434 protein-coding genes, 6 tRNA genes, 3 rRNA genes, 1 other RNA gene, 6 pseudogenes and 1 riboswitch (2 of these 451 running past the window's edge) are annotated in these 447,520 nt (G+C 72.4%); of the genes and pseudogenes, 291 read left to right on the top strand and 159 right to left on the bottom strand.

The features are described 5' to 3' along the window. The 24 genes from rplE to KG111_RS14065 all read left to right on the top strand — a co-directional run. Positions 1–391: the 3' portion of a 50S ribosomal protein L5 gene (gene rplE, locus KG111_RS14180; protein ID WP_205290936.1), read on the top strand. The gene continues 188 nt to the left of window position 1, outside the view; 391 of the gene's 579 nt are visible here — the last part of the coding sequence; its start codon lies off the left edge, out of view; its stop codon occupies positions 389–391. A 1-nt stretch (position 392) separates the two neighbouring features. Next, positions 393–578 carry a type Z 30S ribosomal protein S14 gene (locus KG111_RS14175; RefSeq protein ID WP_011757321.1) on the top strand — a complete coding sequence of 62 codons (186 nt, stop codon included), beginning with the start codon at positions 393–395 and terminating at the stop codon, positions 576–578. A gap of 73 nt (positions 579–651) precedes the next feature. Further along, entirely contained in the window at positions 652–1,056 is a 405-nt protein-coding gene (gene rpsH / locus KG111_RS14170; protein ID WP_205290935.1) for a 30S ribosomal protein S8, read from the top strand. 25 nt (positions 1,057–1,081) lie between these two features. After that, a complete protein-coding gene (rplF, locus tag KG111_RS14165; RefSeq protein WP_205290934.1) occupies positions 1,082–1,621 on the top strand; it encodes a 50S ribosomal protein L6 in 540 nt (179 codons plus the stop codon). 2 nt (positions 1,622–1,623) lie between these two features. Continuing rightward, positions 1,624–2,007: a 50S ribosomal protein L18 gene (rplR, locus tag KG111_RS14160; RefSeq protein ID WP_205290933.1), complete on the top strand. Its 384-nt coding sequence runs from the start codon at positions 1,624–1,626 to the stop codon at positions 2,005–2,007. A 26-nt stretch (positions 2,008–2,033) separates the two neighbouring features. Continuing rightward, complete coding sequence (gene rpsE, locus KG111_RS14155) at positions 2,034–2,669, top strand: 30S ribosomal protein S5 (protein ID WP_205290932.1); 636 nt, start codon at positions 2,034–2,036, stop codon at positions 2,667–2,669. Further along, positions 2,669–2,857, top strand: a complete 189-nt coding sequence (rpmD, locus tag KG111_RS14150; protein ID WP_205290931.1) for a 50S ribosomal protein L30 — start codon at positions 2,669–2,671, stop codon at positions 2,855–2,857. The genes rpsE and rpmD overlap by 1 nt, the downstream gene beginning before the upstream one ends. Before the next feature lie 2 nt (positions 2,858–2,859). Continuing rightward, on the top strand, positions 2,860–3,300 hold the full coding sequence (gene rplO / locus KG111_RS14145; protein WP_205290930.1) for a 50S ribosomal protein L15: 441 nt from the start codon (positions 2,860–2,862) through the stop codon (positions 3,298–3,300). Positions 3,301–3,446: 146 nt separating this feature from the next. After that, positions 3,447–4,751 (top strand): preprotein translocase subunit SecY, encoded by a 1,305-nt coding sequence (gene secY, locus KG111_RS14140; protein WP_205290929.1) that lies wholly within the window; start codon positions 3,447–3,449, stop codon positions 4,749–4,751. Then, a complete protein-coding gene (locus tag KG111_RS14135; RefSeq protein WP_205290928.1) occupies positions 4,748–5,323 on the top strand; it encodes an adenylate kinase in 576 nt (191 codons plus the stop codon). Before secY ends, KG111_RS14135 begins: the two co-directional genes overlap by 4 nt. A 10-nt stretch (positions 5,324–5,333) precedes the next feature. Then, the gene (gene map / locus KG111_RS14130) at positions 5,334–6,158 is read left to right on the top strand and encodes a type I methionyl aminopeptidase (RefSeq protein ID WP_205290927.1); all 825 of its coding nucleotides are present in this window, start codon (positions 5,334–5,336) and stop codon (positions 6,156–6,158) included. 103 nt (positions 6,159–6,261) lie between these two features. Next, complete coding sequence (locus KG111_RS14125; protein WP_205290926.1) at positions 6,262–7,437, top strand: isochorismate synthase; 1,176 nt, start codon at positions 6,262–6,264, stop codon at positions 7,435–7,437. A gap of 295 nt (positions 7,438–7,732) precedes the next feature. Then, on the top strand, positions 7,733–8,848 hold the full coding sequence (locus KG111_RS14120; protein ID WP_205290925.1) for a TerC family protein: 1,116 nt from the start codon (positions 7,733–7,735) through the stop codon (positions 8,846–8,848). Positions 8,849–8,920: 72 nt separating this feature from the next. After that, positions 8,921–11,410 (top strand): FHA domain-containing protein, encoded by a 2,490-nt coding sequence (locus KG111_RS14115; protein ID WP_205290924.1) that lies wholly within the window; start codon positions 8,921–8,923, stop codon positions 11,408–11,410. Positions 11,411–11,482: 72 nt separating this feature from the next. Then, the gene (locus KG111_RS14110) at positions 11,483–12,544 is read left to right on the top strand and encodes an LLM class flavin-dependent oxidoreductase (protein ID WP_205290923.1); all 1,062 of its coding nucleotides are present in this window, start codon (positions 11,483–11,485) and stop codon (positions 12,542–12,544) included. 268 nt (positions 12,545–12,812) lie between these two features. After that, positions 12,813–13,034, top strand: a complete 222-nt coding sequence (gene infA / locus KG111_RS14105) for a translation initiation factor IF-1 (RefSeq protein WP_028656368.1) — start codon at positions 12,813–12,815, stop codon at positions 13,032–13,034. 44 nt (positions 13,035–13,078) lie between these two features. After that, on the top strand, positions 13,079–13,192 hold the full coding sequence (rpmJ, locus tag KG111_RS14100) for a 50S ribosomal protein L36 (RefSeq protein ID WP_004008316.1): 114 nt from the start codon (positions 13,079–13,081) through the stop codon (positions 13,190–13,192). A gap of 190 nt (positions 13,193–13,382) precedes the next feature. Beyond that, complete coding sequence (rpsM, locus tag KG111_RS14095; RefSeq protein ID WP_205290922.1) at positions 13,383–13,757, top strand: 30S ribosomal protein S13; 375 nt, start codon at positions 13,383–13,385, stop codon at positions 13,755–13,757. Positions 13,758–13,839: 82 nt separating this feature from the next. Then, entirely contained in the window at positions 13,840–14,241 is a 402-nt protein-coding gene (rpsK, locus tag KG111_RS14090; RefSeq protein ID WP_038681087.1) for a 30S ribosomal protein S11, read from the top strand. 24 nt (positions 14,242–14,265) lie between these two features. Beyond that, positions 14,266–14,874, top strand: a complete 609-nt coding sequence (rpsD, locus tag KG111_RS14085) for a 30S ribosomal protein S4 (RefSeq protein ID WP_205290921.1) — start codon at positions 14,266–14,268, stop codon at positions 14,872–14,874. A 131-nt stretch (positions 14,875–15,005) separates the two neighbouring features. Then, complete coding sequence (locus tag KG111_RS14080) at positions 15,006–16,028, top strand: DNA-directed RNA polymerase subunit alpha (protein ID WP_205290920.1); 1,023 nt, start codon at positions 15,006–15,008, stop codon at positions 16,026–16,028. 92 nt (positions 16,029–16,120) lie between these two features. Then, a complete protein-coding gene (gene rplQ, locus KG111_RS14075; protein ID WP_205290919.1) occupies positions 16,121–16,711 on the top strand; it encodes a 50S ribosomal protein L17 in 591 nt (196 codons plus the stop codon). 132 nt (positions 16,712–16,843) lie between these two features. Further along, complete coding sequence (locus KG111_RS14070) at positions 16,844–17,842, top strand: 4-hydroxy-3-methylbut-2-enyl diphosphate reductase (protein ID WP_205290918.1); 999 nt, start codon at positions 16,844–16,846, stop codon at positions 17,840–17,842. A 12-nt stretch (positions 17,843–17,854) separates the two neighbouring features. Next, positions 17,855–18,475 (top strand): L-threonylcarbamoyladenylate synthase, encoded by a 621-nt coding sequence (locus KG111_RS14065; RefSeq protein WP_205290917.1) that lies wholly within the window; start codon positions 17,855–17,857, stop codon positions 18,473–18,475. On the opposite strand, the gene KG111_RS14060 is transcribed toward KG111_RS14065, so the two are convergent. Both KG111_RS14060 and KG111_RS14055 read right to left on the bottom strand, forming a co-directional pair. Then, positions 18,435–18,923, bottom strand: a complete 489-nt coding sequence (locus KG111_RS14060; protein ID WP_205290916.1) for a DUF6542 domain-containing protein — start codon at positions 18,921–18,923, stop codon at positions 18,435–18,437. The genes KG111_RS14065 and KG111_RS14060 overlap by 41 nt on opposite strands. A gap of 59 nt (positions 18,924–18,982) precedes the next feature. Beyond that, positions 18,983–19,774, bottom strand: coding sequence for an exodeoxyribonuclease III (locus KG111_RS14055; RefSeq protein ID WP_205290915.1), 792 nt, complete (start codon positions 19,772–19,774; stop codon positions 18,983–18,985). 130 nt (positions 19,775–19,904) lie between these two features. On the opposite strand from KG111_RS14055, the gene ychF reads away from it, so the two are divergent. Beyond that, a complete protein-coding gene (gene ychF / locus KG111_RS14050; RefSeq protein WP_205290914.1) occupies positions 19,905–20,978 on the top strand; it encodes a redox-regulated ATPase YchF in 1,074 nt (357 codons plus the stop codon). 179 nt (positions 20,979–21,157) lie between these two features. Here the strand turns inward: ychF and KG111_RS14045 are convergent, their stop codons facing one another. Together KG111_RS14045 and KG111_RS14040 are read right to left on the bottom strand one after the other, a co-directional pair. Then, a complete protein-coding gene (locus tag KG111_RS14045) occupies positions 21,158–22,189 on the bottom strand; it encodes a serine hydrolase domain-containing protein (protein WP_171896708.1) in 1,032 nt (343 codons plus the stop codon). 2 nt (positions 22,190–22,191) lie between these two features. Continuing rightward, on the bottom strand, positions 22,192–22,422 hold the full coding sequence (locus tag KG111_RS14040) for a hypothetical protein (RefSeq protein WP_139071059.1): 231 nt from the start codon (positions 22,420–22,422) through the stop codon (positions 22,192–22,194). Positions 22,423–23,246: 824 nt separating this feature from the next. Between KG111_RS14040 and KG111_RS14035 the strand changes: the two genes are divergently transcribed. The 8 genes from KG111_RS14035 to KG111_RS14000 all read left to right on the top strand — a co-directional run bounded on the left by KG111_RS14035 (position 23,247) and on the right by KG111_RS14000 (position 29,604). Beyond that, positions 23,247–24,527: an IS256 family transposase gene (locus KG111_RS14035; RefSeq protein WP_205290913.1), complete on the top strand. Its 1,281-nt coding sequence runs from the start codon at positions 23,247–23,249 to the stop codon at positions 24,525–24,527. Positions 24,528–24,636: 109 nt separating this feature from the next. After that, on the top strand, positions 24,637–25,071 hold the full coding sequence (locus tag KG111_RS14030) for a hemerythrin domain-containing protein (protein ID WP_240195543.1): 435 nt from the start codon (positions 24,637–24,639) through the stop codon (positions 25,069–25,071). Positions 25,072–25,674: 603 nt separating this feature from the next. Then, positions 25,675–26,136 carry a helix-turn-helix domain-containing protein gene (locus KG111_RS14025; protein WP_205290912.1) on the top strand — a complete coding sequence of 154 codons (462 nt, stop codon included), beginning with the start codon at positions 25,675–25,677 and terminating at the stop codon, positions 26,134–26,136. 19 nt (positions 26,137–26,155) lie between these two features. Then, positions 26,156–26,857 carry a nucleotidyl transferase AbiEii/AbiGii toxin family protein gene (locus KG111_RS14020; RefSeq protein ID WP_205290911.1) on the top strand — a complete coding sequence of 234 codons (702 nt, stop codon included), beginning with the start codon at positions 26,156–26,158 and terminating at the stop codon, positions 26,855–26,857. Between the two features lie 244 nt (positions 26,858–27,101). Continuing rightward, positions 27,102–27,479 carry a hypothetical protein gene (locus KG111_RS14015; RefSeq protein WP_205290910.1) on the top strand — a complete coding sequence of 126 codons (378 nt, stop codon included), beginning with the start codon at positions 27,102–27,104 and terminating at the stop codon, positions 27,477–27,479. 98 nt (positions 27,480–27,577) lie between these two features. Next, entirely contained in the window at positions 27,578–28,120 is a 543-nt protein-coding gene (locus KG111_RS14010) for a TOPRIM nucleotidyl transferase/hydrolase domain-containing protein (protein WP_205290909.1), read from the top strand. 64 nt (positions 28,121–28,184) lie between these two features. After that, complete coding sequence (locus KG111_RS14005; protein WP_205290908.1) at positions 28,185–28,703, top strand: SRPBCC family protein; 519 nt, start codon at positions 28,185–28,187, stop codon at positions 28,701–28,703. A 73-nt stretch (positions 28,704–28,776) separates the two neighbouring features. After that, entirely contained in the window at positions 28,777–29,604 is an 828-nt protein-coding gene (locus tag KG111_RS14000; RefSeq protein ID WP_205290907.1) for a hypothetical protein, read from the top strand. 96 nt (positions 29,605–29,700) lie between these two features. On the opposite strand, the gene KG111_RS13995 is transcribed toward KG111_RS14000, so the two are convergent. Both KG111_RS13995 and KG111_RS13990 read right to left on the bottom strand, forming a co-directional pair. Further along, a complete protein-coding gene (locus KG111_RS13995; protein ID WP_205290906.1) occupies positions 29,701–30,135 on the bottom strand; it encodes a GNAT family N-acetyltransferase in 435 nt (144 codons plus the stop codon). Between the two features lie 33 nt (positions 30,136–30,168). Next, complete coding sequence (locus KG111_RS13990; protein ID WP_205290905.1) at positions 30,169–30,603, bottom strand: hypothetical protein; 435 nt, start codon at positions 30,601–30,603, stop codon at positions 30,169–30,171. A 172-nt stretch (positions 30,604–30,775) separates the two neighbouring features. On the opposite strand from KG111_RS13990, the gene KG111_RS13985 reads away from it, so the two are divergent. Together KG111_RS13985 and KG111_RS13980 are read left to right on the top strand one after the other, a co-directional pair. Next, complete coding sequence (locus KG111_RS13985; RefSeq protein ID WP_205290904.1) at positions 30,776–31,087, top strand: SRPBCC family protein; 312 nt, start codon at positions 30,776–30,778, stop codon at positions 31,085–31,087. 16 nt (positions 31,088–31,103) lie between these two features. Beyond that, positions 31,104–31,562 carry an SRPBCC family protein gene (locus tag KG111_RS13980; RefSeq protein WP_205290903.1) on the top strand — a complete coding sequence of 153 codons (459 nt, stop codon included), beginning with the start codon at positions 31,104–31,106 and terminating at the stop codon, positions 31,560–31,562. Between the two features lie 17 nt (positions 31,563–31,579). On the opposite strand, the gene KG111_RS13975 is transcribed toward KG111_RS13980, so the two are convergent. Together KG111_RS13975 and KG111_RS13970 are read right to left on the bottom strand one after the other, a co-directional pair. Continuing rightward, positions 31,580–31,999: an HNH endonuclease gene (locus KG111_RS13975; RefSeq protein ID WP_249666145.1), complete on the bottom strand. Its 420-nt coding sequence runs from the start codon at positions 31,997–31,999 to the stop codon at positions 31,580–31,582. Positions 32,000–32,023: 24 nt separating this feature from the next. Continuing rightward, positions 32,024–32,749 (bottom strand): LysE/ArgO family amino acid transporter, encoded by a 726-nt coding sequence (locus KG111_RS13970; RefSeq protein WP_205290902.1) that lies wholly within the window; start codon positions 32,747–32,749, stop codon positions 32,024–32,026. A gap of 40 nt (positions 32,750–32,789) precedes the next feature. Here KG111_RS13970 and KG111_RS13965 point away from each other — a divergent pair, with 40 nt between their 5' ends. Both KG111_RS13965 and KG111_RS13960 read left to right on the top strand, forming a co-directional pair. Next, positions 32,790–33,785 carry an ArgP/LysG family DNA-binding transcriptional regulator gene (locus KG111_RS13965; protein WP_249666144.1) on the top strand — a complete coding sequence of 332 codons (996 nt, stop codon included), beginning with the start codon at positions 32,790–32,792 and terminating at the stop codon, positions 33,783–33,785. 70 nt (positions 33,786–33,855) lie between these two features. Continuing rightward, positions 33,856–34,683, top strand: a complete 828-nt coding sequence (locus tag KG111_RS13960; RefSeq protein ID WP_205290900.1) for an acyl-CoA thioesterase — start codon at positions 33,856–33,858, stop codon at positions 34,681–34,683. 61 nt (positions 34,684–34,744) lie between these two features. Here KG111_RS13960 and KG111_RS13955 read toward each other — a convergent pair whose 3' ends face one another. The 4 genes from KG111_RS13955 to KG111_RS13940 are packed head-to-tail and all read right to left on the bottom strand — an operon-like array spanning position 34,745 to position 38,346. Beyond that, entirely contained in the window at positions 34,745–35,557 is an 813-nt protein-coding gene (locus tag KG111_RS13955) for an ABC transporter permease (RefSeq protein WP_205290899.1), read from the bottom strand. Further along, entirely contained in the window at positions 35,554–36,360 is an 807-nt protein-coding gene (locus KG111_RS13950) for an ABC transporter permease (protein ID WP_249666143.1), read from the bottom strand. The genes KG111_RS13955 and KG111_RS13950 overlap by 4 nt, the downstream gene beginning before the upstream one ends. 37 nt (positions 36,361–36,397) lie before the next feature. After that, positions 36,398–37,240, bottom strand: a complete 843-nt coding sequence (locus KG111_RS13945; RefSeq protein WP_205290898.1) for an ABC transporter ATP-binding protein — start codon at positions 37,238–37,240, stop codon at positions 36,398–36,400. A 2-nt stretch (positions 37,241–37,242) separates the two neighbouring features. Beyond that, positions 37,243–38,346, bottom strand: a complete 1,104-nt coding sequence (locus KG111_RS13940) for an ABC transporter substrate-binding protein (RefSeq protein WP_240195541.1) — start codon at positions 38,344–38,346, stop codon at positions 37,243–37,245. 173 nt (positions 38,347–38,519) lie between these two features. On the opposite strand from KG111_RS13940, the gene KG111_RS13935 reads away from it, so the two are divergent. Genes KG111_RS13935 through xdhC form a run of 3 tightly spaced genes read left to right on the top strand, consistent with a single transcriptional unit; the run spans position 38,520 to position 43,253 of the window. Then, positions 38,520–40,052: a xanthine dehydrogenase small subunit gene (locus KG111_RS13935; RefSeq protein ID WP_205290897.1), complete on the top strand. Its 1,533-nt coding sequence runs from the start codon at positions 38,520–38,522 to the stop codon at positions 40,050–40,052. Next, positions 40,049–42,439: a xanthine dehydrogenase molybdopterin binding subunit gene (gene xdhB / locus KG111_RS13930; RefSeq protein ID WP_205290896.1), complete on the top strand. Its 2,391-nt coding sequence runs from the start codon at positions 40,049–40,051 to the stop codon at positions 42,437–42,439. Before KG111_RS13935 ends, xdhB begins: the two co-directional genes overlap by 4 nt. A 1-nt stretch (position 42,440) precedes the next feature. Beyond that, the gene (xdhC, locus tag KG111_RS13925) at positions 42,441–43,253 is read left to right on the top strand and encodes a xanthine dehydrogenase accessory protein XdhC (RefSeq protein WP_205290895.1); all 813 of its coding nucleotides are present in this window, start codon (positions 42,441–42,443) and stop codon (positions 43,251–43,253) included. Between the two features lie 80 nt (positions 43,254–43,333). Here the strand turns inward: xdhC and KG111_RS13920 are convergent, their stop codons facing one another. The 9 genes from KG111_RS13920 to KG111_RS13880 form a co-directional block, all read right to left on the bottom strand. Beyond that, complete coding sequence (locus KG111_RS13920) at positions 43,334–43,807, bottom strand: nucleoside deaminase (protein WP_205290894.1); 474 nt, start codon at positions 43,805–43,807, stop codon at positions 43,334–43,336. A 38-nt stretch (positions 43,808–43,845) separates the two neighbouring features. Beyond that, on the bottom strand, positions 43,846–44,652 hold the full coding sequence (locus tag KG111_RS13915) for a MurR/RpiR family transcriptional regulator (protein WP_249666142.1): 807 nt from the start codon (positions 44,650–44,652) through the stop codon (positions 43,846–43,848). Next, positions 44,649–45,968 (bottom strand): allantoate amidohydrolase, encoded by a 1,320-nt coding sequence (locus KG111_RS13910; RefSeq protein ID WP_205290893.1) that lies wholly within the window; start codon positions 45,966–45,968, stop codon positions 44,649–44,651. Before KG111_RS13910 ends, KG111_RS13915 begins: the two co-directional genes overlap by 4 nt. Beyond that, positions 45,965–47,284, bottom strand: a complete 1,320-nt coding sequence (locus KG111_RS13905) for a pyridoxal-phosphate-dependent aminotransferase family protein (RefSeq protein ID WP_240195540.1) — start codon at positions 47,282–47,284, stop codon at positions 45,965–45,967. The genes KG111_RS13910 and KG111_RS13905 overlap by 4 nt, the downstream gene beginning before the upstream one ends. 5 nt (positions 47,285–47,289) lie before the next feature. Continuing rightward, positions 47,290–48,684 (bottom strand): allantoinase AllB, encoded by a 1,395-nt coding sequence (gene allB / locus KG111_RS13900; protein ID WP_205290892.1) that lies wholly within the window; start codon positions 48,682–48,684, stop codon positions 47,290–47,292. Next, positions 48,681–49,613 (bottom strand): factor-independent urate hydroxylase, encoded by a 933-nt coding sequence (gene pucL, locus KG111_RS13895; RefSeq protein WP_240195539.1) that lies wholly within the window; start codon positions 49,611–49,613, stop codon positions 48,681–48,683. The genes allB and pucL overlap by 4 nt, the downstream gene beginning before the upstream one ends. After that, complete coding sequence (gene uraH / locus KG111_RS13890) at positions 49,613–49,930, bottom strand: hydroxyisourate hydrolase (RefSeq protein ID WP_205290891.1); 318 nt, start codon at positions 49,928–49,930, stop codon at positions 49,613–49,615. Before uraH ends, pucL begins: the two co-directional genes overlap by 1 nt. After that, on the bottom strand, positions 49,927–50,451 hold the full coding sequence (uraD, locus tag KG111_RS13885; protein ID WP_205290890.1) for a 2-oxo-4-hydroxy-4-carboxy-5-ureidoimidazoline decarboxylase: 525 nt from the start codon (positions 50,449–50,451) through the stop codon (positions 49,927–49,929). The genes uraH and uraD overlap by 4 nt, the downstream gene beginning before the upstream one ends. A 137-nt stretch (positions 50,452–50,588) precedes the next feature. Beyond that, a complete protein-coding gene (locus KG111_RS13880; RefSeq protein ID WP_205290889.1) occupies positions 50,589–51,665 on the bottom strand; it encodes a hypothetical protein in 1,077 nt (358 codons plus the stop codon). Positions 51,666–51,735: 70 nt separating this feature from the next. Between KG111_RS13880 and KG111_RS13875 the strand changes: the two genes are divergently transcribed. Further along, positions 51,736–52,056: a hypothetical protein gene (locus KG111_RS13875; protein ID WP_205290888.1), complete on the top strand. Its 321-nt coding sequence runs from the start codon at positions 51,736–51,738 to the stop codon at positions 52,054–52,056. A 45-nt stretch (positions 52,057–52,101) separates the two neighbouring features. Here KG111_RS13875 and KG111_RS13870 read toward each other — a convergent pair whose 3' ends face one another. Next, on the bottom strand, positions 52,102–53,205 hold the full coding sequence (locus KG111_RS13870; RefSeq protein ID WP_205290887.1) for a hypothetical protein: 1,104 nt from the start codon (positions 53,203–53,205) through the stop codon (positions 52,102–52,104). 25 nt (positions 53,206–53,230) lie between these two features. Between KG111_RS13870 and mshB the strand changes: the two genes are divergently transcribed. The 5 genes from mshB to KG111_RS13845 all read left to right on the top strand — a co-directional run bounded on the left by mshB (position 53,231) and on the right by KG111_RS13845 (position 58,218). Beyond that, on the top strand, positions 53,231–54,157 hold the full coding sequence (gene mshB / locus KG111_RS13865) for an N-acetyl-1-D-myo-inositol-2-amino-2-deoxy-alpha-D-glucopyranoside deacetylase (RefSeq protein ID WP_205290886.1): 927 nt from the start codon (positions 53,231–53,233) through the stop codon (positions 54,155–54,157). After that, the gene (locus KG111_RS13860) at positions 54,154–54,567 is read left to right on the top strand and encodes a hypothetical protein (protein WP_205290885.1); all 414 of its coding nucleotides are present in this window, start codon (positions 54,154–54,156) and stop codon (positions 54,565–54,567) included. Before mshB ends, KG111_RS13860 begins: the two co-directional genes overlap by 4 nt. 10 nt (positions 54,568–54,577) lie before the next feature. Then, positions 54,578–56,446 carry a VanW family protein gene (locus KG111_RS13855; protein ID WP_205290884.1) on the top strand — a complete coding sequence of 623 codons (1,869 nt, stop codon included), beginning with the start codon at positions 54,578–54,580 and terminating at the stop codon, positions 56,444–56,446. Between the two features lie 69 nt (positions 56,447–56,515). After that, positions 56,516–57,010, top strand: coding sequence for a Zn-ribbon domain-containing OB-fold protein (locus KG111_RS13850; protein WP_205290883.1), 495 nt, complete (start codon positions 56,516–56,518; stop codon positions 57,008–57,010). Next, positions 57,007–58,218, top strand: coding sequence for a lipid-transfer protein (locus KG111_RS13845; RefSeq protein ID WP_205290882.1), 1,212 nt, complete (start codon positions 57,007–57,009; stop codon positions 58,216–58,218). The genes KG111_RS13850 and KG111_RS13845 overlap by 4 nt, the downstream gene beginning before the upstream one ends. A 77-nt stretch (positions 58,219–58,295) precedes the next feature. Here the strand turns inward: KG111_RS13845 and KG111_RS13840 are convergent, their stop codons facing one another. Further along, positions 58,296–59,129, bottom strand: a complete 834-nt coding sequence (locus KG111_RS13840; RefSeq protein WP_205290881.1) for an adenylate/guanylate cyclase domain-containing protein — start codon at positions 59,127–59,129, stop codon at positions 58,296–58,298. Between the two features lie 67 nt (positions 59,130–59,196). On the opposite strand from KG111_RS13840, the gene KG111_RS13835 reads away from it, so the two are divergent. From KG111_RS13835 to KG111_RS13795, 9 genes are all read left to right on the top strand, one after another. Then, positions 59,197–60,642 carry a magnesium chelatase ATPase subunit I gene (locus tag KG111_RS13835; protein ID WP_205290880.1) on the top strand — a complete coding sequence of 482 codons (1,446 nt, stop codon included), beginning with the start codon at positions 59,197–59,199 and terminating at the stop codon, positions 60,640–60,642. Between the two features lie 75 nt (positions 60,643–60,717). Beyond that, the gene (locus KG111_RS13830; RefSeq protein ID WP_205290879.1) at positions 60,718–61,122 is read left to right on the top strand and encodes an OsmC family protein; all 405 of its coding nucleotides are present in this window, start codon (positions 60,718–60,720) and stop codon (positions 61,120–61,122) included. Beyond that, positions 61,119–63,128 (top strand): vWA domain-containing protein, encoded by a 2,010-nt coding sequence (locus tag KG111_RS13825; protein ID WP_205290878.1) that lies wholly within the window; start codon positions 61,119–61,121, stop codon positions 63,126–63,128. The genes KG111_RS13830 and KG111_RS13825 overlap by 4 nt, the downstream gene beginning before the upstream one ends. Positions 63,129–63,249: 121 nt before the next feature. Then, entirely contained in the window at positions 63,250–63,957 is a 708-nt protein-coding gene (locus KG111_RS13820) for a hypothetical protein (protein WP_205290877.1), read from the top strand. Next, entirely contained in the window at positions 63,948–64,334 is a 387-nt protein-coding gene (locus KG111_RS13815; RefSeq protein WP_205290876.1) for a hypothetical protein, read from the top strand. Before KG111_RS13820 ends, KG111_RS13815 begins: the two co-directional genes overlap by 10 nt. Beyond that, positions 64,331–66,091, top strand: coding sequence for an alpha/beta hydrolase (locus KG111_RS13810; protein ID WP_205290875.1), 1,761 nt, complete (start codon positions 64,331–64,333; stop codon positions 66,089–66,091). The genes KG111_RS13815 and KG111_RS13810 overlap by 4 nt, the downstream gene beginning before the upstream one ends. Continuing rightward, on the top strand, positions 66,088–66,618 hold the full coding sequence (locus KG111_RS13805; protein ID WP_205290874.1) for a hypothetical protein: 531 nt from the start codon (positions 66,088–66,090) through the stop codon (positions 66,616–66,618). The genes KG111_RS13810 and KG111_RS13805 overlap by 4 nt, the downstream gene beginning before the upstream one ends. A gap of 36 nt (positions 66,619–66,654) precedes the next feature. After that, positions 66,655–67,434 (top strand): TSUP family transporter, encoded by a 780-nt coding sequence (locus KG111_RS13800; protein ID WP_283770560.1) that lies wholly within the window; start codon positions 66,655–66,657, stop codon positions 67,432–67,434. Between the two features lie 17 nt (positions 67,435–67,451). Further along, the gene (locus KG111_RS13795; protein WP_205290873.1) at positions 67,452–67,826 is read left to right on the top strand and encodes a pyridoxamine 5'-phosphate oxidase family protein; all 375 of its coding nucleotides are present in this window, start codon (positions 67,452–67,454) and stop codon (positions 67,824–67,826) included. Positions 67,827–67,862: 36 nt separating this feature from the next. Here KG111_RS13795 and KG111_RS13790 read toward each other — a convergent pair whose 3' ends face one another. Beyond that, a complete protein-coding gene (locus KG111_RS13790; RefSeq protein ID WP_205290872.1) occupies positions 67,863–69,215 on the bottom strand; it encodes an ABC1 kinase family protein in 1,353 nt (450 codons plus the stop codon). 98 nt (positions 69,216–69,313) lie between these two features. Here KG111_RS13790 and KG111_RS13785 point away from each other — a divergent pair, with 98 nt between their 5' ends. Beyond that, complete coding sequence (locus KG111_RS13785) at positions 69,314–69,529, top strand: hypothetical protein (RefSeq protein WP_205290871.1); 216 nt, start codon at positions 69,314–69,316, stop codon at positions 69,527–69,529. Positions 69,530–69,545: 16 nt separating this feature from the next. On the opposite strand, the gene msrA is transcribed toward KG111_RS13785, so the two are convergent. Next, positions 69,546–70,196, bottom strand: a complete 651-nt coding sequence (gene msrA / locus KG111_RS13780) for a peptide-methionine (S)-S-oxide reductase MsrA (RefSeq protein ID WP_205290870.1) — start codon at positions 70,194–70,196, stop codon at positions 69,546–69,548. Between the two features lie 85 nt (positions 70,197–70,281). Here msrA and KG111_RS13775 point away from each other — a divergent pair, with 85 nt between their 5' ends. Both KG111_RS13775 and KG111_RS13770 read left to right on the top strand, forming a co-directional pair. After that, positions 70,282–71,451, top strand: a complete 1,170-nt coding sequence (locus tag KG111_RS13775) for a cystathionine gamma-synthase (protein ID WP_205290869.1) — start codon at positions 70,282–70,284, stop codon at positions 71,449–71,451. Positions 71,452–71,469: 18 nt separating this feature from the next. Continuing rightward, positions 71,470–72,810: an AI-2E family transporter gene (locus tag KG111_RS13770; protein ID WP_205290868.1), complete on the top strand. Its 1,341-nt coding sequence runs from the start codon at positions 71,470–71,472 to the stop codon at positions 72,808–72,810. 30 nt (positions 72,811–72,840) lie between these two features. Here the strand turns inward: KG111_RS13770 and greA are convergent, their stop codons facing one another. Beyond that, on the bottom strand, positions 72,841–73,350 hold the full coding sequence (gene greA / locus KG111_RS13765; protein WP_205290867.1) for a transcription elongation factor GreA: 510 nt from the start codon (positions 73,348–73,350) through the stop codon (positions 72,841–72,843). Positions 73,351–73,462: 112 nt separating this feature from the next. After that, the gene (locus KG111_RS13760) at positions 73,463–73,870 is read right to left on the bottom strand and encodes a DUF4307 domain-containing protein (protein ID WP_205290866.1); all 408 of its coding nucleotides are present in this window, start codon (positions 73,868–73,870) and stop codon (positions 73,463–73,465) included. A 32-nt stretch (positions 73,871–73,902) separates the two neighbouring features. Here KG111_RS13760 and mca point away from each other — a divergent pair, with 32 nt between their 5' ends. From mca to KG111_RS13745, 3 genes are read left to right on the top strand one after another with little or no spacing between them, the layout of a single operon-like run. Further along, the gene (gene mca / locus KG111_RS13755) at positions 73,903–74,841 is read left to right on the top strand and encodes a mycothiol conjugate amidase Mca (RefSeq protein WP_205290865.1); all 939 of its coding nucleotides are present in this window, start codon (positions 73,903–73,905) and stop codon (positions 74,839–74,841) included. A gap of 22 nt (positions 74,842–74,863) precedes the next feature. Further along, on the top strand, positions 74,864–75,145 hold the full coding sequence (locus KG111_RS13750) for a hypothetical protein (protein ID WP_205290864.1): 282 nt from the start codon (positions 74,864–74,866) through the stop codon (positions 75,143–75,145). 21 nt (positions 75,146–75,166) lie between these two features. Beyond that, positions 75,167–75,805: a LysE family translocator gene (locus KG111_RS13745; RefSeq protein WP_205290863.1), complete on the top strand. Its 639-nt coding sequence runs from the start codon at positions 75,167–75,169 to the stop codon at positions 75,803–75,805. Between the two features lie 16 nt (positions 75,806–75,821). Here KG111_RS13745 and KG111_RS13740 read toward each other — a convergent pair whose 3' ends face one another. After that, positions 75,822–76,421 (bottom strand): TetR/AcrR family transcriptional regulator, encoded by a 600-nt coding sequence (locus KG111_RS13740; RefSeq protein ID WP_205290862.1) that lies wholly within the window; start codon positions 76,419–76,421, stop codon positions 75,822–75,824. A 1-nt stretch (position 76,422) separates the two neighbouring features. Continuing rightward, positions 76,423–77,373, bottom strand: a complete 951-nt coding sequence (locus KG111_RS13735; RefSeq protein WP_205290861.1) for a sensor domain-containing diguanylate cyclase — start codon at positions 77,371–77,373, stop codon at positions 76,423–76,425. Between the two features lie 111 nt (positions 77,374–77,484). On the opposite strand from KG111_RS13735, the gene KG111_RS13730 reads away from it, so the two are divergent. Beyond that, positions 77,485–78,756 (top strand): oxygenase MpaB family protein, encoded by a 1,272-nt coding sequence (locus tag KG111_RS13730; protein WP_205290860.1) that lies wholly within the window; start codon positions 77,485–77,487, stop codon positions 78,754–78,756. 44 nt (positions 78,757–78,800) lie between these two features. Further along, complete coding sequence (locus tag KG111_RS13725) at positions 78,801–79,172, top strand: MmcQ/YjbR family DNA-binding protein (RefSeq protein WP_205290859.1); 372 nt, start codon at positions 78,801–78,803, stop codon at positions 79,170–79,172. A 54-nt stretch (positions 79,173–79,226) separates the two neighbouring features. Here KG111_RS13725 and KG111_RS13720 read toward each other — a convergent pair whose 3' ends face one another. The 3 genes from KG111_RS13720 to KG111_RS13710 all read right to left on the bottom strand — a co-directional run bounded on the left by KG111_RS13720 (position 79,227) and on the right by KG111_RS13710 (position 82,136). Beyond that, the gene (locus KG111_RS13720) at positions 79,227–79,898 is read right to left on the bottom strand and encodes a PaaI family thioesterase (protein ID WP_205291098.1); all 672 of its coding nucleotides are present in this window, start codon (positions 79,896–79,898) and stop codon (positions 79,227–79,229) included. 103 nt (positions 79,899–80,001) lie between these two features. Beyond that, on the bottom strand, positions 80,002–80,907 hold the full coding sequence (locus KG111_RS13715) for an alpha/beta hydrolase (protein WP_205290858.1): 906 nt from the start codon (positions 80,905–80,907) through the stop codon (positions 80,002–80,004). 110 nt (positions 80,908–81,017) lie between these two features. Continuing rightward, positions 81,018–82,136 (bottom strand): glycosyltransferase family protein, encoded by a 1,119-nt coding sequence (locus KG111_RS13710; protein ID WP_240195536.1) that lies wholly within the window; start codon positions 82,134–82,136, stop codon positions 81,018–81,020. A gap of 270 nt (positions 82,137–82,406) precedes the next feature. On the opposite strand from KG111_RS13710, the gene KG111_RS13705 reads away from it, so the two are divergent. The 3 genes from KG111_RS13705 to KG111_RS13695 all read left to right on the top strand — a co-directional run bounded on the left by KG111_RS13705 (position 82,407) and on the right by KG111_RS13695 (position 86,096). Beyond that, the gene (locus KG111_RS13705; RefSeq protein ID WP_205290857.1) at positions 82,407–83,159 is read left to right on the top strand and encodes a matrixin family metalloprotease; all 753 of its coding nucleotides are present in this window, start codon (positions 82,407–82,409) and stop codon (positions 83,157–83,159) included. A gap of 104 nt (positions 83,160–83,263) precedes the next feature. Continuing rightward, complete coding sequence (locus KG111_RS13700; protein WP_205290856.1) at positions 83,264–84,760, top strand: aldehyde dehydrogenase family protein; 1,497 nt, start codon at positions 83,264–83,266, stop codon at positions 84,758–84,760. A 154-nt stretch (positions 84,761–84,914) separates the two neighbouring features. Further along, complete coding sequence (locus KG111_RS13695) at positions 84,915–86,096, top strand: methyltransferase domain-containing protein (protein WP_205290855.1); 1,182 nt, start codon at positions 84,915–84,917, stop codon at positions 86,094–86,096. A 26-nt stretch (positions 86,097–86,122) separates the two neighbouring features. Here KG111_RS13695 and trhA read toward each other — a convergent pair whose 3' ends face one another. Both trhA and KG111_RS18345 read right to left on the bottom strand, forming a co-directional pair. Beyond that, positions 86,123–86,863 (bottom strand): PAQR family membrane homeostasis protein TrhA, encoded by a 741-nt coding sequence (gene trhA, locus KG111_RS13690; protein WP_205290854.1) that lies wholly within the window; start codon positions 86,861–86,863, stop codon positions 86,123–86,125. A 109-nt stretch (positions 86,864–86,972) separates the two neighbouring features. Beyond that, complete coding sequence (locus KG111_RS18345) at positions 86,973–88,193, bottom strand: AIM24 family protein (RefSeq protein WP_240195535.1); 1,221 nt, start codon at positions 88,191–88,193, stop codon at positions 86,973–86,975. 143 nt (positions 88,194–88,336) lie between these two features. Between KG111_RS18345 and KG111_RS13675 the strand changes: the two genes are divergently transcribed. The 6 genes from KG111_RS13675 to KG111_RS13650 all read left to right on the top strand — a co-directional run bounded on the left by KG111_RS13675 (position 88,337) and on the right by KG111_RS13650 (position 95,637). Continuing rightward, positions 88,337–89,110 carry an isoprenyl transferase gene (locus tag KG111_RS13675; protein ID WP_283770559.1) on the top strand — a complete coding sequence of 258 codons (774 nt, stop codon included), beginning with the start codon at positions 88,337–88,339 and terminating at the stop codon, positions 89,108–89,110. Positions 89,111–89,227: 117 nt separating this feature from the next. Continuing rightward, entirely contained in the window at positions 89,228–90,049 is an 822-nt protein-coding gene (locus tag KG111_RS13670; protein WP_249666141.1) for a siderophore-interacting protein, read from the top strand. Next, complete coding sequence (locus tag KG111_RS13665) at positions 90,046–90,492, top strand: DUF3817 domain-containing protein (protein ID WP_205290845.1); 447 nt, start codon at positions 90,046–90,048, stop codon at positions 90,490–90,492. Before KG111_RS13670 ends, KG111_RS13665 begins: the two co-directional genes overlap by 4 nt. Before the next feature lie 112 nt (positions 90,493–90,604). Further along, positions 90,605–94,153: a transcription-repair coupling factor gene (gene mfd, locus KG111_RS13660; RefSeq protein ID WP_205290843.1), complete on the top strand. Its 3,549-nt coding sequence runs from the start codon at positions 90,605–90,607 to the stop codon at positions 94,151–94,153. 81 nt (positions 94,154–94,234) lie between these two features. After that, positions 94,235–94,948, top strand: coding sequence for a hypothetical protein (locus KG111_RS13655; protein ID WP_205290841.1), 714 nt, complete (start codon positions 94,235–94,237; stop codon positions 94,946–94,948). Further along, positions 94,945–95,637 carry a MazG nucleotide pyrophosphohydrolase domain-containing protein gene (locus KG111_RS13650; RefSeq protein ID WP_249666140.1) on the top strand — a complete coding sequence of 231 codons (693 nt, stop codon included), beginning with the start codon at positions 94,945–94,947 and terminating at the stop codon, positions 95,635–95,637. The genes KG111_RS13655 and KG111_RS13650 overlap by 4 nt, the downstream gene beginning before the upstream one ends. A 28-nt stretch (positions 95,638–95,665) precedes the next feature. Here the strand turns inward: KG111_RS13650 and KG111_RS13645 are convergent, their stop codons facing one another. Further along, on the bottom strand, positions 95,666–97,729 hold the full coding sequence (locus tag KG111_RS13645) for a sigma-70 family RNA polymerase sigma factor (protein WP_205290839.1): 2,064 nt from the start codon (positions 97,727–97,729) through the stop codon (positions 95,666–95,668). A 282-nt stretch (positions 97,730–98,011) separates the two neighbouring features. Here KG111_RS13645 and KG111_RS13640 point away from each other — a divergent pair, with 282 nt between their 5' ends. From KG111_RS13640 to prfB, 28 genes are all read left to right on the top strand, one after another. After that, on the top strand, positions 98,012–98,611 hold the full coding sequence (locus KG111_RS13640) for an RNA polymerase sigma factor (RefSeq protein ID WP_205290838.1): 600 nt from the start codon (positions 98,012–98,014) through the stop codon (positions 98,609–98,611). Next, complete coding sequence (locus tag KG111_RS13635; RefSeq protein ID WP_205290836.1) at positions 98,608–99,213, top strand: hypothetical protein; 606 nt, start codon at positions 98,608–98,610, stop codon at positions 99,211–99,213. Before KG111_RS13640 ends, KG111_RS13635 begins: the two co-directional genes overlap by 4 nt. Further along, entirely contained in the window at positions 99,213–101,810 is a 2,598-nt protein-coding gene (locus KG111_RS13630; RefSeq protein ID WP_205290835.1) for a CHAT domain-containing protein, read from the top strand. Before KG111_RS13635 ends, KG111_RS13630 begins: the two co-directional genes overlap by 1 nt. Before the next feature lie 145 nt (positions 101,811–101,955). After that, positions 101,956–102,420 (top strand): hypothetical protein, encoded by a 465-nt coding sequence (locus KG111_RS13625; RefSeq protein ID WP_205290834.1) that lies wholly within the window; start codon positions 101,956–101,958, stop codon positions 102,418–102,420. Further along, positions 102,417–103,145: a sugar transferase gene (locus KG111_RS13620; protein ID WP_249666139.1), complete on the top strand. Its 729-nt coding sequence runs from the start codon at positions 102,417–102,419 to the stop codon at positions 103,143–103,145. The genes KG111_RS13625 and KG111_RS13620 overlap by 4 nt, the downstream gene beginning before the upstream one ends. A 98-nt stretch (positions 103,146–103,243) precedes the next feature. Further along, a complete protein-coding gene (locus KG111_RS13615) occupies positions 103,244–104,230 on the top strand; it encodes a hypothetical protein (protein WP_205290833.1) in 987 nt (328 codons plus the stop codon). 6 nt (positions 104,231–104,236) lie between these two features. Next, positions 104,237–105,313 carry a glycosyltransferase gene (locus KG111_RS13610; RefSeq protein ID WP_205290832.1) on the top strand — a complete coding sequence of 359 codons (1,077 nt, stop codon included), beginning with the start codon at positions 104,237–104,239 and terminating at the stop codon, positions 105,311–105,313. Beyond that, entirely contained in the window at positions 105,310–106,455 is a 1,146-nt protein-coding gene (locus KG111_RS13605) for a GNAT family N-acetyltransferase (protein WP_205290831.1), read from the top strand. The genes KG111_RS13610 and KG111_RS13605 overlap by 4 nt, the downstream gene beginning before the upstream one ends. Beyond that, the gene (locus tag KG111_RS13600; RefSeq protein ID WP_205290830.1) at positions 106,452–107,924 is read left to right on the top strand and encodes an oligosaccharide flippase family protein; all 1,473 of its coding nucleotides are present in this window, start codon (positions 106,452–106,454) and stop codon (positions 107,922–107,924) included. Before KG111_RS13605 ends, KG111_RS13600 begins: the two co-directional genes overlap by 4 nt. Continuing rightward, entirely contained in the window at positions 107,921–108,748 is an 828-nt protein-coding gene (locus KG111_RS13595; RefSeq protein WP_205290829.1) for a polysaccharide deacetylase family protein, read from the top strand. The genes KG111_RS13600 and KG111_RS13595 overlap by 4 nt, the downstream gene beginning before the upstream one ends. Then, a complete protein-coding gene (locus KG111_RS13590) occupies positions 108,745–110,202 on the top strand; it encodes an O-antigen ligase family protein (protein WP_205290828.1) in 1,458 nt (485 codons plus the stop codon). The genes KG111_RS13595 and KG111_RS13590 overlap by 4 nt, the downstream gene beginning before the upstream one ends. Before the next feature lies 1 nt (position 110,203). Next, positions 110,204–111,346 (top strand): glycosyltransferase family 4 protein, encoded by a 1,143-nt coding sequence (locus KG111_RS13585; protein WP_205290827.1) that lies wholly within the window; start codon positions 110,204–110,206, stop codon positions 111,344–111,346. After that, a complete protein-coding gene (locus KG111_RS13580) occupies positions 111,343–112,560 on the top strand; it encodes a glycosyltransferase (protein WP_205290826.1) in 1,218 nt (405 codons plus the stop codon). Before KG111_RS13585 ends, KG111_RS13580 begins: the two co-directional genes overlap by 4 nt. Then, complete coding sequence (locus KG111_RS13575) at positions 112,557–113,414, top strand: hypothetical protein (protein WP_205290825.1); 858 nt, start codon at positions 112,557–112,559, stop codon at positions 113,412–113,414. The genes KG111_RS13580 and KG111_RS13575 overlap by 4 nt, the downstream gene beginning before the upstream one ends. After that, the gene (locus KG111_RS13570; protein WP_205290824.1) at positions 113,411–114,757 is read left to right on the top strand and encodes a hypothetical protein; all 1,347 of its coding nucleotides are present in this window, start codon (positions 113,411–113,413) and stop codon (positions 114,755–114,757) included. The genes KG111_RS13575 and KG111_RS13570 overlap by 4 nt, the downstream gene beginning before the upstream one ends. Positions 114,758–114,763: 6 nt before the next feature. Beyond that, on the top strand, positions 114,764–115,864 hold the full coding sequence (gene galE, locus KG111_RS13565; RefSeq protein ID WP_205290823.1) for a UDP-glucose 4-epimerase GalE: 1,101 nt from the start codon (positions 114,764–114,766) through the stop codon (positions 115,862–115,864). 387 nt (positions 115,865–116,251) lie between these two features. Next, a 16S ribosomal RNA gene (locus tag KG111_RS13560) occupies positions 116,252–117,771 on the top strand. Positions 117,772–118,197: 426 nt separating this feature from the next. Further along, positions 118,198–121,324, top strand: a 23S ribosomal RNA gene (locus tag KG111_RS13555). A gap of 153 nt (positions 121,325–121,477) precedes the next feature. After that, positions 121,478–121,594: ribosomal RNA gene (rrf, locus tag KG111_RS13550) — 5S ribosomal RNA — on the top strand. The 16S, 23S and 5S rRNA genes sit together here, the layout of an rRNA operon. Positions 121,595–121,755: 161 nt before the next feature. Next, a complete protein-coding gene (locus KG111_RS13545) occupies positions 121,756–122,388 on the top strand; it encodes a GAP family protein (protein ID WP_240195941.1) in 633 nt (210 codons plus the stop codon). A gap of 109 nt (positions 122,389–122,497) precedes the next feature. Next, positions 122,498–123,781, top strand: a complete 1,284-nt coding sequence (locus KG111_RS13540) for a TadA family conjugal transfer-associated ATPase (RefSeq protein ID WP_205292167.1) — start codon at positions 122,498–122,500, stop codon at positions 123,779–123,781. A 7-nt stretch (positions 123,782–123,788) separates the two neighbouring features. After that, complete coding sequence (locus KG111_RS13535) at positions 123,789–124,643, top strand: type II secretion system F family protein (protein WP_205292166.1); 855 nt, start codon at positions 123,789–123,791, stop codon at positions 124,641–124,643. Beyond that, positions 124,640–125,566, top strand: coding sequence for a type II secretion system F family protein (locus tag KG111_RS13530; RefSeq protein WP_205292165.1), 927 nt, complete (start codon positions 124,640–124,642; stop codon positions 125,564–125,566). The genes KG111_RS13535 and KG111_RS13530 overlap by 4 nt, the downstream gene beginning before the upstream one ends. Positions 125,567–125,617: 51 nt before the next feature. Next, a complete protein-coding gene (locus KG111_RS13525) occupies positions 125,618–125,833 on the top strand; it encodes a hypothetical protein (protein ID WP_249666138.1) in 216 nt (71 codons plus the stop codon). Between the two features lie 9 nt (positions 125,834–125,842). Then, entirely contained in the window at positions 125,843–126,262 is a 420-nt protein-coding gene (locus KG111_RS13520) for a TadE/TadG family type IV pilus assembly protein (protein WP_249666137.1), read from the top strand. Positions 126,263–126,363: 101 nt separating this feature from the next. After that, positions 126,364–126,756 carry a hypothetical protein gene (locus KG111_RS13515; protein ID WP_249666136.1) on the top strand — a complete coding sequence of 131 codons (393 nt, stop codon included), beginning with the start codon at positions 126,364–126,366 and terminating at the stop codon, positions 126,754–126,756. Next, positions 126,753–127,193: a pilus assembly protein TadG-related protein gene (locus tag KG111_RS13510; RefSeq protein WP_205292163.1), complete on the top strand. Its 441-nt coding sequence runs from the start codon at positions 126,753–126,755 to the stop codon at positions 127,191–127,193. The genes KG111_RS13515 and KG111_RS13510 overlap by 4 nt, the downstream gene beginning before the upstream one ends. Positions 127,194–127,431: 238 nt before the next feature. Further along, positions 127,432–128,547, top strand: a complete 1,116-nt coding sequence (gene prfB / locus KG111_RS13505; RefSeq protein ID WP_205292162.1) for a peptide chain release factor 2 — start codon at positions 127,432–127,434, stop codon at positions 128,545–128,547. 115 nt (positions 128,548–128,662) lie between these two features. On the opposite strand, the gene KG111_RS13500 is transcribed toward prfB, so the two are convergent. After that, complete coding sequence (locus KG111_RS13500) at positions 128,663–129,313, bottom strand: hypothetical protein (RefSeq protein ID WP_205292161.1); 651 nt, start codon at positions 129,311–129,313, stop codon at positions 128,663–128,665. Between the two features lie 103 nt (positions 129,314–129,416). Between KG111_RS13500 and ftsE the strand changes: the two genes are divergently transcribed. The 7 genes and pseudogenes from ftsE to KG111_RS18590 form a co-directional block, all read left to right on the top strand. After that, positions 129,417–130,106: a cell division ATP-binding protein FtsE gene (ftsE, locus tag KG111_RS13495; protein ID WP_205292160.1), complete on the top strand. Its 690-nt coding sequence runs from the start codon at positions 129,417–129,419 to the stop codon at positions 130,104–130,106. A gap of 18 nt (positions 130,107–130,124) precedes the next feature. Further along, positions 130,125–131,075, top strand: a complete 951-nt coding sequence (gene ftsX, locus KG111_RS13490; RefSeq protein WP_205292159.1) for a permease-like cell division protein FtsX — start codon at positions 130,125–130,127, stop codon at positions 131,073–131,075. A 54-nt stretch (positions 131,076–131,129) separates the two neighbouring features. Further along, positions 131,130–132,428 (top strand): M23 family metallopeptidase, encoded by a 1,299-nt coding sequence (locus KG111_RS13485; RefSeq protein WP_205292158.1) that lies wholly within the window; start codon positions 131,130–131,132, stop codon positions 132,426–132,428. Between the two features lie 47 nt (positions 132,429–132,475). Continuing rightward, positions 132,476–132,979: an SsrA-binding protein SmpB gene (smpB, locus tag KG111_RS13480; RefSeq protein ID WP_283770557.1), complete on the top strand. Its 504-nt coding sequence runs from the start codon at positions 132,476–132,478 to the stop codon at positions 132,977–132,979. A 31-nt stretch (positions 132,980–133,010) separates the two neighbouring features. Further along, positions 133,011–133,493 carry a hypothetical protein gene (locus KG111_RS13475; RefSeq protein WP_205292157.1) on the top strand — a complete coding sequence of 161 codons (483 nt, stop codon included), beginning with the start codon at positions 133,011–133,013 and terminating at the stop codon, positions 133,491–133,493. Positions 133,494–133,605: 112 nt separating this feature from the next. Next, positions 133,606–133,978, top strand: a transfer-messenger RNA (tmRNA) gene (gene ssrA, locus KG111_RS13470). Between the two features lie 147 nt (positions 133,979–134,125). Continuing rightward, a pseudogene (locus KG111_RS18590) lies at positions 134,126–134,416 on the top strand (type I restriction-modification system subunit M N-terminal domain-containing protein); the annotation flags it as partial. 161 nt (positions 134,417–134,577) lie between these two features. Here the strand turns inward: KG111_RS18590 and KG111_RS18585 are convergent. Further along, a pseudogene (locus KG111_RS18585) lies at positions 134,578–134,838 on the bottom strand (IS1380 family transposase); the annotation flags it as partial. 392 nt (positions 134,839–135,230) lie between these two features. On the opposite strand from KG111_RS18585, the gene KG111_RS13460 reads away from it, so the two are divergent. Beyond that, on the top strand, positions 135,231–137,036 hold the full coding sequence (locus tag KG111_RS13460; protein ID WP_240195936.1) for an ATP-dependent nuclease: 1,806 nt from the start codon (positions 135,231–135,233) through the stop codon (positions 137,034–137,036). Positions 137,037–137,239: 203 nt separating this feature from the next. On the opposite strand, the gene KG111_RS13455 is transcribed toward KG111_RS13460, so the two are convergent. Then, complete coding sequence (locus KG111_RS13455) at positions 137,240–138,931, bottom strand: DUF262 domain-containing protein (protein WP_205292155.1); 1,692 nt, start codon at positions 138,929–138,931, stop codon at positions 137,240–137,242. A gap of 590 nt (positions 138,932–139,521) precedes the next feature. Between KG111_RS13455 and KG111_RS13450 the strand changes: the two genes are divergently transcribed. Together KG111_RS13450 and KG111_RS13445 are read left to right on the top strand one after the other, a co-directional pair. Next, positions 139,522–140,442, top strand: coding sequence for a hypothetical protein (locus KG111_RS13450; RefSeq protein WP_205292154.1), 921 nt, complete (start codon positions 139,522–139,524; stop codon positions 140,440–140,442). A gap of 45 nt (positions 140,443–140,487) precedes the next feature. Further along, positions 140,488–141,162 carry a DUF6629 family protein gene (locus KG111_RS13445; protein ID WP_205292153.1) on the top strand — a complete coding sequence of 225 codons (675 nt, stop codon included), beginning with the start codon at positions 140,488–140,490 and terminating at the stop codon, positions 141,160–141,162. 58 nt (positions 141,163–141,220) lie between these two features. Here the strand turns inward: KG111_RS13445 and KG111_RS13440 are convergent, their stop codons facing one another. Next, entirely contained in the window at positions 141,221–142,303 is a 1,083-nt protein-coding gene (locus KG111_RS13440; RefSeq protein WP_205292152.1) for a GNAT family N-acetyltransferase, read from the bottom strand. Positions 142,304–142,545: 242 nt separating this feature from the next. On the opposite strand from KG111_RS13440, the gene KG111_RS13435 reads away from it, so the two are divergent. Further along, positions 142,546–142,767 (top strand): hypothetical protein, encoded by a 222-nt coding sequence (locus tag KG111_RS13435; protein WP_205292151.1) that lies wholly within the window; start codon positions 142,546–142,548, stop codon positions 142,765–142,767. A gap of 51 nt (positions 142,768–142,818) precedes the next feature. Here the strand turns inward: KG111_RS13435 and KG111_RS13430 are convergent, their stop codons facing one another. Then, a complete protein-coding gene (locus tag KG111_RS13430) occupies positions 142,819–143,403 on the bottom strand; it encodes an IMPACT family protein (protein ID WP_205292150.1) in 585 nt (194 codons plus the stop codon). Between the two features lie 390 nt (positions 143,404–143,793). On the opposite strand from KG111_RS13430, the gene KG111_RS13425 reads away from it, so the two are divergent. Further along, entirely contained in the window at positions 143,794–144,771 is a 978-nt protein-coding gene (locus KG111_RS13425; protein ID WP_249666134.1) for an ABC transporter permease, read from the top strand. An 83-nt stretch (positions 144,772–144,854) separates the two neighbouring features. Further along, positions 144,855–145,076, top strand: coding sequence for a hypothetical protein (locus KG111_RS13420; RefSeq protein ID WP_205292148.1), 222 nt, complete (start codon positions 144,855–144,857; stop codon positions 145,074–145,076). A 96-nt stretch (positions 145,077–145,172) separates the two neighbouring features. On the opposite strand, the gene KG111_RS13415 is transcribed toward KG111_RS13420, so the two are convergent. The 4 genes from KG111_RS13415 to KG111_RS13400 are packed head-to-tail and all read right to left on the bottom strand — an operon-like array spanning position 145,173 to position 148,671. Then, positions 145,173–145,934 carry an enoyl-CoA hydratase/isomerase family protein gene (locus tag KG111_RS13415; RefSeq protein WP_205292147.1) on the bottom strand — a complete coding sequence of 254 codons (762 nt, stop codon included), beginning with the start codon at positions 145,932–145,934 and terminating at the stop codon, positions 145,173–145,175. A 6-nt stretch (positions 145,935–145,940) separates the two neighbouring features. Further along, positions 145,941–146,279: an EthD family reductase gene (locus KG111_RS13410; RefSeq protein WP_205292146.1), complete on the bottom strand. Its 339-nt coding sequence runs from the start codon at positions 146,277–146,279 to the stop codon at positions 145,941–145,943. Positions 146,280–146,330: 51 nt separating this feature from the next. Next, a complete protein-coding gene (locus KG111_RS13405) occupies positions 146,331–147,005 on the bottom strand; it encodes a nitroreductase family protein (protein WP_205292145.1) in 675 nt (224 codons plus the stop codon). A 25-nt stretch (positions 147,006–147,030) separates the two neighbouring features. Next, positions 147,031–148,671, bottom strand: a complete 1,641-nt coding sequence (locus KG111_RS13400; RefSeq protein ID WP_205292144.1) for a long-chain fatty acid--CoA ligase — start codon at positions 148,669–148,671, stop codon at positions 147,031–147,033. 278 nt (positions 148,672–148,949) lie between these two features. Between KG111_RS13400 and KG111_RS13395 the strand changes: the two genes are divergently transcribed. Genes KG111_RS13395 through KG111_RS13385 form a run of 3 tightly spaced genes read left to right on the top strand, consistent with a single transcriptional unit; the run spans position 148,950 to position 151,373 of the window. Further along, positions 148,950–149,999: an ECF transporter S component gene (locus KG111_RS13395; protein WP_205292143.1), complete on the top strand. Its 1,050-nt coding sequence runs from the start codon at positions 148,950–148,952 to the stop codon at positions 149,997–149,999. After that, positions 149,996–150,580, top strand: a complete 585-nt coding sequence (locus KG111_RS13390) for a GNAT family N-acetyltransferase (protein ID WP_205292142.1) — start codon at positions 149,996–149,998, stop codon at positions 150,578–150,580. The genes KG111_RS13395 and KG111_RS13390 overlap by 4 nt, the downstream gene beginning before the upstream one ends. A 13-nt stretch (positions 150,581–150,593) precedes the next feature. Then, positions 150,594–151,373 carry a VOC family protein gene (locus KG111_RS13385; protein WP_205292141.1) on the top strand — a complete coding sequence of 260 codons (780 nt, stop codon included), beginning with the start codon at positions 150,594–150,596 and terminating at the stop codon, positions 151,371–151,373. A 22-nt stretch (positions 151,374–151,395) separates the two neighbouring features. Here KG111_RS13385 and KG111_RS13380 read toward each other — a convergent pair whose 3' ends face one another. Together KG111_RS13380 and KG111_RS13375 are read right to left on the bottom strand one after the other, a co-directional pair. Beyond that, a complete protein-coding gene (locus KG111_RS13380) occupies positions 151,396–152,172 on the bottom strand; it encodes an SDR family NAD(P)-dependent oxidoreductase (RefSeq protein WP_205292140.1) in 777 nt (258 codons plus the stop codon). A gap of 94 nt (positions 152,173–152,266) precedes the next feature. Then, positions 152,267–153,721 carry an MFS transporter gene (locus KG111_RS13375; protein WP_205292139.1) on the bottom strand — a complete coding sequence of 485 codons (1,455 nt, stop codon included), beginning with the start codon at positions 153,719–153,721 and terminating at the stop codon, positions 152,267–152,269. A gap of 81 nt (positions 153,722–153,802) precedes the next feature. On the opposite strand from KG111_RS13375, the gene KG111_RS18580 reads away from it, so the two are divergent. Beyond that, positions 153,803–154,024, top strand: a complete 222-nt coding sequence (locus KG111_RS18580; protein ID WP_205292138.1) for a TetR/AcrR family transcriptional regulator — start codon at positions 153,803–153,805, stop codon at positions 154,022–154,024. Positions 154,025–154,098: 74 nt separating this feature from the next. Here KG111_RS18580 and KG111_RS13365 read toward each other — a convergent pair whose 3' ends face one another. The 3 genes from KG111_RS13365 to KG111_RS13355 form a co-directional block, all read right to left on the bottom strand. After that, positions 154,099–154,755, bottom strand: a complete 657-nt coding sequence (locus KG111_RS13365) for an SDR family oxidoreductase (protein WP_205292137.1) — start codon at positions 154,753–154,755, stop codon at positions 154,099–154,101. A gap of 54 nt (positions 154,756–154,809) precedes the next feature. After that, complete coding sequence (locus tag KG111_RS13360; protein ID WP_205292136.1) at positions 154,810–155,970, bottom strand: LGFP repeat-containing protein; 1,161 nt, start codon at positions 155,968–155,970, stop codon at positions 154,810–154,812. Between the two features lie 96 nt (positions 155,971–156,066). Beyond that, the gene (locus KG111_RS13355) at positions 156,067–156,849 is read right to left on the bottom strand and encodes a thioesterase family protein (protein ID WP_240195932.1); all 783 of its coding nucleotides are present in this window, start codon (positions 156,847–156,849) and stop codon (positions 156,067–156,069) included. An 89-nt stretch (positions 156,850–156,938) separates the two neighbouring features. Here KG111_RS13355 and KG111_RS13350 point away from each other — a divergent pair, with 89 nt between their 5' ends. The 3 genes from KG111_RS13350 to KG111_RS13340 all read left to right on the top strand — a co-directional run bounded on the left by KG111_RS13350 (position 156,939) and on the right by KG111_RS13340 (position 159,325). Then, positions 156,939–157,355: an HIT family protein gene (locus KG111_RS13350; RefSeq protein ID WP_205292135.1), complete on the top strand. Its 417-nt coding sequence runs from the start codon at positions 156,939–156,941 to the stop codon at positions 157,353–157,355. Positions 157,356–157,448: 93 nt separating this feature from the next. Then, a complete protein-coding gene (locus KG111_RS13345; protein ID WP_205292134.1) occupies positions 157,449–158,219 on the top strand; it encodes an SDR family NAD(P)-dependent oxidoreductase in 771 nt (256 codons plus the stop codon). A gap of 89 nt (positions 158,220–158,308) precedes the next feature. After that, positions 158,309–159,325: a DUF3048 domain-containing protein gene (locus tag KG111_RS13340; protein ID WP_205292133.1), complete on the top strand. Its 1,017-nt coding sequence runs from the start codon at positions 158,309–158,311 to the stop codon at positions 159,323–159,325. A 72-nt stretch (positions 159,326–159,397) separates the two neighbouring features. On the opposite strand, the gene KG111_RS13335 is transcribed toward KG111_RS13340, so the two are convergent. Continuing rightward, the gene (locus KG111_RS13335) at positions 159,398–160,117 is read right to left on the bottom strand and encodes a TetR/AcrR family transcriptional regulator (protein WP_213449995.1); all 720 of its coding nucleotides are present in this window, start codon (positions 160,115–160,117) and stop codon (positions 159,398–159,400) included. A 226-nt stretch (positions 160,118–160,343) separates the two neighbouring features. Between KG111_RS13335 and KG111_RS13330 the strand changes: the two genes are divergently transcribed. The 11 genes from KG111_RS13330 (at position 160,344) to KG111_RS13280 (ending at position 168,225) form a co-directional block, all read left to right on the top strand. Next, complete coding sequence (locus tag KG111_RS13330; protein WP_205292105.1) at positions 160,344–160,907, top strand: hypothetical protein; 564 nt, start codon at positions 160,344–160,346, stop codon at positions 160,905–160,907. Positions 160,908–161,079: 172 nt separating this feature from the next. Then, positions 161,080–161,664, top strand: a complete 585-nt coding sequence (locus KG111_RS13325; RefSeq protein WP_205292104.1) for a YqgE/AlgH family protein — start codon at positions 161,080–161,082, stop codon at positions 161,662–161,664. 105 nt (positions 161,665–161,769) lie between these two features. Next, positions 161,770–162,036, top strand: a complete 267-nt coding sequence (locus KG111_RS13320) for a DUF3039 domain-containing protein (protein ID WP_249666383.1) — start codon at positions 161,770–161,772, stop codon at positions 162,034–162,036. After that, positions 162,033–163,796: a DEAD/DEAH box helicase gene (locus tag KG111_RS13315; protein ID WP_205292102.1), complete on the top strand. Its 1,764-nt coding sequence runs from the start codon at positions 162,033–162,035 to the stop codon at positions 163,794–163,796. Before KG111_RS13320 ends, KG111_RS13315 begins: the two co-directional genes overlap by 4 nt. A gap of 35 nt (positions 163,797–163,831) precedes the next feature. Next, positions 163,832–164,371 carry a DUF1697 domain-containing protein gene (locus tag KG111_RS13310; RefSeq protein WP_205292101.1) on the top strand — a complete coding sequence of 180 codons (540 nt, stop codon included), beginning with the start codon at positions 163,832–163,834 and terminating at the stop codon, positions 164,369–164,371. A gap of 42 nt (positions 164,372–164,413) precedes the next feature. Further along, positions 164,414–164,722: an ATP-dependent Clp protease adapter ClpS gene (clpS, locus tag KG111_RS13305; RefSeq protein WP_372440170.1), complete on the top strand. Its 309-nt coding sequence runs from the start codon at positions 164,414–164,416 to the stop codon at positions 164,720–164,722. Positions 164,723–164,727: 5 nt separating this feature from the next. Next, positions 164,728–165,321: a DUF2017 domain-containing protein gene (locus KG111_RS13300; RefSeq protein ID WP_205292100.1), complete on the top strand. Its 594-nt coding sequence runs from the start codon at positions 164,728–164,730 to the stop codon at positions 165,319–165,321. A gap of 117 nt (positions 165,322–165,438) precedes the next feature. After that, positions 165,439–166,380 (top strand): acyl-CoA desaturase, encoded by a 942-nt coding sequence (locus KG111_RS13295; protein WP_205292099.1) that lies wholly within the window; start codon positions 165,439–165,441, stop codon positions 166,378–166,380. Between the two features lie 138 nt (positions 166,381–166,518). Further along, on the top strand, positions 166,519–167,391 hold the full coding sequence (locus tag KG111_RS13290; protein WP_205292098.1) for an FkbM family methyltransferase: 873 nt from the start codon (positions 166,519–166,521) through the stop codon (positions 167,389–167,391). A gap of 92 nt (positions 167,392–167,483) precedes the next feature. Next, the gene (locus KG111_RS13285; RefSeq protein WP_249666133.1) at positions 167,484–167,933 is read left to right on the top strand and encodes a M67 family metallopeptidase; all 450 of its coding nucleotides are present in this window, start codon (positions 167,484–167,486) and stop codon (positions 167,931–167,933) included. Position 167,934: 1 nt separating this feature from the next. Beyond that, positions 167,935–168,225: a MoaD/ThiS family protein gene (locus tag KG111_RS13280; protein ID WP_205292096.1), complete on the top strand. Its 291-nt coding sequence runs from the start codon at positions 167,935–167,937 to the stop codon at positions 168,223–168,225. A 31-nt stretch (positions 168,226–168,256) separates the two neighbouring features. Here KG111_RS13280 and KG111_RS13275 read toward each other — a convergent pair whose 3' ends face one another. Genes KG111_RS13275 through KG111_RS13260 form a run of 4 tightly spaced genes read right to left on the bottom strand, consistent with a single transcriptional unit; the run spans position 168,257 to position 171,864 of the window. Then, on the bottom strand, positions 168,257–168,880 hold the full coding sequence (locus KG111_RS13275) for a response regulator (RefSeq protein ID WP_205292095.1): 624 nt from the start codon (positions 168,878–168,880) through the stop codon (positions 168,257–168,259). After that, on the bottom strand, positions 168,877–170,106 hold the full coding sequence (locus KG111_RS13270; protein ID WP_205292094.1) for a sensor histidine kinase: 1,230 nt from the start codon (positions 170,104–170,106) through the stop codon (positions 168,877–168,879). The genes KG111_RS13275 and KG111_RS13270 overlap by 4 nt, the downstream gene beginning before the upstream one ends. Positions 170,107–170,119: 13 nt before the next feature. Next, a complete protein-coding gene (locus KG111_RS13265) occupies positions 170,120–170,875 on the bottom strand; it encodes an ABC transporter permease (protein ID WP_249666132.1) in 756 nt (251 codons plus the stop codon). Beyond that, positions 170,872–171,864: an ABC transporter ATP-binding protein gene (locus KG111_RS13260; RefSeq protein ID WP_205292093.1), complete on the bottom strand. Its 993-nt coding sequence runs from the start codon at positions 171,862–171,864 to the stop codon at positions 170,872–170,874. Before KG111_RS13260 ends, KG111_RS13265 begins: the two co-directional genes overlap by 4 nt. A gap of 89 nt (positions 171,865–171,953) precedes the next feature. On the opposite strand from KG111_RS13260, the gene KG111_RS13255 reads away from it, so the two are divergent. From KG111_RS13255 to KG111_RS13245, 3 genes are all read left to right on the top strand, one after another. Next, positions 171,954–172,919 carry a PLP-dependent cysteine synthase family protein gene (locus KG111_RS13255; RefSeq protein WP_205292092.1) on the top strand — a complete coding sequence of 322 codons (966 nt, stop codon included), beginning with the start codon at positions 171,954–171,956 and terminating at the stop codon, positions 172,917–172,919. Then, complete coding sequence (locus KG111_RS13250; RefSeq protein WP_205292091.1) at positions 172,916–173,845, top strand: DUF3152 domain-containing protein; 930 nt, start codon at positions 172,916–172,918, stop codon at positions 173,843–173,845. Before KG111_RS13255 ends, KG111_RS13250 begins: the two co-directional genes overlap by 4 nt. 85 nt (positions 173,846–173,930) lie before the next feature. Further along, complete coding sequence (locus KG111_RS13245) at positions 173,931–176,009, top strand: acyltransferase family protein (protein WP_205292090.1); 2,079 nt, start codon at positions 173,931–173,933, stop codon at positions 176,007–176,009. On the opposite strand, the gene KG111_RS13240 is transcribed toward KG111_RS13245, so the two are convergent. Then, positions 175,993–177,081 (bottom strand): alkaline phosphatase family protein, encoded by a 1,089-nt coding sequence (locus KG111_RS13240; RefSeq protein ID WP_205292089.1) that lies wholly within the window; start codon positions 177,079–177,081, stop codon positions 175,993–175,995. The genes KG111_RS13245 and KG111_RS13240 overlap by 17 nt on opposite strands. Positions 177,082–177,157: 76 nt before the next feature. Here KG111_RS13240 and murI point away from each other — a divergent pair, with 76 nt between their 5' ends. The 6 genes from murI (at position 177,158) to rdgB (ending at position 182,043) form a co-directional block, all read left to right on the top strand. Continuing rightward, the gene (gene murI, locus KG111_RS13235) at positions 177,158–177,988 is read left to right on the top strand and encodes a glutamate racemase (RefSeq protein WP_249666131.1); all 831 of its coding nucleotides are present in this window, start codon (positions 177,158–177,160) and stop codon (positions 177,986–177,988) included. After that, positions 177,985–178,764, top strand: a complete 780-nt coding sequence (locus tag KG111_RS13230; protein WP_249666130.1) for an MBL fold metallo-hydrolase — start codon at positions 177,985–177,987, stop codon at positions 178,762–178,764. The genes murI and KG111_RS13230 overlap by 4 nt, the downstream gene beginning before the upstream one ends. 106 nt (positions 178,765–178,870) lie before the next feature. Beyond that, entirely contained in the window at positions 178,871–179,788 is a 918-nt protein-coding gene (locus KG111_RS13225) for an ABC transporter ATP-binding protein (protein ID WP_205292087.1), read from the top strand. Further along, positions 179,785–180,648, top strand: a complete 864-nt coding sequence (locus tag KG111_RS13220; protein ID WP_205292086.1) for an ABC transporter permease — start codon at positions 179,785–179,787, stop codon at positions 180,646–180,648. Before KG111_RS13225 ends, KG111_RS13220 begins: the two co-directional genes overlap by 4 nt. Before the next feature lie 43 nt (positions 180,649–180,691). Next, complete coding sequence (gene rph, locus KG111_RS13215; protein ID WP_205292085.1) at positions 180,692–181,402, top strand: ribonuclease PH; 711 nt, start codon at positions 180,692–180,694, stop codon at positions 181,400–181,402. Continuing rightward, positions 181,399–182,043: an RdgB/HAM1 family non-canonical purine NTP pyrophosphatase gene (rdgB, locus tag KG111_RS13210; protein WP_205292084.1), complete on the top strand. Its 645-nt coding sequence runs from the start codon at positions 181,399–181,401 to the stop codon at positions 182,041–182,043. Before rph ends, rdgB begins: the two co-directional genes overlap by 4 nt. A 25-nt stretch (positions 182,044–182,068) precedes the next feature. Here the strand turns inward: rdgB and KG111_RS13205 are convergent. The 3 genes from KG111_RS13205 to bcp form a co-directional block, all read right to left on the bottom strand. Next, a tRNA-Leu gene (locus tag KG111_RS13205) sits at positions 182,069–182,144 on the bottom strand. 56 nt (positions 182,145–182,200) lie between these two features. Next, complete coding sequence (locus KG111_RS13200; protein WP_205292083.1) at positions 182,201–183,523, bottom strand: hypothetical protein; 1,323 nt, start codon at positions 183,521–183,523, stop codon at positions 182,201–182,203. Then, positions 183,523–184,050: a thioredoxin-dependent thiol peroxidase gene (gene bcp / locus KG111_RS13195; protein ID WP_205292082.1), complete on the bottom strand. Its 528-nt coding sequence runs from the start codon at positions 184,048–184,050 to the stop codon at positions 183,523–183,525. The genes KG111_RS13200 and bcp overlap by 1 nt, the downstream gene beginning before the upstream one ends. A 114-nt stretch (positions 184,051–184,164) precedes the next feature. Here bcp and KG111_RS13190 point away from each other — a divergent pair, with 114 nt between their 5' ends. The 11 genes from KG111_RS13190 to KG111_RS13140 all read left to right on the top strand — a co-directional run bounded on the left by KG111_RS13190 (position 184,165) and on the right by KG111_RS13140 (position 193,063). Beyond that, entirely contained in the window at positions 184,165–184,851 is a 687-nt protein-coding gene (locus tag KG111_RS13190; RefSeq protein ID WP_205292081.1) for an energy-coupling factor ABC transporter permease, read from the top strand. Next, the gene (locus KG111_RS13185) at positions 184,848–185,228 is read left to right on the top strand and encodes a PDGLE domain-containing protein (RefSeq protein WP_205292080.1); all 381 of its coding nucleotides are present in this window, start codon (positions 184,848–184,850) and stop codon (positions 185,226–185,228) included. Before KG111_RS13190 ends, KG111_RS13185 begins: the two co-directional genes overlap by 4 nt. Positions 185,229–185,274: 46 nt before the next feature. Continuing rightward, on the top strand, positions 185,275–186,012 hold the full coding sequence (gene cbiQ, locus KG111_RS13180; protein ID WP_205292079.1) for a cobalt ECF transporter T component CbiQ: 738 nt from the start codon (positions 185,275–185,277) through the stop codon (positions 186,010–186,012). Then, positions 186,009–186,779 carry an energy-coupling factor ABC transporter ATP-binding protein gene (locus tag KG111_RS13175; protein WP_205292078.1) on the top strand — a complete coding sequence of 257 codons (771 nt, stop codon included), beginning with the start codon at positions 186,009–186,011 and terminating at the stop codon, positions 186,777–186,779. The genes cbiQ and KG111_RS13175 overlap by 4 nt, the downstream gene beginning before the upstream one ends. Further along, the gene (locus KG111_RS13170) at positions 186,776–187,024 is read left to right on the top strand and encodes a DUF3618 domain-containing protein (protein ID WP_205292077.1); all 249 of its coding nucleotides are present in this window, start codon (positions 186,776–186,778) and stop codon (positions 187,022–187,024) included. The genes KG111_RS13175 and KG111_RS13170 overlap by 4 nt, the downstream gene beginning before the upstream one ends. A gap of 32 nt (positions 187,025–187,056) precedes the next feature. After that, complete coding sequence (locus KG111_RS13165; protein ID WP_205292129.1) at positions 187,057–187,356, top strand: GroES family chaperonin; 300 nt, start codon at positions 187,057–187,059, stop codon at positions 187,354–187,356. 154 nt (positions 187,357–187,510) lie between these two features. Next, entirely contained in the window at positions 187,511–188,635 is a 1,125-nt protein-coding gene (locus tag KG111_RS13160; RefSeq protein ID WP_205292076.1) for a WYL domain-containing protein, read from the top strand. Next, positions 188,632–189,645 carry a helix-turn-helix transcriptional regulator gene (locus KG111_RS13155; protein WP_205292075.1) on the top strand — a complete coding sequence of 338 codons (1,014 nt, stop codon included), beginning with the start codon at positions 188,632–188,634 and terminating at the stop codon, positions 189,643–189,645. Before KG111_RS13160 ends, KG111_RS13155 begins: the two co-directional genes overlap by 4 nt. Positions 189,646–189,806: 161 nt before the next feature. Then, positions 189,807–192,356, top strand: a complete 2,550-nt coding sequence (locus KG111_RS13150; protein ID WP_205292074.1) for a DEAD/DEAH box helicase — start codon at positions 189,807–189,809, stop codon at positions 192,354–192,356. A gap of 98 nt (positions 192,357–192,454) precedes the next feature. Beyond that, positions 192,455–192,643 carry a hypothetical protein gene (locus KG111_RS13145; protein ID WP_205292073.1) on the top strand — a complete coding sequence of 63 codons (189 nt, stop codon included), beginning with the start codon at positions 192,455–192,457 and terminating at the stop codon, positions 192,641–192,643. An 18-nt stretch (positions 192,644–192,661) separates the two neighbouring features. Continuing rightward, the gene (locus KG111_RS13140) at positions 192,662–193,063 is read left to right on the top strand and encodes a DoxX family protein (protein WP_205292072.1); all 402 of its coding nucleotides are present in this window, start codon (positions 192,662–192,664) and stop codon (positions 193,061–193,063) included. 67 nt (positions 193,064–193,130) lie between these two features. Here KG111_RS13140 and KG111_RS13135 read toward each other — a convergent pair. Next, a tRNA-Lys gene (locus tag KG111_RS13135) sits at positions 193,131–193,203 on the bottom strand. A 79-nt stretch (positions 193,204–193,282) separates the two neighbouring features. Next, the gene (locus KG111_RS13130; protein ID WP_205292071.1) at positions 193,283–194,866 is read right to left on the bottom strand and encodes a phytoene desaturase family protein; all 1,584 of its coding nucleotides are present in this window, start codon (positions 194,864–194,866) and stop codon (positions 193,283–193,285) included. A 92-nt stretch (positions 194,867–194,958) separates the two neighbouring features. On the opposite strand from KG111_RS13130, the gene KG111_RS13125 reads away from it, so the two are divergent. Further along, positions 194,959–196,116, top strand: coding sequence for an AI-2E family transporter (locus KG111_RS13125; RefSeq protein ID WP_205292070.1), 1,158 nt, complete (start codon positions 194,959–194,961; stop codon positions 196,114–196,116). A gap of 25 nt (positions 196,117–196,141) precedes the next feature. Here KG111_RS13125 and KG111_RS13120 read toward each other — a convergent pair whose 3' ends face one another. Continuing rightward, positions 196,142–196,996, bottom strand: a complete 855-nt coding sequence (locus tag KG111_RS13120; protein ID WP_205292069.1) for a universal stress protein — start codon at positions 196,994–196,996, stop codon at positions 196,142–196,144. A gap of 120 nt (positions 196,997–197,116) precedes the next feature. Between KG111_RS13120 and KG111_RS13115 the strand changes: the two genes are divergently transcribed. Together KG111_RS13115 and KG111_RS18335 are read left to right on the top strand one after the other, a co-directional pair. After that, a complete protein-coding gene (locus tag KG111_RS13115; RefSeq protein WP_240195895.1) occupies positions 197,117–197,596 on the top strand; it encodes a pirin family protein in 480 nt (159 codons plus the stop codon). Then, positions 197,530–197,670, top strand: a complete 141-nt coding sequence (locus KG111_RS18335; protein WP_240195894.1) for a pirin-like C-terminal cupin domain-containing protein — start codon at positions 197,530–197,532, stop codon at positions 197,668–197,670. Before KG111_RS13115 ends, KG111_RS18335 begins: the two co-directional genes overlap by 67 nt. Before the next feature lie 36 nt (positions 197,671–197,706). Here KG111_RS18335 and KG111_RS13110 read toward each other — a convergent pair whose 3' ends face one another. Continuing rightward, the gene (locus tag KG111_RS13110) at positions 197,707–198,582 is read right to left on the bottom strand and encodes a bifunctional helix-turn-helix transcriptional regulator/GNAT family N-acetyltransferase (protein ID WP_205292068.1); all 876 of its coding nucleotides are present in this window, start codon (positions 198,580–198,582) and stop codon (positions 197,707–197,709) included. 194 nt (positions 198,583–198,776) lie between these two features. Between KG111_RS13110 and KG111_RS13105 the strand changes: the two genes are divergently transcribed. The 8 genes from KG111_RS13105 to KG111_RS13070 all read left to right on the top strand — a co-directional run bounded on the left by KG111_RS13105 (position 198,777) and on the right by KG111_RS13070 (position 211,783). After that, positions 198,777–199,697: a hypothetical protein gene (locus KG111_RS13105; RefSeq protein ID WP_205292067.1), complete on the top strand. Its 921-nt coding sequence runs from the start codon at positions 198,777–198,779 to the stop codon at positions 199,695–199,697. A gap of 208 nt (positions 199,698–199,905) precedes the next feature. Next, a complete protein-coding gene (locus KG111_RS13100) occupies positions 199,906–200,076 on the top strand; it encodes a hypothetical protein (RefSeq protein WP_205292066.1) in 171 nt (56 codons plus the stop codon). Positions 200,077–200,518: 442 nt separating this feature from the next. After that, on the top strand, positions 200,519–201,412 hold the full coding sequence (efeU, locus tag KG111_RS13095; RefSeq protein WP_205292065.1) for an iron uptake transporter permease EfeU: 894 nt from the start codon (positions 200,519–200,521) through the stop codon (positions 201,410–201,412). A 37-nt stretch (positions 201,413–201,449) separates the two neighbouring features. Further along, positions 201,450–202,646, top strand: coding sequence for an iron uptake system protein EfeO (gene efeO, locus KG111_RS13090; RefSeq protein ID WP_205292064.1), 1,197 nt, complete (start codon positions 201,450–201,452; stop codon positions 202,644–202,646). A 6-nt stretch (positions 202,647–202,652) separates the two neighbouring features. Beyond that, the gene (gene efeB / locus KG111_RS13085) at positions 202,653–203,936 is read left to right on the top strand and encodes an iron uptake transporter deferrochelatase/peroxidase subunit (protein ID WP_205292063.1); all 1,284 of its coding nucleotides are present in this window, start codon (positions 202,653–202,655) and stop codon (positions 203,934–203,936) included. A gap of 109 nt (positions 203,937–204,045) precedes the next feature. After that, on the top strand, positions 204,046–206,133 hold the full coding sequence (locus tag KG111_RS13080) for a hypothetical protein (RefSeq protein WP_205292062.1): 2,088 nt from the start codon (positions 204,046–204,048) through the stop codon (positions 206,131–206,133). 21 nt (positions 206,134–206,154) lie between these two features. Then, a complete protein-coding gene (locus tag KG111_RS13075; protein ID WP_205292061.1) occupies positions 206,155–208,989 on the top strand; it encodes an FG-GAP-like repeat-containing protein in 2,835 nt (944 codons plus the stop codon). A gap of 67 nt (positions 208,990–209,056) precedes the next feature. After that, the gene (locus KG111_RS13070) at positions 209,057–211,783 is read left to right on the top strand and encodes an Ig-like domain repeat protein (RefSeq protein WP_205292060.1); all 2,727 of its coding nucleotides are present in this window, start codon (positions 209,057–209,059) and stop codon (positions 211,781–211,783) included. 216 nt (positions 211,784–211,999) lie between these two features. On the opposite strand, the gene KG111_RS13065 is transcribed toward KG111_RS13070, so the two are convergent. Both KG111_RS13065 and orn read right to left on the bottom strand, forming a co-directional pair. Continuing rightward, a tRNA-His gene (locus tag KG111_RS13065) sits at positions 212,000–212,072 on the bottom strand. A gap of 62 nt (positions 212,073–212,134) precedes the next feature. Beyond that, the gene (gene orn / locus KG111_RS13060; RefSeq protein WP_205292059.1) at positions 212,135–212,806 is read right to left on the bottom strand and encodes an oligoribonuclease; all 672 of its coding nucleotides are present in this window, start codon (positions 212,804–212,806) and stop codon (positions 212,135–212,137) included. A 78-nt stretch (positions 212,807–212,884) separates the two neighbouring features. Between orn and KG111_RS13055 the strand changes: the two genes are divergently transcribed. From KG111_RS13055 to KG111_RS13045, 3 genes are read left to right on the top strand one after another with little or no spacing between them, the layout of a single operon-like run. Further along, on the top strand, positions 212,885–213,391 hold the full coding sequence (locus KG111_RS13055; protein WP_205292058.1) for a MauE/DoxX family redox-associated membrane protein: 507 nt from the start codon (positions 212,885–212,887) through the stop codon (positions 213,389–213,391). Continuing rightward, positions 213,391–214,140, top strand: a complete 750-nt coding sequence (locus KG111_RS13050) for a DsbA family protein (protein ID WP_205292057.1) — start codon at positions 213,391–213,393, stop codon at positions 214,138–214,140. The genes KG111_RS13055 and KG111_RS13050 overlap by 1 nt, the downstream gene beginning before the upstream one ends. A 4-nt stretch (positions 214,141–214,144) precedes the next feature. Further along, positions 214,145–215,200, top strand: a complete 1,056-nt coding sequence (locus KG111_RS13045; RefSeq protein WP_249666129.1) for an adenosine deaminase — start codon at positions 214,145–214,147, stop codon at positions 215,198–215,200. A 36-nt stretch (positions 215,201–215,236) separates the two neighbouring features. Here KG111_RS13045 and KG111_RS13040 read toward each other — a convergent pair whose 3' ends face one another. Then, positions 215,237–215,899, bottom strand: coding sequence for a hypothetical protein (locus KG111_RS13040; protein WP_205292056.1), 663 nt, complete (start codon positions 215,897–215,899; stop codon positions 215,237–215,239). An 87-nt stretch (positions 215,900–215,986) separates the two neighbouring features. Then, positions 215,987–216,063 (bottom strand) — tRNA-Arg (locus KG111_RS13035). 436 nt (positions 216,064–216,499) lie between these two features. On the opposite strand from KG111_RS13035, the gene KG111_RS13030 reads away from it, so the two are divergent. Continuing rightward, complete coding sequence (locus KG111_RS13030; protein WP_205292055.1) at positions 216,500–216,754, top strand: hypothetical protein; 255 nt, start codon at positions 216,500–216,502, stop codon at positions 216,752–216,754. Between the two features lie 93 nt (positions 216,755–216,847). On the opposite strand, the gene KG111_RS13025 is transcribed toward KG111_RS13030, so the two are convergent. From KG111_RS13025 to KG111_RS13010, 4 genes are all read right to left on the bottom strand, one after another. Continuing rightward, positions 216,848–217,693, bottom strand: a complete 846-nt coding sequence (locus KG111_RS13025; RefSeq protein ID WP_205292054.1) for a hypothetical protein — start codon at positions 217,691–217,693, stop codon at positions 216,848–216,850. A gap of 5 nt (positions 217,694–217,698) precedes the next feature. Further along, positions 217,699–217,881, bottom strand: coding sequence for a sigma factor-like helix-turn-helix DNA-binding protein (locus KG111_RS18330; RefSeq protein WP_307820552.1), 183 nt, complete (start codon positions 217,879–217,881; stop codon positions 217,699–217,701). 214 nt (positions 217,882–218,095) lie between these two features. Then, complete coding sequence (locus KG111_RS13015) at positions 218,096–218,758, bottom strand: maleylpyruvate isomerase family mycothiol-dependent enzyme (RefSeq protein ID WP_205292053.1); 663 nt, start codon at positions 218,756–218,758, stop codon at positions 218,096–218,098. Positions 218,759–218,846: 88 nt separating this feature from the next. Further along, positions 218,847–219,113, bottom strand: a complete 267-nt coding sequence (locus KG111_RS13010; protein WP_205292052.1) for a metal-sensitive transcriptional regulator — start codon at positions 219,111–219,113, stop codon at positions 218,847–218,849. A 172-nt stretch (positions 219,114–219,285) separates the two neighbouring features. On the opposite strand from KG111_RS13010, the gene KG111_RS13005 reads away from it, so the two are divergent. The 4 genes from KG111_RS13005 (at position 219,286) to KG111_RS12990 (ending at position 224,309) form a co-directional block, all read left to right on the top strand. Beyond that, positions 219,286–220,986: a rhodanese-like domain-containing protein gene (locus KG111_RS13005; protein ID WP_240195893.1), complete on the top strand. Its 1,701-nt coding sequence runs from the start codon at positions 219,286–219,288 to the stop codon at positions 220,984–220,986. After that, on the top strand, positions 220,986–221,822 hold the full coding sequence (locus KG111_RS13000) for a sulfite exporter TauE/SafE family protein (RefSeq protein ID WP_240195917.1): 837 nt from the start codon (positions 220,986–220,988) through the stop codon (positions 221,820–221,822). The genes KG111_RS13005 and KG111_RS13000 overlap by 1 nt, the downstream gene beginning before the upstream one ends. A gap of 46 nt (positions 221,823–221,868) precedes the next feature. Next, positions 221,869–224,061, top strand: coding sequence for an MMPL family transporter (locus KG111_RS12995; protein ID WP_205292050.1), 2,193 nt, complete (start codon positions 221,869–221,871; stop codon positions 224,059–224,061). A gap of 74 nt (positions 224,062–224,135) precedes the next feature. Next, positions 224,136–224,309 carry a DUF8730 family Cys-rich protein gene (locus KG111_RS12990; protein ID WP_205292049.1) on the top strand — a complete coding sequence of 58 codons (174 nt, stop codon included), beginning with the start codon at positions 224,136–224,138 and terminating at the stop codon, positions 224,307–224,309. A 62-nt stretch (positions 224,310–224,371) separates the two neighbouring features. Here KG111_RS12990 and KG111_RS12985 read toward each other — a convergent pair whose 3' ends face one another. From KG111_RS12985 to KG111_RS12940, 10 genes are all read right to left on the bottom strand, one after another. Then, a complete protein-coding gene (locus tag KG111_RS12985; protein ID WP_205292048.1) occupies positions 224,372–225,310 on the bottom strand; it encodes a hypothetical protein in 939 nt (312 codons plus the stop codon). 93 nt (positions 225,311–225,403) lie between these two features. Further along, positions 225,404–225,757, bottom strand: a complete 354-nt coding sequence (locus KG111_RS12980) for an MFS transporter (RefSeq protein WP_205292047.1) — start codon at positions 225,755–225,757, stop codon at positions 225,404–225,406. A gap of 73 nt (positions 225,758–225,830) precedes the next feature. Next, entirely contained in the window at positions 225,831–226,943 is a 1,113-nt protein-coding gene (locus KG111_RS12975) for a hypothetical protein (RefSeq protein WP_205292046.1), read from the bottom strand. Beyond that, positions 226,940–228,124, bottom strand: coding sequence for a hypothetical protein (locus tag KG111_RS12970; protein ID WP_205292045.1), 1,185 nt, complete (start codon positions 228,122–228,124; stop codon positions 226,940–226,942). Before KG111_RS12970 ends, KG111_RS12975 begins: the two co-directional genes overlap by 4 nt. 113 nt (positions 228,125–228,237) lie before the next feature. Then, entirely contained in the window at positions 228,238–229,683 is a 1,446-nt protein-coding gene (locus KG111_RS12965; RefSeq protein WP_205292044.1) for an MFS transporter, read from the bottom strand. A gap of 52 nt (positions 229,684–229,735) precedes the next feature. Beyond that, positions 229,736–230,146 carry an Rv3103c transmembrane domain-containing protein gene (locus tag KG111_RS12960; protein WP_205292043.1) on the bottom strand — a complete coding sequence of 137 codons (411 nt, stop codon included), beginning with the start codon at positions 230,144–230,146 and terminating at the stop codon, positions 229,736–229,738. Continuing rightward, positions 230,143–231,051 carry a mechanosensitive ion channel family protein gene (locus KG111_RS12955; protein ID WP_240195891.1) on the bottom strand — a complete coding sequence of 303 codons (909 nt, stop codon included), beginning with the start codon at positions 231,049–231,051 and terminating at the stop codon, positions 230,143–230,145. Before KG111_RS12955 ends, KG111_RS12960 begins: the two co-directional genes overlap by 4 nt. A gap of 105 nt (positions 231,052–231,156) precedes the next feature. Beyond that, a complete protein-coding gene (locus KG111_RS12950) occupies positions 231,157–232,365 on the bottom strand; it encodes a glycoside hydrolase family 6 protein (protein WP_205292042.1) in 1,209 nt (402 codons plus the stop codon). A gap of 187 nt (positions 232,366–232,552) precedes the next feature. After that, positions 232,553–233,935, bottom strand: coding sequence for an NAD-dependent malic enzyme (locus KG111_RS12945; RefSeq protein WP_205292041.1), 1,383 nt, complete (start codon positions 233,933–233,935; stop codon positions 232,553–232,555). A 75-nt stretch (positions 233,936–234,010) separates the two neighbouring features. Next, the gene (locus KG111_RS12940) at positions 234,011–235,426 is read right to left on the bottom strand and encodes an aminopeptidase P family protein (protein ID WP_249666128.1); all 1,416 of its coding nucleotides are present in this window, start codon (positions 235,424–235,426) and stop codon (positions 234,011–234,013) included. A gap of 84 nt (positions 235,427–235,510) precedes the next feature. On the opposite strand from KG111_RS12940, the gene KG111_RS12935 reads away from it, so the two are divergent. From KG111_RS12935 to ettA, 5 genes are all read left to right on the top strand, one after another. Beyond that, positions 235,511–236,632, top strand: a complete 1,122-nt coding sequence (locus tag KG111_RS12935; RefSeq protein WP_205292040.1) for a PrsW family intramembrane metalloprotease — start codon at positions 235,511–235,513, stop codon at positions 236,630–236,632. Continuing rightward, positions 236,629–238,380, top strand: coding sequence for a dynamin family protein (locus tag KG111_RS12930; protein ID WP_240195890.1), 1,752 nt, complete (start codon positions 236,629–236,631; stop codon positions 238,378–238,380). Before KG111_RS12935 ends, KG111_RS12930 begins: the two co-directional genes overlap by 4 nt. Beyond that, the gene (locus tag KG111_RS12925; protein WP_249666127.1) at positions 238,377–239,978 is read left to right on the top strand and encodes a GTPase; all 1,602 of its coding nucleotides are present in this window, start codon (positions 238,377–238,379) and stop codon (positions 239,976–239,978) included. Before KG111_RS12930 ends, KG111_RS12925 begins: the two co-directional genes overlap by 4 nt. 165 nt (positions 239,979–240,143) lie before the next feature. Next, complete coding sequence (locus KG111_RS12920; protein ID WP_205292039.1) at positions 240,144–240,632, top strand: single-stranded DNA-binding protein; 489 nt, start codon at positions 240,144–240,146, stop codon at positions 240,630–240,632. A gap of 131 nt (positions 240,633–240,763) precedes the next feature. Beyond that, positions 240,764–242,446, top strand: coding sequence for an energy-dependent translational throttle protein EttA (ettA, locus tag KG111_RS12915; RefSeq protein ID WP_205292038.1), 1,683 nt, complete (start codon positions 240,764–240,766; stop codon positions 242,444–242,446). A gap of 51 nt (positions 242,447–242,497) precedes the next feature. Here the strand turns inward: ettA and KG111_RS12910 are convergent, their stop codons facing one another. The 3 genes from KG111_RS12910 to KG111_RS12900 are packed head-to-tail and all read right to left on the bottom strand — an operon-like array spanning position 242,498 to position 244,854. Beyond that, complete coding sequence (locus KG111_RS12910; RefSeq protein WP_205292037.1) at positions 242,498–243,013, bottom strand: MarR family winged helix-turn-helix transcriptional regulator; 516 nt, start codon at positions 243,011–243,013, stop codon at positions 242,498–242,500. 5 nt (positions 243,014–243,018) lie between these two features. Beyond that, the gene (locus KG111_RS12905; RefSeq protein WP_205292036.1) at positions 243,019–243,588 is read right to left on the bottom strand and encodes a GNAT family N-acetyltransferase; all 570 of its coding nucleotides are present in this window, start codon (positions 243,586–243,588) and stop codon (positions 243,019–243,021) included. Between the two features lie 51 nt (positions 243,589–243,639). Continuing rightward, positions 243,640–244,854, bottom strand: a complete 1,215-nt coding sequence (locus KG111_RS12900) for an acetyl-CoA C-acetyltransferase (RefSeq protein ID WP_205292035.1) — start codon at positions 244,852–244,854, stop codon at positions 243,640–243,642. Positions 244,855–245,005: 151 nt separating this feature from the next. Between KG111_RS12900 and KG111_RS12895 the strand changes: the two genes are divergently transcribed. After that, positions 245,006–245,938 carry an acyl-CoA thioesterase gene (locus tag KG111_RS12895; RefSeq protein WP_240195889.1) on the top strand — a complete coding sequence of 311 codons (933 nt, stop codon included), beginning with the start codon at positions 245,006–245,008 and terminating at the stop codon, positions 245,936–245,938. A 3-nt stretch (positions 245,939–245,941) separates the two neighbouring features. Here the strand turns inward: KG111_RS12895 and KG111_RS12890 are convergent, their stop codons facing one another. The 3 genes from KG111_RS12890 to KG111_RS12880 form a co-directional block, all read right to left on the bottom strand. Next, complete coding sequence (locus KG111_RS12890) at positions 245,942–246,727, bottom strand: enoyl-CoA hydratase/isomerase family protein (protein WP_205292034.1); 786 nt, start codon at positions 246,725–246,727, stop codon at positions 245,942–245,944. Positions 246,728–246,801: 74 nt separating this feature from the next. Continuing rightward, the gene (locus KG111_RS12885) at positions 246,802–247,191 is read right to left on the bottom strand and encodes a globin (protein WP_205292033.1); all 390 of its coding nucleotides are present in this window, start codon (positions 247,189–247,191) and stop codon (positions 246,802–246,804) included. After that, on the bottom strand, positions 247,188–248,330 hold the full coding sequence (locus KG111_RS12880) for a mechanosensitive ion channel family protein (RefSeq protein ID WP_240195888.1): 1,143 nt from the start codon (positions 248,328–248,330) through the stop codon (positions 247,188–247,190). Before KG111_RS12880 ends, KG111_RS12885 begins: the two co-directional genes overlap by 4 nt. A 103-nt stretch (positions 248,331–248,433) precedes the next feature. On the opposite strand from KG111_RS12880, the gene KG111_RS12875 reads away from it, so the two are divergent. Together KG111_RS12875 and KG111_RS12870 are read left to right on the top strand one after the other, a co-directional pair. After that, positions 248,434–248,802 carry a hypothetical protein gene (locus tag KG111_RS12875; protein ID WP_205292032.1) on the top strand — a complete coding sequence of 123 codons (369 nt, stop codon included), beginning with the start codon at positions 248,434–248,436 and terminating at the stop codon, positions 248,800–248,802. Positions 248,803–248,816: 14 nt separating this feature from the next. Further along, a complete protein-coding gene (locus KG111_RS12870; RefSeq protein ID WP_205292031.1) occupies positions 248,817–249,179 on the top strand; it encodes a DUF5130 family protein in 363 nt (120 codons plus the stop codon). A 135-nt stretch (positions 249,180–249,314) separates the two neighbouring features. Here the strand turns inward: KG111_RS12870 and pepN are convergent, their stop codons facing one another. Then, positions 249,315–251,909, bottom strand: a complete 2,595-nt coding sequence (gene pepN / locus KG111_RS12865) for an aminopeptidase N (RefSeq protein WP_205292030.1) — start codon at positions 251,907–251,909, stop codon at positions 249,315–249,317. A 198-nt stretch (positions 251,910–252,107) separates the two neighbouring features. On the opposite strand from pepN, the gene KG111_RS12860 reads away from it, so the two are divergent. The 5 genes from KG111_RS12860 (at position 252,108) to KG111_RS12840 (ending at position 259,052) form a co-directional block, all read left to right on the top strand. Beyond that, positions 252,108–253,739 (top strand): CHAP domain-containing protein, encoded by a 1,632-nt coding sequence (locus tag KG111_RS12860; RefSeq protein ID WP_205292029.1) that lies wholly within the window; start codon positions 252,108–252,110, stop codon positions 253,737–253,739. A 50-nt stretch (positions 253,740–253,789) separates the two neighbouring features. Then, positions 253,790–254,449, top strand: coding sequence for a mycothiol-dependent nitroreductase Rv2466c family protein (locus tag KG111_RS12855; RefSeq protein WP_205292028.1), 660 nt, complete (start codon positions 253,790–253,792; stop codon positions 254,447–254,449). A 67-nt stretch (positions 254,450–254,516) separates the two neighbouring features. After that, positions 254,517–256,316, top strand: a complete 1,800-nt coding sequence (gene metG / locus KG111_RS12850; RefSeq protein WP_205292027.1) for a methionine--tRNA ligase — start codon at positions 254,517–254,519, stop codon at positions 256,314–256,316. Positions 256,317–256,414: 98 nt separating this feature from the next. After that, on the top strand, positions 256,415–257,992 hold the full coding sequence (locus KG111_RS12845) for a hypothetical protein (RefSeq protein WP_205292026.1): 1,578 nt from the start codon (positions 256,415–256,417) through the stop codon (positions 257,990–257,992). 7 nt (positions 257,993–257,999) lie between these two features. Then, on the top strand, positions 258,000–259,052 hold the full coding sequence (locus KG111_RS12840) for a hypothetical protein (RefSeq protein ID WP_205292025.1): 1,053 nt from the start codon (positions 258,000–258,002) through the stop codon (positions 259,050–259,052). 125 nt (positions 259,053–259,177) lie between these two features. On the opposite strand, the gene KG111_RS12835 is transcribed toward KG111_RS12840, so the two are convergent. Next, on the bottom strand, positions 259,178–259,942 hold the full coding sequence (locus KG111_RS12835) for a VOC family protein (RefSeq protein WP_205292024.1): 765 nt from the start codon (positions 259,940–259,942) through the stop codon (positions 259,178–259,180). A gap of 151 nt (positions 259,943–260,093) precedes the next feature. Here KG111_RS12835 and KG111_RS12830 point away from each other — a divergent pair, with 151 nt between their 5' ends. Continuing rightward, on the top strand, positions 260,094–260,990 hold the full coding sequence (locus tag KG111_RS12830) for an alpha/beta hydrolase (RefSeq protein ID WP_205292023.1): 897 nt from the start codon (positions 260,094–260,096) through the stop codon (positions 260,988–260,990). An 18-nt stretch (positions 260,991–261,008) separates the two neighbouring features. Here KG111_RS12830 and KG111_RS12825 read toward each other — a convergent pair whose 3' ends face one another. Continuing rightward, positions 261,009–262,217: a glycoside hydrolase family 43 protein gene (locus KG111_RS12825; protein WP_205292022.1), complete on the bottom strand. Its 1,209-nt coding sequence runs from the start codon at positions 262,215–262,217 to the stop codon at positions 261,009–261,011. Positions 262,218–262,351: 134 nt separating this feature from the next. On the opposite strand from KG111_RS12825, the gene folC reads away from it, so the two are divergent. From folC to secA, 3 genes are read left to right on the top strand one after another with little or no spacing between them, the layout of a single operon-like run. Continuing rightward, the gene (folC, locus tag KG111_RS12820; protein WP_205292021.1) at positions 262,352–263,704 is read left to right on the top strand and encodes a bifunctional tetrahydrofolate synthase/dihydrofolate synthase; all 1,353 of its coding nucleotides are present in this window, start codon (positions 262,352–262,354) and stop codon (positions 263,702–263,704) included. Beyond that, complete coding sequence (locus KG111_RS12815; RefSeq protein WP_249666126.1) at positions 263,701–264,126, top strand: DUF4233 domain-containing protein; 426 nt, start codon at positions 263,701–263,703, stop codon at positions 264,124–264,126. Before folC ends, KG111_RS12815 begins: the two co-directional genes overlap by 4 nt. Before the next feature lie 30 nt (positions 264,127–264,156). Further along, positions 264,157–267,033 carry a preprotein translocase subunit SecA gene (secA, locus tag KG111_RS12810; RefSeq protein WP_205292020.1) on the top strand — a complete coding sequence of 959 codons (2,877 nt, stop codon included), beginning with the start codon at positions 264,157–264,159 and terminating at the stop codon, positions 267,031–267,033. Between the two features lie 198 nt (positions 267,034–267,231). On the opposite strand, the gene KG111_RS12805 is transcribed toward secA, so the two are convergent. Both KG111_RS12805 and KG111_RS12800 read right to left on the bottom strand, forming a co-directional pair. After that, entirely contained in the window at positions 267,232–267,741 is a 510-nt protein-coding gene (locus KG111_RS12805) for an Rv3235 family protein (protein ID WP_205292019.1), read from the bottom strand. A gap of 30 nt (positions 267,742–267,771) precedes the next feature. Next, a complete protein-coding gene (locus KG111_RS12800) occupies positions 267,772–268,452 on the bottom strand; it encodes a LysM peptidoglycan-binding domain-containing protein (protein WP_205292018.1) in 681 nt (226 codons plus the stop codon). Positions 268,453–268,591: 139 nt separating this feature from the next. Here KG111_RS12800 and KG111_RS12795 point away from each other — a divergent pair, with 139 nt between their 5' ends. Beyond that, positions 268,592–269,128 (top strand): hypothetical protein, encoded by a 537-nt coding sequence (locus KG111_RS12795; protein ID WP_205292017.1) that lies wholly within the window; start codon positions 268,592–268,594, stop codon positions 269,126–269,128. Positions 269,129–269,164: 36 nt separating this feature from the next. Here the strand turns inward: KG111_RS12795 and KG111_RS12790 are convergent, their stop codons facing one another. From KG111_RS12790 to KG111_RS12770, 5 genes are read right to left on the bottom strand one after another with little or no spacing between them, the layout of a single operon-like run. After that, positions 269,165–269,506 (bottom strand): sec-independent translocase, encoded by a 342-nt coding sequence (locus KG111_RS12790; protein ID WP_205292016.1) that lies wholly within the window; start codon positions 269,504–269,506, stop codon positions 269,165–269,167. A 40-nt stretch (positions 269,507–269,546) separates the two neighbouring features. Next, positions 269,547–270,692, bottom strand: coding sequence for an Mrp/NBP35 family ATP-binding protein (locus KG111_RS12785; RefSeq protein WP_205292118.1), 1,146 nt, complete (start codon positions 270,690–270,692; stop codon positions 269,547–269,549). 50 nt (positions 270,693–270,742) lie between these two features. Further along, positions 270,743–271,354: a DUF1003 domain-containing protein gene (locus KG111_RS12780; RefSeq protein ID WP_205292015.1), complete on the bottom strand. Its 612-nt coding sequence runs from the start codon at positions 271,352–271,354 to the stop codon at positions 270,743–270,745. Then, positions 271,351–272,610: a magnesium transporter MgtE N-terminal domain-containing protein gene (locus tag KG111_RS12775; protein WP_205292014.1), complete on the bottom strand. Its 1,260-nt coding sequence runs from the start codon at positions 272,608–272,610 to the stop codon at positions 271,351–271,353. Before KG111_RS12775 ends, KG111_RS12780 begins: the two co-directional genes overlap by 4 nt. Before the next feature lie 43 nt (positions 272,611–272,653). Beyond that, positions 272,654–274,537: an endonuclease/exonuclease/phosphatase family protein gene (locus KG111_RS12770; RefSeq protein ID WP_205292013.1), complete on the bottom strand. Its 1,884-nt coding sequence runs from the start codon at positions 274,535–274,537 to the stop codon at positions 272,654–272,656. 149 nt (positions 274,538–274,686) lie between these two features. On the opposite strand from KG111_RS12770, the gene KG111_RS12765 reads away from it, so the two are divergent. Genes KG111_RS12765 through KG111_RS12755 form a run of 3 tightly spaced genes read left to right on the top strand, consistent with a single transcriptional unit; the run spans position 274,687 to position 277,592 of the window. After that, entirely contained in the window at positions 274,687–275,817 is a 1,131-nt protein-coding gene (locus KG111_RS12765) for a hypothetical protein (RefSeq protein ID WP_205292012.1), read from the top strand. Between the two features lie 9 nt (positions 275,818–275,826). Beyond that, positions 275,827–277,410: a LicD family protein gene (locus tag KG111_RS12760; RefSeq protein WP_205292011.1), complete on the top strand. Its 1,584-nt coding sequence runs from the start codon at positions 275,827–275,829 to the stop codon at positions 277,408–277,410. Further along, complete coding sequence (locus tag KG111_RS12755) at positions 277,398–277,592, top strand: DUF6752 domain-containing protein (RefSeq protein WP_205292010.1); 195 nt, start codon at positions 277,398–277,400, stop codon at positions 277,590–277,592. The genes KG111_RS12760 and KG111_RS12755 overlap by 13 nt, the downstream gene beginning before the upstream one ends. Positions 277,593–277,613: 21 nt before the next feature. Here the strand turns inward: KG111_RS12755 and KG111_RS12750 are convergent, their stop codons facing one another. Further along, the gene (locus KG111_RS12750; RefSeq protein WP_205292009.1) at positions 277,614–278,834 is read right to left on the bottom strand and encodes an endonuclease/exonuclease/phosphatase family protein; all 1,221 of its coding nucleotides are present in this window, start codon (positions 278,832–278,834) and stop codon (positions 277,614–277,616) included. A gap of 176 nt (positions 278,835–279,010) precedes the next feature. Here KG111_RS12750 and KG111_RS12745 point away from each other — a divergent pair, with 176 nt between their 5' ends. Continuing rightward, positions 279,011–280,207 carry an acyl-CoA dehydrogenase family protein gene (locus KG111_RS12745; protein WP_205292008.1) on the top strand — a complete coding sequence of 399 codons (1,197 nt, stop codon included), beginning with the start codon at positions 279,011–279,013 and terminating at the stop codon, positions 280,205–280,207. Continuing rightward, entirely contained in the window at positions 280,204–281,241 is a 1,038-nt protein-coding gene (locus KG111_RS12740) for a MaoC family dehydratase (protein WP_205292007.1), read from the top strand. The genes KG111_RS12745 and KG111_RS12740 overlap by 4 nt, the downstream gene beginning before the upstream one ends. Here KG111_RS12740 and KG111_RS12735 read toward each other — a convergent pair. Beyond that, entirely contained in the window at positions 281,228–281,860 is a 633-nt protein-coding gene (locus tag KG111_RS12735) for a DUF6174 domain-containing protein (protein ID WP_205292006.1), read from the bottom strand. The two genes, KG111_RS12740 and KG111_RS12735, sit on opposite strands and share 14 nt — an antisense overlap. 63 nt (positions 281,861–281,923) lie before the next feature. Then, positions 281,924–283,168 carry an MFS transporter gene (locus KG111_RS12730; RefSeq protein ID WP_349772017.1) on the bottom strand — a complete coding sequence of 415 codons (1,245 nt, stop codon included), beginning with the start codon at positions 283,166–283,168 and terminating at the stop codon, positions 281,924–281,926. Positions 283,169–283,209: 41 nt separating this feature from the next. Here KG111_RS12730 and KG111_RS12725 point away from each other — a divergent pair, with 41 nt between their 5' ends. The 3 genes from KG111_RS12725 to KG111_RS12715 all read left to right on the top strand — a co-directional run bounded on the left by KG111_RS12725 (position 283,210) and on the right by KG111_RS12715 (position 285,456). Continuing rightward, positions 283,210–283,896 carry a DUF6758 family protein gene (locus tag KG111_RS12725; RefSeq protein WP_240195887.1) on the top strand — a complete coding sequence of 229 codons (687 nt, stop codon included), beginning with the start codon at positions 283,210–283,212 and terminating at the stop codon, positions 283,894–283,896. 82 nt (positions 283,897–283,978) lie between these two features. Then, a complete protein-coding gene (locus tag KG111_RS12720) occupies positions 283,979–284,848 on the top strand; it encodes a PHP domain-containing protein (RefSeq protein WP_205292004.1) in 870 nt (289 codons plus the stop codon). Next, on the top strand, positions 284,848–285,456 hold the full coding sequence (locus KG111_RS12715; protein WP_205292003.1) for a MarC family protein: 609 nt from the start codon (positions 284,848–284,850) through the stop codon (positions 285,454–285,456). Before KG111_RS12720 ends, KG111_RS12715 begins: the two co-directional genes overlap by 1 nt. 2 nt (positions 285,457–285,458) lie before the next feature. Here KG111_RS12715 and KG111_RS12710 read toward each other — a convergent pair whose 3' ends face one another. Continuing rightward, positions 285,459–286,217, bottom strand: a complete 759-nt coding sequence (locus KG111_RS12710) for an SDR family NAD(P)-dependent oxidoreductase (protein WP_205292002.1) — start codon at positions 286,215–286,217, stop codon at positions 285,459–285,461. 83 nt (positions 286,218–286,300) lie between these two features. Between KG111_RS12710 and KG111_RS12705 the strand changes: the two genes are divergently transcribed. Next, positions 286,301–287,101 (top strand): ParA family protein, encoded by an 801-nt coding sequence (locus KG111_RS12705; RefSeq protein WP_205292001.1) that lies wholly within the window; start codon positions 286,301–286,303, stop codon positions 287,099–287,101. Positions 287,102–287,104: 3 nt separating this feature from the next. Then, entirely contained in the window at positions 287,105–287,812 is a 708-nt protein-coding gene (locus KG111_RS12700) for a L,D-transpeptidase (protein ID WP_205292000.1), read from the top strand. Between the two features lie 101 nt (positions 287,813–287,913). Here the strand turns inward: KG111_RS12700 and KG111_RS12695 are convergent, their stop codons facing one another. Continuing rightward, positions 287,914–289,662: a DEAD/DEAH box helicase gene (locus KG111_RS12695; protein ID WP_205291999.1), complete on the bottom strand. Its 1,749-nt coding sequence runs from the start codon at positions 289,660–289,662 to the stop codon at positions 287,914–287,916. Between the two features lie 146 nt (positions 289,663–289,808). On the opposite strand from KG111_RS12695, the gene KG111_RS12690 reads away from it, so the two are divergent. After that, the gene (locus KG111_RS12690; protein WP_205291998.1) at positions 289,809–290,510 is read left to right on the top strand and encodes a ferritin-like fold-containing protein; all 702 of its coding nucleotides are present in this window, start codon (positions 289,809–289,811) and stop codon (positions 290,508–290,510) included. Between the two features lie 28 nt (positions 290,511–290,538). Here the strand turns inward: KG111_RS12690 and KG111_RS12685 are convergent, their stop codons facing one another. Next, a complete protein-coding gene (locus KG111_RS12685; RefSeq protein ID WP_249666125.1) occupies positions 290,539–291,474 on the bottom strand; it encodes a sterol desaturase family protein in 936 nt (311 codons plus the stop codon). A gap of 101 nt (positions 291,475–291,575) precedes the next feature. Next, the gene (locus KG111_RS12680; protein WP_205291997.1) at positions 291,576–291,968 is read right to left on the bottom strand and encodes a DUF202 domain-containing protein; all 393 of its coding nucleotides are present in this window, start codon (positions 291,966–291,968) and stop codon (positions 291,576–291,578) included. Positions 291,969–292,116: 148 nt separating this feature from the next. Between KG111_RS12680 and eno the strand changes: the two genes are divergently transcribed. From eno to KG111_RS12630, 10 genes are all read left to right on the top strand, one after another. Beyond that, positions 292,117–293,394 (top strand): phosphopyruvate hydratase, encoded by a 1,278-nt coding sequence (gene eno / locus KG111_RS12675; protein WP_205291996.1) that lies wholly within the window; start codon positions 292,117–292,119, stop codon positions 293,392–293,394. Positions 293,395–293,444: 50 nt separating this feature from the next. Beyond that, entirely contained in the window at positions 293,445–294,065 is a 621-nt protein-coding gene (locus KG111_RS12670; protein ID WP_205291995.1) for an FtsB family cell division protein, read from the top strand. Then, the gene (locus KG111_RS12665; RefSeq protein WP_205291994.1) at positions 294,062–294,580 is read left to right on the top strand and encodes a DUF501 domain-containing protein; all 519 of its coding nucleotides are present in this window, start codon (positions 294,062–294,064) and stop codon (positions 294,578–294,580) included. The genes KG111_RS12670 and KG111_RS12665 overlap by 4 nt, the downstream gene beginning before the upstream one ends. 58 nt (positions 294,581–294,638) lie before the next feature. After that, positions 294,639–295,571, top strand: a complete 933-nt coding sequence (locus KG111_RS12660; RefSeq protein WP_205291993.1) for a Ppx/GppA phosphatase family protein — start codon at positions 294,639–294,641, stop codon at positions 295,569–295,571. A 118-nt stretch (positions 295,572–295,689) separates the two neighbouring features. Next, on the top strand, positions 295,690–296,433 hold the full coding sequence (locus KG111_RS12655; RefSeq protein ID WP_283770553.1) for a uracil-DNA glycosylase: 744 nt from the start codon (positions 295,690–295,692) through the stop codon (positions 296,431–296,433). A gap of 22 nt (positions 296,434–296,455) precedes the next feature. Continuing rightward, positions 296,456–296,980, top strand: coding sequence for a glycine cleavage system transcriptional repressor (locus tag KG111_RS12650; protein ID WP_249666124.1), 525 nt, complete (start codon positions 296,456–296,458; stop codon positions 296,978–296,980). Next, complete coding sequence (locus tag KG111_RS12645) at positions 296,977–297,558, top strand: peptide deformylase (RefSeq protein ID WP_249666123.1); 582 nt, start codon at positions 296,977–296,979, stop codon at positions 297,556–297,558. Before KG111_RS12650 ends, KG111_RS12645 begins: the two co-directional genes overlap by 4 nt. 43 nt (positions 297,559–297,601) lie before the next feature. Next, a tRNA-Leu gene (locus KG111_RS12640) sits at positions 297,602–297,675 on the top strand. Positions 297,676–297,754: 79 nt separating this feature from the next. Continuing rightward, entirely contained in the window at positions 297,755–298,438 is a 684-nt protein-coding gene (locus tag KG111_RS12635; protein WP_205291992.1) for an SAM-dependent methyltransferase, read from the top strand. A gap of 133 nt (positions 298,439–298,571) precedes the next feature. Beyond that, positions 298,572–299,414 carry a Bax inhibitor-1/YccA family protein gene (locus KG111_RS12630; RefSeq protein WP_205291991.1) on the top strand — a complete coding sequence of 281 codons (843 nt, stop codon included), beginning with the start codon at positions 298,572–298,574 and terminating at the stop codon, positions 299,412–299,414. Positions 299,415–299,494: 80 nt separating this feature from the next. Here KG111_RS12630 and KG111_RS12625 read toward each other — a convergent pair whose 3' ends face one another. Further along, entirely contained in the window at positions 299,495–300,583 is a 1,089-nt protein-coding gene (locus KG111_RS12625; RefSeq protein WP_205291990.1) for an SGNH/GDSL hydrolase family protein, read from the bottom strand. Between the two features lie 50 nt (positions 300,584–300,633). Here KG111_RS12625 and KG111_RS12620 point away from each other — a divergent pair, with 50 nt between their 5' ends. Beyond that, positions 300,634–302,019 (top strand): cystathionine beta-synthase, encoded by a 1,386-nt coding sequence (locus tag KG111_RS12620; RefSeq protein ID WP_205291989.1) that lies wholly within the window; start codon positions 300,634–300,636, stop codon positions 302,017–302,019. Continuing rightward, the gene (locus KG111_RS12615; protein ID WP_249666122.1) at positions 302,012–302,581 is read left to right on the top strand and encodes a GNAT family N-acetyltransferase; all 570 of its coding nucleotides are present in this window, start codon (positions 302,012–302,014) and stop codon (positions 302,579–302,581) included. Before KG111_RS12620 ends, KG111_RS12615 begins: the two co-directional genes overlap by 8 nt. Here KG111_RS12615 and KG111_RS12610 read toward each other — a convergent pair. After that, positions 302,476–303,510 carry a GNAT family N-acetyltransferase gene (locus KG111_RS12610; protein WP_205291988.1) on the bottom strand — a complete coding sequence of 345 codons (1,035 nt, stop codon included), beginning with the start codon at positions 303,508–303,510 and terminating at the stop codon, positions 302,476–302,478. The genes KG111_RS12615 and KG111_RS12610 overlap by 106 nt on opposite strands. A gap of 78 nt (positions 303,511–303,588) precedes the next feature. Between KG111_RS12610 and fdxA the strand changes: the two genes are divergently transcribed. Further along, a complete protein-coding gene (gene fdxA / locus KG111_RS12605; RefSeq protein WP_205291987.1) occupies positions 303,589–303,915 on the top strand; it encodes a ferredoxin in 327 nt (108 codons plus the stop codon). Positions 303,916–303,923: 8 nt separating this feature from the next. After that, complete coding sequence (gene dapC / locus KG111_RS12600) at positions 303,924–305,042, top strand: succinyldiaminopimelate transaminase (protein ID WP_213449994.1); 1,119 nt, start codon at positions 303,924–303,926, stop codon at positions 305,040–305,042. 61 nt (positions 305,043–305,103) lie between these two features. Here dapC and KG111_RS12595 read toward each other — a convergent pair whose 3' ends face one another. The 4 genes from KG111_RS12595 to KG111_RS12580 all read right to left on the bottom strand — a co-directional run bounded on the left by KG111_RS12595 (position 305,104) and on the right by KG111_RS12580 (position 308,442). After that, on the bottom strand, positions 305,104–306,063 hold the full coding sequence (locus KG111_RS12595) for a VldE C-terminal domain-containing protein (RefSeq protein ID WP_205291986.1): 960 nt from the start codon (positions 306,061–306,063) through the stop codon (positions 305,104–305,106). An 82-nt stretch (positions 306,064–306,145) separates the two neighbouring features. After that, complete coding sequence (gene dapD / locus KG111_RS12590) at positions 306,146–307,084, bottom strand: 2,3,4,5-tetrahydropyridine-2,6-dicarboxylate N-succinyltransferase (RefSeq protein ID WP_205291985.1); 939 nt, start codon at positions 307,082–307,084, stop codon at positions 306,146–306,148. 32 nt (positions 307,085–307,116) lie between these two features. Further along, positions 307,117–307,911, bottom strand: a complete 795-nt coding sequence (locus KG111_RS12585) for a thioesterase family protein (protein ID WP_205291984.1) — start codon at positions 307,909–307,911, stop codon at positions 307,117–307,119. 48 nt (positions 307,912–307,959) lie between these two features. Continuing rightward, positions 307,960–308,442, bottom strand: a complete 483-nt coding sequence (locus KG111_RS12580; RefSeq protein WP_249666121.1) for a DinB family protein — start codon at positions 308,440–308,442, stop codon at positions 307,960–307,962. Between the two features lie 338 nt (positions 308,443–308,780). On the opposite strand from KG111_RS12580, the gene ileS reads away from it, so the two are divergent. The 6 genes from ileS to KG111_RS12550 all read left to right on the top strand — a co-directional run bounded on the left by ileS (position 308,781) and on the right by KG111_RS12550 (position 316,300). Further along, on the top strand, positions 308,781–312,095 hold the full coding sequence (gene ileS / locus KG111_RS12575) for an isoleucine--tRNA ligase (RefSeq protein ID WP_205291983.1): 3,315 nt from the start codon (positions 308,781–308,783) through the stop codon (positions 312,093–312,095). A 92-nt stretch (positions 312,096–312,187) separates the two neighbouring features. After that, positions 312,188–313,276, top strand: a complete 1,089-nt coding sequence (gene dapE / locus KG111_RS12570; protein ID WP_205291982.1) for a succinyl-diaminopimelate desuccinylase — start codon at positions 312,188–312,190, stop codon at positions 313,274–313,276. Then, the gene (locus tag KG111_RS12565) at positions 313,273–314,004 is read left to right on the top strand and encodes an LOG family protein (protein WP_205291981.1); all 732 of its coding nucleotides are present in this window, start codon (positions 313,273–313,275) and stop codon (positions 314,002–314,004) included. The genes dapE and KG111_RS12565 overlap by 4 nt, the downstream gene beginning before the upstream one ends. A gap of 18 nt (positions 314,005–314,022) precedes the next feature. Then, on the top strand, positions 314,023–314,391 hold the full coding sequence (locus KG111_RS12560) for a DivIVA domain-containing protein (RefSeq protein WP_240195885.1): 369 nt from the start codon (positions 314,023–314,025) through the stop codon (positions 314,389–314,391). Between the two features lie 146 nt (positions 314,392–314,537). Then, positions 314,538–314,705, top strand: a complete 168-nt coding sequence (locus KG111_RS12555) for a DUF3117 domain-containing protein (RefSeq protein WP_205291980.1) — start codon at positions 314,538–314,540, stop codon at positions 314,703–314,705. Continuing rightward, positions 314,702–316,300: a leucyl aminopeptidase family protein gene (locus tag KG111_RS12550; protein WP_205291979.1), complete on the top strand. Its 1,599-nt coding sequence runs from the start codon at positions 314,702–314,704 to the stop codon at positions 316,298–316,300. The genes KG111_RS12555 and KG111_RS12550 overlap by 4 nt, the downstream gene beginning before the upstream one ends. A 79-nt stretch (positions 316,301–316,379) precedes the next feature. On the opposite strand, the gene KG111_RS12545 is transcribed toward KG111_RS12550, so the two are convergent. After that, positions 316,380–317,132, bottom strand: coding sequence for an SDR family NAD(P)-dependent oxidoreductase (locus tag KG111_RS12545; RefSeq protein WP_205291978.1), 753 nt, complete (start codon positions 317,130–317,132; stop codon positions 316,380–316,382). Positions 317,133–317,140: 8 nt separating this feature from the next. Next, positions 317,141–317,785 carry an O-methyltransferase gene (locus tag KG111_RS12540; protein WP_205292108.1) on the bottom strand — a complete coding sequence of 215 codons (645 nt, stop codon included), beginning with the start codon at positions 317,783–317,785 and terminating at the stop codon, positions 317,141–317,143. Between the two features lie 348 nt (positions 317,786–318,133). Here KG111_RS12540 and sigE point away from each other — a divergent pair, with 348 nt between their 5' ends. From sigE to KG111_RS12525, 3 genes are all read left to right on the top strand, one after another. Beyond that, the gene (gene sigE, locus KG111_RS12535; RefSeq protein ID WP_240195898.1) at positions 318,134–318,694 is read left to right on the top strand and encodes an RNA polymerase sigma factor SigE; all 561 of its coding nucleotides are present in this window, start codon (positions 318,134–318,136) and stop codon (positions 318,692–318,694) included. After that, positions 318,691–319,158, top strand: coding sequence for an anti-sigma factor family protein (locus tag KG111_RS12530; RefSeq protein ID WP_205291977.1), 468 nt, complete (start codon positions 318,691–318,693; stop codon positions 319,156–319,158). Before sigE ends, KG111_RS12530 begins: the two co-directional genes overlap by 4 nt. Before the next feature lie 132 nt (positions 319,159–319,290). Continuing rightward, positions 319,291–320,940, top strand: coding sequence for a S1C family serine protease (locus KG111_RS12525; protein WP_249666120.1), 1,650 nt, complete (start codon positions 319,291–319,293; stop codon positions 320,938–320,940). 48 nt (positions 320,941–320,988) lie between these two features. Here the strand turns inward: KG111_RS12525 and KG111_RS12520 are convergent, their stop codons facing one another. After that, positions 320,989–321,225: a helix-turn-helix domain-containing protein gene (locus KG111_RS12520; RefSeq protein WP_205292816.1), complete on the bottom strand. Its 237-nt coding sequence runs from the start codon at positions 321,223–321,225 to the stop codon at positions 320,989–320,991. A 100-nt stretch (positions 321,226–321,325) separates the two neighbouring features. Between KG111_RS12520 and KG111_RS12515 the strand changes: the two genes are divergently transcribed. Together KG111_RS12515 and KG111_RS12510 are read left to right on the top strand one after the other, a co-directional pair. Further along, positions 321,326–322,105: a hypothetical protein gene (locus KG111_RS12515; RefSeq protein WP_205292817.1), complete on the top strand. Its 780-nt coding sequence runs from the start codon at positions 321,326–321,328 to the stop codon at positions 322,103–322,105. A 7-nt stretch (positions 322,106–322,112) separates the two neighbouring features. Further along, the gene (locus KG111_RS12510; protein ID WP_205292818.1) at positions 322,113–323,459 is read left to right on the top strand and encodes a CpaE/TadZ family protein; all 1,347 of its coding nucleotides are present in this window, start codon (positions 322,113–322,115) and stop codon (positions 323,457–323,459) included. On the opposite strand, the gene KG111_RS12505 is transcribed toward KG111_RS12510, so the two are convergent. Then, a complete protein-coding gene (locus tag KG111_RS12505; protein ID WP_249666119.1) occupies positions 323,456–324,865 on the bottom strand; it encodes a hypothetical protein in 1,410 nt (469 codons plus the stop codon). The genes KG111_RS12510 and KG111_RS12505 overlap by 4 nt on opposite strands. Continuing rightward, on the bottom strand, positions 324,862–325,221 hold the full coding sequence (locus KG111_RS12500) for a cupredoxin domain-containing protein (protein WP_205292819.1): 360 nt from the start codon (positions 325,219–325,221) through the stop codon (positions 324,862–324,864). The genes KG111_RS12505 and KG111_RS12500 overlap by 4 nt, the downstream gene beginning before the upstream one ends. Before the next feature lie 123 nt (positions 325,222–325,344). On the opposite strand from KG111_RS12500, the gene KG111_RS12495 reads away from it, so the two are divergent. After that, a complete protein-coding gene (locus KG111_RS12495; protein ID WP_205292820.1) occupies positions 325,345–326,838 on the top strand; it encodes a WS/DGAT/MGAT family O-acyltransferase in 1,494 nt (497 codons plus the stop codon). Positions 326,839–326,857: 19 nt separating this feature from the next. Next, entirely contained in the window at positions 326,858–327,079 is a 222-nt protein-coding gene (locus tag KG111_RS12490; protein ID WP_205292821.1) for a hypothetical protein, read from the top strand. Between the two features lie 44 nt (positions 327,080–327,123). Here the strand turns inward: KG111_RS12490 and KG111_RS12485 are convergent, their stop codons facing one another. Both KG111_RS12485 and KG111_RS12480 read right to left on the bottom strand, forming a co-directional pair. Beyond that, a complete protein-coding gene (locus KG111_RS12485; RefSeq protein ID WP_205292822.1) occupies positions 327,124–327,606 on the bottom strand; it encodes a DUF2505 domain-containing protein in 483 nt (160 codons plus the stop codon). Next, positions 327,606–328,088, bottom strand: a complete 483-nt coding sequence (locus tag KG111_RS12480; RefSeq protein ID WP_205292823.1) for a DUF2505 domain-containing protein — start codon at positions 328,086–328,088, stop codon at positions 327,606–327,608. Before KG111_RS12480 ends, KG111_RS12485 begins: the two co-directional genes overlap by 1 nt. A 63-nt stretch (positions 328,089–328,151) precedes the next feature. On the opposite strand from KG111_RS12480, the gene KG111_RS12475 reads away from it, so the two are divergent. The 4 genes from KG111_RS12475 (at position 328,152) to KG111_RS12460 (ending at position 337,576) form a co-directional block, all read left to right on the top strand. Next, a complete protein-coding gene (locus tag KG111_RS12475; RefSeq protein ID WP_249666118.1) occupies positions 328,152–333,308 on the top strand; it encodes an NAD-glutamate dehydrogenase in 5,157 nt (1,718 codons plus the stop codon). 53 nt (positions 333,309–333,361) lie between these two features. Then, complete coding sequence (locus KG111_RS12470; protein ID WP_205292824.1) at positions 333,362–334,261, top strand: ABC transporter ATP-binding protein; 900 nt, start codon at positions 333,362–333,364, stop codon at positions 334,259–334,261. Then, positions 334,258–335,418, top strand: a complete 1,161-nt coding sequence (locus KG111_RS12465) for an ABC transporter permease (protein ID WP_205292825.1) — start codon at positions 334,258–334,260, stop codon at positions 335,416–335,418. Before KG111_RS12470 ends, KG111_RS12465 begins: the two co-directional genes overlap by 4 nt. 91 nt (positions 335,419–335,509) lie before the next feature. Continuing rightward, positions 335,510–337,576, top strand: a complete 2,067-nt coding sequence (locus KG111_RS12460; protein ID WP_205292826.1) for a cation:proton antiporter — start codon at positions 335,510–335,512, stop codon at positions 337,574–337,576. An 85-nt stretch (positions 337,577–337,661) separates the two neighbouring features. Here KG111_RS12460 and KG111_RS12455 read toward each other — a convergent pair whose 3' ends face one another. Genes KG111_RS12455 through KG111_RS12445 form a run of 3 tightly spaced genes read right to left on the bottom strand, consistent with a single transcriptional unit; the run spans position 337,662 to position 340,955 of the window. Further along, on the bottom strand, positions 337,662–338,882 hold the full coding sequence (locus KG111_RS12455) for an FHA domain-containing protein (protein WP_205292827.1): 1,221 nt from the start codon (positions 338,880–338,882) through the stop codon (positions 337,662–337,664). Continuing rightward, complete coding sequence (locus tag KG111_RS12450) at positions 338,882–339,310, bottom strand: hypothetical protein (RefSeq protein ID WP_205292828.1); 429 nt, start codon at positions 339,308–339,310, stop codon at positions 338,882–338,884. The genes KG111_RS12455 and KG111_RS12450 overlap by 1 nt, the downstream gene beginning before the upstream one ends. Before the next feature lie 28 nt (positions 339,311–339,338). Then, a complete protein-coding gene (locus KG111_RS12445; protein WP_205292829.1) occupies positions 339,339–340,955 on the bottom strand; it encodes an FAD/NAD(P)-binding protein in 1,617 nt (538 codons plus the stop codon). 201 nt (positions 340,956–341,156) lie between these two features. Here KG111_RS12445 and KG111_RS12440 point away from each other — a divergent pair, with 201 nt between their 5' ends. Together KG111_RS12440 and KG111_RS12435 are read left to right on the top strand one after the other, a co-directional pair. Next, a complete protein-coding gene (locus KG111_RS12440; protein WP_205292830.1) occupies positions 341,157–341,969 on the top strand; it encodes a serine/threonine-protein kinase in 813 nt (270 codons plus the stop codon). Positions 341,970–341,979: 10 nt separating this feature from the next. After that, entirely contained in the window at positions 341,980–343,602 is a 1,623-nt protein-coding gene (locus KG111_RS12435; protein ID WP_205292831.1) for a hypothetical protein, read from the top strand. A 9-nt stretch (positions 343,603–343,611) separates the two neighbouring features. Here the strand turns inward: KG111_RS12435 and KG111_RS12430 are convergent, their stop codons facing one another. Further along, complete coding sequence (locus KG111_RS12430; RefSeq protein ID WP_205292832.1) at positions 343,612–344,526, bottom strand: protein phosphatase 2C domain-containing protein; 915 nt, start codon at positions 344,524–344,526, stop codon at positions 343,612–343,614. Further along, a complete protein-coding gene (locus KG111_RS12425) occupies positions 344,523–345,224 on the bottom strand; it encodes a vWA domain-containing protein (protein ID WP_205292833.1) in 702 nt (233 codons plus the stop codon). The genes KG111_RS12430 and KG111_RS12425 overlap by 4 nt, the downstream gene beginning before the upstream one ends. Positions 345,225–345,373: 149 nt before the next feature. On the opposite strand from KG111_RS12425, the gene KG111_RS12420 reads away from it, so the two are divergent. Further along, on the top strand, positions 345,374–346,690 hold the full coding sequence (locus tag KG111_RS12420) for a protein kinase domain-containing protein (RefSeq protein ID WP_205292834.1): 1,317 nt from the start codon (positions 345,374–345,376) through the stop codon (positions 346,688–346,690). Between the two features lie 9 nt (positions 346,691–346,699). Then, entirely contained in the window at positions 346,700–348,643 is a 1,944-nt protein-coding gene (locus KG111_RS12415) for an FHA domain-containing protein (RefSeq protein WP_205292835.1), read from the top strand. A 113-nt stretch (positions 348,644–348,756) separates the two neighbouring features. Here the strand turns inward: KG111_RS12415 and ku are convergent, their stop codons facing one another. Continuing rightward, a complete protein-coding gene (gene ku, locus KG111_RS12410) occupies positions 348,757–349,776 on the bottom strand; it encodes a non-homologous end joining protein Ku (protein WP_205292836.1) in 1,020 nt (339 codons plus the stop codon). A gap of 102 nt (positions 349,777–349,878) precedes the next feature. On the opposite strand from ku, the gene ligD (KG111_RS12405) reads away from it, so the two are divergent. Together ligD (KG111_RS12405) and ligD (KG111_RS12400) are read left to right on the top strand one after the other, a co-directional pair. Further along, positions 349,879–350,844 (top strand): non-homologous end-joining DNA ligase, encoded by a 966-nt coding sequence (gene ligD, locus KG111_RS12405; RefSeq protein WP_249666117.1) that lies wholly within the window; start codon positions 349,879–349,881, stop codon positions 350,842–350,844. After that, entirely contained in the window at positions 350,844–351,761 is a 918-nt protein-coding gene (gene ligD / locus KG111_RS12400; protein WP_205292838.1) for a non-homologous end-joining DNA ligase, read from the top strand. The genes ligD (KG111_RS12405) and ligD (KG111_RS12400) overlap by 1 nt, the downstream gene beginning before the upstream one ends. A 46-nt stretch (positions 351,762–351,807) precedes the next feature. Here ligD (KG111_RS12400) and KG111_RS12395 read toward each other — a convergent pair whose 3' ends face one another. The 3 genes from KG111_RS12395 to KG111_RS12385 all read right to left on the bottom strand — a co-directional run bounded on the left by KG111_RS12395 (position 351,808) and on the right by KG111_RS12385 (position 353,282). After that, complete coding sequence (locus KG111_RS12395) at positions 351,808–352,182, bottom strand: hypothetical protein (RefSeq protein WP_205292839.1); 375 nt, start codon at positions 352,180–352,182, stop codon at positions 351,808–351,810. Between the two features lie 75 nt (positions 352,183–352,257). Then, a complete protein-coding gene (locus KG111_RS12390; protein WP_205292840.1) occupies positions 352,258–352,488 on the bottom strand; it encodes a DUF3107 domain-containing protein in 231 nt (76 codons plus the stop codon). A gap of 134 nt (positions 352,489–352,622) precedes the next feature. Further along, positions 352,623–353,282 (bottom strand): TetR/AcrR family transcriptional regulator, encoded by a 660-nt coding sequence (locus KG111_RS12385; protein WP_249666116.1) that lies wholly within the window; start codon positions 353,280–353,282, stop codon positions 352,623–352,625. A gap of 189 nt (positions 353,283–353,471) precedes the next feature. Here KG111_RS12385 and moeZ point away from each other — a divergent pair, with 189 nt between their 5' ends. Then, the gene (gene moeZ / locus KG111_RS12380) at positions 353,472–354,680 is read left to right on the top strand and encodes an adenylyltransferase/sulfurtransferase MoeZ (RefSeq protein WP_205292842.1); all 1,209 of its coding nucleotides are present in this window, start codon (positions 353,472–353,474) and stop codon (positions 354,678–354,680) included. Between the two features lie 223 nt (positions 354,681–354,903). Further along, a complete protein-coding gene (locus KG111_RS12375; RefSeq protein WP_249666115.1) occupies positions 354,904–355,203 on the top strand; it encodes an MGMT family protein in 300 nt (99 codons plus the stop codon). A 51-nt stretch (positions 355,204–355,254) separates the two neighbouring features. On the opposite strand, the gene tpx is transcribed toward KG111_RS12375, so the two are convergent. Continuing rightward, a complete protein-coding gene (gene tpx / locus KG111_RS12370; RefSeq protein WP_205292844.1) occupies positions 355,255–355,746 on the bottom strand; it encodes a thiol peroxidase in 492 nt (163 codons plus the stop codon). Between the two features lie 80 nt (positions 355,747–355,826). Next, positions 355,827–358,382: an SCO7613 C-terminal domain-containing membrane protein gene (locus tag KG111_RS12365; RefSeq protein ID WP_205292845.1), complete on the bottom strand. Its 2,556-nt coding sequence runs from the start codon at positions 358,380–358,382 to the stop codon at positions 355,827–355,829. Positions 358,383–358,498: 116 nt separating this feature from the next. Here KG111_RS12365 and KG111_RS12360 point away from each other — a divergent pair, with 116 nt between their 5' ends. The 4 genes from KG111_RS12360 to nudC all read left to right on the top strand — a co-directional run bounded on the left by KG111_RS12360 (position 358,499) and on the right by nudC (position 366,393). Further along, positions 358,499–358,903, top strand: a complete 405-nt coding sequence (locus KG111_RS12360) for a cupin domain-containing protein (protein WP_205292846.1) — start codon at positions 358,499–358,501, stop codon at positions 358,901–358,903. Positions 358,904–358,967: 64 nt separating this feature from the next. Further along, positions 358,968–362,219 carry an ATP-dependent helicase gene (locus KG111_RS12355; RefSeq protein WP_249666114.1) on the top strand — a complete coding sequence of 1,084 codons (3,252 nt, stop codon included), beginning with the start codon at positions 358,968–358,970 and terminating at the stop codon, positions 362,217–362,219. Next, on the top strand, positions 362,216–365,479 hold the full coding sequence (locus tag KG111_RS12350; RefSeq protein WP_205292847.1) for an ATP-dependent DNA helicase: 3,264 nt from the start codon (positions 362,216–362,218) through the stop codon (positions 365,477–365,479). The genes KG111_RS12355 and KG111_RS12350 overlap by 4 nt, the downstream gene beginning before the upstream one ends. Next, positions 365,476–366,393: an NAD(+) diphosphatase gene (gene nudC / locus KG111_RS12345; protein ID WP_205292848.1), complete on the top strand. Its 918-nt coding sequence runs from the start codon at positions 365,476–365,478 to the stop codon at positions 366,391–366,393. The genes KG111_RS12350 and nudC overlap by 4 nt, the downstream gene beginning before the upstream one ends. Positions 366,394–366,420: 27 nt before the next feature. Here nudC and KG111_RS12340 read toward each other — a convergent pair whose 3' ends face one another. Together KG111_RS12340 and KG111_RS12335 are read right to left on the bottom strand one after the other, a co-directional pair. Further along, positions 366,421–366,675, bottom strand: a complete 255-nt coding sequence (locus tag KG111_RS12340) for a mycoredoxin (protein WP_205292849.1) — start codon at positions 366,673–366,675, stop codon at positions 366,421–366,423. Positions 366,676–366,807: 132 nt separating this feature from the next. Beyond that, positions 366,808–367,353: a glycine cleavage system transcriptional repressor gene (locus KG111_RS12335; RefSeq protein ID WP_249666113.1), complete on the bottom strand. Its 546-nt coding sequence runs from the start codon at positions 367,351–367,353 to the stop codon at positions 366,808–366,810. A 133-nt stretch (positions 367,354–367,486) separates the two neighbouring features. Between KG111_RS12335 and KG111_RS12330 the strand changes: the two genes are divergently transcribed. The 5 genes from KG111_RS12330 to KG111_RS12310 all read left to right on the top strand — a co-directional run bounded on the left by KG111_RS12330 (position 367,487) and on the right by KG111_RS12310 (position 370,993). Then, a complete protein-coding gene (locus KG111_RS12330; protein WP_205292851.1) occupies positions 367,487–369,556 on the top strand; it encodes an ATP-dependent helicase in 2,070 nt (689 codons plus the stop codon). Positions 369,557–369,720: 164 nt separating this feature from the next. Beyond that, positions 369,721–369,999, top strand: a complete 279-nt coding sequence (locus KG111_RS12325; RefSeq protein ID WP_205292852.1) for a hypothetical protein — start codon at positions 369,721–369,723, stop codon at positions 369,997–369,999. Between the two features lie 151 nt (positions 370,000–370,150). Beyond that, positions 370,151–370,417, top strand: a complete 267-nt coding sequence (locus KG111_RS12320; RefSeq protein WP_205292853.1) for a WhiB family transcriptional regulator — start codon at positions 370,151–370,153, stop codon at positions 370,415–370,417. A 129-nt stretch (positions 370,418–370,546) separates the two neighbouring features. Beyond that, entirely contained in the window at positions 370,547–370,705 is a 159-nt protein-coding gene (locus tag KG111_RS12315; RefSeq protein ID WP_205292870.1) for a putative WhiB-interacting protein, read from the top strand. Between the two features lie 123 nt (positions 370,706–370,828). Then, a complete protein-coding gene (locus tag KG111_RS12310; protein WP_205292871.1) occupies positions 370,829–370,993 on the top strand; it encodes a hypothetical protein in 165 nt (54 codons plus the stop codon). An 18-nt stretch (positions 370,994–371,011) separates the two neighbouring features. On the opposite strand, the gene KG111_RS12305 is transcribed toward KG111_RS12310, so the two are convergent. Together KG111_RS12305 and KG111_RS12300 are read right to left on the bottom strand one after the other, a co-directional pair. Continuing rightward, entirely contained in the window at positions 371,012–371,935 is a 924-nt protein-coding gene (locus KG111_RS12305; RefSeq protein ID WP_205292854.1) for a hypothetical protein, read from the bottom strand. Positions 371,936–372,068: 133 nt separating this feature from the next. Then, positions 372,069–372,227 (bottom strand): DUF5679 domain-containing protein, encoded by a 159-nt coding sequence (locus tag KG111_RS12300; protein ID WP_162851524.1) that lies wholly within the window; start codon positions 372,225–372,227, stop codon positions 372,069–372,071. A 139-nt stretch (positions 372,228–372,366) separates the two neighbouring features. Here KG111_RS12300 and KG111_RS12295 point away from each other — a divergent pair, with 139 nt between their 5' ends. From KG111_RS12295 to KG111_RS12285, 3 genes are all read left to right on the top strand, one after another. Further along, positions 372,367–373,188 carry an enoyl-CoA hydratase/isomerase family protein gene (locus KG111_RS12295; protein WP_205292855.1) on the top strand — a complete coding sequence of 274 codons (822 nt, stop codon included), beginning with the start codon at positions 372,367–372,369 and terminating at the stop codon, positions 373,186–373,188. Between the two features lie 414 nt (positions 373,189–373,602). Next, positions 373,603–374,670: a PHP domain-containing protein gene (locus tag KG111_RS12290; protein ID WP_249666112.1), complete on the top strand. Its 1,068-nt coding sequence runs from the start codon at positions 373,603–373,605 to the stop codon at positions 374,668–374,670. Positions 374,671–374,790: 120 nt separating this feature from the next. Next, positions 374,791–375,360, top strand: a complete 570-nt coding sequence (locus tag KG111_RS12285; protein WP_205292857.1) for a M48 metallopeptidase family protein — start codon at positions 374,791–374,793, stop codon at positions 375,358–375,360. A gap of 48 nt (positions 375,361–375,408) precedes the next feature. Here KG111_RS12285 and KG111_RS12280 read toward each other — a convergent pair whose 3' ends face one another. Together KG111_RS12280 and KG111_RS12275 are read right to left on the bottom strand one after the other, a co-directional pair. Further along, entirely contained in the window at positions 375,409–376,002 is a 594-nt protein-coding gene (locus KG111_RS12280) for an NUDIX hydrolase (RefSeq protein WP_249666111.1), read from the bottom strand. Beyond that, positions 375,999–377,459, bottom strand: a complete 1,461-nt coding sequence (locus KG111_RS12275; RefSeq protein ID WP_205292858.1) for a zinc-dependent metalloprotease — start codon at positions 377,457–377,459, stop codon at positions 375,999–376,001. The genes KG111_RS12280 and KG111_RS12275 overlap by 4 nt, the downstream gene beginning before the upstream one ends. A 231-nt stretch (positions 377,460–377,690) precedes the next feature. On the opposite strand from KG111_RS12275, the gene KG111_RS12270 reads away from it, so the two are divergent. The 7 genes from KG111_RS12270 to KG111_RS12240 all read left to right on the top strand — a co-directional run bounded on the left by KG111_RS12270 (position 377,691) and on the right by KG111_RS12240 (position 384,091). Beyond that, positions 377,691–378,119 (top strand): molybdenum cofactor biosynthesis protein MoaE, encoded by a 429-nt coding sequence (locus KG111_RS12270; RefSeq protein ID WP_205292859.1) that lies wholly within the window; start codon positions 377,691–377,693, stop codon positions 378,117–378,119. A 55-nt stretch (positions 378,120–378,174) separates the two neighbouring features. Further along, the gene (locus KG111_RS12265; protein WP_205292860.1) at positions 378,175–378,498 is read left to right on the top strand and encodes a hypothetical protein; all 324 of its coding nucleotides are present in this window, start codon (positions 378,175–378,177) and stop codon (positions 378,496–378,498) included. Between the two features lie 57 nt (positions 378,499–378,555). After that, positions 378,556–379,593 (top strand): YlbL family protein, encoded by a 1,038-nt coding sequence (locus tag KG111_RS12260; RefSeq protein WP_205292861.1) that lies wholly within the window; start codon positions 378,556–378,558, stop codon positions 379,591–379,593. A 75-nt stretch (positions 379,594–379,668) separates the two neighbouring features. Continuing rightward, entirely contained in the window at positions 379,669–380,247 is a 579-nt protein-coding gene (locus tag KG111_RS12255; RefSeq protein ID WP_205292862.1) for a PPA1309 family protein, read from the top strand. Then, positions 380,240–383,182, top strand: a complete 2,943-nt coding sequence (locus KG111_RS12250) for a UPF0182 family membrane protein (RefSeq protein ID WP_205292863.1) — start codon at positions 380,240–380,242, stop codon at positions 383,180–383,182. Before KG111_RS12255 ends, KG111_RS12250 begins: the two co-directional genes overlap by 8 nt. A gap of 139 nt (positions 383,183–383,321) precedes the next feature. Beyond that, positions 383,322–383,936, top strand: a complete 615-nt coding sequence (locus KG111_RS12245; protein ID WP_307820576.1) for a trimeric intracellular cation channel family protein — start codon at positions 383,322–383,324, stop codon at positions 383,934–383,936. Positions 383,937–384,017: 81 nt separating this feature from the next. Further along, positions 384,018–384,091 (top strand) — tRNA-Met (locus KG111_RS12240). Between the two features lie 255 nt (positions 384,092–384,346). Here KG111_RS12240 and KG111_RS18325 read toward each other — a convergent pair. The 3 genes and pseudogenes from KG111_RS18325 to KG111_RS12230 form a co-directional block, all read right to left on the bottom strand. Next, positions 384,347–384,475, bottom strand: a pseudogene (locus tag KG111_RS18325) (transposase); the annotation flags it as partial. Positions 384,476–384,577: 102 nt separating this feature from the next. Then, positions 384,578–384,873 (bottom strand): annotated as a pseudogene (locus tag KG111_RS18515) (transposase); the annotation flags it as partial. 629 nt (positions 384,874–385,502) lie between these two features. After that, positions 385,503–386,570: a hypothetical protein gene (locus KG111_RS12230; protein WP_205293094.1), complete on the bottom strand. Its 1,068-nt coding sequence runs from the start codon at positions 386,568–386,570 to the stop codon at positions 385,503–385,505. Positions 386,571–386,647: 77 nt separating this feature from the next. Next, positions 386,648–386,789, bottom strand: a riboswitch (cobalamin riboswitch). Between the two features lie 294 nt (positions 386,790–387,083). On the opposite strand from KG111_RS12230, the gene KG111_RS12225 reads away from it, so the two are divergent. The 15 genes and pseudogenes from KG111_RS12225 to KG111_RS12155 form a co-directional block, all read left to right on the top strand. Then, complete coding sequence (locus tag KG111_RS12225) at positions 387,084–388,445, top strand: hypothetical protein (protein WP_205293095.1); 1,362 nt, start codon at positions 387,084–387,086, stop codon at positions 388,443–388,445. Then, complete coding sequence (locus KG111_RS12220) at positions 388,442–389,488, top strand: hypothetical protein (RefSeq protein WP_205293096.1); 1,047 nt, start codon at positions 388,442–388,444, stop codon at positions 389,486–389,488. Before KG111_RS12225 ends, KG111_RS12220 begins: the two co-directional genes overlap by 4 nt. 155 nt (positions 389,489–389,643) lie before the next feature. Beyond that, positions 389,644–390,483 (top strand): hypothetical protein, encoded by an 840-nt coding sequence (locus tag KG111_RS12215; RefSeq protein WP_205293097.1) that lies wholly within the window; start codon positions 389,644–389,646, stop codon positions 390,481–390,483. Next, on the top strand, positions 390,480–391,916 hold the full coding sequence (locus tag KG111_RS12210; protein WP_205293098.1) for an ABC transporter ATP-binding protein: 1,437 nt from the start codon (positions 390,480–390,482) through the stop codon (positions 391,914–391,916). Before KG111_RS12215 ends, KG111_RS12210 begins: the two co-directional genes overlap by 4 nt. Continuing rightward, positions 391,913–392,809 (top strand): hypothetical protein, encoded by an 897-nt coding sequence (locus KG111_RS12205; RefSeq protein WP_205293099.1) that lies wholly within the window; start codon positions 391,913–391,915, stop codon positions 392,807–392,809. Before KG111_RS12210 ends, KG111_RS12205 begins: the two co-directional genes overlap by 4 nt. Beyond that, positions 392,797–393,783, top strand: a complete 987-nt coding sequence (locus tag KG111_RS12200) for an AAA family ATPase (protein WP_205293100.1) — start codon at positions 392,797–392,799, stop codon at positions 393,781–393,783. The genes KG111_RS12205 and KG111_RS12200 overlap by 13 nt, the downstream gene beginning before the upstream one ends. A gap of 3 nt (positions 393,784–393,786) precedes the next feature. After that, on the top strand, positions 393,787–394,680 hold the full coding sequence (locus KG111_RS12195; protein WP_205293101.1) for a DUF58 domain-containing protein: 894 nt from the start codon (positions 393,787–393,789) through the stop codon (positions 394,678–394,680). Then, entirely contained in the window at positions 394,670–395,155 is a 486-nt protein-coding gene (locus KG111_RS12190) for a hypothetical protein (protein ID WP_205293102.1), read from the top strand. Before KG111_RS12195 ends, KG111_RS12190 begins: the two co-directional genes overlap by 11 nt. Beyond that, positions 395,146–396,111 (top strand): vWA domain-containing protein, encoded by a 966-nt coding sequence (locus KG111_RS12185; protein ID WP_205293103.1) that lies wholly within the window; start codon positions 395,146–395,148, stop codon positions 396,109–396,111. Before KG111_RS12190 ends, KG111_RS12185 begins: the two co-directional genes overlap by 10 nt. Further along, positions 396,108–397,058 (top strand): vWA domain-containing protein, encoded by a 951-nt coding sequence (locus KG111_RS12180; protein ID WP_205293104.1) that lies wholly within the window; start codon positions 396,108–396,110, stop codon positions 397,056–397,058. The genes KG111_RS12185 and KG111_RS12180 overlap by 4 nt, the downstream gene beginning before the upstream one ends. Positions 397,059–397,162: 104 nt before the next feature. Beyond that, complete coding sequence (locus tag KG111_RS12175; protein WP_205293105.1) at positions 397,163–398,032, top strand: hypothetical protein; 870 nt, start codon at positions 397,163–397,165, stop codon at positions 398,030–398,032. 425 nt (positions 398,033–398,457) lie between these two features. Beyond that, positions 398,458–399,209 (top strand): annotated as a pseudogene (locus KG111_RS12170) (transposase); the annotation flags it as partial. Between the two features lie 187 nt (positions 399,210–399,396). After that, positions 399,397–399,891, top strand: coding sequence for a hypothetical protein (locus tag KG111_RS12165; protein WP_205292925.1), 495 nt, complete (start codon positions 399,397–399,399; stop codon positions 399,889–399,891). Positions 399,892–399,907: 16 nt separating this feature from the next. After that, a complete protein-coding gene (locus tag KG111_RS12160) occupies positions 399,908–400,663 on the top strand; it encodes a YqjF family protein (protein WP_249666109.1) in 756 nt (251 codons plus the stop codon). A 151-nt stretch (positions 400,664–400,814) separates the two neighbouring features. Continuing rightward, positions 400,815–401,298: pseudogene (locus KG111_RS12155) on the top strand (transposase); the annotation flags it as partial. Positions 401,299–401,418: 120 nt separating this feature from the next. Here the strand turns inward: KG111_RS12155 and KG111_RS12150 are convergent. The 5 genes from KG111_RS12150 to KG111_RS12130 all read right to left on the bottom strand — a co-directional run bounded on the left by KG111_RS12150 (position 401,419) and on the right by KG111_RS12130 (position 408,124). Beyond that, positions 401,419–402,033 carry a hypothetical protein gene (locus KG111_RS12150; protein ID WP_249666108.1) on the bottom strand — a complete coding sequence of 205 codons (615 nt, stop codon included), beginning with the start codon at positions 402,031–402,033 and terminating at the stop codon, positions 401,419–401,421. Positions 402,034–402,124: 91 nt separating this feature from the next. Further along, positions 402,125–402,985, bottom strand: coding sequence for a class C sortase (locus tag KG111_RS12145; protein WP_205292873.1), 861 nt, complete (start codon positions 402,983–402,985; stop codon positions 402,125–402,127). Positions 402,986–403,072: 87 nt separating this feature from the next. After that, the gene (locus tag KG111_RS12140; protein WP_205292874.1) at positions 403,073–404,593 is read right to left on the bottom strand and encodes a SpaH/EbpB family LPXTG-anchored major pilin; all 1,521 of its coding nucleotides are present in this window, start codon (positions 404,591–404,593) and stop codon (positions 403,073–403,075) included. Between the two features lie 108 nt (positions 404,594–404,701). Further along, a complete protein-coding gene (locus KG111_RS12135; protein ID WP_205292875.1) occupies positions 404,702–407,494 on the bottom strand; it encodes a CshA/CshB family fibrillar adhesin-related protein in 2,793 nt (930 codons plus the stop codon). Between the two features lie 189 nt (positions 407,495–407,683). Beyond that, a complete protein-coding gene (locus KG111_RS12130) occupies positions 407,684–408,124 on the bottom strand; it encodes a MarR family winged helix-turn-helix transcriptional regulator (RefSeq protein ID WP_205292876.1) in 441 nt (146 codons plus the stop codon). 379 nt (positions 408,125–408,503) lie between these two features. Between KG111_RS12130 and gadC the strand changes: the two genes are divergently transcribed. The 4 genes from gadC (at position 408,504) to KG111_RS12110 (ending at position 414,510) form a co-directional block, all read left to right on the top strand. Then, entirely contained in the window at positions 408,504–409,901 is a 1,398-nt protein-coding gene (gene gadC, locus KG111_RS12125) for a glutamate/gamma-aminobutyrate antiporter GadC (RefSeq protein WP_205292877.1), read from the top strand. Positions 409,902–409,906: 5 nt separating this feature from the next. Then, positions 409,907–410,416: a hypothetical protein gene (locus tag KG111_RS12120; protein WP_205292878.1), complete on the top strand. Its 510-nt coding sequence runs from the start codon at positions 409,907–409,909 to the stop codon at positions 410,414–410,416. Positions 410,417–410,478: 62 nt separating this feature from the next. Next, positions 410,479–411,867, top strand: a complete 1,389-nt coding sequence (gene gad, locus KG111_RS12115) for a glutamate decarboxylase (protein WP_205292879.1) — start codon at positions 410,479–410,481, stop codon at positions 411,865–411,867. 84 nt (positions 411,868–411,951) lie between these two features. Then, a complete protein-coding gene (locus KG111_RS12110; protein ID WP_205292880.1) occupies positions 411,952–414,510 on the top strand; it encodes a cation-translocating P-type ATPase in 2,559 nt (852 codons plus the stop codon). 41 nt (positions 414,511–414,551) lie between these two features. On the opposite strand, the gene KG111_RS12105 is transcribed toward KG111_RS12110, so the two are convergent. The 7 genes from KG111_RS12105 to KG111_RS12075 form a co-directional block, all read right to left on the bottom strand. Further along, positions 414,552–415,400: a universal stress protein gene (locus KG111_RS12105; RefSeq protein WP_205292881.1), complete on the bottom strand. Its 849-nt coding sequence runs from the start codon at positions 415,398–415,400 to the stop codon at positions 414,552–414,554. A gap of 10 nt (positions 415,401–415,410) precedes the next feature. Continuing rightward, positions 415,411–416,310 carry a universal stress protein gene (locus KG111_RS12100; RefSeq protein ID WP_205292882.1) on the bottom strand — a complete coding sequence of 300 codons (900 nt, stop codon included), beginning with the start codon at positions 416,308–416,310 and terminating at the stop codon, positions 415,411–415,413. 4 nt (positions 416,311–416,314) lie between these two features. Then, positions 416,315–417,409 (bottom strand): Acg family FMN-binding oxidoreductase, encoded by a 1,095-nt coding sequence (locus KG111_RS12095; protein WP_205292883.1) that lies wholly within the window; start codon positions 417,407–417,409, stop codon positions 416,315–416,317. Continuing rightward, entirely contained in the window at positions 417,406–417,831 is a 426-nt protein-coding gene (locus KG111_RS12090; RefSeq protein ID WP_205292884.1) for a pyridoxamine 5'-phosphate oxidase family protein, read from the bottom strand. The genes KG111_RS12095 and KG111_RS12090 overlap by 4 nt, the downstream gene beginning before the upstream one ends. 117 nt (positions 417,832–417,948) lie before the next feature. Further along, positions 417,949–419,856 (bottom strand): hypothetical protein, encoded by a 1,908-nt coding sequence (locus KG111_RS12085; protein WP_205292885.1) that lies wholly within the window; start codon positions 419,854–419,856, stop codon positions 417,949–417,951. Between the two features lie 298 nt (positions 419,857–420,154). Continuing rightward, positions 420,155–421,711, bottom strand: a complete 1,557-nt coding sequence (locus KG111_RS12080; protein ID WP_205292886.1) for a GAF domain-containing sensor histidine kinase — start codon at positions 421,709–421,711, stop codon at positions 420,155–420,157. A 104-nt stretch (positions 421,712–421,815) separates the two neighbouring features. After that, positions 421,816–422,514: a response regulator gene (locus KG111_RS12075; protein ID WP_205292887.1), complete on the bottom strand. Its 699-nt coding sequence runs from the start codon at positions 422,512–422,514 to the stop codon at positions 421,816–421,818. A gap of 239 nt (positions 422,515–422,753) precedes the next feature. Between KG111_RS12075 and KG111_RS12070 the strand changes: the two genes are divergently transcribed. The 4 genes from KG111_RS12070 to KG111_RS12055 all read left to right on the top strand — a co-directional run bounded on the left by KG111_RS12070 (position 422,754) and on the right by KG111_RS12055 (position 425,754). Then, a complete protein-coding gene (locus KG111_RS12070) occupies positions 422,754–423,083 on the top strand; it encodes a hypothetical protein (protein WP_205292888.1) in 330 nt (109 codons plus the stop codon). Continuing rightward, on the top strand, positions 423,080–423,271 hold the full coding sequence (locus KG111_RS12065) for a hypothetical protein (RefSeq protein ID WP_205292889.1): 192 nt from the start codon (positions 423,080–423,082) through the stop codon (positions 423,269–423,271). The genes KG111_RS12070 and KG111_RS12065 overlap by 4 nt, the downstream gene beginning before the upstream one ends. A 50-nt stretch (positions 423,272–423,321) precedes the next feature. After that, entirely contained in the window at positions 423,322–423,978 is a 657-nt protein-coding gene (locus KG111_RS12060; RefSeq protein WP_205292890.1) for a TetR/AcrR family transcriptional regulator, read from the top strand. A gap of 75 nt (positions 423,979–424,053) precedes the next feature. Further along, on the top strand, positions 424,054–425,754 hold the full coding sequence (locus tag KG111_RS12055; RefSeq protein ID WP_205292891.1) for a phytoene desaturase family protein: 1,701 nt from the start codon (positions 424,054–424,056) through the stop codon (positions 425,752–425,754). A gap of 36 nt (positions 425,755–425,790) precedes the next feature. On the opposite strand, the gene KG111_RS18495 is transcribed toward KG111_RS12055, so the two are convergent. Next, entirely contained in the window at positions 425,791–425,925 is a 135-nt protein-coding gene (locus tag KG111_RS18495; protein ID WP_275890243.1) for a hypothetical protein, read from the bottom strand. A 330-nt stretch (positions 425,926–426,255) separates the two neighbouring features. Between KG111_RS18495 and KG111_RS12050 the strand changes: the two genes are divergently transcribed. From KG111_RS12050 to KG111_RS12040, 3 genes are all read left to right on the top strand, one after another. Next, positions 426,256–427,374 carry a PP2C family protein-serine/threonine phosphatase gene (locus KG111_RS12050; RefSeq protein WP_205292892.1) on the top strand — a complete coding sequence of 373 codons (1,119 nt, stop codon included), beginning with the start codon at positions 426,256–426,258 and terminating at the stop codon, positions 427,372–427,374. A gap of 116 nt (positions 427,375–427,490) precedes the next feature. Next, the gene (locus tag KG111_RS12045) at positions 427,491–428,231 is read left to right on the top strand and encodes a maleate cis-trans isomerase family protein (RefSeq protein WP_205292893.1); all 741 of its coding nucleotides are present in this window, start codon (positions 427,491–427,493) and stop codon (positions 428,229–428,231) included. A gap of 71 nt (positions 428,232–428,302) precedes the next feature. Then, positions 428,303–428,620, top strand: a complete 318-nt coding sequence (locus tag KG111_RS12040) for a Dabb family protein (protein WP_205292894.1) — start codon at positions 428,303–428,305, stop codon at positions 428,618–428,620. A 64-nt stretch (positions 428,621–428,684) separates the two neighbouring features. On the opposite strand, the gene KG111_RS12035 is transcribed toward KG111_RS12040, so the two are convergent. Then, positions 428,685–428,888, bottom strand: coding sequence for a hypothetical protein (locus KG111_RS12035; protein WP_205292895.1), 204 nt, complete (start codon positions 428,886–428,888; stop codon positions 428,685–428,687). Positions 428,889–429,041: 153 nt separating this feature from the next. Between KG111_RS12035 and KG111_RS12030 the strand changes: the two genes are divergently transcribed. Continuing rightward, complete coding sequence (locus tag KG111_RS12030) at positions 429,042–429,350, top strand: STAS domain-containing protein (RefSeq protein ID WP_205292896.1); 309 nt, start codon at positions 429,042–429,044, stop codon at positions 429,348–429,350. 30 nt (positions 429,351–429,380) lie between these two features. On the opposite strand, the gene KG111_RS12025 is transcribed toward KG111_RS12030, so the two are convergent. Next, positions 429,381–432,782 (bottom strand): SpoIIE family protein phosphatase, encoded by a 3,402-nt coding sequence (locus KG111_RS12025; RefSeq protein ID WP_205292897.1) that lies wholly within the window; start codon positions 432,780–432,782, stop codon positions 429,381–429,383. Between the two features lie 264 nt (positions 432,783–433,046). On the opposite strand from KG111_RS12025, the gene KG111_RS12020 reads away from it, so the two are divergent. After that, complete coding sequence (locus KG111_RS12020) at positions 433,047–435,155, top strand: PAS domain S-box protein (RefSeq protein ID WP_249666107.1); 2,109 nt, start codon at positions 433,047–433,049, stop codon at positions 435,153–435,155. Then, a complete protein-coding gene (locus tag KG111_RS12015; protein ID WP_205292898.1) occupies positions 435,152–435,931 on the top strand; it encodes a response regulator in 780 nt (259 codons plus the stop codon). Before KG111_RS12020 ends, KG111_RS12015 begins: the two co-directional genes overlap by 4 nt. 9 nt (positions 435,932–435,940) lie before the next feature. On the opposite strand, the gene KG111_RS12010 is transcribed toward KG111_RS12015, so the two are convergent. The 3 genes from KG111_RS12010 to KG111_RS12000 form a co-directional block, all read right to left on the bottom strand. Further along, on the bottom strand, positions 435,941–436,789 hold the full coding sequence (locus tag KG111_RS12010; protein WP_205292899.1) for a DUF72 domain-containing protein: 849 nt from the start codon (positions 436,787–436,789) through the stop codon (positions 435,941–435,943). Positions 436,790–436,791: 2 nt separating this feature from the next. Further along, positions 436,792–437,103, bottom strand: coding sequence for a hypothetical protein (locus tag KG111_RS12005; RefSeq protein ID WP_205292900.1), 312 nt, complete (start codon positions 437,101–437,103; stop codon positions 436,792–436,794). A 189-nt stretch (positions 437,104–437,292) separates the two neighbouring features. After that, positions 437,293–438,132, bottom strand: coding sequence for a sigma-70 family RNA polymerase sigma factor (locus KG111_RS12000; RefSeq protein WP_205292901.1), 840 nt, complete (start codon positions 438,130–438,132; stop codon positions 437,293–437,295). Positions 438,133–438,381: 249 nt separating this feature from the next. Here KG111_RS12000 and KG111_RS11995 point away from each other — a divergent pair, with 249 nt between their 5' ends. Then, positions 438,382–439,806, top strand: coding sequence for a cryptochrome/photolyase family protein (locus tag KG111_RS11995; protein WP_205292902.1), 1,425 nt, complete (start codon positions 438,382–438,384; stop codon positions 439,804–439,806). Here the strand turns inward: KG111_RS11995 and egtB are convergent. The 5 genes from egtB to KG111_RS11970 all read right to left on the bottom strand — a co-directional run bounded on the left by egtB (position 439,716) and on the right by KG111_RS11970 (position 444,322). Next, on the bottom strand, positions 439,716–440,993 hold the full coding sequence (gene egtB, locus KG111_RS11990; protein WP_249666106.1) for an ergothioneine biosynthesis protein EgtB: 1,278 nt from the start codon (positions 440,991–440,993) through the stop codon (positions 439,716–439,718). The genes KG111_RS11995 and egtB overlap by 91 nt on opposite strands. 244 nt (positions 440,994–441,237) lie before the next feature. Then, complete coding sequence (locus KG111_RS11985) at positions 441,238–441,537, bottom strand: PQ-loop repeat-containing protein (RefSeq protein ID WP_205292904.1); 300 nt, start codon at positions 441,535–441,537, stop codon at positions 441,238–441,240. Beyond that, the gene (locus KG111_RS11980) at positions 441,534–441,866 is read right to left on the bottom strand and encodes a SemiSWEET family sugar transporter (RefSeq protein WP_205292905.1); all 333 of its coding nucleotides are present in this window, start codon (positions 441,864–441,866) and stop codon (positions 441,534–441,536) included. Before KG111_RS11980 ends, KG111_RS11985 begins: the two co-directional genes overlap by 4 nt. A 159-nt stretch (positions 441,867–442,025) precedes the next feature. Next, positions 442,026–443,231 carry an acyl-CoA dehydrogenase family protein gene (locus KG111_RS11975; RefSeq protein WP_205292924.1) on the bottom strand — a complete coding sequence of 402 codons (1,206 nt, stop codon included), beginning with the start codon at positions 443,229–443,231 and terminating at the stop codon, positions 442,026–442,028. Positions 443,232–443,308: 77 nt separating this feature from the next. Continuing rightward, positions 443,309–444,322: a phosphotransferase family protein gene (locus KG111_RS11970; RefSeq protein ID WP_205292906.1), complete on the bottom strand. Its 1,014-nt coding sequence runs from the start codon at positions 444,320–444,322 to the stop codon at positions 443,309–443,311. Positions 444,323–444,399: 77 nt separating this feature from the next. On the opposite strand from KG111_RS11970, the gene KG111_RS11965 reads away from it, so the two are divergent. The 4 genes from KG111_RS11965 to KG111_RS11950 form a co-directional block, all read left to right on the top strand. Further along, positions 444,400–445,320 (top strand): TetR-type transcription factor C-terminal domain-containing protein, encoded by a 921-nt coding sequence (locus KG111_RS11965; RefSeq protein WP_205292907.1) that lies wholly within the window; start codon positions 444,400–444,402, stop codon positions 445,318–445,320. Next, complete coding sequence (locus KG111_RS11960; RefSeq protein WP_205292908.1) at positions 445,317–446,153, top strand: SDR family NAD(P)-dependent oxidoreductase; 837 nt, start codon at positions 445,317–445,319, stop codon at positions 446,151–446,153. The genes KG111_RS11965 and KG111_RS11960 overlap by 4 nt, the downstream gene beginning before the upstream one ends. Then, complete coding sequence (locus KG111_RS11955; RefSeq protein ID WP_205292909.1) at positions 446,150–446,845, top strand: histidine phosphatase family protein; 696 nt, start codon at positions 446,150–446,152, stop codon at positions 446,843–446,845. The genes KG111_RS11960 and KG111_RS11955 overlap by 4 nt, the downstream gene beginning before the upstream one ends. A 131-nt stretch (positions 446,846–446,976) precedes the next feature. Beyond that, positions 446,977–447,520: the start of an FG-GAP repeat domain-containing protein gene (locus tag KG111_RS11950; RefSeq protein WP_205292910.1), read on the top strand. 1,562 nt of this gene lie beyond the right edge of the window; 544 of the gene's 2,106 nt are visible here — the first part of the coding sequence; the start codon lies at positions 446,977–446,979; the stop codon falls past the right edge of the window.

Genomic DNA, 447,520 nt, shown 5'->3' with positions numbered 1-447,520 from the left:
GGGCGCCATCAAGGACCTCACCGCGATCACCGGCCAGAAGCCGGCCGTGACGAAGGCCCGCAAGTCCATCGCTCAGTTCAAGCTGCGTGAGGGCATGCCGATCGGCACGCACGTCACGCTGCGCGGCGACCGGATGTGGGAGTTCCTGGACCGGCTGCTGTCGCTGGCGCTGCCGCGCATCCGCGACTTCCGTGGGCTCTCGCCCAAGCAGTTCGACGGCCGGGGCAACTACACGTTCGGCCTCACCGAGCAGGTCATGTTCCACGAGATCGACCAGGACAAGGTCGACCGCCAGCGGGGCATGGACATCACCATCGTGACCACCGCGACCAACGACGAGCAGGGGCGCGCGCTGCTGAAGCAGCTCGGCTTCCCGTTCAAGGAGAACTGACATGGCGAAGACCGCTCTGAAGGTGAAGGCCGCTCGCAAGCCCAAGTTCGCGGTGCGCGGCTACACCCGCTGCCAGCGGTGCGGGCGTCCGAAGGCGGTCTACCGCAAGTTCGGCCTGTGCCGGATCTGCCTGCGGGAGATGGCCCACCGCGGCGAGCTGCCCGGCGTCACCAAGTCCTCTTGGTGAGCTGACCACATCACACAAGTTGCAGGTCCGCCGCCGCTGAGCGTGCGGAAACCACAGCAGAAGGAAACACATCATGACGATGACTGACCCGATCGCAGACATGCTCACGCGTCTGCGCAACGCCAACCAGGCGTACCACGACGCGGTGACCATGCCGTACAGCAAGCTGAAGGAGGGCGTCGCCGCCATCCTGAAGCAGGAGGGTTACATCACCTCCTACGAGGTCGCCGACAACGAGAACGGCGTCGGCAAGCTGCTGACGATCACGCTGAAGTACGGCCGCAACCGGGAGCGCTCGATCGCCGGCGTGCGCCGCATCAGCAAGCCCGGCCTGCGGGTGTACGCCAAGCACACCGGGCTGCCCAAGGTGCTCGGCGGCCTCGGCGTCGCGATCATCTCGACGAGCCAGGGCCTCCTGACGGACCGTCAGGCCAACCAGAAGGGCGTGGGTGGGGAAGTCCTCGCCTACGTCTGGTGACCAGGGAAAGAGAGGAGAGAAACTAATGTCGCGAATCGGCAAGCTCCCCGTCCCGGTCCCCGCCGGCGTGGACGTCCAGATCGACGGATCCACCGTCACGGTGAAGGGCCCCAAGGGCACCCTGAGCCACACGGTCATCGACCCGATCACCGTCAAGAAGGGGGAGGGCGTCCTGGACGTCATCCGCCCCGACGACGAGCGCCAGTCCCGGGCCTACCACGGACTGTCCCGCACGCTCATCAACAACATGGTCATCGGTGTCACCGACGGCTACGAGAAGAAGCTCGAGATCGTGGGCGTGGGTTACCGCGTCCTGTCGAAGGGCCCGACCCAGCTGGAGTTCCAGCTCGGCTACTCGCACCCGATCATCATCGACGCTCCCGAGGGGATCACCTTCGAGGTGGAGGGTCCGACGAAGCTCGGCGTGAAGGGCATCGACAAGCAGTTGGTCGGCGAGGTCGCCGCCAACATCCGCAAGCTTCGCAAGCCCGAGCCCTACAAGGGCAAGGGTGTTCGTTACTCCGGCGAGCACGTCCGCCGCAAGGTCGGAAAGGCTGGTAAGTGACCATGGCGATCACCCTCAAGCACCAGCGGAACCTGTCCGCTCGCGCGTCCTCGCGCCTGCGCCGTCAGATCCGCGGCCGCAAGAAGATCTCCGGAACCGCCGAGCGTCCCCGCCTGGTGGTCACCCGGTCGTCCAAGCACATCACCGCCCAGGTCGTCGACGACCTGGTCGGCAAGACCCTGGCCTCTGCCTCGACCCTCGAGGGCGACCTGCGCGCCTTCGACGGCGACAAGAGCGCCAAGGCCAAGAAGGTCGGCGAGCTTGTCGCCGCCCGCGCCAAGCAGGCCGGCGTGGAGTCGGTCGTCTTCGACCGGTCCGGCAACAAGTACCACGGTCGCATCGCGGCCCTTGCGGACGGCGCCCGCGAGGGCGGCCTGACCTTCTGAGACGCGAACAGGACTGAGGAGAAATCATGAGCGGAGCCCAGCGCGGACAGCGTTCCGGCGGCGACCGTGGCGGCCGTGGCGGTCGTGACGGCGGCCGTGGCGGCGCCGACAAGAGCCAGTACGTCGAGCGGGTCGTGGCCATCAACCGCGTCGCCAAGGTCGTGAAGGGTGGTCGTCGCTTCAGCTTCACCGCCCTCGTGATCGTGGGCGACGGCGACGGCCTGGTCGGTGTCGGCTACGGCAAGGCCAAGGAAGTTCCCGCGGCGATCGCCAAGGGTGTCGAGGAGGCGAAGAAGAACTTCTTCCGCGTCCCCCGCATCCAGGGCACGATCCCGCACCCGGTGCAGGGCGAGAAGGCCGCTGGTGTGGTCTTCCTTCGTCCGGCCGCCCCCGGTACCGGTGTCATCGCCGGTGGACCGGTGCGCGCCGTCCTGGAGTGCGCCGGCATCCACGACGTCCTCAGCAAGTCGCTGGGCTCGTCGAACCAGATCAACATCGTGCACGCGACCGTGACGGCGCTGAAGATGCTGGAGCAGCCCGAGGCTGTCGCCGCGCGTCGTGGGCTGCCCGTCGAGGACGTCGCTCCGGCGGCGCTCCTCAAGGCGCAGGCCGCGGGCGAGGCCGCTGCGGCCGCGTCCAAGACCCCCGAGGTGGTGGCCTGATGGCACAGCTGAAGGTGAAGCAGACCAAGTCGAAGATCGGCGCCAAGGCCAACCAGCGCGAGACCCTGCGCAGCCTGGGCCTCAAGCGGATCGGCGACGTCGTGATCAAGGAGGACCGTCCCGAGATCCGGGGCATGGTCCAGACCGTCCGCCACATGGTGACGGTCGAGGTCGTCGGAGGCGAGTGACAATGACGCTCAAGTTGCACCACCTGCGCCCGGCGCCGGGTGCCAAGACCGCCAAGACCCGCGTGGGTCGCGGTGAGGGCTCCAAGGGCAAGACCTCGGGCCGCGGTACCAAGGGAACCAAGGCCCGGTACCAGGTCCCGGTCGCGTTCGAGGGTGGCCAGATGCCGCTCCACATGCGGCTGCCGAAGCTTCGCGGCTTCCGCAACCCCTTCAAGGTGACCTTCCAGGTCGTCAACCTCGACAAGATCAGCGCGCTGTTCCCCGAGGGTGGCGACGTCACCCCCGAGACGCTCGTCGCCAAGGGTGCGGTCCGCAAGGGCCACCCGGTGAAGGTGCTCGGTCAGGGTGAGCTGACGGTCAAGGTCGCGGTCAGCGCGGAGGCCTTCTCGGCCTCGGCCAAGGAGAAGATCGAGAGCGCCGGCGGGACCGTCACGGTCCTGTGATGACGCTGCAAAGGGCGCGTCGGACCTAGGCAACCTGCCTAGGGCTCGTCGCGCCCTTTGCTTGTCCCCGCACCCCGCCGGGAGGCGAGGGCCTGCTGTTAGGCTTCCCGCTGGCCATGAGGCCAGGGAGTAGAAAGAGGACCTGAGTGCTCACCGCGTTCGTGAACGCCTTCCGGACCCCGGACCTGCGGCGCAAGCTGCTGTTCGTGCTGTTGATCGTCGTGATCTTCCGGGCCGGTTCGCAGATCCCCGCCCCTGGCGTGCATGTCTCCAACGTCGAGAAGTGCATCGATGTGGTGCAGGACGGCAGCAACGCCGGTCTCTACAGCCTCGTCAACCTCTTCTCCGGTGGGGCGCTGCTCCAGCTGACGATCTTCGCGCTGGGCATCATGCCGTACATCACCGCGAGCATCATCCTGCAGCTGCTGGTGGTCGTGATCCCGCGGCTGGAGGCCCTCAAGAAGGAGGGCCAGGCCGGTCAGACGAAGATCACGCAGTACACCCGCTACCTGACGCTCGGCCTCGCGGTGCTGCAGGCGACCGGCATCGTCGCGCTCGCGCGCACCGGCGCCCTGCTGCAGGGCTGCGACCTCGACCTGTTGCACAGCAACGACACCACGACCTTCCTGGTCATGGTGATCACGATGACCGCGGGCACCGCGGTGATCATGTGGCTCGGCGAGCTCATCACCGAGCGCGGTGTCGGCAACGGCATGTCGATCCTGATCTTCTGCCAGGTCGTGGCGACCTTCCCGGCCGCGCTGTGGCAGGTGAAGATCAGCCAGGGTTGGTGGACCTTCAGCATCGTGATCGCGATCGGACTCGTGCTGGTCGCCGCGGTCATCTTCATCGAGCAGGCGCAGCGCCGGATCCCGGTGCAGTACGCGCGCCGCATGGTCGGGCGCAAGATGTTCGGCGGCAGCTCGACGTACATCCCGCTCAAGGTCAACCAGGCCGGCATCATCCCGGTCATCTTCGCCTCGTCGCTGCTCTACCTGCCGGCGATGGCGGTCCAGTTCAACGCCGATGACCCGAACCGGATCATCCGCTGGGTCAACGAGTACCTCGTCGACCAGGGCCACCCGGTGCACATGGCCGTGTACTTCGGCCTCATCATCTTCTTCACCTACTTCTACGTGTCGATCACCTTCAACCCGCAAGAGGTGTCCGACAACATGAAGAAGTACGGCGGCTTCATCCCCGGGATCCGGGCGGGCAAGCCGACGCAGGACTACCTGTCGTACGTCCTTTCCCGGATCACTCTGCCGGGCGCTCTCTACCTCGGCCTGATCTCGCTCGTACCGCTGATCGCGTTCGTGCTGATCGACGCCAGCCAGAACTTCCCGTTCGGTGGCACCTCCATCCTGATCATGGTGGGTGTCGCGCTCGACACGGTGAAGCAGATCGAGAGCCAGCTCCAGCAGCGCAACTACGAAGGATTCCTGCGTTGAGGTTTTTGATCATGGGCCCGCCGGGAGCCGGCAAGGGCACCCAGGCCACCGCCGTCGCCGAGCACTTCGGTGTCCCGGCCATCTCCACCGGCGACATCTTCCGCGCCAACGTCGCCCAGGGCACCCCCCTCGGCGTCGAGGCCAAGCGGTACATGGACGCCGGCGAGTACGTGCCGGACTCGGTCACCAACAACATGGTGCGCGACCGCATCGCCGCCGGTGACGCGACGGACGGCTTCCTGCTCGACGGCTACCCGCGCACGCTGGCGCAGGTCGCCGAGCTCGACGGCATGCTGAACGACGCCGGGCACGAGCTCGACGCCGTGCTGGTGCTGACCGTCGACCGGGAGGCGATCGTCGAGCGTCTGCTCAAGCGCGCCGAGGTCGAGGGCCGTGCGGACGACACCGAGGATGTCATCCGGCGCCGCCTGGAGGTCTACGCCGAGGAGACCGAGCCCCTGGTCTCGGTGTACGACGAGCGCGGCCTGGTCGTGGCGGTCGACGGCATGGGCGAGATCGACGAGGTCCAGGGGCGGATCTTCGCCGCCCTCGACGCCCGCACCGAGGACTGATCCGGAACCGGTGTTCTTCGACCAGCGGATCGAGATCAAGACCCCCGAGCAGGTTCGCGCCATGCGGGCCGCGGGACTCGTGGTCGGCCGGACGCTGGAGCTGCTCCGCGACGCCGTGCGCCCCGGGGTGAGCACCGCCGAGCTCGACGCGCTCGCCGCGCAGAGCATCCGCGACGCCGGGGCGCTGCCGTCGTTCCTGGGCTACGGCGAGCCGCCGTTCCCGGCGACGATCTGCACCTCCGTCAACGACGCGGTGGTGCACGGCATCCCCGGAGGCCGGGTGCTCGCCGAGGGCGACGTCGTCTCGATCGACTGCGGCGCCATCGTCGACGGCTGGCACGGCGACGCTGCGATCACGGTGGCGGTCGGCGAGGTCCGTGACGACGTGCGCGAGCTGATGCGGGTCACCGAGGAGGCGCTGTGGCGCGGGCTCGCCGCTGCCCGCGTCGGCGGCCGCGTCGGCGACATCTCCGCCGCCGTCGAGACCTACGTGGTCGGCCAGGGCGCCTACGGCATCGTGGACGGCTACACCGGTCACGGCATCGGCACCTCGATGCACATGGACCCGGACGTGCCCAACCGTGGCCGCGCCGGTCGCGGACCACGGCTCAAGCAGGGGATCGCGCTGGCCGTGGAGCCGATGATCTCCCTCGGCTCCTGCGACAGCGTGCTCGCCGAGGACGACTGGACCGTGCTCACCGACGACGGCTCCTGGGCCGCGCACTTCGAGCACACCTTCGCGCTCACCGAGCGCGGGGTGTGGGTGCTCACCGCCGAGGACGGCGGCCGCGCCCGCCTCGAGGCCCTCGGCGCGCCGTACGGCGGCGAGGACTAGCGCCACGGCGGTGCCGGTCGGGGTGCCAGGACGGCCCCGGCTTGTCGCGGCGCAGGCGGCGTGTGACGCTGCGAAGAAGGATTGTCGAAGCCAGGAGAGTGCAGTGACCGACCGCCCCCCGAGCGCCTCCCTCGACGGCGTGCCGGCGGAGATCACCCCGGCCGCGCTCGCCGCGCGGCCCCTGCTGTTCGCCTCCGGCGAGGAGGCGTTCGTCGCCGAGCGGGTGCTGCGGACCTGGCAGACCCCGGACGGGGCGGACGCCGAGTGGGGCGACGCCGTCGTCGCTGCGCTCGGGCCCGGCGAGCGAGCACTGTGCGCGCTGTCGTTCGCTGCGGGCGCCCCGGGCCTGGCGCACCAGGTCACCGGCTCAGAGCACGCGCTGCGCCCGCCCGCCGACGCCGTCGAGGTGCCGCGTGACTACCAGGTCACCGAGTTCCCCACCGCGGAGCAGTACGCGGAGATGGTGCGGGCGGCGTTGGACAAGATCGCCGACGGTTCGCTGTACAAGGTGGTGCTCGGCCGGTGCCTCGACGTCCTCAGCACGCCGCCCCTGGTGCCGGGCGAGATCATCGACCGCCTGCTGCGCACCCGCCCCGGCCGCTACGTGTTCAGCGTCCCGCTGGTGCCGGCGAGCGACGGTGTCCTGCCCTCCGACGGGCCCATCCTGGTCGGGGCGAGCCCGGAGCTCCTCGTACGGCGTGAGGGCCGCACGATCACCTGCACGCCGCTGGCCGGGTCGGTGCCGCGCGTGGCGGACCCCGCTGAGGACCGGCGCCGCGGGGAAGGGTTGCGCACGTCCGCGAAGGACCTCGCGGAGCACGCCTTCGTGGTCGAGGCGATCGTGCACGCGCTCAAGGGCGTGTGCGAGGAGATCGAGTACCCGGCCAGCCCGGAGCTCATGTCCACCGACACCATCTGGCACCTGGCGACCCCGATCCGGGCCCGGCTGACGCCGGGCTCGCCAGGCCCGAGCGCGCTGCGGCTCGCCCAGCTGCTGCATCCCACGCCCGCCGTCGGCGGGGTGCCCACGGCGGCAGCCAACGCCGTCATCGCCGACCTCGAGGGCGACCTGCGCGACTGGTTCGCCGGCTGTGTCGGCTGGGTCGACGCGGACGGGGACGGTGAGTTCGCGGTGACCATCCGGGCGGCCGTCATCGACGGGGCCAGGCTGCGGCTCTTCGCCGGCGCGGGCATCGTCGCGGGCTCGGAGCCCGAGGCGGAGGTCCGTGAGACCGGCGCCAAGCTCGCGACCATGGCGCGGGTCACCGGCCTGCCCTGATCGGCCTGCCCTGATCGGACCTACAGGATGCCTCGCGGCGGTTTCGGACGGCTGATCCGGTCCAGAACGGGCACCGTCGGGGCGTGTCACGACGCGGGGCGGTTCCGGCGCTCCTTTCGTTGCGTGTGATGATGGTCCACGCTTCGAGGGGAGTACTCCTTCGCCGCGGGATCGTCATCACGACCGGACCTCGTCCGGTCCGGTCCCGTGGGTCGTCTGCCGCCTGCGGCACGCGGCGGAAGAGACCTCGGTCCTGCTGTCGACCGCCTGATCCTTCTGGAAGAGGACTGCATCCATGGACGTGACCACCCTCGAGTGGGCCATCACGATCGCTGCCACCGTCGGAGTCCTGCTCTTCGACGTCGTCGTGATCGCACGCAACCCGCACGAGCCGACCATGAAGGAGTGCGCGATCGCGCTCACCTTCTACGTCGGTGCCGCCCTCGCCTTCGGAGTCTTCGTGTGGCTCCACCACGGCCACCAGTACGGCATCGACTTCTACACAGGCTGGTTGACGGAGTACTCGCTGTCGATCGACAACCTGTTCGTCTTCATCATCTTGATGGCGGCGCTGAAGGTGCCCCGCAAGTACCAGCAGGAGGCGCTGCTGGTCGGCATCGTGCTGGCGCTGATCTTCCGCGGGATCTTCATCGCGCTCGGCTACGCCCTGATCGAGAACTTCAGCTGGGTCTTCTACTTCTTCGGCGCCTTCCTCGTCTACACGGCGGTGAAGCTGGTGAAGTCGTACGGGGAAGACGAGGAGGAGCACCCCGAGGACAACGCGATCGTCGCGTTCGCCCGCAAGCACCTCAACGTCGGCGAGTCCTACCACGGCCTCAAGCTCTGGTACCGCGAGAACGGCGTCCGCTTCGTCTCGCCGATCGTGATCGTCATCATCGCCCTCGGCGTCACCGACATCCTGTTCGCGCTGGACTCGATCCCGGCGATCTTCGGCATCACCCAGGAGCCGTACCTGGTCTTCACGGCGAACGTGTTCGCCCTGATGGGGCTGCGCCAGCTCTACTTCCTGCTCGGCGGGCTGCTCAAGAAGCTGGTCTACCTCTCGCTCGGCCTGGCCTTCATCCTCGCGTTCATCGGGGTGAAGCTGGTTCTGCACGCGCTGCACGTCAACGAGCTGCCCTTCATCAACGGCGGCGAGCACGTCAAGGCGGCGCCGGAGATCTCCTCGCTGTTCAGCCTGGGCGTCATCCTCGTCACCCTGGTCGTCACCGCGGTGGCGAGCCTGTGGGCCTCGAACCGGGCCGGCGGCCCACCCGCCCAGGAGGCCGCGGTCACCGAGACCGACCCCGGGGTCACCGCCGTCGCGCCGGCCGACGCCGACGCCGACGATGCGGACGCCGCCACGGACGGTGGCGAGGGATCCGAGCGCAGCGGCCACCCGCGGAACTAGTCCCCGCCGGGGGTGGTGCGATCCACTAGGGTCGTCCCGGCAGATTGCTCCCGAGACGACACGAGGACTGGTGTGGACCGAGTTCAGGTGCAGTGGTCCGGTTCGACCCGGACCTTCGACGGCCCGCGGGTGGTCATCGGGCGTGAGCTCGACTGCGACGTACCGGTCACCGACGCCCGCGCGTCGCGCCACCACGCCTTCCTCGAGAGGGAGCACGGCGCCTGGGTGGTGATCGACGCCAGCAGCAACGGCACCTTCGTCGCCGGGCAGCGGATCACCCGGGTCCCGCTGGGGGGCGCGCCGGTCAGCCTGAACCTGGGCGGTCCGGCGGGGGAGTCGGTGGTGGTGAGCCTGGTGCCCGTTGCCCACGGACGTCCCGCCCTTGCCCCGCAGCCGGCCCAGCCCGTCCCGCCGGCCGCCGCAGCCGGGTCGCCGCAGCCCCCGGCGCCCCAGGCGACGCCGGCGCCCCAGGTACCCCAGGCACCCCCGGCGCCGGAGCAGAGCGGCGAGTTCTGGCGCAACCTGCCGCCGCCGCAGCTCCCGGCCAGCGGGGCACCGGTGGACGCCTGGCGACCGGTCGGGGTCCTGCCGCCGGGCCAGCTGCCGCACGGCCACTCCGTCGTGCTGCCCCAGCACCTGCTCTCGGGGCGACCGCTCACGATCGGGCGGGAGGCGACCAACGACATCGTCCTCGACGACCCGCTGGTCAGCCGGCAGCACGCCCGCCTCGACCCGCCGACCGCCACCACCGCGGCGGTGCTGCATGACCTCGGCTCGTTCAACGGCACCTTCGTCAACGGCCACCGGGTCGTCGGCGCCGTGCAGCTCGTCGTGGGCACCGAGGTCATCTTCGGCAACCAGACCTTCCGCTGGGACGGCCAGCAGCTTGTCGCCTCGGCCACCGCGCACGAGTTCACGCTCTACGCCGACGGCCTGACCCAGGTCGTGGCGGGCGGCAAGCGGCTGATCGAGAACATCTCCTTCAAGCTCGAGCCGCGCAGCCTGACCGCGGTGATCGGTCCCTCGGGCGCCGGCAAGTCGACGTTGCTCGGCGCGCTCACCGGCCTGAAGCCGGCCAGCCACGGCCGGGTGATCTGGCAGGGCCACGACCTCTACCAGCACTACGACCAGCTCCGGTTCCAGATCGGGCTGGTGCCGCAGCAGGACATCCTGCACCCGCAGCTGAAGGTGCGTCAGGGCCTGAAGTACGCCGCCCAGCTCCGGCTGCCGCCCGACACCGGCGCCGCCGAGCGTGACGGCCGGGTCGACCAGGTCGCCCGCCAGCTGCAGCTGGTGGAGCGGATGGACAACCGGATCGGCACCCAGCTCTCCGGCGGACAGCGCAAGCGGGTCTCGATCGCCACCGAGCTGCTCACCGCCCCGCCGCTGCTCTTCCTCGACGAGCCGACGTCCGGCCTCGACCCGGGCCTGGACCTGGAGGTGATGAAGCAGCTGCGGACCCTGGCCGACGACGGCCGGGTGGTGATGGTGGTGACCCACTCCGTGCTCGCGCTCGACGTGTGCGACAACGTCCTGGTGCTGGCGCCGGGCGGCAAGATCGCCTACTTCGGTCCGCCCTCGGACGTGCTGGCCCACTTCGGCCGGTCGAGCTACCCCGAGGTCTTCGACCTGCTGGACGAGCCCGACCTGTGGCGCCGCATCCCGGCGCCGCAGCACACCGTCGACACCTCCTCGGTGCCGGCGCAGTCGCACGCCTCGCAGGTGCCCGCACCGCCGCGGCAGTCCGCGACGCGCCAGCTCTCCACGCTGGTGCAGCGCAACCTGGCGGTGGTCCTCGCCGACCGGCTGCTGCTCGGGATGCTGGTGATGCTGCCGTTGATCCTGGGCGGGCTGAGCCGGCTGGTGCCCGGCAGCGACGGCCTGTCCGTGGCCGACGCGCTCGCCTCCGGCGAGGGGGCAGCGGAGCCGCAGCAGCGGCTCACGGTGCTCATCGTCGCCGCCTGCCTGATGGGCACCGCCCTGGCCGTCCGCGAGCTGGTGGGGGAGCGGCCCATCTTCCAGCGGGAGTACGCCGTCGGGCTCTCACCCGGCCTCTACTTCCTCAGCAAGGTGCTGGTGCTGGGCGCCGCCGCGTTCGTGCAGGGCCTGGTGGTCACCTTCCTGGCCACCGTCGGACTGCCCGGCGCCGACGGTGAGCTCGGCACGCTCCGGGTCGCGATCGCGATCGCCGCCCTGTCGTTCACCATGGTGGTGCTCGGACTGGCGCTCTCCGCGCTGGTCACCAGCACCGAGCAGACCATGCCGGCCCTGGTCGGGGTGGTCATGGTGCAGCTGGTGCTGTCCGGCGCGCTGTTCCAGATCGCCGGACGGGTGGTGCTCGAGCAGATCGCCTGGCTCTCGCCCTCGCGGTGGAGCTACGCCGCGTCGGCCTCGGCGATGGACCTCGGCCAGGTGACCAAGGGCACCGACGACGAGGACTGGATCGCGCTCGCCGGTGCCGGGCACTACCTGATGGACCTGATGGTCCTCGCCCTGCTGTGCCTCTTCACGCTGGGCCTCGGGCTCTTCCTCACCCGGCGCAGCGCGACCGGCGACGCCTGACCCGACGCCGCGCCCCGGCGCTGCGCACGCAGCCCGGGAATGCGGCGCGCCGGCGCGGCATTGAGTCAGTCGATGACTTCCGCCGCCCTGCCTCGTCTGTCCGTGCTCGACCTCGTCCCGGTCCGCAGCGACCAGGCCACTGCCGACGCCGTGGCCGCGTCCCTGTCCCTGGCCCGGACCGCCGACCGGCTCGGCTACCACCGCTACTGGATCGCCGAGCACCACAACATGCCGGCGGTGGCGGCCACGAACCCGCCGCTGCTCATCGGCCTCATCGCCTCGGCCACCGAGCGGATCCGGGTCGGATCCGGCGGCGTGATGCTGCCCAACCACGCCCCGCTGGTCGTCGCCGAGCAGTTCGCGCTGCTCGAGGCCGCGTTCCCGGGACGCATCGACCTCGGCATCGGTCGCGCGCCGGGCAGCGACCCGGTCACCAGCTGGGCGCTGCGCCACGGCGGGGGAGGCGTCAGCGAGGACGCGGTCAACCACTTCCCCGAGTACGTCGACAACGTGCTCGCCATGATGGAGCCCTCCGGCGTCGGCATCGCCCTGCGCGGCGGCCAGCACGTCCTCAAGGCGACCCCGGTGGCTCGGTCGGTGCCGCAGCTGTGGCTGCTCGGATCCTCCGACTACTCGGCCCGCCTCGCCGCCACCAAGGGGCTGCCCTACGTCTTCGCGCACCACTTCTCCGGCTCCCGCTCCGGCACCGAGCAGGCGCTCGCTCTCTACCGCAGCACCTTCCAGCCCTCGCCCGAGCTCGCCGAGCCGCGCACCTTCCTCACCGTCAACGCCTCCGTCGCGGAGACCGCCGAGGAGGCCGAGCGCCAGGCCCTGCCGCAGCTGCTGATGATGCTGACCCTGCGCACCGGCGCCCCGCTCACCGCCCAGCACACCGTCGAGGAGGCGGAGAAGATCGCCGCCGACCTGCCTCCGGCCCACCGGGACCTGGTCGACGCCATGCGCGGGCGCTGGGTGATCGGGGCCCCGGACGACGCCCGGCGCCGCCTCGCCGAGCTCGCCGCGACATACGGCGTCGACGAGGTCATGGTCAACCCGGTCGGTGGCGCCCACGAGGGCGCCGACCCGCGCACCGCGCCCGGTCGGGTGCAGACGCTGAGCCTGCTCGCCGGCTGAGCGCTGGCCCTCAGGCCCAACTGCCGGCCCAGCCGCCGGCCCAGCCGCCGGTCCCGTCGCCGGCCCACCCACCGGAGCTGGGCGAGACGTCGTGGATTGGGTTCTGGCCGCCCGGCGCTTATAGACTGGCGTGTCGGTCCAACGTGGGTGCGTGTGTGGTGCACGGCCTCGCGAGGTCCACTCGCTCGAACCGCTGCTTGCAGCGGTGCGGAGAGAGGTTCCCGGACCGGCGGTAGATGAATCCCCGTACCCGAGCAGATTGTGAGACATGGCAAAGAAGGAAGGCGTCATCGAGATGGAGGGCTCCGTCGTGGAGGCCCTTCCCAACGCCATGTTCCGCGTGGAGCTGAGCAACGGCCACAAGGTCCTTGCCCACATCAGCGGAAAGATGCGTCAGCACTACATCCGGATCCTCCCCGAGGACCGCGTGGTGGTGGAGCTCTCGCCGTATGACCTCTCCCGGGGACGGATCGTCTACCGATACAAGTGACGCCCACCGGCATCACTTCCCGCCACTAGCAAGGAAGGGCTGACATGAAGGTCAACCCGAGCGTGAAGCCGATCTGTGACAAGTGCAAGGTGATCCGTCGCCACGGCCGAGTCATGGTCATCTGCGAGAACCCTCGCCACAAGCAGCGCCAGGGCTGATCGCCCTGCGCCGTGACCGGCGTCTGCCCTCCGGGGCCACAACTGAACACCTCATCAACGTGATCGCTTAGGTCCCGCCGCTCGGCAACGAGCTGGGGCCGAATCACCTCCGGAGCGGATGGCCGGAGCTGGGCACGAGTCCCGGACGCGTCACGACCACACCACCGTGCACATCAAGGAGACGCCTTTCATGGCACGCCTCGTCGGAGTCGACCTCCCGCGCGACAAGCGCATCGAGATCGCACTCACCTACATCTACGGCATCGGCCGTACCCGCGCCCAGCAGCTGCTGGAGGCCACCGGGGTCAACCCGAACCTCCGCGTCCACGAGCTGGGCGACGAGGAGCTGGTCAAGCTCCGCGACGAGATCGAAGCGAACTTCAAGATCGAGGGTGACCTCCGTCGCGAGGTCCAGGCCGACATCCGTCGCAAGATCGAGATCGGCAGCTACCAGGGTCGCCGCCACCGCATGGGCCTTCCGGTCCGCGGTCAGCGCACCAAGACCAACGCTCGCACCCGCAAGGGCCCGAAGCGCACGGTTGCCGGCAAGAAGAAGGCCAAGTGACCGATCTCGACAGGCTCGCTCGCCGAGCCGTCGGGTCGCACTGATCCTTCACCACTGACCAGCTTTCTCAAGGAGATAACGAATGCCTCCCAAGGCTCGCGCGGGCGCCAAGAAGGTGCGCCGCAAGGAGAAGAAGAACGTCGCTCAGGGCGAAGCCCACATCAAGAGCACGTTCAACAACACGATCGTCACGATCACCGACCCGACCGGTGCGGTGATCTCGTGGGCCTCTGCCGGCACCGTCGGCTTCAAGGGCTCCCGCAAGTCCACCCCGTACGCCGCTCAGATGGCCGCCGAGGCCGCTGGCCGTCGGGCGATGGAGCACGGCATGAAGAAGATCGACGTCTTCGTCAAGGGCCCGGGCTCGGGCCGCGAGACGGCGATCCGCTCGCTGGGTGCGATCGGCCTCGAGGTCGGCACCATCCAGGACGTGACCCCCGCCCCGCACAACGGCTGCCGCCCGCCGAAGCGCCGGCGCGTCTGATTTCGGACTTGAAGGAGAACTGACATGGCCCGTTACACCGGACCCCTGACCAAGAAGTCGCGTCGTCTCGGCGTCGACCTCGTCGGCGGCGACGCCGCCTTCGAGAAGCGCCCCTACCCTCCCGGCCAGCACGGCCGGGCGCGGATCAAGGAGAGCGAGTACCGCAACCAGCTGCAGGAGAAGCAGAAGGCGCGCTACACGTACGGCGTTCTCGAGAAGCAGTTCCACCGCTACTACGTCGAGGCCGCTCGTCGCCAGGGCAAGACCGGCGACAACCTGCTCCAGCTCCTGGAGTGCCGCCTGGACAACGTGGTCTACCGTGCCGGCTTCGCCCGGACCCGGCGCCACGCCCGCCAGCTGGTCAGCCACGGCCACTTCCTGGTCAACGGCAGGAAGGTCGACATCCCGTCCTTCCAGGTGACCCAGTACGACATCATCGACGTGCGCGAGAAGTCGCTCGAGATGACGCCGTTCATCGTCGCCCGTGAGACCCACGGCGAGCGGGTCGTCCCGGCCTGGCTCGAGGCGCTGCCGAACCGGATGCGCATCCTCGTGCACTCGGTCCCCGTGCGTGAGCAGATCGACCTGCCCATCCAGGAGCAGCTGATCGTGGAGTACTACTCCAAGAAGTGATCCAAGCCGGGTGCTGGCCCGTGGCTCCGAGAGGCGTCACGGGCCGGTGTCCGGCCCCTGCAGTACCTCTTCCTTTTCCGCACCACATCTGGGTCCTCATATAGCGGTCGGCCCGGAAAGGAACGAAACCAGTGCTCATCGCACAGCGCCCCACCCTGTCGGAGGAGACCGTCGACCAGTTCCGGTCGCGCTTCGTCATCGAGCCCCTCGAGCCCGGCTTCGGCTACACGCTCGGCAACTCGCTGCGTCGCACCCTCCTGTCCTCCATCCCCGGCGCCGCTGTCACCAGCATCAAGGTCGACGGCGTGCTCCACGAGTTCTCGACGATCGACGGTGTCAAGGAGGACGTCACCGAGATCATCCTGAACCTCAAGGGTCTCGTCGTGTCCTCCGAGCACGACGAGCCGGTCACCATGTACCTGCGCAAGTCGGGTGCCGGCGACGTCACCGGTGCCGACATCGCGCCCCCGGCCGGCGTCGAGGTGCACAACCCCGACCTGAAGATCGCCACCCTGGGCGACAACGGCAAGCTCGAGCTCGAGCTCGTCGTCGAGCGTGGCCGCGGCTACGTCTCCGCCGTGCAGAACAAGGGCGCCGACAACGAGATCGGCCGGATCCCGGTCGACTCGATCTACAGCCCGGTCCTCAAGGTGACCTACAAGGTCGAGGCCACCCGTGTCGAGCAGCGCACCGACTTCGACAAGCTCGTCATCGACGTCGAGACCAAGCCCTCCATCCTGCCCCGCGACGCCATCGCGTCGGCGGGCAAGACGCTGGTCGAGCTCTTCGGCCTGGCCCGTGAGCTCAACGTCGAGGCCGAGGGCATCGACATCGGCCCCTCGCCCGTCGACGAGCAGCTCGCCGCCGACCTCGCCCTCCCGGTCGAGGACCTGCAGCTGACCGTCCGCTCCTACAACTGCCTCAAGCGCGAGGGCATCCACACCGTGGGTGAGCTCCTCAGCCGCTCGGAGCAGGACCTGCTGGACATCCGCAACTTCGGTGCGAAGTCCATCGACGAGGTCAAGGCCAAGCTGCACGAGATGGGTCTGTCGCTCAAGGACAGCGCCCCGGGCTTCGACCCCGCCGTCGCCCTGGCCAACATGGCCGAGGACGAGGACGAGGACGGCTCGTTCGTCGAGGACGAGCAGTTCTGATCCGTCCGCAAGGACATCAACCTTCCGGTACCTGACACGGCCGGACCTAGCACCCGGTACCTGACACGGCCGGGCAGGAAAGAGAGAACGAGATGCCCAAGCCCAAGAAGGGTCCCCGCCACGGCGGGAGCGCCGCCCACCAGCGGCTCATCCTGGCGAACCTGGCCACGGCCCTGTTCGAGCACGGCCGGATCACCACCACCGAGGCCAAGGCCCGCACCCTGCGGCCCTACGCCGAGAAGCTGATCACCAAGGCCCGCAAGGCCCACGCCGGTGAGAACCCGCTGCACCAGCGCCGCGAGGTCCTCAAGGTCATCCGGGACAAGGGTGTCGTGCACACCCTGTTCGCCGACATCGCGCCGGTCTTCGCCGACCGTCCCGGCGGCTACACCCGGATCACCAAGATCGGTCCGCGCCAGGGCGACAACGCGCCCATGGCCGTGATCGAGCTGGTCACCGAGGAGTTCATCCCGTCCGCGCCGAAGGCCGCCCCGGCTGCCTCCGCCCCGGTCGAGGACGCTCCCGCCGCCGAGGTCACCAAGGCCGACGAGGACGCCCCGGCCGAGGTCGAGGCGCCCAACGAGGCCGGCGACACCGAGGTGCTGTCCACCGAGGCGACCGACGTGGAGACCGCCGAGGCGGAGTCCAACGCCGACGAGGCGGACCAGGCCGACAAGGCCTGAGCCCTCTCGCTCAGCGAAGGCCCACCACCCGCACGGGTGGTGGGCCTTCGTCGTACCCGGGGTCCGTGGCCGTGTCTGGTGAGGTCCCTCGTCAAGTCGTGGTCACGCGGCCGCGTCCGTAGACTGGCCGCCATGACGACCATCGACCTGGGCACCCCGCGACTGCTCGAGGAGGGCGAGCGGGAGGTGCTGCTCGCCGACCCGCGTGGCTACTGTGCCGGAGTGGACCGGGCGGTGGTCACCGTGGAGCAGGCCCTCGACCTGTATGGCGCCCCGGTCTACGTCCGCAAGCAGATCGTGCACAACAAGCACGTGGTGAGCGACCTCGAGGCCCGCGGCGCGATCTTCGTCGAGGAGCTCGACGAGGTGCCGACCGGTGCGACCGTGGTGTTCTCCGCCCACGGCGTCTCCCCGGCCGTGCACCACGAGGCCGCCGAACGCAGCCTCAAGACGATCGACGCGACCTGCCCGCTGGTCACCAAGGTGCACCGCGAGGCGGTCCGGTTCGCCGCCGACGGCTACACGATCCTGCTGATCGGGCACGCCGGCCACGAGGAGGTCGAGGGCACCGCGGGCGAGGCGCCGCAGCAGACCGTCCTGGTCGAGCACCCCGACGACGTCGACGCCCTCGAGTTCCCCGTCGACGCCAAGCTGGCCTGGCTCTCGCAGACCACGCTCAGCGTCGACGAGACGATGGAGACCGTCCGGCGGCTGCGGGCCAAGTTCCCGCAGCTCGAGGACCCGCCCAGCGACGACATCTGCTACGCCACCCAGAACCGCCAGGTGGCGGTCAAGGAGATCGGCGCCGGCGCCGACCTGGTGATCGTGGTCGGCTCGGCGAACTCGTCGAACTCGGTGCGCCTGGTCGAGGTCGCCCTCGAGGCCGGCGCGAAGGCGTCGTACCGCATCGACGACGTCTCGGAGATGGACGAGTCCTGGCTGGACGGCGTGAGCAACGTCAGCGTGACCTCGGGCGCCTCGGTGCCCGACCACCTGGTGCAGCAGGTGCTCGGCTACCTCGCTGAGCGCGGCTACCCCGACGCGCGCGCCGTGCAGACCGCGGAGGAGACCCTGGCGTTCTCGCTGCCCAAGGAGCTCTACCGCGACCTGAAGGCCGCCGGCCGGGTCTGAGGGACCTCGGCGATGGCCCGCTACCTCGACGTCCACCCGGACAACCCGCAGCCGCGGATGCTGCAGCAGATCGTCGACGCGCTGCACGACGACGCGCTGATCGCCTACCCCACGGACTCCGGCTACGCCCTGGGCTGCCGGGTCGGCAACCGCGACGGCCGCGACCGGATCCTGCGCATCCGCGGGCTCGACGATCGACACCACTTCACGCTGGTGTGCCGCGACTTCAGCCAGCTGGGCCAGCTCGTGCACGTCGACAACGCCGCGTTCCGCGCGATCCGGGCGGCCACGCCGGGCCCCTACACGTTCATCCTGCCCGGCACCCCGGAGGTTCCCCGCCGGTTGCTGCACCCCAAGAAGCGCACGGTGGGCGTGCGGATCCCCGACCACATCGTGGTGCAGGCGATTCTGGACAAGCTCGGCGAGCCGCTGCTGTCCAGCTCGCTGATCCTGCCCGGCGAGGACGAGCCGCGCACCATGGGCTGGGAGATCAAGGAGGACCTCGACCACGACGTCGACATCGTCGTCGAGGCGGGGGAGACCCCCGCCGAGCCGACCACGGTCGTCGACTGGTCCGAGGGCTACCCCGAGGTCATTCGTCGTGGGGCGGGAGACCCGGACCGCTTCGACTGAGCCCGTCCTGGCTGGGCCCGCTCTGCCTGAGCGCCACCTGGCGCAGCACCTGGCGTCGTACGGCGAGCAGGGCCAGGCAGGCCGCGTAGCCGAGTCCCAGCGCGATGCCGTGCCCGGCCATGCCGGACACCGTCGCCTGCACCACCCCGTCGTCGGGGCGCGCGACCGCGCCCGGCTGGCTGATCGCCAGCAGCAGCACCACGCCGAGCATCGCCAGGGGAGGCAGCGCGGCGACGTCGAAGAAGTCGTGGGGCCGCACCCGCAGCGCCGCGCCCACGCAGACCGTGACGAAGACCAGGTCGAAGAACAGTCCGAGGCCCTCGGAGAGCAGCAGGTCGAGGACCGTCGCGGTGAGCAGCACTGCGACGGCCAGGCTCACCACCTCCCTCGAGGGGCGGCTGCCCTGCTCCCAGAGCGTGGGGGGTTGCTCGTGCAGCGCGCTGCTCACGGATGCACGCTAGGCCGAGCGGCCCGCGGAGGCCGGGCGGCGCGCCGTACGGCTCCGGCTCAGTCGGCGAGGTCGACCACGACGGGTGCGTGGTCGGAGGGGGCCCCGGGGAAGACGGACGGGTCGCGCTCGTCGCGGTCGATGAACGCCCCGGTGACCCGGGCGGCCAGGGTGGGGGAGCCGAGCACGAAGTCGATCTTCAGGCCGCGGTCGCGCTCGAACCGCTGCCGGTAGTAGTCGAAGTAGGTGTAGCCCGGCGCGTGGGCGCGGGTGACCTCGGCCCAGCCGTCGTCCAGGAACGCCTGGAACGCCGCGCGCTCCGGGGGCGTCACGTGGGTGGAATTGCGGAACTGCTTGACGTCGAAGACGTCGTCGTCGGTGGGGCAGATGTTCCAGTCGCCGACCAGCGCGGTGGGCACGGTGTCGTCGGCCAGCCAGGCGCCGGCGGCCTCGCGCAGCCGCGCCAACCACTCGAGCTTGTAGACGTAGTGCGGGTCCTCGGGCTTGCGGCCGTTGGGCACGTAGAGGCTCCACACCCGCACGCCGCCGCAGATCGCGCCCAGGGCGCGCGCCTCGGGGGCGAGCGGCTCACCGAAGCCCGGCTGATCGGGGAAGCCGACGGTGACGTCGCTCAGGCCGACCCGGCTGAACAGCGCGACGCCGTTCCACTGGTTCAGGCCGTGGGCGGCGACCTCGTAGCCACGGGCCTGCAGGCCCATCAGCGGGAGCTGGTCCTCGCGGGCCTTGGTCTCCTGCACGGCAAGCACGTCGACGTCGTGCCGCTCGAGGAAGGCCTCGACCCGGTCGATCCGTGAGCGCAGGGAGTTGACGTTCCAGGTCGCGATCCGCACGGGGCACGAGGCTAGTGCGTGGGCCGCGGTCGACTCACATTCGTGCAGCCGGTGATCCGTGCGCCGGATCGAGCGGATCCCCGTCCGTTGATTCGGGTCGCCTCGTCGTACGCCCATAGACTCACCGCTCGTGGCACTCACCATCGGCATCGTCGGTCTCCCCAACGCAGGCAAGTCGACGCTCTTCAACGCGTTGACCAAGAACGACGTCCTCGCGGCGAACTACCCGTTCGCCACCATCGAGCCCAACGTGGGCGTGGTGGGGGTGCCGGACGCCCGCCTGGCCAAGCTCGCCGAGATCTTCGGCTCCGAGCGGATCCTCCCGGCCACCGTGGAGTTCGTGGACATCGCCGGCATCGTGCGCGGCGCCTCGCAGGGCGAGGGCCTGGGCAACAAGTTCCTCGCCCACATCCGTGAGTCCGCCGCGATCTGCCAGGTCACCCGCGTCTTCCGCGACGAGGACGTCACCCACGTCGACGGCGAGGTCAACCCCGGCAACGACATCTCGACGATCCAGACCGAGCTGATCCTCGCCGACCTGGAGACGGTCGAGAAGGCGGTCGTGCGGCTCGAGAAGGAGTCGCGCAAGAACAAGGAGCTCCTCGCCAACCTGGAGGCCGTCAGGGCGGCCAAGGAGGCGCTCGAGGCCGGTACGCCGATCATCGCCACCGCGATCGACCGGGCCCTGCTGCGCGAGCTCTCGCTGCTCACCGCCAAGCCGTTCATCTACGTCTTCAACTGCGACTCCGAGGAGCTGCACGACGAGGACCTCAAGGCGAAGATGCGCGAGCTGGTCGCGCCCGCCGAGGCGATCTTCCTCGACGCCAAGTTCGAGTCCGAGCTGATCGAGCTCGACGACGAGGAGGCCGCCGAGTTCCTCGCCGAGGCCGGCGTCACCGAGCCCGGCCTCGAGGTGCTGGCCCGGGTCGGCTTCGACACCCTCGGCCTGCAGACCTACCTGACCGCCGGCCCCAAGGAGACCCGCGCCTGGACGATCCCCAAGGGCGCCACCGCGCCCGAGGCCGCCGGCGTGATCCACACCGACTTCCAGAAGGGCTTCATCAAGGCCGAGATCGTCTCCTTCGACGACCTCGTCGCAGCGGGCACCATGGGCAAGGCCAAGGAGGCCGGCAAGGTCCGCATGGAGGGCAAGGACTACGTCATGGCCGACGGCGACGTCGTGGAGTTCCGCTTCAACGTGTAAAGCCGTGCGCTTGACCCCGGCCGCCCACGATCGGCGTCGGTTAGTTGAGGCGATCATCCGTTGCATCCGGAGTCGTGCGCCGCAGGGCGGGAGCACGTGAATGCGCGGGATCCGTTGGCTGACTCCGCCGACTGCGACCGGTCGCTACTTCGCCGAGCTCTCTACCCACGTCAGGTCGGTCAGGCGGCGGCCGGGACGGGATCGGACCCGAATCCGGGTCCGGAGTCGATGATCTGCCCGAGCAGCTTGAGGCCGGGACGATCCACGGGTCGGTTGTTGGCGTTGAGGATCACGACTGCGGCGCCGTGTTCGGGGGCTATAGCCAGCAGGCTGCGATATCCACCCGTGCCGCCACTGTGGAACATGACTCGATGCTGGGTGCGGGGCAGGTTGGCTGCGATCCAGCCGGGATGGATCGCAGCTCGTGCGTTGATGCGGTGCGCGGTCGTGCGGTTGAGAGCGATCGCTTCGGCGAGTTCTTCGGGGGCGGGGCCGAGGTGGGCCCGCGCGAGCCTGAGCAGGTCGGGAACCGTCGAGTGAAGGCCGCCGGCACCGGCGAGGGCGGCCAGGTGCCACGGTGGGCGTGGTCGTCCCGTGCGGGAGTGACCGGGGGCCAACCGGGCTGCGCCTTCGAGATCGAGGACCACGCGGGTGTCTGTCATGCCCAGATGCCGGCAGATCTCGGCCTGGACGAGCGAGTCGTAGTCGGTCTCGGTGTGGCGTGCCAGGACGAATCCGAGCAAGCCGGCGCCGAGGTTGGAGTAGCAGAAGCGGGTGCCGGGCACCGATCGCAAACGGGTGCGCCGCAACCCGTCCATCAGGAGCTCGCCGGTGCATCCGGCGTAGGGGTCTGCTCGCAACAGGCCCCGTGGCAGGGTCCCCTTGGGAAGCCTTGGTAACCCAGAAGTGTGGGAGGCCAGGTGCCTCAGCCTGATGACCTCGCCGCCGCGCTGGGGGGCCGTGATGTCACGAGGTAGGAGGTCGCTCAGGGGTTGGTCCAGCCCCACGACGCCGCGCACGGCGAGCTGGGCCAAGGCGAGCGCGGTGAACGTCTTGGTGATGGAACCGATCTCGAACTGCGTGCCGGGATCTGCGCCGTGCACTGCGGACTGCCTGCCGTGCAGCGCACCCACCACCACGACACCACGCTGTCCAGCGCCGAGTCGTTGCGCTGTTCGTCCTGACAGATCGTCAAGGAGCGAGTTGATCATCGTCATGCCTCCGTGCGGCCGAACAGGTGCCGGCCCCCGTACTTCTTGTGGACGGCTTGCTTCGAGACGCCGAGCGCCTCGGCAATCTGCGCCCACGTGGTCCCTGACACGCGGGCACGGTGGACCAGGACCTCTTCGTGTCCTTCCAGTCGGCGGCGCAGCGCGGTCGCTTCGCGCAACGCTTGGAGGGGATCGGTGTGCTCGGTGATCCATGCAAGATCAACATCGGCCATGCGGTCAACTCTAGTTGACTTCTCTATGGTCGTCAACTTACGTTGACTGCCCGCAGCGGCACATCCTTCTACCGCGGTCGCCCGATTCGCTCGCCCCACCACACCGCCGGGTTCGCTGACCGACTCGTTGCCTGGGCTCCCAACTGGTCGGATGGTTCCTGAACGCACTCCATGGCCGCCATACGGGCTCTGCCCGACCATTCCGCCCAGCGGGCATCCGCCCGACCATGCCGCCCAGCGGGCGCACTTCGTTCGCCCCAAGGGATAGGTGCCGCGGTGCCTCCCACCGGCAGAATTGACGGTAGTTAAAGAGCGAACCAGCGGTCGTCTGCCCTCAATCTGCCCTCACCAGAACGGCCGGAGACCATAACTATGGCCAGTTGACGAGACTCAACGAAGTGCTGTTCGTGCAGGTCAGAGCACGTTCTCGGTCAGTTTCGAGAAGAGTCCGAAACCGTCGTCAACGTTCCGCTTCAACGTCTGAATCGGCGCAAAAGCGCAGCTCAGAGAGGGTGCGGACCCCTGCGGTCCGCACTGAGTCCGCAAGAAGCAATTACGCACCTCTCAGGAGGTTTGGGCAGCCGCGAGTGCGTGCGACAGTTCCTCCATCACGTGGCTGACCTCCTCGGCAGGCGCGAACGGTCCCGGCATTCGGAACACGCGCGCTCCCCAATCGGGGTGTTGGACGCGAGCAATGATCAGAACCTGTGGATGGCGCTCGGCGAGGTGACGTGAAGCGGACGTACCTCCCGAGCAAGATCGAAGCCCATGCTCAAGTTCGGATCAGGGTCGGCGTTGGCGCGCCGGCTCGGGAAGGTACGTCCATGCTCAAGGTAGTTCACGACGCCGAGGCGTCCAACGAGGTCAGCGGTGGGTCGCTGCTCGACGAGATCGTCCGCGACGGCGCTCGGCAGATGCTCGCCGCTGCGCTGCAGGCCGAGGTCGCCGCCTACATCGAGGCATTCAAGGACGAGCTCGATGAGAACGGTCACCGGTTGGTGGTCCGCAACGGCCACCACGACCCGCGGGAGATGACCACCGCAGCGGGCGCGATTCCGGTGCGCGCGCCGCGGGTCAACGACAAGCGCATCGACGAGACCACCGGCGAGCGGCGACGGTTCGCCTCGGCGATCCTGCCGGCCTGGGCGCGGAAGAGCCCGCGGGTGGCCGAGGTGCTGCCGCTGCTCTACCTGCACGGCCTGTCCAGCGGCGACTTCGGCCCGGCGCTGGAGCAGTTCCTTGGCACGAGCCACGGCCTGTCTGCGGCCACGATCACCCGGCTGACCAAGGACTGGCAGGACGAGGCGGCCGCGTTCAACAAGCGGTCGCTGGCCGGCACCGACTACGTCTACGTGTGGGTCGACGGGATCCACCTCAAGGTCCGCCTGCAGCAGGACAAAGTCTGTCTGCTGGTGATGATCGGCGTCCGCGCCGACGGTACGAAGGAACTGATCGCTCTCGACGACGGCCACCGCGAGTCCACCGAGTCCTGGGCCGACCTGCTGCGCTCGTGCAAGCGCCGCGGGATGCGGGCCCCGGTACTCGCGGTCGGCGACGGGGCTCTGGGGTTCTGGGCCGCGGTCCGCACCGTGTTCCCCGAGACCCGCGAGCAGCGCTGCTGGTTCCACAAGATCGCGAACGTCCTCAACGCGCTCCCGAAGTCGGCCCAGCCGGGCGCGAAGGCCGCACTGGCCGAGATCTGGAACGCCGAGGACAAGGACCACGCGATGGCCGCCGCGCGGGCGTTCGCAGCCGACTACGGGGTCAAGTGGCCCAAGGCCGCGGCGAAGATCACCGACGACCTCGACGTTCTGCTGGCGTTCTATGACTACCCGGCCGAGCACTGGATCCACCTGCGCACCACGAACCCGATCGAGTCGACCTTCGCGACCGTCCGGTTGCGGCAGCGGGTCACCAAGGGACCCGGCTCCCGTGCGGCCGGGATCGCGATGGCGTTCAAGCTCATCGAGTCCGCCCAGTCCAGATGGCGTGCGGTCAACGCACCTCATCTCGTGGCGCTGGTGCGTGCCGGCGCAAAGTTCGAGATGGGCGTCCTCGTCGAACGACCCGACGAGGGATCGAGCGACCGGCAGCAAGTCGCCTGACGCTGTAGGCTGAGCGCAGCGTCGCGTGCTGGTGGCAGACCGTGCCAGGCATGGAGGCGTCGAAGTCGAAGAAAGGTGACGATTATGTCGTTCACCTCTTCGCCCTCACATGACTGAGGGCGAGAAGACCAGGCTGGTGGCCTGGAGTAGAGAGATGCGCGGGGTCCACGATCGGCTGCGCGAAGCACTGCGGGTGACGCGGGAGGCCGTTGCCCAAGGTGACCCCGCAGAGACAGCAACCCGGGACCTACTGCTGTTCTGCCACGGGTTCTGCACGGCCTTGACCAGGCACCACGAGGGCGAGGACCGGGAGTTGTTTCCCGCGATCGCCGCCGCTCACCCGCACCTGCGAGAAACGCTGCGCTACCTCGAGCAGGACCACTTGATGATCGCCCATCTGCTGGGTGGCCTGCAGGAGGCCGTAGAACAGAGCGTCAGCCCAGCCGAGCTCGACCGCCACCTCGAGGGCATCGCAGCCATCATGGAGTCCCACTTCGGCTACGAAGAACGCCAACTCCTGACGGTGCTCGCAACCTCGACCTAGACGCGGAGGTGCGCACTGTCTTCGGCCCCTTATGACGCTCGCGATCTGGCCCTGCGGCGGCACCGGCCAGGGCAGGAGGGTGATCATCCAGCGCCCAACGCGCCCATCCACAGGTCTTGACTATTGCTCGTTGGACGCTTGACCAAGTCGGTGAAGCCCACTCCAGCTTCCAGTGCTGCGGACTCGAAGTAGCTGACACGCCGGGGCGGTTCGGCCCACTCCGACTCGTGGTCGGCGCGGATCTCAGCGACCATCCGGACCGCCCGCTCACGCAGCTTGGCCGGGTACCTCTTCGACGTACTCCCTGACATGACTCCATCCTTCCCAAGGAACAGAGTCTCCGGACTTGCCCGGGGCGGTTCATAGTGAGCTCGAGCCCAGAGCGTGTCTCCGGCGGCGCAGTGGGCTTCGCCATCCGGCTACACGAGACGGTCGGAATGGGCGATGGCGACACGGTCGACACGACCGGGACCACTGGGGCTTCGCTCCGCGTGGACGAGACGTCAGCGGGCACGGCGCGCTGGGCGGGTCCACTGGACCGTGAGAGCGCGTGAAGCGTTTCTCATTATTGACTCGAGGGAGCGAATGACTAAAATGAGAAACATGCCAGCCTCTAGCCCGTATACGAGCCCCGAGCAACAGGCGGACCTCGAACGCCTAGGCGCCCGGCTGCGCGAACGCCGAAAGGCGCTCGGTGTCACCGTAGTCGCCTGTGCCGAAGCTGCTGGCGTTTCGCGTGTCACCGTGCACAGGATCGAGGCGGGCAACCCCTCGGTCACGATCGGCGCCTACGTCAACGTTGCCGCCGCACTCGGACTTCACCTCGTCGTCCCGATCCTCGACGCTCCAGCAGCAGAACCGGCGACGATCACGGTCGGCGACTACCCCGGGCTGCGCACGCTGGCATGGCAGACCGACGCCGGCACCACCATCACCGAGGCGGAGGCACTCAACCTCTACGAGCGCGGCTGGCGACACCTCAACCAGGAGACGCTGACCGACCACGAGAAGGCGTTCATCCAGCACCTGGCGGACACCTACAGCAACGGGAGGCTCCTTGTTTAGGCGGCTGCACCACCAACAGGTGGCCGAGGTGCTGTCGATCCTCGACGCACCGCTCCTGGCCGAGCACAACTGCTGGTTCGGAGGCGGGACCCCGATCGTCCTAGCCAACGGTGAGTTCCGCGAATCGGTCGACATCGACTTCCTGGTCTCCGACCCGCAGTCCTACCGCGCGCTGCGCCAGATGGTCAGGGACCACGGGCTCGGCGCTCTGGCTACACGCGAACTGGAGTTGGGTCGAACACCCGCTGTCGACGGTTACGGGATCAGGGCCTCGGTGCTCGTTGCGGGGGTTGCGATCAAGTTCGAGATCATCCATGAAGGCCGCATCGACCTCGACACTCCATCCCCGGGAGATGAGATCTGTGGGTTACGGATCCTGACGCGAACCGACCAGGTCGCAACCAAGCTGCTCGCCAACGACGACCGCTGGGCGGACACGTCGACGTTCAGCCGCGACCTCATCGACCTGGCCATGATGAAGCCCGACCCCGCCGCCCTGAGGGCCGGCGCGCGCAAGGCAGTCGATGCCTACGGGAAGACGGTGGCCGAGAGCCTCGGCAACGCCGTCACCTACCTCAAAGATCGCCCGCAACGTCTCGACGAATACATCCGCGCACTCAAGATCGACGCGCCCCGAGCGGCTGTCTGGCAGAGCATCCGCGACTTGTCCGCAAGATGCGCGAAGATCGAAGGTCTCGGTCGGAGCTCGGACCAGGTTTGACCGTCCAGCGGTCCGCAAATAGTCCGCAAGAAGTCACGCGGAGCCCGTTTCTGACCAACGGCTGCCAACGCCTCGCGAGCGGCGTTCACCCAGGTCAGAGGCGGTTTTTCGGTCTCTGCCAACGGTGACCGCAAGTAGCCGAGACACCCGGTTTTCGTTCCGCTTCAACATCTGAGCACCGCGGCACCGCCCGCCGGGTTCGCCTGCGCCCGGCTCGGGTGGGTCCTGCTCTACGCTCCTCCGCATGCCGCGTCATGACTCCGCCGAGCCGGGGCGCGCGATGCCCGCGCCCGTGGAGGACGCGCCGGGGTTGCTGGTGGACGTCCAGCGTCTCGACGCGCATCCGGGGGACAGTGCCGGCCTCCGGCGTCAGGCGGAGCTGCCGGCCGACGCCACCCTCCACGACGTGCTGACGCTCGTGCTCGAGCCGTTCCTGCGCTCCGCACCTCGCGCCTCGTGGCTGTGCCGGGCGCGCGGCGCCGAGGGATGGGTGGACATCGCGACCGTGGTGACCAGCGGCCCGGAGGCTGGGCAGGGCGCCCGGCTGCTCCGCGAGCACACTGGCCCGGCGCGGGAGTTCGCCGGCGGGTCGCGGCTCGAGATCGCCGCCCGGCCTCACTGAGCAGCCTGCGGGGCGACTCCTTCGCGCAGGCCGGCGAGGCACGGCAACGGCGGCGTCCCGGCGGAAACGGCAGCCCTCCGAGTACCTAGGATGCGTCTGTGCCGCGACCCATCACCCTGCTCGTCGAGGGCGACTCCGACCGGGCCGCGCTCCTGGCACTCGCCCCGCGCTTCGGCGTCGACCTCGGCGCCGAGGACATCACGGTCACCGCGATCGGCGGTGCGGGCAATTTCGGCCGGGCGATCGCCGACGCCGCGGCAGCCGGTCATCGCGGCGGAGGCCTGTACGACGAGGGCGAGGAGCGGTTCGTCGCCGGTACGTTCAACCGGCAGCCCGGGGAGGACCTCACCCGGCACGGCTTCTTCGCCTGCCGTCCCGACCTGGAGGCCGAGCTGATCCGTGCCCTCGGCGTCGTCGCCAGCACCGCGCTGCTCGAGGAGCACGGGGACGGCAGCGCCTTCCGCACGTTCCAGCAGCAGCCCGCCCACCGCGACGAGGAGGTCGCCGCGCAGCTGCACCGCTTCCTCGGCACCACCGCCGGACGGAAGGCGCGCTACGCCGCGCTCATGGCCGAGGATGTCGACTTCGAGGCCGTGCCCGAGCCGCTCTCCGGCCTGCTCTCCTGGATCTGGACCGCATAGCCCGGTCGACCCCGACGCCTCCGGTCCGGCATGGTGGGGCGATCCAACAACGGAGGAGGTCGGCATGACCGAGCAGGTGGGACCGGTGGTCGAGCGGATCGAGGCCAGCCGGTTCGTCCCGGCAGGCGTGCCCGCGATCCTCGCGGTGCTCCGCGACCCCGACGGCCACGTCGCCGTCGACGCCAGCGGCATGCTGCAGTCCGCCGACGGCACCGTGGTCCGGGCGGTCGGGGACGACTTCGTCGTGCACATGGACCGCGAGGCGCTCGGCGACCTGCCCATGGGCCGCTACGACGTCCGGGTGATCATCACCGCGTTCGACGAGCCCGCCTCGCCGCAGTGGACTGCGCGGGTGGAGTGGACGATCGAGGGCATGGTGCGGCCGCCGATCGGGCACGTCTTCGGCCACGTCCTGGAGCCGGTGGACGAGGGCACCCGGGTGACGTCGTACTGCGACTGGTCGGGGGCGCGCGAGGAGTGGAAGCCGATCTTCCCGGTCATCGACGCCAAGGCGTTGCGCGCCTCCCTCGGCCTGCTCGAGCGGGCCGTGCTTCGGGGCTACCCGCGCCCGCTCGTGGGTTGAGGAAGGCCCTCGCCGGCGCTCCTGCGCGCCCACCTGCGCGCCCAACGGGGCGGCCGGATGCGAGCATGGCGCGATGACCGGCTCGGACGACCTGCGCAGCATGCTCGCGACCGGCCGCTTCCGCGCGGTGGCCGAGGCGCTCGTCGGCCTCGAGGCCGCCCGGCGGCGACGCCTGTGCCGCCCGCTGGTCGGGCAGGCCCGGGCGGTCCTGGACGCGAGCCTGGAGTCCACGGTCGCGACGTGGCTGGCGGACCTGCGCGAGGGCTACCCGGGAGGACGTGAGCGGTTCGTCGGCGCCTGGCGGGGACGACTCGGCACGCAGCACTGGGACGCCGCCACGACCGTCCTGCTGGGCGCCAGGACGACCGCGCAGGCGGCGAAGGTGTGGCCCGTTCCGGAGGACAGCGACTTCACCGTCTGGCTCTATCCCGCACTCTTCGGCGACGAGCTCGCCGTGGTCACCGAGCAGTGGGCGGCCGACTTCGCCACCAACCCGAAGCACTGGGACCGCAACCGGGGGCGCGAGGTCATGTTCGAGTGGGTCGAGGCCGGCCTCGTGCCGGCGCCGAGCCACGACGGAGCGGTGTTGATGCTCCTCGACGGCTGGGCGCCCGACGGTGGGCGAGAACAGCTGGGCTGGTTGCTGGAGCACCCGGTGGTGACGGAGCAGGTCTTCCGCAGGATCTTCACCACGCCCGGGATCAAGGGCGCCTCGACGGCCCAGGCGGACAGCCAGAACGACGGCGAGCCGCTGCGGAACGTCGTCATCCCCGGCCTGGTCGCCGCCGGGGTCTGGGACCGCGAGCTGGTCCGGGCCGGGGCGCAGACGGCCCTGGCCTCCACCTGGCCGGCCTACCAGCGGCGGTGGTTCGCCCGGCTCGCCGACGACTTCGCCGACTGATCCGTCCGGTCGGCTGTCGTCCCTGAGGAATCGGTCGCCGCCGGGGCCAGCGCACGACCGAGCATCCGGACGGTCGCGGCTCTCTGCGTCGGTTCTTCAGTGCGGGATGTTCTTCTCGTACTTGCGGGCCAGCTGCTCGTAGCCGAGGTCCTCGTAGAAGCGGTGCGCGTCGGTCCGGAAGAACGCGGTGCCCAGGCTCATTCGGATGCACCCGGCGGCCAGGGACCAGTCCTCGTACGCGGTGACCAGCGCCCGGCCGGCGCCGCTGCGTCGTACGCCCTGGTCGACGACGATGGTGGTCAGCTCGCTGACGGGCGCGTCGAGCTCGACGGGGGAGAAGCGGTGGCCGGCGGCGAAGCCGATGACGGCCGGCGGGCCCTCGGCGACGGCGACCCAGGTGGCGTCCACGTCCGAGGTGGCGGCCCGCTCCAGCCGCTGCCCGAGCGCGTCCGGTGCGGTCGGGTAGCCGAGCTGGGCGAGCAGCGGGGCGATGGCGGGGGCGTCGTCGGGCGCGGCGGGGCGGATCTGCACCGGCCTAGCATGACGGGCGCCGCCGGTGTCGGGTCAGCGGTGCCGTCCGGCGAGGTCGCCCGTGCTCTGGGCCTCGTTGCGGCGGATGAAGGCCGGAAGGATCCCGCAAGCGATCGCCGGGACGAAGATCAGCGCCGACCAGAAGCCGAGGCCGCTGGTCAGGTCCTCGGAGAGCACCGCCCAGGACCACTCGTCGTCGCGCAGGTGGGAGTACAGGGTCATCCCCACCGTGACCAGCAGTCCGATGACGACCCAGCTCACGCACAGCGCCAGCGGCTTGCGGTGGAACCCGTCCCACATTCCCCACGCCCCCGCCGCGCAGACCAGCGCGAACATCACGGTGAGACCGGTCCCCAGACCGTCGTCGTCTGTCACCGCCACGTTGAAGATCTCTGCGATCCCCTCGGCGAGCACCAGCAGGAGGAGGGAGCGGACGGCGATGCCGCCCAGGACGCGGAGAGGGGTCATGGGACCAGCCTAGGAACAGAAGTCGCTCGTCGGGGCCGATTGCCGATCATCTCCCTCTCATCGCAGCGCGCCCACCCTCGAGCGGCGCCCGCATCCCGGCGCCGCGGCGGCGCCAGGTCAGCGGGTCGTGAGCGGGCCGCCCGCCGCGCGCCAGTCGATCAGGCCGCGACTCATGTTGACTGCCTCGAAGCCGTTCTCGACGAGCAGATTGGCCGCACCCGCGGAGCGCAGGGAGTGCGGCCAGGGCTTGCTCCTGCTGTGCGACCCCGACGGGCATGTCGCGATCGACTCCAGCGACATGTTGCAGTCCGGGACGGGATCTCCCGTCGCCGCGATCGGGTGGAAGCCGATCTTCCCGGTCATCGACGCCCAGGCGCTGCGGGCCTCGCTGAGGCTTCTCGAGCGGGTGGTGCTGCGCGGGTACCCCCGGCCGGCTGCCGAGGCTGCCGCGGCCGCCGAGACTGCCGAACAGGTGGACGGCTGACGCCTACCATCGCGACGTGCCCGTCCTCGAGATCGTCACCCGCATCCCGGCACCGCCCGAGCGCTGCTTCGAGCTCAGCCTGTCGGTCGATGCCCACACCGCGTCGATGGCGGGCTCCGGGGAGCGGATCGTCGGGGGAGTGCGGTCCGGGGCGATGGGACTCGGCGACGAGGTCACCTGGCGAGCGCGGCACTTCGGCATCCCGTTCACGATGACGTCGCGGATCACCGCGTACGACGCAGCGCACCGCTTCGTCGACGAGCAGGTCCGCGGCCCCTTCGGCCGGTGGTGGCACGAGCACCGGTTCACGGAGGCGCCCGGCGGTACCGAGGTGGTCGACCTCGTCGAGTTCTCCTCCCCGCTGGGGCCGCTCGGGCGGGCCGTCGACGTTCTCGTGCTGACCCGCTACATCGCGCGCCTGCTCGAGCAGCGCAACCGCTGGCTGGTGGCCGAGCTCGCCGACGAGCAGGGCTGAGCACGCCAGCGTGCGGGTCAGGCGGGCCCTGTGGTGTCGTCCGGAGGCGTGGTCCCGGTCGTGGTGCCGGTGTCGGAGCCGGTGTCGGGGCCGGGGGAGGTGAGGGCGCGCAGGGTGGTGGCCTGGCGGACCAGGAACGCGCGCTCGTCCAGCTTCTTTCGGCGCATCCAGGTGACGACCTCGGTGTTGCACTTGCTGGCGTTGCACGAGCGGCAGGCCGGTACGACGTTGCTCAGCGTGTAGCGGCCGCCGCGAGAGATGGGCAGGATCGTGTCCTTCTGCAGGCCGGCCCCGTCGGGAGCGTGGCCGCAGTAGGCGCAGCCGCCCCACGCCTGCTGCAGCGCCTCCCACTGCGCACCGGTCAGGTCGTGCTCGACCTTCGCCATCCGGCGGGTCCGACGACGGGCGTAGGTGGCGGCACGGGTCCGGGGAGGCACGCAGGCATTCTCGCGCGTCCCGGCTCAGCCCAGCGCCAGCCGCGCCGCGACGAGCAGCATCGTCGCCGCAACCAGGACCTCGAGGACCTGCCACGCGCGGGGCCGGGCGAGCAGGGGAGCGAGGAGACGAGCGCCGAAGCCGAGGCCGCTGAACCACACCGCGCTGGCCAGCACCGCACCGGCGCCGAACCACCAGCGGCCATCAGCCCCGGTTCCGGCGGTGGCGGCGTGCGTGGCGGCGATCGTGCCCAGCAGCAGCACCGTGTCCAGGTAGACGTGCGGGTTCAGCCACGTCAGGGCGACCGCTCGGAGGACCACGCTGCGCCGTGACTCCGTCGCAGTCACGATCTCGGTGGTGACCGTGCCCGTGGTGACCGGCCCCGTGGCGACGCCGGCGCCCGCCGGGGCGGTGGCGGCAGCGTGCGCGGCCTCCCGATGAACGACCTCGTCGTCGGCGGCCAGCGCACCTGGGTGCCGGGCGCGGCCGAGCGAGGTGAGCGCGTAGCCGACCAGGAACGCCACGCCGAGCCAGCGCACGGTCTCCATCAGCCAGTCGGTGCGGGTCACGACCGTGCCCATCCCGGCGACGCCGGCGAGGATCAGCACGGCGTCGGAGACCAGGCAGACCGCGACCACGGCGCCCACGTGGGCGCGTCGTACGCCCTGGCGCAGCACGTAGGCGTTCTGGGCCCCGATGGCCACGATCAGCGACAGGCAGGTGGCCAGGCCCGCGGTGAGGGAGGTCAGCACGGCATCGAAACTAGACCCGCGCCGATATGAAGGCCAGCGAGTGTTTCTGACCGATGATGAGAACTGCTTAACTCAGCCCGTGCGCTACGACCCGGTCCTGCTCGAGACGCTGGCGACGATCGTCGAGGAGGGCACGTTCGAGGCCGCCGCCAGGCGGCTGCACGTCACCCCGAGCGCGGTCAGCCAGCGGATGCGGACGCTGGAGCACGCGGCCGGCCAGGTCCTGCTCCGTCGTACGACGCCCGCGACCCTCACCGCCGCCGGTGAGCCGCTGCTCCGGCTCGCCCGCCAGCTGCGACTGCTCGACGAGGAGGCGGCGTCCGCGCTGGGCAACGACGAGGTGGTCGCGGTGGCGGTCGCGGTCAACGCCGACTCCCTGGCCAGCTGGTTCCGCCCGGTGCTGCGCGACGTCGCGCGGCGCGGCGGGGTCGCGCTGCGGCTGCACGTGGAGGACCAGGCCTACTCCCACGAGCTGCTGCGGCGCGGCGAGGTGCTGGCCGCGGTCACCGACGAGCCGCGGCCGGTGCAGGGCTGCGTCGTCGAGCCGCTCGGCGCGCTGCGGTACACGCCCGCGGCCGCGCCCGAGCTCGTGGAGCGGCACCGGCGAGGACGTGGCGTCGACTGGGCGGCGATGCCGATGGTGGTGTTCAACGAGAAGGACCACCTGCAGGACGAGGTGCTCGCCGCGCACGGCAGCCCGCGGCCGCCGGTGGTGCACCGCGTGCCCAGCACCGCCGACTTCCACGAGGCGCTGCGCTGCGGCCTCGGCTGGGGGATGGCGCTGCACCCGCAGCTGGACGCCGACCTCGCCGACGGCGCGCTGGCGCGGCTGCCGGGGGCCCGGCCCGTCGACGTGGCGCTGCACTGGCAGCGCTGGCGGCTGGAGACGCCCACGCTGAGCGCCCTCACCCACGACGTACGACGCGCCGCGGGAGCGCTGCGTCGGCGGCGGCCGGCCCACGGCGGCCCGGCCGCCCCTCCCGGCCGTCAGCCCGGCCGCCCACCCGGCCGTCAGCCCGGCCGCCCACCCGGCTGAGGTACGCGGACGGCGAACCCATGTGACTCGTGCTCTGTGGGCGTCGCAGCCAGTCGGTAGCGTGCGTCCCGTGACATCCGCAGCAACCACGCCCGGGGCCCGTTCCGAGTTCGACCGCGACACCGCCGTGGCCCCTGCGGAGGACGGCAGCCTCACCGCGGAGCTGTCAGAGAAGTGGGGCGTCGGTCCGGGCCTCAACGGCGGCTACCAGCTGGCGGTGGTGGGCAACGCCATCCGCGCCGCCCTGCCTGCCCAGCCCGATCCGCTCGTGCTGAGCGCCTACTTCCTCTCCCCGGCCGCCCCCGGTCCGGCGACGGTCGACGTCACGCCGCGCCGCATGGGCCGCACCGCGACGGTGGCCGCCGACCTGCGCCAGGGTGACGACGTCCGGCTCACGGTGCTGGCCACCTACGGCGACCTCGACACCGAGTCCGGCGACGTGCACACCACGGCGCTGCCGCCGTCGCTCGCACCGCTCGAGGAGTGCGTGCCCAACACGCAGGCGCCGGCGGAGCTGCGCTCGCTCGTCACCGTGATGGAGCGCTTCGACATGCGCTTCGACCCCGCGTGCGCCGGCTGGTTCGCCGGGCAGCCGTCGGGACGCGGCGAGATGGCGGCGTGGTTCCGCTTCGCCGACGATCGCGAGCCGGACCCGGTCTCGCTGCTGCTGGTCCTCGACGCCCTGCCGCCGGTCACCTTCGACCTCGGCCGTCCGGGCTGGGCGCCGACCATGGAGCTCACCGCGCACGTGCGCGCCAAGCCCGCGCCCGGCTGGCTCCGGGTGCGGCACACCACGCGCAACGCCGCCGGCCACCTGTTCGAGGAGGACTGCGAGATCTGGGACTCCGCCGACCGGCTCGTGGCACAGTCCCGGCAGCTGGCGCGGCTCCCGCGCTGAACGCGCCGCTGACCCGCGGCGCCCCGCTGAGACCGGTCCCCGGGACACCGGTCTCAGCGACTCAGCGCTGCTGCTGGCTCATCCCCATCCGGGCCAGCACGGCGTTCTCCAGCACCTGCACGAGGTTGTAGAGCACCAGGGTGATCGCGGTGATGATCGCCACCGAGGCCCACAGGTCGTTGAACTTCGCGGCGGCGCTGAACTTCTGGATCGACCCGCCGATGCCCTGGCCGGTGGAGAGCCACTCCGCGAGCAGCGCGCCGGTGACGGCGCCGGGCACGGAGACCCGCGCGGCCGCGAACAGCGACGGCAGCGCGCCGGGGATGGAGACCTTGCGCAGCGCGGTGGCGTTGGAGCCGCCGTACACCCGGACCAGGTCGAGGCTCTCCTTGCTGGCCCGGCTCAGGCCGAACAGCGCGGAGGCCAGCGCCGGGAAGAGCACCACGATGCTGCCGATGACCGCCACCGAGGTGCTCGACCCGCGACCGGTGATCAGGATGATGACCGGAGAGATCGACACCAGCGGCACGCTGCGCAGCAGCAGTGCCAGCGGCATCACACCGGCCTCGACGGTCTTGGACAGCGAGAACAGCACGGCCAGCAGCACGGCCACGCTCATCCCGACCACGAACCCGAGTGCGGAGTCCCTCAGCGTCTGCTCGGCCAGGGGCCACAGCGCGGCGCGGTGGTCGGCGGCCAGCCTGCCGGGCTCGGCACCCGGCTCGTCGACGAACAGGTAGCGGAAGACGTCGAGCGGTCCCTTCGCGACGTACGGCGAGACACCGGCCAGGCTGACCACGGCCTGCCACAGCGCGAGGACGATCGCGATCGTCAGCAACGCCGTCAGCAGGGAGCGGCCGATGGTGCGGCTCATGCGGCGCTCCGTCCCGCCACCCAGGGGGTGACCAGCCGGGCCACGAGCCCGAAGAGCAGGTAGCCGACGAGCGCGACCAGCGCGCACAGCAGGAAGACCGCCCAGACCCGAACCGAGTCGAGCTGGCCCTGCAGCCGGATCAGGGTGATGCCGACGCTGCGGTCGGTGGCGCCCATGTACTCGCCGAGCACCGCGCCGAGCAGCGAGGTGGGCACGGCGATCTGCAGTGCGTTGAGGATCGCCGGCAGGGCTGCGATCAGCCGCACCTTGGTGAGCTGGCGCAGCCGGCCGCCGCCGTAGACCCGGACCACGTCCAGGCTGGCCTTGTCCGCGGCCTTGAACCCGAGCAGGGCGCCGACGACGGTGGTGAAGAAGACCGACAGCGCGGCCAGGAAGACCGCGGTCTTGGACGGGTCGCCGGGCACGGGTGCGCCGCCGAGGGCGACGATCGCGATGCCACCGACCGCGACGATGGGCAGGCAGTAGGTGACGACGGCGATCTGTACGACGACCGTCTCCAACCAGGGCAGCAGCAGCACCGTGGCGGCCAGCGCCAGGGCCAGCCCGTTGCCCCAGGCGAACCCGATCGCGGCCTCCTCGATGGTGACCGAGAAGAAGCCCCAGTAGGCGGAGAACCCGTCGTCGAGGATCTGCTTGCCCACCGCCAGCGGGGAGGGCACCGGGTCGTAGGTGATGCCCTCGTCAGGGGTGAACGCCAGCGCCGAGAACAGCCACCACGCCACGAGCAGCCCGGCGCAGCCGAGCAGCGTGGCCAGCCAGCTGGGCATCGAGCGGCCGCTCACGACCCGGCGCCCAGGGCTGGAGTGCTCACGACTCGGCTCACGACTCGGTGTCCACGCGGCCGTCGGCGCCGAAGAGGATCTCGGCGGCGGTGTCGACCAGCGCGTGGAACTCCGGGGTGCGCATCATCTCCGGGGTGCGCGGGCGGGGCAGGTCGACGTCGATGATCGCCTTGATCCGACCCGGTCGCGCCGACATCACCGCGACCTGGTCGGAGAGGAAGATCGCCTCGGAGATGCCGTGGGTGACCAGCAGCGTCGTGGCCGGCTTCTCCGTCCAGATCCGCAGCAGCTCCAGGTTCAGGTTCTGCCGGGTCATGTCGTCCAGTGCCCCGAACGGCTCGTCGAGCAGCAGCACCGAGGGCTTCAACGCCAGCGCACGGGCGATCGAGACCCGCTGCCGCATGCCCCCGGAGAGCTGTGCGGGCCGGGCGTTCTCGAAGCCGCGCAGGCCGACGAGGTCGATGAGCTCGTCGATGTAGGCCTTGTCGACGTCACGGCCGGAGACCTCGAAGGGCAGCCGGATGTTCTTGGTGACGCTGCGCCACGGCAGCAGGGCATGGTCCTGGAACGCGATGCCGAGCTCGCTGCCCTTGCGCAGCTCGGCCGGGGTCTTCCCGTCGACCAGGGCGGTGCCCGAGGTGGGGTGCTCCAGGTCGGCCAGGATCCGCAGGATCGTGGACTTGCCGCACCCCGAGGGGCCGAGCAGGGCCAGGAACGAGCCCTGCTCGGTGTGCAGGTCGGCGCCGTCGAGGGCGGTGACCGTGCGGCGCCGTCCGGTGGAGAACGTCTTGGTGAGGCCGGTGACACCGATGCCGGTGCCCGGACCCTGCGGGGTCCGGGCACCGACGTCCGTGGCACCCGTGGCGTGGTGGGTGTCCATGATCAGGGCAGGTAGTCCTTGAGCTCCGGGGACTCGGCGTAGATCTCGTCGAGGATGCTGGTGTCGAAGAGGTCGTCGGCGCCGAGCTTCCAGCCGGCCGCCTCGAGCGAGGCCATCGTCTGCTTCTTGAGCTCATCCGAGATGGTGAACAGGCCGTTCTCCTCGGTCTCCTCGGTGGAGATGAGCAGCTTCTGCGCGTCCAGACCCATCTCGGTCTTCTTCGGGTCGAGCGCGCCGAAGACCTTCTCCAGGCCCTCGGCGTTGTCCGAGGCCGCCTTGTTGTAGTACTTCGTGATCAGCGAGACGGTGTCGGCGTTGGAGTTCTTGAAGACCTCGGTCCAGCCCTTGATCTCGGCGATCAGGAAGTCCTTGAGCAGCTCGCGGTTCTCGGCCAGGTACTGGTCGGTGACGGAGAACGTCTCCGCGACGTACGGCACGCCGTTGTCGGCGTACGGCAGGTTGGTGACCTCGTTGCCGGCCAGCTCGACGGTCAGCGCCTCGTTGGTCAGGTAGGCCATGAAGCCGTCGACGGTGCCCTCCATCAGCGGGGTCGGGTCGAAGTCGACCGGGACGACCTCCACCTCGGACTTGTCGATGCCGTTGGCCTTGAGGATCGCCTCGAACACGCTGGCGTTGGAGTCCTGGACACCGATCTTCTTGCCCTTGAGGTCCGCAGGCTTCTCGATGTTCCCGCCGTCCTTCAAGGAGAGGATCGTGAAGGGGTTCTTCTGGAACGTCGCGCCGATGATCTTCAGCGGCGCGTCCTCGTTCGCGATCGCCGCGCCGATCGACGCGGCGTCGCTGATGGCGACCTGCACGGTGCCGCTGAGGAGCTTGGCGACGCCGGTGTCGGGGCCCGAGATGCCGACGACCTCGCTGAAGCCTGCGTCGGCGTAGTAGCCCTTCTCCTCGGCGTAGAACTCGCCGGCGAACTCCTCGTTCTTGATCCAGGAGTACTGGACGCTGATCTTGCCGTGGTCGCCGCCGCCCTCCTTCGCCGTACCGTCGCTGTCGCCGCAGGCGGCGAGGCCGAGCATGCCGATCGTGGTGGCCACCAGGGTGGCGGCGAGCCGGCGGGCGCGCCGCCGGGGGGACGAAGAGGTCATCGGTGCTTCTCCTGCACTTTCACTGGACGTGGGATCGGTCCGAGACGCAACGGCGGTTGCTGGAGAAGGACGCTATGAGACCAGCGTTTCAGCGCCGGGTCACTTCATTTCGCTCCGGTTAATTCCGCGCGGGCGCTGCCGAAGCACCCTGGAACCGGCCTACCGTGAGCGTGATGAGCACCGAATCGAGCGCAGTGACCCCCGCCGGCCGGCCGGGCCCTACCGAGCGTCGGGGAACGCCCCCGACAGCGGTGGCGGAGCGTGCCGCGGTGGTCACGGTCAACGGTGCGCCGCGCCCGCTGCTCGGCGCCGAGCCGCCGGTCACCGCGCTCGACTGGCTGCGCGGTCTCGGGCTGAGCGGGGCCAAGGAGGGGTGCGCGGAGGGGGAGTGCGGCGCCTGCGCGGTGCTGCTCGCCCGCCCCGGCCTCGACACGGCGACGGAGTGGACAGCGCTCAACGCCTGTCTGCTGCCCGCGGCCGCGCTCGGCGGGCAGGAGGTGCTCACCGCCGAAGGGCTCGGCCGGACCGACGCCCTGCACCCGGTGCAGGCAGAGCTCGCCGTACGCGGCGGCTCGCAGTGCGGCTACTGCACCCCCGGCTTCGTGTGCGCCATGGCGGCGGAGTACTACCGGCCCGGCCGTGAGAGGTTCGACCACCACGCACTGTCCGGCAACCTGTGCCGCTGCACCGGCTACCGGCCCATCCTCGAGGCCGCCGACGCGCTCGGCGCCGCCGAGGAGACCGATCCGCTGGCCGCCCGGCGCCACCACGAGGCCCCGGTGTCGCTGCCCGCCCGGCACGGCGCCTGGGTGCGGCCCGCCGACCTGGCCGAGGCGCTCGAGCTGCTCGCCGAGCCCGGCGCCGTGCCCGTGGCCGGCGCCACCGACCTGGGGGTGGCAGCCAACCTGCACGGCGCGCGCCCCGCGCTGCTGGTCGCCGTCGACCGGCTGCCCGAGCTGCGCGAGCTGTCGTTGCCGCAGCGGACTGAGGAGCCCGTCGTGCTCGGCGCGGCGTGGAGCCTGAGCGAGCTGGAACGTCGTACGACGGGCGGGGCCGAGGTCCTCGACCTGCTGCACGCCGTCTACCCCCAGTTCGCCTCCCGACTGATCCGCAACAGCGCCACCATCGGCGGCAACCTCGGCACCGGCTCCCCGGTCGGCGACCTGGCGCCCGCGCTGCTCGCGCTCGACGCCGAGGTCGTGCTGGTGGGCGCCGGCGGCGAGCGCACCGTCGCCCTGACCGACTACTTCACCGGCTACCGCCAGAGCGTGCGCCGGCCCGGCGAGCTGATCCGCGCGGTCCGGATCCCGGCACCCGCCGACTTCGGCGGCCACGCGCCGCAACGGCTCGTGGGCTTCCACAAGATCGCCAAGCGCCGCTACGACGACATCTCCTCCGTCGCGATCGCGCTCGTGGTGCACCTCAGCGACGGTCTGGTCACCCACGCCGCGATCGGGCTCGGCGGCGTCGCGGCCACCCCGCTGCGGGCCCACGCCACCGAGGAGGCGCTGCTCGGACGGCCGTGGGACGCCGCGACCCGGCGGGCGGCCTCCGCGGTGCTGGCTGCCGAGGGCACCCCGCTCGACGACCACCGGGCCAGCGCGGCCTACCGGCGCGCGATGCTGGGCCAGGCGTTGCACCGGTTCCACGCCGAGCACGCCCCGGCCGGATCTTCCGCCGGCGAGCAGAGCGGGGGTGCCGCATGAGCGGCCTGCCGCGGCCCGCGGGACGACCCGCGATCGGCGACCCCCGGCCGCACGAGGCGGCCGCCGCGCACGTCACCGGACGTGCGCTCTACACCGACGACGTCGCGCTGCGCACCCACGGCGTGCTGCACGCCCACCCGGTGCAGGCGCCGCACGCGCACGCCCGGGTGACCCGGCTGGACCCCGCGCCGGCGCTGCAGGTGCCCGGCGTGGTGCGGGTGCTCACCGCAGCCGACGTGCCCGGCGTCAACGACGCCGGCATCAAGCACGACGAGCCGCTCTTCCCGACCGAGGTGATGTTCCACGGCCACGCCGTCGCCTGGGTGCTGGGGGAGACGCTGGAGGCCGCCCGGCTCGGGGCGTCCGCGGTCGAGGTCGACTACACCCCGCTGCCCGCGATCCTCACCCTCGACGAGGCGATCGCGGCCGAGAGCTTCCAGGGCGCGCGCCCCCGCCTGGAGCGTGGCGACGTCGACGCCGGGTTCGCCGCCAGCGCCCACGTCCTCGAAGGCAGCTTCGAGATGGCCGGCCAGGAGCACTTCTACCTGGAGACGCATGCCTCGCTGGCCCGCGTGGACGACGACGGCCAGGTGTTCATCGACGCCAGCACCCAGCACCCCTCCGAGACGCAGGAGATCGTCGCGCACGTCCTCGGCTTGGCCAGCCACCAGGTCACCGTGCAGTGCCTGCGGATGGGCGGTGCCTTTGGCGGCAAGGAGATGCAGCCGCACGGCCTGGCCGCCGTGGCCGCGCTCGGTGCGGTGCTCACCGGCCGCCCGGTCCGTCTCCGGCTGACCCGCGCCCAGGACATGACCATGTCCGGCAAGCGGCACGGTTTCGCGGCCACCTGGCGCGTCGGGCTCGACGCTGAGGGCCGGCTGCAGGCGCTGGAGGCGACGCTGACCTCCGACGGAGGCTGGAGCCTGGACCTCTCCGAGCCGGTGCTCTCACGCGCGATGTGCCACGTCGACAACGCCTACTGGATCCCGCACGTGCGCGTCGACGGCCGCATCGCGCGCACCCACAAGACCTCGCAGACCGCCTTCCGCGGCTTCGGCGGCCCGCAGGGGATGCTCGTGATCGAGGACATCCTGGGACGCGCCGCCGCTGCGCTCGGCATCGATGCCGCCGAGCTGCGCCGGCGCAACCTGTACGGCGAGGAGCAGACCACGCCGTACGGCCAGACGGTGCATGACGTGGGCCGGCTGCACCGGGCCTGGGAGCAGGTGCTCACCTCCGCGTCGTACGACGAGCGGCGCGCTGCGATCACCGCCCACAACGCCGCGCACCCGCACCGCAAGCGGGGCCTGGCGATCACCCCGGTGAAGTTCGGCATCTCGTTCAACTTCACCGCCTTCAACCAGGCCGGGGCGCTGGTGCACGTCTACAAGGACGGCTCAGTGTTGATCAACCACGGCGGCACCGAGATGGGCCAAGGCCTGCACACCAAGATGCTGCAGGTCGCCGCCACTGCGCTCGGGCTGCCGATCGAGCGGGTCCGGCTCGCACCGACGCGCACCGACAAGGTGCCCAACACCTCCGCCACCGCGGCCAGCTCGGGCGCCGACCTCAACGGCGCCGCGATCCGCGACGCCTGCGAGCAGGTGCTCGCCCGGCTCGGCCCGGTCGCCGACCGGCTGCGCGCCGAGACCGGGCAGGAGCCGGCCTGGGCGGAGCTGGTGCGTGCGGCGTACCTGTCCCGGATCCAGCTGTGGGCCGCCGGCTACTACCGCACCCCCGGACTGAGCTGGGACATGGTCGCGATGCGCGGCAACCCGTTCAAGTACTTCGCCTATGGGGTGGCGGCCGCCGAGGTCGAGGTCGACGGGTTCACCGGTGCCTACGAGGTGCGTCGCGTCGACATCGTCCACGACGTCGGCGCCAGCCTGTCTCCGCAGATCGACATCGGTCAGGTCGAGGGCGGCTTCACCCAGGGGCTGGGTTGGCTGACCCTGGAGGACCTGCGCTGGGACACCGGGGACGGCCCGGGACGCGGGCGGCTGGCGACCAACGGTGCGTCGACGTACAAGCTGCCGAGCCTGTCTGAGATGCCTGCGGAGCTGAACGTCGCCCTGCTCGGCCCGGACCCGGAGCCGAGCCGCACCCAGGCCGCCGTCTACGGCTCCAAGGCCGTCGGCGAGCCGCCGGTGATGCTCGCCTTCTCGGCGCGCGAGGCGCTGCGGGACGCGATCGGTGCGTTCGCTGCGACCGGGGGAACCGGGGGCCCGGGCGCACCGGGGTGCGGGCCGGTGGTCGAGCTGGCCTCGCCCGCCACGCCGGAGGCGGTGTGGTGGGCCATCGAGGCGGCGCGCGCCGGCGCGGGCGAGGGTGAGACCGACGACGAGACGAGCACGTCGGAAGTGTCGGGCACGTCGGGGGTGGCCTGAGGTGGACTGGCTGCGGGCGGTGGTGGCGCTGCGGGAGAGCCGCACCCCGGCGGTGCTGGTCACGGTCAGCGAGGTCCGCGGCCACGCGCCGCGGGCGGCCGGCGCCAAGCTGGTGGTCAGCGCCCGGGAGGCCTGGGGCAGCATCGGCGGCGGCAACCTCGAGGAGGTCGCCGTACGACGTGCCCGGGCGCTGCTCGCCGAGGGGGCCACGGCGACGTCCACCGAGCGGCACGACCTGAGCGACCGGGCGCCGGTCGAGCACGGCGTGCAGTGCTGCGGCGGCGCGGTCGCGCTGCTCTACGAGCCGCTGCCGGTGCGCCGCTCGATCGCGATCTTCGGGATGGGCCACGTCGGCCACGAGCTGGCGCTGCTGCTCGGCCGGCACGACGTGGAGCTGCACCTGGTCGACTCCCGCGCCGAGCAGCTCGCCGCCGACCGGGTGGCGCCGCTGCTCACCGGCCCGGCCGACGTGCACGTGCACCGGGTGCCGGTGCTGCCCGAGCTGGTGATCGCCGACCTGCCGCCGGGCACCGACGTCCTCGTGCTGACCCACGACCACGCCGAGGACCTGGCGCTGCTCGACGCGCTGCTGCGCTCCGAGGTCCCGGGATCCATCGGCCTGATCGGCTCGAGCGCCAAGTGGTCCCGCTTCCGCACCAAGCTCGCCGGTCTCGGTCACACCGCTGAGGCCATCGACCGGGTCCGCACCCCGATCGGCGACCCGCGCCTCACCGGGGTGGGCGGCAAGGAGCCCGCCCGCATCGCACTCTCGGTGGCCGTCGAGCTGCTCTCCGACGTACGCGTGCCCGACTGAAGGCTTGGAACGCACCGCTTCCCAAGCAGATTTGTCGTGATTCGGCCCAGAACCGACGAATTCGCTTGGGAAGCGGTGCGTCAGTACGCCGTGCGGGCCGCGTTGGCCAGCCAGGTGTCGAACGGGCGAGCGGCGTCGGGCAGGTCGAGGTGCGCCACCGGCATCGACCACTCCGACCGCGGGGTCTCGAACAGTGCGTAGAAGGCGCTGTCGTCGAAGCCGCCGCGCGCCGCGTCGTGCCGGTCGGCGGCGTAGACGACCCGGTCCAGCCGGGCCCACAGCGAGGCGGAGACGCACAGCGGGCACGGCTCGCAGGAGGTGTAGAGCACGCAGCCGGCGAGGTTGAACGTCTCCAGCTGCCGGCAGGCGTCCCGGATCGCCATCACCTCGGCGTGGGCGGTGGGGTCGAGGTCGCGGGTGACCCGGTTCTGCCCGGTGCCCACCTCGCTGCCCTCGCACACCACCACGGCACCGAACGGCCCACCGCCCTCGGCCACGTTCGCCGTCGCCAGCGCGACCGCCCGCTCCAGCCACTGCGCGTCCTGTTGAGTCATGTCCACCGGTCCTCCGTCCGTTCGCTGTCCGCCGGCGCTCACTCGACCTCGCCGAGCCTCTCGTAGGTCTCACTGATCCGCCGGACCCGGTTGCGTCCGGCGCGGCGCCGCGCCGCGAGCACCTCGTCGGCCAGCACGCTGACCAGCGCCATCGGCGCCGCGTAGCTGTCGAAGGCCAGCTCGTGCTGCAGCGGGCACTCCACCCACACATCCGCGCGGGCGGCGTGGCCGACCGCGGTGGGGTCGCCGAGCAGCACCACCGTCGCGCGGGTCGCCCGGGCCTCGTCGAGGAACGCGCCCAGGTGGGAGGGCCGGCGCCGGAAGCCGACCACGAGCACGACGTCACCACGCCCGAGCCCGACCAGCTCCTCGCCGGTGGTCTGGCCCGGCACGGGGGCGATGCGTACGTCGTCGCGGGCCTGGGCCAGCTGGCCACGCAGGTGCAGCGCCACCGGGTAGCTGTTGCGCCAGCCGGCGACCAGCACCCGATCCGCACCGGCGAGCAGCGCGGCCACCTCGGGCAGGCGGGGATGGGCGACGGCACGCAGGATCGCCCCGTGCTCGGCCGCCGCCAGCGCCTCGGTGTTGGGGGCGCCGTCGACGCGCCGCGGCTCGCCGGTCGAGCGCAGCGTGCGCAGGTGCTCGCGCACCTCGTCGAAGTCCTCGAAACCCAGGCTGCGGAACAGCCGGCTCATCGTCGCCCGCGACACCCCGGCCAGGTCGGCGAGCTCGGCGGCCCGGTAGGTGGCCAGGTCGTCGAGGTGCTCCAGCAGCGTGGCCGCGGCCCGGCGCTCCTGCGGCGTGAGGTCGGGGTGGCGCTCCGCGATCCGCTCGTCGATCCTCACGGCGCCGCCCCGGGGACGACGGTCCCGGAGACGGCGGGCCCGACGTCGTCGGTGCGTTCGGGCACCTCGCCGTCGCGCCAGCGCTGCGCCACGGCGAGCACAGCGTGCTCCAAGGCGTCCAGGCCGCGGGCGACGTCGATCTCGCGCACGCCCTCGTCGGGGTGGTGGCTGATCCCGTCGTGGCAACGCACGAAGAGCATGCCGATGTCGGTGATCGCGGCAATCGCCATCGCGTCGTGCCCAGCCCGGCTCCACAGCCCCATCGGCTCCTCGTCCCCGGTGGCGACGATGCCCTCCACCACGGCCTCCTGGAGCCAGCGGGCGCACGGGGCCGCGGGGGCCTCGTGGGTCTGCACCACGTCGAGGCGCAGCCTGCGTGCGGTGCAGATGCGCTGCAGCTCGGCCTCGATCTCGACCCAGGACGCGTCGCGCTGGGCGTCGGTGGCGGCGCGCAGGTCCAGGCTGAGGTCGGCGCGTCCGGCGATGACGTTCACGGCGCCGGGCTGCACCTCGAGGCGGCCCACGGTGGCGATGGTGCCGGCCGCGCGGGCCAGCCGCTCGATGGCCACGACCATCTCGCTGGCGCCGAGCAGGGCGTCACGACGGCGCTCGTACGGCGTCCCGCCGGCGTGCCGGGCCTCGCCGGTCACCGAGAGCCGGAACCGCCGGGCCCCGGCGATGGTGGTGACGTAGCCGAGCGAGGCGTCGGCCGCCTCCAGGTAGGGGCCCTGCTCGATGTGCGCCTCCAGGTAGCCGACGAGCTCCTCGGGCCGCCGGGCCGCCTCGCCGACCCGGCGCGGGTCGAGCCCGAACTCGCCGAACGCCTGGTGCAGCGTGGTGCCGTCACGGTCGCGCAGGTCCCACCAGTCCTCGTCCCAGGTGCCTGCCACCGCCTGGCTGCCGAGCAGCGCCTTGCCGAAGCGGGCGCCCTCCTCGTCGCTGAACCCGATCACCTCGAGCGCGAACGGCAGCGCGGGCATCCGGCCCTGCGCGACGGCGGCGTCGATCCGCTCCGCGACGGCGATCGCCATCGTCACCCCGAGCATGCCGTCGAAGCTGCCGGCGTCGGGCACGGTGTCGAGGTGCGAGCCGAGCAGCAGGGCCGGCAGCCCCGGCTCGGCGCCCTCGCGCCGCCCGCAGACGTTGCCGGCGGCGTCCTGCCAGGTGGTGAGCCCGGCGCCGCGCAGCCACCGCTCGGCGAGCGCGTTGGCGCGGGCGTGCTCGGGGGTCAGGTGGGCGCGCTCCAGCCAGGTGGGGGAGGCGGAGATGGTGTCCAGCTCGGTGCAGCGCGCCAGCACGGTCTCGGCAGTGGTCATGCCAGCACCCCGTCCGGTGCCCCGTGCGCCAGGCCGTCCGCCGCCCGGTCCGCGTCCCGGTAGCTCTCCTGCGCGGCGGTGACGCCGCCCCCGGCGGGCACCGCGACGCCGACGGCGCGCAACGCGTGCTCGAGCGCGGCGAGGGTGGTCAGCACGGCGTCCTTGCGAGCGTTGTAGCCCATCGTGCCGATCCGCCAGACCTTGCTGTGCAACGGGCCGAAGGAGGTGCCGATCTCGATGCCGAAGTCCTCCAGCAGGCTGGCCCGTACGGCGTCGCCGCCGGCCGGGCCGAGCTTCTCGGGGATCTCCACGGCGACCACGTTGTTCATCTTGTGCGCGGTGTCGCCGAAGACGCCCAGCCCCAGGCCCCGCACGCCGGCGAGCATCGCCGCCCCGTGCCGGGCGTGCCGGGCCACGGCGGCGTCCATGCCCTCGGCCAGCAGCAGCCGCGCGCACTCGCGTGCGGCGTAGAGCATGGACGTGGCCTCGGTGTGGTGGTTGAGCCGGCGCGGGCCCCAGTAGTCCATCACCATCGCGAGGTCGAAGTAGTTGCTGGCGATGACCCGCCCTGCCGTCTCCTCGTCCGCCGCCTCGTCGTCGGGCTCGCGCAGGCCGGCCTCGACGTGGCGGCGGCCCTCGACGACCGCGACGGCCCGCGGCGACAGCGTGACCGGGGCGCTGCCCGAGGGTCCGCCCAGGCACTTCTGCAGGCCGGCGGTGACCACGTCCAGCCCCCACGCGTCGGTGCGGAACTCGTTGCCGCCCAGCGAGGCGGTGGCGTCGCAGTAGAACAGCACGTCGTGCTCGGCGCAGATCGCGCCGATCTCGGCCAGCGGCTGGCACATCGTGGTCGACGTGTCGCCCTGGACCAGGGCCAGCACCTTCGGCCGCACCCGGCGTACGGCGTCGGCGACCCGGTCGGCGGTGAACACCTCGCCCCACGGCACCTCGATGGTGTGCACCTCGGCGCCGCAGCGCCCCGCGATCTCGGTGAGCAGGTGCCCGAACCGCCCGAAGACCGGCACCAGCACCCGGTCGCCGGGCTCGATCAGGGAGACCAGCGCGGCCTCGATGCCGGCCCGCGCGGTGCCGTCGACGAGGAACGTCTGCTCGTTGCCGGTGGCGAAGACGTCGCGATAGAGCGCCATCACCTCGTTCATCGTGGCCGTCATGAACGGGTCGAACTGGCCCACCAGCGGCGCCGCCATCGCCCGCAGCACGCGGGGGTCGACGCTGATCGGCCCCGGTCCCATCAGCAGCCGCGGCGGGGGAGCGATCTCCCCGAGCGGCGGGCCCGGCGGTGGTGGGGCGTCCATGGCGATCACCTCGTCCTCTCCAGCAGCCGTCCGGCCGGCGGCACCGGCTCGTCCGAGGAATGTGGTCCGTTCGGGAGGCCGGCGACGACCCGGCCGCGCACCAGCGTGTGGGTGACGGAGGCGGACAGCGCCATGCCGTCGTAGGCGGAGATCGGGTTGCGGTGCGCCAGGTGTTCGGCGGCCACCGTCAGCGGCGCCGCGGTGTCGTGCACGAGGAGGTCGGCGTCGGCGCCCACCTCGATCCGCCCCTTGGTGTCCAGGCCGATGAGGTCGGCGGTGCTGCGCGACATCCAGGCGCTGACCTGCTCGATGCCGATACCGCGGCGTCCCGCCTCCTGCGCGACGGCGGCGAACGAGACCTGCAGGCCGGAGATGCCGCCCCAGGCCTGCTGCAGGTCGCCGTCGCCGGCGCACTTCATCTGCGCGGTGGCCGGCGAGTGGTCGCTGACGACCATGTCGATCACCCCCGAGGTCAGGCCGTCCCACAGGGCGTCGCGGTTGCCCTCGTCGCGGATCGGCGGGCAGCACTTGAAGGCGGGGGCAGCGTCCGGGATCTGCTCGGCGGCGAAGCACAGGTAGTGCGGGCAGGTCTCCACGCTGACCCGCACCCCGTCGCCGCGGGCCGCGGCGAGCCGGTCCAGCGCCCGGGCCGAGGACAGGTGCAGCACGTGCACCCGGGCACCGGTGGCGGCGGCGCCGTCGAGCAGCCGGTCGATCGCGGCGGTCTCCGCCTCGGGCGGGCGGCTGAGCAGGAAGTCGGCGTAGGCGCGGCTCGGCGGGTGCGGCGCCGCGTCCAGCACGTCGGCGTCCTCGGCGTGCACGATCAGCAGACCGTCGAACGCCGCGACCTCGGCGAGCGCGGCCCGCAGCCCGGCCTCGTCCAGGGCCGGGAACTCCTCCACGCCGCTGGGGGCCAGGAAGCACTTGAAGCCGAACACGCCGGCCTCCCACAGCTCCTCCAGCCGACCCAGGCTCTCAGGCACGGCGCCGCCCCAGAACCCCACGTCGACCGACACCTGGTCGCGGGCCACCTCCTGCTTGGCGCGCAGGGCCGCGACCGACGTGGTCGCGGGCAGGGAGTTCAGCGGCATGTCGACCAGCGTGGTCACCCCGCCCAGCGCCGCGGCCCGGGTGGCGGTGGCGAACCCCTCCCACTCGGTGCGTCCCGGCTCGTTGACGTGCACGTGGGTGTCCACCACACCGGGCAGCACGCAGGCGGTGTCCGGCACGAGGAGCACGTCAGCGCCCGCCGCCACCCCGGCGTCGTACGACGTCACAGCGGTGATCCGCCCCGCCTCGATGTGCACCGTGGCCGGTCGCAGCGCTCCGTCCACCAGCACGCGGCGCCCGGCGACGGCCCGCACATCCTGTCCGCCGGTGCGGTGCCGCGCCACCCTCATCCGCCGATCCCCGCCCAGGCCCGGGGCTCCTCGGCGCCGGTGCGGCTGAGCGTGGCGGAGATCAGGCCGTAGGGGCGGTCGGCGGCGACGAAGACCTCGCCGGGGTTGTCCATCGCGAAGGGGGAGAGGTCGACCAGGAAGTGGTGCTTGTTGGGGCAGCTGATCCGGATCTGGTCGATCTCGGGGACCGCGTCGAGTGCGGCGCTGGCCATCGCGTGGATGGTCTGCTGCAGCGCGAGGCTGTGGGTGTGGGCGAAGGCGTCGAGCAGCGCGGTGCGCACCCGCTCGTGGCAGTCGTCGTAGGCCAGGCCCTGCCCGGAGCCGGCGTAGCGCCAGGTGGCAGTGACGCTGGTGGCCAGGATCCGGTCGTCGGTCTCGGGCAGCGTGGTGAACTCGTCGCGCGGGAAGCCGTGGAACTCGCTGCCGGTGCTCTTGAGCACCACCAGGTCCCGCACGCCGGCCAGCACGTACGTGTCCTCGCCCCAGGTCTGCACCCAGGCGGTGCGGGTGGCCTCGCCGGTGCGCACGAAGGAGTGTCCGTTGCCCAGCCGTGCCCAGCCGGCCTGCTCGGCGCCGAACCAGGTGCCGGTGACCCACGGCTGCGTCCGCCAGTGCGCCGCCAGGTGCAGCAGCAGCTCCTCGGGGCTGCTCACGCCGTGCTTGCGGGCGAGTGCGAAGACGGTGTTCTTCTGGGTGTCGGTGGCGTGCACGTGCGTGTTGTCGCCGTCGGTGTACGCCGCGGCGAAGTCGCCGCGCAGCTGCGTGGTCACGTTCAGGTCGTGCAGCACGTGCTGCTCCGCGGCGCTACCGGTGCGCTCCACCGTCACCAGTCGGCACTCCGCCTTGCCGTGCTGCAGGTCGGAGAGCACGTACTCCTGGGCCATGACCGGGGTCTGGGCGGCGGTGCGGTCGTCGGTCGTCTCGGCCATCAGCTGCCTCGGTAGGTGGTGTAGGAGAACGGGCTGAGCAGCACCGCGACGTGGTAGTGCTCGTCGGCGGTCACGGCGAACGCCACCGAGACCTCGGGATAGAGCGTCGCCCGGTCCTGGTCGGCGAACCACTCACCGGTGCCGAGCACCAGGCGGTGCGGCCCGGGCGGCAACACGGCGTCGAAGCGGACCCGGCCGTCGGCGTCGGTGACGGCGGTGGCGACCGCGTGCCCGGCGGCGTCGGTCAGCTCGACGTCGAGGCCGGCGGCGGGACGCCCGAGCGCGGCGTCCAGCACGTGGGTGGAGCAGGTGCTCATCGCGGGCCTCCGACGGTGGCGGGGTCGAGGTCCAGCAGGTCGACCAGCCGCAGCACCGCGATCTCGCCGAGCTGCTCGCGGGTGACGGCCAGCTCGGTGGCCTCGTCGTTGTCCAGCCGCTGCTCCAGCAGTGCGAGCAGCTCGGCGCCGGTGCGGCCCTTGGCGCGCACCAGGTAGATCCGGCCGAAGCGCTCCTCGTAGGCGAGGTTGCCGGCGCGCAACCGCTCGGCCAGCTCGGTGTCGCGCGCATCCACCCCGGCCTGCTCGCGTGCCGAGTGCGCCGCGCCCGCCTCGGAGCCGGCCGGCCGCTCACCGATCCGCGGGTGGTCGGCGAGCGCGCCGAGGACCTCGGCGGACGTCCAGGCGGAGGCATGGGCGCGGGCGAGGTCGAGCAGCGCGCCGGCGTCGCGGTAGGGCCGGCCGCCGAGCAGGGCCGCCACCCAGGAGTCGATGTCCACGCAGGCGCGGAGCGCGGCGGCGAGCTCCTCGGCGTCGAGGTCGTTCAGGTCGTCGATCCGCACGCTTCCTCCTGCCGGGGCCCTCTGACGCTGCTGAAACTAGATCCTCCATGTGAAGGGCGAGCGAAACAATCGTTTCAGCGCCATTACGAGTGCTCGGCGATGACGAGCTGCCCGGCAACTGGCGGGCTGCCCGCGGCTCAGCGCAGCGAGTCCGGGCGCATCGCGAACACCCAGCGCAGGTGCGGGTGCTCGGTCACCGACCACAGTGCCCCGGTCTCCGGCCACCACACCAGGTCCTCGGGGCCCGGCGGGGTCGCCCAGCGGTGCTCGCGGAAGGCCCCGGGACGCCCGACGTAGGCCGAGCCCGGCTTCGGGCCGCGCGAGCGGGTCAGGAAGTAGGTGCCCCCACCCACCTCGCCCGCCCTGACGTCGTCCCCGATCACGGCCACGCCCTGCATCCGGGTCACGCCCCGGTCGTCGACCTCGGCGACCGCGCGTCCGGACTCGTCCAGCACCGGCAGCCCGGAGGTGGCGTCGAGGGCGAACCGGGCGAACCGCCGAGTCTGCCGCGGCGAGCCGTACTCACCGACCAGCAGGCTCGGCTGGTCCCCGCTGCGGTCGAGGGTGAAGAAGGAGAACCGCAGCCGCTCGACGCCCTCGGGGTGCCCAACGCGGTGCGCGAGCCGCACTGGCAGCACGTAGCGGTGCCCGAAGGTCTCGTACGGCGAGTGCTCCGGCAGGCGCAGCAGGTCGGCGGTGCGGCAGGTGAAGAACCCGCGCCCCGTCGCCGCCACGTGCAGGTGCTCGCCGTGCCACACGATCCCGCCGGCGTGCGCCCGCAGCGGCTGCAGCCCCGGGCGGCCGTCGTTCAGCGTGGGGAGGACCAGCAGCACGTGGTCGTAGCGGCGTCGTCGTACGTCGACCAGGCTGATCCGGGACCCGGCGCGCACGTTGCCGCGCGGCTTGGCGTACCAGGAGGTGGCGAGCACGTCGTGCCCGTGCTCGGCGGCGATGCCGGTGTGGGCCGAGGTGGTGATGCCCTGGGGCCACCACTGCTGGTCGCGGCGATCCGGTGTCTCCCAGGTGTAGGCGCTGCTGACCTTGAGCCCGAGCAGCCGCGGGTGCGGTGCGAAGGTGCGCCGCAGCCGCCGGTCGAGTGCCGCCAGCGCGCCGGCCGCCCCTACCCGCTCGCCGCCGAGGGCCAGCACGTCCGCGGTGAGCGCGGCGATCTCCGCGGCGTTCTCCTCGGTGCGGGTCAGGTGCAGTCCGGGCACCTCGGTGACGGTAGCGCGGGGCGGAAGCCGCTTTTTCTGCGCGCGGGTGCAGGTGCGGGAGAATGGCGGGGTGAGGGGGATCTTCTTCGAGGAGGAGCACGCGCGGGCCGCGGCGCTCGCGTTGGTGCGCGGTGGCTACGAGGCCGAGGTCCTCCGGGAGCGGCTGGCCGGCGAGGACGACGACGCCGACCACCCCTGGGCGGTCCTCACCGACGCCCCCGAGATCCAGCTCGACATGCTCGTCGAGATGTACGACGGCTGGCTGGACTACGACGACGCCCCCGACGCCCCCGACGCTGCCGACGCACCCGCACCGCCCGCGCCGACCCGGGCCGGGTTCGTGCTCCCGCTGCCCAGCGAGCCGCGTCGGATCAAGCGCCCCGGTTCCTGACCCCGCATCACCGCTTCGGGTTCACCAGGTGCACGGGCCGGGGGCTCAGGTGGTGCCGCAGGCGAACGGCAGGTCGAGCGTGAACAGTGCGCGCACCATGTACCGCCGGTCCCCGAAGCCGGTGCGCACGACGGTGGCGGCGCCGTCGCTGTCCACCTTCGTATCGATCTCGGACAGGGACGCATGGTCGGCGAGGCCGGCCCGCAGCGCGTCCGCGTCGGCGGTGGCCGCCTCGTCGTCGGCGAGGACCCGGATCACCCGGCTGTCGGCGTCCGTCGGCACGAACAGGCCGAACGCGCCGGGCCGGCCCAGCGCCTCGCGCGTCGCCTCACCCGTCGCCTCACCCGTCGCCTCACCCGTTGCACCGTCGTCACCCAGGCGCGCCGGGCCGCAGGTCTGCTCGCCCTCGCCGGCCAGGAACACGTACTCCAGGCCGTCGAGGTCGTCGACGCGCTCGAGCAGCTCGTCGAAGTCGTCGGCGTCGGCGGCGGAGTCGGCGTCGTCGTGCACCGTCTTCAGCGCGGCGGTGACGTTGCCGGTGACGACGAGGCGCTCGTCGGGCACCAGCGCGGTGGTGCCCATCAGAGCGACCGGGTAGCGATCGCCGGCCATCGTGCCGTTCGCCTCCTTCAGCCCGATGGAGAGCACGACGTCGTCACCCTGTGCGGCGCCCTCGCGCTCGCGGCTGAACCCGGCGTCGAGCATGTCCTTCTCGATCGCGTCGAAGTCGGCGTCCTCGTCCAGCTTCCACACCCGGTACGGCGCGCCGCCGGCGAACGCCTCGACCTCCCACTCCACGTCGAAGTCGCTGAACGCGGCGCCCTGCATCGTCCGGGTGTAGTCGGCCAGCTTGGTGCCGTAGGCCTCGTCGACGGCGTCCTCGGCCCACCGGTCCAGCTCGGCGTCACCAGCACCGGTCTCGAGGTCGAGGTCGAGGCGGTCGGCGGCCGCCGCCCGGTCGACGAAGGTGACGGTGCTGGCCCCTGCGGGCACGTGCTCCAGCGCCTCCTCCAACCGGCTGCCGCCGTCGAGCAGGCTGCAGCCGGACACGCCGGCGAGCCCGGCGCAGGAGAGCAGCAGCGCGACGCCACTGCGGGTGGCACGGCCGCGAGTGCTCAGGGTGAGGATCCGCCCGATCGATGCAGACATGGCGTGCATCATTACGCTCGGGAGCATGAGCCAAACCCCTGCGCATCGGTTGCTCCTCGTGCACGCGCACCCCGACGACGAGTCGATCGGCCAGGGCGCGACCATGGCCAAGTACGCCGCCGAGGGCCGCGGCGTCACCCTGGTCACCTGCACCGGCGGGGAGATGGGCGAGATCCTGGTGCCCGAGCTGGAGCACCTCGCCGCCGACCGCGAGGACGGCCTCGGCCCGCACCGCCGCGGTGAGCTGGCCGACGCGATGGCCTGTCTCGGTGTCACCGACCACCGCTTCCTCGGCGGCTTCGGCACCTACCGCGACTCCGGGATGAAGTGGCACCCCGACGGCCACGCGATCCCCGCCGACGACATCCACGACAACGCGTTCTGGAACGCCGACCTCACCGAGGCGGCCACCCACCTGGTTGCGGTGATCCGCGAGGTCCGCCCGCAGGTGCTCATCACCTACGACGAGTTCGGCGGCTACGGCCACCCCGACCACATCCAGGCCCACCGGGTCGCGATGTACGGCGCCCAGCTGGCCGCCGCGCCGTCGTACCGCCGCGACCTGGGCGAGGCGTGGGCGATCTCGAAGATCTACTGGGGCGCGATGTCGGAGAGCCGCACCCGCGAGGGCCTGCGCGCACTGCGCGACGCCGGAGACACCACCACCTTCGAGGGAATGGACCCCGACGGCCCGCTGCCGCAGTTCTTCCGCTCGGACGAGGACATCGACTGCGAGGTCGACGCCACGCCGTACCTGGAGCGCAAGCTGGACGCGCTGCGCGCCCACGCCACCCAGATCACCACCGACGGCCCGTTCTTCGCGCTGTCGAACAACATGGGCTCCCAGGCGTTCGCCCGCGAGCAGTATCGGCTGGTCCAGGGCGTGCGCGGCGAGGTCGACCCGGCCACGGGATGGGAGACCGACCTCTTCGCCGGCATTCCCGCGGGGTGAGCACCGCACCCGCCGGACCCGCACGGCCTGCACGGCCTGCCCGACCCGCCCGCTGGGGGCTGCGCGCCGTGGCCGTGGCGCCGTGCCTGCTGCTCGGCGCCGCGGTGTCGCTGGCCACGGTGGCGCTGCACGACTACCTGTGGGGCCTGGCGCTGGGCCTGGCCGCGACCATCGCCACGCTCGCCGCGCTGCCGCCGGGCTGGTGGGCGCGGCTGCCTTTCGCGCTGGGCTGGGTGGCGATGGTCGCGGTGCTGACACCGGAGCGCCGCGAGGGTGACCTGGTGGTCTCCAACGACGTCGCGGGCTACCTGCTGCTGGGCGCGGCGGCCGTCGTCCTCGCCGCCGGCGTCGCCTCGACGACGCGCCCGCGCCGCCGCAACGATGCGGCCAGCCCTGACCGTGCTACTTAGGATGACGCGCGTGAGTGCCAGCAAGCCGCCGAAGCAGCCGAAGCCGACGGCCAAGCCGACGCCGAAGCCGAAGTCGCAGCCGAAGTCACAGCAGAAGTCACAGCCGAAGTCACAGCCGAAGTCCGAGCGTCCGGGAGGACGCGCGGTCGTCGCTGTCGTGGTGGCGCTCGTGGTGCTCGTCACGGGCGGCTACGCCGCCGCCTGGGCGGTGGCCGGAGACAAGGTCCCGCTCGGCACCACCATCTCGGGCGTCGACGTGGGCGGACTGAGCCGCGACGAGGCGGTCGCCCGCCTCGCGGAGGTCTTCGAGGACCGCACCGGGAAGCCGATCGAGGTCACCGTCGCCAAGTCCGGCTCCTCGCGGGACCGCTCGGCGAAGGTGGACCCCGCCGACGTCGGGATGCAGGTCGACCTCATCGCCTCCGTGGACGCCGCCGGGGCCGGCGCCAGCTGGCACCCGCGCCGGCAGTGGGACTACTTCACCGCCGGTGACGACGTCGACGCGGTGGTCACCGTCGACGAGGAGCGGTTGGCGGCCAAGCTCGACGAGATCTCCGAGGGCCTCGGCACCCCGCCCAAGGACGGCACCGTCGTCTTCTCCGGCGACGGCGTGCAGACCACGAAGCCTGCTCCGGGCGTCGCGGTGGACCGCGACGCCGCCCGGGTCGCGCTGACCGACGCCTTCCTCGCCGGCGAGGACTCCGTGGAGCTGCAGGTCGGCCCGGCCGAGCCGGACATCGACACCGAGGACGTGGCCGAGGCCGTCGAGACCTTCGCCAACCCGGCGATGGCGAACCCCGTGGTGCTGGTCTTCGGCAAGAACGACGTGCGGCTGCGCCCCCGCGACTACGCGCCGGCGTTGTCGATGAAGCCTCAGGACGGCCGCCTGGTGCCCGAGGTCGACACCAAGGTGCTGACCAGGCTCGTCGAGGACGCCACCAGCGCCGGCAAGCCCGTCGACGCCAGCGTCCGGCTGGTCCGGGGCAAGCCGAAGGTCGTGCCCGCCAAGCCCGGCGTCACCTTCGACCCCGCCGAGGTCACCCGGGTCTTCACCGGGCTGCTCACCGCGCCGAAGGACGCCCGGCGCGCCGAGGTCGCCGCGAAGGTCACCGACGCCGCGTTCACCACCGACGACGCCAAGGCGCTCAAGATCACCGAGAAGGTCTCGGAGTTCCAGACCTTCTACCCGCACGCGGACTACCGCAACGTCAACATCGGCCGCGCCGCGGAGCTGATCGACGGCACCCTGCTCAAGCCCGGTGAGGAGTTCTCCCTGAACAAGACCGTGGGGGAGCGCACCGCCGAGAACGGGTTCACCTCCGGCTACATCATCAGCAACGGCATCCTGCGCAAGGACCTCGGCGGCGGCGTCTCGCAGATGGCCACCACCGTGTTCAACGCGATGTTCTTCGCCGGTCTCGAGGACGTGCAGCACAAGCCGCACTCCTTCTACATCGACCGCTACCCGGTGGGCCGCGAGGCCACCGTGGCCTGGCCGACCGTCGACCTGCGGTTCCGCAACAACACGCCGTACGGCGTCCTGGTCAGCGCGAAGGTGAAGCCGAGCAGCTACTCCTCCCAGGGCGTGGTGACGGTGCAGATGTGGTCCACCAAGATCTGGGACATCGAGTCGGTCACCTCCGAGCGCTACGCGTTCAAGCCGCCGGCCACCCGCACCCTGGACACCCCCGACTGCGAGCCGTTCACCGGCTACTCGGGCTTCCAGGTCGACGTCACCCGGGTCTTCCGCAAGGCAGGTTCCGCGCAGGTCGAGCGCCGCGAGAAGTTCCACACCGTCTACACCCCGGCCGACACCGTGCGCTGCGAGAAGCCCGAGGCGAAGCCGAAGCCGAAGCCGGACGCCGATCCTGCGGAGTGAGCCCTGCGTCACGGTGATCCGGCCTGCCGCTAGCATCGCCTCGCCGTTCTAGTTGCAGGAGTGTGAGCCATGACCGCCCCGTCCGTCAGCCCCGTGATCGCGGGCTGGTTCAGCACTGGTGAGGAACCGCACCTGCTCGCCTCACGCTGCACCCGCTGCAGCAACGTCGTCTTCCCGCCGGTCGCCGGCGGTGCTGGGACCGACACTGGGAACGACGCGGGGAACGCCGGCGCCTTCTTCTGCAGCAACCCCGCCTGCGACGGCACCGAGCACGAGAGCGTCGAGCTCTCGCGCCGCGGCACGGTGTGGTCCTACACCGACGCGCAGTACCAGCCGCCGCCGCCGTACGTGCCGCGCGGGGAGACCTACGAGCCGTTCGCGCTGGCGGCCGTCGAGCTGCCCGAGGGCATCGTGGTGCTCGGCCAGGTCGCCGACGGCTACGGCGTGGCCGACCTGCGCGTCGGTGCCCAGGTCGAGCTCGTGGTGGAGACGCTGAACGTCGACGAGACCGGCGAGCGCACGATCTACCGGTGGAAGCCGGTCGCCGAGGAGGGCGAGGCATGAGCACCAGCACCAGCACCGGCCGGCCGGAGGTCGCCGTCGCGGGCGTCGGCATGCACCCCTGGGGCAAGTGGGGCCGCAACTTCGTGGAGTACGGCGTGCACGCGGCGCGGGCCGCGCTGGCCGACGCCGGCATCGCGTGGACCGACGTCGACCTGGTCGTCGGCGGCGAGACCGTCCGCAACGGCTACGCCGGCTACGTCGCCGGCTCCACCTTCGCCTCCGCGCTGGGCTGGAACGGCGCGCGGATCGCGACGTCGTACGCCGCCTGCGCCACGGGTGCGCAGGCCATCGACACCGCCCGCGCCCGGATCATGGCCGGACTGTGCGAGGTCGCGCTCGTGGTGGGTGCCGACACCACCCCCAAGGGCTTCCTGGCACCGAACGCGGGCGAGCGGTGGAACGACCCCGACTGGCTGCGGTTCCGCCTGCTCGGCATGACGAACCCGGCGTACTTCGCGCTCTACGCCCGGCGCCGGATGGACCTGTACGGCGCCACGTCGGAGGACTTCGCCGCGGTGAAGGTGAAGAACGCCCGGCACGGCCTGGAGAACCCGTACGCCCGCTTCCGCAAGGAGACCAGCGTCGAGGACGTGCTGGCCTCGCCGGTCGTCTCCGACCCGCTGCACCTGCTCGACATCTGCGCGACCTCCGACGGTGCCGCCGCGGTCGTGCTGACCAGCGCCGACTATGCGCGGCGGCACGGCATCAGCGAGCCGGTGCGGGTCGCCGCGGTCTCCACGGTCACCCCGAGCTTCCCGAACACCGTGATCGACATGCCGCTGCTCTCGACCGACTCCACCGCCGCGGTGGGCGCCGGCGAGCTGACCTTCAAGGAGTCGATCGCCCGGGCCGCCTACGAGGAGGCCGGCGTCGAGCCGGCCGACGTCGACGTGGCCGAGGTCTACGACCTGTCCACCGCCCTCGAGCTGGACTGGATCGAGGACCTGGGGCTGTGCAAGCGCGGCGAGGCCGAGGCGCTGCTGCGGGCCGGGGACACCACGGTCGGCGGCCGGATCCCGGTCAACCCCTCCGGTGGGCTGGCGTGCTTCGGCGAGGCCGTCCCGGCGCAGGCGATCGCGCAGGTGTGCGAGCTGACCTGGCAGCTGCGCGGCCAGGCGACCGGCCGCCAGGTCGAGGGCGCCCGGGTCGGCATCAGCGCCAACCAGGGGCTGTTCGGGCACGGCTCCTCGGTCCTGCTGGTCCGCTGAGCCCGCTCGGCGACTGACCCTCTGGCCCGGGTGGGTCGAGAGAACACCTGGTGACGCCGCGGGTGGGCTGAGGATCCTCAGCCCACCCGCGGCAGCACCCGCCACAGCACGTGCGCGCCGGGCAGGCCCTTGAGCTCGACCGGCTCCAGCTCCTCCAGCCGCAGCACGGTGTCCTCACCCAGCGCCTCGCGCACCGCGTCGCTGAGCAGCACCTCACCACCGCACGCGCGGTCGGCGACCCGCGCCGCCATCGCCACGTCCCGCCCGAAGTAGTCGCCGTCGCGGGCCACCACCTGGCCGGTGTGCACCCCGATCCGCACCCGCACCCCGCCGTAGCGCCTCAGGGTCAGGTCGCGGCGCAGGTCCCGCTGGATGCCGGTCGCCGCCCGGCAGGCGGCCTCGGGGTCGCGGAAGGCGACCATGAACCCGTCGCCGGCGGTCTTCACCACCCGGCCCCGGTACTTCTCGATCCGGCCCCGCAGCACCCGCGAGTGCGCGGTGAGGACCCTCATCCACGCCGTGTCGCCGAGCCGGTGGTTGAGCGTGGTCGAGTCCTCGATATCGGAGAAGAAGAGCGTCACGGTGCCGTCGGGGGCAGCCATGTTGAGGATGTCGGCGCGCTCCTGGCCCGCCCACACCTGCAGCCCCTCCAGCGTGTCCTGCACCAGGCCGGTGATGCCCTGCTCGCGGACCCGCGAGGCGGTGCGGATCACCCGGCGCACGGCCCGCTCGGTCGGTGTCGACGCCGGGGGCGGGCGCAGCGCCGCGCCCAGGTCGGCCTGCAGTTGCGCGACCACCTCCTGCGACTGCGCCAGCCGGCGGTGCAGCCGACGCCGCTCACCGAGCAGCACCACGATCGCCGCGGCCAGGAGCAGGCACGCGAGGCCGGCAACCAGTGCGAGGACGTCCACGCCCGGCAGGGTAGACGCTCCGGCGAGGCCGCCCCGGTGATTGCGGGCCAGCAGTAGCGTGGGACGGGTGACCAGCGCCTCGTCGTACGACGCCACTCCCAGCCCGGCCCCGGCGATCTCCACCGTGGGCGAGCTGCGTGCCTCGGGGCACCAGCAGCGCTCGCTGCGGGCCGAGCTGCGGGAGAACCTGCTCGCCGCCCTCGCTGCCGGCATCGACCCCTGGCCGGGGCTGCACGGCATGGAGGACACCGTCATCCCGCAGCTGGAGCGGGCGATCATCGCCGGCCACGACGTGGTGCTGCTGGGCGAGCGAGGCCAGGGCAAGACCCGGCTGCTGCGCACGCTGGTGGGGCTGCTGGACGAGTGGACGCCGGTGATCGCCGGCTCCGAGCTCGCCGAGCACCCCTACGAGCCGATCACGGTGGCCTCCCGGGCCCGTGCCGCCGAGGCCGGCGACGACCTGCCGGTCGCCTGGCGCCACCGTGGGGAGCGCTACGCCGAGAAGCTGGCCACCCCCGACACCTCGGTGGCGGACCTGATCGGCGACGTGGACCCGATGAAGGTCGCCGAGGGCCGCTCGCTCGGCGACCCGGAGACCATCCACTTCGGCCTGATCCCGCGCTCGCACCGCGGCATCGTGGCGATCAACGAGCTGCCCGACCTCGCCGAGCGCATCCAGGTCGCGATGCTCAACGTGATGGAGGAGCGCGACATCCAGATCCGCGGCTACGTCCTGCGGCTGCCGCTGGACGTGCTGGTGGTGGCCTCGGCCAACCCGGAGGACTACACCAACCGCGGCCGGATCATCACCCCCCTCAAGGACCGCTTCGGCGCCGAGATCCGCACCCACTACCCGCGCGAGCTCGACGCCGAGATCGCGGTGATCCGCCAAGAGGCCGACCTGCTGCCCGACCTCGTCGACGTGCCGGACTTCCTCATCGAGATCCTGGCCCGGTTCACCCGCAACCTGCGGGAGTCCTCGGCGGTGGACCAGCGCTCCGGGGTCTCCGCGCGGTTCGCGATCGCCGGGGCGGAGACCATCGCCGCCGCCGCGCTGCGCCGCGCCACCATCCACGGTGAGGACCGTGCGGTGGCCCGGGTGGTCGACCTGGAGACCGCCGTCGACGTGCTCGGTGGCAAGATCGAGTTCGAGTCCGGTGAGGAGGGCCGCGAGCGCGAGATCCTCACCCACCTGCTGCGCACCGCCACCGCGGAGACGGTGCGCGAGCGGTTGCGGGGCCTGGACCTGGCCCTGCTGGTCTCGGCGATCGAGGACGGCGCCACCGTGACCACCGGGGAGCGGGTCACCGCCCGCGAGGTGCTCACCGGTCTGCCGGTGCTCGGCGAGTCTGACCTCTACGACCGGATCTGCGAGCGGGTGGTCGGCGCCACCGGCACCGGCCCCGGCGCGGACGGCGCCAACGCCGCCGCCATCGAGCTGGCGCTGGAGGGCCTGTTCCTGGCGCGGCGGATCGGCAAGGACTCCGACGCCGGAGAGACGGTCTACGGCTGAGACGGCTGAGACGGCTGAAAGGCGGTGACTGCGGTGCTGGACGACGCGACGACGGGTCGGGACGAGGAGGCTGGGATGAGCGGGCTGTCCGCCTTCGGCGTGCGCGCCGCCGCCGGCACCCTGGCCGACCGCGCCGGTGAGCAGGCGCTGGTGCTGCCGCACGTGTGGACGCCGACCGGGGTGCGCGTCACGCCGGTCGGCAACGGCGCGCAGCTGCTGCACCTGTCGGTGGCGGTGTGCGTGCTCAACGACACCTACCGGGAGGCCGAGCAGCTCGGTGTGCCCGTGAGCGGTGTCGCGGTGGTCGCCGACGGCGGGTTCGACGACGACTGGGCCTCGACGGGCATCGGCTACGTCGTCGAGGTCGACGGTCCGGCCACCGGTGCGGACCGGTCCCGGCTGCTTGCCGCGGTGGATGAGAAGGCCGAGATCCCGCGGGCGTTGCGCGCGGGTGCCGAGGTGAGCAGGAGACACCGATGAGCCGTTACCGCAGGTACGAGGGCGGCGACCCGCTCGCCCCGCCCGTCGACCTCGCCGAGGCCCTCGACGCCATCGGCGAGGACGTGATGGCCGGCTACAGCCCGGAGCGGGCGATGCGGGAGTTCCTGCGCCGCGGCGGCAGCGACCAGGCCGGGCTGGACGACCTCGCCCGCCGGGTCGCGGAGCGTCGCCGTGACCTGCTGCAGCGCCACGACCTCGGCGGCACCCTGGACGAGGTCCGCGAGCTGCTGGAGACGGCCGTGCTCGAGGAGCGCAAGCAGCTCGCCCGCGACGCGATGATGGACGAGGGAGACCGCGCGTTCCGCCAGATGCGGCTGGACAACCTGCCGGACTCGCCGGCCGCCGCGGTGAGCGAGCTGAACGACTACGACTGGACCTCGCGTGAGGCCCGCGAGGCGTTCGAGCAGATCAAGGACCTGCTCGGCCGCGAGCTGCTGGACCAGCGCTTCGCCGGCATGAAGCAGGCACTGGAGAACGCCACCGACGCCGACCGCGAGGCCGTCGCCGAGATGCTCTCCGACCTCAACGAGCTGCTCGAGAAGCACGCCCGCGGCGAGGACACCGACGCCGACTTCGCCGACTTCATGGCCAAGCACGGCCACCACTTCCCGGAGAACCCGCAGAGCGTCGAGGAGCTCGTCGACGCCATGGCGCAGCGGGCCGCCGCCGCCCAGCGGATGCTGAGGTCGATGACGCCCGAGCAGCGCGCGGAGCTCATGGAGCTCTCCGCGCAGGCGTTCGGCTCACCGGCGCTGATGCAGCAGCTCGACCGCCTCGACGCCAACCTGATGGGCCTGCGTCCGAGCGAGGACTGGGGCGGCTCGGAGCAGTTCGGCGAGGGCGGCCAAGGGGTCGGTCTCGGTGACGGCACCGGCGTCCTGCAGGACCTTGCCGACCTCGACGCGCTGGCCGACCAGCTCGCCCAGTCCTACGGCGGCGCCCGCCTCGACGACGTCGACCTCGACAAGCTCGCCCGCCAGCTCGGCGACGAGGCCGCGGTCGACGCCCGCAAGCTGCAGGAGCTGGAGCGGGCCCTGAAGTCCTCCGGCGCCCTCGAGCGCGGCTTCGACGGCGAGCTGCGGCTGACCCCGAAGGCGATGCGCCAGCTCGGCAAGGCGCTGCTGCGCGAGGTCGCGCAGAAGATGTCGGGCCGCCAAGGTCAGCGCGACCTGCGCCAGGCCGGGGCCGCGGGGGACCTGTCCGGGGCCTCGCGGCCCTGGGCGTTCGGCGACACCGAGCCCTGGGACATCCCGCGCACCCTGCTCAACGGCGTCGTACGACGTGCCGGCGACCCCGCCGGGCCCCGACTGAGCATCGAGGACGTCGAGGTCTCCGAGACCGAGGACCGCACCCAGGCCGCCGTCGCACTGTGCGTGGACACCTCGTTCTCCATGGCGATGGACGGGCGCTGGGTGCCGATGAAGCAGACCGCGCTGGCGCTGCACACCCTGATCGGCTCGCGGTTCCGCGGCGACGCGCTCGAGCTGATCGGGTTCGGCCGGCACGCCGAGACGATGCGGATCGAGGAGCTGACCGCGCTGGACGCCCGGTGGGCCAAGGGCACCAACCTGCACCACGCGCTGCTGCTGGCCAACCGGCACTTCCGCAAGCACCCCCACGCCCAGCCCGTGCTGCTGATCGTCACCGACGGTGAGCCGACCTCGCACCTGGAGTCCAGCGGGGACGTGTTCTTCTCCTACCCGCCGCACCCGATGACCATCGCGCTGGCGGTGCGCGAGCTCGACAACGCCCGCCGCCTCGGCGCGCAGACCACCTTCTTCCGCCTCGGCGACGACCCGGGCCTGGCCCGGTTCATCGACTCGATGGCGCGGCGGGTGGAGGGCTCCGTGATGGCGCCCGAGGAGGGCGACCTCGGCGCCGCCGTCGTCGGTTCCTACCTGGGCTCGCGGCGCGGTTCTGGGGGTGCGAGCGGTCCGGGTTCCTACGGCGACTGGTTCGGCTCCCGGGGGTTCTGGGCCGGCTGACCCATCCCGGAGCGCCCCTGGCTCCGCCCGGGGAGGGGTGACAGGCACGGCCCGTCGCAGTGGCTGTGGACAGCGGTGAGCGCTGGTTTGCGCGCCCAGGGGGCCGGGCAGCGAACCCTGCATGAACGAAGCGAATCTCGGGAGCTTCCGCCCCGCCGACCCCTCCGTCCTCGACGACGACCCCTTCTGGTCCGTCGTCCGGCGCCGTCACCCCGACGTCGACGTCGTCCTGCTCGCCGACCCGCCCGACCCTGATCCACACCCTGATCCGGACGGCCCCAGCGACCGGGCCGGGAGCGCGACGGACCTGGCGACCCTGCGCACCGTCGCCGACGAGCTGCTCACCGCATGGCACGCCGTCGCGCCGCTGCTGCCGCCGGGCACGGGACCGGCGCCTGGCGCGCCCGACGCTCCCGGTGTGCCCGCCGTGCGCTGGTCGGCGCGCGACGGCGCCCACGCGCTGCTGCTGGTCAAGGCGGTGCGCGACACCGACCTGGCGACCGGCACCGACCTGCTCCGCCGCATCGCCTTCGACCTCGGCGGCCGCGGCTGGCGGCTCGCACCGAGCGGGGACGAGGAGCAGGCGGTGCTGGACGCCGCGGGCGGGCTCGTCGACCTGCACGCCGTCGCGGGCCGCGCGGCGACCACCCTCATGCTGGCCACCGGCCTCCTCCAGGCCACGGAGGCCGACCGCGACACGGTGCTGGCCGAGGTGCGGACCGTGCTGGCCGGTGGTGCAGCGCCGGCCAGCGGAGAGCCGGCGGACGGGGAGCGGGAAGACGGGGAGCGGGAAGACGGGGAGCCGGGGGAGGGGCGGTCATGGCCGTGACCCTCGCCGTGCCGATCGCGGTGCTCCAGCAGGTCCGGGCCGAGTGGGATGACGCCGGCGACCGCCTCGACGGTGCCTGGCGGCGTCTCGCCAAGGCATCCACCGCCGGGTTCTCCCCACGCGTGGCGAAGGCTGTGGAGGACTTCCGCGAGCCCTGGGCCACCGAGGTGAAGGCGGCGGCCCAGCGGGCCACCGACTACGCCGAGGAGATCGTCGTCTTCTGCGGCCACGTCCAGCTCACCGACGTCGAGCAGGCGGAGAAGGTCCGCTCGCTGCTGCCGTGGGCCCACCGGGACGCCGACGTCGCCGAGGCCCCCGCCGGGCCCGTGCCCAGCCACGGTGGCTGCCCGCCGGGCGGAGCAGGGGCGCACCCATGACCGTCACCGCGATCCCGTTCGCCATCGCGCCGCTGCCGGCGATGGAGTCGACTCCCGAACGAGCCCAGACCTTCGCGACCAACCTGCGGGCGGTCACCGCCGGGGTGAAGGACGTGCAGGGCTGGGCCGTCACCCTCGCGGCCCCGGAATGGTCCGGCGACACCGCCGAGACCCACGACCACCTCGCCACCCGCTATGCCGCCCGCCTCGACCTCGCCGAGGCAGCACTGGAGAAGGGCGTCGCGGCCGCTGAGGTCTTCGAGACCCGGCTGCTCGAGCTGCAGGCCGAGCGCAGGCGCCTGGAGAAGCGGCGCAAGAGGCTCAACGCGGACATCGCGGCCCTCGAGGTCGACGCCGCCGCCGACGCCGACGGCAGCCGCGACGAGGAGCTGCGCAAGCGCGCCCAGGCGCTGACCGAGCGGGCCGAGTCGCTGCTCGACGCCATCGACTCCTGGACGACGTCGTACGACACGGCGGAGATCGACTTCATCGACGCGCTGCGCGGGGTCGACACCGTGGCGGAGGCCCGCCAGGCCGCCCACGCCCCGGACCGGCCGAACCCGGACGCCCTCGCCGCACGGATGCGCAAGCTGGCCGACGACCCCGTGGCGCTGGCGGCGTGGTGGCGCCGGCTGTCGGTGGCGCAGCGCCAGGCGCTCACCACCGAGCACCCCGGCCTGGTCGGCAACGCCGACGGGTTGCCCGTCGCCGACCGCGACGACGCGAACCGCGCCGCGGTCTACCGCGACATCGACCACCTCACCCGACGAGAACGCGACGGCCAGCTCACCGACGCCGAGCGGGACCGGTTGGACAACGCACGGACGGTGCGCAGCCAGCTAGACGACTACCGCGAGCACGTCGACCCCGCCACCGGGCGCGAGATCACCCACGTGGTCGTCTACAAGCCGGGTGCCTTCGGCGGGGACGGCGGCATCGCGGTCAGCTTCGGCGACCCGGACACCGCCGACCACGTCTCGGTCAACGTGCCGGGGCTCACCACCGAGCTGTCCAGCCTGGCGGGCAACCTCGACAAGACCCACGCCCTGCACGAGGCAGCACTCGGCGAAGGCCGCGGCAGCGTGGCCACGATCTACTGGGGCGACTACGACGCCCCCAGCGGCAACCCGCTCAACCCCTGGGAGGTCGGCGACGTCGGCGGGGTGGCGTTCACCGGCAAGGCGGAGGCCGGAGGGGAGCGGTTCGGCGACTTCGTCGACGGGCTGCGCGGCTCCGACACCGGCGCTCCCGCGCACGTCACCGCGATCGGGCACAGCTACGGCTCCACCACGCTGGGCCATGCCCTGGCGGACGGTCTCGCCGTGGACGACGCGGTGCTGCTCGGCAGCCCCGGCGTCCCGGCCGCCACCGCCGACGCCCTCACCGAGGCCGACGTGTGGATCGGCAGCAAGGACAACGACCCGGTGACGCTGCTCGGCGACGGCGAGCGTGGTGGCCTCGGCGCCCTGGGACAGGACCCGGCCGAGGACGACTTCGGCGGCCGGCGGTTCCAGACCGGGGACGGGTCGCAACGGGTCGAGGACCTGCTGGACAACCACACGTCGTACTTCACGGGCGACTCGCTGGACAACCTCGGCCACATCGTCACCGACGGCGACGGCCACGTGAGCGAGCAGCCGCACCGAGGTGATGCCGGCGGTGAGTACCTGACGCTCACCGAGCTGCTCACGGTCTCCAGCGCGAAGAGCGGCGGAGAATGGCTCTGGGACACGATCGAGGACAGGGTGCGGCGATGACGAGACGAGCCACGGGACGGGGCGCCCTCCTCGCCCTGGTGCTGACGCTGGGCCTGGGGGGCCTGGGCGCCCTGGCGGGCTGCGGCACGGACGAGGCCCCCGACGACGACTCGACGGTCGACGACCTCGTGCAACGGATGGATGCCACCATCGGCGGCCCGCTGCACGACGCCGCCGACGCCGGCGGGATCGCGTTCACCAGCGGCACCCGCCGGATGACGATCTGCGGGGAGGACTACGCCCCGGTCGGGGTCTCGGTCGGGAACATCATGAAGTTCCAGGCGCCGGCGGACCTGCCGGACGAGGAGGCACTCCGGGCCATCGGGGACGTGCTCACCGGCGACGGGTGGCAGGTCGAGCAGCCGACCGGCGAACGGCTGGACGCGACCAAGGACGACCTCACGCTGAGCGTGCAGGCGGGCGTGGCGTACGTCGTGAACCTCGACGGTGAGTGCGCGGAGACCTCCGAGGAGGTCGCGAAGAGCCACGACGAGCGCCCGAGCGAGAAGATCGTCTGGGACCGCTGAGCACCCCGCTGCTCACCGGTCCGTAGGGTCGGTCCGGTGAGCGACCTCGGGGCCGACGTGTTGGCGCTGCTGGCGCTGGCGGCATTGATGGCGGGCTTCGTCGACGCGGTCGTCGGGGGCGGCGGGCTGGTGCAGCTTCCTGCGCTGCTGCTCGCGCTCCCGAGTGCCAGCCCGGTGCAGGTGCTGGCGACGAACAAGATCGCGTCGGTGTGCGGCACGGCGGCCAGCTCGGCGACGTACTACCGCCGGTTGCGGCCCGATCCACGCACCTTCGGGCCGCTGATGCTGCTCGCGCTCGTGGGCGCGTTCACCGGGGCGCTGGCCGCGTCGCAGATCCCGCGACAGGCGTTCGAGCCGCTGGTGCTGGTGGCGCTGGTCGCGGTGGGGACGTACGTCGTCGCCCGGCCCCGGCTGGGGGAGAGCACCCAGCTGCGCTTCGCGGGGCGCCGGCACCTGGCCACGGCGATGCTGGTCGGCTTCGTGATCGGGCTCTACGACGGCGTCCTGGGCCCGGGCACCGGCAGCTTCTTCGTCTTCGTCCTGGTCGGGCTGATGGGCTACGACTTCCTGCAGGCCTCCGCGAAGGCCAAGCTGGCGAACCTGGCGACCAACGTCGGCGCGCTGCTGCTGTTCATCCCGACCGGGGCGGTGCTGTGGGACGTGGGGCTGCTGATGGGTGCTGCGAACCTGGCGGGCGGCTACCTGGGCGCGCGCACCGCGGTCGCCCGCGGCGCGGGCTTCGTGCGCGCGTTCTTCATCGTGGTGGTCGGCGGCTTCATCGTGCGGATCGGTGGCGGTGTCCTCGGCGTCTGGTGAGTCGTAGGGTCACCTGCATGAGCATCCCGGTCGATCCTGCGGACCTCGCGACGGCGCTGGCGGACTTCGACAGCGGCTACCTGCTGAGCACCTCCTCGCCGCGGGTCAAGGTGGTGACCGTGGACCCGGTGCTCGACGACGGCTCGCTGCGGATCACCGCCCCCGGCCGCGGCACCCTGGCGAACCTGGCGGCCAACCCGGCGGTGACCTTGGTCTTCTGGCCGCGGGAGCGGCACGGCTACACGCTGCTGGTCGACGGCACCGCGCAGGTGAGCGGCGAGGACGTGGTGGTGGCCCCCGAGGCGGCGGTGCTGCACCGGCCCGCGGCGCACGCGGACGGACCGGTGGCCGGGGACGGCTGCGGCCACGACTGCGCCCCGCTCGGCTCCTGAGGCGTCCCACCGGCTGATCTGTCCGGGGCGGCCGGGTCAGTCGTGGTCGACCACGAACCCCGGCAGGAACTCCTCCAGCAGCGCCCGGAACGGAACCTCGGCCTCGAGCTGGCTCAGCACGCCCACGCCACCGAGCCAGGTCCGGTGGATCAGCAGGTACGACGGCGGCAGGTTGAGCTTCATCGCCATCGTGTAGGAGGGGTCGCGGGTGTCGTTGATCCGCTGGAACTGCCCGCGCATCCACTCCCGGGTGAACCGGAACCGCTCGACCGCGGCCGGCTCCACGAAGGGGGAGAGGTAGTCCATGAGCAGCTGGGAGTCCACCTGCGCCCCGGCCCGCACGAAGCCCTCCTCGCGCAGGCCGTCGCGCAGAGCGGCGTGGTCGCCGGCCACGCACAGCGCGAGCAGCCGGCCCATCGGCTCGGGCAGGCCGTGCTGGGGCAGCCGGGCGACCGCGCCGTAGTCGAGCACGCCGAGCCGACCCAGGCCGCCGTCGGGCGCGGGCAGCACACGGAAGTTGCCCGGGTGCGGGTCGGCGTGCAGCAGCCCGGTGCGCGCAGGCCCGGAGACCACGAACCGGACGAACAGGGTGCCGTAGTGGTCGCGCTCGGCCTCGGTGCCCTCGGCGATGATCGCGGCCAGCGACGAGGCCGAGTCCATCCACTCGGTGACCAGCACGCGGGGGCCGACCGCGACCACGTCGGGCACCTCGATGCCGGGGTCGTCGGCGAACGCCTCGGCGAACGTGCGCTGCGCCTGGGCCTCGAGCTCGTAGTCCAGCTCCTCGGCGGCACGCGCCTGCAGCTCGGCGACCAGCGGCTTGACGTCGAGGCCGGGCACCAGCGGGGCGATCATGCCCGCCGCCCGAGCCAGGGTGCGCAGGTCGGACTGCAGCGCCTCACCGGCCTCGGGGTACTGCACCTTGACCGCGACCAGGCGCTCCGTGCCGTCCTCGTCGCGCCAGCGTCCCTGGTGCACCTGCCCGATCGAGGCGGCCGCGGACGGCGCGCCGTCCATCCAGACCAGGCGCTCGGCGTAGTCGGCGCCCAGGTCGGCGGACAGGATGTCGCGCACGGTCTGCGTGGGCATCGGGGGAGCGGAGTCCTGCAGCCGGGTCAGCTGGGCGCGGTACGGCGAGACCAGCTCCTCCGGCAGGGCCGACTCCAGCACCGACAGCGCCTGCCCGAACTTCATCGCGCCGCCCTTGAGCTCGCCGAGCGTGCGGAACAGCTGCTCGGCGGTGCGCTGCTGGATGTCGTTCAGCACGGCCTCCGCGGGCGCGCCACCGAGACGCTTGCCCAGGCCCCACGCCGTACGCCCGGCGTAGCCGAGCGGCAGGGCGGCGAGCCGGGCGGTCCGCGCAGCGGCCTTCTTCGGGAGGTCGGGCATGGCTTCATTCTCCCGCGCGTGGCAAGAGGCGCAGCGTCCCGCGGGCGCCGGGGCCGGCCTGCGCGACTGCCCCTCGTTGCAGCGGGTACCGCGCCGGCATGGCTGATGAGAACCGATTCGAAGCGATCCAGGCCGTCGTCGACCGCGTCACCTCCTGGCAGGACGGCGCCACCGAGGGCACCGTCGCCGAGGAGCTGCGCAAGGGCGCGGGCGAGACCGGTGTGGACCTGAGTGACGAGGAGATCGCCAAGCTCGCCGACGTCATCGAGGACAAGCACGGCGCCGTCGACGCCCGCGAGGTGCTCGGCGGCTGAGCCCGCACCCGGACCCTCAGGCCGGGAAGGGCACCCCGGTGTTCGCGTGGCAGCGGTATCCGTGCGGCACCTTGTGCAGGTACTGCTGGTGGTGCGGCTCGGCGTAGTAGTAGGTGGGCGCCGGCGCGATCTCGGTGGTGATCTCGCCGTACCCGCGGCGCGCGATCTCGGCGCCGTACACGGCCCTCAGCTCGCGGGCGACCTGCTCCTGCTCGGGGGTGGTGAAGTAGATCGCCGAGCGGTACTGGCTGCCGACGTCGTTGCCCTGGCGCATGCCCTGGGTGGGATCGTGCACCTCGAAGAACATCTTCACCAGGTCGGCGTAGGAGACCTTCGCCGGGTCGAAGACCACGCGCACCGCCTCGGTGTGCCCGGTGCGTCCGCTGCACACCTCCTCGTACGTCGGGTACGGCGTGAAGCCGCCGGCGTAGCCCACCGACGTCGACCACACGCCCGGCACCTTCCAGTAGATCTCCTCGGCGCCCCAGAAGCAGCCCAGCCCGAAGAGGGCGACCTCCATGCCCTCGGGCAGCGTGCCGTGCTCGGCGTCGGTCACCAGCGGGGTGCCCAGCACCTCGTGGGTCTCGGGCAGCGCGAACGTGGGCGCGCTGCGTCCCGGCAGCGCTTGGTCGGGCTCGACCATCTCGGACTTGCGGCGGGTGAACATGGCTCCATCTTCCTCCTCCGGGCCAAGCGCCGGCGGCGCTCGGGCACCCCTGAAGGGCCGGTACGACGCTGAGTAGGCTCGCGGGATGAGCGAGCGCGACTTCTCCACCGCCGGGTTCGAGACCCGGGCCATCCACGCCGGCTACGCGCCCGATCCCACCACGGGCGCGGTGATCCCGCCGATCTACGCGACCTCCACCTACGCCCAGGACGGGGTCGGCGGGCTGCGCAACGGCTACGAGTACAGCCGTTCGGGCAACCCCACCCGCACCGCGCTGGAGTCCACGCTCGCCGCCCTGGAGGGCGGCTCGGCCGGCTTCGCCTTCGCCTCCGGCCTGGCCGCCGAGGACACCCTGATCCGCGCCCTGTGCCGGCCCGGCGACCACGTCGTGCTGCCGAACGACGCCTACGGCGGCACCTTCCGGCTCTTCGACAAGGTGGCCACCGCCTGGGGCCTGAGCCACAGCCCGGCGCCGGTGAGCGACCCGGACGCGGTCCGCGCCGCGATCCGACCGGGCCAGACAAAGCTGGTCTGGCTGGAGACCCCCACCAACCCGCTGCTCTCGGTCGGCGACATCACCGCGCTCGCCGAGGTGGCGCACGACGCGGGTGCCCGGCTCGTGGTGGACAACACCTTCGCGTCGTCGTACCTGCAGCAGCCGCTGGCGCTGGGCGCCGACGTCGTCGTGCACTCCACCACCAAGTACGCCGGCGGGCACTCCGACGTGGTCGGGGGAGCGCTCGTCGTCGACGACGCCGAGCTCGCCGAGACCCTGGCCTTCCACCAGAACTCGCTCGGCGGCGTCGCCGGCCCGTTCGACTCCTGGCTGGTGCTGCGCGGGTTGAAGACCCTGGCGCTGCGGATGGAGCGGCACTGCGACAACGCCGAGCGGGTCGCGGAGTTCCTCGGCTCGCACCCGGCGGTCACCGAGGTGATCTACCCGGGCCTGCCCACCCACCCCGGCCACGCCGTCGCCTCCCGCCAGATGAAGCGGTACGGCGGCATGGTCTCCTTCCGCGTCGCCGGCGGCGAGGACCGGGCGCTCGCACTGTGCGCCGCGACCGAGGTCTTCATCCTGGGCGAGTCCCTCGGCGGCGTCGAGTCGCTCATCGAGCACCCCGGCCGGATGACTCACGCGAGCGTCGCGGGCACCGACCTGGAGGTGCCGGCCGACCTGGTCCGGCTCAGCGTCGGGATCGAGAGCCCCGAGGACCTGCTCGCCGACCTCGACCAGGCGCTCGGGGCGCTGGGATGACTGCTCTAGCCTGAGCCGGTGAGCAGGCGCGGACCGTACGACTCCCCGGGCATCTGGCCCGAGCCCGAGACCGAGCCCGGGACCGGGCCCGAGCCGCCCGCGGGGCCGAACGAGGACGAGCGCGAGGCACGGCTGTTCCGCCGTTTCGCCCAGCAGTGGGCACAGCTGCGCGAGGAGCGCCGCCACGACGGGCCGCCCACCTTCACCACCGGTCCGTCGAACTTCCGTCGTGCGGAGGTGCCCTTCGGGCTCGACCTCGCGGCGGGGTGGGCGTGGCGGCTGCTGCTCATCGCGGCCTCGGCGTACCTCGTGCTGTGGCTGATCGGCTACTTCTCGGTGGTCACCGTGCCGCTGGCGATCGCGCTGTTGATCAGCGCGTTGGCCGCGCCGTTCGTGCGCGGCCTCGTGCATGTCGGGGTGCCCCGCGGGCTCTCCGCGCTGTTCGTGGTGATCGCCGGGTTCGCCGTGGTCTCCGCGCTGCTCACCTTCGCCGGCCAGCAGGTGGCCTCGGGCGCCAGCGACCTGGCGGACTCCACCGTGGAGGGCCTGCAGCAGATCCGGGACTGGCTGCAGGACGGGCCGCTGGACGCCAGCGACTCCCAGATCAACCAGTACATCAAGAGTGCCGAGGACATGATCAGCGAGGGCTCCCGCAACGGCGCGGTGCTCAGCCGGGTCACCTCCGTGGGCTCCGCGGTGACCCACGTCGTCGCGGGGTTCTTCATCGCGGTCTTCGCGACGTACTTCTTCCTCGCCGACGGCGCCCGCATCTGGGCGTGGCTGGTCCGGCTGGCGCCGCGCGCGGCCCGGGAGCGGATGGACAGCTCGGGCCGGGTCGCGTGGATCTCGCTGGTGCAGTTCGTCCGCGCCACGGTGCTCGTCGCGCTGGTGGACGCGGTCGGCATCGCGATCGGTGCGGCGATCCTCGACGTGCCCTTCGTGCTGGCCATCGGCGTCCTGGTGTTCCTCGGCGCCTTCGTGCCGATGATCGGCGCCACCGTCGCCGGCAGCGTGGCCGTCCTGGTCGCCCTGGTCGACCAGGGCCCGTGGACGGCGCTGCTCATGATCGGTGTGGTCGTGGGCGTGCAGCAGCTCGAGGGCCACGTGCTGCAGCCGTTCCTGCTCGGACGCTGGGTCTCCCTGCACCCGCTGGGAGTGATCATCGCGATCGCGGCCGGCGTGCTGGTCGCCGGCGTGGCGGGCGCCCTCGTCGCGGTGCCGCTGGCCGCCGCGGCCAACGCCGTCGTGCTGCACCTGGCGGAGATGGCCGAGAGCGCCCGGGAGGAGGACTCCCCGGTCGCCGGCGCGCTGGAGCCCGCCGGACCACCGGCCGGGAACGACGGAGCCGCCCGGCCCTGAGGGGCGCGGGCGGCTCGAGGGGTCCGGGGCTCAGCCCTCGTAGGGCTTGGCGTCCAGGATGATCACCGTCTGCGGGCGGCCGTTGACCTCGTAGGTCACGGTCTCGCCCTTGCTGCGGCCGTTGATGGCCTGGCCCAACGGGGACTGCGGGGAGTAGACCGTGAGGCCGTCGGGGTCGATCTCGCGCGCGCCGAGGAGGAAGCTCTCCGCCTCGTCGTCGTCGTCGCCCTCGAACTTGTAGGTCACCACCATGCCGGGCTCGACGATGCCGTCGTCCGGCGGCGTCTCACCGATCTCGGCGCGACGGAGCATGTCCTCGAGCTGCAGGATGCGGGCCTCGTTCTTGCCCTGCTCCTCGCGGGCGGCGTGGTAGCCGCCGTTCTCCTTGAGGTCGCCCTCGTCGCGGGCAGCACTGATCTCCGACACGATCTCGGCGCGGCGCGCGCCCTTGAGGTGCTCCAGCTCCGCCTTCAGCTTGTCGAAGGCCTCCTGGGTGAGCCAGATCGTGTTCGGGCCGTTCGTCTGGTCCGTCTGCGTCATGTCTACTTGCACTCCTGTGTGCTGCTCTTCGCGCACCCGTGTGGATGCATGAACGTTCGAGTCTAGCCGCCGATACCCAGAAGGTCTCGGTGACGGACGTTCTGCTCGGTGCTCAGCGGTAGTGCGGCTGGTCCGGTGCGTTGCAGCCGAGCCACTCCACGGTGGTGGCGCGGCGCTCGGTCTTGACGTCGATCACGTGGCGCCGGCCCTGCGCCGGGTCGGGCTGGTAGGTGACCTGGCCGACGATCGCCTTATCGTGGGAGATGGCGCGCAGCTTGCACGTCGCGGCCACGTCGTCGTCGCGCAGCTCGATGTCGACGGTCATGGTGGCGGAGTGGTCGTCGTGGATCTCGAAGGCGACCTCCTGAGAGGCGACGGACGCGTCCGAGTGCAGCACCCACGCCCAGACCATCCAGGCCACCAGGGCGGCGCCGAGGACCGCGGCGAGGGTGAGTGCCACCAGGCGGGTGCGCCCCGACGGGGCGCCGTACCTCTGGGCCAAGGTGTCGGTAGTGCTCACCCGTTCATGGTCGCATGAGGTCTGTTCCTACGATGGGGGGCATGCCTCCGACCCCTGCCGGCCGCGCCGCCGGTCACGACCGCACCGGGCTGCGGTTGATGCACGTGCACGCCCACCCCGACGACGAGTCGAGCAAGGGGGCGGCCTCCACCGCGATGTATGTCGCGCAGGGGGCCGAGGTCCGCGTCGTGACCTGCACCGGAGGGGAGCGGGGCTCGATCCTGAACCCGAAGATGGACCGCCCCGACATCGCCGCGAACATCACCGAGGTACGCCGGGCGGAGATGGACCGCGCGCGCGACATCCTCGGCATCAGCCAGACGTGGCTGGGCTTCGTGGACTCGGGCTGGCCCGACGGCGACCCCAAGCCGCCGCTGCCCGACGGCTGCTTCGCGCTGGTGCCGCTGGAGGAGGCCACCGAGCGGCTGGTGCGCGAGATCCGTGCGTTCCGCCCCCACGTGCTCACCACGTACGACGAGCGCGGCGGCTACCCACACCCCGACCACGTGCGCTGCCACGAGGTGAGCGTCGCGGCGTTCGCCGCCGCGGGCGACCCCGAGCAGTTCCCCGAGGCCGGCGCGCCGTGGCAGCCGCTCAAGCTCTACTACCACCACTCGTTCAACCGGCCGCGGATGCAGGCGCTGCACGAGGCCATGCTCGCCCACGACCTGGAGTCGCCGTGGGCCGAGCGGCTGGCGCAGTGGAAGCCCGAGCCGGAGTGGGACGCCCGGATCACGACCCGGGTGCCGTGCGGCGACTTCTTCGGGGTGCGCGACCAGGCGCTGCTGGCGCACGCCACCCAGATCGACCCCGACGGCCACTGGTTCGCCATCCCGCGTGAGCTCCAGGAGAAGGTGTGGCCCACCGAGGACTTCGAGCTGGTCGCCAGCCACGTCACCGCGCCGGTGCCGGAGGACGACCTGTTCGCCGGTGTGACGCCGGACGGGCCGCCCGCCGTCGACCCCGCCTGAGTGCGGTTGAGACACTGTTCCCATGCAGGCACTCGCCATCACCCTGGTCTCCTCCCTCCTTGCCGCCAAGGAGCAGGTGCCCGACGACGAGGACGTCGTCGCCGGCTGGACCGGGTTCGCTGTCCTGGTCTTCCTGATCATCGCGGTGGCGCTCATCGGCTGGGCGTTGAGCCGCCAGCTGCGCCGCGTGGACGCGGCCAAGCGGCGCGGCGTCTTCGGTGACGCGCCCGAGGGTGACGACACCGACGCCACGGGCCCCTCGGGGTCTGCGGGCTCCTCGGACGCGGGCTCCTCCGGCGACTGACGACTGGCGACTGAGCCCACGATGATCGGGGTCGACCAGCTCCTCGGCTTCGGCATCGCCGCGCTGGTCGTGATCGTGATCCCCGGTCCCAGCGTCGTCTTCGTTGTCGGCCGGGCGGTCGCCTACGGCCAGCGGGTGGCGCTGGCCACCGTGCTGGGCAACACCCTGGGCCTGTTCGTGGTGATGGCGCTCGTGTGTGCCGGGCTCGGTGTCGTCCTCGCCGAGTCGGCTGTCGTCTTCACGGTGCTCAAGCTCGCCGGCGCCGCGTACCTGGTCTACCTCGGCGTGCAGGCGCTGCGGCACCGGCACGACCTGCGCTTCGGCGATGCGGGCGCAGCCGGGCCGCTGCCCGCCGCCACCGCCGTGCGCCAGGGCTTCTGGGTCGGGGTGAGCAACCCCAAGGGGTTCATGATCTTCGCCGCGATGCTGCCCCCGTTCGTCGACACCGGCGCCGGTGCCGCGGTGCCGCTTCAGATGTTCGTCCTGGGCCTGCTCGCCGTGCTGGTGGGGCTCGTGTGCGACACCGCCTGGGGCCTGGCCGCCGGCCGGGCGCGGGACTGGTTCGTCGCCTCCGAACGGCGCGGCAGCGTGCTCGGCGGCCTCGGCGGCACCTCGATGATCGGCCTGGGCGTCGGGTTGGCGTTCACCGGCCGGCACTGACCCGGGGCACGCGCGCTCAGACCTGCAGGTAGCCCACCGCCAGCGCGGTCATCTCGTCGACCAGCTCCTCGCGGCTCAGCGACGGCGGCTGGTCGAGCACCCAGCGCGAGGCGAGCGTCTCGAACGCCAGCACCAGCACCCACGCCGCGTGGGCCGGCACCGGCCGGCGGGTGCCGCTGCGCGCAGCCAGGTAGACGGTGGCGAGCTCGGCGACCCGGTTCTCCAGGGCGGCGCGGCGCTCCCGGCTGCGCTGCAGCGGCAGCACCTCGGCGACCACCCGCAGCAGCGCCCGGTCGGCCTCCAGTGCGGCGACCAGTGCGTCGGCGGTCTGGCGCACCAGGGTCGGCGAGGCTGGCTCCGGCGACGCCACCCGGTCGGCCAGCGAGCGGGCGACCCGGTCCGCGACCTCGGCCCAGTACCGGTCGAGCACCACGTCGAGGATCGCGGCCTTGTCCGGGAAGTACTGGTAGAGCGAGCCGGGGCTGACCTGTGCGCGAGCGGCGACGCGGTTGGTGCTGAAGGCGTCGTACCCGTCCTCGACCAGGACGGCCCGGCCGGCGGTCACGATGCGCTCGACCGTCTCCTTGGCCCGGGCCTGGCGGGGCGACTTGCGCACCTCAGGCGGACCGTTCGGCGCGGGTCCGCTTGGCGGTGTGCCTGGCGGCATCGGCCAGCAGCAGCGAGTCGACGATGCGGTCGGGCCCGGGCACGTCTGCGGTGCCGATGTGGGCCACGCCGCCGAGGCGGTCGAGGAGCCGGCTGCGCATCCGGTCGGCGTCCAGCCCGGTGCTGAGCACGGCGAAGTCGTCGCCCCCCAGCCGGGCCACCACGTCGTCGTCGCGCAGGCAGCGGGTCAGCCGGTCCGCGACGGTGCGCAGCAGCTCCTCGCCGGCTTCGCGGCCCTCGCGCTCGTTGAGGGCACCGACGCCGACGACCTCCACCAAGGCGACCGCTCCGCGGCCGGCCTCGGACTGCAGCTCCTGTGCCCGGTCGAAGAAGCCGCGGCGGTTGTGCACGCCCGTCAGGTCGTCGGTGGCGGGTGCGAGCGGGTGGCCGGGCAGTGCGACGAGCGACCCCAGCTCGGCGCTCACCGCAGGCTTGTCGAGCGCGACGGAGGTGGCGTCGGCCAGCGCCTGCAGCAGGTGGAGCTCCTCAGGCGTGGGGGTGTGCGGCCGCGCCCAGCACGCGGTGAGCGCACCCACCGGGTCGCTCGTCCGGACCGGTACGGCGAGCACGCCGGTCGCGAACGACTCCTGGTCCGCCTCGCCCGGGCGAGAGGGGTCGGCAGCGAGCTCGGGCACCACGACGTGCTGCTGGCCGAGCATCGCCCGGCCGGCGACGCTCTGCGTGAGCGGGAACCGTGCGCCGCGCCACAGGGGTGCGATGGCGTCCTCGTCGAGGTAGTAGGCCTCGTCGGCGTCGCGCAGTGCCACCGCGAGGCCGTCGCTGCCGACCAGCTCCCGCCCCGCACTGCGTACGACGGCCTGCACCTGCGCCAGGTCCTCGGCCGTCGTGAGATCGGTGATCGCGCGCACGAGCCGGTCGATGCCGGTCCCCTTCTCAGCCACCGATGAGCCTCCTGTGCCTCGCGGTCCGCGCACATGATGGCATCTCGGCGGTCATCGGCGCGGGCGGATCACGAGTTGAAAGCGAGCATGTGCTCGCGTGATCGTGACGGCATGAGCAGTGACGTCCTCGCCGGCGCGGCGGCCGGCCCTACCGGCCCCGTGCCCACCCGCTTCCGCTCCGCGGAGGAGCGCAACCGCCGGCTCGGGCGGCCGCTGAGGCTGCTCGGCCGGGTCCGTGGGGTCGACGAGGCGCTCCTGGCCCGCGTCGGACGCGCGATGAACGAGCGCGACGAGGCCGGTGCCCGCCTCGCGGAAGCGATCAGGTTGCGAGCGGGCGACCCCGCGAAGGTGGGCATGGACCAGCTCGCCCGGGCGCTGCGCCACGGCGTGGACAGCGTGCCCGACGCCCCGCCGGCGCTGGTGGCGTTCGCCCGCACCGTCGAGGCGGAGCCGCCGTGGCTGGACCGCGAGCTCGTCGAGGAGGGCGGCCGGGTCTTCAAGCGGCTCGGCCAGAACGCCCAGGACGTGCTGCTGCAGCTGTCCCTGGTCGGCGGCTACCGCTTCGGCGGCCCCACCGACCTGCTGGTCGCCACCGGCGGACTGACCGGGGGACAGACGCTGCGCCGCCTGGCGGAGACCCAGAAGTGGGGTGCCAGCCTCACCGACCCCGGCGCACTGCTCCCGCCCGCCCCCGGCCGCGCCGCCGGGGAGGGCTGGCGGCTGACCGTCCACGTCCGCGCGATGCACGCCCTGGTCAACCACACCTTCGAGAGCCGCTGGGACACCGCCCGGTGGGGCCTGCCGATCAACCAGGCCGACCAGGCCTCCACCCTCGGGCTCTTCGACGGCGTGCTGGTGATCGGCTCGCGCGGGCTCGGCGTGCCGCTGCCCCGGCGCGACTCCGCCGCGTTGATGCACCTGTGGAAGTACGTCGGCTGGCTGATGGGGGTCGACGAGGACTTCCTGGTCGACGACGAGTGGGAGCGGCACCGGATCAACTACCACGTGCTGCTCGCCCAGGCCGGCATCTCCGAGGCCGGCCCGCAGCTGTCCCGGGCCGTCGTCGCGGCGCAGGCCGAGCGCACCTACCCCGGTTGGCCGGCGGCGCTGCAGTCGCTGCGGGCGCGCTACGAGCGGGAGCGGCTGCTCTCCATGCTCACCCTCTTCCTCGGCACCGCGAGCATGCGCGAGCTCGGACTGCCCGTCCGGCCGCCGTGGGCGCACGCCTACCTGGTGCCGCTCAACACCCTGCGCTACCGGGTGCTGGGCCGGCTGCCCGGCGGCAAGGCCTACCTGGAACGCTGGGGCACGCGGCGCAGCCAGTGGTTGCTGGACAGCTACTTCGGCGGGGACGCCGAGGACGTCGGCGCCTTGGGCGCCTGAGACCCGGGCCGGGCCGTGTCGACGGGCTGTGGCACGGTCGGGGTGTGGCAACGCGTCCTGAGGTCCCCGGTGCCTACCTGGCGCGGCTGCGCGCCGTGCTGTCCCGGCTGCCCGAGTGCACCGAGGAGGCTGCCTGGGTGGGCGTGCGCTGGCGGGTCGCCGGTCGCACGGTCGCGCACGTCTTCGGCGGCGAGGACCAGCAGTTCCGCCTCACGTTCCGCGCCGAGCCCGACGAGGTGATGGCGTTCCAGCACCTCGGCGACCCGTACTTCCGGCTCGGCTGGAGCGCCGACGCGGTCGGCATGATCATCGACGACGAGACCGACTGGACCGAGGTCGGCGAGCTGCTCACCGACTCCTACTGCCTGCGCGCCCCGAAGCGCCTCGCCGACCAGGTGCCGCGCCCCCGCCCCTGAGCACCCCTGAGCGCGCCCGAGGCGGCTGAGCGGCCTGACCCGGCCTGACCCGGCTCAGCCCTCGGCGGAGCGGCGCCAGCCCTCGGGCTGCTCGTCGGCCGCCAGCGGAGCCCACCGCGGCACCAGGAACAGTCCCGTCGCCTCGACGGCCACGCCGTCGGCGTTGCCGATGCTCGCCTCGACGGTGACCTTGCGCCCGGCCTCGCTCGCGATCCAGCACTCCAGTGCGACGGGCCCCAGCGGCAGCGGCCGGCGGTAGCGCAGCGTCAGCGTGCCGGTCATCGTGAGCCGTTTGAACCCGCTGGCGGTCTCGCCCATGATCTGGTCGAGCAGCAGCGCGGACACGCCGCCGTGCACCATCCCCGGCGGCCCCTCGTAGGCGGCGCCCAGCACCACCTCGGCGCGCGAGCGACCGCGCTCGGTGTCGTGGTCGATCGCCAGGGGCGGGGCGATCGCGTTGCCGTGCCCGACGACCGCGTTGCCCCAGCTCCACGAGCGGCCCTCGGAGTTGTAGCGCACGCCAGCGGGCCCCGGGCGCTGCTCGGTGCGCAGGCGCGCCACCAGGGCGTCGACCCCGGCGCGGACCGCGAGCAGCTCCTCGTCGGCCACGGTGCTGCGGATCGTGGCGTCGACCAGGTCGCGCACCGAGCCCGCGAGCGCGGACACGACCTGCTCTCGCTGGTCGACCGCGGCGGTCGGGGTCTCGTCGTGGACGAACATCTCCATGGTCACGGGCCCATCCTCTCGTCCGTCACGTCGGGCGCGGTGCGGGCGGGTGCGCGGGCGGGTGCGCGAGCGGGTGTGGTGGCCACGCCGTGGGGCCGAGGCGTCAGCGCCCGGCGTCCTCCAGAGCCGCGCGCAGCCAGCCGCCCAGCTCGGCGACCGCCGCGTCCGCCTCGCGCGCCAGGCCGGCGAACAGCTGGGTGACGTGCCAGTGCCCGACCAGCTCGCGGTAGGTGACCTGGGCACCGGCGCCGCGGGCGACGTCGACGAAGCGCGCGATGTCGCGGCGCAGCATCTCGTCGGTGCCAGCCTGCACGAACAGCGCAGGCAGCGCGGCCAGGGCGGCGGGCTCCGCGTGCAGCGGGGAGACCTCGGCGACGTCACGCGCCGCACCGGCGTACGACGACGCCCCCAGCTCCAGCCAGTCCCGCGACAGCAGCGGGTCGACGACGCTCTCGTCCAGCCCGCTGAGCCCGAGGTCCACCCACGGCGACATCAGCCCGAGCGCCGCCGGTTGCGGCAGCCCGAGCGAGTGCAGCCGCAGGCCGAGTGCCAGCGACAGCCCGCCGCCCGCGGAGTCGCCGGCCACGACGACCTGCCCGGGCTCCAGGCCACGGTCCAGCAGCGCGCGGTAGGCGGCGAGCGCGTCGTCGACCGCGGCGGGATAGGGGTGCTCGGGGGCGAGGCGGTAGTCGAGCACGTGGCCGACCGCGCCGACCGCGGCGGCGAGGTGGGCGGCGGCCGCGCGGTGCGTGGCCGGCGATCCCACGAGGTAGGCCCCGCCGTGCAGGTAGAGCAGTGCCCGGCCCGGGACGCTGCCGGTGGTGACGAGCTGCTCGGCCGGCACCCCGCCGAGGTCGCCGCGCTGCACCTGGGTGCCCTTGGGCAGCACCGAGGCGCGCAGCACCAGCTCGAGCGCGCGCCGCTGCATGACGGGGGACAGGCGGGTGCCGAGGATGGGCTTGACCAGCCGGCGGGTCATCTGACGCGCCACGGGGAACGGGACGTGCATGGCCCCATCCAAGCCGATCCGGCGGTGCCGCCCGCGCACGGCTCACGGACCGGCCGACATGGGCAGGGGTGCGTCGCTCTCCTGCTCCTGCTCCTGCCCCGGCAGGGACCTCAGCCCAGCAGCGAGGCGTAGAGGGCGTTGTGGGCGTCGGCGACCTCGGCGCGCTGGGCGCGACGGCGCGGGACGGTGGTGCCCAGGCTGGGCCGGTCGAGGTAGGCGGTCCACAGTGCACGCGCCAACGAGTCGGCGTCGAAGGCGGACTCGTCGTGGCCGTAGGTCAGCACCGGTCCCTGGTGCTCGTGATAGCCGCACGTCGGGGCCACGACGGTGGTGCCGAGGTCGCGGCATGCCTCCAGCCAGCTCGAGTGCGTGCCGAAGCGGTCGGGCAGCACCGAGACGTCGAGCGAGGTCAGGTAGGACCACAGGGCGTCCTCGGGGAGCACGTCGTGCACGGCCAGCTCCAGCAGCCCGGCCCGGGCGGCGGCGCGCAGGTAGTCCGCCAGCTCGGTGTCGGGGCGCGCGCCGTCGTAGTCGAGGACGTCGCGGTGCCCGTTGACCTGCAGCACCGCGCCGGGCATCGCGCGCACGGTGTCCACCAGGGTGGGCAGGATCCGCATCGGGTCCATGCTGGCCCGCAGGCTCTCGACGTGCAGACCCACCCGGAACGGCCCGTCGGCGCGCTGGGTGCGCTCGTTGGCCGCGCGCAGCATCCGGTCGAAGCCGACGACGTGCGGGTGCGGCACGACCTCGGCCTCGCGTCCCCACCGACGGCGGATCTCGGCCGCGGCGCCGGGGGTCAAGGTGAGCAGCGCGTCGGCGGCGGGCACGAGGACGTCCAGCTGCGCGGTGTGCGTGGAGTCGTCGGCGTGGTGCGGGTTGCGCAGGTCGTGGACCGTGTAGACGAGCGGCTTGCGCCGCGCGCGCAGCACGTCGACCAGCTCGGCCAGCTGCTCGGGGGAGCAGGCGTCGAAGCCGAAGTGCAGGTGGAAGATGTCGAAGTCGGCCTCCGCGGCCCACTCGGGGCGCAGCATCCCCGCCGGCGCCCACGCGGCGCCCGCTGGGCGCTCGGTCGCGTCCGGCGCGGGGTCGGGAAGGCGACGAGGGCCGGGGCCGGACTCCGGGGCGAGGTGGCGCACGTAGACGTGCCCCGACGGCACGGAGGCGATCACCGGAGCGCGGCGGCCGGTGGCGTCAGCGTCGTACAGGCCCTTGTGGACTGACAGGGTCAACGTGCTCTCCCCCAGAAGAAGATCCTGCGCCGGCACAGCGGTGCGGAGGTGGTCGATCACAATCCGGGGCCGCTTCCTGACCGCCGGGGGCCGCCGGCGAGGTACGCCGGTGTGGAGTGGCTGTACCCGGAACAGGCAGCTCGATACCTATGCCCCCGGTCACCCCGATCGCGTCCGGCTGTGGGCGCCCCTCCCCGCCCCTCGGGGCGTGCGAGGCTTCAGGAGTGCCGAACTGTCCCACCGCTGCGACGGACCGCCCGAGGAGGCGGCATGGCTGAGCGTTGGCGCTCGGGCATGGTGCTGGTGCTCAGCGCCGTGCTCCTCGTGCTCGTCGTGTGGGTCGGGCCCGGTGACGAGCTCGCGGCCCTGCGCAGGGTGATCGGCATCGGTGGCGACCGGCTCGGCACGCCGGCCGACGTCGAGCCCGGCGGCGTGCACTCCTTCCTGCAGACGCAGCCCGGCCGGCCTGACGAACCCGTGGCGTGGGACCCCTGCCGGCCGGTGCGGTACGAGATCAATCCCGACGGCGGGCCGGGCGATGCCGAGGAGAGCGAGGACTTCGTGGCCGAGGGGCTCGAGGCCGTGGCGCAGTTCACCGGCCTGAGGTTCGAGTACGTCGGGCGTACCGACCGCCGGCCGGAGTGGGCCCGCGAGTTCGTGCCGATCGGCCGGCGCGAGCCGGTCCTGATCTCGTGGGCCACCGCCGAGGAGGTCGCCGAGCTCGACGGCGACGTCGCCGGCATCGGGGGAGCGGTCGCGGTCAGCGCCCCCGCCGGGGACTGGCTGCGCTACGTCACCGGCGGCGTCACCTTGGACGCCGACACGTTCGACGACCTCGACGACGAGCGCGACGGCGACGCCTATGCCCGCGCCATCCTGCTGCACGAGCTCGGCCACCTGGTCGGGCTCGGCCACGTCGACTCCCCGGCCGAGCTGATGTACGACGACAACCTCGGCCGGCTCGACTTCGGCACCGGCGACCTCAACGGACTCGTCCGTCTCGGCGGGGGCCGCTGCGCCTGAGCCGCCCTCGGCGCCCGGGGGGCCCGCACGGCGTCCGGTCCGGCCCCTGGGCACGCGCGCCCGGACCCTGGGCAGACGCGCGTACCGGCGGTATGTTGCGCAGTGTGACCAGCATCAAGTCCGCTCCCGACACCGCGCCCACGTCCGACACGTTCGACTCCCTCGACCCGGCCACCGGCGAGGTCGTCGGCACCCACCCGGTCAACGACGCCGCGCACGTGCAGGCCGCGGTCGCCACCGCGCGCAAGGAGGCCGAGCGCTGGCGTGCCCTGGGTTTCGCCGGCCGCAAGAAGGAGCTGGACGCCTGGCGCCGGCTGATCGCCGGGCGGATGGAGGAGCTGGCGCGGGTGATGTCGGCGGAGACCGGCAAGCCGCACGGCGACGCGCTGATGGAGATCGCGCTGGCCGTGGACCACCTGGCGTGGGCGGCCGGGCACGCCGAGAAGGTGCTCAAGCGACGCAGCGTCAACCCCGGTCTGCTGATGGTCAACCAGGCTGCCAGCGTCGAGTACCGCCCGCTCGGCGTGGTCGGCGTCATCGGGCCCTGGAACTACCCCGCATTCACCCCGATGGGCTCCATCGCCTACGCCCTGGCCGCCGGGAACACGGTTGTGTTCAAGCCTTCCGAGCACACCCCCGGCGTCGGGGTCTGGCTCGCCGAGACGTTCGCGGAGGCGGTGGGTCGCCCGGTCTTCCAGGTCGTCACCGGCTTCGGCGAGACCGGCGCCGCGCTCACCTCCGCCGGGGTGGACAAGGTCGCGTTCACTGGATCGACGGCCACCGGCAAGCGCGTGATGGCCGCCTGCGCCGAGACGCTGACCCCCGTCGTCATCGAGGCCGGCGGCAAGGACGCGCTCCTCGTCGACGCGGACGCCGACGTCGCCGAGGCCGCGGACGCCGCCTTGTGGGGTGCGTGCTCCAACGCCGGCCAGACGTGCGCCGGCGTGGAGCGGGTCTACGTGCACGAGCAGGTCTACGACGCGTTCCTCGCCGAGCTCGTCGCCTCGGCCGAGAAGCTCAAGGCCGAGCCGGGCGGACAGGTCGGCCCGATCACGATGCCCTCGCAGGTCGACATCATCCGTCGCCACATCGATGACGCCCTGGCCCGCGGCGGCCGGGCGCTGGTCGGGGGGCCGGTGCCCGAGGGGGCGCGTTTCGTGCAGCCCACCGTGCTGGTCGACGTCCCCGAGGACTCCGCCGCCGTGCAGGAGGAGACCTTCGGCCCGACCGTCACGGTCGCCAAGGTGCGCAGCATGGACGAGGCGATCGAGCGCGCCAACGGCACCCGCTTCGCCCTCGGCTCGACCGTGTACTCCAAGGCACGCGGCATGGAGATCGCCGAGCAGCTGCGGGCGGGCATGACCGCGATCAACGGGGTCATCTCCTTCGCCGGGGTGCCCACGCTGCCGTTCGGCGGGGTCGGCGACTCCGGCTTCGGCCGCATCCACGGCCCCGACGGCCTGCGCGAGTTCACCTACCCGCACGCCATCGCCCGCCAGCGGTTCAAGCCCCCCATCGCGCTGACCACCTTCCGCCGCTCCACCAAGGAGGAGCAGACCCTGCTCAAGGTGGTCAAGGGCCTCTACGGCCGCGGGAAGTGACCCACCACCCCGAGTCGTGAGTTCCCGCCTCCCGAGTCGTGAGCTCTCGTCCGCCGAGTCGTGAGTTCCCGTCTCCCGAGTCGTGACCTCCCGGGGCGATCGGCCCGGGGCTCGCGAAGCCTGTCGTCGCGGCGGGGGAGCCTACGATGAAGCCATGGGTCTCGCCGTGCTCGACTGCGCCCACTTCGCCGCCGGTGAGTGCCGTTCCTGCACCTGGCTCGACCGCCCGTACGACGACCAGCTCGCCGAGAAGCAGGCCGCGACCCGGGCGCTGCTGAGCGCCGCCGGCGCCGCTGATGTCGACTGGGAGCCGCCGGTGCCCAGCCGGGGCACCGGGTTCCGCAACAAGGCGAAGATGGTCGTCGGCGGCACCGCCGCGGCTCCGAGGTTGGGCATCCTCGACGCTCGCGGCGAGGGCGTGGACCTGCGCGACTGCGTCCTGCACACGCCGGGGATCGTCGCGGCGCTGCCGGTGCTGGGCGAGCTGGTCCGGCGGGCCGACCTGACGCCCTACCGGGTAGCGGGTGATGAGCCGGTCGGGCTCCGCGGCGAGCTGAAGCACCTGCTGGTCACCGAGTCGCCGGACGGCGAGCTCATGGTCCGCCTCGTGCTGCGCTCGACCGCCACCGAGTCCCGCATCCGCAAGCACCTCGGCTGGTTGCACGCAGAGCTGCCGACGCTGCGGGTGCTGACCTTGAACATCCAGCCCGAGCACCGGGCCGTGCTCGAGGGGGAGCGCGAGATCGTGCTGACCGAGCACGACACGCTGCCGATGCGCCTGGGCGACCTCACCTTGCACCTGCGCCCGCGCAGCTTCTTCCAGACCAACACCGAGATGGCTGCCGCGCTCTACCGCACCGCCGCGCAGTGGACCGCCGGCCTCGCGGTGCCCCGGGTGCTCGACCTGTACTGCGGCGTCGGCGGGTTCGCCCTCCACCTGGCCGGCCCCGGCCGGTCCGTGCACGGCATCGAGATCAGTGCGGACGCGATCACCAGCGCCGAGCGCTCGGCCGCCGAGGCGGCGGCTGCCGGTGTGCTGGCGGGCCAGGTCACGTTCACCGCCGGCGACGCGACCGCGCCCGAGCACGCCGGGCTGCTCGGCACCGCCGACCTGGTCGTGGTGAACCCGCCGCGGCGCGGCCTGGGCCGGGCGCTGGCGCAACGGCTGGAGGAGGCGGGGCCTGGTTACGTGCTCTACTCCAGCTGCAACCCCGAGACCCTGGCCCGCGACCTGGCCGACCTGACGTCGTACCGTCCCGAGCGGGCGCGGGTCTTCGACATGTTCCCGCAGACTGCGCACGCCGAGGTGCTCGTGCTGCTGGCCCGCCGGCCCTAGCCGCCCACCGCGCGCGGTCGGCGGGCTCAGCGAATGGCGTAGGTCGCCAGCGAGACGCCGACGTAGTGCGCCGCGAACGCGGCGATGGTGAAGCCGTGGAAGATCTCGTGGAAGCCGAAGTAGCGCGGGGACGGGTCCGGCCACTGGAAGCCGTAGACCAGGCCGCCCACCGTGTAGAGCGCACCACCCACGCAGATGAGCGTGAAGATCGCCACGCCGATGCCCAGGCCCAGCGCCGTCGCGCCGGTGAAGAAGGCGGGGATGAAGAAGATCGCCGCCCAGCCGAGCGCGATGTAGATCGGGGCGGACAACCAGCGCGGCGCGCTGGGCCAGAAGAGCTTGAAGCCGATGCCGAGCAGGGCGCCGGTCCACACCACCGAGAGCATGATCGTCCGCGCGGAGCCCTCGAGCAGGATCAACGCGAACGGCGTGTAGGACCCGGCGATGAACAAGAAGATGTTCGAGTGGTCGAACCTGTTCAGCACCCGCCACACCTTCGGTGACCAGGTGCCGCGGTGGTAGAGCGCGGAGATCCCGAAGAGCAGCACCGCGGAGACGCTGTAGAGCGCCGCACCGGTCTTCGTGGTGGCGTCGGGGGAGATCGCGATGAGGAAGATGCCGGCGACCAGCACGATGGGGGTGGAGACGAGGTGGATCCAGCCGCGCAGCTTGGGCTTCATGTCGGCGATCGCGTCGGTGATGTGGTCACCGACTTCGTTCAGGCGGGCTCGTACCTTCTCACCGGTGTGCTGGACAGGGTGGTTCATGGCGTGAGGTTACCCGTGCAGCCACGACGCAACAGCGGCCCGGCGAACGTGATGTCACGCTCACCGGGCCGCTGCAGGTCGCCGTGCCCCGTCTTCGAGGCGTGGCGGGTCAGTGCGTGTGCGCGGGCACCGCGCCGTTCTCCGCCGGCTGCACGATGACGAACCCGGCACCGGAGAAGGCCACCTGGAACGCCTCGCCGGAGCCGCGCCCGATCAGCGCACCCGCCGTGACCGTGGAGCGGATCGAGGTCTGCAGCTGCACCGACCACGCCACCAGCGCCTGGGCGTCGGCGTACGTCGGCGCCTCTGTGGTGTTCAGCACCACCGGGTCGCCGGCCGTGGTGATCGCCACCCAGCCGGTGCCGCGCAGCGTGGTGTTGAACAGGCCGCCGGCCGCGATGCTGCCGCCCCGGACCCGCTCGACGTTCCACTCCAGGCCGGCCGAGAACGCCAGCACGTTGGCGCCGTTGACCGAGAGCCCGGCGTTGGTGAGTCGCAGGATGTGCACCTCCTGCGACTCGTTGGCCAAGAACACGTCGCCGCGGCCCTCGATGCGCATCAGCGAGAGGCCCTCGCCGGTGAACGCCTTCTTGAGGAACTTCGCCGCGCCGCCGCCCTGGTAGGCGAAGTCGACCTGACCCTGGTAGGCGACCATCGAGCCCTGACGCGCCATGAACGGCTCGGTGATCCGCACCCGCAGCATCCGCTTGTTCTGCAGCACCGCGCCCAGGCCGTCGGTCTCGGAGAACCGGCCGTCGATGAGGTCGCCGCTGATGCCGGCGAACCCGTTGCCGTACGCCTGCGGGCCCGGGGCCCCGACCGGCGGCTGTCCGACCGGCGGCTGTCCGGCAGGTGCCTGGCCGTAACCGCCCTGGCCGTAGCCCTGGCTCGGAGCCTGCCCGTACGACGAGGGGGCGGCCGCCTGAGCCTGCACCTGCCCACCGACAGGGGAGTCGCCAGGCGAGCCGACGTGCGAGCCCGCCGGGGCGTCGGATCGCGGCGCGATCTCGGTGACGGCCTCGCTCGACGGGGTGGCGGCCTCCCCGGCCGGCTCCGCGTCGGTGCTGCCGGTCTCGCTGTGGCCCGCCTCCGCGGAGCCGAGCCAGTCGTCGTCGAGGCCGGCCTCGGCGGACCCGTCGGAACCGGTGGACCCGTCGGAACCGGTGGACTCCGCGGCATCGGACGCAGCTGCGGACTCCTCCGGCAGGTGGAGCGGGGCGGTCGACTGCACCCCTTGGTCGGACACGTGCTCGGTCCACTGGTTGCCGTCCCAGTAGCGGAGCTCGTGCCGGCCGGTCGGGTCCGGATGCCAGGCGGCGACTGCACTCATCGGGTTTCGTCCCTCTCTCGAATTCCTCGGCGCAGGCACGGCGTGCCGCCCCGGTCACACCCATCGTGTCAGTCCTCTCGGCACCTGTGGGAGAGGCTGGCCGGATGACCGGGAGCGGGGTGCAGGTGCCCTACGATCGGAGGGTGGCTGATTGGAAGCGTGGCCTGCGCAAGGTGCTCTACCCGGCCTACGAGGCTCGGATGCTGCGGCGCATGCCCGACAACCTGCCGAAGCACATCGGCGTGATGCTCGACGGCAACCGGCGCTGGGCGCGTGCGGTCGGCCGCGACACCGCCCACGGGCACCGGGCCGGCGCCGCCAACATCGAGCCGCTGCTGACCTGGTGCGACGAGGTGGGCATCGAGGTCGTCACCCTCTGGCTGCTCTCGACCGACAACCTGAACCGCCCCGCGAACGAGCTCGAGCCGCTGCTGGAGATCATCACCGAGGCCGTCGCCTCGCTGGCCGAGCAGCGCCGCTGGCGGCTGCACCCGGTGGGCGCCCTCGACCTGCTCCCGGACGACACCGCCGAGCAGCTGAAGCGGGCCGCGGAGTCCACCGCCGACGTCGAGGGCATGACGGTGAACATCGCCGTCGCCTACGGCGGTCGCCGCGAGATCGCGGACGCGGTGCGCTCCCTGCTCAACGAGCACGCCGACAAGGGCACCTCGCTGGCCGAGCTGGCCCAGCAGCTCGACATCGAGCACATCGAGGAGCACCTCTACACCAAGGGCCAGCCGGACCCCGACCTGGTGATCCGTACCTCCGGTGAGCAGCGGCTCGGCGGCTTCCTGCTGTGGCAGAGCGCGAAGTCGGAGTTCTACTTCTGCGAGGCCTACTGGCCCGACTTCCGCCGCGTGGACTTCTTGCGCGCTATCCGCGCCTACGCGCTGCGCGACCGCCGCTACGGCGCCTGACGCCCCTGGTCCTGGCGACGCCCTCGGCACACCCGGCTGGAGCGCGGCTCGGGCTCGGCCGGGATCACAGCCCGGCCGATGCCAGGCGTGCGGCGAGGCGAAGTTAGGCTCCCCTTCGTGACCACCTCGGAGAAGCCCGCGAAGCCGGCGAAGCCGCTCACGGAGCTGACGGTCCTCGCGCGGCACCGGGTGAGCCCCTCCATGGTGCGCCTGGACCTGGGTGGTGACCTGTCCGCGTTCGCCGGCAGCGCCTTCACCGACCGCTACGTCAAGCTCGTCTTCCCCGAGGCCGGCCAGGACGCGGCGTCGGCACTGGCCGCCGGTGCCCGGCCGACGCTGCGCACCTACACCGCGCTCGACCCGGACGTCGCCGCCGGGACGCTGTCCATCGACTTCGTGGTGCATGGCGACGAGGGCGTCGCCGGTACGTGGGCCGCGAAGGCCCAGCCCGGCGACACCATCACCGTGCGCGGCCCGGGGGGTGCCTACGCCCCCGACCCGGACGCCGACTGGCACCTGTTCGCCGGGGACGAGGCCGCGATCCCCGCGATCCGGCAGTCGCTGGCCGACCTGGCCGCGAAGGCGCCGTACGCCCGCGGCCACGTGGTCGTGCAGGTGGACGGCCCCGCGCACGAGCAGGACCTGCCGGCGCCCGAGGGCGTCGAGGTCACCTGGCTGCACCGCACCGCACCGACCCACCCGGACCTGGCCACCGCGGTCCGGGCGCTGCCCTGGCCCGAAGGCCGGGTGCACGCGTTCGTGCACGGCGAGGGCGAGGCCGTGATGAAGGGCGTGCGCCCCTACCTGCTCCGTGAGCGCGCCGTGCCCAGGGACGACGTCTCCATCTCGGCGTACTGGCGCCGAGGCCGCACCGAGGAGGCCTTCCGGGAGTGGAAGGCCGAGCTCGCCCGCACCGAGACCCAGGAGGTCCCCACATGAGCCCCACCCGTCTGTTCCGCATCGTCGCCACCGCCGAGGCGTTCAGCTGGGCCGGGTTGATCCTCGGCCTGGTGCTGAAGTACGGCACCGAGACCACCGACGTGGCGGTCCGCGTGTTCGGCCCGATCCACGGCGCGGTGTTCCTCGCCTACTGCGTCACCGTGGTCGTGGTGTGGGTCGACCGCCGCTGGTCGTTCGGGCGCGCCGCGCTCGCGCTCGTCGCCGCCGTGCCTCCGTTCGCGACGGTGCCGCTGGAGTGGTACGCCGCGCGCCGCGGCTGGCTCGGCGACACCTGGCGGTTGCCCGCCGGTGCGGGCACGGGCCTGGCCGACCGGGCCGTGTCCTGGGTGCTCCTCAAGCCGCTGCGCGGGCTGGCCGTCGCCGCGGTCGCGGTCGCCGTGCTCTTCGGCGTCGCGCTGCTGATCGGTCCGCCGACCTCCTGAGCCCCTCACGGGCCGTCGACTCGTCGGCGCCCGTCGCTAGGCTGGAGGAACCACCCCCGGGCCGGCATCGGCCGGGGGCCCGTTGTGTTGTCTTGCAGGGAAGTGGACCGCAGTGCATCTCGCCGGCCTCGCCGACACCGTCCTCACCGACCCGGCCCTGGCCGCCGCCCTCGCGGAGGCGGAGGGCGGGGCGCAGGTCACCGGGGAGCTCACCGGCCCCGAGGCGCTGCGACCGTTCCTCGCCGCCGGCCTGGCCCGTTCCGGGCGCCCGGTGCTGGTGGTCACCGCCACCACGCGCGAGGCGGAGCTGCTGGTCGCCGAGATCGGTGACCTGCTCGACCCGGACCGGGTCGCCTACTACCCGAGCTGGGAGACGCTGCCGCACGAGCGGCTGAGCCCGCGCAGCGACACCGTCGGTCGCCGGCTCGCGGTGCTGCGCCGGCTGTGCCACCCGGGGAAGGACGCCTCGACCGGGCCGGTCCAGGTCGTCGTGGCCCCGGTGCGCTCGATCCTGCAGCCGCAGGTCAAGGGGCTCGGCGACCTCACGCCGGTCGAGCTGGAGGTCGGCGCCACCGCGGAGCTCGACGACGTCGTCGCCGGCCTCCTCGGTGCGGCCTACTCCCGCGTGGACCTGGTCGAGAAGCGCGGCGAGTTCGCGGTGCGCGGCGGCATCGTCGACGTCTTCCCGCCCACCGAGGAGCACCCGCTGCGGGTGGAGTTCTTCGGCGACGAGGTGGAGGAGATCCGCTCGTTCGCCGTGGCCGACCAGCGCACCATCGCGACCGTGTCGCGGCTGTGGGCGCCGCCGTGCCGGGAGCTGCTGCTCACCGACGAGGTCCGTGCCCGCGCCGTGGAGCTCGGCCGCGAGCACCCCGCGCTGCTGGAGATCACCGACAAGATCGCCCAGGGCATCGCGGTGGAGGGCATGGAGGCGCTGATCCCGGCGCTGGTCGACGAGCTCGAGCTGCTCGTCGACCTGATGCCCGCCGACACTCGCGTGCTGGTGCTGGATCCCGAGCGGGCCCGCTCCCGGGCCCACGACCTGGTCGCCACCAGCGAGGAGTTCCTGGCTGCCTCGTGGGCCACCGCCGCGACCGGCGGCCAGGCACCGGTCGACCTGCAGGCGGCGTCGTACCGCTCGCTGGGGGAGGTGCGCGAGCACGCCCGCGCGCTGGGTCAGGGCTGGTGGACGTACAGCCCGTTCGGCCTCGACAGCGACGTCGACCCGGACGCCCCCGACGGCGACGACGAGGAGCGGCGCAGCTCCGTCCAGCCCGCCCCGACCTACCGCGGCGACGTGCAGCGCGCCTTCGAGGACATCGCCCGCTGGCACGGCGAGGGCTGGCGGGTGCTGCTGGTGCACGCCGGGCACGGTCCGGCCAAGCGGATGATCGAGGCGCTCGGCGAGCGCGACGTCCCGGCCCGGCTGGTGGAGCAGATCACACCCGGCACCGAGCTGGACCCGGCCGTGGTCTCGGTGACCTGCGGGGCGCTCGGACACGGCTTCGTCGACGAGCGGCAACAGCTGGTGCTGCTCACCGGCGAGGACATCGTCGGCGCGAAGGCCGCGACCCGGGACAAGGGCGCGATGCCGGTGCGCCGCAAGCGTCAGATCGACCCGCTCGAGCTCAAGGCCGGCGACTACGTCGTGCACGAGCAGCACGGCGTCGGCCGGTTCGTGGAGATGAAGCAGCGCGAGGTGCAGGGCGCCCGGCGCGAGTACCTGGTGCTCGAGTACGGCCCGTCCAAGCGCGGCGGCCCGCCGGACCGGCTCTACGTGCCCGCCGACACCCTCGACCAGGTCACCCGCTACGTCGGTGGCGAGCAGCCCAACCTGGACCGGCTCGGCGGCGGCGACTGGACCAAGCGCAAGAACAAGGCGCGCAAGGCGGTCAAGGAGATCGCCGCCGAGCTGATCAAGCTCTACGCCGCCCGCCAGGCCACCAAGGGCCACGCCTTCGGCCCGGACACGCCCTGGCAGCGCGAGCTCGAGGACGCCTTCCCGTTCCACGAGACGCCCGACCAGCTGACCACCGTGGACGAGGTCAAGCGCGACATGGAGCGGACCGTCCCGATGGATCGCCTGGTCTGCGGCGACGTCGGCTACGGCAAGACCGAGATCGCGGTGCGGGCAGCGTTCAAGGCCGTCCAGGACGGCAAGCAGGTGGCCGTGCTGGTCCCGACCACGCTGCTGGTCAACCAGCACCTGGGCACCTTCGCCGAGCGGATGAGCGGCTTCCCGGTGGTGCTCAAGCCGCTGAGCCGCTTCCAGACCGACAAGGAGGCCGCGGAGACGATCGCCGGGCTCGGCGACGGCTCGGTCGACATCGTCGTGGGCACCCACCGGCTGTTCAACGCCGACACGAAGTTCAGGGACCTGGGCCTGATCATCGTGGACGAGGAGCAGCGCTTCGGCGTGGAGCACAAGGAGGCCATGAAGCGGCTGCGCACCTCCGTCGACGTGCTCTCGATGAGCGCCACCCCGATCCCGCGGACCCTGGAGATGGCGGTCACCGGGATCCGGGAGATGTCGACGATCACCACGCCGCCGGAGGAGCGGCACCCGGTGCTGACCTACGTCGGCGGCTACGAGGACCGCCAGGTCGTCGCCGCCGTACGACGCGAGCTGCTGCGCGACGGCCAGGTCTTCTACATCCACAACCGGGTCAGCTCGATCGAGAAGGCCGCCGCCAAGCTCCGCGAGCTGGTGCCCGAGGCCCGGGTCGCCACCGCGCACGGCCAGATGAGCGAGCAGCAGCTCGAGCGGGTGATGCTCGACTTCTGGGAGAAGCGCTTCGACGTGCTGGTCTGCACCACGATCGTGGAGTCCGGCATCGACGTGTCCAACGCGAACACGATGATCATCGAGCGCGCCGACACCCTCGGCCTCTCCCAGCTGCACCAGCTGCGCGGCCGGGTCGGCCGCTCCCGCGAGCGTGCCTACGCCTACTTCCTCTACCCGACCGAGAAGCCGCTGACCGAGACCGCGCACGAGCGGCTCGCCACGCTGGCCCAGCACTCCGACCTGGGCGGTGGCATGGCGATCGCCATGAAGGACCTCGAGATCCGCGGCGCGGGCAACCTGCTCGGCGGGGAGCAGTCCGGCCACATCGCCGACGTCGGCTTCGACCTCTACGTGCGCCTGGTCGGGGAGGCCGTGCGCGACTTCCGCAGCGACGGCGGCGCACCGGAGCAGCTCGACGAGGTCCGCATCGAGCTCCCGGTCGAGGCGCACCTGCCGCACGACTACGTGCCGAGCGAGCGGCTGCGCCTGGAGATGTACCGCCGCCTCGCGGAGGTCCGCACCGACGCCGACGTCGACGAGATCATCGCCGAGCTCGAGGACCGCTACGGCGAGCCGCCCGAGGCCGTCACCGCCCTGCTGCTGGTCGCCCGGTTCCGGGCGCGGTGCCGGCAGGCCGGGCTGCGCGAGGTCACCACGGTCGGCAAGAACGTCCGGTTCGCCCCGGTCACCCTGCCGGAGTCGCGCACGATCCGGTTGCAGCGGCTCTACCCGAAGTCGATCGTCAAGGCGCAGACCGAGTCCGTCCTGGTGCCCCGACCGGGCACGCCGGGTCGGCTCGGCACCCCGCTGGAGGGCGTCGCGCTGCTGCAGTGGGCGCGTCAGGTGATCGACGCCGTCATCGACCCGAAGGACTGAGCCGGCAGGCCCGCCGTCCTGCTTAGATGGGGCCGAGCCGCCCGCGGCGGCGAGAGATCCCACGACCCACCAGGAGTGAGTGTGCCTCGTCAGCGGAACCTCGGTGCCCTCTCGGCGCTGGCCTGCCTCGCGCTCGTCGCGAGCGGCTGTGACCTCTCCGACGGCGCCCGGCCGGGCCTGGCTGCGGAGGTCGCCGGCGAGCAGCTGGAGCTGAGCACCGTCGACGCCGCCGTGCAGGACTACTGCGCGGTGCTCGCCGAGGAGCCCCGGGCGGAGCCGGTGCCGACGGCCTCCCTCCGCTCCGGGTTCGCGCTGGCCTGGCTCCAAGCGGTCGCGGTCGAGAACCTCGCCGCCCAGTACGACGTCCCGCTGCCGCCGGACACCGTCGACGGCGCCGTCGTCCGCGCCACCTGGGGCCTCGACGGACAGCTCACCGACGAGAACCGCGACACCTTCGAGTGGCTGACGTGGATCGAGCTGCGGCTGGACCAGCCGGTGCAGGCCCTCGGCACGGTGCTGCTGGACCCGGACGGTGTCGCGGAGGTGCCTGCCCCGCAGGCCTTCGACCGCGGCATCGCCGAGGTGCGGGCCTGGCTGGACGAGAACGCCCCGGTCGTGAACCCCGTCTTCGGTGAGTACGACGACGCCACCGGGCGCTTCGACGTCGACCTGCTCTCGGTGCCGGTCAGCGACGAGGCGGGCGCGATCGCTGAGCCCAGCGAGCTCACCGCGGCGCAGGTCGCGGCACTGCCCGCGGACCAGCGCTGCGGCCCGGCGCCGGTGCCCCCGGCGTGAGCGCGACGCGCCCCGAGGACGGCCCCGACCACGAGACCGCGGCCGGCCCCGAGGTCGATGACACCGCGGCCGCGGCCCAGGCGGTCGTCGAGCTCCTGGCGGTGATGCGCCGGCTGCGTGCCGAGTGCCCGTGGAAGCAGGAGCAGACCCACCGCTCCCTGGCGCGCTACCTGCTGGAGGAGACCTACGAGACCCTCGACGCCATCGACGAGGGCGCGGCGTCCGGCGACCACGCCCACCTGGGTGAGGAGCTCGGCGATGTGTTGCTCCAGGTCGTCTTCCACGCGGTGATCGCCGAGGAGCGGGACGACTTCGACCTGGCGGACGTCGCGCGAGGCATCACCGCGAAGATGCGGCGGCGCAACCCGCACGTCTTCGCGGACCCCGCGACGGCCGAGGCCCGCGACGTGCCCCTGGACGCCGCCGCCGTCGACGAGCTGTGGCAGCAGGCCAAGGCGGCCGAGCGGAACGCGGCGGACGACGATCCCGCTGCCGGCCTGCCCCCAGGGCTGCCGGCCCTGCTCTACGCCGACAAGCTCCTGTCCCGCCTCGAGTGGGCCGGGCGCTCCGTCGACGTCGACCCGGCTGGCGACCTCGGCGAGCGGATGCTGGGCCTGGTCGTCGAGGCCCGCGCGGCCGGGATCGATGCGGAGCAGGCGCTGCGCGACGCGGTGCGCGCCCGGTTCTGAGGCGGTCTCCAGACAGCCCGGTCCCGGGTCAGAAGGGGGCGACGCCGCGCACCACCCCGTCGGCGGTCAGTGTGACCGAGCCCGGCGAGGACTGCGTCCCGATCAGGCGCAGGTGGATCACCTCGAGGTCGGGCGGCGGCGCCCCGGTGTAGTCGAAGCGGCAGCGCAGCGTGAAGCCGGCGGGGAAGGCGAGGACCTCGTCCGCCCCGATCTGCTGCGTGCCCCCCGAGGAGTCCCAGCACGTCCACCCGGCTCCACGCACCCCGCGAGGCGGGATCAGGACGGCCTCGGCGAACACGATGTCGACGGTGATGGGGTAGGAGCCAGGGCCGGCCACGTTCACCGGCACGACCACGTCGTACCCCAGCGGGCCCAGGGACGGGGCTCGGATGCTGCCCAGCGACGGACAGGGGTAGTAGGTGCCCAGGTCGCCGCTGAACTCGGCGGCCGCGCCCGGCGCGATCTCGTGCCCGGCCAGGGCGGTGGCGACGACGCGCCAGGGCCCCTGGAGCCCGTCCCCGGCGACGAGGGCGTAGCTGAGGCCGGCGGTGCTCGGCAGGACCAGGGAGCCATGGCTGTCGCAGGAGGTGATCGGCGTCGCCTGCGGCGGGACCGGGGTGACCGCCACGATCCGCGGCGGGATCGGCGCGGGCGGAGGCGGAGGCGGGGTGACAGGCGGGGTGACAGGCGGGGTGACAGGCGGGGTGGCAGGCGGGGTGACCGGCTCCGGCTCCGGTGCTGGTTCCGGGTTCGGCTCCGGGTCCTGCTCCGGGGCCGGAGCGGTGTCGCTGGCGTCCGGCTCGTCCTCGGCGGGTGAGGTGTCAGGCACGGTCCCGGCGGCGGGCGGTGCGTGCGTGGGGGGATCGACGGGGGGAAGGGCCGGTCCCGCGACCCTCGGTGGTGGCGCGAGCACCTGGTCGGTGCTGCTGGTGCGCCCCGGGTCCGGCGCGGTGGGGTCCGGTCGGGCGGTGGCGGCGGGACGCTCACGCAGGCCCGTGGTGGGATTCGTGTCAGGACGTCCGGTGCTGATGACCACGGAGGTCACCACCACCGCGGTCACCAGCGCACCGCTGATCACCGCCGCGGGCAGGCCCTGGCCCGCCGCGCCGAAGGCCGAGCGGGCGGCGACGTCCACGGCCGCGGCGCCGTCGGGCAGCCCGGTCACGCCGGGGGCGCCGTTCGCGAGGCCGGTCGCGGGCAGCAGCGCGGCCGGTCCCGCGCCGAGAGGGGCGGCACCCACTCCGCCGAGCAGCAGGACCGGCAGCCACCAGGCGGCCAGCTTGGTGTTCACCTCCTCCAGCTCGGCGAGGCTGAGCGTGCAGGCGCTGCAGTCGGCCAGGTGGGAGTCGACCTTGCGGGCGGCGCGGGCGCTCAGGCCGCCGCGGACGAAGCCCGCCAGGCGCGGGCGGGTCCACTCGCACGAGCTGCCGCCGCCAGTCCGCGCGGACAGGTGGCGGTTGAGGTAGGCGACCCGCAGGCCCTCCCGGGCCCGGTAGGCGAGGGAGGACACGGCGGCGGGGGACAGGTCGAGCAGCGCGGCGACCTCGGGCACGGTGCGCTCCTCCACCTCCAGGTGCCACAGCACCTGCTGCCAGCGGCGGGGCAGGCTGATCAACGCCGCCACGGCTGCGTCGTCGTCGAGCTCGGCGGCGAGGTCGTGCGGGTCCTCGTCCGGAACCTCCAGCAGCCAGTCCTCCGCGGGCACCGGGATCTCCCGGTTCGTGCGCCGCAGGATGTCGCGGTGGCGGTTGCGAATGGTGGCGAACAGGTAGGACCGGAAGTTGCTGCCCGGGCCGCGACCGGCCCGGATCTGCGCGAGCACCCGGGCGAACGCGTCGGCCACGAGGTCCTCGGCGGCGACGGGGCCGGCCAGCACCCGCGCGAGAGCGGTGGCGGAGCCGACGTGCTCGCGGTACAGAGCCTCCACGGCGGCGCCGTCGCCTTGACGCGCCCGCTGCAGCAGGGCGGCGGAGTCGTCGGCGGGTGCGGCCGCGTCGGTGGACGCGGCCTCCCCCACAGGGGGCCCCGCACCGGTGCGCTTGCTCGAGGTCTCGGAGTCATCCCGGTCGGCCGGCATCGTGGAACCACTCATCCCATGTCGTGGGCTTCCCTGCCCGTCCTTGCAGGCTAGGTCGCGCCTTCCGCGCATGTCGGCGTTTCGGAAATTTTCCGATCTCTCCCAGAAATCCGCGTCATGACGGACCGGGGTGCTGCGTCCTGCTTCCTGCGCCGATCTCGTGTGCGGCCCCCCGGGGCCGTGGCGGAGGGAGCGGTCGGCGGCACATGACCGATCGGCTCGGGCAGCGTCGCCCGGGTCGAGGCGGTGCACGATGACCGTTCACTGGGGGACACCTTGATGCCGCAACCTTCGCCCGTGCCTGCAGCACGTGCCGCGACCGCCATGCCGGTCGCACCCGTTCTTCCGCTCCGGCCCCGGGCCGCACCGTCGGCGCCACCGACCGACGCCGAGCTCCTGGCCCGCTGCCGACGCCGGGACGCCGACGCCTGGCGGATGCTGGTCGACCGCTACGAGCGGCTGGTCTACACCGTCGCCCTGCGCAACGGGCTCGCCGCCGAGGACGCCGCCGACGTCACCCAGAACACCTTCGTCACGCTGCTCGACTCGCTCGAGCGCATCCGCGACGAGGAGCGGCTGGCGTCCTGGCTGATGACCGTCGCGCGCCGCCAGTCGTGGCGGGTGCGCACCCTGAGCCGTCGTACCGTCGACCTCGACCAGGTGGCCGAGCAGTCCGAGGACCCCCTCGCCGACTGGGACACCGTCACCGCCCTGCACGACGCGCTGGCCACCCTCGGCGGGCACTGCCGCGAGCTGCTGCAGGCGCTCTATCTCGACGCCGAGGAGCCCAGCTACGCCGAGATCGCGGCGCGCATGGGACGCTCGGTGGGGGGGATCGGACCGATGCGGGGACGATGCCTCGCCAAGCTCCGCGGCATCCTGGAGGACGTCCGATGACCGGGCGGGTCGCCTTCACCGACCTGGTCGACTGGGTGGAGGGGCGCTGCCAGCCGCAGCGGGCCGCCACCGTCGAGCGGGCCGTCGCGACCGACGAGGAGCTGGCGCGATCGGTGGCGTGGATCCGCGACTTCCTGCAGGACGCCGGGGCGATGCCGTTGCAGCAGCCCCCGGCCGGCCTCACGGAGCGGCTCTACGCCCTCTTCGACGGTGCACACCAGGGGGTGGACCCGGAGGGCTGGAGCGAGCTCACCGTGCTTCACGACAGCCGCCGCGCCGCCGTCGCCGGAGTCCGCTCGGCACCCGCCCTCGACAGCGCCCAGCTGGCGATCGAGGGCGGGCCGGGCAGGTTCGTGCTGGAGATCAGCCGCGCCGGCGCCGACACCGTCGACGTGCAGGGCCTGTTCCGGCCCTCTCCAGCGGCGGGCGCCGACGACGGTGTCGACCTGACGTTCCTCGAGCACGGTGTCCTGCGCCGGGCCGCGCGCGCCGGGCGGGACGGCAGGTTCGAGGTGCGTGCCGTGCCGTGCGAGGTGGACGAGCTGCGGGTCAGGGCCGGTGCCGAACGCGCCCGGATCCGGCTCGACCTGACGCTCGGCTGATGGCGCCGCACGAGTCGGACTCCCTGCGCGCCGACCCGGCGGACCTGCACCCCGAGCTGGCGCTGGACCTGGCCGAGTCGGTCCTGCACCGCGACCCCGAGGCCTGCGCCGAGCTGCTCGAGCAGGTCACCGCAGCGAGCTCCGGGCGACGGGACCCCGAGCTGCTGGGCCGCCTGGCCCAGGTGCGCGGCGAGCTGCACCTGATCTGGGGCGACCTGCAGGAGGCTGCCGCCTCGTTCCGCGTCGCGCTCGCCAACCGGCTGGCAGCAGGCGCCGAGGTGGACGCGTGCCGGGCGATGATCGGGCACGCGGTGGTCCGGATCAACCTCGGTGAGTACGGCGACGCGTTGCGCATGTTCTGGGCGCTGCGGCGCACGATCAGCGGGTTGGAGAGCACCGACTCCGCGGTGACGGTGCGGCTGCACGCGATGGTGCACCTGTGGTCGGGGGAGGCGCACACCGGGCGTGGGGACATCCCCGTCGCCCGGCACCACTTCGACATGGCCGAGGACCTGGCCTCCTCGCTCGGCGACACCGGACTGGTCGCTGCGGTGGCGATGTCGCGGGGGGAGGCCCTGGTCTCGATGGGCCTGCCGCGGCGTGCCAGCGAGGAGCTGACCCGGGCCAGGGCGCGGTTCGAGGAGCTCGGCTGGAGGTGGGCGGCCGAGCGGGCGACGCTGCACCTGGCGGAGGCGCGGGCGTGTGCGGGCGACGTCGCGGCCTCCTTCGCGCTCCTGGACTCCATCGACGAACGCGTCCGGGTAGCGGGCGGCTTCGACCATGCCCGCTACCGCACCGTGCGGGCCGGCGTCCTGCTGCGAGCCGGGCTCGCGGTCGAGGCGCACGCGGAGGCGGCGGCAGCCCAGCTGAGGTTCGCCGAGATGGGCATGGTCGATCGCTCCGCCCGGGCGACCCTGGTCTGCGCCACGGCCTCGCTGCGGATGCGCCGGGCCGACCAGGCGCTCCTGGAGCTGACCTCCGCTGAGCGGCTGTTCTCCGAGTGCGGTGCGCAGGCCATGCGGGAGGGCACGCTCCTGATCAGGGCCCAGGTGCTGCTCGAGGAGGGCCAGCCCGAGGCGGCGGCGCGGCTGTGCCGGGAGCTGCTGCTCGGTGGCACCGAGCGCAGCCACCCCCACCTCGGGGTGCGCGCCAGGCTGATCCTGGCCCGCACCGAGGCGGAGGAGCCGGCGGAGAGGTTGATCGGGGAGGCGGCCGACCTGGCCGCCCACCTGGGGGTGCCGGAGCTGCGGCTCGACGTCAGCCTGGCCCGGGCGCGCCTGCACCGCCAGCACGGTCGCCCGCGTGCGGCGCTCGAACCGTTGCGCCGGGCGGCAGAGGGGCGCGCTACCTGGGATCCGGTCTCCCCGATCGTGGCCCGTGGCCCGGCCGGGGCCGACCTCGTGGAGATCAGCGAGGAGCTGATCGGGGTGTTGCTCGATCTCGACGACCACGCCGCGACCATCGAGGCATGGCAGTGGGTGTGCGCCTTGAAGAACGGTGGCTTCAGCCCGCTCGTGGCGCCCACCGTCGCCTGGGAGCCGGCCGGCGGCCGGCTCACCGGACCGTTGCCGGCCCACCAGGCGACCGGCATCACCGGGCTCCGCCCCTACCGGCGCCACGAGCTGCCGCCGGTGCCCGACATGCCGGTGATCGACTACTACGTGCTGGGCCGTGACGTGGTGGCGTTCGTCGTACGTGACGGCCAGGTGCACGTGCGGCGTCTCGTCGGCGCCACGGAGGAGACTCACCACGCGCTGGCCGGCTGGAGCCAGGAACGGGTGTTGGTGGCCGCGCTGGGCGACGCCCTGGAGTCGGTCGGCTCGCGCTCGCTGCGCCTGCTGCACGACATCCTCATCGCCCCGCTCCTCGACCTCGTCGCCGACCTGTACGAGCAGGACGCGAGCCCGCCGACCATCGTCGGTCACCGCCACCTGCACGCCGTGCCGTTCGACGCGCTGGTCGAGATCGGGTCCGCGCCCGTTCCTGCGCCGGCGGTCGCCCCGCAGCCCCTCACCGCGCACGCGCCGGTGCTGGTGCTCGCCGTCCCCGACGATGAGGCCCCCCTGATCGAGGACGAGGCGGCGATGATCGGGCGGCTGCTGCCCGGCAGCGACGTGCACATCGGCACCGACGCCACCAGGGAGGTCCTCTTCGCACGGGGGCCCGAGGTCAGCCTGGTGCACATCGCCTGCCACGGCACCTTCCGCAGCGGCAACCCGCTGTTCTCGGCGCTGCACCTCGGCGACGGCTGGCTGCGTGCCGTGGACCTGGTCGCCGGCGGGCTGCACCTGAACGGCGCGACCGTGGTGCTCAGCGCCTGCGGCGCGGGCGGCGCCTCCGACCTGGCCCTGGAGCCCTTGGGGCTCGCCTGGGCGTTCAGCGAGGCGGGTGCCGGGGCCGTGATCGCGGCGCTGTGGGACGTCGACGACGCGGCGACGCTGGAGCTGATGACCCACCTCTACCACGCCCTGGCTGCCGGCGAGGAGCCGCAGCGCGCCCTGCAGTCCGCTCGGCGGGCGCTCGCTGTGACGCGTCCGCACCCCTACCACTGGGCGGGCTTCCGCTACTTCACGCTGCCCGGAGGCGTCACCCGCTGACGCCACCTGCACCCGCTGGCAAGTCGTGGGATCACGGAGGCACCTTCGCTGCACCAGTGGTACGGCGACGTCACCCGGCGTCGTCGTACCACCGCGATCCCCACCGTCACGACCGTGGGGACGCCCAGCTCGAGGAGTGCCGGCCTTGGTCCGACCCACCGACCCGTTCCCCACCGACGACGCCGGCGCCGAGGAGTCCACGTGGCCGCCGTTCGTGCCGCACCGCGAGATCGACCAGCTCGTCGACCGGCTCGAGAGCGGCCTCGCAGTCGACCCCGGTGAGGCCTTCCGGCTGCTCGGCCTGATCGCCAAGGAGGCGCAACGGTTGCGCACGCTGGTGCTGCGCCTGTCCAGCGCCAAGCTGTCCGAGGCCGACCGCGAGGCGCGGGCCATCGTGGCGGAGGCGCTCCGCCAGGCCGATGCCATGCGCTCCGCCGGGCTCGAGGCGCTCGAGGCCCGCCTGGACGAGGCCGACGAGGTCATCGCGACCATGCGCGAAGCGTTCCGCACCGAGCTGCGCGCCGCAGAGGTCGCCCAGGCCGTCGGCGTCACGCCGCTGCGCCCCGACGCCCGCACGCGCTCGGGCACCGGGCCGGACGGAGGGTCGTGAGCCTCCCGGTCCCGCCGCTGCGCCCGCTGGAATCGCAGACCGTCGCGCTGCGCACCGCAACCTGGCTGCACACCCCGGGCTCCGAGCGGACCCTCGCCGCACCGGTGCCGCGGGTGGCTGTGCTGCCCGAGCCACGCCTCCGTCGGCTGCTCGACGTCCTCATCGCGCTGCTCACCCTGTCGCTGCTCCTCCCGCTCCTGGTGGCGCTGGCCCTCGCCGTACGGCTGAGCAGCCGGGGACCCGTGCTGTACCGGCAGGTCCGCATCGGGGCCGGCGGCGTGCCGATCACCGTGCTGAAGTTCCGGTCGATGACCGCCGACGCCGAGTCGCGCCGCGCCGCGCTGGAGGTGCACAACGAACGCAGCGGGCCGCTGTTCAAGATGCGCCACGACCCGCGGGTGACGCCGGTGGGCCGGTGGATGCGGCGCTTCTCCCTCGACGAGCTGCCCCAGCTGCTCAACGTGCTCAGCGGGTCGATGTCGTTGGTCGGGCCGCGCCCGGCGCTGCCGGCGGAGGCCGCCTGCTTCGACCTCCACGCGGCCAGGCGTCACGCCGTGCGGCCGGGCCTGACCGGCCTGGCGCAGGTCAGCGGCCGCAGCGACCTGCCGTGGGACAGCTCTCTGCAGCTCGACCTGCAGTACGTCGAACGGCGCAGCCTGCACCTGGACGCGCACATCCTGCTCCGCACGCTGCCCGCCGTCCTGCTGGCGCGCGGCGCCTACTGAGCCCTGGCGGCCGATCGCCCGGGCGGCCTCGCCCGAGGAGTCCGAAGTTTTTTCCGCGCCGATGGATCAATCCGCCGGCCCACCTGCACTGGAGAGACATGTTCAACCGTTCACGATCCACGCACGACGTCGACGCCCGGCGGGCCGAGCTCGTCGCCTCCTTCGACGAGGCGGTCGGCTCCTTCCCGTCGCCGCCCACCGAGCCCGCCGGATCCGGCGAGCTGCTCGGCGCTGGTGCGGGGGCGCTGCCGGCGCAGGAGCACACCGAGACGTTGCGCGCGACCCGGGACGCCCAGCAGCAGGCCCAGCAGCTGCTCGCGGTGGCCGCGCAGGCGCGCACCGAGGCCACGGAGCAGGCGGAGCAGATCCTGTTGGAGGCGCGCAGTGCGGCCGACGCACTGCGGGTGGCCAGCGAGTCGGAAGCCACCCGGATCCGCCGCGCGGCGTCCGAGTGGGTGCAGCAGCAGCGCAACCGGGTCGAGACGACGGTCGCCGAGCTGCTGGGCGCGGCCGAGGAGGACGCCGATCGGATCCGCACCGAGGCGATGCGCAATGCGATGGCGGAGGCCGAGGAGACGGCCCGCTTCTACATCTCCGAGGCGGCGGCGCGAGGAGCCCGGGACGCCGAGGCGACCCGCGCCCGCGCCCGAGAGCTGCTCCAGCGGGCGATCGGTCTCGCCGGCGACGTCGACGGCAACCTGCGGGACGCGACAGCGACCCTCACCGGGCTGGCCGGTGACCTGCAGGGCTGGACGAGTGGCCTGGAGCGGCTGCTCGAGGAGGTGCGCACCCACGACGCGGTGGGCAGCCGTCCGACGGAGCACACGAACGGTGCGCCCACGAACGGTGCGCCCACGAGCCCGCCCCCGTTCACTCTCGGTGCGTTCCCCGCCCCGGCCTCGGGGCGTGAGCCCTGGTCCGGCGCCGCCGGGCACGCCCAGGTGGAGACGGGCGAGGTGGAGACGGGCGCGGACGAGACCGGCGAGGACGGCGCGCTGTCCGCGCCCGACCACGCCGGCGCCTCCGAGCCGCAGGTCCGTCGCCAGCTGGGCTCGCTGTTCCGCGACTCCCGACCCACGGGCTGACGCGCCGTGCGGGTCCTGCACGTCACGGAGTCGCTCGGCGGCGTCATGAGCTCGGTGCTCGCGATGGCCGAGGCCACCCCGGGCATCGACCACCACCTCGCGGTGTGGCCCCTGCGGTCGCACTTCAGCACCGGCGACGACTGGCGGTCCGAGATCGCGTCGTTGACGCGACTGCCCCGCAACCCGGTGAGTGCGTCCGTGGCGCTGCGACGACGGGTGCGTGAGCTGTTCCCCGACGTGGTGCACACGCACTCCTCCTACGCGGGGCTGCTGGTGCGCGGGACCGGGCTGTCGGGACCGCGGGTGGCCTACAGCCCGCACTGCTTCGGCTTCGAGCGCCGGGACGCGGGCGGTCTGATGACCGCCCTGGTCACGGCCACGGAGCGGCGCCTGGTCCGGCACACGGACCTGGTGGTCGCGGTCTCACCGCACGAGGTCGAGCTCGCCACCCGGCTGGGGCACCAGTCGGTGGCGTACGTCCCCAACCGGCCGCTGGTCGCGGCGCAGCCGATGGCTGCCCACCGGACCCGGCCCTGGCACGTCGTCACGGTGGGCAGGGTCACCGCGCAGAAGGACTGGCGCTACTTCCTGCACGTCAAGCGCTACGCCGAGGAGGTGCTCGGCATCGAGGCCGTCTGGGAGTGGCTGGGAGCCGGTGACCCGGACGGGGAGGACGCCCTCGTCGAGGCCGGGGTCCGGGTCTCGGGCTGGCTGCCGCGGGCCGACCTGCTGCGCAGGCTCGGTGACGCCCAGGTCTACCTGCACACGGCCGCGTGGGAAGGCGCACCGATCAGCGTGCTCGAGGCCGCCGCCGTCGGCCTGCCGCTGGTGGTCCGGGCGATCGGCCCCACCACCAGCACCCGCGCTCCCGGCACCCGGGGGAGCGTGGCGGAGATCGCCGAGCGCATCGCCGCGCTGCATGCCGAGGGCGCCTGGGCCTTCGCCCGCAACGAGTCGCTGGCCTGGGCCCGCGAGCACACGGGCGCCGTGCAGGGCGACCTGCTGCAGGCGGCGTACGTCGGCCTGGCCGAGGGGCCTGTTCCCGACCTCGTGCCGCAGGAGTGGCCGGAGGTGGCCTCGTGAGCGATGTGTCCACCGCCCTGACCACCGTGGTCGCGAGCACCACGCTGCGCGCGACGTCCACCGCACGGCCGCCCGCACCCGTCCCGACCGCCCCGGCCGCCCCGGGCTCCCTCCGCGTCGTCCGGACCAAGCAGCTGGGCCGGCACACGTCGGCGTGGGACGAGATGGTCGCCACCACGCCTCTGTCCTCCCCGTTCCTGCGCTCGTGGTGGCTGCGGGGCGTGACCGCGACGGATCCCTGCTACCTGCTGGTGTTCGAGGACGCGGTGCTGATCGGCGGCGTCGCACTGGACCGGCGCTGGCGCCTCGGGGTGGACCGTTACACGATGCTGGGGGCCGGCCGGCTGTGCCCCGACCACCTCGACCTCGTTGCTGCACCGCACCGCACCGGAGCCGTCGCCCTCGCGCTTCAGACCTGGTTCTCCCGCCCGGGCTCCCGGATCCTCGACCTCGACGGGCTGCGCGCGGAGTCCGCGCTCGCGACCGCGGTGCCGCACGCGCAGGTCCGGCGCAGCGCGACGACGGTCTGGGAGCCGCTCGGCAGCGCGGAGGCCTACTACGCGGACCGCTCGAAGAACCTCGTGCGCAAGGTGCGCCGGTCCCGGCGCCGCCTGGAGAACGACGGCGTGCGGTTCCGGTGGATCGAACGCAACGAGCTCGAGCGCACCCTCGACGACTTCGTCGCGCTGCACCTGCCGCGCCCCGACCGGCGTCCGCTGCTGCGCCGCATGCCCGAGCTGCGCCGCACGCTCGCCGCCGGCTTCGACCGGGGAGAGGTCGCGGTCCTCGTCGCCGAGAGGCACGGCCGGTCCTGCGGCGTCCTGATCGCCTTCACCACCGGCGGCCGGCTCTGCACCTACCAGATCGCCAGGTCCTTGGACCACGACCTCCGTGACGTCGGCACCCTGCTCTACGCCGTCGCCGTCGAGGACGCCTGCGCCGCCGGGCTGACCGAGATCGACCTGCTGCGCGGCGACGAGGACTACAAGTGGACGCTGGCCTCCCGCAGCCGCGACCTGCACCGGCTGCGTGCGTCGTACGGCGTCCTGGGCCGTCTCGCGCTCGCCGGCACCGAGCTCGCCGAGCGGGTCCGCCCCGTGCTCGGCCGGCTCCGGCGCAGCACGAAGGAGGCGCTGCGATGACCGCGGACACCTCCGCGGGAACCTCGGCGGGCACCCCTGCGGGTGGCGCCGAGGGCGTGACCCGCGGCGCCGGCTGGCTGGGCCTGGGCGCCGGTGTGGTCAAGGCGGTCCAGACCGTGGTGCTGCTGCTCCTGGCTGCCCTGTTGGCGCCGTCGGCGATCGGGGTGCTGGCGATCGGGGCGCTCGTCCTCAACGTCACCACGGCGCTGACCGACCTGGGCAGCAGCACGGCGCTGGTGCACTGGCGCGGAGACGCCGAGCGCGCGGCGCGCAGCGCCCTGAGCCTGGCGGTGGGCCTGGCTGTCGCGATCACCGCCGCCATGTGGTTCGCGGCGCCGGCCGTGGCGCACGTGCTGAACGCCGGAGAGCTGGGCAGCGATGTGCTGCGCGGGCTGATGCTGTGCCTGCCGATGTACGCGGTGGCCGGCGTCAGCCAGGAGCTGCTGCGCCGCGAGCTGGCGTTCAAGCGGCGGGTGCTGCCCGACATCGTCGGTGCGCTGAGCGGGGGAGTGCTGTCGGTGACGCTGGCGCTGCTGGGTCACGGGGCCATGTCCCTGGTGATCGGCCAGCTGGTCCAGGCGGCGCTGGTGATGGTGCTGTGCTGGGCGATGCGGCCGGCGGTCCGGCCCGGGTGGCGGGGCAGCGACGTGGCCGCGCTGATCTCCTACGGGGGCCACCTCGCCGGCGCGAACCTGCTCACGCTGCTCATGCTCAACGTCGACTACCTCGTGGTCGCCCACGAGCTCGGCGCCTTCTCCCTCGGGGTCTACTCGATGGCGTTCCGGTTGGCCTACATGCCCTACCTGCTGGTCGCGGTGGTGATCGCGGGCGCCGCGTTCGCGCACCTGTGCCGCCTGCGGGGTGCCGCCGTGGGCGCGGCCGTCGGCGAGGTCGCCGCCCGGATGACGGTGCTGCTCGTGCCGCTCTACCTCGGTGTCGTGCTGCTCGCCCCGCAGCTGGAGCTCCTCGGCGCGCAGTGGGCCGCCGGCGTGCGTCCGCTGCGCTGGCTCGCGGTCTACGGCCTCGTGCTCAGCCTGCTGCACCTGGGCCTGATCGCGCTGAACGCCGTGGGCCGCACCCGGGACTCGTTCTGGCTGGGCGGCCTGCACCTGGCGCTGCTGACCGCCCTGCTGGTGACGTTCGTGGGCCGCGGGGTGGAGGCCGTGGCCGTGGCCCAGGTCGTCGCTGGTCTCGCCACCTTGCTCGTCACGCTGCCCGTGCTGGCCCGGCGGATCCAGGGTCTGGACCCGCGACGCTGGCTCGGCGCCACCCGCGCGGTGCTGGCCGGGGCCGCGGCGATGACGACCGTGGTGCTGCTCGCGGAGGCGTTGCTGCCCTGGACCCGGGTGTCCTACCCGGGGTTGGCGCTGGTCGGCTCCGCGGCGGTGACGACGTACCTGGCCGTGGTGCTGCGGCTGGACCAGGACGCGCTCATCCCGCGTCTGCCTGCGCTGAGGAGGATGCGATGAGGAGCCAGGTCCGGTTCGCCGGGATGGTTGCGGACCCGGTGGTCAGGGTCGCTCGGCCTCTCGGCCGGAGGCGCGGCGCCGCGCTGACGCTGGTCGGCTGGCACCGCATCGGCGACGCCACCGACGGACTGACCACGACGCTGCCCGACTTCCAACGACACCTCGACGTCCTCGAGGAGTGGGGCGCCATCGTGCTGCCGCTGGACGAGGCGCACCGGATGCTGGTCGCTGGCGAGCTGCCCGAGCGGGCGGTCGCGCTGACCTTCGACGACGGCTATGCCAGCGTGGTCGAGCAGGCGTGGCCGCTGCTGCGGCAGCGTGGCCTGCCGGCGACCCTGTTCGCGGTCAGCGGGTACCTGCGTCCCGGGGCGCGGTTCCCCTGGGACGAGGGGCACCGCCGCGGCGACGACCTCGTCCGGCTGCTCACCGCGCCGGAGCTGTGCGCCGCGGCTGCCGAGGGCCTCGACATCGGCTCGCACACCGTGACCCACCGTTGGCTGCCCGGCCTGGGCGACGATGAGGTGCGGGAGGAGCTGGTGCGTTCCCGCGCCGACCTGGAGGACCTGCTCGCCCGTCCGGTGCGGTCGTTCGCCTACCCCATGGGGGGCTGGAACCCCGCCCTGCGCAGCGCCGTCGAGGCCGCGGGGTACGACCTCGCGATCACCACCGAGCGCGGCCGCAACCGGGCCGACCAGCACCCCGCCTCGCTGCGCCGCGCGTTCGCCTTCGACCGCGCCGACGACGTACGACGCCAGCTGGACGGCGCGTTCACCTGGATGCGGCCCATCGAGCGCCGCCGCGCGCTGCGGGAGCCGACGTGGTGAGCCCGACCGTGGTGACCGGCCGCGCCGACAGCCCTGTCGACGGCTCGGTCGACAGCCCGATCGACAGCCCGGTCGACGGCTCCGTCGACAGCCCGCCGAAGCGGCCGGCCCTCGGCAGCGATCGTCCGCTGCCCCGGCAGGTGGCTGCCGCCGGGGTGCTGGTCCTGGTCGCCGCACTGGCCGTGGGCATCGGCACCGTGGTCGTGCTGGCACCGCTCGTCGCCGTGCTCGCCCTGGTCGCCGTGCTCGGCGTCGTGACGATGCTGGCGCACATCGAGCGCGCGGCACTGGCCTACGTCGCCATCGAGCCGTTCGGCGACCTGGTCGGCGTGCTGCACCCGGCGGCGGTCAAGGTCGCCGGGGTGCTGCTCTTCGTGGCCTGGCTGCTGCGCCTGGTGCTCGACGCGCGGCCGGTGAACCTGCGGCACCCGGGGATCGCGGCGGCCGCGGCACTGGGCCTGGTGGTGCTCGCCTCCACCGTCCTGCACGCCGGCCGCAACGACTCGGGCCTGGAGGTGGCGATCCGCTACGCCTCCTACCTGGCGGTGCTGGCGGTCCTGTCCGACACGCTGCGCGCCACCCGCGCCGAGGGGCCGCACGCCACCGAGGCGGCCGTGCGCCGCATGGCGGCCGTGTTCACCCTGTCGTGCACCGCGGCCGGGGCGGTCGGGCTGGTCGGCTTCCTGCTGCAGGGCGGCCGGGCGGCCGGGCCGCTGTCGGACGCCAACGACTTCGCGTTCTTCTTGATGACGGCTGTGCCGCTGGCGCTCTGGCTGGGCTGCGGCGGCAGGGCGCGGGACCGGTTGTTCTGGCTGTGCGCGGTGGTGCTGGTGCTCGCCGTCCTGGCCACCTTCTCCCGTGGTGCCCTCCTCGGCCTGGCCGCCATGGGTGCCCTGGCGCTGGTGCTCGGCGTCGTGCGTGCCCGGGCGGTGCTCGTCGGCGCCGCGGTGGTGCTCGCCGCGGTCGTGGTGACCTGGGTCAGCGCCGCCGACGTCATCGAGCGCAGCCTGGCGGAGAAGCAGCACGTGGCGGCGGCGAACGTCGACTCCCGCTTCGTGAGCTGGCAGATGGCCGCCGCGATGACGGCGCACAGCCCGCTGCTCGGCCAGGGCCCGGGCGGCTTCGCCGACCAGGGCGCCGCCTTCACCCCGGCCCACGTCACCGACACCCGGCACCTGGACGTGGCGCACCAGATGTACCTCGACGTCGCCAGCGAGCTCGGGCTGCTCGGCCTCGGCGCCTTCGGCGCGGTGATCGTCTCGTCCGCTCGCGGAGCGTGGCGCGCCCGCAGGGAGTGCGTCACCGCGGGCGGTGGTACGGCGTGCCTCGTCGCGTTCTGCGGCGTGCTGGTCGCCGCCTGCTTCCTCACCGAGCAGTACTACCTGCCCGTGTGGCTCCTCGCTGCCTTCGGCATCGCCCTCGATCCCCTCACTCCCTCTCGGAAAGGCGCCTGAGATGCGCGTCGTCCAGCTCATCACCCAGGACCGTGGCGGCCCGGTCGACCACGCGGTGGAGGTGGCGGCCGAGCTCGCGGCCCGGGGGCACGACAGCCACCTCGTCGGCCCGCCCGGCGCCCACGCCGAGCGGGCCGCACGGCTCGGCGTCCAGGTGCACGTCGTGCACGTGCGCACCCGCCACGACGTCCGCGGTGCCGCCCGGGCCGCCCGCACGGTGGCGGCGCTGCGCCCCGACGTCGTGCACTGCCAGGACCGCCGCGCCGGCGTGGCCGGCCGGATGCTCGGCGCCGCGGCCCAGACCGGCACCGTCTACACGCTGCACGGGGTGCCGGACCCGCTCGCCCCGCTCGTGCCGGGGAACCTGCGGATCGCCGCGCCGTCGGCCCGCAGCCGGATGGACAACCTGCTCGCGGAGCGCTGGCTCGCCCGGACCCCGCGCTCGCTCGTCGTCACGCCCTGCGAGGCGGTGGCCCGCTACGCCCGCGACCACGTCGGCATCCGGGCCGACCGGGTGCGTACGGTGCACAACGGCGTGTCGCCGCGGTGGCTGCTGCCGCTGGACGCCCCGGGCGAGGCTGCCGGCCACGCGACCCAGGAGGACGCGCCGAGCCCGCCCCGACCGTTGCGCGTCGTCTGGGTCGGGGTGATGCAGCCGGTCAAGCGGGTGCCCGACCTGGTCCGGGCCGTGGCACCGCTCGACGACGTCGAGCTGGTGCTCGTCGGCGACGGGCCCCAGCGCACCCGGGTCGCCGCGTTGGCCGACTCCCTCGCCCCGGACCGGGTGCACCTCGTGGGCTTCCACGACGACCCCGCACCGCTGTTGCGCACGGCGGACGTGTTCGTGCTCTCCTCGGCCGCCGAGGCGTGCCCGATGGCCCTGCTGCAGGCGATGGCCTGCGGCCTGCCGGTCATCGCCTCCCGCGTCGGCGGGGTCGCGGAGATCGTCCGCGACGGGGTGGACGGGCTCCTCTTCACCGCCGGGGACGTCGACGGACTGCGGGCCGAGCTGGTCCGCCTCGCCGACGACCCGGCCCTGCGCGACCGGCTCGGGGCCAGCGCCCGGAACCGCGTCGCCGATCGCTTCACCCTGGGCGGCTGCGTGGACCGGCTGCTCGAGGCCTATGCGGAGGTGGCCCGATGAGGGTGCTCTCGGTGATCCCGGTCCTCGGCGCCGGCGGGGCGGAGGTCGTCGCCTCCATGCTCGCCCGGGACGTCCGGGCCCAAGGCCACGAGTCGGTCCTCGCCAGCGCGGGCGGATTCCGGGTCGGTGCGCTCACCGCCGCCGGTGTGCGGCACCACCGGGTGCCGCTGGACAGCCGCCGGCCCCGGGACCTGCTGCGCAGCGTCTCCGCGCTGCGCCGCGCGTTCGACGATCGCCCCGACCTCGTGCACGCCCACAACGTCAAGGCCGCGGCGGTGGCCCGGGCCGCCTTCGGTCCCTCGGTGCCGGTGCTGACGACCCTGCACGGCGTACCCGCTTCGGCCCTGGCGCACAGCGCCCGGCTGCTGCGGGCCAGCACCGACGCCGTGGTGGCGGTCTCGCCCTACCTCGCCGCCCAGCTGGAGGTGTACGGCGTCCCGGCGGGCTCCGTCCACGTCGTCGAGAACGCCGTCGAGAACCCAGTCGAGAGCCCCGTCGAGAACGCCGTCGCGAGTCCGGCAGGTGCGTCGTCCCGGACCCGAGCGGCGGTGCGGGCCGCACTGGGCATCGCCGAGGACGAGGTGGTCGTGCTCTGCGCGGCCCGCCTCGCGAAGCAGAAGCGGCACGACCTGCTCGTCGAGGCGTGGCCGCGGGTCGCCGACCGAGCCGTCCTGCTGCTCGCCGGCGACGGCCCCACCCGGGGGCGGGTCCGCGCCGCGGTGGCGGATGCCGGGCTGGACGGACGGGTCCGTCTGCTCGGCGAGCGCAGCGACGTCGACCGGCTGCTCGGGGCCGCCGACCTCGTGGTGCTGCCCACCGACTGGGAGGGCCTGCCGATCAGCGTGCTGGAGGCCATGGCCGCCGGTGTGCCGGTCGTCGTCTCCCGGGTCGGCGGCGTGCTCGAGACCCTGGGCGAGGCGGTCCGGCTCGTGGCACCGGGATCGGCTGCCGCGTTGGCCGACGCGCTCGCCGAGCTCGTCGACGACCCGCACCGCCGGGCGACCCTGGGCGCCCGTGGCCGCGAGCTCGTCCAGCGCCGCTTCGCAGCGGAGCGGATGCTCGCCGGCTACCGCGAGCAGTACGACGCCCTCCTCGCCCGCCGCGCTCCCGTCGCCGCCCCTGTCGCAGCCGCCTCCGTTTCGGGAGCCACCCCCGTCGCAGCGCGTACCGTCACCGCTGCCCCCGCCGCGCCCACCTCCGGGATCGCGCGATGAACGGCCTCGGCGTCTCGACGCACCGGCAGGTCTGGCCGGCGGTGCTCGTCGCGATCATCGTGCTGGCCGGGGTCCTGGGCGCGTTCCTGATGACCCGCGGCCCGCTGCCGGCCGGCGACGCCCACCCCGGTGCCGGCGTCAGCAGCCCGACCAGCGACCCGGCCAGCGACCCGACCAGCGACCCGAGCAGCACCCCCGGCCGCACCACGGAGACCGGCACGAGCCACGGGGCGCTGGCCGCCCTCGAGGTGGTGCGCTGGGGCGGGCACGGCGACCAGCTCGCCGTCGAGGTGCGCAACGCCTCGGACCGCACGGTGCTCCGCGCCGAGCTGCAGGTGGTCGCCCTGGATGCCCGCGGGGCCCCCGTCGGAGTGGCCTCCGCCCACCCGGCCACCACCTGCTGCACCGTGCTCGGCCTGCCCCCGGGCGCGTCGTACGGCGTGTTCGCCGACCTCGACGTCCCGGTCGAGGACGTGGCGCAGGTGCGCGTGCGCTACCTGCAGGTGCGCTTCGCCGACACCGAGCCGACCCCGGCCCGGCTGACGGTCTCCGAGACCCGGCTGCGCCGGCTGCCCGGCGACACCGAGGTCCGCGCGGTGCTCAGGGCGACCGGCGACGTGCGCGGCTTCGTCGTGGGCCAGGCGCTGCTCGAGGACGCGACCGGCCGCCTGGTCGGCGTCATCTCCGGCCGCTTCTACTGCTTCGCCGACCGGAGCCGCCGCAGCGTGCGGATGCAGCTGCTGCGCCCGGTCCCGGCCCGCACCCGGGTCGACCGGGTCCTCGCCTACCCCATCCCGGCGGGGGAGACCGCCGGAGTCCCCGACCGCTGTCCGTCCGATCAGGAGACCCGATGACCTCCACCGCCACCCCTCTGACCGCGGCCGCGACCGCCGCGCCCCGTCCCGGCGGCCTCCGTGCCCTGCCCGCCCTGCTGTGGCGGCGCCGGTGGGCGGTGCTGCTGGTGATCGCCGTCGTCGCCGGCACGGTCGGGCTGGGCCTCGCCACCGCGGAACGGCACTACACCGCGACCGCGCGGGTCGCCGCGACGCCCGCGCCCGCCGCGAGCTCGTCGGCCGCCAACTACGAGGACCTGCTCGGCACCATGGCCCGGGTGGCGACGTCGGGCCCGCTGCTGGAGCAGGTCGCCCGCAGCACCGGTGCCCTGGACGTCGAGCAGCTGCGTGACCGTGTCGAGGGCGAGGTCGTGGCGGGCACCGTGATCATCCAGGTCGCGGTCACCGACGTCGACCCGGAGCGTGCCGCCCTGGTGGCCAACGCGGTCGCCAACGAGCTTCCCGAGCACGACCCCAGCGAGGGCGCGTTCGTGTTCAGCGTGACCGAGCCGGCCGAGGTGCCCGAGGAGGCCAGCTCGCCGGACATCCCCGTGACGGTCCTCGCCGGGATGGCGCTGGCGCTGGGCCTGGCGCTCGCGGTCGCGGTCCTGCTCGACCGCACCTTCCGCACCGTCGACACCCCGCAGGAGGTGCTCGAGGCGACCGGGGCGACCGTGCTCGGCGTCCTGCCGCAGCCCTCGGACCCCGTCGGCATGCCCGCGACCCGCCCCCGCACCCCGGAGACCGGGGCGTTCCGGGCGCTGCGGCTGGGAGTGGAGTTCGCCAGCACCCACCAGCCCACCCGGCTCCTGGTGGTCGCCCCCGGCGTCGGCTCCGACCCGCACCCGGGATGGGTGGAGGCGAACCTGGCCGCCGCCCTGGCCGACGTCGGGCACCGGGTGCTGCTCATCGACGGCGACCGGGACACGCCGCGGCGCCACCCCGTGCTGGACCGGGACGGCGACCCCGGCCTGTACGACGTGCTCGCCGGCTCCGTGCCGCTGCTCGACGCGGTGCATCCCGAGATCGAGGCGGGCTTCGACGTGCTCGGCCTGGGCGCGGCGCACCTCGCACCGCCCAGCCTGCTGGAGATGCGGTTCCGTGAGCTGCTCGAGCAGACCGAGGCGCACTACGACGTGGTGGTGGTGCACGCCGCGGCGGTCTCCGTCTCCGAGGACGCCCGGATCATGGCCATCCACGGCGCGCTCCTGCTCACCGTGAGCGCGGGTCGGGTGAACCCCCGGCACCTGGAGCGGGTGGCCGAGCACCTGCGCATGGTCGACACCCGGGTGCTGGGTGCGGTGCTGCGCGACGGCTCGCGTGCTCCCGCCCCCCGCGTGCGTCGTACGACGACGGGGGCGTGAGCGGCGATGGACGTGCTCGTCACCGGGGGAGCCGGGTTCATCGGCAGCACGGTCGCCAGTGCCGCCATCGAGGCGGGTCACCGTCCGGTGATCGTGGACAACCTGGTGACCGGACGGCGGGAGTTCACCCGCGGCCGCTGCTTCTACGAGGGCGACATCGCCGACGCCGCGCTCATGCACCGGGTGCTCGACGAGAACCCCGGCATCAAGGTGGTCATCCACTGCGCGGCGCTGATCGTGGTGCCCGACTCGGTGGCCCGGCCGGTCGACTACTACCGCGCCAACGTGGCCGCCACGCTCAGCCTGGTCGACACGCTGCAGCAGCGCGGGATCCGCGACTTGGTGTTCAGCAGCTCGGCGTCCATCTACCGCGCGGACGCCGACTTCACCGTCGACGAGGACTCCGCGCTGGAGCCGCAGAGTCCGTACGCCCGGACCAAGCTCGTGGTGGAGACGATGCTGGAGGACATCACCGCAGCCGGTCGGCTGCGGGCGCTGTCGCTTCGCTACTTCAACCCGATCGGCGCGGACCCACGGCTGCGCACCGGGCTCCAGGTGCCGGTCCCGAGCCACGCGCTGGGCAAGCTGGTCGAGGCCTGGTCACAGCAGCGTCCCTTCCAGGTGACGGGCACCGACTTCGAGACCCGCGACGGCTCCGGGATCCGCGACTACGTGCACGTGTGGGACCTCGCCCGGGCACACGTCGCGGCGATCGAGCGCTTCGACCGGGCGCTGGACGGCTCCCGGCACGCGGCGATCAACCTGGGCACGGGCCGGGGTACGACGGTCCGGGAGCTGGTGGCGGCCTTCGAGGAGGTCACCGGCGAGCCGGTGCCGGTGACCACCGCACCCCGCAGGCCGGGGGACACGGCAGGGGCCTACACCCGCAGCGACCGGGCCGCCCGGTTGCTGGGGTGGACGGCGCAGCGCGACCTGACCGAGGGGATCGCGGACACGCTGGCGTGGTTCGCCCACCGCCCGGCCGTGCTGCCCGATCTCGACGGCCTGCCACAGCGCGCCGGGCGCGCCGCCTACGCGGCCGACCCCGTGATCGGCACCGTGATCGACAGCCTCGCCGACCCGGTGGCGGTGGGCTCCGGACGCTGAGGGGCACCCCGATTTGCAACCCCCGGGACATGTGTTGGTAATGTTCCTTCTCGCCGCGGGAACGCAGCGAGAACCTCCGGGCCTAGGGCCCAGAACAAAGGTTCTTGTCGTGTGTCCGGGGTGCTTGGTGTGTGCGAGTCGGGTTGCTCCTCGCGGAGTTGACCGGCTCGGATCGGCCGAGTAACGTTTCACAGGTTGCCCCGCGACCAAGGCCCGGATCGGGTTGAGGCGCGAGTGCGTGTGATGTTTGAGAACTCAACAGTGTGTCATGCATATGATTGTTGTGAATTAATGCATCAGCTTATGGCTGGTGTGGGTTTTTCGGCAATGAAATGATTCTGGCGATTAACATTGTCAGGTTTGTTTGGTTGTCAGGTATTGAATTTTCTTATGGAGAGTTTGATCCTGGCTCAGGACGAACGCTGGCGGCGTGCTTAACACATGCAAGTCGAGCGGAAAGGCCCTTCGGGGTACTCGAGCGGCGAACGGGTGAGTAACACGTGAGTAATCTGCCCTGGACTCTGGGATAGCCACCGGAAACGGTGATTAATACCGGATATGACTACTACCCGCATGGGTTGGTGGTGGAAAGTTTTTTCGGTCCAGGATGTGCTCGCGGCCTATCAGCTTGTTGGTGAGGTAATGGCTCACCAAGGCTTTGACGGGTAACCGGCCTGAGAGGGTGACCGGTCACACTGGGACTGTGAGACACGGCCCAGACTCCTACGGGAGGCAGCAGTGGGGAATATTGGACAATGGGCGGAAGCCTGATCCAGCAACGCCGCGTGAGGGATGACGGCCTTCGGGTTGTAAACCTCTTTCAGTACCGACGAAGCGAAAGTGACGGTAGGTACAGAAGAAGGACCGGCCAACTACGTGCCAGCAGCCGCGGTAATACGTAGGGTCCGAGCGTTGTCCGGAATTATTGGGCGTAAAGGGCTCGTAGGCGGTTTGTCACGTCGGGAGTGAAAACCATGGGCTTAACTCATGGCTTGCTTTCGATACGGGCAGACTAGAGGTATGCAGGGGAGAATGGAATTCCTGGTGTAGCGGTGAAATGCGCAGATATCAGGAGGAACACCGGTGGCGAAGGCGGTTCTCTGGGCATTACCTGACGCTGAGGAGCGAAAGTGTGGGGAGCGAACAGGATTAGATACCCTGGTAGTCCACACCGTAAACGTTGGGCGCTAGGTGTGGGACCTATTCCATGGGTTCCGTGCCGTAGCTAACGCATTAAGCGCCCCGCCTGGGGAGTACGGCCGCAAGGCTAAAACTCAAAGGAATTGACGGGGGCCCGCACAAGCGGCGGAGCATGCGGATTAATTCGATGCAACGCGAAGAACCTTACCTGGGTTTGACATACACCGGAAGCCTCTAGAGATAGAGGTCTCTTTGATACTGGTGTACAGGTGGTGCATGGCTGTCGTCAGCTCGTGTCGTGAGATGTTGGGTTAAGTCCCGCAACGAGCGCAACCCTCGTTCCATGTTGCCAGCGGATAATGCCGGGGACTCATGGGAGACTGCCGGGGTCAACTCGGAGGAAGGTGGGGATGACGTCAAGTCATCATGCCCCTTATGTCCAGGGCTTCACGCATGCTACAATGGCCGGTACAAAGGGCTGCGATCCCGTGAGGGGGAGCGAATCCCAAAAAGCCGGTCTCAGTTCGGATTGGGGTCTGCAACTCGACCCCATGAAGTCGGAGTCGCTAGTAATCGCAGATCAGCAACGCTGCGGTGAATACGTTCCCGGGCCTTGTACACACCGCCCGTCACGTCACGAAAGTCGGCAACACCCGAAGCCGGTGGCCCAACCCTTGTGGGGGGAGCCGTCGAAGGTGGGGCTGGCGATTGGGACGAAGTCGTAACAAGGTAGCCGTACCGGAAGGTGCGGCTGGATCACCTCCTTTCTAAGGAGCACACTCACGCAGCCGGCCGAATGTGCTGGTTGTTCTTTGGGGTGTTCACTAGTGGAACACAATGATCTTCTGCAGCCATGGTGGTTCCTTTCTGGGGGCTGGTGTGGTTGTGGGTGTATGGCACGCTGTTGGGTGTCTGAGGCATCAGACGCCGATCACCTGTTTGGGGTGGTGGGTGCTGGTAGGGCTTCTGGTTGTTTGATTATTGGATAGTGGACGCGAGCATCCGCCCGCACATGCAGCTCACCTGAGTCTTCGGAGTTTGTTCTTCGGAACTTGGTGGTGGGGTGTGGTTGTGGGTGGTGAATGTTTGTGTTGTTTCGTGATTGTTAAGGTGTTTCTTAACTGATTTGAGAAACCATATGGCCATCTCGTGCATGACGTGTTTGTTTGTTGTGTGTGTTGGTGGTTTGTTGTGGGCAAGTTGTTAAGGGCACATGGTGGATGCCTTGGCATCGAGAGCCGATGAAGGACGTGGGAGCCTGCGAAATGCCCTGGGGAGTTGGCAACCGAGCGTTGATCCGGGGATGTCCGAATGGGGAAACCCAGCTGGAGTCATGTCCAGTTACCCGCATCTGAATAAAATAGGGTGTGTGGAGGGAACGTGGGGAAGTGAAACATCTCAGTACCCACAGGAAGAGAAAACAACCGTGATTCCGAGAGTAGTGGCGAGCGAAAATCGGATGAGGCTAAACCTCACTTGTGTGATACCCGGCAGGGTTGCAGGTGGGGGTCGTGGGAATGTCGTTGTGCCATCTGCCGGTGGTGCGCACAGTCAGAAACCAGTCTTGAGGTCGAAGTCCGTTGGAAAGCGGTGCCGGAGCGGTGATAGCCCCGTAGACGATAGAGGCTGGCTGTGTTCGGTATCTCCCAAGTAACACGCCACTCCTGGAATGGTGTGTGAATCTGGCGGACCACCCGTTAAGCCTAAATACTCCTCGATGACCGATAGCGGACAAGTACCGTGAGGAAAGGTGAAAAGTACCCCTGGCGGGAGTGAAATAGTACCTGAAACCATGTGCCTACAATCCGTCAGAGCCCGGCTGCCACTTGTGGTGTTGGGGTGATGGCGTGCCTTTTGAAGAATGAGCCTGCGAGTTAGCGGCACGTGGCAAGGTTAACCCGTGTGGGGTAGCCGTAGCGAAAGCGAGTCTGAATAGGGCGTTTGAGTCGCGTGTTCTAGACCCGAAGCGGAGTGATCTACCCATGGGCAGGTTGAAGCGCCGGTAAGACGGCGTGGAGGACCGAACCCACTTCAGTTGAAAATGGAGGGGATGACCTGTGGGTAGGGGTGAAAGGCCAATCAAACTCCGTGATAGCTGGTTCTCCCGAAATGCATTTAGGTGCAGCGTTGCGTGTTTCTTGCCGGAGGTAGAGCACTGGATAGCCGATGGGCCCGACCAGGTTACTGACGTTAGCCAAACTCCGAATGCCGGTAAGTGTGAGCGTGGCAGTGAGACTGCGGGCGATAAGGTTCGTAGTCGAGAGGGAAACAGCCCAGACATCGGCTAAGGCCCTAAGAGGCGGCTAAGTGGAAAAGGATTGGAGTCGCAGTGACAACCAGGAGGTTGGCTTGGAAGCAGCCACCCTTGAAAGAGTGCGTAATAGCTCACTGGTCAAGTGATTCCGCGCCGACAATGTAGCGGGGCTCAAGCCGCCCGCCGAAGCCATGGCAGCCACATGTAACCCAAGCCCCACTTGATGGTGGTTCAGGGGTGTGGCTGGGTAGGGGAGCGTCGTGTCACGGGTGAAGCTCCGGAGTGATCCAGGGGTGGACGTGACACGAGTGAGAATGCAGGCATGAGTAGCGAATCACGGGCGAGAAACCCGTGCGCCGATTGATCAAGGGTTCCAGGGTCAAGCTAATCTGCCCTGGGTAAGTCGGGACCTAAGGCGAGGCCGACAGGCGTAGTCGATGGACAACGGGTTGATATTCCCGTACCGGCAAAATGGCGCCCATGACGAGCCCGGTGATGCTAACCACCCGAAACCCAGCTTATTGATCCCTTCGGGGTGAGAGGGCTGGGCGGAGCGTGGGACCCGATCCGGTAGTAGTCAAGCGATGGGGTGACGCAGGAAGGTAGCCCAACCGCCGCGATGGTAGACGGCGGGTAAGCATGTAGGACGTGACCTAGGCAAATCCGGGTTGCAGCCCTTTGGTGGGTGAGTCTGAGATGTGATGCCGACCCCGTAGGGGGGAAGTGGGTGATCCTATGCTGCCTAGAAAAACCTCTAGCGAGCCATGAGCCGCCCGTACCCCAAACCGACTCAGGTGATCAGGTAGAGAATACCAAGGCGATCGAGACAACCATGGTTAAGGAACTCGGCAAAATGCCCCCGTAACTTCGGGAGAAGGGGGGCCCGGATCGTGACCCCACTTGCTGGGTGAGCGTGAAGGGCCGCAGAGACCAGGCCCAAGCGACTGTTTACTAAAAACACAGGTCCGTGCGAAGTTGTAAGACGATGTATACGGACTGACTCCTGCCCGGTGCTGGAAGGTTAAGAGGAGGGTTTAGACGCAAGTCGAAGCTCAGAATTTAAGCCCCAGTAAACGGCGGTGGTAACTATAACCATCCTAAGGTAGCGAAATTCCTTGTCGGGTAAGTTCCGACCTGCACGAATGGAGTAACGACTTGGGCGCTGTCTCAACCATGGACTCGGCGAAATTGCACTACGAGTAAAGATGCTCGTTACGCGCGGCAGGACGGAAAGACCCCGGGACCTTTACTATAGTTTGGCATTGGTGTTTGGTTCGGCTTGTGTAGGATAGGTGGGAGACTGTGAAACCTTCACGCCAGTGGGGTGGAGTCAACGTTGAAATACCACTCTGGTCGTACTAGATGTCTAACCTAGGGCCATGATCTGGTTCAGGGACAGTGCCTGATGGGTAGTTTAACTGGGGCGGTTGCCTCCTAAAGAGTAACGGAGGCGCTCAAAGGTTCCCTCAGCCTGGTTGGCAATCAGGTGTTGAGTGTAAGTGCACAAGGGAGCTTGACTGTGAGACAGACATGTCGAGCAGGGACGAAAGTCGGAACTAGTGATCCGGCAACTGCGAGTGGAAGCGTTGTCGCTCAACGGATAAAAGGTACCCCGGGGATAACAGGCTGATCTTCCCCAAGAGTCCATATCGACGGGATGGTTTGGCACCTCGATGTCGGCTCGTCGCATCCTGGGGCTGGAGTAGGTCCCAAGGGTTGGGCTGTTCGCCCATTAAAGCGGCACGCGAGCTGGGTTTAGAACGTCGTGAGACAGTTCGGTCCCTATCCGCCGCGCGCGTAGGAAACTTGAGAAAGGCTGTCCCTAGTACGAGAGGACCGGGATGGACGAACCTCTGTGTGCCAGTTGTACCGCCAGGTGCATGGCTGGTTGGCTACGTTCGGAAGTGATAACCGCTGAACGCATCTAAGCGGGAAGCACGTTTCAAGATGAGGTTTCCCACCCCTTTGTGGGTTAAGGCCCCCAACAGATTATTGGGTTGATAGGCCGGAGGTGTACAGCAGCAATGCCCAGCCGACCGGTACTAATAGGCCGAAGACTTGCCACAACAAACCCCCAACACATCCAACAAATCCGATGTGCACACGGGTCATGGCAACACACGAACACACATGACATTCCGCGCACCACGCATCGCGTCCACGATTCAACCCCACACCACCACACCCCTGTGGGCTGGTGGAGTGAGGGTTTATAGAGTTACGGCGGCCATAGCGGCAGGGAAACACCCGGTCCCATCCCGAACCCGGAAGTTAAGCCTGCCAGCGCCGATGGTACTGCAGCCGAGAGGCTGTGGGAGAGTAGGACGCCGCCGGACAAACATTCCATGAAAGGCCAGCACATTCGTGTGCTGGCCTTTCATGCGTTTTCCGGGAAGATCGAGATCCCTTGGCGAAGAGGTCGCGTCCGCTCGTCGGCGGGGCGCCCGGTCCGGCGGGGTTACGCTTCCCACCTATGCTCAGTCTGCTCGCGCTGGTGATGCCGCTGGCGCTCGCGGGGGGCGTCAGCCCGGTGATGTTCACCGAGCAGACCGTCCTGCTCGCGGGCCGCAACGGCCGCCGGGTCGCGGGCTCCTACGCCCTGGGCGTCGGTGCGACGGCGCTGGTCATCCTGTCGGCGCTGGTGTTCTTCGGTCGCTCGATCGCGCTCCCTGAGCAGCCCAGGCTCAGCGCCTCCCTCGATGTCTTCCTCGGGTGCGCCCTCGTCCTCATCGCGGCGGTGCTCCACTATCGCCGGCCACGCACGAAGGATCCCGCCTCGTCGCGGCCCCGCGGGTTCGGCCCGGTGCATGCGCTGGGGTTCGGCGTGTTCTCGATGGCGACGAACTTCACCACGCTGGCGGTGATGGTTCCCATCGCGAAGGAGATTGCGACAAGCCAGCTGGGCTTGATCGGCCGCCTCGTGGTGCTCGGCATCGTCGTGGTCCTCGCGGCGTTGCCGGCCTGGCTCCCGATTGCGATGACGCAGGTCGCTCCGGCTGTCACGCGTCGGGTGCTGGCGGTGCTGACCCACCTCATCGAGACCCGCAGCCGCCAGGCGACGGTGCTGCTGCTGGCCGCGGTCGGTTTGTTCCTGGTGGGCAGGGGCGTCGTACGCCTTGTCGGCCTGTGAGTAAAAGTTCTCCACAGGGGGCGCCGACGCCCTCGCCCTGAGCGCGTTCGCTGGCTTACCGTGCTGAAGCCAGCTGCAGTTTTCTCAGCTCGGGAGATTCGCCATGGCCATGCTCCAGCCATCGCTCGACGCGCCTCGCTATCCCGTCGCGCCCGCTCCGGCCGCCGACGACGTCGTGGCATCGCTGGACGAAGAGCTTCGCGTCGCCGTACGACGTGAGGGCATCGATCCGCAGCGCGAGGTAGCGGCTGTGCGGCGGCTCGCCGTCGGGCTCGTGCGCGCCCATGACGAGCGCAGCCTGACGGGGGCGGTCGCGCCGGTCGGAGACTCCGACGCTCTGGTGGCCGAGCTGGTGGCGCGGGTTGCGGGTTTCGGTGCCCTGCAGCCGCTGCTGGACGACCCCACGGTGGAGGAGATCTGGATCAACAGCCCCGACCGGGTCTTCGTCGCGCGGCACGGACGTCACGAGCTGACGAACCTGGTGCTGACCGAGGCGCAGGTGACCGATCTGGTGGAGCGGATGTTGAAGTCCACCGGGCGGCGCATCGACCTGAGCCGGCCGTTCGTGGACGCCATGCTGCCGGCCGGTCATCGCCTGCACGTGGTGCTGCAAGGCATCTCCCGCGGCTTCTCCGCGGTGAACATCCGCAAGTTCGTGGTCCGGGCGACCCGGTTGGCCGACCTCGTCGAGCTCGGCACGCTGACGCCGGGCGCGGCTGCGTTCCTGGACGCCTCGGTCCGTGCCGGGCTGAACATCCTCGTCACCGGCGGCACGCAGGCGGGCAAGACGACGATGTTGAATTGCCTCGCCGCAGCGATCCCGGGCGGGGAGCGGGTGATCTCCGCCGAGGAGGTGTACGAGATCCGGTTCCCGCACCCGGACTGGGTCGCATTGCAGACGCGGCAGGAAGGGCTCGAGGGCACCGGCGAGATCCGGCTGCGCGACCTCGTCAAGGAGTCGCTGCGGATGCGGCCGAGCAGGCTGATCGTGGGGGAGGTGCGTGCCGAGGAGTGTCTCGACCTCCTGCTGGCGCTCAACGCCGGTCTGCCTGGGATGTGCACCCTGCACGCCAACAGCGCCCGGGAGGCGCTGGTCAAGGCGTGCACGCTGCCGTTGCTGGCGGGGGAGAACATCTCGGCCCGGTTCGTCGTACCCACCGTGGCCTCCTCCGTGGACCTCGTGGTCCACCTCGGGCTCGACCCCGGCGGCGCGCGGCAGGTCAGGGAGATCGTCGCCGTGCCGGGCCGGATCGAGGCGGACGTGATCGAGACGGCCACGGTCTTCGAGCGGCGCGACGGGGTTCTGCGCCGGGGCATCGGTCAGCCGCCTCGTCCCGAGCAGTTCGAGCGCGTCGGCATCGACGTGCATCGGCTCCTGCACGAGGCCGGGTGAGGGGGCGGTGGGTGCGCTCGTCGGGCTGGGCTTCGGGCTCGGCTGCCTGCTGATCTGGTCGGCGTTCCGCTGGCCCCGCCGCGCTCGTACAACCCCGGCCTCTGCCGGCCGCACCCGCGCCCTGCTCGCGGAGGCGGGCATGCGCGAGGTCTCACCCTCCTCCCTGCATGCCCTGTGCCTCTGCGCCGGCCTGCTCGGCGCCATCGTGGTGCTCGGGCTCACCCGGACCCCGTCGATCGCGCTGGTGCTGGGCGTGCTCGCCGGTGTCCTGCCCCGCGCTGTCGTCGCCGGGCGTGCCCGGCGGCGGCAGCGGGAGCTCGCCGAGGTGTGGCCCGAGGCCGTGGACGACCTGGCCTCGGCCGTACGGGCGGGCATGTCGCTGCCGGACGCACTGGCCGCGCTCGCCGTGCGCGGCCCGGAGCCGCTGCGCGCGCCCTTCGCGGCCTTCGCGCTCGACTACCAGGTCTCTGGACGCTTCGGCGACTGCCTGGACCGGCTCAAGGACCGCCTGGCCGATCCCGTCGGTGACCGCGTCGTGGAGGGCCTGCGGATCGCCCGCGAGGTGGGCGGGGGCGAGCTGGGCCGCCTGCTACGCAACCTCTCCGCCTTCCTGCGCGACGACCTGCGCACCCGCTCCGAGCTCGAGGCCCGCCAGGCGTGGGCCGTGAACGGCGCCCGGGTCGCGGTCGCGGCGCCCTGGGTCGTGCTCCTGGTGATGTCGACCCAGCGGACCGTCATCGAGCGGTACCAGTCCGCGGCCGGGACCGTGGTGCTCGTGCTGGGCGCTGGGCTGTGCGTCGTGGCCTACCGGCTGATGATCCGTCTCGGACGATTGCCGGCGGAGCGGAGGATCCTGCGATGAGCCTGGCGGCCTGGGGCGGCCTGCTCGGGCTCACCACGGCCGGTGGGCTGCTGCTCGTCACGGCCCGCGTCGCCGCCGTGCGCCGGGTCTCCGTGCAGAGCCGAGTCCTGCCGTACGTGCGCGACCTGCTCGGCACCGACCACCCCGCCACCCTCGCCTCGCCGAGGAGCGCACTGGGTGCCGTCGTGGCACCGCTGATCCAGTGGGCGGCCGAGACGGTCGACCGGGTGCTCGGTGGCGCGCCGTCGGTACGACGCCGGCTGGTTCGCGCGCGGCTCGACATGACGGTCCACGACTTCCGGGTGCAGCAGGTGCTGTGGGGGCTTGCTGGCTTCGGGATCGCCGCCGGCTACGGGTTGGTGCGCACCTGGACCCAGCCGACCAACCCGCTGCCGCTCGTGCTGCTGTGCCTGGCAGGGTTCGCCCTCGGTGTGCTGCTGCGCGAGAACCGGCTGAGCAGCCAGGTCAAGCGGCGCGAGGCCGCGATCATGGCGGAGTTCCCCACCGTGGCCGAGCTGCTCGCGCTCGCCGTCGCGGCAGGGGAGAGCCCGGTCGCTGCGCTCGCGCGCGTCGTACGACGCAGCGGCGGGGAGCTCTCCGCGGACCTGGCCGACGTCCTCGCCGGGATCCGCACGGGCGAGCCCGTCGCCGACGCCTTCGACCGGCTCGCCGCGACCACGGGCGTCAACGTCGTCGCCCGGTTCGCGCACGGCATCGCCGTCGCCGTCGAGCGCGGCACTCCGCTCGCCGGGGTGCTGCACGCCCAGGCCGCCGACGTCCGCGAAGCCGGACGCCGAGACCTGATCGAGCAGGCCTCCCGCAAGGAGATCCTCATGATGGTCCCGGTGGTCTTCCTCGTGCTGCCGGTGACAGTGGTTTTCGCGTTCTTTCCCGGATTCATCGGCCTCTCCTTGACCTACTGAGCCGACCCAGACGACACGACCCAGACCACCCGCCTCTCGGAAGGAAGAACAGTGCGCAGCTCCCTCCTGCTCCACCAGATCCGGATCCACCAGTCCCGGCTCGGGCACGGCGCGCGGCGCCGACTGCGCCGACGCGACCAACGCGGCGACGTGCCCGGCTGGGTCCTGGTCACCGTGATGACCATCTCCATCGGGGTGGCCCTGTGGGGCGTCGCGCAGCCACAGATGGTCGGGATCCTGCAGTCCGCACTCAACTCGGTGAAGTGACGCGGTGACGTGATCCGCCCCTCGGGCCGGCTCCGGCGACGCGCCCGCAGGCGACGCGGCGGGCAGCGCGGCACGGCGATGGTCGACTTCACCATCGTCACCCTCGTGCTGCTCCCACTGGTGCTGGGCCTGATCCAGGTGGCGCTCGTGCTCCACGTGCGTACGACGTTGGCCGCCGCGGCCTCGGAGGGTGCCCGCCTGGCCGCCACCGCGGACCGCGGCCCGGGCGACGGGCTCGCCCGGACCCGCTCCCAGATCGCTGGCGCGGTCGGCGGTCGCTACGCCCACGACGTCGACGTGCGCCAGGTGCTCGTCGACGGTGCGCCGGGGGTCGAGATCACCGTCCACGCGGAGGTGCCCGCGCTGGGGCTCGGCGGTCCGGCGGTGTCGTTCTCGGTGACGGGGCGCGCGGTGGAGGAGACGCCATGAGACGGGCTCGTCACTGGCCTCGCTCGGACCAGCGGGGGAGCGGCCACCGAGGGCTCGGTCAGCGGGGGAACGGGCTGGTCGAGGTGGTCTGGCTCGGGATCGTGCTGCTGCTTCCGCTGCTGTGGATCGTGATGTCGGTGTTCGAGGTGCAGCGCGGCTCGTTCGGCGTCAGCGGAGCCGCCCGGGCTGCCGCCCGCGCCTACGCGCTGGCGCCCAACGACGTGGCCGGCCAGGAGCGCGCCACCGCGGTCGCCCGGCGTGCCCTGGCGGACCAGGGCCTGGAGGAGGTGCCCGTCGCGGTCACGGTCACCTGCACGCCGTACCCCAGGAGCTGTCACAGCGGCACCTCGGTGATCACCGTCCGGGTCGACTCGGCGGTGACGCTGCCGCTGATGCCCGACGTCCTCGGTGGGGGAGCACCGACCTTCCGGTTGAGCGCGAGCAGCACGGTGCCGATCGGGCGGTACCAGGAGATCGGGCGGAGCAGTCGATGAGGCGCCGGTGGACGCAGCGGGGCAGCTCGACGCCGCTGATCATCGCGTGCGCGGCGATCGTCCTGCTGGTGGTGGCGGTGGTCGTCGACGCGAGCGCGGCGTACCTGGCCCGGCAGCGGCTGGACGCCCTTGCCGACGGCGCCGCCCTGCACGGTGCCGACGCCGGCGCGCAGGGCGTCGAGGTGTACCGCGATGGTCTCGGTGAGGGGAACCTCGAGGTCGACGCCGCCGAGGCCGCCCGCGCGGTGCGGTCCTACCTGCGCAGCACCGGCGCGGCCGCCGAGCACCCCGGGCTGCGGGCGACGGTGCGCGTGGACGGTGAGCGGGTGGTCGTGGAGCTGGTCGCCACCCTCGACCTGCCGCTCGCGATCCCCGGCGGTCCGACGGCGCCGAGTGTGCGCTCCGTCGGCTCCGCCGTCGTCACCCCGCTCCGCTGACGCGCGACTCCCACCGCAGCGCCGCGGCCCCCGATATTGGGGCAACTCTCCGGCGGCCGGCACCAGGGCGTCCGCAACGCTTCTAGCCCCTGGTGTCCGAACCTGAGCTCGGGGCGTCTTCGCCCTCGTCGCCGGCACCGGAAACCCCGCGGCCGGGGCCTGGCCGGGTGGGCGTGGCCCGGGGTGCGGACGGCGGTGGTTCGCGTCGTCGTACCCCGGGGCCGTAGCCTTGGGGACTGTGGCAGGCCCCGACTTCGAGTCCGAGATCAAGCAGCTGACCGCGACGATGCACACCATCGAGCAGGTCCTCGACGTTCCGAAGATGGAGCGCGAGATCGCAGACCTCGGTGAGCAGGTCGCCGCCCCCGACCTCTGGGACGACCAGGCCAACGCCACCCGGGTCACCGGCCGGCTCTCCGGTCTGCAGGGCCAGGTCGACCGGTTCCACGAGCTGCAGCAGCGTATCGACGACCTCTCCGTGCTGGCCGAGCTCGCCGCCGAGGAGGCCGACGCGGAGACGCTGGCCGAGGCCGAGGCCGAGCTGGTCCGGGTCAAGAAGGCAGTCGAGGGCCTCGAGGTCCGCACCCTGCTCTCCGGGGAGTACGACGAGCGCGAGGCCATCGTGTCCATCCGCGCCGGCGCGGGCGGTGTCGACGCCGCCGACTTCGCCGAGACCCTGATGCGGATGTACACCCGCTGGGCGGAGCGCAACAAGTACCCCGTCGAGGTCTACGACGTCTCCTACGCCGAGGAGGCCGGCATCAAGTCGGCCGAGTTCGCCATCCACGCGCCGTACGCCTACGGCACGCTGTCCGTCGACGCCGGCACCCACCGCCTGGTCCGGATCAGCCCCTTCGACAACCAGGGCCGCCGCCAGACGTCGTTCGCCGCGGTCGAGGTCGTTCCCCAGCTGGAGCAGACCGACGAGATCGAGGTCGACGAGAACGACCTCCGCGTCGACGTCTTCCGCTCCGGCGGTCCCGGCGGCCAGTCGGTCAACACCACCGACTCCGCCGTGCGCCTCACCCACCTGCCCACGGGCATCGTGGTGTCCTGCCAGAACGAGAAGTCGCAGCTGCAGAACAAGGCCGCCGCGATGATCGTCCTCAAGGCCAAGCTGCTGGCGAAGAAGAAGGCCGAGGAGGCCGCGCTCAAGAAGGACCTCAAGGGCGACGTCGCGGCCAGCTGGGGCGACCAGATGCGCAACTACGTGCTCAACCCGTACCAGATCGTCAAGGACCTGCGCACCGGCTACGAGGTCGGCAACCCGCAGGCGGTCTTCGACGGCGACATCGACGGGTTCCTCGAGGCCGGCATCCGCTGGCGTCGCGGCGCGGACTTCGCCGACGACTGAGCCGTCCCCGCCCGCCTGAGCGGAACCTCACGACTCGGGGCACGGAAACTCACGAGTCGGGGGACGGAAACTCACGAGTCGGGGGACGGAAACTCACGAGTCGGGGGACGGAACCTCACGAGTCGGGGGAGGCGGCCTGCGCGACCGCGACGCACCACCGGCCGGCGCGCTCGATCAGCTCGTCCTGGGCGACCTGCATCGGCAGCGTGAGGCGGCAGGTCAGCCACGCGTCGCCGAACAGCCCGCGGTGGGTCACCGTGCGGTCGGTCTTCGTCTGGCACAGCTGCGCCACCGACGGGGTGCCGTAGGCGGGGGAGTCGGGCAGCACCGTGCAGCCGGCGGCCGGCTTCGCCGCGACCAGCTCGGTGGCGCGCTGGACGGTCACCGGCGGCACGAACACCCAGGCGCTCGCACTTCCCGCGACGCCGTCGGCCGGCGTGCTCGCCGGGGTGGCGGCGAAGGTGCAGCCGTACTCGTGGGCGACATCGCCACCGGGGACGGCATCCGCGGTCTCCCCGTTGCCGTACGACGCCGTCAGCTCCGCGCCCTCACCCAGCGCCTCCTCGACCGCGGCGCGGGCCACCCGCTCACAGAACGGCGCACGTCGTACCACCGCCGTGGTGGTGTCGAAGTCGGCCAGGTCGGTCGAGGCGTAGGGCGGGACCTGCGACTCGGGCTCGCCAGGGCCGGACACGGCCACCCCGATGCCCACCGGCACCAGGGTCAGCAGCGCCGCGAGCAGCAGCGCGCGCAGGGCGGTCGACACTCCTGACACCCTAGTCGCCGGCGGAGTGTGACCTTGGTCCGAGGTCGCGACCCGCGGCGCCGCGGTCCCTGCAACCTCAGGTGCGTGGCGTAGCGTCTGGTCAGTGATTCGCTTCGAAAAGGTCACCAAGCGCTACCCCGGACCGGGTGCCCCGGCGCTCGACAGGGTCACCCTGGACATCGACAAGGGTGAGTTCGTGTACCTGGTCGGTACCTCGGGTTCGGGCAAGTCCACCGCGCTCCGCCTCGTGCTGCGTGAGCTGCGTCCCACCTCGGGCCGGATCTACGTCGCGGGCAAGGAGATCAACCGGATGGCCGGTTGGAAGGTGCCCCGGTTGCGTCGGCAGATCGGCACCGTCTTCCAGGACTTCCGGCTGCTGCCCAACAAGACGGTCGCCGAGAACGTCGCCTTCGCCCAGCAGGTGATCGGCAAGTCGCGACGGGAGATCAACACGGTCGTGCCGCAGACCCTGGAGATGGTCGGGCTGAAGGACAAGGCCGACCGGCTGCCCGACGAGCTCTCCGGCGGCGAGCAGCAGCGGGTGGCGATCGCCCGCGCGTTCGTGAACCGGCCGATGATCCTCATCGCCGACGAGCCCACCGGCAACCTGGACCCGCAGACCTCCGTCGGCATCATGAACCTGCTCGGCGAGATCAACAGCACGGGTACGACGGTCGTGATGGCCACGCACGACCAGACGATCGTCGACCAGTTCACCAAGCGGGTGATCGAGCTCGAGCACGGCAAGGTCATCCGCGACGAGGCCTCCGGTAGCTACGGCTTCCAGCACTGAGGCGAGGAGACCCCCATCATGCAGCTGCGCTATGTCTTCACCGAGCTCCGAACCGGCCTGCGTCGCAACCTCTCGATGCACCTGGCCGTCATCCTCACGCTCTTCGTCTCGCTGTCCCTGGCGGGCGTGGGCATCCTGATCCAGCGTGAGGCCGACCTGGCCAGCGAGAAGCTCGGCGACGAGCTCAAGATCCTGGTCAACCTGTGCATCACCGACGACCCCTCCAACAACCCCAACTGCGCCAGCGGTGAGGTCACCGCCGAGCAGCAGGAGCGGATCGAGAAGGAGATCGAGGACAACGACGAGGTCGAGTCCTTCCGCTTCCTCAGCAAGGAGGAGGGCTTCGCGAACGCCGTCGACTCCGGTCAGATCCCCGAGAGCGCGATCTCGGGCCCCGACCCGGTGATCACGGTGGAGGACTGGCCCAAGGGCTACTGGGTGACGCTGAAGACGCCGGAGAAGGCGGACGGCATCATCAGCGCCCTCGAGGGCCTCGACGGCGTCTCGGGGATCAAGGACCAGCGCAAGGCGCTGGGGCAGATCTTCGGCATCATGAAGGTGCTCAAGTACGGCTCCTGGATCGGCGCGGGCTTCCTGCTGCTGGCCGCCCTGCTGCAGGTCACCAACACCATCCGGCTGGCCGCGCTGGCGCGGCGCCGCGAGATCGCGATCATGCGCCTGGTCGGTGCCTCCACGCTGTACATCACCCTGCCCTTCCTGCTCGAGGCGTTGGTGACCGCGGTCATCGGCGTGGTGCTGGCGACCGGTGCGCTGGCGGCGTTCCAGTACTGGGGCATCGAGAAGGGCGTCGCCGAGCAGGTCGAGTTCCTGCCCTGGATCGGCTGGGACGACTACGCGCAGTCGCTGATCGGGTACTTCCCGCCGGGCATCCCCGGCATCTTCATCCTCGGCCCGGCGCTGACGTTGATCCCGACACTCCTACTGACCCGCAAATACGTCAAAGTCTGATCCTCGGCAGTTAACGTCGACGAGTTCTCTTCCCCGAACGCAGAAGGTTTCACCGTGCGCTTCTTCCCCAGCGCCCTGTGGCCGAGTCGTGCCCTCGACCGGTTGCCTCTATGGGCCCGCCCGCAGTTCCTGGTCACGGCCCTGGTCGGCGTCGTGGCCGTCGCCGGGCTCGCCGTACCGCTGGCCCAGGCCGACGACCGCAACGACCTCAAGAAGAGGCAGGACCAGGTCCAGGGCAAGATCTCGTCGAAGAGGGACGAGATCCATGAGGCCAGCGCCCGGGTCGCGAAGATCTCCCGCCAGCTGCGCAACGCGCGCACCTCGCTCGACGCGGCGCGGACCCGGTTGACCACGGTGAACTCCCGGCTGGCCAAGGCCCGCACCGCCGCGGCCGCGCTGGCGGTCAAGCTGACCCAGGCGGAGAACGCCCTGGCCGTCGCGAAGACCGACCTGGCGAAGGCCCGCGCCGACGTGGCCGTGCAGCGGGTGGCGAGCAAGGACGCCATCGTCACGATGGCCACCGGCGACGACGCCCGGATGAACCTGATCGACTCCTACATGAGCAGCGGCACGATCGACGACGTGCTCATGGGCCAGACCGCGTACGACCTCCTCACCGGCCGCCAGCACCAGGCGCTGGTCTCGCTCGAGGCGGCCGAGGAGGCGATGGCCGAGCGCAAGAAGAAGGTCGCCGACGCCCGCGACCAGGTCCGCTCGGCCAAGAAGGCGGCCGACGCCAACGTGGCGTCCATCGCCTCGCTGGTGCAGCAGGCCGCGGAGTCCAAGGCGAAGGTGCTCTCGCTGGTCACGAAGACCAAGTCCGCGCGCCAGGCGGTGGTCCAGGCCCGTGCCGCGGACCAGCGGGCGCTGCGGGAGCTGGAGAAGCGCGAGGCGCGGATCAAGTCCCGCATCCTGGCGCTGTCCCGCAAGCAGGGCGGCAGCTACAACGGCGCCACCGGTGGGCTGCTGGCCCGGCCCGGCCCCGGGCGCATCACCTCGGCGTACGGCTTCCGGATCCACCCGATCTACGGCTACTACGGCCTGCACAACGGCACCGACTTCGGCACCGGCTGCGGTGCCCCGCTGTGGGCAGGGGAGTCCGGCACGGTCGTCAACACCTACTACGACGAGGTCTACGGCAACCGGCTCTACCTGGCCATCGGCAAGGTCAACGGCGCCACGATCACCCTCGTCTACAACCACCTCAGCTCCTACGCGGTGGGCCAGGGCGCCAAGGTGCGCCGCGGTCAGGTCGTCGGGTACTCCGGCAACACCGGCTGGTCCACCGGCTGCCACCTGCACTTCACCGTGCTGCGCAACGGCGAGCCCACGGACCCCATGCAGTACCTGTGACCCCAGGCCCGCGAGAACCCGGTTGCCACACCTGAGAGAATCGGCGCGTGGCGAAGAAGTCGGGTGCGAAGGACGTGGACAGCAACGGGCGCAAGGTCGTCGCCTCCAACAAGAAGGCGCACCACGACTACCACATCGAGGACACCTTCGAGGCCGGCATGGTGCTGCAGGGCACCGAGGTGAAGTCGCTGCGGCTGGGCCGCGCCAGCCTCGTCGACGGCTTCGTCGACATCGACAACGGCGAGGCGTGGCTGCACAACGTGCACATCCCGGAGTACGCGCAGGGCACGTGGACCAACCACGCCGCCCGCCGCAAGCGCAAGCTGCTGTTGAACCGCGCCGAGATCGACAAGATCGAGCGCAAGGTCAGCGAGAAGGGCCACACGGTCATCCCGCTGCAGCTCTACTTCGTCAAGGGCCGCGCCAAGATCGAGATCGGGCTGGCCAAGGGCAAGAAGTCCTGGGACAAGCGGCAGTCCATCGCCTCCCGGGAGGCCGACCGCGAGAAGGTGGTCGAGCTCGGCCGGCGGCTCAAGGGCATGCGCGACTGAGGCGACGTACGACGACCTGGGACGAGGCGCGATGGCACTGACCACGCTCATGGTGTTCGTCGTGTTCGGCGCGGTGGCTCTCGGCATGCTCGCCGTCGCGGTCGCGCTCGTCGTGGGGGTGGTGCACGTCAGCCGGCCGTCGCCGCGGCCGCTGTCGGGCCCCCCGATCTGGCGGGTGACCGTCTTCGCCGACAACGCCTTCGGTAGCATCGGCGGCTCGCTGGGCTCCGAGACCGGCACCTTGGAGCTGCGCGAGGGACACCTCGGCTACTGCCGCGACACCGAGACCGAGGCCGCATGGTGGGTGCCGTGCCACCAGCTGACGGTGCGCTACGACGTCGTGCTGCCGGGGATGCGGACGCTGACGATTACCGGCCCGCAGGGCACGGTGCGCTGCGCGGTCAGTCGCGAGCACATCAACCGGTTCATGGTGAACACGCTCAAGACCATCCGGGAGGCGCGGCAGGCCGACGAGCTGCGCCAGGCCCTGCTCGCCCACGGCGCCCAGCCCTGAAGGGACTCGCGCACGTCGTACCGGCTGCGGGGAATATCCGTGTGCTGACTCGTTGTTGTACCCGGTAGCATGACCCGTGGCCGCTCACGCAGCGGTCGTTGACAACTCCAGAGGGGCTGATCGGTTTCGACTTGGGACGTTTGTTCCAGGGGAAGCGGGTCGAGAAGCCAGCGTCATCTCGTAAACGATCGCTGGAAACCAATAACTGCCGACTCCAAGCGCAGTTCCTTCGCTCTCGCTGCCTGAGCAGTGATCGAAGCGTCTGACCGGGCATCCGTCTCCGTCCCGGACCCAGGCGTCGACTAGGAGACTTGCTGTGTCGCTCTCGCCGGGAGGGTGACACGGGACTCAAACCCGGCTGGGCCTGTCGGCGACGTGTCAGTGAGAGCGCCGGGGCCGAGTAAAGCGAACACCCACTGACTGCACCCGGAGAAGACCTGGACCGGCGCTCGAGGACCGGGGTTCGATTCCCCGCAGCTCCACGAAGGGATCTTCGTAGAAGATCCCTCGCAGATTGCGACCTGGCCGAAGTGCCAGGGTCAGCCCTCTTGAACAAGAGCCGCTCCGACACCCGTCGGAGCGGCTCTCGTGCTCTGTCTGTGAGCGCCGGAGGCGCCGCTTAGAGTTCGGGTGTGATCACCGGGGACCTCAAGAGCAAGATCGACACCATCTGGAACGCGTTCTGGTCCGGCGGTATCGCGAACCCGCTCGAGGTGATCGAGCAGATCACGTACCTCCTGTTCATTCGTCGCCTCGACGACCTCCAGACGCTGGCCGAGAAGAAGGCCAACCGGACCGGCCGGCCGATCGAGAGCCCGCTCTTCCAGCCGGGGCAGGCCGACCTGCGGTGGTCAAAGTTCAAGAACTTCGAGGCGGGGCTCATGCATCAGGTCGTGGGCGAAGGCGTCTTCCCGTTCCTGCGCAAGCTCGGCGGCGACGGCTCCACCTACTCGGCCCACATGAAGGATGCCCGCGCCGGTCGGCACCCCGGCGGGGTCGGTGGAGTAGCGGAACGCCGTCCACACGACCACGTGGTGCAGCTCGCGCAGCACGTCGACGGCGGCCTTGGCGGGGATGGGCTGGGTGGCGCGCGGACACCGGTGAACACCCGAGCCATCCCGCCGTGGCGGAGCAGGTCGAGATCGTCGATGGAGTCCGCACCGGCGAGCATCCCGCCGACCACCGCAGCGGTCTTCGCAGCCGCGTTGGGCGAGGGCACCGTCAGACCCTCGAGCAGGTCATAGAAGCCAGCCGACTCGGCCAACCGCAGCACCGGCACCACACCGGCGGCCGACATCAGATTCGGGTCGTCGAACACAGGCCGGATCGTGTGGGAAGGTTTCACTTACGAGGTGTCCCTCTTGAGCAGTGGTTTGTTGACGTCGCAATCGACATCCTCCCTGCTCAGGAGGGCATTCTCGTTCTACGCCACGCTCACACCGCCTGACCCGACCGGTGGATCAGGGCTGAAGAGCGTCCGGATCTGCCGCGATCCGCGCGGCGGGTCACACCGTCGGCCCGGACGGCTGCCGCTATCACACCTCAATCGCAGAGGGAGGAGAGCGCTGACATTTCTAGGCGTTATCGGCGCTCTGGCCTGCCTCGCGGAGCGAGGTCGCAACTGGACTCCGCGGAACAGGGCCTCGACCGCCTATTGCGAGAACCGGCGAGCAACGGGTTCCGAGGTTTCGGCCCCGACCGCTGGGCGAGATCGGTAGCCTTCCGCTGGTGCGCGTCATGAGGGTCGACTTCGAACGACTGTTGGGTTTCAAGGATGTCTCCATCGAGTTGGACCCCGAACTCCAGCTCATCGCGGGGCCGAACAACGCTGGGAAGTCAACGCTCGTGCGCCTGCTCGAAGCCTTCTTCTCCGATCCAGATGACGTCACCATGCTGGATCTGAAGCCGTTGAATGCGTACTACGCAAACGAGGGTCCTCGCGCTCTGTCGCGAATCACAATTCACTTTGGCCGTCTTACGGAGGAAGAAGAAGAGGCTTTCGCGCCGCTAGTCCGTCGCGACAAAACGTTCTGGATCAGTCTTCGCTCAAGCCGAACTGGCTCCGTCAGTTTCGACGCCTCGAAGAAGCCTGGAGTTGACGAGGCGCGAGCTTTCTATGGCGAGGTCTTGAAGCGCTTCCAGTTCGTCAAGATCCCATCGGTCCGAGTGGCTGATGGGCAAGTGACGGGTGCAGACTCCTTGGAGCGGCTGCTGGAGACGCTCGAAGCGGTGTTGGTTCGACACGGAGCAAAGAGGAGCACGGCGCTACAGCAGAAGTATGCGAGCGCGATCTCACCAGTCGAGTCATTGGTCAGGGATGTACTGGATGAGTCGGCGGCTGCTATTCGAGCCGACCTTCCTTTTCAGGAGAACGTCGTACGGTTTCGCCTCCCAGACGCGCGACACGCTCTTCGGGGCATGTTGTCTGAGGCAGTCATTGAGAGCGGCGGGGAGGTATCAGTCTCCGTCGCCGAGCGAGGTACGGGCTTCCAGTCCGCTCTCGTCTTAGGCATCCTGCGCTATGTCGCTACGCAGGAAGCTCAGGTAGGCGGCAACATGTTGTTCGCAATCGAGGAGCCTGAGGCATTCCTGCACCCGCAGACTCAGCGAGCGATGGCAAAGATCATTCGCGACATTTCCAACGACGCGCAGGTTCTGGTGACCACACACAGCTCCGTTCTCGTCGACTCCTTCAACGTCGATCAGATCGCTCGTCTGCCGCTGCAGTCTGGTGGGCTCGAGCATTGGTGGGACCGCCCGGACCTCGAACCGGCAGACGCTGGGCGGTTGACGAGGTATTGCTCCGCTTCCAACAGCGAGTTGGTGTTCGCGAACGCGGTCATCTTCGTCGAGGGCGAGGGAGACCACGCGACCCTCGAGAAGTTGCTGGGCAGGCTGTGCGGCGCCCCTGGGGGACACTACGCCCAAGGCATCACGGTGGTGGAAGCTAGTGGCATCTCAAAGATCCGGTACTTGGTTCGTCTGGCGGAACTCTTTGGGGTCCGGTCGTACGTGCTCGCCGATCGCGACTCGCTCCACAAGCCGGGCGGACGCCAGCTCCTTGAGATTCTGAAGGAGCGCTCGGTTCCCCCTAGTGCGTCGAAGACACAACGGATTCATCGAGAGTCGGACAAGGCCAGCTCGAACCTCAAGGAGGCCATAGCAAGGCAAAAGGTGTTGAACGGTGAGCTGGCTGCCCACGACGCCTTCGTCCTTGCTGCCGATCTCGAGGGCCTGCTGCTCGACATGTTCGGCCTCACCGGGCTAGTCGATGCACTCGGACCCTCTGGGCATCAGGCAATCGACAGAGCGTTCGCCGAGCAGCTACTTCGCGATGCCGATGGCCACGAACAGATGGCGCAGTGGCTCGGGTCAAAGGGTTGGAACTCGACGAACAACAAGTCCGGGAAGCTCCAGCCCCACCTTCCCGCGCTGCTCGTCGACGAGTGGCTCGACGCCCATGACAACCCTGGGCGAGTTCTGGGGCCGTTGCTCGACTGGCTCAGCGGGATCATTGAAAACGCATCGCCAGCCCCCGTATAGCCCAGCGTCTGACCACTTGCTCGTGGCCGGCCACCCGTGGAGTCGGCCCTCGACGGTTCAGAAGGGCGGACAAGTTCGCTTGAGGCTTGCCCGCGCGGCCGCGAACTGTTCCCGACGGCGCGCTGCTGCGCTGGACGAGAAGGATCGATCAAAACCTTGCAGAGCCTGATCTTCACCTCCCGCGGCAATAGTTGAAGCGTTGATCAGGTCAGGTCCCACTCGGTGAATAGGCGACCCAGCAGTTCTTCGTGCCGAGCCTTCACGACGGCAGGTGTCCACGCCGACTCGCTCAGCACCTGCGCCGTGAGCTGGAAGTTGGTGCCGCCGCCCTTGCTCTGGAAGTAGCTCTTCTTCTTCTGCTTGAACGGCTTGCGGTTCGCCGCCGAGTTCGTTCGCTTGTTTAGGAGCAGCAAGTTTCCCAGCCGGTGCGTCCAGAAGCGCCGCTCGTCCTCGCTGAACAGCGTCATCCATTCGCTGCCCTCGGCAGGATTCTGCGGAAGCACGTGCTCGACGCTGATGATTTTGTGGTTATAGGTGACCCCCGACTCCTTCGCGAGCAGGCTGTCGAGGCGCGTAAGGACGTATTTCCTCCGCACCGAGCGGAGGGTGCGGTAGATCTCGCCTTCGAGTGCCGCTCGCGCCTCCGCCTTCTCGTCGTCTGGGACCAAGAACTTGGAAGCTCCGAGACCGGCTTGGCCGTCGAGCTCCTTGAGAAGATCTAGGTATCGCTCAGCTCTCGGGGTTGCGTACTCGCCGCGGAGCATTGAGCAAACGGCAACGCGCTCGAGCAATCTGAAAAACTCGGCGAGGTAGCTGGGGTCGTGCCCGTGATGCCGTAGTGCCCACAGGGCAGGGGGGCGCCAGTCCTTGTTGTCGAGTTGCCTCAACCGGCGCAGCCATTCGTTGACGGCGGCCCACTCGGGAGCTGATTCCACGAAGTACGAGATTTCTGCGAGCTCGAACGCGTCGGAGTAGGGCACTAGGACGTCGTCGACGAAGTTCGTGGCCTGACCGCTCGCCAGATACTTGTTCAGGACCTGCTCGGGAAACTCCTTGAGAAGTTCCCGCTTGGCACGGTCGCGGGTGCGGAGCGTGCGGATGTCACGGAACAAGTCCGTGAAACCGTCGCGGCCGAGATCACTTTCCTCGGCGTCCCACTTGTCGGCGTATGCGTCCTGTTGGTCCTCGCTGATCGCGCCGATGACATCAGCCTTGAAGATGTCGGTGGGGGAAAGATCCAGGCCGCGTGCATTCATCACGCTGAAGATCCGGTAGGCGCTCTCCTGATCAGGCGTGCTAACCACCACAAGGAACGTCCGCTCCAGCATCAGCTCGAAGAGCTCGGTCCTCCGCTGGTCCGGCCATGACGACAACCTCTCCCGTAGGAGATGGGCGTTGTTGCGGATGGCCTTGCGCGGATCGGTATCGGCGACGGTGTCGGACAGGGTGCCGATCGAGCCCGTCGAGGCCGGGTCTTGAACATGGTCGCGGAAGAACTCTCGGTCCTGGGTTCGGATCGTGAGCCGGGGCTTGGTCTTGGCGTTGGTCTTCCACGCCTTGCTGGTGTCGGCGAGATGTTGCTGGATGCCATCGCGGACCTTCTTGTCGACTGCAAGGTCTCTCAGCACCGCCATCAAGATGGTGAGGGTTGTCAGGCGCTGCTGGCCGTCGATGACCTCGGCTTGTGCGACGCCCTTCTTCTTGACGAGAACGACGGATCCCAGGAAGTAGGCCTCGTCGTCGCCTCGGTCGAGGGCCTCTTCCAGATCCTCCAGCAACTGCAAGGTCTGATCGCTGCCCCAGGCATAGGGCCGCTGGTACCTAGGGATGTAGAACTCGAAGTCACTCGAGAACACCTTCTCCAGCGGCAGGTTTTCGGCGTCGAGTTCAGCCATGGGTTCCCCTAGTTGTGATGTGCGTCGGCGGGGCTCGCCGCCAATGTCCAACCTCTGTGCGCAGGGCCGACCATACCGATGTGACGCCTGGGTGGGGTCTGCTCACGGATGGGTGTCAACCTGTCACCTGATCGTGCCGCAGACCCGGTCTCCGGTTTGCCCGGTCGGCGCTACGCGAGTGCCCTGCCCTCGACCAGCCAGGCTTCGGCGGTTTCTAGTGCGAGCTCGGTCAGGACATGGGTGCAGTTTTCGACGGTCATGGGTGCAAACACCAAGACGCCTTCGCAGAAACCGCTCGCTGACCTGGGCTTCTACATTTCACGAACACCCCACGAAGGGATCTTCGTAGAAGATCCCTCGCAGATTGCGACCTGGCCGAGGTGCCAGGGTCAGCCCTCTTGAACAAGAGCCGCTCCGACTTCGGTCGGGGCGGCTCTCGTGCTTTGGGACACTGCGGCCAACCGGGGCGTCCTGCGGTCTGTCGCGGTGCGAAACGCCGCCGGTTGGGACACTGCGGCCAACCGGGGCGTCCTGCGGTCTGTCGCGGTGCGAAACGCCGCCGGTGCGGAGCACGACCTAGGGTCGAGACCATGGCGCAACAGCTGGGAGCTCCCCGGGATGCCCCACGGGCGCACCCGGCCAGCTGGGACCTGCACCAGGTCGAGCGAACAGGTCCCTTCGCGACCCGGGTGACCTGGCGGGCCGCCAACGGCACCATGGCGCAGTGGGACTCGCGCTCCGCGCGGCGGCGCGGTCGGATCCAGCTCCTCGATGCGGCGGGCAGGGTGGCCGGGTTCGTCGAGACGGAACCGGCGGTCGCTCGCCGGATGGCCCGAGCCAACCTGGTCGCCACGTCCGCCACCACGGTGGGGGCGGTGCTCTTCGCGCTCGGCGCCCTGCTGGCGCAGCTGCAGGTCGGGACGACACCGGACGTCGACACCGTCTACGTCGCCGGCGGCGTGCTCTTCAGTCTCGGCGGCTACGTCGCCCTGCTGCAGGCGTCCAACGCGCCCACCGACCTGGGCGCGGACGGCGCACTGACCGCGCGGGGCTGGCGGTGGTTCGCCTTCGAGCCGCAGCGGATCGGGTGGCTCAGTGCGGCGGTGCTGTTCGGCGGCACGATCATCTTCGGCGTGAGCCTCCTGGCGTCGTACGCCTCGGACCTCACCCCGCGGCAGACCGACAGCTGGGTCTGGGGCCCGGACATCCTCGGGTGCGTCTGCTTCCTGGTCTCCGGCCACCTGGCCCTGGTCGAGGTGGGGCACGGGTGGATCTGGCGGATCGTGAACGACCTCGGCTGGTGGATCGCCAGCGTGAACCAGGTCGGGTCGATCATCTTCTTCCTCGCCGGGCTCGCCTCGTTCGTCCAGCCGGCGACCTCCACCGCGGTGAACGCCGGCCTCGCCAACTGGGGGACCTTCGCCGGCTCGCTGTTCTTCGTGGTGGGTGGCGTCCTCCAGCTGTTCGAACGACCGAGCAGACCGGGGGCGCGCGGGCGCGCGGGCCGTTGAGGGCGCCAGCGCCGCCCGGTTCGCTTGGGCGGGTAGCGTCGAGGTGTGTGCTTCTCGGTGGCCGCCGACGTGACCGCGGGAGTCGTCCTGCTCCCGGTCGCCGCGGTCTCGCTGCGTGAGGTGCGTACGCTGCGTGAGCTGCCGTTCGCGTCGCTGCCGTTGCTCTTCGCGCTCCACCAGCTGACCGAGGCCCTCGTGTGGGACAGCGCGTCCGACATCGTCTCGCCCGGGGTCCAGCACGCTGCGGCGATGGCCTACGTCCTTTTCGCCTTTCCGGTCCTCCCGATCCTGGTGCCGCTCGCGGTGCTGCTCCTCGAGCCCAAGGGGCGGCGGCGGCGTGTGTCGCCGTTCGTCGTGCTCGGCGGGGTGGTCGCGGCCTACCTGCTCTGGGCGGTGCTCAGCGGTCCGCTGGTCGTCCGGGAGGAGCCGCACGCGCTCGTCTACGACGTGGGCCTGACCTACGGGCCGATGTGGGCCGTGCTCTACGTCGTGGCGGTGATCGGCCCGTCGGTGCTCTCGGGCTACACCTCGATCGTCGCGTTCGGGCTGGTCAACCTCGTCGGTCTCACGGTCGTCGCCGTCGTCTACACCCAGGCCTTCGCGTCGCTGTGGTGCGTGTGGGCGGCGCTGACCTCCGTCCTGGTGACCACGCACATGGTGCTGCGCCGCCGCTTGCCCGACCTCCACCGCCTCGAGGGCCGAGCGCCCGAGCCGGCCTGAGGCTCGGCCTCGTCGGATCCGGGCAACTCGCCCGTGCCGATGGGCGCCGGGACCGCTGTCAGCCGCGGGCGTGCGCGCGGGAGGTCACCGCGACGACGCTGCGACGCGCCAGCCGGCGAGTGGTGCGGGTGGCGCGTCGTACGGGGAACCGCTCGAGGACGTAGCCGGCGTACGGCACGGCCGTGGCACCGAAGCCTTCCTTGAAGCGCGCCAGGCTCGTGCCCGGCGTGCTGATGCCGAAGGAGTAGCGGGCGCCGCCACGGGTGCAGGCGTCCTCGATCGCGAGGCGGTGGAGCAGGTCGTTCGCGCGGACCGGGCCGGCGAGCGGCAGGCTCATCGCGCCCCGCCAGTACTCGACGTTGGGGCCGTTGGTGAGCACGATGATGGCGGCCGCGGGCCGGCCCTCGACGAAGGCCATCCACGTCGCGCACGCCTCGCCGAACCCGCGCGCGACCCGCTGGAGCTTGTCCAGCGACTCCAGCCGGGCGGCCCGCCGCCACGCGAGCCACGCCGGCATGCCGCTGCCCTCGGCCCAACGTCGGACCGACTCCTCATACAGCGGCACGAACAGGGGCAGCAGCCGGCCGGTGGTGTCGCGCTCCACCACCACGTCGCTGCGCTCGGCCTTGCGCACCGCGCGCCGTACCGAGCTGGCGAACCCGTGCTTCCACACCTCCTCGAAGCCGCCGGTGGTGTCGACCTCGTAGTTGTGCTTGCCGGTCGCGTACGACCAGGGCGCCGCGGATCGCCACCGGTCGTCGAGGCGGGGGTTGGGCACGATCACCAGCGGTCCGGACCCGGCCAGCAGCGCGACCACGGCTCGGGCGTCGGCGGCCTCGTGGACGCCGTCCTCGGCGATGAGCCCGCCGTTCGCCCACCGGCCGGGCATCGACGAGCGGGTGGCCGCCGACGCGGGGACGCCGGTGCGCCGCACCATCGGCAGCACGAGCCGACGGCCCTCGGGGCTGCGCAGCTGCAGCGAGCAGTCCCGGTACGGCTCGGTCGCGCACAGCGCGTCCACCCAGGCCGGAGCCTGGGACGGCAGGGCGTACGGGTCGGTCCGCATCAGCGCCTCCCACGTCGGGCGCACCGCTGGGACCACCTCCCAGCCGTCGCGGCGCAGGCTGGTGGGCACGGTCATGGGTCATCGCCTCCTCGGGCCGGGGCAACGGCTCCCTCGGCTCCGCCACCCAAGGCTGCGCTGCTCTCCCTGTGGGTGGGGCCGCCAGCAGACGAAAATCCCCTCGCTCAGGTATGCCGCGGCCATCCGCCGCGCCGCGTGAGTGACACCGAACCCGCCGCCGGCCTGACACGGCCGGATCGGCGCTCAGACCAGTCCCTTGAGCGGTGCGCAATGACCCGGTGAGCACTAGCATCCAGCACGTGGGTGGCTCTCCAGAGGGATTCGAGTACGTCCGCCGCGGCGACGGCAGCGTGGTCATCACGCACCACGGCCGGGTGGCGGCGAAGCTGCGAGGCGGCCGCGCCGCGGAGTTCCTCGCCGAGGTCGAGGACGATCCCCAGCTGGCCATGGCCCGGTGGACCGGGAACTACCGGCACGGCAACGAGCGGGTGGCTCGCCAGCATCCCCGCAACAGGCGCTGAGCGGCCCGTTTTCTGCTGGTCGACGAGGCTCCCTGGCCAGCGTCCGCGCGGTCAGGAGCCCCACACGGCGCGGCCGCTGGTGGCGTCGGCGATCCGCGCGATGAGGGCGTCCGCCCGGTCCTCGGCGACCTGGAGCACCATCGTCACGCCTGCCGCGTGCTGCACGTCCTCCAGCGTCGCGCCGTGGGCGTCGAGCTCGCGTCGTACGACGCCCTCGGAGGGGTAATCGACCTCGACCGTCAGGGTGCGCATCCGCAGCAGGGGGATGCGCTCGGCGGAGTCGAGGGCACGGGCGACGCTGTCGGTGTAGGCGCGCACCAGGCCACCTGCGCCGAGCTTCACGCCACCGAAGTAGCGCACGACCGTGGCCAGGACTCCCTCGAGGTCCTGGTGGCGCAGCACCTCCAGCATCGGGCGTCCCGCGGTGCCGCCGGGCTCGCCGTCGTCGTGGGCGGCGGAGTGCCCGCCGGCGAGCAACGCCCAGCACACGTGCCGCGCGCCGGGGTGCTCGGCCCACAGCTCCTGCACCCGGGCGAGCGCCTGCTCGCGGCCGGTGACCGGTTCGACGCAGCCGAGGAAACGGCTCTTCTTGATCAGCAGCTCGCTGTGCACGGGGGCGGCGAGGGTGAAGGGCATCGGAGTGGTTCCAGGAGGTCGCTGCGAGTCGGAGCCGGTGGTCCGCGGGGGGACCGACGGGGGTGGTCCTCGACCTCGTCACCCTAGCCCGCGCCGGCGGCGACACCGACTCGGCCTGCCGCTCCGCCAGGTGCCTGGATACCCCAAAAAGCACGGGTGCCAGTGGGGGAGAACGCGCTTACAGTGGGGTGCCAGGGCGCTCGGGCCCAAGCAGCTGCTTCGGCCGCCGCACGACGTCCGCGCCAGGGTCGCGCGGAACCGGCGCAACGGCGAGGGAGAGACGCCATGACAACCCATCCGACTCGGCAGGATCCCGACCAGACAGGGCCCGAGCACCAGGGGTCCACGGCGAGGGTGGCGATCGACCCACGAGGCTCGATGATCCGGGCCGTGGCGTGGGTCATCGGCGTGCTTTTCCTGCAGTTCGCCTTCATCTTCAGCTACGTCGCTGCGTTCCACGACCCCACGCCGCACGACCTCAAGGTGCAGGTGGTGGCCCCCGAGGCGGCGCGCGCCCAGGCCCAGCAGCTGGTCGACCAGCTCAACCGGCTCTCCGGCAACCCCCTGGACGCCTCCCTCGCCGACTCGGAGTCCAAGGCTCGCGCCGACGTCCGCAACGGCGACCAGGTCGCCGCCCTGGTGCTGCGTCCCGAGCAGAGCAGCGACCTGCTGCTGGTCGCCTCCGGCGGCGGCGACTCGGTGGAGGAGGCCGCCTCCGGCGTCCTCACCAAGGTGGTCGAGGAGCAGCAGCGCACCGTCGAGAAGGACGACCTGGTCCCGTTCCAGAGCGGCGACGCCCGCGGCCTCACCGGCTTCTACCTGGTCGTCGGCTGGGCCGTCGGCTCCTACCTGTTCCCCACGGTGATCGCCCTGGCACGCGGCGACCGGCCCCGGAGCATCCGGGCCGCGGCGATGCGGCTGGGCGCGCTGGTGCCCTACGCCCTGGCGTCGGGCTTCGGCGGCGCCCTGATCGTCGACCCGTTGCTGGGCGCGCAGACCGGGCACTTCTGGGAGCTCGGGCTGCTCGGTACTGCGGTGTCGTTCTCGATCGCCGCCGTGGCGATCGGGCTCGAGGCGCTGCTCGGGGTGATCGGGATCGGAGCGACGCTCCTGCTGATCGTCATCATCGGCAATCCCAGCGCGGGCGGGGCGTTCCAGGCGGGCGTGATGCCCACCTTCTGGCGCGTGGTCGGCGACTGGATACCGACCGGTGCCGGCGTCGACGGGGTGCGTCAGATCGTCTACTTCGACTCCGCCGACCTGACCCGTCCCTACCTGGTGCTGCTGGCGTACGCCGTCGTCGGCATCGCCCTCACGTTGCTCATCTCCGGCCGGGGTCGGCGCCCGGAGGTCCTGGCGAGCATGTGACCAGGTAGGTCGGCCTCGCGAGAACGGCGGGCGGCCGGAAAACCTGTGGGCGGCGCGCGGCAGATGGCGCTAGCGTCTGGCGGATGGGTGGACCTGCTGAGGGATTCGAGCACGCCCGACGCGCCGACGGCAGCGTGGTCATCACGCATCACGGACGGGTCGCGGCCACGCTGCGCGGCAGCCGTGCCGCCGAGTTCCTCGCCGAGGTCGAGGACGACCCCCAGCTCGTCATGGCCCGCTGGACCGGCAACTACCGGCGCGGCAACGAGCGGGTGGCTCGCCAGCACCCCCGCAACAGGCGGTGACCGTACGTCGTCCGGCGTGCTGGGGCGGAGGAGACGCTGAGCGCCCTCAGCGGCGCGCTGCGGCCCCAGCGGCCCTCACTGGCACCACTGGCGCCGTCATCGCCGTCGGAACCGCGCCAGGTGGACCGACGGGTCGTAGTCGGGATCGCCGTCATTGACGTGCAGGTACTGCTCGAGCACCGCGCCCCGGGAGGTGTCCTCCAGCGCATTGAACAGCAGCCGCTTCGTGGTGCGCACCGCCCACGGGGAGTTGGCGGCGATCGTGGCGGCCAGCTCCGTCGTGAACGCGCTGAGCTCCGCGTCGGGGACCACGTGGTTCACCAGCCGCATGCGCAGGGCGGCCTCGGCGTCGTACAGCTGGCCGCTGAAGAGGATCTCCGCCGCCACGCCGGGGCCGACCAGTCGCGGCAGGAGCCAGGTCGCCGCCCCGGTGTCGGTGATGGCACCGAGCTTGGCCGCCGGGTGGCCGATGCGCGCGCTCGCGCCCGCGACCCGGATGTCGGCCTGCAGCGCGAGCTCCAGGCCGTAGCCCACGGCCGGGCCGTTGATCATGGCGATCACCGGCTGCGGCATCGCCGTGAGCGTCCAGAGCCCTGGCGCCGCGACGACGGAACCGCTGGCGGGCGGTGAGTCGTCGGTCAGGAACGTGTCCTCACCGGCCAGGTCGGCGCCCGCGCAGAAGGAGCGCCCGGCCCCGGTGACCACGACGACGCGCACGTCGTCGCGAGCGGACATCTCACGCGCCGCGGTGTTGATCTGCGCGATGCGCTCGAAGGTCACCGGGTTGAGCCGGTCGGGGTCGTTCAGCGTCAGGAAGCCGATGCCGTCCTCGACGCGGCTGAGCACGAAGGAGGTCACGGAGGGCTAGTCCCGCAGGGGGTCGCTGACGACCACGTCGCCCATCGCGACCGTGAGGCCCACCCCGAAGCGCTCGATGAGGAGACCGGAGTCGGCGCGCATCTCCGCCCACTCCGGGGACCCGGTGCTGGCCTGGAACGCCTCGCGGTCCGCGAACGCCATCTCCGCGATGCGGTAGTGCAGCGGCTCGGCGCCCTCGAACGAGTCGGAGGTGACGGACTCCGCGATCGACTCGAGGTGCGGGACGCGCGCGGCCAAGGGGAAGTGCACCTTCTCGTAGTGCTCCTCGAAGGCCGCGACGTCCTCGGCCTTGGGGGCGGACCAGAACGCGTAGAGCTTGTACATCGGATCTCCTCTATCGGTGGGTGGGTGCGTGCAGCGTGGGGACGGCCCGGCTCACCACTGGTTCCAGTGGATGACCTCGTCGGGTGAGGGCCGCAGGGCCGGCTTGAAGTCGATGCCCTTGGTGAAGGCGAGCGGGGACATCGACCCGATGGTCACCGAGTCGATCGGGATGCCGAACAGGTCGTGCACCCGCTGCTCCTGGAAGAGGCCGACGGTCGTCCAGGAGGTGCCGAGGCCGCGCAGGCGCGCGGCCAGCATGAAGGACCACATGCCCGGCAGCACGCTGCCGAGCAGGGTGGTCTTGGCGATCGGTGCGCCGCCCTCGGCGCGGCCGACCGCGCACGCGAGCACGATCGCCGGCGCGCGGTGGAAGGTGTCGGCCAGGAACTCCGCCGAGCGCGTCGTACGGCCCTGTGACTCGTTCGCCTCGGGGGTGGCCTTCTCGACAGCGCCGATGTACGTCGGCAGCTTCTTGTACTGCTGCTCGAAGGCGTCGCGGTAGATCTCGCCGAAGGCGGCGCGCTTGTCCGGGTCGGTGACGACCAGGAACTGCATCAGCCACCGGTTGGAGCCCGAGGGCGCCTGGAGTGCGGTCTCGACGCACTCCGAGATCAGGTGGTCCGGCACGGGGCGGTCGAAGTCGAGCCGCAGCCGCACGCTGCGGGTGGTGTGCAGCAGCTCCTGGGCGGTCAGGTCCAACAGCTGGCCTTCGTTCGGGTACGTCATGCCGGTCTCCTCGAGGTCGGGGGTCTCAGGTGTCCGTCTCGCCGTGGGCGAGGCGTGAGCGCAGCACCTTCTTGTCGAACTTCCCCGTGCCGGTGCGGGGCAGAGCGTCGAGGAAGACGTAGCTGTCGGGCAGCCACCACTTCTCGAAGCGGTCCGCGAGGAACTCGTTGAGCTCCTCGGGAGCGACGTCGGTGGTGGTGACCACGCAGGCCAGGGGGCGCTCGCTCCACCGGGGATCGGGCACCGCGATCACCGCGGCCTCGAGCACGGCCGGGTGCGCCAGGAGGCCGGACTCGAGGTCGGCCGAGGAGATCCACTCGCCGCCGGACTTGATGACGTCCTTGGCCCGGTCGGTGATCCGCAGCCAGCCGCGCTGGTCGGCCGTGCCCACGTCGCCGGTGCGCAGCCACCCGTCGTGGAACGTCGCCTCGGTGGCCTCGGGGTTGCGGTAGTACTCGGTGGCGACGATCGGGCCCCGGATCTCGATCTCCCCGACGGCGATGCCGTCGGAGGGCAGCACGTCGCCCGCCTCGTCGGTGATCCGGACCTCGTAGAGCGGACTGATCCGACCCGCCATGGCGCGCCGGGTCCAGCGATCCTGGCCGCTCGGGCGCGGCGGGTCGTGGGCGACGGTGGCCCCGGGCAGGATCTCGGTCATGCCCCAGCCCTGGACGATACTGACGCCGTAGTGCTCGTCGAAGGCCCGCATCAGGGTCGGTGGGACCTGGGTGCCGCCGACCAGCACGTTCGACAGCGTGCTCAGGTCGCTGTGGTGCTCGTCGGCGTGACGCAGCACGTCCATCCAGATCGTGGGCACGCCCGAGGAGCCGGTGATCTTCTCGTCCTCGATCAGTCGGACCAGGTGGGCGGGCTGCAGGTAGCTCTTGGGCAGGATCAGGTCCGCCCCGAGCATCCCCGCGATGTACGGCATGTTCCAGCCCATCGCGTGGAACATCGGGACGACCGAGAGCAGACGGTCCTGCTCGGAGACCCGGAACGTGTCGTGCGCCCCCATCACCAGCGTGTGCAGCATCAGGGTGCGGTGGGTGTAGGCCACACCCTTGGGGTTGCCGGTGGTGCCGCTGGTGTAGCACAGCGCGGCGTCGAGCCGTTCGTCCAGCTCCGGCCACTCCACGGTGGCGCCCTGGTGTGCGGCGAGCAGCTCGTCGTAGCGGATCACCTGCGGGACGCCACCGATGTCGCCGGTGCCGTCGGTGCCGTCGGTGTCACCAATGTCCCTAGCGCCTATGACGACGACGTGCTCGACGGTGCGCAGCTCGGGCAGCACGGCGGCGATGCCGGCCACCAGCGAGTCGTCGACGATCAGGACACGGTCGCCGGCGTGGTTGATCGTGTAGGCGACCTGCTCAGGCGACTGGCGCAGGTTGACGGTGTGGAGCACGGCGCCGAGGCAGGGGACCGCGTAGTAGGCCTCGAGGTGCTCCTGGGAGTTCCAGGCCAGGGTCGCGACCCGGTCGCCCTGATCGACACCCAGGCTCCGCAACCCGGCGGCGAGGCTGTCGATGCGCGCACCGAGGTCGGCGTACGTCGTACGGACGGTGCGCCCGTCGTCGTCGACCTGCGTGACGACCTCGCTGCCCCCGTGCACGGTGCGCATTCGCCGGAGCACGTGGGTCAAGGTGAGCGGGAAGTCGCCTGCGTGCATCGTCGGTTCCTCCGGTCCTTCGAGGCGGGCCCGAGGATGGCGCATCGCCACTGAAGCCGACCGTTCGTTCGGATGCTCATGTGACTGTAGTCACAGTTGTCCTGTGGCAGTCAATGGGCGTATTCGACGAGAACAACCGTTCGGTCGACTACGGGGTCGGCGTCGTGGGCGGGCCTGTGAGCGGAAAATCCGAGCACCTCCGCGAAGTGGCGCGGGGACCGGGTCGGGCCGCTTATCCTCGACGTTCTTCATGAATAGGGAGATCGCAGGGGGCTGTCTTGGGGGCTGACGTCGGTGTCGAGCGCGCGCTCGAGGGGCCTTGGGCCGCGTTGAAGGGTGAGCTCCGGGCCTTCCGGGAGGAGGCCGGCAGTCCCAGCTACGGCGTGATCGCCGAGCGGATCTGTGCCGCACGGATCGCACGCGGGCAGGACGCCTACGCCGCCAGGATCGGTCGGACCACCGTCTACGACGTGTTCATGGCCGACCACCGCCGGATCAACCTGGAGCTGGTCCGCGAGATCGGGGCGGCGCTCGGCGCCCCCGAGGACCTGGTGCAGGAGTGGATCGACGCCTCTCGCCGCAGCCCGGTGCGGGCCGAGCAAGCGGGCGGGGAGGCGTCGTACGGCGAGGGGGAGGAGCCGGCTCCGGCCGTGGAGCCTGTCCAGGCCGAGACGCCGGTCGCCCGCTGCGACATGCCGGCGGGTCCCTCGCCGAGGCAGGTGCTGCTGCTCCTGACCGTCTGTCTCGGGCTCAACCACCTCGGTTCCTGGATCACCGACGTGATGCCCGTCCAGCTCTACCTGGACATGACCGGGACCGCGATCGCCGCGATCGCCCTCGGGCCCTGGCGGGGCGCGGCGCTCGGCTACCTCACCGTGATCGGGACCTATGCGCTCGGCCACGGCACCGAGGCGCTCTACTTCGGGCTCGTCCAGGTCGCCGGCGCGCTGGCGTGGGGCTACGGCGTGCGCTGGGGTGCGGGAAGGACCGTAGGGCGCTACCTCTCGCTGAACATCGGCGTCGCCGCGCTGTCCACCGCGATCGCAGCGCCGCTGATCACCTTCCTCTTCGCCGGTACGACGCGGCACGGCACCGACGCGCTGTACGAGTACATCCAGGCGACCGGCTCGACGCTGTTCACCTCCGTCGTCACCGCCAACCTGCTCACCTCCGTGCTGGACAAGATCCTGAGCGGCAGCGTCGCGCTCGTGGTCCTCGCGGTCCTGCCGGCGGTGTTCCGGTGCCGGCTCCCGCTCGCCGCCGCGCTGCACGACGCCTCGCAATCCGGCTCCTCGCAGCCCGGGGACGACCCAGGAGGCCCACGGTGAGCGACGCAGCCGCCCGGGTCCACCTGCGGACGCCGCGCACCACCATCCGGCCGGCGACCCTCGCCGACGCCGAGGCGACCTGGGCCTACCGGCGGCTGCCCCAGGTGTATGAGTGGCTGACGTTCGCGCCGGTCTCGCTCGAGCAGTGGTCCGGCCTGCTCGCCGAGCCGTTCCGGCGGGAGCGCACCTTGGTCGTCGAGCACGACGGCGCGGTGGTCGGCGACCTGTACCTGCACCTGCAGGACGCCTGGGCGCAGGCGGAGGTCCTCGCGAGCGCTGCCCGCACCCAGGCCGAGATCGGCTGGGCGATCGATCCGTCGTACGGCGGCCGGGGCCTGGCCACGGAGGCGGTGGATGCGTTGGTGGCGTTCTGCTTCACCGACCTCGGGCTGCGCCGCGTGGTGGCGCAGTGCTTCGCCGACAACGAGCCGTCGTGGCGGTTGATGGAGCGGATCGGGATGCGCCGGGAGAGTCACGCCCTCGCCGAGTCCCTGCACCGCAGCGCGGGTTGGCTCGACAGCTACGCCTACGGGCTGCTGGCCGAGGAGTGGCGAGCACGCCACCAGCCCGGCGGGGCGTGACTAGGGTGCGCACGTGAAGCACACGGGAGTCGTCGCGCTCAACCACGTCGGCATCAGCGTCGCCGACCTCGACCGGGCACGCACCTTCTGGATCGACGGCCTCGGTGCGCACGACCACGGCGGCTGGAGCTGGCCGGTGGGCACCGCCCCGGCGGACGAGTCGCTGGCGACCACGGACACCTCCGCGGACGTGCTGCTGCTGCGCACCGAGACCGCCTTCCTCGAGCTCTTCGCGTTCGCCACCCCCGTGCCGCAGCCGCGACCCGCCGGCGCACCCGGTGTCGTGGAGCTGACCTGGGCCGTCGACGACGTCGCCCAGGCCCTGGTTCAGGCCGTCGCCGCCGGCGGCACGTCGGACGAATCAGGGGACGGGTCAGCGGATGCGGACCGGGTGCGCTGCCCGGACGGCACCCCGGTGCGGCTGGTGCCGGCCGACGGGGCCGGCAGAGGCCTGGTCGGCGTGCGGGTCCAGGTGCCCGACGTCGCCGCGCACCCGCTCCCGGCCGTGCCCGGCCCGGTGCGGGTCGAGGTGGTCGCCGGCGCCGACGCGGCACCGGCGGCCGCGGTGGACCTGGGCGTCAACCACCTGTGCCTCGACGTGGCCGGCATCGCCGAGCTGCGCGCCGCGTTGGACCGCCCCGACGGGGTCGGCTGGCACCACCCGGTCACCGAGTCCAGCGGCGGCATCGCCGCGGTCTGCTACGGCACGAGCGCCGACGGGGTGCTCGTCGAGCTTCTGGAGTCCCGCAGCGACCAGGCGTTCCTCGCCCGGTGCCGCCTCACCCACGGCTGAGGCAGGCGACCGCCGAGGACGCTCAGCGTCGCCGCCAGCCGGTGCGGCCCGCGAGCCAGGTGAGCACCGCCGGGGGAGTGGTCCGCACCACCAGCGCCGCCTGCCGCGGCACGATCGCCGTACGACGCCCCGACTCGATCGCGTCGGCGCACAGCCGGGCCACGACCGGGGTCGAGCTGCGCCCGCCGAGCAGGATGCCGGCCTTGGGGATCCGCTCCTGGGTGCCGGGGTTGTGCTCGAAGTAGGGCGAGTCCACCTCGGCGGGTGCGAGCAGGGTGACGCCCACGCCGGTGCCGCGCAGGTCGGCACGGACCTGGCCGGCCAGGGCGCGCATCGCCCACCGCGCCGCGGAGTAGCCCGCGGAGCCGGGCACGTGCAGGAAGCCGGAGACCGACGTCATGTAGGCCAGCTGTCCGCTGCCGCGCGCGATCATGGCCGGGGCCAGTGCCCGGGTGAGCTCGAACGCCGCCAGGTAGGGCACCGCCATCATCGCGGCGGCCTCGCCGGCGGGGGTCTCGTCGACGGCCAGCCAGCGTCCCGCGCCGGCGTTGTGCACCACCACGTCCGGCACGCCGCCGGCGAGCACCTCGTCGGCGACCCGGGTGCATCCCTCGGACGTGGAGAGGTCACCGCAGACGACCTCGGCGTGGGGCAGGTCGGCAGCGAGCGCCTCCAAGGCGCTGCGCGTGCGCGCCACCAGCACCACGCGCGCACCTCGCCCGGCGAGCTCGCGCGCGAGGGCCGCGCCGATGCCGCTCGACGCCCCGGTGACCACGACCCGCCTGTCGTTGACCTTCATGCGGGCATCGTGACGGAGGAGGGGCGCCGGCCGCAGCGAATCACGCGAGCCTTGACGGACCGGGGACGTGCCCGACCCGTCAAGGCCGGCGGGGTCAGGCCAGGATGCCCTCCGGGGCCGTGCGCTGGTGCCGGTAGGGCAGCAGCAGGGCCGCCACCACGGCCAGCGCGCAGATGCCGCCCGAGACCGCGAACGCCACCAGGTAGCCGTTCTCGGTCGGCAGGGGCAGTGTCTCCATCGCGTGTGCGGCCAGGATGGCGCTGGCCACCGTGGTGCCGATCGAGCCGCCGATGGAGCGCAGCGTGGCGTTGACGCCGTTGACGATGCTGGTCTGCTCCGGCGCGACGCTGTTGTTGAGCAGCGTCGGGATGGCGCCCATGGACAGGCCCAGCCCCAGGCCCATCAGGCCGGCGGCGACGTAGAAGTGCCAGTGCTCGGTGTGCCAGACGAGCATGAAGACGTAGGTCAGGGTGGCCACGGCCGCGCCGAGCACCAGCGGCCACTTGGGGCCGACCCGCTTGATCAGCGCGGAGACCGCGGCGGCGGCGACCAGCGTGCCCAGGGTCAGCGGCAGCAGGGTCAGGCCCGCGCCGAGGGCGTCGGTGCCGAAGCCGTAGCCCACGGCGCCGGGGGTCTGGACCCACTGGATGACCAGCACGAAGGCGCTGAACATGCCCGCGCCGAGGATGAAGGCGGTCAGGTTGCTGACGAGCACGACCGGGTGACGCATCATCGTGATGTCGACCAGCGGCTGCTTGGCCCTGCCTGCGCTGAACAGCCAGGCTGCCAGCAGCACCACCGAGCCGGCGAACAGGCCGAGCACCGAGCCGGAGGTCCAGCCCCACTCGGGGCCGCGGTTGATGCCCAGCACCAGGCACACGAGGCCGCCGCTGAGGGTGAGCAGCCCGGCGACGTCGAGGTGGAAGTCGGTGCGCTGGTGCTCGGCGAGGTGGATCAGGGTCGCGGCTCCGACGAAGCCGCCGGCGGTGACGAGGGCGGCCAGCCAGAACATGCCCTGACCGCTCATGCCGGCCTTGAGCAGCAGGCCGGAGAAGAGCAGGCCGGCGCCGGCGCCGACGCCGGTGAGCGCGGAGAGGAGCGCCACGCTGGAGGGCACCTTCTCGGCGGGGAAGACCGAGCGGATCACGCCGATCGCCAGCGGCATCGCGGCCATGCCCGTGCCCTGCAGGACCCGTCCGACGAGCGCGACGCCGAGGCCGCCCGCGGTGGCGACGACGACCGAGCCCAGGGTGGTCAGGGCGAGCACCACCAGCAGGATCCGCTTGCGGCCCAGCGCGTCGCCGAGCGAGCCGAACAGTGGCGTGAAGACGGCGGCGGCCAGCAGGTTGGCGGTGATCAACCAGGAGCCCTGCACGGTGGTGACGTCGAGCGCGGCGGAGATGTTCGCCAGGCTCGGCATCACCATGCTCTGCATCACGACGATGGCGAAGGTGGACAGCGAGAGCACCAGGAGCACCGCGGTGGGGTGCGAGGCGGTCCGGCCCGGGGTGGGGGCCGTGGGCGCCGGTACGTCGGAGGTGAGTGTCATCGAACCGTTCTCAAGTAAGTAGTCAGTCAAATACTTGAGCAGAATAGATGACAGCGGCAACCATCTCGGTATCGACGTCGTGTGCCGCGCACCCGCGCCGACCTCCTCGACGCCGCACGGCGCCTGGTCGCCGAGCACGGGAGTCACGGGGTGAGCACCCAGATGATCGCGGCGGAGGCGGGCGTGAACCAGGCGCTCGTCTACCGGTACTTCGGGTCGAAGGGGCGCTGCTCCTCGAGGCGGTCGGGCAACGGGAGTCCCCGTTCGGCCAGCTGCTCGCGGACGCACCTGCCGAGGAGCTGACGAGGCCGAGCTCGCCCCGTTGATCGAGGCGGTGCTCGACCTGCTGGTCCGCGGTGAGCCGGGCGAGGGGAGCGTCAGCCCGCCGCGCGGGTGATGGCCTCGGTCACGGGCACGTCGCCGCCGACCAGGTTCCACTGCTTGCCGTAGGTCTCCGGGCGCTCGAGGACGCCCGCCAGCACGGCCGCGACGTCGGCGCGCGGCACGTCGCCGCGGGGCACGTCGTCTCCGAGGGCGACCCTGCCCGTGCCCTCGGTGTCGACCAGCCGGCCGGGACGCAGGATGGTCCAGTCCAGCCCGCTGGCGCGCAGCGCGGCGTCGGAGTCGCGCTTCGCGGCGACGTACGCCGCCCAGACCTCGCCGGCCTCGGCGGGAACGGGGGAGTCGACGTCGATGGCCGAGACCTGCAGGAACCGGCGGATGCCGAGCCGCTCGGCGGCGGCGATCGACTTCAGCGACCCCTCCAGGTCGACGGTCCGCTTGCGCTCGACGTTGCCGTCGGGGCCGCCGCCGGCGCTGAACACCACCGCGTCCGCACCGCGCAGCGCCTCGACGAAGGCGTCCTCGTCGGACGCCTCGATGTCGAGCAGCGCGACCTCGGCGCCGAGCGCCTCCAGGCCGGGCCGCTGCTCCTCGCGGCGCACCAGCGCCACCGGGGTGTGCCCGGCCTCGACGAGAAGGGGGTGCAGCAGGCGGGCGATGTTCCCGTTTCCTCCGACGACAGCGATACGCATGCCTCCACCGTACGGAGCGGCCAAGGTCTCCAGCGGCGGGTCAGCGACCGCCGGTCACAGCCTGGGCTCGGCGTAGAACTTCACCGAGGACAGCGGGCGGACCAACTTGCGCACCCCGCGCGGGTGCCCGGCGCCGCCTCGGGTGCCGACGTTGCCCTCCAGGGTCACGATCGTGTTCTGGCGCACCGCGAGGATGAGCACGGCGTGGTGCGGGGTGCTGCCGATGAAGGCGATGCGGCCGACCTTCGGGGCGCTGCGGACCTGGCCGCGGGCCCGGACCTTGGAGATCATCGCGGGGAAGCTCTTGGCCCGCGGGATCGCGTCCCCGCTGCCGCTGGCGTGGCTGGCCCAGGCGAGGAAGATCCCGCACCAGGGCTGCTTGCTGCCCACCCACTTGCCGTACTTGCTGCCCCGGTACGTCGGCTCCCGGTAGCCGCGCTGGGACAGCGCCGCGGCGAGGATCGGGGTGGCCTTGGTGCGGCCGTAGGCGACCGCCACCTTCTTGCGGGCCTTGTTGTTCAGGTAGATGGCGCCGTTCTGGAAGCGCTGCACACACGCACCCTCGAGCAGCCCGCAGCGCATGTCGACCACGGGCGCGCCCAGGCGGCCCTCGACGCCGCCCTTGCGGAGGTAGGCCTTCAGCATCCGGCCGCGGACCAGCCAGGTGGAGCTCCCGACCTGGGCCACCACGGCGCGGGCGTGCCGCTGGTAGACGACCTGGGACCCGAGGCGACGCGTCGTGACGGCCGCGCCGCGCGCCCGGCCGGTCACCTGCGCCAGGGCCTCCTGGCGTTGCGCCAACGTCCGGGCGCGCGTGGTGCGGGCGACCTTGATGCTGCGGGAGCCGACCTTGCGCTCGACGGTCACCGCGCGATAGGTCGTCGTGCGGCTGGGCCGGTCCGAGACGACCACCGTGCCGCCGGAGCCGGTCGTCTTCCGCGCGACCTCGCGCCAGGAGCCGTTGCCGGTGCGGGACAGGACACGGATCTTGACCTTGGCGATCGCTCGACCGCCGCGGCGCGCCTCGACCCGCAGGAACACCTCTTCACCGGAGCGGAAGTCGGCGGCGGTGCTGCTCAGCTTCAGCGCGGTGGCCCTCGCCGCCGAGGCCGGCGGAGGCGGCAGCAGGGCCGCCGCGACGGCGAGGACGAGACCGGTGGTGGCGAGGGTCAGGGCGAGTCGGGGCACGAGACGGGGCCACGAGGTCGACGGCACATTGCTCCTTGGGTCCGAGAGTCCGAGGTGGCGACAGGTTAAGGGACCGCCCCAACCTTCCCTCCAGCCCCATCCGCCCACCCGGCCCTGGCTCGGTCAGGCGGGTGGGCGCACCGTGAGGGTCTGCGCGACGATGCCGACCGGGCCCTGCTCGTCGTGCAGCACGGCCGAGGTCAGGCCCATGCCGGTGGCGCCGAAGGTGACCGTGACGTCCAGGCCGACCCACTCGCCGACCGGGTGGCGGTGGAAGTGCGCGGTCACGTCGAGGTTCGGGAACGCGACCTTCGCCGGGTCGGCCCGCACCGCGGTGCCGTTGCTGACGTCGATCATCCCGGCGGTCGCAGCGAAGCGGCTGACCTCCTCGTCGGCGACCAGGGCGTGCGGCGTACGGAACCAGGCGCTCGCCCGGCCCGGGGCGTGCTCGGTACGACGCGCCTCGATCGACGCGATGAACCCTCCTCGCCACAGGCCGGCCATGTCCCACGGCGGAGTCTGCTCGGGCCCGGGGATCGGCTCGACCGCGGTGCCCGCCAGCGCCGCGGTGTCGTACGGCTCGGTGAGCCAGGCGCGCAGCACGACCACCGCGCGGCCCTCGCTGCGTGCGGTCGCCTGGACGAGCTCGATCGTGCGGCCGGGACGCAGGACCTCGACCTCGACGTCGATGGCGGCGAGCGGGACGGTGCCGAGGATGTCGTAGGAGAGCCGGCTGATCACCAGGTCCGCTCCGCGCCGCCGGTCGCGGTCGCGCTCCACCTCGTGCGCGAGCACCCCGAGCGCGGGAGCGATGTGCTGGGTGCGAAGGTCCCAGGCGCCGCCGACGTGCTCGGTGGGGGTGAAGGTGTGTGCTGCGGTGCGGTGCCAGTAGGCCACGGCGTTCATGCTCCCTGTCTCGCGAAAGGCGCCATTGTGGCCCGAGGCCGCTGCGGTGGAGGCGCCCGGGGGAGGGGGCGGCTGCCTAGGGTGAGCCCATGACCGAGTGCGTGTTCTGCGCGATCGTCGCCGGTGACGCCGCGGCCGAGATGGTGCTCGACGAGCCGGACCTGGTGGCCTTCCTGGACCGCCGCCCGGTCTTCAAGGGCCACGTGCTGCTGGTGCCCCGCACCCACGTCGCGACCCTGCCGGACCTGCCCGCCGGGCTGCGCGAGCCGTTCCTGGTCGCGGCCCAGCGGCTGGCCGCCGCGGTCGTCGACGGGCTCGGCGCCCAGGGCAGCTTCGTGGCGATCAACAACACCGTCAGCCAGTCCGTGCCGCACCTGCACCTGCACGTGGTGCCGCGCACGAAGGGCGACGGCCTGCGCGGCTTCTTCTGGCCCCGCCGCAAGTACGGCGACGGCGAGGCCGCCGAGCACGCGGCCCGGCTGCGCGCAGCCCTGCCCGCTGTGTGAGGACCGGCCCCGGGCGGGTGCGCTCCGCGTAGGCTGCCCCCGATGTCGCCCGGGCGCTCCGGGTGAGCAGCACCGAGTGAGAGGGAAGCACACATGGGTCGTTTCGACGGGCGTATCGCCGTCATCACCGGTTCCGCGCGGGGCATCGGGTTCGGCACCGCCACCCGGTTCGCCGAGGAGGGTGCGTCGGTGGCGATCGTCGACCTCGACGAGTCCGCCGCCGCCGAGGCCGCCGCCCGGCTGCCGCTGGTCGAGGGCGCGAAGGCGATCGGCGTCGGCGCGAACGTGTCCGACGGCGCCTCGGTCGAGGCCGCCGTCGAGCGCGTGGTCAGCGAGCTCGGCGGCATCCACGTGCTGGTGAACAACGCCGGCATCACCCGCGACAACCTGCTGTTCAAGATGACCGAGGAGGACTGGGACCTTGTCATGGGCGTGCACCTCAAGGGCGCGTTCTTGATGTCCAAGGCCGCTCAGAAGCACTTCGTCGAGCAGCGCTACGGCAAGATCGTGAACATCTCCAGCGTCTCCGCGCTGGGCAACCGCGGCCAGGCCAACTACTCCGCGGCCAAGATGGGCATCCAGGGCTTCACCCGCACCCTCGGCATCGAGCTCGGCCCGTTCGGCATCAACGTCAACGCGGTCGCCCCCGGCTTCATCGTCACCGAGATGACCGAGGCCACCGCGGTGCGGCTGAAGATGGAGCCCGACGAGTTCTTCAAGCTCAACGCCGAGGCCAACCCGGTGCGCCGGATCGGCTACCCCGAGGACATCGCCGCCGCGGTCACGTTCCTGTCGGCCGACGAGTCGTCGTACATCACCGGCCAGACGATCTACGTCGACGGCGGCGTCTCGCTGGGCACCTGATCGCAGCGCCTGCCGTGCCTGACGAGCCGCTCCCGCGACACGCGGGAGCGGCTTCGTCGCATCAGGCCCCCATGGTCCACACTGGCGGCGTGCGTACGTCGATCCTCCGCTCTGCCCTGCCCGCCTCCCTCCTCGCGCTGAGCCTGGTGCTCACCGGCTGCGGTGGAGGAGAGGAGGAGAAGAAGCCCGCGTCGGGAGAGACCTCGTCGGCGCCCGAGCCCGAGGTGCCCGCCACCTGGCCGCTGACGGGCGAGGAGACCGACACCGAGGTCGAGCTGGACCACCCGGTGGTGGTCGCCAAGATCGACAACTCCAAGTCCAGCGCGCCGCAGGTCGGCCTCGGCAAGGCGGACATGGTCGTGGAGGAGCTCGTCGAGGGCGGCATCACCCGCCTGGCGGCGTTCTACTACTCGCGGCTGCCCAAGGAGATCGGCCCGGTGCGGTCGATGCGCGCCAGCGACATCGGCATCGTCACCCCGGTCGACGCCGTGATCGCCGCGAGCGGCGCCGCGGCCCCGACCATCGGCCGGCTCGACGAGGCCGGCGTGAAGTTCTTCACCGAGGGCGGTCCGGGCTACTTCCGCAAGCAGGGTCGCTACGCGCCGTACAACCTGTTCACCAGCCTGGCCGCGGTCGGCAAGGCCGCCGAGGACGGCAAGAACGAGCGGCCCGCCGACTACCTCCCGTGGGGCACGCCGCAGGACCTGCCCGAGGGGGCGGTGGCGACGACCATCGCCGCCGACTTCGGCAGGCACACCACGAACTGGCAGTTCAAGAACGGCACGTACGTCAACACCAACTCGTTCGCGGCCGAGGGTGACCGGTTCAAGCCGGACACGGTCCTCGTGCTGCGCGTCGACGTGGTCGACGCGGGCTACCGCGACCCGGCGGGCAACTTCGTGCCCGAGAGCCGGTTCCGTGGCGGCGGGCAGGCCCAGCTGTTCCACAACGGCACCGTCGTCGAGGGCGAGTGGTCGAAGAAGAAGCTCAGCTCGCCGCTGAAGCTGACCACCGCGGAGGGCACGCTGAAGGTGCCGGCCGGCAAGGTCTGGATCGAGCTCGTCCCGGTCGACTCCGCCGGCGGCTCGGTCACCTTCGGCAAGTGAGCAAGGTCGAGGCGCGCGTGAGGCGCGCGTGAGGCGCGCGTGACTCCAGCGTGAACAGGCGGCGCGCAGGCCTCAGGCCTGCGCGCCGCCGTCGTTGTCGGCACCGGTGACGCGCACGGTCATCAGCGCGTCGGAGAGGTCGAGGCCCTGGGAGACCAGGCTCTGCACACCGGCGAGCAGGAAGCCGATCGCCCCTTCCACCCGGCGTGCTGCCGCCTCGGGGTCGTCGGCCGTGGCCACGGACTCCCCGGCCGAGGACATCGCGCCGAAGAAGATCCGCGCGAAGGTCTGCAGCATGTCCTCGTCGAGCTCCCAGTCGCCGGCCTCGAGCGTGCCCCGGACGATCTCGACGATGTTGGCGAACGTCGAGCGCTCCTCCTGCTCGCGGTAGCGCTCGTAGCCGAGCACGGCGGGGCCGTCCTGGATGACGATCCGGCGGTACCGGTTCTCCTGCACGACCTCGAGGAAGGACCGCAGCCCCTTCAGGGCCTTCTCCCACGGGTCGCGCTCGCTGCGCAGCGCCTTCTGGATCCGCTTCGAGGACTCCTGCTCGACGCGCTCGAAGACGGCCTCGAAGAGCGCCTGCTTGCCGGCGAAGTGGTGGTAGAGCGCGCCCTTGGTGACCCGCGCCCCGGCGACGATCGCGTCGAGGGAGGTGGCTGCGTAGCCCTTCTCGGCGAAGAGCTTCTCGGCCACGTCCACGAGCGCGCGCTTCGTCGAGGCCGAGTACGACGCACGCAGGCTGCCGCCCGGGACCTTGGGGACCAACTTCGACACCGACGCCTTCGTCACGCAGCCAGCATAGGGAAGTCCGAGGCTCAGAGGTGACAGCGGTCACGCGGCGCAGTGGGCGGGATCACGCGGATCCGCGTTTGGCATACCCGCGGTTTGCTCCATACTCGAAGTACGTACCCAAGGTATGTTGGATACCGACGGTCCGACCCGGCCCACCGCAAGACCTCGACCGCAGCGACCGTGCTGCGTGCGACCTGCAGCACGAACCCACGAGGAGCTGACCATGACCTGGAAGGCCTACCACTCCCGCGGCGAGACCCTTCGCGCCGTGATCGCCGCCTCGGCCGTGCGCCGCGACGGCCTGCTGCCCATGGACGTCGACGGCGTCACGGAGACCTTCGCCGACGAGCTCGACCTCCTGGGCGCCCTCACCCTCAAGTGGCACACCCGCCTGGCCGGACAGATCGAGGCGATGCTGGCGCACCAGCCGATGAACCTCGACGAGGCCGTCGCCATCGCGTGGAGCAACACCGCGCACCTGCTGCCCGGCGTGCGGCTGATCCTGGACCACTACCGCGACGAGCCCACCAGCGACGCCATGGCCCGCGCCATGAGGGCCGCCACGGCCAAGGAGCGCCACCTGCTCGCCGTCAACGCCGGACGCGCCTCCATCTCCGGCGAAGGCGCGCGCCGCGTCGGCGCCGTGCTCGAGGAGCGGGCCCGCGAGCTGCACCGCGAGCTGCCGCCGATCGCCCCCGACGTCGCCTTCGCCGACCCTGCCGACGCCGTCGAGCCGCAGCCCCGCGGCTCGCTGCTGGAGCGCCTGCGCGCGTTCGTCGCCGCCTGAGGCGACCCAGCCCACCGTCCACGGACCCGGCGCGCCTCCCTCCCAGCGCCGGCTCCCTCCACGCAGCCCCGGTCCCGGCACTCCCTCCCTCCTGCCGGGGCCGGGGCTGTGCCACGTCCGGGCCCCCGGGGTGACCATGGCTCGGGCGCCGCGTCGGGTGGATGATGGAGGCATGTCCAGTGCGGCGAGCCCCCTCGGTCCCGCCGACCTCGCACCGGGTCGGCTCCTTCTGGCCACGCCCGGCCTGTTGGACCCCAACTTCGCCGACACGGTCGTGCTGCTGCTCGACGTGAACGACGACGGCGCGCTCGGGGTCGTCCTCAACCGGCCCACGGCGCTGCCCGTCTCCGCCGTGCTGGGGGAGTGGGGTGACGTCGTGGAGGAGCCGGAGGTGCTGTTCCAGGGCGGCCCGGTCTCCACCGACGGCGCGCTCGCCGTCGCGCTCGCCGCTCCCGGTGGCGAGCACGCCGCAGGCTTCCAGCGGCTCTGGGGCCGCGTCGGCCTGCTGGACCTGGACACCCCCCACGAGCTCGTCGCCGGCACCGTGGACCGGCTGCGCATCTTTGCCGGGTACGCCGGCTGGGGCGCCGGCCAGCTCGAGGCCGAGGTCGCCGAGGGCACCTGGTACGTCGTACCCGGCGAGCCCGACGACGCCTTCGGTGAGGAGGCCGGTGGGCTGTGGCGTCGGGTGCTGCGCCGCCAGCCCGGGGACCTCGCCTTCCACGCCACCCGGCCCGCGGACCCCGACCTCAACTGAGGCCTCGCCGGAGGACCCCGCTCAGGTCACACCGGGGCACCGGGTGGGGTCGCCGGCGATGCCGGAGGTCGCCCGGTGGTGACTAGAGTGGGGCGCGTGACCACGATCGGATTCTCGACAGACACCGACGTCCGCGAGGACCGGAGGACCGTCCCGACCGACGAGGGTGACCACGAGCGGTTCTCCCACTACGTGGACAAGGACAAGCTCACCGAGGCCATGGTCATGGGCACCCCCGTCGTCGCGCTGTGCGGCAAGGTCTGGGTGCCGAGCCGGGCGCCGGAGAAGTTCCCGGTCTGCCCGGACTGCAAGGAGGTCTGGGAGTCGATGTCCGACGACACCCCCGGCCAGGGGTCCGGTCCGAACGCATGACCTCACTCGGTCCGGCCTGGCCGGAGCGAGCCGCCTGGGGCACCGCGCCGTCGCTGCGCGCCTGGCAGTCGGCTGCGCTCTCCGACTACCTCACCCGCAACCCGCGCGACTACCTCGCCGTCGCCACCCCCGGCGCCGGGAAGACCACCTTCGCGCTCACCGTGGCCTCCGAGCTGCTCGGGCGGCGCATCGTGGACCGGCTGATCATCGTCGCGCCCACCGAGCACCTGAAGATGCAGTGGGCCGAGGCCGCCGCGCGGGCCGGGATCCCCATCGACCCGACGTACGCCGCCGGCAAGGGCAAGATCTCCAGCGACTACGTCGGCGTCGCGGTCACCTACGCCGGCGTCGGGGTCAACCCGCTGGCCCTGCGCATCCGCACGGAGCGGTTCCGGACGCTGGTGATCCTCGACGAGATCCACCACGCCGGTGACTCGCTGAGCTGGGGCGAGGGCGTCCGCGAGGCGTTCGAGCCCGCCGCGCGTCGTCTCGCGCTGACCGGGACGCCGTTCCGCTCCGACATCAACCCGATCCCGTTCGTCACCTACGCCCCCGGCCCGGACGGCGTCCCGGCCTCGGTGGCGGACTACACCTACGGCTACGCCGAGGCGCTGGCCGACCACGTGGTGCGTCCGGTGCTGTTCCTGGCCTACTCGGGCCAGATGCAGTGGCGCACCCGCGCCGGTGACGAGGTGGTGGCCAGCCTCGGCGACCCGCTGACCAAGGACATGACCTCCCAGGCGCTGCGCACCGCGCTCGACCCGAAGGGCTCCTGGATGCCCTCGGTGCTGGCGGCCGCCGACAAGCGGCTCTCGGAGGTGCGTCGGCACGTGCCGGACGCCGGGGGACTGGTGATCGCCAGCGACCAGGAGCACGCGCGGGCCTACGCCAAGCTGCTGCGCGCGATCACCGGCGAGGGCGCGACCGTGGTGCTCTCCGACGAGAAGGCCTCGTCGAAGAAGATCTCCGAGTTCAGCGCCGGCGACTCCCGCTGGATGGTGGCGGTGCGGATGGTCTCCGAGGGCGTCGACGTGCCTCGGCTGGCCGTCGGTGTCTGGGCGACGACCACCTCGACGCCGCTCTTCTTCGCCCAGGCCGTCGGCCGCTTCGTGCGCGCCCGGACCCGGGGCGAGATCGCCTCGGTCTTCCTGCCCTCGGCGCCGAACCTGCTCACCTTCGCCGCGGAGCTGGAGAAGCAGCGCGACCACGTGCTCAAGCGCAAGGTGAGCAGCGACGACGACATCTTCGCCGCCGAGAACGACCTGCTCGCCGCGGCCAACGCCGGGGACGCCGCCTCCGACGACCTCGACTCGCTGCCCTTCGAGGCCCTGGGCTCGGAGGCCCGCTTCGACCACGCCGTGTACGACGGCGCGCAGTTCGGCCACGAGGGCGAGGTCAAGGTCGGCTCGGAGGAGGAGATGGACTTCCTCGGCATCCCCGGCCTGCTCGAGCCCGGCCAGGTCCGCGCCCTGCTGCAGCAGCGGCAGGCCGATCGGCGCAAGCCGAAGCAGGAGACCGCTGCGGAGCGGCCTGCGGACTCGCTGGCCGACGTCACCACGCACGAGCACCTCGCCCTGCTGCGCCGCGAGCTCAACGGGCTCGTCGGGTCCTGGCACCACCGCACGAACCAGCCGCACGGCGTCATCCACGCCAGCCTGCGCAAGGAGTGCGGCGGACCGGCGGCCGCGGTCGCCAACGCCGAGCAGCTGCAGAAGCGGATCGACCGGATCCGCGAGTGGGCGGTGCGCAAGTCCTCCTGAGGACACGTGTCGGCGGGGTGCACGACACTCGCTTCATGCCCACCTACGTCGCGTTCCTGCGCGCCATCAACCTCGGCGCGAAGCGGAAGTTCCCCAAGGCCGACATCGTCGCCGCCACCGAGGCGGCCGGCGGGACCGACGTCGCGACCCACATCAACACCGGCAACGTGCGGCTGAGCATCCCGCTGCGCTCGCGGGCGAAGGTCGAGGCGGCGCTGGAGGCGGCGTACCTGCAGCACACGGGCTTCGAGGTGCCCACCGTCGTCTACACGCCCGCCGAGCTGCGCGCGATCGCCGCGCACGCCCGGGAGCTCAGCGAGGCGAGGCCGACGCTCGAGCGGCACTACATCTACCTGCTCAAGTCCGCGCCGACCCCGGAGCGGGTGGAGGCCGTGGTCGGGGCGAGCGACGAGGTGAACGAGGTCGTGGTGCGCGACCGTGCCGCGCACGTGCTGCTCGGCGCGGGCTACGTCGCCGGGAACGTCGATCCCTACCGGGTCGAGCGCTCCCTGGGCGTGGTGGCCACCAACCGCAACCTGAACGTGGTCTCCACCCTCGCCGAGAAGTGGTGCTGAGGCGCCTCCGGTGCCTCTCACGGCCTGTGCGAACATGGGGCCGTGACGACCGCGAGCCCTGTCGAGGTGGATCCGGGAGTCCAGCAGGACCTCATCCCGGACGAGATCACGATGGCCGACACCCCCTGGGTCACCGTCGTGTGGAACGACCCCGTCAACCTGATGTCGTACGTGACCTTCGTCTTCCAGAAGCACTTCGGCTACAGCAAGCGGAAGGCCGAGAAGCTGATGCGCGAGGTGCACGAGGAGGGCCGTTCCACGGTCAGCTCCGGCAGCCGCGAGGAGATGGAGCGCGACGTGCAGGCGATGCACGAGTACGGCCTGTGGGCCACCCTGTCGAAGGCCGAGTGAGAGCGGTGCCCTCACCGACCTCCGGCTTCGTGCGCCACCGGCGCAGCAAGCGCGTCCACGCCACGTTCACGGCGTTCGAGGCCGACCTGCTGCGCTCGCTGGCCGCCCAGCTCGTCGAGCTGCTGCACAACGAGTCCGCCGTCACGGCGGTGGACCGCGACCCGCTCGAGGCGCTCCTCGACTTCTCCGGGCCCACCACGGCGCCGGAGGACCCGGTGCTGCAGCGGCTCTTCCCCAACGCCTACCGCGAGGACCCGGAGGCCGCCGGAGAGTTCCGCCGGTTCACCGAGGGTGCGCTGCGCGACGGCAAGGCCCGCGCCGCCGCGACCATCATCGACACCCTCGACGAGGCGGGCCTGCCGCCGGAGCCCAGCGACGACGAGCTCACCATCGACGTCGAGCTCGACCAGGAGACCGCGCTGGTGTGGCTGCGCAGCTTCACCGACCTGCGTCTCGCGCTCGGCACGCGGCTCGGTGTCGAGGAGGGCGACGAGGACCACTGGTACTCCCTGCCCGACGAGGACCCCGCCGCCCAGGCCCACCACATCTACGAGTGGCTCGGCTTCTTGCAGGAGACCCTCGTGCAGGCGCTCGCCTGACGCGTGCCCTCAGCCGCAGGGTGTCCCGGGTCACGGGGCGTGCTCCCAGGCGAGCGGGGTACCGCCTAGGCTCAGGCGTGGGCGCCCGCCCACCTCGACAGGCAACATGGAGCACCGATGACTGCGATCGACGACCGCTCGGCAGCCGCCCCGACACGCGTGACGCGGGGTGCCGACCACCAGTCCTGGCCCGAGCGGATCGCCCTGGGGCTCTTCATCGCCGTGCCGTTCGTGGCGATCCTCGCCGCCGTGCCCGTCGCCTGGGGCGGCTGGCTCGGCTGGAGCGACGTGGCGATCACGTTCGTGATGTACGGGATCACCCTGCACGGCATCACCGTCGGCTACCACCGGCTGTTCACGCACAAGTCCTTCAAGCCGAACCGGGCGGTGAAGATCGCGCTCGCGGTCTCCGGCTCGATGGCCGTCCAGGGGCCGGTCATCCGCTGGGTCGCCGACCACCGCAAGCACCACAAGTTCTCCGACAAGGACGGCGACCCGCACTCGCCGTGGCGTTACGGCAACAACCTGCGCGGCCTCACCAAGGGCCTGGTCTGGGCACACGTGGGCTGGCTCTTCGACCCCGAGCAGACCCCGATCGACAAGTTCGCCCCCGACCTCGCCAAGGACCGCGACCTGGTCCGGATCTCGCGGAACTTCTGGGTGTTCGTGCTGGTCTCGATCCTGCTCCCGCCGCTGCTCGGGTTCGCGCTGACCTGGTCCTGGCAGGGCGCCCTCACCGCGTTCTTCTGGGGCAGCGTCGTGCGGATCGGCCTGATCCACCACGTCACCTGGTCGATCAACTCGATCTGCCACGCCGTGGGGGAGCGGCCCTTCGCCTCCCGCGACTTCTCCGGCAACGTGTGGTGGCTGGCGATCCCCTCGGGCGGGGAGTCCTGGCACAACCTGCACCACGCCGACCCCACCTCCGCGCGGCACGGCGTCGGCCGGTTCCAGCTCGACTCCTCGGCCCGGATCATCTGGCTCATGGAGAAGCTGGGCTGGGTGCGCGACGTGCGCTGGCCGACCCCGGAGCGGCTCGCGGCCAAGCGCGCCGCCTGAGCGCCTGGCTCGCCGCGCAGCGGCGATCGGGGGTGCCGGGCGCGATCCGGGATCTGATCGGCGATTCCCCGGTGGCGGGCCGTCGCGGCGACTAGGGTGCGCGGGGAGAGCGTGACAACCCCGTCCCACGGAGGTCGCATGAACAGTCCCGTCCGCACCAAGCCCCAGGCCGTGCGCGCCGCGCTCCGACGAGGGGGCGCCCCAGAGCTGGTGGCCACCGGACGCCGGTGGCTCGCGGGACAGCTCTACCCGGGCGGCATCCCCGCGCCCCCGCCGCCCGTCGCCAAGCCCCGCAAGCCGGCGCCGCCGATGGTCAGCGCCGGCGACGCCAGCTTCGAGGCGTTGCAGAAGTTCTTCGCGCCGCGCCGGGCGTCGTACGAGCGGCTGGCGGACGCGATCGCGCCCTACCTGCCCCGCGACGGGGTCATGTTCGACATCGGCGGGAACGTCGGGTACTTCACCAAGGTGGTCACCGAGCGCTGCGGCTTCCAGGGCGTCGTGCACCTCTTCGAGCCGGTTCCGCGACTCGCCGGCTACATCCCGCGCACGCTCGAGGGCCTGCCGCTCGCGGCGCTGTCGGTGCACGCGTTCGGCCTCGGCGAGACCGACGACTCCTTCCAGATGTGGCTGGGGAAGGGCAACCTGGGGTGGAACACCCTGATCGCGGACCGCGCCACCGAGGACATGGACGAGACGACGGTGCGGATCCGCCGCTTCGACGGCCTCGGCCTGCAGGTGCGGCCCGACCTGGTGAAGATCGACGTCGAGGGCGCGGAGTACCTCGTCCTGCGCGGACTGCTCGGCGTGCTCGCCACCTGGCAGCCCCGCCCGGTCCTGCTCTGCGAGATCGGCTGGGGCACCGGGCACCCGGACTGGGAGAAGGAGCTCGTCGTGCTCGACGAGCTGCTCGCGCTCGGCTACCGGGCCACCGACCTGGACGGCGCCCCGATCGACCTCCGCGCCATCGAGCGCACGACCGACGTGCTCTTCCTCCCCGTCGAGAGGAACTGAGCCGGCCGGGCGACAGCAGCGAGCCGGATGCCGCAGCGGCGGCATCCGGGCCGATGCCCAGCGCTGGGCGCGCACCCCATAGGCTGGGTGGCGTGTTGAGGATCGACCAGGCGACGTACGACGGCATCGTCGAGCACGCCAAGCGGGACCACCCGGTCGAGGCCTGCGGAATGGTCGCGGGCCCGATCGGCAGCGACCGCCCGGTGCGGCTGATCGAGATGGTCAATGCCGCCGGCAGCCCCACGTTCTACGAGTACGACTCCACCGACCTGCTCCGCCTGTACCGGGAGATGGACGACCGGGACGAGGAGCCGGTGGTGATCTACCACTCGCACACCGCCACCGAGGCGTATCCGAGCGTGACCGACATCAACCTGGCCGCCGAGCCCGGCGCGCACTATGTGCTGGTCAGCACCACCGAGCACGGGAATAACCCCGGCCCCGTGGAGTTCAGGTCCTACAGAATCATCGACGGCGTGGTGACCGAGGAAGAGGTCATCGTCGTCGACAACGAGAGCACGTCGACAGAGGAGACTGGCTGACATGGCCATCGAGGTCCGGATCCCGACCATCCTGCGCACCTACACCGGTGGTGAGAAGGCCGTCAACGCCGAGGGCGCCAACCTGAGCGCGCTCATCGACTCGCTCGAGGCCGGCCACCCCGGCATCAAGGACCGGCTGGTGGAGAACAAGGACAGCGGCACCGAGCTGCGTCGCTTCGTCAACATCTACATCAACGACGAGGACGTCCGGTTCATCGGCAGCCTCGACGCCGAGCTCTCCGACGGCGACCAGGTCGTCATCCTGCCGGCCGTCGCCGGCGGCGCTGCCTGAGGCACCCGGACACCCTGACGCGGCCCTGGGCTCAGCCCAGGATGCCGCGCTCGTAGCCCGCGGCGACCGCCGCAGCGCGGTCCGCGACGCCGAGTTTCTCGTAGACGTGGCCCAGGTGCGTCTTGACCGTCGCCTCGCTCACGAACAGCTCCTTGGCGATCGCGCGGTTGGAGTTGCCGCGCGCCACGAGCACCAGCACCTCCCGCTCCCGCGCACTCAGCGCCGCGGAGCGCGCCGGGCGTCGTACGTGCGAGGCGAGCCGGGTGGCGACCGTGGGGGAGAGCACCGTCTCGCCCGCGGCGGTGGAGCGCACGGCGGCGACCACGGTGGCTGCCGGGGCGTCCTTGAGCAGGTAGCCGGTGGCGCCGGCCTCGATGGCGGCCATGGTGTCGGCGTCGGTGTCGAAGGTGGTCAGCACCAGCACCGCCGCACGCAGGCCGCGGGCCTGCATGACGCGTACGGCGTCCACGCCGCCACCGCCGGGCATCCGGAGGTCCATCACCACCACGTCCGGGTCGAGCGCGGCGGCCAGCTCGACCGCCGCCGGCCCGCTGTCGGCCTGGCCGACGACCTCGAAGTCGGCTACCGCGGACAGCATCGCGGAGACGCCGTCGCGCACCACGGGGTGGTCGTCGGCCACCAGGATCCGGATCATGCGGCGCCTCGCACCAAGGCGGGCAGGCGCAGCGAGAGCGCGGTCCCGGCCCCGGGCTCGGTCTCCACCTCGAGGACGCCGGCCAGCCGTTCGGCACGCTGGCGCATCCCCCGCAGCCCGAACGAGGACGCCGAGGGTGCCGTCGTCGGCTCGAACCCCGAGCCGTCGTCGCGGACGTCGAGGATCAGCTCCGCGTCGTCGTACGTCAGGGTCAGCAGGACCCGGGCGGCGCCGGCGTGGCGGGCCACGTTGGCCAGCGCCTCCTGGGCCACGCGGAGCACCGTCGTCTCGACCTCGGGATGCAGCTCGCGGACCTCGCCGGCCACCACGAGGTCCGCACACAGCGGGTGGTGTGCCGCCGAGAAGGTGCGCACCACGGCCTCGATCGCCGTCGGCAGGTCGGCGTCGGTCAGCGGGGCCGGTGACAGGTCCATCACCGAGCGGCGTGCGTCGGCGAGCGCGGTGCGCGTCAGCTCGGTGGCGCGCACGATCCGCGGGCCGGGATCGGCCTCCCCGCCGGCGGCCTGCAGCTGGGTGAGCACCGCGGCCAGCGACTGCGCGATCGTGTCGTGGATCTCGCGGGCCAGCCGCTGGCGCTCCTCCTGGACGCCCGCGACCCGGGCCTGGGCCACGACCGTCTCCTGCAGGGCCTCGTTGCGCGCCAGCGCCTCCTCGAGGCTGGCGTTGGCCCGCTCCAGCTCGGCGATCGCCGCGGCGCGGTCCGTGCTCGTCCGCTCCATCTGGAGCGCGGCCCGCCCCATCGCACCGGCCAGGCCGAAGTTCAGCGCGAACAGGGCGAAGAAGAAGGCGAGGTGGCCCGCCGAGCCGATCGGCAGGCCGCCGGACTGGCCGGTGGCCATGGCGGCGGCGGTGCCGGCGAACCCCACCCAGACCCAGCGCCCGCGCAACACCTCCGCGGCGTCGGCGAACCCGATCCAGGCGAAGACGCAGAACAGCGGGTTGAGCACGGTCAGCGCGAAGGCGAGCACGGTGCGCACGACGAACCGGAGCGGGCTGCCGCCCGCTGTCGGTCCGTAGGCCCACCAGGCGAGCAGCGCCGCGGTCACCGCCGCCAGCGCGAGCTGGGCGAGGAGACGGGCGGCCGGCGACGCCGCGCCGGTCGCCGGGGCGGAGGCCAGCGCCACCGCGACGGCCACCCCCAGCAGCGCCAGCGGCAGGTGGCGAAGCCAGTGCTGCTCCTGCGCGCCGGCCGTGGCGGTACTCACGCGTCGTACCCTCTCACTCCCAGCGGAAGGTGCGCACCGCGACCAGCGAGAGCAGCGCCGCCCACACGGCGACCACCAGAAGCTGCTGCCCGCCGGGGAAGCCGCCCTCCAGCGTCTCGGTCATCGCCTCCGCGGCGGCGGTCAGCGGCGTGTAGCCGAGTCCCTCGCGCAGCGCGTCCGGCATCGCCCGGACCGGCAGGTACACCCCGGCGGTGAACATCGCCGGGAAGAACAAGATGGTGCCGACCGCCGTCCCCACCCGGCCGTTGGGGGAGAGGGCCGTGACGACCGCTCCGAGCGAGAACGACGCGAGGAGCACCAACAGGTAGGCCAGCGCGTAGCCGAGCAGCGACCCCGGCAGCTCGATGTCGAAGACCGCCCATCCCACGACCAGTGCCATCACCGAGGAGACGAGCACCGCGACGGCGTGCACCAGGACCTGGGCGCCGAGCACCGCAGCTGGTCCCACTGGCGTCGTCGCGAGCCGGCGCAGCACGCCGCTCTCGCGGTAGGCGAAGACCACCGGAGGCATCGCCATCAACGACGCCATGATCATCGACAGCAGGATCACGGTCGGCAGGTAGAGGTCGATGGTGCGCAGGCCGCCCAGCGCCGGGTCGGGCTCGCGGAAGTCCGGGATCGCGCCGATGACGCACAGCAGTGCGGTCGGGAAGACGAGGATCCAGAACAGCGAGGCCGGCTCGCGCGCGAACAGGCGCACCTCGGTGCGCAGCACCGCCGTGGCGCGGGTGGGGATGATCGTGCTCACGCGTGCTCCTCGAGCCTCGGGGCGGTCAGGTCCAGGTAGGCGGTGTCGAGCGAGCCGGTCCGCACCTGCAGCCGGCGGGGCAGCACGTCCTGCGCGGCGAGCGCGGCCAGCACTGGCACGGCGACATCCTCACCGCCGGAGACCAGGACCTGGCCCTCGGCGACCTCGACCGAGACGACGCCCGGCAACAGCCGCAGCTCCTCCAGGTCGGTGGGAGCCGACGGCACGAAGCTCATCACGGTCGCCTCGCCGGCCGCCCGGATCAGCCCCTCAGGGGTGTCCAGGGCGCGCACCCGTCCGCGGTCGATGATCGCGATCCGGTCGCAGAGCTCCTGGGCCTCCTCCATGGAGTGGGTCACGAGCAGCACCGTGACCCCGGCGGCGCGCAGGTCGCGGACGATCTGCCACACGTCGCGCCGCGCACGTGGGTCCAACCCGGTGCTGAGCTCGTCGAGGATCGTCACCCGAGGGCGGGCGAGGAGCGCCAGGGCGATCGAGAGGCGCTGCTGCTGCCCGCCGCTGAGCTGGCCGAACCGCCGCGCCAGGTGCTCGCCCAGCCCCAGCCGCTCAGCCGTCTCGCGCCAGGGCAGCGGGTCGTCGTACAGGGCGGAGAAGAGCTCGAACGCCTCCTGCACCGTGATCTTGGCCTGGAGCCTGCTCTCCTGGAGCTGGATCGAGAGCACCTTCGTCACCTGGTGCCGGTCGGTCCACGGGTCGAGGCCGAGCACCCGGACCGTGCCGGCGTCGCCGACCCGCACCCCGGCGATCATCTCCACGGTGGTGGTCTTGCCCGAGCCGTTCGGGCCGAGGATCCCGAACACCTCGCCCTCGGCGATGTCGAGGCTGACGTCGTCGACGACGACCTTCTCCCCATAGGCCTTGCACAGGCCCCGGACGCTCACCGCCGCGCGCCTCGTGGTGCCGCCGGCGTCGTCGGGCGTGCTCGGGGTCGTGCTCGGGGTCGTGCTCGGGCTCGTGCTCGGGCTCATGGTGGAAGTCTCGGGGCCGGATCGCCGTCGCACATCGGGCAACCGGCGGCCGACGACATCAACCGATCGATGGATGCGAGACTGGACCCATGCGCTACGACAACCTGCTCGCGTCGGTCGGCAACACGCCGCTCGTCGGCCTGCCCCGACTGTCGGCGCCGTTCAACAGCGACGGCGCGCCGCAGGTGCGGATCTGGGCCAAGCTGGAGGACCGGAACCCGACGGGCTCGATCAAGGACCGCCCGGCGCTGCGGATGATCGAGGAGGCGGAGAAGGACGGCACGCTCCGTCCCGGTTGCACGATCCTCGAGCCGACCTCGGGAAACACCGGCATCTCGATCGCGATGGCGGCCAAGCTCAAGGGCTACCGCACCGTCTTCGTGATGCCGGAGAACACCTCCGAGGAGCGGCGCCAGCTGCTGCGGATGTGGGGCGCGGAGATCGTGTCCAGCCCGGCCGCCGGCGGCTCCAACGAGGCTGTCCGGGTCGCCAAGCAGATCGCCGCCGAGCACCCCGACTGGGTGATGCTCTACCAGTACGGCAACGCCGCCAACGCCCTCGCGCACGAGGAGGGCACCGGTCCCGAGCTGCTCGCCGACCTGCCCTCGATCACGCACTTCGTCGCCGGCCTCGGCACCACCGGCACCCTGATGGGCGTCAGCCGCTTCTTCCGCCGCGCCAAGCCGGAGGTGCGCATCGTCGCCGCCGAGCCGCGCTACGGCGAGCTCGTCTACGGCCTGCGCAACCTCGACGAGGGCTTCGTCCCCGAGCTGTACGACGCCGAGCTGATCGACAGCAGGTTCTCGGTCGGGCCCCGCGACGCCGTGCGCCGGGTCCGGGAGATGCTCGAGAAGGAGGGCATCTTCGCCGGCATCTCCACCGGAGCCATCCTGCACGCCGCACTCGGCCAGGCCGCCAAGGCGGTGAAGGCCGGCGAGGGCGCCGACATCGCGTTCGTCGTGGCCGACGGCGGCTGGAAGTACCTGTCCACCGGTGCCTACGAGGGCACCGTCGACGAGGCCGAGGACCGGCTCGAGGGCCAGCTCTGGGCATGAGGCCCCGTCGCCTCCTCGCGGCGTTCGCCGCGCTCACCGGGCTGCTGGTCCTGGCAGCCCTGCTGCCCGGCGCGCCCGCGGTGGCCGACCGCGGCTCGGTCAGCGGCTCGGGCGGCGGCTCGGGGCTGGTGGCCGGCGACGTCGATGAGACGGCTCCGGCGACGCTGCCGGCGATGCGCCTGGTGCGCGCCCCGTCGTATGCGGGGGTGCGCAGGTACGACCGGCTGCTGCGGGTCGGCACCGGGACCTGGCGACCGGCGCCCACCTCGGTGCGCTACCAGTGGCGCCGCGACGGCACCCCGATCCCCGGCGCCCACAAACGCCGTTACCGCAGCACTCCCGCCGACGTGGGCCGACGGATCTCGGTGGCGGTCACCGCCGCAGCGCCGGGCCACCGCCCACGCACCACCGTGGTCAGGATCGGCCGGATCGCCCACGCGGTCCCGGTACGACGGACCGTGACCTACAGCGTCCGCACCAGGGGAGCGGTGCCCGGCGGCCTGCGCCAGTTCAAGCGGCAGGCCCAGGCGACCCTGGACGACGCACGCGGCTGGCGGGCACGCGGCGTGCGATTCCAGCGGGTGCGCAGTGGCGGCACCTTCACCCTGTGGCTGGTCGAGGCCCGCCTGGTGCCGAGCTTCTCCTCGGTGTGCAGCACCCAGTGGTCGTGCCGGGTGGGCCGCAACGTGATCATCAACCTGGACCGCTGGCGGCACGCCTCGCCCGCCTGGAACGCGGCCGGTCGCTCGCTGCGCGAGTACCGCCACATGGTCGTCAACCACGAGACCGGCCACTGGATCGGGTTCGGTCACGCTTCCTGCCCTGCGCCCGGTGCGCTCGCGCCGGTGATGATGCAGCAGTCGAAGGGCCGCGGCGGGTGCCGGTTCAACCCGTGGCCCACCCCCGCGGAGCTGCGCCGGCGCTGAGCACGGCCACCGCGCACCGGTGGCGGCATGAGTCACCCCGACCTCGATGTGGCCACCGGTCGGCGTCGCCCCTACTGTTTCGCGCGTGGTGAGAGGGGACGCGGCCGCGCAGTCCGTCGCGCGCTGGCGCACGGACATCCAGGGCCTGCGGGCACTGGCGGTCCTCCTGGTCGTCCTCGCCCACGCCGGCGTGCCCGGGCTCGGCGGCGGCGTGATCGGCGTCGACGTCTTCTTCGTGATCTCGGGGTTCTTGATCACCGGCCTGCTGCTCGCCGAGCGGGAGCGCTCGGGCCGGATCAGCATCAAGCGCTTCTACGCCCGTCGCGCCCGGCGCCTGCTGCCCGTGGCGACCGTGGTCACCGCGGTGACCCTGGCGGCGAGCTACCGGCTGCAGCCGCTGAGCACCCTGCGGCTGCACGTGGAGGACGCGGTGTGGTCCGCCGGGTTCCTGGCCAACGTCCGCTTCGCCGCCACCGACTCCGACTACTGGGCCAGCGACGCGCTCTCGCCGTTCCGCCACTACTGGTCGCTGGCGGTCGAGGAGCAGTTCTACCTGCTGTGGCCGCTGGTCGTCGGCGTGTTCCTGGCCCGGCGCGCCCGACCCGCCGTGTGGGTCGCGCTGCTGGCGGCCGGTTCGCTCGCCGTCGCCGTCTGGCACACCGCGGACAGCCCGGTGCAGGCCTACTACTCCTCACCGGCCCGTGCCTACGAGCTCCTGATCGGGGCGCTGGTGGCCGTCAGCGTGCCGGTCCTGCGTGAGCTTCGGCCCTGGCTGAGCACCCTGCTGGCCGTCGCCGGGCTCGCCGGGGTCCTCGGGTCCCTGGCCCTGGTGGGGCCGAACAGCGCGCTGCCGGGGTGGCTCGCGTTGGCGCCGACGCTCTCGGCCGCGGCGCTGCTCGCCGGCGGGGCCGGGAGCCAGGCCACCTGGGTCGGCAGCCTGCTGTCGCGCCAGCCGCTGCGCTACCTCGGCGACATCTCCTACTCGCTGTACCTGTGGCACTGGCCCGTGCTCGTGCTGGGACCGGCGACCGCCCTCGGCACCTGGCCCGAGGTGCGTCGTACGACGGTCCTGCTGCTCGTCGTGCTCGTGCTGTCGATGCTCAGCTACCACCTCGTCGAGCGCCCGGCCATGACCTGGCAGTGGCTGCAGCGGGTGCCGGTGCGGGCGTTGGCGCTGTGGCCGGCGAGCGTGGCGGTCGTGCTGGTCGCGGCCTCGGCCAGCATCGCCCTCGCCGAGGCGCAGCTGGAGTCCCGGCAGCAGGCGGCGGTGGAGTTCGCCCGCGAGAACCCCGACCTGGTGCGCGCCCAGGAGGACCCGGACCCGATGGTCGCGCTGCGCGCGGCGGTGCGAGCCGCCCGCGCCGGGGCGCCGGTCCCCGGCGGCCTCGACGTCGAGGGGCTCACCGAGGACATCTGGCACAAGCACATCCCCACCAAGTGCCAGGCGTGGTGGGAGGGCACCTCGGCGCGGCTGTGCCGCTTCGGCGACGCCGACGCGACGCGCACCATCGTGCTGATCGGCGACTCGCACGCCGGCATGTGGCTGCCAGCCTTCGACGTCCTCGGCAAGGCCGAAGGCTTCGCCGTGGTCCCGATGGTCAAGCACGGCTGCTCGCCGTACGACTACCCGCAGCGGTTCCGCGGCGAGGACTACGTCGAGTGCGAGGAGTTCCGCGCCTGGGCGCGGGCCACCGTGCCGAGCCTCGACCCGACGGCGGTGGTCGTCACGGCGCGCGGCTACCACGGGCTCCGGCCGACCGAGGGAACCTCGAGGGAGGAGGCGTGGTCCGCGGCCGTCACCTCGACCCTCACGGCGCTGTCCGCCACCGCGCCGCGGCTGTTGGTGCTCTCCGACCTGCCCTCACGTCCGGTCGAGGCGGGCGCGTGCGTGACCGACCCCGAGGCCACCCTCGACAGCTGCCTGGCCGCCGACTCCGGCACCCCGGAGACCGACAGCAACGTCCTGACCCAGCGGGCGGCCGAGAAGATCGGTGCCCGCTACGTCTCGGTCACCCCCCTGGTGTGCCACGACGGCGGGTGCCCGGTGGTGGTCGGGCGAGAGTTCGTCTACTTCGACGACGACCACGTCTCGCACAGCTGGGCCAGACGGGTGGCCGGAGACCTCGGCGAGCTGCTCGGCGACGGGCTCAGCGGCGCCAGGTGAGGTCCTGCCCGCGACCCCACTTGCTGCCCGGGATCGGCGGCAGGCCGAGCAGGCTGAGGCTGACGTTGCCGAGATCGCCGTTGCGGATCGGCTGCCGCGCCGCACCGGGGCCGGGCCGGCCACGACCGGGCGTGGCGCGCTGCGGGTTCAGCCGGTAGAGACCGACGTTGTCGACGCCGGCCCCCCAGATGGCGAACGGCACCCGGTAGTTCTGGATGTCGCGACGGTCGGAGTGGTTCTTGTCGCCCTTGGGGCCGCCGTGGTCGGAGGTCAGCACGATCACGGTGGAGCCGCGCAGCGCGGGCGTGCTCCGCACCTGGCGCATCACCGAGCCGAGCAGCCGGTCCACGGTCCGCACCGCCTTCAGGTAGCGCTTGCCGAGCCAACCGGAGCGGTGCCCGGCCTGGTCGGGCTTGCCGAGGTGCAGGAAGGCGAACGAGGGCGGGCGTGACGCCAGGTCCGAGCGCAGTGCCCGCACCGCGGCCGTGTTGTTCTCCACCTTGATCACGTTGCGGTCCACCGCGCCCGGCCAGGAGCGCTTGAAGAGCGCGAACTTGGCCTTCGTCGCGTAGACGCCGGTCCGGCCGCCGGCGGCGTGGACCTGCCGGAAGACCGAGCCGACGTCCTCGCCGGCGGCCTGGTGCACCGAGCGGTGGTCCGACTCGCTGTTCCACGTCACCCCGTGCCCACCCTTGTCGGCGGCGATGCGACGCCCGGTGACCATGCTCGTGTGGTTGGGCAGCGTCACCGTCATCTCGGTCTGGGTGCGGGCGTTGACCGTGCCGGCACCCTCGTCGAAGACCAGGGCGTGCAGGTTCGGTGTCCGCTTGCGGCCGAGCTTGCTCAGCGCGCGGGGGTTGAGCCCGTCGACCGAGATCGCGATGACGTGCCGGTCGTTGACCCGCGCCGTCTGCTGGCCGGCTTGGGCGAGCACGGGTCGGGTGCCCTCGTCCGGCGCGTGGCCGGAGTCGGCGCACGACGTCAGTCCCAGCGAGGCCAACAACCCGACCACGGTGACGGCCGCGCAGGCCGCGGAGCGCGTGAGGCGGTGACGTCGTGTGAGCAGGCTCATCCGGGCAGCGTACGCCCGACGTGATCTCGGTCCCCGAATGCGCACCGGGCCCGGTGAGACCCCGTACCCTGGTCGCGTGCGGCAACTGGATCACCGCGGCGATGGGGCCGTGGACGCCCCTATCGGGATCTTCGACTCCGGTTTCGGTGGCCTCACCGTCGCCCGCTCGGTGATCGACCAGCTGCCGCACGAGTCGATCACCTACGTGGGTGACACGGCCCGGCAGCCGTACGGGCCCAAGCCGATCGGCGAGGTCCGCGAGTACGCCCTGGAGTGCCTCGACCACCTCGTCGCCCAGGGCGTCAAGGCGCTCGTCATCGCCTGCAACTCCGCCAGCGCCGCGATGCTGCGCGACGCCCGCGAGCGCTACGACGTCCCCGTGGTCGAGGTGATCTACCCCGCCACCCGGCGCGCGGTCGCCGCGACCCGCAACGGCCGCATCGGCGTCATCTGCACCCGGTCCACCGCCGAGTCGATGGCGTACGACGACGCGTTCGCCGCCGCCCCGCAGATCGCGCTGACCACCCGCGCCTGCCCGCGGTTCGTCGACTTCGTCGAGGCGGGGGTGACCGGCGGCGAGGAGCTGATCGAGGTCGCCCACGAGTACCTCGACCCGTTGATCGAGCTCGACATCGACACCCTGATCCTGGGCTGCACGCACTACCCGCTGCTCACCGGCGTCATCTCGTACGTGATGGGCGACGACGTGACCCTGGTCAGCAGCGCCGAGGAGTGCGCGAAGGACGTCTACCGGATGCTGGCCGACACCGGGCTGATGCGCGGGGCCGGCGAGCCGACGTACACCTTCACCACGACCGGCCTGCCCGAGCAGTTCGAGACGATCGGGCGCCGCTTCCTCGGGCCCGAGCTGGTGGCCGCAGGACAGTTCGCGGGAGGTCTGACGTGAGTGCAACGGGCGAGTCGTCGGTGCGGCTGACGGTGGTCGGCTGCTCCGGCTCCTACCCGGGGCCGGACTCGCCGGCCAGCTGCTACCTGCTGCAGGCCGACGACGGGGAGCGCACCTGGAGCATCGCGCTGGACATGGGCAACGGCGCGCTCGGGGTGCTGCAGCGCTTCGTCGACCCGCTCGCCCTCGATGCGGTGTTCCTCAGCCACCTGCACGCCGACCACTGCGTGGACATGACCAGCTACTACGTGCTGCGCAAGTACCACCCCTCGGGCACGCAGCCGCGGCTGCCGGTGTGGGGACCGAAGGGCACCGCCAAGCGGCTGGCCAAGGCCTACGACCTGCCCCGCAAGCCGGGGATGCGCGAGGAGTTCGCGTTCCGGTCCTACCGGGACCCGGTCACCGTCGGTCCGTTCACCGTGGAGCCGTTCGCGGTCCCGCACCCGGTGCAGGCGTACGGCCTGCGGGTCAGCGTGCTGGGGCGCACCATCGCCTACAGCGGCGACACCGGTCCCACCGCGGTGCTCGACGCGATCTGCGCCGACGCCGACCTGTTCTTGTGCGAGGCGTCGTTCCGCTCCTGCGACGACAACCCCCCGGACCTGCACCTCACCGGCACCGAGGCGGGCGAGGTCGCGACCCGCGGCCGCGTCAAGCGGCTCGTGGTCACCCACGTCCCGCCGTGGCACGACGCGAAGGAGATCCTCGCCGAGGCCGTCGCCGCCTTCGACGGCCCGACGGACCTGGCCTCCTGCGGTGCGGTCTACCCGCTCTGACCACCTGATCCGAGCTGATCGGACCTGCCCGCCGTAGCGCGCAACGATCGCCGGACCTCGGCGGGGCGCCCACCAGCCGGGGGCGTCGATCGGGCAGAGTATGGCCATGATCACCGTCGACCGTCTCACGGTCTCCTACGGCGCGTTCACCGCCGTGGATGACGTGAGCTTCGTATGCCAGCCCGGACGGGTCACCGGCTTCCTCGGCCCGAACGGGGCCGGGAAGTCCACCACGATGCGGGTGATGGTCGGCCTGACGCCTGCCACCCACGGCCAGGTCACCATCGGCGGCGTCCGCTACCACGACATCCCCAACCCGGGTCGTCACGTGGGCGTCCTGCTCGACGCCTCCGCGCAGCACGCCGGCCGCACCGGGCGCGAGATCCTCAGCCTCGGTGCCCGCACGATGGGCCTGCCGGCCTCGCGCGTGGACGAGATGCTCGCCCTCGTCGGCCTGAGCGAGACCGAGGCCAAGCGCCGGCTGCGCAACTACTCCCTCGGCATGAAGCAGCGCCTGGGCATCGCGCACGCCCTGCTCGGCGACCCGTCGGTCCTCATCCTCGACGAGCCGGCCAACGGCCTGGACCCGGCCGGCATCCGCTGGATGCGCGGCCTGCTCAAGGGCTACGCCGACCGCGGCGGCACCGTGCTGCTCTCCAGCCACCTGCTGCACGAGGTGGAGCAGGTGGCCGACGAGATGATCCTCATCGGTCACGGCCGCATCGTGGCCCAGGGCGACCGGCAGACCCTGCTGTCGCGTCAGGGCCGGGCCGCCAGTGCGCTGGTCACCTCGATGGACAACGCGGCACTTGCCTCCGCGCTGCAGGCCGCCGGGCACGCCGTCACGGCCGTCGGCACCGGCATGCGCGTCGCGGCAAGCACCGAGCAGGTCGGCCGGATCGCCCTCGAGGCGAAGGTCGTCCTCACCGACCTGCGCGACGGCGGCCAGGGCCTGGAGGACCTGTTCCTCGACCTCACCTCCGCCACCCAGCGCGACGCCGTCCCGACAGGAGTCCCCGCATGAGCACCGGCCACCTGCCCCCGCCGCCCCCGCCGTCCCAGCCTGCGACGCACCAGCCCGCCCCGGCCGCCAGCGGAGTCGACCTGCGCAGCGTGCTGGACACCCCGCGTGTGCCGTTCTGGCGGCTGCTGCTCGTCGAGCTGCGCAAGTCCTACGACACCCGCGCCGGCTTCTGGCTGCTGGCCGCCATCGGCATCCTGGTGGCGCTGGTGGAGGGCTTCGTCTTCGTCCTCACCCTCGTCTACGAGGAGAGCATCCTCTTCGAGGACTTCGCCTTCATCGCCGGCGGCATCACGTCCCTGCTGCTGCCGGTGCTGGCGATCATGTTGGTGACCGGCGAGTGGAGCCAGCGCAGCGCGATGGTCACGTTCGCGCTCGAGCCGCGCCGCTCGCGGGTCATCGGTGCCAAGTTCGTCGCCGCGATGGTCTACGTCGTCGCCACCCTGGTCGCGATGCTGGCGATCGCGCTCGTGCTCACCACTGTGTGCGAGCTGGTCCAGCCCGACCAGACCTACTGGCAGTTCGACCTCGGCGAGTTCCTCGCCTTCGGGCTCGGCCAGGCGATCACCATGACGATCGGCTTCGCGTTCGCCTGCCTGCTGCTCAACACCCCGGCGGCGATCGTGCTGTTCTTCCTCTACTGGTACCTGCTGCCGGTCGTGCTGGGCGCCATCGGCATGATCCGCGAGGGCGTCGGCGACGCGCTGGAGTGGATCAACCTGCAGATCGCGATCGGCCCGCTGACCGAGGGCACCCTCGACAGCGGCGAGGAGTGGGGCAAGCTGATCGTCTCGGCCGTGGTCTGGATCGGTCTTCCGCTCGGCCTGGGCCTCCTGCGCATCCTGCGCGCCGAGGTGAAGTAGCCGCACGTCGTCGCGTCGGCAGCGGCCGCTAGGGTCGGGGGCCATGAGCACCCGCGAGGACGGCCGCGCCGACGACGAGCTGCGCCCGATCAAGATCACCCGCAACTGGCTGGACCACCCCGCGGGGTCGGTGCTGGTCGAGTTCGGCCGCACCCGCGTGCTGTGCGCCGCCTCGGCGTCCGAGGGCGTGCCGCGCTGGCGCAAGGGCTCCGGCCTCGGCTGGGTCACCGCCGAGTACGCGATGCTCCCCGCTGCGACCAACACCCGCTCGGACCGCGAGTCCGTGAAGGGCCGCATCGGCGGCCGCACGCACGAGATCAGCCGACTCGTCGGCCGGTCCCTGCGCGCGGTGATCGACGACAAGGCGCTGGGGGAGAACACCATCCAGATCGACTGCGACGTGCTCCAGGCCGACGGCGGCACCCGCACCGCCGCCATCACCGGCGCGTACGTCGCCCTCGCCGACGCCTGCGCCAAGCTGGGCGTGCCGGGTGCGCTGTCGGGCTCGGTGGCCGCGGTCAGCGTCGGGATCGTCGACGGCGTCCCGCGCCTGGACCTGCCCTACGTCGAGGACGTGCGCGCCGAGACCGACATGAACGTCGTGATGACCGGCGACGGCAAGTTCGTCGAGGTGCAGGGCACCGCCGAGGGCGCGGCCTTCGACCGCGCCGAGCTAGACGCGCTGCTGGCCCTGGCGGAGAAGGGCTGCGCCGACCTCACCCGCCTGCAGCAGCAGGCGCTCGCCGAGGGATGAGCACCCCCGCGGCGCAGGTCTTCCTGGCCTCGCGCAACGCCAAGAAGCTCGACGAGCTGCGCCGCATCCTCGTCGGCCAGAGCGAGCTCGCTGCGGTGCAGGTGCTCGGGCTCGACGACGTCGCGCCGTACGACGAGCCGGTGGAGGACCAGCCCACCTTCGAGGGCAACGCGCTGCTCAAGGCCCGCGCCGGGGTCGCCGCCACCGGCCTGGTCAGCATCGCCGATGACTCCGGCCTGTGCGTCGACGCGCTCAACGGGATGCCCGGCGTGCTGTCGGCACGCTGGTCCGGACCGGCCGTGGCGGGCGACGCGCGCAGCACCGACGAGCGGAACAACGCCCTGCTGCTGGCGCAGCTGGGCGACGTGCCCGACGAGCGTCGTACGGCGCACTTCGTGTGTGCGGTCGCGGTCGCCCACCCCGACGGCCGCGAGATCGTCGTCGAGGGCCGGATGACCGGCCGGGTGATCCGCGAGGTGCGCGGCAGCGGCGGCTTCGGCTACGACGTGCTGTTCGCCGCCGACGAGCGCCCGGACCTCACCACCGCGGAGCTGAGCCGCGAGGAGAAGGACGCCATCTCGCACCGCGGGCATGCCCTGCGCCAGCTGGCGCCGCTGCTCGCCCGGCTGCTGTCCGACTGAGGAATGCGGGCCTCACGGCTCGACGTGGTGCGCCCGGCGGGATTCGAACTCGCACTGAACAGGACCTAAACCTGCTGCCTCTGCCATTGGGCTACGGGCGCGGAGGTGGCTGCGCGGCGCGCGGCCACCGGGGGACATGGTGCCAGGGACGGGCTGCTCAGCTCTCCTCGTCCCAGCGCCAGGTGCTGAGGATCTTGTCGAACTCGTCGAACACCTTGTCGTCGCCCTTCTTCAGCGAGACCGTGATCGAGTAGCCCTTGTCGCCGCTGATCACCAGGAACGAGCGCTGCGACACCGCGACGCCGGCGTCGTTGGTGCGCTCGATCTCCACGCCCTTCGCGGGCTGACCGCCGATGGAGGCGTCGGGGATGTCGCGGATCGTGGCGGTGGGGTCGGAGGCGACCAGTGCCCGCTTCCACGCGTCCTTGAGGTCCTCGGGGTCGGTGGAGCCGTACGACGACTGCGTCTCCACGATCACGTTGGCGCGCGAGGTGTTGAACGTCGTGCCCCACAGCAGCACCCGGTCCAGGGTGGTCAGGCCCGGGTTGTCCGCCCGGAACGGCTCGGTGCCGTCGGTCCAGCCCTTCGGCACCTGCACCGTGTAGCCCAGGCCCTCGATCGTGGGACCGCCGATGTCGGGCACCTCGGAGGTCTCCGACGCGTCGGGGGTCGTCGGGGTGTCGGTGCCGTCCGTTCCCTGCGAGGTCGTGGGGTCGCCACCGGCCTTCTTGTCGTCGTCCCCGCCGGTGGCGAGGACGATCCCGACCGCCACCAGCGCGACGATCAGGACGCCGATCACCGCGGCGATCGCGATCAGGGCGGTGTTCGACTTCTTCGCCGGCGGCTGCTGCGACCAGCCGCCCGTCCCGTACGACGCCGTGGGAGCGCCGTACTCGCCCTGGCTGCCGCCGTGCTGGCCGGACTGGGCGGAGGGGCCCGGGTAGCTCGCGTAGCCGGGCTGGCCGTAGCCGGGCTGGCCGTAGCCGGGCTGGCCCGAGGACGGGCCGGGGCCGGGCGGCGGCGTGCCGGGGGAGACGATCGGCGGCTGCGGCGGCGACGTCGGGGAGGTCGTCGGCGCAGCGGTGGGCGAGGTCCCGGCGGGGCCGTGCTGCGGGGGAGCGGTGGTGCCGGCCTCCGGGTCGAGGCCGGTGACCAGGCTCTCGGGCACCCGGCCCAGGGCGAAGCCGAGGACCGCGACCGCCCACTGGCAGCCGCGGACGTCGGCGCTGCCGCGGTCGCGGGCCAGGCGCTGGCCGGCGGAGTCCACCGCGTCGGCGGCGTTCGCACCGGAGTCGAGCATGGCGAGCATGCTGTCGAGCGCGCCGAGGCGGACCGCGTCGGTGAGCAGGTTGATGGTGCCGCTGGAGGCCTGGCCCTCGTCGAGGTAGTCGTCGAGCGAGCCCCGGAACGCGTTCGCGTCCCGGAAGAGGGCCTCGCCGTGGTCGCGGGCGAGGTCCGCCAGCGCGCCGTGCAGCGTCATCAGGCGTCCTTCCCGCCGGCGCCGGCCGCCGAGCGCAGCGCCGGGACGTCGAGGCCGAGGTCGCGGTGCAGCTTGGAGACGTGTCCGGTCGCCTTGACGTTGTACTGGGCCAGCTCGACCCGGCCGTCGGTGCCGACGACGAAGGTGGAGCGGATGACGCCCTGCACGAGCTTGCCGTAGAGCTTCTTCTCGCCGTAGGCGCCGTACGCCTCGTGCACGGCGAGGTCGGGGTCCGAGAGCAGCGTGATGCCGAGGCCGTCGCGCTCGCGGAACTTGGCCAGCTTGGCCGGGGTGTCCTTGGAGATGCCGACAACGGTGTACCCGCCCGTCTGCAGCGAGTCGAGCGAGTCGGAGAAGTCGCAGGCCTGCTTGGTGCAGCCCGGCGTCATCGCGGCGGGGTAGAAGTACACGATCACCTTGCGGCCCTCGCCGAGCAGGCCGGCGAGCGAGACCTCCTCGCCGGTGTCCGAGGGCAGGGTGAAGTCGGGGGCCACGTCTCCGACGGACAGGCGGATCGGGTCGGGCATGACGTCCAGCTCCTGAGCAGGTGATGCTGTTGCAAGCAACATGCAATAAGGTGGTCAAGGTTCGTGACCATCTAACTACCTCATGGGTCATTCCTCCGAACAAGGGAGTGCAGCATGCACGTGCCCGACGGATTCTTCGACGCACCCACGTCGGTGGTGACCGGCGCCGTGGCCGCGGTGGGGGTGGGCGTGGCGCTGCGCCGCGCGCGAGCCGAGCTGGACGACCGGACCGCGCCGATGGCAGGGCTGGTGGCGGCCTTCGTCTTCGCCGGCCAGATGATCAACTTCCCGGTCGGTGCCGGCACCAGCGGGCACCTGATGGGCGGCGCGCTGGCCGCGGTGCTCGTCGGGCCATGGACCGGCGCGCTGTGCATCAGCGTGGTGCTCCTGGTGCAGGCGCTCTTCATGGCCGACGGCGGCCTCACGGCGCTCGGCACCAACATCACCCTGATGGCCCTCGTCGGCACGTTCGTCGGCTACGGCGCCTTCCGGCTCACGCTGCTGGTGCTGCCGCGCCGGCGCAGCTCCGTCCCGCCGGCCGCGGCGCTGGGGGCGCTGGTCTCGGTGCCGGCCACCGCCGTCGTCTTCACCCTGCTGTTCGCCGTCGGCGGCACCGCCGACGTGGCCTTCGGCAAGGTTCTCGCCGCGATGCTGGGCTGGCACCTGGTGATCGGCATCGGCGAGGCCGTCGTCACCGGCCTGGTGGTCAGCGCCGTCCTCACCTCCCGGCCCGACCTGGTCTACGGCGCGCGAGGGCTCACCGCCCGGCGCCCCCTCGTCACTGGCGAGGTGGCGGCATGAGCACCTCGCGCCGGTTCTGGGTGGTCAGCCTCCTCGTCGTGCTGCTCGTCGCGGGGGTCGCCAGCTACTACGCCAGCAGCCACCCCGACGGCCTGGAGTACGTCGCGGAGAAGACCGGTTTCATCGACTCCGCCGACGAGGAGCCGGTGACGATCGGCAGTCCCTTCGAGGACTACGGCACCGCCGGCGTCGAGAACGGCCGACTCAGCGGGGGCATCGCCGGCGTCGCCGGCGTGGTGCTGACCCTGCTGATCGGGGGAGGGCTCTTCTGGGTCCTCCGACGCCGTGGCGGCTCCGCGGACGATGTGGCGTCCGCGGAGCCCCCGGCGTCCACCGACGCAGCCTCCACCGACGCAGCCTCCGCCGACGCGGACTGACCGCGGGTCCAGGCGAGGGTCGGGAGAGGGTCGGGAGAGGGCGGGCATGGGCGCGGGGCACGGACACCGGTTGCACTACCACGGTCACTCGGTCGTCCACCGCGCTCCGGCGCACCTGAAGATCCTTGCCCTGCTCGGGTTCGTGCTGACCGTCGTGGCCACACCGCGCGAGACCTACCTGCCCTACGTCGGCTACCTGCTGGTGCTGCTCGGCGTCATCGCCCTGGCCCGGGTGCCGCTGCGCTACCTGCTCCCGCGGATGGTGCTCGAGGTGCCTTTCCTCGTCTTCGCCGCGCTCGTCCCCTTCGTCGCGGAGGGCCCGCGGGTCGACGTACCGCTGGTGCTCGGGGCCGAGCTGAGCCTCTCGGAGTCCGGACTCGTCGCGGCCTGGGGGCTGGCCGTCAAGGGCACCCTGGGGGTGCTCGCCTCGCTCACGCTGGCCGCGACCACCGAGCCCAGCGCGGTGCTGCGCGGGCTGGAGCGGCTGCGGTTCCCCGCGCTGCTGGTGCAGATCATGTCGTTCATGGTCCGCTACCTCGACGTCGTGGCCGCCGACCTCGGCCGGATGGTGACCGCGATGCGCTCGCGCGGGGTCGACCCCGCCTCGCCCCGGCACTGGCCGGCGCTGGCGCGTACGTTGGGGGCCCTGTTCGTGCGGTCCTACGAGAGGGGTGAGCGGGTGCACCTGGCGATGCTGTCGCGCGGGTACGACGGCCGGTTGCCCGACGGGCTCGACGGGCTCTCGGCGCCGGCGGACCGCGAGCACGACGCGGTCGCGCGATGACCCCGGTGCTCGAGGTCGACGGCCTCTCCTTCGCCTACCCCGACGGCCACCAGGCGCTGTTCGGGGTGGACCTGCACGTGCACGCCGGTGAGCGGGTGGCGCTGCTCGGCCCCAACGGCGCCGGCAAGACGACCCTGGTGCTGCACCTCAACGGCATCCTGTCGGCGGAGTCCGGTGACGGTGCGGGCAGCGTGAGCGTCAGCGGCTTGGCGATGCACAAGAAGAACCTCCTCGAGATCCGGCGGCGGGTCGGGATCGTGTTCCAGGACCCCGACGACCAGCTGTTCATGGGTTCGGTGCGTGCCGACGTCGGCTTCGGTCCCGCGAACCTGGGGATCAAGGGCGCCGCGCTGGAGCGCCGGGTCATGGACGCCCTGGAGCAGGTCGGGATGGCCGACTTCGCCGACCGGCCGCCGCACCACCTCTCCTTCGGTCAGCGTCGCCGGGTCGCGGTCGCCACCGTGCTGGCGATGGAGCCGGAGATCCTGGTTCTCGACGAGCCGAGCTCGAACCTGGACCCGGCCTCGCGCCGCGAGCTGGCCGACATCCTGCGCGGCCTCGACGTGACGGTGCTGATGGTCACCCACGACCTGCCGTACGCGCTCGAGCTGTGCCCGCGCTCGGTCGTGCTCAGCGCCGGGCGCGTGGTCGCCGACGGCCGGACGTACGACGTGCTCACCGACGACGCCCTGATGAGTGCCCATCGTCTCGTGCTTCCGTGGGGCTTCGACCCTCGTTCGGTGCCGATTGATAGCCTGCCCCGGTGAGCAACCAGCCCTCTGACATCGAGCGCGAGATCGAAGAGGCGCGCGAGCGCCTGGCCGGCACGATCGACCAGCTCCTCTACCGCTCGCACCCCAAGACGATCATCAGTCGTGAGATCGCCCAGGTGAAGGCGTACTACGTCGACCCCGAGACCGGGGAGCCGCGCACCGACAACATCCTCAAGACCGTCGGTGGGGTTCTCGGCGTGGTCGCCCTGGGGATCGTGCTGCGCAAGATCACGAACTAGGTCCCGGCGTGTCCGACAAGACCCCCATCAAGATGCTGCACGACCGCATCCTGTGCGAGACCGACATCGAGGCCGGTGAGCGCCGCTCCTCCGGCGGCATCGTGATCCCGGCGACCGCGGCGATGGGCGCCAAGCGCCTGGCCTGGTCCAAGGTCGTCGCCGTCGGCCCGCACTGCCGGGCCGTGGTGACCGGCGACCGCGTGCTCTTCGACCCCGAGGACAAGGCAGAGGTCGAGGTCTCGGGGGACACCTACGTGGTCATGCGGGAGCGCGACGTCCACGCGGTGGCCGCCGACCGGCTCGCCGACGAGGCGGCCGGCCTCTACCTGTGACCGGGCCGGTGCCTGGTGCTGTGGCCGGCGCCGTGACCGGGCTTGTGATTGAGCCCGTGGTCCGGGCTGTGCAGGATCCGCCCGTCCTCAAGGCGCCGGTGCGTAGGCTCCCTGCCAGCGCGCGCGGCCTCCCCGCGTGCGGGAAGGGATGAGCATGGCGCAGTCGCAGCAGCCGGACCCGGGCTCGGGCGGCACCGCCGCGCGCACCCCGCGGCCGCGTACCGGCGGCCGTGGCGCGGGCGGGCGGGACCAGCGGGTGCCGATGGAGCGCCTCGTGCGGATGGCCGCGGTGCTGCAGGCCAACGGCGAGCAGGGCGTGTCGGGCAGCCGGCTGGCCGAGATCGCCGGCTTCGAAGGAGCCGACCCCGGCACCCAGGTGCAGCGCGAGCTGCGGCACCTGGAGCGGCACGGCTGGAGCATCGAGAACGTCGCACCCCGCGGCGAGCCCGCCGTCTACCGGCTGACCACCGTCGACAACCGGCTGCGGGTCCGCCTCACGACCGCCCAGCAGGCCGCCCTGCGCCGCGCCGTGCTGCTCGCCGACCGCGGCGACCTGGTGCAGCGGCTCGGCCTGCCCGACTCCGCCCGCCCCGCCGACGTCACCGACCCCGCCGCCTCGTCCTCGAGTGCTGGGGGTGCCGCTGGTGCCGCCGTGGCCGGCGTCGTGCCCGAGGCGTTGGGACAGGTCGTCGACGCGGTGCGGGATCGCAGCCTGCTGCGGTTCGCCTACAAGGGCACCCCGCGCGTGGTCCACCCCGAGTCCGTGAGCAGCCGGGCCGGTGTCTGGTACCTGCGCGGCGTGGAGGACGCCGACCTCGCCGCGGCGGATCGCGGCCCGGACGGCTGTCCGGAGGCCGGCGAGGTGGTCGTGAAGACCTTCGTGGTCTCGCGGATGAGCGACACCGAGGTCGGCACACCCGGCACCGCCTCACCCGCGCCCGCCGTACGCCACGCCGGCCTGCACCCGATGACGTGGGAGATCGACCCGCCCGTCGAGGTCACCCTGGCCACCTCCGCGGAGTTCGAGCCCGACGTACGCCGCTGGCTCGGTGAGCCGCTGTCCGTCGAGCCGGCGCCCGCGACCGACACCGAGACCGACGCGGAGGCCGGCGAGCCGAGCAGCACCGTGTGGCTGCGCTACCGGGTGACCCACCGTGCCGCGCTGCGCTCCCGGCTCTTCGACCTCGGGCGACGGGTGCGGATCGTGGGCCCGGCCGACGTCCGCGACGAGGTGCTGGACGCGCTGAGGGCCGCCGTGCAGGTCAGGAGCGCGCAGTGAGCAGGTCCGCCCAGCCGCCGACGCCGCGTTACGTGGCGCGGATCGCCCGGCTCCCGCGGGTCTTCGAACGGCTGACCCGGCACCCCGACGGCGTCGCGCTGGCCACGCTCGCCGCGGACCTCGGCGCCGAGGTCGAGGAGCTGCGCGAGGACCTGCTGGCGTTCTACACCGCCGACGTCGACTCCGACTGGCTGCTCGGCCTCGGTCGCCCGGAGGTGCTGGAGTTCCTCGGACCCGACGGGGTCGAGCAGGACCCGAACGCCGCCGAGGTGGTCCGCATCGTCACCGAGCGGCCCGCCGAGCTCGGCGTGGAGCACGTCGACGCCGGCGAGCTCGCGCTGGTCCACGCGGCCGCGATGGCCCTGCTGGAGATCGAGCCCGACGACACCGCCCTCCGCGAGGCGATCGACGTGCTCACCGAGACCATGCTGGGCCCCGCCGCCGGATCCTCCGGCGAGCCCCAGCGCGACCAGCACCTGCCCGACCGTCACCTGCCCGTGTTGCAGCAGGCTCAGCGCGAGCACACCGCGGTCCGGATCCTGTACTCCCGTGACTGGGCCGAGGGCGTCACGGAGCGCGAGATCGAGCCCTACCGGCTGGTGCGGACCCGGCGCGGCTGGGAGGTCGACGCCGGACCTGCCGACGAGGCCGGCAACCTGCGCACCTACCTGATCTCCAACCTGCGCACGGTGAGCCCGACCGACCGGAGGTTCACCCCACCGGCCGACCTCGACGAGCGGCTCGCCGCGCAGCGCGCCACCACCACCGTGCGGGTGCTGCTGCCGCAGAGCGCCCGCTGGGTCGCCGACCTGTACGCCGAGCGCGTCACCGTCGTCGATGACGACGAGGAGTCGGTGGTCGTCGACCTCGAGCTGTTGCCGCCGCTGGAGCGCCGCGTCGGCCGGCTGCTGCTGGCCGCCGGCACCGACGCGTTCGTCGTGGACCCGCCGGAGCTGGAGGCCGGCGCCGTGACGCTTGCCTCCGAGCTCCTCGAGCACCACGGCGGCTGAGCGGGCAGGAGACGGCCCTGGACCGCGCGACCCGCCGTGCGCTGCGCAGCGCCGCCGCCGACCTCGCTGCGCTCGTGGAGCGGGCGCGGGCCGTCCAGAGCCGTCGCGCGGCGGTCCACCATCGCGCCCAGGCGCTGAGGGCCGACCTGAGGCAGCGGCGCGTGCCGCTGGGCGAGACCCCCGGCACGGCGCCGCCCGGATGGCAGGCGATCACGCTGACCCGTGCGCAGACCGAGGCGCTCCTCGACGCCCTCGCCGACCTGGCCAACCTGCCCACCGTCACCGCCGAGGACGACGCGCTGCTGCGCCGGCTCGACACCACCACCGCCACCGCGCTGCGCCTCGTCACGCCGCTGCTCACCTGGCGCCGCTTCCTCATCGGGTCGCGGCGCCGCGCCGAGGCCGCCGCCGGGGTCGACGAGCTCCTCGCACTGCACGCCCGGCTGCCTGCGCTGCGCGAGCGGATGCTCACCCTGGAGACGCCCACCGGTGAGCTCGAGCGCACCGGGTTGCGCGCCGAGGACCTCCTCGACCCGCGGTGGGGGCTGGCCGCTGCGCTGGCCGACCTCGGTGCCGTGCACCTGCTGCCGGCCGGGCAGGTCGCCGAGCTGCCCCGCGCGCTGGCCGACCTGGACGCCGCCGTCGCCGCCGAGGCCCCCTTGCGCGAGCGGGTCCTGGCCGCCGCGCTGGCGCTGCGCCGCCCCCAGGCCGAGCAGCGGTTGCGGACCCTCCCGCTGGCCGAGCTGCGCCAGGTCACCACCGAGCGGCTGCGCCTCGAGACGCTCGAGGACGCCGGGATCGGCACCGTGCACGACCTGCTGCGACAGCGCGACAAGCTGCGGCGCATCGACGGCATCGGCCCCAAGACCGCGGACGTGCTGCGCACCGCCGCCGTGGACCTCGAGCGGCTGACCTTGGCCGACGTGCCGGTGCGGCTCGACGTGGAGCGGCGCGACCCGGCCACCACCCGCCTGGTCTCGGCGCTTGTCGCCTGGGACGCCGTACGTCGTACGAAGGGGGCGGGGGAGGATCTCGCCCGGGCCGACGGGCTGCGGGCGCTGGCCGGTGTGCTGCACGACGACGTGGCCCACGTGCTGCTCCTGGGAGCCCCCGGCCTCCCGGCATCAGCACCGGTCGCCTCCGTGCAGGCCGTGGTGCGCCGCGCCGACCGCGTCGCCGCCACCGAGCCGACCCCGCCGGTCGAGGTCGGTGACCCCTGGTCGGAGGTCGTACGACGTCCTGCCGACCTCTACGCGGCGCTGGCCGAGATCGGCGTGCTCTCGGAGGGCGCGGACGCCGCTGCCCGTGCCGCCGGCGAGCTGCCACCCGGGCTGGTCGACACGGTGCGCGGGCAGGAGCTGCGCACCGACGACCTGCGGGTCGCGCTGCGCGGCTACCAGGCCTTCGCCGCCCGCTTCGCCCTGGTGCAGCGCCGCGTGGTCATCGGGGACGAGATGGGCCTGGGCAAGACGATCGAGGCGCTCGCCGTGCTCGCCCACCTGTGGACGACCGGGGCGCAGCGGTTCCTGGTGGTCTGCCCGGCCGCCGTGGTCACCAACTGGGTGCGCGAGGTCACCGGCCGGTCCACGGTTCCGGTGCACCGGGTGCACGGCCGCGACGCCGACGAGGCCTATGCCGCGTGGCTGAGCGACGGCGGGCTCGCGGTGACCACCTTCGAGACGTTGGCGTGGCGCATGGCGGACTTCGACCGCGACGTGGCGCAGCTGGACTGCGTGGTCGTCGACGAGGCGCACTACGTGAAGAACCCCGACACCGCCCGCGCCCATGCCTGTGTGGCACAGCTGGCCAAGGCGGACCGGGCGGTGCTGCTGACCGGGACCCCGATGGAGAACCACGTCGACGAGTTCCGCACGCTGCTGGGCTACCTGCGTCCCGACCTCGCCGCCGGGACCGTGGACCTCGCCCCGCGAGCCTTCCGGCAGCACGTGGCGCCGGCCTACCTGCGGCGCAACGTCGAGGACGTGCTCAGCGAGCTGCCCGAGCTCGTCGTCACCGACGAGTGGCTCGAGCTCTCCGAGACCGACGAGAAGACCTACGCGGCGGCGGTCGCCGCGGGCAGCTTCGCCGCCATGCGGCGCGCGGCCATGCTGGGCGGCGCCCGGTCGGCCAAGGTGCAGCGACTCGTCGAGCTGGTCGCCGAGGCCGAGGACAACGACCGCCGGGTGGTCGTCTTCTCCTACTTCCGCGAGGTGTTGGAGGAGATCACCGGGCACCTCGCCGCGCTGGGGGAGCCGACCTTCGGGCCGCTGACCGGACAGGTCGACCCCGACACACGGCAGCACATGATCGATGACTTCTCCGTCGCCGAGCACGGCGCGGTCCTGCTCGCCCAGATCACCACCGGCGGGGTGGGGCTCAACATCCAGGCCGCCTCGGTGGTGATCATCTGCGAGCCGCAGCTCAAGCCCACCACCGAGGCCCAGGCCGTCGCCCGGGCGCACCGGATGGGACAGCTGCGCTCGGTCCAGGTGCACCGGCTGCTCACGCTCGACTCCGTCGACGAGCGGATCTGCGAGATCCTGGCGGTCAAGCAGCAGCAGTTCGACGACTTCGTCCGGGCCAGCGAGACCGCGGCCGCCGCGCCCGAGGCCCTGGACGTGGCCGAGGCCGATCTCGGACGTCGCGTGGTCGCCGCGGAGCGTGCCCGGCTGCTCTACGCCCCGCCGCCGGTGCCGACCCCGGACGACTGAGCCGGCGCGCTTGGGGCCGCGACCTAGAATTGGCACGGCGGCTCATGACGGGGGCCGCGCCAGGGCGTTCGCGCGCCCACGTAGGAGGGAGGCCCCCGATGGCACCACAGCGCGCAGTCCGCAACGTCGAGGTACGCATCGACGAGGACTCGACCGTGCTCGGCCTGCTGCTCAAGACCAGCAGCGCCGGCGACCGGGTGATGGTCACCTACGAGCACGACGGCAGGGTGGTCACGTCCTGGTTGCCCAGCGCGTCCGTGCGGCACGCGGACCCCGAGCCGGTCTGAGGCCGTACTGTCCCAGGCATGAGCATCGCGCAGACCGTCGCCCGGGTCGGGCTCGGCTCGGTCATGACCTTCGCCGGCATCACCCACCTGACCGTGGCCCGGGAGGAGTTCCAGGCCCAGGTGCCCGGCTGGTTCCCGCTGGACGAGGACCTCGTCGTCCTCGGCTCCGGTGTCGCCGAGATCGGGCTCGGTGCGGCCTTCGTCGCGCTGCCCGGTCGTCGCCGGCAGATCGGGATCGCCCTCGCCCTGTTCTTCGTCGGGATCTTCCCGGGCAACATCGCGCAGTACGTCGAGGGCACCGACGGCTTCGGTCTCGACACCGACACCAAGCGCTTCGTCCGGCTGTTCTTCCAGCCTCTGCTCGTGCTGTGGGCGCTGTTCGGGGCGGGTGTGCTGGGCAGGCGCTCACCGCAGCGCTGAGCCGAGCGGAGGACGAGGGGCGGAAAACACCAGAAGGCCCGGTCGGTGACCGGGCCTTCTGATTCGGTACACCCCCTCGGACTCGAACCGAGAACCCGCTGATTAAGAGTCAGCTGCTCTGCCAATTGAGCTAGGGGTGCTCCGCGCCTCAACGCGAGAAGGAACGTTACCAGCGCCCTGAGATCCAAGGCGAATCGGGGCGCACCCCTCCGGTCGCCGCTACCTGTGCGAGCGGAGCCCGAGCTGCTCCAGCACCGCGTGGGCGGCGTTGTGCCCGCCGATCCCGCTCACCGCGCCGCCCCGGCGGGCCCCCGAGCCGCACACCAGCACCCGCTCGTACGGCGTCTGCACGCCCCACCGGGCAGCCGGGGAGTCCAACCGCGCCCGGGCCGGAGCCCAGGGCCAGTCCAGGTCCTGGTGGAAGATGTGCCCGCCCGGCATCGCCAGGTCTGCCTCGACGTCGAGCGGGCTCTTCGCCTCGATGCAGGGAGCGCCGTCGGGGGTGCGCAGCAGCACCGAGTCCAGCGGCTCGGCCAGGACCGCGTCCAGCGACGCGACGGCGCGGCGTACCGCCTCCTCCCGGGTGCCGACCGGGTCGGCGGCGAACAGCGACGCCGGGGTGTGCAGGCCGAAGTAGGTCAGCGTGTGCGTGCCCGGCGGCACGTCGCCGAGGATCGAGGGGTCGGTCAGGGAGTGGCAGTACACCTCGCCGGGCAACGGGTCGGGGAGCTCGCCGCGCGACGCGGCGGCCCAGGCCGCTTCCAGCTCGCTCGCCGACTCGGCCAGGTGCAGCGTGCCGGCGAACGCGACCTCGGGATCGGCGCCCGAGCGCAGCAGGGGCAGCCGGGAGACCAGCAGGTTGACCTTCAGCTGCGAGCCCTCCGGCTTCGTGGCTGGGTCCTCGCCCTCGCCGAGCAGGATCCGCAGCACCCACGGCGCGACACCGGCCAGCACGTGGCCGGCCCGCACGGTGTGCTCGTGGGTGCCGTCGTGCCAGGTGACGCTGGCGTCCTCGTCTTCGCCGCCCGGATGCACGGCGCTCACTCCGGCGCCGGTGCGCAGGTCGGCCCCTGCGGCGCTCGCCGCCCGGGCCAGCGCGTCGGTGACCGCACCCATGCCTCCCACCGGCACCCGCCACTCGCCGGTGCCGTTGCCGAGGACGTGGTAGAGGAAGCAGCGGTTCTGTGCCAGCCGCTCGTCGTGCAGCGAGGCGAAGGTGCCGATCAGGGCGTCGGTGGCCACCACGCCGCGGACCAGGTCGTCGGTGAAGCGTTGCTCCAGGGTGGCTCCGAGCGGCTGCTGCACCAGCGCCCGCCACGTCGCGGCGTCGACCTGTTCGCGGATCTCGCCCTCGCGGGGCAGGGGGTCCAGCAGGGTGGGCGCCACCGCCGCGGTGAGGGTGGCGACCTCGGCGTAGAAGGCGCACCAGGCGTCGTACGCCTCGTCGGAGCCGGTGAGCTCGCGGAACGAGGCGCGGGTGGCCTCGCCCTCCTCCCGCTCGACCAGGAGGCCGGTCTCCCGGCCGCCGCGCACGGTGGGGGAGTACGACGCCGTCGGGCGGCTGAGCAGACGCAGGTCCAGGCCGAGGTCGGCGACGACCTGGTCGGGCAGCAGCGAGACCAGGTAGGAGTAGCGCGACAGCCTCGTCGGGTGCCCGGCGAACGCCTGGCTGGAGACCGCGGCGCCCCCGGTGTGTGCCGAGCGCTCCAGGACGAGGACGGACAGGCCGGCGCGGGCGAGGTACGCCGCGGCGGTGAGCCCGTTGTGCCCCGCCCCGACCACCACGACGTCGTAGCGGGTCATGGCCTGAGCCTAGGTGTTGCGGACCAGGGTGCCGCCGTGGCCCGCACCCGACACGGGAGGTCCGGCTGGGGAGCGCCCGGCAGGATGAGGGGATGAACCAGGACAGAGGATCGTCACCCAGCGGCTCGGCACCGAACACGCGCCGTGAGGACGCCATCGGCCGCGGGATCGCCTGGACGGCGACCTGGAGTTGTCGCTGGATCCTGATCGCCATCGGTGCCTGGATCCTCGGCACGCTGGTGGCGTGGACGTGGCCGATCCTGTTGCCGGTCGCGATCGCCCTGGTGCTCTCGACGGTGCTGGCGCCCCTCGCCGGGCTGCTGCGGGACCGGGCGCGGCTACCGCGTGCCCTGGCCGCCGGCGTCAGCCTCATCGCCGCGGCTGCCGTGCTGGTCCTCGTGGGCTTCTTGGTGGTGCCCTCCGTGGCCGACCAGGTCGGTGAGATCGCCACCGACGCCTCGGCAGGGATCGACCGCCTGCAGACGTGGGCGCAGGAGTCGAACTACCTGTCCTCCGAACAGGTCGACGCGCTGCTGCAGAGCGCAGAGGAGAAGCTGCAGGAGTCGGCGACCGAGATCGCCTCGGGCATGCTCGCCGGGCTGACCACCGCTACGAACGTCGCGCTCAACCTGGTGCTGGCATTGATCCTGTGCTTCCTGTTCATCAAGGACGGCGACAGGTTCATCCCCTGGCTGCGCGGCGTGGGTGGGCAGACCGTCGGTGCGCACCTCGCCGAGGTCGCCACCCGGTCGTGGAACACCCTGGGCGGCTTCATCCGCACCCAGGCCGTCGTCAGCGCCATCGACGCGTTCTTCATCTGGCTCGGTCTCGTCATCATCGGGGTGCCCCTCGCCGTCCCGCTGGCGATCATCACCTTCTTCGCCGGCTTCGTCCCGATCGTCGGGGCCTTCGCGGCCGGCGGGTTGGCCGTCCTGGTCGCGCTGGTCTCCAACGGCGTCTCGGGCGCGCTGTGGACCCTGCTGGTGATCGCGGCCGTGCAGCAGGTCGAGGGGAACCTGCTCTCGCCCCTGCTGCAGTCGAAGTCGATGAACCTGCACGCCGCCGTGGTGCTGCTGTCGGTCACCCTCGGCGGATCGGTGTTCGGCATCCCCGGGGCGTTCCTGGCCGTCCCGGTGGTCGCCGTGCTGGCCGTCGTCCTGCGCTACCTCAACGAGCAGGTCGCCCTGGTCGCGGGCGAGGTCGCGCCGCAGTCGGCCGACGGGGAAGCCGGCGCGACCGCGGACACCTGACCTCGCCCGCCGGGCAGCGGGTGGCTCAGGCCCCCGGCTCGGCGGCCCGCCCGACGGGGACGACCGCGACGTTGGTCCGGGCCCGCTCGACGACGGCGCTGGCGATGGAGCCGATCACCATCCGGGAGACCGAGTCCAGCGGGTGTCGGCCCACCACGATCAGCTCCCACTCCTCGGAGCGGTTGGTGAGCACGTCGTCGATCAGGCCGTGGCGCACCTGGTAGTGCACGGTGACGCCGGGGTAGGCCTCGGCGACGGGGTCGACGGCCTCGCGCAGGGTGGCGGTCAGCTCCTCGGCGTCGCTCGGCATCACCTCCGCGGCGGAGCTGCCGTGCAGCCCGGCGACCGCGGCGGCGGCGTCCCACACGCAGTGCACGGCGGTCAGCGGCAGGCCGTGGGCGGCGGCGTGGGAGAAGGCGTGCTCGATGACCGCGCGGGACCCGGGCTCGCCGTCCACCGCCACCAGCACGCCGCCGGCGACGGCGTCCGCGGGGCGCGGCCGGCACACGACGACGGGGCAGGTCGCGAGCCGGCTGACCGACGTGCTGACCGAGCCCAGCAGCAGACTGCGCAGCGAGCCACGCCCGCGCGAGCCGAGCACCAGCAGGCCGGCGTCGGCGGACAGGTCCACCAGGACGGCGCGCGCCTCGCCGGCGGTGCTGAAGGTCGAGCACGCGACGTCGGGGGTGGTGGCGGCGACCTTGGCGGCCGCAGCCGCGGCCAGCTCGGCCGCGGTCTCGGCGTGCTCGTGCACGGCGGCCACCACCAGCGGACGGTCGGTGGCGGCGGCGTGGCCGGCGGCCCAGGCCACGGCGCGGTCGGCGTGCTCGGACCCGTCGACGGCGACGACGATGCTTCCCTGCGGGATCTCGGTGCTCACGCGGCTCATTATGGCGGCTCCTGCCTGAGTGCTTCGTGGCAGTGGGTAGGCCAGTCGGTGGGCACCGGCACCGGAGCGCCGATCCGGGTGGGAACAAACGGCCGGACCCATGTCGTTGACATGGCAACTAACGTCCCGCCGAAGGGCACGCCGTGGCACCCGCACCGCGGGTTCGAGACCGTCACCTACATCATCGACGGCACCTTCGACCATGCCGACAGCCACGGCGGGGGCGGCTCGATCACCGACGGGGACACCCAGTGGATGACCGCCGGCGGCGGGCTGCTGCACATCGAGGCGCCGCCGGAGTCGCTGCTGGTCTCCGGCGGGCTGTTCCACGGCATCCAGCTGTGGGTGAACCTGCCGCGTGCCGACAAGCTGGCCGCGCCGCGCTACCAGGACCTGCGCGCCGGCGAGGTCGCGCTGCTCGCCTCGGAGGATGCGGGCGTCCTGGTGCGGCTGATCGCCGGCCGCCTCGGGGCACACGCGGGACCGTCACCGCCGACGAGCACCAGGAGGGCCGCTCGCCCCGGATGGAGGTCGTCGTCCTCGGGGGTGCGCCGATCCGCGAGTCCATCGCCTGGGCCGGACCCTTCGTGATGAACAAGGCCGAGGTGCTCGCGGCGCACGAGGACTACGCCAAGGGGCGGTTCGGGCTGCCGATCGGCTCCTGAGCCGCACCGCCGGGCGCCGCGCGCGGCGTGCTGGGCTCACAGGTCCTTGCTGAAGAAGACCTGGGCGTACGGGTTGTCGTTGTAGCGCTCCACCTGCCGGTAGTCGGAGCGCTCGTAGAGCGCGATCGCCTCGGTCAGGGTGGCGTGGGTGTCCAGCACGACGCGGCCGAAGCCCTGTTGTGCGGCCAGATCCTCCAGGTGGCGCAGCATCCTCGCGCCCAGCCCGGCTCCGCGCCACTCGCCGTGCACCCACATCCGCTTGACCTCCGCGGCCCCCGGCCCGACCTCGGGCACGGGGCGGATGCCGCCGTAGGCCACCGGCGCGCCGTCGGCAGTGGCGACCACGTACGTCGCCCCGGGCTCGGCGGGGTCCGGTCCGCCGGTCGCGAAGCCGCCCGGGAACCGGGTGTCGAGCTCCGCCACGTAGTGCCGCACCGCCTCCTCGGCGCTCGGGTGCGCGGGGGAGACCTCCTGCAGCCGGACCCGCGCCGCCCGGACCAGCAGGTCCGCGGTCGCCAGCGCTTCGCCCAGGCGCTGCTGCTGGCGTGTCGTCAGGGGAGCGAGGAGTCCTTCGGCCTGCCGTTGGGCGCGGCGCTCCAGGTCGTCGTACGCCGCGGCGCCGGCCTGCGTCAGGCTCACCCGCCGCCGGCGCCGGTCGGCGGGATCGGGCGCGGTGGTGACGAGGTCGTCGGCCTCCAGCTGGCGCAGCATCCGGGAGAGCTGGCCGGAGTCCAGGCCGAGCCTGGTGCGCAGCTCGCGCACGGTGATGCCGTCCGGGGCCGCCGACCCGATCTCGAAGAGCAGCCGGGACGCGGCGAGCGGACGGCCGGTGCCCAGGAAGGAGTCGTCCAGGGCGCCGATGTGGCGGGTGTAGGTCCGGTTGAAGGAGCGCAACGCCTGGACCGCCGACATTCTCTGACCATAGTCAGAAGATCGGCGGGTGGGCAAGGGTGGCAGGCCAGATGGGGAGCCGTCCCGTCCACCTCGGCGGGGTGTGACGTGACGGACTCGGCCCGGCTGCGTTGCCTCTTTGGTAGCGGGTACTGCCCCGTGACCAAGGACACCCGGGCCGGGAGCGCCCGGGGACACAAGCGAAAGGGAATCCCGTGGCTCGCAAGAACCCGCTGGACAAGATCAAGGACGTCGCCGTCGACTCGCTGAGGGCACCCGTCGTGGTAGCCGGTTCCGCGGTGGGGCTGGCCAAGGGCGCCGCCTCCGCGGGCATCGCCGCCGGTGAGCACGTCACGAAGACCGCGGCGGGCGCGGTGACCTCGCTCGTCGGCGGGCGCAGGACGGCGGAGAAGCCGGTCGCGAAGGCCGCCGCCGCCGCGTCCACCGTGGCCACGACTGCCGCCGACGCTGCCACCGATGCTGCCGGCACCGCGGCCGCGAAGGTCACGAAGAAGGCTGCGCCGGCGAAGAAGGCGGCGGCCAAGACCGCTCAGGCCGTGCGGAGCACCACCGAGGAGGCCGCCGCCAAGGTGCCGGTGGAGAAGGTCGCGAAGAAGGCCGAGGCGGTCGTCGCGGACACCCCGGTCGAGAAGGTGGCGAAGAAGGCGGCTCCGAAGAAGGCGGCTCCGAAGAAGGCGGCGCCGAAGAAGGCCGCGCCGAAGACGGCTGTGCAGACCCCCGCCGACCCCGAGAAGGCCCCGGCCCCGGCGAAGCCCGCGGCCGCTGCTCCGGCCGCCGCCAAGGCGACGAAGAAGGCTCCGGCCAAGAAGTCGGGCACCGAGAAGACCCCCACCGAGAAGGCTCCCGCGGCCAAGGAGACGAGCACGGCCAAGGCCGCTGAGAAGCCCGCGCCGAAGGAGAAGCCGAGCGTCGAGATCACCCCGGACAAGCCGGTGAACGTCACCGAGGAGCTCGGGCTCGATCCGGCGCCCGTCGCGAAGCCGAAGAAGCCGGCCACGCCGGCGCCGACGACGGCGATCGACGCGGCCGCGGACCGGGCGGACGTCGACGTGACGCCTGCCGACATCGCCAAGGCCGTCTCCGAGCACAGCGCGGAGCGCCCCGCCGCCGAGTGAGGGACGTCTCGGTCGCCGACCGGGCCCCGTGACGCATCGAGCCCCTGACCCGACCGGGTCAGGGGCTCGATCGCTTGGGGTGAGTAACGGGACTTGAACTCTCAGCGAGCATGCCCGGCACGCGCTGTGCTGGTACCCGGGATCCTGCCGGGACTCGAAGCGTCTCTGAGCGTCGTTAGTCGTCCCTGACCGGGCCGAGGTGGCCGCGATGCTCAACATCAAGGACGCATGGCTAAAAGAGTGGGTCACCGACCAGGGCGTTGATCATCGTCTACGTCTGTCGTACACGCCGCTGACGATCTCGGCGACCGCGCTACACCACTTATCGGGGACTCGACTGACCAGCAGCTCGTCGGCGCCGGTCCGCTCGACGAGCTGATCGAGCCGGGGGCACGGTCGCCGGCGTGCCTGCGCCGACCCGGTTGAGAGCCCGCTCGACCCGGTCGGCGAGCCGGTCGTCCCGGAGTCGATCGCGGATCGTTGCGACCGGCTCGAGTGCCTCGAAGAGCCCGGTCCGGCGCGACTGCGCCATCGCACAGACCTCCGGCAGCGCCAGGTCGCGTGCCTCCGCGTCCGTGTCGGCGATCAGCACGTCGAGGGAGGCGATCACCGACGGACGGCTGCCGCGGTGCTGCGCGTGCCCGGGTCGGGGCGGTGACGCTCACGTACCCGGCACGCGGACCCGGGTGACAACTCAGGTAAGGCTTGCCTTATGTTTCTCGTCGATTCAGGTGAGGCTGCCCTGAACAACATCTGACCATTCGGGGTCCGTTGTGCAGCCGCCGGTCGGCGGCGCCAACCGGACGAGAGAGGAACGCCCCGTGCTCAGCACGTTCATCATCGGCCTGCGCGAGGGGCTCGAGGCCGCTCTGGTCGTGGGGATCCTGGTGGCTTACGTGAACCGGATCCGCCGCCGTGACGTGCTCTGGCGGATCTGGGTCGGGGTCGCGATCGCGGTGGTCGGCTCGCTGGCCATCGGCGCGATCCTCACGTTCGGCACCTATGGTCTGACCTTTCAGGCGCAGGAGGCGATCGGCGGCTCCCTGTCCATCCTCGCCGTGGCGATGCTGACCTGGATGATCTTCTGGATGCAGCGCACCGCCGATTCGCTGCGCGTCGACCTGGAGTCCAGCGTCGACAAGGCGTTGGCGGGTGCCGGCTGGGGGCTGGCCGCGCTCGGCTTCATCTCCGTGGCGCGCGAGGGCCTGGAGACCGCCCTCTTCGTCTGGTCCGCGGTGCGGGCGAGCGAGAACGCCCCGACCGCCTGGGTCGGTGCCGTCCTCGGCCTGCTGACCGCGGTGGTCCTGGGCTGGTTGATCCACCGCGGTGCCCTCAAGATCAACCTGGGCGCCTTCTTCACCTGGACCGGCGGCCTGCTGGTCGTGGTCGCGGCCGGGGTGCTGGCCTACGGCATCCACGACCTCCAGGAGGCCGCCTTCCTCCCTGGCCCGTTCGCACCGGCTCCCGAGGGCGCCGGCTCCTTCGTCAGCGGCCTGTACGGCACGGAGGCATGGGCCTTCCGGATCCCCGACGTCATCGCCCCCGACGGCCTGCTCGCCGCGCTGCTGAAGGGAACCATCGGCTTCGCGCCCGAGATGACCCGTCTCGAGGTCCTCGCCTGGTTCCTCTACCTCGTCATCGTCGGCGGCTGCTACGTCGCCGCGATCCTCCGCTCCCGTCGTCGTCGGACGGCCCTCGCCGGTGCCGCGAACTGAAACGCGCCCGGACCTCACCCACCACTCAAGGAGAACCATGAACCACAAGGCCTCGCTCGCGACGATGGCGCTGGCAACCCTCGCGCTCACCGGGTGCGTGGCGAACGACGCGGAGGGCAGCGACGCGATCGCCGTGACCAGCTCGGCGGACGCGTGCACGGTGGAGACCGACGAGGCCACCAGCGGCAACGTCACCTTCGACGTCGAGAACACCGGCGACAAGGTCACCGAGTTCTACATATTGGCCGAGGACGGGCTGAGCATCGTCGGCGAGGTCGAGAACATCAGCCCCGGCGTCTCGCGCAGCCTGACCGTCCAGGCGCAGCCGGGCTCGTACTTCACCGTCTGCAAGCCGGGCATGGTCGGCAAGGGCGTCGACCAGACGCCCTTCACCGTCACCGGCGACGCCGTCGAGATCGACCCCGAGGACGAGGCCGAGATCCAGGCCGCGGTGGACAGCTACACCGCCTACACCAAGACCCAGGCCGCCGAGCTGGTCGAGGGCGTCGCTGCCTTCACCGCGGCCTACAAGGCCGGGGACGACGACGAGGCGCGCCGGCTCTACCCGCTGAGCCGGATCAACTATGAGCGGATCGAGCCCACCGCCGCCCAGTTCGGCGACCTCGACCCGAAGATCGACTACCGCAAGCCCGGCGCCGAGGCGGAGGGCCTGGAGTTCACCGGCTTCCACCGCATCGAGATGGATCTGTGGATCTCCGAGGCCCGCAAGAACTACCCGGACGAGAAGATCGCCCCCCTCGACCAGGCCGGCCGCGACAAGGTCGCCGACCAGCTGGTGACCAACGTCGGAGAGCTCTACGAGAAGGTGCACGCCGACGACTTCGTGCTCTCGCTCGCCGACATCACCAACGGCGCGATCGGCCTGCTGGACGAGGTCGCGGCCCCGGACGGCAAGCTCCCCGGCGAGGAGGACGAGTTCTCCCACACCGACCTGTACGACTTCTACGCCAACGTGGAGGGCGCCGAGGTCGCCTACACCGCGGTCCGCGACCTCGCCGTGGCCAAGGGCGCCGAGGCGCTGGTCGCCGAGCTCGACACGGAGTTCGCCGCGATGAAGAAGCTGCTCGACACCTATGGCAGCTACGAGAAGGGCTACGTCTCCTACGACACCGTGCAGCAGCCGGAGCGCAACAAGCTCGCCGCGCAGCTCAACGCGCTCAGCGAGCCGCTCTCGCAGATCACCGGCGCCGTGCTCGGCCTCGAGAGCGAGTAGTCGCCGGTGAGCCAGCAGGGCACGGGCCGGCCCTCCCCGACGATCGGCCGCTGGTCGCGTCGGGGAGTGCTCGGCGCAGCCGGTGTCGGCGCCTTGGGCGCCGGCGCCGGCGTGGTCGCCGGCCGGGCCGGCGCCTCCGCCGACGGCGGCGGCGCGGGGGAGCTGACCTACGCCTTCCGCGGTGCGCACCAGGCCGGGGTGGTCACCCCGGTCCAGGAGCACCTGCACTTCGCCGCCTACGACCTGGTCGAGGGCGCGACCCGGGAGGACCTGATCGCGCTGCTGCAGGAGTGGACAGCGGCCGCCGAGCGGCTCACCCGCGGCCAGCCGGTCACCGAGGACGGCGCCGTCGGCGGCCCGCTGCTCGCGCCGCCGGACGACACCGGCGAGACCCTCGACCTCGGCGCGCACGGCCTCACCGTGACCTTCGGCTTCGGCCCGTCGCTCTTCACCGGCGAGCTGGGACGGCGCCTGGGGCTGACGGACCGCCGTCCGGCGGCCCTGAACCGACTGCCGCTCTTCGCCTTCGACCTGCTCGAGGAGCCGATCAGCGACGGCGACCTGTGCCTGCAGGTCTGTGCCGAGGACCCGCACGTCGCGGTGCACGCGATCCGCAACCTCACCCGGATCGCGTTCGGCACGGCGATGATCCGCTGGAGTCAGATCGGCTTCGGGCGCACCGCCGCCACCACTCGGTCGCAGAGCACCCCGCGCAACCTCTTCGGCTTCAAGGACGGCACCGCCAACGTGATGTCGGACGAGACCGAGGCGCTGGAGCGCTGGGTCTGGGTCCCGGACGACGCCGAGCCCGCCTGGATGGCCGGCGGCACCTACCTGGTGACCCGCAAGATCATGATGACGATCGAGAACTGGGACCGGGTCAGTCTCGACGAGCAGCAGAAGATCATGGGACGCGACAAGAAGGAGGGCGCCCCGCTCTCGGGTGGCGGCGAGTTCACCGAGCCCGACTTCACCCACGTGGGCGCGGACGGTGAGCCGCTCATCCCGCTCGACTCCCACGTCCGGCTCTCGCACCCGGACGCCAACAAGGGCCAGCGGATGCTCCGGCGCAGCTACAACTTCGTCGACGGCAACAACCCGCTCGGCCAGCTGTCGGCGGGGCTGTTCTTCATCAGCTTCCAGCGCGATCCGCAGCAGTTCATCGACATCCAGAACTCGCTCAAGGCCGACACCCTCAACGAGTACATCCGCCATGTCGGGTCCGCCCTGTTCGCCGTCCCCGGCGGGATCCGACCCGGCGAGTGGGTCGGCCAGTTCCTCTTCGACTGAGCCCACCCGCCACCTCACCCGCTACCTCACCCGCCGTCCTCACCGGTCGGCCTTCCTCACCTCGCTCCGGCTGCCCGGCGCAGCCCTCGACCCCAAGGAGTCATCCACCGTGTCGCAAGAACGTCGTCGTTGGCCGCAGGTCGGCGCAGTCGGGGTCCTGCTCGCAGGACTGATCGGCGGCACCGCCGCCACCGCGGAGGCCGCCCCTCGGCCGGTCGTGGCCTCGGTCGATGCCATCGTCGGCACCGACCGAGCGGTGGTCGTCGCGGTGCGCTGTACGAAGTCCGCCCGCTGCCAGGGCAAGGTGAAGCTCACCGTCGCGGGTGCCGGCACCCGCGCCAAGGCGTACCGGGTCAAGCGGGGCAAGGCCACGAAGGTGAGGATCGTCCTGACCGCCGCCCAGTACCGGAAGGTGGCGGCGAAGAAGCGGATCACCACGGTGCGGGTGAGCGCGGCCGGCCGGCAGGTCGTCAAGCGCAAGGTCGTCCTGCGCGCCGCCAGGCCCGCACTGCGGGTCCGCGGCACCGAGGTGGACGTCGCCGCCGACCACGTCGCCCAGGTGAGCGTGGCCTGCGGCTCGGCCGCCGTCCGGTGCACCGGCAGCGCGACGCTGCGGATCGCCGGCAAGGCGGGCGCGGCGCGCCCGGTGCGGGTGGCCGCCAAGGGGGTCGCGACCCTGCGCTTCCCGCTCACCTCGGCGCAGATCTCCGCGCTCGGCACCGACGGCGGATGGGTCGGCGGGCAGGTCCGGCTCACCGAGACCACACCCGAGCGGGTGGCCGCCGGCACGGCGGTCCGGCTCCGGATGCACGGCGAGGGTCACGACCACGGTGGCTCCGAGGGCGAGTCGGCCGCCTACGCGCGGGGCTGGACCCCGACCCAGTACGACACCTGCACCCGCGCCGAGCACAACAGCTACGCCGCCACCGGCCCGGACGGCAAGCTCTACCCCAGCTGGCACCCGCCGGTGCACACCCGAGCCGACGGCAGCACCTGCACCTTCGGTCACGAGCACGGGGACGACCCGACCAGCTCGGACATCTACGAGTGGGCGATCGAGCAGTTCCGCGCCGAGAACCCCGAGGCCGAGGGGATCCCGTTCGGCTACGGCTCGGAGATGCTCTCCGAGTACAGCGAGATCTACGGCGGCGGCGTCCACCGCCACGAGGACGACCCCGGCCAGAAGGTCGTGGTCTCCAACGACCAGCAGATGGGCGTCGACTTCGTCGACCGCTACGGCGACACCCAGCCGCTGGTCTGCGACCACCTGATCAAGGCGCACCAGGGCAGCCACTCCGGCGACGCGACGAAGAACAACACCCACGAGCTGTTCTACGCGCTCGCCTGCAACGACGGCACCAAGCTGCACACGTACCTGATGAGCAACTACGGCAACGCCAACGAGCTGCACGCCTCCTGCACCCGGCCGTTCACCGCCGAGCATCCCGAGGCCCGCGCGGTGCAGACCATCGGGTCGGTGCTGCCCGACGGCGAGGGCGGGAGCCGCATCATCCCGACCGCCGACTGCGTCGAGCAGTACCTGAAGAACGGCACCGAGAACGGCACCGACACCGTCGACGACCGTCGCGGCAGCCCCGCCGCCTCCGCCAACTCCTGGTGGTGGGCTGGCTACGAGCAGTGGCAGTCGTTCAACTCGATCACCGACGCCGAGGGCAAGGAGATCGCCCGGTTCGAGCCGTGGTTCGGCTTGCAGAACCCGTCGCGCTACTACGTCGGGAACGGCGCCACCGACACCCAGGTCGCCTACTTCAACGACCTCGCCTGGCAGAGCGGCAACCAGCAGAGCTGGGCGCCGTGGCGCACGCAGGCCTCGGGCTCGGCGACGTTGATCGACCGGAAGTCGCCGAAGGCGTGGTTCAACGGCGCCATCCGCGACGCCTGGATCACCACCACCAAGGTCGACAACGCCGAGGCCGACACCGCCGTCGTCTACGCCGACCCGTGGGGCAAGAACGCCAAGAGCACCCGTTCCCCGGCGTCCATCCGCACCTACATCTCGCGGACCGACAACACCCGGTACGTCACCCGCACCACGCCGAGCGTGACCAACCGGAGCACCCGCCAGCACGAGGGGCTGCAGCGCAAGGGCGCGACCGCTCCCGCGACGCTCGGCTTTTTCTACGACTACGGCACCGACGCCCAGGGCAACTCCCTCGGCGTCCACGCCCCGAACTGACGCGGGGAGATGGAGAAGAACATGAGGCGTCCCCTCCGCACCAGCGCCAGCCTGGCGCTCACCCTCGTCGGCGGCGTGCTGGCCAGTGCGCCCGTCCACGCCGCCACGAGCCCGGCCACGAGCCCGGCCACGAGCCCGGCCACGAGCCCGGCCACGAGCCCAGCCGCCCCGAGCGCGTCGTCGCTGGCGCCCTCGACGCTGACCTGGCACGGCGGCAAGGCCGACCAGCAGCTCGGCCAGCGGCTCAACGGCGAGGTCTGCGACCTGGACGCCGACGGGCTGGGCGACCTGACCGCGGGCGCGGCGGTCGGCTACGGCTCCCCGGCGTACGCCGACATGCCGTCCTACCGTCGCGACGTCTCCGGCAACCAGGACTCCTACATCGACCTGCCGCAGTGGTGGAGCCACCACGCCGACAGTGCCCTCGGCGGCTGGCAGTGCGTCGGCGACGTCAACGCCGACGGCCACGACGACGTCGTCCAGCTGCCGGCCGCCTCGGCGCGGACGCTGGGCCTGAACCTCTTCGGAGCGACCCGCAACAGCGCCGGTCGGCTCCTCGACAACCGGGTCCGCAACTACCAGTTCCCCACTGGCAGCACGAACCTGGCGGCCACGGCCGCGGAGGCCGCCGGCGACCTGGACGGCGACGGGCGTGGCGACCTGGTGGTCTCCCAGCACACCGCGAGCACCGGCGACCGCGCCGGAAACGGCCGGCTCTGGGTGCTCGCCGGCGTCGAGTCGGCCACCGTGCCGAGCGCCGTGCGCACCGTCCCGGTCTCCACCGGGGCCGCCTCCACCGACGTGGTCGCCGTCATCGACGGTGCGGCCCCGGGCGATGCTCTGGCCCAGGCCCAGCAGGTCGGCGACGTCAACGGCGACGGCCTCGACGACCTCGCGGTCGCCTCGCCGGCCGCCGGCACCGTGTGGCTGGTCCACGGCCGTGCCGCCGGCGCGCAGGCCCGTCACCTCGACCTGTCCGCCCTCGACCCTGCCGACGGCCGCGTGTGGATGCGCGGCCCGGCCGGGTTCGGGGCCTCGCTCGCGCTGGCCGACGACGTCGACGGCGACGGGGTCGAGGACTACCTGGTCGGTGCCGCCGACGGCCTCGACGCCGACGGGGGAGTGGCGGTCGTCTTCGGCGCCGCCGCGGAGCAGCAGATCACGGTGGACGCCACCGCCGGCACCGTGCGCGGCACCGCCGGCTCGGCGGGCTATTGGATCACCGCCGCGCAGCGAGGCGAGGGGCTCGGCTACTCGGTCGCCGGGCTCGGCGACCTGGACGGCGACGGTCGCAGCGACCTGCTGATCGGCGCGCCGGGCCACGACGTGGCCGGTGACGCCGCGCTGGTCGACGCCGGCGCGGCCTACCTGCTGCGTGGCCGGGGCGGCGAGGCACCGCTGCGGCTGAGCGAGCTGACCTCCGCCGACGGCGACCGCCTCGACGGCTCCCGGGGCGAGGGCCAGGCCGCCGGCCGGCCCTCGCGCTTCGGTCAGCAGGTGGCGCGGGTCGGCGACGTCGACGCCAACGGCGTGGAGGACTACGCCGTCGCCGCGCCCGGCCGCAGCGACCACGCCTCCTACCGGCAGGGCGCCGTCGCGGTCGCGCTGCGCGGTGAGCTGGACGCCTCGCTCACCCTCGCGGTCTCGCGCCGCGTCGGCGACGGCGGCGAGCTGGTCGGATCGGCGAACGCCGTACTGAGCACCAAGGACGTGCTGGACCTGCGCGCGAACCTGCGACTGAGCACCCGTCAGGGGGTCGCCGGCGAGGTGGAGTTCACCGTCGACGGCGAGCCGCTGGCCGGCTGCGAGAGCGTCGCGGCGAGCATCACCGCTCCGCACCGCTCCTTCGCCTTCTGCGAGCAGGGCACCTCGCTCACCGAGTACGGCCGTCACGAGATCGGCGCCGGCCACGCCGGCGAGGCCGGACGCTGGAGCGCGGCTCGGGCCACGACGACCCCGGTGCTGGTGGTCGACGGGACCACGCTGAGCCTGGACGCCGAGCCGGCCCCCGGTGACCGGGTCACCCTCACCGCCGCGGTGAGCGCGGCCTCCTCCACGGCGGCCGTCGAGGCGGGCGCCGTCGCCTTCGCCCTGGGGGACCAGCCGGTGACCGGCTGCGAGGCGGTCGCCGTCGTCGACGGGGTCGCGACCTGCGAGATCCCTGAGGCGGACCTGACCCAGGTCACCGCGGCCTTCTCGGGCCTCACCGCGCCGAGCCTGACCGACCCGCAGCGCGAGGTCACCGTCCTCGAGCCGTCGACGGCGACGTACCAGGAGGAGGCGGTGCAGACCTCGGTCGGCCTCACCCTCTCCCGCCGGTCCCTCGGCTACGGCGGCGCCGCGACCGCCACCGTCGCGCTGAGCCCGGCACCGACGGCCGGGACCGTCGAACTGCTGGTCGGCCAGCGGGTGGTCGCCACCGGCCGCGCCGCCGGCACCGTGCGCCTCGCCCTGCCGCGCACGATGGCGGTCGGCTCGCACCGGGTGCAGGCCCGGCTGCGCGCCGCCGACGGGACCACCACGGCCTCCTCGTCCGCGGTGACGCTGTGGGTGGTCAGGGCCACCGTGGGCCGGCCGAAGCTGCGCGCCCCCCGGTTCAAGGTCGGGACCCGGCCCACGCTGGTGATCCGGGTACCCCGGGTCTCCAACGGCACCCAGCCGGTCGGCGTGGTGAAGGTGACCGTCGGTGGCCGGACCACCAAGGTCAAGCTGACCGCCAAGCACCGCGGTGCGGTGACGGTGCGGCTCGCCAAGCGTCGCGGCCCGGCGATCGCGAAGGTCCGCTTCGTGCCGGCGAAGGCCGGCCAGGTTGCCGCCTCGCCGGTGGCCCGGGTCAAGCTCCGCGTTCGCCGGTGACCTGAGCCCACCAGACAACGACACCACGTACAGCACCGGGCGACCGGTCGAGAGGAGAACCACGAACATGAGCGCACGCAAGGCGGTCGCCGTCGGCGCCGCGGCGCTGACGGCCTCGATGGCCGTCACCGCGACGGCGACGGCCGCGGACGGGGCGGCCACGACCGTCTCCCACCAGCTGGCCTTCAGCGCGGAGACCAGCGCCTTCGGCTCGGCCCTGTCGCGCACCAGCTGCGACGTCAACGGCGACCAGGTCGACGACGTCGTGGTCGGTGACCGCGGCTGGGAGCGCGGCGAGTACGGCCAGGTCGGCGCCGCCTACGTGCTCCTCGGCGGCACCGACGTCACCGGCGGCGACGCCACCGAGCCCTCGGCGGCCGGCGCCGTCCGGCTGGACGGCCCGCCGGTCGAGGTGCCCGCCGGCGCCTGGCTGGGCTGGTCGGTCAGCTGCCTGGGCGACGCGAACGGCGACGGCATCGACGACCTCGTGGTCGGCACCGGCAGCCGGGCCTACCACTCCGTCGCGGTGGTCTTCGGCTCCCGCGACTTCGGCCCGCTCGACCTGTCCGACCTGGGCACCCGTGGCTACACGATCACCGACCCGGTGGCCGGCACCACCGCCGGTGGCGGCACCGACAACTTCGGCTACGCCGTCACCGGCCCGGGCGACGTGGACGGCGACGGCCTGGCCGACATCGCGATCGGCGACCTGCTGGCCGACAACAACGGCCGCACCAACTCCGGCCGGGTCTGGGTGGTCAAGGGCAAGGCGAGCACCACGCCGGTCGACGTCCAGACCGACACCGAGCAGGTGCTCGCCGTGATCGACGGTGGGAAGGCCGAGGAGCGGCTCGCCACCGTCGAGGCGGCCGGCGACGTCAACGGCGACGGCAAGGACGACCTGCTGCTGGGCAGCTATGTGGCCACTCCTTGGGCGGGCACCACCGGGAACGGCGCCGGCTACGTCGTCTACGGCGGCGGCCCCGCCGTGGTCGACGTCGGCGCGCTGGCCGGCCGCGGCTTCATGGTCGCCGGCCCGACCCGCGGCAAGGACCGCCTCGGCATCGCCGCCGGTGGCATCGGCGACATCGACGGCGACGGCCAGGCCGACTTCGTCCTCGGCGCCGACGGCGCGACCGACGCCGGGATCCACGGCGGCGTGGCGGTCGTCCTCGGCAGCGATTCCGACGCCCCGGTGATGACGGACCCGCTGGCCGCCGACGGCCCGGCCGTCTACAGCTGTGCCGACGGCGCGCTCGACGCGACCTGCGCGGACAGCAGCAAGGTGCGCCGCGGCTACTGGGTGCAAGGTGCCTCGGCCGATGCCCACACTGGCTTCTCGGTGGCCGGCATGCCGGACGCCAACGGTGACGCCGTCCCGGACTTCCTCCTCGGCGCGTACGGCGAGGGCAGCACCGGCGCGGCGTACCTGATCTACAGCGAGCCCGAGCGGGTCGCGACCCTGAGCCTCGCCGACCTGACCGCCGCGCAGGGCGAGCGGTTCACCAGCGAGACCGGCACCGGCACCAGCGGCCGCACGGTCGGGGCGGCCGGGGACGTCGACGGCAACGGCGTGCAGGACGTCGCCTTCGGCGGTCAGGGCAACAACGTCACTGTCGCGCTGCGCGGCGCGCTCTCCACCAAGGTCACCGTGACCGCGGGGGAGCAGCGGGTGACCGGCGAGCCGGTCGCCTTCGACGTCTCCGTGCGTCCGTCCACCGGCGTCCGCAACGCCGCGGTGGACGGGGTGGCCACGGTGAGCGTGGACGGCGCGCCGGTCGCGGACCTGCAGCAGGTGCCGGTCACCGACGGTGTCGCCGCCTTCGAGTGGGTCGGCGGGCCGGGCAGCCACCAGGTCACGGTCGGCTTCGTGCCGGCTGACGCCGCGCGGCTCAAGCCCACGACGGCGAGCACCCAGGTCGTCGTCGGCAAGCAGACCGCGACGGGCGAGCTCACCCTGGACGCCGACACGGCCGAGCACGGCACGGAGGTGACCGCGAGGTTCACCACCGCCGCCACCCTGGCGCGGCCGGTCTCCTTCGAGGTGGACGGCGTCGCCGTCGCCGCGGCCGCCGTCGTCGACGGCGTCGCCACCGCGAAGCTCGACGGACTGGCCGTCGGCCGGCACCAGGTCCGGGTCAGCTACCCCGGTGACGACGTCGTCTCCGCGTTCAGCACCGCGCCGGCGAGCCTGACGGTCTCGGCGAAGGCGGCACAGCCGATCGCGGTCACACTCTCTTCGGCCCGCGTCGTCTACGGCCGCGCGGTCCAGGCGCAGGTCACTGTGGCCGGCGGGCACGCCGTCCACGGCGGCAAGGTCGCGTTCTATGCCGACCACAAGCTCGCGGCCACGGTCGCGGTCGGTCACGACGGGGTCGCCCGCGCCCGGATCGCCGGTCTGAAGGCCGGCCGTCACCGGATCACCGCCCGCTTCCTCGGCAGCGCCGAGACCGCGGCCGGTGCGACCAGCCCCGCGGTGGCGGTCGCGGTCGCCAAGGCCCGTCCCGGCAGGGTCGTGGTCAAGGGTGCCGCCTTCAGAAAGGGCACCCGCCCGAAGGTGACCGTCAGGGTCGGCACCCTCAACAACGGTGCCCGCCCGGTCGGCACCGTCGTCGTCAGGGCCGGCGGCAAGAGCGTGAAGGTGAAGCTCACCGCGGCCAAGAAGGGCAAGGTCGTCGTCCGGCTGCCGAAGGCGAAGAAGGCGGTGACCGTCCGCGCGACCTTCGTGCCAAAGGAGAAGGCGAACGTCGCCCGCGCCACCTCGGCGAAGGTGAAGCTCAAGCCGCGTCGCTGAGCCCGCGTCCCGCTGCCGCGCCCGGGACGTCATACGGAGGGGACCAACGGTTGCCCTGTCCGCATGACGTCCCGCGGCGCGCCGGCAGGACGGCGTCCGATCATGGCCCGGGCGGCCCCCCAATGAGGGGGCAGCGGGCGGTGGGTGCGCAAATGGGGCGAGCCCCTGACCTTGTTCTTCCAGGTCAGGGGCTCGCTGTGCCTTTTCGGCACTCTGGGTGAGTAACGGGACTTGAACCCGCGACATCCGCGACCACAACGCGGCGCTCTACCAGCTGAGCTATACCCACCATGCTGACTCGACCATCGGCCGGTTCAGGCGGAGACGAGTGTAGACGTACCGGCCGCAGATCTAGGAATCGGCGCCGGTTCCGGCGTTGTCGGCGTCCGCGGCGGTGCCCTCCGGGCCGTTCGGGCCCAGACCGGTCACCGCGCCGGCGTGCCGTGCCGCCACGGCGCGGGCCGTGTCGGTGTCCGGGCCCGGCAGGGGGGCGAAGACCGTGTCACGGTAGTAGCGCAGCTCCTCGATGCTCTCCTGGATGTCGGCCAGGGCCCGGTGGTTGCCGCGCTTGACCGGGGCGTTGTAGTAGGCGCGGGGGAACCAGCGCTTCGCCAGCTCCTTGATCGAGGAGACGTCGACGATCCGGTAGTGCAGGAAGCCGTCGAGCTCGGGCATGTCGCGGGCGACGAAGCCCCGGTCGGTGCCCACCGAGTTGCCGGCCAGCGCAGGCCTGCTGTCCGGCGTGCAGTGCTCGCGCAGGTAGGCCATCACCTGCTCCTCGGCCTCGTGCAACGTCACGCCCGAGTCGAGCGCCTCCAGCAGCCCGGAGCTCGTGTGCATGTTGCGGACGAAGTCGATCATCTGCTCCAGCGACTCCGCCGGCGGCTTGATGATCACGTCGACGCCCTCACCCAGCACGTTGAGGTCGAAGTCGGTCACCAGGGCAGCGATCTCGATCAGGGCGTCGCGACCAAGGTCGAGCCCTGTCATCTCGCAGTCGATCCAGACGAGTCGTTCGTTCACGAGGGAGCACACTACGCCGTGGGTACGACGTACCCGGTTCTCAGCAGCCGCTCAGTGCTTCCGGTTAGCCTCAAGGCCGTGAACGGGGCATGGGCAGGGTGGCAGTGGGCCGGGCTGGTCGCCCGCCTCGTCGCCGGAGGCGTGTGGATCGCCGCCGGTGCCCTGAAGATCACCGAGCCGGACGCCAGCATCGCTGCGGTCCGCGCCTACCAGCTGCTGCCCGCGTCGACGGCCGAGGTCGTCGGCCTGGTCCTGCCCGCCATCGAGCTCGCCGTCGGTCTGGCGCTGGTGCTGGGTGTGCTCACCCGTGGCGCCGCCGTGATCTCTGCAGTGCTCTTCGGCGCCTTCATCGTCGGCATCGCGTCGGTGTGGGCGCGGGGGATCGAGATCGACTGCGGCTGCTTCGGCGGCGGCGGGGCGAAGGCCGGCGCGACGTCCGACTATCCCTGGGAGATCGCCCGCGACGCGGTGCTGCTGGTGGCCTCCTGCCTGGTGGTGTGGCTGCGCCGTACCGCCCTCGCCCTGGATTCCATTTTGTTCCCCCAGGCGCCGCCGGAGCGCGCCCCCGAAGGAGCTGAGATCTGATGACGTCGAAGTCCCCCAAGCCGACCGTTCGTGCGCAGAAGGCCGCTGCGGCCCGCGCCGAGCAGGCCCGCAAGGAGCGACGCCGCCGCCTGCTCACCATCGGCGGCGTGATCGCGGCGATGGTGCTCATCGTGGGCGGCGCGGTCGCCATCAGCATGGTGACGAAGAGCAACGATGACGCGAAGCTGTCCGACGCCGCGAGCCAGTCGAGCGAGTTCGGCCTGGTCATCGGCGAGGAGGACGCCCCGCACTCCGTCGTCGTCTACGAGGACTTCCTCTGCCCCTTCTGCGGGGAGCTCGAGCGGGCCACCGGCGAGGACCTCGCCAAGCTGGCCGCCGAGGGCAAGGTCCGCGTCGAGTACCGCCCGTTCGACCTGCTGAGCCAGGCGTACGGCGACTACCCGATCCGCGCCACCAACGCGTTCGCGGTGGTGCTGGAGAAGTCCGGGCCCCAGGTCGCCCAGAAGATGCACGAGCTGCTCTTCGCCAACCAGCCCTCGGAGAAGAACCCCGACGCCCTGAGCGACGACGACCTGGTCAAGCTCGCCGTGAAGGCCGGCGCCGCCGAGGAGGACGTGCGTCCGGGCATCGAGAACCTCTCGCACAAGGACTGGGTCACCAAGGCCAGCGCCGACGCCCGCAAGAGCGGCGTGTCCGGCACGCCCACGATCCTGGTCGACGGCAAGGTCTTCGAGGACGGCCGGACCGTGGACGAGCTCGCGGACAACCTGATCGCCGCGGTGAGCTGACCCGGTGAGCGACGCAGCCGGCGACGGGACCCACCTGTCGGAGTTCGTCGCCGGCCTGCCGAAGGCGGAGCTGCACGTGCACCACGTCGGCTCCGCCTCGCCCCGGATGGTGGCCGAGCTCGCCGCCCGCCACCCCGGTGTCGTGCCCGCGGACCCCGAGCGGCTGCGCGAGTTCTTCGCCTTCCGCGACTTCGCGCACTTCATCGAGGTCTACCTCGCCGTCGTCGACCTGGTCCGCACCCCCGCCGACGTGCGGTTCCTGACCTACGAGGTGGCCCGGGAGCTGGCGCAGGGGCAGAACGTGCGGTACGCCGAGCTGACCTGCACGCCGTACACCTCGGTGCTGCCGCACGAGCCCGACCGGGGCATGCCGATCGAGGCCTACACGGAGGCGATCGAGGACGCCCGGGTGGCCGCGGAGCGCGACCTGGGCATCGTGCTGCGCTGGATCTACGACATCCCCGGCGAGTCCGGGATCCCGGCGGCGGACGCCACGCTGGGGTTCGCGCTCGACCACGCCCCCGACGGGCTGGTCGGGTTCGGCCTCGGCGGACCGGAGATCGGGGTGCCGCGCGGCCAGTTCGTGCCGCACTTCGCCGCCGCCCGCGCGGCCGGGCTGCGCTCGGTGCCGCACGCCGGCGAGACCACCGGGCCCCAGACCATCTGGACCTCGCTGCGCGACCTGGGGGCCGAGCGGATCGGGCACGGCACCTCCGCGGTCCAGGACCCCGCCCTGCTGGCCCACCTGGTCGAGCACCGGATCCCGCTGGAGGTGTGCCCGTCGTCGAACGTGGCCACGAAGGCGGTGACCTCGTTGGCCGAGCACCCGCTGCCGCAGATGGTGGCGGCCGGGGCCGTGGTCACGATCAACTCCGACGATCCGTCGATGTTCGGCACCTCGCTGAACGCCGAGTACGAGATCGCCGCCGACCTCCTCGGGCTCGACGCCGCCGGCCTGGTGGCGCTGTCCCGGGCCGCGGTCGATGCCTCCTTCGCCCCCGACGACGTCAGGAGCCGGCTGCTCGCCGAGATCGACGCCTACGCCGCCCCGTCCGGCTGAGGGATCGTCGCTGAGGGGTGGGCGCGAAGCGGGCGGTCAGGCCATCGGTTCGCGGCGTGCGCGCCGCGCGGTGGCGTAGGAGCGCTCACGCAGCCGCTCCACCCACGGGTACTGCTCCAGCCCGTCGGGGACGTGCAGGACCGGGTCGAAGGAGACTTCGGTCTGCTCGGGCAGGCGCTCGGCCAGGTGCAGTGCGCCGAAGGCCTGCCAGTCCTTGCCCAGTCGGGCCCAGCTGAGCTCGAAGTCGTCCGGCCCCAGGGGGCGTGCGCCGAGCACGACGGGACCGGTGAGCGTGCGGTAGGGGAGCAGGGTGGTGAAGGTCTGCTCACGGCTCCACGCCGGCACCAGCACGTGCCGCATCAGCGGGTTCCAGCCGGTGGTGGCGAGCAGGACGTCGCCGTACCGGTCATCGTCGCCGGCGGAGGGGATCCGCAGCGCCAGTCCTTCGATGTCCGGCACCGGTCCCGGCAGGCCGATCGCGTGCGAGACGCGCACCAGCACGTCGTCCTGGCCCAGGTCGTCGAGCCAGGAGGCCCCGGTCAGCTCCACCGCACCCGTCCGCACGAGCGTGCCGGCCCGCATCTCGCCCTCGGGATGCAGGGGCTTGTCGGCCGACCGCAGCGCAGCGATCCCGCTGGTCATGGCGGCGAGCGTGCGTCCGGCGGCGTCGGCGACGGTGGTGATCACGGAGCTCGGCATGCTCTCGCGGTACCCGGGCGGACGCCGCCATACCGGGCCACGGCTCGTACGCCGCCGCGGGGACTGCGGACGTCGGGCCGTGCTCGGTGGCGCCCCCGGCAGGATTCGAACCTGCGACCGGCGGATTAGAAGGCCGCTGCTCTATCCAGCTGAGCTACGGAGGCGGGGGATCGGAGGTTCCATCGAAATAGCCCTCGGAACAACATGGATGTGGTTGCAAGGCAGATTCGGTGGCCGATCCCAAGCCGGAGTCTAACGCTAGCGATCGGATGACAGACCGGTGGCGGGTTGGAGTGATCGCGTGCCGAGGGCACGTAGCTGCTGGTGCAGTTAGAACCCAACCGGCTCCGAACAGTGGTGATCCCGTGAGCTCACGAAGCCCCTTCGCCGGGGTAGGTGCCTGCGCCGAACTCAGCTGTGGGGTCACGTGGGACAGAGCCCCGAGGGTCGCGGTAGACCCGGACCACGTCCTCACGGAACTCCTTGGGGAACGCCTTCGGCATAGTGCACATCCTTCCAGCGCCGACACATCGACACAGATCAGATGTCACCTATCCGTGCATCGGACCCCTTTTCCACGGCGACCCTTCGTCGTTGCGCATGAGCATCTTCCGCCGTGGTGGCATTTCCCAAGGGGTCGTCTCTGATCTCACGAACCGTCATCTGATCGACCCGGCACAGTTCGCGCTCTACGCGCTTCAGCTGACCTACGTCAGCCTCGCCATGAACGACTCGCCCGATGGCGGCCCTCTCGCCGGATTCCGCATCAGCAGCCAAGACGCGGGAGGGTTCCATCGAAATAACCGTCGGAACCGGATGCGGGTCCAGCGTCGATCGATGAGCGAACCGCGGTGAAGTCCAGCGCTATGAGCATGGTCGGAAGGCGAGGGCAGGGGACGCCGCTCCGGCAGTGAAGGCGCTCCGGGGTGCCATGTGCGACGGAAGCTGCTACTCGCAGCCCCGCCGCGCGGCCGGGGGGGAGTCCGCCATCTTCGCGCGAAGGTCGGCAATCGTTCGACCCATCATCTCCCTCTCGAAGGAGCCAGGCACGGCCTGGGTCGGGTCGCCGACCACAGTTCTTCCCTCGGACTCTCCCGTCCCGATCGTAGAGCCGGAGACCGGCCAAGCTGCGGAGCTGCCCAGTACCGACCAGCCCTCGCTACCGCCCGTGTCAGCATCACAGCCGCCGGCACTGCGGAGCGCCAGCACGTAGGTCCTGCCCACCTCCAGACGCGGGGCCGTCTCCAGGGCGATCCGGACGCGCTTCTCGCCGGGACGGTCAACCCACCCCGCTGCGGACACATCCACCCTGTCGCCGACCGCGAATGCGGAGTCGCGAGCCCACAGCACGTCGCCGACCTTGACCGTCACCTTGCGCCCGATCGTGCTCTCACCTGACCCGTCAGCGGCGGAGTAGGTACCTTCCTCGGACTCTGAAGTCACGTCCGCGAGGACCACGACGTCGGACCACGCTGCCCACTCGTTCCAGGTCCACGAGGGCCATGCCTCGGACGCCATGCCACCCTTGAGCACCTCCACCGGACCATCGGCAACGGGGAGTTCTGCAGATGAGTCTGGGGTGCCGGTCCACGGCTGTGCCACCGCAAGGGCCAAAACGATGACCGCAGCTGCTGCAGCCAGAACGGCACCCCCGGAGCGGAGGCGACGATGTCTCGCCCCAGCAAGGACGTGAACGGTGTCGATGCCCCCGGGCTGGACATCCAGTGCGCGGTAGGTCCTGCGGATGTGGTCGACGAACTCTTCGTCGGTCGTGGGAGCGTGGCTGTCGTTCACTTCCATCACCTCTTCGCGTGCTCGGTCAAGGTCGATCTCAGGGCGCGGAGGCTGTCGTGAGCGGCCCGCTTGACCGTCCCCTGGGTGCAACCCATGAGGCCGGCCGTCTCTGCTGTCGACAGGTCTTCGAGGTACCGCAGCACGACCGCTTGGCGCTGCCGGACCGGCAGGGCGCGCAATGCCGCCAGGAGCCTCTCTCCGCTTCGTGTCGGTCCCCGGTCAGGGCGAGGGCGAGCCGCTCGACCGAGGGTGCCTCGCTCTCGTAGAACGAGCCGAAGTCTGAGTCCACTGCATCCTGCTTCCGGGCGATGATCCCTGTCGTGGGGTGGACGCGATCGGGCGGCCAGATGGTTGAGCCGGACCGAATCATTTTTCGGTCTGGGTGCGAATGAGTAGCCAGGCTCAACCTGCTCCCAGGCGGTGGGAGAGCTCGGCGACGCCGTCTCCGTCCACGTCGGCCAGGGCCACGGAGCGTCCCGCCATCACCAGGGCCACCGCCTCGCTGGGACCACGCACCAGCGGTCCCTCGCCGTGGGCCCACGCCTGGTCGGTCGTCTCGAACCGGAGCCTGGGCAGCCGGTCGCGCGGGACGAAGCCCCGCACCGCCGGGCGCGAGACGAGGAAGTCGAGCGCCGGGCGCCACGACTCCGGACCGGGATCCACGTCGAGGCCGAGGGGGCGGGCGATGTCACGCAGGTGGATGCAGGTGTCGGTCATCGGACCGAGCGCATGGGTGACCGGCGGGTCCAGCCGGCGGTCGGCACGGTCCCGCAGCACGGCCACGATCTCGGCCGTGGGCTGCCGAGCCGCCTCCCGGGTCGTCTCGTCGACCATCCGGGCCAGGTCGAAGCGGTACTTCAGGAGCGCCTTCGCCAGCCAACGGAGGGAGTAGTCCTCCGCCGGGGGCACGAGGTGGGCGGCCACCTCTTGCACGGTCCAGCCCTCGCAGAGCGACGGCGTACGCCACTGCTCCGGTGTGAGGTTCTCGAGCAGGTCGGCGGTCAGCAACCGGTTGGCCGTGGCGATCGCGTAGACGCGCTCGGGGTCGGTTGCTGGTGCGGCCATGCCCCGACCGTAGAGCGACGGTCGGGGCATGGCCAGCAAGATCGAGGTCCAGGGCGCCCACGCCGACGGGACGGAGCGTCCCGGAAGGTCAGGCGAGGGCGAGGAAGAGCTTCTCCATCTTCTGCACGTCGACCCCGTCGAGACCGTCCTCGGAGGCGGTCAGGCACTGCTGAAGGCCGGTGGCGACGATCGCGTAGCCGGCGCGGGAGAGCGCCTTGTTGACGGCGGCGAGCTGGGTCAGGACGGACTCGCAGTCCGAGCCCTCCTCCATCATCCGGATGACGGAGGCCAGGTGGCCGTTGGCGCGCTTCATGCGCGTGATGATCGCCTTGATCTCGGTGGGCTCGAGGTCCATCAGTCGTTCTCCAATGCGCTGCGGGTGGTCGCCACGCGGTGGTGTGTCCACGCTGCCGCATGCCGTGTCATGTCTCGAATGTACAACCCCCCGGGGGGTTGTGTTTAACTCCGAACATCCCCCCGGGGGGTTCATGGTCGGGTGAAGAGCCCACACGAAGAGGAGCGAACACATGCGTGAGACCAGCGTCGACCAGCTCGCGGCCGCGATGGAGCGGGGCGAGACCGTGCTCGACGTCCGCGAGCGTCGCGAGTTCCGCGAGGGACACGTGCCGGGCGCGGTGAACATCCCGATGTCCGAGCTGCCCCGCCGGCTCGCCGAGCTCGACCCGGCGGTGCCGGTCCACGTCGTGTGCGCCTCCGGCAACCGGAGCGGCGCCATGGTCCCCGTCGTGGTGGCGGCCGGCTACGCCGCCGCCAACGTCACCGGCGGCACCAGCGCCTGGACGCGGTCGGGCCGGCCGGTCGAGACGCCGCTCGAGACGCCGGGCGCGCCGCGCACGCCCCGGCCCGCCGTGACCGTCCGCACCCTGGAGACCCCGTCCCTGGGGGACCGGACCTACCTCGTCCACGACGGCGAGCGCGCGTTCGTCGTCGACCCGCAGCGCGACATCGACCGCGTGCTCGACGTGCTCGCCGCCGACGGCGTGCGCCTGACCCACGTCTTCGAGACCCACATCCACAACGACTACGTCACCGGCGGCTACGCCCTCGCCCAGGCCACCGGCGCCGCGTACGTGGTCAACGCCGCCGACGAGGTGTCGTTCGACCGCACCCCGATCACCGACGGCGAGACGCTGGCGATCGGCCCCACCATGCGCCTCCGCGCCATCGCCACGCCGGGCCACACGTTCACCCACCTCTCCTACGCCCTGTCGCTTGTCGCGGGGGAGAACGGCGAGGAGGAGCCCTACGCGGTGTTCACCGGAGGGTCCCTGCTCTACGGCGCCACCGGCCGCCCGGACCTGCTCGGCGAGGAGCACACGGATGCGCTCGTGCGCCACCAGCACGCCTCCGCGCACCGCCTGGCCGCCGAGCTGCCCGACGAGGCCGACGTGTACCCGACCCACGGGTTCGGCTCGTTCTGCTCCGCGACCCAGTCGCAGTCCTCGTCCTCGACGATCGGGCAGGAGAAGCGGTCGAACCCGGTGCTGACCCAGGACGAGGAGACCTACGTCCGCGAGCTCCTCGACGGTCTCGGTGCCTGGCCGGCGTACTACGCCCACATGGCGCCCGCCAACGCCGCCGGCCCGAGTGCCCCGGACCTCTCGCCGGTCCGTGAGGCGGACGCCGACGAGCTGCGGCGCAGGATCGAGGCTGGCGAGTGGGTGGTCGACCTGCGCACCCGCACCGCCTTCGCCGCCGGGCACGCTCCCGGGACGCTGAACTTCGGCCTGGACGGACCGTTCGCGACGTACCTCGGCTGGCTGATCGAGTGGGGCACCCCGATCACCCTGCTCGGCGAGAGCGCCGACGACGTGGCAGCGGCGCAGCGCGAGCTGGTCCGCATCGGCATCGACCGGCCCGCCGCGCAGGCGACCGGCGACCCGCGCGACTGGAGCACCGGCGACCTCGGCTCCTTTGCGACCGCCACCTTCGCCGACCTCGCCCAGGTGCGTCACCACCGCGACGTGGTCGTGCTCGACGTGCGCCGGACCGAGGAGCACCAGGACACCGCCATCGACGGGGCCCTGAACATCCCGCTGCACGAGCTGCCCCGGCGCGTCGCCGAGGTGCCGGCCGGTGAGGTGTGGGTCCACTGCGCCGGCGGCTACCGCGCCTCGGTCGCCGCCTCGTTCCTCGCCGCGGCCGGCCACACCCTGGTCGCCGTCGACGACTCCTTCGAGCACGCCGAGAAGGTCGGCCTGGCGTGATGCTCGTGCTGGCCGCTGCGGCCGGCGCGCTGATCGGGCTCTCCCTCGGCGCGCTCGGCGGCGGCGGATCCATCCTCGCCGTGCCGGTGCTCGTCTACCTGCTCGGCCAGTCGCCGGCGCAGGCGACGACCGGGTCGCTGGTGGTCGTGGCCGTCTCCTCGCTGACCGGTGCCCTGGCGGCACGCCGGGCCGGGCACGTGATGCTCGGCCGCGGCCTCGCTTTCGGTGCCGTCGCCGTCGGGGGAGCCGCCGTGGGGGCCGCGGCCTCCAGCAAGGTCCCCGAGGACGTGCTGATGGCGGCGTTCGCCGTCCTGATGCTCGTCGTCGGCGGCGTGATGGCGCGGCGCCAGCTGCGGCACCGGCGCGAGCGCCGTACGGGGGTCGCGGACCCGCGGTCCTCGGCCCGGCCGCGGCTGGACGACCCGATCATCACCTTCAGCCCGACGTTCGCCTGCCAGTGCCCCCGGGCGTTGAAGGTCCTGCTCACCGCCACCGCCGTGGGACTGCTGACCGGGTTCCTCGGTGTGGGCGGCGGGTTCCTCGTCGTACCTGCGCTGCTGCTCGCGCTGGCGCTCCCGATGGAGTACGCCGCCGGCACCTCGCTGGTCGTCATCACCGTCACCAGCCTCGCCGCGCTCGCGGTCCGCGGCGGCACCGGCGTCACACCCGACTGGGGGCCGGTCCTCGTCCTGACCGTCGCGGCCGCGCTCGCCGCACTCGGCGGCGCCCGCCTTGCCCAGCGCATCCCCGCCGCCCGCCTCCAGGGCGCGTTCACCCTCCTCGTGCTCACCGTCGCCGCCGGGACCGGCGCCGCGGCCCTGCCCGCCCTGGCCTGAGCGCCAGCACCCGCACCAGCACCTGCACAACGAAACGGAAAGTTCCATGCACCCCACCACCACGCCCGGCTCCGCACCAGGCTCCGCGTCCGGTAGCAAGTCAGGCTCCGCGCCGGCGGCCCACCGGCCCGGCCCGCTGGGCCGTCTCGGGACCTGGGTCACCGGCCACGCCAAGCTGGTCACCATCGTGTGGCTGCTGGTCATCGTGGGCCTCGGCGCCTTCGCGCCCCAGGTCGAGAAGAACCTCTCCGGAGCCGGCTGGCAGGCCAACGGCTCGGAGTCCGTCACCGCGCGCGAGCTCGCCATGGACCACTTCGGCGGCAACGCCTCCTCGGCCATCCAGGTCGTCGTCCGCTCCACCGACGGGCCCGTCACCGAGGGCGAGGGCAAGGAGGTCCTCGCCGAGGTGACCCGCATCCTCGAGGCGGAGCCCCGCATCGCCGACGTCGTCGCACCGATGCCCGGGGCCACGCTGTCGCAGGACGGCACGACCGCGATCGTGCTGGGCGGAGCCGGCGCGGACACCAACGAGATGGTGCGCGTCGCCACCGAGCTCAAGGACGACGTCGCCGCACTCTCCACCGACACCGTCGAGGTGAACCCGACCGGGTCCTCGCTGCTGTGGAGCGACTTCAACGAGGCCAACCTGGATGCGATGCTCAAGTCCGAGCTCATGTCCTGGCCGGTCACCCTGGCCATCCTGGTCCTGGCCTTCGGTGCCCTCGTCGCGGCCGGGCTCCCACTGATCCTGACCCTCGCCGGACTCCTCGCCTCCGCCGGGTCCCTGGTGCTGATCAACGAGCTCATGCCGGTGTCCATCTGGGCGATGAACTTCGCGATGATGTTCGCCCTCGCGCTGGGCATCGACTACGCGCTCTTCCTCGTCGTGCGCTACCGGGCCGCCCGCGCCGCCCGACCAGGTCCGGAGCACCGCCGCTGGGCGATCACGCAGACCATGGACACCGCCGGCAAGGCCGTCCTGCTCTCCGGGCTGACCGTGCTGATCTCGCTGTCCGCGGTGATGCTCGTGCCGTCCCCGTCGTTCCGGTCCATGGCCGGCGGCATCATGCTCTCGGTCGTCTTCGTCCTCGCCGCGACCCTGACCCTGCTGCCCCTGGTGCTGTTCAAGCTCGACGGGCGCATCAACAAGCTCGCCCTGCCGTGGGCGCGCACCACCGAGCACCGCTCCCCGAAGTTCGCCGCCTGGGGTGAGCGGCTCTGGAAGCGCCCGCTCGTGTGGGGGCTGGGGTCCGTGGTGGTCCTGCTCGCCCTCGCGGCGCCCATCCTCGGGCTACAGACCGCGATGCCCTCGATCAAGGTGCTGCCCGAGGACGCCTCCGCCCGGATCGGCTACGACCAGGTCCAGGACGCCTTCGGCGAGGGCACCCCGGGCACCCTCCAGGTCGTCGCCGACGCCGCCGACGCCGGCTCCGTGGCCGACGTCCTCGCCGCCGAGAAGGGCATCGCCGCCGCCATGGCGCCGATGCCGGCCGCCGACGACAGCGACCTCGTCCTGATCCAGGCCGTGCCCACCGTCGACCCGTCCGACCCGGCGCTGGCTGAGACCGTCGACCGGCTTCGTGGCGACCTGCCCGACTCCGCGCTCGTCGGCGGTGCCCCGGTGGAGAACCTCGACCTCAAGGCGCAGCTGGACGAGTCCACCCCGCTGGTCATCGGCGTCGTGCTGGTCCTCGGCTTCCTGCTCCTGCTCGTCGCGCTGCAGGCCCCGCTGATCTCGCTCCTCGGCACCCTGGCCAGCCTGCTGTCCACGGCCGCGGCGTTCGGGGTGGCGCGGCTGATCTTCCAGGAGGGCTTCGGTGCCGACCTGCTCGGTTTCGAGTCCCAGGGCTTCCTCGACGCGTGGGCCCCGGTGTTCTTCTTCGCGATGATCTTCGCGATCGCGATGGACTACACGGTCTTCCTGCTCGCCTCCGCCAAGGAGCACTACGAGCGCAGCGGGGACCCGAAGGAAGCGATGGTCGGCTCCCTGGCCCAGTCCGGACGAGTCATCTTCGCCGCCGGGGCGGTCATGGTCGCGGTGTTCTTCACGTTCGCGCTCTCCGGGCCCATCCCGCCCAAGGAGATGGGCGTCGTCCTCGGCCTCGCCGTGCTCCTCGACGCCTTCCTCGTGCGGCTCGTGCTGCTGCCCGTGCTGCTCCGCCTCACCGGCAAGGCCGCCTGGTACGCCCCCGCCTGGCTGCGCAAGGTCCTGCCGAAGATCACCTTCGCCCACGACTGAGCACAGTCCAGCGCCCCACCTGCCAGACCTGACACCGATCACCACAGAGATCACCACCGAAAGAGAGATCCACCATGTGCCGAGCCACCACCTGCCGCATCTGCGGCAAGACCACCTGGGCCGGATGCGGCAACCACATCGCCTCCGTCAAGGCAGGCGTCCCCCGCGACCAGTGGTGCCCCGGGCACCCCGCCGGCGAGGGGCGCCCCGCCGGGAGCGGCCTGTTCGCGCGCCTCTTCGGTCGCTGAGGGAGCTGCTCCGCCGGCGCGCCGGATAGCGGCCTGCGCTGCGCGACCGACCCCGCCTGCGCTCAGTCGGGGTCGGGGTGGGTCACCGACGTGCACGCCTCCCCGTGCTGCCGCTCGAGCAACGCGCCTGCGGGACCCGTGTCGAAGGTGCACTCGCCCTTCGCGAAGCTGGCCAGGAACGTCTCGCCCTGGACCACGTCGTACCAGGCGCGCTCCGCTCCGAGCAGGCGCAGGTGACGGCCGGCGATGTCGGAGACGGCCTCCGGAGCGAGGTCCGCCGGCAGGTCGACCGAGGCGGCATCGTCCTCGTCGAGCCACATGGATGAGCCCTCGGGCAGGTCCTTGGCGAGCTGACGGAGCCGGGCGCGCTGAGCGGGAGCAGGCAGCCCCTCGCTCGAGGACAGCCGCCAGCCGCCGTCCTCCACCGTCCCCACGCTCCAACCGGTGTGCGGGATGTCGCCGTGCTCGGCGGCGAGGTCCTGGACCCGCAGGATCAGGCCCTCGGGCGTCGACGCGTCGACGGTCACCCCGATCTGGGTGTGCACGTGGGGCGGGTTCGGCTGGTCCTGGGTGTTGATGTCCACCCACACCACCCCGGCGTCAAGGGCCGGCAGGGCCGCCACGGTCGCCTCGCGCACGGCCTCCACCCCGGCCTCGGAGGAGAAGCTGCGCAGGTGCAGGGTGTCCTCGCCGAGGAGCACGTCGAGGTCGCCCTCCTCGCGCCGGTGGGCGTTGGTGAAGGCGTCGTACGCCGTGGTCACCACCTCCACGACGGCGTCCGCGTCCGCGGTGGACTCCATGTGGACGGTGAGCCCGACCTTGCCGGAGTCCAGGAGGGCCGGGTCGGCGTACTTCAGCGTCGCGGCGCTCACGCCGGGCAGGTCGGCCAGGCGTGAGCGCAGGTCCTCGGCGTCGTCGGCGCGGCTCGGGTCGGCGCAGCCGGCCAGCAGCGGGGAGAGGAGGGCGAGCAGGCCGGAGGCGATCAGGGTGCGTTTCATCATGAGGGAGAGGATCCTGCCGCACCCGGGGCGACGCACAGAGTGCCGGTACTCAGCTCCGGGGACCGCGACGCACCAGCAGCACCGCCGCAGCGCTCAGCGGCTGAGGGAGGGGTGCTCCTCGTGGCGGGCGACGTAGCCGCACACCAGCGCGGCGAGGAGCAGCATCACGTTGGTGACCAGCGCGGCACCGAACGCCTCCTCGGCACTTGCGCCGCCAGCCAGTTGGTGGCTGAAGACGACACCGAGGATCGCCGGGCCGAGCGCGGCGCCGTACTGTCGCAGGGCGGTGTTGACGGCCACCGCCATCCCCGCCATCCGGATCGGTGCCGAGCTGATCGCCGCGGTGGTCACCGCCGTCATCATGGTGGTGTTGCCGAACCCGAACAGTGCCAGGCGCCAGCCGAGGTCCCACACGCCGGTCTCGGCGGTGATGGAGGTCAGGGCCACCAGGCCGAGGGAGCGGACGTGTCCGTCGAGAGCTCCGGCCCACGGCCGCACCTTCGCCTGCGGACCGCAGCGATCAGTCGGCCTCGCTCAGGGGCAGGCGGGCCCGCATCGGCAGGTCCTGCGGGCCTGCGGTGAAGGAGAGGACCTGCTCCACGACGAGCTCGCGTGGCTTCGCGTCAGTGTCGACCGCGAAGACCGCCCGACCCACGACGTGGCGGCTCGAGGCCGTGAGCCCCTCACGACGGGCGGGCTCGGCGCCGTCGAGAGTGACCACAGGTGCGCTCAGCCGGGTGGGGAACCACGCGTCACCGGCAGCGTTCTCCACGGTGTCCGCACCGAAGAGCTGGAGCTGGACACTGGCCCACGACGTGCCCTCGTCGGCCCACCCGAGCTCGGCGTCGTAGGGGTACAGGGTGAGGTCGCTGGCGGTGACGGCGGCCCGTCGTGGTCGCAGCGGTGAGTCGGGGTCCGCGGCGGTGAACGCGCACGGACTCGGTGCGTCGGCGCAGCCGGTCGAGAAGGTGTGGTTCTCGTCGTACAGCGCCTCGGCGACGCCGGCTTCGATCTCGCCCGACTCGACGTCGGCGGTCTGGGTCAGGCCGTCGTACTCGACCTCGACGGCGAGGTCCTCGACGCTGGGCCGCCCCTCGATGCCGACGGCGACCGAGGGCGGGGCGATGCCGTCGGCGCTGCTGTCGAGGTCACCGCGCACGATCGTGGCAAGGTCGACGCGCTGCTCGCCGACGACGAGGCGGACCTCGACCGGCTTCGGGTCGCCCTCCACGGCGAACCCGCCGAGCCCACGGACCTTCCAGCTGACGGGAACCAGGCTGCCGTCCTCGGGGGCGACCAGGTCCTGCTGCTCGTCCCACTCCGGGTCTGCGTACTCGACCTCCAGGAGCTCGTGCCCGAGGGTGTCGACGGGGGCGCCGACCCGCACCATGACCTCGCTGCCGGGCACCTTCACCGTCACGGAGCGACCGTAGGCCGGTGAGCGCAGTGGGACCTGCTCACCCACGTCGGCCGCGACCGTCGGCCCGCCGGCGACGACGTGCCACACCATGATGCTGAGGACCAGGACGGCCACGGCGAGCGCCACCGACAGGGGCAGGGCCAGCGCGCGGAGGCGGCCGCTGCGACGAGCATCGGCGGTGGGTGCGGTGGGGGCGGTGGGGGTGGTCTTCACAGGTCACCACCCGGGACGGTCCACTGGAAGTGCACTTCCCGCCGCTCGCGGACGAACGGTTCGCGGTCCACGGCCTGCCCCTGGTAGTCGAACCGCAGGTCGAGGGTCGGCTTCCCCATCGCGACGTCGAAGACGAACTGGGCGGGGTCAGCGGGGTCCAAGATGCTCAGCCGCCCCGCGTTGAGGTCGTTGACGTTCGCGGCTGGGCGGAGTGGCTCGGCGTTGCCGAGGTGCGCTGAGAATTGCAGGTCGTCGGCATCCCAGGAGGTCGTGGCGTCACCGCGTCCGCTGACCAGGGAGAGGCGGCGGGGACGGACGACGTGCACCACCAGGAACTCGCGGCCCTCCTCGGCCCAGCCCAACCCGTCGACGTACGGCGTGCGCAGGGTGCGCTGGACGCGGCACTCCAGGCCGGCTAGGAAGCCGACCCTGATCTCGCTGTCGTCGAGACGCCTCGGCGTGCCGCACGGCGTCGCTTCCCTCGCGAGGAGCTCCTCGGGGGACGGGAGCTCGCCGAGCCGGTCCGCCTGGCCACCCTCCACGGACCCGTCGGAGGCGTGCACCACCTGGGTCACGCCGTCGACGGTGACACGCACCTCGAGCTCGGTGGGGTCGCCGTCGACGGCGACCCAGACCCCGCCTCCCTGCGGGCCGCGCCCCTCGGGGTCCAGGACGAGTCCGTCACGGCCCGACAGCGGGTAGTCGCGTCCGTCGGCGCGCAGGACCACCTCGGTCTGCTGCACGTAGGGACGACCCACCGAGGACAGCGGGATGGCGTAGTCCTCCTCGAGCTTCACCTCGACCGGCACGAAGCGGCCACCCTCCGGCGCCCGCACGTTGGCCTGCTCCCCGAGCAGGTCGGGCAGCTCCTCGCGCGGGGCCCCCGCCCCGACCTTCGTCCGCGCCCACGGCAGCAAGACCTGGCCGTAGTGCGACAGCTCGTCCTCCGCGAACGGAACCTCGAAGAGCTGGCCGATCTCGGCCCGGGGCCGGTCGTCCTCACCGGGCCGCACCACGACCAGCGTGGCTGAGAGCCCGACCACCAGTACCGCCAGCAGGGCGACCACGGGCCACAGGTTCCGCCGCTCAGCTCGGGGCGACGCCAGGCGAACCGGCTCGGAGACGGCGGGGGCGGGGGTCTCGGGGGCAGCCTCCGGCTCGACCGATCTCTCGTGGTCCATGCGCGGCACCGTGCCCCGCGACCGACACTGCAAAACTCCACGGCGCTCAGCCCCGGCGACGATCGTGGGCTCTCGCCGTCACCCCGGGGCCATCCGGGCTGCGCCTCTCACGCTCAGCGGCTGAGGGAGGGGTGCTCCTCGTGGCGGGCGACGTAGCCGCACACGAGCGCGGCGAGCAGCAGCACCATCACGTTGGTGACCAGCGCGGCACCGAACGCCTCCTCGGCACTTGCGCCGCCAGCCAGTTGGTGGCTGAAGACGACACCGAGGATCGCCGGGCCGAGCGCGGCGCCGTACTGTCGCAGGGCGGTGTTGACGGCCACCGCCATCCCCGCCATCCGGATCGGTGCCGAGCTGATCGCCGCGGTGGTCACCGCCGTCATCATGGTGGTGTTGCCGAACCCGAACAGTGCCAGGCGCCAGCCGAGGTCCCATGCGCCTGTCTCGGCGGTGATGGAGGTCAAGGCCACCAGGCCGGCCGCGCTGGACAGCAGGCCCAGGGTGAGCACGTGCAGGGACTTGACGTGCTGCATCAGCCTCGCGGCCAGCGGCCCCACCAGCACGCCCAGCCCCGTCGCGAAGAGCAGGCGCAGACCGATCTGGAGCGCGTCCAGGCCCTGCACGTAGCCGAGGAAGAGGCTGAGCAGGAACATGCCGCCCACGATGGAGAACATCGCTACCAGCCCGGCGAAGCCGGAGGCCGAGAACGCGGGGGAGCGGAAGATGGCCAGGTCCATCAGCGGGGCGTCGCTGCGCCGCTCGACGACGAGGAACACCACGAACGCGACGGCGCCGATCGCGAGGCCCGCCACGGACTCCGCCGAGCCCCAGCCCTTCTCGCCGCCCTCGATGATGCCGAAGATCGAGCAGGCGATGGCGAGGGTGGCGCTGAGCTGGCCGGGCCAGTCGAGGCGTCGTCCCTCCACGGGGGCGGACTCCGGCAGCAGCCGGAGCGCGACCAGCGTCGCGAGGACCGCGAGCGCGGTCGAGGGCGCGTAGATCCACGGCCAGTCGGCGACCTCGAGGACCGTGCCCGAGAAGATCGGCCCGAGAGCCAGGCCGGCCACCAGGCCCATGGACCACAGTCCGATGAACCTCCCGCGGGCACGGACGTCCGGCACCGCCTGCGCGATGAGCGCCAGCGTGGTCGGGATCAACAAGCCCGCCCCGACGCCGGCGATCGCCTGACCGGCCCAGAGCAGCTGCAGGGCGTGGTCGTCGAGCCCGGCGCTCGAGGATGCGGCGGTGAGCCCGCCGAGGATCGTCAGCAGCATCCCGAGCAGGTAGACGCGGCGGCGGCCGTAGATGTCGCCGAAGACGCCGGCGGACAGCACCGCTGCGGCCATCGGGATCACGTAGGCGTCCGAGACCCACTGCAGCGCGGACGTCGAGGCGCCGGTGTCGTGACCGATGGTGGTGAGGGCGACGCTGACCGAGGTGATCGGCACGTAGGTGACGAAGATGCCCAGGACGGCCAGAGCGACGGTGGCGACGGCATTGTCGGGCGCTGCGGGCACGCCGCTCTGCGGGGCGCCGGCGGTGGCGCGAGGTGTGGACACGAAAGGCCTTCCAGGTAGTTCTGCCCCAAGGATGTCGCCGCGCCGGCGGCGGCTAGGGGCTCGTCGCGGAGGGCGACTCCTCCAGCTGCGGCGGGGCCGGCGTCGGCGTCGGCGTGGGCGTGGGCGTCGGCGTGTCCCGGGTGGGCGACGGGGAAGGCGACCGGGTCCGGTTGGGGGAGCGCGGCTCCGAGGGCTTCGGCTCGTCGGGCGCGGTGGTCTCCGCGGGCGCCTCGCTCGGCTCGGGGGCACGCTCCGAGCTGTCCTGGGAGGGCCGCGGCTCACGGGACGGCGTCTCCCGGGTGGGCGTCTGGCTCGGGGCCGGCACGGTCGGGCCCTGCACCGGGGCATTCGGCTCGGGCGCCGGGTCCGGCCGCACGAAGAGGTAGAGCGTCAGCGTCAGGACGAAGACGGCGGCCAGCGCCCACGTCGACCGGCGCGGTCGGGGCCAGGGGATGTCTCTCACTCCGCGCTCCCTGTCGGCTCGCCCGTGCTGGCGACCTCCGCCTGCAGGTTGATGCCGGCGGCGCGCAGGGAGCGGGTGATCCGCACCCGCAGCAACCGCCCCACCTCGAACTGCTTGCCGGGCAGGGTGCGGGCGACCACCCGCACCTTGAACTGGTCCATCTCGATGGACTCCACGCCCATCACCGAGGGCGCGTCCAGCATCAGCTCGTGCAACGCCGGGTCCTCGAATGCCGCCTCGCCGGCCTCACGCAGCACGTGGGTGACCCGGTTGACGTCGACCGAGATCGGGACCGGGACGTCGACCACCGCACGTGCCCAGTCGCGGGACAGGTTCGTGACCTGGACGATCTGGCCGTTCGGGGTGATCACCACCTCACCGGTGACCGTCCGCAGCGTGGTGATGCGCAGGCTCACGCTCTCCACGGTGCCCAGCACGGGGGTGGAGACGCCGACCACGGAGATCCGGACCAGGTCCCCGAAGCCGTACTGCCGCTCGGCGACCAGGAAGAACCCGGCGAGCAGGTCCTGGACCACCCGCTGCGCCCCGAAGCCAACCGCGACACCGGCCACCGTCGCGGCCGGCACCACCGCGGACAGGGAGATGCCGAGGTTCTCCACCACCGAGACGGTCGCCAGGACGTAGATCAGCACGATCAGCGACCAGGTGAAGACCTGCGCGATCGCGCGGCGGTGCTTGGAGTCCTCCGAGCGCACCAGCGACGGCCCGTCCTCCGCCTCCGCGTCGTTGCGGGTCGCGACCTCGTCGGCGAACCACCGCACGAACCGGGCGAGCAGCATGGAGCCCGTGACGACCATGACGATCTCGAGAGCGTCGCCCCGCAGCCACCGGCTGAAGTCCGCGAGGGGGTCCGCGGCGTACGCCGCCATCGGGATCAGGCCCATCGGCCCACCCCGCGGCGGGCACCGGTCACGTCACGCATCCGACCATGATGCCGCCCCGCCCCGCTCGGGCGTCAGGCAGGTGGTGGCACCCCGGGTCTCGAGCGCTCAGTCGCGCTTGGGACCCGGCCACGGCGTGTTGTCGGCCAGCGCCAAGCCCCGCTTGAGCACGAACGGGTCGGCCTGCATGTACAGCCACGGGCGGCCGAACCACACGAAGCCGTCGACGAGCTGCTTGGCCAGGACCCGGTCGTCGGCGGAGAGCCCGTAGCGCTCGTCGGCCACCCGCACGGTCGGCGGGATGCCGAGTGCGACGCAGCGCGTCATCGTCCGGCTCCGGCAGACCCGGGCGTCGTCCTTCGCGCCCCCCTTGCGGGAGGGGATCATCTGCGACCACGGGGTGGGCCGCCCGCTCTTGGCGGTGTCGATGATGAAGTGCTTGGTGCCGTAGCCGTCGCGCTTGAGGATCTGCACGATCCGCGCCCCGTGCCGGATGTTCTCGCTGGGACCCGTGTAGTGCGTGGAGTCCAGGGCGAAGCCGCGGGCGTGGGCGATGCCGGTCTGCTTGAGGATGCCCGCGCAGCGCTCGGGGTCGGCGCCCTTGTCGTTCTCGCACCAGTCCGCCGCGCCGGCGTCGATGTAGACCGAGGTGCGCGGCAGCGCGGAGAGCCGCTTGGTGGCCCAGGCCAACAGCTTCGCCTTCTTGCGCCGGTCCGGCGCACACCACAGGAACGGGCCGTCCGGCTGCATCACGACCAGCGTCGGGGTCGCGCCGATGCCCGCCGCGAGCTGGACGATCCAGCGCTTGTAGCTCTTCTTCTGCTTCGCGGTCGTGCGCTTCTTGCACGCCGCGTGCTCCCACGGCTCCATCCGGAACACCGCGATCTGGACCAGCTTGTCGGGGTCGCCGGCCTGCGAGGAGGCGATGTAGCTGCGGACGGTGGAGCGGATCGACCGGTCGGCGACGAAGCTGCCGTACCACTTGGTCCGCGGGCGCAGCGCGATCGTGTCCAGGCGAGCCTGCCGCGCCGGCGACACCTTCTGGTAGCGCCGCCACAGCTGGTCCTGCGGGCCCTGGTAGACGCCCCACACGCGGTTGGCCAGCGGGTTGGACCGGTTCTCGTCGTACGGCGCCTCGGCGCGCTGCCACACCTCGTAGCGCGGCTGCGAGTCGGTGTCGGCCGCCGAGGCCGCCTGGGTCAGCGAGGAGGCGCCGGTCCCCAGCGACGTCAGGACGAGCGCGCTGAGCAGCGCGACGAACGCCAGCAGCCGAACCTGCGAGGCCGGGCCGGAGGACGGACGTGCGGAGGAGGCCACGGGCGGAACCCTTCGATCGCTCGGTACGGCGTGCACCGCGCGCCGCGCTCAGCGTAGGTGTCGCACGCCGAGACGGAGACCCTTTGGTACAACGCTCTCCGGGCGGGCGCCGGCACTGGCCCATGCGGACCCCGGTGGACCGGGACCTTCGTCCCCGTGGGGGTGGGATCGTCGGCTGTCTCGCTGCTCAGTGGCCGGAGATCGCGATGGCGACCGCGTGGTGCACCTCGGGGTGGAACACCGTGGGCATGATGAAGCTGGCGTTGAGCTCCTCGTCGGTGACGACGTGGGCGATCGCGTCGGCGGCGCCCAGCATCATCTCGGTGGTGACGTTCGCGGCACGGGCGTCGAGGAGGCCCCGGAAGACACCGGGGAAGGCGAGCACGTTGTTGATCTGGTTGGGGTAGTCGGAGCGGCCCGAGGCCACCACCGCCGCGTGCCGGGCGGCCTGGGCGGGATCGACCTCGGGGTCGGGGTTGGCGAGCGCGAACACGACCGGGTGCGGCGCCATCGTCGGGATCCACTCCGGGGCGAGGATCCTCGGCGCGCTCACGCCGATGAACACGTCGGCGCCGGCGAGCACGGTGCGCAGGTCGCCGCGACGGTGCTCGTGGTTCGTCACCGCCGCCAGGTCGCGGTGGGCCGGGGGCAGCGACGCGTCGTCGGCCGACAGCGCACCGTGGATGTCCACCACCACGACGTCGCCCGCGCCGGCGGCGAGGAGCAGCCTCACGATCGCGGTGCCCGCGGCGCCGGCACCGGCGACCACGATCCGCACCGTGTCGAGCTTCTTGTCCACCACCCGCAGCGCGTTGGTCAGGGCCGCCAGGACCACGATCGCGGTGCCGTGCTGGTCGTCGTGGAAGACCGGGATGTCCAGCCGCTCCCGCAGCCGCGCCTCGATCTCGAAGCAGCGCGGGGCGGCGATGTCCTCGAGGTTGACGCCCCCGAACACCGGGGCGATGAGCTCCACGGTCCGCACGATCTCGTCGACGTCCTGGGTGTCCAGGCAGATCGGCCAGGCGTTGATGGCGCCGAACCTCTTGAACAGCGCTGCCTTGCCCTCCATCACCGGCAGCGCGGCACCGGGCCCGAGGTTGCCCAGGCCGAGCACGGCGCTGCCGTCGGTGACCACCGCGACGGCGTTGCCCTTGATGGTCAGCCGGTGCAGGTCGTCGGGGTCGGCCGCGATCGCCTCGGCCACCCGCCCCACGCCCGGGGTGTAGGCCATCGACATGTCGTCGCGGGTCTTCAACGGCACCTTGGAGGCCACCTCGATCTTGCCGCCGAGGTGGAGCAGGAACGTGCGGTCGGAGACCTTGTGCACCTCGACCCCCGGCACGGTGCCGACCGCGTCCTGCAGGGCGGCGGCGTGCTCGGCGTCGGCGGCCGAGCAGGTGACGTCGACGGTGAGCCGGCGACCGGTGGACTCGGCGACGTCGATGGCGGTGACCATCCCGCCTGCCGTGGAGATCGCCGTGGCGACCTCCCCGACCACCCCGGGGTCCGGGCTCGTGTGCAGGCGCATGGTGATCGAGTACGACGACGCGGTGGCGGTCTTCTTCGACATCTCAGCAGTCTGTGCCCGCACCCGGGCGATGGGAAGGGCGTGGGCCTGCGCTGGGTCGGCGCCCGGGGGGACTGCTCAGCCGCGCAGCTCGCCCATCCACCGCTCGATCGCGTCCGGCGTGCGCGGCAGCGCCGAGGACAGGTTCCGCACCCCGTCGGCGGTGACCAGCACGTCGTCCTCGATGCGGATCCCGATGCCCCGCAGCTCCTCGGGCACCAGCAGGTCGTCAGCCTGGAAGTACAGCCCCGGCTCCACGGTCAGCACCATGCCCTCGACCAGCTTGGCCTCGCGGTAGGCCGCGGGCGCCGCCTGGCCGCAGTCGTGCACGTCCATGCCGAGCATGTGGCTCACCCCGTGCAGCGTCCAGCGTGCGTAGACGCGGGAGTCGGGGGAGAGGGCCTCCTCGACGGAGACCGGCAGCAGGCCGAGGTCGCCGAGGCCGTGGGCCAGCACCTGCATCGCGGCCTCGTGGCCGGCCAGGAACCGCACGCCGGGCCGCAGTGCCGCCAGCGCCGCCTCCTGCGCGTCGAGCACGAGGGTGTAGAGGTCGCGCTGCAGCGGGCTGAACGTACCCGAGACGGGGATCGTGCGGGTGATGTCGGCGGTGTAGAGGTTCGCGCCCTCCACGCCCATGTCGCACAGCAGCAGCTGCCCGGGCACGATCGGCCCGGAGTTCTCGATCCAGTGCAGCGTCGTGGCGTGCGGGCCGCAGGCGACGATCGAGTCGTAGCCGAGGTCGTTCCCCATCGTGCGGGCCCGGCGGAAGAACGTGCCCTCCAGCCAACGCTCGCCGTGCTCGAGGACACCGTCCCACTCGCGCACGCAGTCCTCGAAGCCGAGCACGGTCGCGTCCACCGCAGCCTGCAGCTCGCCGATCTCCCAGGCGTCCTTGACCAGGCGCAGCTCGGAGGCGACCCGTGCCAGCTCGGTGTCGCGAACGGCATCCCCCTCGACCAGGGCGTCCACCCCGCCCGCGACCCCGCGGTGCACGCGGGTCTTCACGCCGGCGGTGGACAGGTCGTCGGCGAGCGTGTCGACGTGACGCACCGGCAGGCCGAGCGCCGCCTCCAGCTCGCCGGCCGAGGGACGCTTGCCCGCCCACAGGGCGCCGTACTGCCGGTCGCGGAAGAACTCGTCGCTGTCGCGCCCGGAACGGGGGCGTGCGTAGAGGGCCGCGGAGCCGTCCGGCTCGATGACCAGCGTCGCGTCCGAGGTCTGGTTGCCACTGAAGTAGGCGTGGGCGGTGTCGGCGCGGAAGCGGTAGTCGGTGTCGTAGGCGCGGACCTTGTAGCCGCCGCCGGGCAGCACCAGCCGCTCGCCCGGGAACGCCGCGGCCAGCCGGGCGCGGCGCTGCGCGGCCAGGTCGGCCACCGGGTGACGTCGTACGTCGTCCTCACGCTCGTCCCAACCGGTGCGCATGAAGGCGGCGTAGGCCTCCGGGACGGCCGGGTCGTGCTGCTCTGTCTTGAGGTCGGCGGTCTCGTCACTCACCCGCCCACTGTACGCCGGGCGGGCGGGTCCACCGGGTTCGCGGCGATCATCGTCGCAGGTCAGGCTCCCGATAGGCTGCCGCCCATGTCCGTCGCCCCGCGCAGCAGCATCGCCTTCCCGGTCGTGGTGACCGTGGCGGTGTGCCTGGGGGCCGCGGCGACCCTGTTGGTGCTGGCGCTCTCCGGTGCCCCGGGCACGACCCTGCTGGCCACCGCCCTCGCTGCGCTGCCCGTGGGGCCGGTGCTGGCCGCCTACCTGTGGCTGGACCGCTACGAGCCCGAGCCGCGGGTGCTGCTCGCCTCCGGGCTCGCCTGGGGGGCGTTCGTCGCGACGATGGCCGCGGTGTTCGTCCAAGGGCTCGGCGGCCTGCTGGTCGGGATGACCGACACGTTCTCCCTGGCCGTGGTCGCGCCCGTGGTGGAGGAGGCCAGCAAGGGCCTGTTCCTGGTCCTGCTGCTGTGGTGGCGGCGTGCGGAGATCGACGGGATCCTCGACGGGATCGTCTACGCGGGGATGGTCGGGATCGGCTTCGCCTTCACCGAGAACATCCTCTACCTGGCCTCCGCCTACAACGGGACCGAAGGGATGGGACCCGGCGGCGTCGGGGCCGTCACCGGCACGTTCGTGCTGCGCTGCGTGTTCAGCCCCTTCGCGCACCCGCTGTTCACGGCGTTCATCGGCATCGGGGTCGGCCTCGCGGTCGGCTCGCGCAGCGGCGCCGTCCGAGTGCTCGCGCCCGTCGGTGGGTACCTGCTCGCCGTGCTCACCCACGGCCTGTGGAACGGCTCCACCGTCTTCGGCTTCGGCAGCTTCGTGCTGGTCTACCTGGTGATCATGGCGCCCGCCTTCATCGGCATGGTGGCGCTGGCCTGGTGGGCCCGGGAGACCGAGGCGCACCTGCTCCGCGTGGCGCTCACCGACGCCGCCCGCCGCGGCCTGCTGCCGGCCACCGACATCGGGTGGGTGGTGAACCTGCGCGGACGGCGTGCGGCCCGCCGCTACGCTCGCCAGCACGGCGGCCCGGAGGCCGAGCGTGCCATGCGGCAGTACCAGCAGGCCGCCATCGAGCTCGGCTTCCTGCACCACAGACTCCTCCGAGGAACCGCGCCCGCCGACTGGCAGCCCCGCGGACAGCACTTCCTCGGCCGCATCCAGGCCGCCCGGCCACGGATCGCCTTCCCCGGACAGGTGGTACCCCAGCAATGACCCCCGGACACCAGGCCCTGACGAGCACCGAGACCCCGGACGCCCTCGGCGCCCGCATGCTCACCGAGGTCGTGCGTCTGCACGGCGCCCTGCGCGCCGCCCCGCTGCCGCTCGACCTGCCCGGTGTGAGCGCGCTGCGCCAGGCGCGTGAGCAGGTCATCGAGCAGCTCGAGGACTACGTCATCCCGCGGCTGACCGAGATCGAGGCCCCGCTCCTCGTGGTCGTCGGCGGCTCGACCGGCGCCGGGAAGTCGACCCTGGTCAACACCCTCGTCGGGCACAAGGTGACCACGCCCGGCCTGCTGCGCCCGACCACCCGCTCGCCCGTCCTGGTGCACCACCCCGACGAGGGGCACTGGTTCGGTCCGGAGCGGCTCCTGCCCGAGCTGACCCGGGTCGCCGAGCCGACCCACGACCAGGCCTCCATCCAGCTGGTGCCCTCCCCGCAGGTGCCCCGCGGCCTGGCGATCCTCGACGCCCCCGACGTGGACTCCGTGGACGAGGGCAACCGCCAGCTCGCCGCCCAGCTGCTCTCGGCCGCCGACCTGTGGCTGTTCGTCACCTCGGCGGCGCGCTACTCCGACCAGGTGCCGTGGGAGCACCTGCGCACCGCGGTGGAGCGCAACACCGCCGTGGCGCTCGTGCTCAGCCGCACCCCGGCCGACGACGTGACCACGGTCTCGGTGCACCTGGCGCGGATGATGGCCGCGCGCGGGCTCAAGGACAGCCCCCTGTTCGCCGTGCCGCAGGGCGAGGTGAGCGAGGACGGGCTGCTCCCGACGTCGTACGCCGCGGAGATCCGCGACTGGCTCGACGTGCTCGCCGCCGACTCCGCCGGCCGACGCTCGGTGGTCAGCCAGACCGTGGCGGGCGCGGTGCGCACCGTGACCCGCAAGGCGTTCCCGATCGCCGACGCCGCCCAGCTGCAGGTGGAGGCCGTGGCCGGCCTGCTCGCCTCCGCCGACGAGGTGCACGACGAGGCGCAGCGCTCCCTGCTCGCCGCGGCCGGCGACGGCTCCCTGCTGCGCGGGGACCTGCTGGCGCGCTGGCAGGAGTTCGTGGGCAGCGGCGAGCTGCTGCGCAGCACCGAGGCCAAGGTCGGGTTCGTGCGCGAGCGCCTGGTCAACGCGATCAAGGGCAAGCCGCAGCAGGCCGAACGCGTCGGCGTCGCGATCGAGATGGCCCTCGAGGCCGCCGTCGTCGACCACGCCGAGCGCGCCGCGGCGCAGGCGGCAGCCGCCTGGAGCACCGAGGAGTACGGCGCCCGGCTGCTGGCCTCGACCACCGACGACCTGACCCGTGCGGGCCGCGCGCTGCGCACCCGGACCGAGAAGGAGGTCCGGGGCTGGCTGGAGGAGCTGGCGGAGTTCGTGCGGCACGAGGCCGCTGACGTCCGGCACACCGCACGCTTCCTGGCGCTCGGGGTGCGCGGGCTCTCGACCGCTCTGGCCGCCGTCGCGCTGGCCGGCCCCGCCGCGGACGCCACCGGGACCGCGGTGCGCCCGGGGGAGTCGCTGCTGGAGACCGTGCTCGGCCGCGCCGCCGCCGACCGGCTCGTGGACCAGGCGCGAGGCAACCTGGAGCGCCGGCTCACCGGGTTGCTGGGAGGCGAGCGCGCTCGCTACCTTGCCCCCGCGGAGCAGTGGCAGCTGCGGCCCGATGCGCCCGACCAGCTGCGCCAGGCAGCGCGCCGTGTCGACGACCTGCGGTTCGCCGCAGCCAAGAAGGGGACAGGTGGACACCTGTGAGCGACGTTCTCGACGAGACGACCCGGGTGCCGGGCGACCTCGCCACGCGGGGCACCCCGTTGGGCGACAAGGTGGCCGGACTCGGTGACGCCGTCGTGGCGGCCCGCGGCCGCGTCCCCGACGACGTGCTCGACGAGGTCGCCGCGTCGGCGGACCGTGCCGTGGGCAGGGTGCGTCTCTCGGCGCGGCACACGGTGGTCGCGATCGCCGGTGCCACCGGGTCGGGCAAGTCCTCGACGTACAACGCCCTGACCGGGCTGGAGCTCTCCTCGGTCGGTGTCCGGCGCCCCACCACCTCCTGGGCCTCCGCGGTGATCTGGGGGAGCGAGGGTGCCGAGGAGCTGCTCGACTGGATCGGCATCCCGCCGCGCCACCAGACGATGCGCGACTCGATGCTCGACACCCACCGCGACGACGAGGGGTTCGACGGCGTCGTGCTGCTCGACCTGCCCGACCACGACTCCACCGAGGTGGCCCACCACCTCGAGGTGGACCGCCTGGTGGCCGTCGCGGACCTGATGGTCTGGATCCTGGACCCGCAGAAGTACGCCGACGCGGCGGTGCACGAGCGCTACTTCCAGCCGCTGGCCACCCACAGCGACGTCATGGTCGTCGCCCTCAACCACATCGACACCGTGCCCGAGGACCGGCGCGAGGCGCTGCTGGACGACGTGCGGCGCCTGCTCGCCGACGACGGCCTGCCGGACGTCACGGTGCTGGGGATCTCCGCCAAGCGCGGCATCGGCATGGGCGAGCTGCGCGCCGAGATCCGGCGCCGGGTCGCCGACAAGCGCAGCACCACCGCCCGCGTGCAGGCGGACCTGGCGGCCGCCGCCGCCCGGCTCGAGGCCGCCGGCGGCACTGCGCCCGCGGTGAGCCTGCCGGCGCAGCGCGTGGGTGACCTGGAGGACGTGGTGGCGGACGCCGCCGGCGTCTCCGCCGTCGCGGACACCATCGAGCGCACGGTCGGCTCCGCCGCCCGGCGTGCGGTCACCTGGCCGGTCCTGGCCCCGCTGGGACGCCGCAACCGCGACGCCGAGACGGCTGAGGCCGCCCCGCAGGTGGCTCCGCTCGACCGCGCCAGCGTCGACACCGGCGTGCGCGGGCTCGCCGACGAGGTCGGCGACGCGATCGGCGACCCCTGGGCCGTGCACGTGCGCGCCGCAGCCACCGGCCGCCTGGAGGCCCTGGACGACCGGCTGGAGCGCGAGCTGGGCCGCGTCGACCTCGGCGGCAGGCTGCCCTGGTGGGTGGGCGGCGTCCGGGTGCTGCACTGGGTGCTGCTCCTCGCCGCCGTCGGTGCGCTGGCCTGGTGGGGCGTGGCCGCGGTGCAGGGCTCGACCTCGGACCTGCCGGAGGTCTCCGGCCTGCCGCTGCCGGCCGTCGTCGCGGGAGCCGCGCTCGTGCTGGGCCTGGTGCTCGCGCTCCTCGCCCGCCTCGCCGTCGGCGGCCTGGCCCGCTCCCGTGCGGAACGGGCCGAGGAGCGGCTGCGCGACGTCGTCCACACCGCGCTGGAGCAGGAGGTCCTCGCGCCGGTGCGCGCGGAGCTGGCGACGTACGCCGACTTCCGCCACGGGATCGACGCCGCGAAGGCCTGAGCCGCCGTCCCCTCGGGTCCCCTGAGGGTCCCGGGGTCCTCCCCAGCGGCCCGCGCGCGGCGCGCCCTGCACAGGCCGTCGCCTGCCGGGGTGCCTGCGTCGGCGCCGGCGCGTGGACTCGTGTCGACCGGTCAGGTGGGCCGGCACGAGCGAGAGGACACCACGATGGCGAACGAGACGACGGTGACCGTCCAGGGCTGGATCGGCACCGTGCCGGTGGTGCGCGACGTCGCCGGCACGACGGTGCTGAACTTCCGCCTCGGCTGCACGCCGAGGCACTACAACCGCACCGCCGGCGAGTGGGTCGACGGCGAGACCCAGTGGTACGGCGTCAGCGCATGGCGGCGCCTGGCCGCGCACGGCGCGAAGTCGTTGAAGCAGGGTGACCCCGTCCTCGTCCACGGTCGGCTCAACCACCGCACCTACGTCAACAAGAACGGGGTGGAGGCGGTCTCCATCGAGATCGAGGCGGTCACGATCGGCCACGACCTGACCCGCGGGGTGGCGACGTTCCTCAAGGCACCGCCTGCGGAGGCCACGGCGCCGGCGCGCGAGGAGACGTCCCCGGCCGCGGACGCGTGGTCGGTGCCCGGCGACGCGGCCGGTGCGCAGGATCCGGCGGCTCCCGGGCTCTCCGCGACGCCGGCGGCCTGAGCGCGCCACGCCCCGGCGGAGACCCCGGCGCAGACTCCGGCGCAGCACCCGCGTGGAGCGGGCTCGCCGACCGTGCCCGGCGGCACCACCCCGGACACGGTCGGCCCCGCGCTGCCCGTAGCCTTGGGCGCATGGCGGAATACGTGCTCTCCCTGCGCAACGTGCGGAAGGCCCACGGCGACAAGGTCGTCCTCGACAACGTGACCCTGTCGTTCCTGCACGGAGCGAAGATCGGTGTCGTCGGCCCCAACGGCATGGGCAAGTCGTCGCTGCTCAAGCTGATGGCCGGGCTCGACCAGCCCAACAACGGCGACATCGTGCGCGACCCCCAGGCCACCGTCGGCATGCTGCAGCAGGAGCCGCCGCTGAGCGAGGGCAAGACGGTCCTGGAGAACGTCGAGGAGGCCGTCGCCGACATCAAGGCGAAGATGAAGCGCCTCGAGGACGCCTACATGGAGATGGGCGACCCCGACGCCGACCAGGACGCGCTGATGGCGGAGACCGGCGAGCTGCAGACCGAGCTCGACAACGCCAACGCCTGGGACATCGACAGCCGCCTCGAGCAGGCCATGGACGCGCTGCGCTGCCCGCCCTCGGACGCGCTGGTCGACAACCTCTCCGGTGGTGAGCGCCGCCGGGTCGCGCTGTGCAAGCTGCTGCTGCAGCAGCCCGACCTGCTGCTCCTCGACGAGCCCACCAACCACCTCGACGCCGAGTCGGTGCAGTGGCTGGAGGGTCACCTCAAGTCCTACCCCGGCGCAGTGCTCGCCGTCACGCACGACCGGTACTTCCTCGACAACGTGGCGGAGTGGATCGCCGAGGTCGACCGCGGCTCGATCCACGGCTACGAGGGCAACTACTCGACCTACCTGGAGACCAAGAAGGACCGGCTCAAGGTCGAGGGCGCCAAGGACGCCAAGCGCGCCAAGATGCTGGAGAAGGAGCTGGAGTGGGTCCGCTCCAACGCGAAGGCTCGCCAGACCAAGTCCAAGTCGCGTCTGGCCCGCTACGAGGAGCTCGCCGCCGAGGCCGACAAGGCCCGCAAGATCGACGCCGCCGACATCAACATCCCGCCGGGCCCGCGCCTGGGTGACGTCGTGCTGGAGGCGGAGAACCTCACCAAGGGGTTCGAGGGCCGGGTCCTGTGGGACAACATCTCGTTCACGCTGCCGCGTGCCGGCATCGTCGGCGTGGTCGGCCCCAACGGTGTCGGCAAGACGACGCTGTTCCGGATGATCACGGGCAGTGAGGAGCCGGACTCCGGCAAGCTGACCGTCGGGCAGACCGTGAAGATCTCCTACGTCGACCAGAGCCGTGGCGGCATCGACCCGAAGAAGAACGTGTGGGAGGTCGTCTCCGACGGGCTCGACTTCATCAAGGTCGCCAACTTCGAGATGAACAGCCGCGCCTACGTCGCCTCGTTCGGCTTCAAGGGACCGGACCAGCAGAAGCTCGCCGGCGTGCTGTCCGGTGGTGAGCGCAACCGGCTGAACCTCGCTCTGACCCTCAAGCAGGGCGGCAACATGCTGCTGCTCGACGAGCCCACCAACGACCTCGACGTGGAGACCCTGTCCTCCCTCGAGGACGCGCTGCTCGACTTCCCCGGCTGTGCCGTGGTCACCTCGCACGACCGGTGGTTCCTCGACCGGATCGCCACCCACATCCTCGCCTGGGAGGGCACCGAGGAGAACGGCGGCGAGTGGTTCTGGTTCGAGGGCAACTTCGCCTCCTACGAGGCGAACAAGGTCGAGCGCCTCGGCCCCGACGCCGCGCGCCCGCACCGGGTCACCCACCGTCGCCTCACCCGCGACTGACCCGCGACTGACCTGCCCGGATGAGGTTCCGCGCCTGACCCGCCTCGCGTGTCAGGCGCGGAGCTCGCGCTCCGGGTGCGCCGAGATCAGCCGGTCGCACACCGCGTCCATGACGCGGCCGAAGGCGGCGAGGTCCTCGGGCGAGACGAGGTCGATCAGCGCGGAGCGCACCGTCTCGACGTGGCCGGGAGCCGCGGCGACCAGCCGGGCGTAGCCGTGGTCGGTCAGCTGGCACACCACCCCGCGACGGTCCTCCTGGGATCCGCAGCGTTGGACCAGGCCCGCGGCCTCCATCCGCTTCACGGTGTGGGTCACCCGGCTGCGGCTGTGCGCCAGGGAGGAGGCCAGCTGAGCCATCCGCAGCCGGCCCTCGGCCTCGGAGAGCCGGACCAGGATCTCGTACTCCACCCCGGAGAGGCCGTGGGAGCGGCGCAGGTCCTCGTCGATGCGGTCCTGCAGCAGGGTGCTGCCGAGCAGGTAGGAGCGCCAGACCTTCTGCTGGCCGGCGTCCAGCCAGCGCGGCTCGGGGGAGGAGCCGGGGCCGAGGTCCGGCGAGTCCTGGGTCACGCGCGTCAGTGTAGGTCTCGGCGCATCAGCACACGCACGTAACCGTTCAACACCGAGGTGGTGTCGACGACGTGGCGGAAGCCCGCCGCCTCGAAGCTCGCGCGCAGCCCGGGATAGGCCATCGTCTGGTCCACCTTCGCGCCTTGGTTGTCGAGCGGGTACGCCTCGACGGCCGGTGCCCCCTCGCGGCGGGCGTGCTCGACGGCTCCCTCGATCAGGGTGTGCGAGATGCCGCGGCGCCGGAAGCCGGGGCGCACCCGGATGCACCACAGCGACCACACCGGGAGGTCGTCGACGTGCGGGATCCTGCGGTTGCGTGCGAAGGAGGTCTCGGCACGCGGGGCGATTGCGGCCCAGCCGACCGGCTCGGAGCCGTCGTACGCCAGGACGCCGAGCGGGCCGTCCTCGAGCAGCCGGGCGACGTGCTCACCGCGGGCGGGTCCGCGCAGCTCGTTGTTGAGCCGGGAGTCCACCCGGTAGCTCAGGCACCAGCACGCGTTGGCGTCGGGCCGCTTCGGCCCGAGCAGGGTCCGTACGTCGGCGAAGACAGCGGCGGGCCGCACCTCGAGGTCCATGGGACGACAAGGTACGGCCCGGCGCCGACATGCTTGCTCAGGCGCTCGACCTCAGCTGAGCCGCTCCAGGATCAGCGCCATGCCCTGGCCGCCGCCCACGCACATGGTGATCAGGCCGGTGGTCTTGTCGTGCCAGTCCAGCGAGTTCAGCATCGTGTTCTGCAGCCGGGCGCCGGTCATGCCGAAGGGGTGCCCCACCGCGATCGCGCCGCCGTTGACGTTCAGCTTGTCGATGTCGACGCCGAGGTCCTCCGCCGAGGGCAGGACCTGCGCGGCGAACGCCTCGTTGATCTCGACCAGGTCGATGTCGTCGATGGTCATCCCGGCGTTCTTCAGCGCCTTGCGGCTGGCCTCGACTGGGCCCAGGCCCATGATCTCGGGGGAGAGGCCGGACACGCCGGTCGACACGATCCGGGCGAGCGGGGTGAGGCCGAGCTCGGCGGCGCGGGTGTCGGACATGATCACGACGGCAGCGGCACCGTCGTTGAGCGGACAGCAGTTGGCCGCGGTGACGACGCCGTCGGGGCGGAACACCGGCTTCAGGTCCTTCACCGCGTCGTAGGTGACGCCGGCACGCGGACCGTCGTCCGCGCTGACCACGGTGCCGTCGGCGAGGGTGACCGGGGTGATCTCGCGGGCCCAGAAGCCGTCGGCGATGGCCTTCTCGGCCAGGTTCTGCGAGCGGACGCCGAACGCGTCGAGGTCCTCGCGCTTCAGGCCGCGCATCCGGGCGACGTTCTCGGCGGTCTGGCCCATCGAGATGTAGATGTCGGGCAGCTGGCCGTCCTCGCGGGGGTCGTGCCAGTCCTTGCCACCCTTGGCGTACTCCTCGCTGCGGGCCTGGGCGTCGGCGAACTTCGGGTTCTTGGTGTTCGGGATGTGGTCGGAGGTGCCGAACTGGAACCGTGACACCGTCTCCACGCCGGCGGAGATGAAGGCGTCGCCCTCGCCGGCCTTGATCGCGTGGAAGGCCATCCGGGTGGTCTGCACCGACGACGAGCAGTAGCGGGTCACCGTGGCGCCGGGGATCTCGTAGCCCATCAGGGTGGTCACGATGCGGGCCATGTTGTTGCCGGCCTCGCCGCCCGGGAGCCCGCAGCCGAGGTAGAAGTCGTCGATCGTGGCCGGGTCCAGGCCGGGGACCTTGTCCAACGCCGCCTGGGCGATGAACGCCGTGAGGTCGTCGGGACGGAAGTCCTTCAGGGAGCCCTTGTTGGCTCGGCCGATGGGGGTACGGGTGGCGGAGACGATGACGGCCTCAGGCATGAACACTCCTCGATGAGTGGGTCGGCGGGCAGAACACAAACTCGGTGCAGCCTAGTGCGGCGGTTCCGACGCAGGTCGCAGTCGTGTCGTACGCCACATCGTGGCCGCCGCGTCCCGGACGGGCCGATCCGGCGCACGCCCGCGTGGAACCATGCTCGACGTGCGCCACCGCTACGACTGCCCGCTGCGCTGGGGCGACCAGGACCTCTTCCACCACGTCAACAACGTCCGCTACGTCGACTACCTGCAGGAGGCCCGGGGCGCCCTGCTGCGTGCCTGCCTGGAAGCGGCCGGGGTGGAGCGCGGCGAGGGCGACGGCTACGTCGTGGTGCGGCACGAGGTCAGCTTCCGGGCGCCGCTGAAGTTCCGGAAGCCGACCGTCGCCATCGAGTCCTGGGTCTCCGAGGTCCGGGCCGCGGGCTTCACCTTGGACCACGAGATCTTCCACGACACCGACGAGGGCCGCGTGGTCTACCTGCGGGCCCGCACCGTGCTGGCGCCGTTCGTCGTCGCGACCGGCACCGCGCGCAGGCTGAGCGACCTGGAGCGCGCGGCGCTGGAGCCCTACCGCGAGGACGGCGAGCGGTCGTTGCCCCTACGTACCGCGGTCCCGCGGGACCGGGCCGGCCACTACCCGGTGCACGTGCGCTTCTCGGACCTCGACGTCTATCGCCACGTCAACAACGTCATGTACTACGAGTACTTCCAGGAGGCCCGCATCGCGCTGATGCGCGACCTGGCACCGGCGCTGAAGCAGTTCGGGCGGATCGCGGTCGTGGTCGCCCAGGGCGACGTGGAGTACCACGCACCGATGACCCTGCGCCACGAGCCCTACGACTGCTGGACGAGCGTCTCCCGCGTCGGCAGCCGGTCGATGACCGTGGACTCCGAGATCGTGGACCCCACCGGCGCCACCGGGCGCGACGGGGTGGTGGCGCGGGGCCGGTTCGTGCTGGTGTTCTTCGACCTCGAGACCGAGCGGTCCGTCAGCCCGCCCGAGGGCTACGGCGAAGCGATCCAGCGTGCCGTCGCGGCGCTCGGCGGCGCCGAGCATGCCGCGCTGGCCGTGGAGCTCGCCGAGTAGCGCTCAGCCGCCCGCCGGCAGCCGGGTGAAGTCCGGCTCGCGCCCCTCGGCGAAGGCCGTCAGCGCCTCCAGGTTCGCCGGGCCGCCCATCAGCTCGGCGAACGCGGCGTTCTCCCGGTCCCGGGCCGCCCGCACGGCGGCGCGGTGCGGCTCGGTCATCGTCCGCTTCACCGCGACGAGCGAGGAGATCGGCTTCGCCGCCAGCACCTCGGCGTGCCGGGTGGCGGTGGCGAGCAGGTCCTCCGGCGCGCACACCCGGAAGGCCAGGCCCATCGCGTGCGCCTCCTCGGCACTGATCCACTCCGAGGACATCAGCGCCCAGGCCGCGTTCTGCCGACCCACCAGCGCCGGGAAGAGGTACGACGACGCCGCCTCGGGTGCCACGCCCAGCGAGGTGAACGGGCACTTCAGCCGCGCGGTGCTGGACAGGAACGCCAGGTCCGCCAGGCCGATGATCGTGCAGCCGATCCCCAGCCCGATCCCGTTGACCGCCACGACCAGCGGCTTGGGGAAGTCGACCAGCGCGTCGACGAGGCCGATGAAGCCGTGCTTGCCGCGGACGAAGCCGGGGTCGGTGGACATCCGGTGCATCTCGAGCAGGTCGGTCCCGGCGCTGAAGGCCCGGCCGTTGCCCGTGATCAGCACGACGGCGACCGTCGGGTCGTCGGCCGCCTCGAGCAGCGCGTCGGCCAGGGCGTCGTACAGGGCCTCGTTGAAGGCGTTGAGCGCCTCGGGGCGGTCCAGCACCAGCGTGCGGACCCGGTTCTCGTCGGAGACGGTGAGCGTCATGGCCTCAGGCTAGAACGTGTTCTATGCCGACGGACGTGGGGTCCACCACCGCTCCCCGCGCGGTGTGCCGCCGCTCAGCCTGCGGTGTTGACCATGAAGTTCGCGGCGTGCGTGACGTACTCCCAGAGCCGCGCGTCCTGCTCCGGGGGCAGCTCGACGCTGTCGAGGGCGGCGCGGAAGTGCTTGAGCCAGCGGTCCCGGGCATCCAGGTTGACGGCGAACGGCGCATGGCGCATCCGCAGCCGGGGGTGCCCGCGCTGCTCGGAGTACGTCGACGGGCCGCCCCAGTACTGCACCAGGAAGTGCAGGAACCGCTCCTCGGCGGCGCGCAGGTCCTCCTCGGGGTACATCGGCCGCAGCACCTCGTCGGCGGCCACGCCCTCGTAGAAGGCGGCCACGATCCGGCGGAAGGTCTCGAACCCGCCGACCTCCTCGTAGAAGGTGGGGGAAGGTGCGTCGGTCATCGCTTGCTCACCGCATCCATTGTGCCTCGTGGGTCCTGGGCCTCACCCTCCGGCTCGGCATCGTGCTGCGCCTCGACCTGGCGCTGGTCCTCGCGGTGCCAGACCACCCGCTGGGCGAAGGGGATCTCGATGCCCTCGTGGTCGAAGCGCGCCTTGATCTGCTGGCGCAGGGCGCGGGCGACGGACCACTGCTCCAGCGGCGCGGTCTTCACCATCACCCGGATCGTCACGGAGTCGGCGTCGAGCGACTCCACGCCGGTCACCTCCGGCGCCTCGATCATCACCCGGCCCAGCTCGTCGTCGTCCCACAGGTCGTGGGCGACCTCGCGCAGCACCCGCTGCACGCGGGCCAGGTCCTCGCCGTACCCGACGGCGACGTCGACGACGGCGCGCGACCAGTTCTGGCTCTGGTTGCCCACGCGGAGGATCTCGCCGTTGGGCACGTACCAGACGGTGCCGTTGATGTCGCGCAGCCGCGTCATCCGCAGCGTCACGGCCTCGACCGTGCCGCTGGCCTCACCGACGTCGACCACGTCACCGACGCCGTACTGGTCCTCGATGAAGATGAAGATGCCGGCCAGGAAGTCCCGGACCAGCGACTGGGCGCCGAAGCCGAGCGCGATGCCGATGATCCCGGCGCTGGCGATGATGGGCGCGATCGCGACCCCGAGCTCGCTGAGCACCATGGTGCCGACGACGGCGAGGACCGCCACGGTGACGATGCTCTTGAGCACCCCGGACATGGTCGCAGCGCGCTGCTTGCGCCGGGCGCTGGTGGGTGACTCGACCCGCTCGGGCAGCACCCCCTTCTCCGCGCGGTGGGCGAGGCGGTCGACGGCGCGGTGCAACAACCAGCGCGCGAGGATCCCGAGCAGGACCAGGCCGGCGATGGCGAGCGGCTTGCCGATGAGCAGGTCGGACCACTCCGCGAGTCGCCGGTTGGAGGTCCAGTCCCAGACCAGGTTGCAGAACATCTCGTCGCCGGTGCACGGGCTCGCCTCGGTGGCGTCCTCGGCGAGGGCGGGGCCGGCGGTGCCGACGGTGCTGACGGTGTTGCTGCCGGTGCTGCCGGGAGTGGTGCTGGGGAGGGAGTCGGGGAGCAGGGTGGACATCGTGGACACGAGTGTGGACACGGACATGCCCGCCAGTGTTCCAGGGCCCCCTGAGCGGACCGGGACACCGGTCGGACGCCAGCCGGACACCTGGCGGCGGGCCTCACACCGGAGCCGATATCCTCGTCCCGTGACCAGCACTGTCGTACGACGTCTCCTCGCCGTCTGCTCCCTGCTCGGGGTGAGCGCCCTGCTCGTCCTGACCTCGGCCGGTTCCGCCTCGGCGGACACCCCCGAGCCGCGCCCGGGCAGCTGGGAGCCCAAGCCCGAGATCGACCTGCTCCAGGCGCTGCTGCTCTTCGGCGGCATCCCGCTGCTGGTCTTCGTGGTCATCACGCTTCTCTACGTCGGCCCGGCGCTGGCCCGCGGCGAGAACCTCAGCCCCAACGCGCTGCAGGCCGAGAACGAGTGGCTCGGTGGCCCGCGGAAGTCGGCCGGCGAGCTGGCCGCCCCCGACTCGGAGGACTCCAAGGCCGGCGGCGCCGGCGGCAGCTGGTAGTCGACACCATGGCCATGAGCACCCCGTCCTCGCTCACCGAGGCACAGCGCGCCGCGCTCGACGTCGCCATCCGGAAGGCCGAGCAGGCCTGCCGGGCCGAGATCTCGGTCTACGTCGGGGCGACGACGGGGGACGCGCGGGCCTACGCCACGAGCCTGCACAACACCCTGGTGCTGCCCAGCCGGAGCGTGCTGGTCATGGTCGACCCCTTCCAGCGCGTGGTGCAGATCGTCACCGGAGGTCACGTCCGCGAACGGCTGACCGACGAGGAGTCGGCGCAGGCCGTCGCCGTGATGACGGAGCACTTCGAGCGCGGTGACCTGGGCGGTGGCCTGCAGCAGGGCATCGAGCTGCTGGGCGAGCTCGCCCAGAGCTGAGCAACACAGAGCTGAGCAACCCAGAGCTGAGCAACACAGAGCTGAGCAAGCAACACAGAGCTGAGCAAGCAACGAGAACGGCCCGGTGCGCATCGCGCACCGGGCCGTTCGTCGTCTGGGGGCCGACGAGCCCCGTCAGCCCCGCTGGGCGTCGCGCGCCTGGGCCGCGAGTGCCCGGGCGACGTCGGCGCGTCCCTCCCGGACGTAGCGGACGGCGCCGGGGTTGACGGACTCGGCGTGCTCGGCGAGCCACGCGTCCACGGCCTGCAGCGTGGACTCGGTGGCCAGCACGCGCGGGAAGATGAACTCCAGCGCGACCGACGCCTTGTGCGAACCGAGCCGCTCCCAGGTGCCGGCGACCTCGGCGAGGTAGGTCTCGACGTACGGCGCGAGAACCTCCTCCTGGCCGGGCTGCATGAACGCCAGCACGACGCTGCGCTGGGTCTCGTTCGGCACGCTGGGGTCGAGCATGGCCTGCTGCCAGGCGCGCTCCTTGGCCGCCGCGGTCGGGATCGCGGCCCGCGCGGCGGCCGCCTTCTCCCGACCGGCGTTGGTGTCGTCGGTGGCCAGCTCGGCGTCGATCCGGGCGTCGTCGGCGCGGCCGAGGCGGGCCAGCTGGGTCAGCAGCGTCCAGCGCAGGTCCTGGTCCACGGCGAGCCCGTCGAAGGAGACGGTGCCGGCGAGCAGGCCCTCGAGCTCCTCGGCCGCCGCGTCGCTACGGGCGGCTGCGGCGTAGCTGCGGGCGAAGGTGAGCTGGTGGTCGGTGCCCGGCTCCGCCGCGACGAGCAGCTCGCGCAGGCCCTGCTCCCAGCGCTGCGCGAGCGCCGCCCGGCCGGCCGGGTCGCTGTAGGAGGTGACCGCCTGGGCGGCGTACGTCGGGATGCGGCTCACGCCCCAGGCGTCGGTCTCGCTGCCGATGTTGCGCAGCACGAGCTCGACGAAGTCGGTGGCGGGCATCTCGGCGTCGCGGGTCATGTCCCACGCGGCGCTCCACACCAGCGCGCGGGCCAGGGAGTCCTCGAGGTCGGCCAGCCGGGCGATTGCGGTGGCCTGGGACCGCTCGTCGAGCCGGATCTTGGCGAAGGCCAGGTCGGAGTCGTTGAGCAGCAGCAGCTCGGGCTGCTTCTTGCCCACCAGCTCGGCGACCTCGGTCCGCTCACCGGTGACGTCGACCTCGACGTAGTCGGTGCGCCGCAGCCGGCCGTCGTCGCTGCTCTCGTAGAACCCGATGCCGACCCGGTGCCGGCGCAGGGTGGGGTGCTCGGCGGGCGCGGTCTGACGCACCGCGAAGGACCGGTAGCGACCCTCGTCGTCGACCTCGAGCTCGGGGGTGAGCGTGTTGGTGCCGGCGGTCTGCAGCCACTCGGCGGCCCAGCTGTCCAGCTCGCGGCCCGACGCCTTCTCCAGGGCGGCGAGGAGGTCGGAGAACTCGGTGTTGCCGAAGGCGTGGTCGGTGAAGTACTGGCGCAGCCCGGCGAGGAAGGGCTCGAGGCCGACCCAGGCCACCAGCTGCTTGAGCACCGCCGCGCCCTTGGCGTAGGTGATCATGTCGAAGTTGACCTCGACCGCGTGCAGGTCGAAGTTGTCCGCGGCGATCGGGTGCGTGGAGGGCAGCGAGTCGGCGCGGTAGCCGGTCTGCTTGCGGGCGTTGGTGAACCCGGTCCACGCGTCGTCGTACGACGTGGCCAGCGCCTCGGCGTGGTAGCAGGCCCACTCGGCGAACGACTCGTTGAGCCACAGGTCGTCCCACCACTTCATGGTGACCAGGTCGCCGAACCACATGTGCGCCATCTCGTGCAGGATCACCGAGGCGCGGAACTCGTAGAACGAGCGCGGCTGGCGGGAGCGGGGGAGGTACTCGTCGCGCAGGGTCACGCAGCCGGCGTTCTCCATCGCGCCCATGTTGTACTCCGGCACGTAGAGCTGGTCGTACTTGCCGAAGGGGTAGGGGTAGCCGAAGGCGTCCTCGAAGAACGCGAAACCCTGCTTGGTGAGGGTGACGATCTCCTCGCGGTCGCGGTCCAGGTACTCCTTGAGCGACTGGCGGCAGTAGTGGCCCAGCGGGATGGTGCCGTGCTCGCCCTCGTAGACGTCCTGGACCTCGTAGTAGTCACCGGCCACGATCGCGGTGATGTAGGTCGACATCGGCTTCGTCGGGGCGAAGGCCCACAGCGCCACGTCCTGGCCCTGCGCGTTCGTCGCGCCGGTCGCGGTGGGCTCGGGGGTGGGGGAGTTGGAGACGACCTTCCAGTGCGCGGGGGCGGTCACGTTGAACGTGAACGGCGCCTTGAGGTCGGGCTGCTCGAAGGTGGTGAAGACGCGGCGGGCGTCGGGCACCTCGAACTGGGAGTACAGGTAGGTGTTGCCGTCGACCGGGTCGGTGAAGTGGTGCAGGCCCTCCCCGGAGTTGGAGTAGGCGCAGTCCGCCTTCACGACGAGGACGTTCTCGGCCTGCAGGTCGCGCAGCGCGATCCGGCTGTCCGCGTAGACCTCGGCCGGGTCCAGTGCGACGCCGTTCAGCGTCACCTCCCGGATGGTCGCGTCCACCAGGTCGGCGAAGGTCTCGGCGCCGGGCGTGCGGCACGTGAAGGTCAGCGTGGTGGTGGACCCGAACGTCTCGACGCCGGGGGTGGTGGCGTCGCTGAGGTCCAGGTCGATGACGTACGACGTGACGTCGAGAAGGGCGGCTCGGGTGGCCGCCTCGTCGCGAGTGAGGTTGGTTCCGGGCATGTCGGCATCCTCCCACCCGCCGTCCGGACGGCCTCGGGCGGTGCGGTTCGCCCGCCCGGCCGCCATGTGAGCGACATCACGGAAAGTGGTGAATGACAAACGTGTAATTCGACTTTGTCAACGCGACACGCCCGGGATGGTTGAGATTTTCGGGGTTTTTGTTGCGCTGTGGTGTGCGTGTGACCCATGGTGTTCGGCATGCACTCCCGGGGATCCACCGTGCGCTGGGCGACGTTCGTCGCGGTCAGCGTCCTGATGTCGACACTTCTCGTCCTCGCGCCCGGACCCCGTGCGCTGGGACCGGTGGTGCCTGCAGCGGGCACGACGTACCTGTGCAGCGGCTACGCCGCGTGCCAGAAGGCCGGCTACTCGCACGCCGGCTATGCCAGCGTGAACGACAAGATGTACTGGCGGATGTACGCCGGTCACAACTGCACCAACTACGTCGCCTACCGCATGATCAAGGCCGGCGTGTCCAGCACCCGGCCCTGGACGGGTGGCGGCAACGCCAGTGAGTGGGGCAAGCACATGTCCCACATCACCGACAACGTCCCGAACGTGGGCGCGGTGGCGTGGTGGGGTCGTTACTCCAACGGGTCCGGCTCCGCCGGGCACGTCGCCTACGTCGAGCGCGTGGTCTCCGCGAACGAGATCGTGATCTCCGAGGACAGCTGGGGCGGCACCTTCCACTGGCGCAAGATCACCAAGTCCAGCGGTCGCTGGCCGACCGGGTTCATCCACTTCGTCGACAAGAAGATCGTCGGCACGGCGCGCCCGGTCGTCACCGGCGCGGCGACGGTCGGCGCGACCCTGCGCACCACCGCGGGCACCTGGTCGAACGGCCCGACGGCCTACGCCTACCAGTGGTACGCCGACGGCGTGGCCGTGCCCGGCGCCACCGCGGCGACGTTCACCGTCGCGCCCGCGCAGCTCGACAAGAAGCTCACCGTGCGCGTGACCGCGGCGAAGAGCGGCGCGACCAGCGGCGTGCAGGACTCCCTGCCGACCGCCGCCGTGGCCAAGGGGCTGCAGAAGATGACCGTCGCTCCGGTGGTCAGCGGCGCGGCGCTGCTGGAGGAGACGATCACCGCCACGGGCGGCACGGTCGTCCCGGTCCCGGGCACCACCGTGTGGCGCTGGTTCGCCGACGGTGTGCGGATCTCCGGCAACGACACCTCCAGGCTGCCGCTGACCCAGCAGCTGGTCGGCAAGACGATCACCTTGCAGGTCGTCACCAAGACCGACGGCTACCGCCACCTCGCCATGCCGGTGATCACCATCGGCAAGGTGCTGGCCGGGGTGATCGAGGTGCCCACGCCGCCCGAGGTCGTCGGCGAGCCCAGGGTCGGCCGTGTGCTCATCGTCAAGCCCGCCGCGGTCACCCCGACCGACGCGTCGGTGGTCTACCGCTGGGTCCGCGACGGCGTGCCGATCGCCGGTGCCACCGGGACCCGCTACCAGCTGACCCCGGCGGACGCCGGAGCCAAGGTCGGCGTCGAGGTCACCGCCACCCGGCCGCAGTACATGCCCTACACCGCCACCGTGGCGGCCCGGGCCAAGGTGCTCGCCCCGGCCAGCATCCGGCTGGTCACCAAGGACAAGGGGCGCAAGGCCGCGCTGCGGGTCAAGGTGAGCGCCCCCGGCGTCAGCACGGTCACCGGCAAGGTTCGGTTCAAGGTGGCCGGGAAGCAGCACACGGTGCGGCTGGTCAACGGCATCGGGCGGGTCACCGTCAAGCTGCCCCGCGGCACCCGCAAGGTCCGGGTGGACTACCTGGGCTCGAGCAACGTCGCCACGAAGGTCGCCCGCGGCACCGTCCGCGTCCGGTAGCGGGAATGCGGTAGCGGGAATGCGGTGGCGGGTGTGCAGGTTCATCCGCCATGACCGAGACCACATCGCCCGACCGCACCCTCGACCGCACACTCGACCGGGCCGACTTCTGGTTCGACCCGCTCTGCCCGTTCGCCTGGATCACCTCGCGGTGGGTCCTGGAGGTCGAGAAGGTCCGCGACATCGAGGTCGTCTGGCACGTGATGTCGCTGGCCTACCTCAACAAGGACCGCGACCTGCCTGAGGAGTACCGGGCGATGATGGCGCCGGCGTGGGGCCCCGTGCGGGTGCTCCTCGCCGCCCAGCAGCGGTACGGCGCGAAGGTGCTCCTCCCGCTCTACGACGCCTTCGGCCAGCGGATCCACCTCGAGGGCCGCAAGCTGCACGAGGAGCCGGACGGCGCCCGCGGGCTCATCGCCGAGGTGCTCGCGGAGGTCGGCCTGGAGCCGGACCTGATCGAGGCGGCCGGCGACAGCTCCTACGACGAGGCGGTCGCGGCCTCGCACCACGAGGGCATGGACGCGGTCGGTGACGACGTGGGCACGCCCACCATCCACATCAACGGCTCCGCGTTCTTCGGGCCCGTGCTGTCCAAGATCCCGCGCGGGGAGGACGCCGGGCGGCTCTGGGACGGCTGTGTCGCCGTCGCCGCGTTCCCCTACTTCTACGAGCTCAAGCGCAGCCGGAGCGGCGAGCTCGATTTCTCCTGAGGCGCGGGGGCGGCGCCGGCCGCACACCGGGTCCGGGCGGGCAGCCGCCCGGACCTAGGATTCAGCCATGACCCACGTCCTCTCCGCAGTCGCCTGGCCCTACGCCAACGGACCGCGCCACATCGGCCACGTGGCCGGTTTCGGCGTGCCCTCCGACGTGTTCAGCCGGTACCAGCGGATGGCGGGCAACGACGTGCTCATGGTGTCCGGCTCCGACGAGCACGGCACCCCGATCCTGATCGCCGCCGACGAAGCCGGGGTGAGTCCCCAGGAGCTCGCCGACAAGAACCACCGGCTCATCGTGGAGGACCTCGTCGGCCTCGGCATCAGCTACGACCTCTACACCCGCACCACCACCGGCAACCACCACGCGGTGGTCCAAGAGCTCTTCCTCGGCGTCTACGAGAACGGCTACTTCGTCGAGCAGACGACGTACGGCGCGATCTCGCCCTCGACCGGGCGCACCCTGCCCGACCGCTACATCGAGGGCACCTGCCCGATCTGCGGCGCCGAGGGCGCCCGCGGCGACCAGTGCGACGCCTGCGGCAACCAGCTCGACCCGCACGACCTGATCGACCCGCGCTCGAAGATCAACGGCGAGAAGCCCGAATTCATCGAGACCCAGCACTTCTTCCTCGACCTGCCGGCGCTGGCCGAGGCGCTGACGGAGTGGCTCGACGAGCGGGAGGCCTCCGGCACCTGGCGGCCCAACGTGATCCGCTTCTCCAAGAACATCCTCGGCGAGATCCGCCCCCGCGCGATGACCCGCGACATCGACTGGGGCATCGCGGTGCCGTTGGAGGGGTGGCGGGAGAACCCGACCAAGAAGCTCTACGTCTGGTTCGACGCCGTGATCGGCTACCTCTCGGCCTCCATCGAGTGGGCCCGGCGCACCGGCGACCCGGACGCCTGGCGCGCCTGGTGGAACGACCCGGAGGCGCTGTCGTACTACTTCATGGGCAAGGACAACATCACCTTCCACTCCCAGATCTGGCCGGCCGAGCTGCTCGCCTACGACGGTCGCGGCGCCAAGGGCGGCTCGCCGCGCGAGTACGGCGCGCTCAACCTGCCCACCGAGGTGGTCTCCTCGGAGTTCCTCACCATGGAGGGACGCAAGTTCTCCTCCTCGAAGAAGGTCGTCATCTACGTGCGTGACCTGCTCGCGCGCTACCAGCCGGACGCGTTCCGCTACTTCGTCGCCGCGGCGGGCCCGGAGAACCAGGACTCCGACTTCACCTGGGCGGAGTTCGTGCGTCGTACCAACGACGAGCTCGTCGCCGGCTGGGGCAACCTGGTCAACCGGACCGCCAACCTGATCGCGAAGAACTTCGGCGAGATCCCGCCGGCCGGTGAGCTCACCGACGCCGACCGTGCCGTCCTCGACGTCACCGCCACCGCCTTCGACGTCGTGGGCGACCTGATCAGCCGGCACCGGCAGAAGCAGGCGATCGGCGAGGCGATGCGTGCGGTCGGCGAGGTCAACAAGTACGTCTCCGACCTCGAGCCGTGGAAGCTGGCCAAGGACCCGGCCGACCGGGACCGCCTCGGCACCATCCTGCACGTCATGGCGCAGTGCGTGGCCGACCTCAACCTGGTGCTCAGCCCGTTCCTGCCGTTCTCGGCCAACGAGGTCGACAAGGCACTCGGTGGCGAGGGCCGGATCGCGCCCATGCCGCACGTCGAGGAGGCCGCCGACCTCGACCTCGAAGGACGCAGCTACCCGATCATCACGGGCGACTACACCGGGTTCCCGACCTGGCAGCGCCACCGTGTCGAGGTCGGGCGTGCCGTCGCCAAGCCGACGCCGGTCTTCACCAAGCTCGACACCGCGATCGTCGACGAGGAGCTCGCCCGCCTCGGCGTCTGAGACCTCCGACGCCTCAGGTGCGTGCTCGGTGGTTTCGAGACCGGGGTCCTGAGGAAACGTCCTATCCGTCGGAATCCCCTCGCGACCAGGACGAGACCATGAGCGAGTACAGCACCGGGACCCTCAAGACCCTCGTGGGCAAGATCAAGCAGGCCGCGATCGACGCCTTCATGTGCGAAGAGACGTGGGGCGGCAGCGACGGGGTCGGCATCTCGGGCTGGACCATCCAGGGCGACCTCTACTTCTACGTCCACCCGACCTCGGGCAGCTTCGGCCCGATCACGGAGGAGGTGACCCGTCCAGGCGCGGACGGTGAGGGCGGCGGGAGGTGGAAGATGCGCGTCCCGATGGCGCCCGACCCCGACGAGGAGGACAGGTACGTCGACGACTTCGACTCGATCCGGCGACGCATCGACGAGGTCTTCGAGCCCTGGTTCACCAGGGAGATTCCTGACCCGGACGCCTTCGATGCGCCGATCGGCCACCTGCAGGCTGCGATCGCCGACCTCACGCTCAACAGCGACGGCGAGGAGTTCAGCGCCGGAGACATCCGGGCACTGATCCGCACCCAGCTGCACCGGATCAACGGCGGGGACTACACCGGCTGGTCCGGCAAGACCGTGCGCGCCTTCGAGAACAGCTACGGCGAGGTGAGGTGCGCGACCGTCACCCAGAACCAGCGTGCCCTGCTCACTCGGCTGGCCCAGGCGCTGTGCGCCGAGCAGCAGATCTGGTTCGAGGCACGCCCGGCGATCATGACGATCGCCGACGGTGCGCTCGCGGCGTTCAACGCGGTGGCGAAGGACGGCGACACCGAGAGCGCGGCGCTCGCGTGGAAGATCGTCAGCGGTGTGACCGGCATCATCGCCGACGCCGTGCCGGGCGGGAAGGTGATCTCCAAGACCATCTCCGCCGCGGCCGTGGCGATGGACGTCGCCAAGCTGTTCGGCACCCCGGAGCCGCCGTCGGAGCAGAAGCCCGGACCGATCTCGGGTGGCAGCTTCGAGGCAGTGATGTCCAGCCTCGAGGAGGCCGAGCGGGCGCTCGGCCTCGACATCTACGAGGCGGAGTACTACGTCTGGGAGACGCTGAAGAAGGCCACGGACCTTGCCAGCCGCGACGACAGGATCGACGACTTCCACATCCACCGCGGCCGCGGCATCCGTGAGCGTGACGACCAGACCGGGACCGACTGGTCCGAGCCCAACTCGCTGGCGTTCAACGCCGACCTGTTCGAGGAGATCGGTCGCTACACGCTGCCGAGCCTCGGCGCGATCCTGGTCGGCAGTGCCGACGAGGCCGCGCTGAGCAAGGCCTCGGTGTGGGAACGGGACTACCGCGTCGGTTGGGGCACCCGCGGAGCCCAGTCGGGGTACGAGTCCAGCCTGGACTGGGCGGTGCAGCTGATGAGGAGCAGCGGTCGCGACCTCGTGGAGGCCGGCGAGCACTGCATGATCGCGGCCGGCTACATCCGCACCGCCGACGAGGAGACCGACCGTGCGTTCCGAGCGCAGTACGACAAGCTCGACGTCGGCGTCACCGACTACGCCGGCGACACGGCCCTCCCCGCGCCGGACCCGGACGAGGGCACGCTGGCCGGCCCGGGCGCTCCGGGCGACCCCTACCACGTCCCACCCCGCCCCGGCGGCCCGCGCGGCCGGCCCATCCCGTACTGAACGCCGGATGAGTCGCCCTCACGCCGTGGCGCCGACCCACCGCCGACTCCTCGTCGGGGTGGTCGTGCTGGCGTTGCTCGCTGTTGCCGCGGTCGTCCTCGTCTGGTCGCGCTCGTCGTCGTACGACGGCGCGTCGCGTGCGGCGCAGCGCTACGTCGACCTCGTGGCGTCGGGGAAGGGGCCGGACCTCTCCCGGCTCGCCGCGATGACGGCCGGAGGCGGCTCCCCGGAGCGGGACGACGCCGCCGACCTGTTGGCGGGTGCGGAGCAGCGGATAAAGGTGCTCGACCTCGCCGGGCCGAAGCGCGCCGGGCGAGCGGTGGACCTGCCGGGTGACCTCGACCTGGAGGACCTCGTCGAGGTCGAGGTCCGCTACCGCCTGGCGGGGTCCGAGCACACGTGGCCGCTGGTGCTCGGTCGGCAGGACGGTGAGTGGCGCGTCGCGGTCCCGATGCTCGGTTCGGTGGCGTGGGACGAACCGGCGCTGCAGGGTCTCGACAGCGAGATCCGTCTCGGTGCCGTCGTGCTGGACCGCCGCCCCCGCAGTGGCGCGGGGGAGCAGGTCGTCGCCGGAGGCCAGGGGGCGGTCGGCGAGGTGCAGCCCCTCTACCCGGCGGTCTACGCGTTCGACAAGCGGATCGGAGCGTGGTTCGCCTCCGCTCGCACCCGGGTCAGCGTCCTGCCGGGCGAGCCGTCCGCGCAGCCTGCCGTCACGCTGGAGGCCACCGGCGCCACGTTGGAGGCGCTCGCCGATGACCTGACGGACCGCGCCGAGGCGTGTGACGGACAGGAGGCGTTCGCCCGGTGCCCGTTCTTCGACCTCGTGGCGACGCCCCGGGCCGGGGGCGGCGACCCCTACGCGTCCGGGTGGTGGCAGGGGCTCGTGGGCGAGCCCGAGATCACGGTCGAGGGGACCACGGCGCGCTTCTCGGGAGCGTTCCGCTACGAAGCGCGCTCCGGGTCGCGGACGATGCGTTTCACCGGCGAGGCCGATGTCGCCCTGTCCAGCCTGGAGGCCGGGCCCACGCTGGGGGCGCCGGAGGTCGAGCGCGCGGGCTGAGCCACGCCCCGCGGGGCCGGCTCAGTCGCCGTCGCCGTCCCCGACGGGCTCGGGCAGGCTGGTGAAGTCGCGCGGGGGCATGCCTCGAGCATCACCCCGGCGCACCAGGGGCGTCAACGACTGCGTCAGCCGGCGGGCGGCACCATGATCTTGACCCGCTGCCCGGTCGGGTCGGCGACCTCGGCCAGCAGGCCGAAGGGGGTGTCGTCCGGACCCTGGGTCACGCTGCCACCGAGCTCGGCGACGCGTGTGAGGGTGGCGTCCATGTCGTCGACCTTGATGTAGCTCGCCCAGCCGGGCGCGAAGTCCTCGCCCCACCCGGAGGCGTCCATCAGGCCGGCCTTCGCGGTCTCGGGGACGTCGCTGGTGGCGTAGCGGAACTCGTCGGTGTCCCCGGTCAGGTGCGGCGTCCAGTCGAAGACGTCGCGCAGGAAGTCGTGGGTGGCGGTGAAGTCGCGGCTGTAGGCCTCGAACCAGATCGGGTCGCCGGGGCGCTCCTGGCTGTCCAGGCCTGCGAACGGGCCGGCCTGCCAGCCGCCGTGCTCCATTCCCGAGGCGTCGGCCACCACGACCATGGTGCCCAGGTCGGGCAGCGCCATGGGCGCCACGACGACGGACCCGCCGGCCTTCTCGGCCTTCGTCGCCAGCGCCTCGGCGTCGCGGGTGGCCAGGTAGACGGTCCAGCCCGGCGCTCCGGTCATCCCCGGCACCTCGGGCATCAGCCCGCCCAGGGGCCGGCCCTCGAGCTGGAACTGGGAGTAGCCGCCGAGCTCGGGGACCGGCTCGGTGGTGGTCCAGCCGAACAGGCCGGAGTAGAACGCGACCGTGCGGTCACGGTCGGGCGTGACGAGCTCCAGCCAACAGGGATGGCCGGGGGTGGTGTGCTCCATGACGACTCCTGAAACGAGGGGGTGGGGGAGGCGGGCGCGCCGGACGACACGTCCGCCGAACCACGCTCACAGTGAGGACCGACAGCGGCCGGTGAACTCATCGCCACCCGTCGTACCCCCGTGGCGCCCGCGGCGGTCCTAGGCTGCGCACATGGCACTGCACCCCCAGGCCCGCAAGGCGATCGAGCAGTACGCGGCGGCGGACTCGCTGCCGGTCAGCGACCCCCGCTTCGACATCGCGGCCGAGCGCGCCGCCGACCGGGCGGCGGCGCTGGCCGAGGACAGGCTCCCGCTGGCGCACGTGCGCGACGTCGATGCCGGCGGGGTGCCCGCCCGGCTCTACCTGCCCGAGACGTACGACGCCGTGGTGGTGCACGCGCACGGCGGCGGCTTCGTGCTCAACGACGTCGAGGTGCACGACGCGGCGGTGCGCCGGTTCGCCGACCTCGCCGGCGTGGCGGTCCTCAGCGTCGACTACCGCCGCCCGCCCGAGCACCGGTTCCCGGCGGCACCCGACGACGTGGTCGCCGCCCTGGACTGGGTGGGCACGCAGCCGGAGCTGGCGGACCTGCCGTGCTTCGCCCACGGCGACAGCGCGGGCGGCAACCTGGCGCTGGTCGCCGCCCTGCGTCGACCGGGCGCCCTCGCCGGGCTGGTGCTGATCTACCCGTTCCTCGACCCGTCGGCCTCCTTCGACTCCTACCGCAGCGCCGCCGACGGGTTCGACCCGGCCGACGCTGCCTGGTACTGGGACCAGTACGCGTCCACCCGCGCCGACCTCGAGCACCCCGACCTGGCCCCGCTGCGCTCCACGCAGCTGCACACGCTGCCCCCGACGCTGGTGCTCACCGCCGAGCACGACCCGCTGCGCGACGAGGGCGAGCACCTCGTCCACCTGCTCGCCGAGGCCGGTGTCGAGGTGGTCGGCACCCGCTACCTCGGCCAGATCCACGGCTTCTGGCGCCACACCGGCACCTACGACGCCGCCGAGCCGTCGATGTGGCAGGTCGCCGGCTGGCTCCGGATGCAGGTGCGCCGCCGCCCCTGAGCCGGGGCGCGCCCGGGCTCAGCCGGGGTCGACGACCTCGAGGGTGCCGTCCTCGCGCTGCCAGAACCCGGCGACGTGCAGCTGGCGCTGGTTCCCCACGCGGTCCCAGGCGTGGTAGAGCATCCGCAACGACTTGCGGTGCACGAACGCGGTCCCGCCGCCGGGCCCGAGCCGACCGATGGCGGCCGTGGAGAGCAGCGGGTCGCCGTTGTTCTGTCGCACGCACGGCCCGGTGGGCCCGGCGCAGATCGCGTAGCCGGTGGCGTAGCGCTCGTCCTCCCAGCTGTTGGCGGAGTAGAAGAGGTAGGTGACGCCGCGGAACTCGATCATGCTCGGGTTCTCGATGGTGTCGCCCTCCCACGGCTCGCTCAACGTGAGCAGCTCCCGGGTCTGGGAGCCCTTGGCGAACCCGGTGCCCTCAGGGCTCAGCTGGCGGACGAAGATCCCGGCCGGGCGCCGGTTCACCACACCGGAGAACTTCCACAACAACCACGGCACGCCGGTCGGGTCGATGTAGATGTCGGGATCGATGACGCCGAGCTGCGCCTGGCCGTAGCAGATCCGCTCGCCGACGGCCCGGAACGGGCCGGCGGGGGAGGGACCGCGGGACAGGCCGATGCAGTTGTGCCGCTCGCCGCCGTCGGTGCCGGCCGGGGCGGAGTAGGCGGCCGTCCAGCCGTCGCCCACCTTCGCCACGCCGGGTGCCCACAGGCTCTGCCCGCCGCGGCGCGAGACCACCCACGCGGCCGGCTGCAGCGGGTCGAGGACCCCTCCCGCGGCGTCGGTGAGCGGGGTCCAGGTGCGCAGGTCGGTGGAGGTCAGCGTGGGCAGGCGCAGGTGAGAGGTGTTGGTGGCGTAGGCGTACCAGCGGCCGCCGTGGCGCACCAGGTCGGGATCGGCGAAGTAGCCCCGGTAGGGCTGCCCGGCCTGCCACCGGGTCCCGCCCGGTGCCTGTCGGATCGGGGTGGGGCGGCGCTGGGCGGGCAGCTCCTGGGCGAGCCGCTCGGCCTGCTGGGCGAGGTCCTGCATCTCGCCGACGGGCACGGAGGGCGGCAGCTCGCTGGGCAGCGTCGTCGGCTCGGGGATCAACGGGGCGCCGCTGATCGTGTCGGTGGTCTGCTGGCTCGGCGAACCGGGCGGCTGCTGGCCGCCGGCGGTGCACGCCGGGAGCACCACGAGGAACACCAGCAGTGCGGCCGGCCAGCGCAGCCCACGTCGACGCCCCATCGTCCTCACCCCTCGCGCGCACCCTACGTCGCCGCCGCGCCCGCCGCCGCACCCCTGCCGTACCGCCTGCCGCACTCGTCGTGCGGGTGCCGAAGGGGCACGGGGGGCGCCGACTCCGTAGACTGGCTCCCGAGATGAACGAGCCTGCCGCGCGTCCCGCCCAGACCTTCGCCGAGGCCGAGGACGCGTTGCTGTCCCGGTGGCCCGAGACCCGGCTCGAGCCGTCGCTGGACCGGATCCTCGCCTTCACCGAGCTGCTCGGAGACCCGCAGCGCGCCTACCGCTCGATCCACCTCACCGGCACGAACGGCAAGACCTCCACCGCACGGATGATCGACGCGCTGCTGCGTGCCCTCGACCTGCGCACGGGCCGGTTCACCAGCCCGCACGTGGAGAAGATGAGCGAGCGGATCAGCATCGACGGCGAGCCGCTGGACGACGAGGCCTTCGTGCGTGCGTTCAACGACGTGGCGCCGTACACCCACCTCGTCGACGCGACCCAGCCGCACCCGCTCAGCTTCTTCGAGACCGTCGTCGCGATGGCCTACGCCGCATTCGCCGACGCCCCGGTCGACGCCGCGGTGGTCGAGGTCGGCATGGGCGGGGCCTGGGACGCCACCAACGTGATCGACGCCGACGTCGCGGTGATCACCCCGATCGCGCTGGACCACGCGCAGTACCTGGGCGACACGCCGGCGGCCATCGCGCGGGAGAAGGCCGGGATCATCAAGCCGGGCGCGGTCGCGATCGTCGCCCAGCAGAGCGCCGACGTCGCCGCGGTCCTGCTGGAGCGTGCCACCGAGGTCGGCGCCACCCTCGCCCGCGAGGGCCTCGAGTTCGGTGTCGCCGGTCGCGCCCCGGCCGTGGGCGGCCAGATGATCGCGCTGCAGGGCCTGCGCGCACGCTACGACGAGATCTTCCTGCCGCTCTACGGCGCCCACCAGGCACAGAACGCCGCGATGGCGCTGGCGGCCGTCGAGTCGTTCGTCGGCGGCGAGGAGCCGCTCGACGCGGAGCTCGTCCGGGCCGCGTTCGCCGAGATGACCAGCCCCGGCCGGCTGGAGATCGTGCGCCGCAGCCCCACGATCGTGCTCGACGCCGCACACAACCCGCACGGGGCCGAGGCCGCCGCGGCGGCCCTGGAGGACTCCTTCCAGTTCGACCCCCTCATCGGCGTGGTCGGCGTGATGGGGGACAAGGACGCCGAGGGCCTGCTGGCCGCTTTCGAGCCCCACCTGGCCCACGTCGTGTGCACCCAGAACTCCACCGATCGCGCGATGCCGGCCGAGACGCTGGCCGAGGTCGCGCGCGAGATCTACGGCGAGGACCGGGTCTCGGTGGTGCCGCGCCTGGCAGAGGCGATCGACGAGGCCGCCGCCCTCGCCGAGGCCGGCAGCGGCGACGCGCTGAGCTCCGGCGCCGTGCTGGTCACCGGCTCGGTGGTCACCGTCGGAGAGGCCCGAGTACTGCTGGGAGGACGCAAGTGAGCGCACCGGACCCCACCGCGACCGGCGCGGAGACCGCGACCGACCCGCTGCGCAAGGAGCGGCAGAAGTCGCCGCGCCGCTCGATGTGCGCGGCGGTGCTCACGCTCGAGGCGATCACGCTCGCCCTGACCGCCCCGGTGATGATCACCCTCGGCGACATCCGGCCCGCGGTGGCGCTCTCGGTGGCCCTGGGCCTGGCGGCCGCGTGCGTCCTCGTCGCCGGCATGCTGCGCCGCGAGTGGGCCTACTACCTGGGCCACGCCGTGCAGGTCGCGGCGCTGCTGCTCGGCTTCGTGGTGGGGGCCATGTGGTTCCTGGGCGGGGTGTTCGCCCTGCTGTGGGCGACGTCGTACGGGTTGGGACGCAAGATCGAGCGCGAGCGGGCCGAAGCCTTCGCCGCGTTCGACCGCGGCGAATCCTGACGGCTGGTCGGCGCTGGGTAGAGTGGCGCCGTGCCAGTGATCATCGACAAGCTCCTCCGTATCGGAGAGGGCAAGATCCTCCGCCAGCTCGAAGGCATCGCGAAGGCCGTCAACGCCATCGAGGACGACTTCAAGGCGATGTCCGACGACGAGCTGCGGGGCATGACGGACGAGTTCCGCAAGCGGCTCGCGGACGGGGAGACGACCGACGACCTGCTCGAGGAAGCCTTCGCCACGGTGCGCGAGGCGGCGCGCCGGGTCATCGGGCAGCGGCACTTCGACGTCCAGGTCATGGGCGGCGCGGCACTGCACATGGGCAACATCGCCGAGATGAAGACCGGTGAGGGCAAGACCCTCGTCTCGACCCTGCCGGCCTACCTCAACGCCCTCGAGGGCAAGGGCGTCCACATCGTCACGGTCAACGACTACCTGGCCAAGTTCCAGTCCGAGATGATGGGCCGGGTCCACCACTTCCTGGGCCTGAGCGTCGGCGTGATCCTGCCCAGCATGAGCCCCGCCCAGCGGCGCGAGGCCTACAACTGCGACATCACCTACGCGACGAACAACGAGCTGGGCTTCGACTACCTGCGCGACAACATGGCCTCCTCGCTGGAGGAGTGCGTGCAGCGAGGGCACCACTACGCCATCGTCGACGAGGTCGACTCGATCCTCATCGATGAGGCGCGGACCCCGCTGATCATCAGCGGCCCGACCCAGGACGAGGTGAAGTGGTACGGCGAGTTCGCCAAGATCGCCACCAAGCTCACCCGCGACGTCGACTACGAGGTCGACGAGAAGAAGCGCACCATCTCCGTCCTCGAGGCCGGCATCACCAAGGTCGAGGACCACCTCGGCATCGAGAACCTCTACGAGTCCGCCAACACCCCGCTGATCTCGTTCCTGCACAACGCGATCAAGGCCAAGGAGCTCTTCCGCAACGACAAGGAGTACGTCGTCATGGAGGGCGAGGTGCTCATCGTCGACGAGCACACCGGCCGCATGCTGGCGGGGCGTCGCTACAACGACGGGTTGCACCAGGCCATCGAGGCCAAGGAGGGCGTCAAGGTCCGCGAGGAGTACCAGACGCTCGCGACCGTCACGCTGCAGAACTACTTCCGGCTCTACAACAAGCTCTCGGGCATGACCGGCACGGCCATGACCGAGGCCAGCGAGTTCGACAAGATCTACAAGCTCGGCGTGGTGCCGATCCCCACCAACAAGCCGATGCTGCGCAAGGACCAGCCCGACCTCGTGTACCGCACCGAGGAGGCCAAGTACGACGCCGTGGTCGACGACATCGTCGAGCGGCACGAGAAGGGCCAGCCGGTGCTGGTCGGCACCGTGTCGGTGGAGAAGTCGGAGTACCTGTCCAACGCGCTGCGCAAGCGGGGCGTGCCGCACTCGGTGCTCAACGCGAAGGTCCACGCCGAGGAGGCGAAGATCGTCGCCATGGCCGGTCACCGGGGCGCGGTCACCGTCGCCACGAACATGGCCGGTCGAGGCACCGACATCATGCTCGGTGGCTCGTACGAGTTCCTCGCCGACGCCGAGCTGCGCAAGCAGGGACTCGAGCCCTCCGGCGAGACCGCCGCGGAGTACGAGGCCGCCTGGCCGGACATGGTCGAGCGCTTCAAGGAGCAGGTCGCCAAGGAGCACGACGCGGTCAAGGAGCTCGGCGGCCTCTACGTGATCGGCACCGAGCGGCACGAGTCGCGCCGCATCGACAACCAGCTCCGCGGCCGTTCCGGACGTCAGGGCGACCCCGGCGAGAGCCGGTTCTACCTGTCGCTGCAGGACGAGCTGATGCGGCTGTTCAAGTCGGACTGGGTCGACCGGGTCCTGCTGATGCTGAAGATCCCGGACGACGTCCCGATCGAGAACAAGCGGGTCACCAACGCGATCGCCAACGCCCAGGGCCAGGTCGAGTCGCAGAACTTCGAGTCCCGCAAGAACGTCCTCAAGTACGACGACGTCATGGACCGCCAGCGCAAGGTCATCTACGGCGAGCGCCGCCAGGTCCTCGAGGGCGTCGACCTCGAGGAGCAGATCCGCGGCTTCATCGACGACGTCGTCACCGGCTTCGTCAACGGTGCGCTCGACGAGTTCGCCGAGGAGTGGGACCTCGAGCAGCTGTGGACCGACCTCAAGCAGTTCTGGCCGGTGTCGCTGTCGTGGAAGGACCTCGTCGAGGAGGCCGGCTCGCAGGCCGCGCTGGAGAAGCCCGACCTGGTCGAGCGGCTCCGCAAGGACGCCCACGCCGCCTACGACCGCCGCGAGGAGGAGGTCGGCGAGGAGGTCGCCCGCGAGCTCGAGCGCCGCGTCCTGCTCTCCGTGCTGGACCGCAAGTGGCGCGAGCACCTCTACGAGATGGACTACCTGCGCGAGGGCATCTACCTGCGCGCCTACTCCCAGCGCGACCCGCTCGTGGAGTACCAGCGCGAGGGCTACGACATGTTCGCCGCGATGATGGACGGCATCAAGGAGGAGACCGTCGGGTTCCTCTTCAACCTCGAGGTCGAGGTCGAGGAGGAGGAGGACGAGGACGAGGTCCACTACCACGCCGACGGCTCCGCGCACCGCGGTCCGATGCACCCCGGCGCCTTCGCCGAGCCGCCGGTCACCGTCGGTGCGCAGGGTCCCGCTGTCGGGGACATCGCCGCCGAGCTGAAGTCCACCCCCAAGGTGAGCGCCAAGGGCCTGGAGGTCTCCAAGCCCCAGCAGCTCGCCTACGCCGGTCCGGACGAGTCCGGCGAGCAGGAGGTCCGCACCGCGGTGGCCGGCGGTGGCGACGACTACGCCGGCACCACCCGCAACGCGCTGTGCCCCTGTGGCTCGGGCAAGAAGTACAAGCGCTGCCACGGCGCACCGGGCGGTCCCACCGGGATGACCACCCGCGTCAACGGCTGACGCCGCGACGCACGTACGACGAGGGCGGGACCCGCACGGGTCCCGCCCTCGTCGCGTCCGTGCCGCGGCGCACGTACGACGAGGGCGGGACCCGCACGGGTCCCGCCCTCGTCGCGTCCCGTGCTCAGGCGTCCCGTGCTCAGGCGTCCCGTGCTCAGGCGTCCCGTGCTCAGGCGTCCCGTGCTCAGGCGAGCGGGCTCAGGAGAAGTCCAGCGCGGTGCACACCCAGCGCTGCCCGGTGCGCTCGAACCGGGCAGCCACCGCCCGGGACCGCTCGCCGTGGCGCACGTGCACCCCGCACTCGACGACCACGTCGGTGACGAAGCAGGCGTGCACGCTCATCACCCGGGGCCGCACCGCCTGCACCCGGGCCAGGCCCGGCTGGTGGCCGCCGGCACGCGCCACCAGCTGTGCGCGCAGCCGCAGGTCCGCGTAGACGTCCTCGGAGGTCCAGCGCAACAGCTGGGCCGCCGGTCGGTCGCCACCCACGATCTCGACCGCTGCCTGCACGAACCGGTGCGTCCACTCCTGGATGCTCTGGCGCAGCCTGCGGTCGATGGGCACCACGTTGCTGCCCGGACGCGGGCCGGGAGGTGGCGAGGGCGGCGGCGCCTGACGGGGGAGGAGGGCCAGGGCGAGGGTGCCCTGGGTGGCGGTGACCGGCACCGGCAACCGGACGCCGACGAGCTCGGTGGTGCTGACGGACATGGTTCCTCCTGGTGGGTGGTGGTGCGGGCGTCAGGGGCGGGGATGGGGCAGTCGGAGCCGCTGGCCGGGGTGGACGAGGTCGGGGTCTGCGCCGAGGACCGCACGGTTCTCGTGCTGCAGGCGCCGCCAGTACGACGCCACCTCGACCAGCCGCGCCTCGGGGCCGACGGTCCGCTCGGCGATGGTCCACAGCGAGTCACCGGCGCGGACGCGGACCGTGCCCGGTGCCTCACCCGGCGTCTCGTTCGGCGTCTCGTCCGGTGCGGTGTGCGGTGCGGTGTCCGGTGCGGCCGCCGGGCCCGTGGCCCGGTCGGGCAACGGAAGGCCGGCGAGCACGGCACCGGGCAACGGGGCCGACGGCGAGTCGTGCGCGCCCGCCGGGGCCGTCGTACCGGCGAGGGCGGCGACGCCGCAGGCGGTGAGGATCGCCGTGCGCAGCGGGCCGCAGCGCCCTGGGGCGCGGGCCCGACCGGCGCCGCGGAGCAGCACCTCGCGGACCACCACGTCCGTGGTGAGGCCCCACAGCGCGGCGGCGGCGAGGAGCGAGGCGGCCGCGCACGCCTGCACCAGCAGGGTGGCGAAGTCGGGGCCGGGAGCGGTGAGCAGCTGTCGCGCGGGCTCCGCGGCCACCGCGCCGAGCGCCGCGGCGCCGCCGGTCACGAGCGACCAGACCACGACTGCGCGTGCCCGGCGCTCCGCTGCTCCGCTCATCCCGAGACCCTTGCGTTTGCTTGCGTTTGATTCAGAATGCGCCTGTTGGAAAACCGGGTCAACCGTTCTTCCACAGATGGGTCGCGACCAGCCGTGACCTGGTGGGTCCGGTCGGGGTGGCACGTGCGAGGCTGGCCCCATGGGCTGGGAGGACGACCTGTTCGCGCTGTTCGACGACCTCGAGGATCAGGCCTCTGCGCTTCACGCCGCGGAGCGGTCCGCCGAGCTGGCCGACCGCAGCCGCGCCGAGTACCAGCAGGTCACCCTCGCCAGTCGCCTGATGGCGACCGTCGGCTCGTCCGCCACCCTGGGTGTGGCCGGCGTCGGCCGCCTCACCGGCCTGGTGGAGCGCGTGACGCAGTCCTGGCTGCTGCTCGGCTCCGGGGAGCGCGACTGGGTGGTCAACCTGGACGCGGTCGGCACCGTGGAGGGTGCCTCCGTGCGGGCGGTGCCCGAGGTGGCGTGGTCACCGCTGACCCGGCTGGGCCTCGGCTCGGCGCTGCGCCGGATCGCGGAGGCCGGTGAGCCGTGCGTGCTGCACCTGCGCGACGGCAGCAGCCACACGGGTTCGCTGCGCCGCGTGGGCGGCGACTTCTGCGAGCTGGTCGAGGGCGAGGAGCGCCGTACCGTGCTCGTGGCGTTCTCCGCGCTGGCCGCCGCCCAGTCCCGCACCTGATCAGCCCCGCAGCTGATCGGCCCGCTCAGGAGGCGGTCAGGTCGCCTCGGTGTCGTACGGCGGCAGCTCGCCCGGCGCCAGGGGCACCTGGGCCGCCGCGGCGGGGGAGACGGCGTCCTCGAGCTCGTCGAGCTCGGCCATCGCCTCGGCGATGTGCTTGCGCACGATCTGGCGCGGATCCAGGTCGGTCAGCTCGAGGTCGGCGTACTCCGGGCCGAGCTCGGCGCGCAGCTCGTCGCGGGCGCTGGTGGCGAAGCCGCGCAGCTGGCGGACGAACCGACCGACCTGCTTGGCCAGGTCGGGCAGCTTGTCGGGCCCGAAGACCAGGACGGCCAGGAACGCGATGACCACCAGCTCGCCGAAGCCGATCCCGAACATGCGCCGTCGCCCGTCTGAGGTGTCCTGGTCGCCTACGCGCTCAGAACTTGTTGCTGGGCGTCAGCCCCAGCTGCATGCCCGCCAGTCCACGGCCGCGGCCGTCGAGGCGGTCGGCGACCGCCTGCAGCACCTTCGCGGCGGGAGCAGTGGGGTCCGACTCCACGATCGGCTTGCCGTCGTCGCCGCCCTCGCGCAGGGAGACGTCCAGGGGGACCTGGCCCAGCAGCGGCACGTCGTAGCCGAAACGCGCGGAGAGGGTCTGCGCGACGCGCTCACCGCCGCCGGAGCCGAAGATCTCCAGGCGGTGGTCCTTGCCCTCGGGCGTGCAGTGCGGGCAGGGCAGGTAGCTCATGTTCTCGATCACGCCGACGACGCGCTGGTGCATCATCGAGGCCATCGTGCCGGCGCGCTCGGCGACCTCGGCCGCGGCCTCCTGCGGCGTGGTGACGACGACGACCTCCGCGCCGGGCAGGTGCTGGCCCAGCGAGATCGCCACGTCACCGGTGCCCGGCGGAAGGTCGAGCAGGAGCACGTCCAGGTCGCCCCAGTACACGTCGGCCAGCATCTGCACCAGGGCGCGGTCCAGCATCGGTCCGCGCCAGGCGACGACCTGGTCGCGGCGCGGCTTGAGCATGCCGATGGAGATCACCGAGACGCCCGAGGCGGTCGGGACCGGCATGATCAGGTCCTCGACCTGGGTCGGCCGGGAGTCGGCGACGCCGAGCATCGCCGGCACGGAGTGGCCGTAGATGTCGGCGTCCACGACGCCCACCTTGCGGCCGGCCTTGGCCAGTGCGAGCGCCAGGTTGACCGTCACCGAGGACTTGCCCACGCCGCCCTTGCCGGAGGCGATGGCGAAGACCTTGGTCAGGGAACCGGGCTGGGCGAAGGTGATCTCCCGCGGCGCGGTGCCGTCGCGCAGGGTCGCGTGCAGGCCGGAGCGCTGCTCGGCGGTCATCACGCCGAGGTCGACCTGGACCCCGGTGACGCCGTCCAGGGCGCTCACCGCCGCGGTGACGTCGCGGGTGATCGTGTCCTTGAGCGGGCAGCCCGCCACGGTGAGCAGCGCCTTGACGGTGACGAAGGAGCCACCGTCGCCGGGCACGATCTCGACGGCGTCGACCATGCCGAGCTCGGTGATCGGCCGCTTGATCTCGGGGTCGTTGACGCGGCTGAGTGCCGTCATGACCTGCTCGACGGTCGGGGACTGCGGTGCGGTGCTCACAACGGTCGAGTCTAGGCAGTGCCCGGGCGCGACGCGTCGCCGCCATCGCGGTGAGACGTCGCACGATGCCCCGCGGACCGCTCCCCGCCGTCCCTGGACCTGTCTCCGGCGTCCGCGCCCCGGTCCTCGGGAAGGTCCCCGGCGCGCTCGTCGAGGTCGGCGAGCAGGGCGCGCAGCTCGGAGCGCACGAAGTCGCGGGTGGCGACCTCGCCCACCGACATCCGCAGCGAGGCGACCTCGCGGGCCAGGAACTCCATGTCCGCGTGCGCGCGGGCGTCGGCCTGGCGGTCCTGCTCGGCGATCACCCGGTCCCGGGCCTCCTGCCGGTTCTGGGCGAGCAGGATCAGCGGCGCGGCGTACGACGCCTGCAGGCTGAGCATCAGCGTCAGGAAGATGAAGGCGTACTTGTCGAAGCGCAGGCTCTCGGGCGCGGTGGTGTTCCACACGACCCACAGCACCACGAACAGCGTCATGTAGATCAGGAACCGAGCGGTGCCCATGAACCGGGCGAACCGCTCGGCGAAGGTGCCGAAGGTGTCCTCGCGGTGCGGACGCCGGCGCCAGGTCCGGCGCTCCTCGCGGGGGGTGTCCAGGCGCTCGCGGGAGCGGTGCGACTCGCTCATCGCTGCTCCGTGCCCGGCCGCGGCGCACGGTCGCGCCAGTTGGGCGGCAGCATGTGGTCGAGCAGGTCGTCCACGGTGACCGCGCCGAGCAGGCGGCCGTCCGCGTCGACGACCGGGGCGGCGACCAGGTTGTAGGTGGCCAGGTGGGCCGCGACGTCGTCGATGGTCGCGTTGGTCCGCAGCCACGCCAGGGAGTCGTCCAGCGCTCCGGCCACCAGCGTCGACGGCGGCTCGCGCAGCAGCCGCTGGATGTGGGCGATGCCCAGCAGCTTGCCGGTCGGCGTCTCCAGCGGCGGGCGGCACACATAGACCAGGGCAGCCAGCGCCGGGGTCAGCTCCGGGTTGCGCACGTGCGCCAGCGCGTCGGCGATGGTGGCGTCCGGACCGAGGATCACCGGCTCCGGGGTCATCATCGCGCCCGCGGTGTCCTCGACGTAGCTCATCAGGCGCCGCACGTCCTGCGCACCCTCGGGCTCCATCAGCTGCAGCAGGATCTCGGCGGTCTCCGGCGGCAGGTCGCGCACCAGGTCCGCGGCGTCGTCGGCCGACATCTCCTCCAGCACGTCGGCGGCACGCTCGGTGTCCAGGCCGTTGAGGATCTCCACCTGGTCGGAGTCCGGCAGCTCCTCGAGGACGTCGGCGAGGCGCTCGTCGTCCAGCGCCAGCGCCACCGCGGTCCGTCGGTCCGGCGGCAGGTCGTGCAGGATGCTCGCCGCGTCGGCGGGCCGCATCTCGTTCAGCGCCGCCACCAGGTGCGTGGCGCCCTGCCGCTCGTCGCTGCGGGCCAGGCCGATCACGTCGCGCCACTCCACGACGTGGGTCTGGCCGCGCCGCCGGAACCCGCGAGAGGGCTCACGCACCGCGACCCGGCACAACACCCAGTCGCGGTTGCGGGCCGGCTCCATCGCGACGTCGTACACGGTGCCGGTGACGCCGGTGCCGGTGATGGTCACCGTGCGGTCGAGCATCTGGCCGATCACCAGTGTCTCGGTGGAACGCTGCTCGAAGCGACGCATGTTGAGCAGGCCGGTGGTGTAGACGTGCTCGCTGTCGATGTTGGTGACGCGGGTCATCGGCACGAAGATGCGCCGCCGGTTGAAGACCTCCGCCACCATCCCGAGCACCCGGGGCTGGGTGCCCTCGCCGCGCATGGTGACGACCAGGTCGCGGACCTTCCCGACCTGGTCGCCCTGGGGGTCGAAGATCGGGAGCCCGACGAGCCTGGCCGCGAACACGCGGGACGGGGTGGAGCTCACGGGAGGCAACGCTAGGGCATGACCGGTGGCGCCGGTCAGCGGCTCACTGCAGCACCCGCAGGTTGCCCAGCGAGTTGTGCACGCTGCGCGGCACCCGCGGCAGCGACAGCGCGGCGGCCACGAGGTTCGCGATCACGCCCGTGCGCAGCGGCGTGCCCTTCGCGGGGTTCGCGGCGGCACCGGGGTTGGTGTAGCCGCGGTTCAGCGCGTACAGGTCGCCCTTCACCACGCCGGGGCCGTTGACGATGATCGGCACGCCGCGGCCCAGGCTCGCCGGACCCCCCGAGGACGAGGTCAGCACGACCAGGGTCGAGGACGCCGTCGCCGAGTTGCGGGCGATCGCGTTCAGCAGGCTGCCCACCTGCCGGTCGGCGCGCTTGAGCACCTTCGAGTAGGCGCCACCCTTCCAGCCCTTCTTGGATGCCGTGCGGTCCAGGCCGCCCAGCTGCACGAACGTGACGCGTGCCGGCTTCTTCGCCAGGTCGCTGCGCGCGGCGCGCACCGCGCCGGTGTCGCTGGAGAGCACCTTCCGGCTGAGCTTGTGGCGGCCGTTGTCGGCGCCGTAGGTGTCGGCGCCGCCGTACTTCTTGCTCCAGGTGCGGGTCACGATCTTCGACTGCGGGTCACCGGAGTAGAAGGCCGTGCGCATGCCCAGGTTGTGCGAGATGTCGAAGATCGTCGAGACGTACTGCCCGGCCTTCTTGTGCACCGTGACGCGGGGGTCGCGGGCGGTGCGCACGCCGTGGCCGCCCTTCGAGGTGCGCACGGGCCGACCGGAGAGGATCGAGATCGTGTTCGGCAGGGCGGTGCGCCGCTGCGCGTCGGTGCGGGCGTTGAGCGTGAAGGCGCCGCGCTGCAGCATCCGCGAGATGTACGGCGTGGTGCTGGCGCCGATCGCCGAGGAGCGCAGCCCCTGCACGTCGATGACCACGACCCGCTGGATGCCCGCGGCGCGCTCCGGGCTGGGCGCCACGGTGCCGTCGGCCATCACCAGCGGGTGGTCGGTGGCTGCCTTGACGGTGGCGTCGCGCACCGCGCGGTAGTTGCTGAAGGCGACGTCGGGGGTGCCCATCACCCAGTCGATCATCACGGGCTTCGTCGGCTGGCACACGCCGCCGGGCACCTTGTCGTGGTAGCCGCCGGAGGCCGACTGCAGGTCGGTCAGGTAGGTCACCGGGCAGTAGAACCGGTCGCGGTCGTTCATGTCGCCGGTGAACAGCACGGGGACGGTGGGGTACTGCGCACGCAGCTTGTTCACCAGCGCGGCCTGGATCCGCTCCGCCTTGTCCCGGTACTTCTGTGCGTCGCCCCAGCTGTTGGCCGGGTTGTGGGTGTTGAGCATCCACACCAGCTGGCCCGTGGAGTTGTGGCGCAGCAGCACGAGCGGGCGCTGGCGCATCTTCCCGTGGAAGTACGGCGCCCGGTAGGTCGTCCGCTCCACGGCGGTCCACACCGACGAACGCCAGGCGATGGACGTCACCGACTCGCCCTTGATGGCGGTGCCGGGCCACATCGACCAGCCGGGGCCGGCGAGCTTCTGGAACGAGGCGACCTGCTTGGGCTCGAACTCCTGGAACCCGACCACCTGGACGCCGTTGTCCTGCAGCGCCTTGACCGCCGAGCGCATCCGGGTGCCGGAGCCGGCGTACTTGCCGTAGCGGTCGCCGCCCTTGACCGTGTGGCTGTGCCCGAGCACGTTGAAGGTGGCGATGCGGAACTTCGTCGGCGCGGGAGCGGGCGCGGCGGCCCGGGGCGCCGGCTGCGGTGCGGCGGCGGGCGCGGCGGCAGGCGTGGCCGACGCCGGAGCGGCGTGGAGGAGGCCGACGAGCAGCGCGCCCGCGCCGAGCGCGGCGCCACCACGGCGCAGGAGCCGGGATCGACGCTGCGCGTCCTTGCGGACCGGATGGGATGGACGGACGCGAGTCATGGCGACACTCCGAGTCGAGGTGCGGGGGTCTGGCGACGTTCTGTGCTTCGATACCGACCGCTAGTGTGCCTAATGTGACGCATGTGGTCTAGGTGATCTGCATTTTCACCTGATCTGCCCTGGACCGCGGCGGCATCGAGGAGGACGCGATGGCGCGACGGGTCTTCCTGCACGCCGGGCTTCCCAAGACGGGTACGACGTACCTGCAGCGCGTGCTCTGGGCGCACCGCGAGGCACTGCTCGACGAAGGGTTGCTGCTGCCCGGCTTCGGGCACCGCGAGCACCTCTGGGCGGCGCTCGAGGTTTGCGAGCGGGACCTGGCCCGGCGCGACCCCCGTGCCGCCGGCGCCTGGGAGCGGCTGTGCGCCGAGGCCACGGCCCACCCCGGTGACGTGCTGCTGAGCCACGAGTTCTTCTGTGCGGCCACCGCGCGGCAGGCGGCGGCGGTCGCCGAGCGGCTGCGACCCGCCGAGCTGCACCTGATCCTCACCGCGCGCCAGCCCGCCGCGATGCTCGCCGCGGGCTGGCAGGAGAGCGTCAAGAACGGGGGAGTCGTGAGCCTCGAGGAGCTGGCCTCGCGCACCGGGCGCCGCGAGCTCGGCTGGTGGACCCTCGACCTCGGCGGCGTGCTGCACCGCTGGGCGCCGGTGGTGCCCGCCGACCGGATCCACGTCCTGGTCCTGCCCGGCCCGCGAGCACCGGCGGAGCAGCACTGGCACAACCTCGCCGGCGTCCTCGGCCTCAGCGGCGACCACGCGCCGCCGGCCCAGGTGGTGAACCCGTCGCTGGGGGTGGCGCAGGCCGAGCTGCTGCGCCGCGTCAACGCGCACCTGGACGACTTCCGTGTGCGCGACGTGGACCGCGGCGACTGGATCCGCGACCTGCTCGCGGAGCGCCACCTGGCAGCCCAGGCGGGGACCCCGGTGCGGCTCGCCCCCGAGGTGCTCACCGAGTGCCGGCGCCGGGCCCGCGCCGCAGTCGACCTGCTCGCCGCCCGGGGCGTCCACGTCGTCGGTGACCCGAATGAGCTGCTCGTGCCCGAGGAGGACCCGGCGGAGCGCGGGCCGCACGGGGTGAGCAGCGAGGAGCTGCTCGACGCCGCCACCGCGCTCGTGGCCTCGCTGCTGCGCGACCTGCGGGAGGTCACCGCCGGCCGGTCCTGGCGAGACGCACTGGGGCTCGACCCCCGGATGCCCGCCCCCGCGCCCGCCCCCGCGCCCGCGCCGCCCCCGGCGCCGGTGCAGCTCCGGGCCCCCGGCCCGAGCGAGCCGATCGGATAGCATGCGCCGGTGCCAGCAGCCGACCGACGAGGAACGACGGTCTCGCGGCTCCGGGTGGACGACGCCGGGGTGACGCTGCAGGCCACCGACGACGTGCCCGTCAACGTGCTCTTCGACGACCAGCGCGTCTTCTCCTTCTGGCTGCTGCGCGACACCGAGGAGCGCGACGGGGAACGGTTCCTGGCCTGGCCGCCCGTGCTGCGCGGCTTCCTGTCGGGCGCGGTGCGCGTCGGGTTGGCCGACCCGAGCGGGGACGAGGGGAGCACCTGGGCCGAGGTCGAGGCGGTCCTCGGCGACGGCGAGGGACGCGTCGCGGTCCGCGACAAGCAGGGCAACCCGATGGGCCTGGACAAGAGCATGCGGCTGATGCGGCTCTTCGCTGACCGCGACCCCGACCAGCTCCGTCCGCTGCAGGACGCCATCGAGATCGTCGCCGAGGCGCTGCGGCGCGCCGGCCTGGAGCCGTTCGTGGCCTACGGCACGCTCCTCGGCGCCGTACGCGACGGCGACTTCATCGGGCACGACTCCGACGCCGACCTCGGCTACGTCAGCCGGTTCGAGTACCCGGTCGACGTCACCGCGGAGTCCTTCCGCGTGCAGCGCGACCTCGAGGCCATGGGCTACCGGGTGCAGCGCTACAGCGGTCTCGGCCTCAAGGTGATGGTCGAGGAGGGCGACGGCACCAGCCGCGGGCTCGACGTCTTCGGCGGCTTCCTGCGCGACGGGCAGCTCTACCTGATGGGGGAGGTGGGACACCCCTTCCAGCGCGAGTGGATCTTCCCGCTCGGCACCGCCGAGCTCGCCGGGCGGTCCGTTCCCGTCCCCGCCGAGCCGGAGCGGCTGCTCGAGGTCATGTACGGCCCCGGCTGGCGCAAGCCCGACCCGGCCTTCAAGTTCGGCACGCCGGCGTCCGTACGACGCCGCCTCGACGGCTGGTTCCGAGGCACCCGGCACGGGCTCGACGAGCGCTGGGTCCGGGAGCGGACCGGGGACGTGGCCAAGCCCAAGAGCGGTCCGAGCCGGTTCGCACGCTGGGTCGCCGAGCGGGAGCCGGACGCCGTGCTGGCCGTGGACGTCGGCTGCGGCCGGGGCCACGACGCGGTCTGGCTGGCCGGTCAGGGACATCGCGCGGTCGGGGTGGACTACTTCCCGCCGGACCTGCGCCGTGCGCAGCGTCTGGCCCAGCGCCGCGGCGCCGACGCCGCGTTCCGCTGGACCAGCCTCACCGAGCTGCGCTCGGTGCTGGAGACCGGCGCCGCGCTGGCCACCGAGCCCGGGCCCCGGATCGTGCTGGCGCGCCACGTGCTCGAGGCGACCAACCCCGCCGGCCGCCGGAACCTGCTGCTGCTGGCGCGGATGCTGACCCGTGACCAGGGGCGTGCCTACCTGCAGGTCATCGTCGAGGACGGCGAGGCCGCCCACCGCCGCGGCCTGCAGCCGGTGGGTGTGGGCGAGCTCGAGCGTCTGGTCGCCGCCAGCGGCGGAGGCATCGAGGAGCTGGTCCGGCTCAGCACGGCCGAGGCGGAGCTGCCGCTGGCGCCCGGCGAGGGGCATCTCGACACCGTGAGGATGGTGGTCTCGTGGCATCGCTGAGCCGACGGGTGAGCGAGCTGGAGCAGCAGGTGCAGGAGACGCGCCAGCTCAACCTCCGCCTCGCCGAGCTGCTGGACGTCGTCACCGAGCTGCTGGTGCCGCTGCGCCAGGGCGACGAGGAGCAGGCCCGGCAGGCGCTGCAGCGGTTCCGCGACGGGATCGGCGACCCGCTCAAGCGCTGAGTCCGCCGGCCCGGCGGCGGCTCACTTCGGGCAGTACCAGAGGCTGCCCTCGGTCGAGGGCTCCAACCGGCAGCGCTTGGCGTCGACCGGCGCCGGCAACGTGGCCACGGTCGTGAACACGGGGTGGTCGCTCAACCGCTTGTCCCGGGTGACGAAGTCGGGGGTGAACTCGCTGAACTGCACCTTCGTGGTGCCCAGGATCCAGTCGACGTACATCCGCTGGGGCACCCGGCACCTGCCGGCCTTGTCCGTGCGCGCCCCGTCGGCGGAGTGCATCCCGGACAGGGCGGTGAAGTTGCAGGCGAAGGGGGCGTGGTCGTTGAAGTCGCCGGTCATCAGCACCGGGGTGCCGTCGGCGCCCAGGGTGCGGGCGAGGTCGGCCTCGATGCGCTCTGCGGCACGCCGCCACCTCGCCGCCGGGCCGTGCACGTCGGCGGCGTTGTGGTAGTTGCCCACCCACACCTGGTGCCCGGTCGTGCGGTGACGCAGCAGCACGTGCGGCATCTTCTTGGGCCGGCCCCCGAAGTACGGGATGTCGGTGACCTCCCCGCGCACCAGCACCCAGTCCGCCTTGCGCCACACGATCGAGTTCTCCGTGTGCCGCGGTCCCAGACGCATGCCCGGGTAGATGTCATAGACGTCGCCGGCCTGCTGCTCGAAGCCGCTGGCCTGGGGCACCTGGAGCTCTTGGAGGCCGGCGATGCTGACGTCCTTGTTCTTCAGCAGCTGCACCTGCCCGGGCAGACGGGCCATCGCGCCCGCGAAGCCCTTGCGCTTGTTGCGGCCCTTGGTGTGCGAGGCGCCGAGGACGTTGAGCGTGGCCACCGTGAAGGACAGCGGCTTCGACGTCGGCGGCCGGTCCACCCGGACCATGCCCTTGCGGCGGTAGCGCCGGTCGAGCTGCTTGGGGGTCAGGGCGACGATCTCGGGGATGGTGGCCGACGGCGTGGGGGTCGCCTCGGTGGAGGCGGCGTCGTCCGGGCCGGCGCCCTCGGAGGGGGCGTCGGAGGCGGTCGCGGGGCCGGCGGTGGGCTGCTTCGGCGACCCACCGGCGGTCACCGCGACCGCCGCGAGCACCACGAGGACGACGGCGATCAGCGCGATCTGCGGAAGGTGGGCGGTGGCGGTGCGGGGCGCCCGGCGCTTGGGAGCGCCTCGTCGCCGCGGTGCGTCGTCACCGGTTGCTGCGTCACCGGTTGCTGCGTCGCCGGATCCTGCGCGGGGCGGCTCGTCCGGGGCCATGGTGCGCACCTCCGTCCCGGTCTCGTCCCGCCCTGCCGGCAGGCGGGGCGTGTCAGGTCGCCGATGCTAGCGCCGCAGGCCCACGAGGCACCCCGGCGTCCGCAGCCCGGGCGGCGCGGAGAGAGCTTCCTACTCGTGGGTACAGTGCTGGCGTCGTTCGTAGCGAAAGGGAACCGATGACGCGGCTTTGCCAGACCGATGGGCTCACCGAAGACCAGACCGAGATCCTCAAGGCCGTCCGGACCTTCGTGGACGAGCAGATCATTCCCGTCGCGCAGGAGCTCGAGCACGCCGACGAGTACCCGCAGGACATCATCGACGGGCTCAAGGAGCTCGGCGTCTTCGGCCTGACGATCCCCGAGGAGTTCGGCGGACTCGGCGAGTCGCTGCTGACCTACGCCCTGGTGGTCGAGGAGATCGCCCGCGGCTGGATGAGCGTCTCCGGCGTCATCAACACCCACTTCATCGTCGCCTACCTGCTCATGAAGCACGGCACCGACGAGCAGAAGCAGAAGTACCTGCCCCGCATGGCCACCGGCGAGGTGCGCGGCGCGTTCTCGATGTCCGAGCCCGGCCTCGGCTCGGACGTCTCCGCGGTCTCCACCAAGGCGACCAAGGCCGAGGACGGCTCGTACTCGATCACCGGCCAGAAGATGTGGCTGACCAACGGCGCCAGCTCCACGCTCGTCGCGCTGCTCGTGAAGACCGACGAGGGTGCCGAGTCGGTCTACAAGAACATGACCACCTTCCTCGTCGAGAAGGAGGCCGGCTTCGGCGAGACCGCCCAGGGCGTCACCGTCCCCGGCAAGATCGACAAGATGGGCTACAAGGGCGTCGAGACGACCGAGCTCATCCTGGACGGCCACAAGATCGCCGCCGAGCAGATCCTCGGCGGCACCCCGGGCAAGGGCTTCTTCCAGATGATGGACGGCGTCGAGGTCGGCCGCGTCAACGTCGCCGCCCGCGCCTGCGGCCTGGCCTGGCGCGGCTTCGAGCTGGGCGTCTCCTACGCCCAGCAGCGCAAGACCTTCGGCAAGAAGATCGCCGAGCACCAGGCGGTGCTGTTCCGCCTCGCCGAGATGGCCACCAAGGTCGAGACCTCGCACGCGATGATGGTCCGCGCCGCGCGCCTGAAGGACACCGGCAAGCGGATGGACGTCGAGGCCGGCATGGCCAAGATGGTCGCCTCGGAGTACGCCAACGAGGTCGTCGAGGACTCCTTCCGGATCCACGGCGGCTACGGCTACTCCAAGGAGTACGAGATCGAGCGCCTCATGCGCGAGGTCAAGTTCATGCTCATCGGCGAGGGCACCTCCGACATCCAGAAGATGATCATCGGCCGCCAGCTCCTCAAGGAGTACAAGCTGTCGTGAGCAAGACCAACCCCGGCAACTTCTTCGAGGACTTCTCCGTCGGGCAGGTGCTGCGTCACGCCACCCCGCGCACCGTCACCGAAGGGGACCGAGCGGTCTACGGCTCGCTCTACCCGACCCGCTTCGCCGTACCGTCATCGGCGCAGTTCGCCGCCTCCGTCGGCCTCGACCCGCACCCGGTCGAGGAGCTGGTCGCCTTCCACGTCGCCTTCGGCAAGACCGTCCCGGACATCTCGCTCAACGCGGTCGCCAACCTCGGCTACGCCGAGTGCCGCTTCCACCGTCCGGTCCTCCCCGGGGACACGCTGAGCACCACCTCCGAGGTGATCGGGCTCAAGCAGAACTCCAACGGCAGATCCGGTGTCGTCTACGTGCGCTCCACCGCGACCAACCAGCGCGGCGAGGTGGCGCTGGACTGGGCGCGCTGGGTCATGGTGCACAAGCGCGACCCCGAGGCGCCGGCGCCCGAGACCGTCGTGCCCGAGCTGGCCGCCGCCGTGGCCGCCGAGGACCTGGTGCTGCCGACCGGGCTGGACTTCACCGACTACGACTTCGCCGCCGCCGGCGAGCCGCACCGCTTCGACGACTACGAGGTGGGCGAGAAGATCGACCACGTCGACGGGGTCACCCTCACCGAGTCCGAGCACCAGCAGGCGACCCGGCTGTGGCAGAACACGGCGAAGGTGCACTTCAACGCCCAGGCCCGCCCTGATGGCCGGCAGCTGATCTACGGCGGCCACGTGATCTCGATGGCCCGCGCGCTGTCGTTCAACGGTCTGGCCAACGCCCAGCTGATCGCGGCGATCAACGCCGGCGCCCACACCGCCCCGGCGTTCGCCGGTGACACCGTGTACGCGTGGTCGGAGGTGCTCGACAAGGCCGAGACCTCGGCTCCCGGCGTCGGTGCGCTGCGGCTGCGCCTGGTGGCCACCCGCGACCGCGACGAGTCGATGACGCTGCGGGACGCCGAGACCGGCAAGCACGCCGCCGGCGTGCTGCTCGACCTGGACTACTGGGCCCTCATCCCGCGCTGACGCGCACGTCGCTGATCCGGTAGGTCACCTCGTCGTCGAAGACCCCGGCGCGGCGGTCGATGCTGACACGGTCGGGGTGCGTGGCGGCAGCCGGCCAGTCCACCCGTACGTCGGCCGCGGCCGGGTCGTTCGCCTCGGCGAGGATGTCCTGGATGCTGAGGCGGGTGTGCGCCGGCGCCTGGTCCCCGGGTGCGCCGGCACCGGGCTCACCCGTCGTGAGCACCGCGTCGCGGACCTCGCCGTCGGCGACGGTGACCCGCACCGGCCCCACCGGCGGGCAGTAGCAGACCACCTCGAGCAGGTAGGTGTAGTCGCGCTCGTCGAACGTGCGCGAGGCCGGCCCGCCCGACGGCGAGGCAGGCGTGGTGGCGTCACTCCCCTCGGAGCCCGGAGCGGACGAAGCCGGCGGCGAGGCGGGGGTCGAGGCGGGGGTCGAGGCGGGGGTCGAGGCGGAGGCGGAGGTGGCATCGCGGGCGTCGTCGTTTTCGCGTGAGCACCCTGCTGCCCCCAGCACGACGACCAGCATGATGGCCAGCGCGACGGCCGGAGCCGGGACCCGCGCCCCGCGACGTGACAGGAGAAGGGGCGTGGCGGTGGGGCTCGTCGTGGTGCGGGACATGGCACTCATGATGCCTGGGACGTCCCGGAGCGCCGTCGCGTTCCCTCCCCGCGCGTACCGCGCTTACCGCGCCGCGTCCGGCGCGGCCCGGAACCACCGGGCCAGCACCAGCAGGCCCAGGACGAACACGGCGGGAGCCACGAACCCCAGCCGCAGCTCGTCGGCGCCGACGACACCGGTCAGCACCGCGCCGGCCAGGCCGCCGACGTAGTTGAACTGGTTGAACCGCGCGATGACTGCGTCCACCCGCTCCACCGACCCGCCGGCCAGGCTCGCCGCCGCGGAGAAGCTGAGCGGCGCCACCACCGAGATCCCGGCGCCGACCAGGGTGAAGCCGAGCACCGCGACCGGCCACGTCGGTGCACACGTGACGACGACCAGACCGGTGCAGGCCACCACGGCACCGGTGCGCAGCACCGGCGGGGCGTCGTAGCGGCGCACCAGGCGGTCGCCGGCCAGGCGCACGACCAGGCTGGCCAGCAGGTAGGGCAGCGTGGCCAGGGCGACCCAGCGCGAGGGCGCGTCGAGCACCTCGTCGAGGTAGACCGCGCCCCAGGCCTGCGCCGCCGTGTCGACCATGTAGAACACGACCATGCCCAGGCCGACCATCAGGATCGGCCGCCACGGCACGCTCGCGGCGAGCGCCGCCACGACCTCGGGGTCCGCGTCGTCGACCGGCGCCGTGACCGAGCGCGGCAGGAACGCCGCGCCCGCGGCCACCACCGCCACCAGCCCGATCCCGGCGCTCCAGCCGAGGCCCACACCGGCGGTGAGCAGGGTCAGCCCGGCGCCGAGCAGGCCGCCGAAGGTCCACGCGCCGTGGAAGCTGGGCAGGATCGGGCGGCCGTAGCCACGCTCGATCGCGACCGCCTGCATGTTGGTGGCGGCATCGACCATGCCCAGCCCCACGCCGTACACCCCGACGCCCAGCAGGAACCCCGGCCACACGTCCACGGCGAGCATCGCCGCAGCCCCGGCGCCGATGAGCAGCAGCCCGGTGCGCAGCAGCGCCGCGCTGGCGGTACGGCGCGCCAGCCGCTCGCACAGCACCGAGCCGGCTCCGGCGAGCAGCACGATCACCAGCAGCACCCCTGAGACGTCCAGCTCGGAGAGGTCCCAGCGGTCCTTGAGGTCGGGCAGGCGGGTGGTGAGCCCGATGAACACGAAGCCCTGCGTCGCGAACGCCGTCGCCACCGCCAGCCGGTGCCGCGCCAGTCCATGTCGCCCCACCCAGGCGCGCTCGAGGTCGGGCATGGCCGGATCCTGCCACGGCGGTGTCCCGGGCGCCCGGGCATCCGGAGGCCGGATGTTCTTGACGAGAAGGGCCGGCGAGCAGCACGGTTGCGGTCATGTCGCGCGAGGAGCCTGACGCCCCCGATCCCGCCCTGCGGAGGGCGGAGTGCCCCCGGTGCCCGGTGCCGGTCGCCGAGGTCGGCGACGGCGGCTTCTCCTGCCCCGAGCACGGACGGGTCCCGGCGCTGCGACGACCGGTCGCCGCGAGCTACGAGAGCTTCGCGCAGCACCTGCGCCGCTCCGCGCCGTTCCCCACCTACCTGCCGTGGCCGCTGGGGCCGGGGTGGACGGTCAGCGACTTCGCGAGCGTCTCGGACGCAGACGGCGCGGTGGCGACGATGACCTGCGTCTCCGGCGCCAGCCAGCTCGACGGGCCGGTGGACGTGATGGTGATCAGCGAGGAGCCGGGCACCGGATTCGGTGCCCGGGTGGCCGGCCTGCGGGGCGACGGCGGGGCCGAGCGCTGGGATCCCGGGCCCGAGATCGGAGAGGGACCGCCGCCGGTGCGGCTGCGCGTCGAGCAGCACCCCGTGGGGTTGTGGCCGGTGTCGATCAGCACGTCGCCGGGGGAGTGGGACCGCTCGGTGCTCGCCGGCGAGGCCGGCGGGCGCTGGCTCTGGCTGGTGCTGCGGCCCGCCTCCGCGGTCCTGCTGCTGCGCGACGAGTGGATCGTGCGCGACGTCTCCGCCACGGGACCGCAGCTGGTCGCCCTGCCCTTCGGCGGCGCCGCGCCGGCCTGGTGAGAGCCCGGTGACGAGACCCCTCCCGTGTGCTCAGGGCGGGGCGCGTCACCGCCGTGCGCCGTACAGGAATAGCCTGCGCGGCGTGAGGATCGACCTGCACACGCACTCGCGCGTCAGCGACGGCACCGATTCCCCCACGGACCTCGTGCACGCGGCCGCCCGGGCCGGGCTGCAGGTCGTGGCGTTGACCGACCACGACACCACGGCGGGTTGGACCGAGGCCGCTGCGGCCGCGCAGGTGGCGGGGATCTCCCTGGTCCCCGGGATCGAGGTGAGCACCCGGTTCCGCGGCACCGGGGTGCACCTGCTCGTCTACCTGCCCGACGCCGACGACCCCGCCCTGGGTGCCGAGCTCGACGCGATCGTGACCGCGCGCCAAGAGCGCGTGCCTCGGATGCTGGCCCGCCTGCGCGACCTCGGCATCCCCGCCACCGAGCAGGCGCTCGCCGAGGTCTCCGGCCACAACCTGGTCACCGGCCGCCCGCACGTGGCCGACCTGCTGGTGCGGCTCGGCGTGGTCGCCAGCCGCGCCGAGGCGTTCTCGGCCTACCTCGCCGACGGCGGCCCCGCGTACGTCGACAGGTACGCCGCCGACCTCACCCGGATGCTGGAGGTGGTCCGCGGTGCGCGCGGCGTCGCCGTGCTGGCCCACCCCTGGGGCCGCGGCTCGGCCGAGGTGCTCGACGAGACCGCCCTCGCCGGGCTCGCGGACGCCGGGCTGGTCGGGCTCGAGGTGGACCACCTCGACCACACCCCGGCACAGCGCACCCGGCTGCGCGAGATCGCCGGCCGCCTCGGTCTCCTCGTCACCGGCTCCAGCGACCACCACGGCGCCGGCAAGGTCGGCCACGACCTGGGTTGCGAGACGACCGCACCCGGCGAGCTCGCCCGGATCCTGCAGCGCGCCGCCGACCTCGGCTCGCCCACCCGGGTCGCCGGCAAGGAGCTGTGATGGTCGAGCACGTCCTGCTCGTCGAGGTCTTCGTGACGCTGTTCGTGATCATGGACCCGGTCGGCACCGTGCCGATCTTCCTGTCGCTGACCGCGGGCCGCAGCGCGGCCAGCGCGCGCCGGCTCGCCTGGCAGGCGGTCGCGGTGTCGTTCTTCGTGATCACCCTGTTCGCGCTGTTCGGCCAGCAGATCCTGAACTACCTGCACATCTCCCTGCCCGCGCTGCAGTGCGCGGGCGGCCTGCTCCTGCTGCTGGTCGCCCTCGAGCTGCTGACCGGCAAGGAGGAGGAGCCCACCGCGACCGGGGACGCCAACGTGGCACTGGTGCCGCTCGGCACCCCGCTGCTCGCCGGACCCGGCGCGATCGTCGCCACCATGCTCTTCGTCCAAGGCATCGACAGCTGGGAGAGCGGGACCGCCGTGGTGATCGGTGTGGTCGCCGTGCATGTCGCGCTCTGGCTGGCGATGCGGTTCTCCCTGCCGATCCTGCGGGTGATCCGTGAGGGCGGCGTCCTGCTGGTCACCCGCATCGCCGGCCTGCTGCTGTCCGCGATCGCGGTGCAGCTGGTCGCCGACGCGATCCGCGCGTTCGTCGCCGGCGAGGGGTAGGCCTACTTCCGGCCGAGCGACTGCAGGCGCTGCAGTGCCGGGCGGGGCACGAGCCGGGCCGCGGCGACGATGACCTTGTAGCGCTTGGAGGGCACGGAGAACGCGCGGCCGCGGGCGAAGTCCGCGAGCGCCTCGGCCACCAGCCGGTCCGGCTCCAGCCACAGCACCCGCGGGGCGGAGGCGTCCCGGTCGATGCCGAGGCGCTCGTGGAACTCCGTGCGCACGAAACCGGGGCACAGGGCCATGACCTGCACCCCGCGCCCGCCGTACTCGGCGTGCGCCCAGGCGCTGAACGAGTTCACCCAGGCCTTCGCGGCGCTGTAGGTGCCGCGGGGCAGGAACGCCGCGACGCTGGAGACGTTGATGATCCCGCCGCTGCCGCGCTCGACCATGCCACCGAGGGCGGCGTGGCTCAGCCGCAGCACCGCGCGGACCAGCACGTCCTGCTGGGCCTGCTCGACGTCGATCGGGTTCTCCAGGAAGGCGCCCTTGAGCCCGAAGCCTGCGTTGTTGACGAGCAGGTCCACGCCGCGGTCGCGGTCGGCGAGGCGCTCCTCGACGCGGGCGAGCTGCTCGGGGACGGTGAGGTCGGCGGACAGTGTCTCGACGTGCACGCCGAGACCGGCCAGCTCCTCGCGCACCTGCTCCAGGCGGGTCCGGTCGCGGGCCACGAGCACCAGGTCGTGGCCGCTCGCGGCGAGCTGGCGGGCGAACTCCAGGCCGATGCCGGCGGTCGCGCCGGTGACGAGAGCAGTGGGCATGGGGCAAGTCAACCAGCGACGGGTGTGCACATCGCGGGCAACCTGGCGCGCCACACGGCATGTGTCGGGCATGATGGGCCGCGATGAACAGCGCGCAGGCTCCTACGCACCGCACCACGGTCCTCGCCGTCGCCAACCAGAAGGGTGGCGTCGCGAAGACGACCAGTGTGGCGTCGATCGGTGCCGCCCTGGCCGAGCTCGGCCAGTCGGTGCTGCTGGTCGACCTCGACCCGCAGGCGTGCCTGACGTTCTCGCTGGGCATCGACCCCGAGGACCTCGAGCTGTCGGTGCACCACGTGCTCACGAAGGGCGTCGCCGTCGGCGAGGTCATCATCGCCACCGAGGACGGCGTGGACCTGCTGCCCGCCACCATCGAGCTCGCCCGTGCGGAGGCGGACCTGCTGACCCGCACCGGGCGCGAGCACGTGCTGCGCGGCGTGCTGGACGACCTCGCCGACGCCGGGACGCACTACGACTGGGTGCTGCTGGACTGCCCGCCGTCGCTGGGCGTGCTCACCGTCGCCGCGCTGACCGCCGCCACCGGCGTGCTGGTGCCGCTGCAGTGCGAGACGCTGTCGCACCGCGGCGTCGGCCAGCTGCTCGACACCGTGCACGACGTACGGCGCTTCACCAACCGCGACCTCGAGGTGTGGGGCGTGCTGCCCACGCTGTACGACGGCCGCACCAACCACGCCCGGGCCGTGCTCGACACGATCTCGCAGACCTACGACCTCGAGGTCGTCGAGCCGCCCATCCCCAAGACCATCAAGTTCGCCGAGGCCCCGGCGGCCGGCCGGTCCATCCTCGCCACCAGCCGCAGCAGCAAGGGCGCGCAGGCCTACCGGGAGGTCGCCACCGGCCTGATCGACCGGGCAGGCCGCTGAGCCGTGAAGCACGTCCGTGAACGGCCCGGCCGGCACCGCGACGTTCGTCCGCGCTACGGCCGGATGGCGGTGCTGGCCTCCTGCGTGGCGGTGACCGCGATCTCGCTGGCCGGCTCGCTCGGCCTGGTGCCCGGCGCCGAGCGCTCCGAGGCCGCGAGCTCCGTCGCCGGAGCGCTCAGCCTTCCGACCGGCACCCCGACCCCGAGCCCCACCCCGAGCACGACACCGACCCCGGCAAGCCCGACACCGACCCCGCTCAGCCCGGCGCCCTCCCCGGAGCGCCTCGCGGCGTCGGCGGAGTCGACCGCTCTGCCGCCGCAGTCGGGCCAGGGACGCCGGGTGGTGTTCAGCGAGTCCCGGCAGCGGGTCTGGCTGGTCGGCGCCGACGAGCGGGTGCGCCGCACCTACCTGGGCTCGGGCAGCGTCTACGACAACCTGGAGCCCGGCACCTACAAGGTGTTCTCGCGCAGCCGGCACGCCGTGGGCATCGACGACTCCGGCACGATGGAGTACTTCGTGCGGTTCACCTACGGCACCGGCGGCGCGGCGATCGGCTTCCACACGATCCCCGTCGCCGACGGCGAGCCGGTGCAGACCCGCGCGCAGCTCGGCACGCCGCTCTCGCACGGCTGCATCCGGCAGGAGCGCTCGGACGCCATCGCGCTGTGGGAGTTCGCCCCGCTGGGCACCACGGTCGTCGTCACCCCCTGACCCGGCGCCGAACCGGGCCCGCGACGCCGTACGACGAACGGCCACCGCCGCGAGCCACCCGGGGGCGACTCGCGGCGGTGGCCGCTACGTGGGGCGTGCGCTCAGGCGCTCTGCGTCGCCGAGGAGCCGCCCTCGGGGGCGGACCCGTTCTCCGAGGTGCCGGAGGCGCCCGCCGCACCAGCGGCACCCGAGCCACCGGAGCGACGGCGACGACGCCGGTTGCGGCTGGCGCCGGCGGGACGCTGGGCGCCTTCCTCGCCAGCCGCCTCGACAGCCGCCTCGGCGGGACCGGTGCTCGTGGTCGCGGCCTTGTCGCCGTCGGCCGGGCGGCCGCTGCGGGTGCGGGTCCGGCTGCGCGTGCGCTCGCCGCCCTCGCGGCGCTCCCGGTCACCGGCGCGCTCGCCGCCCCGGCCGCCGCGCTCGCCGCCCCGGCCACCGCGGTCACCACGGTCACCACGGTCACCGCGGTCAGCCTTCGGAGCCGGGGGAGCGGGCGGCACGATCCGGCCCTTGGTGCCCGGCGCGATGCCCTGGTCGTGGAAGAGGTGCTCGGAGGTCGAGTAGGTCTCGACCGGCTCGTCGAACGGCAGGTCGAGGGCCTTGTTGATCATCTTCCAGCGGTGCACGTCGGTCGCGTCGACCAGCGTGATCGCGATGCCCGACGCGCCGGCGCGGCCGGTGCGGCCGATCCGGTGCACGTAGGTCTTGTCGTCCTCGGGGCACGTGTAGTTGACCACGTGGCTGACGCCGGAGACGTCGATGCCGCGCGCCGCCACGTCGGTGGCGACGAGGACCTTGATCTTGTCCTCGCGGAACTTGGTGAGCGCCTTCTCGCGGGCCACCTGCGCCATGTCACCGTGCAGCGGGCTGGAGCGGAAGCCGCGCTCCTCGAGGTCGTCGGCCACCCGCTGCGCCTGGCGCTTGGTACGGGTGAAGACGATCATCTTGTCGGCGTCCTCGGCCTGCAGGACGCGACCCAGGATCTCCGGCTTGTCCAGGTCGTGGGCCAGGTAGATGAACTGCGCGGTGGCCGGCACGGTGGAGTTCTCGTAGGAGGACTCGGCCCGGATGTTCATCGGGTGCCGCATGTGGGTGCGGGCCAGGGCCACGATCGCGGCCGGCATGGTCGCGGAGAACAGCATCGTCTGCCGGGTCTCCGGGGTCAGCCGCAGCATCCGCTCGACGTCGGGCAGGAAGCCCAGGTCGAGCATCTCGTCGGCCTCGTCCAGGACCAGTGCGTGCACGTGGGAGAGGTCGAGGGCCTTGCGGTTGGCCAGGTCGAGGAGGCGACCCGGGGTGCCGACGACGATGTCGACGCCGGCCTCGAGCGCCTCGAGCTGCGAGTCGTAGCCCACGCCGCCGTAGATGGTCAGCACGCGCAGGCCGCGGGCCCGGCTGGCGATCTCGAGGTCGCTGGAGACCTGGATCGCGAGCTCACGGGTCGGTGCGACGACCAGGGCCTGGGGCTTGCCCTTCGGGATCTGGTCGTAGTCGGGATCGGTGGGGGCGATGCTGCGCTGGATCACGGGGATGCCGAACGCCAGCGTCTTGCCGGTGCCGGTGCGTGCCTGGCCGATCAGGTCGGTGCCCAGCAGCGCGACGGAGAGGGTCATCTCCTGGATGGCGAAGGGGTGCACGATGCCGGCGGCCTCGAGCGAGTCGCAGATCTGGGGGTGCACACCCAGGTCGCGGAACGTCGGCTTCGGGGCGGGCTCGGCGGCGGGCTCGGCGGCGGGCTCGGCGGCGGCCGCGGGGGCGTCGCCGGGGATGTCGCTGGGCGTGGTGAGGTCGTTCGCGTCGGTGCTCAGGGTCGTGTCGCTTTCGGTGAGTGTCGCCCGTACGGGTCGCATCAGGCGCCAGAATCGATGCGGCTGATTCACACTCAGCCGCGCACATACGGTGGGCAGTAGCCCGGCGGCCGCCCACTCGGCCACCACGTTCGGTGGGGCGGTCGGGCAGGGGTTCGCGCGGACCATGGTACTTGTACCCTGCCCGCATGGCTGAATCCGACGCACGCGCCTCGCTCGCTCCCGACGCCGACCCCGGGTACGTCGAGGCCGTGGTCGACCTGCTGGCCGTGGTGTCCTACGGCGAGATCTCCGCCTTCGAGCGCCTCGCCGAGGACGCCAAGCTCGCTCCGACGCTGCGCGACAAGCTCGACCTCGCCACCGTGGCCAGCACCGAGCTGGCCAAGGTCGCCGCGCTGCACGAGCGGATCCGGCACTTCGGCGCCGACCCGTTCGAGGCGATGGGCCCCTTCCGCAACCCGATCGAGGAGTTCCACGCGCACACCGCGCCCTCGGACTGGTACGAGGGCCTGGTCAAGGCCTACGTGGGCGACGGCCTGGCCAACGACTTCTACCGCGAGATCGCGCAGTTCCTCGACCCCGACACCCGGGACCTGATCGTGTCGTCGACGGCCGAGGGCAGCCACGCCGAGTTCGTGGTCGACCGGGTCCGCGCCGCCATCGCCGCGGACCCGCGTCTGGGTGGTCGCCTCGCACTGTGGGGCCGGCGGCTGATGGGGGAGGCCCTCACCCAGGCGCAGCGCATCGCCGCGGACCGCGACGCGCTGTCCGCGCTGCTGGCCGGCGGACTGGACCGTCCCGGGCTCGACCTGGCCGAGCTGGGCCGGATGTTCACCCGGCTCACCGAGCGGCACATGGCGCGGATGGGCGAGCTCGGCCTCGACGCCTGAGCCGCCTTGGCTGCCTGGGCCGCCGGCGCTAGGCCGACGTGGGCGTCTCCGCGAGCGCCGCGGTGACCGGACGCCAGCCGGGCGGACCGAAGACGTAGCCGAGCTTGTCGCGCAGCGTCGGTGCCCGGCGCACGTCACGGACGATCGCGGCGTACTCGTGGGTCTGGATGTGCAGCAGGTTGGTGCTGCCCACCGGCACCGTCAAGCCGTACGTCGGGCGGTGCCGCTCGGGGGTGAAGGTGCCGAACAGCCGGTCCCACACGATCAGGATGCCGCCGTAGTTGCGGTCAAGGTACTCCGGGTCGCTGCCGTGGTGCACCCGGTGGTGCGAGGGCGTGTTGAACACCAGCTCGACCGGTCGCCACAGCCGGTCGACGCGCTCGGTGTGCACGAAGAACTGGTAGACCAGGCTCACCGAGAAGCCGAAGAAGACCAGGGCCGGCGGCAGCCCGAGCAGCGGGAGCGGGGCCCAGAAGACGAGCTCGTGGGCGTTGTTCCACTTCTGCCGCAGCGCGGTGGCGAAGTTGTAGTACTCACTGGAGTGGTGGGCCTGGTGGGTCGCCCACACCAGCCGCACCCGGTGCGCGACCCGGTGCGCCCAGTAGAACGTGAAGTCGACGCCGAGGATCGCGATCGCCCAGGTCCACCACGCGTCCGCCGGCAGCTGCCACGGCGCGACGTAGGCGAACAGGACGGTGAAGACGACCAGGCCCAGTCCCTTCCAGACGCTCATGGTGAGCACCGAGACCGCGCCCGCACCGATGCTGGCCAGTGCGTCGCGGCGCTCGTAGCCGCCGCGGGGCGGACGCGTCCGCCCGCCCGGCGCGGCCGGAGCGGGCTCCTCGTCCTCGAGCAGGTGGGCGGCGAGCGCCTCGAGGCTCACGAGCAGCACGAAGAACGGCACCGCGAACGCGACGGGGTCACGCAGCGGCTCCGGTACGGCGTGCCAGAGGTCGGCCAGCACGGTGCCTCCTGGCGATCGTGGAGCAGGTTCGGGCACGGTACTACCGCGACCACCGCGGTGGGTGCCGGATCAGCTGGCGGATCGGGCGGCGGGAAGCCGGCTCAGTGCGAGAGCAGCGCGGTCAGCAGGGCGCCGGTCAGCAGCAGGCCGGCGGCGGCCAGGAACAGCATCCCGCCGGTGAAGCCGGGCCGCGGGGCGCCGGTGCGGATGGCCACCTCGTTGTGCTCCCAGCGGTACCAGCCGACCCCGACCGCGATGGCGGCGAGCAGCAGCAGCCCGACGGAGAGCACCAGGCGTGCCGGGGTGGTGAACCCCAGCGCCGGCGAGGCCACCGCGACCGCGCCCGCGACCAGCGCCAGCGCGAGACGCACCCAGGACAAGAAGGTGCGCTCGTTGGCCAGCGACTCCCGGATGTCGGGGTCGGTGCCCACGTCGTACACCCGGCGCGGGCGCCGGGCGGCGCGACGGCCGGTGGACGGCGGTGGGGTGCTCACGCCAGCCAGCATGCCGCCCCGCCCCGAAACCTGCGGCACGGGGCGGTGGGTGCTGCCGGGGCCGGGCTCGCCGCGGGACTAGTCTGGGTTCATCGACAGTGTGGGGCCCTGCGCGTCCACACTTCCCCGGCACTTAGGAGCAGTACACGTGGCAGCCATCGAAGCCGTCGGAGCCCGCGAGATCCTCGACTCGCGCGGCAACCCCACCGTCGAGGTCGAGGTGCTCCTCGACGACGGGTCCTTCGCCCGGGCCGCCGTGCCCAGCGGCGCCTCCACCGGTGCCTTCGAGGCCGTGGAGCTGCGCGACGGCGGGGACCGCTACGCCGGCAAGGGCGTGCAGAAGGCCGTCGACGCGGTCGTCCAGGTGCTCGGCCCGGCCATCGAGGGTCTCGACGCCGCCGACCAGCGGCTGATCGACCAGACCATGCTGGCCGCGGACGGCACCCCCAACAAGGCCCAGCTGGGCGCCAACGCGATCCTCGGCGTCTCCCTGGCCGTGGCCCGCGCGGCCGCGGACTCCGCGGACCTGCCGCTGTACCGCTACGTCGGTGGCCCCAACGCGCACCTGCTGCCCGTGCCGATGATGAACATCCTCAACGGCGGCGCCCACGCGGACTCCAACGTCGACATCCAGGAGTTCATGGTCGCCCCGATCGGTGCGCCGACGTTCCGCGAGGCGCTGCGGATGGGTGCGGAGGTCTACCACGCGCTCAAGTCCGTGCTGAAGGAGAAGAGCCTCTCGACGGGCCTGGGCGACGAGGGCGGCTTCGCGCCGAACCTGGAGTCCAACCGCGCGGCCCTGGACCTGATCGCCGAGGCGGTCGCGAAGGCCGGCTACACCCTGGGCAAGGACGTCGCGCTCGCCCTGGACGTCGCCGCCAGCGAGTTCTACGCCGACGGCGTCTACACCTTCGAGGGCCAGTCCAAGACGGCCGCCGAGATGACGGCGTACTACGCCGAGCTCGTCGCCGCCTACCCGATCGTCTCCATCGAGGACCCCCTCAACGAGGAGGACTGGGAGGGCTGGAAGACCATCACCGACGAGCTCGGTGACAAGACCCAGCTCGTCGGCGACGACCTCTTCGTCACCAACGTCGAGCGGCTGCAGCGTGGCATCACCGGCGGGCAGGCCAACGCGATGCTGGTCAAGGTCAACCAGATCGGCACGCTGACCGAGACCCTCGACGCCGTCGAGCTGGCCCACCGCGCGGGCTACCGCAACATGATGAGCCACCGCTCGGGCGAGACCGAGGACACCACGATCGCCGACCTCGCCGTGGCGACCAACTGCGGCCAGATCAAGACCGGCGCCCCGGCCCGCTCCGACCGGGTCGCGAAGTACAACCAGCTCCTGCGCATCGAGGACGAGCTCGGCGACGCGGCACGGTACGCCGGTGCCGCGGCGTTCCCGCGCTACGCGGGCTGACGCAGACCGACCAGCACTGGACCAGATCAGGACCAGGACCAGGAGAGGCCATGGCCGCCACCCCCGGCGAGCGCCGCACGTCCCGCAAGCCCGGCCGTCCCACCACGGGTCGGTCCGGGCCGCGGTACGCCGAGCGCAAGCAGGCCGAGCGCAAGCAGGCCGCCCGGGAGCGCCAAGCCGCGCTCGACCGGGCGCGTGCCGAGCACCGGCGACGCTCCCGGCTGACCGGCCGGGCGGCCATCCTGGTCCTGGTGCTGGCCGTGCTCGCGGTCTCCTACGCCTCCTCGCTGCGGGCCTACCTGCAGCAGCGCAGCGAGATCGAGGACCTGCAGGCCCAGATCGCGCAGCGCAAGGCGAGCATCGACGAGCTGGAGCAGGAGAAGGAGCGGTGGGAGGACCCCTCCTTCGTGGCCCAGCAGGCCCGGGCCCGCTTCGGCTACGTCGCCAAGGGCGAGACGCCGTACGTCGTGGTCGACGACGACGGTGAACCGCTCGACGCCTCCGCCGAGCTCGGGGACCCCGACGACCTCGCCGACCCGGACAAGCGGGTCTGGTACGAGGACGCGTGGGACTCCATGAAGATCGCCGGCAACCCGCCCCGCAAGGTGCCGGCCCCCAAGGACACCATCCGCGCCCCCAAGGCGGACCTGGAAGAGAAGAGCAAGCAGTGAGCGATCGGCCGACAGCCGAGGACGAGGCGATCATCGCCGCGCAGCTCGGCCGGCCGCCGCGGGGCGTGCACGCGATCGGGCACCGCTGTCCGTGCGGCAACCCCGACGTGGTGACCACCGAGCCGCGGCTGCCCAACGGCACCCCGTTCCCGACCACCTACTACCTGACCTGCCCCCGGGTGAACTCCCGCATCGGCACCCTCGAGGCCTCGGGGCTGATGAAGCAGATGCAGGAGCGTCTCGGCACCGACCCCGAGCTCGCCGCCGCCTACGCCGCCGCGCACGAGGCCTACCTCGCCGACCGGGCCGCGGTCGGGGAGGCCGGCGGCTTCGACGTGCCCGAGATCGACGGCATCTCCGCCGGCGGCATGCCGGACCGGGTCAAGTGCCTGCACGTCCTGGCCGCCCACGCGCTGGCCGCCGGCCCGGGCGTCAACCCGCTGGGCGACGAGGTGCTGGAGCTGCTGGGGGAGTACTGGGCCAAGGGCCCGTGCGTCACCGTGGAGGAGGCGTGAGCGCGCCGGCTCCCCGACACTCGGCCGTGGGCATGTCCGTCACCGCCCGCCACCGGCGATGAGCGGATCCCGGACGCCGGTCGCGGCGATCGACTGCGGCACCAACACGATCAAGCTGCTCGTCGGCGACCCGATTGGCGACCCCGCCGGGGTGCGCCGGGAGGCCCGGATGATCCGGCTCGGCCAGGGCGTCGACGCCACCGGGCGGCTCGCGCCCGAGGCGCTGGAGCGCGCCTGGACCGCGATCGACGAGATGGCCGCGATCATCGAGTCCGCCGGCGTCTCCACCATCCGGTTCTGCGCGACCTCGGCCACCCGCGACGCCGAGAACGCCGCCGAGTTCACCGCCGGTGTCCGCGCCCGCCTCGGCATCGACCCCGAGGTGCTCTCGGGTGAGGAGGAGGCCCGGCTGGCCTTCGCCGGCGCCGTGCGCGGCCTCGGCGCCGCGGCCCCGAGCGGCACGGCGCTCGTCGTCGACATCGGCGGCGGCTCCACCGAGCTGATCCTCGGCGAGACCGCCACCGGCCCGCGCGCCGCGGTGTCGATGGACATCGGCTCGGTGCGCCTGCACGAGCGGCACGTGCGCCACGACCCGATCGACGCCGTGGAGATCGCCGCCGTGGTCGGCGACGTCGACGCCGCCCTCGACGCCAGCGGCGTGCAGGTCGCGGACGTCGACACGGTCATCGCCGTCGCCGGCACCAACACCACCCTGGCCGCCGGTGCGCTCGGCCTGCCCGCCTACGACCGCGAGCTGATCCACGGCCGCGCGGTCGCGGTCGCCGACCTGCAGCGACTGGTCGGCCACCTGCTGGCGATGAGCGTCGCCGAGCGGCGCGCCCTGGGCTGGATGCACCCCGGCCGCGCGGACGTGATCGACGCCGGCGCCCTCATCCTGTCCCGGCTCCTGGGCCGCGTCGGTGTCGAGGAGATCACCGTCGCCGAGACCGACATCCTCGACGGCATCGCCTACTCCCTCCTGGACCGCTGACCCTCCTTGTGGTTCCCCGAATCACCTGGTGTGGTCCGCCGAATCACCTGGTGTGGTCCGCCCAGTCGCCCCTGACGGACGCGTCCGCCCCTGACGGACCGCCGGGCAGGATGATCGGGTGAAGCCCGAGGAGGCGATGGCGCGGCTGGACGCCCAGGTCGTGCGCTGCCGGCGCTGCCCGCGGCTGGTCGCCTGGCGCGAGGAGGTGGCGCGGACCAAGCGCGCGGCCTACGCCGACGAGGAGTACTGGGGCCGCCCGGTACCCGGGTTCGGACCCGCCGACGCCCGGATCGCACTGATCGGCCTGGCGCCCGCCGCGCACGGCGCGAACCGCACCGGCCGCATGTTCACCGGCGACCGCTCCGGCGACTGGCTCTTCGCGGCCCTGCACCGGGTCGGACTCGCCAGCCAGGCCACCTCGGCGGCGCCCGACGACGGCCTGAGGCTGTACGACGTACGCGTCACCGCCGCCGTGCGCTGCGCGCCACCCGCCAACCGGCCGACCCCGCAGGAGCGCGACACCTGCGCCCCCTGGCTGGATCGCGAGCTGGCCGTGCTGGCGCCCCGGCTGCGGGTCGTGGTCGCGCTCGGTGCGATCGGCTGGGGCGCGGCGCTCACCGCGCTCGGGCGAGGCGGCTGGCCGGTGCCGCGGCCGCGGCCCCGGTTCGCCCACGGCGCGGAGGTGCTGCTGCCGGCCCCCGCCGAGCGCTCGGCCGGACCCTCCAGAGCGCCGGCCGGGGGCGTCGTACTGCTGGGGTGCTACCACCCCAGCCAGCAGAACACGTTCACCGGCAGGCTCACCGAGCCGATGACGGACGCCGTGCTGCGCCGGGCACGTGAGGTCGCCGACGACGTGCGGTGAGGTGGCTGGGATGATGGGCGACGTGAGCACCGACCTGTACGCCGTCACCGTCCTGGGCCACGACCGCCCCGGCATCATCGCCGCCACCACCGGAGCGCTCGGCGAGCTGGGACTCAACATCGAGGACTCGACGATGACCCTGCTGCGGGGTCACTTCGCGATGATGCTGCTGTGCCGCGGCGAGGCGGACGGTGCTGCCGTCGAGGCCGCCCTGGCTCCGCTGGCCGCCGGTGGCGACCTGGACGTCGCGGTGCGCCCGGTGCGTGACGAGGTCAAGCTTGCGCCCGTCGGCAGCAAGTGGGTGCTGACCGTGCACGGCGGCGACCGGGCCGGCATCGTCTCCGCCGTGGTCGCGCAGGTCGCGGCCGTCGGGGGCAACATCACCGACCTGACCACCCGTCTCGCCGGCGACCTCTACCTGCTGGTGGCCGAGCTGGACCTGCCTGCGGGCGTCGACGCGAAGCAGGTGGAGGCGGACATCCGCGCCGCCGCGGAGCGCGTGGGCGTCACCGCGACCCTGCGTGAGGTCGAGGCCGACGAGCTGTGAGCGCACCCAGCCTGTCCCCGGAGGCATCCTCCGCCCGGCTGGCCGCCTGGTCCGAGGCCGAGCTCGGCGTCGAGGGCAAGGTGCGTGACGTGGTCCGCGCCCCCGCCGGCGTGCTGTCCACCCGCGGCGAGGACGTCGACCCCACCGACCCCGAGGTGGTGCAGCTCGCCGCCGACCTGGTCGCCACGATGCGGGTCAGCCCCGGCTGCGTCGGCCTGGCGGCGAACCAGGTCGGGGTCGGGATGCGCGTGTTCTGTGTCGACGTCAGCGAGCACCCCAAGACCCGCACCCAGCACGGCACGTTCGTGCTGTGCAACGCAGAGGTCGTCGCCTCCAGCCGCAACGAGAAGGCCCGTGAGGGCTGCATGAGCGTGCCCGACTTCACCGGCGACGTGAAGCGGGCCTCCCGGCTCACCGTCCGCGGCGAGCTGCCCGGCACCGGTGAGGTCGTCGTCTTCGACACCGACGCCTTCGAGGCCCGGGCGCTGCAGCACGAGATCGACCACACCGACGGGTTCTTGTTCCTGGACCGCGCCGCCGGCGCGCACGCCATCTATCCTCGCCAGACCTACCTGTGAGCGCTCCGGCCGCGGCGATGTGCCGCGGCCGCAGCGCAGGTCCGCCCCCGTATCCCAATCGGCAGAGGAAGTCGCCTTAAAAGCGATCAAGTCTGGGTTCGAACCCCAGCGGGGGCACGAGCCGCCCGTGCGCCGTCCCGTCCCACTCGGCGGCGCCGATTGACCTCAGGTGCACCTGAAGCGAGACAGTGACGACATGCGCCGCCACCACAAAGACGACGACCTGAGCCTCGAGCAGATGCGTGAGGCCCTCACCGCCGATTTCTGGGACGAGCGGTACCGCGGCAGCGACCGGGTCTGGAGCGGCCGGCCGAACCAGCGGCTCGTCGAGCAGGTCGCGGACCTCGCACCGGGCACCGCGCTCGACGTCGCCTGCGGGGAGGGCGGCGACGCCATCTGGCTGGCCAGCAACGGCTGGCGGGTCACCGCCGTCGACGTCTCCGAGGTGGCGCTGGAGCGGACCGCCCAGCACGCCGAGGAGGCCGGGGTGGACGACCGGCTGCGCATCGGCCTGTACGACGCGCTGGAGGACCCGCGGCCCGGGGGACGTCGTCGGTACGACCTGGTGACGGTCAGCTTCCTGCACGTCCCGGTCGCCGACTTCAAGCGGGTCTACACCAGCATCGCGAAGGCCGTGGCGCCCGGCGGCCGGCTCCTGGTCGTCGCCCACCACCCCGAGGACGTGGAGACCGGCGTGCGCTCCTCGCACGGCCCCGGGCTGCTGTTCGAGCCGGAGCGGGTGGTCTCCACGCTCGGCGCCGACGCCACCGACTCGCCCTGGCAGGTCGAGGTCGCCGACACGCCGGTGCGCGAGCAGGTCATGGGCGAGGGCACCGTCTCGGTGCGCGACACCGTCGTCCGGCTGCGTCGCACCCGCTGAGACAGGCGTCCTCGCCACCGCGCGGAATTCGACCACCTGATCGGGAACGATCCCGTGGCGCAGAGCGTTTCCCCTGACAACGGGGCCCTAGACTGGGTGCCCTCGACCGACTCGCAAGCCTGCGGAGGAGATCATGCAGAGCAACAACCCGGTGTTCCGGCGTTCGGAGGAGTTCAACCGCTCCGGCGCCGCCGCCTACCAGGGCTTCGGCCAGCCTCAGTACGACGGATACAACCAGCCCGGGTACGCCACGCCCGAGGCGCCGCCCGCCGGACGACGGATGACGATCGACTCGGTGGTGCAGTCGACCGCGATCACGCTCGGCGTCGTGCTCGTCGCCGCCGCGGCCACGTGGTTCCTGACCCCGTCGGTCGAGGACCAGTCCGCGATCAGCGCCATCGGTGCCGCCGCGCTGCTGGGTGCCGGCGTCGCGTTCGTCCTCTCGCTGGTCAACTCGTTCAAGCGGGTCATCAGCCCGGCGCTGGTCATCGCCTTCGCCGTCGCCGAGGGCGTCGCGCTGGGTGCGCTGAGCAAGCTGTACGACGCGCTGTTCACCACGCCCGACTCCGCCTTCGGCGGGATCGTGCTGCAGGCCATCGTCGGCACGTTCGCGGCGTTCGCGGGCACCCTGGCGGCGTACAAGTTCCTCAACATCAAGGTCGGCAACAAGTTCCGCACGTTCGTCGTCGCGGCGATGTTCGGCATGGTGGCCCTCGGCCTGATGGAGATCGTCCTCAGCCTGTTCAGCGCGGACCTGGGCCTCTTCGGCTTCGGCGGGATGGGCCTGCTGTTCGCCGTCGCCGGCCTGGTGCTCGGTGTGCTCATGCTGATCCTCGACTTCGACTTCGTCGAGCAGGGCATCGCCAACGGCGTGCCGGAGCGTGAGTCCTGGCGTGCCTCGTTCGGCCTGCTGGTCAGCCTGGTCTGGATCTACACCAACCTGCTGCGCATCCTCGCGATCCTGCAGCAGGACTGATCACCGGGCGCTCTGCGCCTTCGCGACGAAGCCCCGTCGGCCCTCGGCCGGCGGGGCTTCGTGCGTCCTGGGCGCAGCGCTCAGCCCGCAGCCTTGGCCTCGCCCTCGTCGGTCGAGGGCTCGCCCGGCCGCCCACCCGGCTGCTCGAGAGTCTGCTCCGCGGCCTGCTCGGAGCGCTCGGGCGCCTCGGCGGGGACGGTGCCGCGCGAGCGGCGGTGCCGCAGCTCGACCCAGAGCCCGCGCACGCCGGTGCGGCGGCCGGCGACCTCGGTGCCGCCGAGCTCGGTGCCGGGGTGGTTGACGGCCTCGATCGCGGCCCGGATGACGGGCAGCACACCCTCGCCGCGGAACGCCTCCAGCACGGCCTCCTCGGCCGCCTCCTGGTCCAGTGCGGCCAGCACGGAGGGGATCAGCACCCCGACGTAGGCCCGGTAGCCGTCGGCGGAGGGGTGGAACTGGTCCGGGCCGAACAGCAGCGCGGGCGCGGCCGCGAACTCGGGGCCGAGGATGTCGCCCAGCGACACCGTCCGCGCGCCCTCCTCGATGGCGACCACGGTCTGGGCGGCGGCCAGCCGTCGCGACCAGGCGCGCGCGATCTGGCGCAGCGGGGGAGCGATCGGCTGCACGGTGCCCAGGTCCGGGCAGGTGGCGACGACGACCTGGCCGCGGGCGTCGACCACGCGGCGCACCCCCTCGGCGAGGTCGCGCACCGAGTGCGAGGGCCGCACGGTGTGGGTGACGTCGTTGCCGCCGATCGAGATGATCGTGACGTCGGGCTCGATCGCCAGCGCCCGGTCGATCTGTGCGGCGAGGTCGGAGGAGCGTGCCCCCACCACCGCCAGCTGCTTGAGGTAGACGCGCCGGCCGGCGTGCTCGGCGACCGCGCTGGCGAGCAGCGCCCCGGGGGTCTGCTCGACGCGCTCCACGCCGTAGCCCGCGGCGATCGAGTCGCCCAGCAGCGCGATCCTGATCGCCGGGCCGGGCTTGCCGCGGCCGTACCAGCCGGTGGCGTCCGGCGGCGGGTCCTCCATCTGCGGTCCGATGGCCTTGCGCGCCAGGCGGGCCTCGGCGCTCAACACGCCGTAGAGGCCGGCTCCGAGGGCGGACAGCCCGCCTCCGCCATACAGGGCGGCGGCGGCCAGCTTGCGGGCGGCTCCGGCTTTGCTCACGCGGGCAACTCTAGGACGTGGGCCTGCGCCGCGATGGATACGGTGAGGCCATGGAGTACGTCGACTCACTGCTGCAACTCATCGGAAACACCCCGCTCGTGCGGTTGAACAAGTCGCTCGACCTGCCCGGGGACGGGCCGCTGGTGCTGGCGAAGGTCGAGTACCTCAACCCCGGCGGCTCGGTGAAGGACCGCATCGCCACCCGGATGATCGAGGCGGCGGAGGCCTCCGGTGCGCTGAAGCCGGGCGGCACGATCGTGGAGCCGACCTCGGGCAACACCGGCGTCGGCCTGGCGATGGTGGCCCAGCAGAAGGGCTACCAGTGCATCTTCGTCTGCCCCGACAAGGTCAGCGAGGACAAGCGCAACGTGCTGCGTGCCTACGGCGCCGAGGTCGTGGTCTGCCCGACCGCGGTCGCCCCGGAGCACCCCGACTCCTACTACAACGTCTCCGACCGCCTCGCCTCGCAGCCGGGCGCCTGGAAGCCCGACCAGTACTCCAACCCGAACAACCCGCGCTCGCACTACGAGGAGACCGGGCCCGAGATCTGGCGCCAGACCGAGGGCCGGATCACCCACTTCGTCACCGGCATGGGCACCGGCGGCACGATCAGCGGCGTGGGGCGCTACCTCAAGGAGCAGAACCCCCAGGTGCAGGTCGTCGGCGCCGACCCCTCCGGCTCGGTCTACTCCGGCGGCACCGGGCGGCCCTACCTCGTCGAGGGCGTGGGGGAGGACTTCTGGCCCGACACCTACGACCGCGACGTGGCCGACCGGGTCATCGAGGTCTCCGACGCGGACTCCTTCGCCTTCACCCGCCGCCTCGCGCGCGAGGAGGCGATGCTGGTCGGCGGCTCCTCCGGGATGGCGGCGTTCGCTGCTCGCCAGCTGGCGCACGAGCTCGCCGAGGCCGGGCAGCGCGACGCGATCATCGTCGTGCTGCTGCCCGACTCCGGGCGCGGCTACCTGAGCAAGCTGTTCAACGACGACTGGCTGGCGCAGTACGGCTTCAGCACCGGCCAGCCCACCCCGCACCGCACGGTCGGGGAGGTGCTGCACACCAAGACCGCCGGCCTGCCGGCGCTGGTGCACACCCACCCGGCGGAGACGATCGCCGAGGCGGTCGCGATCCTGCAGGAGTACGCCGTCTCCCAGATGCCCGTCGTGCGCGCCGAGCCGCCGATCGTGGCCGCCGAGGTGGCCGGGTCGGTCTCGGAGCGAGCGCTGCTCGACGCGCTGTTCACCGGCAAGGCGAAGCTGACCGACCCCGTCGAGCAGCACATGTCGGAGCCGCTGCCCACCATCGGCTCCAGCGAGGACGCCACGGCGGCCGTGCCGCTGCTGGAGTCCGCCGACGCGGTGCTGGTGCACGAGGACGGCAAGCCGGTGGGGGTGCTCACCCGCCACGACCTGCTGATGTTCCTCGCCCGTGGCTGAGGCCGCGCCCGCCGGCACCGAGCTGCCGCCCGGCGTCCGGGAGGCCACACCCGGCGACGTGCCGGCGATCCTGCGACTGATCCGCGACCTGGCCGCCTACGAGCGTGAGCCCGACGCCGTCGAGGCCAGCGAGGACGACCTGCACCGCTGGGTGTTCGGCGACGACCCGGTCGCCAGCGTGCTGGTCGCCGAGGTCGACGAGCAGGTCGTCGGCCTGGCCCTGTGGTTCCGCACCTACTCCACCTGGACCGGCGTGCCGGGCCTGCACCTGGAGGACCTGTACGTCGACCCGGCGCACCGCGGCGCGGGCCTGGGCCGGGCGCTGCTGGTCTCCCTGGCCCGGATCGCCGTGCAGCGCGGCTACCGCCGGGTGGAGTGGGCGGTGCTGGACTGGAACGAGCCGTCGATCGCCTTCTACCGGGCCCTGGGCGCCCGGCCGCTGGCGGGGTGGAGCACCTACCGGCTGACCGGCGAGGCGCTGGCGGAGCTGGGTGCCTCGGAGCCGGTTGTCTCGGAGCCGGTTGTCTCGGAGCCGGGTGCAGCGGAAGCAGGCGGCGCGTAGTAGCGGCAGGCGTGGTGCGCGCTGAAGCCGAGCGCGCGCCACAGGCCCTGGGCCGGAGTGTTGTCCACCTCGACGTGCAGCCAGGCGGTCATCGCGCCCCGCTCGGCGGCCCAGTCGAGGAGCTCGCCGACCACGGCGGTCCCCAGCCCGCGGCGGCGGTGGGCGGGCTCGACGCTCAGTGCGTGCAGGCCGACCCAGTCACCGTCGACGCTTGCGCGGCCCTCCGCGAGTGGGTCACAGCCGGTGCCCACCGACGCCGCGGCGACCTCGCCGGAGACCTCGAGCTCCACCTGCGGCGCCCGCGCGGGCACACCGCGGGCCCGCAGCGCGCGCCGTACCCGCGACACCGAGGCCAGCCACAGCTCGGCGTCCCCGCCGGCGACCGGCTGCCAGCCGGCCGCCACGAACGCCTCCTCCGCCGGCGTGCCCGGCTCGACCTGCGCCAGCGGGGGCCGGTCGCGGGCGGCGTAGAAGGCGCGGACGGCGGCTACCGCCTCCGGCGCCGGCACGCCCGGCTCGCCCATCGCCAGGCACGAGTTGGCGCGCTTGACCAAGCGGGCTCCGAGCACGGGCGCGGAGCGCAGCTCCCAGTCCCCGAGCGGCACCCGCTCCAGGCCGGGCCACAGCGCGCCGGTGTGCGCCTCCGCCTCGCGGGCGCTCACCCGGTGCCGCACGGGTGGGCGTGGCGGCACCGGCTTGCCGGAGACGATGTCGGCCAGCGCGATCTCGACGGCGGGACCGTCCTCGGGCTGCACCACGCAGGAGCCCTCGGCCCACGACAGGCACACCCCGAGCAGGTCGGTGAACGCCGGGCCGCCGCTCGGCCCTCTCTGCCCGCGCAGCACCCGGCGCACCACGACCCGCTGCCCCACGACGTGGGGGCCGAGCAGGTGCTGTCCAGATTCCGGGGGTCTGCGCGCGTCGTCCACCTGCGGGATACTAGGGTGAGCCCACCGCGAAACACTTTCGTGTCGGCCCCGAGCCGTTGTCCTGGCCAGGAGGAATCGATGACCTACGTCATCTCGCAGCCGTGCGTTGATGTCAAGGACCGCGCCTGTGTCGACGAGTGCCCCGTCGACTGCATCTACGAAGGCAAGCGGATGCTCTACATCCACCCCGACGAGTGCGTGGACTGTGGCGCCTGCGAGCCGGTCTGCCCGGTCGAGGCCATCTTCTACGAGGACGACGTCCCGGAGGAGTGGAAGGCGTACTACGACGCCAACGTGAAGTTCTTCGACGACCTCGGCTCGCCCGGTGGCGCCGCGAAGCTCGGCGAGATCGACAAGGACGCCGACTTCATCGCCGCCCTCGAGCCGCAGAACCAGGACCACTGAGCCACACCGTGCCCCACCCTGCTCGGCCCGTCTCGGGACGGTTGCCGGACTTCCCCTGGGACAAGCTGGCGCCGTACGCCGAGCAGGCGCGCGCCCACCCCGACGGGATCGTCGACCTGTCGATCGGCACGCCGGTCGACCCGACCCCCGAGGTGGCGCGGGCCGCGCTGGCGGCGGCCTCGGACGCCCACGGCTACCCGGTGACCGTGGGCGTGCCGCAGGTGCGCCAGGCGGCGGTCGACTGGCTGGCCGGCACCCACGGCGTCACCGGCCTGGGCATCGACCAGGTGCTGCCGGTGGTGGGCACCAAGGAGCTCATCGCCAGCCTGGCACTGCACCTCGGTCTCGGTCCCGGCGACCTGATCGGCTACCCCGAGCTGGCCTACCCGACCTACGAGGTCGGTGCCGCCCTGGTCGGGGCCGAGGCGCTCGCGACCGACTCGCTGACCGCGTTCGGCCCCCGGACCCCCAGCCTGCTGTGGCTCAACTCGCCGTCCAACCCCTCGGGACGGGTGCTGCCGCTCGAGCACCTGCGCAAGGTCGTGGACTGGTGCCGCGAGCGCGGCGTGCTGCTCGTCTCCGACGAGTGCTACCTCGACTGCGTCTGGGAGGGCGAGGCCTACTCGGTCCTGCACCCGGACGTGTGCGGCGGCAGCGCCGAGGGGATCCTGGTCGTGCACTCGCTGTCCAAGCGCTCCAACCTCGCCGGCTACCGCTGCGGCTTCGTCGCCGGTGACCGTGCGGTGATCGCGGAGCTGCTGGCGGTGCGCAAGAACCTCGGCCTGATGATGCCCGACCCGCAGCAGCGGGTGATGGCGGCCGTGCTCGCCGACGAGACCCACGTCGCCGAGCAGCACGAGCGCTACCGCAGCCGGCGCGCCCGGTTGCGCGCCGCGCTGGAGGCCGCCGGCTACACCATCGAGCACTCCGAGGCCTCGCTGTACCTGTGGACCACGAAGGGCCCTGAGGGTCCCGACGCCTGGCAGCTCGTCGCCGAGCTCGCCGCCCAGGGGATCCTGGTCGCCCCGGGGGTGTTCTACGGTCCCGCCGGCTCTCACCACGTGCGGATCGGGCTGACCGCCACCGACGAGCGGATCGACGCCGCCGTCGCCCGCCTCACCCGCTGAGCCGCCTCACCTGCTGAGCCGCCTCACCTGCTGAGCCGCCTCACCCGCTGGGGCGGAGGGCTCAGGCGAACACGTCGACGTGCACGTGGTCGCGGTGCTCGAGGATGTCCCGGTCACCGGCCGAGGACGGCGGGTCGTAGTCGCGCCAGCCGTCGCGGCCGGCGGTCCAGATCCGGTCGTCGAAGATGACCGTGCGCACGTCGAGCCGGTCGGCGTTGGCGACCAGGTAGTGCGCGACGGCCCAGCCCTTGGTGCGGTTGGCCTTGTTGACCGGACGGAAGAAGATGTCGATCGCCCGACCGGCGTAGTGCGCGGAGCCCTCCATGTGCCCCGAGCTGACGCCGTCCGGGTCGAAACCGCCGAGCGAGAGCCGGCCGAACCGCGCCAGCAGGTCCTTGCGCACCGCGTCCGCGCGCGGGGTCAGCCCGTTCGGGGTCAGTGCGTCGTCGGCCGAGGGGGCGCCGCCGTCGAGGTCGCAGGTGAACGTCGCGGGGGAGTTGCCGGTCAGCGCGGAGGCCAGCGCCCGGCCGTCCTCCTCGTGGTCGGCGTAGGCGTCCGGGAACGCCGAGCGCTGCACCCGCTGCGCGGCGACGGTGATCTCCATCTTCTCGTAGCCGTCGATCTTCTCCAGCGCGTCGTAGAACGCGTTGGTGGCGTAGACGGGGTCGAGCAGCTCCTCGGTGGTGCCCCAGCCCTGGGAGGGCCGCTGCTGGAACAGCCCGACGGAGTCGCGGTCGCCGTAGTCGATGTTCTCGATCTTCGACTCCTGGTACGCCGTGGCGAGCGCGATCGAGACCGCGCGGGCCGGCAGGCCGCGTCGTACGCCGATCGCGGCGATGAGCGCGGCGTTCTCGGCCTGCTCCCCGGACAGCTCGACGGTGTGGTCGCCGACGGTGACGGTGCAGTCGCCGCTGGGGCCGCCGACGAGCTCGTCGGTCACCCGGAGCACCGCGATGCCGATGGCGACGACCACCGCGAGCACCACGAGGCCGACGAGGACGGCCGTGAAGCGCTTTCTCACGAGGACCAGTGTGCGGTCGGGGCGGTGAGGGGCCTCATCGCCTCGAGCCGCGGACGCAACCGGACGCAGGGGGTCGGCGCCGTCAGTTGGCGTGCAGGTCGGCGTTCAGCGCGATGCCGTGGCCCTGCCAGCCGGTCGCCTCGACCGCGCCGGTGACGGAGTTGCGGCGGAAGAGCACGTTGCTCGCCCCCGACAGCTCGGCGGCCTTGACCACGCGTGCCTCCTCGCCGGGCTGGAGCACGGTGACCTTGGTGCCCGCGGTGACGTAGCAGCCGGCCTCGACCACGCAGTCGTCGCCGAGCGAGATGCCGATGCCGGCGTTGGCGCCCAGCAGGCAGCGCTCGCCGATCGAGATGACCTGCTTGCCGCCGCCGGACAGGGTGCCCATGATCGAGGCGCCGCCGCCGATGTCGGAGCCGTCGCCGACGACGACACCGGCCGAGATCCGGCCCTCCACCATCGAGGCGCCCAGGGTGCCGGCGTTGAAGTTCACGAAGCCCTCGTGCATCACCGTGGTGCCCTCGGCCAGGTGCGCGCCGAGGCGGACCCGGTCGGCGTCGGCGATGCGGACCCCGGTGGGCAGCACGTAGTCGACCATGCGGGGGAACTTGTCCACGCCGTAGACGCTGACGTGCCGGCCATCGGCCTGCAGCCGGGCCCGGGTGGCCTCGAAGCCCTCGACGGCGCACGGGCCGGCGGAGGTCCACACCACGTTGGTGAGCAGGCCGAAGATGCCGTCCAGGCTCTGTCCGTGCGGGGCGACGAGGCGGTGGGAGAGCAGGTGCAGGCGCAGCCAGACCTCCGCGGTGCTGGTCGGCGCGGCGCCCAGGTCCGCGATCTCGACGAGGATCACCTGCCGGGTCACGCCGCGTGCGGCGTCCGCGCCGGTCAGCGCGACCAGCTCGGCCGGCGCCTCGACGTCCGCGGGCTTCTCGCCCAGCGCGGGGGCGGGGAACCAGGTGTCCAGGACGGTCTGGTCGGCGGCATAGGTGGTCAGGCCGAAGCCCCAGGCAGCAGTCACGGGCACTGATTCTAGGGGTGTCGCGGGTCGCTTCAGCCAGCGGCCAGGATCGCCAGCTGGCGGCTCTGGGCGACCAGGCGACCCTGCTCGTCCCACAGCTCGACGTCCTCGTCGTGGTAGCCCGCGATGACGTGCCGGGTCACCACGTGCCCGAGCGCCCAGAGCGTCTCCGGGCGGCGCCGGTAGTGCACCGTCAGCTGGATGGTGGCTGAGGCCAGGTGGCCGATCTCGGCGGTCACCGGCGGGAACGCGTCGACCATGGCGCCGGCGAGCAGCGCGTCGACGGGGCGCCCGTCCGCGGCGCGGAGCCAGCAGGTGCCCTCGGTGACGCCGCTGGGCTGCCCGACGAGCCACCCCGGCGCCTGCGGCGCGCGGTAGGTGTAGCGGTCCAGGATCGGGAACGCCCCGGCCGGGATGAGCGAGCTGGTGTCGGCACACTCCAACGGTCCCGGCACGTCGGGGGCGACGTGCGGCACGTGCTCCACCGCACCGGCGGTGTCCCAGTCGTGGGTGCTGAGCACCGCGTGCGCGATCTCCTTGCCGTCCTGGACCAGCGTGGCGTCGTACGTCGAGACGCGGCGGCCCCGGCGCACTTCGCGGACGCTGATCTCGGCGTCCCCGGGCAGGGCGGGACGGAAGTAGGTCACCGCGATGCTCAGCGGGTCCGGGTGGACGGACTCGGCCGTCGCGGCGTGCTGCAGCAGCGCCAGCACGTAGCCGCCGTTGGGGGTGCCGTTGGCGGTGTTCCAGTCGTCGGTGATCCGGACCCGGTGCCGGCCCTGGCCCAACGGCACGGAGGCGACGGCGTCGTCGAGGAGGTAGCTCACCGGCACATCCTGCCCGGCGCGCTCATCGCGTCCGTCGGCGCCTCCGGCTCACTCGCCGGTGACGCCGTCCAGGCACTCGCGCAGCAGGTCGGCGTGCCCGCAGTGGCGGGCGTACTCCTCGATCAGGTGCACCAGGATGTCGCGCACGGTGGCGGTCTCGGTGCCGCGCCGGAAGGTGACCTCCCTGCCCAGGTCGGTGCCGACGAGCGTGTCGAGCAGGGCGTCGCCGAGCGCCACCTGGGCGCGCCACTCGGCGAAGGCCTCGGCCACCGCCTCGTCGGTGGCCACCACGTCGGCGAAGCCCGCGTCACCGTCGTCGTAGATCCGCGGACCGTCGCTGGAGCTCAGCGCACGGCAGAACCAGAAGTGCTCCACGCGGGCGAGGTGGCGCACCATGCCGAGCAGGCTCATGCTGCTCGGCGGCACCGACCGGGTGGCCAGCTGCGCCGGCGTCAGTCCCTCGCACTTGCGCACCAGGGTCTGGCGGTACTGGTCGAGGTAGTCGCGGTAGTTGCTCAGCTCGTCGCTCACCACCCCAGCCAACCGGCCGGAGCACCTGATCGGCAAGGGTGCTGGCGGGCAAGGCTGCTGAGCGGAGGAACCGATTGGCACGGCGCCCGCGGCGCGCCGTACGCTGGGGGCACAGGCGCTCGAGCCGTCATCAGCGGCGAGCCCCGGGAAGAAAAGGTGAGCGGACCGGCGGTCCGCGAGCCCCAGTAGAGCCCGGCGGGTAGGCCCGTCACAGCCGTGAAGGAGAGGTCTGTCGTGGCACCCGCCGCGACGGGCAAGCAGGGTGGTACCGCGGTCCGTGCCGGATCGTCCCTGCGGTAGATGCCGCAGCTGAGACGACGCAGGAGACCGAGGCCCCGATGACCTATCCGAAGGTCAGCACCGACCGTACGAGCGAGCAGGGCGCCGTCCCCGGCTCCCCGCGGTTCCCCGAGATCGAGGAGCGCGTCCTGGCCTACTGGGCCGAGGACGACACCTTCCGCGCCTCGGTCGCCCAGCGCGACGGCGGTGAGCACGGCGAGGACGAGTTCGTCTTCTACGACGGCCCGCCGTTCGCCAACGGACTGCCGCACTACGGCCACCTGCTCACCGGCTACGTCAAGGACATCGTGCCGCGCTACCAGACGATGCGCGGCAAGCGCGTCGAGCGCCGCTTCGGCTGGGACACCCACGGCCTGCCGGCCGAGCTCGAGGCGATGCGCCTGAACGGCATCAAGACCACCGACGAGATCGTCGCGATGGGCATCGACAAGTTCAACGACGCCTGCCGTGCCTCGGTGCTGAAGTACGCCGACGAGTGGCGCGCCTACGTCACCCGGCAGGCGCGCTGGGTGGACTTCGAGGGCGACTACAAGACCATGAACCCCGAGTTCATGGAGTCGGTCGTCTGGGCGTTCAAGCAGCTCTACGACAAGGGCTGGATCTACGAAGGCTTCCGCGTCCTGCCCTACTGCTGGAACGACGAGACCCCGCTGTCCAACCACGAGCTGCGGATGGACGACGACGTCTACAAGTCGCGTCAGGACCCCGCGGTCACCGTCGGCTTCACCCTCGACGACACCGGCACCGACCCGGTGCTGGACGGCGCCAAGATCCTGATCTGGACCACCACGCCGTGGACCCTGCCCTCGAACCTCGCGGTCATGGTCGGCTCCGACATCGACTACGTCGTCGTCGAGGCCCCGGTCCCGGGCGCCGACGAGAAGGCCCGCTACGTGCTGGCGCAGGCGCTGCTGGGCAAGTACGCCCGCGAGCTCGCCGACGCCGAGGGCGAGTTCACGATCCTGGGCACCTACCGGGGCGCGGACCTGGTGGGGCGCACCTACACCCCGCCGTTCGGCTACTACCTCGGCCACGAGAACGCCTTCCGGGTGGTCGCCGCCGACGACGCCGTCACCACCACCGACGGAACCGGTGTCGTGCACACCGCCGGCGCGTTCGGTGAGGTCGACAAGGAGGTCACCGACCGCGAGAGCATCGAGGCGGTGATGCCGGTCGGCAAGGACGGCAGGTTCACCGCGCCGGTCGACGACTACGCCGGCATGCTCGTCTTCGACGCCAACCCCCACGTCATCGACCACCTCAAGGCCGCCACCCGCGGCCTCGGCGCGGACGAGGCCGGCGAGCGCGGTGCGGTCACCCCGGGCACCGTGCTGCTGCGCCGCGAGAGCTACGAGCACTCCTACCCGCACTGCTGGCGCTGCCGCGAGCCCCTGATCTACAAGGGCGTCTCGTCGTGGTTCGTCGAGGTGACGGCGTTCAAGGAGGAGATGCTGGCCAACAACCAGCAGATCAACTGGGTGCCCGAGCACATCAAGGACGGCCAGTTCGGCCGCTGGCTGGAGAACGCCCGCGACTGGTCGATCACCCGCAACCGGTTCTGGGGCTCCCCGGTGCCGGTGTGGAAGTCCGATGACCCGGCCTACCCCCGCATCGACGTCTACGGCTCCTTCGCCGAGATCGAGCGCGACTTCGGCCGACTGCCGCGCAACGCCGACGGCGAGCCCGACCTGCACCGGCCGTGGGTCGACGACCTGACCCGGCCGAACCCCGACGACCCGACGGGGCGCTCCACCATGCGCCGCGTCACCGACGTCCTCGACGTGTGGTTCGACTCCGGCTCGATGAGCTTCGCGCAGAACCACTACCCGTTCGAGAACGCCGACTGGTTCGACGGCACGGCCGAGAAGAAGGCGCACTTCCCGGGCGACTTCATCGTGGAGTACATCGGCCAGACCCGCGGCTGGTTCTACACGCTGCACGTGCTGGCCACCGGCATCTTCGGCAAGCCCGCCTTCAAGAACTGCATCAGCCACGGCATCGTGCTGGGCAGCGACGGGCAGAAGATGAGCAAGTCGCTGCGCAACTACCCCGACGTCTCCGAGGTCTTCGACCGCGACGGCGCCGACGCGATGCGCTGGTTCCTGATGGCCTCGCCCATCCTGCGCGGCGGCAACCTGGTGGTCACCGAGCAGGGCATCCGCGACGCCGTGCGGCAGGTGATGATCCCGCTCTGGAACACCTGGTACTTCTTCGCGCTCTACGCCAACGCCGAGTCCTACGACGCCCGGATCGGCTCGCCGGAGTCGCTGGCCAGCACCGACCCGCTGGACCGCTACCTGCTGGCCAAGACACGCCAGTTCGTCGAGCAGATGACCGCCGAGCTGGACGCCTACGCGATCGCGGACGCCTGTGAGACCACCCGCGGCTTCCTCGACGTGCTCACCAACTGGTACGTGCGCCGCTCCCGGGAGCGTTTCTGGGAGGGCCGGCCCGAGGCGTTCGAGACCCTCGCCGCCGTGCTCGACGTGGTCTGCCGTGCCGTGGCGCCGCTGCTGCCGCTGACCACCGAGGAGGTGTGGCGCGGCCTGACCGGCGGCCGCTCGGTGCACCTGACGGACTGGCCCGACGCGGGCGTGCTGCCCGCCGACGACGCCCTGGTCGCGGCGATGGACACGGTGCGCGAGGTCTGCTCCACCACGTCCGCGCTGCGCAAGGCCGCCCGGCTGCGCAACCGGCTGCCCCTGGCCGAGCTCACCGTGGTCGTCGAGGACACCGCCGCCCTGGCCCCGTTCGCCGAGATCATCGCCGACGAGCTCAACGTCAAGGCCGTGCGGCTGGTGGCGGCGGGCTCGGACGAGGCCGCCGGCTTCGGCGTCGAGCAGCGGCTCACCGTCAACGCCCGCGCCGCCGGACCGCGGCTGGGCAAGGACGTGCAGGCCGCGATCAAGGGCGCCAAGTCCGGTGACTGGTCGGTGGCCGCCGACGGCACCGTGACCGCCGGCGGACTGGCGCTCGTCGAGGGCGAGTACACGCTGGAGACGGTGGCCGCCGACACCGGCGGCGAGAGCGCCACCGCGGTGCTGCCCGGCGGCGGCTTCGTCGTGCTCGACACCGTGGTCACCCCCGCGCTGGCGACCGAGGGCCTGGCCCGCGACCTGGTCCGTGCGGTGCAGCAGCTGCGCCGCGACACCGGCCTGGACGTCACCGACCGGATCGCGCTGCGCGTCGGCGGCACGCCTGCGGTGCTCGCCGCGGCCCGCACCCACGAGTCGCTCGTGGCGGGGGAGACCCTGGCGACGTCGTACGACGTGGGCGGGGAGGCCCCGGCCGGCGCGAGCGAGATCACCCTCGGTGACGGCGAGGTGGCCTGGCTCACCCTCGAGGTCGACTGAGAGCGACTGAGGGGGTCGACTGTGGACGGCGGGTCCTCAGCCGCGGCGGGTGTCGCCGCCGCGGCTGAGGCCGGGGCTGGTTGACTGGCCGCGTGCCTTCCATCGATATCCACGCTGACGTCGTCGACCTGACCCGCCAGCTCGTCGACATCGAGTCCGTGAGCCGCCACGAGCGGGCGATCGCCGGTGCCGTCGAGCAGGCCCTCTCCGCGCTGGAGCACCTGTCGGTGACCCGGCACGGCAACACCGTCGTGGCGCGCACCGAGCTGGGCCGCGACCACCGGGTGGTGCTCGCCGGTCACCTGGACACGGTGCCGGTCAACGGCAACCTGCCGAGCCGGCTCGAGGACGGGATCCTGCACGGCCTGGGCAGCTGCGACATGAAGGGCGGCGACGCGGTCATCCTGCGGCTGGCCGCCACGCTGACCGAGCCGGTGCACGACGTCACGTTCGTGCTCTACGACGCCGAGGAGATCGACGCCGCGCTCAACGGCCTCAACCTCCTCGGCCAGTCCGGCCCCGACCTGCTCGAGGCCGACTTCGCGGTGCTGATGGAGCCCTCCAACGGCGTCGTCGAGGCCGGCTGCCAGGGCACGCTGCGTGTCGAGGTCCGCACCCGCGGGGAGCGCGCCCACGCCGCGCGGAGCTGGCGCGGCGTCAACGCCATCCACGCCGCCGCGGAGGTGCTGACCCGCCTCAACGCCTACGAGCCGCGGCGCCCGGTGATCGACGGGCTGGAGTACCGCGAGGGGCTCAACGCCGTGGGGATCAGCGGCGGCGTCGCGGGCAACGTGGTGCCCGACGAGTGCGTGGTCACCGTGAACCACCGCTTCGCCCCCGACCGCAGCGAGGCCGAGGCCGAGGCGTTCGTCCGCGAGCTCTTCGACGGCTTCGACGTCACCGTCGTCGACTCCGCGCCCGGGGCGCTGCCCGGGCTGGACCGGCCCGCCGCAGCCGCGTTCATCGAGGCGGTCGGTGGCGTGGTGAACCCCAAGTTCGGCTGGACCGACGTGGCCCGGTTCAGCCTGCTCGGCATCCCGGCCGTCAACTACGGCCCCGGTGACCCGCTGTTCGCGCACAAGCAGGACGAGCACGTCGAGGTCGCCCAGATCGTGCGCTGCGAGGAGCAGCTGCGGGCGTGGCTGACCGGCGCCGTGGGCGCCGGCGGGGACGCGCGATGACCCGGCGCACCGGGCACGGTCCCCGGCCCACCGCGGGGCGCCCCGAGGGCTCCACCACCGACCAGCGGCTGCTGGACTCCCGCGGCGACGTCGGGTGGGTGCACACCGACCCGTGGCGGGTCATGAAGATGCAGGCCGAGTTCGTCGAGGGCTTCAACGACCTCGCGGAGATCGGCCCTGCCATCTCGGTCTTCGGCTCCGCGCGGATTGCCGTCGACCACCCCGCCTACGACCTGGGTCTGCGGGTCGGCGCCGGCCTCGCCGACGCCGGCTTCGCGGTGATCACCGGCGGCGGCCCCGGGGCGATGGAGGCCGCGAACAAGGGCGCGCTGGAGGCCGGCGGGCAGAGCATCGGCCTGGGCATCGAGCTGCCCTGGGAGGCCAGGCTCAACGACCACCTGAGCTTCGGACTCAACTTCCGCTACTTCTTCGTGCGCAAGATGATGTTCGTCAAGTACTCCCAGGGCTACATCGTGCTGCCCGGCGGCCTGGGCACGCTGGACGAGCTGTTCGAGGCGATGACGCTGGCGCAGACCAAGAAGATCACCCAGTTCCCGATCGTGCTGATGGGCACCGAGCACTGGTCGGGCCTGCTGGACTGGATGCGCGGATCCATGCTGGACGACGCCCGGATCAAGCAGTCCGACCTCGACATGCTGACCCTGACCGACGACCCCGACGAGGCGGTGGCGCTGATGGTCGCTGCCCGTGACCGACGACGCTCCTGAGCGGGAGGTGCACCGGTGATGATGTGGGTCTTCGCGGTCCTGGTCGTGCTCGCCATGGGCGGGGTGGCGCTGCTCGCCGCCGGGCACGGCGAGCCGATGGCCCCCGCCTACGACGACCGCCCCGACGCGCTCGTGCCCGCCGACGGTGCGCTGGAGGGCGACGACCTGCGCCGTGTGCGGTTCTCCCTGGCCTTCCGGGGCTACCGGATGTCCGAGGTCGACGCCCTGCTGGCCCGGCTGGCCGCCAAGCTCGACGGCCAGCTCGACGACGCCCAACGGGCCGGTGCGGCGACGCCGTACGACGACCCGAGTGCCGCCCGGAACACCGACCGGGACACCGACGCGGACACGGACTCGGTGGCCGACCCGGCGACGGACCAGCAGTAGGCGCACCGGGCTGCTCGCGTCGCCACACGCCGGAGTTCGCCCATCGCTGCGCGGGGGTTGTGGCATAGGCGATAATGTTGCGGCGCACAGTCGGGTGTGGGTGCGCTCGACGCAACTTGCAGATGTCAGTGGAAGAGGGGTGCCGCATGGCGGCGATGAAGCCACGGACCGGCGACGGTCCGCTCGAGGTCACCAAAGAGGGTCGCGGCATCGTGATGCGCGTCCCGCTCGAGGGCGGCGGTCGACTCGTGGTCGAGCTCAACGCCGAGGAGGCCTCGGCGCTCGGCGAGGCCCTCCACAGCGTGGTCGGGTGACCTCAACCCGGCCGTCCACCGGACCGACCCTGCCGGGTCAGGTCTCCCCGCCGCAGTTCGCGCTCAGCGAGCTGCCGCCCGGTGCGATCGTCGGGGCCGACGTCGTCGCCGTGCCGGTGCTGCCCGGCGACGACGACGTCCCGTTCCTGCTCGGACCCGGTGCCGCCGAGCTCGCCGACGAGCTCTCGGTCGACCTGGTCGGCGCCGCGGAGGTGCACGGGCTGAGCGGCGCCACCGGCGAGGTGGCGACCGTGGCCGTGCCCGACGGCACGGCGGCCAACCCGGACCTCCGGCTGGTGCTGCTGGTCGGCATCGGCCAGGCGCGCCCGATCGACCTGCGCCGTGCCGGTGCGGCGCTCGCCCGAGCCAGCTTCGGCCGCACGGCCGTCGCGACCTCCGTGCCGGTGCTCGCCGGTCTCGACGACGCGACCGAGGTGGACGCGGCGCGCAGCGTCGAGGCGTTCGTCATCGGCGCCATGCTGGGCAGCTTCGTGTTCCACTGGCGCTCCCAGGGCCCGGAGCGGGTGCCCGTGCCGCGGATCGTCATCGCCGGGTACGCCGGTGACGGCGACGCCCTGGAGCGGGCGGTCGCGCTCGGTGGCGCCGGCTGGCGCTCCCGCCAGCTCGCCACCGTGCCGTCGAACCTGAAGAATCCCGCCTGGCTGGCGACGCAGGCCGAGGCGATCGCCGACGAGGCCGGCCTCGAGGTCCGGGTGTGGGACGAGCAGCAGCTCGCCGACGAGGGCTTCGGCGGCATCCTCGCCGTCGGAGCGGCGTCCGCGACGCCCCCGCGGCTGATCCGCCTGGACTACACCCCGCGCGGCATCAGCGCCCGCGCGGCGAAGAAGCTGCCGCGCGTCGTGCTCGTCGGCAAGGGCATCACCTTCGACTCCGGCGGCCTGTCGATCAAGCCCGCCGCCTCGATGGGCTCGATGAAGCGCGACATGACCGGCGGTGCCGTCGTGCTCGCGACGATGGCCGCGCTCGCCGACCTGGACTGCCCGGTGCGCGTCACCGGCCTGGTGGCCGCCGCGGAGAACGCCATCTCCGGTCGCGCCCTGCGCCCCGGGGACGTGATCCGGCACTGGGGCGGACGCACCACCGAGGTCGGCAACACCGACGCCGAGGGCCGCCTGGTGCTGGCCGACGCCCTGGCGTACGCGGTCAGCGAGCTCGACCCGGCCGTCGTCGTCGACGTCGCCACGCTGACCGGTGCCGTGAAGGTCGCCCTCGGCCAGCAGGTGGGCGGGCTGTTCGCCAACGACGACGCCCTGGCCGACGCTCTGCTCGAGGCGGGCGAGGTCGCAGGGGAGCCGCTGTGGCGCTTCCCGCTCTACGACGGCTACGTCGACAAGCTCGCCTCGAAGATCGCCGACGCCAGCAACGACCCCGGGGGACCGGGCGCGATCACCGCGGCGTTGTTCCTGCGCCCGTTCGTCGGCGAGGTGCCCTGGGCACACCTCGACATCGCCTCCGTGGGCGACGTGGAGAAGGATTGGCACGAGTGGACCGTGGGGCCCTCCGGCTTCGGTGCCCGGCTGGTGCTCAGCTGGCTGGGCTCGCCCGACCCGCTCGCCGGCGTCGCCGACGACTGAGACCCCGACCTGCTCCGCTTCCCAAGCGGTTTTGTCCTGATCTGCGCCGATCACGACAAATCTGCTTGGGAGGCGGGGGTCAGGTCAGGTTCAGCCCGCCGTCGAGCACGATGACCTCGCCGGTGAGGTAGCGGCTGTGCACCACGGTGGAGACCAGGTCGGCGACGTCGTCCGGCGTGGCGGCCCGGCGCATGGGGGAGCGGGTCGCCCACGTCTCGTGCGCCTCGGCCCAGGTCCGCGTCATCGGGGTGTCCACCAGGCCCGGCGCCACTGCGTTGACCCGTACGTCGGGGCCGAGGGCGGCGGCCAGCAGCCGGGTGGTGTGGTTGAGCGCGGCCTTGCTGGCGGCGTACGGCACCGAGGAGCCCTTGGGGCGCACCCCGGCGTGGCTGGTGATGTTCACGACGCAGCCGCCACCATCTCGGGTGGAGCCGCGCAGCGCCTCCAGCGCGGCGGTGGTGAGCACCCACGGCGCGATCAGGTTGACCTCCAGCAGCCGGCGCCAGTCCTCGGCGCGGGCGGCGGCGAGGTCGGCGTGCGGGATCGGCCAGCTGATCCCGGCGTTGTTGACCAGTACGTCGAGGCGACCGTGCCGTTCCAGCGTGGCGGCGACCAGCGCGGCGGCCTGCTCCTCGTCGGCGAGGTCGGCACCGAGGTGGTCCCCACCGATCTCGGCGGCGATCCGGGCGCCGTCCTCGGGCCGGGTGTGGGAGTGCACGACCACCCGCAACCCGTCGTCCGCGAGGCGGCGCGCGATGCCCTCGCCGATGCCGGAGCTGCTGCCGGTGACCAGCGCGACGCCGCGGCCGTTGTCCGTGCGGCCGGTCTCCACGAGAGGGCTCAGTCCCCGGACTCGGGGACCCACACCTTCTTCGCCACCAGCAGGCCGTCACCCACGGGCAGCAGCGCCGGGACCAGGCCCTCGGTGTCGGCGACCTGCTGGACGAGGTCGCGGATGGCGACGGTCTCGTCGTCGCGCTGCGCGGGGTCGGCGACCCGGTCGTGCCACAGCGCGTTGTCGAACGCCACCACGCCGCCGGGGCGCAGCAGCCGCAGCGCCTCGGTCAGGTAGGCGCCGTACTCGCGCTTGTCGCCGTCGGCGAAGACGAGGTCGTAGTGGCCGTCGGTGAGGCGGGGGAGCACGTCGAGCGCGGCGCCGGCGATGGTGCGGGCGCGCTGGGTCGGCACGCCGGCGTCCTTGAACGACTGACGCGCCAGGCGCTGGTGCTCGGCCTCCACGTCGACGGTGGTCAGCACGCCGTCCGGGCGCATGCCCCGCAGCAGCCAGATCCCGGAGACGCCGGTACCGGTCCCGATCTCCACCACCGCGCGTGCCTCCAGCACCGCGGCCAGGAAGCGCAGCGTGGCGCCCGAGCCGGCGGAGATCGGCACGACACCGACCTCGTCGGCGCGTGCCCGGGCCGTGCGCAGCACGTCGTCCTCGGTGACGTAGGCGTCGGCGAAGGTCCAGCTGGTCGCGTTCATCGGTGTCACAGGCACGGGCCCAGCCTAGGGGCTGGGCGCCGCGGCGCTGCGGACCCACGGCGCGGGAGGCCCGAACTGGTGGGAACACCGGGTCCCAGCCGATCGTTGGGGTGTTCACAGGGAACCCTCAGGCGGGAGCCCTAGCGTGGGAGGAGGCAGCAGATCGTGATACTGACCCAGCGGAAGAAGGCCGTCGTGAAGGAGTCCGTCGACCTCCCCTCCGCCGTGCGCGTGCAGCCCAGTTCCCTCGACCAGCCGGTCGACGTGGCCGCGCCCGTCGATCTGGCCGCACTGGCCGCCCGCGGTGCAGAGCGTGGGGCCGAGCGTGGTACCGAGCCCGCCCAGGACCTGGACTGGGAAGCCATCGTCGAGCAGCACTCCGACCGCGTGTACCGCCTCGCGATGCGGCTCACCGGCAACCGACACGACGCCGAGGACCTCACCCAGGAGGTCTTCGTCCGGGTCTTCCGCTCCCTGCACACCTACGCTCCCGGCACGTTCGCCGGCTGGCTGCACCGGATCACCACGAACCTGTTCCTCGACCAGGCCCGCCGCAAGCAGCGGATCCGCTTCGACGCGCTGTCGGAGGAGCGTGCCGCCCGGATCTCCAGCCCCGTGCCGGCACCCGAGGCCGACTACGCCGCCCGCACCTTCGACGACGACGTCGAGGCCGCTCTGGCCTCGCTGCCTCCGGACTTCCGCGCCGCGGTGGTGCTGTGCGACATCGAGGGGCTCAGCTACGAGGAGATCGCCGACATCCTCGGCGCCAAGCTCGGCACGGTGCGCTCCCGCATCCACCGGGGCCGCGCGCTGCTGCGCGCCGCGCTGGCCCACCGTGCCCCGAGCGGTGACCGCACCCGGTTCGCCGGCCCCGCCACCGTCGCGGTCCCCGGGGGAGGGGTGGCGTGATCGGTCACCTCGGCACCCGGGTCAGCGCACTGCTCGACGGACAGCTCTCCGCCAAGGAGGCCGAGGAGGCGTGGTCCCACGTCTATTCCTGTCATTCCTGTCGCGACCTCGTGGAGCGCGAGGGCTGGGTGAAGACCCGGCTGGCCGGCCTCGGCGCCGGTGACCGTCAGGCGCCCTCGGGCCTCAAGGGGTCGCTGCTGTCCATGCCGCCCGGCGAGCGCTACCTCGCCGAGGTGGACGAGCATCGGGCCTCGCGGCGCAGCCTGGGGGCCGCGGCCATCGGCGGCGGTGCCGTCGGGGCCGCGATGCTCGGGGTGATCGCGATCGGCCTCGTCCCCAGCGCCGACCGGCGCCCGCCGGTCAACCAGGTCGACACCACGGTCGTGCGACCCGCCGGCTCGACCACGGCCCCGATGCGCCTCGACGTCGTCCCTGACACCCCCCTGCGGCGGATGCTGCCCTGATCGCCGGACGCTTCTCGACCCGCCCCGGAGCCCGTCCCGATGGAGTCCCGGAGCCGTCGCCGGAGGTGACCGGAGGGCCCGCGCGGACGGGTCCTGAGGCCCGCGGCTGGGGCGGTCGGGAATGATGAGGGCGTGAACGACGCGTACGACGCCGACCGCGAGCCCACCCAGCCGATCGAGGGCGACCTCGACGAGGGCCGCGAGGACACCGCCGCGCTCGGCAACGAGGGCGAGCAGCCCGGCGCACCCGCGCCGCTGGTACCGCCCGGGGCGCCCGCCGCCCCGGCCACCCCCGCGCGCGCCGAGACGCCCGTGCCGCAGTGGGCGCCCCCGCCGCCCGGCAGCGCACCGGTGCCCGCCGCTCCCCGGCCCTCGGGCGCCGACGCGCCCACCCCGGGCGCTCCGCTGCCCCCCGGTTCGATGCCCGGTTCGATGATCGGCTCGCTGGCGCCGTCGCTGATGCCGCCCGGCGCCGCACCCATGCCCGCGCCCGTCGACGCGTCCACGACCGGGGCCTCCGCCGGATCCGCCATCCCGGGCGGCGGTGCGCCTGCCGACCAGCCCGGTGCACCGGCACCCGGGGCACCAGTCTCCGGAGACCCTGGGAATCCCGGGGACCGGCTCGTCGTAACGGGCCCCGCCGGCCCCGGTGCCCGGCGGCGCACCCGGGAGGGTGCACGCCCCGGCTGGCTCGCGGTCGGCGCCGTGGCGCTGGTCCTCGGGCTGGCCGGCGGGTTCCTCGGTGCGCTCGGGCACGACGCGCTCACCGACGACTCCGCCGCCGCGGGCTTCAGCGGCGGGCTCACCGAGGCCGACCTCGTCGAGCTGCCGCCGCTGAAGGAGCCCGGCTCCGTCGCGGCCGTGGCGCAGGCGGTGCTGCCGAGCACCGTGCAGGTCCTCGCCGAGTACGACGGCCAGGCCTCCGGCGCCACCGGCTCGGGCTGGGTGATGGACGGCGACGGCCACGTCGTCACCAACAACCACGTGATCGCCTCTGCGGCCAAGGGCGGCGGGCCGATCGTGGTCGTCGACAACGAGCGCAACCGCTACGAGGCCAAGGTCGTGGGCCGCAGCGCCGTCTACGACCTGGCGATCCTCGAGGTCGAGGACAGCGACGGCCTGGTGCCGGCCAAGCTCGGCCACTCCAAGAAGCTGCGGGTGGGGGAGCCGGTGGTGGCCATCGGCTCGCCGCTGAGCCTGCCGAGCACCGTGACCTCCGGCATCGTCAGCTACCTCCAGCGGCCGGTGACCACCGGCGCCTCCGCCGACGAGTCCTCCTACATCAACGCGGTGCAGACCGACGCGGCGATCAACCCCGGCAACTCGGGGGGACCGCTGCTCAACATGCAGGGCGAGGTGATCGGGGTGAACTCCGCGATCGCCACCGCCGGCGGCGGCTCGATCGACTCCGAGGCCGGCAACATCGGCGTCGGGTTCGCGATCCCCGTCGAGCAGGTCCGGGTCACCGCCGACCAGATCCTCAAGACCGGCAAGGCGCAGTACCCGGTGATCGGGGCGAAGGTGAAGACCGGTGGCGTCCCCACCGGGGACGGCGCCGAGCTCGACGAGATCATCTCCGGCAGCCCTGCGGAGGAGGCCGGGCTGCGCAAGGGCGACCTGATCACCCGCGTCAACGGCGCCCGGGTGACCGAGGGGATCGCCCTGATCGTCGCGATCCGGGCCTACCAGCCCGGGCAGACCATCGAGTTCACGATCGAGCGCGGCGGGAACGAGCGCGAGGTCGAGGTCACGCTCGACGGCGAGGACGACCCGGCCTCCTGAGGCCTGCGGGGCGCCTGCTCAGGCGCCTGCTCAGGCGCTGCTCGGTCGCTACTCGGTCGCGTCGGAGTCCACGAACGGGTGCTCGGCGACGTACTGCTCGGCCGAGCGGTACTGCTCGGCGATGTACTCCTCCAGGCGCGAGGCCTCCACCCGCCACTGGCCCCGCCCGCCGATCTTGATCGCGGGTAGCTCCCCACGCCGCACCAGCGCGTAGACCTGCGCGCTGGAGGTGTTCAGCACCTCCGCGACGTCGGCGAGGGTGAGGAACCGTGGGGTGCCGGCCATGCGCACATCGTCGCACCCTGCCCCGACGGCACCGGCGCAGGCCACGCCGTCCTGTGGAGAAGCAGGTGACGAGGCGGGCTACCGGTTGCATGATGGGCGCGTGCCCACCGCCTCCGGTCCCTCCCCGGCTGCTCCCGGCGTCCCCGCGCCGCCCCGCGCCACCCGGGTGTCCCGTCCCGGCTGGCGGGACCCGCGCCTGTGGATCGGGGTGGTCCTGGTCGCCGGTTCGGTCGTCCTCGGTGCCCGCCTGCTCGACGCTGCCGATGACACGGTCGCGGTCTGGGTGCTCGAGGCCGACCGCGGCAGCGGCACTCCGCTCAGCAGCGCGGACCTGCGCGCGCAGCGGGTCCGGTTCGCCGACGACGCGGTGCTGGAGCGCTACTTCTCGGCCGATGCGCCGCTGCCGGACGGGTTGGCGCTGATCCGCGCGGTCGGCGCCGGCGAGCTGCTCGCCCGCTCGGCGGTCGGCCAGGTCGACGCCGCGCAGGTGGTGCAGGTCCCGCTCGAGGTGGACCCCAACCGGGTGCCGCCCGACGTGGTGGCCGGGTCGGTGGTCGACGTCTGGATCACCGACGGAGCCGGTGCAGGCGCCCAGGTGCCTCCCCTCACCGGCGAGCGGGACGAGGACACCGCGCGCGGCGACTCCGGCCGCACGCCCCCGACCCCCGGCAGCCCCGGCAGCCCCGGCAGCCCCGGCAGCTCCGGCGGTCCGGCGCTGAGCGAGGTCACCGTCGTCGCCGCGCCGTCGTACGACGACACGTTCGCGGTCACCGGGGCGCGCCAGCTCGTGGTGGCCGTCGAGGAGGAGCGGGCCGCGGAGTTCGAGCGGCTGCTGGGTGCGCTGCAGGACCCGGTGATCCGGATCCTGCAGCGCTCGTGAGGCGGACATGATCGTCGTCGTGCTGGTCTCGACCGGGGCCGCGTGGGAGCCGGGCGCCCTGGCGGCGCTGGCCAAGCACCCCGGCACGGTGCTGCTCAAGCGCTGCGTCGACCTCGCCGACCTGCTCGCCACGGCGAGCACCGGACAGCCCGAGGTCGCGGTGCTCGGCACCGACCTGCCGGGGCTGGACCGTGCCGTCGTCGACGAGCTCGCCGCCCACGGTGTCCGGCTGGTCGGGGTGGCTGCCGACCCCGACCACACCCAGCCCCGGGCCGCGCGGGTCGGGATCGCCACCGTGCTGCCGGCCGACCGGATCGGCGAGGTCGCCGAGGTCCTCACCACGCTCCCGAGCGACCTCACCGACCCGGGCCGCGGTGCCGGTCCAGGTGCGGGCCCGGCATCCGAACCCGGTGCCGTGCTGTGGGGACCGCCGGACCCGGACGTGCCCGTGCGCGGACCGATCGTGCCGGCGGGCGGGCCGGGACGGGTGATCGCGGTCTGGGGCCCCACCGGCGGGCCGGGCCGCACCACCCTGGCCGCGGCGCTCGCCGGCGAGCTGGCCCGCCGCGGTCTGGACACCCTGCTCGTCGACGCCGACCCCTACGGCGGGGCGGTGGCGCAGCAGCTGGGCATCCTGGACGAGGTCTCCGGGCTGCTCGCGGCCGCACGGCTGTCCTCCTCCGGTCAGCTGGCCGAGCGGTTCGGTGGCGTGCAGCGCCGGCTCTCGGACCGGCTGCGGGTGCTGACCGGACTGCCGCGCGCCGACCGCTGGGCCGAGGTCCGGCCCGGGGCGTTGACCGAGATCGTGGAGACCGCCCGCGAGCAGGGCCAGGTCGTCCTCGACACCGGGTTCAGCCTGGAGCACGACCCGGCGGCCGACCTGGGTCGTCCGGGCCGCAACGACCTGACCCGGGAGGCGGTGGAGGTCGCCGACGAGCTGGTCGTGGTCGGCGCGGCCGACCCCGTCGGCCTGGCCCGGCTGGTCCGGGGGCTGCGCGAGGTGGCCGAGGTGCGCCCGCACGTGCCCACCCGGGTCGTGGTCAACCGGATGCGGACCACGCTGGGCTGGCGCGAGGCCGACGTGCGCGCGATGCTCGCCGGCTTCTCCCGCTCCGCAGAGCACGGCGCAGACCCGGTGCCGGTGCACTTCCTGCCCGAGGACCAGGCCGCGCTGGACCGGGCGCTGGTCGCCGGCCGGCTGCTCACCGAGGCCGGCGACTCCGCGCTGCGCCGCGGGGTCGTTGAGCTGGTCGCGGCCATGGCCGGGACCGGCCACGGCATGTCCCAGGACATGTCCCTAGGCGTGTCCCGAAGCATGCGCCGGGGCCGGGGCCGGGTGCCGGGTTCCGGCTAGGCGCTGAACAGCAGCATCAGGCCGCCGGCGGTCAGCGCGACCATCACCACCAGCATCGGCAGCTGGCCGGTGATCTGGTCGCGGGGCGGCAGCACGCTCAGCGCCCGGTCGTGCGCCGCGACCGCGCCCAGGACGTGGCCGACCACCACCGCCAGCACCTTGATCGTGGCCAGCACCGTGGGGTGGTAGGAGAACCAGTACGACGGCTTGAGCGAGGCCGTGCCGAGGATGTCCCAGCCCTTGCCGAACGGGTCGCTGGCCAGTGCCAGCGTCTGCGTGCCGGTGTCGACCAGCAGGGTGAGGTAGTGCGCGATCACGTAGCCGATGACGATCGGCACGATGGAGTGGGCGTAGCGGCGCGGCAGCTCGCGCCGCGGCACCTCGCCGCGGCTGGGGGTGGCCGCGCTGCCGATGGCGATCAGCGCGGTGGCGATCACGCAGAACGCGAGCAGGGCGGCGTTGTCCAGCCACACCTTGCTGATGGAGGCGTCCTGGTAGGTGCGCACCCAGAACGAGGACTCCGAGAACGAGTCGTAGGCGGTGCTGCCGAACAGCACCCCGACCACGGCGACGAGGCCGGGCCGGGACGGGACGGTGGCCAGGTTGGCCAGCGGGCTGCGTACGACCAGCCGGCCGTCGACTCGCGCCCACGGCGACAGCTTGGCGGCCAGCGAGGAGTACACCTCGAACGGGTCGGCACGGTCGTAGAACCGGTTGCCGAAGAGGGCGCCGCCGACCAGCATCACGCCGACGTAGATCGCGCACCACAGCCGCACCGAGCCCAGCTGCGTCGGGTAGGCGTAGGCCAGCTCCAACCACACGAACGCGTAGAGGCCCAGCGCCGCCGGCCAGTAGCCCAGCCACGCCGGGTAGCGGAACAGCCCCTGTTCGGGGTCGGTGCCGGCGATCCGGGCGATGCCGGCGTTGATGGTGCGCACCGGGCTGATCGCCCGCCACACCGGGCCGAGCAGCACCGAGGCGAGCACCAGCCCGACCCACCACCACACGTAGACGATGCCGAAGAACGGGTTCGTCAGCGACGCCTTGCCGAACAGGGCGGTCGCCACCGTGTAGGCGGCCAGCACCATGCCCAGCACCCGCAGGCCCACGGCGAAGCCGCGGGCGCCGGTGAGGCGGTCCAGCCACGGCCAGGCGGCGCGGCCCGGGCGCTGGCCGTCGTCGTACCGGGGGCGCCGCCAGGCCACCACCAGCACGGTGAACGACACGACGAGGGCCGCCACGGCGCCGGAGACGGCCAGCTCGAGGGAGATCGGCAGGTCGGAGGAGCCGCCGATGCCGTGCGCCTCGACGATGCCGCCGTTCAGGCCGCCGTTCAGGCCGCCGTTCAGGCCGCCGTTCAGGCCGCCGCCCAGACCTCCGTCACCGTCGCGGCCAGGGCCGCTCACCGAACCTCGAGCTGCACGATGATCTGGTCGGGGTCGTGCGACTCGACCTCCACGACGCCGGGTCGGTCGATCTGGATGGGGAAGGTCTTGGTCCCGGCCTCGTAGGCCAGCTCCTGCTCGGGGTCGGAGTGGATGTGGATCGAACCCGGCTCGTCCGCCGTCACCACGAGGTCGATCGGCTCGCCTGCGCCCACCTCGACCCGCTCGCCGCTCGGCTCGATCTTGCCGTCGGACACCGTGATCTCGACGACCACCGGCTCACCGCTCGGCGACTTCTCCTCGTCACCGCAGGCACTCAGCGTCGCGGTCAGGGCGAGGGCGGCGACCAGCGCACCGCTGGTCCGGAGCCATTGCATGGATCCTCCTGTGACAGCAGATCAGGGGCGTCGACGTCCCGGTCCGACTCCCATTTCTCTGCCAGAATCTCAGCAGACCCCCGCCGACAGGGAATCGGGGGCGGAGCGACCTTCGGAGGACGAGTGGATCGGGTCCGGCCACGCGACGCGGTTTTCCTGGCGGAGGAGAGCCCGCAGACACCGCTGCACAACGTCACCATCGAGGTCTTCGACCCGGGCACCGGCCCGGACGCGCTCGACCACGCGCGCCTGGTCCGGCTGGTCCGGGACCGGATCGCGTTCGTGCCGCGCTACCGCCAACGCGTCCTCACCGTGCCGGGCAACCTGGCCGCGCCGGTGTGGGTCGACGACGAGAACTTCGACCTCGGCTACCACGTGCGCCGCTCCGCCCTGCCGCGCCCCGGCACCCGCGAGCAGCTGCTGGAGCTGGCAGGTCGGATCGTCTCGCGGCCGCTGGACCGCAGCCGCCCGCTGTGGGAGATCTACTTCGTCGAGGGCCTGGAGAGCGGCCGCGTCGCGCTGCTGTCCAAGACCCACCAGGCGCTCGTCGACGGCGTGCACACCGTCGACCTCGGTCAGCTGCTGCTCGACCTGCATCCCGAGTCCCGCGAGCTCGACCCCGACGACTGGGCGCCCCGGCCCGCGCCCAGCTCCGCGGCCGTGCTTGCCTCGGCGGTCAAGGAGAACCTGACCGACCCCCTCGCCGCGCTCGACACGGCCCGCTCGGGCTCGCAGGCGGTGCTGCGTGCCGCCGGCCACGGCTCTGCCCGCGCCCGCGGCCTCCTCGCCGCCGCCACCGGCCGCAGCCCGCAGCGCAACGGCGTGATCAACGGGCCGCTCTCGCAGCAGCGTCGCATCGTCGCCGTCCAGACCCGCCTCGACGACTACCGACAGGTGCGCGACGCGCACGGCGGCACGATCAACGACGTCATCCTCGCCACGCTCTCCGGCGCGCTGCGGGCGTGGCTGATGACCCGCGCGGAGTCGCTCGGCGGGTTGCGCCAGGTGCGCGCCGTCGTACCGGTCTCGGTGATCGACGAGGAGCTCGAGGCCACCTCGCTGGGCAGCCAGATCGCCGCCCACTTCGTCGACCTGCCAGTAGGGGAGCAGAGCCCGGTCGTGCGGCTGCACCAGGTCTCCTACTCCTTCCAGGCGCACAAGGACACCGGCCGCAGCGTCGCCGCGAACCGGTTGGCCGGCCTCGCCGGCTTCGCCCCGACGACCTTCCATGCCATCGGCTCGCGCGTGGCCGCCACCGAGCTGCGCCGCGGCTACCACCTGTCGGTGACCAACGTGCCCGGACCGCAGGCCCCGCTGTACGCCGCCGGCGCCCGGATGGTCGCCAGCTACCCGGTGCCGCCGCTCGTGCCCGGCCACCCGCTCGCGATCGGGGTGACGTCGTACGACGGCGGGGTCTTCTACGGCATCACCGCCGACCGGGACTGGATCCCCGACGCCGACCTGCTCGGCGTGTGCGTGCGGGAGGCGCTCGACGAGCTGCTCGAGCTGTCCTCGGAGACCCGACAGCGTGCTCCGCGGGGCCGCCGCGGGGCGCGGGCGGCCCGGCCCCGCACCCGCGGCCGGGGTGGGGCCGACGGGAGTTCGCGCCCAGACTGAGGCGTGCGAGCATGGGGAGGTGATCCCCCTGCACCTCGGGAGCCTGCACCCCTACGAGCAGGCGCTGACCTTCGGCCTGGCGTTCGGGCCGTTCCTGGTGCTCGCCGTCGTCATCGCCGTACGACGCCGCGCGGACGCCGCCCGCGAGGCGGCCGCCGAACACGAGGAGCACCACGTGCCCGAGGGCCCGGCCGCCGAGCGCGCCCACAGCGCGGACAGTCCCGGCCCGGACGCCTCGTAGGGGCGGGCCAGGCCTCTCAGCACCAGCCGATCAGCTGCGGCCGGTCAGCCGGCCAGCCACTGCGTGCCGGTGCGCTGCTCGGCGCGCAGGGCGCTGCGCAGCAGCTTGGCGAGCAGGTCCTCGAGCTTGCCGGAGATCAGCGGGATCTTCACCGTGATGCTCAGGTCGATCGTCTCGGTGGTCACCCCGCCGACCTCGACGAGGGTGGCGGTGCCCCGGATCTCGCCGGGCTTGCCGGGGATGGTGACCACGATGTCGGCGTGCTCGGGGCTGGTCCAGGTCTCGGTCTGCACCACGGTGGTGGACTCGCCGACGATCTTCTTGGCGAAGCCCGGCACGCCCTCGGTCGGCTGGGTCATCTCGATGTGGACCGTGGTGCCGCCGGCGTTCGGCGTGACCGTCACGTCCTGGTCCAGCGCATGCTGGGCGGTGCACACCTGCTCCCGGAACGCACGGTCGGTGAGCATCGCGCTCACCTGCGCCAGCGGAGCGTCGTACACCTGCTCCTGCAGCAGACGGGTGGCCATCAACGGTCTCCTTCCAACCAGGCGACGCCCACGGCGTGCTCGGCGTCCAGGCCGGCCGACACGGTGTCGGCCATGATCTTCTCCAGCTTCGTGCCGAGCAGCGGCACCTTGACCTCCAGGTCCAGCGCCACCGTGTAGCGGCTGCCCGCGTCGTCGGCGGCGAGGCTGATCGTGCCGGCAGCCCGTGCCGGCTTTCCGGGGCTCTCGACACGCACGGTCGCGGACGTGGGGTCGGTCCACTCCTCGCGCACGATCGCGCGGCTGGTCTCACCGGTGACCTTGGTGGCGATCGCGGGCAGGCCGGCGGTGCGCTGCACCGAGTCGACCACGACGGTGCGGCCGGAGCCGGTCGGCGTGCTGCTCACCTCGAGCGACACCACGCCCTGCGCCGCACCGACCGCCTCGCGGTAGGCGGGGTCCGCGAGCATCGCGAACACGTCCTCGGGCGGGGCGGCGTAGAACAGCTCACGGGAGAACCTCATGCGCGTCATCATGGCGCACCGCACACGGTTGTCCGGGTTTCGGGCGCCCCCTAGGGTCGAGGCGTGTCAAAGACGACGCTCGGCCCCGACATGTCCGACCCTGATCGGGAGCGCATCTTCTCCGCCGCCGCGGCCCTGGCCGGCTCGGGACGCCACCGCGCCGCGGGCGGCGCGGGCGAAGCGGGCCAGGCGGACGTCGAGAGCCTGGCCACGCTGCTCCCGGCCTACTACCGGCACGCAGGCACCGACGAGCTCGCGGCCCGCACCGACGTCGACGTCTACGGGGCGTTCGCCTCCCACCAGCACCTCGCCCAGCAGCGGCTGCCCGGGATGCCGAAGGTCCGGGTGTTCACCCCCACCGTCGGCGAGCACGGCTGGTCCGCCGCCGGGCACTCGGTGGTGGAGGTGGTCTGCGACGACATGCCGTTCCTGGTCGACTCGATCACGATGGAGCTGGGCAGCAGGCTGCACGACCTGCGGATGGTCGTGCACCCCACCTTCGACGTGCGCCGCGACGCCGAGGGCCGGCTGTTGTCCGCGGAGCCTGTCCTCGCCGGTTCCACGGCGCCGGCACCCGACGCCATCCGCGAGTCCTGGATGCACGTCGAGATCGCCCGGTTGCCCGACGACGGTGACCGCGACGGTGACCGAGAGGAAGACCGCGACGGGAGCAGCGAGGGTGACCGCGACGGGGACGACGCGCAGTCGCCGCACCACGTGGGCCAGGCCTGCCTGCGGGTGCTGCGCGACGTGCAGGCCGCGGTGTCGGACTGGCCGCGGATGACCCAGCAGGTCGCCGACATCGTCGCGGACCTGGACGAGGCCACGCTGCCGGTGGACGCCGCGGAGGTGGCCCAGGCCAAGAAGCTGCTGGAGTGGCTCGCCGACGAGCACTTCACCTTCATCGGCTACCGCGAGTACCTGCTGGAGCGCGTCCCGGTGTCCGGCGGCGGTCACGACGAGGTGCTGCGCCCCGTGCCGGGGACCGGCCTGGGCATCCTGCGGGAGCGGCGCACACCGGAGGCCGAGGAGGTGTCGCTGACCCGGCTGCCCGAGGCGGTGCGGGCGAAGGCGCGGGAGAAGACCCTGCTGGTGCTGGCCAAGGCCAACTCGCGCTCCACGGTGCACCGGCGCGCCTACCTGGACAACGTGAGCGTGAAGGTGTTCGGCCCCGACGGCGAGGTCGTCGGCGAGCGCCGCTTCCTGGGCCTGCTCTCCAGCGCCGCCTACACCGAGTCGCTGCTGCGGATCCCGCTGCTGCGGGAGAAGGTGGCCGAGGTGCTGCGGCGCAGCGGCTTCGACGCCAAGAGCCACGACGGCGCCGCCCTCCTGGACACGCTGGAGACCTACCCGCGCGACGAGCTGTTCCATACCCCGGTCGACGAGCTGGTGCCGATCGTGCAGGCTGCGATGCAGGCGCGCGAGCGTCGCGCGGTGCGGCTGCTGATCCGGCGCGACACCTACGGCCGCTACCTCTCGGTGCTGGTCTACCTGCCCCGGGACCGCTACAACACCGGTGTCCGGCAGCGGTTCGTGCGCATCCTGCTCGACCGGATCGGCCGCGGCCGGATCACTGCCGACGACGTCGAGTTCAGCGTCTCGATCAGCCAGTCCGCCACCGCGCGGGTGCACTTCGTGGTGCACGTGCCCCGGGGCGAGCTGATCGGCGACGACATCGACACCGCCGACCTGGAGCGGCGCCTCGTGGACGCGTCGCGGTCGTGGACCGAGGACTTCCTGGACGCCGTGAGCGCCGAGTACGGCGAGGAGGTCGGCGCGGTGCTGGGCCGGCGCTACGGCGAGGCCTTCCCCGAGGCCTACAAGGAGGACTTCACCGCCCGCACCGCCGCGGTCGACGTCGCCCGGCTCGAGGGCATCTCCTCGGGCGGCCTCGACCAGACGCTGTACGCCGACCTGGACGCCGACGACGGCGAGGCCCGGTTCAAGGTGTTCCGCGTCGGCGAGCCGCTCTCGCTCAGCGACGTGCTGCCGATGCTCTCCTCGCTGGGGGTGGAGGTCATCGACGAACGGCCCTACAGCCTCACCGGCCTGGAGCGGCCCACCTACGTCTACGACTTCGGGCTGCGGCACGACGCCGCGCTGCCCGAGCACGCCCGCGCCCTGTTCTCGGACGCGCTGCGGGCGATGTGGGACGGCTTGACCGAGACCGACGGGTTCAACCGGCTGGTGCTGCGGGCCGCGCTGACCTGGCGCCAGGCGATGGTGCTGCGTGCCTACGCCCGCTACATGAAGCAGGGCAGCAGCCCGTTCTCGCTGGGCTCCATCGAGGCCGCGCTGGTCGACAACGTCGACCTGACCCGGCTGCTGGTGCACCTGTTCGAGGCCCGCTTCGACCCCGCCGCCGAGGCCGGTCGCGCCGAGCGGGAGGCCGCGCTGGTCCAGCGCGCCGAGCGGGCCCTCGACGACGTGGTCAGCCTGGACGCCGACCGGATCCTGCGCTCCTACCTGGCGCTGGTGCGTGCCACGCTGCGCACCAACTACTTCCAGGACGACGACGAGCCGCTGCCGGGCACCGACCCCGCCGGCCACATCGGGCGCGGGGGTACCCGGCCCGCACCACGTCGTACGGGGCGGCCGAAGCCGTACCTGTCGCTGAAGCTCGACCCCACCAAGGTCCCCGACCTGCCGGACCCGCGCCCGCGGTTCGAGATCTTCGTCTACTCCCCGCGGGTGGAGGGCGTGCACCTGCGCTTCGGCGCGGTCGCGCGCGGCGGGCTGCGCTGGTCGGACCGGCGCGACGACTACCGCACCGAGATCCTCGGCCTGGTCAAGGCGCAGATGGTCAAGAACACCGTGATCGTCCCGGTCGGGGCGAAGGGCGGGTTCTACGCCAAGCAGCTGCCCGACCCCTCCGACCGGGAGGCGTGGCTCGGGGAGGGGGTGGCCTGCTACCGCACCTTCATCCGCGGGCTGCTCGACCTCACCGACAACCTCGTCGGCGGCGAGGTCGTGCCACCGCCCGACGTGGTGCGTCACGACGACGACGACACCTACCTGGTGGTCGCTGCGGACAAGGGGACCGCGAGCTTCTCCGACATCGCCAACGGGGTCGCTGCCGACTACCGGTTCTGGCTCGGCGACGCCTTCGCCAGCGGCGGCTCGGTGGGCTATGACCACAAGGCGATGGGGATCACCGCGCGCGGCGCCTGGGTCTCGGTGCGCCGACACTTCCGCGAGCTCGGGGTGGACTGCCAGGACGAGGACATCACCGTCGTCGGCATCGGCGACATGTCCGGCGACGTCTTCGGCAACGGCATGCTCTGCTCCGAGCACATCCGGCTGGTCGCGGCGTTCGACCACCGCGACATCTTCCTCGACCCCCAGCCCGACGCGGCGACGTCGTACGCCGAGCGCCGGCGGCTCTTCGAGCTGCCCCGGTCCAGCTGGGCCGACTACGACACCTCGCTGATCTCCACCGGCGGCGGGGTGTACTCGCGCAGCGCGAAGTCGATCCCGCTCAACCAGCACGTCCGCGACGCCCTCGGCATCGCCGACGACGTGGCGCGGATGACACCAGCGGACCTGATCCGCGCGATCCTGCTCGCCCCCGTCGACCTGCTGTGGAACGGCGGCATCGGCACCTACGTGAAGGCGTCGACGGAGTCGCAGGCCGACGCCGGGGACAAGTCCAACGACGCGATCCGGGTCGACGGTGCGCAGCTGCGGGTGCGCTGCGTGGGCGAGGGCGGCAACCTGGGCTTCACCCAGCGCGGGCGCATCGAGTACGCCCTCAACGGTGGCCTGATCAACACCGACTTCATCGACAACTCCGCCGGCGTGGACACCTCCGACCACGAGGTGAACCTGAAGATCCTGCTCGACCGGGTGGTCCAGGCCGGCGACCTGACGGCCAAGCAGCGCAACGAGCTGCTGGCGTCGATGACCGACGAGGTCGCCGAGCTGGTGCTGCGCGACAACTACGAGCAGAACCTGACCCTGGCCAACGCGGCGCGCAACGCCCCGTCGCTGCTGCACGTGCACGAGGAGTGGATGCGGCACCTGGAGGGCCGTGGCCTGCTGGACCGCGCGCTCGAGGCGCTGCCCTCGCGGCAGGAGGTGCGGCGCCGGATCGACGCGAAGGGCGTGCTCACCCAGCCCGAGCTCGCGGTGCTGATGGCCTACACCAAGATCGTGCTGAGCGAGGAGCTGCTCGCCTCCGACCTGCCCGAGGACCCCTACCTGACCATCGACCTGGAGTCCTACTTCCCCGCACCGGTGCGCGAGGGGTACGCCGAGCAGGTCCGCGACCACCCGCTGCGCCGCCAGATCATCGTCACGCAGGTCGTCAACGACCTGGTCAACGGGGCCGGGATGACCTACTGGCCGCGGTTGAGCGTGGAGACCGGCGCGTCGGCCGCCGACCTCACCCGGGCGAACTTCGTGGCGCGCGAGATCTTCGGGTCGCTGGCGCTGCGCACCGAGCTGGAGCAGTACGACAACGTGATGCCGGCCCTGCTGCAGACCCGGATGCGGGTCGCGATGCGCACGCTGGTGGAGCGGGCCTCCCGGTGGCTCATCAGCAACCGGCGCACCCCGCTGGACAGCGCCTCCACCGTCGCCGAGTTCGCCGAGCCGGTGCAGGCCACCATGCTCCGGCTGCCCGAGCTGCTGTGCGGCTCCGAGCTCGCCGCCTACGAGTCCCGGCGCCAGTGGCTCGAGGACGCCGAGGTGCCCGCCGAGCTCGCCGCCCGGGTGGCGTCGTACGCCGTCGCGCACATGCTGCTCGACGTGGTCGAGATCGCCGGCCGCGACGCCCTCGACCCCGCCGAGGTGGCGCGCGTGCACTTCGCGCTCGCCGAGCGGCTCGGCATCTCCACGCTGCAGCGCCGGATCACCGACCTGCCCCGCGACGACCAGTGGCAGACGATGGCCCGCGCCGCGCTGCGCGAGGACCTGCACGGCGTGCACGCCCAGCTGACCGAGAAGGTGCTCGCGGCGACCACCGACGTCGACCTCGAGGCGACCTCGGAGGCCACCGATGCCGATGAGGGCACCGACACCGACACCGACACCGGTGCCGAGACCGATGTCGATGCCGGCCGGAGGCGGGCGCAGCGCCGGGTGGCGGCCTGGGAGAAGCAGGCCGACGGCGTGGTCGAGCAGGCGGCGCGCTCGCTGGCGCAGGTGTGCGAGGACGAGCCGACCGACATCGCCAAGGTCTCCGTCGGATTGCGCGTGGTGCGCACGCTGCTGACCTGAGCCCGCCCCGGGACCGCCGGGACGGGGGGCGCCGGGGCCTAGGGTGCTCACCGATGTCTGCGATCAGTGCACATGACCTGGCGAAGAGCTACGACGGGTTCGCGGCGGTGGCCGAGGTGTCGTTGGAGGTGGCGCGCGGCGAGTTCCTCGGCGTGGTCGGACCCAACGGCGCGGGGAAGACCACCCTGCTGGAGATGCTCGAGGGGCTGCGCCGCCCGGACCGCGGCGAGGTGCGGGTGCTGGGGGAGCCGACCTGGCCCCGCAACCCGCGGCTGCGGCCGCGGATCGGGGTGCAGCTGCAGGCGTCGTCCTTCTTCGAGCGGCTCACCGCCCGCGAGCAGATCCACACCTTCGCCAGCCTGTACGGCGTCGGCCGCGGCCCCGCGGACGCGTGGCTGGAGCGCGTGGGCCTCGGCGAGCGCGCGAACGCCCGGGTCGAGGATCTCTCCGGGGGCCAGGCACAGCGGCTCTCGATCGCCTGCGCCCTGGTCCACGATCCCGAGCTGGTCTTCCTCGACGAGCCCACCGCCGCGCTCGACCCGCAGTCGCGGCGCAACCTGTGGGACCTGCTGTCCTCGATCAACGACAGCGGACGCACGGTCGTGCTCACCACGCACCACATGGACGAGGCCGAGGTGCTGTGCGACCGGGTGGCGGTGATGGACGCCGGCCGGGTGCTGCGGCTCGACACCCCCACCGCGCTGGTGCGCGACCTCGACGCGCCGGTGCGGATCACGCTGGCCCCCGGCGCCCTGGCGGCCTCGGACGCCGCCGCGCTGCCTGCGGTGCTGGAGAGCACCGAGACCGTCGACGGGCTCGTGCTCACCACCCGGGACCCCGGTGCCGTCGTCGCTGCACTCGGCGCCCGCGACGCCCTCGCCGGGCTGAGCGTGCACACGGCAAACCTGGAGGACGTCTTCCTCGCCCTGACCGGACGGGAGTTCCGCGCATGAGCCGCCACGAGACCACCCGGGCCGGAGCCGAGACGCCCACCGGCACCGGCACCGGCACCGGCACCGGCACCGGCACCGAGACCGGCGCGGGCCGGGCCGCGGCGTTTCGGGCGTTGTCGGTGGCGATCCTGCGCGGCTTCCTGCGCGACAAGGCCGCGGTCTTCTTCTCCGTCGTGTTCCCGCTGATGTTCCTGGTGCTCTTCGGTGGCCTGCTGGCGAACCAGGAGCAGTCCGAGATCGACCTGGTGCAGGTCGGCGCGGTGCCGCTGCTGGAGGACCTGCCCGCCGAGCAGCGCGAGGCGTTCGCGGCGACCTTCGAGGTGACCCGCAGCGACGACCTCGACGCCGCGCTGGCGGAGGTCCGCAAGGGCGACGCCGACGTGGTGCTGACCCAGCAGGGCGACCGCGTGGTGGCGCACTACACCCAGACCGACCAGGTCCGGGCCGCGGTCACCCAGGGCACCCTGCAGGCGTTCGTCGACGGCGCCAACGTCGCCGCGACGGGGCAACCGCCGGCGTACTCGCTGGTGACCGAGGCGGTCGAGGACGACTCGCTGACCACCATCCAGTTCGTCACGCCCGGCCTGCTCGGCTGGGCGGTGGCGATGAGCGCCGCCTTCGGGGCCGCGGCCACGTTGCAGGGCTGGCGGCAGAGCAAGCTGCTGCGCCGCCTGCAGCTGGCGCCCGTGTCCACCGGCACCATCGTCGGCGCCCGGGTCGCGGTGACCCTGTTGATCGCGCTCGGCCAGCTGGCGATCTTCCTCGGTGTCGGGGCCGGTGCCTTCGGGCTCACCCTGACCGGCTCGTGGTGGATGGCCGTGCCGCTGGTCGCCGTCGGCACGCTGTGCTTCATGGCGCTCGGCCTGCTCGCCGGGGCAGTCGCGCGAACCACCGAGGGAGCGGTGAACCTGGCCAACTTCCTGGTCCTGCCGATGGCGTTCCTCAGTGGCTCCTTCTTCTCCCTCGAAGGTGCCCCCGACTGGCTGCAACGGCTGGCCGGCGTGCTGCCGCTCAAGCACCTCAACGAGGGCATGCTGGACGTGATGGTGCGCGGGGAGGGCCCGGCCGCCGCCGTGCCGGCGCTGCTGGTGCTCGCCGGGTTCGCCGCCGTCGTCACCGCGCTCGCGGCCCTGCTCTTCCGCTGGGAGTCGACCTGATCGTCGTCGGCCCCGAGGCGGCCCCGAGGCGGCCCCCGGCGCCCTAGGCTGACGCCCGAAGGCGTCGCCGGACCGGCCGCAGGAGGTCGCCATGCTCGACATCACCGTGATCCTGGGCCAGCTCGCCCTCATCATCGTGGTGGCCCGCCTCGCCGGTCTCGCCGCGGGCCGGATCGGCATCCCGCCGGTGGTCGGCGAGATCTTCGCCGGCGTCCTGCTCGGCCCCAGCCTGCTCGGCGAGGGAGTCAGCGACTTCCTGTTCCCGGCCGACACCCTGCCGTTCCTGAAGCTGCTGGCCGACATGGGGCTGGTGCTGTTCATGTTCGTGGTGGGCCTCGAGCTCGACGTGTCGCTGGTCCGGGGCCGCGGCCGGGTCGCCGCGTCGGTGTCGGTGCTCTCGATCGCGCTGCCGTTCACGATGGGTCTCGGCCTGGCGCTGCTGCTGCGCGACCTGCGCGCGGACGGGGCCGACCTGCTGCCGTACGCGCTGTTCCTGGGTGCGGCGATGTCGATCACGGCGTTCCCGGTGCTGGCGCGGATCCTCGCCGACCGGCGGATGAACCGCACCGAGACCGGTGGGCTGGCGCTGGCGTGCGCCGCCACCGACGACGTCCTGGCCTGGACGATGCTGGCCGTGGTGATCGGCATCGCCGGCGGCGAGGGCCACGGCCACGGCCCGTCGTGGGTGATCTACCTGGCCCTGCCGTTCGCGCTGTTCGCGATCCTCGTGGTCCGCCCCGTGCTGACCCGTCTGACCACGATGTACCGCCGGGCCGGGGAGCTGACGCCGACGATCCTGTCGATCGTGCTGGTCGGCATCCTGCTGTTCTCCGCCGCCACCGAGTACCTCGGCGTGCACTTCATCTTCGGCGCCTTCCTGTTCGGCGCGATCATGCCGCACGCCGAGGCCGCGGCGCTGCGGCACGAGATCCTGGTCCGCCTCGAGCAGCTCTCGGTGCTCCTGCTGCTGCCGGTGTTCTTCCTGGTCGCCGGGCTGGCGGTCGACGTGCGCGGGTTGAGCGCGGAGAACCTGCTGCAGCTGGCGGCGATCCTGGCCGTCGCCATCGCCGGCAAGTACGTCGGCGCCTACCTCGGAGCCCGCTCGGCCGGGGTGCCGCACTGGCAGGCCAATGCGCTGGGGATCTTGATGAACACCCGCGGCCTGACCGAGCTCGTGATCCTCTCGGTCGGCCGCGAGCTCGGCCTGCTCAGCGACGAGCTGTTCACCATGATGGTGATCATGGCGCTGGTCACCACGGTGATGACCGGCCCGCTGCTGAACCTGGCCTACCCGCGCCGCCGCGTCGCCCGTGACATCGCCGAGGCGGAGCGGGCCGCGCTCGGGGAGCAGGCCGTGGACCGGGTGCTCGTGCTCACCGGCCGCGGTCGGGGTGGCGGAGACGGCCGAGACGGTGGGGACGGTGGGGACGGTGGGGACGAGCGGGACGACCGGGTGCTGCTCGATCTCGCCGTCGCGGCGCTGGGCGGCGCCCGGCCGGCCGAGATCGTCGTCGCGGAGCTGACGCCGCAGGGACGACCGCTGGAGGTCGGCAGCGGCCTGTCGCTGGACCTGACCGAGATGGCCGCCGCCATGGAGCGCCAGCAGGTGCTCGTGCGCCGCGGCGAGGAGCTCGGTGTGCCGGTGCGGGTCATCGCCCACCCCAGCGCCGACGTCGCCCAGGACCTCGTGGAGCTGGTCGGCGTGCTGGCGCCGCAGGGACTTCTCGCCTGGTCCGACGACCCGGCGCTGGTCGCGGTGGGCGCGGCCACCGAGGCGCCGGTGGTGCTCGTCGCCCCCGGCACGCCGTCACCCGAGCCCGGCGCTGCCGTCGTGGTGCACGCCAGCAGCGACGCCGACGGCGAGGCGGCGCTCCTGCTCGGCGCGCGGCTCGCGACCGCACGTGGCGCGGTGCTCGAGCTGCACGGTGAGGGCCGTCGGATGAGCACTGCCGGCGCCGCGCTGGCGGCCCGGGGCGTGCGGCTCGCGGACGGTGTCCTCGGCTCGGTGGAGCGCGCCGGGGCCCTGGCGCCCGCACCGGTCGAGGTCGCGGGCCTGCGCCGCGCAGGTACGGCGTTGCGGGTGCGGGCCGAGCTGGACGCTGCACCGATCGACTTCGCCACCGTGCCGCTGGGCGCCGCCGAGGTGCCCGCCCGCTGAGCGGGTGACTGAGCCGATCACTGAGCCGATCACTGAGCCGATCACTGAGTCGATCACTGAGTCGATGACTGAGCCGGGGACGAGGTCAGGGCCCGCTGCGACCGGCGTGGGTGTTGAACGCCAGCGTGCGGTGCCCGATCCGCACCCGGGTGCCCTGCCCCAGGACGTGCTCGCCGCCCGGCGGCAGCCGAGCCCAGTCGGGGGTGCGCGGCACGTGCACGAACGTGCCGTTCGTGGAGCGGTTGTCCACCAGCACCACGTCCCAGCCGCGCAGCTCCAGCCGGGCGTGCACGCGGGAGACCTGCTGGGACTGGTCGATGATCGGCAGCGGCCGGAACTCACCCGAGGCGACCCGCGGGTCGACGTCCGGGTCGCGGCCCAGCAGGTAGGGGTGGTCGAGCCCGAACACCGCCCCGTCGTCGAGCACCACCACCCCCAGCGGCGGCCGGACGCCGTCGACGAGCACGGGGGTCTGCTGGACCATGTTGATGCCGCAGATCCCGCAGAAGAGCACTCGCGGGTCGTTGAAGTGCCGGTTCTTGCAGTACACGCCCCGCACCCGTGCCTGCGGGGCCTGGGCCACGACCTGTGCGTCGTCCTCCACGATCGGTAGCGGCTCGAAGTCGTCGAGGTCGTCGTCGAGGTCGCTGAGCAGCACCGACTGGAAGCCGACGCGCTCGTCGCGCGGCACCGGCGGCACCGGCCGGCCCGGGCGCGGTGGCGCAGGCGCCGCGACAGGTGGCCCCACCGGTGCACCCGCGGGTGGCCCCACGGGTGACGCCGCGGGTGGCTCAGCGGGCGGCCGGGCGCCTGTCCCGATGCGGAACGAGCCGGCGGGCACGACGCCGCCGTCGAGGCGGTACGGGCTCGCCTCCCCGGGCGCGTCGGTGCCGAGGAGGGTGACGACGACGGAGTGCACCGGCCACGGGATGAGCCGCTCCACCCAGGCCAGGGAGTCCGCGCCGGTGACGGTCTCGCCGTCGACGGTGACGCTCACGTTGCCGTCGACGAACACCGCCAGCCCCGTGGCGTGTGGCGCGAGCGCGGCGAAGCCGGGGGAGTCCTCGAGCGAGGTGGACAGCATCAGCGCGTAGCCGCGGACCAGCTGGCGGCCGTGGCCGCCGTTGGCGGCGACCATCGCGGCCTGCTCCAGGTAGGGGCGTACGACGTCGGCGTCCTGGGATCCGACCAGCAGCACCACCGGCCCGCTCCGGGCCAGGGTGCCGGCGCCGGGTCCGGGCACCACGCTCGCCGCGGACCAGTCCTGTGCCGAGCCGGCGACCTGCGCCGCGACGGGCTGCTCCATCACACGATCCTCCCGCCGAAGAAGCGCCACCGGATGAACGGGACCCGCATGGGGCCGTTGGTCCAGACCCAGATCACCAGCCAGATCACGACGAAGTCGATGAGGAAGGCGCCGAAACCGACGCTGTTCGCCTCGATGCCCGGCACGGCACCGACGTCGACGAGCAGCCAGACCAGCGCACCCTCGTTGACGGCGGTGAGCAGGCCGAACATGGTGGGCCAGTCCTTCTCCCACCGGAACTGCTGGATGCCGTGGTAGACCAGCTCCCATCCGATGCCGGCCACCAGCACCGTGGCGAGGATCGCGAAGGTGGTGCCGTAGCCGGGGCGGCCGGGCAGCAGCGGGGTCAGCACCAGCGTGATCAGGCCGCCGAGCACCACGAGCATGAAGACCCGGGTCTGCAGGCGTCCGTTGAGGGTGGGCAGCATCAGCGGGCCCCTTCGCCGTTCGGGCCGCTCACGGCGCGCTCCCTGCCAGCCACTTCCACCACTGCACGGTGGAGCGCACGGGGTCGATCCTCTTGCCGAACCCGCGCCTGGCGAGGTCGCCCTGGATCTCCTGGGCCGCGACCTGCAGGCCCAGGAAGGTGTCCACCCCGGGGAAGTAGCCGCCGAGGGTGGTGGCGCCGGAGGCGTACATCGCGCCAGCGCCCGAGGCGGTGCCGATCAGCTCGAAGTTGCGGTCCACGTCGAGCCGGCCGACCGGGTTGCGGCGCGCGCCGCCGTGCCGGAGCAGGTCGTCGAGCAGCCGGTGCTCGGCGATGTCGGCCTCCAGGCCGGTGCAGTCGATGACGAAGTCGGCCTGGATCGGCACGGTGCCGCACACCGTGCGGACCAGGTTGAGGATGCCCTCCCCGCTCGGCTGCATGTCCTCGACCGTGCCGACCACGCAGGCGTACCAGCCCTCGCGGCGGCCCTGGTCCATCTGCCGCTGCCAGAGCCTGCGCCACGGCGTGTTGGTGCCGCCCATCCGCTTGTAGAGCTCCGCGCGCTGCTCGCCCTCCAGCTTGCGCACCTGCGCCTTGAGCTGGCCGCCCCACACCGACTTCGGGTAGTTGAACCCCTGGTAGGCCCAGCCGTCGCCGCCGCGGCGACGCATCGTCAGCCGGGGCGCGCCGCCCCCCGGGCGCGGGTCGTGCTCGTTGCCGTAGCCGTCGTTGGGTCCGTTGATGTAGGTCCGGAACAGGTGCACGATGCTGGTCTGCGCGCCGTGCAGCAGCCGGTCGTCCATCAGTCGCTGCAGGATCCGGGACGCGACGATCCCGCCGCCGCGCACCAACACGGTCCCGGGGCGCTGCAGCAGCCGCTCGTAGACGTGCTCGTGCGCCTCGTAGGCGTTGACGATGTGGCGGTAGTCGTTGTGCTCGGTGCGGTAGCGCTGCAGCTCGGGGAGGAACTTCAGCCCGGGGTAGCCGACCGCGACGTGGACGAACTGCGAGCGGAACGCCACCCGCTTCGTCGCCGAGGCGCCGGCCGGTGGGGTGAGGATCGTGAAGTAGCCGCCGCCGTAGCGGCGCCGCACGACGCGCACCAGGCCCTTGATGAGCATCTCGTGGTAGCCGATGCGCCGGGCCTCGCGCTCCATCGCCTCGAAGGCCTGCCCGGCCCGCGGGGTGTAGTAGTCGGAGAAGATCGGCTCGCTGAACAGGTTCCACAGCAGCTTGACGTTGCCGGTGCGCAGGAACTCGCTGACGCCGTACGACGGGAAGCCCCAGATGTTGTCGGGACGCGACGCCGAGTCCGAGCGCAGCCGCTCGGGCCGCGGCACCTGGGAGACGCGGGTGAGGTACTCGTACGTCTGCCACGGGTGGTCCAGGGTGCCCAGGACCCGGATCTGCGAGGTCGGCACCCCGGCGATCCGCAGGTAGTCGACGGTGACGAAGCTGCCGATGCCGGAGCCGACCGTCACGAACGGCACGTCGACGATGGGGATCCCCGCCCGGGCGACGAGCTCGTCGGTCCAGATGTCGGTGGCCAGCAGCTCCTCGGTCAGGTCGCCGGTGAGCGGCCGGGCGGGCAGGTAGCCGGCCCGGTCGGTGCTGGGCACCACCGACGCTGCCGAGGGCTCGGTCACCGTGGCCTCCTGCCGACTCGCCCGGATGTGCGGCACGCCCACCCGCGCGGGGAGCGGGTGACGCTCGCCTCGCGATCCTCGCACCTCGCCACCCTGTGCGGCGAGGGCGGGACGGGGCGTTTCGACAGGTGAGCGGCGGTCTGGGCATGTCATGCTTGGGCCCACCACGGGCCAGGGCCGAGGACCACGACGGAGGACGCTGTGCAGGGAATCGCCGACTACGAGTTCGTGCGGGCGCTGGGGGAGTCCAACTACGGCACCAACTACCTGGCTCGCACGCCGGCCCGGCTCGGCATCGGTGCCGCCGAGGTCGTCGTCAAGGTGATCGCCGGCCCGACCTCCGACGACGCCTTCCGGCGCGCCACCCGCGAGCTCAAGCACTTCAGCCTCGCGGACTCCGACCGACTGGTCGCGGTGTACGACGCCGGCCGGCACGGTGGGGCCTTCTACTACGCGATGGAGCACTGCCCGCTGGGCTCGCTCGAGAAGCCGAACGTCGAGCTCGGTGTCGCCGAGCGGGTCGCCGCGGTCCGCGACGCCGCCCGCGCCGCGCACGCCCTGCACGAGCGCGGCATCGTGCACCGCGACGTGAAGCCCGCCAACATCCTGCTCGCCCCCGACGGTGGCCGGCTGGCCGACCTCGGCCTCTCCCAGCTGCTCTCGCCCGGCATGGTCACCACCGGCCTGGGCCAGATCGGGCTGGAGTTCACCGACCCGGCGATCATGCTCGGCGCGCAGGCCTCGCGGGCCAGCGACATCTGGTCGCTGGGCGCCTCGCTGCACTTCGCCCTCACCGGGCTGGGCGTGTACGGCGAGCTCAAGGACACCGAGCCGCTGCTGCTGGTCCGCTCCATCCTGGCCTCCCAGCCACGGTTGGCCGACACGCTCGCCCCGGCGGCGCGCAGCCTGGTCGAGGCGTGCCTGGCCGCCGACGTCACCGCCCGCCCGCGGACCGCGGCCGAGGTCGCCGACCGGATCTCCGCCGTCTCCGCCGAGCTCGGCGCGAAGGTCTGAGGCCGCGCTGATGGAGCTGCACGACGCCCTCGCGGAGCTGGTCCGCGATCACGGCCGCGAGATCCTGGCCGACGACGCGGGCTTCCGCGGCGTCCTCGACGACGTGCTGGCCGAGGACCAGGCCAGCACCGGCGACATCAACCTGCTCGTCGACGCGGTCCGGTTCGACGTGCTCACGCCGCTGGCGACGATGATCGACGGCGGCGCCGACCCGACCCGGGCCGTCGAGGAGGCCGGGCTGCGCCTGGCCCGCGACCGCGGTGGGGACCAGGGCTCGTGCAGCTGGGCCGCCGCGGTGCTGGGCTACGCGGTGGGCAAGGTGCCCGCGCCCGTGATCGCGCGGTACCGCTCCCAGCGGCGCACCACCGACCTGCCGCCGCCCGGCGCGCCGTACTCCTCGCCGCCGGCGGCGCAGTGGCCGTCGCCCTCCGCCCCGCCCGCCTCGGCTCCGCCCACCTCCGCACCCCCGTCGTCGTGGCCGCCTGCCGCACCCTCCTCGTCACCGTCCTCGTCACCGTCGTCGTGGCCGCCTGCCGCACCGTCCTCGTCACCGTCCTCGTCACCGTCCTCGGGTCCGTCGTCGTGGCCGCCCGCCGCACCGTCGTCGTCACCGTCCTCGGGCTCATCGTCGTGGCCGCCGGCCGCCGGTGGTGGCCGACGGCGCCGCGGGCCGGTGCTCTGGGTGGCGGCGGCCGTGGCAGGCGTCGTGGTCGTGGTCGGCGGCGTCACCGCGGCCGTGCTCGCCGGCGGTGGCGACGACCCGGCCCCCGGTCCGGACCCGAGCCCCGAGAGGCCGGTCGACGTCTCCGCGGCCGCGATCGACGAGCGGTACCGCGCCCTGGCCACCTCGATCTCGACCGGCGCCAGCGACTGTGAGGCACAGGATCCCGGCCCCGGCCAGGGCGAGGTCGTGCAGTGCGCCGTACCGGCCGGGGTGCTGCGCCTGGTCACCTACGCCGACGAGGACGCGCTCAGCGCGGCCCGGTCCGCCCGCCTGGACTACCGGGCCGGCACGATGACGGCCGACAACGGCACCACCGCCCTGTACGAGTTCGACCCCGAGCGGGCCGGCACCTCCGACCCGGCGCTGGTCTACTGGGACAGCAGGCCGGCCCTGCAGTCGGTGACGATCACCGGGGACGCGACCGCCAAGATCGACTCGGTCGTCGCGTCGTACAAGCAGACGCAGCCGCGGGTGCAGTCGCCGACGAGCCCCGCCCACCCCACGCTGCGTGAGTTCATCAACCTCAACATGGACATCTCCGAGTGCACCCGTCAGCGCACGTTCTTCGTCGACGAGACCGAGGAGAGCCGGTGCAAGGTGCCGGGCAACTCGCTCGTGGTCAACGTCGGTCGCTACACCTCCGCGAAGGGGATGAAGGGCAACCGTCGGTACTACCGCTCGAAGCACAAGGAGGCCGGGAAGAACGGCGGCAAGCAGGGCGGGGGCGGGACCTGGCAGCTCGGCGACGGCGACCCCGAGGGCGCCTACTACGCCTACCGTGACGCCGACGGCAGGACGGCGACCGTGTACTGGGACTGGGACAAGGCCGACTGCTACTGCTACGGCGTCGCGTGGAGCTTCGACGGGAACCTGGCCGCGCTGGAGAAGTGGTGGCCCAGCGACGAGTGAGACCCCGCCTCAGGCGGGAGGCGGCACGCTGCGGTCCGCGGGCCGCTCGGCGGTGACAGGCACCTCCACGGTCTCGGCGAGGTCGGGACGACTGATCCCGGCGACGTCGGCGCGCACCAGCAGCGCCATCGTGGTGTCGTCGCCGCCCACGAGCGCGGGCTCGGCGAGCCACTCGGGCAGCTGGTCGCGCACCCACATCAGGCCGCGCCGGCGCGCGAAGTCCAGCAGCTGCTCGCCGGTCTGGCGCCACCAGCCGGCGGCGTCGACGCGGGAGCGGCTGAAGCCGTCGGTGCACAGGAACAGCAGCGCCACGTCCTCGCTGCTCACCGGCAGCGCGGCCACCCGCAGGGAGTCCAGCGGGCGCGGCTGGCACAGCGAGCTGGTGTGCAGGCCGTCGAGGTCGGGGTCCTCGGGCAGCGGCCGGGAGGCCACCCCCTCGCCGTTGACGACGACCGTGTCGCCGTCCCCGATCTGCACGAACACGACGACGTCGCCCGCCGCCACGGCCGCGAGCACCGTGGTGCCGTAGGCGCGCAGCGGGTCGGCGCCGGCGCCGAGCTCCTCCTCGGCCGCCGAGTACGGGTTGGCTGCCAGGTGGTGCCGGACCTTCTCCTGCCAGCCGGCCACCACCGCGGCGCCGGCCGTGCGGGCCAGCTCGAGCGCGGCACTCGCGTCGTCACCGCGCAGGTCGGCCAGCGACCCCGCGGTCCGGCGCAGCTCCTCGACGGCGGTGACGACGGCGAGCGCGGCACCGGTGTCGCTGCGGAAGTGCAGCCGATGTCCGTGGCCGTCGGCGACCGCGACCACGGCGTGCCCGGTGTGCGGGTCGCTCCAGGTCAGCACGGCGTCCTGGAGGGGGAGGCGGTCGCGGACGTGCACCGAGCCGATCGTCGTGCCGGACAGCGTCGTCCAGCGGTGCGTCATCCGAGGGTGCTCCAGATCGGGTCACCGATCGCGTTCGGGGGCGGGGCACCCATCCCGCTGCCGGGACCGACGACCGGGCGCGAGGCCACCTTGGAGGCCGCCTTGGAGGCCCACACGATGTACTCCACGAGCTGCTCGGGGTTGTCGGCGCGCAGCAGCGGCACGTCCTCGTCGCCGATGAACCTGCGCAGCGAGTGCATGTCCGCGTCGCGGCCCACGCCGAGGGCCAGCCGGACGGCGGTGGCACCCCACTTGTTGTTGAGCAGCGTCTGCAGGCCCTCGGCGAAGCTGACGCCGGTGCTCTGCGTGGGCCGACCGTCGGAGACCAGGATGATCGCCGGCGGGAAGGCGCTGTGCGACTCGTCGAGGTCGTCGAGGGCGCCGGCCAGGGTCTGCAGCGCGCTGCCGAGCTCCGTGAAGCCGCGCGGCACCGCCTCCAGCCGCTGCCAGTGCACCCTGTCCACCGGGGTCGGGTCCTCGATGACCCACTTCGCCTCGTTGGCGAAGGCCAGCACCCGCACGAGCAGCTCGGCGTGCGGGTTGGCGCGGGCCTCGTCGCGCAGGTGCGGGAGCACCTCGGTGATCGCGTTGTTCAGCGCCTGGATGCGGCCGCCGCGCAGCATCGAGCCCGACACGTCGAGCACGAAGATGAAGTGCAGCGGCTTGCGTGCCAGCGCGCCTCCCAGCCGGTCGCTCATCGCCGCTCTCCTCTGCTGGTCGACTCCGGCCGCTGCCCGGCCGGGGAGGGTGATGCCGTCAGGACTGGTTTGGGACGGCCCCGATTCGCCCAGGCTATACATTGTCACGCAGGTCGAGCAGGACGAATCACGGAGGTCGGGCACGGGCGATGGTGCTGGCAGAGGGCGTCGAGGTCGATCTGGGACCGCTGGGGCGTGCCCGCGTGGCCTCGCTCCTGGGTCAGGGCGGCCAGGGCTACGTCTTCGAGGTCCGGCGCGAGACGGGGGAGCCGCTCGCGCTGAAGTGGTACAAGCCGGAGAGCGCCACCGCCCAGCAGTACGACGAGATGCAGCAGCTGGTCGAGATCGGCTCCCCGCACCAGCGGTTCCTGTGGCCGCTCAGCATGGCCCGCGTGGGCACCGAGCCCAGCTTCGGCTACGTGATGGCGCTGCGGCACCCGCGCTTCCTGGAGCTCAGCTACCTGCTGCTCAACGCCGACCGGGACGGCAAGCCGCTCGACGTGTCGTTCTCCTCGATCATCGAGCTGTGCCGGCAGCTGAGCTACAGCTTCCTGCGGCTGCACGCGCGCGGGCTGTGCTACCGCGACATCTCCTTCGGCAACGTCTTCTTCGACCCCGCCAACGGTGACGTGCTGATCTGCGACAACGACAACGTCGGCATCGACAACGGCACCGGGCGGGTGCTCGGGACGCCGTACTTCATGGCGCCGGAGGTGGTGCGCGACACCACCTACCGCACCTTGCCCAACACCGACACCGACCGGCACTCGCTGGCGGTGCTGCTCTTCTACGCGCTGTTCCTCGGCCACCCGTTGGAGGGCGCCCGCACGGACGCCGGGATGCGCGACGCGCACTGGCTGATGACCCACTTCGGCACCGACCCGCTGTTCTGCATGCACCCGGATCGTGCCGAGAACCGGCCCGCGCAGATCGTGCAGCAGTACTGGCGGATCTATCCGCCTGCGCTGCGTGACCTGTTCGTGCAGGCGTTCGTGGACGGCCTGGACAACCCCGGCGCCCGGGTCACCGAGGGCCAGTGGATCAAGGCCATGGACCGGCTGCGCGACGGCATGCTGGCCTGCCCGTCGTGCGGTACGACGAACTTCTGGAGCCGGGGCGAGGACAGCGTGGCGTGCTGGCAGGACGGCACGGAGATCCGGCCGCCCTACCTGCTGCAGGTGGGCCGGCGCACCGTGGCGGTCGGGCCGCAGACCACGATCCGCACCGACCACCTGACCTCCGGGGTGGACCACCCGACCGTGCTGGCCCGGGTGCGCCAGCACCCGCAGTCGCTCGAGCGCTGGGGGCTGCACAACGCCTCCGACTTCTCCTGGCCGGTGACCTACCCGGGCGGGCAGAGCTTCCTGCTGCAGCCGGATCGGACCATCGAGCTGGTCGACGGCGCCCGGATCCAGATCCGCAGCTCCACCGTCGTGGTGCACCGTCCCGCCGGAGAGGTGACCTAGGTGGGGGGCATGATGACGTCCGCGCTGGTGGTCGAGGTCGAGGGTCGTGTGCTCCGCCTCGAGGGCAAGCCCGTGTTCCGGATCGGCCGGGCCATCGAGGCCGACGTGGTGCTGACCGCCGGCTCCGTCTCACGCCGGCACGCCGAGCTGCGCGCCACCGACGACGGGTGGGTGCTGGTCGACGCCGGCAGCCAGTTCGGCACGTTCGTCGACGACCACCGGATCAGCGAGCACCGGGTGAGCGGGCGGACCGTGGTGCGCTGCGGCCCGCCCGCAGCCGGCAGCACGCTCACCCTCGTCCCGGCCGAGCAGTACCAGCCGCGCGCCGAGGAGTCCGGGGCACCGCCGGTGGCCGCACCGGCGCCCGTACCGCCGCCGGCGCCCGGACGGTGGAGCCCGTACGCGCCGCCGTCGACTCCGCCGCCGTCGATGCCGGCGAATCCGCCCGCGGCCCCGCCGTCAGGTCCGCCCACGGCTGCGCCCGGTGGCCAACCGGCCCCGGCAGGTGCCCGGTTCGCGCCACAGGCGCCAGGCACCCCCGCCCACGGCACCCCGGTCCCCAGCACTCCCGCCCACGGTGAGCAGCCCCGGTCGGGCGAGCCCAGCCAGCCCGGCGCGCGTCCCGCGCTCCCGCCCGGCAGCAGTGTGGTGCTGCCCGGCGATGACGCCACCCAGGTGTTGGCCGTGGCCCGGCCGCAGCCGGGTGCGCCGGGCCAGCCCGGCGTCGTAGCGCCGCGCAGCGGGCCGGACCTGCTGATCGTGGCGGAGGGCCGCGAGCACCGGTTCCGTCACCCCGCGCAGATCACCGTGGGCCGGCGCAGCGACGCCACCGTGGTGCTCACCGACCCCTCCTGCTCGCGGATGCACGGGCGCATCGACGCGGTGCCCGACGGCTGGGTGTACGTGAACCTGTCCAACGAGGGCACCTTCGCGGACGGCCGCCGGGTGGTGCAGCGCCGCTTCGACGAGCGGCTCGACCTGCGCCTGGGGCACCCCGTCGCCGGGCCGGAGCTGAGCCTGGTGCCGATCCTGTCCGCGGTGGAGGAGGAGCGCCGGATCGCGCGCCGCCGGCTGCGCCGGCAGCTGGTGGTCTGGGGCGCGGTGGCCGCCGCCCTGGTGCTGGCGATCGGCGTGCTGGCGGGTGCCTGGTTCATCGCCCGCGACGATGGCTCCTTGCGCACCGCCCCACCGGAGGGCTCCGCGAGCGCCGACGGCGACCCCAGCACCCCGGCGTACCTGACCCCCGCGGAGCTCGAAGCCGCAAAGGCGGCGACCGTGAAGATCACCGCCGAGACCCACCTGCTCGGCGACCCGTCCCGCACCGGCACCTACCACGGCTCCGGATCGATCATCCGCGCCGATGGTCTGATCCTGACCAACGCGCACGTCGCCCAGCCCGAGGCCGCCGGCCTCTCGGAGCAGTACGGCGGCGACCAGATCGCGAACCCCGACTTCCTGCTCGTCTCGCTGACCGACGGCATGACGGACACCAACGCGCCGGCCGCCTACCGGGCCCGGGTCGTCGATGCCGACGGCGAGCTGGACGCGGCGGTGCTGCAGATCTACGCCAACGCCGACGGCAGCGACCTCGACGGGACGCTCGACCTGCCCACCGTGCCGATCGGCAACTCCGACGACCTGCGGGCCGGCGACGACGTCACGGTGCTCGGCTTCCCGGCGGTGGCCGGCTCCGGCGACTCGATCACGGTGACCACCGGAGTCATCTCCACCGTGCTCAACGACCCGGAGCTGGGACCGCGCTCGGAGCTCGACACCGACGCCCGGATCGCGCCGGGCAACTCCGGCGGCATGGCGATCAACAACGACGGACAGCTGATCGGGATCCCGACCGCGCTCTTCTCCGACGCCGACACACCGGTCACCAGCGGCCGGATCCGCTCGATCGACGCGGTCAAGCCCCTGATCCGCAGCGCCGAGGACGCCACCAGCTGATCCCCGCCCGCCGAGTCGTGAGTTTCCGTCCCCCGACTCGTGAGCTTCCGTACGCCGAGTCGTGACCTCCGGCGTACGCCGCTCCGACCGCGCCGGATCGGGCCGGGTCGGGCTCAGCTGGCCTTGCGGGCCGCGGTCTTCTTCGCGGCGCTCTTCTTCGCCGTCGTGCTCTTCTTGGCGGCGGCCTTCTTGGTCGTGCTCTTGCCCGACCCGCCCGAGGAGTCCTTCTTGGCGGCCGACTTCTTCGTCGCGGTCTTCTTGGCGGCGCTCTTCTTCGCCGTCGAGCCGCTGCCCTTCGACCCGCTGCCCTTCGAGCCGGAGCCGTCGTTCTCGTCGGGGGTGGACTCGCCGCGCGAGGTCTTCGCCGCCTCCACCGAGCGCTGCAGTGCTGCGAGCAGGTCGACGACCTCGCCGCCGGACTTCGTCGAGGTCTCGGTGCGCTTGACCTCGCCGCCCTCGATCTTGGTCTTCACCATCGCCTCGACGGCCTCGGCGTAGTCGTCCTCGAACTCGCTGGGGTCGAAGTCCCCGGCGAGGGTCTCGATGAGCATCTTCGCCATCTTGACCTCGGCGTCCTTGACCTCGCCGGACTCCACGGTGAAGTCGGGGACGCGGATCTCGTCGGGCCACATCATCGTCTGCAGCACGATCACGTCGCCGTTCTCGGTCGGGCGAACCCTCAGCACGGCGGTGGTGGTGCGCTGGCGCAGTGCGACGGTGACGACCGCCATCCGGTTGGCGTCCAGCAGCGCCTGGCGCAGCAGCGCGTACGGCTTCGCGGCGCTGCCCTCCGGCTCGAGGTAGTAGGACTTCTCGAACAGCATCGGGTCGATCTGGTCGGCCGGGACGAACTTCTCCACCGCGATCTCGCGCGAGGAGGTGGTCGGCAGGTTCGCGAGGTCCTCGTCGTCGAGGACGACCATCTCGCCGTCCTCGGTCTCGTAGCCCTTGGCGATGTCGGAGTAGGGCACCTCCTCGCCGTCGATCGAGCAGATGCGCTGGTACTTGATCCGGCCGCCGTCCTTGGCGTGGACCTGGCGGAACGAGACGTCGTGGCTCTCGGTGGCGCTGTAGAGCTTGACGGGCACGCTGACGAGGCCGAAGGAGACCGCGCCCTTCCAGATCGCACGCATGTGACTCACCCTACGTGGGGGCGCCAGTGCGGATCGAGGGTCGAGATCACGGTGCGGGGCCGGATGCCGGCCCGGTGCGCAGCGGCCGGGCATGATGTCGGGGTGAGCGACCTGCTGCCGATGCTGGCCACGCCGGGCACGCACGTCCCGCCCGGCGAGGAGTGGTGCCACGAGGTGAAGTGGGACGGGGTGCGCGCCCTGGCCACGATCACCGCCGGCGAGGTGGCGCTGCGCAGCCGCAACGGCAACTCCATCACGCCGGCGTGGCCCGAGCTGACCACGCCGCCGCCGGTGGGCTCCGACACCGTCGTGGACGGCGAGATCATCGCACTCAACGAGCGCGGCGTGCCGGACTTCCGGGTGCTGATGGACCGGATGCACGTGCGCAAGGCCGCGACCGTGGCCCGCCTGGCCCGGCGCGTGCCCGCCACGTTCATGGTCTTCGACGTGCTCCGGCTCGCGGGCACGGACCTGTGCGACCTGCCGCTGACCGAGCGCCGGCGTCGCCTCGCCGACCTCGACCTGGCCGGGTCCGGCTGGCAGGTCCCCGTCGAGTACGACGACGGCCCGATGCTCTTCGACGCCACTCGCGCCCAGGGTCTGGAGGGCATCGTCTCCAAGCGCCGCGACTCGCCGTACCGCCCGGGCGTGCGCAGCCCGCACTGGTTGAAGTTCGCGCACCGGCACCGCGGCTCGTACGTGGTCGGTGGCTGGCGCCCGCAGACCGGTACCAGCGACCGGCTGGCGGCGTTGCTGGTCGGCGAGGTCACCGGCGAGGGCCTGCGCTACCGCGGCCGGGTGGGCAGCGGCATCGGGGCGAAGCAGACCCGCCTGCTCACCGAGCTGCTCGCCCCGCTGCACCGTGGCGCCAGCCCGTTCGCCGACGAGGTGCCGCGCATCGACGCCACCGGCTGCACGTGGGTGGAGCCGGTGGTCGTGGTCGACGTGGACACCCACGGCAGCGGCTACGAGCGGCTGCGCCAGCCCTCCTTCCAGGGGGTGCGCTCCGACCTTTCCCCCGACGACCTCGCGCCGGACGCTGCCGCCGCGGACGGGGGAGCGGACTGATGGCACGCCCGCAGCAGCCGGGCACCGAGGTGCACGTCGACGTCGAGGGCCGCACCCTGCGGCTGACGAACCTGGAGAAGGTGCTGTTCCCCGCCACCGGCACCACGAAGGGGGAGGTGCTGGACTACTACGCCCGGATCGCGCCGGTGCTGCTGCCGCACCTGGGCTCTCGGCCGGTGACGCGGATCAGGTGGCCGCACGGGGTGGGGGAGTCCAGCTTCTTCGAGAAGAACGTTCCGGCCGGAGCCCCGGGGTGGGTGCGCACCGCCGAGGTGCCCACCACCGGCAGCCGCGGCCCGAGCCGCAACGGCGACACCATCGTGTTCCCCGTCGTCGACACGCTGCCCACCTTGGTCTGGGCGGTGAACCTGGCCGCGCTCGAGCTGCACGTGCACCAGTGGACGGTCGACGACGCCGGCGCCCCGCAAGGTGCCGACCGCGTCGTGATCGACCTGGACCCCGGCGAGCCCGCAGGGCTGCACGAGTGCTGCCAGGTCGCGCTGTGGGTGCGCGAGACCCTCGCCGAGCACGGACTGGAGGCGCTGCCGGTGACCAGCGGCAGCAAGGGGCTGCACCTCTACGCCCGGCTGCCCGAGCCCCGCGACCCCGAGGAGACCACGGCGCTGGCCAAGGAGGTCGCCGAGGGCCTGCAGGCCGAGCACGGCGACCTGGTCACCGCCACGATGACCAAGGCGCGCCGCCGCGGCAAGGTGTTCCTCGACTGGTCGCAGAACGCCGGGTCGAAGACGACCGTGGCGCCGTACTCGCTGCGTGCCACGCCACGGCCCCAGGTCGCCACGCCGCTGACGTGGGAGGAGGTCGAGGCGGGGGCCCACGACCCGCTCGCCCTGGAGCAGTTCACCCCGGCGCAGGTGCTGGACCGGGTCGCCGAGCTCGGCGACCTCTTCGCGCACTGAGCGTGCGTGCTGGGCGTTCCGGAGCGGACCGTCCCAGGCAGCGGTGTCAGGCGCGGCCGCGCCGCCGCATGTTGTAGACGTCGAACTGCGCCACGGTCCCGGCCGGGTCACCGCCGGAGCCGACCGCGCTGGCCAGCTGCTCGGGCGCGGTGGCGTGGTCGGCCTCGTCGAGGGTGGCATCGATGAGCAGCTGGATGGCCGGGTCCGGGGTGTCCACCCGCATCGCGGTCGGCTCGATCCGCCAGCCCTCGCCGCCCAGCTCGCTGAACAGCCCCATCAGGGTGGTGTTCTTCTCCGCGGCGACGCCCTCGAAGCCGTCCGCGGCCTCGATCAGGTAGACCGGCCGGGTGACGGCCTGCGCGGCAGCGTCGTACAGCGGCACCCACAGGCGCGCGTACTCGTAGGTCCGCGTTCGGCTCACGGGCTCAGTGTAGGCACCCGCGCCGACGACGCACCTGCGTGCGACGCCGGCGCCGGGTGCGACCCGCGAGGGGCCTCAGCTGCGGAAGCCGACCTGCCCGGCGACGCTGCGGCCGATCTCGACGTAGGCGAGGTTGGCGATCGGGACCACGGTGACCTTGCCCTTGGTGTCGGTCAGGGTCAGCACACCGTCGTCCTGGCCGAGCGCTTCGCGGACCAGGCCCGCGACGGACTCGTTGGACTCGTCGGTCTCGATGACGAGCTCCCGGGCGGTGTTCTGCACACCGATCTTGACCTCGACGGTCATGGTGGTTCTCCTCGTGTCTGCCTCGGCGTCTCAGCGCGGCCGAGGGGACCCGGCCGCCGTGGTCAGCCTAGTCACGCCCCCTGACGAGTGGCCCGACGGTCGGCCCGAGCCGGCCCGACGGCCGGGGCCCGGGCTCAGCCGTCGGCGTGCTCGTCGCTCAGCGGGTAGCCGCGGATGCCGCGCCAGGCCAGCCCGGAGACCAGTGCCGCAGCCTCCTCCCGGGTCAGGCCGGAGGCGCCGTTGTCGGTGTCGGCCAGCCAGAACCGCGCGCTGACCTGGCCCATGCCGACCAAGGAGACGGCGAGCAGCCGCGCGGCCGGGGCGGGCAGGCCGGCGTCGTCGCGGATCACCGCGGCGATCATGTCGGCGCACTCGGCGGTGACCCGGTCGACGTGGTCGCGCACCGCCTGCTCGCTGGTCAGGTCGGACTCGAAGACCAGGCGGAAGGCGCCCGTGTCGTGCGCCACGTAGGCGTAGAAGGCGTCGATCGCCGCGGCCACGCGCCGCTTGTTGTCGTGGGTGGACTCCAGGGCGGCGCGGCAGCTGGCGATGATCGAGTCGCAGGCGGCGTCCAGGATGGCCAGGTAGAGCTCGAGCTTGCCGGGGAAGTGCTGGTAGAGCACGGGCTTGGAGACGCCTGCGCGCTCGGCGATGTCGTCCATGGCGGCGGCGTGGTAGCCCTGCGCGACGAAGACCTCCAGCGCCGCGGAGAGCAGCTGTGCCCGTCGCTCGCGCCGCGGCAGGCGTACGCCGCGTGCGGGGTTCTCGTCCGAGTTGAGCTGCTGACTTGCCACGTCCCGAACACTACTCGCTGGTAGGCCCGGGTCCCGGCACAGCCCGGTCCGGATGACGGGACGCGGCGCGGAGGGCGTGAGGGGCACGGGGACCATGGAGATACCGGGAACAGTTCGCCCGTCGGTGGCGTTGGACCCGGTGACCCCGCGGTGTGAGCCCCGGGGCAGACGACAACGAGGAGTTACGACGTGAGCTTTCCCGCGCTGGTCGAGCCGGCTGCCGAGCTGACCATCGACGAGGTCCGCCGCTACAGCCGCCACCTGATCATCCCCGACGTGGCGATGGACGGGCAGAAGCGGCTGAAGAACGCCAAGGTCCTCGTCATCGGCGCGGGTGGCCTGGGCAGCCCGGCGCTGCTCTACCTCGCCGCCGCCGGTGTCGGCACGCTCGGCATCGTCGAGTTCGACGAGGTCGACGAGTCCAACCTGCAGCGTCAGGTGATCCACGGCCAGTCCGACGTGGGCCGGCCGAAGGCGGTCTCCGCGCAGGAGTCGATCGCCGAGATCAACCCGCTGGTGAACGTGATCGTGCACAACGAGCGTCTCGACAACGACAACGTGCGCGAGATCTTCTCCGGCTACGACCTGATCGTCGACGGCACCGACAACTTCGCCACCCGCTACATGGTCAACGACGCGGCGTACTTCCTGGGGATCCCGTACGTGTGGGGCTCCATCTACCGCTTCGACGGCCAGGCCTCGGTGTTCGCGCCGACGATGGCCGACGACGCCCCCTGCTACCGCTGCCTCTACCCGGAGCCGCCGCCGCCGGGCATGGTCCCCTCCTGCGCCGAGGGTGGCGTGCTGGGTGTGCTGTGCGCCCAGATCGGCTCCATCCAGGTCAACGAGGCCATCAAGGTGCTCATCGGCGCCGGCGAGCCGGCCATCGGCAAGCTCGTCATCTACGACGCACTCGAGCTGGAGTGGCGCAAGCTGAAGGTCCGCAAGGACCCCAACTGCGCGCTGTGCGGCGAGAACCCGACGGTCACCGACCTGATCGACTACGAGTCGTTCTGCGGCGCGATCTCTGAGGAGGCCGCCGACGCCGCCGCCGACGCCACGATCAGCGTCACCCAGCTCGACGCGATGCTCAAGGAGCGCGAGGAGGGCAGCCGCGACTTCGTGCTCGTCGACGTCCGCGAGCCCGCCGAGGCCGAGATCAACCACATCCCGGGCGCGGTGCTGATCCCCAAGGGCGAGTTCCTCAACGGCAACGCGCTGTCCCAGCTGCCCAGCGTCGACTCCGGGAAGCAGGTCGTGCTGCACTGCAAGTCGGGCGTGCGCTCTGCGGAGTGCCTGGCCGTCGTCAAGGGCGCCGGGTACGACGACGCGGTCCACGTGGGTGGCGGCGTGGTGGCCTGGGTCAACCAGATCGACCCCAGCCAGCCCAGCTACTGAGCCGGGCCGGCAGCGCCGACGGGCGCCGAGCTGTCGTAACCAGCCCGCCGCCGGTTCGTTGAACTCCTAGCGCCGGCTGGCACGCCCCGCCTGCGCCCTGCGACTCGACATGCGTCTACCGCACGAGGGAGCAACTGAGAGCCCCGTCCGCACCGGACGGGGCTCTCGGCGCGTGTGCGGCCGGACGCGGCCGGACGCCGGGGCCGCGTGTTGAATGGCGCCCGTGGACGAGACGTACGTCGAGAGCCTGCTCGACCTGGTCGAGCAGGTCCCGCCCGGCCGGGTGACGACGTACGGCGCCCTGGCGGCCGTGCTCGGCGGTGGCCCGCGTCGCGTCGGCACCGCGCTGGCCCGGCACGGCGCACCGGTGCCGTGGTGGCGGGTCGTGCGTGCCGACGGCTCGCTGCCGCCCAGCCACGGCGAACGCGCCCGGGCCCACTACCGCGCGGAGGGCACGCCGCTGCGCGCCAGCGGTGCCTTGGACATGCCGCGGGCGTTCTGGGACCCCGCCACCGACGACTGAGCCCCGGGGACCGTGGGGTCCCCGGGGCTCGTGGGTCGGTGTGACGCGGGGTCAGCCGAGCGCGGCGACCGCCGCGTCGTAGTCCGGCTCGGTGGCGATCTCGGGCACCAGCTCGGTGTAGACGACCTTGCCGTCGGCGTCGACGACGACCACCGAGCGGGCCAGCAGGCCCTCGAACTTGCCGTCGACCATCTTCACGCCGTAGTCGGTGCCGAACGAGGAGCGGAACGCCGAGGCGGAGGTGACGTCCTCGATGCCCTCGGCGCCGCAGAACCGGGCCTGCGCGAACGGCAGGTCAGCCGAGACGTTGATGACGACGGTGTTCTCCAGGCCGGCGGCCAGCGCGTTGAACTTGCGCACGCTCTCCGCGCACACGCCGGTGTCGACGCTGGGGAAGATGTTGAGCACCGCACGCGAGCCCTCGGGCAGCGTGACGGTGGCGAAGTCGGAGCCGACCAGCTCGAACGCGGGAGCGGCGGAGCCGACCGCGGGGAGCTCGCCGACGGTGTTGACGGGGTTGCCCCCGAGTGCAGTGGTAGCCATGGGGTTTGTCTAGCAGGTCTGGCGTGACGTGGTGTCACGGGAGGGGCAACACCACGTCACGCCGGGTGCACGCCGGGTGCTCAGCGCAGCCGGCCCAGCCGGCCCGCAGCCCGACGGACCTCGTCGAGGCGGCGCTCCCAGGTGATGCCGACGACGGTCAGCAGCGCCCCGGCCAGGCCGATCCACACCCACTTCGGCACCTCGCCGGCGTAGGGACCCAGCTCCCGCAGCACCAGGGCCGCCCCGATGCCGGCGCCGACCGCCAGCGGCGCGCTCCAGCGCAGCGCCGCGCCGCCCACGGTGAGCGCCAGGCATGCCGCGCCCAGCGCCAGGGCCCGCAGCGAGACCGGGTCCGCCAGCACCCACAGCAGCGACGGCACGGTGCCCACCAGCAGGCCCGGCAGCAGTGCCTGGAGGGTGCCGGTGGCCGCGGACACGTGCAGCCGCCACGCGCCCAGGCCCAGCAGGGCGGCGGCCAGCGGCAACGTGTAGGCCTCGGGGGCGGTGACCTCCAGGTCCACCAGGCGCACCCAGCACGCCAGCAGCAGCAGCGCGCCGCCGGCCCAGCCGCAGTCGCGACGATGCGGGTGGATCACGGCCGCTGCGGCCAGGACCGAGCCCGCCACCGTCAGCCACAGCGCCACGAACCCGCCCAGGTCCGTCACGGCCGGCAACGAGATGGGCAGCCAGAGCACCGCCACCACCGCGGCGGGCAGCTCGACGGTGGGTCGCGCCAACGCCAGCGCCAGCACGCCGAGGGCCACGAGGACGGGGATCGCCAACCAGGCTGTGCTCGCGCCGGTGGTGAGGATCGCGCCCGTGGTCGCCATCGCCAGCAGCGGCGCGGCTGCGACACTGCCGGCCGCGGTCGCGCCCCGGGGGTCGGCGGTGGCCAGGACCAGCGCCAGCACCGTGGCCGCACCGGCCACGAGCATCGTCAGCGGAGCGCTGGGCAGCGCCGCGACGCCTGCCGCGCCCGCCAGCGTGACGGCCAGCCACGCGCTCGCGTCCGCCGTCGGGCCGCGCCGGCCCAGTGCCACGGCGCCCGTGCCGAGCGCCACGCACAGGAGCACCGTGACGGGCAGCGCCAGCGCCACGTCGTACGACGCGAGGGTGGCGGCGGCGCCCAGGCCGGCCACGACGCCGGCGGCGCCGAGCCACCCGGCGCGCTGAGACGGCCGGCGCCCCGTGGTGACGAGTGCGGTCCAGGCCACCACGACGAGCAGGGAGGGCACCAGCAGCAACGGCTCGGCCACCGGCTCCGGACCGCGCAGCGTGATGCCCAGGTCGCGCTCCAACAGCACGCCGATCGCGGCCCAGCGGTCCAGAGCGAGCAGGGCCGTCCACGACCCCAGCACCAGCAGCACCAGGTTGCCCATGGCGGACGGAGCCAGCGCCACCCCGCGCCACGGCGCCGGCAGCACGGCGAGCGCGACCACCCACGCCGCCGTGACGGCCAGCGCGACGATGCCGAGCACACCCAGGCCCTCGTCGAGGCTGGGTGCGGTGAGCACGCCGGTGAGGACCAGGGCCGCGCCGCTGGCGCCTGCGACCAGCAGGTCCCGGCGGGCCAGCAGCGCTCCCGGCGCCAGCAGCGCGGCGCCGCTCAGCAGCAGCGACCACCCGGAGCCGTCGATCCAGAGCTCGTGCAGCGTGGGCTCGGCCACCACTCGGAACCCGGCCACCGCGGCACCGAGCGTCCAGCAGAACGCGGCCACCGCGACCTGGCACCGGCCCAGCAGCGGCATCGCGAGACGCCGCGCCCCGAGGAACGCCACGACACCCCACGCCGTCAGCACGTGGCTCGGCGCCAACCAGTCACCGCTCACCCGCACCGCTCCCAGGTAGGCCACCAGCACGGCGACGGCAGCGACCACCTGCGGAGCGGACAGCCGCGACCCTCGCGGCGGACGCACCAGGCTCAGACCGAGGCCTGCGAGGGCCACCACGACACCGCTGGCCAGGGCGGTGCCGCCGGGGCCGATGTCGCCCAACCAGCCGGCGGCACCCGCCCCGGTCAGGTCGAGCCCGAGCAGGCCGAGCGAGACCACCGACAGCGACTCCGCCGCGATCCGGAGGCCGGCGCGCTGCAGGCCCAGCGCGCCCGCACCGCTCAGGACGGTGAAGCCCGCCAGGACCGCCGTACGGCCGCCGACGCCGAGCGTCGACCAGGAGACCGCGAGGAACACGGCCGCGGCGACCAGCAGGCACAGCGCTCCGAGGCCGAGCAGGATCTTGGGCACCGACGTCATCGCCACGCCCGTGCGGGCGGGCGGGGCGGGCACTGCGGCCGGGGGTGCGGCCGGGGGTGCGGACGGGGGTGCGGACGGGGGTGCGGACGGCGGTGTGGGCGGCCCGCTCGGCGTCGCGGCGACCGGGCCCGCGACACCCCCGGCGGCGGGAGAGGTGCGGGCCGACGCGGCGGCGGGCACGGAGGCGCGGGCGAGGGCGCCGGAGTGGAAGGCGTCGCTCGCCGTGCGCAGCTCACCGAGCAGGGTGTCGGCGCGCCGCAGTGTGCGGAACAGGTCGACGGCGAGCGGGTGGCGCACCAGCAGCCGGCAGGTCGGGCAGACCGGCACTCCGCTGGCGATCGGGGAGCGGCACTCGGGGCACACGGCGGGATCGGCGTATCTCATGAGGCCATCAAGCCGGACCGCGCGCGTCGGCAGCAGCGGGTGTGCACTCAACCGCACTGAGTACCGGTACTCAGCCGATGCCTGCCGCCGTCGTCCCACCCCGGCAGACTTGGCGCATGTTGCGACCTGCGCGTGCCGTGGAGCTGGGCCTCGAGCCGCACCCCGAGGGTGGTTGGTACCGACAGACCTGGGCCTCGCCCGTCACCGTGACCCTGCCCGACGGCCGGGTGCGGCCCACCGCGACCCTGATCTACTTCCTGCTGCCGGCCGGCGAGAGCTCCGCCTGGCACCGGGTGCGCTCCGACGAGACCTGGCTGGCCCACGAGGGCACGGTCACCGTCGAGCTCGGCGGCCGCGGAGCGGTGCCCGAGCCGGGGGACCGGCTGGTCGTCGGGCCCGAGTCGCCCCAGGGCCTGGTGCCCGCCGACGTGTGGCAGCGCACCCTGGTCAGCGACCGCGACGCGCTCGTCAGCTGCCTGGTCTCGCCGGGCTTCGACTTCGCCGACTTCACCCTCGTGTGAGGCCGCGACACCCGCAGCGGCACCACCCGACGGTTCCGTCGGGTCGTCGTGATGAGGTGAGCGCGTGGAAAAGCCCAGCCCCCAGGTGAGCTACCGGTTCGCGCCCGCGCCGTCCGGTGCGGCGGTGCCGCGGCTCGACGAGCACCAGCGCCGGGTGGTGGAGCACCCCGGTGGGCCGTTGCTGGTGCTGGCGGGTCCGGGCACCGGCAAGACCACGACGCTGGTGGAGGCCATCGTCGAGCGGATCGAGGAGCGCGGTGCCCACCCCGACGAGGTGCTCGCGCTCACCTTCTCGCGCAAGGCCGCCGACCAGCTCCGCGACCGGATCAGCGCCCGCCTGGGCCGCACCACCGGTGCGCAGCTGAGCTCGACCTTCCACTCCTTCGCCTACGCACTGGTCCGTCGCTATGCGCCGACCGAGCTCTACGAGGCGCCCCTGCGGCTGCTGTCGGCCCCCGAGCAGGACGTGGTGCTGCGCGAGCTGCTCGCCGACCACCCCGAGTCGGTGCGCTGGCCGGAGCGGTTCCACCGCGCCCGGCAGACCCGGGGATTCGCCCGCGAGGTGCACGCGGTGCTCGCCCGCGCCCGGGAGAAGGGCATGGACGGCCACGAGCTGCGCGAGCTCGGCGAGGCCGAGGGCATCGAGGAGTACGTCGCCGCCGGACTCTTCCTCGAGCAGTACCTCGACTCCCTGGACAGCCTCGGCGCCACCGACTACGCCGACCTCATCCGGCGCGCGGTGATCGAGGCGCAGGTGCACCGCGACGAGCTGCGGCAGCAGTTCCGGCACGTCTTCGTCGACGAGTACCAGGACACCGACCCCGGCCAGGTGGCGCTGCTGCAGGCGATCGCCGGCGGCGGGCGCGACCTGGTCGCGGTCGGCGACCCGCACCAGTCCATCTACGCCTTCCGCGGCGCCGAGGTCCGCGGCATCCTCGAGTTCCCCACCCAATTCCCGCACGCCGACGGCCGTCCCGGCGACGTGGTCGCGCTGCGGACCACCCGGCGCTTCGGCCCCCGCATCCTGACCGCCGCGCAGCGTGTCGCCGGCCGGATCGGGCTGCCGGGAACCATCCCCGCCGGCGCCCGCGAGGCCTTCCTGTCCCCGGACTGCGCGCCCGGACCGCACGGCGCCGGCCGGGTCGAGGTGCTCACCTTCGACACCGAGCGCGCGGAGGCCGACCACCTCGCCGACATCCTGCGCCGCGCCCACCTCGAGCAGGGCATCGGCTGGGACGAGATGGCGGTGCTGGTGCGCTCGGGCCGGGCCAGCATCGGCGGCCTGCGCCGTGCCCTCGGTGCGGCCGGGGTGCCGGTCGAGGTCGCCAGCGACGAGGTGCCGCTGGTGCGCGACCCCGCCGTGCTGCCGCTCCTGGAGGCCATGCGCGCCGCGGTGAACCTGGAGGTCAGCGATCACGCCGATGTCGGGTTCGTCGACGCCGGACGAGCCGAGGCCCTGCTCACGGGGCCGCTCGGCGGTCTCGACGCCGGCGACGTACGTCGTCTCGCCCGTGCCCTGCGCGCCCGGGAGAAGGACGCCGCCCAGGTCCACGGTGGCACCCCGCGCAGCTCGCGCGAGCTGATCCGGCTCGCTGTCGTCGACGCCGGCCATCTCGACGGCCTCACCGGGGGGATCGAGGTCGAGCGGGCCCGCGCCCTGGCGGCGCTGCTGGCCCGCGCCCGGGCGCAGGTCGAGGCCGGTGTCAGCGCCGAGGACCTGCTGTGGACCCTGTGGTCGGGCACCGGGTGGCCACACCGGCTGCGCCGGTCGGTGGAGACGGGCGGTGGCGCTGCCCGCCGGGCGCACCGCGACCTGGACTCGGTGTGCGCGCTCTTCGACGTCGCCGCCCGGGTGTCCGAGCGCCGCGAGCACCTCGCCGTCGCCGCGTTCCTCGACACCCTGGTGCAGCAGGAGATCCCCGCCGACACGCTCGCCGACCGTGGCGCGCGCGGTGCCGCCGTGCGGCTGCTCACCGCGCACCGCAGCAAGGGCCTGGAGTGGCGCCTGGTGGTGGTCGCGCACGTGCAGGACGGCGGGTGGCCGGACCTGCGCCGCCGTGCCACGCTGCTGCAGGCGGATCGGATCGGGTCCGGCGTCGTGGTGCCCGCGGTGACCGCGCGCGAGCTGCTCGCCGAGGAGCGTCGGCTGTTCTACGTGGCCTGCACCCGCGCCCGAGAGCGGCTGTTCGTGACGGCGGTGGCCTCACCCGACGACGACGGCGAGCAGCCGTCGCGGTTCCTCGAGGAGATCGTGCCTGACCGCGACCACATCCGCGCGGTCTCCGGACGCCCGCCGCGGCCGCTGTCGCTGCCCGGCCTGGTCGCCGAGCTGCGGCGCACGGTCGCCGACCCCGAGGCACCTGAGCCGCTGCGGCAGGCCGCCGCCACCCGGCTCGCCCGTCTCGCTGCGGAGCGGGCCGGGCGCCGCCCGCTCGTCCCCGCCGCCGACCCCGCGACGTGGTGGGGCACCCGCGCCCGCAGCGAGTCGGAGGCGCCGCTGCGCGAGCCCGACAAGCCCGTGCCGATCTCGGCCAGCGTCCTCGATGCGATCGCGGCCTGCCCGACGCGGTGGTTCCTGGAGAAGGAGGCCGGCGGCGTGGTGCGCAGCCACCAGTCGGCCAACATCGGCCAGCTCGTGCACGCTCTCGCCGAGCGCGTCGCCGACGGCTCCGCCGAGCCCGACCTGGACGCGCTGATGACCGAGGTCGACCGGGTGTGGGACCGCCTCGACTTCCGCACGCCGTGGTCCAAGGAGCGCGAGCACCGGCGCGTGCAGGCCGCCCTGGCCCGGTTCCTCGCCTGGCACGAGCGCAACCCGCGCCGGCTGCTGGCCACCGAGGCCCGGTTCTCCGCCGTCATCGCCATGGACGACGGCGCCCAGGTGCGGATCAACGGCTACGCCGACCGCGTGGAGCTCGACGGGGACGGCCGGGTGGTCGTGGTCGACCTCAAGACCGGCCGCAACAAGCCCAGCGGGCCTGCCGTGCGCGACCACGTCCAGCTCGCGCTCTACCAGCTCGCCGTCGACGCCGGCGCCCTCGACCGACCCGACGAGGACCTCACCGGCCTGACCTCCGGCGGCGCGGAGCTGATCCAGCTCGGCCTCGAGGACGGCGCCGCCGACGTGGTCCGGCAGGAGCAGGCGGCACACACCGCGGACGGTCCCGAGCGCACCGCGCTGCGCGAGCGGATCGCCTCGGTCGCCCGGCTGTTGCGGGAGGAGACCTTCCCCGCCGTCGCCGGCGACCAGTGCCGTGACTGCGGCTTCGTCGCGCTGTGCCCGGTGCGCAGCCCCGGATCGGTGGTGGAACGATGACCCGGCCCGAGGACCAGGACCAGCTGTTCCCTACCTCCGCCCCGGCCGAGGGGCCCGACGTCGTCCGCACGCGTGAGATCCGCACCCCCGAGGAGCTCCAGCGCGCGATGCGCGCGAAGTTCCCACCGAGCCCCGAGCAGTGGCGCGCCATCACGGCCCCGCTCTCACCGGTGGTGGTGATCGCCGGCGCCGGCTCCGGCAAGACCACCCTGATGGCAGCCCGCGTCGTCTACCTCGTCCTCACCGGCCAGGTGCGTCCCGAGGAGATCCTCGGGCTCACCTTCACCACCAAGGCCGCCGCCGAGCTGCGCCAACGCATCCGCAAGGTGCTCAGCGACGCCGGCGCCCTCGACCTCAAGCACACCGCCGACGACGAGGAGGTCCTCGAGCCGACGGTGGCCACCTACAACGCCTACGCCGCCGGGCTGCTGGTCGACCACGGCCTGCGGATCGGCCACGAGCCCGACACCCGGGTGATCACCGACGCCGCCCGCTACCAGCTGGGCGCCCGCGCCGTGGACCGCTACGACGGTCCGGTCGAGAAGCTCTCCGACCACCCGCCGACCGTCATCCAGAACCTGCTCACCCTCGACGGGTCGATGAGCGAGCACCTCGTCACGCCCGCCCGGGTCCTGGCGTTCGACGCCGAGGAGCGCCGCTCGTTCGAGCGCGCCCTCGCAGCCGAGGCCGCCGAGAAGAACCGCAAGACCTACGTCGACGCGGTCCGCAAGGCGATCGACGTGATCGACCGGCGCGCCGAGCTGATGGGGCTGGTGGCGTCGTACCGGAGGCTCAAGTCGGACCTGGGGCTGATGGACTTCAGCGACCAGATCGCGCTCGCAGCGAGGCTGGCCAGCGAGCAGCCCGAGGTCGGCCGGATCGAGCGCGAGCGGTTCAAGGTGGTGCTGCTCGACGAGTATCAGGACACCTCGGTCGCGCAGGCCACGTTGCTGTCCCGGCTCTTCGGCGAAGGCCACCCGGTGATGGCGGTCGGCGACCCCAACCAGGCCATCTACGGCTGGCGCGGCGCCTCGGTCTCCAACATCATCAACTTCCCCGACGTGTTCCCCACCGCCGACGGCAGCGCCGTGCCGGTGCTGCCGCTGACGGTCAACCGGCGCTCCGACACCCGCATCCTCGACGTCGCCAACGCCCTGGCCGCCCCGCTCATGGAGACCTACGGTGACAAGGTCGCGATGCTGCAGCACGGCTCGAGCGCGCCGGGCGCGGTGCGCGTCAAGGTCTTCGAGACGAACCGAGACGAGCTGGCCTGGCTCGCCGAGCAGGTCCGTGCCACCCACGACGGCGGCACGTCGTGGGCCGAGATCGCCGTGCTCAGCCGGGACAACCAGCACGGCGAGGCCGTCTTCGACGCGCTCACCGCAGCCGGCATCCCCGTGGAGATCGTCGGGCTCTCCGGCCTGGTCCGGCTGCCGGAGGTCGCCACCGTGGTGGCCACGCTGAAGCTCGTGCAGGACGTCACCGACAACGCCTCCCTGCTCAGCCTGCTCGCCGGGCCGCGCTGGGCGGTCGGTCCGCGCGACCTGCGGCTGCTGGCGGAGCGGGCGTTCGCGCTCGCCGGTCGCAGCGGTCGTGACGACGCCTCCGCGACGCTGCACGAGCAGCTCGTGGCGATCGCCGACGGCATCGACCCCGCCGAGATCCCGTGCCTCGACGACGCGCTGGCCGATCCGGGGGAGGCGCCGTACTCGCCGGAGGCGCTGGAGCGGTTCGGTCTGTTGCGCGACGAGCTGCGGATGCTGCGTGCGGCGGTGGGCGAGCCGCTGCTCGACCTGGTCCGCCGCATCGTCGACGTGACCGGCGTCGACGTCGAGCTCGCCGCCGCGGTGAGCGAGGCGGCGCCGGCCCGACGGGAGAACCTCGACCTGTTCGTCAAGGCGGTCGCGGACTTCCAGGCCGTGGACGGCGACGTGTCCCTGCCGGCACTGATCGCGTGGCTGACCGCCGAGGACGAGGCCGGCAACGGCCTGGAGGTCGCCACTCCCTCGGAGGCCGACTCGGTCAAGCTGCTCACCGTGCACCGCTCGAAGGGCCTGGAGTGGGCCACCGTGTTCTGCGTCGGTGTGGGGGAGAGCCGATTCCCCAGCACCCAGGGCCGCTCGCTGTGGACCTCCTCGCCGTGCGTGCTGCCGGCTCCGCTGCGTGGCGACGCGGCGGACCTGCCGCAGCTGGCCGGGCACGACAAGGCGGCGCTGGACGCCTACCGCGCCGACACCAAGGCGCACGAGGCGCAGGAGGAGCTGCGCCTCGGCTACGTCGCCTTCACCCGGCCCGCGCACGAGCTGTGGGTGACCTCGTTCCTCTGGGGCAACCGGAAGAGCGCCTACGGTCCGTCGTCCTTCCAGGCCACCATCCGCGAGCTCTGCGAGCGCTGGGAGGAGCCGGTGGAGTGGCGGGACAAGCCGGAGAGGGGTGCGGCCAACCCGCTGGACGCCGAGGACCCGTCCCGGCCGTGGCCGGTGCCCGGCATCGGCGCTGAGACCGCCCGCCGGCTCGAGGCCGCGGCGCGGGTGCGGGCCGCCGACCCAGACGCCGCGGACCCCGAGCTCGACATCGTCGAGGCCGCCCGCGTGGCGGACTGGGACCAGGAGATCGAGCGGCTGCTCACCGAGGCCCGCGCGGAGCGCAGCGCGGAGATCCAGGTGGCGCTGCCGCCGTCGCTGTCGGCGACCGCGCTGGCCCGGCTGCGCGACGCCCCCGACGAGTTCGCCCGCGAGCTGGCCCGCCCGATGCCCAAGCCGCCGGCCCCGGCGGCGCGGTTCGGGACCCGGTTCCACGCCTGGGTGGAGACCCGGTTCGGCCAGCAGGGACTGTTCGACCCCGACGAGCTCGCCGGGCGCGGCGACGCGGGGATCGAGGACGACGCCGACCTCAAGGAGCTCATCGCCGCCTTCGAGGACGGTCCGTTCGGCTCGCGGGTGCCCGCCGCGGTCGAGGCGCCGTTCTCGCTGGTGCTGCACCACCCCGACGGTGGCCAGCAGGTGGTGCGCGGCCGCATCGACGCCGTGTACGACGAGCCCGACGGCTCCGTGCTGGTCGTGGACTGGAAGACCGGCGACCGCCAGGACGCCGAGCCGCTCCAGCTCGCGCTCTACCGGCTCGCCTGGGCGGAGCTGCACGGCCTCGACCTCGCCCGGGTCAGGGCAGCGTTCTACTACGTGCGGACCGGTCGGCTCGTGGTGCACGACGACCTGCCCGGCCGTGAGGGCGTGGAGTCGTTGCTTAGTCTCGGCCCGTGACCTACCCGCACGAGCGTCTGGCCGCCGACCCGCACGACCGGCTCGGGCTGCTGCGCGACGACGACACGGCGCTGCAGGCACGCCTGGCCGACGAGGGCAGCCGGGTACTGGTCGTCGCGGGCACCAGGGTGCGCTCCAGCCCCGAGGGCCTGGAGTGGGTGCGCCCCGAGGAGGCACCCGAGGGCGTGCGGGTGCTGCTCGGCGAGCGCGACGGCACCACCTGGTGGGCGGTCATCGCCGACGCCGCGCTGGCCCGCGACGAGGACGCGGACGGGGCCTGGCTGCCGCTGCGCGGCCTGCTGCCCCTGCTCGGCGGCGACGGCGCCCGGCAGGCGCCGCTGGCCTTCCACGCCCTCGGGCTGGCCGAGTGGCACTGGGCGCACCGGTTCTGCCCCCGCTGCGGCGGCGCGCTGTCCGCGCGGGCCGCCGGACATGAGCTCGTCTGCGCCGATTGCGGCAAGGTGCAGTTCCCCCGCTCCGACCCCGCGGTGATCATGCTGATCACCGCCGGCGAGCCCGGCAGCGAGGACGAGCGCTGCCTGCTCGGCCGCCATCCCGCATGGCCCGAGGGCCGGTTCTCCACGCTCGCCGGGTTCTGCGAGCCGGGGGAGTCGCTGGAGGACGCCGTACGCCGCGAGGTCGCCGAGGAGACGGCGGTCGTCGTCGGGGAGGTCACCTACTTCGGCAACCAGCCGTGGCCGCTGCCGGCCAGCCTCATGCTCGGCTTCCACGGCCGGGCGCTGAGCGAGGAGATCCGGCTCGAGGACGACGACGTGGTCGAGGCCGGGTGGTACACCCGCGAGCAGATCCGCCGCGCCACCCACGAGGGCACGCTGGTGCTGCCCGGCGGTGTCTCGATCAGCCGCTCGCTCATCGAGCACTGGTACGGCGAGGACCTGCCCGGCAGCTGGTGACGCGGCCGGGAACGGCCGCGGGTGGGTTCAGCCGGCGAGCTCGGCGAGCTTCGCCTTGACCTGCGCGATCGAGGGGTTGGTCTGCGCGGTGCCGTCGGCGAAGACGAGGGTGGGCACGGTCTGGTTGCCGTTGTTGGCCGACTCGACGATCGAGGCGGCCTCGGGCTGCTGCTCGATGTCGACGATGTCGAAGGTGATGCCCTCGCGGTCCAGCTGGCTCTTGAGCCGGTGGCAGTAGCCGCACCAGGGGGTGGTGTACATGGTGAAGGTGCCGGCGGTCATCGGGGACTTCCTCTCTCGGGCTGCGCTGGGCGCCGCGCGCCCGGCGGAAACGGCTCCGCGGGTGCGATCGGCACTGGGACCCACCGTACGCGGCCGGGGGGCGCGCGGTGTCAGCCGAGGGTCAGCCGAGGGTCAGCCGAGAGTCAGGTCGACCTGGATCTCGCCGGCGAGGAGCTCCAGTGCAGCGGTGGCAGCGTGCACGTCCACGTCAGAGGGCCCGTGCGCCTCCACGGTGGCCTCGAACAGCACACCGCCGGCCATCGGCGCCTGGAGCGTGCGGCTGGTGAACCGGTCGACGCTCAGCCCGTGCCGGTTCAGCGCCGCGGTGATGTCGCGGACGATGCCGGGACGGTCGTTGCCGAGCACGGTGAACGTCATCGAGGCGGACTGGACGGCCTCGGCGCCGGCCGTGGAGCCGGTCGCGCCGGTGGTGGCGCTCGGCGCGGTGCCCTGGTGCGGTACGACGCGGAGCAGGCCCTCGAGGCCGCCGAGCGCCGCGAGGAGGGCGTCGACGCGGTCCGCGGGCACCGAGACGAGCACGATCCCGGCGAAGGCGCCGGCGAGCTCGGCGAGCTCGCTGCGCTCCCAGTTGCCGCCGTGCTCGGCGACTGTGTCGGCGAGCGTCTCGACGAGGCCGGCGCGGTCGTCTCCGACGACGGTGAGGACGAGGTGGGCCACGACGCTCACCTTAGGCCGCGTCGCCGGCGTGGCAGGGCTGGGGAGGGGCGCAGCTTGTGTCGTCGCACCCGTCTAGGGTCGGGACCGGCCGGAACCGCCGTGCCGTCGTAGTCGAAGGAGCACTGTTCCCCGCATGTCGTCGCAGGCCATCGAGAGCCTCCTGTCCGCGCTCGACCCCGAGCAGCGCAAGGTCGCCGAGACGTTGCGCGGACCGGTGCGGGTGCTCGCCGGTGCCGGCACCGGCAAGACCCGGGCGATCACCCACCGCATCGCGCACGGTGTGGCGGCCGGTGTCTACGTGCCCTCGGAGGTCCTGGCCGTCACGTTCACCACTCGCGCGGCGGGCGAGCTGCGCCAGCGGTTGCGCACGCTGGGCGCGCCCGGGGTGCAGGCCCGGACGTTCCACAGCGCGGCGCTGCGCCAGCTGCGCTACTTCTGGCCGCACGTGCACGGCACCGAGCTGCCCGAGCTGACGGAGTCGAAGATCCCGATGCTGGCGGTGGCGTGCCGCAACATCGGGGTCCGCGCCGACCAGGCGCTGCTGCGTGACCTGGCCTCCGAGATCGAGTGGGCCAAGGTGAGCAACGTCGGCGCGGACGTCTACGCGCGCCTGGCCCCGGCGAAGGGCCGCAGCATCGACGGGCACGGCCACGACGACGTCGCCCGGGTCTTCGCCGCCTACGAGGACGTCAAGCGCGACCAGGGCCGGATGGACATGGAGGACGTCCTGCTGCTGACCGCCGGCGTGCTCGCCGCCGACGAGCGGGTCGCCGCGCAGGTGCGCCGGCAGTACAAGTGGTTCGTCGTCGACGAGTTCCAAGACGTCTCGCCCCTGCAGTCGGCGCTTCTCGACCTCTGGCTGGGCGGGCGCGACGAGATCTGCGTGGTCGGTGACCCCGCCCAGACGATCTACTCCTTCGCCGGTGCCGACGCCGACTACCTGCGCGACTTCGCCGCCAAGCACCCCGGCACCACCTCGATCGAGCTGGTGCGCAACTACCGCTCCAGCCCGCAGATCGTCGACGTCGCCAACCGGCTGCTCGCCGGCACCCCCAGCGCCGGGGTGCAGCTGCGCTCCCAGCAGCCGACGGGCTCGGCGGTGCGCTACGTGGGCGAGTCCGACGAGGTCGCGGAGGCGGCCGCGGTCGCGGACCGGATCGCGCGGCTGCACCGGGCCGGGACGCCGTACGGCGAGATGGCGGTGCTGTTCCGGATCAACGCCCAGTCGGAGACGTTCGAGGACGCCCTCACCGACCGCCAGATCCCGTACGTGGTGCGCGGCGCGGCGCGGTTCTTCGACCGGCGCGAGGTCCGCGAGGCGGTCACCAGGCTGCGTGGCGCCGCGCGCAGTGGCGAGGCCGACGAGGGTCCGTGGCTGGAGGTGGTCCGCGGCGTGCTCGGGGCGATGGGCTGGACCGCGACCCCGCCGACCAGCCGCGGCCAGGTCCGCGACCGGTGGGAGTCGTTCCAGGCACTGGTCGACCAGGCCGACGAGTTCGCCAAGGAGCGCGGCGCCGAGGCGTCGGTGGCCGCCTTCGTGGAGGACCTGGAGCGCCGCGCCTCCGAGCAGCACGCCCCGACCGCCGACGGCGTCACCCTGGCCACCTTCCACGCCGCGAAGGGCCTGGAGTGGGACGCGGTGTTCTGCTGCGGCGTCCAGGACGGGACGATCCCGTTCGTCTACGCGAGCAAGGAGGGCGCGCCGCCCGGTGCGGTGGAGGAGGAGCGTCGCCTGCTCTACGTCGGCATGACGCGTGCGAGGCGCGAGCTGCAGGTCTCGTGGGCCGCGGCCCGCAACCCGGGGCAGGCGCAGCGGCGCCAGCCCTCCCGCTTCCTGGTCCCGATGCTGCCGGAGTCGCAGCGGCCCGCGGCCGACCGGCGCCCCACCCGGGTCGCCCGCTGCCGTGAGTGCCTGCAACCGCTCGGCACGGCCGCGGAGAAGAAGCGCGGTCGCTGCGCCCACCACCCCTCCCGCTACGACGAGGCGCTGTTCGAGCGCCTCAAGGCGTGGCGGCTGGAGGCGGCCCGCGACGAGGACGGCAAGCCGCTGCCGGCGTACGTCGTGTTCACCAACGCCACGCTCGAGCTGATCGCCGAGCACAAGCCGGCCACGCTCGCGGCGCTCGCCAAGATCAACGGCGTCGGCAAGGCCAAGATCGACAAGTACGGCGAGGCCGTCCTCGCCGTCGTCGCCGACTCCTGAGCCCGCTCGAGCGCCCCTGGACACGGCGGCACCGAGGTCCGCAAGAAAACCTCGATAAATCATTTGCGCCCGTTCTCGACGGCCCACTACGGTCGTGTGACACAACTCGCGCAGCACAGTCCTGACAAGACTGGCGCCTGATGCCTCGGAGAGGAGGTGGCCCGATGAACAACCTGATGCTCACCACGACGATGCCGGTCGGCTGGCAGCTCCTGCCCACCGCAGACGTCTGCGCCACCGCCTTCCCGGCCGCTCTCCCGACCGTCGCGTCGCAGGGCATCGCCGTGCGTGCGGCCGCCCCGGAGGCGGCCGTGGCTGCGTTCGCCGCAGCCGGCGGAGCGGTGGCCTCCGACGCCGAGCGCAAGCGCGCCATCGCCGGCAACCGGCGCACGGCTCACGCCGCCCGCGTCGACGGGACCCCTGCCTGGAGTCCATCGAGCTAGGACACCCAGCTCGTCAGCCTCCAGGCCGCGGAACCCGAACAGACCGGGATCCGCGGCCTTTCTGCTTCTCCCCACGAGAGCGCGAGGTCGCCGGTCCCACCAGGAGAACCGACCAACGCGATCAGGTCTTGTGAAGAGGAGGTGAAAGCAGATGACGACCAGCGTTCTGGAACCGACGCTGAGCGAGCTTCTGCCGTGCAGGTTGAACGATGCCGAGCTGTGGTTCGCGGAGTCGCCCTCGGACGTCGAGTCGGCGAAGGCGCTGTGCGGGGACTGCCCCGTGCGGCAGCTGTGCCTGAGCGGCGCCTTGGAGCGGCGTGAGCCGTGGGGCGTGTGGGGCGGCGAGCTGTTCCTGGCCGGCGCCGTGATCCCGCGCAAGCGGCCCCGGGGCCGCCCGCGCAAGCACGCGGCCGCCTGAGCCACACCGGTATCAGCCCTGCACCACCCGCAGCACCACGGCCGGCCCTGCGCGGCCGGCACCCGGCGACCGCCGGGACGAGGACACCCCTATCGAGAACTACCGAGAACGGACACCATGATGGATCCCTTGCTGAACGAACAACTGGCCCGCGCACGGATGTCCGAGCGCCTGGGAGAGGCGCAGCAGCTGCGCGCGGCCGGCTCGATGACCCGCGCCCGCCGCTTGAGCCGCAAGGCCGAGCGTGCCGCGCTGCAGGCTCGTCTCGCCCTCGCACGCGCTCTGTGAGGTCCGGCCGCGGACCTCGCGCCGACCTCGTCGCGAGGACACCCTGATCGCGGGTGAGGAGGGGGCCGGGACCGACCACGTCGGTCCCGGCCCCCTTCGCCGTCTCGTGGCTAGGGTGGCGGGGTGAGCATCACGTGCGACTTCTGTGGTCGCACCGTCGCGGGCGACACGGTGCCGCTGACCTGGAGCACCGCCACCGAGCGGGGCCGGCGGCGCCTGTTCTGCGAGGAGTGCTCGCGCGAGCACCTGCGGGCGATGGAGGCCAAGCTCGACAGCGACTGGTGGTAGCAGCCCGGTGGGAGCCGCTCAGGGCAGGTCGATGAACTCGTCCCAGGAGCAGCCGCACTCGGGGTGACGCCCCCAGCGCGTGGACCGCGGGCCGTCGCCGGGGCCGACATCGACCGTCGCCGACCAGGTGCTCGGCTCGTCGCCCTCCACGTAGCGCGTCACGTCCCGCACCGCCCACGCCAGCACCAGCGCCTCGAGCACCGGGTCCTGCGGGGGCGGCTGCTCCCGGGCGATGCTCGCGGCCTGCGCCACCAGCAGCGACCGCCGTACGTCGCGCACCGACTCGTGGGCGTCCACGCAGCGCAGGCAGGCGGTCAGGCCGGGCTGCACGAACGGGCCCAGCCGGCGCGCGGCTCCCGAGCCGTGCACCGCCACGTGGGGCACGCATGCGCGCACGAGCGGGTCGAGCACCGCCCGGTCCAGGGCGCCGCCGGCGACGACCACGTGCACGTCCGCGTCGGGGTCGCCGGCGCCTGCGACGCGCAGCCCCGCCCGGCCCATCAGCTCGGCGAGCGTGGCGCGGGTGGCGGGGTCGGCGTGCACGGCGACCAGGGCCGCAGCGCGCGCGGCGCGGCGTCGTACGGCGTCCGGGCCGTACTGCGCGCGCAGCAGCCCCAGCACGGGGTCGGTGCCGCGCTCGTGCCGGGACACCTCGACGAGCAGCCCGGCCCGGGCGAGCCGGGCCAGCGCGTCGGCGACCTGCACGGCCTCAGGGGCGCCAGCGTCCGCTCCAGGCTCACCGGGCTCACCGGGCTCACCAGGGGCACCAGGGGCGGTCAGCCCGCCCGGGCGGCCGAGGGCGCGCAGCAGGGAGCGCACCGCGGGGGAGTCCGGCAGGCGCACCACGGGGGAGTCGAGCCCGACCTGCACCACCCGGGCGTCCCGGGACAGCACCGGCACCCCGGGACGCAGGGACAGGTGCGGGGTCCCGGTCGTCGCCATGGCCTCAGCGTGCCACTGCGGGACCGGTCCTGCGGTGGCTCTCCACAGGCACCGGACAGGTGAAAAACGGCCGCGGGCGGCTCCACCGAGGTGGAGCCGCCCGCGACAGTCGGACGCAGGTACTGAGTCTCGCTCAGGCCTTGCCGAGGATGCGGTTGAGGTTGGTGCCGCACTCGGGGCAGACGGCCTTGGCCATCCGGGTGCCCTTGTCGTTGACCTTGACCTCGCCCTCGGCCTCACGCTTGGCCTTGCACTTCACGCAGTAGAACTCGCCGCTCCAGGTCTCCGCCATGACGGCCTCCTTGCTAGTCGATCGTTCGTTCGGTCGTCGCGACGGGGACGATGGGGAAGCCCGTCGAGGGTCGGAGACGCCTCCGGACCGTCCTCGACCATACGGCACACCACCTCCCCGCCGCAGTACCGTGCCCCGCATGTCTGCATCGGCCACGAATCCGCCGCCCCCGCCCGAGCTGTCACACCTGCGTCTGGAGCGCCCCGCCGCGGGCGTCGCACTGCTCGTCCTGGATCAGCCGGACAAGCGCAACGCGATGAGCGAGGAGATGACCGCGTCCTGGGTCGCGGCCATCGACCACCTCGCCGCCGACCCCACCCTGAGGGTCCTGGTCGTCACCGGTGAGGGGCGTGCGTTCACCTCGGGCGGCGACCTGTCCTGGCTGGCCTCGGAGCCCGACGCCTCGGTCGACGAGCTGCGGGCCCGCATGCTGCCGTTCTACCGCGCCTGGCTGTCGGTGCGCCGGCTCGAGGTGCCCACCATCGCCGCCGTCAACGGGCCCGCGATCGGAGCCGGGCTGTGCCTCGCTCTCGCCTGCGACATCCGGTACGCCGCCCGCGGCGCACGGATGGGCGTGCCGTTCACGAGCCTGGGGATCCACCCCGGGATGGCCGGCACCTACCTGCTGCCGGAGGTGGTGGGTCCCGCCGCCTCCCGGGACCTGTTCCTCACCGGCCGCCTGGTCGACGCCGACGAGGCGCTCGCGCTCGGCCTGGTGTCTCGGGTGCTCGAGCCCGAGGACTTCCTGGCCGGCGTGCTGCACACCGCCACGCAGGTCGCGGCCACCGCCCCGATCGCCTCCCGCCTCACCAAGGTGGCGCTGCAGCGCCCGCACGCGAGCCTCGAGGCCGCCCTGGAGTGGGAGGCCCTCGCCCAGCCGGTCACCCTCGCCACGGCCGACCTGCAGGAGGGCATCGCGGCCGCCCAGCAGAAGCGGAGCCCGCTCTTCACCGGCCGCTGACGGGCACCAAGAGGGGCCGGAGAAGACGAGAGACCCCCGGGCCGCGTTGCCCCTCGCTTGCCTTCCCCTTGCGAGCGAGGTGCTGCGGCCCGAGGGCCTCGTCTGAGGCAGACGCTAGGCAACCGGGCGGACCGCGGTCAATCCATCTGCCTCAACGGCTGTGGACGAACCTGTGGAAGACCCTGGGGAGGAGTGGGATTTCCCGTGGAGGGGCGGGGGAGAACCGTGCATCCGCTGTGGAGGAACTGCTCGCCCGCCGCGGGCTTCTCGGGGGTCGTAGGGTCGGTGGACGTCGGTTGACCAGCGCGGATGCCGCCCACAGGATTCTCCACTGCCTGTGGAGAACAATCTCCCGGAACCGTTTCCGAGAGCCGGCGGCGTGTCGCGCCCGACACGCCGAGAGAAGGAGCACGAGTGGGTCAGCAGTACACCGGCACCCCGGTCGCGGCGCTGCGCCGGATCGCGTTCCTGCTCGAGCGTGGTCGGGCGGACAGCTACAAGGTGAAGGCCTACCGCAAGGCCGCCGCGGCGATCCTGCCCCTGGGCGAGGACGAGGTACGACGCCGCGCCGGGGCCGGCACGCTGGCCGAGCTGCCCGGGGTCGGCGCCAGCACCGCCCAGGTGATCGCGCAGGCCGTGCGTGGCGAGGTGCCGGAGCGGCTGGCGGCGGTGGAGGCCGAGCACGGCGGCCCGCTGACCGCCGACGGCGCCGGCACCGCGCTGCGGGCCCGGCTGCGCGGGGACCTGCACTCGCACTCGGACTGGTCCGACGGTGGCTCGCCCATCGAGGAGATGGCGATGACCGCCATCGAGCTGGGCCACGACTACCTCGTGCTGACCGACCACTCGCCGCGCCTGAAGGTCGCCCGTGGGTTGTCCGCGGAGCGGCTGGCCCGCCAGCTGGACGTGGTCGCCGCGGTCAACGAGCACCTCGGTGGCCACCTCGATGGCCACCCCGATGAGACTGGCTTCCGGCTGCTGCGGGGCATCGAGGTCGACATACTCGACGACGGCTCCCTGGACCAGTCCGAGGAGATGCTCGCCCGGCTCGACGTACGGGTGGCCAGCGTGCACTCCAAGCTGGCGATGGAGCCCGAGGCGCTGACCCGGCGGATGGTCGCGGCCGTGCGCAACCCCTTCACCAACGTGCTGGGGCACTGCACCGGCCGGTTGGTGACCGGCGCCCGCGGGACCCGGCCCGAGTCGCGGTTCGACGCCCGCGCGGTCTTCGAGGCGTGCGCCGAGGAGGGGGTGGCGGTCGAGATCAACTCCCGGCCCGAACGCCGCGACCCGCCGACCCGGCTGCTCGAGCTGGCCCGCGACATCGGTTGCCTGTTCTCCATCGACAGCGACGCCCATGCCCCCGGCCAGCTCGACTACCCGCTGCTGGGGTGCGAGCGGGCCGAGGCCGCGGGCATCGACGCCGAGCGCATCGTCAACACCTGGCCGGCTGAGCGGCTGCTGGAGTGGGCCACGCCGTGACCTGGGCGTGAGTGGCGCCGGCCCGCCGGGTGTTCGGGTTCGTTCGGCGCCCGCCCCGGGTGACCCCGGGTGTGACCAACGTCCCACCGCGCGGCGCGCGATGGCCCTAGGGTCAAAGGCATGACCTCACGGACCCCGCCTCGGGTGGAGATCCGCCGCTCCGCCCGGCGGCGCCGTACGGTCACCGCCTACCGCGAGGGCACCACGATCGTCGTGCTGATGCCCGCCGACCTCACCGGGGCCGAGGAGCGGGCCTGGGTCAGCAAAATGGTCGCCCGGATCGAGCGGCGCGAGCTGCGCGACGCCGGCCCGCGCCGGTGGAGCGACGCGGAGCTGATGACGCGTGCCCAGCGCCTCAGCGACGACTACCTGGGCGGGCTCGCGGTTCCCGACTCGGTGCGCTGGGTCGCCAACCAGCGTTCCCGTTGGGGATCGTGCACGCCGAGCAACCGCAGCATCCGGCTCTCGGAGCGGCTGCAGCGGATGCCGGAGTGGGTCATCGACTACGTGCTCGTGCACGAGCTGGCCCACCTGATCGAGCCGCACCACAACGACCGGTTCTGGGGGTGGGTGGCGCACTATCCCGAGGCGGACAAGGCGAAGGGCTACCTGGCCGGCTGGTCGGACGGCGCCCGGATCCCCAGGCCGCCGTCCGACGACCTGTTCCCGCTCGCCGACGACGTCGACTGACGAGGGCGGCGACTGAAGCGATCAGCTGAAACGGTCGGTTGAGGCGGCTCAGCAAAGCAGGTCGCGCGCCGCGGCGATCAGCGCGAGCATGCTCGGCTCGAGCTCGGGCAGACCGTCCAACGGCCACCACCGCAGCGCCAGCGACTCCTCGCTGGTGACCTCCACGGCGTCCGGTCCGGCCAGCGCGGCGTAGCGCACGTCCAGGTGGCTCACGCCGCCACGAGGGTCGCAGAACGGCACGACGTGCACGTCCAGCTGCAGCGGCACCGGGTGGAAGGCCAGCTCGGCGATGCCCGACTCCTCACGCGCCTCGCGCAGCGCCACCGAGGACAGGGTCGGGTCCCCGGGCTCCGCGTGCCCGCCGAAGGCGAACCAACGCCGCGCCTTGCGGTGCAGGTTGAGCAGCACCCGGGTGCCGTCCGCGGCCAGCACGATGGTGCCCGCCGTCAGGTGATCGGGGTACGACGAGCGCCACATGCCGTCCGGTGTCGACTCCAGGTGCGCGACGAACCGCTGCCGCAGCGCCTCCTGACCCGCGTCGGTGGCCTCCCAGGCGCGCAGCGTCGTCAGTGCGTCCGCGTGCAGGCCCGGCCCGGCCGGCGCGGCAGGGGGCACCGCCGCGCCGTCGTGCGCCAGGCTCACCCCTGCGGGCCGTCGGGGCCGCCGGAGCCGTCGGAGTCCTCGGTGCTGCCGTCGGGGCCGTCCTGGGAGCCGTCGGAGTCCTCCGGATCGCCGGCAGCGGGGCCACCCTCGAGCAGCTTGCGCAGCTCGGCGTCGAAGTCGTCCTCGGAGAGCTCCGCCGGGGCCGTGGCGTCGGCGCGGAACGACAGCGGGTCGTCCAGGTCGGCCGCGGTGGGCAGCAGGTCGGGGTGCATCCACACGCCGTCGCGGGCCTCGTCGCCGGCGCGGGTGCGCAGGCCGCCCCACAGGGTGGAGGCGTCGCGCAGCCGACGCGGGCGCAGCTCGAGGCCGACGAGCGCGGCGAAGGTCTGCTCGGCCGGACCGCCGGCGGCCCGGCGACGTCGTACCGCCTCGCGAAGCTTGGTTGCGGCCGGCATCCGGTCCCGGGTGGCCTGCCCCACGACCTCGTCGACCCAGCCCTCGACGAGAGCCAGGGCGATCTCCAGCCGGGACAGGGCGGCGGTCTGGGCCTCGGTGCGCGGCGGGTCGAACAGGCCGCCCTCGAGCAGGCTCTGCATCGACTCCAGGTTGGTGGGGTCGATGTTGCGCAGCTGCTCCTGCATCCGCTCCTGCATCTGCTGGGCGTTGATCTCCAGCCCGCGGGCGTAGTCGGTGACGGCGCCGATGAGGTGCTCGCGCAGCCACGGCACGTGCGCGAAGAGCCGCTGGTGGGCGGCCTCGCGCAGCGCCAGGTAGAGCACGACGTCGTCCTCGCCGACGTCGAGCCCCTCGGCGAACGCCTGCACGTTGCTGAGCACCATCGCCGCCTTGCCGGGCGCGCCCAGCGGCAGGCCGATGTCGGAGGCGGTGAGCACCTCGCCGGCGAGCCCGCCGAGCGCCTGGCCGATCTGCATGGCCAGCATGCCGCCGACCGCCTGGCCGATGAGGCCGACGAGCGGCCCGGCCGCGGCGCGCATCTCCTCGGGCAGCCCGGCGGAGAGGCTGGTCACCGACCGCGCGGCGACGGGCTCCACGAGGACCTTCCACACCGGCTGCGTCTCGACGAGCCACTCCGCGCGGCTCCACACCGCGGTGGTGGTGACCCCGGAGGGGAACTCGGTGGCGGCGTCGAGCCAGTGGTCGGCCAGCCGGACCGCGTCGGCGAACCGGTCCGCGTCACGGGAGCCGGGGGTGGGGTCCGGTTTCGTCGCGATCTCGCGGCGGGCGATGTCGTCGGCGGCCTTCCAGTTCAGCGGGCCGTCGTAGGGCTGCATCAGCGACTGCAGCTGGGCCAGGAAGTCCATGCCGCCGGGGCCACCGGGGCCGCCCGGACCACCGAAGCCGCCGAGCGCGCCGAGGCCGCCGGGCAGGCCGGCGCCGCCGAACGCGCCGCCCAGGGAGTCGAAGAGGTGCTCGAACGGGGTGCCCTTGAACGGGTTCGGCTGGTCGTCGCCAGGCTCGCCCGGGTTGTTCGTCATGCTCCGAATCTACGCCGTTCGGCCAACCGGGCGGATCCCGGCCGGGACCCAGGGAGCGGTCCGCGCCGCCCGCCCACCGCCGTGTCCGGCCACGTGCCCGGCGCAGTGCCTGGCGCGGTGTCCGGCGCAGTGCCTGGCGCGGTGTCCGGCGCAGTGCCTGGCGCGGTGTCCGGCGCAGTGCCTGGCGCGGTGTCCGGCGCGGGGTGCGCCGCAGCGTCCTAGAGTGCCCCCATGACCCATCCCGCGGTGCGCGCCGTCGCCATCTCGGACCGGCCGCTGTCGGTCACCGAGGTCCTGGACAGCCTCGACGACCCGGCGTCCGGCGGGCTCGTGCTCTTCGTGGGCCGGGTCCGCGACCACGACGGGGGCAAGGGCGTGGTGGGCCTGTCGTACTCGGCCCACCCCAGCGCGCTGCAGCGCCTCGAGGAGGTCTGCGAGCGGGTCGGCACCGAGCACGACGTCACCGGCGTCGCGGCGGTGCACCGCGTCGGCGACCTCGACATCGGTGACCTGGCGGTCGTCGTCGCCACCACCGCCGGGCACCGCGGCTCCTCCTTCGACGCCAGTCGGGCGCTCATCGACACCCTCAAGGCCGAGGTGCCGATCTGGAAGCACCAGCGGTTCGCCGACGGCACCGAGGAGTGGGTCGGCGCTCCCTAGCTCGACCGGGCGTGTCCTCACCCATCGACCGTCGTGGTCGACCTACCCTCGCGGTGTGGAGATCCTGCTCTGGCTGCTGCCGGCCGCCGCCCTGACCCTCGCCTCGATGGCGTGGGTGGCGTGGTGGGGCCGCGAGAGCCGCACAGCGATTACCCACGAGAGCCGCGAGGAGGCCGCCCGCCGCCTCGGCGAGGCGCTGTCCCGCGAGCCGCGCTCCAAGCCGGGCTACGCCGCACCGCGACCGGCGCCGCAACGCGCCTCCGGCGTGGCCGTGCGCACCTCCCGGATGCGTCCGGTGGTCATCCCAGGCTCGGTCGAGGGCGCCGAGGCCCGCGACGCCGGGGCCCGGGACGCCGCCGACGGCCGGCGCGCCTCCTGACCCCGCGCCCTGACCTGGGCGCCGGGGCCGTTGGCCGGGTCTGAGAAGGTAGGCGCCATGAACCAGCGCCTGATCGCCGCGTGCATCGCGGGGCCGTTGGTGCTGATCCTGGGCGGCGTCGCGCTGGCCGTGCCGCTGCCGTACGCCTCCTACAGCCCGGGGCCGACCTTCGACATCCTCGGCAAGGACTCCGACAACGCCGAGCTGATCCAGGTCGACGGCCACAAGGCGTACTACGACGACGGCCAGATCCGGTTCACCACTGTGGTCGCCTCCGGGTACGGCGAGAAGCTCTCCCTCGGCGAGGCCATGTCGCGCTGGTTGGACCCCGACAAGGCGATCGTGCCGTACGACCTCGTGCACCCGCCGGACTCCACCGCCGAGCAGGAGGAGGCCGAGGGCGCGATCCAGATGTCGACCTCCCAGGACACCGCGAAGGCGGTCGCCCTCGCCGAGATCGGCACCAAGGTGCCCACCGCGGTGCGCGTGGCCGCGGTGGAGGAGGACGGTCCGGCGCAGGGACGCCTGCTGCCCGGCGACATCTTCAAGGAGGTCGACGGCGAGCCGGTGACCAAGCCCGCCGACGTCGTCGACGCCGTCGCCAAGCACGCCGACGGCAGCCTGGTCGAGTTCAAGATCCTGCGCGACGGGCGCCAGCTCACGGTCCGGGTCAAGCCGGAGGTCGAGGACGACAAGCCGCGGGTCGGGGTCTCGGTGGGGCTGGGCTATGAGTTCCCCTTCGAGATCAAGCTGCGGGTGGACCCCAACGTCGGTGGCCCCAGTGCCGGGCTCATGTTCGCGCTCGCCATCTACGACACGCTGACGCCGGGCTCGCTCACCGGCGGCGCCACCGTGGCCGGCACCGGCGAGATCACCGCCGACGGCTCCGTGCGGCCCATCGGCGGCATCCAGCAGAAGATCGCCGGCGCCGAGGAGGCCGGCGCGGAGCTGTTCTTGGTGCCGCCGGCCAACTGCGGCGACGTCGAAGGGCTCGGCCCCGACCTGCGCCTGGTCAAGGTCACCACCGTGCACGATGCCCGGCTCGCGCTGGAGACCTGGACCAAGGACCCCGAGGCGGAGCTCCCCGCCTGCTGAGCCCACCGCCCGCGTTGCGTCAGAATCTGACGCAGGACCCACCCCGCTGCCGACCGAGACGAGCAACGAAGCCCCATGGACTACGAGCTGGATGTCGACCTGGCCCTCGCGGCCGCCGTACTCGAGGTGGAGAAGCACGTGGCCTCCGCCGGCTGGGACCAGCCGGCGCGGCTCTACGCGCTCGTGGACACCGCGCACATCGTCGAGACCCAGCCTGAGCTGGCGGCCCAGCTCGGGCTGGACTCGCCGCGTGAGCGCGGCTCGCTCACCCCGATCGAGCAGGACGAGCTGCCCGAGGGCATGGAGCTCGAGGAGGCGCTGCTCAGCATCGCCTGGCCCGAGGTCATCATCGGCTGCGTCGCGGTGGTGGAGCGGCTGGTGCTGCCGCCGGCCGCCGAGGGCGACGTGCCCGAGGACCCCTACGCGGCCCAGGAATTCGCGCGCGAGCACCCCGACGCGCAGGATGTTCGTATCGTCGCCGGCGCGGTGCGCTCGGGTGCGACGTACTGCGCTCTGCGCACACGCAGCAACGACGACGACAGCTCGGTGATGGGCGGGGTCGACATCGTCCCCGGTCTGCTCGAGCTGGTGCGAGGCACCTTGCAGGACGACGAGATCGTGGAGGACGAGACCGTGGGCGGCGACGATGAGTGACCTGTTCGACGAAGAGCCGGCCCGGCCCGCACCGGAGCGGCCGGGACGTCGTGCCAAGGCGCTGGTGATCACCGGCGTCGTGCTGGTGGTCGGCTTCTTCCTGCTCACCGCGTTCGCGTCGATCTACACCGACCGGCTGTGGTTCAAGGAGGTCGGCTACGGCAGCGTGTTCAGCACCATGCTGTGGACCCGGGTGGGTCTCTTCGTGGTGTTCGCGCTGCTCATGGGCGGTGTGGTCGCGCTCAACATGTACTTGGCCTACCGATACCGGCCGCTGTTCCGGATGCCCGGCGTGGACGGCAGCGTCGACCGGTACCGCGACGCGGTCACCCCCATCCGCGGGTGGCTGCTCGGCGGCGTCGCCGCCGTCATCGGCATCTTCGCCGGCACCTCCGCGATCGGGCACTGGCGCCAGTTCCTGATGTGGCGCAACGCCGAGTCGTTCGGCGACAAGGACGCCTACTTCAAGAAGGACATCGGCTTCTACGTCTTCGAGCTGCCGTGGTGGAACTACCTGGTCGACTTCGCGATGGCGGCCGCGATCGTGTCGCTGATCGCCGCCGCGGTCGTGCACTACCTGTACGGCGGCATCCGGCTGCAGCAGTCCCGCGACCGGCTCTCCGGCGCCGCGCAGGTGCAGCTGTCCGTGCTGGTCGGCACCTTCGTGCTCGCCAAGTCCGTGGACTACTTCCTCGGCCGCTACGACCTGGTCACCCAGGACCACCGGCTGTTCACCGGCATGAACTTCACCGCCGAGAACGCGGTGCTGCCCGCGCGCAACATCCTGGTCGCGGTCGCGCTGATCTGCGCGCTGTTGTTCTTCCTCAACGTGTGGCGCCGCACCTGGCAGCTGCCGTCGGTGGGCCTCGCGCTGCTCGCCCTGTCCGCCGTCCTGCTCGGCATGATCTGGCCCGCCATCGTGCAGAACTTCCAGGTCAAGCCGTCGGAGGCCGACAAGGAGAACAGCTACATCAAGGCCAACATCGACGCCACGCGCACGGCATACGGTCTGGACTCCGTGGAGAGCGCCCCCTACCAGGGGATCCCGAGCGGCGAGCCCACCCGCGAGCAGGGCGCCAGCGTGCTTGGCCAGCTCACCAACGTGCCGGTCGTCGACCCGCTGCAGGTGCGCGAGACCTTCCAGCAGCGCCAGCAGGTGCGGGCCTACTACTCGGTGCCCGAGGTGCTGGACGTGGACCGCTACACGATCAACGGCGAGGAGGTCCCGCTGGTGCTCGGCGTGCGGGAGCTCGACCAGTCCGGGATCAACGCCTCGGACCAGAACTGGTCGAACCTGCACACCGTCTACACCCACGGTGAGGGCCTGATCGCCGCCTACGCCAACCGGATCTCGCCGAGCGAGGTCAACGGGCGCATCGTGTGGGCCGAGGGCATCGCCGGCGAGGGCACCGAGGGCGGCAAGGCGCTCACCGAGCGCGAGGAGTTCGAGACCCGCGTCTACTACGGCGAGTCGAGCCCGACGTACTCCGTCGTGGGCAAGGCCAGCGCGGACTCCGACCACGTCGAGCTCGGCTTGGCCGACACCGACAGCGACGAGGGCGACCAGCGCACGACGTACGACGGCAAGGGCGGGGTGCCGGTCGGCAGCACCTTCAACCAGCTCATGTACGCCATCAAGTTCGGCGAGCCGAACTTCCTGCTCTCGGGCCGGGTCAACGAGAACTCCAAGGTGCTCTACAACCGCAACCCGGTCGAGCGGCTCGAGCGGGTCGCGCCCTGGCTGACCGTCGACGGCGACCCCTACCCGGCGGTCGTCGACGGCAAGATCCAGTGGATCATCGACGGCTACACCACCACCGACCGCTACCCGAACTCCCAGCGGGAGTCCTTCGACGACATGATCGACGACTCCCTGCAGCAGGAGACCGGGCTGCAGACGCTGCCCACCGACGAGATCAACTACATGCGCTCGGCGGTGAAGGCGACGGTCGATGCCTACGACGGCACGGTCACCGTCTACGAGTGGGACACCGAGGACCCCATCCTCAAGACGTGGATGAAGGTCTTCCCCGACGTGGTCAAGGCCAAGTCGGAGATCCCCGACCAGCTCATGGAGCACCTGCGCTACCCCGAGGACATGTTCAAGGTGCAGCGCTACCAGCTCGCCAAGTACCACGTCACGAACGCCGGTGAGTTCTACCAGGCCAACAACCGCTGGGAGGTCCCGGAGGACCCGAACGCGGCGCGCCCGGTGTTCCAGCCGCCGTACCGGCTGTTCTCGACCGGGGTGGACAACACCAACGACTGGTCGCTGACCTCGGTGTTCGTGCCGCGCGGCAAGGGGACGCTGGCGTCGTACCTGCAGGTGAACTCGGACGCGACGTCGGAGAACTTCGGCAAGCTGCGGCTGCTGGAGATGACCGACGCCAACGCGCCGGGCCCGGGCCAGGTCGCCAACCAGATGCAGCAGGACGACAAGGTGGTCGACGCGCTGACCGCCTATCGGGTGCAGGGCGCCACGCCGCCGAGGTTCGGCAACCTGCTCACGCTGCCGGTCGACGGTGGGCTGATCTACATCCAGCCCGTCTACGCGGTGCGCACCACCGGCGCCTCGGCGTTCCCGATCCTGCAGTACGTCATCGTCAAGTACGGCGAGAGCGTCGGCATCGAGCGCAACCTGCCGTTGGCGCTCGCCGACGCCCTGGACGTCGACCTCGAGGGGGTCCCGGCGCCGGCGCCGGAGAACGAGGGCGGAGCCGAGGAGCCCGACGGTGAGGAGCCGCAGACCCCGGCGGAGCCGGTCAGCATCGACGAGCAGATCGCTGCGGCGCTGAAGGAGGCCGACGAGGCCTTCACCGCGGCGCAGGAGGCGCAGGCCGAAAACGACACCGCGGAGTGGGCAGCGCAGCTCGAGATCGCCGAGAAGGCCGTGCAGAAGGCTGTGAAGCTGGCCAACCAGCGCGACGCGCAGTAGCCGAAGCTCACGCCAGCTAGCACCGCGAGGCCGGCACCGGGTCCATGTGACCCGGTGCCGGCCTCGTCGCGTCCGAGGTCGTGCGCGCGCCGCGACCCGTCGGCTGGCCCGCGCGGGTGACAGGCGGGAGGATCGGGACGTGCTGCTGACCCTGGACCTGCTCGGCATCGTCGTCTTCGCGGTCTCCGGTGGCCTGCTGGCGGTGCGCAACCAGCTCGACATCGTCGGCGTGGTGGTGCTGGCCATGGTCACCGGGCTGGGCGGGGGAGTGATCCGCGACGTCATCATCGGTGCCGACCCCGCCGCGTTCGCCGACTGGCGCTACCTGCTGGCCCCCGCGGTCGCCGGCCTGGTCACGTTCCTGTGGCATCCCGCGGTCGGCCGGTTCGAACGCTCGATCAACGTGTTCGACGCCTTCGGGCTGGGCCTGTTCGCCGTCGCCGGCGCGGTCAAGGCGTACGACGCCGGGCTGGGCCTGCTCGCCTCTGCCGTCCTCGGGGCGGTGACCGCGGTCGGCGGCGGTGTGCTGCGCGACGTGCTGGCCGACCGGGTGCCCGTGGTGCTGCGAGACGGTGAGCTGTACGCCATCCCGGCGATCGCCGGCGCCACCGTGGCGGTACTGGGCAAGGAGCTCGACCTGGCGCCTGTGGTGGTCACCCTCACCGGTGCCGGACTGACCATCGGCTGGCGGCTGCTCGCCCTGCGCCGTGGCTGGGTGGCACCGCGTCCCCGCACCTCACCACCCCCGCCGTGACCGCCGCGCGACCGCCGTGGGGCAGAGAGGTACCCCGGATTTGGCGTCCCTGGGCGCGTCCCGTAATGTTCTCTTCACCGGCGCGGGGTGGAGCAGCTCGGTAGCTCGCTGGGCTCATAACCCAGAGGTCGCAGGTTCAAATCCTGCCCCCGCTACAAAAAACAAGGCCTGACCTGCGGAAACGCAGGTCAGGCCTTGTGGTTTTTCCGAGCAGGGCCCTCCAGCCCCCGTGCGAAGTCCCAGTTCCCGACTGCCTCTTCCCATCGCACGGCGCGCGACCTTCCGTTGCGCCATGACGTCCTGGCTGGACGCATCCGCTGTCCTTCGTGCCACGCGCGCCTGCGTGCTCTTGGTGCCTTGTGCGTCGACGTCCTGGGGCTTCGAGATCAACGCCCTCCCGCGGGCGGCGTTGGGAAGATGCCCACGACGCGGGAGCGGCGCTTGATCTCCTTGTTGACCCGCTCGAGCGGGTTGGTCGACCAGATCTTGCGCCAGTGCTCGCGTGGGAACGCGGTGAAGGCGAGGACTTCGACCTTGGCGTCGTCCATCAACGGACCCAGCTTGGGGAACCGGGCGGGGAGGTCGTCGCGGGTCTTGTCCTACGCCGCGTGGACGTCCTCGGGCGGTGGGCTGGGCGAAGATCATCCGGAACGCCGTCGCCACCAGTTCGGCCTGTCCCTTGGGGACGTGGGCCAGCAGGTTGCGGGGGTGTTGCGGACGTGGAGGTAGGTCGCATCCAGGTAGACGTAGGGGAACTTCACGTGATCCAGGGCGCGGGTGCGGAACGCGCCCACGGTCTCGTCGAGGTGGCGCAGATCCTGGAGACTTCGGACTCGCTGGTCCCGACCGCGCCCATTGCTTCGATCAGGTCGTCGACGCTGCGGGTGGAGGTGCCGTGGACCTAGGCCTCCATCACGACCGCGCACAACGCCTGGTCGCTGCGCTCATCCGGTGCGGCGCCGATGCGTTCGGTTGCTTCGAGCTCGATCAGCTCCTGCAGGGCGACACGGACCGAGTCACGGACCAAGTCGACACCATCACCGGCACGGAACGCCTCAAGGAGCTCGGACAGGGCAGACTGGGGCAAGGCCATCGGTGGACCTCTTCTTCGATGAGTGCTTGGCCGTACACGCCGAAGATCCCGCCGATGGCCGCCTACGTCTTCACGCCTCGCCGACAGCCCTCAAACCCCACCACTCCAGGGGACTCTCCTGCGTGGCGACGCGAACGGCGCACGCGAGCTGATGCACTCCTTCGGCGACGTAGCTGGCGTCCGGGGCACTGCTCCTCACCGAGCTCAGCCTCGGCCTCCTGCACCGCGAGACCGGCGAGTCTCTGGAGGCATGTGTGCGCCGGGTGTGCTTGGAGATGGATCCGCCCGGGCTGACGGGGCGCACCCCAGGGGCGCCACCAGACGTCGGTTGTGCCCGGTGCACGCGCGCGGCACTACTGGGGAACCTGGACGAATCCTCCGCGGGGCCGCGCGTTCGTGCGAGCCCTAGGCTCGCAACGCGGCATGTTGTGCGGGTGGGGCTCGACCGATCGGGCCCCACCCGCACGACGGGGTCAGCGGGTCACGCGCGCGGTCTTGGCGGAGGTGCGGACCGCCGAGGCATAGCCGGGCTTGGCGGCCCGGACCCGGACCGTGATGCGCCGGCCACGGTCCTTCGGCTTGATCACGTAGGTCTTCGCCTTTGCCTTGGCGATGGGCTTGCCGTTACGCAGCCACTGGTAGGTCAGCGTCACCTTCCCCGGGCCCCAGGGCGAGGTGACGGCCCGCAGCTTGCCGCCCACCTTGGCCCGGCCCTTCACGCGCGGCTTCACGGCCTTGAGGCGGCCGGCGCGCACCTTCGCGGTCGGTGCGGACTCCAGGGTGGTGGCGCGGTGGCCGGGCTTCGACCCGGTGACGGCGAGCGTGATGCGCGCCCCTCGGTCGGCCGCCTTCAGCCGGTACGACGCGCCCCGCGCGCCGGCGATGGGTGCCCCGTTGCGCTTCCACTGGCGGGCGAGGGTGGCGCCGTTGCTCCATGAGCCGAGCGCGGAGGTCAACGACTTGCCGACCAGCGCCTGGCCGGCGACCTTCGGGCGGGTGCCCGTGACCCCAGGGGTCTCGGGCACGGTGTCGGGCTCGGGCTCAGCAGGTGTACTGAACTGCGGCGTCGGGCGCGGGACGCTGGCCCAGTCCTGGCCGACGAGCCGGGCGCCGAATGCCTTGTTGAGGTTGGCGCCGTCGGTGACGATGCCGTGGTTCCCGGTGTCCCAGGGGCCGGGCACGGCCGCGCCGGAGAAGAGCCACCACATCGCGTCGCCGCTGTACTCCTCGACGCCCTCTATCGAGGTGATGTAGCCGCTGCGATCGGCCTTGACCTCGAGACCCACGGCCTGCAGGGCCGCGCCCCGGCTGTGCTCGGGAGTGCTCCTCACGACGCCGCCAACCAGGCAGCGGACCAGGAAACCTTCGGGCGGGACCGTCTCGGCGACCTCGTTGCCGAAGTCGACGACGACGCTGAGGCCCTCGTCCTTCTGGCACCAGCCGGTGCGCCAGTCGGCAGCGTGGGCCGGCGAGACCAGGCCCGGCAAGGTGCTGATGACGAGTGCGCCGACAGCGGCCAGCGCGGATTTCTTGAACTTCACGGAGACTCCGATTCCGGAGCAGGGGGAGCCGTCGCCGACATCGGCGCTGGCGACCAACTGCATTCCTCGACAGTGTGTGGACGGTCGTACGGCGCGAAGGCATTCCGACTTCGACGGCACTCGGCGCGTCGTCACGGCTGCGGGTCAGTGCCGGACTCTCACCGGCTTCCCCCTCGTCGCTGTGGGCCGGAGAGTACGTCAGGCCGTGCGGGGACGACCAGTTGTTGCCTCGGTGTCCGCGCTCACATGCATGCACGCGACGACTCGCGGCGGTGAGCATGCGGGTGGACCGCCCGCGTCGGATCCGAGTGGGTGTGCCACCATGACGCCGTCACACAGTGACGCATCCCCATCAGAGGAAGCCGGTGCGAATCCGGCGCTGTTGCGCAACCGTGAGCTGGTCACAGCGAGTCGGGAACTCCGGGGATGCAGCCGTCACCCGTCGTCGCACAAGCGCGGGCTCGGAAACCTCCGGGTTGCCCTGCCTGTGCGTGCTCCCTGGAGGTCTCCTCGATGCCGCGCGCCCTGCCCGCCTCTGCGCCGACCCGTGTGGCGCGTGCCGCCGCCGCCGTGTGCATCGCGCTCGTCACCGTCGTCTCATCGTCCTCCCACGCCGGCGCGGCTGGGAAGGTCGGGCAGTCCCAGAGCGTGCTGTGCGACGGCTACACCGCGGGGACCTGCTCGGTGACGACCGACAGCACCGTCGCTGCCCAGGACCAGCTGCTGCGGGTGAGCGCCACCGGGAATCCAGGGGCGCACCTGGTCCTGCAGTTCTACGTCATCGAGTTCAACTCCCGAGGTGAGCTGACCGGGCTGGTCCCGAGCGGTGCGCCCGTGGACGGTGTCACCCGGGACCTCGGCGCGGGCCGGGGTCGCCTCGACGATGCGCGACTGATCCCGCAGGCCGTGGCCGACGTCCCGGGCGGGTGGGGCTTCGTCGGTCTCGCCGCCGACTCGTCCCTCGACCTGTCCACCCGGGTCGGGCAGGTGGTCGAGTTCGGCGGCCGCACCCTCAAGCTGCTGGGGGACCGCTACGCCGAGCAGAAGCCGGTCGGGGTGTCCTTGAGCCTCCACGTCCTGGGCAACGTGCCCGGTGTCGGCTACTGGGTGGAGTACCTCGCCGACGACGGCACATGGACGCCGTTGCCGGGGCACGGTTACGGCGCTGCCCAGCGGCTGCTCGCCAGCCCCGGCGAGATCTCCCAGCTCACGTACTCCGTACCCACCGAGCTGACGCCCGGCCAGCCCTACCGCTTCCGGGTGAACCACCACCTCAATTACGGCGGCGCCGAGGACCGGCCGGTCGCCGATCCCGCCCATGCGGAGTGGGTCGTGGTGCCCTCCGAGCACGGCAGGACCCAGCCCCTCGGGCAGCAGTTCGACCCGACCAAGGCAGCCGGGCAACCCGACCCGCGCACGCCGGGTGGTGGGTCGGGCGGCGGGGCGGGTGGCGGCGGAGCGACGCCACCCCCTGCTTCTCCTCCCGCGACGTCACCTGCCGCGCCGGGCGGCGCCCCGGCACCGGATCCCACGCAGGGTGACGACGCGCCGGCTCCCGCCGCGCCCAGGCCGGCGGACGGTGAGCAGGCCACGCCACCGCCGGTGACCCCCTCGCCCGCCGGGTCGACCGGGCCGACCGACGACGCGTCGTCGGCCGGGGCAGCACCCTCAGCGGCCCCCGCAGCGCCGGCGCCGGCCGGAACGGCCACCGTCTGGGGCGACGAGCCACGCGCCGACGCCGCTCCTCGGGCCGGGGAGACCCCACGGCCCCTGACTTGGTCGTTGACCCTCGCTCTGCTCGGGCTCGTCGCCGCTCCGGGGATCTGGCTGTGGTGGCGGCGTCGCGGCATGGCTGATCGGGGTGAGTCGTGGTGAGCGCGGCGATGACGTACCGCCGGCGCGGGCTGACCGTGTCCGCCCTGCTCATAGCCGCCCTGCTCGCAGCGGTGCTCCTCGGGCAGGCGCCGGTCGCCGCTGCCGCGACACCCGAGACCGACCGGCTGTGCAGCCACGACAAGCTGCGCTGCTCGGTGCAGGCGCCGCCTCGGTGGATCGCCGGCAGCACCCACCAGCTCGGTGTCACCGGCCGCCCCGACACGAAGGTGAACCTCCAGGCATACCGCGTGACGACGAGCGCCGCCGGCGCGGTGAGGTGGCACAAGGTCGGCTCCGAGATCGCGATCACCACCAACGACGACGGCTGGGGCAGCGCCGACCACACCCTGCCGCCGCTGCCGGACGACACGCACGGGGGACCGGTCATCCTCGCTCCCGCAGAGGCGCGCGGCCAGGACCTCTCCGACGTGCTCGGCGCCTGGACCGAGCTGGTGGGCGAGACCCCGGAGCTGGTGGGCGACGGGTTCGCCACGAGCAAGCCCGTCGGCACCCGCCTGCCCCTGCTGCTGGACCACGTCGTCCCCGGCTCCGAGTACGCCGTCGAGCGTCTCGACGGCACCTCCTGGCTGCCGGTTCCCTCCGCCGCCGGCGCCACCGCTCCGGCGGCGACCGCCCGGTGCGAAGCCACGCAGTGCACGGTGGGCTACGTCCTCCCGCGGGGTCTGTCCGCCCAGGCACACGACTTCCGTCTCGTCGACCTGCGTCGTGGAACCCCGGTGCTGACGTGGTCGGCGCGCCCGGACTCGTCCGGTACACCGCGTCCAGTGCCCGCACCCGAGGTGTTCCCCGCCCTCGGCGCCTCGGTGACGGGCTCGCAGGCGGCCAGCGTCGGTCTCGATGGCGCCGCCGTGGTGCGCCCACGAGGTCGCAACCTGGACGTGCCCACAAGCGACGCCGGCATCTCCGCGGCGCCCAGCGCGGGCGCGCACTCGGTGGGCTCGGTGCAGGTCGTGGCCGGAGGGCTGGCCGCGCTGGCGCTGCTCCTCGTGCTGGTGCCGACGAGCCGCCGGAGGACTCGATGAGGGCCCGAAAGAAGGCGGCCCGGGGGACGTCGGTCCGGGGCGCGACCGATCACGGGCGCCCCCACGCCCGGATCGATCTCGGCGCGCTCGGATGGATCGCCTGGGCGGGGACCGCGTTCCTCCTCCTGAGTCGCGAGTCGTCCCTGTGGATGCCGGTGAGCGTGTTGGTCGGCGTGGTCATCATCTGGTTCTGCCGGGGCCGCGAACGCGCCGGGCTTGCCGCACCGGTGCTGGCCATGGGGTCCTGCGTCGCGGCCGCGTGGGTGGTGGTGACCGTGGCCGTGGGACCTGGCAGCGGTGGCGACGTGGTGTGGGTGCTCCCGGAGTGGGCTCCGGCTTCAGGCGGCAGGGTGGGTGGGCCGGTGACGACCGGGCGGTTGTGGACGGGCGTCGAGCTAGCCCTGCGGGCCCTCGCCCACCTGGCGCTGCTCGCCTGCGTGGCGCGGTGTGTCAGCGGTGAGCGGCTGGCCGGGCTCGCCGACGTGGCGTTCGGCCGGCTGGCGCCGGTGGTCCACCCCTGGTGCTTCCTGGCCGACGAGCTGGCCCGGGCCGAGCGGCGCCGGGCGCCGTTGCGCGCGCACAGCTTGGGGCGCGTCGCGTCCGGTGGAGTTTTGCCTGCTGCGGCGGACCGTGCTGCCTCTTGGCGTGCGCTCGGTGCGTCGACGCCGAGCGGCAGGCCTGCGGAGCGGGTCCGGGCGCTCGTGGTGCTGGTCGGGGCCGGCCTCGCGCTGGCGGCGTCGGTCGCTGCTGGCGTGGGCGGCGTCGAGGCGTCACTCCTGCTCGCAGTGGCCGTGCTCACGACGGGGTTCCTCCTGAGCCTTCCGCGTGCCGAGAGGCCCGACCCGGGAGAGGTCGTGGTCCTGGTGTGTGCCGCGCTGAACCTCGTCGTCGCGATGGTCGACCTGGACCCCTACCTCCGCGCCCTCCCCCTCCTGCTGCTCCCGGCCGCGACGCTCGCCACCTGGAAGCCCTTCCCCGGAGGGGCCGTGCGATGACCTTCGAGATCGAGGGGTTGGCCGTCTGGCTCCCCGGGCGTGGCGTCGCGGTCGGCCCCGTCTCCTTCTCCGTCGACGGAGTGACGGTGCTGACCGGACGCAGCGGGGCCGGTGCGTCCGTGGTCGCCGATGTCTTGGGAGACGCGCTCCCCAGGGCGGCGCTCGTGCGGGGCACGTGGTCGCAGCACGTCACGATCCACCATGTGGGCGGCGTGCGGCTCGACCCGACCCTGGACGTCACGGTGGCTCAGGCGCTGGGGTCCAACGGTGCCCTGGCTGCGCGGCTCTGGCGAGAGGTGACGGGACAGGAGGACCTCCGCGTCCGGGCCCGGACCCTCGATCCGGCGACAGCGGCGGTCCTTCCTGCTCTGCACGGGGTGATCCGGTCGCGGGCCACCCGCGCCGAGGGAACCCCTACGCTGCTCGTCCTCGACCAGCCGCTGACCCACCTCACGCCCTCGCTGCGACGCGCACTCGCCGAGACCGTGCGTGCCTGCGCCGACTCCGGGGTCGACGTCTGCTGGATCGAGCACGATCTCGCCGTGGCCGTTCCCCACGCCGACACGGTCGTGGAGTTCCTCGAAGGCCAGGGCCCAGCCGTGCAGGCGGGCGCGACGTGGACCCCGCGGACGCTGCCGCTGCCGCCCGAGGCGGCGCTGGCGCGGGCCCTCGGCGCTCCCCGTGCCGCGTGGTGGGACCTCGCTGGGCTGGGCGCCCACCCCGAGGTGCGCTCGGCGGTGCCGACCCGAGGTGCCGCACCGGCACGGGACGCCACCGCGACCTCGGTCTCGCCCGGGCGCTCCGGCCTGCCCTGGCCGGTCGAGGTGGTCGCGGGCGAGACGCTCGGGATCGTGCCGGCCGACGGCGACCGGAGCACGGCGCTTGCCGTGGCCGCTCGGCTCGCGGCGACCACGGACGGCGAGGCACGGCCACGTCCGCGGCTGAGCTGGCCGGACCACGTCGCTCTCGGCCGCCTGGTGACCGCGTGGTGTCGCGCCCACGGGGGAGACCCCGCTGCGGTCCTCGCCGAAGCCGGACGGCTCGCCGTCGTCGACCCGGCGCGCACCCTGCGCCAGCACAGCACCGGTGAGTGTCGCGCAGTGGCGTGGGCCCTCGGGACCGCATCCGGGCGGACCGAGGTCCTCGACCAGCCGGAGGCGGGGCTCGACGCCCACGGACGTCGTGTCCTGGCGTCGGCGCTGGCCGAACGTGACGCGAGCACCGCGGTCCTGCTCGTGTCCCATGACGCCGAGCTGCTGGTCCGTGCCTGTCACCGTCTGCTCGTCCTTCCTCCGGCCGGGAGCGGACCCGACGGCGCGGCCGTGCTGGGCCCGCCTGCCCTGGTGGCCGACCGGCTTCCGCAACCACCCGCGCTGCGTCGCGCCGGATCCCGTGCCTTGCGCGTGGCTGACGTCCTGAGGGAGTCCCGATGAAGGGTTGGACCCCCGTGACCGGGACCGGTCGCGCCGCGACCGCCGTCGCCGTGCTGTGGTTGGCAGGCGGCCTGGTGTGGACGGGCTGGCCGGTGTGGGACTCCGTGGGAGCCCCGGACGCCAGCCAGGTGCGCGCTGAGGCGCCATGGGTGCTCGGGGCCCAGGTCGCCGGGCTCGGACTGCTCGCGAGCGCGATGTGGCGGGGTGCCGGACGGCGTCCCGACGCACTCGCCGCCGTCACCGCCCTGGTCGCAGGGGACTGCGTCCTGCGGACCCTCTTCAACCCGGGAACGGCGGGCGTCGAGGTCGTGCACGCCCTTCCGCTCCTCGCCGGCGCCGGCCTCGGGCTCGCCGGTGGGGTCCTCACCGGCGCCTCGGCAGCCCTCTGCTCGACCATGCTGGCCTCCACCCCTGCCGAGACGTTGCCCTCGCAGTGCGTGGCATGGGCCGCGGTCGGTGCCCTGGGTGCCGTGCTGCGCGCGGTGCCGACCGTGACGGCCTGGCTCCTCGCCGTACCGCTCGCGGTAGGCGCCGGGGTGCTGAGCGGGGTCCTGCTCAACCTCATCGGCTGGGCCCAGATGAGCGGGTCCACGACCGAGCACTACGTGCCTGGTCTCCCGGCGGGCGAGGTGCTGACCCGGTTGTGGTCCTACACCGTGGAGACCTCCTTGGCCCTCGACACGGTCCGCGGCCTCACCACCGCGTTCCTCGTCGCGGTGCTCGGCCTGCCGGTGCTCCGGGCCCTGCGCGGCCCCACCCACCGGCCGACGACGTACCGGCCCGCCACCGACCACGCGCTTCGCGCCGCCGTACGGCGCCGCGAGGACAGTTCACGAATCGACGCCCTCTGGGCAGTCACGCCTACCGAGCAGGAGAAGACATGTCGCAGCTGAGCCCCCACGACCTCGAGCGGGCCACCACCATCATCGCCGCCGTCGAGGGTGCTTTCGCCAGCAAGGTGGTGGGCCAGCGCACCTTGTTGCGCAGCCTGTTGATCACCGTCATGGCGCGTGGTCATGTCCTCTTGGAGTCCGTGCCGGGACTGGCCAAGACCCTCTCAGCCTCCGTGCTCTCTTCGGCGGTCGCGGCCAGCTTCTCCCGGGTGCAGTGCACCCCCGACCTGCTGCCCTCGGACATCATCGGCACGCAGGTGTACGACCCCCGCACGGCCACGTTCTCCACCCAGCTGGGGCCGGTGCATGCCCACTTCGTGCTGCTCGACGAGATCAACCGGTCCTCCGCCAAGACCCAGTCGGCGATGTTGGAGGCGATGCAGGAGCGTCAGACCACGATCGGTGGGGTGACGCACCGGTTGCCCGACCCCTTCCTGGTGCTGGCCACCCAGAACCCGATCGACGAGGAGGGCACCTACGTCCTGCCGCAGGCGCAGATGGACCGCTTCCTGCTCAAGGAGGTGCTCCGCCACCCGAGTCCGCACGAGGAGGCCCAGATGCTGCGCCGGATCGCCGACGGCGCGCTGCGAGACAGCAGCGTCGACCCGGTGGCGTCCCTGGACGACGTTGTGTTCCTCCAGTCGGTCGCGGACCGGGCGCACGTCGACGAGTCGATCCTGCGCTACGTCGTGGAGATCGTGAACATCACCCGCGACCCTGGTGCGTTCCTGCCGGCGGAGACCGCGCGCTACGTGGAGCACGGCGCCAGCCCGCGAGGTGCCATCGCGTTCCTGCAGGCCGCTCGCGCGGCGGCCGTCCTCGACGGGCGCGACCACGTCCGCCCGGAGGACGTGGTTGGGGTGCGCCACCAGGTGCTGCGCCATCGCCTCGTGCTCACCTTCGAGGCCGTCGCGGCCAAGGTGAGCCCCGACGACGTCGTGGACGCGGTGTTCGCGGCGGTCCGCACTCCCTGATCGATGGCGCTCCTCACTCGTGTCCGCACCCGGGCGGAGCTGATCGCCCGCCGGCGGGTCCGCACCCTGCTGGACGGGCGGCACGCCTCGACGGTGCACTCGCGCAGTCTCGACTTCTCCGACCTGCGCGCCTACGTGCCCGGCGACGACGTCGCCGACATCGACTGGAAGGCCACGGCCCGCCACGGGGACCTGCTCGTCAAGCGCCACGTCGCTGAGCGCAAGGCCGTGGTGATGCTTGTCGTGGACACCGGGCGCGAGCTCGCGGCCGCCTCCCACTGGGCACCGGGGACGACCGACCTCAAGCGCGACGTCGCCGTGACCGCGGCGGGACTGCTCGGCTGGATCGCTCTGCGTGCCGGCGACCACGTCGGCATGGTCCACACCGGCCCGCACGGCCTCACGGCCACCCGCCCCAGCACCCGGGAGGTCGCCCTCGAGCGGATGCTGGAGGCGGTGGTGCAGTCCTGTGAACCGGATGCCGGAGCGCAGCGCACGCTCGAGCTGCTGGACCACGCCGCCGGCGCGATGCGCCGGCGCACCCTGATGGTGCTGGTGCTGGGCGACGTGGAACCCGACACCGCCTTGGAGCACCGTCTGGTCCGGTTGGCAGCCCAGCACGAGCTGGTGGTGCTGACCGTCGCGGACGTCGACCCCACCGCCATCGCTCGTCGCGGGGTGTCGGCCACCGACGTCGTCGCCGCCCGGCCCGTGCCCGGCTTCGTCGGCGCGCATCCGGTCCTCGCGGCCGAGCTGGCCGCCGCCGATGCCGACCGTCACGAACGACTGGACGCGGCCCTGCGACGGCTGGGCGTGCCCCACGTCCGGCTGGCCCGGCTCGAGGACGCGATCCCTGACCTGCTGTCACTGATGGAGGGGAGGCGGCGTGGCCGCTGAGCTCGAACGAATCAACCCGCCCGTCCTCTACGCACACTGGTGGTGGGCGGCCGCGGTCGTGTGCCTCGCCGGGAGCGTGCTGGTGGCGCTCGTCGTACGACGTGCGTTGCGGCAGACCGCGCCGGCGGGCGGCGTCGACGTCGACGCGTTGCGCGCCGCCGCCACCGGTCGAATCGAGGCGCTGCTTGCCGACGCGGCTACTCTCCGCGACGACGTCGAGCGTCGGCGCGCGGCGGCGCAGATCAGCGGTGAGGTGCGGGCCTTCCTCGGCACGGTGACGGCGACCGACCTCGACTTCACGACCCGCGCGGACTGGCTCCGGGCGGCCGAGCGGGACCCCCGGCTGGCTCCGGCGGTCGAGGTGCTCGTCGAGCTGGCCGACATGGTCTTCCAGGCCGAGGGCCGGTCTCCGAGCGCCGCCCACGTCGCCGACGGCGGCACTCGTGCGCTGGCGGTGGTGAACAGGTGGCCCTGATCCAGTGGTGGGTCGGCGCCGCGGTCGTCGGGGCCGCCCTCGTGACGGCGCTGGCCGCGTGGCGCTGGGGCGCCCGCGCCTCCCGCGGCGACAGGGTCCCGGTCGCCGGCGCCGAACGGCTTCGAGAGCTGCCGTCATGGAGGACGATCGTCCGGACAGAGTCACGTCGCCGTCGGCTCGGGCTCATCGGCGTGGCCCTGGCCGTGGCCGGTACGGCGCTGCTGGGCGCCCGGTTCGTGATGGTCACCGACGAGGACGAGGCGCTCCAGCAGCGCGACGTCGTGCTGTGCATGGACGTCTCGGGGTCGATGGTGCCGGTGGTCGAGGACGTCCTCGACACCTATGTGGCGCTGAGCGCTGAGCTCACCGAGGAGCGCATCGGCTTCGTGATGTTCGATGCCAACGCCGTCACCGGCTTCGCCCTGACCGACGACCACGACGAAGTGGCGAGGAGGCTCACGGCCGCCCGCGAGGAGCTCCTCTCCGAGGAGCCCGTGGCCGGCACGACCGCCCCCGCGTCGGGGTCGTCGCTCGTGGGAGACGGTCTGGCCAGCTGTGTGCAGCACTTCGACCGTCCCGACGAGACGCGGGCCCGCACGCTGGTCCTGGCCACCGACAACCTCGTCTCCGGTGACTCCATCTACACCCTGCCGCAGGCCACCGACCTCGCGGTCGAGCGCGGCGTCATGGTGTTCGGGGTGACGCCGCGAGGAGCCCAGCCCCACGCCACGGCCGAGCTGCGCGCACAGACCGCGCGCACCCACGGCGACGTCCTGGTGCTGACCCCCGAGGAGCCCACGAACACGGTGGTGATCACGCGCGCGGTGAAGGACCAGGAGCGCACCGCGTTGCTGGCCCTGGCTCAGGACCGCAGCTTCGACGTCATCGTCCCGGGCGTCCTCCTCGCGCTGGTGGGTCTCGGGCTGTCCTCGACGGCAGAGAGGAGACGCAGGTGACCTGGCAGTCGGAGTGGTGGCTGGTGGCCCTGACGGTCGCCGGGCTCGCGGCGATCGTGGTGGCGACGGCGAAGGACTGGGGACGAGCATCACGGGCGGGAGGGGTGACGGGGGCGGTGCGGGTCCTCGTCGCCGCCGGGCTGGTGGTGATCGCGCTGCGGCCCTCCGGGGAGCAGGAGGTCGAGACACCGGTCGCCGTCGCTGCGGACGTCGTGGTGATGCTCGACCGCACTGCGTCCATGGGTGCGCTTGACCACCGCGGTGGGCGTTCACGGATGGAAGGCGCCGGGGAGGACCTCGCCGCACTGGTCGCGGACGCCGCCGGCGCCCACGTCACAGTGATCACCTTCGACGACACAGCGCGCGTCCTGGTCCCGGCCACGACCGACGTGAACAGCGTGGTCACCACCCTGAGGACCGTGGGCTGGCGACCGTCCGCGAAGGCGACCGGATCGGATGTCTCCGTCGGTGTCGACCTCGCCCGTGAGGTGCTCGTCAGGGCGGCGGAGCTGCGGCCCGGGAACCGGCGGATGATCGTCTACGCGGGCGACGGTGAGCAGACCCAGGCGGCCGCGCGCGCCTCGTTCGCGCCCCTGGCCGACCTGGTGCACGAGGCGTGGGTGCTCGGGTACGGCACGAGTGCCGGCGGCGTGATGCCCATCGCCCCGGACGACTCGGCCCTGGTCACCCGCGACGGGGTGCAACAGCGCTCGGTGATCGATGAGGACGCGTTGCGTGGCATCGCCGAGGAGCTCTCGGGCACCTACGCCCACCGCAGTGGTGCGGACGGCCTGCCCGACACCACCGTCCAGGCGGCCGGTCCCGAGCGCGAGCTGGTGCCGGGCGCGGAGCACTACTGGATCGTGGCACTCGCGTTGGTGCCGTTCCTGCTGGCCCACCTGGTGGTGGCGGTACGCCGTTGGCGTGAGATCAAGGAGGCATCGTGATTCGGCGACCATCGCGCGGCAGCGAGCGAGTCCAGGGCTTGAGGGACGGCGGCCTCGACGACCCGGTCGAGGCCAGGCGACGCAGCCGGGTGCGACGTGCAGGAATGCTGGGTCTGACCGGGATGATCGCGGTGACGGCGTACCTGGGGGTGCTCGGGACGAGCGCGGTCATGGGGGAGCGGGCCTGGAGAGAGGAACGCTTCGCCGATGCCGAGCGCTGGTTCCGCGTGGCTGACCGGATCGACGTGGTCGAGCGGTGGAAGGCGCCGTACGACCTCGGCGTCGCCGTCTTCTCCCAAGGGCGCTGGCTCGAGGCCGCCGAGCTGTTCGGCCGCGCCCGCGCCATCGCCCCGGAGGACGCGCTGTGTCGCGTGGTGCTGAACGGGGCCCTCGCCCTCGAAGTGCTCGGCGACGAGCTGGACGAGGCGGGGGACCGGATCGACGCCCGAGCCCGGTGGGCCCAGGCCCAGCAGCTGCTCGCCGGTGCTGAAGGATGCTCGGCGACCGGGTCGGAGGAGGACGACGCAGCGGAGGGAGAGCAGTCCGACGACGACTCGGCGTCCAGCGACGAAGCGTCGTCCGACGCGGAGGCGGGGGAGACCGACACCTCCTCCGACGATGCCGACTCGTCGGAGGACGGCGACGCCGCGGAGGATGGTGAGTCGGGCGAGGACGGCGAGCAGGGTGAGGATGGTGGCGGGGAGGACAGCGAGGACGGTTCTGGCGAACCGGGGGTTCCCGCCTCTGACGGTGCGATGTCGGAGGCCGAACAGCTGCACGAAGCATCGCAGCGGTTGATGGAGAAGATGTCCGGCGCGCCGCAGCGCGAGACCACCGCCGACGCGGATTCGCCGGAGGTGGACAAGGCCGCCGAGCTCCAGGAGCGCATGAGCGGCGCAGCACGGCGTCGCGCCAGCCAGCAGGACGCCTCCGCGCCCGCGTCCGGGGGAGGCAGCGACCGCCCGACCTGGTGAGGCTGGATCACCAGCCCGCGTTGCGGGAGCACCCTCGCGTTGCTGGCCGTCTGTGCTGGGTCGCGCGGCACCCACGCTGGGGCGTGGCGCCGCCACGGAGGAGTTCTCGGGCGCGGTCTACCCTCAGCGGTTGCGGGCACCCGCGATGGCGGAGGCTCGACGTGGCTGTGCGGGCCGTGATCACATCCGGTTCGACGCGAATCTCCCCAAGACGGGGTGCGACTGAGATGCAGCGGAAAGCGCGTGCAGCGCTCGCGGCCGCGTGTTCGGGCGTTGCCAGCGAGCTGACCGTGCGCTCGGAGTGAGGAGAGTCCCTGGGAGTGGTGGGGGTTTGAGGGCTGTCGGCGAGGCGTGAAGACGTAGGCGGCCATCGGCGGGATCTTCGGCGTGTACGGCCAAGCACTCATCGAAGAAGAGGTCCACCGATGGCCTTGCCCCAGTCTGCCCTGTCCGAGCTCCTTGAGGCGTTCCGTGCCGGTGATGGTGTCGACTTGGTCCGTGACTCGGTCCGTGTCGCCCTGCAGGAGCTGATCGAGCTCGAAGCAACCGAACGCATCGGCGCCGCACCGGATGAGCGCAGCGACCAGGCGTTGTGCGCGGTCGTGATGGAGGCCTAGGTCCACGGCACCTCCACCCGCAGCGTCGACGACCTGATCGAAGCAATGGGCGCGGTCGGGACCAGCGAGTCCGAAGTCTCCAGGATCTGCGCCACCTCGACGAGACCGTGGGCGCGTTCCGCACCCGCGCCCTGGATCACGTGAAGTTCCCCTACGTCTACCTGGATGCGACCTACCTCCACGTCCGCAACACCCCCGCAACCTGCTGGCCCACGTCCCCAAGGGACAGGCCGAACTGGTGGCGACGGCGTTCCGGATGATCTTCGCCCAGCCCACCGCCCGAGGACGTCCACGCGGCGTAGGACAAGACCCGCGACGACCTCCCCGCCCGGTTCCCCAAGCTGGGTCCGTTGATGGACGACGCCAAGGTCGAAGTCCTCGCCTTCACCGCGTTCCCACGCGAGCACTGGCGCAAGATCTGGTCGACCAACCCGCTCGAGCGGGTCAACAAGATCCGGCTCGTCGGAGCGGTGCTGATCGACAGGCACGACGAGTGGATCGCCGGCGACCGTCGCTATCTCTCCGAGGGGTCTATGGCCGAGCTCTACGACACCAGCGATATTGACCGGTCGCCGCCATCGAGAGCAGCGACGTGGAGGCACCGAGGAGCACCTCAAAGCCCACCACCCCACGGGGCTCTGTCGGCGTTGATTGTCGGAACGCAACCCCCGGACGCATCGCCAGCAACAAGATGGGCACCTCATGGAGGCACGAGCACTCTGTTTCCTGACACGCGAGGAGGTCGCCATGGCGTCGTACCGCACCCATACGCTCCGCCGAGCCGCACTGCAGGGCGCTGCAGCCGGCTTGGTGGGAGTAGCGGCCATGACCGTCGGCGAAAAACTCGAGCAGCGCATCACCGGTCGCCCCAACTCCTACGTCCCGGCGCGGGCTCTACTGGCCCTGACGGGCAGGCCGGTCTGCGACACGGTCAGACCCGCGGGCTGGAACCACGCCATGCACTGGGGCACAGGCGCCGCGGTGGGCGCGCTGCGGGGCATTTGGTCCGTCACTGGCCTCCGGGGTCCCCAGGCAAGCGCTGCGCACACGATCGTGCGGCTCGCTTTCGACCAGACAGTCGAGAACGCCACTGGCGCGGGCGCGCCCCCTGCGGCCTGGCCCGCCGCCGAGCGCCGGCTCGACCTGCTGCACAAGACCGTCTACTCGCTGACCACAGGACTCGTGGCCGACCGCTGGATCGGACCAGCGCTGGCGCCGGACCGCGGCGCCAGGAGCCTCTGAGAAAGCGAACAGGACCGTGGCCAGTCGCACGACGGAGCAGCACATCTCGTTGCCGCTGCTGCGCATGTCCTGGGAGACACTCAGCTTCGTGCACTGGAAGGCCGACCCAGGCCGCGTGCAGGCCCTGCTTCCCGACGGGCTGACGGTGGACACGTACGACGGAGCCGCCTGGGTTGGACTGACCCCCTTCGTCCTGGCCAAGATCCGGCCGCCTGGTGTCCCACCGCACTGGCCCTACAGCCGGTGGCCCGCACTGGCGAGGATCACCAGCACCCCGGAGACCAACCTGCGGACCTACGTCCGTGACGCCGACGGCCGCGACGGCCTGTGGTTCCTGAGCCTCGACATCGGCAGTGCCGCGCTCGCAACAGCGATGCGCGCGGCAGTCGGGGCGCGGTACCGCCCCGGCGACCTCAGCGTGGCGCACGACGGGAGCGTCGTCACCTACGCGGGCCACCGGTCCAGGGACCCCGCGTCCTACCGGTTGAGCGTGAGGCTCGGAGCCTCCATCGCACCGAGCGAGCTCGAGGTGTGGCTCACCAGTCGCTGGCGTGCCTACACGGTGCATGCGGGACGACTGCTGGTCACTCCGGTCGAGCACGAGCCGTGGCCCCTGCGCGAGGCCGTGATCGAGACGATCGAGCAGAACCTCACTGCCCGAATCGGCCTCTGCGACCTAGGAGAGCCTGACCTGGTGCACTACTCCGACGGGGTGCAGGACGTGAGGATTCAACGCCCACGTGTTCTGGCGCGCCACCACACCGTGCCGTAGGCAGCCCGACCCTCACAGGTCAGGCATCAACCAAGCTCGGGGCAGTCCCGCTGTGCCCAGTATCGACCCTGCCCGCTTCCTGAACGAGCAGCTGTCCCAGGCGAGCCCTGACCTGATGCGGGACCTGTTGACCGACGTTCGTCAACGCGCCGACGGACACCGCGAGATCCTCGGCGTGCAGGTCACCACCAGCGAGGACGGTGCCGGCTGGCTCGCCTTCTGGAGAGATCTCACCGCCCGCGGCCTGACCGGCGTCAAGCTCGTCACCAGCGACGCCCACGCCGGCCTGGTCGCGGCGATCGCGGCGACCATCCCCGGCGCGGCCTGGCAGCGCTGCAGGACGCACTACGCGGCGAACCTCATGTCCGCGACCCCGAAGTCGTCCTGGCCGTGGGTCAAGGCGCTGCTGCACTCGATCTACGACCAGCCCGACGCCGACGCCGTGCACGCCCAGTTCGACCGACCGCGCCAGCATCATCCGCCTCGTCGGCGCTGTCCTGGCCGAGCAGCACGACGAGTGGGCAGAAGGCCGCCGCTACCTCGGACTCGACGTCCTCGCCCGCGCCCAGGCCGTCGACACCACCACCGAGGAGGAGGTGGTGGTCGAACCCGCGCTTCAGGCCCTCACAGCCTGAGCGACACGCCCAACCGAGGGATCAACCTCGTACACCACCCCAGCGGACTTGACCGACCGCCACGCCAGCGCCCGCTACACCCTCATCTGGGAAGAGCCACATTTCGGGCCCTGGGCCTCGTCAGCGGACGGCCAGCGCGATGCCACTGCCCCATCCCGGGGCCCTTCCTCCGGCAGGAGGCCGGACGCGCCGCAGGTCGTGGCCACTGCGGAGGAGCAGCCAGGCGATGATCGAGTTGGAGTTCCACATCTCGCCGAGGCCGAGCTCGTCACGACCCCAGGTGAGCGACGGCACCTCGTCCACCAGTTCCAGGAGGCGCGATGCGCGCACGGGGTCCTCGCTCATCACAGTGGGGTCGCCGACCGCGAGCTCCAGGTCCGGGATCGATCCACCCCGCCAGGCCCGCACCTCGTAGCGGAAGAGCTGTGAGCGTCCGAGGACGCGCAGCCCTACGGGTCCCTCGACCACGACGCCGCGGTCGGGGACGGTGTTGCCCCACGCGGGGCCCATCTCGATCACGTACGACGCTTCGCCCAGGCGCAGTGACAGAGCCGCATGGAAGAGTGGCGCGGGCCGCCGGTGCTGCCGTCGGGCGCAGAGAGCCTCATAGACGCGGCCGTTGAACGCCACGAAGTGTGCACCCGCGCCGAGAGGCAGCCAGTGCAGCAACACCTGCGCGGCGCGGCCGGGCGTCGCGGGTCGCGCGGCATGGATGTGGGCCTGTCGCACCGTCACGTCTGTACCTTCCCCCACACGCATCTGCCGACGCTCCGTGGTCACGCACAGGAACAATGCCGCAGACCCTGCCGTCGAGCCCGGAGCGCGGCTACGGCTGCTCGGGCCTCGACTTGCGTCGGCGTGGTCGGGCCTGCGCGAGGGCGACGACGAGGGCGGCGGCGCCGCCCAGCGCCCACCACGGGAAGCCAGGACCGTCGCTCCCGGCCTCCTCGACCGCCTCCGGCGGCACCTCGTCGACCCGTTCGCCGGTGACCAGGATCCGGTGGCTGTTGACCCCGAGCGGGGTGCAGGTCACGAGTGTCACCAGGTCCTTGCCGGGCACGGGGCGCAGTGCCTCGGTCTCGTCCGGATCGACCACCTCGGTGCTCGTGATCTCGTAGACGAGCGCGGTGCCGAAGACGTCGATGATGAACCGGTCGCCCAGCTCGAGGTGGTCGAGGTCGTCGAACATCGTGGCGGTGGGAAGGCCCCGGTGGGCCGCGATGACCGAGAGCGTGCCGCGGCCGCCGACCGGCAGGTGCGAGCCCTCGAGGTGGCCGGCTCCCTTGCGCAGCACCTCGTCGGAGGTGCCGTGGTAGAGCGGCAGGTCGACGTCGATGTCGGGGATGACCACGTGCCCCATCACGCCCGAGCCGTTGAGGTCGAGGATCGAGTCGTAGTCGAGCGCGGCGTCGGGGGACGCGTCAGGGGAGGTGTCGCCGGGCGTGCCGTCGGCAGACGGCTTGCGGGTCCCGGCCTCGAGCAGGGCGCCGCTGGTCAGGGCGGCGTTGTAGCGCTTCGCTCGCCGCAGGTGGGCGGCCACCTCCTTCGGCGAGGCCCGGTCCAGCTCCGCCTTGTAGGACTCGACGACCTCGGCCTGGTTGACAGCGCTGAACCAGCTCGCCGCGCTCGGGTAGAGCAGCAGCCCGCTGCCCAGCACGATGAGGAGCGCCACCACGACGGACCCCACGACGGACGAGGCCGTCCTTCCCCCCGTGCGGGAGGAAGGACGGCTCGTCGGGGACGTGCGCATCGGCACCTGCGGCTCGCGGGCCCGTCAGGACTGGGCCGCTCGCCGGCGCATGACCTCGCGGACCGCGATCGCCAGGGCGAGCAGCAGGGCACCGCCCACGAACAGCGCCGTACGGCCCTGGCCACCGGTGTCGGGCAGCGAGGGAACCTTCTGCTGCACGTTCTCGATCGTGACGTCGACGCTGGTGGTGGCGCCGATGCGGACCGAGACGGGGGTGTAGGCGTCGTCCCCGCTCGGGGTGACGAAGCCGGCCGGCGCCTCGACCTCCTTGAGGACGTAGCAGCGCGTGCTCGCGCCCGCCTTCTCGTTGACGCTGTCACTCACGAACAGGCCGGGGATGGAGATCTTGCCGTCCGCGTCCGAGGTGAACGTCGACTTGCCGTCCACGGTCAGCGGCGAGCCGGTGGGGCGAGCCTGGCTGCAGTCCGCGCCGTAGGGGTCGGCGGCGGCGTAGACCTCGAAGACCGCACCCTTCAGTCCGGTCCCGGGGCTGGCGGCGTCGGTCTTCTTCACGACGACGTCGCCCCAGTTGGTGTCGACGGTGTTCGAGGTGATGCCGTTCGACTCGTCGGGGTCGTTGACGAACACCGTCGCCTCGTTGGTGATGGTGCCGTCGCCGAGGGACTCGACGGTGCCCTCGAACGTCGTCACGAGCCGCTCGTCACCCTGGGTGCCGAGCCAGGCCAGGCCGTCCGGGGTGAACTCGACGCGCACGGTGTTGCCGTCGACCTCGACGTCGTAGTGCGACGGGTCGACGTCCTTGCCGTCGAGGGTGACGCTGGCGACGCCGACCGAGCCCAGCCGCTCGTCGAGGGTGTCCTGCACGACGTAGTTGTCGAAGCTGGTGCCCTCGGCGAGGCCGGGCACCCGGGTGGTCACCGGGAAGGAGACCTTGCTGCCGAGGCCGAGGCCGTCCGCGGGCTGCTCGGTGACCGACTTGGTGATGTCCACCAGACCGTTCTTGGGGTAGGCGTGCACGTCGTAGAGCCAGCCGCCCTCGAAGGGCAGCGGGATGGTCACCACGAACGGGTTCGCCCGCTGGACGACCGACGCCGGTGCGTCGGTCTCCACGACCACGTAGGCGCCGATGCGGTCCAGGTCGAGGCGGGTCGTGCCGTCGGCGCCCGTCGTGCCGACGTCCTTCGCGGAACCGACGGTCCACGGACCGCTCGGGGCCTCGGGGCCGCCACTCAGGGTGCGGCCGTCCTCGGACACCTTGAGGTCCTCGAGGTGGTCCCAGTTGGCGGGCACGGTGAGGTCGACAGGTTCGCCGTTGGCGTCGAGGATCTCGTAGACGGTGAACTCCACGCCTGCGACGGGCGCAGAGGGGATCGGATCCCCGCTGCCGTCGGGCTTCTGCTCGGCGTCGGTGTCTACCTGGTTCTCGTGCTTGTGCACGGTGATCGAGCCGGCGGCGTCCTCGTCGATGTTGCCGAGGCTGGGCGCGGCGTTGGCGCCCGGCGCCATGCCCAGGGTGGCTCCCAGGGTCAGGGCACCGACCGCGGCGAGGAGGCGCCTCCTCCGGTTCATGCCTGTGTGTGACACGGGTGTTCTTTCCTTCCTACGCGTCCGCGCTGTCGTGATGGCAGCCGGACGATGTGACGCCACGGGCGTGGCGCGGTCTGGGGTCCACCGGACGCGGCACGGTGGACATCAGCTGTGGCGGGCTCGCCAGGCGCGGGCGCCGCGGCGCAGGCCGAGGAGCGCCCCGAGGGACAGCAGGAGGATCCCGCCGCCGAGGTAGGCACCACGGCCGACGCCACCGGTCGTCGGCAACGTCAGGGACGGCGTCGACTGGTTGACGAACCGGTAGACGGCGTGGGTCCCGGCTGGGACGGTGACCACCTCGTCCGGGTCGACCGCCTGCCACGTGCGTCCGCCGTCGGTGCTGACCTCGACCCGGTCGAGGTGGTAGCCCTCGGGTGCGACGGCGCTGGCGCGCTCGCCGATCCGGTAGGGCTGGTCCGGGCGGACCTCCCAGGTGGGGGCCTCGTCCAGCGAGGCGTTGCCCGCCGTCTCGTGCTCGGCGAGATCGAGGTCGGGGTCGAGGTCGAGGTCGGAAGCCTGCGGCTGCGCCGTCAGCGTCCAGTCGTCAGGCTCGGCGTCACCTCCCTCGACCTCCTTGACGAGCGAGAGCCGGGCGGTGGTGTTGGTGATCGTGCAGGAGACGTCCTGGCCGGGGCGCAGCGTCACCGCGTCGTCGGGCACGTCCACTTCGCTGCCCGTCCGCTCGTCGACGCACTGCCAGCCCTCCTCGGTGGCGACGTACTCGTCGGGACCGCGCTCGCTGAGCCGGTAGGCGACATCCGCGGAGACCTCGACCGTGGTGCCGCTCGAGGCGTCCCGGTGGCCGGGCAGCGCCTCCGCCGGGCCCGTCGCGGACAGGCCCCAGTCGGTCGGGGCGCGCTCGCCGTACTCGACCTTCTTGACCAGGGTGAGGCGTTGCGTGCAGGCGACCTCGTTGGTGACCTGGTAGCGGTTCGAGGACTTCGGGAGCGTCACCGCGACGCTCGTCGTGCCCTTGCGCAGGTCCACGCCGTCGCTCGGGAGACCGTCGCCGGTCAGCGTGCTGCCGGTGATCGTGCAGCCGACGAGTGTGTCGTCGATGAGGACCTCCTCGCCGATCCGGACCTCGTCGCCGGGCCGGTGGCCGTCCTGCCAGGCGCCCCACTCGGGCCCCGCGTCGGCCGCGGCATCGGTCGTCTCCTCAGCTGCCGGGGCGAGCGTGGGACGGGCGTCGAGCCCGTCGGGCTGGCTGCCGTGCGGGTAGCGCTCGCCGTCGACGACCCAGGTCTTGTCCACGACCAGACGAGCAGGGACCTCGAGGCGGTAGTCCTCGACCTCGCCGCGCTGCGACACGCCGAGGGGCTTCTCGGCGGACGACCGGTCCTCGGCGATCCGGAGCCGGAGGTAGGTGTGGGCGCCGCCGGGGCTGGTGTCGGCGGGCACCGTCCAGGTCAGGTCGACGGAGTGCGGGCCGCCCGCCGCGCACTCCGCGGTGGCCGAGCGCTCTCCGTCGTCGAACGTCCCATTGCCGTTCCAGTCGATCCAGGCCGAGACGTACGCCGGCCCGGTGCTCGAGCCGTAGCAGGCGACGTCCTCGACGACGAAGGGCTGCTGGCTCGACGCGTCGAGCACCCTGGCCGGCAGGGCGAACCCGTCCCGGGCGAGCGACGAGGCGCTCAGGCCGTCCTCGTCGCCGGTGCCGTGGACGTCGTCACCATCTGCCGGGACGCTGTCGCGATAGCTCTGCTCGGCGTCGACACTGTCACCCAGGATGCTGCGCCTCGGCAGCTCGTAGCGCGCCTGTGCAGCGGTGGACAGGTTGGTCGTGACGCCCTTGCGGATCGCGCCGTCGGTCCACGAGGGCTGGAGCAGCGCGCCCGCCCGGCCGTAGCTGAGCGGCGCGTCGCCGAAGTCGCTGGTGAGCACGTAGCCGAGTGCGATGGCGCTGTAGCCACGCCCCTGGGTCTCTACCCGTGCGGAGACCCTGGCGGCGCCGGTGGCGTTCTCCAGGAACGCCACCGCGGTGGGCCCGTGGCCGTAGGGGTCGGGGGTGGGCCAGGCGTTGCCGTTCTGGTAGGTGCACTCCTGCCCGTCCACCCCCATGCGCAGGGCGTCGCCCTGCCAGGTGGCGATGCTCGACGCCTGCGTGCAGGTGCGCTCCTGCTCCAGCAGGCGCCACGTCGCGTTCGGGTCGGTGGCGCTGGCCTGGACCCACTCGGGGCCGACGTTCTCCCCGGTGAAGGCGTAGTCGCGCGAGCTCGAGGCCTCCGCGTCCGCGAAGACGATCCCCTCCAGCGGCATCGGCTCGCCGTCGAGGCTGGCACTGCAGGAGAAGTCGAACGACATCCGGGCGCCGTCGGTCTCGTCCTCGGTGACCGGGGAGGGCGCGCCGTCGCGCAGTCCGGGGTTGGGGTTGCCGAGCCCGATCGCCATCGTGTTGGGGTTGCGGAAGTCGTCGGGGAAGACGGGCCTGCGGCCGGGCGTCTGCTCGGCGTAGCCGGCGCCGCCGATGTTGTAGAGGTCGTCCAGGGCGTCGCCCGCCCAGCTGCCCGGGGTGTACGCGACCAGCGGCGGGGTGAGCGTCTGGCCGGTGGTGGAGCCGTTCGGGCCGGTCTCGAGCGGCGGCTCCCAGCGCAGCCCGCTGACGGTGCACGCGACCTGGAGGGTCTGGTCGCCGAGCCGGCGAGTGGAGGTCACGGTCTTCGTGCTCTGCGGGTTCTGCAGGACGATCTCGTTGTTGCGGGCTCCCCACTGGATCCAGTCGATGACGTCGACGTACCGGCCCTTGCTCGAGGGGCCGGCGAAGACGGCTTCGGCGGTGTCCTGGCCGGTGGTGGCCCCGACTGTTGCCAGACCGGTGGTGACCAGTGCCAGCGTGATGGCGATCCGGATGCCGCGCCTCAGACCCCGGGCACGGCGCCGCGGAGCGTGATGGGTCATCGTCGAACTCCCAGCGCGATGCGTCGTGCCACAACGGCTGGATATCTGCCGCTGCAGTATCTGCGTTGGCAACTATAAGAACGGCGCGAACGACCCCGTAATCGGCGGAGAAGTGAGATACGACATCCCGGCGACCCCGTCGAGTGCCCGGCGGGGCAGCGCGGGGCGGCCGGTGTGCTGGCCGGTGTCCTAAGAACCCTCGGCGAGGCGGTGGAGGTAGGCGAGCACGTGGTTCGCCTCGGCGGCGCTCTCGAACCGAGCCAGGCTCTTGTGGATCAGCGCCCGGTGCTCCTCCACGACCTCACGGGCGAGCGCCAGGCCGGCCGGGGTGAGGGAGACGAAGACCACCCGGCGGTCGGTGTCGTGCGCACTGCGGTTCACGAGTCCCCGTTCGACCAGGCGATCGATCACCTTGGTCGCGGAGCCGCTGCTGTAGAAGAGGGCCTGGGCCAGCTCCTGCGTGCGCGCGCGGTGCCCCTCCGCCTCGAGCAGCCGCCGCAGGATGTCGAACTTGGCCTTCGTCAGCCCGTAGCGGTCCTTGAGGTGAGCCTCGAAGACGCGGATCAGCCGGTCGTGCGCCTCGACGAGGGCTCGCCACGCCTCGGTCACGTCGACGTCGCTGTCCGTCATGGCCGCCTCCGCCCGGGCTCGATGTCTGGCGGGCGGTCGCCCGCGGCGCGGACTCTATCGCTGCGCGACGCGCCGCAGGTCATGCCCTCCCGCGCGACGGCCTCGTCCCCGCCACTGAGGCGGCGCGAGCGCCCCCCGGCCGGCGACGCCGGTCCCCCGACCCGGGCCGAAGGACAGGGTTGACCCGGTCCGTCGGTCGTTCCTAACGTCGAACTCGGCGATCGTGTCGCGTCACCGGCCTGGGTCCCAGGTCGCTTCTCTTCTGACAGCAGGGGGCAGCATGACGACTCAGGGGAACGAACCGTCGGCCTCGTCGCGAGGCTCGGGCACAGGCTCGAACGGCGCCGGGTCGAAGGGCGCTGGCGCGTACATCGGCTGGATGTCGATGGCGATCCTGATCGCCACGGCCGTGGCGAGCGTGCGCGGCCTGCCGGCGATGGCGGCCTACGACTGGGCGTCGATCTTCCTCTACGTCCTGCCCGCGATCCTGTTCATGGTGCCCGTGGCCCTGGTGGCCGCAGAGCTGGCCAGCGGCTGGAAGGGCGGTGTCTTCGTCTGGGTCAAGGAGGCCTACGGCGACCAGATCGGGTTCTTCGCCATCTGGCAGCAGTGGATGCAGAACGTGGCCTGGTACCCCGCGCAGCTGGCGTTCTTCGCCTCCGCGCTGGCCTACGTGTTCAACCCGGGGCTGGCGAACTCCGGCCTGTTCACGGGGCTGGTGATCCTGGTCGTGTACTGGCTCTCGACCCTGATCGCGACCCGCGGCGTCGATGCGTTCGCCAAGGTGGGCACCTGGGGGTTCCTGGTCGGCACCATCGTGCCGGCGGCAGGCCTGATCGTCTTCGCCGTCCTGTTCATGGTCGACGGCGGTAAGTCGCAGCTGGCGCCGATCGGGGACGCGGAGTGGTTCCCGAAGTTCACCGGGCTGGCCAGCATCGTGCTGATCGTCAGCAACTTCCTGTCCTATGCGGGCATGGAGATGAACGCCGTGCACGTGACGAACATGCGCCGGCCCAGCATCGACTTCCCGAAGGCGATCGTGCTCTCGGTGGTGCTGATCCTGTTCGTCTTCATCCTGCCGACCCTGGCCATCTCGGTCGCGGTGGAGGGCTCCAGCGTCAACCTGACCCAAGGCGTGCTCCAGGCCTTCGACGTGTTCTTCCACCGACTCGGGATGCCGTGGGGGACCGCGGTGATGTCGCTGCTCATCGTGATCGGCATCCTCGCCTCGGTGGTCACCTGGATCCCCGGGCCGAGCCGCGGCCTGCTCATGGTGGGCAAGGAGGGCTACCTCCCACCGCGTCTGCAGGGGACGAACAGCCGGGGCATGCAGGTCCCGATCATGATGGTCCAGGGTCTCATCGTGACCGCGATGGCGGTGCTGTTCGCGATCCTGCCCTCGGTGCAGTCGGTCTTCTGGATCCTCACCGCGATGGCGGTGCAGCTCTACCTGCTGATGTACATGGTCATGTTCCTGGCCGCGATGCGGCTGCGCCGCACCCATCCCGAGGTCAAGCGCGGCTTCCGGACCCCCGCCATGCCGGTGGTCGGCACGGTCGGCTTCGTCGCCAGCGTCGCCGCATTCCTGCTCGGCTTCGTCGAGCCGTCCGGCAACTCCGACGCGCTGCCTCAGGTGCCCTACATCCTGCTCCTGGTCGCCGGGATCATCGTGCTGGGCGTCTGGCCGTTCGTCCTCTACCGGTTCCGCAAGCCGGAGTGGAAGGTCGAGGCCACCCCGGACCACACGCACTCCGACACGTCCGAGCAGGAGGCCTGAGTCCGATGAACACGAACCTCCACCGCGCAGCACACCGCGCAGCACCCCGCGCAGCACACCGCGCAGCACACCACGCAGCACCCGGCTCGCCCGCGCGGCGGGTGGCGGCGCTGGCCGTCGCGGTCGGATTGGCCCTCTCCGCGTGCTCGGCCACCGGCACGGCCGACAGCCCCGACAGCGACCGGGCCAAGCAGCTCGCCAAGGAGCTCAACGACAACCTGCGGGACGTGGACCTGCCCACGGTCAACGAGGAGTCGGCCAGGGCCCTCTACGGCACCGACGGCGGGGTGAGCTGCGAGAACGCCGACGAGCTGCAGCAGCAGCTCTCACTCGCCCAGTTCGGCAACAACGCCTTGCACCTGCGCCGTGTCGTGCTCGACCCGAGCGTGATCGCCTACGACGTGGCCGTCATCAAGACCTACTGCCCTGACCGGGCGGAGGACCTGCAGAAGCTGTTCGACAAGTTGGACACCGAGGAGACGGTCCCGTCCCGCTCGGCAAGCCCGGGGGAGTAGACCTCCGCCCAGCATCCGGGGACGGTGCTCACCAGTGCTGTCCCGAGTGAGGAGCGACATCCATGCTGCACAACAAGAACTCGGTCCGCGGCGCGCTCGAGGACGACGTCTTCGCCGCGACCGACCTGTCGGTCGCGATGCCGAAGTACAAGTTCCCCGACGAGGAGCGCCCGCCACGCCACGCCTTCCAGGTCGTCCACGACGAGCTGATGCTCGACGGCAACTCGCGGCAGAACCTGGCGACGTTCTGCCAGACGTGGGTGGAGCCGGAGGTCTCCGACCTGATGACCTTGTCGGTGGACAAGAACATGATCGACAAGGACGAGTATCCCCAGACCGCTGAGCTCGAGGCCCGGTGCGTGCACATGCTCGCCGACCTGTGGAACAGCCCTGAGGCGGCGGACACGATGGGCACCTCGACGACGGGGTCCAGCGAGGCGGCCATGCTCGGCGGGCTGGCCCTGCTGTGGAAGTGGCGCGAACGGCGGCGCGCCGAGGGCAAGCCCACCGACCGGCCCAACCTGGTCACCGGCCCGGTGCAGATCTGCTGGCACAAGTTCACCCGCTACTGGGACGTCGAGCACCGGGAGATCCCGATGGAGGGCGACCGGCTGATCATGGACCCCGAGGAGGTGCTCAAGCGGGTCGACGAGAACACCATCGGTGTCATCCCCACCCTGGGCGTCACCTTCACGTGTCAGTACGAGCCGGTGGCCGAGGTCGCGGCGGCGCTGGACAAGCTGCAGGAGGACACCGGGCTCGACGTGCCCATGCACGTCGACGGCGCCAGCGGGGGCTTCATCGCGCCCTTCTGCGAGCCGGAACGGGTCTGGGACTTCCGGCTGCCGCGGGTGAAGTCGATCAACGCCTCCGGGCACAAGTTCGGCCTCGCCCCCCTGGGGGTCGGCTGGGTCGTGTGGCGCGACGCCGAGGACCTCCCCGAGGACCTGGTCTTCCACGTGAACTACCTCGGCGGCGACATGGCGGTCTTCGCCTTGAACTTCTCCCGCCCCGGCGGCCAGATCGTGGCGCAGTACTACAACTTCCTGCGGCTCGGCCGCGAGGGATACCGCAAGGTGCACGAGGCCGGCTACCACACCGCCCAGTACCTCGCCGACGAGATCGCACAGATGGGCCCCTTCGAGCTCATCTACGACGGCCGCGGCGGGATCCCCGGGCTGACCTGGAAGCTCAAGGAGGGCGTCGACCACGGATTCACCCTCTTCGACCTGGCCGACCGGCTGCGCACCCGAGGGTGGCAGGTCCCGGCGTACACGCTGCCGCCGGACCGCGAGGACCTGGCGATCCAGCGGATCCTGGTGCGTCACGACTTCAGCCGGGACATGGCCAGCCTGCTGCTCGAGGATTACAAGCGGGAGCTGAAGATCCTCGACAAGCACGGGCTGAAGGAGTCGCTGACCGCGGAGGAGGGGACCTCGTTCCACCACTGAGACGGGCAGCGGTCCACGTGGCGCCGGTCGACTCCGACCGGCGTCGCGTCGCGCCCCTGGATTGAACGGCTCCCGGCGATGACCATGAGGACCGACCCACCGCAGGTGCGCGGCCTCACCGAGCAGCAGGTGGCCCAGCGCAGGGAGCAGTACGGCGCCAATACCCTGCCCGAGCCCCGCCGGCAGGCACCCTGGCTGGACCTGCTGCGGCAGATGACGCACCTGCTCGCGGTGCTGCTCTGGGTCGCGGCAGTGCTGGCGGCTGTGGCCGGGATGCCGGAGCTCGCCATCGCCATCGCCGTCATCGTCGTCCTCAACGGGGTCTTCGCCTTCTGGCAGGAGCACCGCGCCGACCGGTCGGCACAGCAGCTGCGCGCGCTGCTGCCCGCGAGGACCCGGGTCGTCCGCTCCGGTGAGGAGGTCGTCGTGGACGCGAGTGACCTCGTGGTCGGCGACCTCGTCCGGGTGGAGGCGGGCGACCGGGTGGGGGCCGACATGGTCCTCGTCGAGACCGACAACGTCACCGTCGACGAGTCGATGCTGACCGGGGAGAGCGCCGCGGTCGCCCACGGCGTCGGGGACAAGATCCTGACGGGGACCTATCTGGTCGAGGGCGAGGGGTGGGCCACGGTCGAGGCGGTCGGGACCGCGACGGCGTTCGCCGGGATCTCCCGGCTCTCCGAGTCCGCGCATCGCCCGCAGAGCCCTTTCCACCAGCAGCTCAACAAGGTGGTCAGGGTCGTCGCCGTCGTCGCCTTCTCCGTCGGGGCGGCGCTCGGGGTCGGCGGGTACTTCCTCGGCCTCGGCGCCACGGAGGCGTTCCTCTTCGGGGTGGGGGTGTCGGTGGCGCTGGTCCCCGAAGGCCTCCTGCCGACGGTGACGCTCTCCTTGGCCCGCGGAGCCCAGCGCATGGCGGCGGAGGACGCGCTGGTCCGCCGGCTCGACGCGGTGGAGACCCTCGGGGCGACGACCTTCATCTGCACCGACAAGACCGGCACGCTCACGCAGAACCGGATGAACGTCGTCGCGGTCGAGACGCGCGGCGGCAGGCACGACGTCGCCGGCGACGGCTACGCCCCTCGCGCCGACATCAGCGGAGACGGCCCCCCCGCCGAGCTGCGCGCCGCCGCGCTCGCCGGGCTGCGGTGCGTCACCGGTCGCGTGGTGGAGAAGGAAGGGGGGTGGATCGCCGAGGGCGACCCGCTCGAGGCCGCGATCCACGCCCTCGCGCTGCGGGCCGAGGTGCCCGTCGCGGAGCCGGACGCGAGGCGGGTCTACACCGCGGAGCGGATGATCAGCTCCGCCCTCGCCGACGGCCAGGTGTCCGTGCTGGGCGCCCCGGAGGCCGTGATGGCCCGGTGCCAGGCGGTACCTGTCTCCTTGAGCGCCGCGCTCGACGAGATGACCGGAGCAGGTCTGCGTGTGCTCGCGGTGGCGCGGCGGACCTGGGACGGCGAAGCCTCCGATGCCATGGAGGAGGACCTCGAGCTCCTCGGCCTGCTCGGTCTGCAGGACCCGCCACGCGAGGACGTCGCCGAGGCCGTGCGCAGCTGTCGCGACGCCGGGATCCGGATCGCGATGATCACCGGTGACCACCCCGCGACCGGGCAGGCCATCGCCCGCGAGATCGGGCTGCTGCGCGACGGTGGCGTCGTCGTCGAGGGCCGCGAGCTGCCCGCGGACGACGCTGTGCTCGCCGAGCTGATCGACACGCCCCACGGCGCCGTGGTCGCCCGGGCATCGCCCGCGGACAAGCTGCGGATCGCGAAGGCCCTCCAGAGCAGGGGGCACGTCGTGGCGATGACCGGCGACGGCGTCAACGACGCGCCTGCGCTCCGCGCAGCCGACGTCGGCGTCGCCATGGGTCTCGGCGGCAGCGACGTCGCCCGGTCGGCTTCCGACCTCGTGCTGCTCGACGACCACTTCGCCACCATCGTCACGGCGATCGAGCTGGGCCGGGCGACCACGAAGAACGTCCGCCGCTTCCTCACCTTCCACCTCACCGACAATGTCGCCGAGCTGGCGCCCTTCGCGGCGTGGGCGCTCACCGGAGGCACCTTCCCGTTGGCGCTCAGCGTCCTGCAGGTCCTCGCGCTCGACATCGGCACGGACATGCTGCCGGCGCTGGCGCTCGGGGCCGAGCCACCACGCTCGGATGTCATGAAGGGACGACGACGCAGGGTTCTGGTCGACCGGGCGCTGGCGGTGCGCGCCTTCCTGGTCCTCGGCGGCACCGAGGCGACCTTGGCGCTCGGTGCCTTCGCCGCGGTCCTGTGGGCGGACGGTTGGCGGTGGGGAACCACTCCGGGCGCGCAGAGCCTGGCGCTGGCCTCCGGCACCGCCTTCGCGACCATCGCGTGCATGCAGGTGGCGAACTCCTTCGCGTGCCGCAGCACGCGGCTGCCGGTGTGGCGCCTGGACCTGACGTCGAACCGGCTCCTGCTGGTCGCGGTCGCGGTCGAGCTGGTGCTGCTGCTCGTGTTCGTCGGGTTCCCACCGGTCGCGGACCTGCTGGGCGGTGCGTTCCCCGAGCCGTCGGGGTGGGCGATGGCCGTGGCCGCATCCGTCGTTCTCGTGCTCGTGGACGGGCTGGTCAAGGTCGGGCGGGGCAACGGCAGGAGCCGCGGGGCTCGGCTGCCCTGACGACCCGGTCGAGCAGCGGTCGAGCAACGCCTAGGAAGGTCTCACAGGACGCCGGTCTCGGGCGGGACGGGGACCACGGCGACGGTGGTCCGCGCCCGCTCGACGACCGAGGTGGCGATGGAGCCGGTGACCAGCCTGCTGAGGGTGTCGAGAGGGTGCCTGCCCACGACGACCAGGTCCCAGGCCGCCGCGGACCGGCTGCCCAGGACCTCGTCCGCGAGGCCGTGCGCGACCTGCAGGGTGAGTGGGACGTCGGGGTAGCGCTCCCGGAAGCCCGCGGTGGCGGTGGCGAGCGCGGCGCTGGTCTCGTCGTCGGCAGGGATCGGGGACGTGGACCCGGTCGAGACACCTTGGTGGCCCTCCACCGCCGCGACGACGTCCCACACGCAGTGCACTGCTGTCAGCGCCATCGCGTTGTGCGAGGCGAAGGCGAAGGCGAAGTCGAGAACGGGCTGGGACAGGGGCGTCGCATCGACGCCGACGAGCACACCGTGGCCACCAGCGGTCTCCTGCGGGCGGCACACGACGACCGGACAGGTGGCGTGCTTGCTGACCGCCGCGCTGACCGACCCCAGCAGCGCGCTGCGGATCGCCCCGCGACCGCGGGAGCCCACCACGACGACGTGGGCCAGGCGGGAGGCCTCCACCAGGGCGGTGCGCGGATCCCCCGAGGTGGTCAGTGCGAGGACCTCGACGTCGTCACCCACGATCCCTCGCGCCTGCCTGGCCGCGTCGTCGTTCGTCGACTCCACGTCCTCGCCGGCGGTGAGCACCGCGAGGGACCGCCGTTGCAGCAGGGCCTGGTGCGCGGCCCACCGAAGTGCGCGCTCGGCGTGGGCGGAGCCGTCGGCGGCGACCACCACGCACCCTGGGGGGACGACCTGGGTCATGGTCGCTGCCTCACTCGGTGGGGGCGGCCTGCGGGACCATGGCTACCGTGGTCCGCGCGCCCTCCAGCACCGCGGTGGCGACCGCGCCCGACATCAGCCGGAAGACGGTGTCCACGGGGTGCCGGCCGACCACGATGAGGTCCCACGAGCCGTTGGTGTCCGCCAGGCACTCCTCGGCCAGGCCGCGGGCCAGGACCAGGTCCACGTCGACGTCGGGGTACGTCGAGCGGAACCCGGCGACGCTCTCGGACAGCAGGAGCCGGGGCTCGTCGAGGCCGGGCTCCCGCGCCGAGGCGAGCTCGGGGCCCTCCGCTGCCGCTCGCTCGTCCCAGATGGTGTGCATGACGGTCAGGGCCTGGTCGGTGCGCGAGGCCTGCGCGAAGGCGAAGTCCAGGACCGGGCCGGACTCCACCGTGCCGTCCGCGCCGACCAGGATCCCCTGGTCGGCCGGGTCCGTGGGGTCGCGGGGTCGGCAGACCACGACCGGGCACTCCGCGTCCCGGACCACGACGGCGCTCACCGAGCCGAGCAGCCTGCTGCGCAGCGAACCGCGCCCGCGCGAGCCCACCACCACCAGGTGGACCCGGCGCGAGAGGTCCACGAGCACGACGCGCGGATCTCCCAGCCGGGCCGTGGCCGCGGCACGCACGCCCGGGCGGATCCGGCGCACCAGCGCCAGGCTCTCCTCGGCGAGAGCCAGAGCACCCTCGAGCGCCGCCCTCGGCTCGTAGGTGTAGGCGGCACCGATGTCCAGCCATCCCGCCCCGGCCGTGGCGTTGACCGTGGCCACGAGCACCAGCGGCCGGCCTTCGAGGTGGGCCTGCTCGGTCGCCCAGTGCACGGCGCGCTCGGCGTGCTCGGAGCCGTCGACACCGACGACGATGCTGTGCGGGTCGATCTCGTCTTCCATGACCTCAGCCTCCGTCCCGGGCGGGCGGGAGACCACGGTCGGATTCCTCCCCGGCACGGGACCTTCGGCCCCCGGGCTCGCCGGTGATCTCCAGCACCTCCGCGACAGGACGGCGCGGGGTGTGGGTGGCGGGGTGCTTCTCACCCACCGGAAGCCCCACCTGGACCAGCGCGTGCGGCACGAACGCGTCCTCCAGCAGCGTCCGGGCGAGCTCCTCACGGACGCTGTCCACCTCGACGGGCTGGGTCATCGGGATGACCCCCAGGCCCCGACGTGTGGCCTCCAGCCAGAGTGCGCTCAGCGCCTGACCGGCACGCAGCCAGGCGTCCTGGTCGTCGACGCTCCCGCCCAGGACGATGACGCGGTCCCCGGTCCGGGCGGCGAGACGGGCGTCCTCGACGACGTCGGGGCGGAACCTGGAGCGGGCCTGCATCGGATCGGGATCCTGGGGCAGCTGGGAGCGCGGGATCCCGTCGCGTGTGCTGTGGTCGATCCAACGACGCTGTTCCGCCCGCCGCTCCGCATCGAGGTCGACCAGGCTCATGGCGCGGTTGGCGAGGATCTCGAGGGCGACCCGGTCCTCGTCGGCGGTCACCGCCCGTGCCTCGACACCTCGGGTCGCGGCCACGTCGCAGAGGGCGTCGAGCACCTCGGGGGGCACCGGCTGGGTGCCGAACCGCCGGCGGTCGGTGCCTCGGGAGCGGAGCAGCGCGAGGTCGGCGTCCGCCACCGGGCCTGCCGTCGCCCGGCGGAGCGCGACCCGGGCGAGGACCCCTTTGCCGGGCGGCACCCTGGAGACGTCGTACCCCAGGGCGCGGGCGGCGAGCTCCAGGTGGTCCAGGGCTGCGCCGCAGCTGATCGTCAGGTTGCGACTCGCCGGGTCGGAGTGCACCAGGCGACGGCTGTCGTCGGCGGCCAGCGCCAGGGTGTGCCCGTCGTAGCGCCAGCGCCACGGCTGGGTGTTGTGCACGCTCGGCGCCAGGCAGGCGAGCCCGACCAGCTCCTCCACGTCCGTCAGCGGGACGTCGCCGCCCTCGTCGAGGTGGTCGTCGAGGTGGTCGTCGGGGTGGTCGTCGAGGTCGTCGTCGGGGGCGCTCATGTGCTCCCTCCGGCCGACCGGGAGACCGGAGGAAGCACCCGGCGCCCGCTGACGGAGCTCACCTCCACCTTCAGGCCGAGGACCCGTGGTCCGGTCACCCACGGAGCGGGACCGTCGGAGGACCGCTCCTCCCGGGTGCACCGCCCCCGGGCCAGGACGCTCCACCCGGTGTGCTCGTCCTCGTCGAGGTCGTCCACCTCGAACGAGACCTCGCGTTCCGCGCAGTCGCGCGCCAGCATCGAGTACGGCGTGGTCCGGAACAGGATCAACCCTTCACGTGCCACGAAGTTCACCGGGATGATCACCGTTCCGTTCGCGCCGGACCAGGCGACCCGGCCCACCGCGCGGCTGTGCAGCAGGTCCCAGCACTCGTCGCTGCTGAGCTCCACGATGCGTCCAGGACGCTCCTCGGGGACTTGCATCGGACACCTCTTTCGTAGGGACGGTTCCCAGACTGCCCTTTCCGACCCCCGGCCAGTAGACCCAGCGGTCCTCAATCTTCGACAAGCTGCGCTCCGCCCGGCGTCGGCCCCGCCGTCTCACCCTCCGCTCTCCGCCCGAACGGCCGGGACCGAGACGACCCGCCCGTCGGCGTTCACGATGACGCTGGGTCCGTCGGCGACCAGCCGCGCCACCTCCCGGCCGTAGTCGGGGACGTCGGGGCCCGGCTCCCCGACGGGGGTCACGATCAGGCCCGCCTGGGTCTGGGACCGCACGGTCTGCACGACCAGCCCTTGGGCGAAGGTCGAGATGTCCAGCCCCGTGCTGGTGATCCGCCCGTCCGCCACCGTGACCAGCGGGGACAGCTCGGGGGGAGTGTCGCCGAAGAGGAGGAACGGCCGAGCGGACGGGGCCGCGTCCCAGTCGAAGGCAGTGTTGCGGCGCCACCCGCTGAACTCCGCCAGGGTCGGCACCAGCGCGTCCAGCGAGACCGTCGGGTCGTCGAGGGCGGCGGTGGGCAGGATGACGTCGAAGCCGTCGGCGAACGTGGCCGGCACCGTCGTGAGCCCGGCACCGGTGCCGCCGAGCACGAGGGCGGAGGCCGGCAGCAGCTGGACGTCGTACGACGTCTGGCGGACGTCGCACCCGCCCACGTCCCGGTCCCGCAGAAGGGTGATGACCACCTCGTTGCGCAGCAGCTCTGCGCCTGCCGGGAGGGTCGCGGTCACCCGCTGCCGGCCGGCGCCGGGCAGCTGGATGCTCTGGGCCAGGTCGTCGTTGAGCCTCACCTGCACCCACCACCGGGCGTCGTCGACGGTAGGCGGGACCAGCATGTCGAGGCGCAGCGCCGTGGGGACGGAGCCGCCCGGCAGGTCGGCCAGGGTGTAGGGCACCCGCCACGACCGACGGTCGGTGATCGGCACGACGGGTGTGTCCACGCCGAGGTCGTTCAGCGTCACCTGCTTGCCCTCGAGCTGCTCGAGGTCGACGGTCCTCGGTGAGGCCACCCCGGTGTCGGCGGTGCGCACCACGTCCGTGGTCATGAACGTCGGCACGACGTCGGCGGCCGGCTCGATGACGCCGAGCACGGGCCGGTCGCCCTTCTGCCCGGCCTGGACCGTCCCGTCCCCGTCCACCGGGTTCCACCCGAGGTCGGCGAGGTCCTCCAGCGACCCGAGGAGCACCAGCGAGCCGGGGTGCTTGGGCACCTTGTCGGCGAAGTCGATGACGTGGCCCTGCTGGGTGAGGAAGGCACCCAGCCGTGCTGCCAGCTCGAACCACTTCTGGTCCGGCTTCCCGGGCAGCACCAGGGTGACCTCGTGCGCCAGGTCCGCGACCTGGTCCCGGACCGTCTGCAGCCGCTCGTCGAGCTCTCCGAGGACCCGGGTGCGCTTCGGGTCGAGCACGACGAGGGAGCCCAGGTCGGTGGTCAGGTTGCAGCGGCGCTGGCCCAGGTTCCCCGTCAGCCGGACCTGCACCTGAACCTGGCCGTCGCGGACCGAGGAGGCGGGCAGGTCGACGTCGGCGTCCAGGTCCTTGGTGCCGCGGGGCAGCTCCGCCACGTACGCCGCGACGCCGTCGACGAGCACCCGCAGGAAGACCGTCCCGGACTCGGCGACCTCCGTGGTCCCGCGCAGCCGCAGGACCGGGTCCTCCAGCCGGGAGTCGACCGGCACGGGCAGCGTGAAGGACGCCGAGGTGCCGTTGTCATCGCTCAGCCGGATGCCGTCCTCGACGCCCAGGTCGAGCAGCGTCGTGCTGAACCGCCTGTCGGGCGCGACGTCGTCGGCAGGATCGGCGCCGAACCAGGAGGGGCGCAGCAGCGCCGCCAGCGCCACGACCAGCAGGGCCACGACGAGGAAGATCAGGGCACCCCGCGGCGCCCAGCCGCCCACTCCTGCCCCGCCTGCCCGACCGTCCGCGGGGGAGCCCGGCGGGCCGACGGCGGCACCGTCCGTGGGGCCCTCGATCGGCGTGCCGGCCGGGTCGTCCGTGGGGTCGGTCATCCCTGCGCCTCGGCCTCGGCCAGCTGGTTCATGATCCGCACGCGCCCGTCCCGTGCACCGTCAGCGGGTGGCCGACGGCCGCCTCGGTGAGGAACCGGTTCAGCACGTACCTTCATCGCTTTCTCCGCCGGCGTCGAGGGTGGTCGAGGGGGAGCGACCTCCGGGTCGCGGTGCTCCCACCCTTGCCCCTGCGAGGAGGACACGGCAGGGTCGGAGGACCCGGGTCGCCGGCCCCGCCGACGAGAGGCACCCGCCGACGAGAGGCACCGGCCGCAGCCGCCGACAGACTCAGGGCACCTCAGGGCAACGGGATCGTCCAGGTCACCGTCGTGCCCTGCTCGGGGGAGGTGGTCAGGTCGAGCGACCCGCCGTGCTGCTCGGCGCGGAGCCGGAGGTTGGCCAGACCGCTCTGCGCCATCGACGCCCCCGTGCCGGTCTCCATGCCGACCCCGTCGTCGTGGACGCGCACCGTGATCTCGGAGCCGACACCGACCTCGACCAGGCAGGTTCCCGCATGGGCGTGGCGCGCGACGTTCGACAGCGCCTCGGTGAGGACGGCGAGGACGTCCGCGAGCAGGTCCGGCCCCAGCAGCGAGCGCACCGGGCCGTGGAACTGCACCGTCGGCCGGATCTTCATGGACCTCGCCGCACGCTCCACGACCTCCATCACCGCAGCGCGCGCGTCCGTGGCGCCCGTCAGGGGGCCCAGCCGGAAGATGGTGTTGCGGATCTCGCGGATGGTCTCGTCGATCTCGCTGTTGGCCGCCTCGATGCTCGCGGCGACGTCGTCGGGGCGGTCGAGCCGGGGGACCCCCTGCAGCTGCAGGCCCACGGCGTAGAGCTTCTGGATCACCAGGTCGTGCAGGTCGCGAGCGATCCGGTCCCGGTCCTCCAGGACCGCGAGTCGTCGCTCGTCCTGGTGGATCCGCGCTACGCGCAGCACCAGCGGCGCCTGGTCGGCGAGCAGCCTCGGCAACGCGGCGTCGCGGTGCAGCCGATCGGGGTCGACCGGGTCCGCCCAGGCGATGGTGAGTGCGGCCTCCTCGTCCGAGGAGGTGTAGAGCGGCAGGACGAAGGCCGATGCCATCGGGGCGCCACCGAGCGCCGCGGAGACGTCGACCGCCCGGGAGTGCTCGAAGATGCTGCGCACCCGCAGCGGACGACCGGTGACGGTGGCGCAGCGGGAGAGGGAGGTGGTGAAGTCGACGGACGCCCTCGCGGAGGGGTCCGTGTCGAGGCCCGCGACGGCGCGCAGGTGCAGGCGCGCCGCGTCGGCGCCGGAGACGACCCAGGCCACGTCCGCGCCGGACAGCTCGAGGGCCCAGTCGGCCACGATGCGCCAGGCGGTGTCGTCCGGCGCGTCGCTGCGCGGCTGCTCCGCCGGGCGGCCCCGGCCACCGCGTCGGGTGGCCAGGTCGCCGAGCCGGGCGTGCGAGAGAGACGTGGCGATGATGCCGGTGAGCGCCGCCGCGACCTCCCCGTCCCGCTCGAGGAAGGCCGACCCGGACCGCTTGCCGGCCAGCAGGAGGGTCCCCAGGACGCGGCCACCGACCGTCACCGGGACGCTCAAGGAGTCACCCGAGGTGACCGGGCCATCGCTGACGAGGGCCGGTCCCCGGGTCATCAGGGTCTCGAGCACCGCCTCGTGGCCGGTCGGGTCGCCGTGGGCGTGGAGCCACGGGGTCTGCGACTCGGCGCCGGCCGTGCCGGGTGCCTCGACCACGAGGGCGCCGAACCGGGCGCCGGTGAGCTCTGCGGCCACCCGCACGACCTGGTCCAGGGTCTCCTCGGCGGGCAGCCGATCGCTCCTGGGCGGCGGACCCGCAGTCTGGTCGTCCTCCGGTCTTCCTCCCATGCCCGACTCCCTCGCCATCCGCGGGCCGCCAGGAGCCGCGTCCTGACGTCTGTCCACTACCCCCGACCCGGGGCCTGAGACCTCGGGCGCCGCGGAGGCCAGGGCTAGCTGCCCGGCCAGGTACCGCCGTGCTCGGCCGAGGGGTTCGTGGCGATGATCGCGGCCTGGGTGCGCGACTTCACCCCGAGCTTGCCCAGCACCGCGGACACGTAGTTCTTCGTCGTCTTCTCGCTCAGGCCCAGCCGTTGGGCGATCTCGCGGTTGGGCAGCCCTTCGCCGAGCAGCTGGAGGACCTGCCACTCCTTCGGCGTGAGGTGGCGGGTCAGCGGGTTCTGCGGGGTGGGGTGGCGCAGCCGGGCGAGGACACGCGTGGTGAGGGCGGGGTCGAGCATGGACTCGCCATCGGCGACGCGTCGCACGGTGTCGGCGAGATCGGAGGGCCGGACCCGCTTCAGCAGGTAGCCGGCCGCGCCCGCCATGATCGCGGCGAACAACGCCTCGTCCTCGTCGTACGACGTCAGCATCAGTGCCGCGATGCCGGGGTCGACCGTGTGCACCTGGCGACAGACCTCCACCCCGGATCCGTCGGGCAGCCGGACGTCGAGGATCGCCACGTGCGGGCGGATCGCCGGGATCAACCGCGCCGCCTCCTGGGCGAAACCCGACTCGCCGACGACGACGATGTCGCCGTCGCGCTCGAGGAGGCTGCGGATCCCGTGCCGGACCACCGCGTGGTCGTCGAGGACGAACACGGTGACGGGGCGGCGCGGTTCAGCGAGGGATTCCCGAGCATCCTCTGCCATGAGGTCAATCTACGCGGGGCGCGGTGGCCTTGTGGGGGCGTGAGCCAGTGCAGTTTGGGGGTACTTCGGCCCTTGCGAAGTGGCGGCACCCGGGGTAGTCGGCCGGTTCGGGGCTGGCCGGGCCGTGGGCGTCGAGGGCCCCTCCTGAATGTCACGCCCTCCTCGGGTCATCGGACTCTGTGCGCGGCGTGCGGGGCGGCGGAACCTCGAAGGAGGTCAGCGCCGACCGAGAGGACCCCATGGATGCCATCGCCCACCGCAGGGCCGTCACCGAGCTGCAGGAACGACTCGTCGCAGAGTTCAGCGACACCGTCCCGGCGGGTCGGATCCTGCGCATCGTCAACCGCGCGGACCACCTCGTGCTCAGCGCCTTCGGCAGGACGTCCGATGCCCTCACACTGTGCGAGGGCATAGCCCGACGGCTCATCGCCGGACGGATGGCCGAGCACCGGGCGGACCCCCGGTTCGCGGTGCCCGTCGTCCCGCGACCGGGCTGGGCCGCGGTCCCTGGCGCCACCGGCCACCGCAGCGTCTCCTCCCGTCGCCGGCGGGGGCCGGTGGTCCGGTGAGCCGCCGAAGCGAGCGCGCCTCGAGCGCGACCGCGTTGACCGGCTTCCTCGAGCGTCGGCGCCGGCTCAGCACCATGCTCACGTTGGTGCTGCTCATTGCGATAGGTGCCCTCATCGGCGGCGGGCTGGGACTTGCGCTGGCGCAGGTCGTCGACGTCCTCCTGTCCCAGGTCTCCGGCAACCTCTGAGCCGCGGCCGGCCCGGGCGCCGCGGCTCGGGGGAGCCCTAGGGTGAGCGCGTGACCGACGACGCTGCTCCCGCCGTCTCCGAGTCCGCCGCGCGAGGCTCGCGCCGCCGCGAGCGCACCCGTGGGCTGGTGCTCGACGCGGCCGAGGAGCTGTTGACGCGCCGGTCGCCGGAGGAGATCCGGATCGAGGACGTCGCCGTACGGGCCGGGATCTCCCCGGCGTCGGTCTACGTGCACTTCGGCACCAAGGACGGCCTCTGGGCGGCGGTCACGGACCGGGTGCTGGCGGTGGCGACCGAGGCGCTGCGCACGGCGTACGCCGCGCAGACCTCGCCGGTGGAGCGGTTCGCCGGGGTGGGGGCGGCCTACCTGCGGCTGCTGCTGGACCACCCGGTGGTGGTGAAGTACTTGACCGTCAGCGGTGAGCGCGGGCCGCGCACGGCGACGGAGGACGAGGTCGTCGTCCGGTTCAGCGAGCTGCGCGCGGAGTTCGAGCAGAGCATCACCGAGGCGGTGTCCAGCGGAGCGATCCGGCCGGTCGACCCCGAGCTGATGTCCTACTTCCTCTTCGGGGCCTGGAACGGCGTGGCGGCGATGGCGTTGCGCCGAGACGCGCTCGCACTGGCCCCCGAACGGGTGGAGGCGGCCGTCATCGAGGCCGGGCTGGTGCTGCTGGACGGCCTGGTCCGTGAGACGCCTGCCGACTGAGCCGGGAGTGGCGAGAAGCCGCGAAGAGGAGTTAACTGGAGTCTGACTCCAGATCTCTCTCGAAAGCGACACCGCATGACGCAGACCCCGACCGCCACCGTCGGCACGCAGGGCGACCACGAGACCTGGGACGTCGTCGTGGTCGGCGCCGGGCCGGGAGGTCTGACCTGCGGTGCCTACCTGGCGGCCAACGGCAAGAAGGTCCTCGTCCTGGAGGCCAACCAGGTCGTCGGCGGCAGCACCCAGGTGTTCCGTCGCGCCGGGAACAAGTTCGAGTTCGACGTCGGGACCCACTACGTCGGCGAGTGCGGCCCGGGGGGCCGGATGCAGACGGCGCTGTCCGGGCTCGCGCTGACGGAGCGCATCAAGTGGCTGCGCCAGCGACCCGAGGGCCACTGCCAGGTGATGATCCCCGGCACCACCTTCCAGACGCCCACCGGCTGGGACACCTACCTGGAGCGGCTGATCGCCGCCTTCCCCGACGAGGAGGACGGCCTGCGCCGCTGCGTGCGGACCATGCGGGTCATCGCCGCCGGGGAGCAGCCCCGCCGCCGCCCGCTCGCCCTGCTGCGCTGGGGGATCCGGCCGATCACCACCCTGATGGACGCCTGCGGCCTCAGCGCCGACGCCCAGGCCGTGATCCTGGCCGAGAACGGCGACTACACCTGGCCGCCGCACCGCACGCCCACCGCCATGCACGCCGGGTTCCTGCACCACTACCTGCAGCAGGGCGCCTACTACCCGCGCGGCGGCGGACAGGTCATCGGAGCCCACCTCACCGACGTCATCTCCACCCACGGCGGGCGGGTGCGTACCAAGGCCCGGGTGGAGCAGATCCTCATCGAGGACGGCCGGGCCGTCGGCGTGCGGCTGCGTGGGGGTGAGGAGATCCGGGCGGGCGCCGTGGTCTCCGCCGCCGACTTCAAGAAGACCTGGGCCGAGCTCGTCGGCGAGGAGCACCTCACCCGCCGGCTGCGCCGGAAGCTGAAGAACCTCGAGATGACCCTGCCGATGTTCGCGGTGTACGTCGCCCTCGACGTCGACCTGCGCGAGCGGGACACCCCGCCGCTGGCCTGGGTGTGGCCCACCAACGACGTCGACGGCTACTACCGCGAGGTCGCCGCAGGGCGCTGTCCGGAGAAGATGCCGGTCGGCATCAGCTGCCCCACCGCCAAGGACCCCGAGGGCACGCACTCGGCCCCGCCGGGCTACTCCACGCTCGAGCTGGTCAGCTGGGCGCCGAAGGAGCACGCCTTCTGGAACGTGGCCGGCGACCCGACGGACGGGGACGGCTACGGCCGCGGCGAGGAGTACCGCCGGCTCAAGGAGGAGCTCACCCAGCGGGTGCTGGACACCGCCGAGATCATGATCCCGGACCTGCGCGAGCGGATGGTGTTCTGCGAGGCCTCCACCCCGATCACCCAGGAGCGGTTCACGCTCAGCACCGAGGGCTCCTGCTACGGCATCGCGCCGCTGATCAAGAACCTCGGACCGTTCCGTCCTCGCGTCACCACGCACATCCCAGGGCTCTTCCTCGCCGGCGGCAGCACCGAGCACATGTTCGGCATCAACGCCACCATCTGGGGCGGCATGGGCACCGCCGGTGCGGTGCTGGGTCGCGACCTGGTCGCGGAGGTGCGCGACGGTGCGGTGTTCGTCGACGAGGGCCGGCTGACGCCGCTCACCGACGACTTCGACCCGCTGCTCGCCTCCAAGCCGGACTCGGTGATCCGGCGCGCGGCGCGGCGCCGTCCCCAGGAGGCCGCGGGCAGCTGACCGGCTGACGGGCGGCGGGCGGCGGGCGGCAGGGACCTACAGCTTGAACCAGGTCACCAGGAGACCCGCCGGGCAGCGCCGGCAGCTGCCGACCGTGCCGCCTTGGCGACGGATGTCGGCGATCAGGCGGGCCAGGCCCTCGCGGGGGACCGTGGTGGTGTGCCAGGACATGGCGGACTTCTCTCGTCGGGAGCGCGCGGTGTGCGTGGCACGATCCTGCGCCCGTGACGCAGGCGACGGCGCCCTTCGCAAGGATCCTGTCCGATAGTCCGTTCGAGCCATGCCGATGGCACGGATCGGCCGGGACATCTTCCCGGTCCTCGTGGCTAGCGCGGTGCCCGCCGGACCACCCGGCCGGGTGGTGAGCGGTCGCGGACCGCGCAACGTTGGCGTGATCTTGGCAAGCTGCTCCGGTCGGGCTGCGGACGCGGCCCGGATGCAGGACAATGGACCCCGGCGGCACACGCGCGCGTCGCCACCTCACTCGGGACGGGACAAGGCATGCCGACCACCACCAGCTCCCCGCTGCGGTCGTTCCTGCGCGCCTCCCCGAGGGGTGACTTCGGCCTCGCCGTCGGGCTGTTCGTGCTCGCGCTGCTGCTGGTCGCGGACCTGGCCACCGGCGTGATCCTCACCGCGTCGTACGCCTCGGCCGTGATCGTGTGCTCGTTGATCACCACGCCGCGCCGCACCGCGCTGCTGGCGGTGCTCACCGTGGGTCTCTCACTCGTCTCCGGCCTGTGGCACGGCACCTTCGGCACGCGCGACTGGGTGGTGCGCGGCACGCTGTCGGGGCTGCTCTGCGCGATGGCGGTGGTGGCCTCCGCGGTCACCGCGGCCCGCGAGCAGCGGCTGCGGACGATGACCCGGATCGCCGAGGTGGCGCAGCGGGCCGTGCTGCGCGCGACGCCGGCCCGGCTGGGCACGGTGGCCCTCGCCTCGCGCTACCAGTCGGCTACCGCCGACGCGATGGTCGGCGGCGACCTCTACGAGGCGGTCTCCACGCCGTACGGCATCCGGATCCTCATCGGCGACGTCCGGGGCAAGGGCATCGAGGCGGTCGAGACCGCCGCCACGGTCCTGGGAGCCTTCCGGCAGTCCGCGAGCACGGTCCCCGACCTCGCCCGGCTCTGCGCGAACCTGGACGAGGCGGTCTCGCTCGTCGTCGAGATCGAGGACTTCGTCACCGCCGTGGTCGTGGAGATCAGCGGCACCAGGATGCGGGTCGCCAGCTGCGGCCACCACCCGCCCCTGCTCGTGCACGGCTCCTCGGCATCCGAGGTCGAGACCGGTGACCCCTCGCCTCCGCTGGGCCTGGGGGCCTGGCCGCAGGTCACCGCGCACGTGTTCCCGGTGGGTGCCCGGCTGCTGCTCTACACCGACGGCGTCGTCGAGGCCCGCGACCGCGACGGCGAGTTCTTCGACCTTCTCGGCGTCGCCGGCCAGCTCGGCGCGGACACGCCCGACGGCGCGCTCGACGACCTGCTCGGTGCGCTGCGGGCGCACAGCAAGGGCCGGCTCGGGGATGACCTCGCCATGGTGCTGGTGGAGAACCTGGCGGGGGAGGAGTCCCTCGCCTCGAGGCCGGTCCGGGACAGCGTCGCCCACCTCAGCGCCTGACCCGGCCGGACTGGCCGCGATCCCGGGATCGGCTGACGGGCGTCCAGGGCAGAGAATATATTCTCTATACTTGCGCGGGAGAGACGCCGCCCGCGTCGCAACCAAGGGAGCCTCGCATGAGTGTCGCCGTCAAGGGAACGAAGTTCGCCCTCGTCCTGCCCTCGACCAACACGTCGGTGGAGCGGGAGTTCCACCACCTCCGCCCGCAGGACTGCTCCTGGCACACCGGGCGGATCATGATCAAGGCTCCCGCCCTGGACTCCGCGGACGCGTTCGGCGCGTTCCGCGAGTGCCTCAACGAGGCGCTGCCCGAGGCTCTCGAGGTCGTGATGACCTGCAAGCCTGACTACATCGTCATGGGCATGTCGGCCGAGACGTTCTGGGGCGGCGTGAAGGGCAATGCCGCCTTCGAGCAGAACGTGCGTGACCTGACCGGTCTCGAGGTCACCACCGGCGCCACCGCGGCGGGGGAGGCGCTCAAGGCGTTCGGGGCGAAGCGGATCGGCATCGTCACGCCGTACCAGCCCGTCGGCGACGAGCAGGTCGTCGCCTACTTCACCGAGCTGGGCCACGACGTGGCGGCGATCAAGGGGCTGTGCTCGGCCTCGGCCACCTCGATCGCGGACGAGACGCCGCAGACGCTGCGCGAGGCGTTCCTCGCCGTCGACGGCCCCGACGTCGACGCCCTCATCCAGTGCGGCACCAACCTCGAGTGCATCGCCGTGGCCGCCGAGCTGGAGAAGGAGCTCGGCAAGCCCGTCATCGCGATCAACCTCGCCACGATGTGGCACGCGTTCCGGGTCAACGGCATCGAGGACCGGATCGCCGGCTACGGCTCGCTGATGGAGCTGCACTGAGCCGCGCCCCGCTGCTCATCACCCCTGCCCCGACTCGCTGTTCGACCGACACCTGAGAAGAGACGTCTGAGATGTTCAACCACGTGGCCCACCTGACCCTGCAGCCCGAGACCACCGACGAGCAGGTCGAGGCCATCGTCACCGGCCTGCTCGCGCTGCCCGGCCAGGTCGACGGCCTCGCCGAGGCCCAGGTCGTGCGTGACGCCGGGCTGCTCGAGGGCAACGCGACGCTGCGCTTCCACATGCGCTTCACCGACCAGGCGGCCTGGGAGGGCTACAAGACCCACCCCGCCCACGTCGCGGTCATCAAGGACCACATCGCTCCGGTGATCGCCGCCAAGGCGTTCGTGCAGTACGACGACACCGCGGTACGCACCGCCACCGCCTGAGCTGCACCCGGCCGAGCCGTAGCCGCCTGGGCTGAGCCGCCCCCTTTCCCTGAGCAGAAGCGCCTCAGGGGGAGGGGGCGGTGTCGTCGGTGCGGTTCGTGGGGCACTCGGGATCGGTGCACACCCTGAGGTCCACGGTGCTGTCGCCGTCGCCCACGTACCCCTCCCGCGGGCCCACCTTGCCGGGCTCCTCGGTGGGGCGGTCGGTGCGTGCCCGCAGCTCGACCTCGGCCCCGCAGACCGCGCACGGCCGGTTGTCGTCGTACATCTTCCGGCTCCTCTCTGCTCGGGTCGTCCACTACCCGCGAGGGCCGTCGGCGAGACCTCCGGGCAGCCCCCGCACGGTGTGCGCCACGCCACGGCTGGCCGGGACACCCCCGGAGTGCCGGGTACCCCGAGCGAGGTGCGTAGGATCCTGTCCGTGGATCTGCAGCCGCTTGCATGCGCGTACGACGAGGACAACAACACCCTCGTGGTCTCGGGCTCCGTCGATGAGCTCTCCGGGGTCGTCCTGCGGGAGAAGATCGTCCAGTACTCCGACGAGTACCGCCGAGACCTGGTCGTCGACCTCGGCGGCGTGGACCTGCTGCCCAGCCTGGGCGTCGGCGTGCTCGCGGTCGCGCAGCGCAACGCCGAGACCCTCGGCGCGAAGATCGAGCTCGTCTGCGCCTCGGGCACCGTCGTGCACCAGGTGCTCAACGTCTGCGGCCTGCCCTACCGCGAGCGCTGAGGTCCGCACGGCCGTCCGGCTCGTCGCGTCTCAGCCCTCGGTGCGGGGGATCCTGGCCACCAGGATGGCGACGTCGTCCTCCGGGGCGTCGGCGAGCATGCCGTGCACCAGCGCCTCCGGGATCTCGGCCAGCGGCACCCGCAGGGCGGCGGCCTGCTCCATCAGCGACGTGATGCCGTCCTCGAGGTCCCGTCCGCGGCGCTCCACGAGCCCGTCGGTGTAGAGCACGATCCCGGCACCCGGGGCGAGCCGGACCTGCTGGGAGGACACGAACCGGCGTCCCACACCCAACGGTGGGTGCCTCTCGAGCTGCAGCCGCTGCACCGTGCCGTCGGCGTCGATGAGCACCGGGGGCAGGTGGCCGGCGCTGACCAGGTCCACGGTCAGCGACTCGGGATCGAAGGCGGCGTAGACGCAGGTCACGATCTGCTCCGGGAACAGGTCCCACACCAGCGAGTCCAGCGACTCCATCAGCGGCAGCGGCGGCATGCCGAGGCGGGCATAGGCGCGCACGGCGGTGCGGATCTGGCCCATCACGGCCGCGGCCTGCACGCCGTGGCCCATCACGTCGCCGAGCACGAGGCCCGTGCGGCCGTCGTCGAGCTCGATGACGTCGTACCAGTCGCCGCCCACCTTGGTGCCCTCGGAGCCGGCCCGGTAGTAGGTGGCGACCTCCAGCTGCTTGAGGTCGAAGGAGCGCTCGGGCAGCAGGCTGGTCTGCAGCTCGTCGGCGATCGCGTGCTCGCGCGCCGCGGCCTCGGCGGCGGCGTTGGCCGCGACGACGGCCTCCGCGGTACGGCGTCGCTCGGTCACGTCCTGCAGGGAGCAGCGCAGGACCGCGCCGTCCTCCTCGGCCACCACCTCGCCGTTGACGTGGGCGTAGAAGCCGGAGCCGTCGGACCGGCTCATCCGGACCTCGAAGGCGATCTGGTCGTCGACGCGCGCCTCGCCCAGGACCACGCGGACGAAGTCGCGGTCGCCGGGGTCGACGAGGTCGATGAGGAAGTCGGGGTGGCCGAGGTCGTCGACCTCGGCATGGCTGAGCCCGATCAGCCGCAGCAGCTGGGCCGAGACCTCCACCCGGCCGGTCTCCAGGTCCACCGACCAGCTGCCCATCCGGGCGAGCCGCTCGGCGTCGTCCAGCAGCCGGCGGCTGCGCTCGAGCTCGCGCCGGGTCCGCGTGGTGCGGTCCAGCTCCAGGTTGGCACGCACCCGGGCGAGCAGCTCACGGGCGCCGAACGGCTTGGCCAGGTAGTCGTCCGCACCGGCCTCCAGACCCTGGGCGGTGGCCTCGTCACCGCCGCGGGCCGACAGCATCACCACCGGGATGCCGACCGTGTCGGGGTCCGCGCGCAGGGCGGCGAGCAGCTCGAAGCCGTCCATCACCGGCATCATCACGTCGGACAGCACCAGGTGGGGCGGTCGCGTCCGGGCCGCCTCGAGGGCGGCGCGGCCGTCGCCGGCGGTCACCACGTCGTAGTGCGGCTCGAGGAGCTCGGCGACGTACTGCCGGATGTCGGCGTTGTCGTCGACGACGAGGATCCGGGCCCGGTCCTCGCCGCCGGCGGCCGCCGGTGTCGCGTCGTGCGCCTGCGGAGCCCCGGGGGCGGCGGTGCTGAGCCGGTGGGCCTCGGTGCGGAACCCGTCGAGGACGACGTCCGCCACGCCACCGGCTCCGGATGGCGCCACCAGGTCCTCGGGCAGGTGCGCGGCGCCGAGCGGCACCCGGACGACGAACGTGCTGCCGACGCCGGGGGTGCTGAGGACGTCGACGTCACCGCCGTGCAGCGTGGCGACCTCGGCGACCAGGGCGAGCCCGATGCCGGAGCCCTCGTGGCTGCGGCCCTGCACTCCGCGGACCCGGCGGAAACGCCGGAAGAGCGTGGTCTGCTCCTCCGGCGGGATGCCGACGCCGGTGTCGGAGACGCGGAGGACCGCGTGCCCGTCCTCGGTGACGAGGCTGACCGTGATGCCTCCCTCGAGGGTGAACTTCAACGCGTTGGAGACGAGGTTGAGCACGACCTTGCCCCACAGGTCCGGGTCGACGTACACGGGCTCGTCCAGGGGAGCGCAGTTCGTGGTGAGCTCCAGCCCGAGGCGCTGCGCGGCCGAGTCGAAGATGCTGGTCAGCTGCCGGGTGTAGGAGGCCAGGTCGACCGGCTCGAACCGCTCCGCCATCCGCCCCGCCTCCAGGCGGGAGAAGTCGAGCAGGGAGTTGACCAGCTTGAGCAGGCGCAGCCCGCTGCGGTGGATCACCTCGACCCGGTCGCGCTGGTGCGGGCCCAGCGGCTCGGCGGTGTCGGCCAGCGCGTCCTCGGCGGGACCCAGGAGCAGGGTCAGCGGGGTGCGGAACTCGTGGCTGACGTTGGTGAAGAAGTCGGTCTTGGCGCGGTCCAGCTCGGCGAGGCTCTCGGCGCGGCGCCGCTCCATCTCGTAGGCCCGAGCATCGGTGATCGCGGCACCGAGCCGTCCGGCGAGCAGCTCCAGGAAGTCGCGGTAGCCCGTGTCGAAGGGGCGGTACGGGTTCAGGCCCACCACCAGGAAGCCGTACGGCGCCCCCTGCGCGCCCGTCACCGAGACGACCGCCACCTCGGCGGGCGGCACCGGCCAGCTGCCGCCGGGCAGCTCGCCGTGGCGCTGCGGGTCCAGGGACACCACGGTCGTGGTGCCGTCCTGGGCGGGCGCCCAGCGCACCTCGGCACCCGAGGCCGGTGCCGGTGCCGGTGCCGGTGCCGGAATCGTCTCCGGGGCGGCGGGGTGGCCGGCCGGCAGCCCGCTGTTGCCCACCAGGTGCGCGGTGCCGTCGTCGTCGTAGAGGTAGGCCAGGTGGAACGGCAGGTCACGCGAGTTGGCGCTCAGTGCCTGGGCGGCCTGCTGCACCGTCTCCCGCTCGCTCAGCTGGGCGGTGAGGTGGCCGGCGAGGTCGCGCAGGGCGCGGATCCGGCGGTTGGCGATGACCTCGTCGGTGTCCTCCCGGACCACGCACAGCATCCCCGCGACGCTGCCGTCGTCCTCGAGCAGCGGGCTGTAGGAGAAGGTGTGGTAGGTCTCCTCGGCGTAGCCGCTGCGCATCAGGATCAGCATCAGCTTCTCGTCCCAGGTGGAGGCGCCCTCGTCCATCACGGCCGAGAGCCGCGGGCCGATCTCGTCCCAGATCTCCGACCACACCTCGGAGGCCGGCCGACCCAGCGCCCACGGGTACTTGGTGCCCAGGGTGTCGCGGCGGTAGGCGTCGTTGCAGAAGAACGTCAGCGACGGGCCCCAGGCCATCCACATCGGGAACTGCGAGCCCAGCAGCGTGCGCACGGTGGTGCGCAGCAACGGCGGCCACTGCTCGGGGGGCCCGACCTCGGTCGCGGCCCAGTCCACCCGCGCCAGGTCGGCGCCGACCTGGCCGGGGCCGAACTGGCCCGCCCTGAGAGTCTCGTGCATCGTGTGGCCCGCTCCTGTCCGTGCTGAACCGCCCGCGCGGGGCGCGGCCGCCGCGCGACCGGTTCCCCGGTGCGCCGAATACTAGGTCCCTGGGGTGGCCCCCGCATCGGATGGCCGCCTGCGGTTACCTTGCCGGGTGCGGTCCATCACCGGGCGGCCGCTCCAGCAGTGCCCGAAGTGGGCCCGAAGTGGGCCCGAAGTGGGCCCCCAGACAGCGAGGTGTCCGTGCAGTCGACCCCCACCGTTCCCGACGAGACGGCCGCCGTGGCTCCCACCCTGCCGACCCTGGTCCTCGTCGACGACGCGGTCGAGGTCCGCACGCTGGTGCGCGCCCGGCTGAGGTTGGCGGGGCGGATCGAGGTGGTCGCCGAGGGCGGCACGGGGCTCGAGGCCGTCGAGCTCGCCGAGCGGCTGCAGCCCGACCTGATGCTGCTCGACGTCTCGATGCCCGGCATGGACGGGTTGGAGGCCCTGCCCCGGATCCGGGAGGTCTCGCCCCGCACCCGGATCGCGATGTACAGCGGCTTCGTCGAGGACGGTCTCGCCGAGCGCACCATCGAGCGCGGCGCCACCCGCTTCCTGGAGAAGTCGACGTCGCTCGAGACCCTGTCGGAGGAGCTGCTCGCGATGCTCGAGGCGGACCCGGGGGTGGCGCAGGTGGTTGCCGACGACACCGACGACACCGACGCGGCCGACGCGGCCGAGGCACCCGGGCCCTCGGCGGTGCCGGGCTTCCGCGGCGGGCGGGCCTCGCGCGGAGCGGACCCGTTGGGCTCGGCATGGCGCAGCCCGACCGTGGCCTCCGAGCTGTTGGCGCAGCCCGTGCTGGGAGCGGGAACCTGGGTGGGCGAGGCGACCACGGAGCCGGTGCTGCGCGAGCACCTCGAGCGGTTCCGGGAGGTGTTCGAGGACGCCGCGATCGGGATGGCCACGATGACCCTCGCCGGTCGCGTGGTCCGGGCCAACCCGGCGCTGGCCCGCCTCACCGGTCGTTCCCTGCCCGAGCTCGTCGCGATGCCGTACGCCGACCTCGCGGGGCCGGACGCGGACCGGGTGCGCCAGGTGCTGGAGCAGGTGAGCGCCGGAACCCGCGACGCGGTCCAGGTCGAGCACGCCCTGGAGACCCGCGACGACCAGCGGCTGCTCGCCACGCTCTCGCCCGTGCGCGACGCCTCGAGCCGGCCGCTCTACCTGTTCCTGCAGGTGCAGGACGTCAGCGCGCAACGGGAGATGGAGGAGGAGCTGCGCCGCAGCGAGCAGCGCTTCCGGCTCCTGGTCGAGGCGGTGCGGGACTACGCGATCTTCATGCTGGACCCCGACGGGCGCGTGGCCAGCTGGAACGCCGGTGCGCAGCGGATCAAGGGCTGGACGGAGTCGGAGATCGTCGGCCGGCACTTCCGGACCTTCTACCCGCGCGACAAGCAGGCCTCGCGCCACCCCGAGCACGAGCTGGAGATGGCCACCCGGGACGGGAGCTACGAGGAGGAGGGGTGGCGCATCCGCAAGGACGGTTCGACGTTCTGGGCCCACGTCACCATCACCGCGGTCCGCGACGCCGACGGCGCGCTGGTCGGGTTCGCCAAGGTCACCCGCGACATCACCGAGCGGATGTGGATGCTGCGCGAGCAGGAGCGCTCGGCCAACGCGCTGGCCGAGGCGAACGCGGCCCTCGCGTCCGCCAACCAGCGGCTCCGGGAGGCGGCAGAGGACCAGGCGCAGTTCCTGGCGGTGACCGCCCACGAGCTGCGCTCCCCGGTCGGCGTCCTCGGCGGCACCGCGGCGCTGCTGCAGAAGCACTGGGACACCGTGCCGGAGACCGAGCGGCGTGAGCTGTTCCAGGCGATGGCCAGCGGGGCCGACCGGCTGCAGCGGCTGCTCAACGACCTCCTCACCGCCTCCCGGGTGGGGCGCAGCACGCTGTCCGTGCAGACCGAGAGCGTCGAGCTGGCCACCGACCTCGCGGGCCGGCTGCAGAGCTCCCTGCTGGGCGCGCCCGGACAGGTCGAGGTGCGCTTCGATCCCGGCCTGCGGGTGCTGGCCGACCCGGACCGGCTGGCACAGATGGTGGAGAACCTGGTTCGCAACGCGTTGCAGCACGGCGCCGCGCCCGTGGTGGTCGCCAACGAGCCGGGCGCTGAACCCGGGTTCGTCGACGTCGTCGTCCGAGACGCCGGCGGGGGCGTGCCCGAGGCCATGCGGGCGAGGCTCTTCGAGTTCTTCGCCACGGGCAGCAAGGAGGGCACCGGCCTGGGGCTCTATCTCGTGCGGGCGCTGGCGCGGGCCCAGGGTGGCGACGCGCGCTACCGTGCCGAGGACAGCGCATTCGTGGTGACCCTGCCGCGACCGAGCGAGGACGAGGGGAGCCGCCGATGAGCCGCGCGGCAAGCGCCGAGGCGCCGATCCGGGTCCTCCTCGTCGACGACGCCCCCGAGATGCGCCTCCTGGTGCGCACCGCACTTCGGCTGCGCGGCGGGTTCGAGGTCGTGGGGGAGGCGGGTCGTGGCGACAGTGCCGTGGAGCTGGCGCACGAGCTGGCCCCGGACGTGATCGTGCTCGACCTCGTGCTGCCCGACGTCGGCGGCCGTGACGTGCTCCTGAACCTGCAGGAGGCCGCACCCGCGGCGGACGTGGTCATCTTCTCCGGGCTGGACCCCGAGGATCCCGCGTGGTTCGAGGACCGCGCCCGGGGCTACGTGGTCAAGGGTGACGACGTCGAGCGGCTCGTCGAGGTGATCGGCGGCGTCGGCGACCCCGACGGCGTGGTCGAGGCTGCCGTCCAGCTGCCGCGCGACCTGGCGAGCGTGGGGGAGGCCCGGGCCTTCGTGCGGTCCCGGTTGGAGGCGTGGGGGCTGGGCGAGCTGATGGACCTGGCCTACCTGGTGGTCAGCGAGCTCGCCGCCAACGCGATCACCCACGCGGACTCCCACTACGAGCTCAGCGTCGTCGCCGCCGAGCACGGCGTGCGGATCGCGGTGCGCGACTACGGCCCGGGCATGCCCGCGCCCGGTCCGCCGCAGCTCTCCGACGAGCACGGCAGGGGCCTGCTCCTGGTCTCCGCGATGTCCTCGGCCTGGGGCGTGGAGCACCGCGAGGTCGGCAAGGTCGTGTGGGCCGAGCTGCGCCGCGAGCAGGACGCCGTCGCCGACTGAGCGGCGGGATCAGTCGCTGGCCGGCTCCGGGGCGGCCCCCAGGCGCTGCAGTAGCCGCACCGCGTCGTGCGGGGCGTGGCCGCGGGCGTCGTTGTCGAAGTACACGTGCACGTCCACCCCGGCCGCGCTCCACGCCGCGCAGCGTTCGGCCCATGTGTCGAGCAGCCGGTCGGAGTAACGGCTCGCATACAGCGTCGAGTGACCGTGCAGCCGCACGTAGCGGAACGACGCGGTGTCGGCCTCCAGCACCGGCCAGGCGCCAGGGGAGTCCGAGTGCACCAGCGCCACGTCGTGGGTGGAGAGCACGTCGAGCGCCTCCGGGCTGCCGTACGACGTGTGCCGCGGCTCCAGCGCGTGCCGGATCCGGGCGCCGGGATCGGCGGGCTCCAGCCACGTGCGGTCCGCCGCCAGCCGGTCGTCGTGCCGAGCGGCCAGCGCCGCCGCCTCGCCGGCGGTGCGTGGCAGCACCGCCAGGAACTCCTCCAGGAGCGCCGGGTCGCAGTGCAGGCGTGCCGGCAGCTGCCACAGCACGACGTCGAGGCGCTCGCGCAACGCCAGCACCCCGGAGGCGAAGAAGTTCGCCAGGCCGGGCAGCGGGTCGCGCAGCTGCTTGAGGTGGGTGACGTAGCGGCTGCCCTTGATCGCGAGCACGTGTGAGGGTGCGGCGTCGTCGTACCACCGCTGGAACGTGGTGGGCCGCTGGAGACGGTAGAAGGTGGCGTTCACCTCGCTGGCGGTGGTCCGCTCGGAGAGGAACCGCAGCTCGTCGCGCTGGCGCAGGCCATCGGGGTAGAAGTCGCCACGCCACGCCGCGTACGACCAGCCCGAGGTGCCGATGAGCAATCGCCCGGACGCCACGACTACGCGGAGTCCTCCGCGTCGCGCCCGGTCGCGTGCGAACCGGTGTCGGGGCCGGGCCACACCGCGAGCCGGTCGCGCAGCCACGTGGTCGTCCCGGGCCGTAGTCCCTTGAGCTTCGGCCGGCCGGCGAGCGGAGCCACGATCAGCGCCGCGTCCTCAGCCAGGCTCCACTTCAGCTCGTGGTAGACCCGCGACAGGCTCGCGGTGCTCTCCACCGCCACGAGGTCCTCGGCCAGATGGCGCACCTCCACCCACGGCCCGACGAGGTCGTCGGGGAAGGGCACCGAGGCCCAGGCGAGGTGGACGTCCATCGTCGCTCCTGCTCGTCTCGGCCGGCCCGCACCGGGACCGGGTGGGAAAACCGAACGGTCCACAGCTCCGGTCCGCGAGCGTATCGAGACCGGTGCGGTGGACCGTGGTCGTGAGCGCCGACCGGCGCTGGGCGGGCTGTACCGGCCCGGCGATCACGTGCGCCCCGGGCACCATCCGGGGCGCGAGCCTCACGCTGCGGAGGTCTGCTGCATCCCTCCCACCGCAGTACGGAGGTCTTCGAGGATCCGCTTGAGCAGGCGGGAGACCTGCACCTGCGTCACGCCGAGCTCATCGGCGATCTCCTGCTGGGTCATCTGCTCGTAGAAGCGCATCCGCAGGATCTTGCGATCGCGCTGCTTGAGCCGGCGGCACACGGGCGCGAGCACGGCGATGGCCTCGCCGTGGCCGAAGCCGGGGTCCTCCTCGGCGAGCAGGTCACCGAGCGCGCTGCCGCTCTCGGAGACGGGCTCGTCGAGGGAGGAGGTACGGCCGAGGTCGGCGCACGCCTTGGCCTCCTGCACCTCCTCGACGGAGCAGGAGAGCTCGTCGGCGAGCTCTCCCAGCGACGGCGGGCGTCCCAGCACCTGCGACAACAGCTCCTCGGCCTCGACGAGGCGCGGGCGCAGCTCCTGCAGACGGCGCGGCGGCCGGATCGACCAGCCGACGTCGCGGAAGTAACGCTTCAGCTCGCCCAGGATCGAGGGCACGGCGAAGACCAGGAGGTCCTCCCCGCGCTCGGGATCGAAGTTCTGGACGGCTCGGGTCAGCGCCAGGCAGGCGACCTGCTGGAGCTCCTCGAGCGGTTGGCCGCGGTTGCGGTAGCGCGCCGCGAGCGAGTGGGCGACGGGGATGTTCAGCACGATGACCTGCTCCAGCAGGGCGTCGCGCTCAGCACCGGTGACCTGCCGAGCCTCAGCGATGAGCTCGGCGGTACGGATCTTGCGCTCCTGCGGTGACCGGGTGTGGCCACGCTCCGCTGGGGCAGGATTGGCGCCAGTGGTGGGGGTGGTGAGTGACAAGACGGACATCTCGACTCCTGGCAAAGACGCGCACGACGTGGCGGTGGGCTGGGCCACGAGAAAGCGTCTGCCCGGGCCATTACCCCTGGCCGAAACGCGCCAAACCGTCAATGTGGAATATATCTTCGAAGTGGTTGACGGGACGTGATCCCTGGTGGAGGGGCCGCGCCAGGGTTCGCCGCCGGGCTGCCGCCGCCGCCCGCGCGGGTACGACCTGGAGGTGAGCACCATGCGGATGAGCGCGCACCGGAGTCGGCGATGACCTCGGTGCTGTGGCTGCGCCGCGACCTGCGCCTGAGCGACCACCCGGCGCTGCACCGCGCGGCCGAGGAGGGCCTCGTGGTGCCGCTCTTCGTCCGCGACCCCGCCCTGGCCCATGCCGGTGACGCCCGGCGCGCGCGCCTCGAGGCGTCGCTGGCCGCGTTCGACGACAGCACCGGCGGTGCGCTCGTGGTCCGCACCGGCGACCCCGTCGACGTCGTCGCGGCGCTTGCTGCCGAGGCCGGGGCGCGCACGGTCCACGTCACCGGCGAGCACACGCCGTATGCCCGCCGGCGGGACCGTGCGGTCGCTGAGCGTCTGGAGCGCGACGACGTGCGCCTGCGCGCCGCCTCCTCGCCGTACGCCGTGGCACCGGGGAGTGTGCGCAGCGGCCAGGGCACGCCGTACCGGGTGTTCACGCCGTACGCCCGCGCGTGGCGCGACGCCGGTGCACCCCCACCGGTTCCGCCACCGTCCGGGCTGAGGTGGCGACGCAGCGTGACGGGCGAGGAGCTCGACGCCGCACTCGTGTCGCGCGGCCGCGAGCACGGACAGGTGGGTGAGGAGGCGGCGGTACGGCGCTGGGCGACGTTCCGCGACAGCGCCCTGACCGACTACGCCGACGGCCGCGACCGCCCCGACCTGGACGGCACCAGCCGGCTCTCCGCCGCGCTGCGCCACGGGGAGATCCACCCCCGCACCCTGCTGGCCGACCTGGGGCCCGATGAGGGCCCCGGCGCACGCGCGTTCGCCACCGAGCTCGCCTGGCGCGAGTTCTACGCCGACGTGCTGTGGCACACCCCGGAGTCGGCCTGGTGGGACCTCACTTCGGGCCTCGCCCGGATGGAGTACGCCCATGCCGACGACCCCGCGGTCGCGCCGCACGTCGAGGCCTGGCGCACCGGCCGCACCGGCTTCCCCTTCGTCGACGCCGGGATGCGGCAGCTGCTGGAGAGCGGCTGGATGCACAACCGCCTGCGGATGGTCACCGCCAGCTTCCTCGTCAAGGACCTGCACGTGCGCTGGCAGGTCGGTGCGCGGCACTTCCTCGACCACCTCGACGACGGCGACCTGGCCTCGAACAACCACGGCTGGCAGTGGGTCGCGGGCACCGGCACCGACGCCTCGCCGTACTTCCGGATCTTCAACCCCCTCACGCAGGGCACCAGGTTCGACCCGAGCGGCGACTTCGTGCGCCGCTGGGTGCCCGAGCTGCGCCACCTGCCCGGCAAGACGGCGCACGAGCCGTGGCGCCACGACGACGGCTACGCGCACGGATACGCGGAGCGGATCGTCGAGCACGGCGAGGAGCGCCGGCACGCGCTCGACCGCTACGAGGCGGTGCGCGCCGGCGCCGGCCCGTCGGCGAGCCGCACCCCCGACAGCGCCCACCGGGCGCCGGGCGGGAAGAAGTTGCGGTAGGTCAGCCGGGCGTGGGTGCCCGGGGTCAGCGCCGACCCGCCCCGCAGCACCATCTGGCCGGACATGAACTTCCCGTTGTACTCGCCGATGGCGCCCTGCGGCGGGTGGAAGCCGGGGTAGCCGAGATAGGCCGAGGAGGTCCACTCCCAGCAGTCGGTGAGCAGCTGGCGCAGGCCCGCGCCTGCTCCGGTGCCCGCCGACGTGCCCGCCGCGGCGCGGGGGTGCAGCGTCATGCCTGCCTCGGGGGCGCCGGTGGCCCGGTCGTGACGCCTCGCCGCCGGGCCGTGCAGCGAGGCCGCGTGCTCCCACTCCGCCTCGGTCGGCAGCCGGTGCCCGGCCCAGGTCGCGAACGCGTCCGCCTCGAAGTGGCTGACGTGACAGGCGGGCAGGTCGGGGTCCACCGGCCAGGTGCCGTGCAGGGTGTGCTCGAACCAGGTGCCGTCGACCTCCTCCCAGTACAGCGGCGCCCGCCAGCACTCGGCCTGCACCCGGGCCCAGCCGTCGGAGAGCCACAGCTCGTGGCGCCGGTAGCCGCCGTCGGCCATGAACGCCAGCCACTCGCCGTTGGTGACGAGCCGGTCGGCGAGCCGGTAGGGCTCCAGGTACGCGCGGTGGCGGGGCAGCTCGTTGTCGAAGCAGAACCCGTCGCCGTCGTGCCCGACCTCGACCACGCCGCCCTCCACCTCCACCCAGCACATCGGTGTGGCCTCGGCGCCTGAGGGCAGCGGCGCGTGCAGGTACGCCGGGCGCAGCGGGTTGCGCGAGAGCACGTGCTTGATGTCCATCAGCAGCAGCTCCTGGTGCTGCTGCTCGTGGTGGAAGCCGAGCTCGATGGTGGGGGCGAGCCGGTCCAGCGTGCCGTCGTCGAGCTGCTCGAGGACGGTGCGGACCCGCTCGTCCACGTTGGCGCGGTAGCGCCCCACCTCGTGTGCACCGGGTCGGGAGATGTTGCCCCGCTCGGCGCGGGCGTAGCGCGGTCCGACGCCCTCGTAGTAGCTGTTGAACAGGAACCAGTACGTGTCCTCGTAGGGCTCGAAGCCGGGTTCGTTGCCGGCGAGCACGAAGGTCTCGAAGAACCAGGTGACGTGGGCGCGGTGCCACTTGGTGGGGGAGACGTCAGGCATGGACTGCACCGTCTGGTCCTCACCCGAGAGCGGTGCGGCGAGCCGCTCGGTGTGCGCACGCACTTCCGCGAAGCGTGTCGAGAGCTGCGTCGCGGTCCGGTCCCTGGCCGGTTGCGGGGCCGGGGCCGGTGCTGGCGAGGGGGAGGGAGCGGGAAGGGGACGGACGCTCATCGCGGACCTCCTCGAGGCCGGGCGGTCGGGGCGCTGCCGGACTCCTCGATCCTAGGCAGGCCCACCGACGTCCTCCACGGTCCGCGCTCGAACCGGCGCTCGAACCGGCGCTCGAACCGGCGCCCGCCCGGTGTCCTCAGCCCGGCCCGGTGCGCTGCAGGTCCTCGGTGCGCAGCCGGTGTCCCGCGCGCAGCCGGGCGAGCAGGATCAGCGCGCAGGCGGGGGTGATCAGCAGGTTCGGCAGCGCGATCGGCCACAGCTCGTTGGCGAAGCCGTAGACCACCCAGGCCGCACCCTGGACGGTGGCGATCGACCAGGTCCACACCGACAGACCGCGCAGGGCCTGCGGGTCGTGCCAGCGGCGCAGGGCGTGCCGGGTCTGCGGCAGGAACTGGGCCACGTCGACGATGCCGACCAGCCAGCCGAGCACGATCACCGGGGACCCGCCCGGCGACCCGCCCGCTGATCGGCCCGCTCATCTGCCGGCTGATCTGCCCGGTGTCGGCGCGCGGAGCCGGTGATGGTGGCCAGGATGACGGTCGCGCACAGCAGGTTGACGAAGCCCGCCAGCACGACCGGGCGGGCGTGCTCGAGCCAGCCGTAGCAGACCAGGAGCACGTTGAAGAGCACCGCGATGGTGTAGCTGGCCCGGCTCAGCGCCGAGAGCGTCTCGGCGTCGTGCCGGTGCCGCAGCGCCCGGTACGCCTGGGGCAGCCACATGGTCGCGGCGCCCGCGGTGCCGACGTACCCGACCACCTCCATCACGCGCGTGACCCCTCCTGCTCCCCGCGCGGGCTGAGCGCCGGCGCACCGAACAGTGTGCCGCGCTCGGCGAGCCCGCCGCGAGACGGCCCCGGGGCCGGCTCAGGCCACGGCTCAGGTCACGGCTCAGGTCACGGCTCAGGTCACGGCTCAGCCCACGGCTCAGCCCACGTAGGGGCGCTCGCGGCGCAGCTCCTCGCGCGCGATCGAGCGGCGGTGCACGGCGTCGGGGCCGTCGACGATGCGCAGCACGCGGGCCCAGGCGTAGAAGTAGGCCAGCGGGGTGTCGCCGGAGACGCCTGCTCCGCCGAAGACCTCGATGGCACGGTCGATGACGGCCACCGCCATCGCCGGCGCGGCGACCTTGATCGCGGCGATCTCGGTGCGCGCCCCCTTGGCGCCGTGCTTGTCGATCAGCCAGGCGGCGTTGTAGACGAGCAGGCGGGCGGAGTCGATGTCGATGCGCGACTGCGCGATCAGGTCCCGCACCCCGCCCTGCTCGGCCAGCGGCTTGCCGAAGGCGACGCGCTCCTTGGCGCGCTCCACCATCAGCGCCAGCGCCCGCTCCGCCATGCCGATCGCACGCATGGCGTGGTGGATGCGACCCGGCCCGAGACGGGCCTGGGAGATCATGAACCCGTCACCTTCGCCGGCGAGCAGGTTGGTGGCCGGCACCCGGACGTCGTCGAAGACGATCTCGCAGTGGCCGTGCTGGTCCTGGTAGCCGAAGATCGGCAGGCTGCGCTCGATGGTGAGCCCGGGGGTGTCGCGGGGGACCAGGATCATCGACTGCTGGCGGTAGGTCTCGGCGTCGGGGTCGGTCTTGCCCATCACGATGAAGACCTCGCACCGCTCGTCGGCGGCGCCGGTGATCCACCACTTGCGTCCGTTGATGACGTAGTCGTCGCCGTCGCGAACGATGCGGGTCTGGATGTTGGTGGCGTCCGAGCTGGCCACGTCGGGCTCGGTCATCGCGAACGCCGAACGGATCTCACCGGCCAGCAGCGGCTCCAGCCAGCGCTCGCGCTGCTCGGGGGTGGCGAACAGCTCGAGGGTCTCCATGTTGCCGGTGTCGGGGGCCTGGCAGTTGATCGCCTCGGGGGCGATCACCGGCGACCAGCCGGAGATCTCCGCGATGGCGGCGTACTCCAGGTTGCTCAGCCCGGACAGCTTGGGCAGGAAGAGGTTCCACAGCCCGCGCTCGCGCGCGGACTCCTTGAGCCGCTCCATCACCGGCGGGTGCGCGTGGTCGCCGTGCTCGGCGAGGTAGGCCGTCCACTCCGCCTCGGCGGGGAACACCTCGGCGCGCATGAAGTCCCACATCCGCTCCGAGTAGTCGCGGGCGGCGGGGGAGAACTCGAAGTCCATCATCGTTTCCGTTCGTCGAACCGTGGGCTGGTGTCGGTGGGCTGGTGTCGCGGGTGGCGTGCCGGGCGGGCCGGCGCTCAGATCAGCTCGAGGCCGTCGCGGGCAAGGGCGAGGATCTCGGCGTCGAGGTTGCCGAAGTCCTGGCCGCCCATCGCCCCGGCGGCCGACCGCGCGGAGACGCCCTGGGCGATGACGGCGAACTTGAAGTGCGCGAAGGCCTGGTAGTAGGCCATGTCCGCCAGGTCGGTGCCCGAGGCCTCCGCGTACGTCGCCAGGACCTCCTCGCGGGTCAGGAAGCCCGGCAGGTGGGTGATGCCGGGGATCAGGCTGAACTGCTCCTCGCCGGCCTCGCGCCAGAACAGCGTCAGCAGGCCCAGGTCGGTCAGCGGGTCGCCGAGGGTGGACAGCTCCCAGTCGAGGACGGCGTTGACGCGCCCGGCGTCCTCGGCGTCGTACACGACGTTGTCGATGCGGAAGTCGCCGTGCACGATCGTGGAGCGCTGCTGCGGCGGGATGTTCGCGGCGAGGCGGCGCCTCAGCTCGTCGAGCTCGGGCACGTCGTGGGTGCGGCTGGCCTCCCACTGCCCGCCCCAGCGCCGCACCTGCCGCTCGAGGTAGCCGGTGGGCCGGCCGTAGTCGCCCAGGCCGACGGCCTCGGGGTCGAGGGCGTGCAGGTCGGCGAGGGTGCGCACGAAGGTGCGCGCCATGGTGCGCCGCTCGGCCTCGGTGCTCGCGTAGCCGGCGGGCAGCGCCTCGCGGATCACGTGCCCGGGGACCTTCTCCATCACGTAGCACTGGATCCCGATGAGGTCGCCGGGGTCGTGGAACACGATCCGCGCGGTCGGCACGGCGGTGGGGCCGAGCGCCTGCTGCACCCGGGCCTCCCGGCCCATGTCGTGCGCGCTGGGCAGCAGCTCGCCGGTGGGCGGGCGGCGCAGGATGAGCTCGCCGGCGCTGCTGGAGAGCACGAAGGTGAGGTTGGACTTGCCGCCGCTGATCAGCTCGGCGTCCACGTCGCGCCAGGCGTCGTCGCCGAGCCGCTCGGCGAGCGCGGTGCCCAGGCGGTCGAGCGGGAGTAGGTCGTGCACCATGACAGCTCCTGTCTGAACAGTTCGTGAATGATCGCACGGTCGCGTTCACTCCGTCGAGACCCTCTAAGATGTTCAGCGTGGCTGAACACGAGGTGGCGAGCGGGCAGGTCGCGGCGGCCGTCCGCGCGCATCGCACCGCCCAGGGCACGAGCCTCCGCGCCCTCGCCGGCGAGGTCGGGGTCAGCCCCGCCACCCTGAGCGCCATCGAGACCGGCAAGACCCCGCTGACGGTCCAACGGCTGCACCTGATCGCCCACGCGCTCGAGGTGCCGGTCGGCCGGCTGCTGTCCGGTGCCTCGCCGGATCCGGCGCGCGGGGAGAGCGCCGCCGGCGACGGCGGCTGGCGCACCTTCGCCCCACTGCGTCTCGACGCCGTCCTCGACGCCGCGCTGCGGATCTTCGTCGCACGCGGCTTCCACGCCGCGACCATGCGCGAGATCGCCGCCGAGATGGGCGTGAGCGTCGCCGCGATCTACCACCACTACGCCAGCAAGCAGCAGATCCTGCGGGCGCTGATGGACCTGACCATGTCCGAGCTGACCTGGCGCCTGGAGGCTGCCCGCGCCGAGGGTGGCAGCGAGAAGGAGCGGTTCGCGCTGATGGTGGAGGCGCTGGCGCTGTTCCACGCCCACCGTGCGGACCTGGCGTTCCTCGGGGCCAGCGAGATGCGCGGCCTGACCGGAGCCGACCTCGCCCGGGTCACGGCGCTGCGCGACGACGTGCAGCACGCGCTGGACGAGCAGGCGGCCCGTGCCTTCCCGGAGGTGTCGCAGAGCGAGGTGCGGACGGCGTGTCGCGCCGTGGCGACCATGTGCACCTCGCTGCCGTCCTGGTTCTCCGTCGCCGGCCCGGTCACGGCCGAGCAGGTCGCGCACCGCTACGCCCGGTACGCGGTGGGGATGTTGTCCGGTGCGGAGGGCGTGGCGGGCGCGCCGGGGGAGTCGGGGGAGCCGGGGGAGCCGGCAGGTGCAGCGGATCGAGGAGAGGAAGCGCGATGAGGGTGCTGGTGACCGGAGGGGCCTCCGGGCTCGGAGCGGCGATGGTGGCGCGGTTCGCCGCGCGCGGGGACGACGTGGTCGTCGCCGACCTGCCGCACGCGCTGGCGGCGCTGGAGGGCCAGGGCGATCCCAGCGGCGAGGCGCCAGGACGGCTGCACCCGCTGCCGCTGGACGTGACCAGCGACGCCGACTGGGCGGCGGCGCGCGCGTGGGTCCACGAGCGCTGGGGCGGGCTGGACGTGCTCGTCAACAACGCCGGGGTGGCCACCGGCGGCCGGATCGACGTCGTGGGCCTCGAGGAGTGGCAGCGCGTCATCGACGTCAACCTGCTCGGCGTGGTCCGCGGCTGCCGCACCTTCGCCGGCGACCTGAAGGCCCAAGGCAGCGGCCACATCGTCAACACCGCGTCCCTTGCCGGCCTGGTGCACCCGCCCGGCATGGCGTCGTACACCGCGGTGAAGGCGGGCGTGGTGGCGCTCAGCGAGTCGCTGGCCTACGAGCTGCACCCCTTCGGCGTGCAGGTGACCGCGTTGTGCCCGGGCTTCATCCGCACCCCGTTGTCGGGGTCGCTGACCGGCTCGGACACCGCGATGGACGCGGTCGCGGCGCGGCTGATCGACTCCTCGCCGTACACCGCCGACCAGGTCGCCGACGCACTGCTCGCGGGCATGGCCGCCGGCGACCTGGTGGTGCTGCCCGACCCGGCCGCGGAGGCGGCGGTGCGGTCCAAGCACGAGGACCGGGCCGCCTACGACGCCGAGCAGCGCCGGTTCGCGGCGCGGATCGCGCAGCTCGAGGTCGGCCAGGACGCGTCCGGGAAGGACGAGGGATGAGGCGGCTCTACCTGGTCCGGCACGGCCAGGCCTCGTTCGAGGCCGACGACTACGACGCGCTCTCGGTGACCGGCCACGAGCAGGCGCGGCTGCTGGGGCGCGTTCTCGCCGAGCGCGGTGTGGCACCCGACCTGGTGGTGCGCGGTGACATGCGCCGCCACGCCGAGACCGCCGACGGCCTCCTTGAAGGGCTCGGTCGCTCCGGCGCCGTCGCGGTGTGTGAGGACCGCGGCTGGAACGAGTTCGACTTCGACCACGTCGTCCGGGCGGCGCGCCCGGACTTCACCAGCCGCACCGCCCTGCTCGCCGAGCTGGCCGCCGCCGGCGACGCCCGCGCCGGCTACCAGCGGGTCTTCGAGGAGGCCACCCAGCGCTGGTCCGGCGGCGCCTTCGCCGAGGAGTACGACGAGCCCTTCGCCGCCTTCGTGGAGCGGGTCCGGGTGGCGCTGCACGCCGCCGCCGGGGCGCAGCCCGAGCACGGCACGGTGCTGGTGGTCAGCTCGGGCGGACCGATCGGCGTGGTCGCCTCCCTGGCGCTGGCCGGGGACGCCACGCTGTGGGGCGCCCTGAACCGGGTCGCGGTCAACACCGGCGTCACCAAGCTGCTGCACGGTGGTCGCGGGCTGAGCCTGCTGACCTACAACGACCACTCCCACGTGGAGCACGACCGGCGGCTGCTGACGTACCGCTGACGCCCGAGGGGCCCGGGGGTGTCCGGGGAGTGTGTCCGGGGAGTGAGCAGCGTCTTGCCGCTGCGCCGGCCACCCCCAATGCTGCCGGATATCGTATATCCGTTCTCGGGCATGGCAGTGAAGAGGTCCCCATGGCTCGTCTCCCCGTTCGCGTCCGGCGACTTCTCGTGGGCGGCGTCGCCGGCCTGGTGGCCGCCTCCGTCGCGCCCGCGCTCCAGGCGCCCGTGGCGCGTGGCGACGCGCCGGCGGACGCCCCCGAAGCGACCGTCTTCAGCCGGGTCGACGTGGACACGGTCCCGGGTGCGTCCTTCACCGTCGTCGGGGAGGTGTTCGCCGGGGAGAAGAACCTGGTCGTGTCCGGGTACGGGGCGCTGAACAGCTCCGGCGCCCCACAGGGCGGCGGCACCCTGCAGGTCTACCGTCCGGGCGCCTACATCGGTCAGTGGACGAAGGTCTCCGTGATCACCCCCGGCGACGGCATCGTCTTCCCGAACCAGGTCACGCTCACCGACATGGACGGCGACGGCGACACCGACCTGCTGCTGCCCTCCGGCTACTTCTTCGACAGGGACCAGCCCCGCAGCGCGATCACCTGGTGGGAGAACCGGGGCGTCGGGGCCGACGACGTGGCCCGTCCGTTCGTGCGCCACGACGTGATCACGGGACAGCTCGGCA

The organism is Nocardioides faecalis, from assembly GCF_018388425.1.
Lineage (GTDB): Bacteria > Actinomycetota > Actinomycetes > Propionibacteriales > Nocardioidaceae > Nocardioides > Nocardioides faecalis.
Note: the sequence above shows the minus strand (reverse complement) of the source record. Positions and strands in the feature narration are given on the sequence as shown.

What these genes read in the sequence shown, in the direction of transcription:
- KG111_RS13375 (WP_205292139.1), bottom strand. Translation starts at nt 153,721, where the DNA reads ATGACACTCACCTCCGACGTACCGGCGCCCACGGCCCCCACCCCGGGC.
- KG111_RS13420 (WP_205292148.1), top strand. Translation starts at nt 144,855, where the DNA reads ATGGGTGGACCTGCTGAGGGATTCGAGCACGCCCGACGCGCCGACGGC.
- KG111_RS12305 (WP_205292854.1), bottom strand. Translation starts at nt 371,935, where the DNA reads ATGGCGACGACCGGGACCCCGCACCTGTCCCTGCGTCCCGGGGTGCCG.
- msrA (WP_205290870.1), bottom strand. Translation starts at nt 70,196, where the DNA reads ATGTTCACCCGCCGCAAGTCCGAGATGGTCGAGCCCGACCAAGCGCTG.
- KG111_RS12225 (WP_205293095.1), top strand. Translation starts at nt 387,084, where the DNA reads ATGCCGCGCGCCCTGCCCGCCTCTGCGCCGACCCGTGTGGCGCGTGCC.
- KG111_RS12660 (WP_205291993.1), top strand. Translation starts at nt 294,639, where the DNA reads ATGAGCGGATCCCGGACGCCGGTCGCGGCGATCGACTGCGGCACCAAC.
- KG111_RS12880 (WP_240195888.1), bottom strand. Translation starts at nt 248,330, where the DNA reads ATGTCCGTGTCCACACTCGTGTCCACGATGTCCACCCTGCTCCCCGAC.
- KG111_RS13455 (WP_205292155.1), bottom strand. Translation starts at nt 138,931, where the DNA reads ATGGCTGAACTCGACGCCGAAAACCTGCCGCTGGAGAAGGTGTTCTCG.
- KG111_RS12455 (WP_205292827.1), bottom strand. Translation starts at nt 338,882, where the DNA reads ATGGAGCAGCCCGTCGCGGCGCAGGTCGCCGGCTCGGCACAGGACTGG.
- KG111_RS13160 (WP_205292076.1), top strand. Translation starts at nt 187,511, where the DNA reads ATGGCGCAGTCGCAGCAGCCGGACCCGGGCTCGGGCGGCACCGCCGCG.
- KG111_RS12085 (WP_205292885.1), bottom strand. Translation starts at nt 419,856, where the DNA reads ATGACCGACCCCACGGACGACCCGGCCGGCACGCCGATCGAGGGCCCC.
- KG111_RS14025 (WP_205290912.1), top strand. Translation starts at nt 25,675, where the DNA reads ATGCCAGCCTCTAGCCCGTATACGAGCCCCGAGCAACAGGCGGACCTC.
- KG111_RS12425 (WP_205292833.1), bottom strand. Translation starts at nt 345,224, where the DNA reads ATGAGCGACCGGCTGGGAGGCGCGCTGGCACGCAAGCCGCTGCACTTC.
- KG111_RS12485 (WP_205292822.1), bottom strand. Translation starts at nt 327,606, where the DNA reads ATGGCCACCCGTCTGCTGCAGGAGCAGGTGTACGACGCTCCGCTGGCG.
- KG111_RS13015 (WP_205292053.1), bottom strand. Translation starts at nt 218,758, where the DNA reads ATGGCCGCACCAGCAACCGACCCCGAGCGCGTCTACGCGATCGCCACG.
- KG111_RS13240 (WP_205292089.1), bottom strand. Translation starts at nt 177,081, where the DNA reads ATGAGCCTGCTCACACGACGTCACCGCCTCACGCGCTCCGCGGCCTGC.
- pucL (WP_240195539.1), bottom strand. Translation starts at nt 49,613, where the DNA reads ATGGCCGAGACGACCGACGACCGCACCGCCGCCCAGACCCCGGTCATG.
- KG111_RS12330 (WP_205292851.1), top strand. Translation starts at nt 367,487, where the DNA reads ATGTCGTCGCAGGCCATCGAGAGCCTCCTGTCCGCGCTCGACCCCGAG.
- KG111_RS12300 (WP_162851524.1), bottom strand. Translation starts at nt 372,227, where the DNA reads ATGGCGGAGACCTGGAGCGGCGAGTTCTACTGCGTGAAGTGCAAGGCC.
- KG111_RS13115 (WP_240195895.1), top strand. Translation starts at nt 197,117, where the DNA reads ATGGCAACTAACGTCCCGCCGAAGGGCACGCCGTGGCACCCGCACCGC.
- KG111_RS14045 (WP_171896708.1), bottom strand. Translation starts at nt 22,189, where the DNA reads ATGATCAACTCGCTCCTTGACGATCTGTCAGGACGAACAGCGCAACGA.
- KG111_RS13830 (WP_205290879.1), top strand. Translation starts at nt 60,718, where the DNA reads ATGAGCGGGCTGTCCGCCTTCGGCGTGCGCGCCGCCGCCGGCACCCTG.
- rpsM (WP_205290922.1), top strand. Translation starts at nt 13,383, where the DNA reads ATGGCACGCCTCGTCGGAGTCGACCTCCCGCGCGACAAGCGCATCGAG.
- KG111_RS12000 (WP_205292901.1), bottom strand. Translation starts at nt 438,132, where the DNA reads ATGTCCGTCTTGTCACTCACCACCCCCACCACTGGCGCCAATCCTGCC.
- KG111_RS13750 (WP_205290864.1), top strand. Translation starts at nt 74,864, where the DNA reads ATGCAGGCACTCGCCATCACCCTGGTCTCCTCCCTCCTTGCCGCCAAG.
- xdhB (WP_205290896.1), top strand. Translation starts at nt 40,049, where the DNA reads ATGAGCGGCCTGCCGCGGCCCGCGGGACGACCCGCGATCGGCGACCCC.
- allB (WP_205290892.1), bottom strand. Translation starts at nt 48,684, where the DNA reads ATGAGGGTGGCGCGGCACCGCACCGGCGGACAGGATGTGCGGGCCGTC.
- KG111_RS13935 (WP_205290897.1), top strand. Translation starts at nt 38,520, where the DNA reads ATGAGCACCGAATCGAGCGCAGTGACCCCCGCCGGCCGGCCGGGCCCT.
- KG111_RS12295 (WP_205292855.1), top strand. Translation starts at nt 372,367, where the DNA reads ATGTCTGCATCGGCCACGAATCCGCCGCCCCCGCCCGAGCTGTCACAC.
- KG111_RS12050 (WP_205292892.1), top strand. Translation starts at nt 426,256, where the DNA reads ATGCCGACCACCACCAGCTCCCCGCTGCGGTCGTTCCTGCGCGCCTCC.
- KG111_RS13815 (WP_205290876.1), top strand. Translation starts at nt 63,948, where the DNA reads ATGGCCGTGACCCTCGCCGTGCCGATCGCGGTGCTCCAGCAGGTCCGG.
- KG111_RS11960 (WP_205292908.1), top strand. Translation starts at nt 445,317, where the DNA reads ATGAGGGTGCTGGTGACCGGAGGGGCCTCCGGGCTCGGAGCGGCGATG.
- mshB (WP_205290886.1), top strand. Translation starts at nt 53,231, where the DNA reads ATGAGCCAAACCCCTGCGCATCGGTTGCTCCTCGTGCACGCGCACCCC.
- KG111_RS12690 (WP_205291998.1), top strand. Translation starts at nt 289,809, where the DNA reads ATGGCTGAATCCGACGCACGCGCCTCGCTCGCTCCCGACGCCGACCCC.
- KG111_RS11975 (WP_205292924.1), bottom strand. Translation starts at nt 443,231, where the DNA reads ATGGACTTCGAGTTCTCCCCCGCCGCCCGCGACTACTCGGAGCGGATG.
- KG111_RS12055 (WP_205292891.1), top strand. Translation starts at nt 424,054, where the DNA reads ATGACGCAGACCCCGACCGCCACCGTCGGCACGCAGGGCGACCACGAG.
- KG111_RS14030 (WP_240195543.1), top strand. Translation starts at nt 24,637, where the DNA reads ATGACTGAGGGCGAGAAGACCAGGCTGGTGGCCTGGAGTAGAGAGATG.
- rpsK (WP_038681087.1), top strand. Translation starts at nt 13,840, where the DNA reads ATGCCTCCCAAGGCTCGCGCGGGCGCCAAGAAGGTGCGCCGCAAGGAG.
- KG111_RS12770 (WP_205292013.1), bottom strand. Translation starts at nt 274,537, where the DNA reads ATGACTCGCGTCCGTCCATCCCATCCGGTCCGCAAGGACGCGCAGCGT.
- KG111_RS12800 (WP_205292018.1), bottom strand. Translation starts at nt 268,452, where the DNA reads ATGAGCGGAGCAGCGGAGCGCCGGGCACGCGCAGTCGTGGTCTGGTCG.
- KG111_RS14000 (WP_205290907.1), top strand. Translation starts at nt 28,777, where the DNA reads ATGACCGGCTCGGACGACCTGCGCAGCATGCTCGCGACCGGCCGCTTC.
- KG111_RS12565 (WP_205291981.1), top strand. Translation starts at nt 313,273, where the DNA reads ATGACCCGGCGCACCGGGCACGGTCCCCGGCCCACCGCGGGGCGCCCC.
- ftsX (WP_205292159.1), top strand. Translation starts at nt 130,125, where the DNA reads ATGCAGCTGCGCTATGTCTTCACCGAGCTCCGAACCGGCCTGCGTCGC.
- KG111_RS13005 (WP_240195893.1), top strand. Translation starts at nt 219,286, where the DNA reads ATGCGTGAGACCAGCGTCGACCAGCTCGCGGCCGCGATGGAGCGGGGC.
- KG111_RS12835 (WP_205292024.1), bottom strand. Translation starts at nt 259,942, where the DNA reads ATGGAGCACACCACCCCCGGCCATCCCTGTTGGCTGGAGCTCGTCACG.
- KG111_RS13070 (WP_205292060.1), top strand. Translation starts at nt 209,057, where the DNA reads ATGAGCGCACGCAAGGCGGTCGCCGTCGGCGCCGCGGCGCTGACGGCC.
- KG111_RS12250 (WP_205292863.1), top strand. Translation starts at nt 380,240, where the DNA reads ATGAGTGACCTGTTCGACGAAGAGCCGGCCCGGCCCGCACCGGAGCGG.
- trhA (WP_205290854.1), bottom strand. Translation starts at nt 86,863, where the DNA reads ATGAACCACCCTGTCCAGCACACCGGTGAGAAGGTACGAGCCCGCCTG.
- KG111_RS13225 (WP_205292087.1), top strand. Translation starts at nt 178,871, where the DNA reads ATGATCACCGTCGACCGTCTCACGGTCTCCTACGGCGCGTTCACCGCC.
- KG111_RS12560 (WP_240195885.1), top strand. Translation starts at nt 314,023, where the DNA reads ATGATGTGGGTCTTCGCGGTCCTGGTCGTGCTCGCCATGGGCGGGGTG.
- KG111_RS13805 (WP_205290874.1), top strand. Translation starts at nt 66,088, where the DNA reads ATGACGAGACGAGCCACGGGACGGGGCGCCCTCCTCGCCCTGGTGCTG.
- KG111_RS13440 (WP_205292152.1), bottom strand. Translation starts at nt 142,303, where the DNA reads ATGACCGTGCCCACCAGCCTGCGCCGCGACGGCTGGGAGGTGGTCCCA.
- KG111_RS12075 (WP_205292887.1), bottom strand. Translation starts at nt 422,514, where the DNA reads ATGGCAGAGGATGCTCGGGAATCCCTCGCTGAACCGCGCCGCCCCGTC.
- KG111_RS12100 (WP_205292882.1), bottom strand. Translation starts at nt 416,310, where the DNA reads ATGGAAGACGAGATCGACCCGCACAGCATCGTCGTCGGTGTCGACGGC.
- KG111_RS13290 (WP_205292098.1), top strand. Translation starts at nt 166,519, where the DNA reads ATGAACAGTCCCGTCCGCACCAAGCCCCAGGCCGTGCGCGCCGCGCTC.
- rpmJ (WP_004008316.1), top strand. Translation starts at nt 13,079, where the DNA reads ATGAAGGTCAACCCGAGCGTGAAGCCGATCTGTGACAAGTGCAAGGTG.
- KG111_RS13350 (WP_205292135.1), top strand. Translation starts at nt 156,939, where the DNA reads ATGACCGAGTGCGTGTTCTGCGCGATCGTCGCCGGTGACGCCGCGGCC.
- fdxA (WP_205291987.1), top strand. Translation starts at nt 303,589, where the DNA reads ATGACCTACGTCATCTCGCAGCCGTGCGTTGATGTCAAGGACCGCGCC.
- KG111_RS13955 (WP_205290899.1), bottom strand. Translation starts at nt 35,557, where the DNA reads ATGAGCCGCACCATCGGCCGCTCCCTGCTGACGGCGTTGCTGACGATC.
- KG111_RS14110 (WP_205290923.1), top strand. Translation starts at nt 11,483, where the DNA reads ATGACTTCCGCCGCCCTGCCTCGTCTGTCCGTGCTCGACCTCGTCCCG.
- metG (WP_205292027.1), top strand. Translation starts at nt 254,517, where the DNA reads ATGACCCACGTCCTCTCCGCAGTCGCCTGGCCCTACGCCAACGGACCG.
- KG111_RS14035 (WP_205290913.1), top strand. Translation starts at nt 23,247, where the DNA reads ATGCTCAAGGTAGTTCACGACGCCGAGGCGTCCAACGAGGTCAGCGGT.
- KG111_RS12365 (WP_205292845.1), bottom strand. Translation starts at nt 358,382, where the DNA reads ATGAGATACGCCGATCCCGCCGTGTGCCCCGAGTGCCGCTCCCCGATC.
- KG111_RS12920 (WP_205292039.1), top strand. Translation starts at nt 240,144, where the DNA reads ATGGCGAACGAGACGACGGTGACCGTCCAGGGCTGGATCGGCACCGTG.
- KG111_RS13410 (WP_205292146.1), bottom strand. Translation starts at nt 146,279, where the DNA reads ATGTACAAGCTCTACGCGTTCTGGTCCGCCCCCAAGGCCGAGGACGTC.
- KG111_RS12040 (WP_205292894.1), top strand. Translation starts at nt 428,303, where the DNA reads ATGTTCAACCACGTGGCCCACCTGACCCTGCAGCCCGAGACCACCGAC.
- KG111_RS12135 (WP_205292875.1), bottom strand. Translation starts at nt 407,494, where the DNA reads ATGACCCATCACGCTCCGCGGCGCCGTGCCCGGGGTCTGAGGCGCGGC.
- KG111_RS12090 (WP_205292884.1), bottom strand. Translation starts at nt 417,831, where the DNA reads ATGCAAGTCCCCGAGGAGCGTCCTGGACGCATCGTGGAGCTCAGCAGC.
- KG111_RS13295 (WP_205292099.1), top strand. Translation starts at nt 165,439, where the DNA reads ATGACTGCGATCGACGACCGCTCGGCAGCCGCCCCGACACGCGTGACG.
- KG111_RS12885 (WP_205292033.1), bottom strand. Translation starts at nt 247,191, where the DNA reads ATGACCGACGCACCTTCCCCCACCTTCTACGAGGAGGTCGGCGGGTTC.
- KG111_RS12465 (WP_205292825.1), top strand. Translation starts at nt 334,258, where the DNA reads ATGAGCCGCCACGAGACCACCCGGGCCGGAGCCGAGACGCCCACCGGC.
- KG111_RS12110 (WP_205292880.1), top strand. Translation starts at nt 411,952, where the DNA reads ATGAGGACCGACCCACCGCAGGTGCGCGGCCTCACCGAGCAGCAGGTG.
- rpmD (WP_205290931.1), top strand. Translation starts at nt 2,669, where the DNA reads ATGGCACAGCTGAAGGTGAAGCAGACCAAGTCGAAGATCGGCGCCAAG.
- KG111_RS13715 (WP_205290858.1), bottom strand. Translation starts at nt 80,907, where the DNA reads ATGCACGTCCCGTTCCCCGTGGCGCGTCAGATGACCCGCCGGCTGGTC.
- KG111_RS12735 (WP_205292006.1), bottom strand. Translation starts at nt 281,860, where the DNA reads ATGTCCCGCACCACGACGAGCCCCACCGCCACGCCCCTTCTCCTGTCA.
- ku (WP_205292836.1), bottom strand. Translation starts at nt 349,776, where the DNA reads ATGCGTGCGATCTGGAAGGGCGCGGTCTCCTTCGGCCTCGTCAGCGTG.
- KG111_RS12765 (WP_205292012.1), top strand. Translation starts at nt 274,687, where the DNA reads ATGGCGCGACGGGTCTTCCTGCACGCCGGGCTTCCCAAGACGGGTACG.
- KG111_RS12035 (WP_205292895.1), bottom strand. Translation starts at nt 428,888, where the DNA reads ATGTACGACGACAACCGGCCGTGCGCGGTCTGCGGGGCCGAGGTCGAG.
- KG111_RS13600 (WP_205290830.1), top strand. Translation starts at nt 106,452, where the DNA reads ATGACCGCGGACACCTCCGCGGGAACCTCGGCGGGCACCCCTGCGGGT.
- KG111_RS13570 (WP_205290824.1), top strand. Translation starts at nt 113,411, where the DNA reads ATGACCTCCACCGCCACCCCTCTGACCGCGGCCGCGACCGCCGCGCCC.
- KG111_RS13325 (WP_205292104.1), top strand. Translation starts at nt 161,080, where the DNA reads ATGTCCAGTGCGGCGAGCCCCCTCGGTCCCGCCGACCTCGCACCGGGT.
- KG111_RS13510 (WP_205292163.1), top strand. Translation starts at nt 126,753, where the DNA reads ATGAGGCGCCGGTGGACGCAGCGGGGCAGCTCGACGCCGCTGATCATC.
- KG111_RS13945 (WP_205290898.1), bottom strand. Translation starts at nt 37,240, where the DNA reads ATGGACACCCACCACGCCACGGGTGCCACGGACGTCGGTGCCCGGACC.
- KG111_RS13475 (WP_205292157.1), top strand. Translation starts at nt 133,011, where the DNA reads ATGGCACTGACCACGCTCATGGTGTTCGTCGTGTTCGGCGCGGTGGCT.
- KG111_RS12860 (WP_205292029.1), top strand. Translation starts at nt 252,108, where the DNA reads ATGCACTCCCGGGGATCCACCGTGCGCTGGGCGACGTTCGTCGCGGTC.
- efeO (WP_205292064.1), top strand. Translation starts at nt 201,450, where the DNA reads ATGAACCACAAGGCCTCGCTCGCGACGATGGCGCTGGCAACCCTCGCG.
- KG111_RS12745 (WP_205292008.1), top strand. Translation starts at nt 279,011, where the DNA reads ATGACGCGGCTTTGCCAGACCGATGGGCTCACCGAAGACCAGACCGAG.
- folC (WP_205292021.1), top strand. Translation starts at nt 262,352, where the DNA reads ATGAACGAGCCTGCCGCGCGTCCCGCCCAGACCTTCGCCGAGGCCGAG.
- KG111_RS13910 (WP_205290893.1), bottom strand. Translation starts at nt 45,968, where the DNA reads ATGACCACTGCCGAGACCGTGCTGGCGCGCTGCACCGAGCTGGACACC.
- KG111_RS11970 (WP_205292906.1), bottom strand. Translation starts at nt 444,322, where the DNA reads ATGGTGCACGACCTACTCCCGCTCGACCGCCTGGGCACCGCGCTCGCC.
- KG111_RS12195 (WP_205293101.1), top strand. Translation starts at nt 393,787, where the DNA reads ATGGCGCTCCTCACTCGTGTCCGCACCCGGGCGGAGCTGATCGCCCGC.
- KG111_RS12520 (WP_205292816.1), bottom strand. Translation starts at nt 321,225, where the DNA reads ATGGCCGGCACCCCACGGTTCCTCACCCTCGCCGACGTCGCGGAGGTG.
- KG111_RS12095 (WP_205292883.1), bottom strand. Translation starts at nt 417,409, where the DNA reads ATGAGCGCCCCCGACGACGACCTCGACGACCACCCCGACGACCACCTC.
- KG111_RS13125 (WP_205292070.1), top strand. Translation starts at nt 194,959, where the DNA reads ATGAACCAGGACAGAGGATCGTCACCCAGCGGCTCGGCACCGAACACG.
- KG111_RS12470 (WP_205292824.1), top strand. Translation starts at nt 333,362, where the DNA reads ATGTCTGCGATCAGTGCACATGACCTGGCGAAGAGCTACGACGGGTTC.
- KG111_RS12790 (WP_205292016.1), bottom strand. Translation starts at nt 269,506, where the DNA reads ATGTTCGGGATCGGCTTCGGCGAGCTGGTGGTCATCGCGTTCCTGGCC.
- KG111_RS14015 (WP_205290910.1), top strand. Translation starts at nt 27,102, where the DNA reads ATGCCGCGTCATGACTCCGCCGAGCCGGGGCGCGCGATGCCCGCGCCC.
- KG111_RS12320 (WP_205292853.1), top strand. Translation starts at nt 370,151, where the DNA reads ATGACGACCAGCGTTCTGGAACCGACGCTGAGCGAGCTTCTGCCGTGC.
- tpx (WP_205292844.1), bottom strand. Translation starts at nt 355,746, where the DNA reads ATGGCTACCACTGCACTCGGGGGCAACCCCGTCAACACCGTCGGCGAG.
- KG111_RS12990 (WP_205292049.1), top strand. Translation starts at nt 224,136, where the DNA reads ATGTGCCGAGCCACCACCTGCCGCATCTGCGGCAAGACCACCTGGGCC.
- KG111_RS13940 (WP_240195541.1), bottom strand. Translation starts at nt 38,346, where the DNA reads ATGACCTCTTCGTCCCCCCGGCGGCGCGCCCGCCGGCTCGCCGCCACC.
- KG111_RS13745 (WP_205290863.1), top strand. Translation starts at nt 75,167, where the DNA reads ATGATCGGGGTCGACCAGCTCCTCGGCTTCGGCATCGCCGCGCTGGTC.
- KG111_RS13315 (WP_205292102.1), top strand. Translation starts at nt 162,033, where the DNA reads ATGACCTCACTCGGTCCGGCCTGGCCGGAGCGAGCCGCCTGGGGCACC.
- KG111_RS12260 (WP_205292861.1), top strand. Translation starts at nt 378,556, where the DNA reads ATGAACCAGCGCCTGATCGCCGCGTGCATCGCGGGGCCGTTGGTGCTG.
- KG111_RS12500 (WP_205292819.1), bottom strand. Translation starts at nt 325,221, where the DNA reads ATGCAATGGCTCCGGACCAGCGGTGCGCTGGTCGCCGCCCTCGCCCTG.
- pepN (WP_205292030.1), bottom strand. Translation starts at nt 251,909, where the DNA reads ATGCCCGGAACCAACCTCACTCGCGACGAGGCGGCCACCCGAGCCGCC.
- KG111_RS12780 (WP_205292015.1), bottom strand. Translation starts at nt 271,354, where the DNA reads ATGAGCGAGTCGCACCGCTCCCGCGAGCGCCTGGACACCCCCCGCGAG.
- rpsH (WP_205290935.1), top strand. Translation starts at nt 652, where the DNA reads ATGACGATGACTGACCCGATCGCAGACATGCTCACGCGTCTGCGCAAC.
- KG111_RS13220 (WP_205292086.1), top strand. Translation starts at nt 179,785, where the DNA reads ATGAGCACCGGCCACCTGCCCCCGCCGCCCCCGCCGTCCCAGCCTGCG.
- KG111_RS12845 (WP_205292026.1), top strand. Translation starts at nt 256,415, where the DNA reads ATGAGCGAGTACAGCACCGGGACCCTCAAGACCCTCGTGGGCAAGATC.
- KG111_RS12430 (WP_205292832.1), bottom strand. Translation starts at nt 344,526, where the DNA reads ATGACGCACCGCTGGACGACGCTGTCCGGCACGACGATCGGCTCGGTG.
- KG111_RS13630 (WP_205290835.1), top strand. Translation starts at nt 99,213, where the DNA reads ATGGCGCCGCACGAGTCGGACTCCCTGCGCGCCGACCCGGCGGACCTG.
- KG111_RS13310 (WP_205292101.1), top strand. Translation starts at nt 163,832, where the DNA reads ATGCCCACCTACGTCGCGTTCCTGCGCGCCATCAACCTCGGCGCGAAG.
- greA (WP_205290867.1), bottom strand. Translation starts at nt 73,350, where the DNA reads ATGACGCAGACGGACCAGACGAACGGCCCGAACACGATCTGGCTCACC.
- KG111_RS12630 (WP_205291991.1), top strand. Translation starts at nt 298,572, where the DNA reads ATGCAGAGCAACAACCCGGTGTTCCGGCGTTCGGAGGAGTTCAACCGC.
- KG111_RS13905 (WP_240195540.1), bottom strand. Translation starts at nt 47,284, where the DNA reads ATGGACGCCCCACCACCGCCGGGCCCGCCGCTCGGGGAGATCGCTCCC.
- KG111_RS12825 (WP_205292022.1), bottom strand. Translation starts at nt 262,217, where the DNA reads ATGGGGCGTCGACGTGGGCTGCGCTGGCCGGCCGCACTGCTGGTGTTC.
- KG111_RS13540 (WP_205292167.1), top strand. Translation starts at nt 122,498, where the DNA reads ATGCTCCAGCCATCGCTCGACGCGCCTCGCTATCCCGTCGCGCCCGCT.
- KG111_RS12930 (WP_240195890.1), top strand. Translation starts at nt 236,629, where the DNA reads ATGACCCCCGGACACCAGGCCCTGACGAGCACCGAGACCCCGGACGCC.
- KG111_RS12890 (WP_205292034.1), bottom strand. Translation starts at nt 246,727, where the DNA reads ATGACGCTCACCGTCTCCGACGAGAACCGGGTCCGCACGCTGGTGCTG.
- KG111_RS12285 (WP_205292857.1), top strand. Translation starts at nt 374,791, where the DNA reads ATGACCTCACGGACCCCGCCTCGGGTGGAGATCCGCCGCTCCGCCCGG.
- KG111_RS13405 (WP_205292145.1), bottom strand. Translation starts at nt 147,005, where the DNA reads ATGACGTACCCGAACGAAGGCCAGCTGTTGGACCTGACCGCCCAGGAG.
- KG111_RS14065 (WP_205290917.1), top strand. Translation starts at nt 17,855, where the DNA reads ATGGCCCGCTACCTCGACGTCCACCCGGACAACCCGCAGCCGCGGATG.
- ileS (WP_205291983.1), top strand. Translation starts at nt 308,781, where the DNA reads ATGACCTATCCGAAGGTCAGCACCGACCGTACGAGCGAGCAGGGCGCC.
- KG111_RS12275 (WP_205292858.1), bottom strand. Translation starts at nt 377,459, where the DNA reads ATGACGAACAACCCGGGCGAGCCTGGCGACGACCAGCCGAACCCGTTC.
- KG111_RS12460 (WP_205292826.1), top strand. Translation starts at nt 335,510, where the DNA reads ATGCTCGACATCACCGTGATCCTGGGCCAGCTCGCCCTCATCATCGTG.
- KG111_RS12705 (WP_205292001.1), top strand. Translation starts at nt 286,301, where the DNA reads ATGAACAGCGCGCAGGCTCCTACGCACCGCACCACGGTCCTCGCCGTC.
- KG111_RS13145 (WP_205292073.1), top strand. Translation starts at nt 192,455, where the DNA reads ATGGCACCACAGCGCGCAGTCCGCAACGTCGAGGTACGCATCGACGAG.
- KG111_RS12420 (WP_205292834.1), top strand. Translation starts at nt 345,374, where the DNA reads ATGGTGCTGGCAGAGGGCGTCGAGGTCGATCTGGGACCGCTGGGGCGT.
- KG111_RS12955 (WP_240195891.1), bottom strand. Translation starts at nt 231,051, where the DNA reads ATGGGCCTGATCCCGATGGCGGCGTACGCCGCGGACCCCCTCGCGGAC.
- KG111_RS12015 (WP_205292898.1), top strand. Translation starts at nt 435,152, where the DNA reads ATGAGCCGCGCGGCAAGCGCCGAGGCGCCGATCCGGGTCCTCCTCGTC.
- KG111_RS13380 (WP_205292140.1), bottom strand. Translation starts at nt 152,172, where the DNA reads ATGAAGGTCAACGACAGGCGGGTCGTGGTCACCGGGGCGTCGAGCGGC.
- KG111_RS12540 (WP_205292108.1), bottom strand. Translation starts at nt 317,785, where the DNA reads ATGAACGCGACCAGCTGGACCTTCGCCGACGCCTACGTCACCGAGGAC.
- KG111_RS12435 (WP_205292831.1), top strand. Translation starts at nt 341,980, where the DNA reads ATGGAGCTGCACGACGCCCTCGCGGAGCTGGTCCGCGATCACGGCCGC.
- KG111_RS13175 (WP_205292078.1), top strand. Translation starts at nt 186,009, where the DNA reads ATGACCCCGGTGCTCGAGGTCGACGGCCTCTCCTTCGCCTACCCCGAC.
- KG111_RS12130 (WP_205292876.1), bottom strand. Translation starts at nt 408,124, where the DNA reads ATGACGGACAGCGACGTCGACGTGACCGAGGCGTGGCGAGCCCTCGTC.
- KG111_RS12840 (WP_205292025.1), top strand. Translation starts at nt 258,000, where the DNA reads ATGAGTCGCCCTCACGCCGTGGCGCCGACCCACCGCCGACTCCTCGTC.
- KG111_RS14070 (WP_205290918.1), top strand. Translation starts at nt 16,844, where the DNA reads ATGACGACCATCGACCTGGGCACCCCGCGACTGCTCGAGGAGGGCGAG.
- KG111_RS13580 (WP_205290826.1), top strand. Translation starts at nt 111,343, where the DNA reads ATGAGGGTGCTCTCGGTGATCCCGGTCCTCGGCGCCGGCGGGGCGGAG.
- KG111_RS13200 (WP_205292083.1), bottom strand. Translation starts at nt 183,523, where the DNA reads ATGACGCTGCACGGCGCGCTGGCGGACCTCGCCCGCGACCACGGCGAG.
- KG111_RS12070 (WP_205292888.1), top strand. Translation starts at nt 422,754, where the DNA reads ATGGATGCCATCGCCCACCGCAGGGCCGTCACCGAGCTGCAGGAACGA.
- KG111_RS12200 (WP_205293100.1), top strand. Translation starts at nt 392,797, where the DNA reads ATGTCGCAGCTGAGCCCCCACGACCTCGAGCGGGCCACCACCATCATC.
- KG111_RS13825 (WP_205290878.1), top strand. Translation starts at nt 61,119, where the DNA reads ATGAGCCGTTACCGCAGGTACGAGGGCGGCGACCCGCTCGCCCCGCCC.
- KG111_RS12120 (WP_205292878.1), top strand. Translation starts at nt 409,907, where the DNA reads ATGAACACGAACCTCCACCGCGCAGCACACCGCGCAGCACCCCGCGCA.
- KG111_RS13615 (WP_205290833.1), top strand. Translation starts at nt 103,244, where the DNA reads ATGTTCAACCGTTCACGATCCACGCACGACGTCGACGCCCGGCGGGCC.
- KG111_RS13775 (WP_205290869.1), top strand. Translation starts at nt 70,282, where the DNA reads ATGAGCGAGCGCGACTTCTCCACCGCCGGGTTCGAGACCCGGGCCATC.
- KG111_RS14175 (WP_011757321.1), top strand. Translation starts at nt 393, where the DNA reads ATGGCGAAGACCGCTCTGAAGGTGAAGGCCGCTCGCAAGCCCAAGTTC.
- ettA (WP_205292038.1), top strand. Translation starts at nt 240,764, where the DNA reads ATGGCGGAATACGTGCTCTCCCTGCGCAACGTGCGGAAGGCCCACGGC.
- KG111_RS13820 (WP_205290877.1), top strand. Translation starts at nt 63,250, where the DNA reads ATGAACGAAGCGAATCTCGGGAGCTTCCGCCCCGCCGACCCCTCCGTC.
- KG111_RS13190 (WP_205292081.1), top strand. Translation starts at nt 184,165, where the DNA reads ATGCACGTGCCCGACGGATTCTTCGACGCACCCACGTCGGTGGTGACC.
- KG111_RS13050 (WP_205292057.1), top strand. Translation starts at nt 213,391, where the DNA reads ATGACGTCGAAGTCCCCCAAGCCGACCGTTCGTGCGCAGAAGGCCGCT.
- mca (WP_205290865.1), top strand. Translation starts at nt 73,903, where the DNA reads ATGGGGGGCATGCCTCCGACCCCTGCCGGCCGCGCCGCCGGTCACGAC.
- KG111_RS13920 (WP_205290894.1), bottom strand. Translation starts at nt 43,807, where the DNA reads ATGACTCAACAGGACGCGCAGTGGCTGGAGCGGGCGGTCGCGCTGGCG.
- KG111_RS13870 (WP_205290887.1), bottom strand. Translation starts at nt 53,205, where the DNA reads ATGTCTGCATCGATCGGGCGGATCCTCACCCTGAGCACTCGCGGCCGT.
- KG111_RS12900 (WP_205292035.1), bottom strand. Translation starts at nt 244,854, where the DNA reads ATGCCTGAGGCCGTCATCGTCTCCGCCACCCGTACCCCCATCGGCCGA.
- KG111_RS13075 (WP_205292061.1), top strand. Translation starts at nt 206,155, where the DNA reads ATGAGGCGTCCCCTCCGCACCAGCGCCAGCCTGGCGCTCACCCTCGTC.
- KG111_RS13635 (WP_205290836.1), top strand. Translation starts at nt 98,608, where the DNA reads ATGACCGGGCGGGTCGCCTTCACCGACCTGGTCGACTGGGTGGAGGGG.
- KG111_RS12725 (WP_240195887.1), top strand. Translation starts at nt 283,210, where the DNA reads ATGTCGCGCGAGGAGCCTGACGCCCCCGATCCCGCCCTGCGGAGGGCG.
- KG111_RS13595 (WP_205290829.1), top strand. Translation starts at nt 107,921, where the DNA reads ATGAGGAGCCAGGTCCGGTTCGCCGGGATGGTTGCGGACCCGGTGGTC.
- KG111_RS13030 (WP_205292055.1), top strand. Translation starts at nt 216,500, where the DNA reads ATGAGCATCTTCCGCCGTGGTGGCATTTCCCAAGGGGTCGTCTCTGAT.
- KG111_RS12995 (WP_205292050.1), top strand. Translation starts at nt 221,869, where the DNA reads ATGCACCCCACCACCACGCCCGGCTCCGCACCAGGCTCCGCGTCCGGT.
- KG111_RS13695 (WP_205290855.1), top strand. Translation starts at nt 84,915, where the DNA reads ATGGGTCTCGCCGTGCTCGACTGCGCCCACTTCGCCGCCGGTGAGTGC.
- rph (WP_205292085.1), top strand. Translation starts at nt 180,692, where the DNA reads ATGAGCACCCGCGAGGACGGCCGCGCCGACGACGAGCTGCGCCCGATC.
- KG111_RS13785 (WP_205290871.1), top strand. Translation starts at nt 69,314, where the DNA reads ATGGCTGATGAGAACCGATTCGAAGCGATCCAGGCCGTCGTCGACCGC.
- KG111_RS12450 (WP_205292828.1), bottom strand. Translation starts at nt 339,310, where the DNA reads ATGCTGCCCACCCTCAACGGACGCCTGCAGACCCGGGTCTTCATGCTC.
- KG111_RS13000 (WP_240195917.1), top strand. Translation starts at nt 220,986, where the DNA reads ATGCTCGTGCTGGCCGCTGCGGCCGGCGCGCTGATCGGGCTCTCCCTC.
- KG111_RS14120 (WP_205290925.1), top strand. Translation starts at nt 7,733, where the DNA reads ATGGACGTGACCACCCTCGAGTGGGCCATCACGATCGCTGCCACCGTC.
- KG111_RS12710 (WP_205292002.1), bottom strand. Translation starts at nt 286,217, where the DNA reads ATGCCCACTGCTCTCGTCACCGGCGCGACCGCCGGCATCGGCCTGGAG.
- KG111_RS13365 (WP_205292137.1), bottom strand. Translation starts at nt 154,755, where the DNA reads ATGCGTATCGCTGTCGTCGGAGGAAACGGGAACATCGCCCGCCTGCTG.
- KG111_RS12945 (WP_205292041.1), bottom strand. Translation starts at nt 233,935, where the DNA reads ATGTCGAAGAAGACCGCCACCGCGTCGTCGTACTCGATCACCATGCGC.
- KG111_RS13720 (WP_205291098.1), bottom strand. Translation starts at nt 79,898, where the DNA reads ATGGAGATGTTCGTCCACGACGAGACCCCGACCGCCGCGGTCGACCAG.
- KG111_RS13280 (WP_205292096.1), top strand. Translation starts at nt 167,935, where the DNA reads ATGGCCATCGAGGTCCGGATCCCGACCATCCTGCGCACCTACACCGGT.
- KG111_RS13585 (WP_205290827.1), top strand. Translation starts at nt 110,204, where the DNA reads ATGCGCGTCGTCCAGCTCATCACCCAGGACCGTGGCGGCCCGGTCGAC.
- KG111_RS13990 (WP_205290905.1), bottom strand. Translation starts at nt 30,603, where the DNA reads ATGACCCCTCTCCGCGTCCTGGGCGGCATCGCCGTCCGCTCCCTCCTC.
- infA (WP_028656368.1), top strand. Translation starts at nt 12,813, where the DNA reads ATGGCAAAGAAGGAAGGCGTCATCGAGATGGAGGGCTCCGTCGTGGAG.
- KG111_RS13345 (WP_205292134.1), top strand. Translation starts at nt 157,449, where the DNA reads ATGGGTCGTTTCGACGGGCGTATCGCCGTCATCACCGGTTCCGCGCGG.
- KG111_RS12350 (WP_205292847.1), top strand. Translation starts at nt 362,216, where the DNA reads ATGACCCGGCCCGAGGACCAGGACCAGCTGTTCCCTACCTCCGCCCCG.
- rplR (WP_205290933.1), top strand. Translation starts at nt 1,624, where the DNA reads ATGGCGATCACCCTCAAGCACCAGCGGAACCTGTCCGCTCGCGCGTCC.
- KG111_RS13665 (WP_205290845.1), top strand. Translation starts at nt 90,046, where the DNA reads ATGAGCCCCACCCGTCTGTTCCGCATCGTCGCCACCGCCGAGGCGTTC.
- KG111_RS13400 (WP_205292144.1), bottom strand. Translation starts at nt 148,671, where the DNA reads ATGCACGCAGGCGACTTCCCGCTCACCTTGACCCACGTGCTCCGGCGA.
- KG111_RS12480 (WP_205292823.1), bottom strand. Translation starts at nt 328,088, where the DNA reads ATGAGGTTCTCCCGTGAGCTGTTCTACGCCGCCCCGCCCGAGGACGTG.
- rplF (WP_205290934.1), top strand. Translation starts at nt 1,082, where the DNA reads ATGTCGCGAATCGGCAAGCTCCCCGTCCCGGTCCCCGCCGGCGTGGAC.
- KG111_RS13530 (WP_205292165.1), top strand. Translation starts at nt 124,640, where the DNA reads ATGAGCCTGGCGGCCTGGGGCGGCCTGCTCGGGCTCACCACGGCCGGT.
- KG111_RS12870 (WP_205292031.1), top strand. Translation starts at nt 248,817, where the DNA reads ATGAGCACCCCGTCCTCGCTCACCGAGGCACAGCGCGCCGCGCTCGAC.
- KG111_RS12935 (WP_205292040.1), top strand. Translation starts at nt 235,511, where the DNA reads ATGTCCGTCGCCCCGCGCAGCAGCATCGCCTTCCCGGTCGTGGTGACC.
- KG111_RS13450 (WP_205292154.1), top strand. Translation starts at nt 139,522, where the DNA reads ATGGCGCAACAGCTGGGAGCTCCCCGGGATGCCCCACGGGCGCACCCG.
- KG111_RS12895 (WP_240195889.1), top strand. Translation starts at nt 245,006, where the DNA reads ATGCTCGACGTGCGCCACCGCTACGACTGCCCGCTGCGCTGGGGCGAC.
- KG111_RS12205 (WP_205293099.1), top strand. Translation starts at nt 391,913, where the DNA reads ATGAAGGGTTGGACCCCCGTGACCGGGACCGGTCGCGCCGCGACCGCC.
- KG111_RS13810 (WP_205290875.1), top strand. Translation starts at nt 64,331, where the DNA reads ATGACCGTCACCGCGATCCCGTTCGCCATCGCGCCGCTGCCGGCGATG.
- KG111_RS13705 (WP_205290857.1), top strand. Translation starts at nt 82,407, where the DNA reads ATGGCTGAGCGTTGGCGCTCGGGCATGGTGCTGGTGCTCAGCGCCGTG.
- KG111_RS12390 (WP_205292840.1), bottom strand. Translation starts at nt 352,488, where the DNA reads ATGACCGTCGAGGTCAAGATCGGTGTGCAGAACACCGCCCGGGAGCTC.
- KG111_RS13545 (WP_240195941.1), top strand. Translation starts at nt 121,756, where the DNA reads ATGCCGCTGGCGCTCGCGGGGGGCGTCAGCCCGGTGATGTTCACCGAG.
- KG111_RS12555 (WP_205291980.1), top strand. Translation starts at nt 314,538, where the DNA reads ATGGCGGCGATGAAGCCACGGACCGGCGACGGTCCGCTCGAGGTCACC.
- KG111_RS13185 (WP_205292080.1), top strand. Translation starts at nt 184,848, where the DNA reads ATGAGCACCTCGCGCCGGTTCTGGGTGGTCAGCCTCCTCGTCGTGCTG.
- KG111_RS12855 (WP_205292028.1), top strand. Translation starts at nt 253,790, where the DNA reads ATGACCGAGACCACATCGCCCGACCGCACCCTCGACCGCACACTCGAC.
- KG111_RS13140 (WP_205292072.1), top strand. Translation starts at nt 192,662, where the DNA reads ATGAGCATCGCGCAGACCGTCGCCCGGGTCGGGCTCGGCTCGGTCATG.
- KG111_RS12210 (WP_205293098.1), top strand. Translation starts at nt 390,480, where the DNA reads ATGACCTTCGAGATCGAGGGGTTGGCCGTCTGGCTCCCCGGGCGTGGC.
- gad (WP_205292879.1), top strand. Translation starts at nt 410,479, where the DNA reads ATGCTGCACAACAAGAACTCGGTCCGCGGCGCGCTCGAGGACGACGTC.
- KG111_RS12795 (WP_205292017.1), top strand. Translation starts at nt 268,592, where the DNA reads ATGGGCTGGGAGGACGACCTGTTCGCGCTGTTCGACGACCTCGAGGAT.
- KG111_RS13575 (WP_205290825.1), top strand. Translation starts at nt 112,557, where the DNA reads ATGAACGGCCTCGGCGTCTCGACGCACCGGCAGGTCTGGCCGGCGGTG.
- KG111_RS12270 (WP_205292859.1), top strand. Translation starts at nt 377,691, where the DNA reads ATGACCCATCCCGCGGTGCGCGCCGTCGCCATCTCGGACCGGCCGCTG.
- KG111_RS13845 (WP_205290882.1), top strand. Translation starts at nt 57,007, where the DNA reads ATGAGCACCAGCACCAGCACCGGCCGGCCGGAGGTCGCCGTCGCGGGC.
- KG111_RS12985 (WP_205292048.1), bottom strand. Translation starts at nt 225,310, where the DNA reads ATGATGAAACGCACCCTGATCGCCTCCGGCCTGCTCGCCCTCCTCTCC.
- rpsD (WP_205290921.1), top strand. Translation starts at nt 14,266, where the DNA reads ATGGCCCGTTACACCGGACCCCTGACCAAGAAGTCGCGTCGTCTCGGC.
- KG111_RS12830 (WP_205292023.1), top strand. Translation starts at nt 260,094, where the DNA reads ATGGCACTGCACCCCCAGGCCCGCAAGGCGATCGAGCAGTACGCGGCG.
- cbiQ (WP_205292079.1), top strand. Translation starts at nt 185,275, where the DNA reads ATGGGCGCGGGGCACGGACACCGGTTGCACTACCACGGTCACTCGGTC.
- KG111_RS18345 (WP_240195535.1), bottom strand. Translation starts at nt 88,193, where the DNA reads ATGAGTGCAGTCGCCGCCTGGCATCCGGACCCGACCGGCCGGCACGAG.
- KG111_RS12080 (WP_205292886.1), bottom strand. Translation starts at nt 421,711, where the DNA reads ATGGGAGGAAGACCGGAGGACGACCAGACTGCGGGTCCGCCGCCCAGG.
- KG111_RS18495 (WP_275890243.1), bottom strand. Translation starts at nt 425,925, where the DNA reads ATGTCCTGGCACACCACCACGGTCCCCCGCGAGGGCCTGGCCCGCCTG.
- KG111_RS13850 (WP_205290883.1), top strand. Translation starts at nt 56,516, where the DNA reads ATGACCGCCCCGTCCGTCAGCCCCGTGATCGCGGGCTGGTTCAGCACT.
- KG111_RS12005 (WP_205292900.1), bottom strand. Translation starts at nt 437,103, where the DNA reads ATGGACGTCCACCTCGCCTGGGCCTCGGTGCCCTTCCCCGACGACCTC.
- KG111_RS12165 (WP_205292925.1), top strand. Translation starts at nt 399,397, where the DNA reads ATGGCGTCGTACCGCACCCATACGCTCCGCCGAGCCGCACTGCAGGGC.
- KG111_RS13100 (WP_205292066.1), top strand. Translation starts at nt 199,906, where the DNA reads ATGCTCAACATCAAGGACGCATGGCTAAAAGAGTGGGTCACCGACCAG.
- KG111_RS12105 (WP_205292881.1), bottom strand. Translation starts at nt 415,400, where the DNA reads ATGACCCAGGTCGTCCCCCCAGGGTGCGTGGTGGTCGCCGCCGACGGC.
- KG111_RS13330 (WP_205292105.1), top strand. Translation starts at nt 160,344, where the DNA reads ATGACCTGGAAGGCCTACCACTCCCGCGGCGAGACCCTTCGCGCCGTG.
- bcp (WP_205292082.1), bottom strand. Translation starts at nt 184,050, where the DNA reads ATGCCCGACCCGATCCGCCTGTCCGTCGGAGACGTGGCCCCCGACTTC.
- KG111_RS13260 (WP_205292093.1), bottom strand. Translation starts at nt 171,864, where the DNA reads ATGAGCCCGAGCACGAGCCCGAGCACGACCCCGAGCACGACCCCGAGC.
- KG111_RS13795 (WP_205290873.1), top strand. Translation starts at nt 67,452, where the DNA reads ATGAGCATCCCGGTCGATCCTGCGGACCTCGCGACGGCGCTGGCGGAC.
- KG111_RS13165 (WP_205292129.1), top strand. Translation starts at nt 187,057, where the DNA reads ATGCTGCACGACCGCATCCTGTGCGAGACCGACATCGAGGCCGGTGAG.
- KG111_RS12805 (WP_205292019.1), bottom strand. Translation starts at nt 267,741, where the DNA reads ATGTCCGTCAGCACCACCGAGCTCGTCGGCGTCCGGTTGCCGGTGCCG.
- KG111_RS11955 (WP_205292909.1), top strand. Translation starts at nt 446,150, where the DNA reads ATGAGGCGGCTCTACCTGGTCCGGCACGGCCAGGCCTCGTTCGAGGCC.
- KG111_RS13010 (WP_205292052.1), bottom strand. Translation starts at nt 219,113, where the DNA reads ATGGACCTCGAGCCCACCGAGATCAAGGCGATCATCACGCGCATGAAG.
- KG111_RS12325 (WP_205292852.1), top strand. Translation starts at nt 369,721, where the DNA reads ATGAACAACCTGATGCTCACCACGACGATGCCGGTCGGCTGGCAGCTC.
- KG111_RS12695 (WP_205291999.1), bottom strand. Translation starts at nt 289,662, where the DNA reads ATGCGACCCGTACGGGCGACACTCACCGAAAGCGACACGACCCTGAGC.
- KG111_RS12255 (WP_205292862.1), top strand. Translation starts at nt 379,669, where the DNA reads ATGGACTACGAGCTGGATGTCGACCTGGCCCTCGCGGCCGCCGTACTC.
- uraH (WP_205290891.1), bottom strand. Translation starts at nt 49,930, where the DNA reads ATGAGCACCTGCTCCACCCACGTGCTGGACGCCGCGCTCGGGCGTCCC.
- KG111_RS13275 (WP_205292095.1), bottom strand. Translation starts at nt 168,880, where the DNA reads ATGATCCGGATCCTGGTGGCCGACGACCACCCCGTGGTGCGCGACGGC.
- KG111_RS12415 (WP_205292835.1), top strand. Translation starts at nt 346,700, where the DNA reads ATGATGACGTCCGCGCTGGTGGTCGAGGTCGAGGGTCGTGTGCTCCGC.
- KG111_RS18335 (WP_240195894.1), top strand. Translation starts at nt 197,530, where the DNA reads ATGGAGGTCGTCGTCCTCGGGGGTGCGCCGATCCGCGAGTCCATCGCC.
- KG111_RS13460 (WP_240195936.1), top strand. Translation starts at nt 135,231, where the DNA reads ATGAGGGTCGACTTCGAACGACTGTTGGGTTTCAAGGATGTCTCCATC.
- KG111_RS12510 (WP_205292818.1), top strand. Translation starts at nt 322,113, where the DNA reads ATGATCGTCGTCGTGCTGGTCTCGACCGGGGCCGCGTGGGAGCCGGGC.
- rpsE (WP_205290932.1), top strand. Translation starts at nt 2,034, where the DNA reads ATGAGCGGAGCCCAGCGCGGACAGCGTTCCGGCGGCGACCGTGGCGGC.
- KG111_RS12715 (WP_205292003.1), top strand. Translation starts at nt 284,848, where the DNA reads ATGGTCGAGCACGTCCTGCTCGTCGAGGTCTTCGTGACGCTGTTCGTG.
- KG111_RS13790 (WP_205290872.1), bottom strand. Translation starts at nt 69,215, where the DNA reads ATGCCCGACCTCCCGAAGAAGGCCGCTGCGCGGACCGCCCGGCTCGCC.
- KG111_RS12045 (WP_205292893.1), top strand. Translation starts at nt 427,491, where the DNA reads ATGAGTGTCGCCGTCAAGGGAACGAAGTTCGCCCTCGTCCTGCCCTCG.
- KG111_RS11995 (WP_205292902.1), top strand. Translation starts at nt 438,382, where the DNA reads ATGACCTCGGTGCTGTGGCTGCGCCGCGACCTGCGCCTGAGCGACCAC.
- KG111_RS13985 (WP_205290904.1), top strand. Translation starts at nt 30,776, where the DNA reads ATGTTGACTGCCTCGAAGCCGTTCTCGACGAGCAGATTGGCCGCACCC.
- KG111_RS12970 (WP_205292045.1), bottom strand. Translation starts at nt 228,124, where the DNA reads ATGGACCACGAGAGATCGGTCGAGCCGGAGGCTGCCCCCGAGACCCCC.
- KG111_RS12175 (WP_205293105.1), top strand. Translation starts at nt 397,163, where the DNA reads ATGCTGGGTCTGACCGGGATGATCGCGGTGACGGCGTACCTGGGGGTG.
- rplQ (WP_205290919.1), top strand. Translation starts at nt 16,121, where the DNA reads ATGCCCAAGCCCAAGAAGGGTCCCCGCCACGGCGGGAGCGCCGCCCAC.
- KG111_RS12905 (WP_205292036.1), bottom strand. Translation starts at nt 243,588, where the DNA reads ATGGACCTCGAGGTGCGGCCCGCCGCTGTCTTCGCCGACGTACGGACC.
- galE (WP_205290823.1), top strand. Translation starts at nt 114,764, where the DNA reads ATGGACGTGCTCGTCACCGGGGGAGCCGGGTTCATCGGCAGCACGGTC.
- KG111_RS12360 (WP_205292846.1), top strand. Translation starts at nt 358,499, where the DNA reads ATGTTGCGACCTGCGCGTGCCGTGGAGCTGGGCCTCGAGCCGCACCCC.
- KG111_RS13255 (WP_205292092.1), top strand. Translation starts at nt 171,954, where the DNA reads ATGCGCTACGACAACCTGCTCGCGTCGGTCGGCAACACGCCGCTCGTC.
- KG111_RS12750 (WP_205292009.1), bottom strand. Translation starts at nt 278,834, where the DNA reads ATGGCCCCGGACGAGCCGCCCCGCGCAGGATCCGGCGACGCAGCAACC.
- KG111_RS12670 (WP_205291995.1), top strand. Translation starts at nt 293,445, where the DNA reads ATGGCCGCCACCCCCGGCGAGCGCCGCACGTCCCGCAAGCCCGGCCGT.
- KG111_RS12620 (WP_205291989.1), top strand. Translation starts at nt 300,634, where the DNA reads ATGGAGTACGTCGACTCACTGCTGCAACTCATCGGAAACACCCCGCTC.
- rplO (WP_205290930.1), top strand. Translation starts at nt 2,860, where the DNA reads ATGACGCTCAAGTTGCACCACCTGCGCCCGGCGCCGGGTGCCAAGACC.
- KG111_RS12785 (WP_205292118.1), bottom strand. Translation starts at nt 270,692, where the DNA reads ATGACGGCACTCAGCCGCGTCAACGACCCCGAGATCAAGCGGCCGATC.
- KG111_RS13355 (WP_240195932.1), bottom strand. Translation starts at nt 156,849, where the DNA reads ATGAACGCCGTGGCCTACTGGCACCGCACCGCAGCACACACCTTCACC.
- KG111_RS13040 (WP_205292056.1), bottom strand. Translation starts at nt 215,899, where the DNA reads ATGCCGAGCTCCGTGATCACCACCGTCGCCGACGCCGCCGGACGCACG.
- gadC (WP_205292877.1), top strand. Translation starts at nt 408,504, where the DNA reads ATGTCGATGGCGATCCTGATCGCCACGGCCGTGGCGAGCGTGCGCGGC.
- KG111_RS13110 (WP_205292068.1), bottom strand. Translation starts at nt 198,582, where the DNA reads ATGTCGGCGGTCCAGGCGTTGCGCTCCTTCAACCGGACCTACACCCGC.
- KG111_RS12635 (WP_205291992.1), top strand. Translation starts at nt 297,755, where the DNA reads ATGCGCCGCCACCACAAAGACGACGACCTGAGCCTCGAGCAGATGCGT.
- KG111_RS13130 (WP_205292071.1), bottom strand. Translation starts at nt 194,866, where the DNA reads ATGACCCGCTACGACGTCGTGGTGGTCGGGGCGGGGCACAACGGGCTC.
- KG111_RS13250 (WP_205292091.1), top strand. Translation starts at nt 172,916, where the DNA reads ATGAGGCCCCGTCGCCTCCTCGCGGCGTTCGCCGCGCTCACCGGGCTG.
- KG111_RS12340 (WP_205292849.1), bottom strand. Translation starts at nt 366,675, where the DNA reads ATGACCGCCGGCACCTTCACCATGTACACCACCCCCTGGTGCGGCTAC.
- rdgB (WP_205292084.1), top strand. Translation starts at nt 181,399, where the DNA reads ATGAGCACCCCCGCGGCGCAGGTCTTCCTGGCCTCGCGCAACGCCAAG.
- KG111_RS14005 (WP_205290908.1), top strand. Translation starts at nt 28,185, where the DNA reads ATGACCGAGCAGGTGGGACCGGTGGTCGAGCGGATCGAGGCCAGCCGG.
- KG111_RS13730 (WP_205290860.1), top strand. Translation starts at nt 77,485, where the DNA reads ATGAGCAGTGACGTCCTCGCCGGCGCGGCGGCCGGCCCTACCGGCCCC.
- KG111_RS13645 (WP_205290839.1), bottom strand. Translation starts at nt 97,729, where the DNA reads ATGAGTGGTTCCACGATGCCGGCCGACCGGGATGACTCCGAGACCTCG.
- KG111_RS14040 (WP_139071059.1), bottom strand. Translation starts at nt 22,422, where the DNA reads ATGGCCGATGTTGATCTTGCATGGATCACCGAGCACACCGATCCCCTC.
- ligD (WP_205292838.1), top strand. Translation starts at nt 350,844, where the DNA reads ATGGCACGCCCGCAGCAGCCGGGCACCGAGGTGCACGTCGACGTCGAG.
- KG111_RS13430 (WP_205292150.1), bottom strand. Translation starts at nt 143,403, where the DNA reads ATGCCCTTCACCCTCGCCGCCCCCGTGCACAGCGAGCTGCTGATCAAG.
- KG111_RS12025 (WP_205292897.1), bottom strand. Translation starts at nt 432,782, where the DNA reads ATGCACGAGACTCTCAGGGCGGGCCAGTTCGGCCCCGGCCAGGTCGGC.